General features: G+C 71.2%; 324 protein-coding genes, 1 tRNA gene, 2 rRNA genes, 5 pseudogenes and 1 riboswitch (1 of these 333 cut by a window edge). Of the genes and pseudogenes, 139 read left to right on the plus strand and 193 right to left on the minus strand.

Annotated elements, in window-relative coordinates; all coding sequences use genetic code 11:
- On the minus strand, positions 1–574 hold the beginning of the coding sequence (locus ACZ7J0_RS03415) for a cytochrome P450 family protein (RefSeq protein WP_470883524.1). It extends 641 nt beyond the left edge of the window; 574 of the gene's 1,215 nt are visible here — the first part of the coding sequence; its start codon is at positions 572–574; its stop codon lies off the left edge, out of view.
- Positions 575–966: 392 nt separating this feature from the next.
- On the opposite strand from ACZ7J0_RS03415, the gene ACZ7J0_RS03420 reads away from it, so the two are divergent.
- Positions 967–1,359, plus strand: coding sequence for a VOC family protein (locus tag ACZ7J0_RS03420; RefSeq protein WP_470883526.1), 393 nt, complete (start codon positions 967–969; stop codon positions 1,357–1,359).
- On the plus strand, positions 1,356–1,997 hold the full coding sequence (locus ACZ7J0_RS03425) for a TetR-like C-terminal domain-containing protein (RefSeq protein ID WP_470883528.1): 642 nt from the start codon (positions 1,356–1,358) through the stop codon (positions 1,995–1,997). Before ACZ7J0_RS03420 ends, ACZ7J0_RS03425 begins: the two co-directional genes overlap by 4 nt.
- Before the next feature lie 85 nt (positions 1,998–2,082).
- Here ACZ7J0_RS03425 and ACZ7J0_RS03430 read toward each other — a convergent pair whose 3' ends face one another.
- The 5 genes from ACZ7J0_RS03430 to ACZ7J0_RS03450 form a co-directional block, all read right to left on the minus strand.
- Positions 2,083–3,234, minus strand: a complete 1,152-nt coding sequence (locus ACZ7J0_RS03430; protein ID WP_470883530.1) for an XdhC family protein — start codon at positions 3,232–3,234, stop codon at positions 2,083–2,085.
- A gap of 44 nt (positions 3,235–3,278) precedes the next feature.
- Entirely contained in the window at positions 3,279–4,742 is a 1,464-nt protein-coding gene (locus ACZ7J0_RS03435; RefSeq protein ID WP_470883532.1) for an NCS2 family permease, read from the minus strand.
- A 302-nt stretch (positions 4,743–5,044) separates the two neighbouring features.
- Positions 5,045–7,447: a xanthine dehydrogenase subunit D gene (gene pucD, locus ACZ7J0_RS03440; protein ID WP_470883534.1), complete on the minus strand. Its 2,403-nt coding sequence runs from the start codon at positions 7,445–7,447 to the stop codon at positions 5,045–5,047.
- A 1-nt stretch (position 7,448) separates the two neighbouring features.
- Positions 7,449–8,042 carry a (2Fe-2S)-binding protein gene (locus ACZ7J0_RS03445; protein WP_470883536.1) on the minus strand — a complete coding sequence of 198 codons (594 nt, stop codon included), beginning with the start codon at positions 8,040–8,042 and terminating at the stop codon, positions 7,449–7,451.
- A 2-nt stretch (positions 8,043–8,044) separates the two neighbouring features.
- Positions 8,045–8,935 (minus strand): FAD binding domain-containing protein, encoded by an 891-nt coding sequence (locus ACZ7J0_RS03450; RefSeq protein WP_470883537.1) that lies wholly within the window; start codon positions 8,933–8,935, stop codon positions 8,045–8,047.
- Between the two features lie 283 nt (positions 8,936–9,218).
- Here ACZ7J0_RS03450 and ACZ7J0_RS03455 point away from each other — a divergent pair, with 283 nt between their 5' ends.
- The 3 genes from ACZ7J0_RS03455 to ACZ7J0_RS03465 all read left to right on the plus strand — a co-directional run bounded on the left by ACZ7J0_RS03455 (position 9,219) and on the right by ACZ7J0_RS03465 (position 12,586).
- Positions 9,219–10,913, plus strand: coding sequence for a PucR family transcriptional regulator (locus ACZ7J0_RS03455; protein ID WP_470883539.1), 1,695 nt, complete (start codon positions 9,219–9,221; stop codon positions 10,911–10,913).
- Positions 10,914–11,315: 402 nt separating this feature from the next.
- A complete protein-coding gene (locus ACZ7J0_RS03460; protein ID WP_470883541.1) occupies positions 11,316–12,104 on the plus strand; it encodes a hypothetical protein in 789 nt (262 codons plus the stop codon).
- Between the two features lie 50 nt (positions 12,105–12,154).
- Positions 12,155–12,586, plus strand: coding sequence for a PPOX class F420-dependent oxidoreductase (locus ACZ7J0_RS03465; protein WP_470883542.1), 432 nt, complete (start codon positions 12,155–12,157; stop codon positions 12,584–12,586).
- Positions 12,587–12,603: 17 nt separating this feature from the next.
- Here ACZ7J0_RS03465 and ACZ7J0_RS03470 read toward each other — a convergent pair whose 3' ends face one another.
- Together ACZ7J0_RS03470 and ACZ7J0_RS03475 are read right to left on the minus strand one after the other, a co-directional pair.
- A complete protein-coding gene (locus ACZ7J0_RS03470) occupies positions 12,604–13,920 on the minus strand; it encodes a WD40 repeat domain-containing protein (RefSeq protein ID WP_470883544.1) in 1,317 nt (438 codons plus the stop codon).
- A 38-nt stretch (positions 13,921–13,958) separates the two neighbouring features.
- Positions 13,959–14,837 (minus strand): GntR family transcriptional regulator, encoded by an 879-nt coding sequence (locus tag ACZ7J0_RS03475; RefSeq protein ID WP_470883546.1) that lies wholly within the window; start codon positions 14,835–14,837, stop codon positions 13,959–13,961.
- A 149-nt stretch (positions 14,838–14,986) separates the two neighbouring features.
- On the opposite strand from ACZ7J0_RS03475, the gene ACZ7J0_RS03480 reads away from it, so the two are divergent.
- Together ACZ7J0_RS03480 and ACZ7J0_RS03485 are read left to right on the plus strand one after the other, a co-directional pair.
- A complete protein-coding gene (locus tag ACZ7J0_RS03480; protein WP_470883548.1) occupies positions 14,987–15,844 on the plus strand; it encodes a (2Fe-2S)-binding protein in 858 nt (285 codons plus the stop codon).
- A gap of 195 nt (positions 15,845–16,039) precedes the next feature.
- Entirely contained in the window at positions 16,040–17,101 is a 1,062-nt protein-coding gene (locus ACZ7J0_RS03485; protein WP_470883549.1) for a DUF2637 domain-containing protein, read from the plus strand.
- 69 nt (positions 17,102–17,170) lie between these two features.
- Here ACZ7J0_RS03485 and ACZ7J0_RS03490 read toward each other — a convergent pair whose 3' ends face one another.
- Positions 17,171–17,578: an ATP-binding protein gene (locus ACZ7J0_RS03490; protein ID WP_470883551.1), complete on the minus strand. Its 408-nt coding sequence runs from the start codon at positions 17,576–17,578 to the stop codon at positions 17,171–17,173.
- Positions 17,579–17,741: 163 nt separating this feature from the next.
- Here ACZ7J0_RS03490 and ACZ7J0_RS03495 point away from each other — a divergent pair, with 163 nt between their 5' ends.
- A complete protein-coding gene (locus ACZ7J0_RS03495) occupies positions 17,742–20,903 on the plus strand; it encodes an alpha-mannosidase (RefSeq protein ID WP_470883553.1) in 3,162 nt (1,053 codons plus the stop codon).
- A 37-nt stretch (positions 20,904–20,940) separates the two neighbouring features.
- Here ACZ7J0_RS03495 and ACZ7J0_RS03500 read toward each other — a convergent pair whose 3' ends face one another.
- From ACZ7J0_RS03500 to ACZ7J0_RS03510, 3 genes are all read right to left on the minus strand, one after another.
- The gene (locus ACZ7J0_RS03500; protein ID WP_470883555.1) at positions 20,941–22,683 is read right to left on the minus strand and encodes a pyruvate dehydrogenase; all 1,743 of its coding nucleotides are present in this window, start codon (positions 22,681–22,683) and stop codon (positions 20,941–20,943) included.
- 27 nt (positions 22,684–22,710) lie between these two features.
- Entirely contained in the window at positions 22,711–24,345 is a 1,635-nt protein-coding gene (locus ACZ7J0_RS03505; protein ID WP_470883556.1) for a protein phosphatase 2C domain-containing protein, read from the minus strand.
- 191 nt (positions 24,346–24,536) lie between these two features.
- Positions 24,537–25,172: a hypothetical protein gene (locus tag ACZ7J0_RS03510; RefSeq protein ID WP_470883558.1), complete on the minus strand. Its 636-nt coding sequence runs from the start codon at positions 25,170–25,172 to the stop codon at positions 24,537–24,539.
- Between the two features lie 145 nt (positions 25,173–25,317).
- On the opposite strand from ACZ7J0_RS03510, the gene ACZ7J0_RS03515 reads away from it, so the two are divergent.
- From ACZ7J0_RS03515 to ACZ7J0_RS03525, 3 genes are all read left to right on the plus strand, one after another.
- Complete coding sequence (locus tag ACZ7J0_RS03515) at positions 25,318–26,301, plus strand: helix-turn-helix domain-containing protein (protein WP_470883559.1); 984 nt, start codon at positions 25,318–25,320, stop codon at positions 26,299–26,301.
- A gap of 87 nt (positions 26,302–26,388) precedes the next feature.
- Positions 26,389–26,871 carry a DUF456 domain-containing protein gene (locus ACZ7J0_RS03520; protein WP_470883561.1) on the plus strand — a complete coding sequence of 161 codons (483 nt, stop codon included), beginning with the start codon at positions 26,389–26,391 and terminating at the stop codon, positions 26,869–26,871.
- A gap of 168 nt (positions 26,872–27,039) precedes the next feature.
- Positions 27,040–27,432 carry a PPOX class F420-dependent oxidoreductase gene (locus ACZ7J0_RS03525; protein ID WP_470883563.1) on the plus strand — a complete coding sequence of 131 codons (393 nt, stop codon included), beginning with the start codon at positions 27,040–27,042 and terminating at the stop codon, positions 27,430–27,432.
- A 267-nt stretch (positions 27,433–27,699) separates the two neighbouring features.
- On the opposite strand, the gene ACZ7J0_RS03530 is transcribed toward ACZ7J0_RS03525, so the two are convergent.
- The 3 genes from ACZ7J0_RS03530 to rsgA all read right to left on the minus strand — a co-directional run bounded on the left by ACZ7J0_RS03530 (position 27,700) and on the right by rsgA (position 30,686).
- Positions 27,700–28,146, minus strand: coding sequence for a GNAT family N-acetyltransferase (locus ACZ7J0_RS03530; RefSeq protein WP_470883565.1), 447 nt, complete (start codon positions 28,144–28,146; stop codon positions 27,700–27,702).
- A gap of 19 nt (positions 28,147–28,165) precedes the next feature.
- Positions 28,166–29,506: a DNA-3-methyladenine glycosylase 2 family protein gene (locus ACZ7J0_RS03535; RefSeq protein ID WP_470884115.1), complete on the minus strand. Its 1,341-nt coding sequence runs from the start codon at positions 29,504–29,506 to the stop codon at positions 28,166–28,168.
- Between the two features lie 73 nt (positions 29,507–29,579).
- A complete protein-coding gene (gene rsgA, locus ACZ7J0_RS03540) occupies positions 29,580–30,686 on the minus strand; it encodes a ribosome small subunit-dependent GTPase A (protein ID WP_470883567.1) in 1,107 nt (368 codons plus the stop codon).
- Positions 30,687–31,115: 429 nt separating this feature from the next.
- Here rsgA and ACZ7J0_RS03545 point away from each other — a divergent pair, with 429 nt between their 5' ends.
- Both ACZ7J0_RS03545 and ACZ7J0_RS03550 read left to right on the plus strand, forming a co-directional pair.
- Complete coding sequence (locus ACZ7J0_RS03545; RefSeq protein WP_470883569.1) at positions 31,116–32,786, plus strand: hypothetical protein; 1,671 nt, start codon at positions 31,116–31,118, stop codon at positions 32,784–32,786.
- 60 nt (positions 32,787–32,846) lie between these two features.
- Entirely contained in the window at positions 32,847–33,617 is a 771-nt protein-coding gene (locus ACZ7J0_RS03550; RefSeq protein ID WP_470883570.1) for a bestrophin-like domain, read from the plus strand.
- A gap of 61 nt (positions 33,618–33,678) precedes the next feature.
- Here ACZ7J0_RS03550 and ACZ7J0_RS03555 read toward each other — a convergent pair whose 3' ends face one another.
- Genes ACZ7J0_RS03555 through ACZ7J0_RS03565 form a run of 3 tightly spaced genes read right to left on the minus strand, consistent with a single transcriptional unit; the run spans position 33,679 to position 37,484 of the window.
- A complete protein-coding gene (locus tag ACZ7J0_RS03555) occupies positions 33,679–34,542 on the minus strand; it encodes a geranyl diphosphate 2-C-methyltransferase (protein WP_470883571.1) in 864 nt (287 codons plus the stop codon).
- Positions 34,543–34,602: 60 nt separating this feature from the next.
- Entirely contained in the window at positions 34,603–36,030 is a 1,428-nt protein-coding gene (locus ACZ7J0_RS03560; RefSeq protein ID WP_470883573.1) for a family 2 encapsulin nanocompartment cargo protein terpene cyclase, read from the minus strand.
- Positions 36,031–36,065: 35 nt separating this feature from the next.
- Positions 36,066–37,484 (minus strand): family 2B encapsulin nanocompartment shell protein, encoded by a 1,419-nt coding sequence (locus tag ACZ7J0_RS03565; RefSeq protein ID WP_470883575.1) that lies wholly within the window; start codon positions 37,482–37,484, stop codon positions 36,066–36,068.
- A gap of 285 nt (positions 37,485–37,769) precedes the next feature.
- Between ACZ7J0_RS03565 and ACZ7J0_RS03570 the strand changes: the two genes are divergently transcribed.
- Together ACZ7J0_RS03570 and ACZ7J0_RS03575 are read left to right on the plus strand one after the other, a co-directional pair.
- The gene (locus ACZ7J0_RS03570) at positions 37,770–39,518 is read left to right on the plus strand and encodes a glycosyltransferase (protein ID WP_470883577.1); all 1,749 of its coding nucleotides are present in this window, start codon (positions 37,770–37,772) and stop codon (positions 39,516–39,518) included.
- A 63-nt stretch (positions 39,519–39,581) separates the two neighbouring features.
- Complete coding sequence (locus ACZ7J0_RS03575) at positions 39,582–41,870, plus strand: peptidoglycan recognition protein family protein (RefSeq protein ID WP_470883579.1); 2,289 nt, start codon at positions 39,582–39,584, stop codon at positions 41,868–41,870.
- A gap of 76 nt (positions 41,871–41,946) precedes the next feature.
- Here ACZ7J0_RS03575 and ACZ7J0_RS03580 read toward each other — a convergent pair whose 3' ends face one another.
- The 3 genes from ACZ7J0_RS03580 to ACZ7J0_RS03590 form a co-directional block, all read right to left on the minus strand.
- Positions 41,947–43,179, minus strand: coding sequence for a cation:proton antiporter (locus tag ACZ7J0_RS03580; protein WP_470883581.1), 1,233 nt, complete (start codon positions 43,177–43,179; stop codon positions 41,947–41,949).
- A 1-nt stretch (position 43,180) separates the two neighbouring features.
- Positions 43,181–43,648 carry a cation:proton antiporter regulatory subunit gene (locus tag ACZ7J0_RS03585; protein ID WP_470883582.1) on the minus strand — a complete coding sequence of 156 codons (468 nt, stop codon included), beginning with the start codon at positions 43,646–43,648 and terminating at the stop codon, positions 43,181–43,183.
- Positions 43,649–43,733: 85 nt separating this feature from the next.
- Positions 43,734–44,285 (minus strand): DM13 domain-containing protein, encoded by a 552-nt coding sequence (locus ACZ7J0_RS03590; protein ID WP_470883584.1) that lies wholly within the window; start codon positions 44,283–44,285, stop codon positions 43,734–43,736.
- A 187-nt stretch (positions 44,286–44,472) separates the two neighbouring features.
- Here ACZ7J0_RS03590 and ACZ7J0_RS03595 point away from each other — a divergent pair, with 187 nt between their 5' ends.
- Positions 44,473–44,868: a VOC family protein gene (locus ACZ7J0_RS03595; RefSeq protein WP_470883586.1), complete on the plus strand. Its 396-nt coding sequence runs from the start codon at positions 44,473–44,475 to the stop codon at positions 44,866–44,868.
- On the opposite strand, the gene ACZ7J0_RS03600 is transcribed toward ACZ7J0_RS03595, so the two are convergent.
- On the minus strand, positions 44,808–45,539 hold the full coding sequence (locus tag ACZ7J0_RS03600; protein WP_470883588.1) for a DUF6597 domain-containing transcriptional factor: 732 nt from the start codon (positions 45,537–45,539) through the stop codon (positions 44,808–44,810). The genes ACZ7J0_RS03595 and ACZ7J0_RS03600 overlap by 61 nt on opposite strands.
- 24 nt (positions 45,540–45,563) lie before the next feature.
- Positions 45,564–46,697 (minus strand): YihY/virulence factor BrkB family protein, encoded by a 1,134-nt coding sequence (locus ACZ7J0_RS03605; protein WP_470883590.1) that lies wholly within the window; start codon positions 46,695–46,697, stop codon positions 45,564–45,566.
- Positions 46,698–46,714: 17 nt separating this feature from the next.
- On the opposite strand from ACZ7J0_RS03605, the gene ACZ7J0_RS03610 reads away from it, so the two are divergent.
- From ACZ7J0_RS03610 to ACZ7J0_RS03675, 14 genes are all read left to right on the plus strand, one after another.
- The gene (locus ACZ7J0_RS03610) at positions 46,715–48,349 is read left to right on the plus strand and encodes an acyl-CoA dehydrogenase family protein (RefSeq protein WP_470883592.1); all 1,635 of its coding nucleotides are present in this window, start codon (positions 46,715–46,717) and stop codon (positions 48,347–48,349) included.
- 322 nt (positions 48,350–48,671) lie between these two features.
- A complete protein-coding gene (locus tag ACZ7J0_RS03615; RefSeq protein WP_470883594.1) occupies positions 48,672–49,958 on the plus strand; it encodes a helix-turn-helix domain-containing protein in 1,287 nt (428 codons plus the stop codon).
- A 57-nt stretch (positions 49,959–50,015) separates the two neighbouring features.
- Positions 50,016–50,582, plus strand: coding sequence for a GNAT family N-acetyltransferase (locus ACZ7J0_RS03620; protein WP_470883596.1), 567 nt, complete (start codon positions 50,016–50,018; stop codon positions 50,580–50,582).
- A 132-nt stretch (positions 50,583–50,714) separates the two neighbouring features.
- The gene (locus ACZ7J0_RS03625; RefSeq protein WP_309486338.1) at positions 50,715–50,798 is read left to right on the plus strand and encodes a putative leader peptide; all 84 of its coding nucleotides are present in this window, start codon (positions 50,715–50,717) and stop codon (positions 50,796–50,798) included.
- A 126-nt stretch (positions 50,799–50,924) separates the two neighbouring features.
- Positions 50,925–52,622 carry a nitrite/sulfite reductase gene (locus tag ACZ7J0_RS03630; RefSeq protein ID WP_470883598.1) on the plus strand — a complete coding sequence of 566 codons (1,698 nt, stop codon included), beginning with the start codon at positions 50,925–50,927 and terminating at the stop codon, positions 52,620–52,622.
- Positions 52,619–52,798, plus strand: a complete 180-nt coding sequence (locus ACZ7J0_RS03635; RefSeq protein ID WP_470883599.1) for a hypothetical protein — start codon at positions 52,619–52,621, stop codon at positions 52,796–52,798. Before ACZ7J0_RS03630 ends, ACZ7J0_RS03635 begins: the two co-directional genes overlap by 4 nt.
- Positions 52,795–53,493, plus strand: coding sequence for a phosphoadenylyl-sulfate reductase (locus ACZ7J0_RS03640; RefSeq protein ID WP_470883601.1), 699 nt, complete (start codon positions 52,795–52,797; stop codon positions 53,491–53,493). Before ACZ7J0_RS03635 ends, ACZ7J0_RS03640 begins: the two co-directional genes overlap by 4 nt.
- Positions 53,493–54,095: an adenylyl-sulfate kinase gene (gene cysC / locus ACZ7J0_RS03645; protein WP_470883603.1), complete on the plus strand. Its 603-nt coding sequence runs from the start codon at positions 53,493–53,495 to the stop codon at positions 54,093–54,095. Before ACZ7J0_RS03640 ends, cysC begins: the two co-directional genes overlap by 1 nt.
- Positions 54,092–55,027, plus strand: coding sequence for a sulfate adenylyltransferase subunit CysD (cysD, locus tag ACZ7J0_RS03650; protein WP_470883605.1), 936 nt, complete (start codon positions 54,092–54,094; stop codon positions 55,025–55,027). Before cysC ends, cysD begins: the two co-directional genes overlap by 4 nt.
- A gap of 2 nt (positions 55,028–55,029) precedes the next feature.
- Positions 55,030–56,379, plus strand: a complete 1,350-nt coding sequence (locus ACZ7J0_RS03655) for a sulfate adenylyltransferase subunit 1 (protein WP_470883607.1) — start codon at positions 55,030–55,032, stop codon at positions 56,377–56,379.
- A gap of 200 nt (positions 56,380–56,579) precedes the next feature.
- Positions 56,580–57,686: an aliphatic sulfonate ABC transporter substrate-binding protein gene (locus ACZ7J0_RS03660; protein ID WP_470883608.1), complete on the plus strand. Its 1,107-nt coding sequence runs from the start codon at positions 56,580–56,582 to the stop codon at positions 57,684–57,686.
- A 43-nt stretch (positions 57,687–57,729) separates the two neighbouring features.
- Positions 57,730–58,518 (plus strand): ABC transporter ATP-binding protein, encoded by a 789-nt coding sequence (locus tag ACZ7J0_RS03665; protein ID WP_468704171.1) that lies wholly within the window; start codon positions 57,730–57,732, stop codon positions 58,516–58,518.
- Positions 58,505–59,392: an ABC transporter permease gene (locus ACZ7J0_RS03670; protein WP_470883610.1), complete on the plus strand. Its 888-nt coding sequence runs from the start codon at positions 58,505–58,507 to the stop codon at positions 59,390–59,392. The genes ACZ7J0_RS03665 and ACZ7J0_RS03670 overlap by 14 nt, the downstream gene beginning before the upstream one ends.
- Positions 59,393–59,410: 18 nt before the next feature.
- The gene (locus ACZ7J0_RS03675) at positions 59,411–60,172 is read left to right on the plus strand and encodes a sirohydrochlorin chelatase (protein WP_470883612.1); all 762 of its coding nucleotides are present in this window, start codon (positions 59,411–59,413) and stop codon (positions 60,170–60,172) included.
- A 10-nt stretch (positions 60,173–60,182) separates the two neighbouring features.
- On the opposite strand, the gene ACZ7J0_RS03680 is transcribed toward ACZ7J0_RS03675, so the two are convergent.
- Both ACZ7J0_RS03680 and ACZ7J0_RS03685 read right to left on the minus strand, forming a co-directional pair.
- On the minus strand, positions 60,183–60,770 hold the full coding sequence (locus ACZ7J0_RS03680) for a TIGR03086 family metal-binding protein (protein ID WP_470883614.1): 588 nt from the start codon (positions 60,768–60,770) through the stop codon (positions 60,183–60,185).
- 95 nt (positions 60,771–60,865) lie between these two features.
- Positions 60,866–61,486: a mycothiol-dependent nitroreductase Rv2466c family protein gene (locus ACZ7J0_RS03685; protein ID WP_470883616.1), complete on the minus strand. Its 621-nt coding sequence runs from the start codon at positions 61,484–61,486 to the stop codon at positions 60,866–60,868.
- Positions 61,487–61,592: 106 nt separating this feature from the next.
- Between ACZ7J0_RS03685 and ACZ7J0_RS03690 the strand changes: the two genes are divergently transcribed.
- A complete protein-coding gene (locus tag ACZ7J0_RS03690; protein ID WP_470883618.1) occupies positions 61,593–62,495 on the plus strand; it encodes an aldo/keto reductase in 903 nt (300 codons plus the stop codon).
- On the opposite strand, the gene ACZ7J0_RS03695 is transcribed toward ACZ7J0_RS03690, so the two are convergent.
- The 6 genes and pseudogenes from ACZ7J0_RS03695 to ACZ7J0_RS03720 form a co-directional block, all read right to left on the minus strand.
- Positions 62,467–63,018 carry a DUF1697 domain-containing protein gene (locus ACZ7J0_RS03695; protein ID WP_470883620.1) on the minus strand — a complete coding sequence of 184 codons (552 nt, stop codon included), beginning with the start codon at positions 63,016–63,018 and terminating at the stop codon, positions 62,467–62,469. The two genes, ACZ7J0_RS03690 and ACZ7J0_RS03695, sit on opposite strands and share 29 nt — an antisense overlap.
- Positions 63,019–63,094: 76 nt before the next feature.
- On the minus strand, positions 63,095–64,309 hold the full coding sequence (locus tag ACZ7J0_RS03700) for a S8 family peptidase (RefSeq protein ID WP_470883622.1): 1,215 nt from the start codon (positions 64,307–64,309) through the stop codon (positions 63,095–63,097).
- A gap of 217 nt (positions 64,310–64,526) precedes the next feature.
- A pseudogene (gene mgt / locus ACZ7J0_RS03705) lies at positions 64,527–65,760 on the minus strand (macrolide-inactivating glycosyltransferase); the annotation flags it as partial.
- A 31-nt stretch (positions 65,761–65,791) separates the two neighbouring features.
- Positions 65,792–67,087, minus strand: a complete 1,296-nt coding sequence (locus tag ACZ7J0_RS03710; protein ID WP_470883624.1) for an ABC transporter substrate-binding protein — start codon at positions 67,085–67,087, stop codon at positions 65,792–65,794.
- Positions 67,087–67,929 carry a carbohydrate ABC transporter permease gene (locus ACZ7J0_RS03715; protein ID WP_470883626.1) on the minus strand — a complete coding sequence of 281 codons (843 nt, stop codon included), beginning with the start codon at positions 67,927–67,929 and terminating at the stop codon, positions 67,087–67,089. Before ACZ7J0_RS03715 ends, ACZ7J0_RS03710 begins: the two co-directional genes overlap by 1 nt.
- Complete coding sequence (locus ACZ7J0_RS03720) at positions 67,926–68,843, minus strand: carbohydrate ABC transporter permease (protein ID WP_470883627.1); 918 nt, start codon at positions 68,841–68,843, stop codon at positions 67,926–67,928. The genes ACZ7J0_RS03715 and ACZ7J0_RS03720 overlap by 4 nt, the downstream gene beginning before the upstream one ends.
- A gap of 133 nt (positions 68,844–68,976) precedes the next feature.
- On the opposite strand from ACZ7J0_RS03720, the gene ACZ7J0_RS03725 reads away from it, so the two are divergent.
- The gene (locus ACZ7J0_RS03725; RefSeq protein WP_470883629.1) at positions 68,977–69,828 is read left to right on the plus strand and encodes a phosphotransferase enzyme family protein; all 852 of its coding nucleotides are present in this window, start codon (positions 68,977–68,979) and stop codon (positions 69,826–69,828) included.
- A gap of 29 nt (positions 69,829–69,857) precedes the next feature.
- On the opposite strand, the gene ACZ7J0_RS03730 is transcribed toward ACZ7J0_RS03725, so the two are convergent.
- The 4 genes from ACZ7J0_RS03730 to ACZ7J0_RS03745 all read right to left on the minus strand — a co-directional run bounded on the left by ACZ7J0_RS03730 (position 69,858) and on the right by ACZ7J0_RS03745 (position 74,246).
- Positions 69,858–70,580, minus strand: a complete 723-nt coding sequence (locus ACZ7J0_RS03730; RefSeq protein WP_470883631.1) for an exonuclease domain-containing protein — start codon at positions 70,578–70,580, stop codon at positions 69,858–69,860.
- A 99-nt stretch (positions 70,581–70,679) separates the two neighbouring features.
- Positions 70,680–71,930: an SAV2148 family HEPN domain-containing protein gene (locus tag ACZ7J0_RS03735; protein WP_470883633.1), complete on the minus strand. Its 1,251-nt coding sequence runs from the start codon at positions 71,928–71,930 to the stop codon at positions 70,680–70,682.
- Positions 71,931–72,030: 100 nt separating this feature from the next.
- Entirely contained in the window at positions 72,031–73,350 is a 1,320-nt protein-coding gene (locus ACZ7J0_RS03740) for a copper amine oxidase (RefSeq protein ID WP_470883635.1), read from the minus strand.
- A gap of 56 nt (positions 73,351–73,406) precedes the next feature.
- On the minus strand, positions 73,407–74,246 hold the full coding sequence (locus tag ACZ7J0_RS03745; RefSeq protein ID WP_470883637.1) for a Tat pathway signal sequence domain protein: 840 nt from the start codon (positions 74,244–74,246) through the stop codon (positions 73,407–73,409).
- Between the two features lie 128 nt (positions 74,247–74,374).
- Between ACZ7J0_RS03745 and glgX the strand changes: the two genes are divergently transcribed.
- Positions 74,375–76,495, plus strand: a complete 2,121-nt coding sequence (glgX, locus tag ACZ7J0_RS03750) for a glycogen debranching protein GlgX (RefSeq protein WP_470883639.1) — start codon at positions 74,375–74,377, stop codon at positions 76,493–76,495.
- 44 nt (positions 76,496–76,539) lie between these two features.
- Here glgX and ACZ7J0_RS03755 read toward each other — a convergent pair whose 3' ends face one another.
- The gene (locus ACZ7J0_RS03755; protein WP_470883641.1) at positions 76,540–77,775 is read right to left on the minus strand and encodes an MFS transporter; all 1,236 of its coding nucleotides are present in this window, start codon (positions 77,773–77,775) and stop codon (positions 76,540–76,542) included.
- 81 nt (positions 77,776–77,856) lie between these two features.
- Between ACZ7J0_RS03755 and treY the strand changes: the two genes are divergently transcribed.
- The gene (gene treY / locus ACZ7J0_RS03760) at positions 77,857–80,220 is read left to right on the plus strand and encodes a malto-oligosyltrehalose synthase (RefSeq protein WP_470883643.1); all 2,364 of its coding nucleotides are present in this window, start codon (positions 77,857–77,859) and stop codon (positions 80,218–80,220) included.
- Here treY and ACZ7J0_RS03765 read toward each other — a convergent pair.
- Together ACZ7J0_RS03765 and ACZ7J0_RS03770 are read right to left on the minus strand one after the other, a co-directional pair.
- A complete protein-coding gene (locus tag ACZ7J0_RS03765; RefSeq protein WP_470883644.1) occupies positions 80,177–81,199 on the minus strand; it encodes a cytochrome P450 in 1,023 nt (340 codons plus the stop codon). The two genes, treY and ACZ7J0_RS03765, sit on opposite strands and share 44 nt — an antisense overlap.
- A gap of 149 nt (positions 81,200–81,348) precedes the next feature.
- Positions 81,349–81,897 (minus strand): DUF1707 and FHA domain-containing protein, encoded by a 549-nt coding sequence (locus ACZ7J0_RS03770; protein WP_470883646.1) that lies wholly within the window; start codon positions 81,895–81,897, stop codon positions 81,349–81,351.
- Between the two features lie 149 nt (positions 81,898–82,046).
- Here ACZ7J0_RS03770 and ACZ7J0_RS03775 point away from each other — a divergent pair, with 149 nt between their 5' ends.
- From ACZ7J0_RS03775 to treZ, 3 genes are read left to right on the plus strand one after another with little or no spacing between them, the layout of a single operon-like run.
- Positions 82,047–83,018, plus strand: a complete 972-nt coding sequence (locus tag ACZ7J0_RS03775; RefSeq protein WP_470883648.1) for a GNAT family N-acetyltransferase — start codon at positions 82,047–82,049, stop codon at positions 83,016–83,018.
- Positions 83,015–83,935 (plus strand): GNAT family N-acetyltransferase, encoded by a 921-nt coding sequence (locus ACZ7J0_RS03780; RefSeq protein WP_470883650.1) that lies wholly within the window; start codon positions 83,015–83,017, stop codon positions 83,933–83,935. The genes ACZ7J0_RS03775 and ACZ7J0_RS03780 overlap by 4 nt, the downstream gene beginning before the upstream one ends.
- A 48-nt stretch (positions 83,936–83,983) precedes the next feature.
- Positions 83,984–85,747 (plus strand): malto-oligosyltrehalose trehalohydrolase, encoded by a 1,764-nt coding sequence (treZ, locus tag ACZ7J0_RS03785; RefSeq protein ID WP_470883652.1) that lies wholly within the window; start codon positions 83,984–83,986, stop codon positions 85,745–85,747.
- Positions 85,748–85,772: 25 nt separating this feature from the next.
- On the opposite strand, the gene ACZ7J0_RS03790 is transcribed toward treZ, so the two are convergent.
- The 3 genes from ACZ7J0_RS03790 to ACZ7J0_RS03800 form a co-directional block, all read right to left on the minus strand.
- Positions 85,773–86,927 carry a M24 family metallopeptidase gene (locus ACZ7J0_RS03790; RefSeq protein WP_470883654.1) on the minus strand — a complete coding sequence of 385 codons (1,155 nt, stop codon included), beginning with the start codon at positions 86,925–86,927 and terminating at the stop codon, positions 85,773–85,775.
- A 53-nt stretch (positions 86,928–86,980) separates the two neighbouring features.
- Complete coding sequence (locus ACZ7J0_RS03795) at positions 86,981–87,940, minus strand: DUF1444 domain-containing protein (RefSeq protein WP_470883656.1); 960 nt, start codon at positions 87,938–87,940, stop codon at positions 86,981–86,983.
- 115 nt (positions 87,941–88,055) lie between these two features.
- Positions 88,056–88,691 carry a nucleoside/nucleotide kinase family protein gene (locus ACZ7J0_RS03800; protein WP_470883658.1) on the minus strand — a complete coding sequence of 212 codons (636 nt, stop codon included), beginning with the start codon at positions 88,689–88,691 and terminating at the stop codon, positions 88,056–88,058.
- Between the two features lie 67 nt (positions 88,692–88,758).
- Here ACZ7J0_RS03800 and ACZ7J0_RS03805 point away from each other — a divergent pair, with 67 nt between their 5' ends.
- Positions 88,759–89,148: a VOC family protein gene (locus tag ACZ7J0_RS03805; protein ID WP_470883659.1), complete on the plus strand. Its 390-nt coding sequence runs from the start codon at positions 88,759–88,761 to the stop codon at positions 89,146–89,148.
- Between the two features lie 74 nt (positions 89,149–89,222).
- Here ACZ7J0_RS03805 and ACZ7J0_RS03810 read toward each other — a convergent pair whose 3' ends face one another.
- The gene (locus ACZ7J0_RS03810) at positions 89,223–89,900 is read right to left on the minus strand and encodes a hypothetical protein (protein WP_470883660.1); all 678 of its coding nucleotides are present in this window, start codon (positions 89,898–89,900) and stop codon (positions 89,223–89,225) included.
- A gap of 94 nt (positions 89,901–89,994) precedes the next feature.
- Between ACZ7J0_RS03810 and ACZ7J0_RS03815 the strand changes: the two genes are divergently transcribed.
- The 5 genes from ACZ7J0_RS03815 to ACZ7J0_RS03835 all read left to right on the plus strand — a co-directional run bounded on the left by ACZ7J0_RS03815 (position 89,995) and on the right by ACZ7J0_RS03835 (position 97,528).
- A complete protein-coding gene (locus ACZ7J0_RS03815; protein WP_470883661.1) occupies positions 89,995–93,519 on the plus strand; it encodes an NACHT and WD repeat domain-containing protein in 3,525 nt (1,174 codons plus the stop codon).
- Between the two features lie 86 nt (positions 93,520–93,605).
- Positions 93,606–93,731 (plus strand): hypothetical protein, encoded by a 126-nt coding sequence (locus ACZ7J0_RS03820; protein ID WP_468704236.1) that lies wholly within the window; start codon positions 93,606–93,608, stop codon positions 93,729–93,731.
- Positions 93,732–93,795: 64 nt separating this feature from the next.
- The gene (locus ACZ7J0_RS03825) at positions 93,796–95,655 is read left to right on the plus strand and encodes a RiPP maturation radical SAM C-methyltransferase (protein WP_470883662.1); all 1,860 of its coding nucleotides are present in this window, start codon (positions 93,796–93,798) and stop codon (positions 95,653–95,655) included.
- Positions 95,652–96,215 carry a DUF5825 family protein gene (locus ACZ7J0_RS03830; RefSeq protein ID WP_470883663.1) on the plus strand — a complete coding sequence of 188 codons (564 nt, stop codon included), beginning with the start codon at positions 95,652–95,654 and terminating at the stop codon, positions 96,213–96,215. The genes ACZ7J0_RS03825 and ACZ7J0_RS03830 overlap by 4 nt, the downstream gene beginning before the upstream one ends.
- Before the next feature lie 2 nt (positions 96,216–96,217).
- Positions 96,218–97,528, plus strand: coding sequence for an MFS transporter (locus tag ACZ7J0_RS03835; protein WP_470883665.1), 1,311 nt, complete (start codon positions 96,218–96,220; stop codon positions 97,526–97,528).
- 27 nt (positions 97,529–97,555) lie between these two features.
- On the opposite strand, the gene msrB is transcribed toward ACZ7J0_RS03835, so the two are convergent.
- The 4 genes from msrB to ACZ7J0_RS03855 all read right to left on the minus strand — a co-directional run bounded on the left by msrB (position 97,556) and on the right by ACZ7J0_RS03855 (position 100,892).
- Positions 97,556–97,963, minus strand: coding sequence for a peptide-methionine (R)-S-oxide reductase MsrB (gene msrB, locus ACZ7J0_RS03840; protein WP_470883666.1), 408 nt, complete (start codon positions 97,961–97,963; stop codon positions 97,556–97,558).
- A gap of 10 nt (positions 97,964–97,973) precedes the next feature.
- Positions 97,974–99,365 carry a UDP-N-acetylmuramate--L-alanine ligase gene (gene murC, locus ACZ7J0_RS03845; protein ID WP_470883667.1) on the minus strand — a complete coding sequence of 464 codons (1,392 nt, stop codon included), beginning with the start codon at positions 99,363–99,365 and terminating at the stop codon, positions 97,974–97,976.
- 156 nt (positions 99,366–99,521) lie between these two features.
- On the minus strand, positions 99,522–100,004 hold the full coding sequence (locus ACZ7J0_RS03850) for an indole-3-glycerol phosphate synthase (protein ID WP_470883668.1): 483 nt from the start codon (positions 100,002–100,004) through the stop codon (positions 99,522–99,524).
- 105 nt (positions 100,005–100,109) lie between these two features.
- A complete protein-coding gene (locus ACZ7J0_RS03855; protein WP_470883669.1) occupies positions 100,110–100,892 on the minus strand; it encodes a pyrimidine reductase family protein in 783 nt (260 codons plus the stop codon).
- A gap of 51 nt (positions 100,893–100,943) precedes the next feature.
- Between ACZ7J0_RS03855 and zapE the strand changes: the two genes are divergently transcribed.
- The 6 genes from zapE (at position 100,944) to ACZ7J0_RS03885 (ending at position 106,593) form a co-directional block, all read left to right on the plus strand.
- A complete protein-coding gene (gene zapE, locus ACZ7J0_RS03860) occupies positions 100,944–101,999 on the plus strand; it encodes a cell division protein ZapE (protein WP_470884116.1) in 1,056 nt (351 codons plus the stop codon).
- Positions 102,000–102,043: 44 nt separating this feature from the next.
- Positions 102,044–102,469 (plus strand): OsmC family peroxiredoxin, encoded by a 426-nt coding sequence (locus tag ACZ7J0_RS03865; RefSeq protein WP_470883670.1) that lies wholly within the window; start codon positions 102,044–102,046, stop codon positions 102,467–102,469.
- A gap of 140 nt (positions 102,470–102,609) precedes the next feature.
- Entirely contained in the window at positions 102,610–103,974 is a 1,365-nt protein-coding gene (locus tag ACZ7J0_RS03870; protein ID WP_470883671.1) for an alkaline phosphatase PhoX, read from the plus strand.
- A gap of 148 nt (positions 103,975–104,122) precedes the next feature.
- Positions 104,123–104,629 carry a DinB family protein gene (locus ACZ7J0_RS03875; RefSeq protein WP_470883672.1) on the plus strand — a complete coding sequence of 169 codons (507 nt, stop codon included), beginning with the start codon at positions 104,123–104,125 and terminating at the stop codon, positions 104,627–104,629.
- A 185-nt stretch (positions 104,630–104,814) separates the two neighbouring features.
- Positions 104,815–105,642 (plus strand): PPK2 family polyphosphate kinase, encoded by an 828-nt coding sequence (locus ACZ7J0_RS03880; RefSeq protein ID WP_470884118.1) that lies wholly within the window; start codon positions 104,815–104,817, stop codon positions 105,640–105,642.
- Between the two features lie 63 nt (positions 105,643–105,705).
- Complete coding sequence (locus tag ACZ7J0_RS03885; protein ID WP_470883673.1) at positions 105,706–106,593, plus strand: polysaccharide deacetylase family protein; 888 nt, start codon at positions 105,706–105,708, stop codon at positions 106,591–106,593.
- Here ACZ7J0_RS03885 and ACZ7J0_RS03890 read toward each other — a convergent pair whose 3' ends face one another.
- Both ACZ7J0_RS03890 and ACZ7J0_RS03895 read right to left on the minus strand, forming a co-directional pair.
- Positions 106,594–106,809: a hypothetical protein gene (locus tag ACZ7J0_RS03890; protein WP_468704259.1), complete on the minus strand. Its 216-nt coding sequence runs from the start codon at positions 106,807–106,809 to the stop codon at positions 106,594–106,596.
- A gap of 418 nt (positions 106,810–107,227) precedes the next feature.
- Positions 107,228–107,905, minus strand: a complete 678-nt coding sequence (locus ACZ7J0_RS03895; RefSeq protein ID WP_470883675.1) for an AIM24 family protein — start codon at positions 107,903–107,905, stop codon at positions 107,228–107,230.
- 91 nt (positions 107,906–107,996) lie between these two features.
- Between ACZ7J0_RS03895 and ACZ7J0_RS03900 the strand changes: the two genes are divergently transcribed.
- The 6 genes from ACZ7J0_RS03900 to ACZ7J0_RS03925 all read left to right on the plus strand — a co-directional run bounded on the left by ACZ7J0_RS03900 (position 107,997) and on the right by ACZ7J0_RS03925 (position 115,122).
- Complete coding sequence (locus ACZ7J0_RS03900) at positions 107,997–108,752, plus strand: peptidyl-tRNA hydrolase (protein ID WP_470883677.1); 756 nt, start codon at positions 107,997–107,999, stop codon at positions 108,750–108,752.
- A 117-nt stretch (positions 108,753–108,869) separates the two neighbouring features.
- Positions 108,870–109,634 (plus strand): DUF4142 domain-containing protein, encoded by a 765-nt coding sequence (locus tag ACZ7J0_RS03905; RefSeq protein WP_470883679.1) that lies wholly within the window; start codon positions 108,870–108,872, stop codon positions 109,632–109,634.
- 131 nt (positions 109,635–109,765) lie between these two features.
- Positions 109,766–111,397 carry an MbnB/TglH/ChrH family RiPP precursor modification enzyme gene (locus ACZ7J0_RS03910; protein WP_470883681.1) on the plus strand — a complete coding sequence of 544 codons (1,632 nt, stop codon included), beginning with the start codon at positions 109,766–109,768 and terminating at the stop codon, positions 111,395–111,397.
- A 5-nt stretch (positions 111,398–111,402) separates the two neighbouring features.
- Entirely contained in the window at positions 111,403–112,524 is a 1,122-nt protein-coding gene (locus tag ACZ7J0_RS03915) for a TIGR04222 domain-containing membrane protein (protein ID WP_470883683.1), read from the plus strand.
- A 90-nt stretch (positions 112,525–112,614) separates the two neighbouring features.
- The gene (locus ACZ7J0_RS03920) at positions 112,615–113,367 is read left to right on the plus strand and encodes a TIGR04222 domain-containing membrane protein (protein WP_470883685.1); all 753 of its coding nucleotides are present in this window, start codon (positions 112,615–112,617) and stop codon (positions 113,365–113,367) included.
- A 147-nt stretch (positions 113,368–113,514) separates the two neighbouring features.
- Positions 113,515–115,122, plus strand: a complete 1,608-nt coding sequence (locus ACZ7J0_RS03925) for an alpha/beta hydrolase (protein ID WP_470883687.1) — start codon at positions 113,515–113,517, stop codon at positions 115,120–115,122.
- A gap of 59 nt (positions 115,123–115,181) precedes the next feature.
- Here ACZ7J0_RS03925 and hemQ read toward each other — a convergent pair whose 3' ends face one another.
- Entirely contained in the window at positions 115,182–115,895 is a 714-nt protein-coding gene (gene hemQ, locus ACZ7J0_RS03930) for a hydrogen peroxide-dependent heme synthase (protein WP_468704279.1), read from the minus strand.
- A 4-nt stretch (positions 115,896–115,899) separates the two neighbouring features.
- Entirely contained in the window at positions 115,900–117,342 is a 1,443-nt protein-coding gene (hemG, locus tag ACZ7J0_RS03935; protein WP_470883689.1) for a protoporphyrinogen oxidase, read from the minus strand.
- Between the two features lie 94 nt (positions 117,343–117,436).
- Between hemG and ACZ7J0_RS03940 the strand changes: the two genes are divergently transcribed.
- On the plus strand, positions 117,437–118,810 hold the full coding sequence (locus ACZ7J0_RS03940) for an FAD-dependent oxidoreductase (RefSeq protein WP_470883691.1): 1,374 nt from the start codon (positions 117,437–117,439) through the stop codon (positions 118,808–118,810).
- Positions 118,811–118,914: 104 nt separating this feature from the next.
- Here ACZ7J0_RS03940 and hemE read toward each other — a convergent pair whose 3' ends face one another.
- A complete protein-coding gene (gene hemE, locus ACZ7J0_RS03945; RefSeq protein ID WP_470883693.1) occupies positions 118,915–119,976 on the minus strand; it encodes a uroporphyrinogen decarboxylase in 1,062 nt (353 codons plus the stop codon).
- 91 nt (positions 119,977–120,067) lie between these two features.
- Between hemE and ACZ7J0_RS03950 the strand changes: the two genes are divergently transcribed.
- The 11 genes and pseudogenes from ACZ7J0_RS03950 to ACZ7J0_RS04000 all read left to right on the plus strand — a co-directional run bounded on the left by ACZ7J0_RS03950 (position 120,068) and on the right by ACZ7J0_RS04000 (position 134,947).
- Positions 120,068–120,745, plus strand: a complete 678-nt coding sequence (locus tag ACZ7J0_RS03950) for a DUF3000 domain-containing protein (protein WP_470883695.1) — start codon at positions 120,068–120,070, stop codon at positions 120,743–120,745.
- Positions 120,746–121,015: 270 nt separating this feature from the next.
- Positions 121,016–121,678, plus strand: coding sequence for a helix-turn-helix transcriptional regulator (locus ACZ7J0_RS03955; protein ID WP_274563363.1), 663 nt, complete (start codon positions 121,016–121,018; stop codon positions 121,676–121,678).
- Positions 121,679–121,756: 78 nt separating this feature from the next.
- Positions 121,757–123,040 (plus strand): HRDC domain-containing protein, encoded by a 1,284-nt coding sequence (locus tag ACZ7J0_RS03960; RefSeq protein ID WP_470883698.1) that lies wholly within the window; start codon positions 121,757–121,759, stop codon positions 123,038–123,040.
- A 199-nt stretch (positions 123,041–123,239) separates the two neighbouring features.
- Positions 123,240–124,466 carry a thiolase family protein gene (locus ACZ7J0_RS03965; protein ID WP_468704291.1) on the plus strand — a complete coding sequence of 409 codons (1,227 nt, stop codon included), beginning with the start codon at positions 123,240–123,242 and terminating at the stop codon, positions 124,464–124,466.
- Positions 124,463–126,592, plus strand: coding sequence for a 3-hydroxyacyl-CoA dehydrogenase NAD-binding domain-containing protein (locus ACZ7J0_RS03970; protein ID WP_470883700.1), 2,130 nt, complete (start codon positions 124,463–124,465; stop codon positions 126,590–126,592). The genes ACZ7J0_RS03965 and ACZ7J0_RS03970 overlap by 4 nt, the downstream gene beginning before the upstream one ends.
- A gap of 180 nt (positions 126,593–126,772) precedes the next feature.
- A pseudogene (locus ACZ7J0_RS03975) lies at positions 126,773–127,600 on the plus strand (phage baseplate protein); the annotation flags it as partial.
- Between the two features lie 497 nt (positions 127,601–128,097).
- Entirely contained in the window at positions 128,098–130,092 is a 1,995-nt protein-coding gene (locus ACZ7J0_RS03980; protein ID WP_470883702.1) for a hypothetical protein, read from the plus strand.
- Between the two features lie 77 nt (positions 130,093–130,169).
- Positions 130,170–131,672: a D-ribitol-5-phosphate cytidylyltransferase gene (locus tag ACZ7J0_RS03985; protein ID WP_470883704.1), complete on the plus strand. Its 1,503-nt coding sequence runs from the start codon at positions 130,170–130,172 to the stop codon at positions 131,670–131,672.
- Positions 131,673–131,705: 33 nt separating this feature from the next.
- Positions 131,706–132,524: a rhamnogalacturonan acetylesterase gene (locus ACZ7J0_RS03990; protein ID WP_470883706.1), complete on the plus strand. Its 819-nt coding sequence runs from the start codon at positions 131,706–131,708 to the stop codon at positions 132,522–132,524.
- Positions 132,521–133,333, plus strand: coding sequence for an Ig-like domain-containing protein (locus tag ACZ7J0_RS03995; RefSeq protein WP_470883708.1), 813 nt, complete (start codon positions 132,521–132,523; stop codon positions 133,331–133,333). Before ACZ7J0_RS03990 ends, ACZ7J0_RS03995 begins: the two co-directional genes overlap by 4 nt.
- 9 nt (positions 133,334–133,342) lie before the next feature.
- Complete coding sequence (locus tag ACZ7J0_RS04000; protein WP_470883710.1) at positions 133,343–134,947, plus strand: glycosyltransferase; 1,605 nt, start codon at positions 133,343–133,345, stop codon at positions 134,945–134,947.
- On the opposite strand, the gene ACZ7J0_RS04005 is transcribed toward ACZ7J0_RS04000, so the two are convergent.
- Positions 134,924–136,021 (minus strand): hypothetical protein, encoded by a 1,098-nt coding sequence (locus tag ACZ7J0_RS04005; RefSeq protein WP_470883712.1) that lies wholly within the window; start codon positions 136,019–136,021, stop codon positions 134,924–134,926. The genes ACZ7J0_RS04000 and ACZ7J0_RS04005 overlap by 24 nt on opposite strands.
- Before the next feature lie 298 nt (positions 136,022–136,319).
- Here ACZ7J0_RS04005 and ACZ7J0_RS04010 point away from each other — a divergent pair, with 298 nt between their 5' ends.
- The gene (locus tag ACZ7J0_RS04010; protein ID WP_470883714.1) at positions 136,320–137,423 is read left to right on the plus strand and encodes an LCP family protein; all 1,104 of its coding nucleotides are present in this window, start codon (positions 136,320–136,322) and stop codon (positions 137,421–137,423) included.
- 75 nt (positions 137,424–137,498) lie between these two features.
- On the opposite strand, the gene ACZ7J0_RS04015 is transcribed toward ACZ7J0_RS04010, so the two are convergent.
- From ACZ7J0_RS04015 to ngcE, 10 genes are all read right to left on the minus strand, one after another.
- Positions 137,499–138,557 (minus strand): PLL family lectin, encoded by a 1,059-nt coding sequence (locus ACZ7J0_RS04015; RefSeq protein ID WP_470883716.1) that lies wholly within the window; start codon positions 138,555–138,557, stop codon positions 137,499–137,501.
- A 340-nt stretch (positions 138,558–138,897) separates the two neighbouring features.
- Positions 138,898–140,370 (minus strand): amino acid permease, encoded by a 1,473-nt coding sequence (locus ACZ7J0_RS04020; protein ID WP_470884121.1) that lies wholly within the window; start codon positions 140,368–140,370, stop codon positions 138,898–138,900.
- Positions 140,371–140,603: 233 nt separating this feature from the next.
- Positions 140,604–142,538: a 1-deoxy-D-xylulose-5-phosphate synthase gene (gene dxs, locus ACZ7J0_RS04025; protein WP_470883718.1), complete on the minus strand. Its 1,935-nt coding sequence runs from the start codon at positions 142,536–142,538 to the stop codon at positions 140,604–140,606.
- A 162-nt stretch (positions 142,539–142,700) separates the two neighbouring features.
- Positions 142,701–144,029, minus strand: coding sequence for a sugar ABC transporter permease (locus ACZ7J0_RS04030; protein ID WP_470883720.1), 1,329 nt, complete (start codon positions 144,027–144,029; stop codon positions 142,701–142,703).
- Positions 144,026–144,820, minus strand: a complete 795-nt coding sequence (locus ACZ7J0_RS04035) for an ATP-binding cassette domain-containing protein (RefSeq protein ID WP_470883722.1) — start codon at positions 144,818–144,820, stop codon at positions 144,026–144,028. The genes ACZ7J0_RS04030 and ACZ7J0_RS04035 overlap by 4 nt, the downstream gene beginning before the upstream one ends.
- 200 nt (positions 144,821–145,020) lie before the next feature.
- The gene (locus tag ACZ7J0_RS04040; protein WP_470883724.1) at positions 145,021–146,118 is read right to left on the minus strand and encodes a substrate-binding domain-containing protein; all 1,098 of its coding nucleotides are present in this window, start codon (positions 146,116–146,118) and stop codon (positions 145,021–145,023) included.
- A 121-nt stretch (positions 146,119–146,239) separates the two neighbouring features.
- The gene (locus ACZ7J0_RS04045; protein ID WP_468704326.1) at positions 146,240–147,451 is read right to left on the minus strand and encodes an ROK family transcriptional regulator; all 1,212 of its coding nucleotides are present in this window, start codon (positions 147,449–147,451) and stop codon (positions 146,240–146,242) included.
- Positions 147,452–147,696: 245 nt separating this feature from the next.
- Positions 147,697–148,626 (minus strand): carbohydrate ABC transporter permease, encoded by a 930-nt coding sequence (locus ACZ7J0_RS04050; RefSeq protein ID WP_470883726.1) that lies wholly within the window; start codon positions 148,624–148,626, stop codon positions 147,697–147,699.
- 5 nt (positions 148,627–148,631) lie between these two features.
- Positions 148,632–149,555, minus strand: coding sequence for a carbohydrate ABC transporter permease (locus ACZ7J0_RS04055; RefSeq protein ID WP_470883728.1), 924 nt, complete (start codon positions 149,553–149,555; stop codon positions 148,632–148,634).
- A 48-nt stretch (positions 149,556–149,603) separates the two neighbouring features.
- Positions 149,604–151,055: an N-acetylglucosamine/diacetylchitobiose ABC transporter substrate-binding protein gene (ngcE, locus tag ACZ7J0_RS04060; protein ID WP_470883730.1), complete on the minus strand. Its 1,452-nt coding sequence runs from the start codon at positions 151,053–151,055 to the stop codon at positions 149,604–149,606.
- A 497-nt stretch (positions 151,056–151,552) separates the two neighbouring features.
- Between ngcE and ACZ7J0_RS04065 the strand changes: the two genes are divergently transcribed.
- On the plus strand, positions 151,553–155,341 hold the full coding sequence (locus ACZ7J0_RS04065; protein ID WP_470883732.1) for a GH92 family glycosyl hydrolase: 3,789 nt from the start codon (positions 151,553–151,555) through the stop codon (positions 155,339–155,341).
- Positions 155,342–155,424: 83 nt separating this feature from the next.
- On the opposite strand, the gene acnA is transcribed toward ACZ7J0_RS04065, so the two are convergent.
- Together acnA and ACZ7J0_RS04075 are read right to left on the minus strand one after the other, a co-directional pair.
- Entirely contained in the window at positions 155,425–158,136 is a 2,712-nt protein-coding gene (gene acnA, locus ACZ7J0_RS04070; RefSeq protein ID WP_470883734.1) for an aconitate hydratase AcnA, read from the minus strand.
- A 182-nt stretch (positions 158,137–158,318) separates the two neighbouring features.
- Positions 158,319–159,329 (minus strand): LacI family DNA-binding transcriptional regulator, encoded by a 1,011-nt coding sequence (locus ACZ7J0_RS04075; protein ID WP_470883736.1) that lies wholly within the window; start codon positions 159,327–159,329, stop codon positions 158,319–158,321.
- A 123-nt stretch (positions 159,330–159,452) separates the two neighbouring features.
- On the opposite strand from ACZ7J0_RS04075, the gene ACZ7J0_RS04080 reads away from it, so the two are divergent.
- The 3 genes from ACZ7J0_RS04080 (at position 159,453) to ACZ7J0_RS04090 (ending at position 163,391) form a co-directional block, all read left to right on the plus strand.
- Complete coding sequence (locus ACZ7J0_RS04080; RefSeq protein WP_470883738.1) at positions 159,453–161,384, plus strand: amidohydrolase; 1,932 nt, start codon at positions 159,453–159,455, stop codon at positions 161,382–161,384.
- A 70-nt stretch (positions 161,385–161,454) separates the two neighbouring features.
- Complete coding sequence (locus tag ACZ7J0_RS04085) at positions 161,455–161,811, plus strand: VOC family protein (RefSeq protein ID WP_470883740.1); 357 nt, start codon at positions 161,455–161,457, stop codon at positions 161,809–161,811.
- Between the two features lie 50 nt (positions 161,812–161,861).
- The gene (locus ACZ7J0_RS04090) at positions 161,862–163,391 is read left to right on the plus strand and encodes a helix-turn-helix domain-containing protein (protein ID WP_470883742.1); all 1,530 of its coding nucleotides are present in this window, start codon (positions 161,862–161,864) and stop codon (positions 163,389–163,391) included.
- Between the two features lie 134 nt (positions 163,392–163,525).
- Here the strand turns inward: ACZ7J0_RS04090 and ACZ7J0_RS04095 are convergent, their stop codons facing one another.
- From ACZ7J0_RS04095 to ACZ7J0_RS04125, 7 genes are all read right to left on the minus strand, one after another.
- Positions 163,526–165,079, minus strand: a complete 1,554-nt coding sequence (locus ACZ7J0_RS04095; RefSeq protein ID WP_470883744.1) for an MFS transporter — start codon at positions 165,077–165,079, stop codon at positions 163,526–163,528.
- A gap of 169 nt (positions 165,080–165,248) precedes the next feature.
- Positions 165,249–166,250 carry a proline racemase family protein gene (locus tag ACZ7J0_RS04100; protein WP_470883746.1) on the minus strand — a complete coding sequence of 334 codons (1,002 nt, stop codon included), beginning with the start codon at positions 166,248–166,250 and terminating at the stop codon, positions 165,249–165,251.
- 88 nt (positions 166,251–166,338) lie between these two features.
- The gene (locus ACZ7J0_RS04105; RefSeq protein ID WP_470884123.1) at positions 166,339–167,202 is read right to left on the minus strand and encodes a dihydrodipicolinate synthase family protein; all 864 of its coding nucleotides are present in this window, start codon (positions 167,200–167,202) and stop codon (positions 166,339–166,341) included.
- 184 nt (positions 167,203–167,386) lie between these two features.
- A complete protein-coding gene (locus ACZ7J0_RS04110) occupies positions 167,387–168,889 on the minus strand; it encodes an FAD/NAD(P)-dependent oxidoreductase (RefSeq protein ID WP_470883748.1) in 1,503 nt (500 codons plus the stop codon).
- On the minus strand, positions 168,870–169,184 hold the full coding sequence (locus tag ACZ7J0_RS04115; RefSeq protein ID WP_470883750.1) for a (2Fe-2S)-binding protein: 315 nt from the start codon (positions 169,182–169,184) through the stop codon (positions 168,870–168,872). Before ACZ7J0_RS04115 ends, ACZ7J0_RS04110 begins: the two co-directional genes overlap by 20 nt.
- Complete coding sequence (locus ACZ7J0_RS04120) at positions 169,181–170,377, minus strand: NAD(P)/FAD-dependent oxidoreductase (protein ID WP_470883752.1); 1,197 nt, start codon at positions 170,375–170,377, stop codon at positions 169,181–169,183. Before ACZ7J0_RS04120 ends, ACZ7J0_RS04115 begins: the two co-directional genes overlap by 4 nt.
- A 123-nt stretch (positions 170,378–170,500) precedes the next feature.
- Positions 170,501–172,852, minus strand: a complete 2,352-nt coding sequence (locus ACZ7J0_RS04125; RefSeq protein WP_470883754.1) for a collagenase — start codon at positions 172,850–172,852, stop codon at positions 170,501–170,503.
- Between the two features lie 210 nt (positions 172,853–173,062).
- Between ACZ7J0_RS04125 and ACZ7J0_RS04130 the strand changes: the two genes are divergently transcribed.
- Complete coding sequence (locus ACZ7J0_RS04130; RefSeq protein ID WP_470883756.1) at positions 173,063–174,433, plus strand: aminopeptidase P family protein; 1,371 nt, start codon at positions 173,063–173,065, stop codon at positions 174,431–174,433.
- Here ACZ7J0_RS04130 and ACZ7J0_RS04135 read toward each other — a convergent pair.
- Both ACZ7J0_RS04135 and ACZ7J0_RS04140 read right to left on the minus strand, forming a co-directional pair.
- Entirely contained in the window at positions 174,430–174,828 is a 399-nt protein-coding gene (locus ACZ7J0_RS04135; RefSeq protein WP_470883758.1) for a RidA family protein, read from the minus strand. The genes ACZ7J0_RS04130 and ACZ7J0_RS04135 overlap by 4 nt on opposite strands.
- On the minus strand, positions 174,825–175,946 hold the full coding sequence (locus ACZ7J0_RS04140) for an acyl-CoA dehydrogenase family protein (protein WP_470883760.1): 1,122 nt from the start codon (positions 175,944–175,946) through the stop codon (positions 174,825–174,827). The genes ACZ7J0_RS04135 and ACZ7J0_RS04140 overlap by 4 nt, the downstream gene beginning before the upstream one ends.
- A 99-nt stretch (positions 175,947–176,045) precedes the next feature.
- Here ACZ7J0_RS04140 and ACZ7J0_RS04145 point away from each other — a divergent pair, with 99 nt between their 5' ends.
- Both ACZ7J0_RS04145 and ACZ7J0_RS04150 read left to right on the plus strand, forming a co-directional pair.
- Positions 176,046–177,659 carry an AMP-binding protein gene (locus ACZ7J0_RS04145; RefSeq protein WP_470883762.1) on the plus strand — a complete coding sequence of 538 codons (1,614 nt, stop codon included), beginning with the start codon at positions 176,046–176,048 and terminating at the stop codon, positions 177,657–177,659.
- Positions 177,660–177,679: 20 nt separating this feature from the next.
- Positions 177,680–178,510 carry a PaaX family transcriptional regulator gene (locus ACZ7J0_RS04150; protein WP_470883764.1) on the plus strand — a complete coding sequence of 277 codons (831 nt, stop codon included), beginning with the start codon at positions 177,680–177,682 and terminating at the stop codon, positions 178,508–178,510.
- Between the two features lie 15 nt (positions 178,511–178,525).
- On the opposite strand, the gene ACZ7J0_RS04155 is transcribed toward ACZ7J0_RS04150, so the two are convergent.
- Both ACZ7J0_RS04155 and ACZ7J0_RS04160 read right to left on the minus strand, forming a co-directional pair.
- Positions 178,526–180,832, minus strand: a complete 2,307-nt coding sequence (locus ACZ7J0_RS04155; protein WP_470883766.1) for a bifunctional salicylyl-CoA 5-hydroxylase/oxidoreductase — start codon at positions 180,830–180,832, stop codon at positions 178,526–178,528.
- Complete coding sequence (locus ACZ7J0_RS04160; protein WP_468704374.1) at positions 180,817–181,644, minus strand: enoyl-CoA hydratase family protein; 828 nt, start codon at positions 181,642–181,644, stop codon at positions 180,817–180,819. The genes ACZ7J0_RS04155 and ACZ7J0_RS04160 overlap by 16 nt, the downstream gene beginning before the upstream one ends.
- Positions 181,645–181,932: 288 nt before the next feature.
- On the opposite strand from ACZ7J0_RS04160, the gene ACZ7J0_RS04165 reads away from it, so the two are divergent.
- A complete protein-coding gene (locus ACZ7J0_RS04165; protein WP_470883767.1) occupies positions 181,933–182,391 on the plus strand; it encodes an ATP-binding protein in 459 nt (152 codons plus the stop codon).
- A gap of 36 nt (positions 182,392–182,427) precedes the next feature.
- Here ACZ7J0_RS04165 and argF read toward each other — a convergent pair whose 3' ends face one another.
- From argF to ACZ7J0_RS04245, 16 genes are all read right to left on the minus strand, one after another.
- Positions 182,428–183,438, minus strand: a complete 1,011-nt coding sequence (gene argF / locus ACZ7J0_RS04170) for an ornithine carbamoyltransferase (RefSeq protein ID WP_470883769.1) — start codon at positions 183,436–183,438, stop codon at positions 182,428–182,430.
- Between the two features lie 109 nt (positions 183,439–183,547).
- Complete coding sequence (locus ACZ7J0_RS04175) at positions 183,548–184,783, minus strand: arginine deiminase (protein ID WP_470883771.1); 1,236 nt, start codon at positions 184,781–184,783, stop codon at positions 183,548–183,550.
- Between the two features lie 64 nt (positions 184,784–184,847).
- Positions 184,848–187,028, minus strand: coding sequence for a hypothetical protein (locus ACZ7J0_RS04180; RefSeq protein ID WP_470883773.1), 2,181 nt, complete (start codon positions 187,026–187,028; stop codon positions 184,848–184,850).
- Positions 187,028–189,157, minus strand: a complete 2,130-nt coding sequence (locus ACZ7J0_RS04185) for a serine/threonine-protein kinase (protein ID WP_470883775.1) — start codon at positions 189,155–189,157, stop codon at positions 187,028–187,030. The genes ACZ7J0_RS04180 and ACZ7J0_RS04185 overlap by 1 nt, the downstream gene beginning before the upstream one ends.
- Entirely contained in the window at positions 189,154–191,700 is a 2,547-nt protein-coding gene (locus tag ACZ7J0_RS04190) for a hypothetical protein (RefSeq protein WP_470883777.1), read from the minus strand. Before ACZ7J0_RS04190 ends, ACZ7J0_RS04185 begins: the two co-directional genes overlap by 4 nt.
- Positions 191,697–195,329 (minus strand): tubulin-like doman-containing protein, encoded by a 3,633-nt coding sequence (locus ACZ7J0_RS04195; protein WP_470883779.1) that lies wholly within the window; start codon positions 195,327–195,329, stop codon positions 191,697–191,699. Before ACZ7J0_RS04195 ends, ACZ7J0_RS04190 begins: the two co-directional genes overlap by 4 nt.
- A gap of 73 nt (positions 195,330–195,402) precedes the next feature.
- Positions 195,403–197,871 (minus strand): VWA domain-containing protein, encoded by a 2,469-nt coding sequence (locus ACZ7J0_RS04200; protein WP_470883781.1) that lies wholly within the window; start codon positions 197,869–197,871, stop codon positions 195,403–195,405.
- Between the two features lie 6 nt (positions 197,872–197,877).
- Positions 197,878–198,324 (minus strand): Pycsar system effector family protein, encoded by a 447-nt coding sequence (locus ACZ7J0_RS04205; RefSeq protein ID WP_470883783.1) that lies wholly within the window; start codon positions 198,322–198,324, stop codon positions 197,878–197,880.
- Between the two features lie 41 nt (positions 198,325–198,365).
- Positions 198,366–199,697, minus strand: coding sequence for a hypothetical protein (locus tag ACZ7J0_RS04210; RefSeq protein ID WP_470883785.1), 1,332 nt, complete (start codon positions 199,695–199,697; stop codon positions 198,366–198,368).
- Positions 199,694–202,015: a hypothetical protein gene (locus ACZ7J0_RS04215; RefSeq protein ID WP_470883787.1), complete on the minus strand. Its 2,322-nt coding sequence runs from the start codon at positions 202,013–202,015 to the stop codon at positions 199,694–199,696. The genes ACZ7J0_RS04210 and ACZ7J0_RS04215 overlap by 4 nt, the downstream gene beginning before the upstream one ends.
- Positions 202,012–202,845 carry a nucleotidyl cyclase domain-containing protein gene (locus ACZ7J0_RS04220; RefSeq protein ID WP_470883789.1) on the minus strand — a complete coding sequence of 278 codons (834 nt, stop codon included), beginning with the start codon at positions 202,843–202,845 and terminating at the stop codon, positions 202,012–202,014. The genes ACZ7J0_RS04215 and ACZ7J0_RS04220 overlap by 4 nt, the downstream gene beginning before the upstream one ends.
- 76 nt (positions 202,846–202,921) lie before the next feature.
- Positions 202,922–203,644, minus strand: a complete 723-nt coding sequence (locus ACZ7J0_RS04225; protein WP_470883791.1) for a Crp/Fnr family transcriptional regulator — start codon at positions 203,642–203,644, stop codon at positions 202,922–202,924.
- A gap of 373 nt (positions 203,645–204,017) precedes the next feature.
- The gene (locus ACZ7J0_RS04230; RefSeq protein WP_470883793.1) at positions 204,018–206,552 is read right to left on the minus strand and encodes a polynucleotide kinase-phosphatase; all 2,535 of its coding nucleotides are present in this window, start codon (positions 206,550–206,552) and stop codon (positions 204,018–204,020) included.
- Positions 206,549–208,009, minus strand: coding sequence for a 3' terminal RNA ribose 2'-O-methyltransferase Hen1 (locus ACZ7J0_RS04235; protein ID WP_470883795.1), 1,461 nt, complete (start codon positions 208,007–208,009; stop codon positions 206,549–206,551). The genes ACZ7J0_RS04230 and ACZ7J0_RS04235 overlap by 4 nt, the downstream gene beginning before the upstream one ends.
- Before the next feature lie 47 nt (positions 208,010–208,056).
- Positions 208,057–208,995 (minus strand): homocysteine S-methyltransferase, encoded by a 939-nt coding sequence (mmuM, locus tag ACZ7J0_RS04240; RefSeq protein WP_470883796.1) that lies wholly within the window; start codon positions 208,993–208,995, stop codon positions 208,057–208,059.
- Between the two features lie 61 nt (positions 208,996–209,056).
- Positions 209,057–209,980, minus strand: a complete 924-nt coding sequence (locus ACZ7J0_RS04245) for an LLM class F420-dependent oxidoreductase (protein WP_470883798.1) — start codon at positions 209,978–209,980, stop codon at positions 209,057–209,059.
- A 272-nt stretch (positions 209,981–210,252) separates the two neighbouring features.
- On the opposite strand from ACZ7J0_RS04245, the gene ACZ7J0_RS04250 reads away from it, so the two are divergent.
- Positions 210,253–210,675 carry a hypothetical protein gene (locus tag ACZ7J0_RS04250; protein ID WP_470883800.1) on the plus strand — a complete coding sequence of 141 codons (423 nt, stop codon included), beginning with the start codon at positions 210,253–210,255 and terminating at the stop codon, positions 210,673–210,675.
- A gap of 89 nt (positions 210,676–210,764) precedes the next feature.
- Here the strand turns inward: ACZ7J0_RS04250 and ACZ7J0_RS04255 are convergent, their stop codons facing one another.
- From ACZ7J0_RS04255 to polX, 5 genes are all read right to left on the minus strand, one after another.
- Complete coding sequence (locus ACZ7J0_RS04255; RefSeq protein ID WP_468704415.1) at positions 210,765–211,271, minus strand: DUF6099 family protein; 507 nt, start codon at positions 211,269–211,271, stop codon at positions 210,765–210,767.
- Between the two features lie 125 nt (positions 211,272–211,396).
- On the minus strand, positions 211,397–211,765 hold the full coding sequence (locus tag ACZ7J0_RS04260; RefSeq protein ID WP_470883802.1) for a nucleotide pyrophosphohydrolase: 369 nt from the start codon (positions 211,763–211,765) through the stop codon (positions 211,397–211,399).
- Positions 211,762–212,940, minus strand: a complete 1,179-nt coding sequence (locus ACZ7J0_RS04265) for an AAA family ATPase (protein ID WP_470883804.1) — start codon at positions 212,938–212,940, stop codon at positions 211,762–211,764. The genes ACZ7J0_RS04260 and ACZ7J0_RS04265 overlap by 4 nt, the downstream gene beginning before the upstream one ends.
- 55 nt (positions 212,941–212,995) lie before the next feature.
- The gene (locus ACZ7J0_RS04270) at positions 212,996–213,391 is read right to left on the minus strand and encodes a cell division protein SepF (protein ID WP_468704422.1); all 396 of its coding nucleotides are present in this window, start codon (positions 213,389–213,391) and stop codon (positions 212,996–212,998) included.
- A gap of 128 nt (positions 213,392–213,519) precedes the next feature.
- Positions 213,520–215,238, minus strand: a complete 1,719-nt coding sequence (gene polX, locus ACZ7J0_RS04275) for a DNA polymerase/3'-5' exonuclease PolX (protein WP_470883806.1) — start codon at positions 215,236–215,238, stop codon at positions 213,520–213,522.
- A gap of 185 nt (positions 215,239–215,423) precedes the next feature.
- On the opposite strand from polX, the gene ACZ7J0_RS04280 reads away from it, so the two are divergent.
- Positions 215,424–216,347: a MurR/RpiR family transcriptional regulator gene (locus ACZ7J0_RS04280; protein WP_470883808.1), complete on the plus strand. Its 924-nt coding sequence runs from the start codon at positions 215,424–215,426 to the stop codon at positions 216,345–216,347.
- A 297-nt stretch (positions 216,348–216,644) separates the two neighbouring features.
- Positions 216,645–217,046, plus strand: coding sequence for a hypothetical protein (locus ACZ7J0_RS04285; RefSeq protein ID WP_470883810.1), 402 nt, complete (start codon positions 216,645–216,647; stop codon positions 217,044–217,046).
- 189 nt (positions 217,047–217,235) lie between these two features.
- Here the strand turns inward: ACZ7J0_RS04285 and ACZ7J0_RS04290 are convergent, their stop codons facing one another.
- From ACZ7J0_RS04290 to ACZ7J0_RS04300, 3 genes are all read right to left on the minus strand, one after another.
- Positions 217,236–217,814: a Type-2Aa cytolytic delta-endotoxin gene (locus tag ACZ7J0_RS04290; RefSeq protein WP_470883812.1), complete on the minus strand. Its 579-nt coding sequence runs from the start codon at positions 217,812–217,814 to the stop codon at positions 217,236–217,238.
- A 110-nt stretch (positions 217,815–217,924) separates the two neighbouring features.
- The gene (locus tag ACZ7J0_RS04295) at positions 217,925–219,061 is read right to left on the minus strand and encodes an aminotransferase class I/II-fold pyridoxal phosphate-dependent enzyme (RefSeq protein ID WP_470883814.1); all 1,137 of its coding nucleotides are present in this window, start codon (positions 219,059–219,061) and stop codon (positions 217,925–217,927) included.
- Positions 219,058–219,699: a helix-turn-helix transcriptional regulator gene (locus tag ACZ7J0_RS04300; protein ID WP_470883816.1), complete on the minus strand. Its 642-nt coding sequence runs from the start codon at positions 219,697–219,699 to the stop codon at positions 219,058–219,060. Before ACZ7J0_RS04300 ends, ACZ7J0_RS04295 begins: the two co-directional genes overlap by 4 nt.
- A gap of 212 nt (positions 219,700–219,911) precedes the next feature.
- Here ACZ7J0_RS04300 and ACZ7J0_RS04305 point away from each other — a divergent pair, with 212 nt between their 5' ends.
- The 4 genes from ACZ7J0_RS04305 (at position 219,912) to ACZ7J0_RS04320 (ending at position 224,380) form a co-directional block, all read left to right on the plus strand.
- Positions 219,912–220,328, plus strand: a complete 417-nt coding sequence (locus ACZ7J0_RS04305) for a CBS domain-containing protein (RefSeq protein WP_470883818.1) — start codon at positions 219,912–219,914, stop codon at positions 220,326–220,328.
- A 131-nt stretch (positions 220,329–220,459) separates the two neighbouring features.
- On the plus strand, positions 220,460–220,921 hold the full coding sequence (locus ACZ7J0_RS04310; RefSeq protein ID WP_470883819.1) for a DUF6098 family protein: 462 nt from the start codon (positions 220,460–220,462) through the stop codon (positions 220,919–220,921).
- Between the two features lie 178 nt (positions 220,922–221,099).
- The gene (locus tag ACZ7J0_RS04315) at positions 221,100–223,346 is read left to right on the plus strand and encodes a catalase (RefSeq protein WP_470883821.1); all 2,247 of its coding nucleotides are present in this window, start codon (positions 221,100–221,102) and stop codon (positions 223,344–223,346) included.
- A 344-nt stretch (positions 223,347–223,690) separates the two neighbouring features.
- Positions 223,691–224,380, plus strand: coding sequence for an HNH endonuclease (locus tag ACZ7J0_RS04320; protein ID WP_470883823.1), 690 nt, complete (start codon positions 223,691–223,693; stop codon positions 224,378–224,380).
- A 439-nt stretch (positions 224,381–224,819) separates the two neighbouring features.
- Here the strand turns inward: ACZ7J0_RS04320 and ACZ7J0_RS04325 are convergent, their stop codons facing one another.
- The gene (locus ACZ7J0_RS04325; protein ID WP_470884125.1) at positions 224,820–226,802 is read right to left on the minus strand and encodes an APC family permease; all 1,983 of its coding nucleotides are present in this window, start codon (positions 226,800–226,802) and stop codon (positions 224,820–224,822) included.
- A 922-nt stretch (positions 226,803–227,724) separates the two neighbouring features.
- A complete protein-coding gene (locus tag ACZ7J0_RS04330; RefSeq protein ID WP_470883825.1) occupies positions 227,725–229,167 on the minus strand; it encodes a nucleobase:cation symporter-2 family protein in 1,443 nt (480 codons plus the stop codon).
- A 351-nt stretch (positions 229,168–229,518) separates the two neighbouring features.
- Here ACZ7J0_RS04330 and ACZ7J0_RS04335 point away from each other — a divergent pair, with 351 nt between their 5' ends.
- Both ACZ7J0_RS04335 and ACZ7J0_RS04340 read left to right on the plus strand, forming a co-directional pair.
- Positions 229,519–230,238: a helix-turn-helix domain-containing protein gene (locus ACZ7J0_RS04335; protein ID WP_470883826.1), complete on the plus strand. Its 720-nt coding sequence runs from the start codon at positions 229,519–229,521 to the stop codon at positions 230,236–230,238.
- A 400-nt stretch (positions 230,239–230,638) separates the two neighbouring features.
- Positions 230,639–232,054 (plus strand): nucleobase:cation symporter-2 family protein, encoded by a 1,416-nt coding sequence (locus tag ACZ7J0_RS04340; RefSeq protein WP_470884127.1) that lies wholly within the window; start codon positions 230,639–230,641, stop codon positions 232,052–232,054.
- A gap of 58 nt (positions 232,055–232,112) precedes the next feature.
- On the opposite strand, the gene ACZ7J0_RS04345 is transcribed toward ACZ7J0_RS04340, so the two are convergent.
- A complete protein-coding gene (locus ACZ7J0_RS04345; RefSeq protein ID WP_470883828.1) occupies positions 232,113–232,373 on the minus strand; it encodes a carbohydrate-binding module family 20 domain-containing protein in 261 nt (86 codons plus the stop codon).
- Positions 232,374–232,652: 279 nt separating this feature from the next.
- On the opposite strand from ACZ7J0_RS04345, the gene ACZ7J0_RS04350 reads away from it, so the two are divergent.
- Positions 232,653–235,631, plus strand: coding sequence for a carbohydrate binding domain-containing protein (locus tag ACZ7J0_RS04350; protein WP_470883830.1), 2,979 nt, complete (start codon positions 232,653–232,655; stop codon positions 235,629–235,631).
- A gap of 222 nt (positions 235,632–235,853) precedes the next feature.
- Here the strand turns inward: ACZ7J0_RS04350 and ACZ7J0_RS04355 are convergent, their stop codons facing one another.
- From ACZ7J0_RS04355 to ACZ7J0_RS04365, 3 genes and pseudogenes are all read right to left on the minus strand, one after another.
- Positions 235,854–237,182, minus strand: coding sequence for a class I SAM-dependent RNA methyltransferase (locus tag ACZ7J0_RS04355; RefSeq protein ID WP_470883831.1), 1,329 nt, complete (start codon positions 237,180–237,182; stop codon positions 235,854–235,856).
- Between the two features lie 89 nt (positions 237,183–237,271).
- Positions 237,272–239,317 (minus strand): APC family permease, encoded by a 2,046-nt coding sequence (locus ACZ7J0_RS04360; RefSeq protein WP_470883832.1) that lies wholly within the window; start codon positions 239,315–239,317, stop codon positions 237,272–237,274.
- Between the two features lie 106 nt (positions 239,318–239,423).
- Positions 239,424–239,851 (minus strand): annotated as a pseudogene (locus tag ACZ7J0_RS04365) (FAD-dependent monooxygenase); the annotation flags it as partial.
- A gap of 178 nt (positions 239,852–240,029) precedes the next feature.
- Here ACZ7J0_RS04365 and ACZ7J0_RS04370 point away from each other — a divergent pair.
- The 4 genes from ACZ7J0_RS04370 to ACZ7J0_RS04385 all read left to right on the plus strand — a co-directional run bounded on the left by ACZ7J0_RS04370 (position 240,030) and on the right by ACZ7J0_RS04385 (position 243,972).
- Positions 240,030–241,754, plus strand: a complete 1,725-nt coding sequence (locus ACZ7J0_RS04370) for an IclR family transcriptional regulator domain-containing protein (protein ID WP_470883834.1) — start codon at positions 240,030–240,032, stop codon at positions 241,752–241,754.
- A 196-nt stretch (positions 241,755–241,950) separates the two neighbouring features.
- Entirely contained in the window at positions 241,951–242,619 is a 669-nt protein-coding gene (locus tag ACZ7J0_RS04375; protein ID WP_468704863.1) for a potassium channel family protein, read from the plus strand.
- On the plus strand, positions 242,619–243,296 hold the full coding sequence (locus ACZ7J0_RS04380; RefSeq protein WP_468704488.1) for a potassium channel family protein: 678 nt from the start codon (positions 242,619–242,621) through the stop codon (positions 243,294–243,296). Before ACZ7J0_RS04375 ends, ACZ7J0_RS04380 begins: the two co-directional genes overlap by 1 nt.
- A gap of 283 nt (positions 243,297–243,579) precedes the next feature.
- Positions 243,580–243,972 carry a nuclear transport factor 2 family protein gene (locus tag ACZ7J0_RS04385; RefSeq protein WP_470883837.1) on the plus strand — a complete coding sequence of 131 codons (393 nt, stop codon included), beginning with the start codon at positions 243,580–243,582 and terminating at the stop codon, positions 243,970–243,972.
- A gap of 99 nt (positions 243,973–244,071) precedes the next feature.
- Here the strand turns inward: ACZ7J0_RS04385 and ACZ7J0_RS04390 are convergent, their stop codons facing one another.
- From ACZ7J0_RS04390 to ACZ7J0_RS04405, 4 genes are all read right to left on the minus strand, one after another.
- Entirely contained in the window at positions 244,072–244,833 is a 762-nt protein-coding gene (locus ACZ7J0_RS04390; protein ID WP_470883839.1) for a DUF3159 domain-containing protein, read from the minus strand.
- Positions 244,834–244,836: 3 nt separating this feature from the next.
- The gene (locus ACZ7J0_RS04395) at positions 244,837–245,235 is read right to left on the minus strand and encodes an OB-fold nucleic acid binding domain-containing protein (protein WP_468704496.1); all 399 of its coding nucleotides are present in this window, start codon (positions 245,233–245,235) and stop codon (positions 244,837–244,839) included.
- A 61-nt stretch (positions 245,236–245,296) separates the two neighbouring features.
- Positions 245,297–245,980 carry a response regulator gene (locus tag ACZ7J0_RS04400; RefSeq protein WP_470883841.1) on the minus strand — a complete coding sequence of 228 codons (684 nt, stop codon included), beginning with the start codon at positions 245,978–245,980 and terminating at the stop codon, positions 245,297–245,299.
- Between the two features lie 53 nt (positions 245,981–246,033).
- A complete protein-coding gene (locus ACZ7J0_RS04405; RefSeq protein WP_470883842.1) occupies positions 246,034–248,586 on the minus strand; it encodes a DUF4118 domain-containing protein in 2,553 nt (850 codons plus the stop codon).
- Positions 248,587–248,813: 227 nt separating this feature from the next.
- Here ACZ7J0_RS04405 and ACZ7J0_RS04410 point away from each other — a divergent pair, with 227 nt between their 5' ends.
- Together ACZ7J0_RS04410 and ACZ7J0_RS04415 are read left to right on the plus strand one after the other, a co-directional pair.
- The gene (locus ACZ7J0_RS04410; protein ID WP_470883843.1) at positions 248,814–249,215 is read left to right on the plus strand and encodes a YciI family protein; all 402 of its coding nucleotides are present in this window, start codon (positions 248,814–248,816) and stop codon (positions 249,213–249,215) included.
- Positions 249,216–249,222: 7 nt separating this feature from the next.
- Positions 249,223–250,465: pseudogene (locus ACZ7J0_RS04415) on the plus strand (RNA polymerase sigma factor).
- Between the two features lie 49 nt (positions 250,466–250,514).
- Here ACZ7J0_RS04415 and ACZ7J0_RS04420 read toward each other — a convergent pair.
- The 4 genes from ACZ7J0_RS04420 to ACZ7J0_RS04435 form a co-directional block, all read right to left on the minus strand.
- Entirely contained in the window at positions 250,515–251,258 is a 744-nt protein-coding gene (locus ACZ7J0_RS04420) for an ABC transporter ATP-binding protein (protein WP_470883845.1), read from the minus strand.
- Positions 251,259–251,452: 194 nt separating this feature from the next.
- On the minus strand, positions 251,453–252,220 hold the full coding sequence (locus tag ACZ7J0_RS04425; RefSeq protein WP_470883847.1) for a DUF3710 domain-containing protein: 768 nt from the start codon (positions 252,218–252,220) through the stop codon (positions 251,453–251,455).
- Position 252,221: 1 nt separating this feature from the next.
- Positions 252,222–252,734 (minus strand): dUTP diphosphatase, encoded by a 513-nt coding sequence (gene dut, locus ACZ7J0_RS04430; protein ID WP_468704504.1) that lies wholly within the window; start codon positions 252,732–252,734, stop codon positions 252,222–252,224.
- The gene (locus ACZ7J0_RS04435) at positions 252,734–253,318 is read right to left on the minus strand and encodes a PaaI family thioesterase (protein WP_470883849.1); all 585 of its coding nucleotides are present in this window, start codon (positions 253,316–253,318) and stop codon (positions 252,734–252,736) included. Before ACZ7J0_RS04435 ends, dut begins: the two co-directional genes overlap by 1 nt.
- A gap of 58 nt (positions 253,319–253,376) precedes the next feature.
- Between ACZ7J0_RS04435 and ACZ7J0_RS04440 the strand changes: the two genes are divergently transcribed.
- Entirely contained in the window at positions 253,377–253,838 is a 462-nt protein-coding gene (locus ACZ7J0_RS04440; RefSeq protein ID WP_470883851.1) for a DUF3093 domain-containing protein, read from the plus strand.
- 21 nt (positions 253,839–253,859) lie between these two features.
- On the opposite strand, the gene ACZ7J0_RS04445 is transcribed toward ACZ7J0_RS04440, so the two are convergent.
- The 4 genes from ACZ7J0_RS04445 to ACZ7J0_RS04460 all read right to left on the minus strand — a co-directional run bounded on the left by ACZ7J0_RS04445 (position 253,860) and on the right by ACZ7J0_RS04460 (position 257,477).
- Positions 253,860–254,882 carry a hypothetical protein gene (locus tag ACZ7J0_RS04445; RefSeq protein WP_470883852.1) on the minus strand — a complete coding sequence of 341 codons (1,023 nt, stop codon included), beginning with the start codon at positions 254,880–254,882 and terminating at the stop codon, positions 253,860–253,862.
- A 12-nt stretch (positions 254,883–254,894) separates the two neighbouring features.
- Positions 254,895–255,191, minus strand: a complete 297-nt coding sequence (locus tag ACZ7J0_RS04450; RefSeq protein WP_003955561.1) for a DUF4193 domain-containing protein — start codon at positions 255,189–255,191, stop codon at positions 254,895–254,897.
- 393 nt (positions 255,192–255,584) lie between these two features.
- The gene (locus tag ACZ7J0_RS04455) at positions 255,585–256,820 is read right to left on the minus strand and encodes a sensor histidine kinase (RefSeq protein ID WP_470883854.1); all 1,236 of its coding nucleotides are present in this window, start codon (positions 256,818–256,820) and stop codon (positions 255,585–255,587) included.
- A 3-nt stretch (positions 256,821–256,823) separates the two neighbouring features.
- A complete protein-coding gene (locus ACZ7J0_RS04460) occupies positions 256,824–257,477 on the minus strand; it encodes a response regulator transcription factor (RefSeq protein ID WP_468704520.1) in 654 nt (217 codons plus the stop codon).
- A 355-nt stretch (positions 257,478–257,832) separates the two neighbouring features.
- Between ACZ7J0_RS04460 and ACZ7J0_RS04465 the strand changes: the two genes are divergently transcribed.
- Entirely contained in the window at positions 257,833–258,006 is a 174-nt protein-coding gene (locus tag ACZ7J0_RS04465) for a hypothetical protein (protein ID WP_468704522.1), read from the plus strand.
- 264 nt (positions 258,007–258,270) lie between these two features.
- Here the strand turns inward: ACZ7J0_RS04465 and ACZ7J0_RS04470 are convergent, their stop codons facing one another.
- Positions 258,271–259,131, minus strand: coding sequence for an inositol monophosphatase family protein (locus ACZ7J0_RS04470; RefSeq protein WP_470883856.1), 861 nt, complete (start codon positions 259,129–259,131; stop codon positions 258,271–258,273).
- The gene (locus ACZ7J0_RS04475; RefSeq protein ID WP_470883858.1) at positions 259,128–260,255 is read right to left on the minus strand and encodes a ferrochelatase; all 1,128 of its coding nucleotides are present in this window, start codon (positions 260,253–260,255) and stop codon (positions 259,128–259,130) included. Before ACZ7J0_RS04475 ends, ACZ7J0_RS04470 begins: the two co-directional genes overlap by 4 nt.
- 167 nt (positions 260,256–260,422) lie before the next feature.
- Here ACZ7J0_RS04475 and ACZ7J0_RS04480 point away from each other — a divergent pair, with 167 nt between their 5' ends.
- Together ACZ7J0_RS04480 and ACZ7J0_RS04485 are read left to right on the plus strand one after the other, a co-directional pair.
- Entirely contained in the window at positions 260,423–261,664 is a 1,242-nt protein-coding gene (locus ACZ7J0_RS04480) for an MFS transporter (protein WP_470883860.1), read from the plus strand.
- Positions 261,624–262,943, plus strand: coding sequence for a D-arabinono-1,4-lactone oxidase (locus tag ACZ7J0_RS04485; protein ID WP_470883862.1), 1,320 nt, complete (start codon positions 261,624–261,626; stop codon positions 262,941–262,943). Before ACZ7J0_RS04480 ends, ACZ7J0_RS04485 begins: the two co-directional genes overlap by 41 nt.
- Positions 262,944–262,946: 3 nt before the next feature.
- Here the strand turns inward: ACZ7J0_RS04485 and ACZ7J0_RS04490 are convergent, their stop codons facing one another.
- Complete coding sequence (locus ACZ7J0_RS04490) at positions 262,947–263,810, minus strand: hypothetical protein (RefSeq protein WP_470883864.1); 864 nt, start codon at positions 263,808–263,810, stop codon at positions 262,947–262,949.
- Between the two features lie 486 nt (positions 263,811–264,296).
- Between ACZ7J0_RS04490 and sepH the strand changes: the two genes are divergently transcribed.
- The gene (sepH, locus tag ACZ7J0_RS04495) at positions 264,297–265,346 is read left to right on the plus strand and encodes a septation protein SepH (RefSeq protein WP_468704531.1); all 1,050 of its coding nucleotides are present in this window, start codon (positions 264,297–264,299) and stop codon (positions 265,344–265,346) included.
- Positions 265,347–265,611: 265 nt separating this feature from the next.
- Here the strand turns inward: sepH and ACZ7J0_RS04500 are convergent, their stop codons facing one another.
- Complete coding sequence (locus ACZ7J0_RS04500; RefSeq protein WP_470883866.1) at positions 265,612–266,460, minus strand: sulfurtransferase; 849 nt, start codon at positions 266,458–266,460, stop codon at positions 265,612–265,614.
- Positions 266,461–266,737: 277 nt separating this feature from the next.
- Between ACZ7J0_RS04500 and ACZ7J0_RS04505 the strand changes: the two genes are divergently transcribed.
- Positions 266,738–267,511: a VOC family protein gene (locus ACZ7J0_RS04505; RefSeq protein WP_470883868.1), complete on the plus strand. Its 774-nt coding sequence runs from the start codon at positions 266,738–266,740 to the stop codon at positions 267,509–267,511.
- On the opposite strand, the gene ACZ7J0_RS04510 is transcribed toward ACZ7J0_RS04505, so the two are convergent.
- From ACZ7J0_RS04510 to ACZ7J0_RS04525, 4 genes are all read right to left on the minus strand, one after another.
- Entirely contained in the window at positions 267,483–268,163 is a 681-nt protein-coding gene (locus ACZ7J0_RS04510) for a thymidine kinase (RefSeq protein WP_470883869.1), read from the minus strand. The two genes, ACZ7J0_RS04505 and ACZ7J0_RS04510, sit on opposite strands and share 29 nt — an antisense overlap.
- 70 nt (positions 268,164–268,233) lie before the next feature.
- The gene (locus ACZ7J0_RS04515; RefSeq protein ID WP_470883871.1) at positions 268,234–269,439 is read right to left on the minus strand and encodes an alkaline phosphatase family protein; all 1,206 of its coding nucleotides are present in this window, start codon (positions 269,437–269,439) and stop codon (positions 268,234–268,236) included.
- Positions 269,439–270,047, minus strand: a complete 609-nt coding sequence (locus ACZ7J0_RS04520) for a DUF5998 family protein (RefSeq protein WP_469120901.1) — start codon at positions 270,045–270,047, stop codon at positions 269,439–269,441. The genes ACZ7J0_RS04515 and ACZ7J0_RS04520 overlap by 1 nt, the downstream gene beginning before the upstream one ends.
- A 38-nt stretch (positions 270,048–270,085) precedes the next feature.
- Positions 270,086–272,998 (minus strand): bifunctional acetate--CoA ligase family protein/GNAT family N-acetyltransferase, encoded by a 2,913-nt coding sequence (locus ACZ7J0_RS04525; RefSeq protein ID WP_470883874.1) that lies wholly within the window; start codon positions 272,996–272,998, stop codon positions 270,086–270,088.
- A 170-nt stretch (positions 272,999–273,168) separates the two neighbouring features.
- On the opposite strand from ACZ7J0_RS04525, the gene ACZ7J0_RS04530 reads away from it, so the two are divergent.
- Complete coding sequence (locus ACZ7J0_RS04530) at positions 273,169–273,450, plus strand: HPr family phosphocarrier protein (protein ID WP_019889997.1); 282 nt, start codon at positions 273,169–273,171, stop codon at positions 273,448–273,450.
- A 171-nt stretch (positions 273,451–273,621) separates the two neighbouring features.
- Here ACZ7J0_RS04530 and ACZ7J0_RS04535 read toward each other — a convergent pair whose 3' ends face one another.
- The 4 genes from ACZ7J0_RS04535 to ACZ7J0_RS04550 form a co-directional block, all read right to left on the minus strand.
- Positions 273,622–274,293 (minus strand): GntR family transcriptional regulator, encoded by a 672-nt coding sequence (locus ACZ7J0_RS04535; RefSeq protein ID WP_470883876.1) that lies wholly within the window; start codon positions 274,291–274,293, stop codon positions 273,622–273,624.
- Positions 274,294–274,524: 231 nt separating this feature from the next.
- Positions 274,525–275,304 (minus strand): M23 family metallopeptidase, encoded by a 780-nt coding sequence (locus ACZ7J0_RS04540; protein WP_470883878.1) that lies wholly within the window; start codon positions 275,302–275,304, stop codon positions 274,525–274,527.
- A 13-nt stretch (positions 275,305–275,317) separates the two neighbouring features.
- Positions 275,318–275,484: riboswitch (cyclic di-AMP (ydaO/yuaA leader) on the minus strand.
- 198 nt (positions 275,485–275,682) lie between these two features.
- Positions 275,683–277,065, minus strand: a complete 1,383-nt coding sequence (locus tag ACZ7J0_RS04545; protein WP_470884129.1) for a M16 family metallopeptidase — start codon at positions 277,063–277,065, stop codon at positions 275,683–275,685.
- 26 nt (positions 277,066–277,091) lie between these two features.
- Positions 277,092–278,459, minus strand: a complete 1,368-nt coding sequence (locus ACZ7J0_RS04550; RefSeq protein WP_470883880.1) for a M16 family metallopeptidase — start codon at positions 278,457–278,459, stop codon at positions 277,092–277,094.
- A 180-nt stretch (positions 278,460–278,639) separates the two neighbouring features.
- Here ACZ7J0_RS04550 and ACZ7J0_RS04555 point away from each other — a divergent pair, with 180 nt between their 5' ends.
- Entirely contained in the window at positions 278,640–281,090 is a 2,451-nt protein-coding gene (locus ACZ7J0_RS04555) for a DNA gyrase/topoisomerase IV subunit A (protein WP_470883882.1), read from the plus strand.
- Here ACZ7J0_RS04555 and ACZ7J0_RS04560 read toward each other — a convergent pair whose 3' ends face one another.
- Entirely contained in the window at positions 281,091–282,152 is a 1,062-nt protein-coding gene (locus tag ACZ7J0_RS04560) for a CobW family GTP-binding protein (RefSeq protein ID WP_470883884.1), read from the minus strand.
- A gap of 264 nt (positions 282,153–282,416) precedes the next feature.
- Here ACZ7J0_RS04560 and ACZ7J0_RS04565 point away from each other — a divergent pair, with 264 nt between their 5' ends.
- Positions 282,417–284,072, plus strand: coding sequence for an ATP-binding protein (locus tag ACZ7J0_RS04565; RefSeq protein ID WP_470883886.1), 1,656 nt, complete (start codon positions 282,417–282,419; stop codon positions 284,070–284,072).
- The gene (locus ACZ7J0_RS04570) at positions 284,069–284,749 is read left to right on the plus strand and encodes a response regulator (RefSeq protein ID WP_470883888.1); all 681 of its coding nucleotides are present in this window, start codon (positions 284,069–284,071) and stop codon (positions 284,747–284,749) included. The genes ACZ7J0_RS04565 and ACZ7J0_RS04570 overlap by 4 nt, the downstream gene beginning before the upstream one ends.
- A 33-nt stretch (positions 284,750–284,782) precedes the next feature.
- Here the strand turns inward: ACZ7J0_RS04570 and ACZ7J0_RS04575 are convergent, their stop codons facing one another.
- The 3 genes from ACZ7J0_RS04575 to ACZ7J0_RS04585 all read right to left on the minus strand — a co-directional run bounded on the left by ACZ7J0_RS04575 (position 284,783) and on the right by ACZ7J0_RS04585 (position 289,289).
- The gene (locus tag ACZ7J0_RS04575; protein ID WP_470884130.1) at positions 284,783–286,375 is read right to left on the minus strand and encodes a solute symporter family protein; all 1,593 of its coding nucleotides are present in this window, start codon (positions 286,373–286,375) and stop codon (positions 284,783–284,785) included.
- A gap of 11 nt (positions 286,376–286,386) precedes the next feature.
- Entirely contained in the window at positions 286,387–286,959 is a 573-nt protein-coding gene (locus tag ACZ7J0_RS04580; protein WP_470883890.1) for a DUF485 domain-containing protein, read from the minus strand.
- Between the two features lie 212 nt (positions 286,960–287,171).
- A complete protein-coding gene (locus ACZ7J0_RS04585) occupies positions 287,172–289,289 on the minus strand; it encodes a DNA gyrase/topoisomerase IV subunit B (RefSeq protein ID WP_470883892.1) in 2,118 nt (705 codons plus the stop codon).
- Positions 289,290–289,721: 432 nt separating this feature from the next.
- Between ACZ7J0_RS04585 and ACZ7J0_RS04590 the strand changes: the two genes are divergently transcribed.
- Positions 289,722–289,952: a DUF7455 domain-containing protein gene (locus ACZ7J0_RS04590; protein ID WP_468704570.1), complete on the plus strand. Its 231-nt coding sequence runs from the start codon at positions 289,722–289,724 to the stop codon at positions 289,950–289,952.
- 107 nt (positions 289,953–290,059) lie between these two features.
- Here the strand turns inward: ACZ7J0_RS04590 and ACZ7J0_RS04595 are convergent, their stop codons facing one another.
- From ACZ7J0_RS04595 to ACZ7J0_RS04605, 3 genes are all read right to left on the minus strand, one after another.
- Positions 290,060–290,881, minus strand: a complete 822-nt coding sequence (locus tag ACZ7J0_RS04595; protein WP_470883895.1) for a S1 family peptidase — start codon at positions 290,879–290,881, stop codon at positions 290,060–290,062.
- Positions 290,882–291,809: 928 nt separating this feature from the next.
- Complete coding sequence (locus ACZ7J0_RS04600; RefSeq protein ID WP_470883897.1) at positions 291,810–293,030, minus strand: damage-control phosphatase ARMT1 family protein; 1,221 nt, start codon at positions 293,028–293,030, stop codon at positions 291,810–291,812.
- A 25-nt stretch (positions 293,031–293,055) separates the two neighbouring features.
- Positions 293,056–296,586, minus strand: a complete 3,531-nt coding sequence (locus ACZ7J0_RS04605) for an NB-ARC domain-containing protein (RefSeq protein ID WP_470883899.1) — start codon at positions 296,584–296,586, stop codon at positions 293,056–293,058.
- 270 nt (positions 296,587–296,856) lie between these two features.
- Here ACZ7J0_RS04605 and ACZ7J0_RS04610 point away from each other — a divergent pair, with 270 nt between their 5' ends.
- From ACZ7J0_RS04610 to ACZ7J0_RS04635, 6 genes are read left to right on the plus strand one after another with little or no spacing between them, the layout of a single operon-like run.
- Positions 296,857–297,534, plus strand: a complete 678-nt coding sequence (locus tag ACZ7J0_RS04610; protein ID WP_470883901.1) for a class I SAM-dependent methyltransferase — start codon at positions 296,857–296,859, stop codon at positions 297,532–297,534.
- Entirely contained in the window at positions 297,531–298,847 is a 1,317-nt protein-coding gene (locus ACZ7J0_RS04615) for a N,N-dimethylformamidase beta subunit family domain-containing protein (RefSeq protein WP_470883903.1), read from the plus strand. The genes ACZ7J0_RS04610 and ACZ7J0_RS04615 overlap by 4 nt, the downstream gene beginning before the upstream one ends.
- Before the next feature lie 19 nt (positions 298,848–298,866).
- The gene (locus tag ACZ7J0_RS04620; RefSeq protein ID WP_470883905.1) at positions 298,867–300,015 is read left to right on the plus strand and encodes a glycosyltransferase family protein; all 1,149 of its coding nucleotides are present in this window, start codon (positions 298,867–298,869) and stop codon (positions 300,013–300,015) included.
- Positions 300,016–300,021: 6 nt separating this feature from the next.
- Positions 300,022–301,620 (plus strand): hypothetical protein, encoded by a 1,599-nt coding sequence (locus tag ACZ7J0_RS04625; RefSeq protein ID WP_470883906.1) that lies wholly within the window; start codon positions 300,022–300,024, stop codon positions 301,618–301,620.
- A complete protein-coding gene (locus ACZ7J0_RS04630) occupies positions 301,572–302,126 on the plus strand; it encodes an FkbM family methyltransferase (RefSeq protein WP_470883908.1) in 555 nt (184 codons plus the stop codon). The genes ACZ7J0_RS04625 and ACZ7J0_RS04630 overlap by 49 nt, the downstream gene beginning before the upstream one ends.
- Before the next feature lie 23 nt (positions 302,127–302,149).
- Positions 302,150–302,788 (plus strand): histidine phosphatase family protein, encoded by a 639-nt coding sequence (locus tag ACZ7J0_RS04635; RefSeq protein ID WP_470883910.1) that lies wholly within the window; start codon positions 302,150–302,152, stop codon positions 302,786–302,788.
- A 32-nt stretch (positions 302,789–302,820) separates the two neighbouring features.
- Here the strand turns inward: ACZ7J0_RS04635 and metG are convergent, their stop codons facing one another.
- Positions 302,821–304,545 carry a methionine--tRNA ligase gene (gene metG / locus ACZ7J0_RS04640; protein ID WP_470883912.1) on the minus strand — a complete coding sequence of 575 codons (1,725 nt, stop codon included), beginning with the start codon at positions 304,543–304,545 and terminating at the stop codon, positions 302,821–302,823.
- Positions 304,546–304,895: 350 nt separating this feature from the next.
- Here metG and ACZ7J0_RS04645 point away from each other — a divergent pair, with 350 nt between their 5' ends.
- From ACZ7J0_RS04645 to ACZ7J0_RS04675, 7 genes are all read left to right on the plus strand, one after another.
- The gene (locus tag ACZ7J0_RS04645; RefSeq protein WP_470883914.1) at positions 304,896–306,191 is read left to right on the plus strand and encodes a nucleotide sugar dehydrogenase; all 1,296 of its coding nucleotides are present in this window, start codon (positions 304,896–304,898) and stop codon (positions 306,189–306,191) included.
- A gap of 11 nt (positions 306,192–306,202) precedes the next feature.
- Positions 306,203–307,144 carry an NAD-dependent epimerase/dehydratase family protein gene (locus tag ACZ7J0_RS04650; protein ID WP_470883916.1) on the plus strand — a complete coding sequence of 314 codons (942 nt, stop codon included), beginning with the start codon at positions 306,203–306,205 and terminating at the stop codon, positions 307,142–307,144.
- Positions 307,145–307,740: 596 nt separating this feature from the next.
- Positions 307,741–311,184, plus strand: a complete 3,444-nt coding sequence (locus ACZ7J0_RS04655) for a helicase-related protein (protein WP_470883918.1) — start codon at positions 307,741–307,743, stop codon at positions 311,182–311,184.
- Complete coding sequence (locus ACZ7J0_RS04660) at positions 311,181–313,970, plus strand: DUF1156 domain-containing protein (RefSeq protein WP_470883919.1); 2,790 nt, start codon at positions 311,181–311,183, stop codon at positions 313,968–313,970. Before ACZ7J0_RS04655 ends, ACZ7J0_RS04660 begins: the two co-directional genes overlap by 4 nt.
- Positions 313,971–314,016: 46 nt before the next feature.
- Positions 314,017–317,400, plus strand: coding sequence for a Swt1 family HEPN domain-containing protein (locus tag ACZ7J0_RS04665; RefSeq protein WP_470883921.1), 3,384 nt, complete (start codon positions 314,017–314,019; stop codon positions 317,398–317,400).
- Positions 317,401–317,488: 88 nt separating this feature from the next.
- Complete coding sequence (locus tag ACZ7J0_RS04670) at positions 317,489–318,493, plus strand: hypothetical protein (RefSeq protein ID WP_470883923.1); 1,005 nt, start codon at positions 317,489–317,491, stop codon at positions 318,491–318,493.
- Positions 318,494–318,619: 126 nt separating this feature from the next.
- The gene (locus tag ACZ7J0_RS04675; RefSeq protein ID WP_470883925.1) at positions 318,620–319,087 is read left to right on the plus strand and encodes a hypothetical protein; all 468 of its coding nucleotides are present in this window, start codon (positions 318,620–318,622) and stop codon (positions 319,085–319,087) included.
- Between the two features lie 54 nt (positions 319,088–319,141).
- Here ACZ7J0_RS04675 and ACZ7J0_RS04680 read toward each other — a convergent pair.
- The 10 genes and pseudogenes from ACZ7J0_RS04680 to ACZ7J0_RS04725 all read right to left on the minus strand — a co-directional run.
- Positions 319,142–319,308: pseudogene (locus ACZ7J0_RS04680) on the minus strand (RNA polymerase subunit sigma-24); the annotation flags it as partial.
- 1,269 nt (positions 319,309–320,577) lie between these two features.
- Positions 320,578–322,047, minus strand: coding sequence for an AAA family ATPase (locus ACZ7J0_RS04685; protein WP_470883926.1), 1,470 nt, complete (start codon positions 322,045–322,047; stop codon positions 320,578–320,580).
- Positions 322,044–322,367 (minus strand): hypothetical protein, encoded by a 324-nt coding sequence (locus ACZ7J0_RS04690; protein ID WP_470883928.1) that lies wholly within the window; start codon positions 322,365–322,367, stop codon positions 322,044–322,046. Before ACZ7J0_RS04690 ends, ACZ7J0_RS04685 begins: the two co-directional genes overlap by 4 nt.
- Positions 322,368–322,745: 378 nt before the next feature.
- Positions 322,746–323,642: a tyrosine-type recombinase/integrase gene (locus tag ACZ7J0_RS04695; RefSeq protein ID WP_470883930.1), complete on the minus strand. Its 897-nt coding sequence runs from the start codon at positions 323,640–323,642 to the stop codon at positions 322,746–322,748.
- Positions 323,643–323,758: 116 nt separating this feature from the next.
- Positions 323,759–325,309 carry an RNA polymerase sigma factor gene (locus tag ACZ7J0_RS04700; protein ID WP_468704576.1) on the minus strand — a complete coding sequence of 517 codons (1,551 nt, stop codon included), beginning with the start codon at positions 325,307–325,309 and terminating at the stop codon, positions 323,759–323,761.
- Positions 325,310–325,653: 344 nt separating this feature from the next.
- Entirely contained in the window at positions 325,654–326,541 is an 888-nt protein-coding gene (locus ACZ7J0_RS04705; RefSeq protein WP_470883932.1) for a FadR/GntR family transcriptional regulator, read from the minus strand.
- A gap of 171 nt (positions 326,542–326,712) precedes the next feature.
- Positions 326,713–328,560 (minus strand): ABC transporter ATP-binding protein, encoded by a 1,848-nt coding sequence (locus ACZ7J0_RS04710; RefSeq protein ID WP_470883934.1) that lies wholly within the window; start codon positions 328,558–328,560, stop codon positions 326,713–326,715.
- 183 nt (positions 328,561–328,743) lie between these two features.
- Positions 328,744–329,511: an NUDIX hydrolase gene (locus ACZ7J0_RS04715; protein WP_470883936.1), complete on the minus strand. Its 768-nt coding sequence runs from the start codon at positions 329,509–329,511 to the stop codon at positions 328,744–328,746.
- A gap of 110 nt (positions 329,512–329,621) precedes the next feature.
- Positions 329,622–331,856 (minus strand): amylo-alpha-1,6-glucosidase, encoded by a 2,235-nt coding sequence (locus tag ACZ7J0_RS04720; RefSeq protein ID WP_470883938.1) that lies wholly within the window; start codon positions 331,854–331,856, stop codon positions 329,622–329,624.
- A gap of 115 nt (positions 331,857–331,971) precedes the next feature.
- Entirely contained in the window at positions 331,972–333,276 is a 1,305-nt protein-coding gene (locus tag ACZ7J0_RS04725) for a DUF4192 domain-containing protein (protein ID WP_470883940.1), read from the minus strand.
- Between the two features lie 123 nt (positions 333,277–333,399).
- Between ACZ7J0_RS04725 and ACZ7J0_RS04730 the strand changes: the two genes are divergently transcribed.
- Together ACZ7J0_RS04730 and ACZ7J0_RS04735 are read left to right on the plus strand one after the other, a co-directional pair.
- Positions 333,400–335,583 carry a RecQ family ATP-dependent DNA helicase gene (locus ACZ7J0_RS04730; RefSeq protein ID WP_470883942.1) on the plus strand — a complete coding sequence of 728 codons (2,184 nt, stop codon included), beginning with the start codon at positions 333,400–333,402 and terminating at the stop codon, positions 335,581–335,583.
- 217 nt (positions 335,584–335,800) lie between these two features.
- Positions 335,801–336,430 (plus strand): hypothetical protein, encoded by a 630-nt coding sequence (locus tag ACZ7J0_RS04735; RefSeq protein ID WP_470883944.1) that lies wholly within the window; start codon positions 335,801–335,803, stop codon positions 336,428–336,430.
- 318 nt (positions 336,431–336,748) lie between these two features.
- Here the strand turns inward: ACZ7J0_RS04735 and ACZ7J0_RS04740 are convergent, their stop codons facing one another.
- The 3 genes from ACZ7J0_RS04740 to ACZ7J0_RS04750 form a co-directional block, all read right to left on the minus strand.
- Positions 336,749–337,360 carry a hypothetical protein gene (locus ACZ7J0_RS04740; protein WP_470883945.1) on the minus strand — a complete coding sequence of 204 codons (612 nt, stop codon included), beginning with the start codon at positions 337,358–337,360 and terminating at the stop codon, positions 336,749–336,751.
- A 103-nt stretch (positions 337,361–337,463) separates the two neighbouring features.
- Positions 337,464–338,174, minus strand: a complete 711-nt coding sequence (locus ACZ7J0_RS04745) for a ribonuclease HII (protein WP_468704639.1) — start codon at positions 338,172–338,174, stop codon at positions 337,464–337,466.
- A gap of 73 nt (positions 338,175–338,247) precedes the next feature.
- Complete coding sequence (locus ACZ7J0_RS04750; RefSeq protein WP_470883947.1) at positions 338,248–338,874, minus strand: TetR/AcrR family transcriptional regulator; 627 nt, start codon at positions 338,872–338,874, stop codon at positions 338,248–338,250.
- Positions 338,875–339,109: 235 nt separating this feature from the next.
- Between ACZ7J0_RS04750 and ACZ7J0_RS04755 the strand changes: the two genes are divergently transcribed.
- Positions 339,110–340,564, plus strand: coding sequence for an MFS transporter (locus tag ACZ7J0_RS04755; RefSeq protein WP_470883949.1), 1,455 nt, complete (start codon positions 339,110–339,112; stop codon positions 340,562–340,564).
- 94 nt (positions 340,565–340,658) lie between these two features.
- Here the strand turns inward: ACZ7J0_RS04755 and ACZ7J0_RS04760 are convergent, their stop codons facing one another.
- The 4 genes from ACZ7J0_RS04760 to ACZ7J0_RS04775 form a co-directional block, all read right to left on the minus strand.
- Positions 340,659–342,506 carry a DUF4153 domain-containing protein gene (locus tag ACZ7J0_RS04760; protein ID WP_470883951.1) on the minus strand — a complete coding sequence of 616 codons (1,848 nt, stop codon included), beginning with the start codon at positions 342,504–342,506 and terminating at the stop codon, positions 340,659–340,661.
- A 200-nt stretch (positions 342,507–342,706) separates the two neighbouring features.
- Positions 342,707–343,621 (minus strand): ADP-ribosylglycohydrolase family protein, encoded by a 915-nt coding sequence (locus ACZ7J0_RS04765; protein WP_470883953.1) that lies wholly within the window; start codon positions 343,619–343,621, stop codon positions 342,707–342,709.
- 12 nt (positions 343,622–343,633) lie between these two features.
- A complete protein-coding gene (locus ACZ7J0_RS04770; protein ID WP_470883955.1) occupies positions 343,634–344,293 on the minus strand; it encodes a histidine phosphatase family protein in 660 nt (219 codons plus the stop codon).
- A 119-nt stretch (positions 344,294–344,412) separates the two neighbouring features.
- Entirely contained in the window at positions 344,413–345,018 is a 606-nt protein-coding gene (locus ACZ7J0_RS04775) for a YdbC family protein (RefSeq protein ID WP_470883957.1), read from the minus strand.
- 127 nt (positions 345,019–345,145) lie between these two features.
- Here ACZ7J0_RS04775 and ACZ7J0_RS04780 point away from each other — a divergent pair, with 127 nt between their 5' ends.
- On the plus strand, positions 345,146–345,676 hold the full coding sequence (locus ACZ7J0_RS04780) for a TerD family protein (RefSeq protein ID WP_470883958.1): 531 nt from the start codon (positions 345,146–345,148) through the stop codon (positions 345,674–345,676).
- A 181-nt stretch (positions 345,677–345,857) separates the two neighbouring features.
- Here the strand turns inward: ACZ7J0_RS04780 and ACZ7J0_RS04785 are convergent, their stop codons facing one another.
- Positions 345,858–348,743 (minus strand): vitamin B12-dependent ribonucleotide reductase, encoded by a 2,886-nt coding sequence (locus ACZ7J0_RS04785; RefSeq protein WP_470883960.1) that lies wholly within the window; start codon positions 348,741–348,743, stop codon positions 345,858–345,860.
- 156 nt (positions 348,744–348,899) lie between these two features.
- Positions 348,900–349,412 carry a transcriptional regulator NrdR gene (gene nrdR / locus ACZ7J0_RS04790; RefSeq protein ID WP_470883962.1) on the minus strand — a complete coding sequence of 171 codons (513 nt, stop codon included), beginning with the start codon at positions 349,410–349,412 and terminating at the stop codon, positions 348,900–348,902.
- A 475-nt stretch (positions 349,413–349,887) separates the two neighbouring features.
- Here nrdR and lexA point away from each other — a divergent pair, with 475 nt between their 5' ends.
- On the plus strand, positions 349,888–350,673 hold the full coding sequence (gene lexA, locus ACZ7J0_RS04795) for a transcriptional repressor LexA (protein ID WP_468704662.1): 786 nt from the start codon (positions 349,888–349,890) through the stop codon (positions 350,671–350,673).
- 242 nt (positions 350,674–350,915) lie between these two features.
- Here lexA and ACZ7J0_RS04800 read toward each other — a convergent pair whose 3' ends face one another.
- The 5 genes from ACZ7J0_RS04800 to ACZ7J0_RS04820 all read right to left on the minus strand — a co-directional run bounded on the left by ACZ7J0_RS04800 (position 350,916) and on the right by ACZ7J0_RS04820 (position 359,000).
- Positions 350,916–352,886 carry an ATP-dependent DNA helicase gene (locus tag ACZ7J0_RS04800; protein ID WP_470883964.1) on the minus strand — a complete coding sequence of 657 codons (1,971 nt, stop codon included), beginning with the start codon at positions 352,884–352,886 and terminating at the stop codon, positions 350,916–350,918.
- A 37-nt stretch (positions 352,887–352,923) separates the two neighbouring features.
- The gene (locus tag ACZ7J0_RS04805; protein ID WP_470883966.1) at positions 352,924–354,765 is read right to left on the minus strand and encodes an IucA/IucC family protein; all 1,842 of its coding nucleotides are present in this window, start codon (positions 354,763–354,765) and stop codon (positions 352,924–352,926) included.
- A gap of 88 nt (positions 354,766–354,853) precedes the next feature.
- Positions 354,854–355,588, minus strand: coding sequence for a GNAT family N-acetyltransferase (locus tag ACZ7J0_RS04810; protein ID WP_470883968.1), 735 nt, complete (start codon positions 355,586–355,588; stop codon positions 354,854–354,856).
- A gap of 42 nt (positions 355,589–355,630) precedes the next feature.
- Positions 355,631–357,556 carry an IucA/IucC family protein gene (locus tag ACZ7J0_RS04815; RefSeq protein ID WP_470883970.1) on the minus strand — a complete coding sequence of 642 codons (1,926 nt, stop codon included), beginning with the start codon at positions 357,554–357,556 and terminating at the stop codon, positions 355,631–355,633.
- Between the two features lie 52 nt (positions 357,557–357,608).
- Positions 357,609–359,000, minus strand: a complete 1,392-nt coding sequence (locus ACZ7J0_RS04820; protein ID WP_470883972.1) for a diaminobutyrate--2-oxoglutarate transaminase family protein — start codon at positions 358,998–359,000, stop codon at positions 357,609–357,611.
- Between the two features lie 363 nt (positions 359,001–359,363).
- Here ACZ7J0_RS04820 and ACZ7J0_RS04825 point away from each other — a divergent pair, with 363 nt between their 5' ends.
- Both ACZ7J0_RS04825 and ACZ7J0_RS04830 read left to right on the plus strand, forming a co-directional pair.
- Complete coding sequence (locus ACZ7J0_RS04825) at positions 359,364–360,539, plus strand: trypsin-like serine peptidase (protein WP_470883974.1); 1,176 nt, start codon at positions 359,364–359,366, stop codon at positions 360,537–360,539.
- Between the two features lie 265 nt (positions 360,540–360,804).
- A complete protein-coding gene (locus ACZ7J0_RS04830; protein WP_470883976.1) occupies positions 360,805–361,974 on the plus strand; it encodes a trypsin-like serine peptidase in 1,170 nt (389 codons plus the stop codon).
- A gap of 87 nt (positions 361,975–362,061) precedes the next feature.
- On the opposite strand, the gene hflX is transcribed toward ACZ7J0_RS04830, so the two are convergent.
- The 6 genes from hflX to miaA all read right to left on the minus strand — a co-directional run bounded on the left by hflX (position 362,062) and on the right by miaA (position 370,108).
- Positions 362,062–363,555, minus strand: a complete 1,494-nt coding sequence (gene hflX, locus ACZ7J0_RS04835; RefSeq protein ID WP_470883978.1) for a GTPase HflX — start codon at positions 363,553–363,555, stop codon at positions 362,062–362,064.
- Between the two features lie 191 nt (positions 363,556–363,746).
- Positions 363,747–365,246 carry a M1 family metallopeptidase gene (locus ACZ7J0_RS04840; protein ID WP_470883980.1) on the minus strand — a complete coding sequence of 500 codons (1,500 nt, stop codon included), beginning with the start codon at positions 365,244–365,246 and terminating at the stop codon, positions 363,747–363,749.
- A 99-nt stretch (positions 365,247–365,345) separates the two neighbouring features.
- Entirely contained in the window at positions 365,346–367,430 is a 2,085-nt protein-coding gene (locus ACZ7J0_RS04845) for a RelA/SpoT family protein (protein WP_470883982.1), read from the minus strand.
- 140 nt (positions 367,431–367,570) lie between these two features.
- Complete coding sequence (dapF, locus tag ACZ7J0_RS04850) at positions 367,571–368,461, minus strand: diaminopimelate epimerase (RefSeq protein WP_470883984.1); 891 nt, start codon at positions 368,459–368,461, stop codon at positions 367,571–367,573.
- A gap of 148 nt (positions 368,462–368,609) precedes the next feature.
- Positions 368,610–369,062, minus strand: a complete 453-nt coding sequence (locus tag ACZ7J0_RS04855) for a hypothetical protein (protein ID WP_470884132.1) — start codon at positions 369,060–369,062, stop codon at positions 368,610–368,612.
- 107 nt (positions 369,063–369,169) lie between these two features.
- Positions 369,170–370,108: a tRNA (adenosine(37)-N6)-dimethylallyltransferase MiaA gene (gene miaA, locus ACZ7J0_RS04860; protein ID WP_470883986.1), complete on the minus strand. Its 939-nt coding sequence runs from the start codon at positions 370,106–370,108 to the stop codon at positions 369,170–369,172.
- Between the two features lie 182 nt (positions 370,109–370,290).
- Between miaA and ACZ7J0_RS04865 the strand changes: the two genes are divergently transcribed.
- Positions 370,291–370,548, plus strand: a complete 258-nt coding sequence (locus ACZ7J0_RS04865) for a hypothetical protein (RefSeq protein WP_470883988.1) — start codon at positions 370,291–370,293, stop codon at positions 370,546–370,548.
- A 43-nt stretch (positions 370,549–370,591) separates the two neighbouring features.
- Positions 370,592–370,843, plus strand: coding sequence for an antitoxin (locus ACZ7J0_RS04870; protein WP_470883990.1), 252 nt, complete (start codon positions 370,592–370,594; stop codon positions 370,841–370,843).
- Positions 370,844–370,988: 145 nt separating this feature from the next.
- Here the strand turns inward: ACZ7J0_RS04870 and ACZ7J0_RS04875 are convergent, their stop codons facing one another.
- Both ACZ7J0_RS04875 and miaB read right to left on the minus strand, forming a co-directional pair.
- The gene (locus ACZ7J0_RS04875; RefSeq protein WP_470883992.1) at positions 370,989–371,738 is read right to left on the minus strand and encodes a class III extradiol dioxygenase subunit B-like domain-containing protein; all 750 of its coding nucleotides are present in this window, start codon (positions 371,736–371,738) and stop codon (positions 370,989–370,991) included.
- Positions 371,739–371,842: 104 nt separating this feature from the next.
- Positions 371,843–373,354, minus strand: coding sequence for a tRNA (N6-isopentenyl adenosine(37)-C2)-methylthiotransferase MiaB (gene miaB, locus ACZ7J0_RS04880; protein WP_470883994.1), 1,512 nt, complete (start codon positions 373,352–373,354; stop codon positions 371,843–371,845).
- Between the two features lie 191 nt (positions 373,355–373,545).
- Here miaB and ACZ7J0_RS04885 point away from each other — a divergent pair, with 191 nt between their 5' ends.
- Positions 373,546–374,544, plus strand: a complete 999-nt coding sequence (locus ACZ7J0_RS04885; protein WP_470883996.1) for a TAXI family TRAP transporter solute-binding subunit — start codon at positions 373,546–373,548, stop codon at positions 374,542–374,544.
- Positions 374,545–374,582: 38 nt separating this feature from the next.
- Here the strand turns inward: ACZ7J0_RS04885 and ACZ7J0_RS04890 are convergent, their stop codons facing one another.
- Both ACZ7J0_RS04890 and ACZ7J0_RS04895 read right to left on the minus strand, forming a co-directional pair.
- Complete coding sequence (locus tag ACZ7J0_RS04890; RefSeq protein WP_470883998.1) at positions 374,583–375,980, minus strand: sensor histidine kinase; 1,398 nt, start codon at positions 375,978–375,980, stop codon at positions 374,583–374,585.
- A gap of 6 nt (positions 375,981–375,986) precedes the next feature.
- Positions 375,987–376,688, minus strand: a complete 702-nt coding sequence (locus tag ACZ7J0_RS04895) for a response regulator transcription factor (protein WP_470884000.1) — start codon at positions 376,686–376,688, stop codon at positions 375,987–375,989.
- 318 nt (positions 376,689–377,006) lie between these two features.
- Here ACZ7J0_RS04895 and ACZ7J0_RS04900 point away from each other — a divergent pair, with 318 nt between their 5' ends.
- The 8 genes from ACZ7J0_RS04900 to ACZ7J0_RS04935 all read left to right on the plus strand — a co-directional run bounded on the left by ACZ7J0_RS04900 (position 377,007) and on the right by ACZ7J0_RS04935 (position 383,672).
- On the plus strand, positions 377,007–377,792 hold the full coding sequence (locus ACZ7J0_RS04900; RefSeq protein ID WP_470884002.1) for an amino acid ABC transporter ATP-binding protein: 786 nt from the start codon (positions 377,007–377,009) through the stop codon (positions 377,790–377,792).
- 173 nt (positions 377,793–377,965) lie between these two features.
- Entirely contained in the window at positions 377,966–378,886 is a 921-nt protein-coding gene (locus tag ACZ7J0_RS04905; protein ID WP_470884004.1) for a glutamate ABC transporter substrate-binding protein, read from the plus strand.
- Positions 378,887–378,990: 104 nt separating this feature from the next.
- On the plus strand, positions 378,991–379,638 hold the full coding sequence (locus ACZ7J0_RS04910; protein WP_470884006.1) for an amino acid ABC transporter permease: 648 nt from the start codon (positions 378,991–378,993) through the stop codon (positions 379,636–379,638).
- The gene (locus tag ACZ7J0_RS04915) at positions 379,635–380,546 is read left to right on the plus strand and encodes an amino acid ABC transporter permease (protein WP_470884008.1); all 912 of its coding nucleotides are present in this window, start codon (positions 379,635–379,637) and stop codon (positions 380,544–380,546) included. Before ACZ7J0_RS04910 ends, ACZ7J0_RS04915 begins: the two co-directional genes overlap by 4 nt.
- A gap of 163 nt (positions 380,547–380,709) precedes the next feature.
- Entirely contained in the window at positions 380,710–382,539 is a 1,830-nt protein-coding gene (locus ACZ7J0_RS04920; protein WP_470884010.1) for an FAD-dependent monooxygenase, read from the plus strand.
- 32 nt (positions 382,540–382,571) lie between these two features.
- Positions 382,572–382,658 (plus strand): putative leader peptide, encoded by an 87-nt coding sequence (locus ACZ7J0_RS04925; RefSeq protein ID WP_313960178.1) that lies wholly within the window; start codon positions 382,572–382,574, stop codon positions 382,656–382,658.
- Between the two features lie 85 nt (positions 382,659–382,743).
- Entirely contained in the window at positions 382,744–383,274 is a 531-nt protein-coding gene (locus ACZ7J0_RS04930; protein WP_470884012.1) for a cupin domain-containing protein, read from the plus strand.
- A complete protein-coding gene (locus tag ACZ7J0_RS04935) occupies positions 383,271–383,672 on the plus strand; it encodes a rhodanese-like domain-containing protein (protein WP_470884014.1) in 402 nt (133 codons plus the stop codon). Before ACZ7J0_RS04930 ends, ACZ7J0_RS04935 begins: the two co-directional genes overlap by 4 nt.
- A gap of 90 nt (positions 383,673–383,762) precedes the next feature.
- On the opposite strand, the gene recX is transcribed toward ACZ7J0_RS04935, so the two are convergent.
- From recX to ACZ7J0_RS04965, 6 genes are all read right to left on the minus strand, one after another.
- Positions 383,763–384,329 carry a recombination regulator RecX gene (recX, locus tag ACZ7J0_RS04940; protein ID WP_470884015.1) on the minus strand — a complete coding sequence of 189 codons (567 nt, stop codon included), beginning with the start codon at positions 384,327–384,329 and terminating at the stop codon, positions 383,763–383,765.
- Between the two features lie 3 nt (positions 384,330–384,332).
- Entirely contained in the window at positions 384,333–385,460 is a 1,128-nt protein-coding gene (gene recA, locus ACZ7J0_RS04945; RefSeq protein ID WP_469120846.1) for a recombinase RecA, read from the minus strand.
- 281 nt (positions 385,461–385,741) lie between these two features.
- Positions 385,742–386,314 carry a hypothetical protein gene (locus ACZ7J0_RS04950; protein WP_470884018.1) on the minus strand — a complete coding sequence of 191 codons (573 nt, stop codon included), beginning with the start codon at positions 386,312–386,314 and terminating at the stop codon, positions 385,742–385,744.
- A gap of 6 nt (positions 386,315–386,320) precedes the next feature.
- Positions 386,321–386,866 (minus strand): hypothetical protein, encoded by a 546-nt coding sequence (locus ACZ7J0_RS04955; protein WP_470884135.1) that lies wholly within the window; start codon positions 386,864–386,866, stop codon positions 386,321–386,323.
- Positions 386,867–386,941: 75 nt separating this feature from the next.
- Positions 386,942–388,183, minus strand: coding sequence for an AI-2E family transporter (locus ACZ7J0_RS04960; protein WP_470884137.1), 1,242 nt, complete (start codon positions 388,181–388,183; stop codon positions 386,942–386,944).
- A gap of 289 nt (positions 388,184–388,472) precedes the next feature.
- Entirely contained in the window at positions 388,473–388,667 is a 195-nt protein-coding gene (locus ACZ7J0_RS04965) for a DUF3046 domain-containing protein (protein ID WP_470884020.1), read from the minus strand.
- A 79-nt stretch (positions 388,668–388,746) separates the two neighbouring features.
- On the opposite strand from ACZ7J0_RS04965, the gene ACZ7J0_RS04970 reads away from it, so the two are divergent.
- Positions 388,747–389,652, plus strand: a complete 906-nt coding sequence (locus tag ACZ7J0_RS04970) for a hypothetical protein (protein ID WP_470884021.1) — start codon at positions 388,747–388,749, stop codon at positions 389,650–389,652.
- 79 nt (positions 389,653–389,731) lie between these two features.
- Here ACZ7J0_RS04970 and ACZ7J0_RS04975 read toward each other — a convergent pair whose 3' ends face one another.
- The 3 genes from ACZ7J0_RS04975 to ACZ7J0_RS04985 are packed head-to-tail and all read right to left on the minus strand — an operon-like array spanning position 389,732 to position 391,663.
- Positions 389,732–390,040 (minus strand): AzlD domain-containing protein, encoded by a 309-nt coding sequence (locus ACZ7J0_RS04975; protein ID WP_468704729.1) that lies wholly within the window; start codon positions 390,038–390,040, stop codon positions 389,732–389,734.
- Entirely contained in the window at positions 390,037–390,780 is a 744-nt protein-coding gene (locus ACZ7J0_RS04980) for an AzlC family ABC transporter permease (RefSeq protein WP_470884023.1), read from the minus strand. The genes ACZ7J0_RS04975 and ACZ7J0_RS04980 overlap by 4 nt, the downstream gene beginning before the upstream one ends.
- Before the next feature lie 10 nt (positions 390,781–390,790).
- Positions 390,791–391,663, minus strand: coding sequence for an AraC family transcriptional regulator (locus ACZ7J0_RS04985; RefSeq protein WP_470884025.1), 873 nt, complete (start codon positions 391,661–391,663; stop codon positions 390,791–390,793).
- Between the two features lie 90 nt (positions 391,664–391,753).
- Here ACZ7J0_RS04985 and ACZ7J0_RS04990 point away from each other — a divergent pair, with 90 nt between their 5' ends.
- The 3 genes from ACZ7J0_RS04990 (at position 391,754) to ACZ7J0_RS05000 (ending at position 398,135) form a co-directional block, all read left to right on the plus strand.
- On the plus strand, positions 391,754–396,373 hold the full coding sequence (locus tag ACZ7J0_RS04990) for an ATP-dependent helicase (RefSeq protein ID WP_470884027.1): 4,620 nt from the start codon (positions 391,754–391,756) through the stop codon (positions 396,371–396,373).
- A 176-nt stretch (positions 396,374–396,549) separates the two neighbouring features.
- Positions 396,550–397,338 (plus strand): Fpg/Nei family DNA glycosylase, encoded by a 789-nt coding sequence (locus tag ACZ7J0_RS04995; RefSeq protein WP_470884029.1) that lies wholly within the window; start codon positions 396,550–396,552, stop codon positions 397,336–397,338.
- Positions 397,339–397,370: 32 nt separating this feature from the next.
- On the plus strand, positions 397,371–398,135 hold the full coding sequence (locus ACZ7J0_RS05000; RefSeq protein WP_470884031.1) for an SDR family NAD(P)-dependent oxidoreductase: 765 nt from the start codon (positions 397,371–397,373) through the stop codon (positions 398,133–398,135).
- Here the strand turns inward: ACZ7J0_RS05000 and ACZ7J0_RS05005 are convergent.
- The 10 genes from ACZ7J0_RS05005 to ACZ7J0_RS05050 all read right to left on the minus strand — a co-directional run bounded on the left by ACZ7J0_RS05005 (position 398,083) and on the right by ACZ7J0_RS05050 (position 412,767).
- Positions 398,083–398,367: a hypothetical protein gene (locus ACZ7J0_RS05005; RefSeq protein ID WP_470884033.1), complete on the minus strand. Its 285-nt coding sequence runs from the start codon at positions 398,365–398,367 to the stop codon at positions 398,083–398,085. The genes ACZ7J0_RS05000 and ACZ7J0_RS05005 overlap by 53 nt on opposite strands.
- A gap of 95 nt (positions 398,368–398,462) precedes the next feature.
- Positions 398,463–398,933, minus strand: coding sequence for a Dps family protein (locus ACZ7J0_RS05010; RefSeq protein ID WP_470884035.1), 471 nt, complete (start codon positions 398,931–398,933; stop codon positions 398,463–398,465).
- Positions 398,934–399,171: 238 nt separating this feature from the next.
- Positions 399,172–399,555 carry a helix-turn-helix domain-containing protein gene (locus ACZ7J0_RS05015; RefSeq protein ID WP_462746070.1) on the minus strand — a complete coding sequence of 128 codons (384 nt, stop codon included), beginning with the start codon at positions 399,553–399,555 and terminating at the stop codon, positions 399,172–399,174.
- Positions 399,556–399,664: 109 nt separating this feature from the next.
- The gene (locus ACZ7J0_RS05020; protein WP_470884037.1) at positions 399,665–400,174 is read right to left on the minus strand and encodes a CinA family protein; all 510 of its coding nucleotides are present in this window, start codon (positions 400,172–400,174) and stop codon (positions 399,665–399,667) included.
- Positions 400,171–400,857 (minus strand): CDP-diacylglycerol--glycerol-3-phosphate 3-phosphatidyltransferase, encoded by a 687-nt coding sequence (gene pgsA / locus ACZ7J0_RS05025; RefSeq protein ID WP_470884039.1) that lies wholly within the window; start codon positions 400,855–400,857, stop codon positions 400,171–400,173. Before pgsA ends, ACZ7J0_RS05020 begins: the two co-directional genes overlap by 4 nt.
- Positions 400,854–402,344: a 30S ribosomal protein S12 methylthiotransferase RimO gene (gene rimO, locus ACZ7J0_RS05030; RefSeq protein WP_470884041.1), complete on the minus strand. Its 1,491-nt coding sequence runs from the start codon at positions 402,342–402,344 to the stop codon at positions 400,854–400,856. The genes pgsA and rimO overlap by 4 nt, the downstream gene beginning before the upstream one ends.
- 72 nt (positions 402,345–402,416) lie before the next feature.
- Positions 402,417–403,250 carry a helix-turn-helix domain-containing protein gene (locus ACZ7J0_RS05035; RefSeq protein WP_470884043.1) on the minus strand — a complete coding sequence of 278 codons (834 nt, stop codon included), beginning with the start codon at positions 403,248–403,250 and terminating at the stop codon, positions 402,417–402,419.
- Between the two features lie 225 nt (positions 403,251–403,475).
- Positions 403,476–406,232, minus strand: a complete 2,757-nt coding sequence (locus ACZ7J0_RS05040) for a DNA translocase FtsK (protein ID WP_470884045.1) — start codon at positions 406,230–406,232, stop codon at positions 403,476–403,478.
- 138 nt (positions 406,233–406,370) lie between these two features.
- Complete coding sequence (locus ACZ7J0_RS05045) at positions 406,371–407,054, minus strand: response regulator (protein WP_470884047.1); 684 nt, start codon at positions 407,052–407,054, stop codon at positions 406,371–406,373.
- 274 nt (positions 407,055–407,328) lie between these two features.
- Entirely contained in the window at positions 407,329–412,767 is a 5,439-nt protein-coding gene (locus ACZ7J0_RS05050; RefSeq protein WP_470884049.1) for a HAMP domain-containing protein, read from the minus strand.
- A gap of 295 nt (positions 412,768–413,062) precedes the next feature.
- Between ACZ7J0_RS05050 and ACZ7J0_RS05055 the strand changes: the two genes are divergently transcribed.
- The gene (locus ACZ7J0_RS05055) at positions 413,063–415,711 is read left to right on the plus strand and encodes a SpoIIE family protein phosphatase (RefSeq protein ID WP_470884051.1); all 2,649 of its coding nucleotides are present in this window, start codon (positions 413,063–413,065) and stop codon (positions 415,709–415,711) included.
- 48 nt (positions 415,712–415,759) lie between these two features.
- On the opposite strand, the gene ACZ7J0_RS05060 is transcribed toward ACZ7J0_RS05055, so the two are convergent.
- The 3 genes from ACZ7J0_RS05060 to ACZ7J0_RS05070 form a co-directional block, all read right to left on the minus strand.
- Positions 415,760–415,832 (minus strand) — tRNA-Thr (locus ACZ7J0_RS05060).
- A gap of 231 nt (positions 415,833–416,063) precedes the next feature.
- A 5S ribosomal RNA gene (gene rrf, locus ACZ7J0_RS05065) occupies positions 416,064–416,180 on the minus strand.
- A gap of 78 nt (positions 416,181–416,258) precedes the next feature.
- Positions 416,259–416,331: ribosomal RNA gene (locus tag ACZ7J0_RS05070) — 23S ribosomal RNA — on the minus strand; the annotation flags it as partial.

Raw genomic sequence — 416,331 nt, forward strand, 5'->3', positions numbered from 1 at the left:
CGTGGATCTCCTGCAGGGTGGCGAGGGCCTGGTCGGGAGTGGCCGTGGTGTCGAAGATCTCCTCGACGAGGCGGGCGGTGTCGGCCCGGCGGTCCTCCGGGAGGCCGAAGAGCTCGCAGATGACCTGCATGGGCAGGGGGTGGGCATAGGCGGAACGCAGCTCGGCCCGGCCGTCGGGGGCGGCGGCCATCCGGTCGAGGAGGGTGGCCGCGATCTCCTCGATCCGCGGGGCGAGCGCGTCGGTGCGGCGTTTGGTGAAGGCCGGGGAGACCAGTTTGCGCAGCCGGCGGTGGTTGGGGCCGTACGAGGTGAACATGTTGGTCACGCCGACCCAGGTGTTGACCCAGCACTCCCGGTACTTGCCCTCGATCCAGGCGGGCCAGTGGAGGTTGGGGTCCTTGGACACCCGGTCGTCGGCGAGGAGTTGCCTGAGCACGGTGTGGCCGGTGGGCGCCCAGGCCGAAATGCCGCCGGGCAGTTCGACGAGGGCGGCGGAGCCGTGGGCGCGGAGGCGGTCCGCCTCCGCGTGGAGGTCGGTACCTGCGGGGTCGAGGGCGACGGGCTGCTGGCCCATGGGTGCTCCTGCCTGTGGGGGGGGCGACGTGATCGGCGTACGCCGAGTGAACCAACCGATCTTAGGAGAACGGAAGTTGGCGCGCAGGAGTGCGGTGTCGGCCACAGTGACTACCGGGCGGTCTCGGCCATCCGGCAGCCCCCGAGGGAGCGGGAGACCTGCGCGAGGGCATCGGGGCGCGGCCTCGGGGGCGCGGAAGCGGGTCGTTCGCCGAATGCCGTCTCCTGCACACTTCTTGACGTTACGTCACCTCGAGAAAGACCCGCCCGCGTGACGTGTTCCGCTGTTACGATCCGGACCGAGTCGTATTCGAACTCATCGGCACGGCCTACTCACCAGACCGGGCCACACGACAAGGCACACGGCACAGTCACACAACACGGAGGATGCCCATGCGGGTCAAGGACTTCGATCATCTGGTCCTCAATGTGCGGGATGTCGAGAAGGCGCTGGACTTCTACTGCGGTCCGCTCGGCCTGGAGCCGGTACGGGTGGAGGAGTGGCGCGCGGGCAAGGCGCCGTTCCCGTCGGTGCGGATCAACGCGCACACCATCATCGACCTCTTCTCCCGTCCCCGCGGCGAGTCGAACGTCGACCACATCTGTCTGGTCGTCGACCCGCTGGACTGGCAGGAGGTCATCGACTCCGGCACGCTCACCGTGCTGGAGGGCCCGGTCTCCCGGTTCGGCGCCCGGGGCTCGGCCCAGTCGGTCTACGTACAGGACCCGGACGGCAACACCGTGGAGCTGCGCTGGTACCCGCAGGACGTGGTGGCGGAGCGGTGACACCGGGCGCTGCCGGCCGGCCCCGGGACCCGGCCATCGACGCCGCGGTACTGTCGGCCACCCTCGGCCTGCTGCGCGAACACGGGTACGCCGGGCTCGCGCTGGAGAAGGTGGCGGCCAGGGCGAGCACGACCAAGGCGTCCATCCGGCGACGCTGGCCGGTGCGGCAGAACCTGGTCATCGACGCACTGGTCCAGGTCCTCGTCACCCCGCCGGTGCCGGACAACGGCTGCACCCGCTGCGATCTGATGGAGAGCGTGCGGCTGCTCGCGGAGACGCTGCACACGCGCCTGCCGTCCGGCGTCCTCGCGCCCCTGATCGCGGACTGCGCGCGCGACCCGGAGCTGCGCCGGCGGCTGATCGGCGTTCTCGTCCGCCCGAGCCGTGACGCGGCGGCGATCGCGGTGCGGCGGGCCGTCGAGCGGGGCGATCTGGTGGCCGACGCGGACCCGGACCTGCTGGTGGACCTGCTCGCCTCGACCGTGTACCAGCGGGCGCTGTTCGGCGACGCACCGGTCGCTCCGGGCGAGGCGGGACAGCTGGTGGACCTGCTGCTGCGCGGTGTGGCGGTCGACTTCGAACGGCTGGTACGGATCAGCCGGATGCCCGAAGACCAAAGGCCCGGCCACCGGCACTGACGTGCGGGGGCCGGGCCGGGCGGACAGCGTGCCGGTACGGAAGGGGCGGGCGGAGCCGTGGGGGCTCAGTACGCCCGCGGGCTGGTCAGGCCACGGACCCTATCCGGCCGGCCGGTTCCTGTCCGCCGTCATGGTGGATCGGGGTGTGCGCGCCGGTCAGTGACACTCCACTGCCGCCGCGCCGGTTGGCGACGATCTCCGCGCCGATCGACAGAGCCGTCTCCTCCGGCGTCCGGGCGCCGAGGTCGAGCCCTATCGGCGAGCGCAGCCGGGCCAGTTCCAGCTCGGTGACGCCGATCTCACGCAGCCGCTTGTTGCGGTCCTCGTGAGTGCGGCGCGAACCCATCGCGCCGACGTAGGCGACGGGAAGCTTGAGGGCCAGTTCGAGCAGCGGAACGTCGAACTTGGCGTCATGGGTCAGGACGCACAGGACGGTACGGCCGTCCACCTGCGTGCGCTCCAGGTAGGTGTGCGGCCACTCGACGACGATCTCGTCGGCGTCCGGGAACCGCGGGGCGGTGGCGAACACGGGCCGGGCGTCGCACACGGTCACGTGGTACCCGAGGAACTTGCCCACCCGGACCAGCGCCGAGGCGAAGTCGATGGCACCGAAGACGATCATGCGGGGCGGCGGGACGCTCGACTCGACGAGGAGCGTCAGCGGCTGTCCGCAGCGCGAGCCGTCCTCGCCGATCACGACGGTCCCGGTGCGGCCGGCGTCCAGCAGGGCGCCGGCCTCGCCGGCGGCCGTGCGGTCCAGCTCGGGGTGGCCGCCGAGGCTGCCCTCGTACGAGCCGTCCGTCCGGACCAGCAGCGCGCGGCCCTTCAGATCCGCGGGGCCTTCGGTGATCCGCGCGACCGCCGCCGCCTCCCCTCCGGCGGCGGCGGACAGCGCGGCGGCGAACACGTCCCTTGAGGGGGCGTCCGCACGTACCGGAGTGACGAGGATGTCGATGATGCCGCCGCAGGTCAGACCGACCGCGAAGGCGTCCTCGTCGCTGTAGCCGAAGCGCTCGAGGACGGTTTCGCCGTCCTCCAGCGCCTGCTGACACAGGTCGTAGACCGCGCCCTCCACACATCCGCCGGAGACCGATCCGATCGCCGTGCCGTCACTGTCGACGGCGAGCGCGGCACCGGGTTGCCTGGGCGCGCTCCCGCCGACGGCCACCACGGTGGCGACAGCGAAGTCACGTCCCTGCTCGACCCACCGATGCAGCTCTTCGGCGATGTCCAGCATCTCGGCCTCCTTGAGGGTTCTGCGGATGTGTGGAGGGCCTGGCGTCAGCCGACGCCCAGCCAGTGCTCGATGGGGTTGAGCGCGAAGAAGACCACGAAGATCGCGGTCAGACCCCACATGAAGGCACCGACCTCGCGGGCCTTGCCCTGCGCCACCTTGATCACGACGAAGGCGATGACACCGGCAGCCACGCCGGGGGTGATGCTGTACGTGAACGGCATCAGCACGACCGTCAGGAAGACCGGGATGGCGATGGAGCGGTCGCTCCAGTCCACGTGCTTGGCGTTCTGCATCATCATCGCGCCGATGACGACCAGGGCGGCGGACGCGACCTGCGGGGGCACGATCGCGGTGAGCGGGGTGAAGAAGAGACAGGCCGCGAAGAGCACACCGGTCACGGCGGAGGCGAGGCCGGTACGGGCACCCTCACCGACGCCGGTCGCGGACTCGACGAACACGGTCTGGCCGGAGCCACCCGCGACACCACCGATGGCGCCGCCGGCGCCGTCGATGAACAGGGCCTTGGACAGGCCCGGCATGCGGCCCTTGTCGTCGGCGAGGTTGGCCTCGGTGCCGACGCCGATGATGGTCGCCATGGCGTCGAAGAAGCCCGCCAGGACCAGGGTGAAGACGATGAAGCCGACGGTGATGGCGCCGACGTCACCCCAGCCGCCGAACTCGACCTGTCCGAAGAGCGAGAAGTCGGGGGTCGAGACCGCGCTGCCGTTCAGCTCCGGCGGCGACATGTTCCACGCCTTGGCGTCGAGGCCGGCCACGTTGTGGACGACCACGGCGACGATCGTGCCGGCGACGATGCCGATGAGGATGGCGCCGGGAATGTTGCGGGCCTGCAGCGCGAAGATCAGCAGCAGGGTGAGGCAGAAGATCAGGACGGGCCAGCCGGCGAGTTCGCCGCCGGTGCCGAGGGTGACGGGCGGCCCGAACTGGGAGCCCTTGCCCACGAAGCCGGCCTTGTAGAGGCCGATGAGGGCGATGAAGAGACCGATACCGATCGTGATGCCGTGCTTCAGCGGGAGCGGGATCGCGTTCATGATCAGCTCACGCAGACCGGTGACCACCAGGAGGCAGATCACCACGCCGTACATCACGCACATGCCCATGGCCTGCGGCCAGGTCATCTGGGGAACGACCTGCGAGGCGAGCACGCCGGAGACGCTCAGACCGGCCGCGAGGGCCAGCGGGACCTTGCCCACAAAGCCCATGAGCAGGGTGGTCGCGGCGGCCGCGAAGGCGGTCGCGGTGATGAGGCCGGGCTGGCCGAGGACGTTGCCCGCAACGTCCTTGCCGTTGAGGATCAGCGGGTTGAGCAGGAGGATGTACGCCATCGCCATGAAGGTGGTGACGCCGCCGCGGACCTCTACCGCGACCGTGGATCCTCTTTCGGATATGTGAAAGTACCGGTCGAGCCAAGACCTTCCGGCGGGGACGTTCGAGCCGGAGCCCGCGTCTTCCGCGGTGGTCTTCGGCTCCACTGACGACTGGGTCATGGGGCCTACTCCCAAGGTTCAAAGGGGCACCCGCGCAAGACTGGGAAAGATGCGGGATTTGGGATGGTGCGTGGGCTGCACGACCCGGGGGACGGCCCGAGACGAACGGGGTCAATCAGGGTGAATCGGGTACTTCAGGTGGTGCTGGGTACTGCGTGGGTACTGCCGGGGGGCGCTGCCCGCGGGGAGCGGGTCAGTCCTGAGTTCTCCGGACGGTGCGGGCTGTGGACTTGTGACGTTCCTGGGAGGCACGCACCGTCCGGAGAGATCTGGGTTTCCTCTCGCTCGGCTTTCGCCGGGGGCTAGAGGGTGCCGGTGAGCGCCTCGGGGCGGACCGGCGTCTTGTTGAGCTCCAGCCCGGTCGCCGCCCGGATCGCCGCGAGGACGGCCGGGGTGGACGAGAGGGTCGGCGCCTCGCCGAGACCGCGAAGGCCGTACGGCGCGTTCGGGTCGGCGAGCTCCAGCACGTCGACCGGGATGGTCGGCGTGTCGAGGATCGTGGGGATCAGGTAGTCCGTGAAGGAGGGGTTGCGCACCTTCGCGGTCTTCGGGTCGACGATGATCTCCTCCATGACCGCCACGCCCAGGCCCTGGGTGGTACCACCCTGGATCTGGCCGACGACGGAGAGCATGTTGAGCGCCTTGCCGACGTCCTGGGCGGTGGCGAGCTCGATGACCTTGACCAGGCCGAGCTCGGTGTCCACCTCCACCACCGCGCGGTGCGCGGCGAAGGTGTACTGGACGTGACCGTCGCCCTGACCGGTGACCAGGTCGAAGGCCTGCGTCGGGCGGTGCCGGAACTCCAGCTCCAGGTCGACCGACTCGTCCTCCAGGACGTCCGCCAGGTCCGCGAGGACCTCGCCGCCGTCGGTGACGACCTTGCCGCCCTCGAGCAGCAGCTCGGCGGTGGCCCACGCGGGGTGGTAGGAGCCCATCTTGCGACGGCCGATCTCCAGGACCTTCTCGCGCACGGCCTCGCAGGTGTTCTTCACCGCGCCACCGGTCATGTACGTCTGCCGGGAGGCGGACGTCGAGCCGGCGGAGCCGACCTGGGTGTCGGCCGGGTGGATGGTCACCTGGGTGACGCCCAGTTCCGTGCGGGCGATCTGGGCGTGCACGGTGACACCGCCCTGGCCGACCTCGGCCATGGCCGTGTGGACCATCGCGACGGGCTCGCCGTTGATGACCTCGAGGCGCACCCGTGCGGTGGAGTAGTCGTCGAAGCCCTCGGAGAAGCCGACGTTCTTGATGCCGACGGCGTAGCCGACGCCGCGGACGACGCCCTCGCCGTGCGTGGTGTTGGAGAGACCACCCGGCAGCGCGCGGACGTCCGCGCTCTCACCGGCGCTCTCCCACTGGCGCTCCGGCGGCATCGGGCGGGCCTTGACCCGGCGCAGCAGCTCGGCGACCGGGGCCGGCGAGTCCACGACCTGGCCGGTCGGCATGATCGTGCCCTGCTCCATGGCGTTGAGCTGGCGGAACTCCACCGGGTCCATACCCAGCTTGGCCGCGAGCTTGTCCATCTGGGCCTCGTAGGCGAAGCAGGCCTGGACCGCGCCGAAGCCGCGCATCGCGCCACAGGGCGGGTTGTTCGTGTAGAGCGCGACCGCCTCGATGTCGACGTCGTCGATGACGTACGGGCCCACCGAGAGGGAGGACGCGTTGCCGACGACGGCCGGGGAGGCCGAGGCGTAGGCGCCGCCGTCGAGCACGATCCGGCACTTCATGTGCGTGATCTTGCCGTCCTTGGTGGCGCCGTGCTCGTACCAGAGCTTCGCCGGGTGACGGTGCACATGGCCGAAGAAGGACTCGAACCGGTTGTAGACGATCTTGACCGGCTTGCCGGTGCGCAGCGCCAGAAGGCTGGCGTGGATCTGCATCGAGATGTCCTCGCGGCCACCGAAGGCACCGCCGACGCCGGAGAGCGTCATGCGCACCTTCTCCTCGGGCAGGCCGAGGACGGGGGCGATCTGCTTGAGGTCCGAGTGCAGCCACTGGGTGGCGACGTACAGGTCGACACCGCCGTCCTCGGCGGGCACGGCGAGGCCGGACTCGGGGCCGAGGAACGCCTGGTCCTGCATACCGAAGACGTACTCGCCGCTGACGATCACGTCGGCGCGCTTGGCGGCCTCGTCCGCGTTGCCGCGGATGATCGGCTGGCGGTGCACGATGTTCGGGTGCGGGACGTGACCGGAGTGGTGGTCGTCACGGCCCGGGTGGATCAGCGGAGCGTCCTCGGCGAGGGCGGAGGCCTCGTCGGTGACGAGCGGCAGCTCCTTGTAGTCGATCTTGATCTTGGCGGCCGCGCGACGGGCGGTCTCCGGGTGGTCTGCGGCGATCAGGGCCACCGGCTCACCGTGGTGACGTACCCGGCCGTTGGCGAGAACGGGGGTGTCCTGGATCTCCAGGCCGTAGTTCTTCATCTCGGCCGGCAGGTCGTCGTACGTCAGGACGGCGTAGACACCGGACATCGCCAGCGCCTCGGAGACGTCGATGGAGACGATCTCGGCGTGGGCGACGGTGGAGCGGAGCGTCTGGCCCCAGAGCATGTCCTCGTGCCACATGTCCGAGGAGTACGCGAACTCACCGGTGACCTTGAGGGTGCCGTCGGGGCGGAGCGTGGACTCGCCGATGCCGCCCTGGTTGTGCTTCTGGGTGACGTTGGTGGGCGTACCGGCCGGAGCGGTGCGTGTGTGCTGGGCCATGTCAGACCGCCTCTCCCTGACGGGCGGCCGCCAGGCGGACCGCGTCGAGGATCTTCTCGTAGCCCGTGCAGCGGCAGAGGTTGCCGGACAGGGCCTCACGGATGTCCTGGTCGGACGGGTCGCTCTGACGCTCCAGGAGCTCGTCGGCAGCGATCAGCAGACCCGGGGTGCAGAAACCGCACTGCACGGCGCCGGCGTCGATGAACGCCTGCTGGATCGGGGAGAGCGTGGTGCCCTCGCCGGTCTGGGAGTCGCTGGGCTTGGCCTGCCACTGCTTGGCCTCGTCCAGGCTGGTGCCGCAGGCACCGCCGGCGCAGCCACCACTCGGATGGGCTTCCGCGCGCTGCTGGGCGTAGTCCGCCAGACCCTCGACGGTGACGACCTCGCGGCCCTCGACCTGCCCGGCGGCGACCAGGCAGGAACACACCGGCACGCCGTCGAGGCGGACCGTACAGGAGCCGCACTCGCCCTGCTCGCATGCGTTCTTGGAGCCGGGGAGCCCCATACGCTCACGCAGCACGTACAGAAGGGACTCGCCCTCCCAGACGTCGTCGGCTTCCTGCTTGCGGCCGTTGACCGTGAAATTGACGCGCATGGTTATGCAGCTCCCTCAAGCGAGCGGCCGGCGCCGCGGTACTGCTCCCAGGTCCAGCCGAGCTGGCGGCGGGCCATGATGCCCACGGCGTGACGGCGGTACTTGGCGGTGCCTCGGACATCGTCGATCGGGTTGCTCGCGGCCGAGCACAGGTCCGCGAACTGCTTGGCGATCGACGGGGTGATGATCTTGCCGCTGTCCCAGAACCCGCCCTCTTCCAGAGCCGCGTTCAGGAAGGCCTCGGCCTCCTTGGCGCGGATCGGGGTCGGCGCGGCCGAACCGATGCCGGTGCGGACCGTACGGGTCTCGGGGTGCAGAGCCAGGCCGAAGGCGCACACCGCGATGACCATCGCGTTGCGGGTGCCGACCTTGGAGTACTGCTGCGGGCCGTCCGCCTTCTTGATGTGGACGGTCTTGATGAGCTCGTCGGGCTGCAGCGCGTTGCGCTTCACGCCCGTGTAGAACTCGTCGATGGGGATGAACCGGCTGCCGCGGACCGACTCGACCTCGACCTCGGCGCCGGCCGCCAGCAGGGCGGGGTGGGCGTCACCGGCCGGGGAGGCGGTGCCGAGGTTGCCGCCCACGCCGCCGCGGTTGCGGATCTGCGGGGAGGCCACGGTGTGCGAGGCGAGCGCCAGGCCGGGCAGTTCGGTGCGCAGTTCTTCCATGATCTGCGTGTAGGGAACGGAGGCGCCCAGACGGACGTTCTCTTCGCCCACCTCCCACTCGCGCAGCAGCGCGATGCGGTTCAGGTCGAGCAAGTACTCCGGCCGCCGGTGGTCGAAATTGATCTCGACCATGACATCGGTGCCACCCGCAATGGGCACAGCCGTGGGGTGCTCGGCCTTGGCGGCGAGCGCCTCCTCCCAGCTGGCGGGGCGAAGGAAGTCCATGAGTGGCTCTCTTCTACGTGGTTCGGGGTCGTTCACTGGGCCCGGGGGGACGGCCGGCCCTCGACTTCATGTTCATGTTCATGTGCTGTTAACGCGGTGTGTGGCCTAGTACACAAGCCCCGACCGCGCCGGTGCAGTCACCGAAACCATGAAGGAGTTGGCTGGTGACCATCGTCGTCTTGTAGATTCGAACGAAAGGCGGGGAACAGTCACCTCGCTGTTTCCCCCCGGAAACGGTGGCCAAGGGTCACCGGCAACAACGAGACAGATCGGCGGCAACGAGATGCGGCTGCGCGCACTGCTGGAAACCGACGCGCTGGGGCTGCGCCTGCTCGGTGGTGAGGACGAGCTCGATCGCACAGTCCGTGGCGTGATGACTACCGACCTCAGGGACCCGAGCCGCTATCTTTCCGGCGGCGAGCTGGTCCTCACCGGCCTCGCGTGGTGGCGCGACGCCTCGGACGCCGAGCCGTTCGTCCGGATCCTGGCCAGCGCCGGGGTGGCCGGGCTGGCAGCGGGCGAAGCGGAACTCGGGGACATTCCCGATGATCTGGTCGAGGCGTGTTTGCGCCATCGACTGCCACTCTTCGCAGTCAACGAGTCCGTTGCATTCGCAACGATTACCGAGCATGTGGTGCGACAGGTATCGGGCGAACGGGCCGGGGACCTGGCGGCCGTCGTGGATCGCCACAGGCGGCTGATGACCTCCGGTCCGGCCGGCGGCGGCCCGGAGGTCGTCCTCGATCTCCTCGGCTCCGACCTCGATCTCCGGGCCTGGGTACTCTCGCCCACCGGCCGCCAGATCGCGGGCGCGGGCGAACCGCTCGAGCCCGGGCTCAGCGCCAGGCTCGCCGGCGAACACCTCGCCGCGACCCGGACCGGGCGCCGTGGCCCGCACCGGCTGTCGATGGGCGGGACGACGTACTCGCTCTTCCCGATCCGAAACACCGGCCGTGGCGCTGCGCCCGCCTCCCGGGACGTCCGCGAGACCGTGCTGTCGGACTGGCTGCTGGCCGTCGAGGCCGACGCGGGCGACTGGCCCGCGGCCCGGCTCGACCTCCTGCAGGGCGTCACCCAGCTGATCGCCGTCGAACGCGACCGGCGCGACGCGGCCCGTACGGTACGGCGCCGGCTGGCCCAGGAGGTCCTCGAACTGGTCACGACCGGGGCCGCACCCGCCGAGATCGCGGCGCGCCTGCGGGTCGCGGCGCCGGTCCTGCTGCCCGGGCTCGGCACCGCGCCGCACTGGCAGGTCGTCGTCGCCCGCGTCGAATGGGACCAGGAGGGCGCGCCCGGCACGACCGTGGAGAGCGGCCCGGTCGCCCAGGCGCTGCTGGAGGAGATCCTCGTCGACCCGTCGACCGTCGGCTCCGAGTCGGCCGACCGGATCGCCGTCGCGCACAACGGCGACGAGGCCATCGCCCTCGTACCGCTGCCCGCGGTCGTGCCGTCCGACCAGGAGGAGGGCGACACGATAGAGGTCGGCCTGCACGCGGACGCGCTGCTCGCGGCCGTCCGTGACCCGCTCTCGTCCGGCCTGGCCGACGACGGCCGCCTCACGCTGGGTGTCAGCGCCGCCGTCCACTCCGCCGAGGGCCTGCGGGGAGCCCTGGAGGAGGCCCGCCACGCCCGACGCGTCGCCGCCGCCCGCCCGGGCCGCGTCTGCGCCGCGGGCCACCACGAACTGGCCTCCCACGTCCTCCTCCTCCCCTTCGTCCCGGACGACGTCCGCCGTGCCTTCACGGCCCGGCTCCTGGACCCGCTGCGCGACTACGACCGCCGCCACCGTGCGGAACTCATCCCGACGCTGGAGGCCTTCCTCGACTGCGACGGCTCCTGGACGCGGTGCGCGACGCGGCTGCATCTGCATGTGAACACCCTGCGCTACCGAGTGGGCAGGATCGAGCAACTGACGGGCCGCGACTTGTCGCGCCTGGAGGACAAGCTGGACTTCTTCCTGGCGCTGCGGATGAGCTGAGGTGGGGCCGAGCGGGTGGGCCGGGGGCGCGGGGCGTGCGCCCCGCACCCCCGCACCGCCCACCGCTCGCGGCATCGCACGGCGACGGGTTGACCGCCGTCACCCGGGGCGGCCACGGAAGATCCCCCTCTTCGACGGGGGACCGGCCGGTGACCGCCCTCAGCGCGCCGACACCGCCCCACGAGGCGGCCACCTGGCACTTGTCTCCCCCGGAGACAACGCGGAGGCGGATCCGACGAGCCGTTGACTCCGCGTCAACGCCGTCGGCACGCCGATCGGCCGCCAGGGATTGTGAATTCATTCACCTGACCCCTTGGCCCGGCGCGCCCATCCGTGCTGAGATGCGAGCTGACTCAACAGCTCAATGGCGCGCTCGGGGAGGGCAATGTGGCGGATACCGCCATGTCTGGTTCCGAAACAACGGATGGCGACGATCCGTCCCTTGCCTACGGCAAGGAGACCCCCGTGGAGACCGCGATATGGCGTCTGCGGTCGCGAGGCTGCTGGACCGACGCGGCCGCCCTGCTCGCACCCCACGCCGCGGAACCGGCGGCGGCGCTGGAGCGCGCGGCGCTGCTGATCGAGCGGTGTCTGTACACGGAGAAGGGCTGGGCCGAGGCGGAGGAAGCGCTGCGGGTGGCCGAGGCCGTGGCCCAGAGCGACGACGAGCGCGGGGCCGCCGCGTGTGAACGGGGCTATCTGGCCTACGCGTCGACGCTCCTCGGGGTGCGGGACCGGGCCGACGAGGCGCGGGCCGCGCTGGGACGGGCCGCCGCGCTGATCGCCCCCGAGGGTGAGGGCCGGCCGCTGCTGGACCTGCGCCGTGGGCTGATCGCACAGAACCTCGGCGACTCGCCCCAGGCCGCCCGGGCCGCGTACCGCCGCGCACACGCGGGCGCGGCGGCCCGGGGCGACACGCTGCTGCTCTCCTCCACCTGGCGCCACCTGTCCGGACTCGCCCTGCGTGAGGGCGAGTTGGCGGAGGCCCGGCACGGCTTCGCGGAGTCGCTGCGGATCCGCGAGGAGCTGGGCTACCTGGTCGGGACGGCCCCGGCGCTCACCGCGCTCGCCGACACCGAGACGGAACCGGAGGCGGGCCGGCTGCGGGCGGAGGCGGCCCGGCTCTTCCGGCTCCTCGGCGGCGTACCGACCTGGCTGGCACCCCAACTGGCTCCTTCGTCAGCGGCCTGACTTTTCGTCATCGGGAATAGCGGGCGCGCCGTGGCGACTTGGTGTCGGACATGACCGCCACTCCGTTCAACCCGCGCACGCTGCTCCGGGAGAGCCGACTCGGTGTCCTCGCCACGATCAAGTCGGACGGCCTGCCTCAGCTCTCCCCCGTCATGCCTTTCTACGATCAGGAGGCCGGGCTCCTTTACGTGTCAATGACCGAGGGGCGAGCCAAGACGGCCAACCTGCGGCGGGACCCGCGGGCGGCGCTGGAGGTCACCAGCCCCGACGGCGGGTCCTGGGCCACCGCCGAGGGCACCGTGACGCTCACCGGCCCGGGGACCGACCCCCACGGTCCCGAGGTCGAGGCGCTGGTGCGCTACTACCGGCTCGCCGCCGGGGAGCACCCGGACTGGGACGAGTACCGGTCGGTGATGGTGTCCGACCGCAGGGTGCTGATGACGATGCGGGTCGGCCACGTGTACGGCGCCAGGATCCGCTGACCGAACTCCGGGTGTCGTCACACCCGTTGCCGCAGCACGGTCAGTGACTCGTCCGTGCCGATGGCGACGGAGGCGTCCGGCAGGACCGCCACCGCCCGTACCGGCGGGCCGGGGCGGAAGGTCAGGGCCGGGTCCGCCGCACCGAGCCGGTGGACCGCGACCAGACCGTCGCCCCAGCCGATCGCCAGCACGGAGCCGGTGGTCGTGGCCGCCGCGTGCAGGGCGACGACCGGACAGCCGCGTTCGGTGATCGGGGCCGGCAGGGGGCCGTCGCCGACGGGCCAGCCTCGGACCATGCCGTCGGCGCCGCCGCTGTACGCGCAGGCCACGCCCGGGGCGCGCCCGGAGCCCGGCAGTGCGGCGAGGGCGGTGACCCGGCCGGAGTGCAGCGCCGCCTGATGCACGCCGTCGAGCCCGAAGGCGTGTACGGACCCCATGCGGTCGCCGACGAGTACCGTGCCGCCGGCCGTCGCGAGGGTGGTTCCGGGGTGGCGTACGAGCGTCGCCGACACCGCGGCCGTCAGTCGGTCCATACCGCTCGGCCCGTCTCCCCGCGCGGTCCGGGCGACGGGTACGGCATGCGCCTGCCCCCGCTCGTCGAGGACCAGCACGCGGCCGTCAGGGAGCGGCGCCAGCGCGCGTGGGCGCAGGCCGGTCGGGAGGGGAGCGGCGGCCGGGTGGGCGTCCGCCGCGTGCAGGAGGCGCAGGGTGCCGAGGTCGTCGGCCAGCAGGAGCAGGTCCACCTGGGGGACGGTGCCGAGCGCCGCGACGGGCCCGGGCCAGGGGGGCGTCACATCTCCCCGGTGCCGGGCCCACACGACGTCGGCCCCCGATTCCGCGGCGATGTTCCTGAGAGCGGGGCCCAGCCGGGGGTCGGCGTCGTCTCCGAGGGCGGCCAGCAGGACGAGGGCGCGTGCGGCTGCCGATTGGTCCCGGGTGAGCGACTGGCCGGCCCGCAGCCACGCCGTACGGAGACCGCCGTGGTCACCGGGACCGGCTTCGTAGCCCGCCGTGACGGTGACGGGGTCCGCCGCGCACACGGCCGCGGGGTCGTCGAGGCAGGGGGCGGTGTCCGCCCCGGGCGGCGCTTCCCCAGCCGCCTCCGGTTCGCCTTCGGGTGTCTCGCCCGGCTCCTCGCCGACGACCCGGACATGACCCATCTCCCGTAGTGCCTCCGCCAGTTGGGCGATCCCCCGAGGATCCCGGGCCGCGGCGAGCTCGGTGAGGACCAGTTCCGTACGCGGGGTGGAGACCAGCAGCTCGGAGAGCAGTTCGGCCGGGGTCCGGGCGACCACGCCCAGGCCGTTGGCCAGCGCCCAGACGGCGCCCCGCACGCTCCGGCCTGCCAGCGGGACCACCAGGCGGTCGGCCGTCAGCCGTCCGCTCCGGTGAAGTGCTCCCGTACGAGGGACTGGACCACCGGCAGATCCTGGGCGACCAGCGCGTCCAGCAGCGCGGTGTGCTCGGCGGCGTCCGCGACCAGGTCGGCGAGCGAGGTCCTGCCCGCCGTCGGCCCGGGATGGACGGGGGGTGCGGCCATCAGCGGCCATTGGGAACGGCGGTGCAGGTCGTCGGCGACCGCGACGAGCTGGTCGTTGCCGGCCAGGGAGAGGACGGCCCGGTGGAAGGCGCGATCGGTCTCCGCGTAGTGGGCGCGGTCGCCCCGGGCCGCGGCCGCGGCCGTCGCGTCGGCCAGTGGGCGCAGTTCGCACCAGCGGGCGGCGGGGACGGTCCGGGCGAGCCGCAGCATCACCGGGACCTCGATCAGGGCGCGGACCTCGGCCAGCTCGGCGAGGTCGCGGGGGGTGCGGCGGATGACGCGGAAGCCCCGGTTCGGTACGACCTCCACGGCGCCCTCGATCGCGAGCTGCTGCATCGCCTCGCGCACCGGGGTCGCGGAGACTCCGAAGCGTTCGCCGAGCACGGGGGCGGAGTAGACCTCGCCGGGGACCAGCTCGCCGCCGACGAGGGCGGTGCGCAGGGCCCGCAGGATCTGGCCGCGGACGGAGTGCCGCTGGACGAGCCTCGGGGCGCTCCCGGGGGCGGGGGGCTCGCTGTGGGTGTGCTCGCCGCGCGCCTGCTCCGGCACCCGTATGGAGTCGCCGCCCGTCGGACGCGCCTCCGCGTGCCGCACCCCGGCGCCCTCGTCGTCCGCGGGCCGTGCCGAGCAGGTGGCCGGGGCGCTCACGGGCGCGGCAGTCTGCGCGTACGGCGGCTCCGCCGCCCTCTCGCGCGCTCCGCCCTGCTCCACCCGGGTCCTCCTGAGGCTTCGTACCGGCCCCCCTCACGGTGCGGGGGCCTCCCGTGCACCATAGGCGGACAGGGCCTCAGTTCAAACCTCGAACGCATCGGGTAAGGTAAGGCTAACCTGCAAACGATCGCGATTCGGTGGTCCCGTGCATGTCGACTCCCGCCCTGCTCCCCGCCCCTCCCGTCGCTCTCACCTCCCCAGTCGCGTCCGCGTACGCACGCCTCACCGAGGCGTTCCCCGGGCTGCGCGTGCGGGAGCTGGCCGACGGTGAGCAGGCCCCGCGCGGCGGGGGCTGGGTCGGCGCGGACGAGCTGGCGGCCGGCGGCCCCGCCCTGGACGCCTTCCTCGCCTGGGACAACGCGCAGGTGCTCCGGGACTACGGCCGGCAGGCACGCCCCGACGTGGTGGCGAGCTTCGGTCTGCACCGCTACGCCTGGCCCGCCTGCCTGCTGATCACGGTCCCCTGGTTCCTTGACCGCCGGGTGCCCCGGGTCCCCGTCGAGGCCGTCGCCTTCCAGCGGACGCTCGGCCGGATGACCGTACGGATCGACGCCTTCGCCTGCCTTCCCGAGGACCCGGCGGCCCAGCTGCCCGGCGCCCGGGTCGTCCCCGACGAGGAGGCGTTGCACGCCGAGGCGCGGGCGGCGCTCGCCGAGCACTTCGAGCCGGTCCTCGGCGGCTTCGGTCCCCGGATGCGGCGCGGCAGGCGCGCGCTGTGGGGCATGGCGACGGACGAGATCGTCGAGGGGCTCTGGTACATCGCCCATCTGCTGGGCGAGGAGCGCCGGGCGATGTCCGAGCTGGAGCTGCTCCTGCCGGGGACGACCAAGCCCTATGTGGGTACGGCGGGCTTCCGGGAACTGACCGGGCCGGACGGCGCCTCGCTGCTCACCCGGGACCGGGCCGGCTGCTGTCTCTTCTACACACTGCGACCCGAGGACACGTGCGTGACGTGCCCCCGCACCTGTGACGCGGAGCGGATCCGCAGGCTCAGCGCGACCGCGTGATCGCCACGCCACTCGTGCGGGTGACTTAAATCGAACTCAACTCGGCTCGCCCGTAACGCAGTTCGACCAGATCGCACCTATTCGTATGCCTTGTCGCCTCAATGGCGTTCTCTTGCTCCGAAACCCCTTGAGGGCCGTCGGGCTTCGGCCAGTATGGGCCGCCGAACCGCCCCACTGCGATGCAAGGGACACCGCATGAGACTGACCGACATATCGCTGGACTGGCTGCTTCCGGGCGGCGTGATGCTCGCCGGAGTCCTGACGGCGGTGGCGGTGCTCGCGCGCGGCAAGCGCGCCGGTGACCAGGCCGCGGCCGACGACACCTGGGAACGCAGCGAGGAGCGCCGCAGGCGCAAGGAGGCGGTCTACGGAACCGCCTCGTATCTGCTTCTCTTCTGCTGTGCGGCGGTCGCCGCCGCTCTCTCCTTCCACGGGCTGGTCGGCTTCGGCCGGCAGAACCTCAATCTGACCGGCGGATGGGAGTATCTCGTCCCCTTCGGACTCGACGGCGCGGCCATGTTCTGCTCGGTGCTCGCGGTCCGCGAGGCCAGCCACGGCGACGCGGCCCTCGGCTCCCGGCTCCTCGTCTGGACGTTCGCCGGCGCCGCCGCCTGGTTCAACTGGGTGCACGCCCCCCGGGGCCTCGGCCACGCGGGCGCGCCGCAGTTCTTCGCCGGCATGTCGCTCTCGGCCGCGGTCCTCTTCGACCGCGCGCTGAAGCAGACCCGCCGTGCCGCGCTGCGCGAACAGGGCCTGGTGCCCCGTCCGCTGCCGCAGATCCGGATCGTACGGTGGCTCCGGGCGCCCCGGGAGACCTTCGGCGCCTGGTCGTTGATGCTCCTCGAAGGCGTACGGACGCTGGACGAGGCGGTCGACGAGGTCCGCGAGGACCGGCGCGAGAAGGAGCGGAACCGGCACCGCAGGCGCGAGCAGGACAAGCTGGACCGGGCACACTTCAAGGCACTCAGCCGGCAGAACCGGGCCTGGGGCATCGGCCGCGGCGGCGGCCGTCAGGTCGAGGTCCAGGCGCTGAACTCCGCAGCGGGCTCCGCGACGTCGGCCGTGGGGTCGCCTGTCGCGGAGCCCGCCATAGCGGACCCCGGACAACTGCCGCTTCGACCCCGGCCCTCCCTCCAGGCCGTCAGGGGAAATGAACCCCGGACGGTGGACCTCACCGCCGAGGACGACACCCAGACGCTGCCCCGGCTCGACTCCCTGGAGCGCAAGCTCAAGGATCTGGAGCAGCAGTTCGGCTGACGGTCCCCGACACCGCCCACGGCCGGACAGCCCGACGCCGTGGGTACGACTCCGAACTGGGCGGCGGGCTCAGCCGACCGAGGCGGGCCCGCCGCCCAGTTCGAACCAGACCACCTTGCCCATGGCCTGGGGGCGCACGCCCCAGGCGTCGGCGAGCGCCTGCACCAGCAGAAGCCCCCTGCCGTGCGTACCGTCGTCGGCGTGCGGTACGTGGGACGGCTCGGGGAGACCCGGGACGAAGTCCCGCACTTCCACGCGCAGGGCGCCGGGTTCCACGGTGGCGGTGACCTCGGCGCCGTGAGCGGTGTGTATCAGCGCGTTGGTCACGAGCTCCGTGGCGAGCAGCTCCGCGACATCACCTGTGCCTGGTTCGCCCCAGTGCCGCAGCATGTCGCGCAGAGCACTTCTCACCTCCCGCACCGCCGATAATTCCGAGCACCCCACTCTGCGGCGCCATTGGGTCGACTGCCTGCTCATATCCCCCACCCGCACGTCGTTTCGACCCTTCTCGCTTCGAACGAACTCCCGGGATGCATGCCCCGCCCAGAGGCCGCCATTCATGGAGAACCGTCAAAGCGGATGCATCGGGGTAAGTCATCACTCGGCAGTACGCCCCCCGTGCGAGAGAGTGAGGCCCGCGATGCATGACGACCGCCCGCAGGTGGAGGCGCGCCTGGAGCGCGCCCTGGGCCGGTTCATCCGCCCAGCGCAGTACGCGGACCGGGTTCCGCTCACCCTCACCGTCTGGCACGCGCCGGGCGAACCGGTCCCGGTGGCCGAGGCGCTTCGGGCGACCTACAGCCCGTTCGAGCCCGGCACGGCGTGGGGCGCCCCTTGGTCCACCAGCTGGTTCCGGATGCGCGGCACCGTGCCCGAGGCGTGGGCCGGGCGCCGCGTGGAGGCGGTCGTCGACCCGGGTTTCACCGGCGACGGGCCCGGCTTCCAGGCCGAAGGGCTCGTCCACGACCGTGACGGCGTCCCGCTCAAGGGCATCCACCCCCGCAACCGCTACGTCCCCGTCGCCGCGCCCGCACGCGGCGGGGAATTTGTCGACCTGCTGCTGGAGGCGGCGGCGAACCCGGCGGTCCTGCGCGACTTCGAACCGACCGTCCTCGGAGACGTACTGACCGCGGGGAACAGGCCGTTGTACCGATTCGCCGCTGCCGAACTCGCCGTACTCGATGAAGAGGTGTGGCACCTGATCCTCGACATCGAGGTGCTCTCCGAGCTGATGCGGGAGCTCCCGGAGGACCGGTCGCGCCGCCACGAGATCCTGCGGGCGCTGGAGGACATGCTCGACGGGCTCGATCTGCACGATGTGGCCGGTACGGCGGGAGCCGCGCGCGCCCGGCTGACGGACGCCCTGTCCCGGCGGGCGGAACCGAGCTCCCACCGGATCTCGGCGGCCGGTCACGCCCACATCGACTCGGCATGGCTCTGGCCGCTGCGCGAGACCGTGCGGAAGGCGTCCCGGACCTTCGCCAACGTGACCGCGCTCGCGGGCGAGTACCCCGAGCTGGTCTTCGCCTGCTCGCAGGCGCAGCAGTACGCGTGGGTGAAGGAACACCAGCCGCGCATCTGGGAGCGGATCACGTCCGCCGTGGCGACGGGCAACTGGGCGCCGGTGGGCTCGATGTGGGTGGAGTCCGACGCGAACATGCCGGGCGGGGAGGCGCTGGCCCGTCAGATCACGCACGGAAAGCGGTTCTTCGCACAGGAGCTTGGGGTGGAGACGGAGGAGATCTGGCTGCCGGACTCCTTCGGCTACACGGCCGCGTTCCCGCAGTTGGCGAAGCTCGCGGGCGTGCGGTGGTTCCTCACGCAGAAGCTGTCGTGGAACCAGTCCAACAGGATGCCGCACCACACGTTCTGGTGGGAGGGCATCGACGGGACCCGCGTGTTCACCCACTTCCCCCCGGTGGACACCTACAACTCCCAGCTCCACGGCCGCGAACTGGCCCACGCGGAGAGGAACTTCGCCGACAAGGGGCGCGCCACCCGGTCGCTGGTCCCGTTCGGCTGGGGCGACGGCGGTGGCGGCCCGACCCGGGAGATGGTGGAGAAGGCGCGCCGGCTGCGGGATCTGGAAGGCTCGCCGAGGGTGAGCATCGAGCGTCCTTCGGTGTTCTTCAGGGCGGCGCGGGAGGAGTACGGGGCTCAGGCGCCGGTGTGGTCCGGGGAGCTGTACCTGGAGCTGCACCGGGCGACGTACACCACGCAGGCGAAGACGAAGCAGGGCAACCGGCGTGCGGAGCACCTGCTGCGGGAGGCGGAGTTGTGGGCCACGGCGGCGGCCCTGCACACGGCCGGTCACTCCCGTCGGGACGCCTCACCCGACGGGTCTCGTCACGCCTCTGCGGACGCCCCGCCGGACGCGGGCGCCTCCGCCTACGCGTATCCGTACGACGATCTCGACCGGATCTGGAAGACCGTCCTGCTGCACCAGTTCCACGACATCCTGCCCGGCTCGTCGATCGCCTGGGTGCACCGCGAAGCGCGCGAGACATATGCCCGGGTGCGGGAGGAGCTCGAGGGGATCACCCGGGCGGCAGTGTCCGCGCTGGGCGGTACGGGTGCGGCGCCGGGGGTGCTCAACACCTCGCCGTACGCGCGGGCGGAGGTGGTCGACCTCGAGAGCGAGGGTCCCGTGCTGGTGCGGGTCCCGGCGCTCGGCAGTGCCCCCGTGCGGCCGGGAGGTGACGCCGATCCGCACACCGCTCCCCCGCCCGTCACGGTGGGCCGGAGCGCCCACGAGGGACTCGTCCTCGACAACGGTCTTCTGCGGGTCGTCGTCGACCACGAGGGGCTGCTGGCGTCCGTACGGGATCTGCGGGCCGGCCGCGAGGTGCTCACCCCCGGCGGCCGGGGCAACCTCCTTCAACTGCACCCCGACCACCCCAACCACTGGGACGCCTGGGACATCGACAAGCACTACCGGCGCAGCCACACCGATCTCACGGCCGTCGACTCCGTCTCCCTGGTGGAGGAGGGGCCCCTGCGCGCGGTGGTGCGCGTGGTGCGCGGCTTCGGGGCCTCCCGGATCGTTCAGGACACCGTCCTGTCGCGTGGCAGCGGCCGGCTCGACGTCGTCACGGACATCGACTGGCAGGAGTCCGAGAAGGTACTGAAGGCAGCCTTCCCCCTCGATGTGCACGCGGAACGGTCGACCGCCGAGATCCAGTTCGGTCATGTCCACCGGCCGACCCATGTCAACACCGGCTGGGACGCCGCCCGGTTCGAGATCTGCGCCCACCGCTGGCTGCGTGTGGCCGAGCCCGGCTACGGCGTCGCGCTGCTCAACGACTCGACGTACGGTCATGACGTCACCCGCGCTCCGCACGACGAGGGTCTGGGCACGACCGTCCGTCTGACCCTGCTGCGGGCGCCGCACAGCCCGGATCCCCACACCGATCTGGGCCGGCACCGCTTCACCTACGCGCTGATGCCGGGCGGTTCGACGACCGACGCGGTACGGGAGGGCCTGGCGCTCAATCTGCCGCTGCGGGTCGCGTCCGCGGTACCCGCGCGCCCCCCGCTGGTCGACACGGGACATCCTGCGGTGACCGTGGAGTCCGTGAAGCTCGCGGACGACCGGAGCGGCGATGTGGTCGTACGGCTCTACGAGTCGGCCGGGACCCGGGCGGAGGCGACACTCAGGACGTCCTTCCCCGTGGCGCGCGCCGAGGTCACCGACCTGCTGGAACGGCCGCAGCACGCCGCCGACCGAGCGGACGGCGGGGTGGTCCTGCGGCTGCGGCCCTTCCAGATCCTCACCCTGCGGCTCACCCCGGCACCTGCGTAGGCAGACGCTCAAGGCGCCCCCGGAGGCCATCCGGTCCTCAAAGGCGGGGGACGTTACGCAGGTTGGAGCGGGCCATCTGGAGCATGCGGCCGACGCCACCGTCGAGGACGATCTTGCTGGCGGAGAGAGCGAACCCGGTGACCATGTCGGCGCGGATCTTCGGCGGAATGGACAGGGCGTTCGGGTCGGTGACCACGTCGACCAGCGCGGGTCCCTTGTGTCTGAAGGCGTCCTTCAGCGCGCCGGCGAGCTGCTTGGGCTTCTCGACGCGGACGCCGTACGCCCCGGCCGCCCGGGCGATCGCGGCGAAGTCCGGGTTCTGGTTGTGGGTGCCGTACGAGGGAAGTCCGGCCACCAGCATCTCCAACTCGACCATGCCGAGGGAGGAGTTGTTGAAAAGCACGATCTTCACCGGCAGGTCGTGTTGGACGAGGGTGAGGAAGTCGCCCATCAGCATGGAGAACCCGCCGTCGCCCGACATGGAGACGACCTGCCGTCCGCGATCGGCGAACTGGGCGCCGATCGCGTGCGGCAGGGCGTTGGCCATCGAGCCGTGGCTGAAGGATCCGATGATCCGCCGGCGCCCGTTGGGCGAGAGATAGCGGGCCGCCCAGACGTTGCACATCCCGGTGTCGACGGTGAACACGGCGTCGTCGTCGGCCAGTTCGTCCAGGACGGAGGCGACGTACTCGGGGTGGATCGGAACGTGCTTGTCCACCTTGCGGGTGTAGGCCTTGACCACGCCTTCGAGGGCGTCCGCGTGCTTCTTCAGCATCTTGTCGAGGAACTTCCGGCTGGTCTTCTCCCGCACGCGCGGGATGAGGCAGCGCAGGGTCTCGCGCACGTCTCCCCAGACGGCCAGGTCCAGTTTGGAGCGGCGGCCGAGGTGTTCCGGGCGGACGTCGACCTGGACGATCGTGACGTCGTCCGGAAGGAAGGCGTTGTACGGAAAGTCGGTGCCGAGCAGGATCAGCAGGTCGCACTCGTGGGTGGCCTCGTAGGCGGCGCCGTAGCCGAGCAGTCCGCTCATGCCGACATCGAACGGATTGTCGTACTGAATCCATTCCTTGCCCCGGAGGGCGTGCCCCACCGGGGACTTGACGCGCTCGGCGAACTGCATGACCTCGGCGTGGGCACCGGCCGTTCCGCTGCCACAGAACAATGTCACCTTGTCGGCGTCGTCGATCATCCGTGTCAGCGCCTCGATCTCGGCGTCGCCGGGCCGCACCGTCGGGCGTGTGGTGACCAGTGCGTGCTCCACGGACGCCTCGGGGGCCGGCTGGGAGGCGAGGTCGCCGGGCAGGGTCACCACGCTGACGCCGCCCCGGCCGATCGCGTGCTGGATCGCCGTCTGGAGCAGCCGGGGCATCTGCTGCGGGTTGGAGATCATCTCGTTGTAGTGGCTGCACTCGCGGAAGAGCTGCTCCGGGTGGGTCTCCTGGAAGTAGCCGAGACCGATCTCGCTGGAGGGGATGTGGGAGGCGAGCGCCAGGACGGGGGCCATCGAGCGGTGGGCGTCGTAGAGTCCGTTGATCAGATGGAGGTTTCCCGGGCCGCACGATCCCGCGCAGGCCGCGAGCCTGCCGGTGATCTGCGCCTCGGCGGCGGCGGCGAAGGCGGCGACCTCCTCGTGCCGGACCTGGACCCAGTCGATGGCGGGTGTGCGGCGGATGGCATCGACGACGGGGTTCAGGCTGTCGCCGACAACTCCGTACATCCGCCGCACTCCGGCGCGGACGAGGATGTCGACGAACTGTTCTGCCACATTCTGCTTGGCCATGGATCCATCAACCCATGACGTGTGACATTACGCCTCCCAGACTGCGACACCCGTACGGTCGTCGGAGTACCCCTTCACCCTGAGCTGGGTGTCCGCGAGGAAGGCGGCCAGGCCCGGCGGCTCCCGGGTCGCCCACCGCTCGGCCAGCTCCTCCGCGAGGGCGGGCTCGCCGCGCAGCGGCTCGGCGAGGCCGTGGCCCGCCAGCAGCAACGTGTCGCCGGGGCGGGCCACCGAGGCACGGAAGCGGAACGGTTCGGACGGAGGCGGCAGCGGGGCCTCGACGTAGGGGGACGGGGATGTGGTGATGCCCAGGTCCATGGTCAGCCGCTCATCGTGCGGCCCCTGCGCCCCGGCCCGTGCGTCGGGCCCGGCGTCGGGCCGCGCCTGGGACGGCGCGCCGGGCGGCGGCGAGCCGTAGCCGACCACGGGCTCGCCCCTGACGGCCGCCGGCTCGGCGACCCGCGGCTCCAGGTCCTGCCAGGCACCGTCGCGCAGCCGGAAGAGTCCGCCCTCGCCGACGCCGAAGAAGACACGTGTGCGGCACTCGGGGTCGGCCGACAGGAGCAGGCACCGCAGGCTGGCGGTGTACTCCTCCGGTGCGACACCGAGTTCGGCGGCGCGGGCGCGCAGCCTGCCGAAGGAACGGTCGGTGAGTCGGTGCAGTCCCGACTTGAGGTCGCCCCGGCGGCCGGCCCGGATGTCCTCGGAGAGCCGGATGTGGCTGCGGCCCACCGCCTCGCCGATCCAGCGGCAGGCGTCGGCGGCGGCGAGATGGGCGCCTTCGGCCGCGCGTGTCCCGCTCGCCAGAGCGACGAGCACCAGCGCGGCGGCGCCTTCACCGAAGCGCGCGGTGATGAGCGAGTCCCGGCGCGGCTGGCCGCGGTAGCGCGCGGAGTCCCCGCGGACGGAGGCGGCGCGCAGTGTGTACGTGCCGTACCGCGCACCGTCGAGCACCGTGTCGGCGACCAGCTCCCCCAGTTCGTGCGGTCGCGCCAGGGGCAGGGCGGTGGGCTCGGGCGCGTAGGTGGGCGGTCCGTCACCGACATGGCCCGTACGGGGTGGTGGTACCGAGGCGACGGTGGGGGGTTCGGGGGCCGTGGGAGCCCGGTGTGGCGGCGGAGGCGTCTCGGCCACCGGCGGGCCGGCCGGCCGGGGCGGCGCGGCGGGCGGGTCCGGGGGTGGGTCGGCGGGTGTGGCAGGTGCGGCCGCGGGCGGGGCGGGCGGCGGTGCGGTCGGGGGGTCGGCGAAGGCGCGGGGTCCGACGGACGGCTCCGGGGGCTCCCACGGTGCGCGCGGCCTTTCCGCCCAGGGCCGTGCGGGCGGTTGTACGGGAGCCGGTGGGGCCGTGGCCGACAGGGCGTCGTGTTCCCACCAGGCGCGGGGGCGGGCGGCTTCGTCCGGCTCGGCCGCCGCCACTTCTCCCGGCCCCAACGGCTCGCCGAATCCTTGCGGTTCCGGGCCGTCCTGGCCGTCCTGGCGGGGGCCGGGGCCCTTCACGGTCTCGGACGCCGAGCCGAAGCGGTCGTCGAGGGTGTCACCGGGACCCGCGCCGGCGGCCGGTCCGGGCAGCGCGCCCGCACCCGTGTCCGGCGCGGCGTCGTCGTACAGCTTGTCCCACCAGTCGTCCGCGCCGGTGGGCTGCCTCTCCCCCTGCTGACTCATGCCCTTATTGTCCACCGCGAGGGGCGTACGAAAACGGGGCATCCGGAAAAAGCGGCGGAAAAAGTAGTCCGCCGGACGACCCCACCCCCCACGGGAAGGACGCCCGGCGGACCGGCGTGATCAGCGCACGTCGTAAGCGCGGACCACGGTCTGGGTGACGGAGGCGCCATGAGCGTCCGTCAGTTCGGTTCTCAGGGTGACAGGCCTGCCGCCGCGCCCTTGTGGTTCACGGGCGCGGTCCACCGCCCGGCGCGCTGCGAGACCTTCGCGTCGGTCCAGGTCGCGCCACCGTCGTAGGAGTACGCGAGCGTGGCCGGGGTGAGGGCGCCGGGCGTGTGGCCCGCGTGGCCCGTCACGGTCAGGCCGATCGTCTGCCCGTCCGCCGCGGCGAGGGTTTTGAGGCCGTCCTCCGGCAGGTCGTACCGGGGGAACAGAATCGGAATGCCCTGAGAGTAGACGCTCTCATCGAGCTGGGAGGTGCATTTCCAGAGGGAGTTGACGGCGGTGGAGCGGTTCCACACCCCGCTGCCGATCTTCGTGGTCCGCTGCTCCAGCTCATATGTCCGCTTGCCGGACGGCACGTCGAAAACTCCGAACGGATGACCGCTGCTGCCGAGCTCCTGACCGTCGGCGCGCAGGGTGGACGGGGAGGCCGACGCCGCCGGCCAGGCCGGTGCTCGGGTACCGGCGGCCGGGCGGCCACGGACGGCGCGAGCGCGGTGACGGCGGCCGGGGCGGCGGCGGTCGCCGCTCCCCGCGCCGTACGCGATATCGGGCGCATCGCTCTCCCCAGGTGATTCCGCCCCAGGAGCCCACAAAGGGCGCATGTACGGAGGCTGTTGGTGCTGCGGTGGCGCCACATTGGCAGAGGAACGGGTAGTACAGGGATGATGGCCGAGGCGGGAATGCGCCGTGGCCGATTCCCGCCACTGCGTGGTGGAACGAGATCGTCCGGTGAGGGGTGGGGCAGCGGTGCTGAGTGCGATTGGTCTCGACGAACGCCAGGAATCCGCGTATCGCGCGCTGGTCGCGCTGGGCGCGGCCGAGGTCGCCGATCTGGCGCACCGGCTGGCCCTGCCGGAGACGGAGACGGAGCGCGCGCTGCGTCGGCTGGAGTCGCAGGGCCTGGCCGCGCAGTCCTCGTCCCGCACCGGGCGCTGGGTGGCGGCGCCGCCGGCGGTGGCGCTGGGCGCTCTGCTGACGCAGCAGCGCCACGAACTGGAGCAGGCCGAGCTGGCGGCCGTACTGCTGGCCGAGGAGTACCGCGCCGAGGCGGCGGAGCCGGCCGTGCACGACCTGGTCGAGGTGGTGACCGGCGCGAGCGCGGTCGCGCACCGTTTCCTCCAGCTCCAGCTGGGTGCGACGGAGGAGGTCTGCGCCCTGGTGACGGGCAGGCCGATCGCGGTCACCGGGATGGACAACGTGGCCGAGGAGCGGCCTTCGAACCGGGGCGTCGGATACCGGGTGGTGCTCGAACGCGAGGTGCTGACCTCGCCCACCGGGCTCGTCGAACTGTCGGCGGCCCTCAGCCGCGACGAGCAGGTCCGGGTCGTCGACCAGGTGCCGACGAGGCTGGTCGTGGCCGACCGGGCGCTCGCGATGGTGCCGCTGACCGGCCGGGGAGCGGAGCCCGCGGCGCTGGTCGTCCACGCGAGCGGGCTGCTCGAGTCGCTGATGGGCCTCTTCGAGGCGGTGTGGCGCGAGGCCCTGCCCCTGCGGCTGGGCACGGGCGGCCAGGTGGCGTGGGAGGACCGCCCCGCACCGGACGCCGTCGATCTGCAGATCCTGTCGCTGCTGCTGGCGGGGCTGACGGACGCGAGCGTCGCGAAGCAGCTGGAGCTGGGTCTGCGGACCGTGCAGCGCCGGGTGAAGGGGCTGATGGAACTGGCCGGGGTCTCGACCCGGCTGCAGCTGGGCTGGCACGCGTACGAGAAGGGCTGGGTCGCCCGGGTCTGAGCGGCCCGCGGGGCCGGGGGGCGACGCCCGGGCGAGCGACACCGGGGCCGGTGAGCGGGGACGGGTGCGTTCCTGCACGCTTGACAGATGGGTGTGTGGCAGCTCCTTCTGATCGGACTGGTGATGCTGCTCGGCCTGGTCGGGGTGCTCGTCCCCGGCGTGCCGGGCTCATGGCTGGTGTGGTCGGCGGTGCTGTGGTGGTCGCTGCACGAGCAGACGGGCCTGGCCTGGGGGCTGCTGGTCGGATCGACGGTGTTGCTGCTGGTCACCCAGGTGGTCGTATGGCAGCTGCCGCCCCGCAGGATCCGCGGGATCGGGATCACCCGGAGGATGGTGGCGTTCGCCGGTCTGGGGGCGCTGATCGGATTTCTGTTGCTTCCGGTGGTGGGGGCCGTCCCCGGTTATGTCGGCGGAATCTACCTCTGCGAGCGCCGGCGTCTGGGCGGCCACGGCCAGGCGGTCGCGTCCATGAGGAACGTGATGCGGGCGTCCGGCGCAAGCGTGCTGGTGGAGCTCGTCGCCTGCCTGGTGATCGTCGGCGCGTGGGCGGGCGCGGTGATCGGGAGCTGACCCGGGACGCCCGAGCGGTGTCGGGGGCTACCGGGCGCGGTGGTCCGGACCGGACCGGGACGGTGAGCGGGACCGCCGACCTAGGACTTCGACGGTAGGACCTCGACGGCACGGACTAGGACCGATCGCCGATGCGCTCCGTGGCGCGGGCGCGCCATCCTGAGCCCCATGACCGCATTCAGCGACGCCGAGCGCGACTATCTCGGCAGCCAGCGGCTGGGGCGCCTGGCCACGGTCGACCCGCAGGGCCGGCCGCAGGCCAACCCGGTCGGTTTCTTCCCGCAGGACGACGGGACGATCCTGGTCGGCGGGATGGCCCTCGGCCGTACGAAGAAGTGGCGCAACCTCCGGGCGAACCCGAAGGTGGCGCTCGTCGTCGACGACATCGTCAGCGTCAGCCCGTGGCGGGTGCGCGGCGTCGACATCCGCGGTGAGGCGGAACTGCTGGTCGGACCCCACAGTCTCGGCCCGCACTTCAGCGAGGAGGTCATCCGGATCCACCCGCTGCGGATCCACAGCTGGGGCCTGGGCGCCGACCGGTCTCCCGACGCGTCTTTCTAGGGAGTGTCCGGAAAGTATGGCCGTCCGCCCGAAGGGCGGGGCGCGCGGCGTCCGGTGCGTGCGATCGCAAGGCGCCGGGATGCCCTCGTAGCGGAGCTACTCGGGCATGTCGGCAACGCGGCGAGCGTGCGTGCAGGGCGTCGCCCGCCAGGCAAGACTTTCCGGACACGACCTAGCGCCGTCCGCGAACCGGTCGGGCGGCAGTCTTTCGGCGCGTCCGGGCGTGCGGACCGGCAGGCGCTCAGCTCGCTCCGGCGCGCGGACCGGTCAGGCGTTCGCCGGCAGGTCGATCTGGTACTTGATGAACCCGCGGTTGTCGGCGACCTGGTCGTAGAGCCGCCGGGCGGTGGCGTTGGTCTCCTGCGTCATCCAGTAGACCCGGCAGCAGCCCTGCTTCTCCGCCCACTCGGTGACGGCGGCGATCAGAGCCCGGGCCGCGCCCCTGCCGCGTCCCTCGGGAGCGGTGAAGAGGTCCTGGAGGTAGCAGACGTCCGGGCCGGACGTGCTGGGGTGGACGAAGAAGTGGGTGATGCCGACCAGCCGGCCGTCCAGCCACGCGCCGAGGGCGTGCAGCCGGGTGTCCTCCTGGAACGCCTGCCAGGAGCGCTCGTACATCGCCGCCGGTTCGGTCCGCCCGTAGAAGTCGATGTACGAGCGGAAGAGCGCTTCCCAGTCGCCGCGGTCGGACGGTGCGAGTCTGTCGATGGTGATCATCGGTCCACGGTGCCACGGCTCACGGCGCGAGGGCCAGGTAGCGCAGGGCGTAGGACCGCCAGGGCCGCCATTCCTCCCGAGCGGCGCGTTCGTCGGCCGCCACGTCGGGATCTCCGAGTGAGCGCATCCTGATGAGAGCGGCGGTCCGCGCGCCGACTCCGGGCAGGGCGAGCAGCGCCCGTTCGGCCTCGTCGCGGTCGGCCCCCGGGTCGAGCCGTACGGACCCGTCGGCGAGCGCGGCCGCCAGCGGCCCGGCGACCGGGTGGTCCATGAGCGCCGAGGGCTCGGGGAAGAGATGCGTGAGCCCGCCGCAGGTGGTGTCGAGACCGGTTCCGTACCTCTCGGCCAGCCGCGTGCTCTCCGCCGGGCCGACGAGCGCCCGGATCGCGAACTCCTCCGGCTCGGCCGCGCCGGGCGAGCGCAGGCCCGGGCGGGCGGCGACGCGCGCGCCGATGACGGGGTCGGCGCCGAGCCGTTCGGTGACGGCGTACGGATCGGCGTCCAGGTCGAAGAGCCGGCGCAGCCGCTGCACGGCGGTGGTGAGGTCGCGCAGGTCGGTCAGGTGGATGCGCGCCTCCAGCCACGGGCCCGCGGACTTCTCGTCGACGGCGACGATGCCGGAGCCGGAGGGCAGGCGCAGCGTGCGGCGGTAGGTGCGGGCGCCGGGCGCGCCGACGACCTCTTCGACCCGCTCGACCGCCTCGTCGGCGAGGAGGTCGAAGACCTCACGGGCGGCGTACGGGCCGCGATGGGCGAGGCGCAGCGGGACACCCGCGGCGAGGGCGGTCCGGGGGCCGGTTCCGGTGCCGGACTCGGCCCGCAGCTCGCTGGGGGTGCGGGCGTAGATCTGGCGGATGGTGTCGTTGAACTGCCGGACGCTGGCGAAGCCGGACGCGAACGCGATCTCGGTGACGGGCAGTCCGGTGGTCTGGAGCAGCAGACGGGCGGTGTGGGCCCGCTGGGCGCGGGCGAGCGCGACGGGTCCGGCGCCCAGCTCCGCGGTGAGCTGGCGCTGGACCTGCCGGGCGCTGTAGCCGAGCCGCCCGGCGAGGCCGGGTACGCCCTCCCGGTCGACGACGCCGTCGCCGATCATGCGCATGGCGCGGCCGACGACGTCGGCGCGGACGTTCCACGCGGCCGACCCGGGGACCGCGTCCGGCCTGCACCTGCGGCAGGCGCGGAAGCCGTGTCCCTGGGCGGCGGCCGCGGTGGGGAAGAACGTGACGTTCTTCCTCTTGGGGGTGACGGCGGGGCAGCTCGGCCGGCAGTAGATGCCGGTCGTTTCGACGGCGAAGAAGAATTCGCCGTCGAAACGGGCGTCGCGGCTGCTCACCGCCTCGTACCTGGTGTCCTCGTCCATCACGGGTCCAGTGTGCGCCGGCGGTGGGGGCCGGTCCGGCGGTTTTCGGACACCGCGCTGGGCGTGGCTCGGGCTACCGGACCCGTCCGCGCTTGGCCTGCAGCGCCGCCCTGCCCTCGGCGCCCTTGCGCTTCCAGTCCTTCAGGATCTCGGCGCGCAGCCGGGCGTCGGTCTTGGCGACGATGCGCTGGTTCTCCCGCAGCAGTTTGCGGTAGCTGTCCAGCCGCCGCTCGGGCAGCGTTCCGTCCTCCAGCGCGGCGAGCACCGCGCACCCGGGTTCGGTCCCGTGCGCGCAGTCGTGGAACCGGCAGTCCCGGGCCAGCTCCTCGATCTCGGAGAAGACCTGGCCCACGCCGCTCTCGGCGTCGTAGAGCCCGACGCCGCGCAGCCCGGGGGTGTCGATGAGCACGCCACCGCCGGGCAGGGTGAGCAGGTTGCGCGTGGTCGTGGTGTGCCGGCCCTTGCCGTCGACGTCCCGGGTGGCCCGGACCTCCATGACGTCCTCGCCGAGCAGGGCGTTGGCGAGGGTCGACTTCCCGGCGCCGGAGATCCCGAGCAGCACGCTCGTGCCGTCGCAGACGATCGCGGAGAGCATCTCGATGCCTTCCCCGGTCGCGGAACTGACGGCCAGTACCTGCACGCCGGGCGCGGCGGACTCGACGTCCTGGACGAGGTGGGAGACCCCGGCCGGGTCGGGTACGAGGTCGGACTTGGTGAGGACCACGAGCGGCTGCGCGCCGGACTCCCAGGCGAGGGCGAGGAAGCGTTCGATCCGCCCGAGGTCCAGTTCGACGGCGAGCGAGACCGCGATGATCGCGTGGTCGACGTTGGCCGCGAGGATCTGGCCCTCGGACCGCTGGGACGAGGTGGACCGGACGAAGGCGGTCCGGCGCGGCAGATACGCCCGCGCGTAGCGGGGGTTGCCGTCGGTGTCGACGGCGGCCCAGTCACCGGTGCAGATGACCCGAAGCGGATCGTGCGGGGTGACGAACGCGGTGTCGGCGCGGACGACGCCGTCGGCGGTGAGGACGTCGCACTGGCCCCGGTCGACGCGTACGACCCGGCCGGGAAGCAGTCCCTGGGCGGCGTACGGGGCGAACTCGGCCTCCCACGCGTCGTTCCAGCCGTACGGCGAGAGCGGGTGCGAGGACGTCGGAGCCTGAGAGGAGATGTCGGACAAGGGGTGACCCTTCACAAGGGTGGCCCCGGCACGCGCGCGTGACGCGCAGGTGTATGAGTGGGTGTCAGCCGGAGACCACGGGGGTGGGAACGATGAACTCCTGATCGCGGGCAGTGCCCGTCACCGTGACCGTCATCAATGTCCTCACCTCCTGGTTCCCTCTCCTCGCGCGCTGCTGCGGCGCGCGGACCGACAGGACGGGACCCTACTCCCGGCCCCGACGCACCGCCAGCGATTTAACGCGGCGGCCGCGTGGACGTCCGTCGGGGCGTGCGGGTCCGGCTGTCCGCCGGGGGTGCGGGTCCGCCATCGTGGTGGATTCGGCCACGAGCAGCGCAATGAGCGGGTCCCTCCGCTGTCTTCACCCCTCCCCTCGTCCGACGCTGGGCGCAGTCCGGCACACCCGAGGACCCGGGAAGGAATGCCTCCATGTGGGTCAGACCCCCCATCGCCCGCGCCAGAACGGTGCTTGTCGCCGCCGGGGTGCTGCTTCTGACGGCCCATGCGGCCGGCTGGCCGCTGGCCGCCCCGTTCGTTCCGTCGGCCGCGGCCGACGGTGCGGGCGCCCGTTCCCTGGACCTGGCGGTGACCATCAACACGCGGCCCGGCCGGGAGGCCGAACGTACCGGTATCCGTGTCGGACACCCCGTCATCAGGCGCTACGTGCTCACCAACCGTGGCGGCGCGGACCTCCGGCGCGTCACCGTGAACGACCCCGCCGTGCCCGGCGGGGTCGTCTGCCCCGGCGGGCGGAGCTTCCCGATGCGCGGACTGTCCACCGTCACGTGCACCGCGCGGGCCGTGGCGGCGCCGGGCCCGCACACGGCCACCGTCCACGCGTGGGGCGAGATCCCCTCCATCGGGGTACGGACCCAGGCCTCCGCCGTCGCCGGGTACCGGGGGGTCGGCGGCGCGCTGCGGCTCGGTGTGTCGGTGCGTGCGCTCACCCGGTCGTCCGCGGTGGTCCAGTACGTCATCGGCAATCCGGGCAACCGGACCGTGTACGACATCCGGCTCACCGACCCGGAGCTCCGGCCGTCGGAGATCGTCTGCGGCGGCCGTCCGGGGAATCCGCCGGAGGTACCGCCGGGGGCCACCGCGGTCTGCGTCGCGCGCGTCGGCGGGCTGCCGCCGGGTGAGTACCGCAGCGTGCCGGAAGTGCGGGGGAGCGACCAGGTCGCCACTCTCGGGCCTTCGGGCGCGGAGGTCACCGCGCCGAGTCTGCCGGCCCGCGCGACCACCCGCTTCACGGTGGGACCGGCGCCGCGTGCGGGTCTCCCGGGCGCTGGGGGCACGGTCCCGGGAGCCCCGGGCGCTCCTGCCGCGCCCGGGGCTCCGGGGGCGGCATCGGCGCTCGCGCCCGGAGCGTTGGTACGCGCCGGCGTGGTACCTCCGCCGAGGGCGCTCGTGCCCCCAGGGCCCCTGGCCCCGTCCGGACTTCTCGCGGCGCCGGGCGTTCCCGCGGCCCCCGGAGCCGCCGCGCCGGGTGGTGCCGCCGGGACGGCGCCGGGCGCCTCGCCGTTCTCCTCGCTGCTCACCGCCCCGGGGGTGGCTCTGCCCCCGGGCGTCCTCGGTCCTGTCGCCCCCGGAGGGGCGGTTCCGGAAGGAGCCGCGGCCGCGCCCGGAGCGGCTCCTCCGGGCGCGGCCGGAAACGTGGCGGGGACGGGTCCGGGTGAGGAAGCGGGCGCCGGTGCGGCGGACGATGCCGCCGCCGCGGCGCCGTTCGCCGCGCTGGCCCTGGAGAGTCTGGCGCTTCCCACGCTGCCGCTCGCCGGCACCGACGCTCGCGCCACGCCCCGGAGGAACGAGGCCGCCGGCCGGCCTCCTGGCGCGATCACGCCCGACGGCCAGGCACGGGACGGGCAGGCACAGGACCGGCAGGCACGGGACGGGCAGGCACGGGACGCCGGTGTCGCGCCGCCGCCGGGAGACGCGCGCGCCGAGGAACCCCCGGTCGCCGAGGACGCCAGCCCGCGTCTCATGCCCGTGCGCGCGGGCGGCACTCCCCGGCGCGAGGGGCCGTTCACCGTCGTCGCCTTCATGCTCCTACTCCTCATTCCCGCGGGGGTGGTGGCTGCCGTGGCGTCACGCCGGTCGTGACGGGAGGACCGGCCGCACCACCGACCAGCCGTCCATCGAGGGACCCACCGAGGGAGCGTCATGAACCACGTGGTCGAGATGCTGGTCCTCGGGTTGGTCGCCGCTCTGCTGGCCGCCGGCGCGGTCATCGTCTGGCGCCGCTACCAGCCCGACGGGGACGACGAGGAGAGCGGTGAGGAGGCGGCCGAGTACATGTCGATGATGATCGCCCTCCTCTACGCGCTGCTGCTCGGCCTCGCCCTGGTCACCGTCTGGGATCTGCGGGACAGCGCCGAGAGCCACACCGCCACCGAGGCGGGCGCCCTGCACCAGATGACGGTCCTCGCCGAGGGGATGCCCCCGGCCCAGGGCAAGAAGATCGACGCCCTCGCCGCGCGGTACGCCGCCCATGTGGTGCGCGACGAGTGGCCGCGCCTGGACGAGGGCACCGGTCTCGGCGAGCAGGGCTGGTCCGTCCTGCGGCAGTTGCGCCACGCGGCGGCGGCCCCTACCGACGCCACCCCGGCCCAGCAGGTCACGGCGCTGGAGCTGCTCGGCCAGCTGAGTGCGCTCGACGACGCCCGCCGGGGGCGGGAGTCGGACTCGCAGGAATCGCTGGGACCGGTGATGTGGGCCGGGCTGGTGATCGGGGCGATCCTGTCGATCTGTCTGCTCTTCATCTTCAGGATCGGGCGCAGTCCCAGCCAGTTGGTGATGGCGATGGGCATGGTGGGTCTGACCGTCTTCCTGGGCCTGGTGATCCACCATCTCGCCTCGCCCTTCGGCGAGGTGATGGGCATCGGACCGGACCCGTTCACGCGCTACTTCCCGCTGTCGGTGGCGGCCCGCTGAGCGCGTGAGGAAGCCCCCGGCGCCGGCCGGGGGCTTCGTCACGGAGTCGACGCGCGTGCGGTCAGACCCGGTCGGCGGCGATCAGGAGGTAGTGGAAGCTGCCCTCCTTGTACGCGGTCAGGAACGGGTCCTCGATACCGGTCGCCACCGAGCACTTCTCCCGCAGCTCCCAGTACGGGATGGTCTGCGCGGTGAGGTCCACGACGTTGATCGGGACGAGGTTGTTGGCGGCCATCGCCTTGAAGTACTCGCTGCGCGGGTGGATGTTGCAGGTGTAGTGCTCGTCGATGCGGCTGACGGCCTTGGACCGGCCGCCGGTGACGTCGTTGTAGCAGCCGGTGATGCAGACGTACCGGCCGCCGTACTCCAGGAGCCGGGAGAACTCGTCGAAGAGCTCGAAGAGATCCACGTACATGGTGGTCTCGTTGGTCCAGATGCCCCGGCGGGAGCCGGTGGCGAATTCCGTGGCCAGCATGTTGCGGAAGTGGAACTTCACCCGGTCGGCGACCCCGCGCTCCACCGCCTGGGCGTTGGCGAAGCCGACCTGGTACTCGGAGATGCTCACGCCGTCGACCTGGCAGCCGAAGCGCTGGTTGGCCATGAAGCTGGTGCCGCCGCGGCCGGAACCGGCGTCCATCAGGCGGTCGTTGGCGCGGACGGTGCCCAGGTGGTCGAGCAGGACCTCGGCCTGGGCGGTCTCGAGCCGGTGGAGTTCCTCGATGATGCGCTGGTCGCGGGTGCCCTCGGGGCCCTCCAGCACGGACGGGTCGTAGTCGCCGATGCCGTAGTGGTGGTGGTAGAGCCCGTCGACCTCGCCGAGCCTGAGGTTGACCGGGTCCTGCTGGTTGGTGTTCCAGTACTCCGCGACCGACTTCTGGTAGTCGGTGCGCAGCACGTCCGTGGCGACGGCGGTGGAAGTGGTCATGACGGTGGGGACTCCTTGCGTGTGGGGGGGTGTTCGGACGGGCGCGGGCACGCCGCGCGGTCAGGTGGTGGTGCGGTACCGGGCGCTGCCGGCGTGCCATTCGCGGTTGCCGCCGACCCAGGCCCATGTCCCGGCGAGGAAGCGGCGCAGCTCCGGGGAGCCGGTGGCGGCCAGCGCGGCGGCCTCGGCCTCGTAGGTGTGCATCAGCTCGTCGTGGATCAGGACGCTGCGCTCGACCGCTTCGGGCATCGAGCACTTCTCCTCGGCGGCGATCAGCATGGGCAGGCTGAAGTCCGTGGGGTCTTCCTTGCCCATCGAGTACAGATCGTTCATGAGGACGGTCGCGGTACCGGCCAGGTTGAAGGCGCGGCGGACCCTGGGGTCGGAGAACTCGGCCATCGGGACCTCGTAGCCGGCGACGGCGTCGACCAGCACCATGCACGGGATGAAGCTGTTCTCGTGGCGGTGCGTCAGGTACTCCCACACCGGCGGGGTCTGTCCCGTGGTGTGCCAGACGCCTTCCTGGTTGTACGCGACGAACATGATGGCCAGCTCGTGGCGCAGGCGGCGCACCTGGGTCGTCGAGGCGTAGTGCGCCAGGTTGTCCAGGGCGGAGCGGAGGGCGACCGCCACGGGGTCCTGGCGCACGACCTCTTCCAGCTGCGGCGCGTAGCGCAGCGGGAGCTGGGCCTGGTCGATCACGGAGTGGGCGATCGCCAGCCGCTGGCCGAGCACGTCGTGGCGGGCTTCCTCCACCTCACCGTCGACGATGTGGTCGTCGACGGCCCATTCGGCCAGGGCGCACTTCGCCGCCGCGAGCAGCCGGTCGGGGTCGTCGGACTCGGGGTGGGACAGCATGATCAGACGTCCGAAGTCGGCCGAGCGGACCTTCTCCAGCTGACCGGGGTAGATACCGACCTCTTCGGCCCACTGCACCAGGCGTTCGTTGACCACCTCGCCGAGGGCGGGGTCGTCGCGCACCGCGGGCGGACAGTACAGCGCGGGAGGCCGCACCCTGCCCTCCGGAGCCGCCGGGCGCTCACCGGGCGCGAGGCGGGCGGCCGAGGTGCCCCGGCCAGTGGGCCCCGTGGGCAGCGTGGGCCAGTCGGCGGGGGGCCGGGTACGGGCTCCGGGAAGGCGTGCGTCGGCGACACGCGTCGCCGTGATCCGTGTGGTGGTGATCCGGGTGCTGGAGAGACGGCTTTCGGTGCCCGGCGCCGCAGGCCGCTCCTGCGGGGCGGTGGCGGAGGGCAGGAGCGCCCTGGCCGCAGCGGTGCCGAGGCCGTGGGGTCCGGCGAGGGCCCGCCCCAGGTCCGGCTCCGCGGGCACCGGCGGGGGGCCGGCCGCGTCGGCCGGCGGCGACGGGTCCGCCGGCGGTCCGAAGAGATCCGGTTTTCCCGGGCGTTCGGGGTGGGCGAGCAGCGCGTCGACCAGTCCGGCCACCTCGTGCGCGGCCGCCGAGGAGGTCATCCGGGTCAGCAGTGACACCTTGTCATCCCTCCTTCGCCGGGCGGATCGGGGTCTCAGGCACGCGGACGTACCTCGGCGTTCTCCAGGATTCCGACGGCGTCCGGGACGAGGATGGCGGCGGAGTAGTAGGTGCTGACGAGGTAGGAGATGATCGCCTTCTCGTCGATGCCCATGAACCGCACGTTGAGCCCCGGCTCGACCTCGTCGGGGATCCCGGTCTGGAAGAGACCGATGACGCCTTCGTTGTCCTCGCCGGTACGCACGGCGATGATCGAGGACGTCTGCTGCGGGCTGACCGGGATCTTGCCGCACGGGAGGATCGGCACGCCCCGCCAGGCGGGGATGTGGTGGCCGTCGACGTCGACACTGCCCATCGGGATGCCCCGCTTGTTGCACTCCTTGCCGAAGGCGGCGATGGCGCGGGGGTGCGCGAACATGTACTGGGTGCCCCGGCGCATGCTCAGCAGATCGTCGAGGTCGTCCGGGGTGGGCGGTCCGGAGTGGGTCTGGATGCGCTGCTCGAAGTCGGCGTTGTGCAGCAGACCGAAGTCACGGTTGTTGACGAGCTCGTGCTCCTGGCGCTCACGCAGTTCCTGGATCGTGAGCCGCAGCTGCTGCTGGGTCTGGTTCATGGGCTGGTTGTAGAGATCGGCGACCCGGCTGTGCACCTTCAGCACGGTCTGGGCGACGCTCAGTTCGTACTCGCGCGGCTTGAGTTCGTAGTCGGCGAAGGCGCCGGGCAGCGGGGTCTCGCCGAAGTGGCCGGCGCTGAGGTCGATCACGGCCTCGCCGTGCTTGTTCACCTTGTGGCCATTGGCGCTCTGTGCCTCGACATGGCCGCGGAGCTGCTCGTACTGACCCGCCACCGCCTTGTACGCGGACACCGGCAGCGCGAGCAGGGTGACCGCGGTCGCCGCGCGGGCCGTGAACTCCCACTTGCCACCGGCGCCCGCCAGGGCCTGGCCGCCGAAGGTGTCGCCGTCGCCGAGCCGGCCGAGGATGGTGTCGTCCCCGTACTTTCCGGTGCCGACCTTCTCCACCTTGCCGTGCGCGATGAGGAAGACCTGGTCGGCCTTCTTGCCCGCGCCCACGATGACCTGGCCGGGTTCGTACTCCTTCTGCACGAACTTCTCGGCCAGGGCCCCGAGGGCCGTGGTGTCGTCGAAGCCGCGCAGCAGGGGGAGTTCGGCGAGCTCGGCGGGGATGACCTGGACCTTGGCGCCGTTCTTGATGAAGGTCACCCGGCCGTCACCGACCGTGTACGAGAGCCGGCGGTTCACGCGGTAGGCGCCGCCGGGGACATGGACCCACGGCAGCTTCCGCAGCAGCCAGCGCGAGCTGATGCCCTGCATCTGGGGTTCGGACTTGGTGGTTGTCGCGAGGTTCCTCGCAGCGGCCGTACTGAGGCTCTGCTGCACCCGCTCCACCTGCACCGTGCTCGCCGTCGTGGGCGTACTCGTGTCGACCGACATCGGATACCTCTCCGTGTTCCGCCTCTGCCCAGCCGACCGGCCGAGCGCGCTCACCCTATGTAGCTCAGAAATGGCGAATCGTCACTTTGAGTAGCGGACACGCACACGGTGGTTGCACGGCGCCTTGGGTCGCGCCCCCTCGCTCACCTCCGTACGCCCCCGCGCACGCGAGCGAAGAGTGCGCCGCCGACCGGGCGGGCGGCCCTCGGAAAAGCCGGTGCAATGCGGGCGGTCCCATAGAATCCCGATCAAGCGTTCCCCTGAAAAGCATTCGAAGGATCAGCGATGAGCACGCCGTTCTTCAGCACCGCCCCCGCAGCGGCTCCCGACGTGTCGGTGATCGTCGCGGTCTACAACGCCATGCCGTATCTGACCGAGTGCCTGGACTCGATCGTCAAACAGACCATCGGCATCGAGCGCATGGAAGTCATAGCCGTCGACGACGGCTCCACCGACGGCAGCGGCGCCGAGCTGGACCGGTACGCCGCCGCCTTCCCGCAGATCCGGGTGCTGCACCAGCCCAACTCCGGCGGGCCGAGCGGCCCGCGGAACCGGGCGCTGGACCTCGCCGGGGGACGCTTCACCTTCGTCGTGGACGCGGACGACTACCTCGGCCTGGAGACGCTGGAGCGTCTCGTGGCCATGGCGGACGCACAGGAGAGCGACATCGTGCTCGCCAAGCTGGTGGGCCTCGGCCGGGCGGTCGCCGACAAGGCCCACAAGCACGCCGAGCGCGCCGATCTCTACCGCTCGGAGATCTACCGCTCCCTGCACAGCGCCAAGCTGATGCGCCGCGAGATGATCGAGTCGGCCCGCATCCGTTACCCCGAGGACCTGTGGTTCGGCGAGGACCAGCTCTTCGTCACCGAGGCCTACCTGGCCGCCCGCACGATCTCCGTCGTCGGCGACTACGACGGCTATTACCTGCGTCGGCGCGAGGACGGCGGCAACATCACGGCGCGGCCCCGGACCGCCAACGAGACCGTCCAGCACATCGAGCGCGTGATGCGGATGGTCTCCGACCGCGTGACCGACCCGGTCGGCCGGCGCCGGATGCTCGGCCGCCACATCCGCAACCTGCTCGGCAAGGCGATCCTCCCCGCCGTCCGGGTACGGGCGAGCGACCCCGCGTACGCGTGGGAGGTGCTGGAGCGCAGCCGCGCCCTGTGCGCGACGTACTTCACCGACGACATGGTCAAGGAGCTCTCGCAGCTCGCCTGGATCCAGCTGTACACGTTCCTCCACGGGAACGAGCAGGCGCTCGACGAGCTGGCGCACTACAGCCCCGCCCCCGGGCAGCCGGCCCCGATCGTCAATGACAACGGCCGCCTGTACCGCGCCTATCCGCTGTTCCGCGACCCCCGCGGCGGCCTGCCGGACGAGCTCTACGACATCACGGACACCGTCCGTACGCCGCAGCGGCTCCAGACCCTGGAGTGGCGCGACTCCCGGCTGCGGATCTCCGGTTACGCCTACATCGACGTACTGCCGACGACACGGATGACGACCGACTTCGTCCTGCGCAGGCGACAGACGCAGACGGAGGTGCGGGTCCCGGTGACGGTCAGGGCCACGCCGTCGCTGGGCACGCCCGCGGGGTCGTCGGCGCCGGACCACTCCATGGCCGGGTTCGACCTCGACCTGGACCTGAACACGATCGACCGGGGACAGCCCCTCCCCCACGGCACCTGGGACTTCTTCCTGCACCTCCAGGCCGACGGTGTCTCACGGAACATCCGCTTCGGGCGGGCACTGGCCAAGGGCGTGGACAAGACGGCGCGCAGGCCGGTCGTCTTCGGGTCGATCCCGGGGACCGACCTGGAGCGGACCGCGGTGGTGTACTTCACGGACAAATGGAACAACATCAGTCTGGAAGTGGAGGAACGACGCGTCTTCTCCGCGCCCCCCACGCCCGGCCCGCCGAGCCGCATCGACGTGCGGGTGCCGGAGCAGATGGGAGCGGAGCCGGGCATAACGCCGGGCGGACCCCTGGGCCTCCAGCCCCCCGCGTTCCCCGGCCCCTGGCCACGCTGAACCCTGCTGTAGATTCCCCGCCGAAGGACCGCCGGGGGATCGAGACAGCAAGGGGTGGGCCGCATGAAGCGGCGTCGCGTGTGGGGCACGGCCGTGGCCGTGGTCGCCGGATTGACCGGCGTACTCGTTTTCGAAGGAGTGACCGGGCAGCCGGGCGGGCCGAGCGGCGCGTCCGGGCCCGGGCCGGTGGCGGTGGACACCCGGACCGTCGCGCTGAGCACGGGCGACGGCGGGCGCAGCGCGTCCCTGAAGCAGCGGGACACCGAGCCGTTCAGCATGCTGGGCGTGACCTGGACCGACCCCTCGGCGAGGATCCCCGCCAGGATCGAGGCGCGGACGCGGGCCACCGGCTCGGGGACGTGGTCCCGCTGGCTGCGGCTCGACGGCGACAGCGGGCAGGGCGAGAGCTCCGCACGCCGGGGCGGCACGGAACCCGCTTGGGTCGGCGCCTCCGACGGCGTGGAGGTACGCATCGTCTCCGGCGGGAAGACCTCCTCCGTCCTTCCGGCCGGACTCCGCCTCGACATGATCGACCCGGGCAAGGGCCGATCCGGAGGCATGGAGCCGGCGGCGTTCGCCGCCGAGACGGGCGAGCCCACCACCGAGCCGGCCACCACCGAGCCCGCCCCCACGGAATCCATACCCGGCGAGCCCACCACGGCCCCCGCCACCACCGAGCCAGCCCCCACGGAGTCCGTACCCGGCGAGCCCACGACGGCCCCCGCCACCACGGAGCCCGCGCCGAGCACGTCGGCCACCTCCTCCGCGCCGCCCTCGGCCACCGCGTCACCCACCCCGACGGCGACCGGCCCCACCGCCCCGCCGTCCACGGCGCCGCGTCCGGCGATCACCTCCCGGGCGGGCTGGGGAGCGGACGAGACGATCAGCCCCGAGGAGCCCGGCTATCTGCCGGGCGGGAAGATCAAGGCGGTCGTGGTGCACCACACCGCCGAGTCGAACAGCTACACCTGTGAGCAGGCGCCGAGCGTGGTCCGGGGCATTTACGCCTACCACGTCAAGCAGTTGGGCTGGAAGGACATCGGCTACAACTTCCTCGTCGACAAGTGCGGCACGGTCTACGAGGGCCGCAAGGGCGGCGTCGACAAGCCCGTGCAGGGCGCACACGCCTATGGCTTCAACTCCGAGACGACCGGTATCTCGGTCCTCGGCACCTACACCGACGCCGCGCCCCCGCAGGCCGCGATGATCTCGGTGGCCCGGGTGGCCGCGTGGAAGCTCGGCCAGTACGGCGTGAGCCCCACCGGAACGGCGACCCTCACCGCGGGCGACGCGGGCACCAACTACTTCGGCAAGTCGTGGGCGAAGGGCGCGCAGCTGGCGTTCCCGGTCATCCACGGCCACCGCGACGGCTACAACACCCAGTGCCCGGGCAACGCCTTGTACGCGCAGCTCGCGACGCTCCGGTCCTGGGCGGCGGGCCCGGTCACCGGTCTGGCCGTCTCCTCGGTCACCGGCGCGACGGCCTCCGGAACGGCGTCCTACACGCGTGGTCCGGTCACCGTGAACTGGCGGGCGACCACCCCGGCCGTGTTCATCAAGCGGAACGAGCTCCTGGTCGACGGGCAGATCGTCGCGACCGTCGCGGGCTCGGCGACCTCCGCGCCGGCCACGATCGCCGCGGGCAGCCACACGGTCCAGGTCCGCTCCGTCCACCAGACGAGCAGGGCGGCGACGAGCGCGGCCGTCACCGTGATCGGCGATGTCACGGCGCCCGTGTTCACGACGCGGCCCCAACTGTCGCTGCGGACCGGCACGGTGAACGCCTCGGCGGTTCCGCTGACGCTGGCCTGGAAGGCGACCGACTCGGGCGTGCTGCGCGACGTGCGGCTGACCGCTCCGACGGCGAAGACGTACGGGCCGACCGTCACCTCGGCGGCGCACACGGCTCCGTACGCGACGGCGACGACCTGGTCCCTGTCGGCGTACGACGTGGCGGGCAACCGGGGCGCGGCCTCGGTCACCGCGACGCCGACGATCCTCCAGGAGAGCGCGGCCGTGAAGTCGGGCGTGTGGGCCACGAAGACGGCCAGCAGCTACTTCGGCGGCAGGTCCTACTCCAGCGCCGCCAAGAACGCGTCGCTGAGCTGGACGGTCACCAGCCGCTCGGTCGCACTGATCGTCTCCCGCGCCTCGACGTCGGGCCAGGCCTATGTGTACGTCGACGGCGTGAAGGCGGCCACGGTCGACCTCAGGTCGACCACCACCCTCTACCGGAACGCGATCTGGACCAGGACCTGGGCCACGAGCGCCTCACACACGGTGAAGCTCGTCGTGGTCGGCACGTCGGGCCGCCCGACGATCACGACGGACGGGCTGTTCTACCTCAAGTAGAGAGCGGACGGCACGAGTCGAGAGAGCCCCGCACCGGTACGCCGGTGCGGGGCTCCGTGCTGACCGGAGGCCCCCGTCAGGGGTGTGCGCGACCGGGGCCGGCCTCTGCCCCGGTGATCTCCTCGTGCCCCGGCGGACCCGGGCCCGAGGGGCGCCGGACCCCGTGCCGCAACCGGGTGACCAGCGGCTCCGTCCAGCGGGCCGCCGGCGGCCCGAGGAGCACCAACAGCAGGACGTACGCCGTCGCCAGCGGCCCGATCCGTGGCTCGGTCATGACCGTGAGCCCGGCGATGACGACCGAGAACTCGCCGCGGGCCACCAGCGCGCCGCCCGCCCGCAGACGACCGCGGGGGCCGACGCCCGCCCGGCGGGCCGCGTACCAGCCGGTGCCGATCTTGGTGAGGACCGTGACCAGGGCGAGGAGCAGCGCGGGCACCAGGACGGGAGGGATCGCCGCAGGGTCGGTCGACAGCCCGAAGAAGACGAAGAAGACCGCCGCGAACAGATCCCGCAGCGGGGTGAGGAGACGGCGCGCGCCCTCCGCGACCTCGCCGGAGAGCGCGATGCCGACGAGGAAGGCGCCGACGGCGGCGGACACCTGGAGCTGCTGGGCGGCCCCGGCGACCAGGACCGTCAGGCCGAGGACGACGAGCAGCAGCATCTCGGGGTTGTCCGAGGAGACGGCCCTGCTGATGACATGGCCGTGGCGCAGCGCGAAGTACAGGACGATTCCGACCGTGCCGAGCGCGATCAGGAGCGCGAGACTGCCCCCGGCGAGTCCCACTCCCGCCAGCAGGGCGGTGAGCAGGGGCAGATAGAGGGCCATCGACAGGTCCTCGATGACGAGGACGCCGATCACGGCGGGGGTTTCCCGGTTGCCGAGGCGGCCCAGGTCGGTGAGGACCTTGGCGACGACGCCCGAGGACGAGATCCAGGTGACCCCGGCGAGGGCGACGGCGGCGACCGGGCCCCACCCGAGGAGGACGGCGGTGGCCGCGCCGGGGGTGGCGTTGAGTACGAAGTCGACGATCCCCGAGGGGTACTGGGTCCTGAGGCTGGTGACCAGTTCGGAGGCGCTGTACTCCAGACCGAGGAGCAGAAGCAGCAGGATGACGCCGATCTCGGCGCCGACGGCGACGAACGCCTCGCTGGCGTCGAGCGGCAGCAGACCGCCGTGGCCGAAGGCGAGACCGGCGAGCAGGTAGAGGGAGATCGGTGACAGTCCGATCCGGCCGGCGAGCCGTCCCACAAGACCCAGCGTGAGCAGCAGGGTGCCGAGTTCGATGAGAAGGGCGGTGGTGTTGTGCATGTCAGCCACCGCCGATGATCGCGGCGAGGGCGTCGGCTCCTTCTCGGGTGCCGACGGCGACCAGGGTGTCTCCGACGGCGAGGCGGAAGTCGGGAGGGGGCGAGGGGTGGGCGCTGGTGCGGCGCAGTACGGCGACGATGGAGGCCCCGGTACGGGAGCGGGCGCGCGTCTCCCCGAGCGGACGCCCGGCGTACGGCGAGCGGGCACTCACCGGGATGTGCTCGGTGACGAGGTCGAGGCCGTCGGTGTCGATGGTGTCCAGTCGCGCCGGATCGATCAACTGGGCCAGGGCCGTGGCCTCTTCGGGCTCGAGGGCCACGGACTCGCAGGAGTCGGGGTCGTCGGCGCGGTAGAAGCCGAGGAAGCGGCGGCCGTCGTGGTGGACGACGAGCGAGAGGTGATGGCCGGCTTCGGTGGTGACGTCGTACTGCGTTCCGACGCCGGGGAGCGGGATGCGACGAGTGGCCATGACCGTCGCCTCTCTGGAGCGGCCAGGACAGGCGGGCGGAAAGTCTCTTTACCGTACCATCGCCCTACTTTGCCCCTGGCTGCTCTCAGGCGGTCTTGAGGGCCGCCGCGCCGAACGAGACATCGAAGCGGTCGCACCAAATGCTGACGCTGGAGTACTGGTTCAGATCCAGCCCCGCCGGCAGCGCGTAGTTCTGGTCACCCTTGTTGCCCTTCAGCTTCCCGAGGCTGACGTGCTTTCCGTCGTCGAAGACGTGCCAGCCGTCCTTCCCTTCCCGCACGGGCGCGTCGGTGATCCACACGCGCAGGTCCGGGCCGTTGCTGGTGTCCAGGTTCTCCAGACGCAGGGCCCGGCTGCCGTCGGGCAGCCGCAGCACGCGCACGGTGCCGGTCGTCTTGTGCTCATGGCTGATGAGGGTGCCCGTGGCGATCGTGCCGGCTGCTCGGGGGTCGGTGGCCCCGGGGGTGACGGGGGCCGAGGTGGCCGGGACCGGCGACGGCAGGCCCTCGCGTACGGTCTCGTCCGTCCAGAGCTTCCAGGGCTGGAACCAGTAGAGCCCGAAGGCCGCCGCCACCACCGCGAACGCGAGCGCGCCGATGACGACCGGCCTGGTCAGCAGATGTCCTACGCGGTTCATCACGGCCTCCTGGTGCGGGGAACTCCTTGTGTCCATTCAACGGTGATCACCACCCGGTGGAGTCCCTCCGGCCGATGACGAAAGTCTTACGGCGACGGCGACGGCGACGGCGACGGCAGCGGGCGGTCCGCGGCGATGTCCGATTCCTCCAAGACCGGTGCCCGCGAGCCGTCCTACGCTCGGCGGCATGACCACTCCACGACTCGATGTGATCGGCCTCGTCGTCTCCGACATGGCCGCCTCGCTCGCCTTCTACCGGCGGCTCGGCCTCGACGTCCCCGCCGACGCAGACACCGCCCCGCACGTCGAGGCCTCGCTGCCCGGCGGCCTGCGGATCGCCTGGGACACGGAGGAGGTCGTCCGCTCCTTCGACCCGGAGTGGACCAGGCCCCGGGGCGGCGACCGGATGGGGCTCGCGTTCCTGTGCGCGAGTCCGGAGGAGGTGGACAGGGTGTACGACTCCCTGGTCGCGTCCGGCGCCACGGGCCACCTGAAGCCCTGGGACGCCGTGTGGGGGCAGCGCTACGCGGTGGTGCTCGACCCCGACGGCTGCGGCGTCTCGCTCTTCGCCAACGCCACGTAGGCGCCGAGCGTGGTCCCGGCCAGGGCGCGCGTCTCGCGGGCCAGGTGCGCCTGGTCGGCGCAGCCCGCGGCGAGGGCGGCCTCGGCGTGGGACACGCCCGCGCGGACGAGAGCGAGCGCCCGCTGCAGCCGCAGGATGCGGGCCAGCGTCTTGGGGCCGTAGCCGAAGGCGTCCAGCGACCTGCGGTGCAGTTGCCGGGCGCCGAGCCCCACCGCCTCGGCGGTGGCGGCGACCCCGGCGCCCGCGTTCAGCAGCTCGACGACGGCCCGCGCCAGCGGGTCGGGCGGCGGCGCGGCGCTCGCCCCGGCCAGGGCCGTCTCCTCCAGCGCAGCCGCCGCGTCGGGGGCCTCCCCGATCCGCTCGGCGAGCCGTCGCACCCGTGCCCCTGGCCACAGCTCCTCCAGGGCGACCCGGCGGTCACGCAGCTCGTGGGCCGGTACACCGAGCACGGCCGGCGCGCTCCCGGGCGCGAAGCGCACCCCCGCGTAGGGGAAACCCGATACCTCCGGGACGAACGCCCTGGTGTCGGGCCCGGCGACGAACAGCCGGCCGCCGCACCACAGCAGATCCATGCACCCGTCGGGCAGGACCGGGTACACCGCGGGGCCCCGTACCGCGCCGCGCGTCCACACGACGGCGCCGTCCAGCCGGGAAGGGCGTTCCTCGTACATCCCTCCGAGCGTAGGCGCCCGGCGTCAGGAACGCTGCTCCCGGTCGCGGTCCTTCTCGCGGACCGTGTGCAGCCGGGACTTCACGTCGTCCGGCGGCAGGAAGCGGGACCATCGCTCGGGGAACTCCGACGGCATGTCCGGGTCGTCGTCGTCCAGGTCCTCCACCGCCGCCTTGGCCCGGGCCACCAGCTCCGCCGCCTGGACCGCGCGGGCCCGTTCGGTGGCCTCGCGGGCCGCGGCGGTGGCGACCGACGGCCAGACGCGGTCGATCGCCGCGTTCACGGCCGCGCCCACCAGGACGGCGAACGCGGAGATGCCGATCCAGAGCAGGACGGCGATCGGAGCGGCCAGCGATCCGTAGATCGTCGGGCCCTCGACCGTGCTGGTCAGGTAGATCCGCAGCAGGAAGCTGCCGAGGACCCACATCGCCAGCGCCACCAGCGCGCCCGGGACGTCCTCCACCCACGGCGAGCGGACCGGGACGGACACGTGGTAGAGCGTGGTGAGGAAGGCGATGGAGAGCAGGATCACCACCGGCCAGTACAGGACGGCGACGACCTCGGTGCCCCAGGGGATCAGCTCCACCACCCGGTCCGGGCCGACCACCGCCAGCGGGAGCACGACCGCGCCGATGAGCAGGGCGATGATGTAGAGCAGGAAGGCGAGCAGCCGCGTCTTGACGATGCCCCGGTGGCCGTCGAGGCCGTACATGACGGTGATGGTGTCGATGAAGACGTTCACCGCCCGCGAGCCGGACCACAGGGCGATGGCGAAGCCGATGGAGATGAGATCGGGCCGCTTGCCGTGGGTGACGTCTTCGAGGAGCGGCCGGGCGATGTCGCGCACGCCCCGGTCGGAGAGGACCGTTCCGGCGGCGTTGAGGATGTTCTCCTCGATGCTGGCGACGGTGTTGGTGCTGGTCCAGTCGTCGACGTAGCCGAGGAGCGCGATCAGGCCGAGCAGCAGGGGCGGCAGGGACAGGAGCGTGAAGAAGGCCGCCTCCGCCGCGAGACCGAGAATGCGGTACTCGATGCACGAGTTGACGGTGTCCTTCAGAAGCAGCCAGACCATCTTCCGCTTCGAGACGTTGCGGTAGAGGACTCGTGCCCGGTGGAGTCTGCCCGGGGGCCGCTCGGGTGTTTCATTTGCTGCCTGCACCTCCTTACCGTAGCGGCATGGCAGCCACCACCCACACAGTGACCAACCAGGCTCCACCCCTGGTGGGGTACGACGTTTTCACCTCCGACCGGGCGCTCACCGAGGCGGTGGAGCGGCATCTCGCGCCCGAACTGCTCCCCACCGCCCGCGGGGAGCTCGAAGAACTGGGCCGCGTGGCGGGGTCCGCGCAGGCCCAGGAGTGGGGCGTTCTCGCGAACGAGAACCCTCCGAGGCTCCGCACCCACGACCGGTACGGCAACCGGATCGACGAAGTGGACTTCCATCCCGCCTGGCACCGGCTCCTCGGCCGCGGCGTCGCCTCCGGTCTGACGAACGCCTGGGGCCGGCCCGGCGGTCATGTGCGACGCGCCGCGGGGTTCCTCGTCTGGACGCAGGCGGAGGCCGGACACGGCTGTCCGCTGTCGATGACGCACGCCGCGGTGCCCGCGCTGCGGACCGATCCGGAGCTCGCCGCCGAGTGGGAGCCACGGCTCACCGCCCAGGTGTACGAGGAGGGGCTGCGGCCGGCCGGGGAGAAGGCCGGTGTGCTCTTCGGAATGGGCATGACGGAGAAGCAGGGCGGCAGTGACGTACGGACGAACACGACGCACGCGAAGCCGCTGGACGCGGCCGGGGAGTACGTCCTGACCGGTCACAAGTGGTTCTGTTCGGCGCCGATGAGCGACGCCTTCCTGGTCCTCGCCCAGGCGCCCGGCGGGCTGACGTGCTTCCTGGTGCCGAGGGTCCTGGAGGACGGGACGCGCAATGTGTTCCGCATCCAGCGGCTCAAGGACAAGCTGGGCAACCGCTCCAACGCGTCGAGCGAGGTCGAGTTCGACGGGACCTGGGCGAGGAGGGTCGGCGAGGAGGGGCGCGGGGTGCGCACCATCATCGAGATGGTGGCGGCGACGCGTCTCGACTGTGTCATCGGGTCGTCGGCGCTGATGCGGCAGTCGGTGGCCCAGGCGGTGCACCACGCCGCGTACCGCAGCGCCTTCGGTGGCGTCTTGATCGAGAAGCCGCTGATGCGCAACGTCCTGGCCGATCTGGCGATCGAATCGGAGGCGGCGACGGCCCTGACGTTCCGTCTGGCGGCGGCGTACGACTCCGGGACGGAGCAGGAGCGGGCGTTCCTGCGGCTCGCGGTGCCGACGGCCAAGTACTGGGTGACGAAGCGGTGTACGCCGGTCGCGGCCGAGGCGCTCGAGTGCCTGGGCGGCAACGGCTACGTGGAGGAGTCGGGGATGCCGCGGCTGCTGCGCGAGGCGCCGCTCAACTCGATCTGGGAGGGGTCGGGGAACGTACAGGCGCTGGACGTTCTGCGGGCGTTGCAGAAGGAGCCGGCGTCGTTGAACGCCTTCCTCCAGGAGGTCGGGACGGCACGCGGGGCGGACCACCGGCTGGACGGCGCGATCAAGGGACTGCTGACCGAACTCGCCGACCTGGACGGCATCGAGGCCCGGGCCCGGCGGCTCGTCGAGCGGATGGCGCTGGTGCTCCAGGGCTCGCTGCTGGTGCGGTGGGCTCCGCCGGAGGTGGCGGACGCGTTCTGCGCGTCGCGCCTGGGCGGTGACTGGGGCGGGGCGTTCGGGACGCTGCCGCACACGCTCGACCTGGGGTCGGTGGTCGAGCGGGCGCGGGCCGAGGTCTGAGCCCGGAACCCCTCGCGCACGGCCGCCGGGAGAACTGAGCCGCGCGCACCGGGACATGCGGAGGGGACTGATGCGCGCGGATAGGCCGAGGGTGGTGCTGCGCCGACACGGCACCACCCTCCGCTTGATGCAACTTTCATGTATGCGGCGAATGTCTGCCAGAGTTGCAAACGGTTGCAGGATTGCGCGAACCGGCCCTCGCCAGGGGGGCGCGAGCGGCACGATGGGGGACGAACACGCCAGAATGCCGTTCCGCGCGACGGGCCACGAACCCACGCTCGCGCAGAACCGATCCAGCACAGCCTGTGGCTGAGGGGACCCGATGAAGAACACCGCGCTCGACATGACCCGTCTGGCCTCCATGGACGCCGCCCAGGCCACGCGGCTGCTGCACCGGGTGCGGGAGGAGACCCTGGCCGGGCGGCGTCCGCCGATCGCTCCCCGGCCGGTGATCGACGCGTCGTGGCGGCGGATGTTCCGGATCGGTCTGGATCCCGACCAGTCCACCCGCAGCGTGCTGTTGGAGCGGGACGAGCTGGAGCACCGGCGGCGGACGACCGCCCTCGGCGAGCTGATGCGGACGCTCAGCTCGGGTCTCGCCGGGATCGCCGACGCGTCCATGCAGATCATGGTCGTCACCGACGACCAGGGCCGGGTGCTGTGGCGGCAGGGCAACCACGGTGTGATCCGGCAGGCCGACGGCATCTGTCTGGAGGAGGGCGCGGCCTGGACGGAGGGAGCCACGGGCACGAACGCGGTCGGTACGGCGCTGGCCGCGCGCCGGGCGGTGCAGGTCCACTCGGCCGAGCACTTCGTGCACACCCTGCACAACTGGACGTGCGCGGCGGCCCCCGTCCACGACCCGCGTGACCAGCGGCTCCTCGGCATCGTCGATGTGAGCGGGCCGGCGTCCTCCTTCCACCCGGCGACGCTGGCCCTGGTCGCTTCGGTGGCCCAGCTGGCCGAGGCGGAGCTGCGGGACCGGCACCTGCGCTCCATCGAGCGGCTGCGCTCGGTGGCCGCGCCGATTCTCTGCCGGGTGGGCGGGCGGGCGATCGCGGTCGACACCCATGGGTGGACGGCGGCGGTGACCGGGATGCCGCCGATGGACCGGGTGCCGCTGGGCAAGTCGTTCCGCCCGGGGCGGGTGTGGCTTCCCTCGCTCGGCAACTGCGCGGTGGAGCCGCTGCCCGGCGGCTGGCTGCTGCGCGTGGAGGAGGCACGGCCGGCGGCCGGCGTGACGAGCCGTGTCGTCCTGGATCTCAGCCGCCCCCGCCGCTGGTCGGTCGAGGTGACCGGAGCGGCGGGGAGCTGGACGCAGGAGCTGAGCCCCCGCCATGCCGAACTGCTCTACGTACTGGCGACGCACCCCGAGGGGCGCAGCGCGGCGGACCTGGCGGAGGACGTCTTCGGGGACCGGACACGTACGGTGACCGTGCGCGCCGAGATGTCACGCGTGAGACGCCATCTCGCGGGTGTCCTGGCACACCGCCCGTACCGCTTCAGTGAGGAGGTCGAGGTGAAGCTGGTGACCCCGGCCGTCCGGGACGACCTGCTCCCCCACTCGACGGCGCCGGCGGTTCTCGCCTCCCGCACGGAGGCCCTCTGAAGCGGGGCCCGGGGGCCCGCTTAGGAAAACGTCCGGCCTCATGATTCGCTGAGATGTATGAGCATCGCACTGACCACCTGGTCCCTCGAACAGACCTCAGCGTCCGACCTCCGGCCGGCCGCCGCGCCGGAGGGGGATGTGAGGATCGTCCGGGCCGAGGTGCCCTCGGCGGAGTTCAGTCGCTTCCTCTATACCGCTGTCGGCGGTGACATCCGCTGGACCGACCGGCTCTCCCTCACCCATGCCGAGTGGCAGGAGATCGTCGAGCGGCCCGCGGCCGAGATCTGGGTGGCGTACGACCGGGGAACGCCGGCGGGGTACGTGGAGCTGGACCCGCAGGACGACGGGGTCGTCGAGATCGTCTACTTCGGGCTGATCCCCGCGTTCCGCGGACGGCGGATCGGCGGGCACCTCCTCTCGTACGGAGTCCAGCGCGCCTGGGACCTGGCCGACCGGTGGCCGGGGCGGGCCCCGACGAAGCGTGTGTGGCTGCACACCTGCTCACTGGACGGACCGCACGCGATGGACAACTATCTACGGCGGGGCTTCCGGCTCTTCGACACCAAGGTCGAGGAGACGGAGGAGGTCGAGGCCCCCGGCCCCTGGCCCGGCGCCCTCGGCTGAACCCGCCCACGCGGCCGACCGCACGGTCCGCCAGGAGTGACCCACGGCACACCGTCTCGCGATTCGAGACGGTGATGTCCACATTGTGGATGAAGCTGGACTGGGTCCAAAGGCCCGTGACACGCTTCCGTCATGTCTGGAACTGGAATTGCCTTGGTGAGTCGGCGGCACGTCGACCTCGGCCGCATGTCCAGCGCCATCTGTCCGGCGAGCTGAGAGAACCAGCACCGCCGACTTTCCCCGTTGCCCGACCCCTCTGCGCACTGCCGCGCCATCCCCTTGCTCTGAGCGCGAGTGTGCAGGTCAGAGCCGCCCTCCTGCAGTCCCGAAGGACAAGACGCCATGGCCGCCACCCCGGAAAAGCCCGCTCCCGCCACGCCCCGCCGCAAGGTGAGCCGTCACCGTGGTGAGGGTCAGTGGGCCGTGGGGCACTTCACCCCGCTCAACGGCAATGAGCAGTTCAAGAAGGACGACGACGGTCTCAACGTGCGGACACGTATTGAGACGATCTACTCCAAGCGTGGATTCGACTCGATCGACCCCAATGACCTCCGCGGACGGATGCGCTGGTGGGGCCTCTACACCCAGCGCAAGCAGGGGCTGGACGGCACCAAGACCGGCGTTCTGGAGCCGGAGGAGCTGGACGACGAGTACTTCATGCTCCGCGTCCGCATCGACGGCGGCCGGCTGACCACCGAGCAGCTGCGCGTCATCGGCGAGATCTCGCAGGAGTTCGCGCGCGGCACCGCCGACATCACGGACCGGCAGAACGTGCAGTACCACTGGATCCGGATCGAGGACGTTCCCGAGATCTGGAACCGGCTGGAGGCCGTCGGCCTGTCCACCACCGAGGCGTGCGGTGACACCCCGCGTGTCATCCTCGGCTCGCCGGTCGCCGGCATCGCCGAGAACGAGATCATCGACGGCACCCCCGCCATCGACGAGATCCAGCGCCGGATCGTGGGCAACAAGGACTTCTCCAACCTGCCCCGCAAGTTCAAGTCGGCCGTCTCCGGCTCGCCGCTGCTCGACGTGGCGCACGAGATCAACGACATCGCCTTCGTCGGCGTCAACCACCCGGAGCACGGCCCCGGCTTCGACGTCTGGGTCGGCGGCGGTCTCTCCACCAACCCCAAGCTGGGTGTGCGCCTGGGCGCCTGGGTCTCGCTCGACGAGGTCCCGGACGTCTACGAAGGCGTCATCTCGATCTTCCGTGACTACGGCTACCGGCGGCTGCGCACCCGCGCCCGTCTGAAGTTCCTCGTCGCCGACTGGGGCCCGGAGAAGTTCCGCCAGGTCCTGGAGGACGAGTACCTCCAGCGCAAGCTGACCGACGGCCCCGCGCCCGAGCAGCCCTCCGGGCAGTGGCGCGACCACGTCGGTGTCCACCGGCAGCAGGACGGCAACTTCTACGTCGGGTTCGCGCCGCGCGTCGGCCGGGTCGACGGAGCCACCCTGACCAAGATCGCCGACATCGCCGCCGAGCACGGCTCGGGCCGTCTGCGGACCACCGCCGAGCAGAAGATGATCGTCCTCGACGTGGCGGAGGACAAGGTCGAGTCGCTGGTCGGCGCCCTGGAGGCGCTGGACCTGCGGGTCACCCCGTCCCCGTTCCGGCGCGGCACGATGGCCTGCACCGGCATCGAGTTCTGCAAGCTCGCCATCGTCGAGACGAAGGCCCGCGGGGCCTCCCTGATCGACGAGCTCGAGCGTCGCATCCCGGACTTCGACGAGCCGATCACCATCAACATCAACGGCTGCCCCAACGCCTGCGCCCGTATCCAGGTGGCGGACATCGGTCTCAAGGGACAGCTGGTCCTGGACGACGACGGCAACCGGGTCGAGGGTTACCAGGTCCACCTGGGCGGCGCACTCGGTCTGGAGGCGGGCTTCGGGCGCAAGGTCCGCGGCCTGAAGGTCACCGCCACCGAGCTGCCCGACTACGTCGAGCGGGTCCTCACGCGCTTCCAGGAGCAGCGCGAGGACGGCGAGCGCTTCGCCACGTGGGCGGCGCGCGCCTCCGAGGAGGCCCTGTCGTGAGCGAGCGTGCCGCACCGTTCTTCTGCCCGTACTGCGGCGACGAGGACCTGCGTCCGAACGAGCAGGGCCACGGCGCGTGGGAATGCGCGGCATGCAATCGAGCCTTCCAGCTGAAGTTCCTGGGGCTCCTGGCCCCCGGACCCCAGCGCGACACCAATGGAGGGGAAGAGATATGACGGTCACTCAGGACACCGATCTGAAGGCACTCGCCGAGCAGGCCGGGCGCGACCTCGAGGACGCCACGCCGCTGGAGATCCTCCAGTGGGCGGCCGACACCTTCGGCAGGCGCTTCTGCGTCACCTCCTCCATGGAGGACGCGGTCGTCGCCCACCTCGCCTCCCGCGCCTTCCCCGGCGTGGACGTCGTGTTCCTGGACACCGGCTACCATTTCCCCGAGACGATCGGCACCCGCGACGCGGTGGACGCGGTGATGGACGTCAACGTCATCACGCTGACCCCGCGTCAGACCGTGGCCGAGCAGGACGCGGAGTACGGGCCGAAGCTGCACGACCGCGACCCCGACCTGTGCTGCGCGCTGCGCAAGGTCAAGCCGCTGGAAGAGGGCCTGACCGCGTACAGCGCGTGGGCGACCGGCCTGCGCCGTGACGAGTCCCCGACCCGGGCGAACACCCCGGTCGTCGGCTGGGACGAGAAGCGGCGGAAGGTCAAGGTCTCGCCGATCGCCCGCTGGACGCAGGACGACGTGGACGCGTACGTGGCGGAGCACGGCGTGCTCACCAACCCGCTGCTGATGGACGGCTACGCCTCCGTAGGCTGCGCGCCGTGCACCCGCCGGGTGCTGGAGGGCGAGGACGCCCGCGCCGGCCGCTGGGCCGGCCGGGCCAAGACCGAATGCGGGCTGCACGGCTGATGACGACCACTCAGACCACTCAGACCTCCCAGAATTCTCAGCCCTCCCAGACCTCTCAGGAGAACCACGTGACTGGGGCCACCATCTGGCTCACCGGTCTGCCGAGCGCCGGTAAGACCACCATCGCGTACGAGCTCGCGGGCCGGCTGCGCGACGAGGGCCACCGGGTCGAGATCCTCGACGGCGACGAGATCCGCGAGTTCCTGTCGGCGGGCCTCGGCTTCGACCGCGAGGCCCGGCACACCAACGTGCAGCGGATCGGGTTCGTCTCCGAGCTGCTCGCGTCGAACGGTGTGAAGGTCCTGGTACCGGTCATCGCGCCGTACGAGGACAGCCGCGAGGCGGTCCGCAAGCGCCACCAGTCCGAGGGCACCCCCTACGTCGAGGTGCACGTCGCCACTCCGGTGGAGGTGTGCTCCGTGCGCGATGTGAAGGGGCTGTACGCGAAGCAGGCCGCGGGCGAGATCAGCGGGCTCACGGGGGTCGACGACCCGTACGAGGAGCCCCGCAACCCCGATCTGCGGATCGAGTCCCAGAACCAGACCGTGCAGGAGTCGGCAGCCCAGCTGCGCGCACTGCTCACCGAGAGGGGTCTCGCATGACGACCGTCGCTCATGTCCACGATGAGACGGACAGCCCGTTCGCGCTGTCGCACCTGGACTCCCTGGAGTCCGAGGCGGTGCACATCTTCCGCGAGGTCGCGGGCGAGTTCGAGCGGCCGGTGATCCTCTTCTCCGGCGGCAAGGACTCCATCGTCATGCTGCACCTGGCGCTGAAGGCGTTCGCGCCGGCGCCGGTGCCGTTCACGCTGCTGCACGTCGACACGGGGCACAACTTCCCCGAGGTGCTCGAGTACCGCGACCGCGCCGTCGAGAAGTACGGGCTGCGGCTGCACGTCGCCTCCGTGCAGGAGTACATCGACGCCGGCAAGCTGCGCGAGCGCCCCGACGGCACCCGTAATCCGCTGCAGACCGTCCCGCTCACCGAGGCGATCCAGCAGCACCGCTTCGACGCGGTGTTCGGCGGCGGACGGCGTGACGAGGAGAAGGCCCGCGCCAAGGAGCGGGTGTTCTCGCTGCGTGACGAGTTCTCGCAGTGGGACCCGCGCCGCCAGCGCCCCGAGCTGTGGCAGCTCTACAACGGCCGCCACGCTCCCGGCGAGCACGTGCGGGTCTTCCCGCTGTCGAACTGGACCGAGCTGGACGTCTGGCAGTACATCGCCCGCGAGGAGATCGAGCTGCCCGGCATCTACTTCGCCCACGAGCGTGAGGTCTTCGCCCGCAACGGCATGTGGCTGACGGCCGGCGAGTGGGGCGGCCCGAAGGACACCGAGACGGTGGAGAAGCGGCTCATCCGCTACCGCACCGTCGGTGACATGTCCTGCACGGGCGCGGTGGACTCCGACGCCACCACGCTCGACGCCGTGATAGCCGAGATCGCCGCCTCCCGGCTCACCGAGCGGGGCGCGACCCGCGCCGACGACAAGATGTCCGAGGCCGCGATGGAAGACCGCAAGCGCGAAGGGTACTTCTAGCCATGACGAGTACGACCGAGCAGTTCGCCGACGTGTCGGCGACCACCCTGCTGCGCTTCGCCACCGCCGGGTCCGTCGACGACGGCAAGTCGACCCTGGTGGGCCGGCTGCTGCACGACTCCAAGTCGGTCCTCACCGACCAGCTGGAGGCCGTGGAGGCCGCCTCGCTCAAGCGCGGTCAGGAAGCCCCCGACCTGGCTCTGCTGACCGACGGTCTGCGCGCCGAGCGGGAGCAGGGCATCACCATCGATGTCGCCTACCGCTACTTCGCGACGCCGCGACGCCGGTTCATCCTGGCCGACACGCCGGGCCATGTGCAGTACACCCGCAACATGGTCACCGGCGCCTCCACCGCCGAGCTGGCCGTGGTCCTGGTCGACGCCCGCAACGGCGTCGTCGAGCAGACCCGCCGGCACGCCGCCGTGGCCGCGCTGCTGCGCGTCCCGCACGTGGTGCTGGCCGTCAACAAGATGGACCTCGTGGAGTACGCGGAGCCCGTCTTCGCGGCGATCGCCGAGGAGTTCACGACCTACGCCGCCTCGCTGGGCGTCCCGGAGATCACCGCGATCCCGATCTCGGCGCTGGCCGGCGACAACGTCGTGGAGCCGTCCGCCAACATGGACTGGTACGGCGGCCCGACGGTGCTGGAGCACCTGGAGACCGTCCCGGTCAGCCATGACCTGACGAGCTGCCACGCGCGTTTCCCGGTGCAGTACGTGATCCGCCCGCAGACCGCGGAGCACCCGGACTACCGGGGCTACGCGGGCCAGATCGCGGCCGGCGCGTTCCGGGTCGGCGAGCAGGTGTCGGTGCTGCCCTCCGGGCGGACCAGCACCATCACGGCGATCGACGCGCTGGGAGAGAGCGTCGACATCGCGTGGGCCCCGCAGTCGGTCACCATCCGGCTGGCCGACGACATCGACATCTCGCGCGGCGACCTGATCGCGCCGAGCGGTGACGCCCCGGCGACCACGCAGGACGTCGAGGCGACGGTCTGCCATGTGGCGGACCAGCCGCTCACGGTCGGCCAGCGGGTGCTGCTCAAGCACACCACCCGCACGGTCAAGGCGATCGTCAAGGAGATCCCGTCCCGGCTGACGCTGGACGACCTCTCTCAGCACCCGGCGCCCGGGCAGCTGGTCGCCAACGACATCGGCCGGGTGAAGGTCCGTACCGCCGAGCCGCTGGCACTCGACTCGTACGCCGACTCGCGCCGCACCGGCTCCTTCCTGCTGATCGACCCGGCCGACGGCACCACGCTGGCGGCGGGTATGGCCGGCGACGCCTTCGCCACGGCCGACGGCGCGGCCAAGGCCGCACACCACGCCGATGACGAGGGCTGGGACTTCTGATGAATGTCGATGCCTACGCGACGTTCGCGAAGGAGGGGGGCCGGGTCGGCAGCGGCGCCCTCGGCTCGGGCACCGGAGGTGTCGCGCGATGTGTTCGCTGACGCCCGCGCACCGCGTCAGCGGCCGCATCTCGCACCACCGGCTCCACTCGCGACACAGACGAAGACTTCGAAGACCCTGAAAGAAGGGGAACCACTCCCGTGCCTGCCACCCGTACCACCCTGCGCCGCTCCCTCGCCGCCGCGGCTGCCCTGCCTCTGCTGATCGGCGCGCTCGCCTCCTGCGGCTACGGCTCCCAGGCGAAGAACGACGAGAAGAAGGTGGCCGCCGAGGGCAAGAAGCTCTCGGCCGACACGGTCAGGCTCGGATACTTCCCGAATCTCACCCACGCGACCGCCCTGGTCGGTGACCAAGAGGGCATCTTCCAGAAGGAACTGGGCGGCACCGCCCTGAAGGTGTCGACCTTCAACGCCGGCCCGTCCGAGATCGAGGCGCTCAACGCCGACTCGATCGACATCGGCTTCATCGGCCCCTCGCCCTCGATCAACGGCTATGTGAAGTCCAAGGGCACGAACCTGCGCATCGTCGGCGGCTCCGCGTCCGGCGGTGTGAAGCTGGTCGTCAACCCGGCCAGGATCAAGACCCTGGACGACCTCAAGGGCAAGAAGATCGCCACCCCGCAGCTGGGCAACACGCAGGACGTGGCGTTCCTCAACTGGCTCTCCGAGAAGGGCTGGAAGGTCGACGCCCAGAGCGGCAAGGGCGACGTCTCCGTGGTCCGTACGGACAACAAGATCGCCCCGGACGCCTACAAGTCGGGTTCCATCGACGGCGCCTGGGTTCCCGAACCGACCGCCTCCAAGCTGGTGAGCGAGGGCGCGAAGGTCCTGCTCGACGAGTCGACGCTGTGGCCCGACAAGAAGTTCGTGATCACGAACATCATCGTCTCGCAGAAGTTCCTCGAGGAGCACCCGGACGTGGTGGAGGCCGTGCTGCGCGGCTCGGTGAAGACCAACGCCTGGATCAACGCCAACCCCGAGAAGGCGAAGGCGTCCGCGAACGCCCGGCTGAAGGCGCTCAGCGGCAAGGAGCTCGGTCCCCAGGTGATCGACCCGGCGTGGCCGTCGATCCAGTTCACCAACGACCCGCTGGCCGCGACGCTTCAGGCGCAGGCGGACCACGCGGTGAAGGCGGGCCTGCTGAAGAAGCCGGATCTGGCCGGCATCTACGACCTGGAGCCGCTCAACAAGGTCCTCAAGGCCGAGGGCGCGCCCGTGGTCTCCGACGCCGGACTCGGCGTCAAGTAATCCGCCAACCAGCCAGCCAGCCCGTTCCCAGGAGGTGACGACCATGGCCACGACGTTCGCCAAGGCCGAGGACCGTGTCGCGGTGTCCCATGCCGCGCGCATCGAGCATGTCTCGAAGTCCTTCGCCGTGCCCGGCGGGCAGCAGCTCGTCCTCGACGACATCTCGCTCGATGTCGCGCCGGGTGAGTTCGTCACCCTCCTGGGAGCTTCCGGGTGTGGCAAGTCCACGCTGCTCAACCTGGTCGCGGGACTCGACCGGCCGTCCGCGGGGTCCATCGAGACCCCCGGTGGCCGGCCCGCCCTGATGTTCCAGGAGCACGCGCTCTTCCCGTGGCTGACCGCGGGCAAGAACATCGAGCTGGCACTGCGGCTGCGTGGCGTGGCGAAGAGCGAGCGGCGCGACGAGGCCGAGCGGCTGCTCGATCTCGTTCGGCTGCGCGGCTCGTACGGCAAGCGCGTGCACGAGCTGTCCGGCGGTATGCGCCAGCGTGTGGCGCTCGCCCGGGCGCTCGCCCAGGACAGCGATCTGCTGCTGATGGACGAGCCGTTCGCGGCGCTGGACGCCATCACCCGTGACGTCCTGCACGACGAGCTGACCCGGATCTGGCGCGAGACCAAGCTGTCGGTGCTGTTCGTCACCCACAACGTGCGCGAGGCCGTGCGGCTGGCCGAGCGCGTGGTGCTGCTGTCGTCCCGGCCGGGACGGATCGCCCGGGAGTGGACGATCGACATTCCCCAGCCGCGCCGTATCGAGGACACCGCCGTGGCGGAGCTCTCCGTCGAGATCACTGAAGAACTGCGTGGGGAGATCCGCCGTCATGGCCAGCACTGAGACGAAGGTCAACAAGCCCGACGACCTCGCCGGTCTCGAAGCGGGCCTCGACGCGCTCGACGCCGTGCAGGTGCGCCACACCCCGGTGCGCGAGGTCCTGCTCAAGAAGGTCCTGCCGCCGCTGCTGGCCGTCGCGCTCGTCCTGGTGGTGTGGCAGCTGCTGGTGTGGGGGAAGGTCACCGACGACTACAAGCTGCCCTCCCCCTCCGCGGTGTGGGACAGCCTGTCCACGATGTGGCTGGAGGGCACGCTCCTCGGCGTGCTGTGGACCAGCGTCTCCCGCGCCCTGCTCGGTTTTCTGATGGCGCTCGCCATCGGTACGCCGCTCGGGCTGCTGGTCGCCCGGGTGAAGTTCGTCCGGGCGGCGATCGGCCCGATCCTCTCCGGACTGCAGGCCCTGCCGTCGGTCGCCTGGGTGGCGCCCGCGGTCCTCTGGCTGGGCCTGAACGACTCGATGATGTACACGGTGATCCTGCTGGGCGCCGTGCCGTCGATCGCCAACGGCCTGGTGGCCGGCGTCGACCAGGTTCCCCCGCTGTTCCTGCGGGCGGGCCGTACGCTCGGCGCGACCGGGCTGCGGGGCGCCTGGCACATCGTGATGCCGGCCGCTCTGCCGGGCTACCTGGCCGGTCTGAAGCAGGGCTGGGCGTTCTCCTGGCGTTCGCTGATGGCCGCCGAGATCATCGCCTCGTCCCCCGAACTCGGTCTGGGACTCGGTCAGTTGCTGGAGAACGGCCGCAACAACATCGACATGCCGGGGATCTTCCTCGCCATCATCCTGATCCTGGTCGTCGGCATCGCCATCGACCTGCTGATCTTCAGCCCGCTGGAGCGCGCGGTCCTGCGCGGCCGCGGCCTGCTGGTGAAGAGCTGAGCGGGAGCTGACCACGCCATGACCCGCCCGGTCCTTCTCGTCATCGCCCACGGCAGCCGCGACCCGCGGCACGCCGCGACCGTCCACGCGCTGGTGCGCCGGGCGCGGTCGCTGCGGCCGGGGCTGCGCGTGGAGACGGCGTTCCTGGACTTCAACCTCCCCTCGGTGACGGGCGTCCTCGAGGGCCTCGCGGCGGAGGGCGTACGGGACGTCGTGGCGCTGCCGCTGCTGCTGACCCGGGCCTTCCACGCGAAGGCCGACATCCCCGCCGTACTGCGGCAGGCCCCGCCGTCGCTGCGCATCCGCCAGGCGGAGGTGCTGAACGGACACCGAGGGCCGTCCCCGCTGCTGCTGGCGGCGGTGGAGCGGCGGCTGTACGAGGCCGGGCTCACGCCCGGTGACAAGAGCTCGACCGGGGTCGTCCTGGCCTCGGCGGGCTCCACGGACCCGGAGGCGATCGCAGTGATCGCTGAAATCGCGCGGGAGCTGCGGCACACCGGTTGGTGCGCCGTGCGGCCTGCGTTCGCCTCCGCTGTTTCCGCCGCGGGCCACCCCCGCACCGAGGACGCCGTCCGCGCGCTGCGCGACGAGGGTGTCCGGCGGGTGGCGGTCGCCCCGTACGTGATCGCCCCCGGGCGCCTGCCGGACCGCATCGTGGCGGGTGCCGAGGACGCGGATGTGCTGGCCGATGTGCTCGGCGCCGCGCCCGAGCTGGCCCGGCTGCTGCTGGACCGGTACGACGAGGCCAGAGTCGAGACGCGGGTCGCGGTCGCCGTCTAGCCCGTCCGGTTCAGACCGTGTGCGGCCGGCTCCACGGGTCGCGGCCGGCGGCCGCGAGAGCCCGTTCGAAGGCGGTCGCGTCGGGTGCCGGCTCCACCGGATCGGCGAAGCCGTCGTACTGCCGGTAGGTCTCCGCGTGCTCCTCGACGACCGAGAGCACGAACGCCCCCGTCGCGTCGGGGACCTTGAAGTCCTGGCCGGTCGAGCGGGCGAGGTCCCAGCCGTGCAGGGCCAGTTCCTTGACCAGCAGCGAGGCGATCCGGGTGGCCGGCATCGCGGTGAAGCCGAGGTCCACCTCCCCCTGCCACACGCCCGGGGTGTCCCAAGCGGCCAGGGCACGGTCGAGCTGCTCGGCGTAACGCTCCGCCCAGTCGGCGTCCTCGGTGAAGTCCCGTCCCGTGAGCTCGTCGGGGAGCTGCTTGCGCAGGGCCCGGTGTTCCAGGCCGTGGGAGGAGTACAGGACCAGGTGGTTGACGAGCTCCCGGACGGTCCAGCCGTCGCAGACGGACGGTTCCGCCAGCCGGTCGGCGCCGACGCCCCGGGCCACCCGGACGGCCTCGGCGGCACAGACGGTGAGGTGGGTGTGGATGATGTTCATGCCCCCGAGTCTCGGTCCGGGGGCGGGGCGGCGTATTGAAGAAACGCGACGCGGCCGGACGCCGGGCCGACGGGCACCGGGCGCCGGGCCGGCGGTCAGCTGAAGTCGAGGCCGCCGGTGCGGGTCCGCTTCAGTTCGAAGAGGTCCGGGTGGCCGGCCAGGACCCGGAAGCTGTCGAAGAGGCGGACCGCCTCCTCGCCACGCGGGATCGCCCGCAGGACCGGGCCGAACCAGACCGTGCCGTCGACATGGACCGTGGGCGTGCCGACGTACCCCTCGGCCGCCGGGTCCTTGCCCGCGTCGTGGCTGCGGCGCACGACCTCGTCGTACGAGGTGTCGTGCGCGGCCTTCGCCAGCTCGGCCGGGAGGCCGAGCTCGGCCAGGGACTCGGCCACGACGGCGTCGAAGTCCTTGTTCTTCCGCTCGTGGATGCGGGTGCCGTAGGCGGTGTAGAGATCGCGGAGTATGCCGTCGCCGTGCTGCTCGGCCGCGGCGGCGGCGACACGCACCGGGCCGATCGAGTTGTCGACGAGTTCGCGGTACCAGTCGGGCAGTTCATTGCCGACGTTGTGGAAGTACAGGCTCATCACATGGAAACGCAGTTCGATGTCACGCTGCCGCTCGACCTCGAGGATCCAGCGGGAGGTGATCCACGCGAAGGGGCAGGCGGGGTCGAACCAGAAGTCGACGACGGTCGTGTCCGTATCAGTGGTCATGGGGCGAGAGTAGTCAGCCTGTGGCATGTCCCAGCGGGCCAATCACGAGTTCGTCAGCTGGGCCACCGCCCCTTCGGTGGCCCATGCATTGATATACGGTCCGACCATGAACACGTATCTCCTCGGTGGTGACCTTCCCGTACGCCGACTGGGCTTCGGGACCGCCCAGTTGACCGGTCGCGGCTACTGGGGACCGCGCGGTGGGCGCGCCGACGCGATCGCCGTCCTGCGGCGGGCCGTGGAGCGCGGCGTCACCCTTCTCGACACCGCGGACAACTACGGCCCCCATCTGGCCGAGGAGCTCATCGCCGAGGCGCTGCACCCCTACCCCGCCGATCTGGTGATCGCCACCAAGGGCGGGGTCGTACGGACCAGCGACCACGCCTGGCACATCGCGGGGAGGCCCGAGCAGCTCCGGTCGATGTGCGAGGCGAGCCTGCGCCGGCTGCGTACGGAGACCATCGACCTGTATCAGCTGCACCGGCTGGATCCCGGGGTTCCGATGGACGAACAGCTGGGCGCGCTGGACGCGTTGAGGCAGGAGGGAAAGATCCGGCACATCGGTCTGGACACGCTCACCGCCGACCAGCTGACGCGGGCGCTGGATCTGACCGAGATCGCCTCGGTGCAGAACCGGTTCAACCTCCTGGACCGTACGTCGGCCGGGGTACTGGAGGTGTGCGAGGCCCACGGGCTGGCGTTTCTGCCCTGGTTCCCGCTGGCCAACGGCGCGCTGACGGGCGAGGAGGCGTCGGCCCTGGACGGGATCGCGGCGCACCACGGTGCGACCAGGGGCCAGATCGCGCTGGCGTGGCTGCTGCACCACTCCCCCGTCCTGCTGCCGACCCCGGGTACCGGTTCGCCCGCGCACCTCGACGAGAACGTGGACGCGGCCGCGATCCGGCTGGACGCGGCGGAGTGCGCCCGGCTCGACGCGCTCGCCCCGGGTGTTCCGGGCGCTTCGGGCGTTCCGACGACGGTCAGCCGCCGGTCATCTCCACGAGCTTGACGACGGTGTTCCAGTTCCGCGTGGTGGCGACGACGCCCTTGAGGAGTGAGGGGCGGGAGACGGCCACGGCGAGTTGGGAGCGGCCGAGGCCTTCGGGGGCGTAGAGGTACATCGCCCGGTCGCCGAGCCGGAACTCCTCGGGGAGGAAGGCGGTCTGGTCGAGGGAGGCGAAGCGTTCGGGGCCGACGGGCTCGGAGTAGTACGTCACGTGCAGCTGTTTCCCCTCCAGTTCGGCAGCCGGGAAGGGGCAGGCGTCGGCGACGGCCCGCAGATAGGACGCGTCGCGGACCAGGCAGTCGACGCGGAAGCCGAAGTGCTTCTCGACCGCGTCCTCGAGCATGGCGCCGAGGGCCCTGTCGTCGTCGCCGGACGCGGTGGTGAAGATGGCGTTGCCGCTCTGCAGATAGGTGCGTACGCCGGTGTGGCCGAGCGATTCCAGCAGGGAACGGAGGTCCGCCATCGGGACCTTGCGGGACCCTCCGACATTGATTCCGCGCAGCAGGGCGGCGTACGTGGTCGTCATGGTCACACCATAAGACGGTCGCCGTGCCCCGTGGGGGAGGGCACGGCGACCGCCGGTCATGGGGTGTCGGGCGGAATTACTCGACGACCTTCAGGAGCTTGTTGGCCGTCCCGCCGGTGGGGTTGGTGATCTTTCCGGCGGTGGCGCCGTCGGTCAGCGCCTTGGCGACCTGCTCCGGGGTGGCGTCCTTGTGGCCCGCCAGGTAGACCGCGGCGGCACCGACGACGTGCGGGGTCGCCATGGACGTGCCGGAGATGGTCTTGGTGGCCTCGTCGCTGTCCTTCCACGCCGAGGTGATGTCCGAGCCCGGGGCGTAGATGTCCACGACGGAGCCGAAGTTGGAGAAGCTGGACTGCTCGTCGTCCTTGGTGGAGGAGGCGACGGTGATGGCCTCGGCGACGCGGGAGGGCGAGCCCTGGCCTGCGTCGGAGGACTCGTTGCCCGCGGCGACGCCGAAGGTGACACCGGAGGCGATCGCCTTCTTGACGGCCTCGTCCAGAGCGGGGTCGGCGCCGCCGCCGAGGCTCATGTTGGCGACGGACGGGCCCTGGTGGTTCTTGGTGACCCAGTCGATGCCGGCGACGACCTGCTCGGTGGTGCCCGAGCCGTTGTCGTCGAGGACTCGGACCGCGACGATCTTCGCCTTCTTGGCGACACCGTGCGCGGTGCCCGCGATGGTCCCGGCGACATGGGTGCCGTGGCCGTTGCCGTCGCTGGCATCGTTGTCGTTGTCCACCGCGTCGAATCCGGACGACGCGCGGCCGCCGAAGTCCTTGTGGCTGACGCGCACTCCGGTGTCGATCACATAGGCGGTGACGCCCTCGCCGGCCCCGTCGGGGTAGGTGTACTTGCTGTCGCCCGCCGTGTCCGCCTGGTCGATGCGGTCGAGGCCCCAGGACGGGGGGTTGTCCTGGGTGGCGTTGATCGAGAACTTCTTGTTCTGCACGACCTTGGCGACGGCCGGGTCGGCGGCGAGGCGCTTGGCCTCGGTCTCCGAAAGACCGGTCGCGGAGAAGCCGTTGACGGCGGAGCTGTAGCTGCGGCGCAGGGTGCCGCCGTACTCCTTGGCCAGTTCGCCCTTGTCGGCCTTGGGGGCGGCCTTCTGATCGAGCAGCACGATGTAGCTGCCCTCGATGGCGGTCGCGGCGTCGGCGCCGTAGACCGTGCCCTCGGCGGGCGCGGGGGCCGCTCCGGCGTACGACGTGCCGAGCAGGGTGAGTCCCGCTGCGGCGGCCACGGCGGATATCGCCGCGGTGAGCTTCATACCGCGGGCGCGCTTGTGAGTTGCCATGAAGAGGTGACTCCTCGTCATTCAGTTGTGTGTGGGGGGTTCGGCCGCCGGAAGCAGAACCTCCGGGGGCCGCTTCAAAACCCTTGCCCATTGACGCGCGCAGATCAAGACCTTCATACAGCTGTGACTTACTCAACAAGGTTTCGTAATATGAAATCCGGCCGGGGTGCCCCAAGCCGGATTTCTCCCGCCAACACCCCCCAACACCCCTTACGGCTCAGCCTTTCCCGACATGCCTCAGCTCGGCCTCGATCAGGTCGGCGGCCCGCCCAGTGCCGCCCTCCCGCGCCATCCCGGTGCGGATCTCCGCCATCCTGCGCGCGACCTCCGGGTCGTCCACCAGAGCGAGCACCGCCTCGCGCAGGGTCCGCGCGGTGGCCTCCTCCATCGGGATGTGCCGGGCCACGCCGAGCGACTGGAGCATGTCCGCGTTGCCGAACTGGTCGACGGCCTGCGGGACCGCGACCATCGGCGTGCCGGTGGCCAGCCCCTCCTGGCTCCCGCCCGCGCCCGCGTGGGTGATGAAGGCGTCGGCCTGCTTGAGGATGGCCAACTGCGGCACCCAGTCGCGCACTTCCACGTTCGCCGGGAGCTCTCCAAGGCCGGCGGGGTCGACGAACTTCCCGACTTGGAGCACCATGTGCCATCCAGGCAGGTCGCCGAAGGCCTCGACACACGCGCGGTAGAAGTCCGGCTGCTTGGTGAAGGCCGATCCCAGCGACACCAGAAGCACCTTCTCGGCGCCGGCCGGCCGTTTCCACTCGCCCTGGTCGGCACGCTCGCCCTGACAGGCGCCGACGAAGGTGTATACGGACTCGTCCACCCGGTCGGCGTGCGGCTGGAGCGCCCTGGGGATGAGGACGACGGCCCGCCGGGGGCGTGCGATGAGGCGGTCGGGGTGGGTGTCGACGCCGTTCTCGGCGAGCCACGCCTCGAATCGCGCGTAGTACGCCCTGCCGCGGTCCGACGCCTTGAGTTCGGCGAACATCGGCTCGGCGACCTCCTCCTCATACCCCTCCCAGGGAACGAGGTTGGGCCAGAGGGAGACGGCGGGCACTCCCCACCGGTGGGCGAGCACGGGCGCCGGATAGGCGGTGATGTCATGGATGACGAGGTCGGGCTCGTCCCCCGCGAATGCCTCGGCGAGCTGGGGCAGCACGTGTACGGCGTCGTTCAGAAACGGCTCGATGTTGTCGATCAGCTCGGTCCCCCACGCCTCGGGGTCGTCGTCCGTGGGGAGGGTGGAGGTGTAGATCACCGGCTCGGCGCCGGTGGCGGCGACCTTCTCGGCGAAGGACGCGGGGATCGCGTAACTCACGCGATGCCCCCGGGCGACGAGCTCCCGGACGACTTCGAGGCTCGGATTCACGTGCCCGTGGGCGGCGATGGAGAACATGACGACATGGGCGGGGGCATGAGTGGTCATGCGCTCCACCATAAACAAGACGAGACGGACCGTCTAGTTAATTTGGGTCGGCGCGCTCATCCGCGCTGGTAGCGCGCCAGCACCAGATTGCCGTCCTCGACCAGCCGTTTCCTCAGCTCTCCGAGACCGATCGCCCCGCTGTAGTACTCCTGGAACGCCGGCGTCGCCACCTTGTCCTTCCACTCCGGGTAGCCGCGCACCGCCTGCGCGGGCGCGGAGCGCAGGCTCCTGGCGAGCGCCGCACCGGCCTCCCAGCCGTCCTTCGGCGTGTGCAGAGCGGGGTCCCCCAGCGCGGCGGCTCCAGTCGGCAGCATCCAGTCGCCCTGCGCGAGGCGCACCATGTTGCGCGGCTGGAGGAGGAAGTCGACGAACCGCGCGGCCTCCTTCTTGTACGGGCTGTCCTCGGCGATCGACAGCGTCTGCGGGCTGACGCCCTGGGCGAGCCCGTCCTGCCCGGCGGGCGCGGGCAGCACCATCCACTCGAACCCCTCGGGCGCCTGCTGGGTGATCTGCTGCCGGTATGAGAAGCCGAGCGGGACCATCGCGTACTTGCCGCCGAAGAAGCCGGGCAGGGTGTCCGAGCCGCCACTGCCGAGGGTGGAGGGGGACGCGCTGCGGTCGGTGGCGACCTGGGCGTGGATCGTGCCGGGAACGGTCGCGTCGGCCTCGGTGAACCGGATGGTCACCTTGCCGTCCTCCCCCTGGTGGAAGAGGTGGCCGCCGGCCGAGAGCCCGAGGTTCAGGCTCACCGACACGGGCTCCTTCAGCGGCCAGGCGACGGCGTACTTCCCCTTCCCCATCGTGGCCGTCAGCTGCTTGGTGACCCCGCGGAACTCCTCCCAGCTCCAGGGCTTGTCGGGGGTGGGAACGCGGACGCCGGAGGCGGTGAGGATCTTCTTGTTGGCCATGATGACGCGCGGCTCCTGGAGGAACGGCACGCCGTACACGCCCTCGCCGAAGGTCGTGGTCCGCCAGCTCTGGGCCGGGATGTCCGCCTTCAGTCGCGCCGGGAGCAGGTCGCGCAGGTCGGCGAGGTAGCCGCCGTACGCGAAGTCGGCGAGGTCGTCGGAGGCGTCGTGGATGATGTCGGGCGCCTCGCCACCCTCGAAGGAGGTCAGCAGCTGGTCATGAACGCTGTCCCAGCTGCCCTGGACGTAATCGACCCGGATGTCGGGGTGGGCGTCGTTCCACTCCTTCACCAGCTCCTTGTTGGCCTCGACCGATTCCTTCTGCCAGGCCAGTGACTGGAAGCGAAGGGTGATCCTGCCGTCGGTGCGCGCGTCGTCGCCGGCGCATCCGGTGACCATCAGGGCCAGTGCGGCGATCACGGCCGCCAGGGCGCGTGCGCGCATCAGCTCTTCACCGCCCCGGTGAGCATGCCGCCCGTGATCCGCTTCTGGATGATCGCGAAGACGACGAGGGAGGGGAGCGTCGCGAGGAAGGCGGCCGCCGCGAGGGGGCCGAGGTCGGCCACGCCCTCCGCGCCGAGGAAGTGAGTGAGGACGACCGGCAAGGTCTGCTTCTCCGGGGTCTTGAGCAGGACGAGCGCGAAGAAGAACTCGTTCCATGCGGTGATGAAGGCGAAGAGCGCCGTCGCGACGATGCCGGGGGCCAGCAGCGGCGCGGTGACGGAGACGAGCGTCCGGAGTCTGCCCGCGCCGTCGACGGCCGCGGCCTCCTCCAACTCGGCCGGTACGGCACGTACATAGCCGACGAGCATCCAGAGCGCGAACGGCAGCGACCAGACGACGTACACCATGACCAGGCCGAGAACGCTGTTGATCAGATGCAGGTTCTTCAGGATCAGGAAGAGCGGAATGATCACCAGGACGAAGGGGAACGCCTGGCTGACCACGACCCAGCCGGTGGCGGCGGCGGTGAGCCTGCCGCGGTGGCGGGCCATCGCATAGGCCATGGGTGTCGCGATGACGACGGCGATCAGCGCGGCGCCGAGGGCCGCGATCAGGCTGTTGGCGGCAGCCTGGAGCAGTGGTTGCTCGTCGAAGGCCTGCCGGAAGTTGGCGAGCGTCGGGTCCGTGGGGATCCAGGTCGGGTGGAGCGAGCCGAGCTCTCGCGCCGGCTTGAAGGCGGTGGAAACCAGCCAGAGGAACGGGAAGGCGAGGAAGACCAGATAGCCGAGCAGCGCCAGATACTGCCCCGCCCGCGCGGGCCCTCTGGTGCGAAGAGCGCTCACCGGTCCTCGCCTCCCTTCAGCCGGCCCACCAGATGGAGGGCGAGGAGTACGGAGATGACGGCGACCATCACACAGCCCATCGCGGCGGCGTAGCCGAACTGGCCGTAGCGGAAGGCCTCTTCATAGGCGAAGAGCATCGGCAGCCGGGTGCGTCCGCCCGGGCCGCCGTTGGTCAGAACGTAGACCAGCGCGAACGCGTTGAAATTCCAGATGAGGTTGAGCGCGGTGACCGCGAGGGCGACGGGCCTGAGAGCCGGCCAGGTGACCGCGCGGAACCGGCGCCAGGCGCCCGCGCCGTCCAGGGCGGCCGCCTCGTGGAGTTCATGGGGCGTGTTCTGGAGACCCGCCAGAAGAGCGACGGTGGTCTGCGGCATTCCGGCCCAGACACCGACGACGATCACGGCGGGCAGCGCGGTGGCCAGGCCGGTGAGCCAGTCGCGGCCGTCACCGAGGCCGAGGTCGCGGATCGTTTCGTTGAGGATGCCCGCGTCGGGGTTGTAGACGAGGCGCCACATGATGCCGACGACGACCTCGGGCATCGCCCAGGGGATGATCGCCAGCGCCCTGGCCAGCCAGCGGAAACGAAGGTTCTGGTTGAGCAGCAGGGCGAGGCCGAGGGCGAGCAGGAACTGCGGGACGGTGACCCCGACCGCCCAGAGCAGGCCGATCCGGAAGGAGTCCCAGAAGAGCGTGTCGTGCAGCAGGTCCTGGAAATTGAGGGCGCCGATCCACTGGGTGGGCTGGGTACGGCCGGACTGGGCGTCGGTGAGGGCGAGGGCGATGCCGTAGAGCAGCGGGCCGACGCTGAGGATCAGGATCGGGATCAGCGCGGGCAGCACCAGGAACCAGGCGCTGTGGTCCGGTCGTTTGCCGGCGGCTTCGCCGGACCGCGTCGTTGCGGTCGCCACTTTCACAGATTGACCCCTTATGTGCCCTTTGTGAAGTTGAACCGGCCTCCGTCATGGTCCTGACGGGTCGTCGGTTCGTCAAGGCCACCTGCAGGGATGCGAGACTTTGGCGGATTCGCACGACCAGTTGGGAGATCGGATGGACGAGGCCCGGGCCCGGGAGATCCTGGCCGCCGCGCAGCTGCCCCACGACGCTGCCCTGCTGGCCCTGGGCGAGAACGCCGTCTTCGCCACCGGCGGCCTGGTGGTGAAGGTGGGCCGCGACGCCGAGTTGCTGGAGCGCGCCGAGCGGGAGCTGGCCATCGCCGCCTGGCTCGCGGACGCGGACGTCCCCGCCGTACGGGCCGCGGAGCACCGGCCCCGGCTGGTGGACGGCCATCCGGTCACCCTCTGGCACCGCCTGCCCGACGCCGTCCGTCCGACCGAACCCAGGGATCTCGCCCCGCTGCTGCGCCGGGTCCACGCCCTGCCCGCGCCGTCGTTCGCCCTCCCCCGGCGCGAGCTGCTCGCCGGCGTGGAGCGGTGGCTGCGACTCGCGGGGGACGCGATCGACCCGGCCGACGCGGAGTATCTGCGCGAGCGCCGGGACGCCTTCGGCCCCACGGCGGCCGCGCTCGTCCCGCGTCTGACGCCGGGACCGATCCACGGCGACGCGCTGCCGCGCAATGTCCATGTCGGCCCCGACGGCCCGGTCCTGGTGGACCTGGAGACCTTCTCCGTGGATCTGCGTGAACACGACCTGGTGGTCCTCGCCCTCGCCCGGGACCGCTACGGCCTCGACCCGGCGGCCTACGAGGCGTTCACCGCCGCGTACGGCTGGGACGTCCGGGAATGGGACGGCTGCGCCGTACTGCGCGGCGCCCGGGAGACCGCGAGCTGTGCGTGGGTGGCCCAGCACGCGCCGTCCAACCCCGAGGCGCTGTCCGAATTCCGCCGCCGGGTGGCCTCACTGCGCGACGGCGACCCCGAGGTCCGCTGGTACCCGTTCTGACACGTCGCCGCCACCTGCGGGGGACCGTGTCACCGCACGGCCGGGGTCAACTCCCGCAGGGGCCAGGACGGGTCGATGACCGCGTCCGCGGTGCCCTTCTGGCGAAGGAAGCGCTGGAAGTCCTCGGCCCACTGCCGGTACCAGCGGATCTGGCGGTCATGCAGCTCCGCGGGCGACAGCTCCGCGACCTCCGCGTGCCGCTCGGCTATGGCGCGCGCCACCCGGACCGCGGCCAGCGCGTCCGCAGCCGCGTCATGGGCCCCCTCCAGCACTACTCCGTACTCGACGCAGACCGCCTCGAGGGTCCGCTTCCCGCGGCGGTAGCGGTCGACGGCGCGGTCGATGGTGTACGGGTCGATGACCGGTCCGATCCCGGCGCCGCCCAGGCGCGCGTCGAGTGACGGCAGTCCGTGCCGGTGCAGTTCGGCGGAGAGCAGCGTCAGATCGAAGGCCGCGTTGTACGCCACGACCGGGACGCCCTGCGACCAGTAACCGGTCAGGGTCTCGGCGATCTCGTCGGCCACCTCGCGCACCGGCCGGCCCTCCGCCGCCGCCCGCTCGTTGCTGATGCCGTGGATGGCCGATGCCTGGGCCGGGATGCGTATCCCCGGGTCGGCGAGCCAGTCGCGCTGCCGCACGGGCAGACCCTCCCGCACGCCGATCACCGAGGCCGTCACGATCCGCGCCTCCAGCGGATCCGTACCGGTCGTCTCCAGGTCGAAGCCGACCAGTGGTTCCCCATGCCATGCCATCGGGTCCTCCTTACGTGGTGCTCCCCCGTGGTGCTGACACCCTCCCACGCACCACTGACAACGCGGACACTGCCCGAGATTCCGGGCGCCGAGCGGGATTCAGGACACCGGCCGGGAGTCCAGCCACACCGACTCGAACTCCTCGCGGTACGTCTCGAAAAGGCCGTGCTCGCCGTCCCGACCGGAATTCCCGGACCTGACCACTGTCCGGCCCCCGCCGCGAAGCACCAGCACCGGCGCTTCCATCCCCCGGGCCCGGCGCAGGTAAGACTGGACGACTGCGAGCCCGTCGGGGCCGTCGCCGTCGACGAGATAGGCGGTGAAGCGCGGCGTCTCGTCGAAGACATGGATCTGGAAGGCGCCCGGGTCGCGGAGCTTGGAGCGGACCCGGCGCATATGGAGGATGTTCATCTCCACGGACCTGCTCAGCTCGCCCTTCCTCAGGCCGAGTTCACGCTCGCGCCGCTTGACGGCGCTGCTCGCGGGGTTGAGGAAGAGGAGGCGTATCCGGCAGCCGGACTCGGCCAGTCGCACCAGGCGCCGGCCGGAGAAGTTCTGTACGAGGAGGTTCAGGCCTATGCCGGTGGCGTCCAGCCGCCGGGCGCCGCCGAACAGGTCCTCGGCGGGCAGCTGCCGCTGGAGCCGCACCCGGTCGGAGTGGACGGAGACCACGTCCGCGTACCGGTCACCGACGAGCTCCTCGACCGCGTCAACGGGCAGCCGGTCGGCGGACCGCACGCCCGCCCCGCTGCCGAGGATCTCCAGGAGTCGCGCCGAGGCGCGCTCGGACTGGGCGAGCACGGTCAGCGAGAGAGCCCGGTTGCGGGAGACCACATTGCGGGTGACCTCCAGTTCGTCCAGGGCCAGTTCGACCTCGCGCCGGTCGTCGAAGTACGGCTCGAAACACGGCCAGTGCTGCACCATCAGCTCCCGCAGCTGCGGGAGCGTCAGGAAGCTGAGCACATTGTCGTCGGCCGGATCGAGGAGATAGCCCTTGCGGCGCGAGACCTCCCGTACGGCGACGGCCCGCTGCACCCACTCCTGTCCTGCCGGGCCCGCGGCGGCCACCACCCACTCCTCGCCGTGCACCGGTTCGTACACGGGACGCAGGACGGCGGCCACCACGGCGCGCAACCGCTGCTCGACGAGATTCAGCCAAATGTAGGCGCGGCCGGCCCGCTGTGCGCGCGTGCGCACCTCGCTCCAGGCGTCCGCGCCCCAGTCGAGCTCCGCCCCGATCTCCATCGGCCGTGCGATGGAGACCGCTCCTGGCGGGACCTCTGCGGGGTCAGTGGAGTCCCCCTCGTGACCAGCGTCACCTGGAGGAAGCTCCAGCCCTCCCGAGCTCACCCGCGCACCGCCTTCTGCTCCTGGACGCTCGTCTGTCAACGATCAAGGAAGGGTACTCCGGGAGCGGAGGGCGGTGCAGCCGGATGCGCAGGCTCCTTACTCAACGACCCTGATTCCACTGGCCGTTCTGGTTGGCGAGATCCGGCGGAGTGAGCGGATTCATAGCGGTCACGTCCCTGGGGGCGAGCTGGAAGCCCTGCCAGTGCACCGGCATGGGCTGCTGGTCCTCGTCCCGGGCGATGTGGTGGAACCCGATGTTGACCCAGGCGATCGGGTTGGTCAATGTCTCCCCATTGACCCATTTGTCCACGCTGCCGGGTGCGTTGGGGCCGCAGTCGCGGATGTTGTTGCTGGCGAACTGCTCGCAGGCGCGCTGCTGGGTGAAGTACACGTCGTGCTGGGTGAAGCCGCGGCCCTCGTGACGGGCGGAGGGGCCGGGCACGATCTCGTAGCTGCGGGCGTGGCCGTCCTTGTTCCTGCCGTTCTGGCTCACCACGCGCCACCAGCGCATGGTCTTCGCGTCCCCGGCGAGTTCCCTGGTCACCTGGGTACGGGTCGTCTTCACGGTGGGGCCGCCGTTGCCGCGCGGCGGGGTGACCTTGGAGTCGAACTGCTCGATCCGGTCCTTGGGGGAGCCGTCGAGACCGAAGTTCAGCCGCCAGAAGACGTTGTGTGCGTGGCTGGTGGCGTAGTCGCGGGCGCCGTGACCGAGGGGCCAGCCGCGGCCGTCGGTGGCGTTGTAGTCGTTGGGCGCGAGGCTCCCGGTGGCGCCGACATTGGCGGCGATCATTCCGTCGGAGGAGAACCGCCACTCGGTGATGTACTCGTACCAGGCGACCTTGTTGACGGTGTAGACGAGCAGGTCCTTGCCCTGGGACTGCCAAACCCTGCTGCCCTCGTCGTTGGCCATCCGATAGGCGTGGCCCCGGGCCCGCGTCGTGGCGCAGACGCCGTTGACCTTCCCCCGCTCGGGGACGCGGACCGGCTTGATGGTTCCCCCGGGGCATTCGGTGGGCTTGAGGTTCTGCAGGCCCCAGCCGAACCCGGCGCCGGTGAGGTCGTCGTACTCGGCGTTGCCGTCGTCGTACGGCACATGTATCTGGGCCAGCTTGGCGCTGGTGAGCACGCGGATGGGCGCGGAGGCGCTCTTCGGCTGGTAGCTGACCTTCTCCAGGACCAGCCCGGAGTCGGTGTCGTAGCGCCAGCACATGCGCCAGGTGGTGCCGCCGTCGAGTGTCTGCTCGACGCGGTAGGCGGCGCTGCAGTCGGGACGCGCCGGGGCGGGGCCGGCGACCGGGTCGGCGGCCGCCGGGGACACGGGCCCGGCCGCGGCCGTGGCGGTGGCGAGGAGCGCGGCGGCGGCCAGGACGGCGCCCCGCCGCCGGACCCGCGCGGCTCTCGTGAGCTGCGTGGAGTGCATGGAAACGAACTCCCTCGTACGGAACTGCGGAAAGTGGGATGAAGGGGCGCGGCCGGTCAGCCGACGCGGGTGACGGTCCGGGCGCTCAGATCGACGATCAGGTTCCTGGTGTCGATCCAGGAACCGTTGAGCACCTTGGTGACCAGCCGGACGCAGCGGTGTTCACCGCACTTCTCCAGCGCCGCCGGCACGCGCGCCTCGCGGTAGGTGCGGTAGACGTCGCCGTTGAACCAGAGCTGATCGGGTGAGGTGAGGGTCCTGCCGGTGGCGTCCCGGTAGTCCTCCTTCAGACCCGCGCCGAGCGGGCTCTTCAGGATCAGCTCCACGGCCTCGCGCAGTTCACGCGGGTGCGGCGAGGGCTGTACGCCGCGCTGGGCGCCGGTCGCCTCGGCCTTCCCGGTGTCGAGGTTGACGGTCGTGGTCATCAACCGGTCGGTGCCGTAGTCGTAGAACCGCACCTCGGCACGGCGCGGCGCGCCGGTCTCGGGCTCGCCCGGCAGTGGTTCGGCGAGATTGGTGGCCAGATGCTGGGGGCCGCGGGCGCCCTCGACATTCCGGGCGGCTGTCCGGGTGGGTGGCGTCAGCGCCAGCTGTTCGGCCCGTTTCAGTTCGTCGTCGGTGAGCGGATCGCGGCCCACCCCGCGCTCCCCCTCGTCCGGCGCGTCGGCCACGACACCCGGTTCGGGTGCCCCAGCGCCCTCGCCCCCGGCGCCGTCCCGGCCCACCCCGCCGGTGTCGCGGGCGGCCCCCGCCGCCCCCGCGGACCGGCCGCCCGGTGTGTCGTCCGCCCCCGCCGTGCCCGGAAGTGTGATGCCGACCATCACGGCGGTCGCCGTGACCGCCATGGCCGCGCCCGCCACCACTTTCCCCAGGTGACGGCGCACTAGCTTGCGCACATTTCCCCCCTATTGCCTGTGGTCACCCGGTAGGACGGGCCGAAGTCCTAGGAGGTTGCCCCACTTTCGGGCAGGATCTGGCCGAAGTAGCCCCCTACACCCGGATCAGAAATGGAAGAGTCTCATCTATGCAGGTCTGGCCGGGACAGGCGTATCCCCTCGGTGCCACCTACGACGGCGCCGGCACCAACTTCGCGGTCTTCTCGGAGGCCGCCGACAGAATCGAGCTGTGTCTGCTCCATGACGACGGGTCGGAGACGGCCGTGGAACTGCGCGAGACGGACGCCTTCGTCCGACACGCCTATCTGCCGGGCGTGATGCCGGGACAGCGGTACGGCTTCCGGGTCCACGGTCCGTACGCTCCGGAGCGAGGGCAGCGCTGCAATTCGGCGAAGCTGCTCCTCGATCCGTACGCGCGTGCGGTCGCGGGCTCCGTGGAGTGGGGCGAGGCGGTGTACGGCTACCACTTCGGGCGGCCGGACTCCCGCAACGACCTCGACTCGGCGCCGCACACGATGACGTCCGTCGTCGTCAATCCGTACTTCGACTGGGGGGACGACCGCCCGCCCAGGACCGACTACCACCGCACGGTGATCTACGAGGCCCATGTGAAGGGCCTGACGATGCTCCATCCGGGTCTCCCGGAGGAGTTGCGCGGGACGTACGCGGGTCTCGCGCACCCGGCGGTGATCGGGCATCTGCGCGAGCTGGGTGTCACCGCCCTGGAGCTGATGCCGGTGCACCAGTTCGTCAACGACCACCGGCTGGTGGACGCCGGGCTCGCCAACTACTGGGGCTACAACACCATCGGCTTCTTCGCCCCGCACAACGCCTACGCGTCCTGGGGAGACCGGGGCCAGCAGGTCCTGGAGTTCAAGTCGGCGGTACGGGCGCTGCACCAGGCGGGCATCGAGGTCATCCTGGACGTCGTCTACAACCACACCGCCGAGGGCAACCATCTGGGCCCGACGCTCTCCTTCCGCGGGCTCGACAACCCGTCCTACTACCGGCTCTCCGCCGACCGCCGCTACTACACCGACACCACCGGGACCGGGAACTCGCTGCTGATGCGCTCCCCGCACGTCCTGCAGCTGATCATGGACTCGCTGCGGTACTGGGTGACGGAGATGCACGTCGACGGCTTCCGCTTCGACCTGGCGGCGACGCTGGCCCGGCAGTTCCACGAGGTGGACCGCTTGTCGTCGTTCTTCGACCTCGTCCAGCAGGACCCGGTGGTCAGCCAGGTGAAGCTGATCGCCGAGCCGTGGGACGTGGGCGAGGGCGGCTATCAGGTGGGGAACTTCCCGCCGCTGTGGACCGAGTGGAACGGGAAGTACCGGGACACCGTGCGGGACCTGTGGCGCGGCGAGCCGAGGACGCTCGCCGAGTTCGCGTCCCGGCTGACCGGCTCCTCGGACCTCTACCAGGACGACGGGCGGCGCCCCCTGGCCTCGGTCAACTTCGTGACCTGCCACGACGGGTTCACACTGCACGATCTCGTGTCGTACAACTCCAAGCACAACGAGGCAAACGGCGAGGGCAACCGGGACGGCGAGAGCCACAACCGCTCCTGGAACAGCGGCGCCGAGGGCGACACGGACGATCCGGCGGTGCTGGAGCTGAGGGACCGCCAGATGCGGAACTTCATCGCCACGCTGATGCTCTCGCAGGGCGTGCCGATGCTCAGCCACGGCGACGAGTTCGCCCGCACCCAGGGTGGCAACAACAACGCCTACTGCCAGGACAACGAAGTCTCCTGGGTCCGCTGGCCGGAGTCGGAAACGGACACGTCGGGCACGCTCCTCGCGTTCACCCGGGCCATGGTGGGGCTGCGCCGGGACCATCCCGTCCTGCGGCGGCGCCGCTTCTTCCACGGCCGCCCGGTGGAGGGCACGCACGACGAGCTCACCGACATCGCCTGGTTCACCCCCGAGGGGGAGGAGATGAAGGCACGGGACTGGCAGGCGGCGCAGGCCAGGGCGCTGTCGGTGTTCCTGAACGGCAACGCGATCTCCGAGCCGGGGCCGCGTGGCGAGCGGATCGGCGACGACTCGTTCCTGCTGATGTTCAACGCCAGCCCGGAGGACCTGGAATTCATGGTTCCGGTGAACCACGGGAGGGACTGGCAGGTCCTGGTGGACACGGCCCGCCCCGAGGTCGTTCCGCCGTACGACGTCGAGAAGGTCTCGGCGGGCGACCGGCTTCCGCTGCTGGGGCGGAGCCTGGTGGTGCTGCGCCGGCCGGCGTAGCAGCACGGCGGCGCGGGCCCGGCGTGGCCCGGGACCGGGGCGGCTCAGGCTTCCTGGGCGACGGGGACGGACGGGGAGGGACGGCCCGCGTGGCCCGGCGTGCGGACCGTCCACGACAGCACCGCGCACGCCACCGCCGCCCCGAGCGCGACGGCGAAGGCGGCCGGGGCACCGTGGCCATCGGCGAGGCGGCCCGAGACGGCGAGGGCCAGGGCCTGCCCTCCGACGATGCCGCTCGTCAGGAAGGCCATCGACTCCGCCAACCGGGTGGCGGGGACTATCCTTTCGGTGAGCCCGAAGATGGTGATCAGGTGGGGGGCGTACGCGACCCCGAGGACGATCACCGAGGCGTACAGGGACCACAGGGCGTCCACCAATAGCAGCGGGGCGGAGAGCACCACGAGGGCGAGCGTCGCCGCGCGCCAGCGGGTCGTCAGGCCGATCCCGGAGGGCACGGCGGCCATCGAGAGCCCGGCCGCGGCGCTCATGACGCCCATCGCCGCGTATACGAGACCGGCCTGCGCGGGCCGGCCCAGCTGGTCGGTGAGCGCGGTGATGCCCGCCTGGGACGCGCCGAACATCGCGCCCTGCAGGACCATCGTGACGCGCAGCGCGTACGCGGCCCCTGGAAGCCGCCCGCCGCGCCGGTGCGCCGCGCCGGTGGCGGGTGTCACCGGCCGGACCTTCGCCGCCGTCGGGTGCAGGGCGAACGCCGTGCCGCAGACCGCGAGGAGCCCCGACGCCAGCAGCAGGGCCGCGGCGGGGTGGGCAACGGCCGCCGCGAGTCCCACCAGGGCGGGGCCGAGCACGAAGGACACCTCGTCCAGGGTGCCCTCGAAGGAGAGGACGGTGCCGACGAGCCGGTCGTCCGCGCCGGACTGCCGGGCCAGGGCCACCGAGCGGGACCGGGACAGCGGGCCGACCTGGGGGACGCTCGCCCCGGCGAGCGCGCCGAGCAGGACGAGCCAGCCGGTCGCCAGGTGCGCCAGGGCGGCGACCACCAGGGCGGCGACGGCCAGGGCGTTGGCGAGCGAGGCGACCAGGACGATCCCGCGCTGGCCGCGCCGGTCGGCCGCGCGGCCGAGCAGGGGCCCGCCCACCGTCTGGCCGGCGGCGAGCGCTCCACCGGCCAGTCCCGCTGTGGCGAGGCTTCCGCTCGTCTCGGCGACCAGAAGGAGGCTGCCGAGCTGGCACATCGCCGTCGGAAGGCGGCCCAGGAAGGAGACGACCGGAAGAACCGGTCCGAGCAGGGACATCGTTTCGCGGTACATCCTGAGCATCAGGCGACCGTAGCCCTGTGCACCGAAATGGACGCATGGGTCAATGACACAGAAGCCGTCTCACGGGGTACGTACGTTCGCATGACGCCCACCGCCACGTATCGGCTCCAGCTGCGGCCGGAATTCACGTTCTCGGACGCAGCCGACGCCGTCCCGTATCTCGCTTCGCTCGGGATCTCCCATCTGCATCTGTCGCCGGTCCTCGAGGCCGTTCCGGGTTCGGCCCATGGGTACGACGTGACCGATCACCGTCGGATCCGGGCCGAGCTGGGCGGTGAGGCCGGGCTGCGGGCGCTCGCCGCGACCGCGCGGGAGCACAGGATCGGTCTGGTCGTGGATCTGGTTCCCAATCACATGGCGGCCGTGCCACGTCACAACCGGCCGCTGTGGGAAGTCCTGCGCGAGGGGCCGGACTCCCCCTACGCCCGCTGGTTCGACATCGACTGGGAGGCGGGCGGGAACAAGGTGCTGCTGCCGGTCCTTCCCGACCGGATCGGCGACGCCCTTCCCCGGCTGCGGGTCCGGGACGGGACGCTGCTCCACGAGGACCAGGAGTTCCCGCTGCGCGAGGGCACCGAAGGGCTGCCGATGCCCGAGCTGCTGGACGCCCAGTGGTACCGGCTGGGCTGGTGGCGGCTGGCCCGTACCGAGCTCAACTACCGGCGCTTCTTCACCATTTCGGATCTCATCGGCGTCCGCGTCGAGGACCCGGAGGTGTTCGAGGCCACCCACGGCAAGATCCTGGAGCTCGTCCGGGACGGCGTGATCGAGGGCCTGCGGATCGACCACCCGGACGGCCTCGCGGACCCGGAGGGCTATCTGGAGGACCTCAGCAAGGCGACGGGCGACCGGTGTTGGACGGTGGTCGAGAAGATCCTGACCGGCCCGGAGCGGCTGCCCACGCGGTGGCCCGTCGCCGGCACCACCGGGTACGACGCCCTGCGCCACATCGACGGCCTGTTCGTCGACGAGCGCGGAGCCGGGGAACTGACGGAGGCCTACCGGGAGTTCGCAGGCCCGGCCGTGGACCGGGGCGGGCACTGGGAGGCGACGACGCGGCGGGCCGCCTACTGGGTGGTGAACCATGAGCTCTCCGCCGAGATCGCCTTCCTGACCAGGACAGCCGCCCGGATCTGTGCCGACGACGCGCGGCTGCGCGACCACGCGCCCTGGGCCCTGCGCACCGCCGTCCGGGAACTGCTGGTGCGCGTACCCGTCTACCGGCCGTACCGGACCGGTGGGGAGGAGGCGCTCACCCCCGACGCGGCGCGCCGGGCGAAGGCGGCCTACGCCGTGCCCGAGGAGGCGGCGGCCGTCGACGTCGTCCGCGATCTGGCACTCGGGCTGCTCGGCGACGGGCCCCTCCACCGGCGGTTCCGGGCGCGGTTCGCGCAGACCGCCTCCGCGCTGCGCGCCAAGTCCGTGGAGGACACGGCCTTCTACCGCTACACGCCGCTCCTGTCGGCCAACGAGGTCGGCGGCGACCCGGGCGCGCCCGCGGTGGGCCCCGAGGAGTTCCACGCCTACTGCGCGCGGCTGGCCCACGACTGGCCGGCCACCGGGACCGTCCTCTCCACCCACGACACCAAGCGCAGCGCGGACGTGAGGGCCTCCATCGCGGTGCTCTCCCAGTGCCCCGGCCGTTGGGCGGAGCTGGTCGCGGAGGCGGCCTCGGACCCCCGCGCCGCCGCGCCCGATCCGCACCTGGCGTGGACGGCCTGGCAGACCGTCTTCGGTCTGGGCCCCCACCGCACCGACGACGACGCCGAGCGGCTGGCCACGGCACTGCTGAAGTCCGTACGGGAAGCGGGGCTCCGCACCAGCTGGACGGAGCCCGACCCGGCGTACGAGCGGGCGGTCACGACGTTCGCCGGGACGGGTCTCGCGGGGCCCGGCGCCGAACGGCACCCGGTGGTCCGGGCCGCCGCCGAGCTCGCCCCGCACGCGCTCGCCAACTCCCTGGGCGCCGCGCTGGTGCAGCTCACCATGCCGGGCGTGCCGGAGCTGTACCAGGGGACGGAGCGGGAGTGCCGGACCCTGGTCGACCCGGACAACCGGGGGCCGTTCCGGATCGGGCCGCCGGACGCCAGGACGGAAGTGACCCGCGCGGCGCTGCGGCTGCGCCGGCACTACTCGGAGATCTTCGGCGAGTCGGGCCGGTACGCGCCACTGACGGCGACCGGCCCGGCGGCCGGGCACTGCCTGGCCTTCGTCCGCTCCGGCGCGGTGGTGACGGCGGTCACCCGGCTCTCCCTGCGTCTGGCTGAGTCGGGCGGCTGGGCCGACACCGAGCTGGCCCTGCCGGAGGGCCACTGGTTCGATCTCCTCGATCCGCGCCGGGAGTTCGACGGCGGTCCGGTACGGCTCGCGGAGCTGTTCGCGGACCGCCCGGTGGCGTTGCTCAGCCGCCTGGCTGTACCAACAGAACCCGGGGAGCCCGGGTGATCAGTCCCGCCTGCCTGGGTCGGAAGCCGTCCGCCCAGCGCAGCTTGGGCATGGCGTCGAGCAGGGCGCGCAGACCGTACTCCGCTTCCAGGGAGGCGAGCAGGACGGCCGGACAGAAGCCGCTGCCGAAGGTGAGCTGACCGCCGTCGTCGCGCAGCACGTCGAAGCGGTCGGGGGCCCGGAAGCGTTCCGCGTCCCGGCCCGCCGATCCGATCAGCAGGGCCACGGACTCGCCCGCCGGGATGGTGCCGCCGGTGACCCGGACCTCGGCGCAGGTGCGGCGGACGGCGACCTGCACGGGCGGGTCGCGCCGCAGGGACTCGGTCCAGGCCCGGACGACCAGCTCCGGCGGGCCGTACCGCAGCGCCTCCAGCTGGTCGGGGTCGTCGAGGACATTGGCGAGGAAGGACGCCAGCGCCTTCGCCCGCAGGGCTATCTGCCCGGTGCACTGGCCCGCCATCGCCGTGGCGGCCCGGCCGCGCACCAGCCGCATCATGTCGCGGTAGGGGACGCCGACGGCGGCGGCGACCGTTCCCGCGGGCAGCCAGCGGCAGAAGTCCTCGACCAGATCGGCCTGGGTCCGGCCGGCGATGCGCCGGGCCAGGACATGGGCGGTGCGCTCGGTGACGGTGCGCAGCTCGGCGGTGTCGACGTCCAGGTGGGTGGCGGCGCACGGCGGGTCGCCGGGCCGGTGGCCGTGGGTGAAGCGGGGATCGACGAGGGCCGTGGCGACATCGGCGTACCGGCTGAGCAGCCACGCCCCGAGGAACGGGTCGAAGGGGAGCGGGAAGTCCTCGCGCAGCGTCCGGTAGACGGGGTACGGATCGCGTGCGGCGCCGTGGCCGAAGGGGCTGGGCGCGACGGTACGGGCCGAGGCCGCGCCGGACGGTGCCGAGGGGCCTCCCGGCACCCGTGCGGGCCAGGTGCCCGCTCCTCGTATGCCTATGCGTCGTATGCCCGTGGGCTGGTCGTCAACCATCGCGCCCCCAGTCGGTGCCGTTGGCCGGTCGCCGCACCCGGGTCGGGGGCGTGCGTTCCCTCAGCGCATCACCCTTTCGGCCCCGCCGCAGGCGACGTACACCCATTCGGGTGACGGTCGGGGGCGCTCACCTGCGGTGTCGGGCCGGATCAGCGTCCGGAGAGGCGGAAGCTCATACGGCCGAACGCGACCATGTCACCCGGGCGCACGACGACGGCGCTCGTCACCCGCTGTCCGTTGACGGTGGTGCCGTTGGTCGAGCCGAGGTCGCGCAGGATCCACCGGCCGTCCCGCAGGCTCAGCTCGGCGTGCAGGCGCGAGACCGTGTCGTGGCTGAGCCGCAGACCGTTCGCCGGGTCGCGGCCGATCCGCAGCGGATACGGGCCGGGCTCGGGCAGCAGCAGTTTCGGAAGCCGCTCCGCCTGCCAGGCGCGCCCCAGCCGGGCCGTGAAGGCGGACGCGCGCTCCACCGCGCCGAACAGCCGGCGCGACCAGCGGCCCTCGGTCACCAGGTCGGCGGTGAGCGCCGCGAGCTCCTCGGGGCGGGCGGCCGCGAGCGCCTTCTCCATCCGGTTCACGAAGGTGTCGTGGGACAGCCTGCCCTGCGCGGCGCCCTCCCTGAGTATCCCCAGCGCCTTGTCCCGTTCGGCGTCCGAGAGCCGAGCGGGGTACGTGCGGAATTCGAAGGAGGACGTCACGTTCCAGATTGTCGTGCCGGGATGCCCGGGGTGTCCAGATGAAGCCGGGCCCTGCTGCGCTGACCTGCGCCGGACCGTATATGCCCGTGCCCCTGGGGACCTCGCGCTGTTACGGTCTGCGCACTCGACTCCCTTGGAGGGACCACCTCTTGACGACGTCTTCGACGACGCCCGCTCATCTCACCGTCCGCCCGCTCGCCGGGCCGGAGGAGCTGGATCTGTTCTGCCGGCTCTCGTACGCCCTCGACCACGAACTGGCCGACGATCTCGCCACCGGGCGCCGGGTGCCCGAGTGGATGTGGGTCGCCCTGCGCGGTGACCGCGTCCTGGCCCGGATCGCCTGGTGGACCAATGCCGAGGGCGGCGCCCCGCTCGCCCTCGACTTCTTCGACATCGACCCGGAACTCCCGGCCGAGGAAGCCTCCGACATCGGGCTGCGCCTCCTGGAGACCGCGACTGCGCGGGTCGTGCCGGCCGGCGCGGAGCGCCCCGAGTACGGCAGGTTCATCCCGCCGGACTGGCGCGAGGACGACTCCGCCCGCGCGGTCGTGGAGACCCTCACGGGCGTGCTCGAGCGTTCGGGCGCACGGCTGCTCGTGGAGCGGCTGCGGCTGGAGTGGCGCCCCGGGACCCCCGTACCGGCGCCGTCGCGGCGGCTGGAGTTCCGTGCGGTGAAGGACCGCGAGGACCTCGTCGGGCTGATGGCCCTGGTGATCGAGGGCACCCTCGACGCGCACGGCCAGTCCGATCTGGCGTCCGGTCTCTCGCCGCGCGAGGCGGCGGAGCAGCACTACGACGAGGAGTTCGAGGCGTACGCCTCGCCCCGCGCGTGGTGGCAGGTCGCCCAACTCCCGGAGTCGGGCGAGCCGGTGGGCTTCGTGATCCCCGCCCGCAACAACTACCACCACACCATCGCCTACATCGGTGTGCTCCCGGCACACCGTGGCCACGGCTACATCGACGACATCCTGGCCGAAGGCACCCGCATCCTCGCCGAGCAGGAAGTGCCCCGGATCCGGGCAGCCACCGATCTCGGCAATGTGCCGATGGCGAGGTCCTTCGAGCGCGCCGGGTACGTCGACTTCGAGCGGGCCGTCAACTACGTCTGGGGGCGCGCGTGAGCGAGACGCCGAGCAGGCTGGTGATCCGTTCACTGGCCGAAGGAGAGACGTCCCTCTTCGCCTCGCTCCAGGACCCGGGCCTCGTCGGCCGGGTGATCACCGGAGTCACCTACCGCACGCTCGCCGAAGGCGGCGACTACCGGCCGGAGTGGACCTGGATCGCCGAGCGCGACGGGGTCGTCGTCGCCCGGGCCGCCTGGTGGGGCGGCCCGGAGGACACCGACCCCCTGCTCCTCAACTGGTTCGACTTCGCGCCGGGCGAGGACGAGGCGGGGGTCGAGCTGCTGAGCCGGTCTCCGCTGAGGACCGAGTACGAACTGATCCTGCCGGCCGGCTGGCGCGACGACCCCGCGACGCGGGCGGCGGGCGAGTCGAGGATCAGCGCCGCGCGGGCGGCCGGCATGAAGGTCCTGGTGGAACGGTTCTCCTATCGGTGGACGCCGGAGTGCGGACTGCCCGAGCGGCCCGGCCGGCTGGAGTTCCGGCCCGAGCCCGACGACGCCGTGATCCTCGACGTGCTGCGCCGGGTGCACTCGGTGACCCTCGACGCCCACGCCCTGCTGGCCATCGAGAAGGGCGGGCTGGACCTGGCCGCCCAGGAGGAACTGGACTTCTTCCACTGGTGCCCCTCGCCCCGCGAGTGGTGGCGGCTGGCGTACACCCCGGACGGGGAGCTCGTCGGCATCCAGGTGCCCGCCCACAACTCCTCGGGGCCGTGCGTCGGCTTCATCGGGGTCGTACCCGAGCAGCGCGGTCACGGCTACGCCTATGACCTGCTGGTCGAGTGCACGCACTTCCTGGCCGAGCGGGGCGCCGCTTTCGTCGCGGGCGCGACCGACCAGGGGAACTTCCCCATGGCGGCGAACTTCGCACGGGCCGGGCATCCGGTCGTGCAGGAGCGCGTCCACCTGGTGTGACAGCGCCCCGCCTTGCAGGATGGGACGAGACGACGAAGGGATTCGCCAGTGCTCTTCGAGGTATGGGCGCCGCACGCCCGGGACCGGGTGGTGCTGCGGCTCGACGGTTCGGACCATCCGCTGGAGCGGGATCCGGTGCGGGACGGCTGGTGGGTCTCGCACGCGGAGGCCGGCGAGGGGGCGGGTGAGGGCGCGCGGTACGGCTTCTCGCTCGACGGCGGCCCGGTGCTGCCCGACCCCCGCTCGCGCCGTCAGCCGGACGGCCCGGACGGTCTCAGCGCGGTGGTCGACCCGGGCGCGTACGTGTGGCGCCACCCCTCGGCAGCGAGCCTGCCCGGATTGCGGGACGCCGTTCTGTACGAGCTGCACATCGGCACGTACACCCCCGAGGGCACCCTCGACGCGGCCGCCGAACACCTGGGCGAGCTGGTGGAGTTGGGCATCACCCATGTGGAAGTGATGCCGCTGTGTCCGTTCCCGGGGCGTCATGGCTGGGGGTACGAGGGTGTGTCGCTGTGGGCGGTGCACGAGCCGTACGGCGGGCCCGAGGCACTCATGCGCTTCGTCGACACGGCCCACGGGCTCGGGCTGGGGGTCGTGCTCGACGTGGTCCACAACCACCTCGGCCCGTCCGGCAATCACCTGCCCGCCTTCGGTCCGTACTTCACCGAGACGCACCACACGCCGTGGGGCGCGGCCGTGAACCTCGACGCCCCGGGCTCCGACGAGGTCCGGGCCTACCTCCTGGAGAGCGCGCTCGCCTGGCTGCGCGACTATCGCGTCGACGGACTGCGCCTCGACGCCGTCCACGCGCTCGCCGACACCCGCGCGCGGCCGTTCCTGGAGGAGCTGTCCGGCGCGGTCGACGCCCTGGCGGCGGAGCAGGACCGGAGCCTGTTCCTGATCGCCGAGTCCGACCGGTGCGATCCCGCGACGACGGCGCCGCGCGCGGCCGGCGGCCTCGGGCTGCACGCCCAGTGGAACGACGACTTCCACCACGGTCTGCACACGGCGCTGACCGGCGAGGCCCAGGGCTACTACGCCGACTTCGCCCGCGCGCCGCTCGCCGCCCTGGCCAAGACCCTCGGCCGTGTCTTCTTCCACGACGGGACGTATTCGAGCTTCCGGGGCCGCACGCACGGCCGTCCCGTGGACCTCGCGAGGACGGCGGCGCACCGCTTCGTCGGCTTCGCCCAGACGCACGACCAGATCGGCAACCGGGCGCTCGGGGACCGTCTCTCGGCCGGCCTCTCGCCGGGCCTGCTGGCCTGTGCGGCCACGCTGGTGCTGACCGGGCCGTTCACACCCATGCTGTTCATGGGCGAGGAGTGGGGGGCCGGGACGCCCTGGCAGTTCTTCACCGACCACACCGATCCGGAGCTGGCGCGGGCCGTACGGGAGGGCCGGCGGCGGGAGTTCGCGGCGCACGGCTGGGCCGAGGAGGACGTCCCGGACCCGCAGGACCCCGCCACCCGTGACCGCTCGTGCCTGGACCGGTCCGAGCGGCGGCGGGAGCCGCACGCCCGGCTGCTGGCCTGGTACCGCGAGCTGATCGCCCTGCGCCGCACCCACCCGGACCTGACGGATCCTGACCTGGCGGCGGTACGGGTGGCGTACGACGAGTCGGCGCGGTGGCTGGCGTTCCGGCGCGGAGACGTACGGGTCGCGGTGAACCTCGCCAAGGATCCGGCCCGGATCGCCCTCGGTGGCGGAGGGCACGTCCTGGCCTCCTGGGACGGGACCCAACCGCCGGACGTCAAGGGAGTGTTGACGCTCCCTCCGGAGTCGTCCGTGATCCTCGCTGACGGCTGAGTACCCGCCCGGGAGGCCGTGCGGCTCAGTCGACGATCGCCATCTGGCGCGAGGTGTTGTTGAAGCGACGGCCGCCCTTCTCGGTGACGGTGACGATGTCCTCGATCCGGACGCCGAAGTGGCCCGGCAGATAGATCCCGGGCTCGATGGAGAAGCACATGCCGGGGACGAGCGGTCGCTCCTCGCCCTCGATCATGTACGGCGGCTCGTGGGTGGTGACGCCGATGCCGTGGCCGGTGCGGTGGATGAAGTACTCGCCGTACCCGGCCTCGGTGATCACCTCGCGCGCCGCCCGGTCCACGGCCTGGCAGGCCGCTCCCGCCTCGACCGCGTCGAACCCGGCCTGCTGCGCCTCGCGGACGACGTCGTGGACGCGCTGCTCCTCGGCGGTGGGCTCGCCGACATGGACGGTACGGGTGGTGTCGGAGCCGTAGCCGTACTTGAGGCCGCCGAAGTCGAGGACCACCATGTCACCGTGCTGGATGACACGGTCTGCGGCCTCGTGGTGCGGATTGGCCCCGTTGGGACCCGAGCCGACGACGGTGAAGTCGACCTGGGAGTGACCGAAGCGCAGCAGCAGATCGGCCAGGTCCGCGGCGACCTCCGTCTCCCTGCGGCCGGAGAAGCGCACCTTGAGGATCTCGCCGTAGGCCGCGTCGGCGGCGAGGCCCGCCGCCTCGATCCGCTCCAGCTCGTGCGCGTCCTTCACGGCACGCAGCATCGGCAGCGCCTCGGTCAGCGACACGTACGAACTGTCGGGCAGCTCCTTCTGGAGCCCGAGGAGGTGCATCGCCCAGGCGTTGTCACTGACGCCGAACCTGCCGTCCACGTCGAGCAGCCGGGCGGTGAGGTCGTACGGGTCCTTCCCGTCGGTCCAGTCGCGCAGAGTGAGGGCGACCGCGCCGGGCGCCTTCGCCGCGTCCGGGGCCTCCAGCGCCGGGACGACGAGCACCGGTTGCCGCCCGGCCGCCAGGACGAGAAGCGTGAGCCGCTCGGTGATCGCGGTCGGCTGGTAGCCCGTCAGGTACACCATGTCGGGGCCCGGGGACACGACGACTCCCGCGAGCCCGGCCTCGGCGGCCGACTCGGCCGCCCGGGTCATCCGGGCGCGGTAGTCCTCGGCGGTGAAGGGCGCGGGCTCCGACGGCACGGCATCGGACGGAACGGTCGTACTGGGCATGGGTCTCCTCCTCGACGTACAGCATCCTGCTCGCGCGTCGGGCGCGGGGCGACTCAGCCGCCTTCGCCCTCCCGGGCCAGCAGCAGCTCCAGCAGGTCCTGGAAATCGTCCCCGACGACGATCCGCATCCCGTCGCCGTCCTCGTCCCGGTCGCTGAGCTGGGTGAGCGTACCGGCCCTCCACCAGTAGACGTACGGGCTGATCGCGCCCGGGGTGTCCTGGTAGCCCGAGGCGGCGAAGGACGCCATCGCGCTGAGCGCCGGCACCATCGCCATGTCACGGATGACGTGGAACGCCAGCTGATGGCGGAACGGCAGCGCCACCAGCGCCCCGTGGTCGCCCACGTGCTGCCCGGTGACCTGGCGCACGACCTCGTCCAGGGCGAGGACCCGGCTGGCGGTGTAGAAGGAGTCGCCGAGGAGCACCTCGAAGCGCATGCCGTCGGAGTCCTTGACGGTCTCGTGTCCTTCGACGGGCAGTCCGCGCAGATTGTTCAGCGCGCGGTGGCGCAGATGCTGGAGATCGCCGAGCGGCTCGAGGGCTTCGTCGGTGAGCATCATGACGCTCTCGGGCAGGTCGAGCGCGAGGATCTCGTACAGCCCCGGCGCCACCGGGCGGGCGTATTCGAAGGTCTCCCGGTTGAGCCCGTCGCCGCTGACGACCCGGGGATAGAGCTGGGCGCGGATCTGCTCGGGCGGCAGCGTCTCCAGCGCGGACGGGGCGTCCATGGTGCGCAGCACCATGCCGACATGCTGCCGGGTGAGGTCGGGCCACACCCGAGGCCCGCGCTGGTCGTTGTGACACACGGCGGCCAGGTTTCCGAGCCCGAACTGGCGCCCGGCGTCGTCGGTCACCACCCCCGCGTACACGGTGACTTCGAGACCGCGCTCGGCGAACGCCTCGCGGACCTGCCCGCGGAAGCGGCCGCCCTCGGCCTCGGAGAAGAACGTGAACTCGGGGTCCCTCGGTGCGTCGCTGCTGTCTCGCCTCGGCCCGCGCCGGAACAGTCCCACGTCGCTGCCTTCCCTCGTCACCGCTTCAGCTGGTGAACACTTGCCCCGAGCCTACCGAGGGCATGTCGGCCGCCGCACCGGTGTGGCGGGGACCACGGTGGAGGGCGGCGCGGGCTCAGCTCATCGTGACGACCAGGTGCGCGTGGTCCCGGCCCCGCGCCACGAGGCGGGCGTTGGCCTCGTCGGACTCCCTCACCCAGCGTTCGGCGTGCCCGCGTTCCTTGCCGAAGCGGACATGGCGTTCGACGAGCCGGGGGACGCGGCGGCGGTCGTCCAGCTCCAGGAACCAGACCTCGTCGAGGAGGGGGCGGACCTGCGCCCAGGGCCCCTCGCCATGGAGGAGGTAGTTGCCCTCGGTGATGACGAGCGGAGTGCCGGGGCCGACCGGGATGCTGCCGGCGACCGGTTCCTCCAGGGTCCGGTCGAAGGCGGGCGCGTACACGGTCGTGCCGGGATCGGGGTCACGCAGGCGGGCGAGCAGGGCCGCGTATCCGGCGGCGTCGAAGGTGTCGGGGGCGCCCTTGCGTCCGGCGCGGCCGAGCCGGTCCAGCTCGGCGTTCGCGAGGTGGAAGCCGTCCATGGGGACGAGGGCGGCGAGCCCGTCGAGGCGTTCGGCCAGCCGCGCGGCGAGGGTGGACTTCCCGGCGCCGGGCGCCCCGGCCAGCCCCAGGAGGCGGCGGCGTCCCGGCACGGCGAGCCGCCGCGCGCGTCCGGTGAGCTCGGCGAGCAGCTGCGGGTCCATGGATGCCATTGTCCCCCCTCGGTGGGCCGGACCCGCCTCGGTTGCCGGGCTGTAGTCATACGTATAACGTTGGCGTATGTCCTTCATCGCCCTGATCACTCTCGTCGTCCGCGACTACGACGAGGCCATCGCCTTCTACACCGACGCCCTCGGCTTCGAACTGGTCGAGGACACCGACAGGGGTGGGGGCACGCGCTGGGTGGTGGTGCGACCGCGCGGCGAGGAGGGCGGTACGGGACTGCTGCTGGCCCGCGCCAAGGACGAGGCGCAGGCGGCGAGCGTGGGCGCCCAGACCGGTGGGCGGGTGGGCTTCTTCCTGCACACCGCGGACTTCGCCGGCGACCACGCCCGGATGCTCGCGGCCGGCGTCCGCTTCCTGGAGGAGCCGCGCCACGAACCGTACGGCTCGGTGGCGGTCTTCGAGGACCTCTACGGCAACCGCTGGGACCTGCTTGAGCCCGCATGACCGCCCGGCTTCCCGCAGGACCCGCCGCGGCCCGCCCGAGCGCCGGCTCCCCGCGGGCCCCGGCCGGGGCGCGGTCACCCGGCGGCGAGCACGATGCTGCTGACCTCGTGGACCCTGCCCCGGTTCACCGGGTCGCCGACGACGACGCGCCAGGTGCCGGGGCCGGGGAGCGTGATCTCGGCGCCGTACCGGCCCCCGCCCCGGTTGCGCAGGCTCCGGCGCACCGCCACCGTCCCGGTCTCCGCGTCCTCGGCGGTGGCGACGAGGACGAGCCGGTCGTCCTGGGCCGTGACCTCGAGGGGGCAGCGCGTACCGTCGGCGATCTCGGGCACGTCGACGGACAACTCCCGGGCGCCGTCGAGGAACTGGCGCGGATCACGGGCCGTCAGGATCGCCTCGATCTGGTTCAGCAGCGCCCGCTCGTTCTGCAGCGCGCCGTGCTTCTGCGCGAAGAAGCGCACGGTGGAGTCGTCCGTGAGCTGGGCCGGGAAACACGAGAAGCGGGGCACCGTTCCGTCGCCCCGGTGGTCCGTGCCGTCGAGCTCGCGGCTGCTGCGCAGCCCGTCGCCGGTGCGCAGGGCGGACTGGCCGGTGGGCTGCCGGTAGCCGCCGAAGACATGGAGGGCGTAGCCGTCCGGCGTGGCCGTGTCCAGCTCGGTGTGCAGCCGCAGCGCGTCGGCGACGAGCACGGCGTCCGCGCCGGGCAGGGGTACGGCGGAGAGACCGGCGCGGCCGCCGTCGCCGTCGGCCACGCACCGCCACGTCGGCAGGAGTTGGTGCAGGGACGGCATCGAGCGCGCGAGCCGGGTGAGCGGGGCGGAGAGCCGGCCGAGGCGCGGGGCCGAAGTGGGCGAGACCGGCTGGTACTTCTGCGGGCGCGACCGGCTGCTCCGGCGGCTGACGGGCTGGCTGGACCGCGCCGACCACGGACTGTTCGTGGTCACCGGCTCGCCCGGCACCGGCAAGTCCGCGCTGCTCGGACGGATCGCCACGCTCTCGGACCCGAATCTGCGGGCCATCGCCGAGGCGGAGGGCGCCCTCATCGACACCCCGAACGGCGTGCTGCCGACGCCGGGTTGCGTCGACATCGCCCTGACGTGCCGCAACAAGACCCTGGATGACTGCCTGCGCGCGCTCGTCGACGCGCTGCTGCTGCCCGTTCCCCCCGACGGCCGGTTGCGCGCCCCCCAGGTCGTCCAGCAGATCGGCGAGCTCCGCCGTCCGGTCGCCGTGGTCCTGGACGGCCTCGACGAGGCCAAGCCGGGCGAGGCCGTGGCGATCGCCGCCGACCTGCTGCGTCCGCTCGCCGATCTGCCGCGGGTGCGCGTCCTGGTCGGCACCAGGCCCCACCGCGCCGGCGGCGGGGAACACGTCCACGACGGCGGACCGTTGCTGCAGGCGCTGTCCCCGGACGAGACGGCCGTGCTCGACGACGAGCCGGGGGGCGACGCCGACCTCGCGGCTTACGCCCTGCGCCGGCTGCTCGGCGCCGAGGGATCGCCGCTTCGGGGCCGCGACTCGGAGGCACGCGCCTGGGCGGCCAGGGTCGCCGCGGCGAGCCGGGGAATCTTCCTGTACGCCCGGGTGGCGACCCGGGCCGTCCTCACCTCCCTGACCGACGGCGACGTCCCGGACAGCGGCCTGGAGCGGCTGCTGGCGGGCGGCCTGACGGCCGTACTGGACGAGGAGTTCGCCCGGATCGCCGATCCGGGGCGGGTCCGCGATCTGCTGCGGCCGCTGGCCTGGGCCGAGGGCGCGGGGCTGCCACGCCGGGATCTGTGGCCGGTGCTGGCCACGGTGCTCTCCGACGACGGCCGGGTGTACACCGACCGGGACATCACCTGGGTCCTCGAGCACGCCGGCTTCCACCTCGTCGAGGCGGGCGAGTCGGGCCAGACCGTGTACCGCCTCTACCACCAGTCGCTCATCGACCACTTCAGGGCGCTGTCCCCCGACGACGCCCAGACCCGTATCGCCCGGGCGCTGCTGGCGACGGTGGGCGGCCCTGACCCGGCTTCCTGGGCGCGGGCGCACCCCTACCTGCCCCGGCACCTCGCGGCGCACGCGCTGGCGGGAGGACTCCTGCCGAGGGTCCTGCGCGATCTGGGGTTCCTCATGTGCGCCGATCCCACCCGCACGGAGGCGGCGGTCCGTTCGCTGCCGGACCGCTTCTCCTCGCCGGTCGCCCGGCTGTACCTGCGGGCCGCGCCCCGGCTCGTACCGCTGGACCCGGCGGCGCGGCTGCGCACCCTCCAGATGACGGCCCTGGCGGAGGAGCCGTCGCTGCTGGACTGGCTCCAGGGCCACGCGGCGCTGCCCGTGCGGGTGGAGGCGTTGTCGGCGGTGCCGGACGACTTCAGCGTCGGGCTGCGCGGACACGCGGGACCGGTGATGGTCCTGACGGTGTGCCGTGCGCCGGACGGGCGGGAGTTGCTGGCCTCGGCGGGCGGGGACACGACCGTACGCGTGTGGGACCCGGACACCGGTGAGACGCGGCGGGTGCTGACCGGGGCGGCGACCACGGTGACCGCGCTGGCCGGACTGACCGACGCGCGGGGCCGGCGGCTGCTGGCCGCCGCGGCCGGTCAGGACATCCTGGTCTGGGACCTGGAGGACGGCGAGCGGGTCGCGGTGCTGCGCGGGCACAGCGACACCGTGCAGGCGCTGGCCGGGCTCGACACCGGCGGGCCTCCGGTGCTCGCCTCGGCGGGCAAGGACCGGCGGCTGCGGCTGTGGGATCCGCGGACCTGGACCGCCACCGTCCTGCCCGGCCACCTGGGACCGGTGGCGGCGCTGGCGACGGCCGTACTCCCCGGCGGACGCCGTCTGGTGCTGTCCGCGGGCGCCGACTGCACGGTCCGCCGCTGGGACGTCGACGCCCGGGAGCCGGCCGGCGGGATGCATGGACACACCTCGCCCGTGTACGCCCTGAGCTGCCTGGGGGCTGCGGACGGACGGGTGCTGGCGGCGTCGGGCGCGGAGGACGGCACGGTCCGGGTGTGGGACGTGGAGCGCGACACCGCTGTCCTCGTCGTACCGGGCCTGGTGGGCCGCGTACGGGCGCTCGCGCCGTTCGTCTCGCAGGGCCGGACACTGCTCGCGATCGCCGGCCGCGCCTCCCGGATCAGGATCTTCGACCCCGTCACGGGGGTGACGGTCCGGCAGCTGAACAGCCGGATGGCTCTGAGCGCCGACCAGGAGACGGCGGAGAGCGCGCTGGGCGCGCAGGTGAGCGTTTCGGAACAGAAGGACGACCTCAGGGCGCCGAGGCTCCTGCGGGGCAGTGGCTACGCGCTGACCGCCCTCACCACGGGCCGGGGCGACCGCCTGCTGGCGTCGGCGGGGTGGGACGGCACGGTCCGGCTCTGGGACGCGGACCGGGGCGGGCCCCCCGATCAGCCGGACTACGATCTGCGCCGCGCGCGCCGTGTCGTCGCCCTGCCCCGGGCGGAGGGCCTCGACTGGTCGCTGGCCGTGCTGGGAACCCGCGACGGGCTGCGGCTGACGAACGTCGACGGCACCGAACGCCTGGGCTGCCGGGCGGGGTCCGGGCTGAGCACGCGGCTCGCGGCGCTGGTCCTGCCGGACGGGCAGCCGGTCCTGGCCGTGGGGAGCGAGCTCTCGGGCGGGTCGCTCGTGGACGCGCGGACGGGTGAGGAGATCGAAGCCCCCGAGGTCCGGTACTGCGCCTCCTGGGCCAGGGGGGACCTGCGATCAGTGCGGGCGGTGTCCGCTCCGGGCCGGACCGCCGTACTCGTCGTGAACTCCCACCGGTCGGGCTGGCGAGCGCTGATCTGGCTGAAGTCCGGGGAGGTGGCGACGTACTACGACCCGTCGGAGGGGGCCCGTTCCGAACTCGTGCCGTTCATCCGGCCGAGCGGGAAGCTCCAGTTCGCGCGGATCGACCGGGCGGGCGTCGTACACCTCCATTCCGGCACCCCCCTCGCGAAGTCCCGCGAGATCGCGGCCCTGGGCTTCGGCCCCCGCCCCGGGTCCCTGCCTCCGCTCGTGGTGTTCTGCGGAAAGCGCGACGCCCGGCTCGCCGTCGTGTCCGGCGGGGCGGCGCCCCCGGTCATGCGCCTCCACGGCCTGGGGCTGTTCAGCACGATGGCCGAGCTGCCGCTGCCCTGCGCCCTCACCCGCTGGGCCACCCTCCACCATGACGGCCAGGACCTGATCGTGGGCGTCGGTGAGGACGAGAACCTGTGGGTGTGGAACCCGGCGCTGCTGGAGCGGCCACCGGTGGCGGTGCCGCTGCCGGGTCCGCCCGAGGACCTCACCACGGCCGCGCCCGACCTGGTGTGCGTGCTGATCGAGGAGCACTGGACGGTGCTGCGGCTGACTGGTCTGGACGCGCCGCGGGGGTCCTGAACCGGAACGCCCCACCTCGGCAGCCCCTTGCGTACCACCGGTAACTACGCTTACGGTCAACGGACTTGAGGCATGGGAGGGAAACCATGGACAGCGACAGGGCACCAGAGGACGACACCCGCGTCAAGCCGGAGATCAAGAAGGTGGTGGTCCGCGAGGAGGAGGCCAAGAACCGCGAGCGGCACACCATCGACAAGCGACCGACGCCCTGAACGGGCGTGGGCGGGCGCCGGTCGCGTATCGGCGGCCGCCCCGCGTCACGGGCGGGGGGACGGTATGCGCGTCCATTTGGTGACCATGCCGTGGCAGCCGGTCGAACTGCCCTCGCTGCAGATCGGTCTGCTCCACTCCCTGCTGAGCCGCACCCGGCCCGGTGACGAGGTCCGCGAGTTCCACGGCTCCCTGCGCTGGGCCGAGTTCCTGCTGGAGCGCTCCGACGGCCGCATCCGCCCCGGCGACCATGTCGCCGTGGGCAGTGACTCGATCTTCGACGGGCTCGGGGACTGGGTCTTCTCGGGCGTGCTGTACGGAGATCCCGACTGGGGCGTCGAGCGGCTCGCCGCGTACGCCCGCCGGCGCGGGATCTCCATCGAGAAGGCCTCCGCGATGCGGGCCCACGCGGCGGAGTTCATCGACCGCACGGCGTCGGAGATCCTGGGCGCCGACCCCGAGGTCGTGGGGTTCACCAGCACGTTCATGCAGAACGTGTCCTCCCTCGCGCTCGCGGCCGAGCTCAAACGCCGCCGCCCCGGCGTCACCGTGGTGTTCGGCGGCAGCAACTGCGAGGGGCCGATGGGGCACGCCCTGCACCGCAACCATCCCTTCGTCGACCATGTGGTCCGCGGCGAGGGGGAGTACGCGTTCCCCGCCCTGCTGGCCCATCTCGACCGCTCCACCCCGCCCGTGGACGTACCCGGGCTGTGCTGGTGGGACGGCGGCGTCTCGCGGGCGAACGAGGAGACGCGGCGCACGGTGGCGCCCGGGGACATCGCCTCACCCGACTACGACCTCTGGCAGTCCGCGCTCGACGCCTCCCCCGTGGCCGAGTACGTCCATCCCAAGCTGGTGGTCGAGGGCGCGCGGGGCTGCTGGTGGGGCGAGAAGCACCACTGCACCTTCTGCGGTCTCAACGGCTCGGCGATGGCCTTCCGCGCCAAGCCCGGCGAACGGCTGTGGAACGAGATCGACCGTCTGGTCCGGCGTCACCGCCTCCTCGACGTCGTCACCGTCGACAACATCATCGACATGACCTACTTCAAGGACTTCCTGCCGCGCGCCGCCGACAGCGGCTGGGACCTGCGGATGCACTACGAGGTCAAGTCCAACCTCACCGCGGACCAGCTGGCGCTGCTGGGCAGGGCGGGAGCGGTGCACATCCAGCCAGGGATCGAGAGCCTCAACAACCGGGTGCTCGGCCTGATGGACAAGGGGGTCAGCGGCTCCCGTAACGTCCGGACGCTCCGGGAGTGCGCGAACCACTCGCTCACCTGCACCTGGAACTACCTCTACGGCTTTCCGGACGAGACGGCCGACGACTACACGTCCGTCATCGACCAGATGCCGGCGCTGGTCCATCTCCAGCCGCCGGGGGGCGCGTTCCGGATCCAGCTGGAGCGGTTCAGCCCCAACTTCGCCAACCCCGCCCTCGGCTTCGCCGAACGACGCCCCGCCGAGATGTACGGCCATGTCTACGACCTCCCGGACGAGGAACTGGCCGATCTGGTCTATCTCTTCGACACCCCGCCGCTCGGGATCGGCGGCGGGACCGAGGAGCGGCTCAAGGAGGCCGTCCAGGACTGGCACACCGGTCATGCCTCCTCCAGCCTGCTCCTGGAGGAGGAGGGCGACGGGACGCTCCTGGTCCACGACCGGCGCCATGGCTGGCCTCGCCGCACGCACCGGCTGACCGGCTGGGAGGCGGCCGCGTTCCGGCACCTGGAGCACGGCCGGACCGAAGCGGCGCTGCACCGGCTGCTCACCGAGGCCGGCCACGGCGCACCGCCCGAGGTGCTCGCGCGGTGGCTCGGGGACGGAGTGTCCCTGGGGCTGCTGTACTTCGACGGGCGGTCGTACGTGTCGCTGCCGCTCCGCAACACCCCCGTACGCGTCGACGAGGCGGAGGCCATGACCGTATGACCACCATGTCTGCGCCCCTTGCCCTGCCGCCGTCCGCCCCACCGCACCGGCTCGACGGCCGGCGGGTGGTCGTGGAGGAGCCGCTACCGCTGGGCGCGGGCGGTCGCCACGCGGTGGGCGCGGTGCGGTTCCTGCGCGAGTGCCAGAGCCACGCGCTCACCGTGGACTGGCGCCCGGACACGGCCGAGCTGCCCTTCGACCCGGGACTCCTGCGCCATCTGCCACCGCCGGCGCCCGCGCCCGGGGAGCCCGCCTGGAGCGCCGAGTGGCGGTCGGGGCACGCCTACGGGCAGCTCTACCACCGGCGCGGCCCGGATTTCGTCACGGTGATGGACCGCAGGGAGCGGCTGGAGTCGGCGCGGTTCACCCTCGACCAGCCCCTGCTGCTCGACACCTTCCTCACCGTCCTGGAGCCCACGGCGCTGGACGATCTCGACGAAGGGGGACGGGAGGCAGTCGGGCTGCTGGCGGACGAACGGCTGGCTCTGGTCAGCGGGGGCTGGACGGTCGCCCTGCCCCCACGACTGCGGCAGTGGCCCGTCCCCTGCACGAGCGTCTGATCTTGAGCTCCCCCTCCGGGGCCTCGTCGGCCCGGTCCCCCGCGCGCGGCTCCCCCGACGACTCCCCCGGGCAGCCTCCCGGCCCGCGCGCGCTGCGCCGGCACCGCCCCTTCCTGCTGCTCTGTGCCGAGCAGACGGCCAGCTCCGTCGGGCGCCAGGTCACCGCGCTGGCGCTGGCGCTGCTGGCCGTGACCCGGCTCGACGCGGGCCCCTTCGGCGCGGCCGCGCTGCTGGCGCTGACCTATCTCCCCGGAGCCGTTCTGAGCCCGTTCGCCGGCGTCCTCGCCGACCGGGCCCGGCTGCGCAGCCTCACCGTCGCGCTCACCTCACTCCAGGTGGTGGTGGTCGGCTCCGTCCCGTCGGCCGCCGCGCTGGGGAAGCTGACCTGGCCGCATCTGTACGCGGTGGCGACCGCCTCGGGCGCCCTGACCTGGACGCTCGCCGTGGCGCTGCAGGCGGCGCTCCCCCGCGTCGTCCGGCCGGACCAGCTCCTGGCGGCCAACTCGGCGCTCACCGGGGCCCGTACGGCGGGCCAGATCGGCGGTCCGGCCCTCGGCGGTGTCCTCGTGGGCCTCGTCGGCGCGTCGGAGGCGCTGCTGGCCGGCAGCGCCGCGTACGCCGTCGAGGCGGTGCTGCTGCTCGCCCTGCCGGCGGCTCTGGACACGCCGGGAGAGAGCGCCGCCGAACGCGCCGCGCGCGACGGCCCCCGGTTGTCCGGCCTGTGCGAGGGCCTCGCGATCGTCCGCGCCGAGCCGATGCTGCGGCGGCAGGTGCTCGCGGGCGCCGGGTTCAATCTCGGCAGCGGGTCCGCCGACGCGCTGTTCGTGCTCTACGCCAGCCGCGATCTGGCACTGCCCGCCTGGCAGTTGGGGACGGTCTACGCGACGTTCAGCGTCGCCACCGTCCTCGGGGTGCTGCTGGCCGGACGGTTCGCCGCGACCATCGGGCTGTACCGGGCGACGCGGATCTGCGCGGTGGGCGCGGCCGCGGCGATCTTCCTGGTCCCGGCCGCCTCCCTCGGTCTCGCCTTCCCGGCGCTTCTGGCCTACCAGCTGCTCTTCGGCCTCACGGCGACCGTCTGGGCGATCTCCATGACGACGACGCAGCAGCTGGTGACCCCGGACCGCCTCCAGGGCCGGGTCGCCGGGTTCGTCCAGGCGGCCCTGCTGACGACCGTCCCGGTCGGCGCCCTGTCCGGCGGGGCGCTCGCCGCCTGGCTCGGCAATGTCCCCGTCCTCGCCGGCTCGGCGGCGACGGCGCTCCTCGCGGCGGCCTGCTTCTGGCTGCCGAACGGCCCCCGGTCACCGAAGTGACCGGGGGCCGTCGTGGAGCGCGGGGGCTCAGACCTCGTCGGCGGTGAGCCGCAGCGAGATCGAGTTGATGCAGTACCGCTGGTCCGTCGGGGTGCCGTAGCCCTCGCCCTCGAAGACATGGCCGAGGTGGGACCCGCACCGCGCGCACCGCACCTCGGTGCGGTTCATGCCGTGCGAGCGGTCCTCGATCAACTCGACCGCGTCGGAGTCCTTCGGGTCGTAGAAGGACGGCCAGCCGCAGTGGGACTCGAACTTCGTCGTGGAGGTGAAGAGCTCCGCACCGCACGCCCGGCAGGAGTACACCCCCTTGGTCCTGGTGTCCGTGTACTCACCGACGAAGGCCCGCTCGGTGCCGGCCTCGCGGAGGACGTGGTACTCCTCCGGTGTCAGCTCGGCCCGCCACTGCTCGTCCGGCTTCTCGATGTCGTACGCCATCACATGCTCCTCAGCTCGACAGGCGGGCGAGGATCGTGGGACCGAGGTCCGTGACATCGCCCGCGCCCATGGTGAGAACCAGGTCTCCGGGCTTGGCCATTCCCGCGATCGCGTCCGGGACCGTGTCCTTGTCGTGGACGGCGGTGACGTCGGCGCCGGCCGCGCGGGCCGCGTCGATGATCAGCGCGCTGGTGACACCGGGGACCGGGTCCTCGCGTGCGGGGTAGATGTCCAGGACCACGGAGGCGTCGGCGAGGGCGAGGGCCTGGCCCATCTCCTTGCCGAGCTCCTGGGTGCGGGAGAAGAGGTGGGGCTGGAACACGACGAGCAACCGGGCGGCCCCGGCGGCGCCGCGCATGGCCTCCAGGTCGGCGGTCATCTCGGTGGGGTGGTGCGCGTACGAGTCGATGACCTGGACGCCCGCCGCCTCGCCCTTGAGCTGGAGACGGCGGCCGACGCCGGTGTACGCGGTGAGGGCCTGGGCCAGCTCCGCGGTGTCGATGCCGACGCGTGAGCCGGCGGCGAGCGCGGCCGCGGCGTTGTGGGCGTAGTGGCGGCCGGGGACGGAGACGGTGAAGGTGTGCTCGACGCCGTCCATGACGACGGAGACCTCGCTGGTCATGCCCTTCGGGGTGATCCGGCGGATCCACACGTCGGAGCCCTCGGACTCGCCGACGGTGACGATGTTCAGTCCCTCGCGGGCGGAGGCCCGGGCGGCCAGTTCGCGGGCGCCCGCGTGCTCGCCGACGACGAGGGTGCCGCCGGGGCGGACCTTCGCCACGAACGCTTCGAAGGATTCGTAGATCTCGTCCATCGAGGCGTAGTTGGCGTGGTGGTCCAGCTCGACGTTGAGGACGATGGCGACCTCGGGGTCGTACTTCTGGAAGCTGCGGTCGCTCTCGTCCGCCTCGGCGACGAAGATCTCGCCGTCGCCGTGGAGGGCGTTGGTGCCCGGGCCCGCGAGGTCGCCGCCGATGGCGTACGAGGGGCTCAGGTCCAGCCGGCCGAGGGCGACGGCGAGCATGGAGGTGGTGGTGGTCTTGCCGTGGGTGCCGGCCACGGCGATGGAGCGCAGGCCGGTCATGAGCGAGGCGAGCGCGTCGGACCGGTGCACGACCGGGATGCCGAGCTGGGCGGCGCGGGCGAGCTCCGGGTTGTCGGCGCGGATGGCGCTGGAGACGACGACCGAGGTGGCGTCGTCGGCGAGGTGGGCGGCCGCGTGGCCGATGTGGACGGTGACCCCGAGGGCCCGCAGCGCGTCGGCGGTCGCGGACTCCCTGGCGTCGCTGCCGGCGACCTTCGCGCCGCGCTGGGCGAGGATCTTCGCGATGCCCGACATTCCGGCACCGCCGATGCCGATGAAGTGCGGCCGTTCCATGGCGGCAGGGATGGCGGGTGCCATGCGTGTGTCTCCCCGGGGTGCGACGTACATGAGAGTCCCAGCCTAATTCCTCGGGGCCGGGACGCCGGGACGCACCACCGGGGCCGGAGCCCGGCCCCCGGGGCTCGTGGGGCCGACGGGCCGCGGGAGCCGTTCCGGCGGGGCCGGCCCGGGGGGCTACTCGGCGAGCTGCTCCGCGTGGGCGAAGAGCTTCAGGACCGGTACGCCGACCTTGTGACGGGCGCGGGAGGCCCAGTCGCGGTGGAAGAACTCCTCCACGTAGTGCGGGGCCGTCAGGACGATCACCTCGTCGGCGTCGGACTCCTCGACCACGGCCTTGAGTCTGCTCAGCGGGTGGTCCTCGACGACCTGCCCCACGGCCTCGCAGCCCGCGTCCCGCAGGGCCTGGAGGGAACGTTCCAGGGCGGCCTCCGCCGGGACCCGGGCTTCCTTGCCCTCCGGCTCCTCGCCTTCCCTGGCGGCCTCCTTCAGCTCGCCCAGGGCGACGTCGTCGATGGCGCGCAGGAGGACGTCCGCCTGGTCGCCGCGGGGCTGCATCAGCACGATGAAGGAGACCCTCTCGTCGCCGTGCAGGGTGGTGACGAACTCCACGTCGACGGACGACAGGGGCTTCTCGATCATCAAAACGCTAGTGAACACTGCGGGAGCCCTTCTGCGGAAACCATCCTTCCCCGTGCCCGCACGGGGTCTGCAGGGTAAGTGTGCCCAGCGGAAGCTAAGCGGAACGACAAATTCCGCCGCTTGTCAGATCCGACGGTAGCGGGTGAAAAGGAACCCGGCCTCCTCCAGTACGGACCCCAGCGCGAACCGCGCCGGAACCGCCACCGACGGCCCTCCGGCGATCCGCTGCGCGTCCCCGGCCGTGAGCATCGGCGCGACCGTCAGACACAGCTCGTCCAGCGCCTGGGCCGCCACCAGCTGGCCGAGCAGCCGCGGCCCGCCCTCGGTGAGCTGGCGGCGCAGCCCGCGCGCGGCCAGCTCCCGTACCGCACGGGCCACGTCCACTCCGGGCCCGTCCCCGGCGATCACCACCTCCGCGCCCGCCCTCTCGGCGGCCCTGATCCGGTCCTGGGGCGCCGCGGCCCCGGTCAGTACCAGCGTCGGCACCAGCGGCTCGGTGAACAGCGGCAGCGAGAAGTCCAGCCGGAGCGAGGCGCTGACCACGGCGATCGCGGGCGCCGGCCCCTGTCCGGCGGCCTCCCGGCGGGCCGCGAAGGCCTCGCGCGCGCGGGCCGGGCGGTAGCCCTCCAGCCGGACCGTTTCGGCGCCGACCATCACCACGTCGGCCAGCGCCCGCAGGGTGCCGAAGATCCGCATGTCCGTCTCGGATGAGATCGGCTGCGAGCGGCCGTCGTGCTGGGCGGCTCCGTCCAGCGTGGAGACCATGTTCGCCCGCAGCCAGGGGCCCTCCGGATACGCGTAGGCGTCGGCCAGCTCGTCCAGGGACCACTCCCGGTCCCCGGAATCGGTGCCGGCCACCGCCGGGCCGGTCGCTGTCAGGTCGGTCACAGGGAACAGGCGTCGCATCCGTGCAGTCTGACACGGCGCTTACAGTGGGGAACTGTGTCGACCCGTGCCATGACCCAAGCGGCTCCCCTGTCCCTGTGCGCCCGTGAGCCGCACGTCCCCGCAGACCGTCTGGTCGCGGAGATGGTGCCGCCACCGCGCTTCGACTCGGTGCGCTTCGACACGTACCTCCCGGACCCGAACCAGCCGAGCCAGACCGAGGCCGTGAAGGTGCTGGCCTCCTTCGCGGGCGGACTCGGCGGCGCCCACGCCAGCGGCTCCGGCAAGCGCCGCTGGTTCGCCAGGAAGCCGGCGGAACCCACCGGCCCGCGCGGCGTCTATCTGGACGGCGGCTACGGCGTCGGCAAGACCCATCTGCTGGCCTCCCTCTGGCACGCGACCCCCGCCGAGCCGGCGCTGAAGGCCTTCGGCACCTTCGTTGAGCTGACCAATCTTGTCGGCGCCCTCGGCTTCCAGCAGACGGTCAGGACGCTCAGCGGGCACCGGCTGCTGTGCATCGACGAGTTCGAGCTGGACGACCCGGGCGACACCGTCCTCGTCTCCACGCTGCTCGGCAAGCTCGTCGAGGCGGGCGTCGCGCTGGCGGCCACCTCCAACACGCTCCCCGGCAAGCTCGGCGAGGGCCGGTTCGCCGCCGCGGACTTCCTGCGGGAGATCCAGGGCCTCTCGGCGCACTTCCGGCCGCTCCGGATCGACGGCGAGGACTACCGCCACCGGGGGCTGCCCGAGGCCCCCGCGCCGTACAGCGACGAGCAGGTGGCGAAGGCCGCGTACGCCACGCCCGGCGCCAGCCTCGACGACTTCCCGCACCTCCTCGAGCACCTCGCCCGGGTCCACCCCAGCCGGTACGGCGCGCTGACCGACGGCGTCACCGCGGTCTGCCTCACCGACGTCCAGCCCATACCCGACCAGTCCACCGCGCTGCGGCTGGTCGTCCTCGCCGACCGTCTGTACGACCGCGAGGTGCCCGTGCTCGCCTCGGGTCAGCCCTTCGACCGGCTCTTCAGTGAAGAGATGCTGAAGGGCGGGTACCGCAAGAAGTACTTCCGGGCGATCTCCCGGCTCACCGCGCTGGCGCGGGACGCGAAGGGCCTGGTGGGCCAGTAGGTTGGGGCCGGTTGGGACCAATCCATCTGTGAAGGGGAACCATCATGGCCACCACGCGTCAGGCGCACACCGTCTGGGAGGGCGACCTCCTCCAGGGCAAGGGCGTCGTCACCTTCGACTCCTCCGGCATCGGTGATTACCCGGTCTCCTGGCCCGCCCGGGCCGAGCAGGCCAATGGCAAGACCAGTCCCGAAGAGCTGATCGCGGGCGCCCACTCCAGCTGCTTCAACATGGCCTTCTCGGGCGCCCTCGCCAAGGCCGGCACCCCGCCGACCCGGCTGACCACCAAGGCCGAGGTCACCTTCCAGCCCGGCACCGGGATCACCGGCAGCCACCTCACGGTCGAGGGAGAGGTTCCGGGCCTCGACGAGGAGGCGTTCCAGGCGGCGGCCGAGGAGGCCAAGAAGAACTGCCCCGTCAGCCAGGCCCTCGCCGGCACGAAGATCACGCTGACCGCCAAGCTCGTCTGACCCTCGCACCACATGAGGCAACGTGGCCCGCATGGTTCACGCGTCAGCACCTTGCGTGATACACACATGCGGGCACACGTCATTCTCCTGTCCTCCCCCATGGCCTTCGTCATGGGGGTGCCCCCAGAGGGAGTTGCCACATGCCCGCAACACGACGTCAGATCCTGGCCCGCACCGGCGCGTCCGTCGCCGGTGTCGCATTCGCCGGGGCCTTCTCCGAGCTCTTCGCCGGAACGGCCGCCGCCCGGGGCCACGCCGGATACGGCCCCCTCGTCCCCGACCCGGCCGGACTGCTCGATCTCCCCCGCGGCTTCCACTACAAGGTCCTCTCCAGGGAGGGCGATCCGCTGCGGTCGGGCGAGGGCAGGGTCCCGAGCAACCACGACGGCATGGGGGCCTTCGCGGGCCGCCGCGGACGCGTCCACCTGGTCCGCAACCACGAGAACCGGGTCACCGGGAAGATCGGCGTGCCCACCGTCGAGGGGCTCACCTACGACCCGATGGGCAAGGGCGGCTGCACGGCGCTCGAGCTGGACGGCCGGAACAACGTCCTGCGGGAACGTGTGGCCATCGCGGGCACCGCGGTCAACTGCGCGGGCGGGCCCACCCCGTGGGGCACCTGGCTCACCTGCGAGGAGACCGAGGACCGGGCCGGCACCAACGGCTACACCAAGGACCACGGCTTCATCTTCGAGGTCGACCCGGTCGACCCGCACCGCACCGGGGCCGTGCCGCTCACCGCGATGGGGCGCTTCCAGCACGAGGCGATCGCCGTCGACCCGCACAGCGGAATCGTGTACGAGACCGAGGACGCCTTCGAGAAGCCCTTCGGGCTCTTCTACCGCTTCCTTCCCGAGCGTCCGCTCGGCGGCACCGGTTCGCTGCGCGCGGGCGGCGCCCTGGAGGCGATGCGAGTGCCCGGCGTGGCCGACCTCTCCGTCGTCCAGGAGACCGGCGCGAGCTTCGACGGCGTCGAGTGGGTCCCCGTCCCGGACCCGCTGGCCGTGCGGACCCCCGTCCGCCTCCAGGACTTCGGGCCGAAGGGCATCACCCACGCCCAGAAGCTGGAGGGCTGCTACTGGCGCGGCGGCTGCGTGTACTTCGTCTCCAGCTTCGCCCGCTCCAAGGACGGTTCGGGAGCTGACCACTTCGGCCAGGTGTGGCGGTACGAACCGGACCGGCGGCGCCTCACGCTGGTCGTCGTGTTCGGGCCGAGCACGGACGTCCAGCTGCCGGGCGAGTCCCCCGACAACATCTGCCTGGCGCCCAGCGGGGGTCTGATGGTGTGTGAGGACGGCGACGGCGCGCAGCACGTGTTCGGGCTGACGAAGCGGGGCGAGGTGTACGCGATGGCGCGCAACGCACAGGCGCTCACACCAGCCGGCGCGGACGCGCCCGAGTGGGGCGAGTTCGCGGGCGTCACGTTCTCGCCCGACGGGAACACCATGTACGTCAACTGCTATACGCCCGGCACCACCTTCGCGGTGACCGGGCCGTGGCGCTGACCGAGGGCCTGTCCGGCGGATCATGCCGGGCGGCCCACCGGCGCCGAATCGCTGGAGCGACCCGCCAGAAAGGGAGCTGGGTGGAGCAGGTTGGGTCCGTCGATAAATACCTCGACATCGGTCGCTGTGATCGGGGACGCTTCGCGCGATGACCAGAATCGACGACACGCCGCCCGCGTGGGACGAGCGCACCCAGCTCACCACGTTTCTCGACTACGCACGTGACACCGCCCGCGCCAAGTGCGAGGGCGTCTCCGCGGAGAACGCACGCAAGGCGCTCCTGCCGGGCTCACCGCTGATGACCATGAGCGGAGTGATCAACCACCTCCGCTGGGTCGAGTACTACTGGTTCCAAGTGGTCTTCCTCGGCGAGGAAGACCAGGGCCCCTGGACCGAGGAAGACCCCGACCGCGAGATGCGCATCGCCGTCGACTTCCCGCTCACGCAGTTGCTCGACGAATACGCCGAACAGAGCACCCACTACCGCGAACTGGTCGCCGGGAACGACCTGGACAAGCAGGCCCAACGAGCCGTCCGCAACGGCCTGCACGTCGACCTACGCTGGATCCTCCTCCACCTCACCGAGGAGACGGCCCGCCACAACGGCCACCTGGACATCCTGCGCGAGATCCTCGACGGCACGACCGGCGGCTAGGCGGCCCCGGGGGTGCCGCGCTCGCGGCACCCCCCGTTCCGTCGCACGATCGAAAGGACGCGCGAGGGAACGGACCGGAAGGGGCGCCAGTGGCGAAGAAGGAGAAGGAGAAAAAGAAGGAGAAGAGCGAGGAAGGGACGGGGAAGAGAGCGAAGCCGAAGCGGCCCCCGGCCCTCCGTGACGTCCTGCGCGTCACCGAGGGCGAGCGCCCGGACCTCTCCTCCTACGCGGCCGACGCCGTCCCGGCGGGCCCCGCGGACAAGCTCGTCGGACTGGCCGCCACCGCCCGGATGGGCGAGCCGCTCGCCACGCTCCAGGAGCGGCTGTACGCGGCGAGCACCGCCGGTGACCGCAGGCGCCTGCTGCTGATCCTGCAAGGCATGGACACCAGCGGCAAGGGCGGCACGGTCAAGCATGTGATCGGCCTGTTCAATCCGTCCGGCTGCCGCGTCAAAGCCTTCAAGGCCCCGACGCCCGAGGAGCGCCGGCACCCCTTCCTCTGGCGCGTCATGCGGGAGCTGCCGGAGCCGGGCACGATCGGCATCTTCGACCGCTCGCACTACGAGGACGTACTGGTTCCCCGGGTCCGACAGCTGGTCCCCCGCTCCCTGCTCGAGCGCCGCTACGGCCAGATCAACCAGTTCGAGAAGTACGTCGCCGACGACGGCGTGACCATCGTCAAGGTCTTTCTGCACCTCTCGTACGAGGAACAGCGGCGACGGCTCCTGGCACGGCTCGACAACCCCGAGAAGCACTGGAAGTTCAGCCCGGGCGACCTCGACGACCGGGCCCTGTGGCCCGCCTACCAGGAGGCCTACGAAATCGCCCTGGAGCGCTGCTCGACGGAGGCGGCTCCCTGGTTCCTCGTACCGTCCGACCGCAAGTGGTACCGGAACTGGGCCATCAGCACGCTGCTTCTGGAGCATCTGCGGGAGCTCGACCCGACGTACCCACCGGGCGACTTCGATGTGCAGGAGTGCCGCAGACGGCTGGTCGGGGACGGGAGCGGCTGATCGCACGGTTGGCGGTACTGCCGGTCATACAAACCGATAAATAGATCAGATACTTTTCCGTATGTGACCATTCCTGTACGAAAAATGTCGGCGCTGGCTCTGCTGGGCGCCGTTCTTGTGGGCTGCGGGGGCGGCTCCGACAGCGCGCGCGTGGAGGCGGGCAGCGGAGCCTCGCCGTCCACGGCACTCGGTACGCCCTCCGGAGGGCCGTCGAAGGCCACCCAAAAGGCGCCGCCCGTCAAGGCGCCGCCCACCATGGCACCGGGGCCCACCGGCCTCACCCCGGTGTTCGAGCGGGGAACCAAGGGCGCGGCCGACAAGATCGTCGCGCTCACCTTCGACGCCGACATGACCGCGGACCAGGGGCCCCGCGCGGCGAGCGGCGAGCGGTTCGACAACCCGGCGCTGATCGCGACGCTGCGCCGGCTGAAGGTCCCCTCGACCGTCTTCATGACCGGGCGCTGGGCGGAGGAGTACCCGGATCAGGCGAAGGCGATCGGCAACGACCCGAACTTCGAGATCGCCAACCACTCCTACAGCCACTACTCCTTCAAGGCACCCTGCTACGGGCTTCCGGTGCTGGAGGAACAGGAGATGGCCGCGGACGTCCAGCGGGCCTTCGGGGCGATCCGGAAGGCTGGCGCGCGCAATGTGGTGCCGTACTTCCGGTTCCCCGGCGGCTGCTACGACGACGCGGTGCTGAAGTCCCTCGCCCCGGCGAAGGTGACGGCGGTGCAGTGGGACGTGGTCAGCGGCGACGCCTTCGCCAAGGACGCGGACGCGGTGGCCGACCAGGTCCTCGCGGGCGTGAAGCCGGGGTCCCTGGTCGTGATGCACTGCACGCGCAGCGCCGCGCCGGTCACCGAACAGGCCGTCAACCGGATCGTGCCGGAGCTGCGGCAGCGGGGCTACCGCTTCGTCAAGGTCTCCGAGCTGATGGCCGGGCGCTGATCAGCCGGAGCAGGCCGTGCGCTCCGCCTCCCGCCACTCGCAGACCGGGCAGAGCGTGATGCCCTTGGTCGACTCGGGGTACTCGGTGGGCTCGCGGCACAGGACGCACTCGGCCCAGGGCGGGCCGCCGGCGGGCTTCGGCTCGGCGGCGGCCGGCTCGGGACCGCAGTACGCGCCCGCGGGTGCCGTGTCCGTCGTCCTCTGCTTCTCGTCCATACCTTCGAGCGTACTCAGTCCCGCCACGCGGTGAGCCGACAGACCGCGGCGACGGCCACGGCGGCGGCGCCGGCGAGCGCGAGCCAGGGAACCTCGACGGTGCCGGTGTGCGAGCCGGTGACCAGCCCCGTCACGGGCGTACCGCGCCGGGGATCCCGGCGTCACCAGCGTGAGCAGCGCGCCGACGGCGATCACCGCCGTCGACCAGCCCCGGCCGCGGACGAGGGGCCGGGAGCCCAGGGCGCCCAGGGCCACGCCGATCAACACGCAGACGGCCGCCGTGACGAGGCCGGTGAGGCCGGCGAGGCCGGCGGGGAGCCTCGGCACCAGGTGCTGCGGGTCCGCCGACGTCGCCGCGCCGACGGCGGTGACGACCGCCGTCGACACGGCCGCGACGAGCAGAGGGTCAGCGAGACGTTCAGCTGGCCGATGCCTTCTGGGGCGTGAGCTCGCTGGGCCGGACGATCACGAAGCCGTCGCCTTCCAGCTTCAGCTGGATGGCCTCGCCCGAACCACCGCGGATCATCGAGCCGATGGACTGCGAGCGGTGCAGCGAGGTATGCAGCTGCGCGCTCCAGCCGACCACGGCGTCGGTGTCGACAAAGACCGGTGCCTGCGGCGAGACGGGTATGACGATCGGGTTGCCCTCACAGACGACGGCGAGCTTGCCGTAGCCGGTGAAGACGCTGTTGAAGAGGCCGCCGCCGGTCATCCCGGCGCCCTTCACCGTCTTTATCTCGTAGGAGAGGGTGGCGTCGAAACACAGCACGTTGCGGCCGTTGATGGTCAGGGCGTCGCCCTGGTCGACGTCGACGATGAAGCAGTTCTGCGCCTCGTGCGCGAACCAGGCCTCGCCCTGGCCGCGGACGGCCATGAGCGGCAGGCCCTCGCCGGTGACGGCGCGCTTGAGCATGCCGCCGATGCCCTGGCTCTTGCGCTCGAACTGGAGATTGCCGCGGAAAGCGATCATCGCCCCCTGCCGTGCGTGCATCTCGCCGTTGACGGCGTACTTGACGGACTTGGCGTTCTGCAGGGTCATTCCGGGGACGGTCGCCTGCTGTGCCATGTTCTCGGAGGAGAAAAGATCGCTCTTCATGCGGGCATGGTGTCCCGGAACTCCCCATTCCGCCAAGAACGGTCCTCTTTCCGCCAGGAACGGTCTTCGACGGCGATGGCAGACTGGCCGGGTGAGCAGCCATGACGCCCAGGAACCCGTGAACATCTCGCGTGACGAGGCCCCCCAGTTCGTCCTTCCGCTGGTGGTACGGATTGAGAAGGACGCGCCCCCGGCCCGCACCGACGCGCTGGAGACCGCCGCCCGCGCGGTGCTGGAGATCCTCGCCGACGAGCGGTCGGCCGGGGAGGGAGAGTGGGCGCGGGTCATGCGCGACTGGCAGGACGCCCGGATCCGCAAGGTGGTCCGGCGGGCGCGCGGCGCGGAGTGGCGGCGGGCCTCGGCGCTGCCCGGCATCACCGTCACCGGTGACACCGCGGAGGTACGGGTCTTCCCGCCGGTCCCGCTCGACGGCTGGCCCAAGGAGCTCGCCAAGCTGCAGGTCTCCGGCACCGAACTGGACGACCCGGCCGGGCCGGGCGCGCCCGCCCCCGGGGCCGCGCTGCTCTGGCTCAACCCCGCTCTCGACATGTCGGCCGGCAAGGCGATGGCCCAGGCGGGGCACGGCGCCCAGCTGCTGTGGTGGGAGATGGGCGACGCGGACCGCACGGCATGGCGGGCGGCGGGCTTCCCGCTGGCGGTGCGTACGGCGCACGCGGACCGGTGGGCGGAGCTCACGACGAGCGGGCTGCCGGTCGTCCGGGACGCGGGATTCACGGAGATCGCCCCGGGTTCGTGCACGGTGGTCTCGGACTTTCCGGTCGTACCGGACGTCGTCCATGACCGTACGACGGATGCCGTCACGGAGCGTACGGCGAACGTCGACTGAACCTCTGAACGGGACCGTACTGGAATCCGTACCTCCCAATACTGCCAAGTAGGTTGAACGCCCGCACGGTTGGCTGTTCATTCTGCGGTGTCACACTTCGGCTCGGGAGGCACATTGTTGCGACGCATCAACGGGACGGCACTCATCATCGCGGCACTCGTCGCCACAGTCGGCGCGCTCGCCTTCCCCGTCTGGTCGTACGCCGACCGCTCCGGTACCGGTCAGGCCAACCTCAACGCCTCGAGCGTCGCCACCCAATGGGGCCCGCTCTCGGCCACGGACCGCGACTTCCTGGTCAAGGTCCGGCTGGCGGGCCTGTGGGAGCTGCCGGCCGGCCAGCAGGCCATCGAGCGCGCCCCCACCCAGGCGATCAAGGACGCCGGCGACCATCTGATCGTCGGCCACACCGACCTCGACCGGCGCTCGCGCGACGTGGCCGCGAAGCTCGGCGTCGAACTGCCCAACCAGCCCACCGAGCAGCAACAGGGCTGGCTGCGGGAGCTGTCGGCGGCGCGCGGCCAGGAGTACGAGCGCAAGTTCGCCAACCTGCTGCGCAACGCGCACGGGAAGGTCTTCGCCCTCATCGCCCAGGTCCGGCACACCACCCGCAACACCCTGATACGGCAGTTGGCCAGCGACGCCAACCAGACGGTGCTGGACCACATCACCATGCTGGAGGCGACCGGACTGGTCGACTTCGACGCGCTCGCCAACGAGGCGGCGGCCGGGGCGACCGCGAGCCCGACCGGGCCGCCCGCCCCGAACGGCAATCTGCCGCCCGTCCCGTCCCCGGCCGCACCGACGGGCACGGACCAGTCCTTCACCTCACGCCCCTCCACCCAGCCGGGACCGCCCACGGCGATCAACACCGACCGTCCCTGAGGCTCCCGGTCCGGGGCTTCTCCCGGTGGAACCTCAAATGAAGCTCTGAACGTCCCCTCCTTCGGGTTCACCGCCGTCCGGCGGGGCCATTACCCCTGCACCGCCGCACAACGGGGCGCAGAGGAGGGGACATGACGAAGCTCGCAGGTGAACTCGGTATCGGTATCGGGTGGCGTCCGGAGATCGCGGACGCGGTGGAGGAGCTGCCCGGTATCGACTGGGTGGAGGTCGTCGCGGAGAACATCTGCGCCGGGCACCTCCCCGATTCACTGACCCGTCTGCTCGCCCGCGGCACCAAGGTCGTCCCGCACGGCGTCTCGCTGGGCCTCGGCGGCGCGGACCGCCCGGACGCCGGGCGGCTCGCGGAGCTGGCGGCCAAGGTCACGGCGCTGGGCGCGCCGCTGGTCACCGAACACATCGCGTTCGTACGGGCCGGGGGGCAGCTCACCGCCACCGCGCCCCTGGAGGCCGGCCATCTGCTGCCGGTCCCCCGCACCTGGGACGCGCTGGACGTCCTCTGCGAGAACGTCCGCATCGCCCAGGACTCCCTGCCCGTGCCCCTGGCGCTGGAGAACATCGCGGCCCTGATCGCCTGGCCGGGCGAGGAGCTGACCGAGGGGCAGTTCCTGGCGGAGCTGGTCGAGCGGACCGGTGTACGGCTCCTGATCGACGTGGCGAATCTCCACACGAACCACGTCAACCGGGGCGAGGACCCGGCGAAGGCGCTGTCCGAGCTGCCAGTCGAGGCGATCGCGTACGTCCATGTCGCCGGCGGCGTCGAACGCGACGGCGTCTGGCACGACACCCACGCCCACCCGGTCCCCCGCCCGGTCCTGGACATCCTCCACGACCTGGCCACACGCGTGACCCCGCCGGGCGTCCTGCTGGAGCGGGACGACGACTTCCCTCCGGCGGAGGAGCTGGCGTCCGAACTGACGGCCATCGGCGCGACGCTGCGTGCGGCGGGGGTCGCGGGCGCGGTGGGCGGGGGTAGGAGTGCGGCTGTCGGCGCGGATGCGCGGGCGGGGTCGCGCACGGCTGCCGGTGCGGGCGGGGCTTCTGCCTCCACGGGGGCGGGCGCCGCCGCGCGAGCCGGTGCCGCGGGCACGGACGAGGTGAACGCGGCGGCGGGCGCGGGCACGCGTACTGCCGCCGGCACGGGCGGGGCTTCTGCCTCCACGGGGGCAGGCGCCGGCTCCGGTGCGGCCACCGCCGCGCGAGCCGGTGCCGCGGGCGAGGCCGTCCAGCCCGCCCTCGTGGATGGCGGGGCGGCGTTCGCCTCGTCGCCCGGGCCGGGCACAGCCGCTCGTACCGCGCCTGCCCCGGCGCCGGCCTCGCCGGAGCGGAAGAACGACGCGGCGCGGGAGCGCGTGGGGCTCGCGCAGGCCGCTCTCCTGTCCGCGCTCGTCGCCGGAACTCCCGCACCCGAGGGGTTCGACTCGCGGCGGCTGCGGGTGCAGAGCCGCGCGCTGGCCGCCAAGCGGGCCGACGTGGTCGCCAAGGTCGCGCCCGAACTCCCGGAGATCCTCGGAGCCGGCTATCGGCCGGCCTTCCTCACGTACGCCAGGACCCGCCCGATGCACGGCGGTTACCGCCGTGACGCGCTGGACTTCGCCGAGCACCTCCTTCTGACGGACCTGCCCGCGGACGGAGCCGCCCGGCGCCGGCTGACGCACTGGTGGCAGGACCGCGCCGGTTCACGACCGCCCGGCAGGGCCACCCGTCTCGTCCGTGCCGCCCGCGCCGCCCTGGTCGGGGGGTGAACGGCATGAACACCCTCGCCGTACTGATCTGGGTCGCCGTCGTCGCGAGCTCCCTCCTCCTGCTGGTCCACGCGCGCTCGCTCCGGCGCGGGCCCGGCGGTTCCGTCCACGACCTGTCGGAGGTCGCCTTCCTCAACGGTGGACCGGCGCGCGTCGTCGACACCGCTCTCGCGATGATGCGGGAGGACGGCCGGATCCAGGTGGGCGGCCCCGGCATCGTCGCCGTGGTCCGCCCGGTCGCCCGCGACCATGTCGAGCGCGCGGTGCTCCACGAGCTCGCCGCCGCCCCCAACGGCGCCCTGCACAGCCTGCGTCAGGCCGTGATGCGCAACCCCGCGGTCCAGGAGATCGGCGACGGGCTGGCCGCGCGGGGGCTCATGGTCGCGCCGGCGGCCCGGCGGACCGGGGTCCGGTGGGCCACCGTCCAGGGCCTCCTCTGCGTCGCGATGTTCCCCGTTTCGCTGGTGATCAGCTTCTGGTGGATGACCGACGCCGAGCGCGGCGGCGATGTCTTCTTCGTCATCAAGGTGCTGCCCGCCCTGGTCGCGGGGGCGCTCTTCGCGCTGTTCTGCGGTGGTTACGCCGCCGGGCGGATCACTGCGGCCGGCCGGCGCGCCGCCGCCGAGTACCACCGGGACCACGTCTACCACCCCGACGCCGGCCACATGGTGGCGCTGCGCGGCCTGCGGGCCGTGCCCGACCCCGCGCTGCGGGCGCAGTTGATGACCGCCGCGGCGCTGTCCGGGCAGCGTCGTGGCGGTGGCTCCGGCCGGCCGTCGCCGGCTTCCTCGAGCTCCTCGTCGGCCGGGGACGTCTTCCCGGTCGCGGTGTGGTGCGCGTCGAGCGGCGGCGGCGGGGCGAGCTGCGGCGCGGCCGGCGGGCCGGGAGGAGGCGGCTCCTGCTCCGCTGGGGGTGGTGGACCGTCCTGCGGCGGGGCAGGAGGGTCCAGCTGCGGGAGCTCCAGCGGCGGAGGGTCCAGCTGCGGGAGTTCCAGCGGCGGAGGGTCCAGCTGCGGGAGTTCCAGCGGCGGCGGGTCCAGCTGCGGGAGTTCCAGCGGCGGGGGATCGAGCTGCGGGAGTTCGAGTGGCGGAGGGTCCAGTTGCGGGGGTTCCAGCAGTTCCGGCTGACGGCCCGCCGCGCGGTGACGCGGCGTCACCACCCGTCCGCATACTGAGAAACCCGTGGCGCGTCGCCGCCCCTTCCCGTAGAACTCCGCCATGCTCTGGGTCCCCTTTCTGCTGGTGGCGTGCGTCGCGGCCGGTCTCAGTTGTGCACGGCTCTGTCTGGCCGCCCTCGAAGCCGCGACCCCCGGACCGCCCGATCAGGGAGACGCCCATGAGCTGACCCTGGCCGAGGCGGCCTACCTCTCCGGGGGGCCTCTGCGAGTCACCGATCTGACCCTGGTGTCGATGCACCGCCACCGCCGGCTCCTGCTCGCGCACACCGGCTGGGCCACGGTCGTCGACCCCCGGGGCAGGGACGCCCTGGAGCGTTCGGTGATCGGGGCGATCGGCCCCGAGGGTCAGAACCGGACGGCCGCGATACGGCCCGTGGTGGCCGCCGCCGACGCCGTGGGCGCCCTCGCCGACCGGCTCGTCAGCACGGGTCTGGCCGTGCCGGAAGGCGGCCGCCGCAGTGTCGCCGGCTGTGTGCGGGCGGTGCGGGGAGCGCTGGTGCTGACCCTGGCCTTCGCGGTCGGGGTGGTGCCCGCGCTGCCCGGCACGGTCACCGTGACCGAACTCTCCTGGTTCACCCTGCCGCTGGTGCTGACCTCCGGCTGTCTGCTGATAGCGCGGATGGAGGTGTACCCCTACACCCGCTGGGCCTCCCCGACCGGGCAGGCGCTGCTCTCCACGCTCTCCCCCGACGACCCGCTCACGGCCGTCGCCATGGGCGGCGTGCAGGCCCTGGACGATCCGCGGTTGCGGGCGGCGATCGACGGCCGGCGAGGGGCGCGGCCCGGACACTGACCCGGTCGCTCGCGGGCGGCCGATGCGCATCGGAGTCATTGGCCCCGACACCGCACGGAGATCCTTTACTTTCACCGGCCGCCCCGCCAACGATCCCTTGTGTCCCCCGGCACCGCCCACGGTGCCGAGTCGTACGAAGGGAGTTCGATGAGAGCCGTCGCCCTGTACGGAGCACTCGGATCACTGGTGCTGTCCGCCCTCGCCGTCGCCCCCGCCGGGGGGCTCGACGTGTCCACCGCCGAAGCACACGGCACCGCGCTGGCCGCCGAGCGGGCCGCAAAGGCCGGTGTCTCCTTCGGTTCCTGCCCCGCGGTGGAGAAGCTGCCGGCGTCGGTGCTGTGCGGCACCGTCCAGGTCCCGCTCGACTACGCCGAGCCGGACGGCCGCCGCATCGAGCTGACCGTGAGCCGGGGGCGGGCCACGGGCAAGAAGGCCCAGCGGCAGGGGGCGCTGGTGTACAACCCCGGGGGTCCGGGCGCCTCCTCGATGTATTTCCCCATGGCGGCCCGCCTGCCCGAGTGGAAGCGGATCGCCGGAGCGTACGACCTCGTGGGGTACGCGCCGCGCGGTGTCGCCCGTTCCGCGCCGCTCTCCTGCCAGGACCCGGCCGACTTCCTCAAGGCACCCACACAGGCGCCGACCGAGCCGTCCCCGTCCTACAAGCTGGAGCGGATCGCGCAGGCGAAGGCCTACGCACAGGGCTGCGCGCGCGGGGCCGGCGAGGCGCTGCGCCACTACACCTCCCTCAACAACGCCCGCGATCTGGAGGTGCTGCGGGCGGCGCTGGGCGAGCGGAAGCTGACGTTCATGGGCGCCTCGTACGGGACGTACTTCGGCGCGCTGTACGCCACGCTCTTCCCCGGGCACGTACGCCGCATGGTCTTCGACTCGGTGGTGCACCCGGCCCCCGAACAGATCTGGTACCGCAACAACCTCGACCAGTCACCGGCGTTCGAGCGGCGGTGGGCCGACTTCCGGGCGTGGGTGGCCAGGCATCACACGACGTACGGGCTCGGCACCACGGCCGAGGAGGTCGGGCGGAACTACGAGAAGGCCCGTGCCCGGCTCGCCGAGCGCCCGGCCGGCGGGAAGGTCGGTCCGGGCCAGCTGCACGCCGCGTTCCTGAAGGCCGCGTACTACGACGACTACTGGCCGATGCGGGCGACCGCCCTGTCGAAGTACCTGAGCGGCGACGCGAAGCAGCTGATCGACCAGGCGTCGCCGCGTGAGGCGGACGCGGTGGAGGAGGAGAACGGGAACGCCGTCTACACGGCTGTCGAGTGCAATGACGCGGACTGGCCGACGGACTGGACGGTCTGGGACCGTGACAACACCGCGCTCGCGAGGACCGCGCCGTTCGAGACGTGGGACAACGCCTGGATGAACCTGCCGTGCGCCTACTGGTCGGCGCCCCGGCAGAAGCCGCTGGACGTCCGGACCGCGCCGGGCGCGCTGCCGCCGGTTCTGATCCTGGCCGCCGAGCGCGACGCGGCCACGCCGTACGAGGGGGCGCTGGAGCTTCAGGAGCGGCTCGCGGGGTCGGTGCTCGTCACCGAGCAGGGCGCCGGGACGCACGGGGTCGCGGCCGGCCCCAACGCCTGTGTCAACCGCCACCTGGAGAACTATCTCCTCGACGGGCAGACGCCGGTGCGGCGCGCTGCGTGCGCGCCGCACCCGGAGCCGGACCCGGTGTCGCTGGAGCGGCGGGTGGCGCGTGAACCGGGCATGCTGCCCGGGCATCCGCCCGCCGTCTGATCTTCCGGGTCAAGGGGTGGTGGGCTCTGGTCGGGGGCCCACCACCAGGTCGTCGGCCGTCAGGCCAGGCCCGCCACCAGGTCGGCGACCGACTTGCGGCGGCCGGTGTAGAACGGGATCTCCTCGCGGACGTACATCCGCGCCTCGGAGGCCCGCAGATGACGCATCAGGTCGACGATGCGGTACAGCTCGTCGGCCTCGAAGGCCAGCAGCCACTCGTAGTCGCCGAGCGAGAAGGAGGCGACCGTGTTGGCGCGGACGTCGGGGAAGCCACGGGCCATCTTGCCGTGGTCCGCGAGCATCCGGCGGCGGTCCTCGTCCGGCAGCAGGTACCAGTCGTAGGAGCGCACGAAGGGGTAGACGCTGACGTAGTCACGCGGCGTCTCGTCGGCCAGGAAGGCCGGGATGTGCGACTTGTTGAACTCGGCGGGGCGGTGCAGCGCCATGTTCGACCAGACCGGCTCGAGGGAACGGCCGAGCCTGGTGCGGCGGAAGAGGTTGTACGCCTCCTGGAGCTCGTCCGAGGTCTCGGCGTGCCACCAGATCATCACGTCGGCGTCGGCGCGCAGGCCGGACACGTCGTAGGTGCCACGGACGGTGATGTCCTTGGCGGCGAGCTGGTCGAACAGCTCCTGGACCTCGTCGGCGTAGCCGGTCCGGTCCTCGGGCAGGACGTCGCGCAGCTTGAAGACGGACCACAGGGTGTAGCGGATGACCTCGTTGAGGTCCTTCGCCTTCTTACCGGCGTTCGGGATCTTTTCGGGCGCACTCATACGGCTATTCTCGCCTGTCACTCAGCGTGCCCCGCGCCAGGGTGGGCGTGGCGATGATCTCGTCCGCGGCGCGGTGGGCGCTCGCGACGCACGCCGGGATGCCGACGCCCTCGTACACCGCGCCGCACAGACGCAGGCCGGGCAGGCCGGCGACGGCCTCCCGGATGCGCGCGACGCGTGCGAGATGACCGACCGGGTACTGCGGCAGGCCGCCGATCCATCGGGTCACCTCGGTGGCCACGGGCTTCGCCGCGAGGCCGGTGGCGGCGCCGAGGTCCTTGAGGGAGACGGACACGAGGTCGGCGTCCTCGCGGTGCAGCTGCTCCTCCTCGCCGTAGCGGCCGACCGAGGTGCGGAGCACGAAGAGGTCGGGCGCGCTGCCGGAGACCCACTCCCACTTCTGGGTGGAGAAGGTGGACGCCTTGATGGTGTGGCCGTCGACGGGCGGCACGAGGAAGCCCGAGCCGGGCAGGGCGTCGACGTCGGAGCGCCGGAAGGCCAGGGTCACCAGGGCCATGGACGCGTACTCGACCTCGGCGAGTTCGGCGGACGCGGCCGGCGACGCGGTCGCGAGGAGCGCGGAGGCGGACCACGCGGGGGTCGCGAGGATCACCGCGTCGGCGGTGACGACCCGGGTGTCGGTCCGGATGTGCCAGGCGTCGCCGGCCCGGGTGAGGCCGAGGACGGGGGCCTCGGTGTGGATGTCGCCGCCCTGGGCGCGAACGGCGTCGGCGACGGCAAGGGGCAGCGTGCCGATTCCCCCGTCGATGCCCATGAACGCCGCGGCGGGCTGCGCGGCGCCGGATCCGGCCACGTCGGCCGGCTGGGCGCCGGCACGCTGGACGGCGCGCACCGCCTCGGTGAGCGTGCGGTGGGTGCGGGCCTGGTCGAAGAGCCCGGGGACGGCGGCCCGCATGGAGAGCCGGTAGGAGTCTCCGGCGTAGACCCCGCCGAGCAGGGGCTCGACGAGCCGGTCGACGACCTCGTGGCCCATGCGGGCGGCGACGTACGCGCCGATGGCGATGTCGTCGCCGATCTCGGTGGGCGGCAGCTCCTGGTCCTGGCCCACGCGGCGCAGACCCTCGGCGGAGAGCAGGTCCCCGAGGGCCCTGGCGTCGCCCGGCACGCCCATGACGTGACCCTTGGGCATCGGCCGCAGGGCGTCGCGGGTCCACACGGACGCGGTGGTGGTGGCGGGCGGCTGGAGCCGGTCGCCGAGCCCGACGGCACGCGCCAGCTCGATCGCCTCGGGGCGCCGGGCGAGCATCGACTCGGCGCCCAGGTCGACGGGGACGCCCTCGATCTCGCCGGTGTGCAGCTTGCCGCCGAGCCGGTCGGTGGCCTCCAGCAGGGTGACGCGTACCCCGGCGGAGAGCAGCCGGTGGGCGGCGGCGAGGCCGGCGATGCCGCCTCCGATGACGACGACGTGGCCCGTGCGTGTGTGCATGACCCCACTGTCTCAAACGTCCGCCGGCCGGCGGCAGCGCCCCGAGGTGACACACGGACGGGACTCAACCGGCGCCCGGACGTAGCGTGTTCGCATGACAGAGCGACTGGTGGTCATCGGAGGCGACGCGGCGGGCATGTCCGCCGCCTCACAGGCCCGCAGGCACAAGAGCCCCGAGGAGCTGGAGATCGTCGCCTTCGAGCGCGGTCACTTCACCTCGTACTCGGCGTGCGGGATCCCGTACTGGGTCGGCGGTGACGTCGGGGACCGCGACGAGCTGATCGCCCGTACGCCCGAGGAACACCGCGAGCGGTCGATCGATCTGCGGATGCGGACCGAGGTGACCGAGCTGGACGTGCCGGGGCAGCGGGTCCGGGTGCGGGACCTGGAGGCCGGCGAGGAGAGCTGGACGGGCTTCGACAAGCTGGTCATCGGCACCGGCGCCAGGCCGGTTCGGCCGGATCTGCCGGGCATGGACGCGGCGGGCGTGCACGGCGTGCAGACCCTCGACGACGGCCAGGCGCTGCTGGACTCTCTGTCGGCCGCGCGGGGGCGGCGGGCCGTGGTGGTGGGCGCCGGGTACATCGGTGTGGAGATGGCGGAGGCGCTGCTGAACCGGGGCTACGAGGTGACGGTCCTCAACCGCGGCGAGCAGCCGATGGCCACCCTCGACCCGGACATGGGCCGGCTGGTCCACGAGGCGATGGACGGTCTGGGCATCACCACCGTCGGCGGATCGGCCGTCACCAAGATCCTCACAGGAGACGACGGCAGGGTCCGCGCGGTCTGCACCGACGACGCCGAGTATCCGGCGGACGTGGTGGTCCTGGGCATGGGCGTGGAACCCGAGACGACCCTGGCGCGGGCGGCGGGGCTGCCGCTCGGTGTGTACGGAGGGCTGCTCACCGACCTGTCGATGCGGGTCCGGGGACACGAGAACATCTGGGCGGGCGGCGACTGTGTCGAGGTCCTCGACCTGGTGTCGGGCCGTGAGCGCCACATCGCACTGGGCACCCACGCCAACAAGCACGGTCAGGTCATCGGCGCGAACGTGGGCGGCGGGTACGCGACGTTCCCCGGCGTGGTGGGCACGGCCGTGAGCAAGGTGTGCGCGCTGGAGATCGCCCGCACGGGCCTGCGGGAGAAGGAGGCCCGCGAGGTCGGGCTGCGCTACGTGGCGGTGACCATCGAGTCGACCAGCCGCGCCGGGTACTACCCCGGAGCCGCCCCGATGACGGTGAAGATGCTGGCCGAACGCCGCACGGGCCGGCTCCTCGGCGTGCAGATCGTCGGCCGGGAGGGCGCCGCGAAGCGGGTGGACATCGCCGCGGTGGCGTTGACGGCGGGAATGACCGTGGAGCAGATGACGGCCCTGGACCTGGGCTACGCGCCGCCGTTCTCACCCGTGTGGGACCCGGTCCTGGTGGCTGCCCGCAAGGCGCTGGCGGCGGTGCGGGCGGAGGGCTGAGCGCGCCGCATCGGACGCCGGGTGACGCTGAGCGGCAGAGCAACCGCCCGTACCGACACCTCTCGGCGCTCGCCGCCGGTCCCCCGGCGGCGAGCGCCGTCGCGTCAGCGCGCGGTCTGCGTGTGGACGTACTCCACCAGTCGCGTCAGCGCGTCCGGGTCCGTCGTCGGCAGGACGCCGTGACCCAGGTTGAAGATGTGCCCCTCCAGACCGGACGCGGCGTCCAGGACCTCACGGGTCTTGGTCTCGACCGCGTCGGTGGTGGAGAACAGGACGGCCGGGTCGAGGTTGCCCTGGAGCGCCTTGCCGGGGCCGACGCGCCGGGCGGCCTCGTCCAGCGGGATGCGCCAGTCCACGCCGACGACGTCCGCGCCGGCCTCGCCCATGAGGCCGAGCAGCTCGCCCGTCCCCACACCGAAGTGGATGCGCGGGACGCCGTAGGAGGCGACCGCGTCGAAGACCTTCGCGGAGGCGGGCATCACCGAGCGGCGGTAGTCGGCGGGGGCCAGCGCGCCCACCCAGGAGTCGAAGAGCTGCACGGCCGAGGCGCCCGCCTCGATCTGGACCTTGAGGAAGGCGGCGGTGATCTCGGCGAGGCGGTCGAGCAGGTCCGCCCAGAGCTCGGGGTCGCCGTACATGAGCGCCTTGGTGTGCTCGTGGTTGCGCGACGGGCCGCCCTCGACGAGGTAGCTGGCCAGGGTGAAGGGCGCGCCCGCGAAGCCGATCAGCGGAGTGGAGCCCAGTTCGCCGGTGAGCATCCCGATGGCCTCGGTGACGTAGTGGACGTCCTCCGGGGTCAGATCGCGCAGCCGGGCCAGGTCGGCGCGGGTGCGGATGGGGTCGGCGACGACGGGTCCGACGCCGGGCTTGATGTCCAGGTCGATGCCGATGGCCTTGAGGGGCACCACGATGTCGCTGAAGTAGATCGCCGCGTCGACCTTGTGGCGCCGCACCGGCTGCAGGGTGATCTCGGTGACGAGCTCGGGCATCATGCACGAGTCGAGCATCGGGATGCCCTCGCGCACCTTCAGGTACTCGGGCAGCGAGCGTCCGGCCTGCCGCATGAACCACACCGGCGTGTGCGGCACGGGCTCCCGGCGGCACGCCTTCATGAACGGGGAGTCGTACGTCTGCGTCTGCTGGCCCGAGGGGCGGTTGGCACTCACGCCCAGAATCTTCGCATGTGCGGGCAAGCGGCCGGGCCGGGCCGGGTGTCCCTCCCTGCGCGAGGCCCCCGTTCCGCCTACTCTTCCCCGCATGGCTGCGGCTCAGGGACAGTTTTCCGATCATTCCGACGGCACCGAAGGCACGGAGAGCACCGAGGGGAACTCCGTCCCACCCACCTTCCGGCTGGCGGTGGAGGCGCTGCGGTCCGCGAGGCTGCGCCCGGAGATCGAGGTCGACCCGACCCGGCCGCCGCAGCGCCTCGCCCCGTACGCGTACGCGCTGGAGGCGGCGGTCGTCGAGGGCGAGGAGGATCTCGCCGACGGCCGGCTGGTCCTGCTGCACGATCCGGACGGCCATGACGCCTGGCAGGGCACGTTCCGGCTGGTGACGCTGGTACGGGCGGAGCTGGAGCCGGAGATGGCGGCGGACCCGCTGTTGCCGGAGGTCTGCTGGTCGTGGCTGACGGGCGCCCTGGAGGCGCGCGGCCTGGCCTACGGGGAGGCGAGCGGCACCGTCACCCGTGCGGGGTCTCACTATTTCGGTGGACTGGCGGAGCGGCTGCCGGCGACCCAGATCGAGATCAGGGCGTCCTGGACGCCGCGAGAGGGCCAGGACGGCGTCCCGGACACGGCGGCGCACCTGGCGGCCTGGTGCGATCTGCTCTGCCAGATCGCGGGCCTGCCGCCGGCCGGCGCGGGGCCGGTGGAGACGGGCACGGCCGCGGGTGTGGTGTCGCTGCCACAGCGCCGGGGCCCGCAGCAGACGTAGGCGGGAACGAGGGCTCGCGCGGGCCTAGGATGCGGCCCCCGGCGCTGTGCGCCGGGGGCTCTTCGCTGGGTTCCGTCCGTGCGGCTCACTCGTAGGATGATCGATCACGCGTCCGAATTGCACCAATTGTTACTCACCAAATCGTGATCTTTCTCTAAAGGAGGACGAGGTACCTGCCGAAGAGGTCAATGACCCTTCAAGCACGGGTTCGCCCCCGGCTTCTCTTCCCCGAGCCGGCTCCGTCCCGCACCCCCCTTTCCAGGAGGCCTGGTGTCCGTTCTCCTCGAGCAGCCCGCAAGCCTGGTCGCCTACCGCCCGAACAAGCCGACGGCCATGGTCGTCGTGGCCGACCCGCGCGTCCGCTCCACCGTCACCCGCCACCTGTGGGCCCTCGGAGTGCGTGACGTCATCGAGGCGTCGTCCATCGCGGAGGCCCGTCCCCGCGTCGGCAACCCGCGCGACATCTGCGTGGCCGACGTCCACCTGCCCGACGGTTCCGGGCTGACCCTGCTGTCCGAGACCCGCGCGGCGGGCTGGCCCAACGGCCTGGCCCTGTCGGCCGCGGACGACATCGGCGCCGTGCGCAACGCCCTCGCGGGCGGAGTCAAGGGCTACGTCGTCACCGGTACGAGAACCAACATCGGCCACCCCACCCGCCCCGGTGCCGCCCCCATCGGTGCCGCCGCCGCCCGTATGCACCGCCGGCCCCCCGGCACCCCGAGCCACCCGGGCGGCTACCGCGAACTCTCCGGCCGTGAGGTCGAGGTCCTCCGGCTCGTCGCCGAAGGCCAGTCCAACAAGGCCATCGGCGTCTCCATGGGCCTGTCCGCGCTGACCGTGAAGAGCCACCTGGCCCGCATCGCCCGCAAGCTCGGCACCGGCGACCGGGCCGGAATGGTCGCCGTGGCCCTGCGCACCGGGATCATTCACTGAGAGGTTGACGAAACATCGGCGCCCGTCGACGGAACGTTCCGTCGACGGGCGCCGTCCGTTCACGGATACCCTTGACATGTGACCGACGCCCAAGACACCGCAGCAGAGACAGCACTGCGAACCACCGGGGGCGCTCCCCCGGACGACGACGTCCCTGCGAATGGGCTGCCGATCCCGCTGCTGGAGCCCCGCGAGGGCATCCCGCCGGTGGTCGCGACGGACGACGCCCTGCGGGAAGTCATCGCCGCCTTCGCCGCCGGAAGCGGTCCGGTGGCCGTCGACGCCGAGCGCGCCTCCGGCTACCGCTACGGCCAGCGTGCCTATCTCGTACAGCTGCGCCGCGAGGGTGCGGGCAGCGCGCTGATCGACCCTGTGGGCTGCCCGGACCTCTCCGGGCTCGGCGAGGCGCTCGCCGGCAGCGAGTGGATCCTGCACGCCGCGACCCAGGACCTGCCCTGCCTGCGCGAAATAGGCATGGTCCCGACCCGGCTGTTCGACACCGAGCTGGCCGGGCGCCTCGCCGGCTTCCCCCGGGTCGGCCTCGGCGCGATGGTGGAGAGCGTCCTCGGGTTCGCGCTGGAGAAGGGCCACTCCGCGGTGGACTGGTCGACCCGCCCGCTGCCCGAGCCCTGGCTCCGGTACGCCGCGCTGGACGTCGAGCTGCTCGTCGACCTGCGTGACGCACTGGAGAAGGAGCTCGACCGGCAGGGGAAGCTGGAGTGGGCCCTGCAGGAGTTCGAGGCGATCGCCGCGGCGCCGCCCGCTCCGCCGCGCAAGGACCCCTGGCGCCGGACGTCCGGGATGCACAAGGTCCGCCGCCGCCGTCAGATGGCGGTCGTACGGGAGCTGTGGACGACCCGGGACGCGGTGGCACAGCGACGTGACGTGTCGCCGGGCAAGGTGCTCAGCGACGCGGCGATCGTCGAGGCGGCCCTGGCCGTCCCGCCCAACGTCCAGGCGCTGACCGCGCTGCCCGGGTTCGGACACCGGATGGGCCGCAGGCAGCTGGAGCAGTGGCAGACGGCCGTGGACCGGGCCAAGGCGCTGCCGGAGTCCGAGCTGCCGCAGCCCGGCCAGCAGGTGGCCGGCCCGCCGCCGCCGCGTTCCTGGGCGGACAAGGACCCCGCGGCCGCGGCCCGGCTCTCGGCGGCGCGCGCCGCGGTCTCGACGCTCGCCGAGGAGCTGAGCCTGCCGCAGGAGAACCTGATCGCGCCGGACACGGTCCGCCGGGTCTGCTGGGAGCCCCCGGCGGACGCCTCGGTGACCGCCGTCGCGGACGCGCTGACGGCGTACGGCGCCCGCCAGTGGCAGGTGGACCTCGCGGCCCCGCTCCTGGCCGGCGCGCTGGCGGCGGCGCCCTGACCCGTTTCCGGCCCGGGACACACGCGGCCCTCGGCCCTCCGGCCGGGGGCCTCGTCGTACCGGTGGGCGGTGTGACGTTCGCCGCTCCCGGCGCAGGGGCTGGGCAGCCTGGTTACCCACAAGTAGCATGGGGGCAGCAAGCGCGCGCTTAGTCGCGTGCCCGCAGCAGTGCCACCCCGCACCCTGGAGGAGAGCCATCGTGCCTCGTACCGTCAGGGACGTCGTCTTCGTCGACGGCGTCCGCACCCCGTTCGGCAAGGCGGGCCCGAAGGGCATCTACCACGAGACCCGGGCCGACGATCTTGTCGTGAAGGCGATCCGGGAGCTGCTGCGGCGCAACCCGGAGCTCGACCCCGCGAAGATCGACGAGGTCGCCATCGCGGCCACCACGCAGATCGGCGACCAGGGCCTGACCCTCGGCCGCACCGCGGGCATCCTCGCGGGTCTGCCGCAGTCCGTGCCCGGTTACTCCATCGACCGTATGTGCGCGGGCGCGCTGACCGCCGTGACGTCGGTCGCCGGTTCCATCGCCTTCGGCGCGTACGACGCCGTCATCGCCGGTGGTGTCGAGCACATGGGCCGCCACCCGATGGGCGAGGGCGTCGACCCGAACCCGCGGTTCGTCAGCGAGAAGCTGGTCGACGAGTCCGCCCTGTTCATGGGCATGACCGCGGAGAACCTGCACGACCGCTACCCGCACATCACCAAGCTGCGCGCCGACGAGTACGCCGTGCGCTCGCAGGAGAAGGCCGCCAAGGCGTACGCCAACGGCAAGATCCAGCAGGACCTGGTGCCGATCTCGGTGCGCCGCACCAGCCCGGAGGCCGGGGAGACCGGCTGGGGCCTGGTCACCGCCGACGAGCCGATGCGCCCGGGTACGACCCTGGAGAGCCTCGCCGGGCTGAAGACGCCGTTCCGTACCCACGGCCGCGTCACGGCCGGCAACGCGGCCGGTCTCAACGACGGTGCCACCGCGTCGATCATCGCGTCCGAGGACTTCGCCCGCGAGAACGGCCTGCCCGTCAAGATGCGTCTCGTCTCGTACGCCTTCGCCGGCGTCGAGCCCGAGGTCATGGGCTACGGCCCGATCCCCGCGACCGAGAAGGCCCTCGCCAAGGCCGGCCTGTCGATCGAGGACATCAACCTCTTCGAGATCAACGAGGCGTTCGCCATCCAGGTCCTGGCCTTCCTGGACCACTACGGCATCGCCGACGACGACGCGCGCGTCAACCAGTACGGCGGCGCGATCGCCTACGGTCACCCGCTCGCCTCCTCCGGCGTCCGTCTGATGACGCAGCTGGCCCGCCAGTTCGAGGAGCAGCCGGAGGTCCGCTACGGCCTCACCACCATGTGCGTCGGCTTCGGCATGGGCGCCACGGTCATCTGGGAGAACCCGCACCACAAGGACGCCGGAGGCAGCAAGTGAGCACCACCGCTGAGCTTTTGAAGGGCGCGGCCGAGCTGTTCCCGGACGAGGTCGTCACCAGCGCCCACGTACGTCACTTCGAACTGCCTGCGGGTGCGGGCCGGTTCGCGCTGATCACGCTGGACAACGGCTTCGACCACACCAAGCCGACGACCTTCGGTCCCCAGTCGCTGGCGAACCTGAACGTCGCCATCGACCAGGTGGAGGCCGAGGCGGCGAACGGCGACATCGTCGGCGTCGGCATCACCGGCAAGCCGTTCATCTTCGCGGTCGGCGCCGACCTCAAGGGCGTCGAGCTGCTGAAGCGGCACGAGGACGCGCTGGCCATCGGCAAGGGCGGCCACGACGTCTTCAAGCGGCTGTCCGCGCTCGCGGTGCCGACGTTCGCGTACTACAACGGCGCGGCGATGGGCGGCGGTGTCGAGGTCGGTCTGCACTGCACCTACCGCACCGTCTCCAAGGCGCTGCCGGCGTTCTCGCTGCCCGAGGTCTTCCTCGGTCTCGTCCCGGGCTGGGGCGGCTGCACGATCCTGCCGAACCTGATCGGCGCGGACCGCGCGGTCTCGGTGATCATCGAGAACTCGCTCAACCAGAACAAGCAGCTCAAGGGCGCGCAGGTCTACGACCTCGGCATCGCCGACGCGCTCTTCGAGGGCGCCGACTTCCTCGAGCAGTCGCTGATCTGGACCGCGTCCGTCCTCAAGGGCGAGATCGTGGTCGAGCGCGCCGAGATCGACCGCGGCGAGGCCTGGGACCAGGCCGTCGCGCGCGGCCGCTTCATCGCGGACTCCAAGGTGCACGGCGCCGCTCCGGCCGCGTACCGCGCGCTGGACGTCATCGCCGCCTCCAAGGACGGCGACCTCCAGAAGGGCTTCGACGCCGAGGACACCGCGCTCGCCGACCTGATCATGGGTGGCGAACTGCGGTCCGGCATCTACGCCTTCAACCTGGTGCAGAAGCGCGGCAAGCGTCCCGCCGGCGCCCCGGACAAGTCGCTGGCGCGTCCGGTCTCCAAGGTCGGTGTCGTCGGCGCCGGTCTGATGGCCTCGCAGCTGGCCCTGCTCTTCCTGCGCCGCCTCGAGGTGCCGGTCGTCCTGACCGACATCGACCAGGAGCGCGTCGACAAGGGTGTGGGTTATGTCCACGCCGAGATCGAGAAGCTGCTCGGCAAGGGCCGCATCAACCAGGACAAGGCCAACCGCCTCAAGGCGCTGGTGACCGGCGTCCTGGACAAGGCCGAGGGCTTCGCGGACGCGGACTTCATCATCGAGGCCGTGTTCGAGGAGATGTCGGTCAAGCAGAAGGTGTTCGCGGAGGTCGAGGCGGTCGCCCCGGCGCACGCGATCCTCGCCACCAACACCTCGTCGCTGTCGGTGTCGGAGATGGCCTCGAAGCTCCAGCACCCGGAGCGGGTCGTCGGCTTCCACTTCTTCAACCCGGTCGCGATCCTCCCGCTCCTGGAGATCGTGCGCGGCGAGAAGACGGACGACGCGTCGCTGGCGACCGCGTTCGGTGTCGCCAAGAAGCTCAAGAAGACCGCGGTCCTGGTGAAGGACGCCCCGGCGTTCGTCGTGAACCGCATCCTGACCCGCTTCATGGGCGAGATCCAGAACGTCATCGACGAGGGCACGCCGGTCGAGACCGCGGAGAAGGCCATCGAGCCGCTCGGTCTGCCGATGTCCCCGCTGGTTCTCCTGGAGCTCGTCGGCCCGGCGATCGGCCTGCACGTCTCGGAGACCCTCAACCGGGCCTTCCCGGACCGCTTCACGGTGTCCCCGAACCTCAAGGCCGTCGTCGAGGCGGGCAAGCGCGGCTTCTACGTCTACGACTCCGGGAAGCCGGAGCTGGACCCCGAGGTCGCCGCGCTGCTCAAGCAGGGCGACACCGTCCTGACGGAGCAGCAGGTCCGTGACCGTGTCCTGGACGCGGTGGCGCAGGAGATCGGCCTGATGCTGGAGGAGGGTGTCGTCGCCGAGGCGCAGGACATCGACCTCTGCCTGATCACGGGCGCCGGCTGGCCCTTCCACCTGGGCGGCATCACGCCGTACCTGGACCGCGAGGGCGTCTCCCAGCGGGTGAACGGCAAGCCGTTCCTGGAGCAGGGCGTGGCGAGCGTCCCGGCCTAGCCGTACCGCTTGACCGCGCGCGGGTGCCCGTTCCCACACGGTGGGGGCGGGCATCCGTCGTCAGGTGTGTGTTCGACGGGTGAACATCCGATGGCAGAATGATGGATCTTCTCCTCCGGGCCGGACCCCGTCCGGCCCGGCCCATCAGCGCGAAACGGCACAGAACGGCAAAACCGCACCATGGCGAACCCAGGACACCGCTTCAGCCGCAGAACCCTGTTCCTCACCGGGGGCGCCGCGGCGGCCTCGCTGGCCGTGGGCGGTGCGGTGGGCGTGGCGCTGTGGCCGGAGGGGCCGTCCGCGCCGGGCGGCGGGGGCGGCGACGGGAAGGGCCCCGGGCATGTCCCCGCGAAGGCCGGAGTGTTCGACATCTCCACCGCGGAGCAGCTGTGGGCGCCGACCCCGCTCCATGACGTCACCGGACCGCAGTCCCTCGCGTTCGATGATGTCAACCGCCATGTGTACGTTCTGCAACTCGTCCAGGGGGGACGGGAGTTGAGCGGCGAGTCCGAGGCTCTCGACTCCGATGAACGCCGCCGCGCGGGGGACATGTGCGTCACCAAATTCTCTCCTTCCGGGGAGGGGCTGGGGCAGATGTTTCTCCGGGGCTTCGGGCACGGCCTCTCCATGGGAGTGGAGCCGGACGGCTCGAAGGCGCGGCTGTGGGTGGAGTCCGACGCGAATCCTCGGACGGGCTTCGGCCGCTCCGTGACCCGGGTGCGCTTTCGCGACGGCGCCGTCCTGGACAGCTCGTCCTCGGCCGTGGAACACCACACTCCGACCCCCGAGGGCAGTACGAAGGTCAGCCCGGCCCTGGACGTGCCGACCGGACGGGTCCTGGTCAGCTACTGGGCCGGCGAGGAGCACCGTTACTCGGTCCACCGGATGAAGGATTTCCTGGAGGGGAATTACGAACCCCTGCACACGGTGGAGAACTCGGCAATTCTGGAAGGCGAGACGTTCCAGGGCTGCGCACTTCACGGCGATTACATCTACCAGCTCACCGGAAATCCCTACAGCAAGCCCGGCGGGAGAAATCCGCGATCGTCCGGAGGAAATACCTTCGTATCCGCCATCGATCTGCGGACGGGAAATGCGGCGGGCCGTGGGCATGTTTCCGTCGACCCGTCCCTGCGGTACCGGGAGCCGGAGGGGATCGCGGTCCGACTGGCCCCGGATCCCCTGCTGTGCATCGGTTTCTCGGTGAAATCACCGGGCCGCCGGAATATCGCACTCTATGGATTCAAGCCATGACGCGTCCATACGTACCGTAATGCTACGGTGACGTAGTGCAACCATGTTACTCGCATCACATATCGCCGCCGACATGGTTTGACAACTGTTTCGCAACCAGCCGTGAGACGTTTACCGGTATAACCTTTCACGGTTCACCGGGGGCGTACTCGTTGCCTATACTGCGACGGGCACTTCACAAGTTCCACACAGTCCCGCTGTCACGCCCCCCACCGTGGCGCAGCTTCCGCCGAAGGAGGGCCTCACAGGCCATGGGCAAGCAACATCGTCAGGCCTTGCTGGGGATCCTCATATCGAGCGCCCTGGTCGGCAGCTTCGTCGGCATGGTGGCGGCCGTGGTCATGGCCTCCCTCACGGTGTTCGCCGTCGCCGCCGCGGTCAGCTACGGGGCCGACCTGATGCTGCACAGCACCGCCTCCTCGACCCTGGACCGGCTCCGGGACTCGCGCTTCGGCCTGACGATCCGCTTCCTCATCCGCCAGTTCCTGCTGCTCGCCCTGTGCGGATCCATCGCGGACATCGACTCCTTCGTCGTCCAGATCACCTCGGTGGGACTGCTCCTCCTCTTCGTCCTCCAGCTCGCCTACGGCGCCGTCCTGAAGCACGTGCGCACCAAGCGCCAGGAACTGCCGTACACCACACGCGCCCTGGACCTGGAGTCGCTGGGCATCCGGCGCATGCCCCACCCGTTCCTGATGAACAAGCACGTCCGCAAGACGTTGCACCTGGACGTCCCGCTGGTGGCCGGCGCGCTCGGCACGATGGCGACCGACAACTGGCGTTATGTCACCTTCGGCGGGATCATCGCCGTTTCGGTCGCTTATCTGGCACTGCTCGTCCTGCTGCCCGGCGCCCGGAACGCCCTGATTCTCCCCACCGCCGACGAGGCGATCGACGAACTGAACGAGCAGCTCGCCCAGTACCGCCCCCAGGTCGCGCTGTACTTCACCTTCGCCGCGGTGTCCCGGGACTTCATGTACCAGGTCAACATGTGGCTGGAGTCGCTGGAGTCGCTCGACCTGCGGCCCATCATCGTGCTGCGCGAACGGGCGACGCTGCGCTACCTGGACGCCACGTCCGTCCCGGTGATCTGCGTCCCCAAGGCCGAGTACCTGGCCCGCGTGGAGATGCCCGAACTGCGCGTCTCTCTCTATCCGGGCAATGCGGGCAAGAACGTCCATATGCTTCAACGCGCCGAGGTGAAGCATGTCTTCATCGGCCACGGCGACAGCGACAAGCTGGCCTCCAGCAACCGCGTCAGCAAGGTGTTCGACGAGATATGGGTGGCCGGCCGGGCCGGCCGCGACCGGTACGAGCGCATCAAGCACGCCGTCAGCCACAACCAGATCGTCGAGGTCGGCCGTCCGCAGCTGATGTCCCTGCACCGGTGGACCGGCGCGGTGGCCAACCCCATCCCCACGGTGATCTACGCACCGACGTGGGAGGGCTGGACCGACGACGCCTGCTACACCTCGGTCATCCCCGCCGGTGAGAAACTCATGGAGATCCTGCTCTCGCACGAGCGGCAGCTGCGGATCATCTACAAGCCGCACCCGCTGACCGGCACCCGCTCCCCCGCGGCGGCGGCCGCGCACCGGCGCATCATCACCCTCCTCCAGGAGGACAACGCCCGCCGGTTCGGCCGCAAGGTCACCGACTCCAAGAGCGCCGCCCGCAAGCTGGCCCGGATCGACAAGCGCATCGCCGACCTCTCCGAGCGCGGCGTCCGCTCGCCGTACCCGGACCTCACCGAGGGCGAGCGCACGGCCCGCATCCGCCGCAGCCGCAACCAGGCCGGCGCGCTCTACTGGAGTGCCATTCCGGACGAGGCCCACCATGTGGTGCTGGACCGGATCCCCGCGCTGAACGACTGCTTCAACCACTCCGACCTGCTCATCGGCGACATGTCCAGCGTGGTGTCGGACTTCGTCGCGACCCGGAAGCCGTACGCGATCTTCAACCTCGAGGGTCTGCCGGACAACGAGTTCAGGAACGAGCAGCGCACCGCCTACGCGTCGTACCTGCTGGATTCCGAGTGCAACGGACTGAGCGAAGCCCTCGACGCGATGCTCAACCCGGACCGCGACGTCATGGCGCAGTACCGCGAGCAGCTGAAGGAATACCTGCTCGGTCCGGACTATCCGCCGTCGGTCGTCCGCTTCAACGCCGCGGCGAACGACCTGTACCGACGGGGTCTGCAGGACTTCCCGGTCGAGTACCCGGAAGCGCCGCACGTCATCGCGTAACCGTTTTCGCTTTCCGTAATTCCCCGTCGTCATCCCACCCTCGTCCAGCTTCACCCTCATCCAGGAGGCCGGAAATCTTGACCAGCCGTGCAACCCGACGCCGTACGTGTGCCGTCGTCCTCGCCGGTGGCACCGGACAGCGCGTCGGGCTCGCGATTCCGAAGCAGCTGCTGAAGATCGCAGGCAAGTCGATACTCGAGCACACCCTGTGCATCTTCGAGAACGCCCCGGACGTGGACGAGATCATCGTCCTCATGGCCGCCGACTACACGGCGGAGGCCGAGAAGATCGTCGCGAAGGCCGGTCTGAGCAAGGTCACCAAGGTGCTGGCCGGTGGTGCGACCCGCAGCGAGACGACCAGCATCGCCATCCGGGCCGTGTCCGAGGACCTGCCGGCGGGCGAGGACTGCAACCTACTCTTCCACGACGCCGTGCGGCCGCTGCTGTCGCAGCGGGTGGTCAAGGAGTGCGTGGAGGCGCTGGAGCGCTACCAGGCCGTGGACGTGGCCATCCCGTCCTCGGACACCATCATCGTGACCCGCACGCACGGGGACGACGGCGAGTTCATCACCGAGGTGCCCGACCGGTCGCGGCTGCGGCGCGGCCAGACCCCGCAGGGTTTCCGGCTCTCCACGATCCGCCGGGCGTACGAGCTGGCCCTGGCGGACCCCTCCTTCGAGGCCACCGACGACTGCTCCGTCGTCATCAAGTACCTGCCCGACGTGCCGGTCAACGTGGTCATGGGCGACGAGTACAACATGAAGGTCACCCAGCCGGTCGACGTCTTCATCGCCGACAAGCTCTTCCAGCTCGCCTCCTCGACCGCGCCGCAGCAGGCCGGCGATGAGTCCTACCGCGAGCGGCTGTCCGGCCGGACCATGCTGGTCTTCGGCGGCTCGTACGGCATCGGCGCGGACATCGCGCGGCTGGCGGAGAGCCACGGCGCCACGGTGTACGCGCTCGGCCGCTCCACCACCGGCACCCACGTCGAGAACCCGTCGGACGTCGAGGAGGCGCTCACCCGGGCGTACACCGAGACCGGCCGGATCGACTACGTCGTGAACACCGCGGGCGTACTGCGCACCGGCCGACTGGCCGAGACCAGCGCCGAGGTCATCCGGGAGGCGACCGAGGTCAACTACGTCGCGCCGGTGAACATCGCCCGCGCCTCCTACAAGTACCTCGCCGAGAGCGGCGGCCAGCTGCTGCTCTTCACCTCCAGCAGCTACACGCGCGGCCGCGCCGAGTACAGCCTGTACTCCTCCACCAAGGCCGCCGTGGTGAACCTGACGCAGGCGCTCGCCGAGGAATGGGCCGAGGACGGAATCCGCGTCAACTGCGTGAACCCGGAGCGCACGGCGACCCCGATGCGCACCCAGGCGTTCGGGCAGGAGCCCGAGGGCTCCCTGCTGTCCTCCGAGTCGGTGGCCCGCAGCTCGCTCGACGTGCTGCTCTCCCGGATGACGGGACATGTCATCGACGTGCGCCAGCAGGACCCGACCGCGGGCAACGCGCCGCTGTCGGGCTTCGAGCAGGCGATCGCATCCGTGCTCAGCCGACAGGAAAACCAGGAGCTCTAGGGTCCGCCCGGGGCATGGTGCCGAGAGAGAAACATGACGTACGCAAGCGCAGAGCACTCGGGCCACCGGGCCAGGATCTTCCTGTCCGGCGGCTCGGGCACGGTGACCCGGCCGGCGAGCCATCTTCCGATGATGGGCTGGGGGCAGGCCCTCGGCCTGTTCCTCACCGATGACGTGGAAGTGGTCAACTGCTCCCGTGGGCGGGCCAGTACGAAGAGCTTCCGCGAGCGCGGACGGCTCCAGTGGATCCTCGACAACATGGCCCCGGGCGACTACCTGATCATGGCCTTCGGCCAGATCGACTGGAAGCCCGACCCCGGTATCCACACGGAGCCGTTCGAGGACTTCATGGAGCACCTGCGGGCGTATGTGACGGGTGCCCGTGAGGCCCAGGGGCACCCGATCCTGATGATGCCCTTCGAGCGGCGCCGCATCGACCGGCACGGCAATGTCAGCCGGTTCCTCGCCGACTACCCGCTGGCCATGCGGCAGCTCGCGGCCGAGGAGCACGTCCCGCTCATCGACATGTACGGGCAGAGCCTGCAGTGGTGGGAGGAGCTCGGCCCCGAGGAGACCAAGCACGTGTTCACCTACCTGCGGCCCGGTGAGCCCCTGATGCCGGTCGTGCAGGACGCGGACAACGTGCATCTGCGCGCCGAGGGGGCCATCGAGTGCGCCCGGTTCGTGGCGCGCGCCCTGGCGACCCAGCAGGTGATCCCCGGGCACTGGGTGAAGGACCTGGACCGGCGCAGCTTCTCGTACGACGAGATGGGCTGGCTGGACGACGCCACGTTCCTGCACCGCACGCGCTCGCGCGTCTCCCCCGTCCGTGACCAGAAGGCCGGCTCATGAACTACCTGCTGTGCCGCGGCAGGGCCGTCGGTACCGAAGAAACCTCTCCCGGTGTGGTCCACGCGGCCCTCTACAGCTCCGCCGACCCCTTCCAGGGGGTCGTCCCCGGTGACGTCGTGCAGCTGGGACTGTCCGTGGCGGTGGAGGGGGCTCCCTTCGGCTACGCGTATCTGCAGGAGAAGTACCTCGCCGACACGGCCGAGATCATCTCCATCCAGCAGCTGGAGTACTTCCCCCGGCAGCGCTGGTTCCGGGTCCGCGCCGAACCGGGGCAGACCGGCACCGGTGTGCTTTCCCTGCGGGTCAAGCAGCCGAAGAAGGAGCCTCGGCTGCGGCCGCAGATCACCGTCGCCGTGCCGGAGCGCGCCGGGCGCAAGCTGATCCGCACCGGATCGCTCCGCGACCACGCGCTGATGATCCGTTCGTCCTTCGCGCCGGGGCTGCGCATCGTCACCGCCCCGGGCGCGCAGGGCTCGGTGAACATGCTCTCGGCGGTGCCGGAGGGCAGCACGCCGATCTCCCTGACCCAGCCGCGGTTCGGCACCGCGCAGGTCTCGCACGACGGCTGGCTCACCTACCTCCCCCACCAGGGCTTCGCGGGCTACGACCGGTTCGAGTACACGGTCGGCACACCGGACGGGCGGAAGATCACCGCCCCGGTGAACGTGCACGTCGGCGGGCTCGACGCGACGCCGGGCGCGTTCCCGGAGCAGCTGCGGACCACGGACTTCCAGCACTGGCAGTGGTCCACCCTGACCGGGGAGATGCCGTGGCCCCGGCCGGGCGAGACGAACACGCGGAACGGATAGGCGTCGGCCATGATGAATTCAGCACCCGTGCACCCCAGCGAGATCCGGGACGTCACCGTCGTCGTCCATGTCAGCGACCACGGCCGCAGCCTGGAGGCGTGCCTCGGCTCGCTGCTGCAGCAGTCTCTCGGCACGGACCGTTTCGACGTCATCGCCGTCGACGACGGCTCCACCGACGAGAGCGGCTCCGTGCTGGCCACCGCCGTGCGGCAGTACCCCGGCTGGCTGCGCGCGGGGCAGCTGCCGCGCGGCCTGAGCACGTCCGAGGCCCGCAACTGGGGCCTGAGCCAGGTGTCCGGCCGGTACGTCATCTTCCTGTCGGGCGCCGACCGGCTCGCGCCGAAGGCCCTGGAGCTGATGGTCGCCGCGGCGGACACGCACGAGGCCGACGTCGTGCTGGGCAAGCTGGAGAGCTCCGGCCGCCATGCGGTCGCCACGTCGATGTTCCGCAGGACACAGGCGTCGGCCGACCTCTACGGCTCGCGCGTGTACTGGTCGCTGACGCCGGACAAGCTGTTCCGGACCAGCATGCTGCAGCGCCGTGCCCTGGAGTTCCCCTCCGACATGCCGATCGGCGAGGACCAGGCGTTCACCGCGGCCGCCTACGTCCACGCCGACAACATCTCCGTCGTGGCGGACGAGACGTGCGTCATCAAGGGCCCGTCGTCGGCGGGCGCCGTCCAGCTGACGCAGCGGGTCGCGCTGGCGGCCCGGATGATGGCGCTGGTGACCTCGCTGGTCCCCGCCGGGCCCCGGCAGGATCTGTTGCTGTCCCGTCACCTCGAGACCGAACTGGGCAAGGCCACCGGCGCGTTGCTGCTCGCCTCGGACAACCACGCCGAGCGGGAGCGGACCCTGTGGGCCGCGTCCGAAGTCCTGCGCACGCACATGACGCCGGGCGCGCTCGCGCTGCTGCCGAGGCCGCTGGCCGTACGGCTGGCGCTGATCTCGGCGGGCCGCTACGCCGAGGCCCAGCAGATGGCCGCGTACGAGGCCGACAAGGGCAGCGCCGCGCCGCGCAAGACCGTCGAGGACGGCCGGGTCTACACGACGCTGCCGTTCTTCCGTGACCCGAACGTCGGGCTGCCGGACGAACTCTTCGACATCACCGACAAGATGACGGTGAATCAGCAGCTGACGAGCCTGAGGTGGAACGGCCCTCTGCTGCTGCTCGACGGACACGCCTTCTTCGAGCAGCTCACCACCCGTGAACGGGCCACGAAGGTGGTGCTCCGCCACCGGCTGACCGGCGCCGAGGAGCGCTTCTCCGTGACGGCCCGCCGGGACGAGAAGCTGGTCAACTCCAAGGGCAAGCCACGTGCGATGGGGCGGTTCTCCGCCCGGATCAACCTCAGGCAGATGTCCAACGGCTGGCCGCTCGGTCCCGGAGTGTGGGACATCTTCCTGGCGGTGAGCTTCGAGGGCGTCACCCAGGAGGTGCGGCTGGGGCGCAAGCGCTCTCCCGAGGTCGACTCGGTGGCCCGGGCGCCCATGGTGTTCGCCCCGTCGGCGACGAGCGCCCAGCACGAACTGGCGGCGACGCCGTTCTACACCGAAGAGGGGGACCTCGCCATCGAGATCTCCGAGCGGCTACCGCTCCCGGGCGCCCAGTGAGTCGTCGTGGGCCTCGTGGCGGCTCCACGGGCCGAAGGCGAGGCCGTCCTGAGTGAGGTCCTGGCGGGCCACGAGCAGGGCGCCGTCCTTGTCGAACGCAGCGACCACGATGCGCCCCGCCACGTCCACGGCGACCTGCGGGGCCTCCGCGCCCGAGCGGCTGTCGCCGAGGGTCGCCCACCAGGCGCCGTACCCCTCGTTCTCCGTGACGTACGCGGCGACCTCGACGCCCCCGTCGGCGGCCTTCTGGGCGAGCACCGTGCAGTCGTACCCGCCGACGGTCGCGCGGGCCACGCCGGGCCTGCCGCCGCCGCCCGCACCGCCCAGGGACAGCAGCCCGCCGGGGGTGTTCCTGCCCTGCGCGCGCCAGGCGACGAGGGAGTCGTCCCCGGGGTAGCGCCAGAAGTACGTGGCGCGCCTCGGGCCGGTCTGGCAGGCGACCTGCGTGCCGTCGGCCACCGGTGTGCCGAAACGATCCCTCAGCTCGAAGCGGCCGCCACCGGCGCCCACCCAACGGTCCACTCCGGCGCGCCCCACGGCGAGCACCTCGAGGGGCCCGCCCTCGGGCATCGCGGCCGCGAACTCGCCGCCGTACGGACCGTTCGTCACGCTCTTCCAACGGCCCCAGCGGCCCTCGCCGTTGCGGCTGCGCCGCACGATGCCGCCGGCCCGCAGCGACACCAGGACGTGCACGGAGCCGGACACCTGGTTGACCACGACGAGCGGACCCGCGACGACGGGGTCCGCCGTCTCCACGCCGGGCGCGGCCGGAGTCCCCAGGTTGTGCCAGTCGATGAGCGCGCGGCCGGTCTGGAACTGGGTGCTGACGACAACCTGCGGGGCGCCGCCGTCCGAAGGCCACCGGACCCCCGCGAAGTGCACATAGCGTTCACTGCTCTGCGCCATGGCGAGATGGCCGCTCCAGCCGTCGGGCGCCTCGATCGGTTCGGGTCCCGCGAAGGTTTCCCGGGCGGTCTCGGTCCAGCGGACCAGGCCCTCGCGGGTGGCCGCGTACGCCGTCAGACGGCCGTCGTGACCGCTGAACAGCCAGCGTCCCGAGGGGGGCTGGGGCATGCCCTGACGGTGCCCGGTGGCGGCCCCCGACGGGGTCGTGCCGAAGTCCGCGCCCCGGCCTTTGCGCCTGCCACGGATCACGACCACACTCCGCCTTTCGGTCCTTCGGTACGCCGAAGTTTGTCACACGCTTCACCGCGCGTTCACGGGGAAGCGGCCACCCCCACGGACTGCGGCAGTACGAGATCTGCATATTATTCACAGCGTCCTGAAGCTGACAGGTGGGCCGGTATCACGCGCCGCCCGTTCCTCTCGCACGCGAATCCACGGCGTCCCGACGGAAGAGGCTCGACGAGTAATGACCGACCAGAACACCGCGTTGAGACCGACCGGAACGCAGGGCGACGGCGGGGGCGCGCGCTCCCGCGCCGCGGGGCGCAGGCGCGGCAGGAAGCGCCGTCCGCTGCGGATCATCCTGCTGACCCTGCTGGTGCTGGTGCTCGCCGCGGGCGGCACGGCGTGGTGGATGTACAGCAGCCTGGACAGCAATATCAAGGGTGTTGACCTCGACAAGGCGCTCGGCGACGACCGCCCCCAGAAGCTGCCCACGGCCGGACAGAACCTCCTGGTGCTCGGCTCCGACTCGCGCGCCGGCGAGAACGGCAAGCTGACCGGCGGCAATGTCAGCGGTGCCCGCTCCGACACCGCGCTGGTGGTGCACATACCCCAGGGCCGGACCCGGGCCACGGCGGTGAGCATCCCCCGTGACACCCTGGTCACCCGGCCCGAGTGCACGAAGTCGAACGGCGAGACCGCCCCCTCCAAGCAGCGCGTGATGTTCAACTCCGTCTACGCGCAGTTCGGTCAGGCCTGTGTGGTCAAGACCGTCGAGAAGATCTCCGGCGTACGGATCGACCATTACCTCGAGATCGACTTCGCCGGCTTCAAGGACCTGGTCGACGCCATAGGCGGCGTCACCGTGGACGTGGACGAGCCGATCAAGGACGGCGCCAGCGGCCTCGACCTGGCCGCCGGCCCGCAGAAGCTCGACGGCACGCAGTCCCTGGCCTACGTCCGCACCCGGCACGGCGTCGGTGACGGCAGCGACCTCGGGCGCATCGGTCTCCAGCAGAAGTTCCTGATGGCCCTGTTGAGCGAGGTCAAGAAGCAGGACCTGCTCAGCAGCCCCACCAAGTCGTACAAGATCGCGAACTCCGCGACCAAGGCGCTGACCACCGACTCCGCCCTCGCGTCCCTCTCCTCGCTGAGCGAGTTCGCGCGCAGCATGAACGGGGTCGACCCGGCCAACATGGAGACGATCATGCTGCCGGTGGCCTACGACAAGAAGGACCCCAACCGCGTGGTGGCCGCCGAGCCGCAGGCCACCGAGCTGTGGAAGGCGATCCGCAACGACGAGCGGATCCCGGCCTCCGCGAAGAAGTCGCCCGCGACGGGCGGCTGATCACAACCGGCACGGCATGCGCGAACGCCCCGGAACTCTGGTCGAGTTCCGGGGCGTTCGCGTGGCGCGGTGGGCTCAGACGCGGGTCCAGGTGTCCAGGGCCAGCCCGGACTCCTCCTTCTGGCGCGTGACCCGCAGCGTGCCGTCCGTGCCGATCGCCGCGAGGACCACCCGGCCGCGCGCGTCGACGGCGAGGGCCGGAACGCCGGTGCACGGGTCACCGGTCGTGGACCAGTCCGCGCCCGCCTCCTCGCGCTCGGTCGGGTACGCGGTCAGGGCGGGGCGGCCGGAGGCGTCGCGCTGGGCCAGCAGGGTGCAGTCGGTGCCGTCGACCGGGGTGCGCAGTACGGCGACCGGACCGGTGCCCGTCCCGCCGCCGAGCGACTGGGTGGTGCCGCCGGGGCGCCAGGCCTGGACGGCTCCGGACTTCGCGTCGCGCCAGAACCGGGTGACGGTGTCGCTGCCGGTGCGGGTGGCGGCGAAGGTGCCGTCGGCGATCGCGGCGGGGAGGTCGTCGACGCGCGGGAAGTCCGTCCCGAGCGCCTCCTGGCTCCAGCGCAGGACGGTGTCGTCGCCGGGACCGTAGATGTCCACCAGGCCGGCCTCGTTGGTGATCGCGGCGACGGTGGTGGTGATGTCCTTGCCCTTGAGGTCGGCCCACTTGGGCTGCCAGCGAGCGTTGGTGCCCTGACTGCGGCCGCACACTCCGCCACCCGCGTTGCGGATGAGGACGTGCAGGGAGCCGCCCCGGTCCAGGGCCGTCGCCGGCACACCGATCTGGGCGGCGAAGTGCCGGTGCTTGGGCAGGACGTAGGGCGTGCCGAGCGGGTGCCAGTCCCGCATGGGGCGGCCCGACTGGTACTGGACTCCGTAGACGACGCTCACGTCGAGCTGGCCGTCGGCCCCGGGGCGGCGGCGCAGACCGGTCAGGTAGACGTACCCCTCGGGGCTCTGCACGAGGGAGAGGTACGGCACGAGTCCGGGCGCCGGGAGCAGCTCACGGGTCCACTCGGGGCCGCCGGGAGTGGTCTCCGTCCAGCGGATGATCGCCCCTTCGGCGGGCGCGTACGCGGTGAGCCTGCCGTCCTTGCCGCGCAGCAGCCAGTTGGCGGTCGCCGGCAGCGGGGTCTCCATCGGTACGCCGGCCTCCGGCCGCGCGGAGCGGGACGGGGACGGTTGCGGTTCGGACTTCCGACCCTGTGATTTGCGCGCGGACCACACGGCCATGGTCTGTTGACCACCTTCCCTGACACCCTTGAATCCTGGCGACAATAACATTCGGCGCCTCCTCCCCCTCGGTCGGGAGGACCTTTCGATCGTCGCTGCGGGACGCGGGGACGAGGGCGCCGGAGGGCTTCCGGGGACCCCGGTGCGCCGCTCCGCCGCGCGGGGCGCTCCGTCCCCGGACCGGGACACACGGCGGCGGGGCGGCCGTGCCCCGGCCGCCCCGCCGCCCCGCCACCGTCCTCGCGGGTCACTTGTTGGTGGCGCCACGCCCCAGTCGGCTGTGGGAGCGCCCGTACGCGAAGTACACGACGAAGCCGATCGCCATCCAGATGCCGAACCGCACCCAGGTCTCGGCGGGCAGGTTGAGCATCAGCCACACGGAGGCGGCCACCGACAGGATGGGCACCAGCGGGACCAGCGGGGTGCGGAAGGAGCGGTGGAGGTCGGGGCGGGTGCGGCGCAGGATGATCACGCCGAGGGCGACGACGACGAAGGCGAAGAGCGTGCCGATGTTCACCAGGGTGGCCAGCTCCTCGATGCTGGTGAAGCCCGCGATGATCGCGATGATCACGCCGAGGAGGATGGTGGGGCGGTACGGGGTGCCGAACCGGGGGTGGGTCACGGAGAAGAACCGGGGCAGCAGCCCGTCGCGGCTCATCGCGAAGAACACCCGGGTCTGGCCGAGCAGCAGGATCATGCACACCGTGGTGAGACCGACGGCCGCGCCGAAGCTGATGATGCCGGCGTAGAAGGGATGGCCGGCGGACTTGAAGGCGTCGGCGAGCGGGGCGCTGACCGACATCTCGGTGTAGTGCTGCATGCCGGTGACGACGAGCGAGACGGCGACGTACAGCACGGTGCAGATGAGCAGGGAGCCGAGGATGCCGCGTGGCATGTCACGCTGCGGGAGCTTGGTCTCCTCGGCGGCGGTGGCCACCACGTCGAAGCCGATGAAGGCGAAGAAGACGACGGAGGCGGCGGTGAAGATGCCGAGGACGCCGAAGTTGGTGGGTTCGTAGCCGAAGATCAGCTGGATGAGCGGGGCGTCGAGGCCGGAGCCGCCCTGCTGCTGCTGTGCCGGCGGGATGAACGGGTCGTAGTTGGCGGCCTTGACGAAGAACAGGCCGGCGATGATGACGATCAGGACGACCGTGACCTTGATCGCCACGACGACCGCGGTGACCCGCGCGGACAGCTTCATGCCGATGACCAGGATCACGGTCAGCAGCAGGACCAGGAGAAAGGCCAGCAGGTCGAAACCGAACCCCTCGGCCACGTCCGGGCCGGACAGGGCGTCCGGCATGGACCAGTCCACGTTGTCCATCAGTGAGCGCACGTACCCCGACCAGCCGACGGCGACGACGGCCGTGCCGAGCGCGAACTCCAGGACCAGGTCCCAGCCGATGATCCAGGCGGGCAGTTCCCCGAGCGAGGCGTACGAGAAGGTGTACGCCGAGCCGGCCACCGGCACGGTTGAGGCGAACTCCGCGTAGCAGAGCGCCGCCAGCGCGCAGACGACGCCGGCGGCGACGAAGGCGAGGGCCGTGGCGGGCCCCGCGGTCTCCTTGGCCACCTTGCCCGTGAGCACGAAGATGCCGGTGCCGATGATGACGCCGACGCCGAAGACCGTCAGATCCCAGGCGGAGAGGGATCTGCGGAGCATGTGCTCCGGCTCTTCGGTGTCCTGGATCGATTGCTCGACCGTTTTGGTCCGGAACATCCCGGAGCTCTGGCGTGACTGCTGGTCCATACTCACCGGCGTACCTCCGTGACCGTCTGCCTAGGGGCTAATGATCGAGAGGGGAGGGGGGCCCCGCCTGCGCACGGAGTCCGTTTCACACGAAAGGGCCGGTCGGACCCCCCGGGGGGTGGTCCGACCGGCCCAATGCGCGGGGCGCGGCGTTGACGCACCGCTCGCGCGGTGGCCGGAGGAGAGCCGGTCCTGAACGGACGTCAGTCGCGCGCGGGCTCGGCGATGCCGGAGCGCTCCTCGTCGAGCCGGCTGTCCATCCGGCCGTCGAGCCGGGAGACCAGGCCGGTGACCTGGCGCGCGATGTCCGGTGCGGTCAGCCCGATCTCGGCCATGACCTCCTTGCGGGAGGCGTGGTCGAGGAAGCGCGGCGGGATGCCGAAGTCGCGCAGCGGGACGTCGACGCCCGCGTCGCGCAGCGCCTGGGAGATCGCGGTGCCGACGCCACCGACGCGGATGTTGTCCTCGACGGAGACGACGACCCGGTGCCGGTCCGCGAGCGGTGCCAGCGCCTCGTCGACCGGCTTGACCCAGCGGGGGTCGACGACGGTCGTCGAGATGCCCTGCTTGTCGAGCAGGTCGGCGATCTCCAGGCACATCGGGGCGAGCGCGCCCACGGAGACCAGCAGGACGTCCGGGCGGTCCGTGCCGGGCTCGCGCAGCAGGTCCATCCCGCCGATGCGGCCGAGGGCCGGAACGGCCGGGCCGACCGCGCCCTTGGAGAAGCGGACGACGGTGGGCGCGTCGTCGACCTCGACGGCCTCGCGCAGCTGCGCGCGGACCTGGTCGGCGTCACGCGGCGCGGCGAGCCGCAGACCGGGCACGACCTGGAGGATCGACATGTCCCACATGCCGTTGTGCGAGGCACCGTCGGTGCCGGTGACGCCCGCACGGTCCAGGACGAAGGTGACACCGCACTTGTGCAGGGCCACGTCCATGAGGACCTGGTCGAAGGCCCGGTTGAGGAAGGTGGCGTACACGGCGAAGACGGGGTGCACCCCGCCGGTGGCGAGGCCGGCCGCGGAGACCGCGGCGTGCTGCTCGGCGATGCCGACGTCGTACACACGGTCCGGGAAGGCCTTGGCGAACCGGTCGAGGCCGACCGGCTGGAGCATGGCCGCGGTGATCGCGACGATGTCCTCGCGCTCCTTGCCGAGCTCGACCATCTCCTCACCGAACACGGAGGTCCAGTCGGCGCCGGAGGAGGCGATGGGCAGACCGGTGTCGGGGTGGATCTTGCCGACGGCGTGGAAGCGGTCCGCCTCGTCCTGGAGGGCGGGCTGGTAGCCGCGGCCCTTCTCGGTGAGGCAGTGCACGATCACCGGGCCGCCGAAGCGCTTGGCGCGCGTCAGGGCGGACTCCAGGGCCTCGATGTCATGGCCGTCGATGGGCCCGACGTACTTGAGGCCGAGGTCCTCGAACATGCCCTGCGGGGCGATGAAGTCCTTCAGGCCCTTCTTGGCGCCGTGCAGGGTCTCGTAGAGCGGCTTGCCGACGACGGGGGTGCGCTCGAGGATGTCCTTGCCGCGGGCGAGGAAGCGCTCGTAGCCGTCGGTGGTACGGAGCGTGGCGAGGTGGTTGGCCAGGCCGCCGATGGTCGGGGCGTAGGAGCGCTCGTTGTCGTTCACGACGATCACGAGCGGGCGGTCCTTGGCGTCCGCGATGTTGTTCAGCGCCTCCCAGGCCATACCGCCCGTCAGCGCGCCGTCGCCGATCACCGCGACGACGTGGTCGTCCTTGCCGAGGACCTCGTTGGCCTTGGCGAGGCCGTCGGCCCAGCCGAGGACCGTCGAGGCGTGCGAGTTCTCGATGATGTCGTGCTCGGACTCGGCACGGGCGGGGTAGCCGGAGAGGCCGCCCTTCATCTTGAGCCGGGAGAAGTCCTGGCGGCCGGTGAGCAGCTTGTGGACGTAGGACTGGTGCCCGGTGTCCCAGAGGACCTTGTCCTTCGGGGAGTCGAAGACCCTGTGCAGGGCGATGGTCAGTTCGACCACGCCGAGGTTGGGGCCCAGGTGTCCGCCGGTCTTGGAGACGGCGTCCACGAGAAAGGTCCGGATCTCTGCGGCCAGCTGGTCCAGCTGCTCCGGGGAGAGCCGGTCCAGATCGCGCGGTCCCCTGATACGGGTCAGCAGAGCCACCCGTGCCTCCTTGCCTTTGAGCTGGTCGAGCTTGCCGATTTTGTCGAGTCTAATGTTCCGCTCCCGTCCGTGTTCATCGGGCGGCGGGTCGGAGTCATGCCAATGGCCGAGACGCGACAGTGCCCGGCGCCGGTTCTCGGCGCCGGGCACTGGGTGCGGGTACTACGCGCGACCTGCGGTCTTCTGCGTGCGGCGGGAGACCGAGTCGATCACGACGGCGGCCAGCAGGACCGCTCCAGTGATCATGTACTGGATCTCGCTCGCCATGCCGAGCATGTTGAGCCCCTGCTGGATCGCCTGGATGACGATCATGCCGAGGAGCGCCGACCACACCTTGCCGCGCCCGCCGAAGAGGCTGGTGCCGCCGATGACGGCCGCCGCGATGACGAGCATCAGCGTGTTGCCGCCGCCGAGGCTCTTGGTGGCGCCGCCGGAGAGGCTGGCCACGAAGAGACCGCCGAAGGCCGCGAGCATGCCGGACAGGCCGAAGACGGTCATGCGGACCCGGTCGACGTTGATACCGGCACGGCGGGCCGCCTCGGCGTTGCCGCCGACCGCGAAGACCTGGCGCCCGAAGGAGGTGCGGCGGGCGACGAAGTCCGCGACGACCAGGACGGCGAGGAAGAGCACCAGGGCGAGCGGCAGGCCGCGGGCGCCCTCGGGCTCGTTCAGGACGAACGCCACGACGAAGCACAGCACCGCGACGACCACCGTGCGCAGCACGATCTCGCTGGTCGGGCGGGCGGGCAGGGCGGCGGCCCTGCGGCGCTTGCTGTCCCACAGCAGTGAGGCGGCGTACGCGAGGACGGCCACGGCGGCGAGGCCGTACGCGGCGCCCTTGTCCTCGAAGTAGTAGCCGGTGAGGTTCTCGACGATGCTGCCGGTCGGCGCGTTGATCGAGCCTTCCTTGCCCATCATCCAGATCTGCAGGCCGCTCCAGCCGAGGAAGCCCGCGAGGGTGACCACGAAGGCCGGCACACCGATCTTGGCGAAGAAGAAACCGTGCAGCAGGCCGATGACCAGGCCGCAGATCACCGCGATCACGACGGAGAGCCCGTCGCTCCAGCCGTTGGTGACGCTGAGCACGGCCCACACGGCGGCGCCGACACCGGCGACCGAGCCGACGGACAGGTCGATCTCGCCCAGGATGAGGACGAAGACGATGCCGACGGCCATGATGCCGAGGCCGGAGGTGTAGACCGCGATGTTGGCGATGCTGCTCGCGGAGAGGAAGTTGCTGTTCTGCGTCTGGAAGACGATCGCGATGACGATCAGGCCGAGGACGACGGGCAGCGAGCCGAGCTCGCCGCCGCGCACCTTGCGGGTGAACTCGGTCCAGTAGCCCCTGAGGCCCTCCTCGCGGACCAGCAGGCGGGGGTCGACCGCCGGGATGGGCGCGGCCGACTCGTCGACGGTCGTCGGCACCGCGGACTCGGGGGCCGTGGGCTCGGACGGCGGCGTCTTCTTGGGGTTCTTGGCGAGGTCGCTCACTTCGCGTCCTCCTTCGTGGCCGTACGCGCCTGCCGACGGGTCACGGCGTTGTCCGTGGCGCCGGTGATCGCGGCGATGATCGTTTCGTGAGAGGTGTCCTGGACGTCGAAGACGCCGTTGTTGCGGCCGAGGCGCAGTACGGCGACCCGGTCCGCGACGGCGCGCACATCGGCCATGTTGTGGCTGATGAGGATGACGCCGTGGTCGCGCTCGCGCAGCCGCTCGACCAGGTCGAGGACCTGGGCGGTCTGCTCCACGCCGAGCGCGGCGGTGGGCTCGTCCAGGATGACGATCTGGGGGTCGCCGATGAGCGCGCGGGCGATGGCGACGACCTGCCGCTGACCACCGGAGAGCGAGGCGACCGGGATGCGGACGCTGGGAATGCGGATGGACAGGGTGTCCAGCAGTTCCTTGGCGCGCTTCTCCATCGCGATCTCGTCGAGGACGGAGGCGCTGCGCACCTCGTTGCCGAGGAACAGGTTGGCGACGACGTCGAGGTTGTCGCAGAGCGCCAGGTCCTGGTAGACCGTCGCGACGCCGAGACTCTGCGCGTCGTGCGGACGGTTGATCTGGACGGGCTTGCCGTCCCATTCGATGGTGCCCTCGTCGATCGGGTGGACACCCGAAATCGTCTTGACGAGGGTCGACTTGCCGGCGCCGTTGTCGCCGACCAGGGCGACCACCTCGCCGGCGTGGATCTCCAGCTCTACGTCCGTGAGCGCCTGGACGGCGCCGAACCGCTTGGAGACTCCGCGCAACGCCAGCACGGGCGTAGCGGACACGTGAATCATCTCCTTGCCGCCTGACCGGCGGGGATGGTGGTGCGTTGGAGCACAGGGGTCGAGGGGAGTCCGGCGCCCCGCCCCCGCTGCGGGGCGTTGGTCGGGGCGGGGTGCCGGACCGGTTCGAGAAGGCGTCGGGGCGGGTATGCGGTCCCGCCCCGGGGCCTTGCCGACGGGGGTGTTGCTCGGTGTCGGCGGCGGAGGACCGGCTACTTGATGCCGGCCGCGTCGCAGGCGGCCTTGTACTCGGCCGTGCAGATGTCCGCGGCCTTGTAGACGCCGTCCTTGATGATCGTGCCGGCGATGTTGTCCTTGGTGACGATCTGCGCGTCGTACAGCTTGGCGGGCGTGCCCTTGAACTCACCGGTGAGGCTGTCGACCTTGACCGGGGTCAGGTCGTCGATCTTCTCGCCCTTGAGCAGCTTCACGGCGATCTCGGCGGTGGTCTCGGCCTCCGGCTTGATCTGCTTGTAGATCGTGAAGGCCTGGTCGCCCTTCAGGATCCGCTGCAGACCCGCCAGTTCGGCGTCCTGGCCGCCGACCGGGACCTTGATGCCCTGCTTGTTGAGGGCGGTGATGATGCCACCGGCCATGCCGTCGTTGGCGGAGTAGACGCCCTGGAAGCCGTCCTTGCCCAGGGAGTCGATCGCGGCGCCCATCTTCTTGTTGGCCTCGTCCGGGGACCAGTCCGGGATGTCCTGCTCGTAGACGACCTTCTTGACCTGCTTGTCGAGGACGCTGTGGGCGCCCTTCTTGAACAGCGGGGCGTTCGGGTCGGTCGGCGAGCCGTTGATCATGACGACGTTCGCGTCCTTGGCCGTGCCGCCGAGGGCCTTGACCAGTCCCTCGCCCTGCAGACGGCCGATCTTCTCGTTGTCGTAGCTGACGTAGGCGGAGATGGGTCCCTCGGCCAGCCGGTCGTACGCGACGACCTTGACGCCCTTCTTCTCCGCCTGCTGGACCCAGGACTTCGTGGCCTTGTAGTCGACCGAGTCGAGAATGATGACCTTGACGCCCTGGGTGACGAGCGCGTCGAACTGCTTCTTCTGCGTCTCGGTGTCCTGCGCGGCGTTGTTGTACTTGACCTCGCAGTCGGAACACAGAGCCTTGATCTTCGCCTCCATGATGGGGCGGTCGAAGGTCTCGTAACGCGTGGTCTTGTTCTCCGGCAGCAGCAGACCGATGGTCTTGTTGTCGCCGCCGCTGCCGCCCGAGTCGCTGTCGCCCGCCTTGCCGCACGCGGCGATGGAGAGGGCCATGGAAACCGCGGCCGTGCCTACGACGACGCGGCGCGTCATTGAGTTCATGTGGGTTGCCTCCCTGACGAGGCCGCGACGTTGCGGCCGAGGTGGCTGAAAGTCAACTCGGCCACCACCCCAGCGTCAAGGAGTAAATCTTTAACGAGATGACAACGGTGCCATTCGTTATCTAAGTGAAGACAGGCGTAGAGGCTGGCGCGGAGGCCGGAAGCGCACTTTCCAGTAGGGATGAATCTCCCATTTCACTCAGTACTAGGGCAAGTGCCCCCAGTACTTCGGCGCGGCCTCCGAGGGCGCCGGGGGCCACCGACAGCTGCCGGGCGGCGCTGGGGATGGCATAGCGCGAGACGGAGTCGCGGATGGGCCCGAGGACCAGCTCACCGGCCTCGGCGAGGTCTCCCCCGAGGACCACCCGGCTGGGGTTGAGGAGGTTGCAGAGGTTCGCGACTCCGCTGCCGATGTGCCGCCCGACGTCGGCCACGACCCGGCGGCAGCCCGGGTCCCCCTCGCGCGCCAGCTGAACGACCCGCTCCATGGTCAGGTCGGGCCCGTGACTGGGCTGGAGCAGCGGCAGCACGTACCGGGCGGCCGTGAACGTCTCCAGGCAGCCCCGGTTGCCGCAACGGCAGACCGGCCCCGACTCGTCCAGCGTGATGTGCCCGATCTCGCCGGCGGTGCCGCCGGGGCCCCGGTAGATCTGCCCGTCGATCACCAGTCCCGCGCCCACACCACTGGCGACCTTGATGTACGCGAGGTCCTTGACGCCCCGGCCGCTGCCCCAGACCATCTCGCCGAGCGCGCCGAGGTTGGCGTCGTTGTCCACGTAGACGGGCACGCCGAGGCGGCCGGAGAGCTCCTCGGACGGGTTGATGCCGGTCCAGCCCGGAAGGATGGAGGTGGAGCCGAGGGTTCCGGACGAGACGTCGATGGGGCCCGGGACGCCGAGGCCGACGCCGATGACCTTCTCCTGGCCGATGCCCGTGGCCGCGATCAGCCGCTTGACCAGCTGTTCCGCCCGGTCGAAGCCTTCCGCGGAGGAGGCGTCGACATCAAGGGGCTCGGACTCCTCCGCGAGGACCTGGTGGGCCAGGTTGCCGACCGCCACGCGCAGGTGGGTGTGTCCGAAGTCGACCCCGATGACGATGCCCGCGTCGCCGCTGAGCGAGACGCTGCGGGCCCGCCGCCCGCCCGCCGAGGTGGGCGTGACCTCGACCGTGCCGCCGTCCTTCAGCTCCCGGACGATGTTGGACACGGTGGCCGCCGAGAGGCCCGTGGCTCTCGCGATCTCCGCCTGGGTGAGTGAACCGGCCATCCGCACCGCTCGTACGACCCGCTCGAGATTGGCCCGATGCAGAGATGTCTGCGAACCCGGAGTCTCCATCGACTCACTCACTCCTGCCGTTTTCTCCAACATGTGAACTCTAAGGGGAGCCTTTTGGGTTGGTCTCCGTCAAGACCTTGAGCGGGGCGAGACTCGGATGAGCAGTTCCGCCACAGAAACGCCCCATTTGCACCCTGCTGCTCCTTCCACCGTGGCGGACCCGGGGCGGCGGCGCACGACGAAGGCCCCGGCGGGGACGCCCGCCGGGGCCCTGCTCCGCGTACCGCGCGTACGGCCGTGGTCCCCTACTTCAGGGCGCCGGCGGTGAGGCCGGCCACCACCTGCCGCTGGAAGACGATGTACGCCGCGAGAACCGGCAGCATCGCGATCACCAGACCGGCGAAGAGACCGGAGTAGTCCCCCTTGTACCCCTGGCTGGTGGAGAGCTCGACCAGGCCCTGCGCGAGGACGCGCTTGTCCGGGTCGGTGTTCAGCACCGTGGGCAGCATGTACTGGTTCCACTGGCCGAGGAAGTTGAAGATCCCGACGCTGATCAGACCCGGCCGGGCCAGCGGCAGCATCACCTGGAAGAAGGTCCGGGTGTGGGAAGCCCCGTCGATCATGGCCGCCTCGGCGATGGACGTCGGCAGCGTCCGGAAGAACGAGGTCAGGAAGAAGACGGTGAACGGCAGTGAGTACGCGATGTAGACCAGGATCAGGCCGTGCATCGTGTTCAGCAGTCCGGTGTTGTCCATGACGAAGAAGAGCGGCACCAGCGCCAGCATCACCGGGAAGCTCAGGCCGCCGACGAAGAGGTAGTAGATGAACCGGTTCCCGGGGAACTCGAAGCGCGCCAGGACGTAGGCGGCCATGGAACCGAAGAGGAGCGTGCCGACGAGGGAGCCGGCCACCACGATGAGCGTGTTCACGAAGTAGTCGCTCATGTGCGCTTCGGTCCAGGCCCGCGACCAGTTCTCGAAGAGCAGCGAGTCGGGCAGGCCCCAGGGCTCCTCGAAGATGGCCGTGTCCGTCTTGAACGACGTCATGACCGCCCACAGCAGGGGCAGCACGACCATGATCGCCCAGAGGATCAGCATGCCGTGCGAGAAGAGATTGAGGACAGTGCCGTCGCTGCCCCGCTTCGCCGGCCCGGGGGCCTGCTTGCCGAGGGGAGCACGCTGCTCGGGTACGGCGGTGCCGCCGAGCCCGGCGGGAGGGGTGTCAGTGGTCTTCATCGGAATCAGAACTCCAGCCGCTCACGCCGGCCCACTCGCAGCACGATGGCCGCGAAGGCCAGTGTCACGAGGAGCAGGGCGACGCCGATCGTGGTCGCGTAGGCCGCCTGGCCGTCCCGGAATGCCGCCTGGTAGACGTAGAGCGGCAGGACCGTCGTCGCGTAGTCGGGGCCGCCGGGGCCGACCGACATGATGTGGACGACGGCGAAGGCCTCGGCGCCCAGCGCCAGGATGCCCATGTAGACCCAGCCCGACTGCACGGTGTCCCGGAGCAGCGGCAGGGTGATCCTGAAGAAGGTGGTGACACGGCTCGCGCCGTCGAGCAGCGCCGCTTCGTAGAAGTCCTTGGGGATGGACGCCATACCGGCGGAGAAGAGCACCACGAAGAAGCCGACCGTGCACCAGACGAGCACCGCCATGATGCACCACAGGGCCAGTTCGGGGTCGCCGAGCCAGTTCGGCTGGAAACCCTCCAGGCCGACGGCCTTGAAGAATCCGTTGATCATGCCCTGGGCGGGGTCGTACGCGAACTGGAAGAGGATCGCCACGATCGCGATCGACAGGACCTGCGGGAAGAAATACGCGATCTTGTAGAAGCCCGAGCCCCGCACGCCGCCGACGGCGGCGCCCTTTCGGCGCCGCCCACCGACATTGATCATGAAGGCGAAGAAGAGCGCGAGACCGAGCGTCACCAGCGGAAGCACCAGTGCGAGCAGAACACTGTGCTGGAGGGATTTCCAGAAGATGTCGTCGTGGAACATCTTCGTGTAATTGTCGAAGCCGACCATGGTGAAGTCGGGGCTCAGACCGGTCCAGTCGGTGAACGAGTAATAAATGGACTGGATGAACGGCCAGATGACGAACATGGCGTACAACGCCAGGGGAATCGCCAAGAACCCGACGATGAACCGGTATTTACCGTGTTGCATTGCTACCGACTCCGACCTTCCTGTGCTGCCGCCGCTGGTGACGCGTTGTCACTTCTGGTGCTTGAAGTGCTTGATGGACGAGTCCTTTGCCGCGGCGTCCGCGAAGCCCTGGATCTTCTTGATGGTCTCCGCGGGGGTCGCCCGTCCCGCCATCATCTCGCCCAGACCGGCGACACCGATCTGCTCCTTCTGGAGCTTGACGTACCAGTCCTGCAGGCGCGGGTTCACCACGTTGGTGCCGGCCTTCTCCAGCGCGGCGACACCGGACTTGAGGCCGTCGGACAGCTCGATGCCGTTCGTGCCGCCGTTGAACGCCGACAGCGATTTGGTGTTGGTGGTGAAGCTCTTCGAGGAGGCCTCGCTGAGCATGATGCGCAGCTGCTCCATGCCGCCCTCGGGGTTCTTCGCCTTCGCCGGGACGATGAAGGGCTCACCGCCGGACGCCCAGATCGTGCCGAAGGGCATCTTGTCCGAGGCGTCGAGGCTGGAGGGCGCGCCCACGGCGAGCTTGAAGTCCTTCGGGATGAACTTCGCCTCCTCGTTCTCCACCCAGGAGCCGTTGGGGATGAACAGCGCCTTCCCGCGGGCCCAGGCGCCCTGCGACCCGCGGTGGTCGAGGCCGGGCGTGCCCTGGAGGATGTACCCCTTGGCGAAGAGCTCGTAGTACGCCTCGAAAGCGGCCTTGACGGCAGGGTGTTCCCAGGCCTTCGGCTCCAGGTTGTCGATCGCGTCGAGAACCTCCACACCGCCGATCTTGGCGATGAAGGGGTAGAGCGAGAACGGCAGGTAGTACGGGTGCTTGCCCGGATACGTCCAGCCGGCGATGCCCTGCTTCTTCGCCTTCGCGCACAGGGCGAGCATCTCGTCCCACGTCTCCGGGTACTTCGCGTCCAGCTTGTCGAGCGCGGTCTGCGAGTACCAGACGCCGTAGACGGTGTACGCGTAGTACATGATCCAGACGGGCGCGCCGTCGAACTGGCCCATCTCGACGATCCCGGGCCGCAGGGTGTCGCGGACCTTCTTGTTCGGGTCGTCGATGGAGGGGGCGTCGAGCAGCGGGGTGAGGTCGGTCAGCTGCTTCTTGCCGACCAGGACACCCATGTCCATCTGCTGGGCGCCGGAGTTGTCGATCAGGTCCGGCGGGGTCCCGCCGTTGAAGCGCGGCTGGAGCACCGACTGGATCTTCTGGGTCTTGGAGAACTTGACCTTGGCCTTGGGGTAGTTCTTCTCGTAGACCTTGTTGGCGTCCTCGGCGTACTGCGTGCCGAAACCACCGTCGAAAATGACAACGTCGAGCGGCGCGGACTCATTGACGGCGAGGGGGTTCTTCGCCGACTTCTCGCCCTTCGCGGCCTTGCCCTTGTCGGCGCCGCTGTCGCCGCTCGCGCAGGCGGACAGGAAGCTCATCGTCGGAACCGTGATCAGGCCGAGCGCGGCCGAACGCTTGATCAGATCACGACGGCCAAGGCCCTCATTGTTACGGGCGGAGGTGGATCCCATGCTCAAGTCCTCGCCTTCTCCAGGACTCAGGCGGTGTACCGGTCGCCCGTCCTTCTCGCCTGAGGCGAAGGGCCCCGCCACCGCGTTCCATTGCAGCTTGGGTCATGCACGTGTGCAGCTTGGTCATGTCAGGTGCAGCGTGGGTCGCGCAAGGGTCGCCCGGTCGTAAGGGTTGGCCCCGCACGTCCCCGTTTCCCCCTGTCCGGGCCATCATCATGAAGGACTGGCCGGACGCCGACAGGTATAGTCCACTTCCCGCCAACTGAGCAAGATCGAAAGCAGGTTTGGGCGGCAGTCTTTCCCGAGTTGAGACCTCCGGGATATCCGTGACGGTTATGCACGCATTCGCCCCCGGTGAGGCTCTACAGAATGACTGAATCCACCCTTTTGGCGGCGCCAACACCCTTGACACCACTAGGCACTTACCTCCCTACTGGAGCCTGCGCCATGCAATTGACAACGTTGTCCAGCCGTTTGGGCAGGAGATACCACTCGTCATGCACAGACACCTCCCCGCGGCCGCCCTGCTGGTGGCCACCGCCCTGATCGTGGGCGGCGCACCCTCGACCGCCGTGGCCCTGCCGGGCCAACCCGACGCGCCGGAGGGGGAATTCAGCTCCTCGTTCGAAGCGGGAGAACCCCAGCCGACCTGGCGCAATACCGTGGAAACCGGGGCGGACGGAACGAAGCGCTCCTCCGGTGTCGACGGCGGCTTCGCGACCGGCATACCGGGCAATGTCACCGACAAGGTGGTGGACGTCCGGGCCAACGGGGAGAACGCCGGCTCGGGCGAGACCAAGGAGAATCTCGTCGACCTCCAGCCGGGCACCAAATGGCTGGTGTTCGAGCCGACGGGATGGGTCGAATTCGACCTGGACGAACCCACCAAGGTGGTGACGTACGCCCTGACTTCGGCGAACGACGCCGCCGAGCGCGACCCGAAGGACTGGACGCTCAAGGGCTCCACCGACGGCAAGGACTGGAAGGTCCTGGACAGCCGGCAGGGCCAGACCTTCGAGAAGCGCTTCGAGACCAAGAGCTTCCCCACCGACGGCGCGGCGCCGTACGCCCACTACCGCCTGGAGATCACCAGGAACAACGGCGCTCCGGGCATCACCCAGCTCGCCGACGTCCAGTTCTCGAACGGCGACACCTCCTCCCCCGTCCCCGAGGACATGCGCACCCTGACCGACCGGGGACCCGGCGGCTCCCCCACCGCGAAGGCGAACGCCGGCTTCACCGGTAAGCGGGCACTGCGCTACGCCGGTACGCACGAGCCCGAGGGCCGGGCCTACTCGTACAACAAGGTCTTCGACGTGAACACGGCCGTCGGCCGGAACACCGAGCTGTCCTACCGGATCTTCCCCTCCCTGCCGGAGACGGACCTCAACTACCCCGCGACCAACGTGGCGGTGGACCTGGCCTTCACCGACGGCACCTATCTGAGCGAGCTGCGGGCCGTCGACCGTCACGGTGGAGCGCTCACCCCGCAGGGCCAGGGCGCGGCCAAACGCCTCTACGTCAACCAGTGGAACCAGGTCGACTCGGGCATCGGTACGGTGGCGGCCGGCAAGACCGTCGACCGGATCCTGGTCGCGTACGACTCCCCCAAGGGCCCGGCGAAGTTCCAGGGCTGGATCGACGACATCACCCTCAGGCCGAAGGCCCCCGAGAAGCGCCTCGCGCACCTCTCGGACTACGCGTCGACGACCCGGGGCACCCACTCCAGCGGCTCCTTCTCCCGGGGCAACACCTTCCCCGCCACGGCCGTGCCGCACGGCTTCAACTTCTGGACGCCGGTGACCAACGCGGCCTCCAAGACCTGGCTGTACGAGTACGCGCGCGGGAACAACGCGGACAACCTGCCCACCGTGCAGGCGTTCGCCGCCAGCCACGAGCCGAGTCCGTGGATGGGGGACCGGCAGACCTTCCAGCTGATGCCGTCGGCGGCCGCCGGCCCGCCGGACACCTCACGCACCGCGCGCGCCCTTCCCTTCCGTCATGAGAAGGAGAGCGCCACGCCGCACTTCTACGGTGTGACGTTCGAGAACGGCCTCAAGGCCGAGATGACCCCGTCCGACCACGCGGCGATGATGCGGTTCACCTATCCCGGGGAGGACGCGTCCGTCCTCTTCGACAACGTCACCGACGAGGGCGGCCTCACGCTCGACCCGGCGACGAGTTCCTTCAGCGGCTTCTCCGACGTGAAGAGCGGTCTGTCCACCGGCGCCACCCGCATGTTCGTGTACGGCGTCTTCGACGCTCCGGTCACCGCGTCCGGCGCGCAGGGCGTCAAGGGACATCTGCGGTTCGACGCGGGCGCGGACCGTACGGTGACCTTGCGCATCGCCACGTCGCTCATCGGCCTGGACCAGGCGAAGGCCAACCTGTCCGCCGAGATCCCCTCCGGGTCGCGCTTCGAGCGGGTCCGCGACACGGCGCGGGACGCCTGGGACGACGTCCTCGGCCGGGTCGAGGTGGAGGGCGCCACCCGCGACCAGCTGGTGACGCTCTACTCCAGCCTCTACCGGCTCTACCTCTACCCCAACTCCGGTTTCGAGAAGGTCGGCGGGAAGCACCAGTACGCCAGCCCCTTCTCCCCGATGACCGGTCCCGACACCCCGACCCGCACCGGCGCGAAGATCGTCGACGGGGAGGTCTACGTCAACAACGGCTTCTGGGACACCTACCGCACCACCTGGCCCGCCTACTCCTTCCTCACCCCGAAGAAGGCCGGCGAGCTGGTGGACGGCTTCGTCCAGCAGTACAAGGACGGCGGCTGGATCTCCCGCTGGTCCTCACCCGGCTACGCCGACCTGATGACCGGCACCTCCTCGGACGTCGCCTTCGCCGACGCGTACGTCAAGGGCGTCGACTTCGACGCGGAGGCCGCGTACGAGGCGGCGCTGAAGAACGCGACGGTCACGCCGCCGAGCCGGGGCGTGGGACGCAAGGGAATGGAGACCTCCCCCTTCCTCGGCTATGCCTCCACCGAGACCCATGAGGGCCTGTCGTGGTCCCTGGAGGGCTATCTCAACGACTACGGCGTGGGGAAGATGGCCGAGGCCCTCCACAGGAAGACCGGGAAGAAGCGGTACCGGGACGAGTCGGCGTACTTCCTCAACCGCGCCCGCAACTACGTCTCGCTGTTCGACTCCAAGGCCGGCTTCTTCCAGGGCCGCGACCTCAAGGGCGACTGGCGGGTCCCCTCGGCGCAGTACGACCCCCGGGTCTGGGGCTACGACTACACGGAGACCAACGGCTGGGGCTATGCCTTCACCGCGCCCCAGGACTCGCGCGGCCTCGCCAACCTCTACGGCGGCCGCTCGGCTCTCGGCGAGAAGCTGGACGCCTACTTCTCCACACCGGAAACGGCGAGCCCCGAGTTCGTGGGGTCGTACGGCAGTGTCATCCATGAAATGACAGAGGCACGCGATGTGCGGATGGGCATGTACGGGCACTCCAACCAGGTCGCCCACCATGTCACCTACATGTACAACGCCGCGTCACAGCCCTGGAAGACACAGGAGAAGGTCCGTGAGGTGCTCTCACGGCTCTACACCGGCAGTGAGATCGGCCAGGGCTACCACGGCGACGAGGACAACGGCGAGCAGTCGGCCTGGTACCTCTTCTCGGCGCTCGGCTTCTACCCGCTGGTGATGGGCAGTGGCGAGTACGCGGTCGGCTCTCCGCTGTTCACCAAGGCGACCGTGCGGATGGACAACGGCGAGAAGCTCGTCGTGAAGGCCCCGGACAACAGCGCCCGCAACCTCTACGTCCAGGGGCTGAGGGTCAACGGCAAGGAGTGGAACTCCACCGCCCTGCCGCACGATCTACTCGCGCGCGGAGGCACCTTGCAGTTCGACATGGGCCCCAGGCCGTCCGCTTGGGGCACGGGCAAGAAGGCCGCGCCGGTCTCCCTCACCCAGGACGACAAGGTGCCCTCCCCCCGCCGTGACGTGATCACCGGTGCCGGTCCGCTCTTCGACAACACCTCGGCCACGGCGGTCGAGACGGCGACGGCGGAGCTTCCGGTGGCCACCGCGGTACGGGCCGTCCAGTACACCCTGACCTCGTCCGACCGGACCAAGGCGCCGGCGGGCTGGGTGCTCCAGGGCTCGCGGGACGGGACCACCTGGAAGGACCTGGACGAGCGGTCGGGCGAGACGTTCGCCTGGGACCGGCAGACCCGGGTCTTCTCGATCGGCGCCCCCGGCACGTACGCGAAGTACCGCCTCGTCCCGGCGGGCCCGGCGACGCTCGCGGAGGTCGAGCTGATCTCCTGACCGGCGCCCACGACGCGGACCGGCCGCCACCCCGTGCGGGGTGACGGCCGGTCCGTGTGAGGCGTGACCTGCGGCCGTGTGGGTCAGCCGCGGATCAGGTTGCGCAGCACGTACTGCATGATGCCGCCGTTGCGGTAGTAGTCCGCCTCACCGGGGGTGTCGATGCGGACGACCGCGTCGAACTCCACACCGGTGTCGGTGGTGACCTTGACCGTGCGCGGGGTGGTGCCGTTGTTCAGCTCGGTCACGCCGGTGAAGGAGAAGGTCTCCTCGCCGGTCAGGCCGAGGGCGGCCGCCGAGGCGCCCTCCGGGAACTGGAGCGGCAGCACGCCCATGCCGATGAGGTTCGAGCGGTGGATGCGCTCGTACGACTCGGCGATGACGGCCTTGACGCCGAGGAGCGCGGTGCCCTTGGCGGCCCAGTCGCGGGACGAGCCGGAGCCGTACTCCTTGCCGGCCAGGACGACCAGCGGGATGCCCTGGTCGATGTAGTTGCGCGAGGCGTCGTAGATGAACGACACCGGCGCGTCGGACTGGGTGAAGTCGCGGGTGTAGCCGCCCTCGGTGCCCGGCGCGATCTGGTTGCGCAGGCGGATGTTGGCGAACGTGCCGCGGATCATGACCTCGTGGTTACCACGGCGCGAGCCGTAGGAGTTGAAGTCACGACGCTCCACGCCGTGCTCGGTGAGGTACTGGCCGGCCGGGGTGTCGGCCTTGATGGCACCGGCCGGGGAGATGTGGTCGGTGGTGACCGAGTCGCCGAGCTTCGCCAGCACGCGCGCGCCGGTGATGTCCTCGACCGGGGTGGTCTCCATCGTCATGCCCTCGAAGTACGGGGGCTTGCGGACGTAGGTGGACTCGGTGTCCCACTCGAAGGTGTTGCCGGTCGGGATCGGCAGCGCCTGCCACTGGGCGTCGCCCGCGAACACGTCCTGGTAGGACTTGTTGAACATGTCCTCGCCGATGGCGTTGGCCACGACGTCGTTGACCTCGGCCTCGGAGGGCCAGATGTCGGCCAGGTAGACCGGCTTGCCCTCGGTGTCGACACCGAGCGCGTCCTTGGTGATGTCCACCTTCATGGAACCCGCGAGGGCGTACGCGACGACCAGCGGCGGGGAGGCCAGGTAGTTCATCTTGACGTCGGGGTTGATACGGCCCTCGAAGTTCCGGTTGCCGGAGAGGACCGAGGTGACCGCGAGGTCGTGCTCGTTGACGGCCTTGGAGACCTCCTCCGGCAGCGGGCCGGAGTTGCCGATGCAGGTGGTGCAGCCGTAGCCGACGAGGTTGAAGCCGACCTTGTCGAGGTAGGGGGTCAGGCCCGCCTTGTCGAAGTAGTCGGTGACGACCTTGGAGCCCGGAGCGAGGGTGGTCTTGACCCACGGCTTGCGGGTCAGGCCCTTCTCGACCGCCTTCTTGGCCACCAGCGCGGCGGCGACCATGACGTACGGGTTCGAGGTGTTGGTGCAGGAGGTGATCGCGGCGACGGTGACGGCGCCGTGGTCGATCTCGTAGGTGGAGCCGTCGGGGGCGGTGACCAGGGTCGGCTTCGACGGCGTGCCGGAGATCGCCGGGGCGTCGGAGGCCGGGAAGGACTCCTTGCCCGCCTCGTCGACGTCGTCGACGTAGTTGCGGACGTCCTGGGCGAACTGCTCGGCGGCGTTCGCCAGGATGATGCGGTCCTGCGGACGCTTCGGACCGGCGATCGACGGAACGACCGTGGAGAGGTCGAGCTCGAGCTTCTCGGAGAAGTCGGGCTCGGCCGACGGGTCGAGCCAGAGGCCCTGCTCCTTGGCGTACGCCTCGACGAGCGCGACCTGCTGCTCGGAGCGGCCGGTCAGCTTCAGGTAGTTCAGGGTCTCGCCGTCGATCGGGAAGATCGCGGCGGTGGAGCCGAACTCCGGCGACATGTTGCCGATGGTGGCGCGGTTGGCGAGGGAGGTGGCGGCGACGCCCTCACCGTAGAACTCGACGAACTTGCCGACGACGCCGTGCTTGCGCAGCATCTCGGTGATCGTGAGGACCAGGTCGGTGGCGGTGGTGCCGGCCGGCAGCTCGCCGGTCAGCTTGAAGCCGACGACGCGCGGGATGAGCATGGAGACCGGCTGGCCCAGCATCGCGGCCTCGGCCTCGATGCCGCCGACGCCCCAGCCGAGCACACCGAGGCCGTTGACCATGGTGGTGTGGGAGTCGGTGCCGACGAGGGTGTCCGGGTACGCCTGGCCGCCACGGACCATGACCGTACGGGCCAGGTGCTCGATGTTGACCTGGTGGACGATGCCGGTGCCGGGCGGGACGACCTTGAACTCGTCGAAGGCGGTCTGGCCCCAGCGCAGGAACTGGTAGCGCTCCTTGTTGCGGCCGTACTCCAGCTCGACGTTCTGACCGAAGGCGTCCTTCGTTCCGAACTTGTCGGCGATGACGGAGTGGTCGATGACCAGCTCGGCGGGGGCGAGCGGGTTGATCTTCGCCGGGTCGCCGCCGAGCTCCTTGACGGCCTCGCGCATGGTGGCGAGGTCGACGACACAGGGCACACCGGTGAAGTCCTGCATGATCACGCGGGCCGGCGTGAACTGGATCTCCTGGCTGGGCTGTGCCTGGGAGTCCCAGTTGCCGAGGGCCCGGATGTGGTCGGCGGTGATGTTCGCGCCGTCCTCGGTGCGGAGCAGGTTCTCCAGCAGCACCTTCAGGCTGTAAGGGAGGCGCGCGGAGCCCTCGACCTTGTCCAGCTTGAAGATCTCGTACGACTCGTCGCCCACGCGCAGCGTGCTGCGGGCGTCGAAGCTGTTCGCCGACACGACAGTCTCCTTCTTCAATGTGCGCGTATCTACCGCGCCGCGTCAGATATGCGGCTGACGCCGCGTGGTCCTGCCGCCACGGGCTCCTCGCCGGTCCGCTAAGGTAAGACTTAGTAAGGCAATCCTTACCGGGGCGGCTGTGGTGCGTCTTCGGGCAGATATCTCGATGTCGAGATAACACACTAGTACATCCCCGCGCCGCGCGACGAGGCGCGCACCCGCAGAGCGGCGGGGACGACGACCGGTTGTGGCGATTCGCCCTGTCCGGGCTCGATGAGCCGGGTCAGCAAGGCCACGGCGGTACCCGCGGTGACCTCGGGGCGCAGGGTCACCGTACTCACCGGTGGATCGGTCTCCGCGTATCCAGGATCCTCGCTGGCGCACACCACGCGCAGCACATCCGGCACGGCGATTCCGTGGCGCGCGGCGGCCGCGAGCAGCTGGCGGCCGCCGGGGTCGTAGAGGGAGTAGACGGCGTCGGGCCGGACCTCCGGGTCGAGGCTCAGCAGCGCGTCGAAGGCATGGCCCCCGGCGTCGTGCGGATCGAAGGTGACGAGGACCGGCCGCCTGCGGCGCTCCGCGCACCACGCTTCGTACGCCTCGGTCACCGTGGTGGTGCAGTGGTCGCGGCCGAAGCCGGTGTGCAGTGCGACGCGCTCGGACCCGGCCGCCGCGAGATGGTCGAGCACCTCGCGGGTGGTGGCCCGGTGGTCGTTGTCGACCCACAGGTCGCCCGGGAGCGGGTCTCCCGGTACACCGTCGAAGACCAGGGGAATGCCCCGGGCGCGCAGGGCGCGGAGCACCGGGTCGCCGACCGGGCTGTCCATGATCAGCATTCCGTCGACGGCGAGCGTGTGCCACAGCGACTCGGCCCCGCGCTCCGTGGGCAGGGTGGTGAGCGCGAAGCCACGGGCGTGGGCGGCCGCGGTCGCGGCCGTCAGGGCGCGGGAGAAGAAGGGGACGGCGGTGATGTTCCAGGGGACGCCGGCGAAGGTGGTGACGGCGACGCCGAGCGTACGGGTGCGGGCCGCCCGTGGCGGTCCGTAGCCCAGGGCGACGGCGACGTCCCGGACCCGGCGGCGGGTCGCCTCGCCCAGTCGGCCCGTGCCGTTGAGGGCATGGGACACGGTCGCCGTCGACACCTCGGCGGCGCGGGCGATGTCGGCGAGGGTGGGTCCGGACACGCGCGTCATCGTACGGATTCCATGGCCCGGCGGGGAGTCGGCAGCGGGAATCCGTCGTCCGGGGCGGCTTCTGGTTAAGGGATTAATCACCGAGGGTTCAGGCCACAGCCACCCTTGCCTCCAGGAGCGCTCATGACGTCCTCTCTCTCCCGGCGCACCGTACTGGCCGCGGGCGCGGCCGGCCTGGTCGGTACGGCGGCGGCGCCCGCCGCCGCGATGTCCGCCCCCCGCTCGGCCCCGGCGTCCACGGCGCCCGCCCCGGCAGGGCGGGCGTCCGTACGGAACTCGTCCGCCTCGCTGATCGTGCACAACGCCCGGGTGTTCACCGGGCTCTCCGGCTCCCGTCCCGTCGAGGCCGTCGCCGTCGGCCGCGACGGCCGGATCGTCGCCACCGGACGCGGAAACGAGCTGCGCCGGCTCATCGGCCGGGACACCGAGGTCGTCGACGCGCGCGGCGGCACGGTGATGAGCGGCGTCCACGACGGCCATGTCCATCCCCTGGCGGCGGGCAAGCGCTCGTTGCGGCCCTCGCTGGAGGGCGCCGAGATGACCGAGCCCGAGCTCCGGGAGATCCTGACGGGCTTCCTGAAGGACTCCCCCGGCCAAGAGCCGGACGGCTGGCTGGTGGTGGAGGACTGGAACCCGATCGGCCTGCTTCCCCAGGGCACCGCCCCGCACCACACCATGCTCGACGCCCTGCCCACCCGGCGCCCGGTCGCCCTCGTCGGCGGCGACGGACACAACGTCTGGGTCAACGCCCGCGCGCTGGAGATCGCGGGGATCACCTCCTCGACGCCCGACCCGGTCGGCGGAAAGATCGTCAAGGGAGCCGACGGCAGGCCGACCGGAGTGCTCAAGGACGACGCCCAGCCGCTGGTGACACGTCACATTCCGGAGCCCGGCGAGACGGAACTGGTCGCGGCGTGCGCCCGGGTCCTCGCCCAGGCCGCCGCCTCCGGGGTCACCACGATGATGGACGCCTGGGTCACGCGCGGGGAGCTGGTGACGTACCGGGCGCTGGCGGCGGCGGGACAGCTGCCGCAGCGTGTCGTACCGGCCGTCCGGATCGAGGCGGACCAGGCGAAGGACCCGGCCGGCTCGCTGGCGTACGCCCGGGCGTTGCGGCGGGAGTTCGAGGACGTCCCCGGTCTGCGCTTCGGCATGATCAAGGTGTTCCTGGACGGTGTGATCGAGTACCCGGCGCAGACGGCCGCGCTGTTGGAGCCCTATCTGGACGGTCAGGGACGACCAACGAACAATCGTGGCGAACTGTACGTTTCAGGACATGATTACGGTCGGCTGACGGCCACCTTCAACCGGGCGGGCTGGCAGATGCACGCCCATGGCCTCGGTGACCGCGCGGTCCGCACGGCTCTGGACGGGTACGCCCACGCGCGCCGCGCGACCGGACTGCGCGACGCGCGCAACACCGTCGCCCATCTGCAGCTGGTCGATCCCGCGGACCTCCGGCGCTTCGCCGAGCTGGGTGTGGTGGCGTGCATGCAGTTGCAGTGGGCCGCCGAGGACACCTGGACGATGGAGGCGCTGCTGCCGTACATCGGGCCGGAGCGGCACCGCTGGATGTACCCGGCGCGGAGCCTGGAACGGCACGGCGCGCGACTGTCCGGCGGCTCGGACTGGCCGGTCGACCCGCTCCAGGTGTGGAACCAGGTGCGCACGGCGATCGACCGGCGCGGTGCGCACGGCGAGGGCGAGCTCCACCGCGAGCTGGAGGGCCTCGGGCGCGCCTCGGCACTGCGGATGCATACGTACGGCACGGCGTGGCAGCTGCGCATGGACCGGCTGACCGGCACCGTCCAGCGGGGCCGCGCGGCGGATCTGGTCCTCCTCGACCGCGATGTGACGCGCTGCCCGGTGGAGGACATCAGCGACACGCGGGCCGAGCTGACGCTGGTCGGCGGGCGGGTCGTGCACGACGCGCACTCGGCGACGGGGAGGGCCGCGGCCGCGGGACTGGCCCGGGCGGAGGCGGGCCCCCGGCCGGCCTCGTACGCGGCGGTCCACGGCGGAAGGCATCGGGCCTGCGCCTGCGGACAGGACTGACCGGTCACGGGTGCCCCCCGGACGGCCGCGAGGGATTGCCGCGGCCGCCGGGCGGGCCGAGGATCGCACCATGTTCAGCGGCGCACATGTGATTCTCTACACGCGGGACGCGGACGCGGATCGGGCCTTCCTCAAGGACGTGCTGGGCTTCGACCATGTCGACGCCGGGCGCGGCTGGCTGATCTTCGCGCTGCCGCCGGCCGAGGTCGCCGTCCACCCCACGGCGGCCGAGCCGAAGCACGAGCTGTATCTGATGTGCGACGACATCGCTCGCGTGCTGGACACGCTCGCCCGGCGCGGCGCCGAGATCTCACGGCCCGTCAGTGACCAGGGCTGGGGGCTGCTCGCGGGCGTACGGCTGCCGAGCGGAGCCGAACTGCCGCTCTATGAACCGCGTCACCCCACTGCGCACGGCCTGTCACCCTGATGGCCCAGCCCAACGCGAGCACCATCTCATATCTGAGATAACCTGCCGCCATGGCAGACGACTACCTCGTACGCATCGGCAAGCTCATCCGTGACGCCCGGCAACACCGGGGCTGGACACAGAGTCAGCTTGCCGAGGCGCTGGCCACAAGCCAGAGCGCCGTCAACCGCATCGAGCGGGGCAACCAGAACATCAGTCTTGAGATGATCGCCCGTATCGGCGAGGCGCTCGACAGTGAGATCGTGTCCCTGGGTTACGCAGGACCCATGCATCTGCGCGTGGTCGGCGGACGCCGACTCTCCGGCTCCATCGACGTCAAGACCAGCAAGAACGCCTGTGTGGCACTGCTCTGCGCCTCCCTGCTCAACAAGGGCCGGACGGTCCTGCGCCGGGTGGCCCGCATCGAGGAGGTCTTCCGGCTCCTGGAGGTCCTCAACTCCATCGGCGTACGCACGCGTTGGATCAACGACGGCGTGGACCTCGAAATCGTCCCGCCCGCACAGCTCGACATGGAGGCGATCGACGCCGAGGCGGCGCGCCGCACCCGCTCGATCATCATGTTCCTGGGGCCGCTGCTCCACCGGCTCGACCACTTCAAGCTGCCCTACGCCGGCGGCTGCGACCTCGGCACACGGACCATCGAGCCGCACATGATCGCGCTGCGCCGGTTCGGCCTGGACATCACCGCGACCGAGGGGCTCTACCACGCCCAGGTCGAGGCGTCCGTCGCGCCGGACCGCCCGATCGTCCTCACCGAGCGCGGCGACACCGTGACCGAGAACGCCCTCCTCGCCGCGGCCCGCCACCACGGGGTGACGGTCATCCGCAACGCGTCCTCCAACTACATGGTGCAGGACCTGTGCTTCTTCCTGGAGGCGCTGGGCGTACGGGTGGACGGCGTCGGCACGACGACACTGACCGTGCACGGCGTCCCGAACATCGACGTGGACGTCGACTACTCGCCCTCCGAGGACCCGGTCGAGGCGATGAGCCTGCTGGCGGCGGCCGTGGTGACCGAGTCCCGGCTGACGATCCGGCGGGTGCCGATCGAGTTCCTCGAGATCGAGCTCGCCGTTCTGGAGGAGATGGGGCTCGACCACGACCGCACCGCGGAGTACCCGGCGGACAACGGCCGCACCCGGCTGGTGGACCTGACGGTCCGGCCGTCCAAGCTGGAGGCGCCGATCGACAAGATCCACCCGATGCCGTTCCCGGGCCTGAACATCGACAACGTGCCCTTCTTCGCCGCGATCGCGGCGGCGGCCTCGGGCAAGACCCTGATCCACGACTGGGTCTACGACAACCGTGCCATCTACCTCACCGACCTCAACCGGCTGGGCGGCCGCCTGCAGCTCCTGGACCCGCACCGCGTGCTGGTCGAGGGCCCGACCCGGTGGCGCGCCGCGGAGATGATGTGCCCGCCCGCCCTGCGGCCGGCGGTGGTGGTACTCCTCGCGATGATGGCGGCGGAGGGCACGTCGGTGCTGCGGAACGTGTACGTCATCAACCGGGGGTACGAGGACCTGGCGGAGCGGCTGAACTCGGTCGGGGCGCAGATCGAGATCTTCCGGGACATCTGACGCGGCCGGCGCCCCGAACGCGGGGCCGCTGATGTTCGCTGATGGCCACCGAAGAAGGACCGTCTGCGCACGACCCCCTCGTCCGGGCCCCGCGACTGCCTGTCCTTCGCAGTCGCGGGGCCCGACGCGTGAGGTCAGCCCTGGCCGGCGCCGGGGCCGATGCCGCCCTTGAGGCGTTCGAGGTCCCCGGGGCGGACCTGGATCACGAAGAGGGCGATCAGTGCCGCGAGGATCGCGAGCCCCGCCGCGACGACGAAGGCGGCCGAGACGCCCGAGGTCAGGATGTGATCGCCCCATGGAGCCGGGAGCTGGCCGGTCTGCCGGAACTCGAGGCGCTGCGCCGGGGTCGCGTGGGCGATGAAGTCCGGGACCTGCTTGTCGGCCTCGTTGCGGCTCACCGTGCCGAAGACGGTGACCAGGATCGAGAGGCCCAGGGAACCGCCCACCTGCTGCGTCGCGTTGAGCATGCCCGACGCCGCGCCGGACTCGTGCCGGGGCACATTGGAGACCGCCATCAGCGTCACGGAAACGAACTGCATCCCCATGCCGAGGCCGAAGACCAGCATCGGCCCCAGGACGCTGCCCAGATAGGTGGAGTGGACGTCGGTGAGGGTCAGCCAGGACAGGCCGCCCGCCGCCAGGATCGCGCCGGTGACCATGAAGGGCTTCGGCCCGTACTTGGGCAGCAGTTGGGAGGCCATCCCCGCGCCCACCGCGATGATCGCGCTGACCGGCAGGAAGGCGAGGCCGGCCCGGAGCGGGCTGAAGTCCAGCACGTTCTGCACGAAGAGCGTCAGGAAGAAGAACATGCCGAACATCGCGGCGGCGAGGCTGATCATGATGCCGTACGTGCCCGAGCGGTTGCGGTCGGCGAACATGTGCAGGGGCGTGATCGGCTGCCTGGAGCGGCGTTCGATCAGGATGAAGGCCGCGAGCAGCACCACGGCGATGCCGAACGACGCCAGGGTGAGGGGTTCCCGCCAGCCTTCCTGGGCGGCCCGGATGAAGCCGTAGACCAGTGCCACCATGCCGAGCGTGGAGGTCAACGCCCCGGCCAGGTCGAAGTGGCCCGGGTGACGCTCGGACTCCTTGATGAAGCGCGGCGTCGCGAAGGCGATCAGCAGGCCGATCGGCACGTTGACGAAGAGGACCCAGCGCCAGTCGAGCCACTCGACGAGGAGGCCCCCGGCGAGGAGCCCGATCGCGCTGCCGCCCGCGGAGACGGCGGCGAACACGCCGAACGCCCGGTTGCGGGCCGGTCCTTCACTGAACGTGGTGGTGACCAGCGCCAGGGACGTCGGCGAGATGATCGCGCCGCCGACGCCCTGCACGGCGCGGGCGGCGAGGAGTTGACCGGCGTTCTGCGCCAGACCGCCGAGCAGCGAGGCGAGGACGAACAGCAGCAGGCCGACGATGAGGACCCTGCGTCTTCCCAGGACGTCACCGGCGCGTCCACCGAGCAGCAGCAGACCGCCGAAGGTGAGCGTGTAGGCGTTGACGACCCAGGACAGGCTCGTCGTGGAGAAGTTCAGCGCGTTCTGGATGTGCGGCAGGGCGATGTTCACGATGGTGATGTCGAGGACCACCATCAGCTGGCACGACGCGATGACGAGAAGGGCCATTCCGTTGCCGCCACCCCGTTCCGGGGTGTCGGTTCCGGTGGTGTTCGTCGGCTTGGGAGTGCTCATGACACATCGCGCCCTGGCGGAGGGGCCGTGGACGGGTCCGCCCACCATTCGACCGTAAGCCCGGGCCCCACGGCCCACCAATCGATCAAGCGCGGGCGCAGCGGCCCCGGTCGGCGGTGCCGTGGGTGTCAGCGGGCGGCCGCGCCGAAGGACGCCGCGGCGGCGGGTGTCAGAGCTGGAAGCCGGCGGGGAACGGGTCGTCCGGATCGAGGAAGTACTGGGCGGTTCCGGTGATCCAGGCCCGTCCGGTCACGGTCGGCACCACGGCGGGCAGCCCCCCGACCGTGGTCTGCGCGACGAGGCGCCCGGTGAACTCCGTACCGATGAAGGACTCGTTGACGAAGTCGCGGCCGAGCGGGAGTTCGCCGCGTGCGTGGAGTTGTGCCATACGGGCCGAGGTGCCGGTGCCGCAGGGTGAGCGGTCGAACCAGCCGGGGTGGATCGCCATCGCGTGCCGGGAGCGGGTGGCGTCGGAGCCGGGGGCGGCGAGATAGACGTGCTTGACGCCGTTGATCTCCGGGTTCTCCGGGTGGACGGGCCGGTCCGTGGCGTTGATGGCCTCCATCACGGCGAGTCCCGCGGCGAGCAGGTCGTCCTTGCGGGCGCGGTCGAAGGGCAGGCCGAGGTCGTCCAGGGAGACGAAGGCGTAGAAGTTGCCGCCGTACGCGATGTCGTAGGTGACTGTGCCATGTCCCGGTACGCGCACCTTGCGGTCGAGCGCGAGGGAGAACGCGGGCACATTGGTGAGGGTCACGGCCTTGGCCACGCCGTCCTCGACCTGGACGTCGACGGAGACCAGGCCCGCCGGGGTGTCGAGGCGGACGGTGGTGACGGGTTCCGTGACGGGCACCATGCCGGTCTCCACCAGCACGGTGGCCACCCCGATGGTGCCGTGCCCGCACATGGGCAGGAGCCCGGAGACCTCGATGAACAGGACGCCGTAGTCCGCGTCGGGGCGCGTGGGCGGCTGGAGGACGGCGCCGCTCATCGCCGCGTGGCCGCGCGGCTCGTACATGAGCAGGGTGCGGACGTGGTCGAGGTGGTCGATGAAGTGGCGCCGCCGCTCGGCCATGGTCGCGCCGGGTACGACGCCGACGCCGCCGGTGATGACACGGGTCGGCATGCCTTCGGTGTGCGAGTCGACAGCGTGGTAGACGTGCCGGGTGCGCATGTCCCCTCCTTTTCCGTTCCTGCTGTTCCTGCGTGTGTGTACGGGGCCTCCATGGCCCGGACCGGCCTCTGTGGGCCTGTGACGGCGTCTACTTGTGGCCCTCGGCGAGCGCCTTCTCGGTGGCGGCGCGGACGGCGTCCGCCTGCTCGTCGGTGAGAGGGGCCCGCGGGGGGCGTACGGGTCCGCCGGGAAGCCCCGCCATGTCCATCGAGAGCTTGATGGCCTGGACGAACTCGGGCCGGGAGTCCCACCGCAGCAGCGCGTGCAGCGACCGGTAGAGCGGCAGGGCCTCGTCCAGGTCGTGGGCGACGGCGGCGCGGTAGAGGGCGACGCAGGCGGCCGGCAGGGCGTTGGGGTACCCGGCGATCCAGCCGACGGCGCCCGCGAGGGCCAGTTCGAGCAGGACGTCGTCGGCGCCGATCAGGAGGTCGAGCTCGGGGGCGAGTTCGGCGATCTCGTAGGGGCGCCGGACATCGCCGCTGAACTCCTTCACGGCGACGATGCTGCCGTCCGCGTGCAGCGCCGCCAGCAGCCGCGGGGTGAGGTCGACCCTGGTGTCGAAGGGGTTGTTGTACGCGACGACGGGCAGTGCGGCCTTCGCCACCTCGGCGTAGTGGGCGCGGATCGAGCGCTCGTCGGCGCGGTAGGCGTTGGGCGGCAGGAGGAGAACGGACCCCGCGCCGGCCTCGGCCGCCTGGTCGGCCCAGCGGCGGGACTCGTCACTGCCGTAGGCGGCGACTCCCGCCATCACCCTGCTCCCGTCGCCGGCCGCTTCGACGGCGACCCTGACGACGCGGGCGCGCTCGTCGTCGGTGAGGGTCTGGTACTCGCCGAGGGAGCCGTTGGGGACGACACCGTCGCAGCCCTGGTCGATGAGCCGGGCGACATGCTCGGCGTAGGCGTCGTAGTCGATCCGCAGCGCGTCGTCGAAGGGCAGGGCGGTGGCGACCATGACGCCGTGCCAGGGCCGTGTCCGGTGATCGGTCAACGTACAACTCCTCGGATGATGGGTGCCGCGGTGCCGTGTGCCGGCGGCCCGGGGTGGTTCGGCGGGGGGGGGCGGCTTGGGCGTTCGGTCGGCCGAGTGCGTCGGTCGGGCTCGGTCGTTCAGCCGGCTCGGTGCCCGTCAGTCCGGTTCAGGCCGTATCTTCCGGCACCGGGTCGTCGGGTGGCGCGGCGCGTTCGGGCCGTGCGGGCAGTTCGGCGAGCTGCCGCAGCGGTACGGGGCAGGAGAGCGGGCGCCGGTCCGCGGCCGGCTCCTCCCCCGCGAGGCGCGCCACGGCCTGGCCGCACATCCGGCCCTGGCACCAGCCCATCCCGGCGCGGGTGAGCAGTTTGACACTGCGCGCGTCCCGGGCGCCGAGGTCCTCGACGGCCTCCCGGATCCTTGCCGCCGTCACCTCCTCGCACCGGCAGACCTCGGTGGTGGCGTCGAGCCACTCGGTCCAGCCGGGTCCCGGCCTGTGCGCGGCGGCCATCGCGGCGGCGAAGGCCCGCAGCCGCGCCCGGCGACGGGTGAGGGCCGCGGTGCGGCGAGGGCCGGTCCCGCCCCGGAGGGCGCGGGCGATCGACCCCGCCGCCAGTTCGCCTTCCACGAAGGCCAGTTGGGCTCCGCCGATGCCGCCCGTCTCCCCCGCCGCCCAGATGCCGGGGACGGAGGTGCGCTGGTCGGAGTCGAGTGCCAGGGCCGTGGTCCCGTCGGGGGTGCGCCGGGTGGCGCAGCCGAGGCCGGTGGCCAGTTCCAGCTGGGGGACGAGCCCGTGGCCGACGGCGACGGCGTCGCAGGGGACGCGGCGGCCGCTGTCCGGAACGGGCCGCCAGTCGCGGTCGAGTCGGGAGACGGTGACAGCGGTGACCCGGTCGGTGCCGTGGGCGGCGGTGACGGCGTGCCGGGTGAGCAGCCGTACGGAGTGCCTGAGCAGCCCCGCGCCGTGGACCGCGCCCTCGGCCACCTTGGCGGGGTTGCGGAGGACCGCGGGGAGCGCGCCGGCGTACGCGGTGTAGTCGGCGGCCTCCACGACGGCGGGGACGCGGGCTCCGGCGGCGGCGAGGGACCCGGCGACGGCGAGCAGCAGCGGGCCGCTGCCCGCGACGACGATCCGCTTGCCGGGCAGGGCGAGGCCGCCCTTCAGCATCGCCTGGGCGCCGCCGGCGCCGACCACTCCGGGGAGGGTCCAGCCGGGGAAGGGCAGTTGCCGCTCGTACGCGCCGGTGGCCAGGAGTACCGCAGCGGCACGGGCGGTGGCGGGACGTTCGTCGGGGCCGGCGACCGCGTGCAGCCGCCACCGGTCCCCTTCCTCGGGGGTCACGGTCCACACGTGGTGGGTGGCGAGGTGTCTGACGCGTCCGGCGCGCAGATGCTCGTCGAGACGGCTGACGCGGGTGGCGAAGGGCCGCCACTGGTGGTGCGTGGTCCGGGGGCGCGCGGCCGCGAGTTCGGGGGCGGGGTGCCGGTAGTACTGTCCGCCGGGTCGCTCTCCGGCGTCGATGAGCACCACGGTGAGCCCGAGGTCGGCGGCGGTGACGGCGGCCGCGAGTCCGGCGGGGCCCGCTCCGACGATCGCGAGGTCGGCGGTGTGCGACCCGGCGGGGGCGGGGTCCGTCGGCCCGCCCGGGCGGTCAGACGGCGTCGTCGGCATGTCCGGTGCCCTCCTGGGTGGTGACGGTGTCTCCGGGGCGCGCGGGGACGAGGCACGCGCGTTGGTTCGGGCGGCCGTTGACAGTGGCGAGGCAGTCGTAGCAGGCGCCCATTCCGCAGAAGGCGCCCCTGGGCGCGCCGTTCCCACGGGTCGTGCGCCAGGAGAGGACGCCTGCCGCCCAGAGCGCGGCGGCGATGGACTGGCCGGGGAGCACGCTGATGTCACGGCCGTCGAAGGTGAGGGTGTACGCCGCGTCGGGGCCCGCCCCGACGCGGGAGGACGGTGGTCTGTTCATCGCTCGGCTCCTGGGTCGGCTCCTGGCTGATCGGGGGCCCGGAAACGCTCGGGGCGGAACGGCCGCAGGTCCAGGGCGGGCGGTTCGCCGAGCAGTCCCGCCGCGACGAGCAGTCCGGTGGCGGGGGCGAGGCCGATGCCCGCGCCCTCGTGTCCGCAGGCGTGGTGGAGGCCCGGGACGCGCGGGTCCGGTCCGATGGCCGGGAGGTGGTCGGGCAGATAGGGCCTGAACCCGAGGTAGGTCCGGATCGCGTGGACGTCCGCGAGAACCGGGAAGAGTGCGGTGGCCTGGGACGCGAGTCTGCGCAGGGCCTCGGTGGAGAGGGAACGGTCGAAACCGACCCGCTCGCGGGTGGCACCGATGAGGACAGGCCCGGAGGGGGTGCCCTCGACGACGGCCGAGGACTGGAGCGCCGCCGAGCCGCTGGCGACGTCGGAGATGTAGTCGGCGGCGTACACCTTGTGCCGTACGAGGCGTGGCAACGGTTCGGTGACGAGGACGAAGCCGCGTCGGGGCCGTACGGGAAGAGGGGCTCCGGCGAGGGCCGCGAGCTCTCCGCCCCAGGTCCCGGCCGCGTTGACGACGGCCGGGGCGAGGAGGTCGCCGCCCGTGGTGCGGACGCCGCGGACGGCGCCGTGCGTGTCGGTGAGGACGTCGGTGACCTCGTCGCCGAGCCGGACCTCCGCACCGAGCCGCCGCGCCGCCCTCAGGAGCTGGGCGGCCGCCTGGGCGGGCTGTGTCTGGGCGTCCTGCGGGTAGTGGAAGCCGCCGGCGAGGCCGGGTGCGAGATGGGGCTCCAGTTCGCGCAGGGCGTCGGCGGGTACTTCCCGCGCCTCGACACCCGCGTCGCGCTGCCCCTCGGCGAAGGTCCGCAGTGCGGTGAGGGCGGTCTCGTCGGGAGCCACGACGAGACCGCCCTTGGGCTCGTACTCGGTCTCCGGTGGGAGGACCTGGGCGAGTTCGCGCCACAGTCGGGTCGAGAGCAGCGCGAGGTCGAGCTCGGGGCCCGCCTCCTTGTCGGAGACGAGCAGATTCCCTTCCCCCGCGCCGGTGGTGCCGCCCGCGACGGAGCCGCGGTCGACCACGGTGACGGCGAGGCCGGAGCGGCAGGCGTAGTACGCGCAGGCGGCGCCGACGACTCCGGCGCCGACGATCACGGCATCCGGGGGACGGTGGTTGTGTCTCTTGGGCACGGCAGTAACATTTCACATTCTACTGGCGCGGGGCAAGAGACCGGGGCGGACGAATCCGCCCCGGTCGCACGGGCAGTTGGTGCGGGCACGGCGCGGGGGAGCAGGGCCGATGATGCCCCGGCGTCAGCTGCGCAGCGGGCCTTCGCAGGTGTACGCCGACGTTCCGGCCAGGCGGCTGCTCCAGATCTCGACCTCGCCGAAGGAGCAGTTCATGTCCGCCAGGTTGGTGGACGCCGAACCGGTCCGGTCCAGGAGGTAGTAGTCGACCGTCTCGGACATGTCCTTGAAGACCAGGTCCGGGCTGCCGGCGTCGGACAGGTTCGCGGTGATCCGGCCGGTGCAGATGAAGCGCCGCTGCGCACTGTCACCGTTTTCCGTGCACTCGGGTGTGTTGTACGAGGCCGCGGCGAACGAGGAGCCCACGGCGGCCGGGGTGGAGTCCCGCAACCGGTCATTGGGGACATGGCCGGTGTTCGGCACGAACAGGTCGTCCACCTTGGCTATCTGCGCGTCCAGGAAGGTGTCGTACCCGCGCTGGAGCGCGGCGTCCCCGCCCAGCCGGTCGCGCCAGGCGTCGAACGCCGCCGGCTTGTCGGCCCGCAGATGCCCGTACATCTCGCGGAGCAGGGCGGGCCGCTCGGTCCACAGGTACTCGAAGAACGTGCCCGCGTAGCTGTAGAACCGGAAGCCGTCGCCCTCGTAGGTGGAGTGCAGCAGCTGGTTCACGGTCATGCGCGGGCCCCCGCGCGCCGTGTCGGCGATGACGCTCTTCACGAGGGACTTGCGGACCGCTATGCCGTTGTCCCGGGTGGCGCCGTCGAAGAACTCGGCGGTCCCCTCGTCCATGGCGGTGGTGCGGTCGTCCTGGTACCAGGGGCCTTCGCCGAAGTACCCCGGCACGGCGAAGCGTCCATTGAGGTAGTGCACGTACTCGTGGCGGAACAGCTCCTCCAGCGTCAGCGAGGAGTCCTCAGGCACCCGCCGCTGATAGGTGTAGAAGGTGGCGCCGCGCTCGATGTAGATCCCGCCGTTGTTGGTGTCCATGCCCGTCAGGATCGGGTGGTAGTTCTCGTAGTCGGCGCGGGACGCGTACAGCACGATGGTGAGGCTGGTGTTCGTGTCCCCGGCGAGCGGCGTCTCGGTGCCCACGACCCGGTGGAACTGCGCCTTGACCTGCTTGCTCGCGTAGTAGAGCTGGTCGACGGTGGCGCGGTCCAGGGCGGTGCGGACCTTGATGGCTCCCTTGTCGTAGCTGTACGTGTACGGGAAGATCTGCCGCTCGATGTCCTCCTTGCACACGTGGTACTGCTTGCAGGCCTCGTAGAAGTTCAGCCAGGACACCAGCCTCGTCCAGGGGGCGCTGCCCTGCCCGAAGTCGCGTTCGACCGGGCCGAGGAGCGCGCCGAGGTCGGCGACGATGGTGGACCGCAGCGCGTCGACCTGGCCGAAACGGCCGTACTCGGCGAGGGCGTCCCGCACCACCCACGCGTTCGGCGTGCCCTTGAGGTGGTCGTAGCCGGCGAACTCCTTGAACGCCTCGCGGTACCGGAAGTCCCGGGTGACCGCCGCGTGGAAGGCCGTGTCGTGGTTGCCCGGGTAGATGCCCAGGTAGTTGACGGAGAGCGCGGCGAGGGCGGCGCCGCCCCACGCCGGGTCGACGCTCTGGGCGGCGTGGTACTGGTCCATGGTGGCCAGCACCTTCTTGATCAGGCCGAGCTGGTACTGCCGCAGACCGGGGGCGCTGCCGATGTAGAGGGCCTCGCGCAGTGTTTCCGCGTTGGTGCGGGTGACGGTGAAGGTACGGGCCGCCGCGCCGAAGTCGGCGATGGCACGGCGCAGGACCTCGACGGTCGGCGCGTCGGTGATGTCGATCTCGGTGCGCGAGAAGTCGTGATAGGCGACGGCGTGGAGATAGGTGAACATCTCCAGCAGATGCGTGCCGTTGCGTCCGTCGTGGCCGGCGGCGCGTGCGGATATCCGGCGGCCGACGGCCTGGACGTGCGCGTCGGACATGACCGGTGCGAGCCTGGCGTCCCAGGTCCAGATGAGGTCGCGAAGGCAGCCGTCGGCGGTGACGGCCGGGTCGGCGAGGAAGTCGGCGAACTGCTCGGGTCCCAGACGCGTGATGCCGTCGAGGGTGCAGGGAACGCCGGCGGCACGCAGCGGCGCGCGGCCCGCGCCGGCGGCCTCGGGGGTCCTGGGGCCGGGGATGCGGCCCTGGGCCAGGGCTCCGGGCGCGGGGGCGGGATGGGCGGTGGGCCGGGGCGCCCGCGCGAGGCGGTCGACTTCGTCGAAGGGGTTCACCCGGGGCGTCGGAGCCTTGGGGGAAGGGGCGGTCGGGGCGGCCGCGCCCGGCCGTACGGCCGGGCGCTCCGGCGCCGCCTGGGCCTGGGCGCTCTGGACGACCGGACCGAGCAGCGTCGTGGCGACGATGCCGGCCAGCAGTGATCTGCGCATGGTTCTGGGCTGGAACACCAGCGACTCCTGTGTGGGAGGTGGGGAGCGGTGCAGGTCAGCGGTACTGGTCTCGCGCCACGAGATGGCTCTTCCACGGCCGAACTCCCCGAGGGACTCGGGAATTTGGGGCACGGTGGCGCTGCGACCCGAACAGTAAAATAGTAATGTGAAATTGCACTGACAAGCCCCACGCATCTCCCTCTTCGTCATCCGCCTCAGGGAGCCTTCATGGCCGACCGCACCGCAGACCTCCACATCGGCACCCACGACCTGTCCGTTTCCCAGGAATTGGCCCGCTTCATGGGCGAGTCCTGGGCCCCCTCGCCGCTTCCCGCGGAAGCCCGGACACCCGCCCATGCCCTCACCCCGGCGCGGCGCGCCCGGCTCTCCGCCCGCTTCCCCGGTGAACGACTCCTCGTACCGGCGGGCGAGTTGAAAGCACGGGCCAACGACTCGGACCACCGCTTCAGGCCGCACAGCGCGTACGCCTGGCTGACCGGTCTCACCGGCGAGGACCAGCCCGGCCACGTCCTTGTCATGGAGCCCGACGGCCCCCACGGGCACGAGGCGGTGCTCTACATACGGCCGCGCTCGCCGCGCACCGGGGACGCGTTCTACCGGGACCGGCGCTACGGCGAGTTCTGGGTGGGTCGCCGGCCCGACCTGGCCGAGGCCGAGCGGCTCACCGGCATCCGCTGCGTCCACCTCGACGACCTGGACGGCCTCCCGCCCGGCCGGGACGCCTCCCGCGACGCCGAACTGTCCTCCGCGCTCTCCGAGTTGCGGCTGATCAAGGACGCCTGGGAGGTCGGGCAGCTACAGCTCGCCGTCGACCACACGACCGCCGGCTTCGAGGACGTCGTCCGCGCCCTGCCCAGGGCCCTGGCCCATCCACGCGGCGAGCGCTGGATCGAGGGCGTCTTCGGTCTGCGGGCCCGCGCCGAGGGCAACGGCACCGGCTACGAGACCATCGCCGCCGCGGGCGCCCATGCCTGCGTCCTCCACTGGGTGCGCAACGACGGGCGGCTCGACCCGTCCGAACTGCTCCTCCTGGACGCGGGGGTGGAGACCGACACGCTCTACACCGCCGACATCACCCGCACGCTACCGCTCTCCGGCCGCTTCTCCCCCGTCCAGCGCCAGGTGTACGAGCTGGTCCTCGCCGCGCAGGAGGCCGGCATCGCCGCGCTCCGGCCGGGCGCGAGCTTCCGCGACTTCCACCGCGCCTGCATGAGGGTCATCGCGGAGGGCCTGACCGAGTGGGGCGTGCTGAAGACACCGGAGGGCGATCTGCACCGCCGCTACACACTGTGCAGCAGCGGCCACATGCTCGGGCTCGACGTCCACGACTGCGCGCAGGCGCGCGCCGAGACGTATCTGGACGGGGTACTGGAGGAGGGGCAGGTCCTCACGGTCGAGCCCGGCCTCTACCTCCAGCCCGACGACGAGACCCTGCCCGCCGAACTGCGGGGCATCGGCGTACGGATCGAGGACGATCTGGTCATCACGCGCGAGGGCGCCCGGCTGATGTCGGGAGCCCTGCCGCGCACGGTGGACGGGATCGAGGAGTGGATGGGCGGCCTGCTGGACGCGAGCTAGGGGAGGACGGCGAAGCCGTCGAGCTCGACCTTCGCCTGCTCGTCCCAGAGACGGGTCGCGCCGATCACCGCCATCGCCGGGTAGTCGCGGCCCGCCAGGCGGTGCCAGACGCGGCCCAGTTCGGCGGCGTGGGCACGGTACTCGGCGACATCGGTGGCGTAAACGGTCACACGTGCCAGGTCACCGGGCACACCGCCCGCCGCACTCAACGCCGTGAGCAGATTGGCGAGTGCCGTCGCGAACTGCTCCGGCAGGGTCTCCCCGACCACCTTGCCGTCGGCGTCCAGGGCCGTCTGCCCGGCGAGGAAGACGACCCTGGTGCCGGTGGCGACGACGGCGTGGGAGAACCCGGTCGGCGGGGAGAGGTCCGCGGGGTTGTGACGCTGCAATGTCATCCGTACAGCTCCTTCGCGATGATGGTGCGCTGGACCTCGGTCGCGCCCTCGTAGATGCGGGGCGCGCGGACCTCGCGGTAGAGGTGTTCCAGCAGATGGCCGCGTTGCAGGGCGCGGGCGCCGTGCAGCTGGACGGCGGCGTCCACGACGTACTGCGCGGTCTCGGTGGCGAGCAGCTTCGCCATGGCGGAGCGCTTGGGCACGTCCGGCGCCCCCGCGTCGTACGCCGCCGCGGCCGCGTACACCAGGAGCCGCGCGGCCTCGGTCCTGGTCGCCATGTCGGCGACCCGGTGGGCGACGGCCTGGAGGTCCTTCAGCACGCCGCCGAACGCGCTCCGCCCGGCGGTGTGCCCGAGCGTCGCGTCGAGAGCCGCCTGCGCCATGCCGACCGCGAAGGCGCCGACGCTGGGGCGGAAGAGGTTGAGGGTGTTCATGGCGACCCGGAAACCTCGGTCCACCTCGCCCAGTACGTCCTCCCGGCCGACGGGCACCTCGTCGAAGTGCAGGGTCCCGATGGCGTGGGGGCTGAGCATGTCGATCGGGCTGCCGGTGAGGCCGGGGCGGTCGGCGGGGACCAGGAAGGCGGTGACACCGCGAGCCCCGGCGCCCTGGGCCGTACGGGCGAAGACGGTGTAGAAGTCGGCTTCGGGGGCGTTGGAGATCCAGCGCTTCTCCCCGGTGAGCAGCCAGCCGTCGGCGCCGGGCCGGGTGTCCGGTACGGCGCTGAGGGCGAGGGCGGCGGCGTCGGACCCGGCGTCCGGCTCGCTCAGCGCGAAGGCGGCGACGGCCCGGCCGGCGGTCACCTCCGGGAGCCAGCGTGCGCGCTGCGCGGTTGTGCCGGCGGAGGCGACGGGATGGGCGCCCAGCCCCTGGAGCGCCAGGGCGGTCTCGGCCTCCGTGCACGTGTGGGCGAGCGATTCCCGCATCAGGCAGAGGTCGAGCGCTCCCGCCGCGAACACCCGCGTGAGCAGGCCCAGTTCGCCGAGCGCGGCGATGAGCGGGCGGTTGACCCGACCCGGCTCCCCCTTGTCTGCGAGCGGGGCGAGCCGCTCGGCGGCGAGTGTCCTTAGCTCCGCACACCATGCGGTTTGCACCGGATCGAGCGAGAATACGGGCATTCGTGCCCCCTCTTCGTACGCATCTATCGCGGACCGTTGACTGTCGTCACCTTCACGATACGCTCGTTGGGCGAGCCCACCACGACAAGGGGGCGAACCATGGAGCTGTCACCCTCGGCGCACCACGACACCTTTTCCCGCGACCATCTGCCGCCCGCGGAGCAGTGGCCGGAGCTGCTCTTCGATCTGCCCGGGCTGCGCTATCCGGCGCGGCTCAACTGCGGGGCCGAACTGCTGGACCGCACGGTCGAGCGGTTCGGGGCGGAGCGCCCCGTCTTCCGTGACGCCAAGGGCGGCGTCTGGACCTACGGGGAGCTGCGCGACCGGGTGGACCGGATCGCCCACACCCTCACCTCCGATCTCGGGGTGGCCCCCGGGAACCGTGTCCTGCTGCGCGGCCCCACCTCCGCCTGGCTGGCCGCCTGCTGGCTGGCGGTCATGAAGGCGGGCGCGGTGGCGGTGACCGTCCTCGCCCAGCAACGGCCCCGGGAACTGGCCGTCATGTGCGAGATGGCACAGGTCACGCACGCCCTGTGCGACATCCGCTCGGTCGACGACCTGGTCAAGGCCGAGGTGCCGGACCTGCGCGTCACCACGTACGGCGGGGACACGCCGGACGACCTGCTGTGGCTCGCGGCCGGAAAGCCGGCGTCCTACGAGGCCGTGGACACGTCCGCCGACGACGTGGCCCTGATCGCCTTCACCTCCGGGACCACCGGACGGCCCAAAGGGTGCATGCATTTCCACCGCGACGTGCTGGCCGTCGCCGACACCTTCTCGGAGCACGTGCTGCGGCCGGAGCCGGACGACGTGTTCGCCGGGAGCCCCCCGCTGGGGTTCACGTTCGGCCTCGGCGGCCTGGTGATCTTCCCGATGCGGGCGGGAGCCAGTTCACTGCTGCTGGAACAGGCCGGACCCAGGCAGCTGCTGCCGGCCATCGCCGAGCACCGGGTGTCGGTGCTGTTCACCGCGCCGACCGCCTACCGGGTCATGCTCGACGAGCTCGACGGCCACGACACCGCCTCGCTCCGGCGGTGCGTGTCGGCGGGTGAGAACCTGCCGGCGGCGACCTGGGAGGCCTGGAAGGAACGGACCGGGCTTCGCCTGATCAACGGCATCGGCGCGACCGAGCTGCTCCACATCTTCATCTCGGCGGCGGACGAGGAGACCAGGCCCGGGACGACGGGCCGGGCCGTGCCGGGGTGGCAGGCGCGCGTGGTGGACCGGAACGGCCGGCCGGTCGCCGACGGCGAGGAGGGCCTGCTGGCCGTGCGCGGTCCGGTGGGATGCCGCTATCTGTCCGACCCCCGCCAGCGGGAGTACGTGAGCGGGGGCTGGAACGTCACCGGGGACACCTACGTGCGCGAGCCGGACGGCTACTTCCGCTATGTGGCCCGCGCGGATGACATGATCATCTCGGCCGGGTACAACATCGCCGGCCCCCAGGTCGAGGACGCCCTGCTCGCCCACCCGGATGTGGTCGAAGCCGCGGTGGTGGGCCGGCCGGACGAGCTGCGGGGGCAGATCGTGGTCGCGTACACCGTGCTGCGTGACGGTGTGCCTCGCGACGACGCCACGGCCGAGGCCTTGCGCGACTTCGTGACGTCGCGCCTCGTGCCCTACAAGTGCCCGCGCGAGATCGTCTTCCTGGACGCCCTTCCGCGGACCGCGACCGGCAAGCTCCAGCGCTTCAGGCTGCGCGGCGGGGGGTGAGCGGGATTTAGAGTGATCTGGTGGCCGAGCAGCACACCCCCCGTTCCCTGATCGTCTCCCTGTACGGCGCGTACGGGCGCACGGCGGACAACGCCCCCCTGCCTGTGGCGGAGCTGATCCGGCTCCTCGCCGCCCTCGGCGTGGACGCGCCGTCCGTCCGCTCGTCCGTCTCCCGCCTCAAGCGCCGCGGGCTCCTGGTGCCCGGGCGCACGGAGGACGGGGCGGCGGGCTACTCCCTCTCCCCCGACGCCCAGCAGCTCCTCGACGACGGCGACCGGCGGATCTACACGAGGACCGAGCCGTCCGTCTCCGAGGGATGGGTGCTGGCGGTCTTCTCGGTCCCGGAGGCCGAGCGGCACAAGCGTCATCTCCTGCGTTCCCGCCTCGGCGGACTGGGCTTCGGCGCGGCGGCCCCCGGCGTGTGGATCGCCCCGGCCCGGCTGTACGAGGAGACCCGCCACACCCTGGAGCGGCTGCGTCTTGGCCCGTACGTCGACCTCTTCCGCGGACAGCACCTGGGCTTCGCGCCGACGGCCGAGGCGGTGGCGCGCTGGTGGGACCTGCCGTCCATCGCCAAGCAGCACGAGGACTTCCTCGCGGCGCACGAGCCGGTGCTGCGGTCGTGGAACGCCCACCCGTCCGGCTCCCCGGAGGACGCCTACCGGGACTATCTGCTCGCCCTCGACTCCTGGCGGCGCCTGCCGTACGCCGACCCCGGCCTCCCGGCGGAACTGCTCCCCCAGGACTGGCCGGGGGTCCGCTCGGCCGCGGTCTTCGGCGAGCTGCACAGCCGTCTGAGGGACGCGGGGGCCGGATTCGTCCGAGGAGGGGCCGGGGAAGGCGCCCGCTGACGCCTCCCGCGCTCCTTACGGGCGGGGCGCCAGGCTGAGCCGCGGTTTCGGGCCGTCGGCACGCCCGGTCGGGGGTGTGCGGCTGCCCGCGCGGTAAGGGGCCGGCCAGGGCGCGGCGGGGCCTTCGTACGCCTGGTCGGCCGCCGCGTGGAGTGTCCAGTGCGGGTCGTAGAGGTGGGGGCGGGCCAGCGCGCAGAGGTCGGCGCGGCCCGCGAGGAGCAGGGAGTTGACGTCGTCCCAGGACGAGATCGCGCCGACGGCGATGACGGGGATGTCCACGGCGGCGCGGATCCGGTCGGCGTACGGAGTCTGGTAGGTGCGGCCGTACTCGGGCTGTTCGTCGGGGACGACCTGGCCGGTCGAGACGTCGATGGCGTCGGCGCCGTGGCGGGCGAAGGCCCGGGCGATCTCGACGGCGTCCTCCTGGGTGGTGCCGCCCGGTGCCCAGTCGGTCGCCGAGACGCGCACCGTCATGGGCCGCTCGTCGGGCCAGTTCGCTCGTACCGCGTCGAAGACCTCGAGCGGGAACCGGAGCCGGTTGGCCAGGGAGCCGCCGTACGCGTCCGTCCGCTGGTTGGTCAGCGGGGAGAGGAAGCCGGACAGCAGATAGCCGTGGGCGCAGTGGAGTTCGAGGAGGTCGAAGCCGCAGCCGGCGGCGCGCCGGGCCGCGGCGGCGAACTGTTCGCGGATCTCGGTGAGGCCGGCTCGGTCGAGCTGGTGGGGGATCTGGTTGACGCCGGGGCGGTACGGAAGCGGGGAGGCGGCGGCCAGCGGCCAGTTGCCCTCGTCGAGGGGCTGGTCGATGCCTTCCCACATCAGTTTGGTGGAGCCCTTGCGGCCGGAGTGGCCCAGTTGGACGCCGAGCGCGGTGCCCGGGGTCTGCCGGTGCACGAAGTCGGTGACGCGCTGCCAGGCGGCGGCCTGTTCGTCGGTGTAGAGGCCGGTGCAGCCGGGGGTGATGCGGCCCTGCGGGCTGACGCAGACCATCTCGGTCATGACCAGACCGGCGCCACCGAGGGCGCGGGCGCCGAGGTGGACGAGGTGGAAGTCGCCGGGAACGCCGTCCTCGGCGCGGTACATGTCCATCGGCGAGACGACGACGCGGTTGCGCAGGGTCAGCCCGCGCAGCCTGAAGGGGGTGAACATCGGGGGCGTTCCGGGCGGGCAGCCGAATTCGCGTTCCACGGTGTCGGTGAAGTGCGGGTCGCGCAGCCGGAGGTTGTCGTGGGTGACCCGTCGGCTGCGGGTGAGGAGGTTGAACGCGAACTGGCGTGGTGGCTGGTCGAGATGGAGGGCGAGGTCCTCGAACCAGCCCAGGCTGGCGGCGGCCGCGCGCTGGGTCGAGGCGACGACCGGGCGGCGCTCGCTCTCGTAGGCGGCGAGGGCCTCGTCGAGCGTGGGCTGTTCCTCGACGCAGGCGGCCAGGGCGAGGGCGTCCTCGACGGCGAGCTTGGTGCCGGAGCCGATGGAGAAGTGGGCGGTGTGGGCGGCGTCGCCGATGAGGACCGTACGGCCGTCGGACCACCGCTCGTTGACGACCGTGCGGAACGCGGTCCAGGTGGAGTTGTTGCCCCGCAGCGGGCGGCCGCCGAGCGTCTCGGCGAAGATCTTGGCGCAGCGGTCGGCGGACTCCTGCTCGTCCAGGACGTCGAGGCCGGCCGCGCGCCAGACCTCTTCGCGCATCTCGACGATCACGGTCGAGGAGCCGGGCTCGTAGGGGTAGCCGTGGAGCTGCATCACGCCGTGTTCCGTCTCGGCGATCTCGAAGCGGAAGGCGTCGAGGGCGAAGTCGGCGGCGAGCCAGATGTAGCGGCAGCGGTGGGTCGTCAGCCGGGGCCGGTACGCCTCGGCGCGGGCTTCGCGGGTGAGGCTGTGGACGCCGTCGGCGGCGATGACGAGGTCGTGCGACGCGGCGAGTTCGGTGGCGGGCGGGGCCTCGGTGCGGAAGCGCAGCCGTACCCCGAGAGAGGCGCAGCGCTGGTGCAGGATCTCCAGGAGCCGGCGGCGGCCGAGCGCGGCGAAGCCGTGGCCGCCGGAGGTGAGGGTGCGGCCGCGGTGGACGATCTCGATGTCGTCCCAGCGGACGAACTCCTCCCTCAGGGCGCGGTAGACCTCCGGGTCGGCGTGCTCGATGCCGCCGAGGGTCTCGTCGGAGAGGACGACTCCGAAGCCGAAGGTGTCGTCGGGGGCGTTGCGTTCCCAGACGGTGACCTCCCTGGCGGGGTCGAGGCGCTTGAGCAGGGCGGCCGCGTACAGCCCGCCGGGTCCGCCGCCGATGACGGCGACGCGCAGAGGCCTGGCCATGGTCAGCGTCCCTGCCATTTCGGGGGACGCTTCTCGGTGAAGGCGGCATGGAATTCGGCGTAGTCCGCGCCGTTCATCAGGAGCGCCTGGGTGGCGGCGTCCATCTCGACGGCCGCGGACAGCGGCATGTCGAGCTCGGCGGTGAGCAGTGCCTTGGTCTGGGCGTGGGCGAGCGCGGGGCCGTCGGCGAGGTGTCGGGCGAGGGCGGCGGCCCGGGCGTCGGCCTGGCCTTCGTCGGTGAGCTCGCTCAGGAGGCCGATGCGTTCGGCCTCGGGGGCGCGGACGGGTTCGCCGAGCATCAGCAGCCGGGTGGCGTGGCCGAGTCCGACGACCCTCGGCAGCAGGTACGCCGCTCCCATGTCGCCGCCGGAGAGGCCGACCTTGGTGAAGAGGAAGGCGAAACGGGCGGACGGATCGGCGATACGGAAGTCGGCGGCCAGCGCGAGGACGGCTCCGGCGCCCGCCGCGACGCCGTGGACGGCGGCGATCACGGGGAAGGGGCACTCGCGCAGGGCGCGCACGACCTGGCCGGTCATCCGGTTGAAGTCGAGGAGCTGGGCGGTGTCCATGGAGAGGGTGGCGCCGATGATCTCGTCGACATCGCCGCCCGAGCAGAAGCCGCGCCCTTCGCCGCCGAGGACGAGAGCGCGGACGGCGCGCTCGCGGGAGAGCTCGGCGAGGAGATCGCGCAGGTCGGCGTAGGCGCCGAAGGTGAGTGCGTTGAGCTTCTCGGGGCGCGCGAGGGTGACGGTGGCGACGCCGTCGTCGATCGCCAGGTGGAGATGCCGCCACTCTTCGGTGGGGGACGCGGAGCTGGAAAAGGGGCTCATGCGGGGGGCCTCCCTCAGCGGGGCGGACTGCTTTCGACGCCTCTCGGAGCGTATCACCGTTGCGTGACTGTCGTCAGGAGCGCGCGATACGGCACGGCCGGCCACGGCCCGGGGGGCGCGAGGACCCAGGTCCCGCACGGGACGGACCCAAGGTCCCGCCCGAGGGGGGCGCCCGCCTCTCGGGGCGCGGAGGACACTTCGTAAAGTTGAAAGCAGGACCTTGCTGCTCCGCCCGGCACCACCCCACCCCGCAGCCGACCCGAGCCACCCACCGAAAACGGACCCGCTGTGACCGAAGCCCCCGGCCCAGGACCCGCCGTCGCCCCGGCGTCGTGGCGGATCGCCCTGCCGCACAGCACGGCCGCCGTGCCGATCGCCCGTGCCCTGGTCCGCACGGCACTCGCCGAGGTCGAGCCGCCGGCCGACAGCGACACGGCCGAGCTGCTCACCGCCGAGCTGGTCGCCAACGCGGTGGAGCACACCGTCCGGGGCCCGGAGCCCATCCAGCTGGTGGTGGAGCTGCGGGAGTCCGGCTGCCAGGTCGAGGTCCACGACCCGGACCCGTCGCCGCCCGGCGATCTCGGCGCCCCCGGGCCGGGCAGCGCGCCCGACCCCTGGCAGGAGCACGGGCGGGGTCTGCTGCTGATCCGCGCGCTGAGCTCGGCCTGCGGCCACCGCCCCACCGGTGCCGGCAAGGCGGTCTGGTTCACCGTCCCGGCGCAGCGGACCCCGTCGACGGCGAGCTGAGAAGCCGCGCGCCAGGGCCCGCGGGGAGCGGGGGCGCTAGACGGCAGGGCCCGCGAGCGTGGCCACCATGACCGCCTTGATGGTGTGCATCCGGTTCTCGGCCTCGTCGAAGACGACGGAGTGCGCGGACTCGAAGACCTCGTCCGACACCTCCAGCTCGGTCAGGCCGTGGCGTGCGTGGATGTCCCGCCCGACGGCCGTGCCCAGGTCGTGGAAGGCGGGCAGGCAGTGCAGGAACTTGACGTCGGCGTTACCTGTGGCCCGGAGCACGTCCATGGTCACGGCGTACGGCGCGAGCGCGGCGATCCGCTCGTCCCAGACCTCCTTGGGCTCCCCCATCGACACCCATACGTCGGTGGCGACGAAGTCGGCGCCCCGCACGCCCTCGGCGACGTCCTCGGTGAGGGTGATACGGGCGCCGCTCGCCGCGGCGGCCTCGCGGGCCTGCGCGACGACCGCCTCGGACGGCCAGTAGCTCTTCGGGGCCACGATCCGTACGTCCATGCCGAGCAGCGCGCCGGTGACCAGGTACGAGTTGCCCATGTTGAAGCGGGCGTCGCCGAGGTAGGCGAAGGCGATCTCGGTCAGAGGCTTGGCGGAGTGCTCGGTCATGGTGAGCACGTCGGCGAGCATCTGGGTGGGGTGCCAGTCGTCGGTGAGCCCGTTGAAGACGGGAACGCCGGCGTGGGCGGCGAGCTCCTCGACCGCCGCCTGGCTGTCGCCCCGGTACTCGATCCCGTCGAACATCCGGCCGAGCACCCGGGCGGTGTCCTTCACCGACTCCTTGTGGCCCATCTGCGAGCCGGAGGGGTCGAGGTAGGTGGTGGAGGCGCCCTGGTCGGCGGCCGCGACCTCGAAGGAGCACCGCGTCCGGGTGGAGGTCTTCTCGAAGATCAGCGCGATGTTCCTGCCCCGCAGCCGCTGGACCTCCGCGCCCGCCTTCTTGGCCGCCTTGAGCTCGGCGGCCAGGTCGACCAGGCCGCGGAACTCCTCGGCGGTGAAGTCCAGCTCCTTGAGGAAGTGGCGGCCGATGAGATCAGTGGCCATGGGGCGCTCCTGCGTTCCGGATACGGGGACCTTGGAAGTCTATACGAGCATCAGAATTTCTATGCAGCCGCCCCCCGGGTTCCCGCCGCCCGCACCACCCCGTCCGCGGCTACTGCGCGGGATCACGCTCCACCGGGCAGCTCATGCAGCGCGGACCGCCCCTCCCGCGCCCCAGCTCACTGCCCGGGATCTCGATCACCTCGATGCCCTGTTTGCGCAGATGGGTGTTGGTGGTGACATTGCGCTCGTACGCGACGACGACGCCCGGCTCCACGGCCAGTACGTTGCAGCCGTCGTCCCACTGCTCGCGCTCGGCCGCGTGCACGTCCTGCGTCGCGGTCAGCACGCGGATCCCGGTGAGGCCGAGGGCGGCGGCGATCGCACTGTGCATGTGCTCCGGCGGATGGTCGCTGACCCTGAGGGTCCTCGGCGTGTCGCCGGGTTCGATCGTGTACGACCGGAGCATCCCCAGGCCCGCGTACTGCGTGAACGTGTCCTGGTCGACCATCGTCATCACCGTGTCGAGATGCATGAACGCCCGCCGCTTCGGCATGTCGAGCGCCACGATCGTGCGCGCCGAGCCCTCCGCGAAGAGCCGGTGCGCCAGCATCTCCACGGCCTGCGGGGTGGTCCGCTCGCTCATGCCGATCAGGACCGCGCCGTGCCCGATGACCAGGACGTCCCCGCCCTCGATGGTCGACGGGTAGTCGGCCTGCCCCTGCGACCAGTGGTGGAAGGGGCCCGCCTCGGGGCCGGTGAACAGCGGATGGTGCTTGTAGATCGCCTCGAAGTGGACCGTCTCGCGCTGCCGGGCGGGCAGGCGCATGGCGTTGATGGACACCCCGTCGTAGATCCAGGCGGACGTGTCCCGGGTGAAGAGATGGTTGGGCAGCGGGCCGAGCAGGAAGTCGTCCAGGTCCATCACATGGAAGCGCACGGACGTGGGCTCGGTGTGGGCGGCCAGGAACTCTCGCTTGGTCATGCCACCGACCAGCGCCTCGACCAACGCACCCGTCTCCATGCCGTCGAACGCCGCTCTGAGGTGGTCGGTGGCGAGCGGGCCGTACTCCTTCTCGTGGAAGACCCGGTCCAGTACGAGCGCCCGGGCGGCGGGCAGTTCCAGCGCCTCGCGGAGCAGATCTCCGAAGAGGTGCACCTCCACCCCCCGGTCGCGCAGCACGTCGGCGAACCCGTCGTGCTCCTGCCGCGCGCGGCGCACCCACAGCACGTCGTCGAAGAGCAGGGCGTCCTTGTTACTGGGGGTGAGCCGCTTCAGCTCCAGATCGGGGCGGTGGAGGATGACGCGGCGCAGCCGCCCGGTCTCGGAATCGACATGGAATCCCATGTCCCCATCCTGGCCGAGCCGGGCGCCCCGCGCGCCCCTGCGGCACCACCCCGGTCCACCGGCGTCAGGCGAGCAGGACGACCACGATCGCCAGGAGCAGGACGACGAAGGCGGCGACCAGGCCGTAGACGACGAGTCGGCCGTCCTGCGCGGGCTCCTCGAGGCCGAGGTGGCCGGGGGGCGCGGGCGGGCGGCGGGGGGCCTCCGGGGGGCGGGGCGGAGAGGACGGGTGGGGCGGCGGAGCCGGGTGGGGAGGCGGGGACGCGGGGTGGTGGGGACGCGGCGGAGGCGGTTCGGCCTGCCGGGTACCCGGCCCGGGTGGTGAGGAGAGCGGCTCGGCTGGACGCGCGCCCGGCGAGAGCGGCTCGGCTCGACGCGCGCCCGGCGTGAGCGGCTCGGCTCGACGGGCGGCCGGCGTGAGCGGCTCGGCTCGACGGGCGGCCGGCGACGGCGAGTTGCTTCCCTTACCCGCGTACGCCTCCCTCAGCAGCGCCAACCACACCTTCTCGGGCAGGCCGGGCTGCTCGCTCTCGATGATCCGCCACACCGCGTCGCGCGCGGCCGGGTGCGGACCCGCGCCGAGTCTCGGCAGCAGGGAAGCGAGTCGGGTGACGAGCACCTGGTCCTCCAGCATCGGTCGTACGGCCCACCGGTGGAGCGCCGCCGCGTTGGCGGCGCGGACCGCGTCCGCCCGCTCCCCGCCCCCCGGTCCCCACGAGCCGGTCACGAACAACTCCTGGTCGAGGACGGTCTCGCAGAACTCCAGGCGCGCCCGCCGGTTCCAGGACGGCCAGCGGTCCGCGGCCTCCGCCATGAGGACCGTCGTCGACTCGTACGGCAGCCGCTGCTGGAGCGCCAGGATCAGATCGTCGTCCGAGGCCTGATGGGCGGCGGCCGTCACCTTGCGGGGCGAGTGGCTGTCGGGGTCACGGACGATCGCGAGCAGGGCCGTGAGCCCGATGCCGCCCCCGCGCCGCCGACGCAGCCGCCGACGACGCGTCCGGCGCGGTTCGGGCCAGGCGGCAAGCTCTCGCGCGGGCTGGTGTGCGTCGGGGACGCGCGCCGGGTGGTCGTACGGTGGGGCGGACCGTTGCGGCTCCTGGAACGGGGACACGGGCTCGCGAGCCGGGGGCCCTTGGGGCGCCGGCACCTGTCGGCCGGGTCCACGGCCCGGCCCTTCCCCGCGTGACAGCTCCGGTCCGTCCAGCCGGTCCAGCCGGTCGGGGCGCGAGTCGCGGCGGTCCGGCGTCCCGTGCCGTTCCCTGTCGGCGCCCGGCCCCCAGTCCCCCGCGAAGCCCGTACTCTCCGAACGCTCCCGGCCCCCCGCGACTGCCCCGCCCCCCGCGCGCTCCCGTCGCTCCAGCTCGTCCAGAGCCCGTTCGGCGATGTCCAGCAGCGGCCCCTCGTAGCGCCTGGCGGCGGTCTGGAGCGCCTCGTCCACCTCGTACTCCTGCCCGTCGCCCCGCGCCACGCCCCGCAGATGACGACGGACCAGTCCGGCCGCCACCTCCTCGGCCCGGTCACCACGGCGTTCCAGCGGGTCGGCGCGGCGCCGTTCGGCGTTCCGGGAGGCCGCGCCGGACCACTGCTGGACGAACACGAAGCGCAGGGGCGGCATTTCGGCCGTGTCGTGCGTCGCGAACGTCCAGGGCGTACGCACGGCCTCGCCGAACATTCCGTACATGCCCCACAGCATCCGATGGGCGGCGTCGCCGCCGCTCGGGTCGAGCAGGGTGAACGGCGCCGCCGGGTGCCGCAGCAACTCCGCCACGGCGCCGGTCAGTTCCCGTTCCGCCAGCGGCAGGGACGAGGACAGCCGCTGCTGTCCCTCCAGCGTCGCGGGCAGCAGCGCGGCCTCGCGTACGGGGGCGATCGTGCCGCGGACCTCGGCCAGTGGGAGATCGCTGCCCTCCCAGGCCCAGGTGTGCAGTCCGAGGCAGGTCCCCGGGTCGAGGACCTCCGCCGCCGCCACCAGCGCGTGGCAGATCGTGCCGGCGCGCCCGTCCGCCTCGCGCCACGGCGCCCGGCGCACCAGAACGACGTGCTGGTGCTTCTCCAGCCGTACCAGCGCCGGCACCGTCTCCTCACCGGTCGCCCGGAGCATGGCACCCACGTTCCGGAAGAGCGTGTCGGCCTGCTCCCGGCCGCACGACCAGGCCACCGGACCGAACCCCGGGGTGCCCGAGGCGTCGTCGGTGTCCCAGCGGAAGACGATCTGGTCGACCCAGTTCTCCTGTCGGGCCATCAGAAACCCACCTCTCTCGACTCCGGCGCCGGGAGCAGCCCGCACATGGCGAAGAGGGACACCAGCGGCGCCAGGACCCGGCGTGGCCTGACGCCGTGCGGGAAGCGGTCGCCCCGGGCCTGTCCACCGGTCGCGGCGACGAAGTGCAGGGTGCAGCGGGCGCATTCGTCGAACGGCTTCAGCCAGGCGGGGCTGGCGTGGTGGGACAGGAACGCGTAGGCGTCGCGGCTCTCCGCGCGTGCCGTCTCCGGGTCGAAGCGCGCCGGAAGCGCGCGGGAGAGCCAGCGGTCGACGGACGGGTCGAAGCGCACCAGATCGCTCTTGTTGACGGCGACCACCGCGGGCGCCGCGATGTACTGGCCCTGCCGGGGGATCCGGTTGAGAACCGTGGTGAACGCCTCGTCGCCGAGGTCCCGCCGGGGCATCCCGAGCCGCTCGCGCACCGGGTCGAGGAACGGCATCCGCAGCGCCCTCAGCGGGTCGAGCACGAAGATGAACGCGTCGACGCCCATCAGGAAGCGGGTCACCTCGCCGTCCTGCGCGAGGTCCTCGCCGGCCAGGTCGAAGAAGACGACGGGCCGGGTCGGCAGCCCCCGGCCGGAGACCAGCAGCCCGTCGGCGAAGCGGGCGAAGGTCTGCTGCCCGGTCCGGCCGAGCTGCCGGCCCTGTTGCAGGCTCTGCACCCGCTCCCGCAGAAACGTGCGGTGCGCGTCCGGGTTGAGGGGCAGGCACTTGAGGCCGTACGGCTCCAGGCCGCGCTGTTCGACCTCGCCCAGCATCGCGGCGAGCAGGTGCGTCTTGCCGACGGCGGAGCTGCCGACCAGTGCGACGGAGAGCGGTTCGCCATTGGTCAGATACGGCACGGGCAGCTCGTGCGCCTCGTCGCCCGAGGCGTGCGGGCACAGGTGGTAGGCCTTGCGCAGCGCGTCCTGCCGGTGCGCGGGCCGGTGCTCGGCACTGAGGTCGAGCGGGATGCGGTCTCCCTTCTGGTCGATGGTGACGAGCAGGCTCTCGTCGAACTCGACCGGCAGCAGACAGTGCGGGCACTGGCGGCCGGCCGGAGCCGGCGCCGGGTCGGCGGGGACCTCGTACGCCCGGGGCGGTGGCGCGGCGGGGGCCCCTGAGAGCCAGCCGCGCAGCGAGCGGCGGGTGGGCGGCGGCACGTACTCCAGGGCGTCCTGGAGGTCGCCGTCCGCTGCCTGCTGCCCGGTAACGGACTCTGTCCGCTTACGGGCGAGCTGGGCGTCGAAGTCGGCGCGGCCGCGGCTCAGCGCGTCGGCGGTGCCGGGGGCGGTGGCCAGGGGGTCGGGCGCGTGGAGCAGTCGCATGAACTCCCCGGGTGAGGGCCGCCCCTCGGCCCTGGCGTCGAACACTCCCCCGTGGTCGAGGGCGGCGAGGCGCCGGAAGTCGGTGAGGTCGGCGGGTGGGCCGAGGCCCTTGTCGGGCCGGCCGGCGAGCAGGTAGTAGACGAGCTGGGCGACCGACCAGAGGTCGTCGCGGGGGTCGGCCTTGCCCGTGCCGTCGCGCTGTTCGGGAGAGGACCAGGGCGCGGCGCCGAAGGCCTCGCGGGGCTCGCCGGCGCGCAGCGCGGCGTATGGCTCGGACAGCCGGACATGGGTGCCGTCCCAGCGGACGGTGTCCGGCGCGATGGCCCGGTGCACCAGTCCGGCGGCGTCCAGCAGCCTGACGGCGAGGGCAAGTTGGGCGATGACCTGTTGCTGTTCATCGCCGGAGAGCGTGCCTCCGAGGGCGGCGACGGGCTCCCCGCCGGCCACCCGGTAGAGGATGAACGGTTCCGGGGCGTCCAGGTCGAAACCGATCATGCGGGTGAACACGTCGGCGAACCGTTCGGAGCCGTAGCGGCGTTCCAGGGCGACGGCCGCGGCCACTTCCCGTTCGAGCCTGCCGTAGGCGTGCGGGTCGCCGTGCTGGGAGAGGGGCAGCCGGTACTGGAGCACCGGCCAGCCGGTGCCCAGCGTCACCTCGCGGGCGATCAGGCCCGGGCGGCCCGGTGGTCTGTGGTCCTCGCCGTACCGTGCCGCGAAGCGGACCGGCTCCTCCAGGTGCGTGAGGAACTCCAGCTCTTCCTGGGTGGCGGCGGAGAACGCCTCCTGCCCGGTGCCAGTCATAGTGCTCCGCTCTCCTCTTCCCTGACCGTGCGCACCACATCGGCGCGCAGCGGTACGAGACGCAGCACACCGGCATGCCGTCCGGCCGGTGTCCACACGACGTCCTCGGCGACGCCCCGCCAGCTGTCCCGCGTCTCATCCCGCTCGGCGCCCCGACGCATCGCCTCCGGGACGAACCGCACCTGGCGCACGGCCGCGGGGTCCTGCGACAGCAGCCGCCGGTGCTCGGGACCGCACAGCTCCACGGTCTGCTCGGGGCCCTGGTCGGAGGTGAGCAGCCGGGCCACCCGTTCGGAGTCGACTCCGAGCAGCCGGGCGGCGTCCGGGCGGGACGCGGGATCGGCCGCGAAGGGCGGCGGCGAGGCGGCTCCGTCGCGCAGCAGCCGGGTGTGGACCTCGACGAGGAGCTCCGTCATGGGACCGTCCAGGGCCGTCCGTCCGGCGCTCCCCGGGTCGCGTTCGACGCTCGCCCAGCAGGGTTCGAGGATGCGGATGACGCCCTGGCCGAGGTCGTCGACCAGGGTGTCGACGAGCGCCGGGCCGCCGTCGCCGCGCAGCAGCTCCAGCCACGCCGGGTGGGCCTGGCCGTCGGCCGCCGCCACCCGCTCGTCAGGCTTGGGCGCGACGGGCTGCGGGGGGGTGTCGAACCAGCCGACACCGCCGGTGGCCTCGCCCCAGTTGTCCCAGCTCCAGGAGTCGGCGGACGGCTCGGGAGCGGTGCGGTCGGGGCCGGTGGAGGCGTGGTTCCCGTGGACGGATTCCCTTCCCCCGAGACCCGCGGGCCTTCCCTGCCCCCCATGCGCGGGGTCGTGGTCGTCGGCGGTCCGCGCCATGCCCCGCAGCAGCCGGGAGACCGCTCCCGCGCCGTCCGAGCAGTGGTGGCGGACCTCGGCGAGGAGCCAGTCGTGGACGGCCGTCTCGGCGAGGAGCTGGTGGACGTCCCGCATGATCCGGTTCGCGTACGCCGCGTCCGTACGGCTCCACCAGGAGTCGACGGCCCGCTTCCACTCCCCTGCCGCCAGCGCCACGCACACGAGCACGGCGAGCGCGAGGGCCGCCGCTCCCGCCCACCAGGGCAGGGTGAGGAGCCGGCCCGTGAGGGCCCCGGCCACACCGCCGAGCAGACCGCCGGCGAGCCGCGGGCCCGTGGCGGCGCTGCCGCCGCCGTCGAGCCGGCCGTCGGGCGACCGGTTGGGCCGGCGGCGCAGCGCCAGCGCGGCGAGGCCGGCGGCCAGGAGGCCGGTGGCCGGCCCGAGTGCCCAGCCCGGCCCCGGCCAGAGCCCGGCGGCGAAGGCGAGCACAGCGGCCAGGAGGGCCGCCAGGGCCGGGGCACCGCCGACGGTGAAGGGCAGCGGCGACGCGAGATGGCGCAGATAGCCCGCGTCGCAGATCTCCTCGAGCCGGGCGATCCGGGACGCGCTGCCGGACGGGGCCGAGCGGACCGAGAGCGCGGCGAGACGGCCGGCGACCGACCTGAGCGGCAGGCGCCGGGTGATCAGGCCCTCGGTGAAGTCGCGCAGACCCGGGACGACGCTGCTGCGGGAGATCTCGGGCGGCAGTTCGGGCAGTTCGATGCCGCGTTCCCTGAGCCGGGCGCGCTGTTCGGGGGTGAGGCGGGCGCCGCCCGCGTCGGTGAGAGCGTCGCCGATGACGGAGCAGTAGCGGGTGAGGGCCAGGGCCAGTTCCTCGAGGCGGCCCGGGAGGTCGACTTGTCGCCCCACTGCCGTGAACAGCCCGGATGTGCCGCGTACCTGGACATGGCCGTCGTTCGCGTCCTGGAGGGCGTCCTCGCATTCCCGGGCGCGGGCGCCCGCCGGCCCCCGGGCCGGCGTCCAGACATGGCCCTGGAGGCTCGTCGGGACGGAGTCGTCGAGAAGGACCGCGAGTTCGGCGGGGACGGCCTCCGCGGGCGCTCCTCCGGGCGGGGTGGCGCGGGCCGTGGGGGCGCCGGTGATCGCCGGGGGCGCGGCGAGGTCCTGTCCGGTGAGGCTCTCCAGGGTCTGGCGCCAGGCCCTGGCCCTCGCCTCGTCCGTCAGATCGTGTTCCAGTACGCGCACGGACGGCAGGGCGACGCCGTGCACGACCTGGCCGAGCGCGCGCAGCACCGCGTCGAAGACGTCCGGCGCGGACAGGACGTCGACCAGGGGCCGCAGGGCGGTGTCGTCGTCGGCCGCCGGTCCGGACGGGGCGCCGCCCCGTCCGCGCACGTCGAGCAGCCAGAGCACTCCCGCGGCCGGGGGTCGCAACGTCAGCGAGCGCCTCAGTGCCCGCCGCCCCTCCCCCGCCGGGCCGACCGCCAGACAGATCACCTGCGCGGGTCCGTAGGAGAAGAGCCGTTCGTGCAGGAGCTGATGGGCGACGAGCCGCGCCGCGTCGTCGATGAGCAGGAAGCGCCGTTCGGCGACGGGCTGGGGTGTGTCCAGCGCGTCCCGCACGACGTCGGCGAGGCGCCCGGCCGCGTCCGGACCGGGCCCGGGGTCACGCAGGTCGACACAGACCGCGTGCCCCGGCAGCCCGTGGTGGGGGGTGAGACGGGGGTTCATGCCTCGTCACCGTCCGTGTCCCACGGGTAGTCACCGGCGGCCTCGGGCCGACGCGCCGAGCGGCGGTCCTCCGCCCGGTCCGGCTCCCAGGTCTCGCCGTCACGTGCCCGCGGTACGCCACCGTCGGCGCCACGTCGCTCCGCCCCGCGCCCCTCCCGGCGGTACGGCTCCGTGTCGCGCGCCTCGGTGTCCCAGGTCTCGCGCTCACGCGCCTCCCGGCCCCAGGACTCGCGCTCGCGCGGATCGGACCCGCGCTCCCCACGGCCCCGGGGCTCGGCGCTCCGGGCCTCGGGGTCCCAGGTCTCGCGCTCACGCGCCTCCCGGCCCCAGGTCTCCCGCTCGCGCGGATCGGACCCGCGCTCCCCACGGCCCCGGGGCTCGGCGCTCCGGGCCTCGGGGTCCCAGGTCTCGCGCTCACGCTGCTCCGGTCCACGCACCTGACGGCCCCTCTCCTCCCAGTCGTCGGCCTCGGCGGCGCGCGGCCGTTCGTTCTCCGCGGCGTCACCGGCCGGCGAGTGGCGTTCGTACAGTGCCCGCAGCGTGGGCCGGGTGGGCCGGGCGGCTCCGGAGAAGCGCATGTCCAGGGCCCCGTCGAGGGTCTCCTGCCAGAAGTGGCGCAGCGGCTCCAGCCACTCCTGGTCCTCCTCGCCGTACCGGTCCGACAGCTCCTTGATCCGGGCGATCTGACGGGGAGCCACGTCCTCGATGAAGGTGAGGAAGAGCGGCGAGGGCGCCACCGGTGTGTTGGCGAGTCCCAGCGGCAGCGTCCGCATCAGCCGTTCGCAGAAGTCCTCGATGATCTGGCCCTCGTCGAGCAGGGCCCAGCGTTCGTAGGCCCTCAGCATTCCGGCCCAGCTGGAGAGCGAGCCGTCGAAGTCCTCCAGACGCAGGGTCATCGTCGCGGAGTCGCCGTCCTGCAGCCGGATCCGGATCAGTTCGGGGGAGGTGACGGAGCCCTGGTGGTCGATCCGGCCGTTCCACATGGCGCACAGCAGCCGGTGGAGGATGCGCTGCCGGTCCTCCTCGGTGCTTACCAGCCAGTCGTCCCGGTGCCCGAGCCGCTGCCGCCAGTGCAGGAAGTCGTCCTCGCCCGCCGAGTCGCGCGCCTCCGACCAGGTCTTGAGCACCTCGCGCACCTCGGAGATGTCGGTGAGGTTCATACCGCTGCGGAACAGCACCACGGTGAGCGAATCGGTGTCGACGGCCCGGTACTCCCGGTCCGCCCGGGCCGGCAGGTTGAGTTCCTGGCCGAGGTAGGCCGCGGCCCGGCCGTCGGTCTCGCTCTCCGGGTGGACGATGAGGATCTTCAGGGGGCCGGTGCCGTCCGGGGTGAAGCCGACCGGCAGCAGCCCCGCGAGCTGGGAGCGGAACTGGCCGAGCCAGCGGCTGTCGACCTTCGCCTCGGCGGTCTCGTCCCCGGCGGCCGCGCGCAGCAGCAGCGCCATCGACGGCAGCAGGGGCCGTTCGTACAGGGTGTCGTCGGCCTCCCCGAAGAGCCGCTTGACGCGCCGCTCGACGATCTGCTTGATCTCCTTGACGGCGGCTCCCTGGGAGCGGCGTACGGCTTCGAGGGCGGCGCGCCAGTCGTCGGGGCGGATCAGCTGGTCGAGGAGGCCCGCGGCGTCGGTGTTCTCGGGCAGCCCCTCGCTCTTGACGAGCCGGTCGAGGACGTCGTCGTAGAAGGCGCGCAGGCTGTTCTGCGGGGGCAGCAGATACGAGATGCCGGTGCGGTCGTCGCGGTAGAGCTCGCGGCGGCGGTCGGCGAAGAGCTTGCCCTCGTCCTCCTCGTGGGACCGCAGCGCCCGGGCGAGTTCACCGATCTCGCGGACGACGCGGGTCAGCGGGGGCCGCCACTGCGACTCGCCGCTCTGCCAGCCGCGGTGCCACAGGACGTTGGCCCGCCAGCGGTACCAGACGTCCTGCTCGTCCAAAGCCTCCTGCACGTCCGGGTCGCTCCAGCGGGCGGGGACGAGGCCGCCCGCGCCGCCCTTGATGCGGGGGATCTGCGGGGCGGAGGGCTGGATGTGCTGGGGTCGCTCGGGCTCGTTCCTGCGGTTGTCGAGCATGCCGGTGAACCCGGCCTCGGCGGCCCGCTGGGGGTGTCCGGGAAGCCCTGCGAGGATGGTCTCCAGCTGGAACGGGCCCACCAGGCCGAGGAGTTCGCGGGCGCCGGTGCCCGGCTTGAAGTCATCGGTCAGCCGGGGGATCTCCCGGGCGAGTTCGCGCTCCAGCCGGTGGAGCCCGTCCTCCATGTCCCCCAGGCGGTCCCGCAGGCCCTGGGTGATCGCCCTGCTGCCCTTGGGCAGTTGCTCGGGCAGGGGGATGTCGGGGGCTTCCCGGTTCCACAGCCGTCCGATGCCGGAGCGCTCGAACAGGTCCCGGACCCGGTCGGTGCCGTCCTCGGCGGGCCGCCGCGCCCGCTCGGTCATACCGCGCACCGCCTGGGCGAGCAGACGGGCGGCGACGATCTCGGCGAGGTCGTCGACGGGCACGGTCAGCGAGGCGGCGAGACTGGTGGACATGCCCCGGTAGCCGATGCCGGAGCGCGCGGGCGTGGAGCGTTCCACGCTCTTGTTGATGAAGCTGGCGGCGAAGGACTGGTAGTCGTCCTCGCTGCGGCTCTGGCCGTTGTCGTCGCTCAGTTCGGTGCCGATGAGCGACATCACCATGGCGGTGATGGAACGGCGCAGGTCCTCGGTGCGGATGACGGCGGGCTTGCTGAAGAGGAAAGCGGTCTGCACGGTGGAGGGTCGCAGCGCGACGACGCCGTCGCCGGGGTAGCGGACACTGATCCGGCCCCGCTGTTGTACGTCTCCGACGTCGGCGAGGGCGTCGGGCACGTTCTGGTCGTCGACCAGCCGCGAGAGGTCCACCAGGGCCCGGGCCGAGTTCAGTTCCGCCTCGCGGCCGCCGCCGGCCTCGGGCGGGAAGGCGGAGGGCATGACGACCAGCGGGTAGATCTTCACGCCGGGCACCTTGGACTTGCGGAACTCGTGCCCGATGAGATGGATGAAGTCGTAGTAGATGCCCGCTCCGGTGCCGCCGGCCACCGAGAACGCCACGAAGACGTCGCAGCCGCGGATCCGTCCGCCGCCCACGCGCTGGAGGTCGCCCGCGGAGTTGCCGATGGCGCCGATCGCCTCCCGCAGCTGCCGCAGCACCGGCTCGAGTCCGCTGCGGAGGGTGGCGAAGAGCGCGGCGCGGCCCACGGTGGGCAGCTGCCCGGCGCCGTTGTGCAGCGGGGCCACGCGCGGCTGCCGTGCCTGCGGCGGCAGCCAGTCGCGGGTCTCCTCGTGCAGGGCGACCCGCAGCATCCGGGTCACCTCGGGAGAGCTGTCGTACTCGCTGGGCAGCAGGTCCCGGATCATGCGCGAGGTGCGGGCGTAGGCGGCGCCCTCGGCGCCCTTGGTGTTGAACTGCTGCTGGCGCAGCAGCTCCGACTCGCTGAAGTCCGCGTAGACGAACTGGAGGCAGTCGGGCAGCTGGAACGGCAGGCGGCGGCCTCCGTCGACGAGTTTGGTGCCGTCCGGGCCGCACAGTTCCCGGCGCAGGCCGCGTTCCAGCTCGGTGCCGATCCGTCCGCCGGTGCCACCCAGACCGACGAAGAGCATGGGCTGGTAGATCTTCATGTCGTCTCCCCTTGGAACTGGAACGTCGTGCCGGGGCGTCGTACGAGGTCGTCGTACGACGCCCTGTGGCGACTCAGAAGTTGGGGTCCCACCGGCTGGTGCCGGCGGTCTGTTCGCCGCTGTCCGCCCCGGTGGGGCGCGGCGGACCGCTGTCCGGGCGGCGCCCGTCGGCGGCGGGCCGGGACCATCTGCCGGACCGCGCGCCGCCGTCCTCCCCGCCCTCGCGTCCGTCGCTCCCCTCGCGTCCGGTGCGGGCGCCGCGGCCGGGCCGTACGCCGCGGGCTCGTTCCCGCCAGCCGTTGCCACCGCCACCGGGACGCCTCTGACTCCCCGCGCCCTGGCGGCCGGTGGCGCGCCCGTCCCGGACCACGACCTCGAGGCCCTCGTCGAGGGCGACGGGCTCCCCGGGCCGTACCGACTGTTCCCGTCCGCCGTTCGGGCGCAGCAGCAGCTCGCCCGAGCCGGTGCGCCGCAGCCGGTGGCCGCCGGCTCCGGTGCGGGCGCGCCGCAGTTCGGGCGCCGCTCCCCGCATCTCGTCGACGGTGAAGTGGTACTCGCCTCCGGCGCTCTGCCCCGCGCGGATGGTGAGCGAGTCCAGGGCGATGCCTTCCCGGCTCAACTCCAGTCGCGCGCCGGTCAGGTCACGCCGCCTGCGGCGGCCCCGGAGCCACAGGAAGGCGACGACCGCGAGGGCCAGGGCGAGCGCGGCGCCGCCGGCCACGGCGCCCCGCCACTGGTCCCACCAGGTGGGCGGCGCCTCCACCCGTACGTCGAGGAAGGTGGAGTCCAGCACCCGGGCGCCGTCGCCGGTGTCGACGACGGTCACCTGTCCGCCCACCTCGCCCAGGGGGATGCCGGAGCCCAGGGTGACGGTGAACGCCACCCGGGTCTTCTTGCCCGGGTCCGCGGTGACGGTGGCGGGGGCGACCCGCAGCTCGGCCCCCGGCGACTGGTCGTCCAGGGCGAGGCGCAGGGTGTGCGGTCCGCTGTCGTTGTTGGTGACGTCCAGCGTTCCGGCGAGTGTCGCTCCGGGGTTCACGGTGGCCCGCTCGACGGTCAGCCCGGCGGTGACGAGCGGTGTGCCGGGGGTCGTACGGGCGTGCAGCGGGCGACGGTCGGAGGTGACGCCGGGGGCCGACATCAGGGTCGTGACCTCGAGTTCGCCGGTGGCGGTCGCGGGGACGGTGATCGTGCCGGTGAAGCGGACGTCCGCGGCCGTGCGGTCCGGCGCCTTTCCGTCATCGGCCAGGGCCACGGTGACCGGGGCGAAGCCGCCGCCGGAGAGCCGCGAGGAGACCTTGATGCCGGTGAGCTGAGCCGGGTCCGTGATGACGACACCGCGCCGGGTCTGCATCCGGACCTCGACGACGGCCCGCTCGCCCGGCCGCGGCGAGGCCGGGTCCAGGGTGACGGCGGAGCGCAGCCGCCCCTGCCAGATGGCACGGACGGCGACCTCGCGGTCGCGGTGGCCTTCGGGTGCCTCGATGTGGACCCGCCAGCGGCCCGGCAGCGGATTCTTGACGCGGAGCGCCTCCACCGGGCCGTCCTGACCGCTGACCTCGAAGGTCGATCCGTCGAAGTCGCCCTGGGCGGGCACCTTGTGGCCGCGCGGGTCGTAGTAGGTGACCGTCACCTTGGGGTCGTGCTTGCCGACCGTGATCGAGCCGTCGGTGGCGATGGGCGGGATGGTGACGGAGAGGTCGGCGGGCGGCTTGCCGACGGTTCCGTGGGAGATCTGGGCGCACCGGGCGGCGGCGAAGGTCTCCTGGAGCGCCTTGTCGATCTGCGCCGAATCGCCGACGACCCGCATCTTCGGGGTGGCCCCGGGGAGATCGGCGACGCAGCTGCCCTGGTAGCCGCCCGCGGCCATGGCGGTGAGCGCGGCGCGGTCGACGTCGGGGCCGAAGCCGAGGGGCCAGATCTGCACGGATCCGGCGCGGGCGCGGCCGAGTTCCTCGGTGAGCCGCTTGGCGGCGTTGGCCTGGCGGCTGGCGGCGTCGGTGCCGTACTCGGGGCTGTCGTGCACGTCGAGTTTGCCGTCGGTGAGCAGGAACACGACCTTCGGGGCCGTTCCCGCTCCGCCTTCGGAGAGCCGGCCGACGGCCTGGCGCAGCGCGGCGGGGAAGTCGGTTCCGGGTCCCATGCGGGCGGCGTCACGGCGGGAGAGCTGCTGGACGCAGTCGCTGAGGCGCTGTCGGCCGGCCGCGTCGGCGACGGTCAGCCCGCACACTTCGCGCACCGGTGACTGCCCCGGTTTCTCCGAGCTTCCGAAGCCGATCACGGCAGCGCGCGACCGCTCCGATATCTCGCCCTGGCTGAGCAGCGCGGCGGCCTCCACCTCACGGGCCAGATCCTTGGTGGAGAGGCTCGCCGACTGGTCGACGACCACGGCGAAGTCGATCGGGTCGGGGCCCTCGGCGGGGCCGCCCGGTGCCCGCGCCGCTCCGCTCGCGGCGGGGGCCGCCGTGGCGCCGAGCGGGCCGGACAGCGCCAGCAGCCCACCGGCCAGCAGCAGCGCGCCGGACTTGATTCTCCAGTGCATCGTCTCTCACCACAGTTCGCTGAAGAGGGCCAGGAGCACGCCGAGCGCCAGGGAGCAGACGCCCATCCGTAACCACCTGTACTTGGCGGCGAGCACCGCCCCGTGGACGCTCGCCTGGTCGAGGAGCCAGCCGGTGGCGTCGTCGCCGGACGCCGTCAGCCGGTCCAGAAGCGCCGTGGAGGGCGCCCCGGCGACGAGGTCGCGCAGCAGGGTGCGGTCCGCGCCGATCCGGGTGCGGGGCAGTATCACGGCGACGAGCATCAGCACACCGGCGCCCCAGAGCAGTCCGCCCGCGGACAGCAGGACGAGGGCGGGGCCCGAGGTGGGCAGCGGGGCGGGGTCCTTGGAGAACACCACGGCGAGGAAGGCGATCGCTCCGGAGAGCAGGATCGCCGCCTTGGTGTCGGCCCTGCCGATGTCCTCCCGGACGGCGGTCAGCAGACGTTCCGCCATGAAGCGGAGGTCGGCCGGTTCCGGCGGCGGGGCCCCGGCCGTCATTCGTCGTCCCAGTCGTCGAAGTCGGCGCTGTGACGGCCCCGGTCGGACGCGGGGAAGTCCCGGTCGTTCCGGCGGAACTCCCGGTCGCGTTCCGAGGAGGACTGGACCCGGGTCGGCTCGTACACCTGCGCGTCCTCGGGCGCCCGCGGAGGGTCGGGGAGGTCGGGTTCGCGCGTCCCGGGGTGCTCGTCGCGCCGGGGGGCCGACCGAGCCTCGGACATCTCGTCGTCCCAGGGGCGGCTGACCTGCTCGGGGCGGCCCTCCTCCAGAGCGGGCCGCCGCGGTCCCGGCGCCAGGACGCGGCCGGCGACCCCGCCGAGTACGTCTCCGGTGCTCTCCCGCAGGAACTGCAGCACCTGGTACATCGGCTCCCCGATGTCGTGGCGCTCCAGCACCCCGGTGTCGAGGAGCCGGTTGAAGACGGCGAGGAAGTCGGCCTGCCCCTCCCGCTTCTCCTGCTGGAGCTCCCGGCGGATCTCCCACTGTTTGTCCGGGTTCATGGCCATGTGGTGGGCGATCTGCGCCACTTCGCCGCTCTTGAGGAGGAGCTCGAAGTCGCGGGCCCGCTCGGCGACCAGGCGCCGGCTGTCCCTGTCCCTCTGTCGCTCCACGTCGGCGAGGCTGCGGTTGACCTGCATGGTCACCCCGGCGGTGTCGCGCTTGCCGATCTCCGCCTTGACGCTCTCGTCGAGGTCGATGAAGACATGGACGCGGGTGCGGAGCCCCAGGTCGCGACCGAGGGCGAGGCGGCCGGAGCTCAGCTCGTCGCGTACGGCCTCGTCGGCGCGCTGCGCCTCGGTCAGTCCGAAGCGCCGGGAGACCGCGCGCAGCCCGTCGAGGAGATCGTCGCGCAGCAACTGGGCCACGTCCCAGACGCCTTGGGTGACGACCAGGTACGGGTCGGCCACCTCCCAGTGCACACGGGCCTGCGCCTCGAAGAAGACGCCGTCGCCGGAGGCGGGCAGAGCGAGGTCGAAGGAGGTCACATTGCGCCCGAGCCGCACCTCGAAGACGGTGTACGGGCCGCCGAACAGCGGCTTGTTGTGGTCCTCCTGGCGCTCGGGCCACATCACCCGGTGGCCGCCGTTGCGATAGAGCAGGACGGCGGCGATCTGGCCGCTCTCGCGCTTGTACGGCGGCGCGCACTCGCGCACGAGCGGTCCCTTGGGGCCCTCGTCGAGCTGCTCGCGCGCCTTGTCGCGGGCGTTGTCGCGGCCGCCGGCGCGGGCGTTGTCGCGGTTCTGGTCACGGGCCCTGTCCCGGGGCCTTTCCCGGTCGCCCCGGGCCCTGTCCGCCTTGGGCTGTCCGCCGTTTCCCTCGGGGCTCATCGCTCGACTCCTTCCACCACGGCGTCCCACATCCGGCCCGCCGCCTCTGTGTTCAGCGGCCGGTCACGGTCCCGCACAAGGTCTTTCAGCAGGCCGCGCAGCCGGTCGCGGTCCCTGCGGTTCACGGCGATCAGCGGCAGGAAACCGCAGACATGGCCCAGGGCCTCCTCGTCCCGCGCCGCCCGACGCAGCAGGCTGCCCAGTCCGTCCAGCGCGGTCTCGCCCGAGCGGGCGGTGGACAGGGTGTGGCGCAGCAGATCGGCCAGCTCCGGCGCCAGGTCCGGCCGGGTCGCGAGCAGCGCGAGGAGCAGCGGCCGGGAGGCATGGGGTTCGAGTTCGGCCACCTCGTTCAGGCCCCACAGATGGGTGGTGCGCATGGTCAGGGTGCCGATCATGGAGATGAGGACCAGATTGGAGAGGTTGATCCGGCCGTCCTTGAGCCACTCGGCCAGGCGCTGGGTCACGGTCTCCGGTTCGCCGGAGGCGAGCAGCCGCATCACGCTGAACGACGCCGCGCCCAGTACGCCGGTGTCCTCCCCGGCGTCCGTCCGCACCACCCGTCCCAGCGCGCTGAGGGAGCCGCGCACCGAATGGGCGGCCAGCGCGTATCCGTGGGCCAGCAGGGCCGTTTCGAGCAGGGCCTCGTTGTCTCCCGCGGCCCACTCCTTGAGCACCGCCGCGACCGCCGGCCGTACCTTCGGGTCGCGGGCGGCCTCGGCAAGGGCGGTGGCGGCGGACATCCTCGGGACGGGGCTGTCCATGGCCGCCATCGGGCGGACCAGCTCGCCGAATCCGTAGATCCAGTCCCAGGAGCACAGGACCCCTGCCGCGATGGACGCGCGGACCCACACCTCGGGGCGGGCGTCGTCGCACAGCGAGCGCAGCCAGCGGGAGAGCGGCCCGCGCACATTGTGGTAGCCGTGCCACACCTCGCGCAGGACGGCGGGCGCGAGGGCCTCGCCCTGGAAGCGGATGGCGCGCACGGGGACCCGCGCCTCACCCAGGTCGATCTCGCCGTCCTCCAGGACGGACCGGGCGAGGACCGGCCGGTTCTCGGCATGGGTGCCGAAGAGCCGCCGTCCGGTCGGCTGTTCGGGGTCGAGCGTGACCGCCAGTTCCCAGGCCAGCAGCTCGGCGGCCTCCGCGGTGATGCTGTAGGCGGAGCCGTTGAAGACGGCGACGGCTATGCGGAAGGCCGCGCGGTTGAGGGTCGCCGCGGCCTCGGGCAGGGCGCCTGGCCGGTCCGCGCCGGCGAACCAGGCCCGGGCCTGCGCGCGGACGAAGATGGCGCAGTCCTCGAGGAGTTGCTCGTCGGTCAGTTCGTCCTTCTGCCGGCGGGCGAGATGATCGGCGAGCCGTGCCGCCTCGCGCGGTCGCAGCTCGTCCAGCCCGAGGGCCTCGGTCACATCGGGACGGCCGGCGAGCGCCCGCGCGGCGGCGAGCGCGCCTTCGGGTTCGCCGCGCAGCAGGACCCGCAGATGACGGTGGAGCACGTCGGCGAACGGCGGCGGCGGGCAGTAGACCCCGTACCGTCCGCGCAGCACCCGGTCGGCGAGGTCGCCGCTCTCGACCAGGACGATTCCGTACGCGTCGGCCTCGCGCAGCAGATCGCCGAACCGGTCGAGGTGCAGACCGGAGAGCCGCGCGGGGCGCCGGGGCGTCTCGCGCGGTTCGCCCCGGCGGCGTTCGGACTCCGTCCTGTTGTCGTCCTCGGGCGGCAGCTCCAGCAGATGGCCGCAGCCGCTCTCCAGCGTCTCCAGGGTGATCTCGTGCACCGCGTGGCTGGGGTCGAGGCGGTTGACCTTGTGGTCGGTGAGCTCGGAGAGCAGCGCGAGGGCGGTGGCCTTGCGGCCGCTGCCCGGTTCTCCGCACAGGACCAGCAGCCGGTTGGTGCGCAGCAGCTGCTTCATCCGCTGGTAACCGGAGGTCTCGCAGTAGACGTCGTCGAGGTGCTCCAGCGTCTCGCGGGGGACCGCTCCCTGGACGAGGGAGGCTCTGTTGTCCGTCCCGAACTGGCTGATGAAGTAGTTGCCCTCGTAGAACTGGCCGTCGCCACCGATGTCGTACGTGCGCTCGGCACGGCCGGGGGCGAAGGTGCGGCGCGCGGCGCGGGCCGTGCCGGCGCCGCCGGTCCCACCGGAGCCGCCCAGCGGGCTGCGGCCGGCCTGGTCGAAGGGGTTCGACTCGTTCTGCGGCTCGGCGGCGCCGTCACCGCCGGGGGCGGAAGCGGGTGAGGACGAGGGCGAGGAGGAGGGAGGGGCCGGTGCGGCCTGGTCGCCCGCTGGATCCTGTGCCGGGGCGTCGTCCTGGTCGCTCACGCGCGCTCACCCCTGCCGGGGGCGGGGCGGTCGTGGTCGGTGCGCGGGGCGTCCTTGCGGATGCCGGTGAAACCGCCGCGGATGTCGTTGCCCTTGAAGACCTGGATGTCGCCCTGGGCGTTGTACTCGTGCCGGCCCCGGGGGCGGTCGCTCCCGGCGGGTGGTTGAGGTGGCGGTGGGCCGTCCCCCCTCATCGGCCCACCGCCGGTCGGGGTGTCCCCGTCGCTGCCGCCGCCGTCGTCCCCGAGGGGCGGCGCGGTCCTGCGCGGGATGTGGAACCAGGCCGTCTCGTCGGTCTCCTTGGACCGGATCCTGGCCGATCGGTAGTGGCCCGGTTCGACATAGCGGCCGCCTTCGACGACCACGTGGGAGTAGAGCCAGTCGGAGACGACGACCAGCAGATCGGCGTCGGGCGCGGCCGTCATGACCCCCTTGGCCTCCTGGCTGTCGCACAGCCGGCACGCCAGGTCCACGGCACGTCCCACGAGACCCCGGCCGTCGTCCAGCACGGGCCCGGCGTTCATACCGACGCGTAACCGCAACCGCTGTTCGCGTCCCAGGTTGTGCTCGCGCAGGCTCTCGTAGAGGGTGTCGATCCACCGTCCGACCATCAGCGTCGGCGGCACGTCGGGGCGCAGGGCGACGAGGATGCCGTCGCCCCGGTCCTCCTGGTGGACCGTGCCGGGTTCGATGCCCACGGAGGCGTACGCCTCGCCGAACGCGTCGTACATGGCGGCGCGCATGAGCTTCTTGGCGTCCATGCCCCATGTCCCCGAACCGCAGGCGTCTGCGAAGACCACGAGCCTGTGGATGGCTCCCGCACTGCTCACTCGGACCCCCTGTGTGCCGTGATGCTGTGGTGACAGGACCAGCCTGGCCGCGTCCCGCGACCGGCGATGTAGCCGTTTACACACCCGGCGGAGATTTCTCCGCCGCCCCTCCGGGCCGGCTCCGCCCCTGCGCGAGCAGGAGCAGCACGGGCATGTCGATGACGATCACCCTGCGGTTCGCGGTACGGACGACGTCCTGTTCCCGCAGCAACCTCAGGGCCTTGGCGACCGCTTCCCTGGTCGCCCCTATGGCCGCCGCGAGATCGTGCTGCGGCAGCGGGAGTTCGAGCACGGTGCCGGTGCCCGCAGGCCGGCCGGCCCGCTCCGTGAGCTCCACCAGGCGTGCGGCGAGCCGCTGCAGCACGGTCTCGGAGGCGAGGGAGCGGCGTTCGACGTCGGCGCTGCGCAGCCGGGTGCTGAGCTGGCGCATGATCAGTGACGTGGCGTGGGGGCGCCCGGCGAGGAAGCGCCGGAAGCGGTCTCCCGAGATCGACACCGCCTCCACGCGGCCGAGCGCGGCGACGGTGGCGCTGCGTGGCCGCTGGTCGACAGCGGCGAGGTCGCCGACCACTTCGCCCGAGCCGCGCAGCGCCAGGATGAGCCGGGCGCCCCGATCGGTCTCCATGGAGACGACGGACCAGCCGGACATCAGGGCCAGGACGTAGGCACTGGTGTCCCGTTCCCGGATCATCACCTCGCCGGGCTCGTAGCTCCGGCGCACGCCTTCGGCGAGCAGCGCGGTGCGGTCCTGGGCGGTGAGGGCGTCGAGGAACGACCGGTCCTGGCCGAACAGACTCATCGTGCACCCCCGCACCGTTCTCTTGGCCCTTCGCGGACCGTTGCGTTCCGCGGCGTGCCTCAAGCGCTTGTTCCCACCACAAGTTGCTTGCTCAGACGCGTTGTTGATGTTGCGTCACCCGGTGGGGTGACGAACGCTAGAGGGTGCGAAGATCCGCGTCAACGAGCGCAAAAGGGGGGCACGAGGAGCGCGAAAATGCGCCGCTCGCGCCCCCCGTGACCCTGTACCCCCTTGTGATCCGGGTACCAACCGGGAACCGGGCCGGGAGCGCGGACCGGAAGTGCGGACCGGGACCGCGAACGGGGGATGCCGGCCGGGCACGCGCACCCGGCACCCGGACCGGGGGTGCGGGCCCCTCGGTCGCGGGCCGTTCTCAGAGCCGGGGGTCGACCGGTTCCGATTCCAGGGCCAGGACCGCGAAGACCGCCTCGTGGACGCGCCACAGGGGCTCTCCGGCGGCCAGCCGGTCCAGGGCCTCCAGGCCCAGGGCGTACTCGCGCAGGGCCAGGGACCGCTTGTGGTTCAGGAACCGTCCGCGCAGGCGCTGCAGGTTCTCCGGGCGGGTGTATTCGGGGCCGTAGATGATCCGCAGGTACTCGCGGCCACGGACCTTCACACCCGGCTGCACCAGTCGGCCCTTGCCGTCCCTGACCAGCGGCTGGAGCGGCTTGACGACCATGCCCTCGCCGCCCGCGCCGGTCATCTCCAGCCACCAGTCGGTGCCGGCCCGCACGGAGGCCTCGTCGCCGGTGTCGACCACGAGCCGGCGGGTGACCTGGAGCAGACCGGTCGGGTCGTGCTCGACCAGCCGGTCCAGCCAGGCCAGCTGCCGGTCGTGCGGCACACCCGTCAGCGCGCTCGCCTCGGCGGCGAGGATCTGGAAGGGCGCGAACCGCACCCCGTCCAGCCCCTCGGTCGCCCAGCAGTAGCGCCGGTACGCCTCGGTGAACGCGGCCGCGTCCTCGGCCCGTTCCCGCTGCTTGGCCAGCAGGTCCTGGACCCCGACACCCCGTGCCACGGCCTTCTCCAGCGCCTCGACGGCGCCGGGGAAGACCGCCCCTGAGGCGGCCCCGACCGCCGCGTACTGCGTGCGCAGCAGGCCGGACGCCTTCAGGGACCAGGGCATCAACTCACCGTCGAGGAGCAGCCAGTCGGTCCCCAGCTCGTCCCAGAGCCCGGCCGCCGTGACGGCCGCGCGCAGCCGCCCGAGGACCTCCTCGGTGACGGCCGGATCGTCGAAGAAGGGGCGGCCGGTACGCGTGTGGAGCGCGCCGGTCGGTCCGGACACCCCGAAGCGCTCGCGCGCCACGTCCGCGTCCCGGCACACCAGGGCCACGGCCCGGGAGCCCATGTGCTTCTCCTCGCACACGACCTGCCCGACGCCGTCCGCGCGGTACTGCGCGAACGCCTCGGCCGGGTGCTCCAGATAGCCCTCCTGGCGGGAGGTCGCGGTGGGCGCCATGGTGGGCGGCAGGTAGGCGAGCAGCCGCGGGTCGACCGCGAACCGGCTCATCACCTCCAGCGCCGCCGCCGCGTTCTCCTCACGGACTCCGACGTTGCCCAGCTGACCGGTCTCGACGACCCGGCGGCCGTGCACATCGGCGAGGTCCAGCGGGCGGCCCTGGTGCCCGCCGGGCGCCTCGGTGGTCAGCGGCCGGGCCGGCTCGTACCAGACCTTCTCGGCCGGTACGTCGACCAGTTCACGCTCCGGCCAGCGCAGCGCGGTCATCTTCCCGCCGAAGACCGCCCCGGTGTCCAGGCAGATGGTGTTGTTGATCCAGGACGTGTTCGGAACCGGCGTGTGTCCGTACACGACGGTCGCCCGGCCCCGGTACTCCTCCGCCCACGGGTAGCGCACGGGCAGGCCGAACTCGTCGGTCTCACCGGTGGTGTCGCCGTACAGCGCGTGCGAGCGGACCCGGCCGGACGTGCGGCCGTGGTACTTCTCGGGCAGGCCCGCGTGGCAGACGACCAGCTTGCCCTCGTCGAGGACGTAGTGGCTGACCAGGCCGTCGATGAACTCCGCCACCCGCGCCCGGAACTCGTCGCTCTCGCGACCCAGCTGCTCGATGGTCTCGGCGAGCCCGTGCGTCTCCTGGACCTTCTTGCCGCCGAGCCAGCGGCCCAGCTTGTTCTCGTGGTTCCCCGGTACGCACAGGGCGTTGCCGGAGGCCACCATGTCCATGACCCGGCGCAGCACGCCGGGGCTGTCCGGCCCGCGGTCGACGAGGTCGCCGACGAACACGGCCGTGCGCCCCTCGGGGTGCGCGCCGTCGACATAGCCGAGCTTGGCGAGCAGGGTCTCCAGCTCGGAGCGGCAGCCATGGATGTCACCGATGACGTCGAACGGTCCGGTGAGGTGGCGCAGGTCGTTGAACCGCTTCTCCAGGACGACTTCGGCGGACTCGACCTCCTCGACGCTGCGCAGGATGTGCACCTTGCGGAATCCCTCGCGCTCCAGCCCGCGCAGTGAGCGTCGCAGCTCGCGGCGGTGCCGCTGGATGACGTGGCGGGGCATCCCGGCCCGGTCGGGGCGCTCCGCGTTGCGCGCGGCGCACACCTCCTCGGGCAGGTCGAGGACGATCGCGATGGGCAGGACGTCGTGCTCCCGCGCCAGTCGCACCAGCTGGCGCCGGCTCTCCTGCTGGACGCTGGTCGCGTCGATCACGGTCAGCCGCCCGGCCTCCAGTCGCTTGCCCGCGATGTAGTGGAGGACGTCGAAGGCGTCGCCACTGGCGCTCTGGTCGTTCTCGTCGTCGGCGACGAGACCGCGACAGAAGTCCGAGGAGAGGACCTCGGTGGGCTTGAAGTGCTTGCGCGCGAACGTCGACTTGCCCGAGCCGGTCGCGCCGATGAGCACGACGAGGGACAGGTCGGTGACGGCGAGCTCGCGGGTCGTGGTGGTCATGCGGCCTTCTCCTCCTTCGCGGTCGTACGGAACACGGCCATCTGCGTGGGCGGCCCCACCTCTGGGTCGTCGGGCCCCACGGGCAGGAACTCGACGTCGTACCCGTGCCGTTCGGCCACCGCCGCCGCCCAGGTCCGGAATTCCTCGCGGGTCCACTCGAAGCGGTGGTCGCCGTGCCGGACGTGTCCGGCCGGAAGCGTCTCCCAGCGCACGTTGTACTCGACGTTCGGCGTCGTCACGATCACCGTCCGAGGGCGCGCGGAGCCGAACACCGCGTACTCCAGCGCCGGCAGCCGCTCCAGGTCCAGGTGCTCGATGACCTCGCTGAGCACCGCCGCGTCATAGCCCTTGAGCCGCTTGTCGGTGTAGGTGAGCGAGCCCTGCGTCAGGGTGACGCGGCCGGCCTGCCGCTCTCCCAGCCGCTCGAGCCGCAGCCGCCGCCCGGCGACGGTCAGCGCCCGTACGGAGACGTCGACACCGACGATGTCGGTGAAACGGACGTCCTTCAGCAGTGCCTGCACCAACTGGCCCTGCCCGCAGCCGAGGTCCAGGACCCGGCCCGCGCCGGTGTCACGCAGCACGCCGAGGATCGCCTCCCGGCGCCGCTCGGCCAGCGGCACCGGCTTCTCCTCGGTGTCGACGCTCTCGTCGACGGCGTTGTCGATGTCCTCGACGTCCAGACCGTCGGCCTCGGCGAGTCGTACCAGCTCAAGACGTTCCATGGCCTGCCGGGTCAGCCCCCAGCGCCGGGACAGATAGCGGCTGGTGATCAGCTTCTGCTCGGGGTGGTCGGCGAGCCAGCCCTCACCGGCCCGCAGCAGCTTGTCCACCTCGTCGGTCGTCACCCAGTAGTGCTTGGCGTCGTCCAGGACCGGAAGGAGTACGTAGAGCTGGCGCAGGGCGTCGGCCAGCCGCAGTTCGCCTTCGAGCACGAGCCGTACGTACCGCGAGTCGCCCCACTCCGGGAACCGCTCGTCCAGCGCCACCGGCTCCGCCCCGACCTCGGACCAGCCCAGCGGCCCGAACAGCTTCCGTACGAGCTCGGCGCCCCCGCGCGCGGGCAGCGCCGGGACTTCGATCCGCAGCGGTAGCGGGTCCGCCACCCGCTCCGGCAGCGCGGCGCACACGCCCCGCAGGGCGCTCTTGAAGACGGTGCTCATGGCGACGGCGAAGAGCGACGAGGCGGCGTAGGGCCGGTCGTTCACATACTGCGCGAGCGCCGCGTCGGGCGCACCGCCCCGGCCCTTGCCCTTGCCGCGCCGCACCAGCGCCACCGGGTCCACCTCCAGGAGCAGTGCGGCCGTGCACCGCTCGGCGGTCGCCTCCGGGTAGAGGACGTGCGCCGTGCCGTGCGAGGTGGAGAACGTCTGCGCCTTGTCGGGATGCTTGTGCAGCAGGAATCCGAGGTCGGTCGCGGGACGCTCCTGGGTGCCGGTGGTACTGATCGTCATGAACACACGACCGAGTATGGCCGCCGCCCACCGCTCCCGACCAGGCATTTTCGTCACAACCCCGGGCCGGGTTCCTGGTTCGGCGCCGGGCCCCCGGCGGCGACGGCGGCCAGTTCCGCGATGCGATCCGGGCCCACCCGACAGCACCCGCCGATCAGCCGGGCCCCTGCCGCGCCCCACTCCCGCGCCAACCCCGCGTCGAACGTGACGTCGCCCCGCCATCCCCGCGCCCCGGCGTCCCACTCCTCACCGCTGTTGGGATAGACGACCACCGGTTTCCCCGTCGCCCCGGCGGCGATCTCCACGGCCCGCCCCACGTCCCCGGGCTCACAGCAGTTGACCCCGACGGCGACGACCTGGTCGACCCCCGCGGCGAGCGCGAAGGCGCCCCCCAACTCCTGCCCCGCCCGGGTGCGCTCACCGTCGACGCTGTACGAGAGCCACACCGGCACCCCGCACCCCTCGACGGCCCGCAGCAGCGCCTCCGCCTCGTCGGCGTCGGGCACGGTCTCCAGCGCCAGGACGTCCGGCCCCGCCGCCGCCAGCGTCTCGATCCTCGGCCGGTGGAACCGCTCCAGCTCCTTCACCGACAGCCCGTACCTCCCCCGGTACTCGCTGCCGTCGGCCGACATCGCCCCGTACGGCCCGACCGACGCGGCCACCCACACCTCGCGCGGCGCCGGCTCCCCCGCCTCCCGGGCCAGCTCCACACTCCGCGCCAGCAGCCGCGCCGCCTCCCGCCGTGGGACGCCCCGCCGCTCGAACCCCTCGAAGGTGGCCTGATAGCTGGAGGTGATCAGCACCTGGGACCCCGCCCGTACATACGCCGTGTGCGCCGCCCCGATCTGCTCGGGGCCGTCGGCGAGCAGCCGCGCGGACCAGAGCGCGTCGGACAGATCGCACCCCTGCGCCTCCAGCTGGTTGGACAGCCCGCCGTCGAGGACGAGCACCTCGTCGGCGAGCGCGGCGGCGAGTGCACGGACAGGCCTCACGACTACTCCTCCTGCTCCTGCTCCTGTTTCTGTTTCTGCCGGCTCGCGTACCGCACGGCGATCAGTCCAGTTGGGACTGGACCTGCCCCGAGATCAGCTCCAAGTGATCAAGATCGTCCAGATCGAGGACCTGGAGGTAGATCCGGGACGCGCCGAGGGCGCCATAGCGGCCGATCTTGTCGACGACCTCGGCCGGTGATCCGGCGAGCCCGTTCGCCTTGAGCTCGTCGACATCCCGCCCGATGGCCGCGGCCCGGCGGGCCACCTCGGCGTCGTCCTTGCCGACGCAGACGACCAGGGCGTTCGAGTACACCAGGTCGCTCGCGGACCGCCCGAACTCCTCGGCCGCCGCCCGGACCCGCCCGAACTGCCGCTCGCTGTCCTCGATCGACGCGAAGGGGATGTTGAACTCATCGGCGTACTGCGCGGCCAGTCTCGGCGTGCGGGTCGCGCCGTGCCCACCGATCAGCACGGGCACCTTCTCCTGGGCGGGCTTGGGGAGCGCGGGCGAGTCGCTGAGCTGGTAGAACTCCCCCTCGTAGGAGAACGTCTTGCCGACCTCAGTGCCCCACAGCCCGGTGACGATCGCCAGTTGTTCTTCGAGGCGGGCGAACTTCTCCTTGGGGAACGGGATCCCGTACGCCCGGTGCTCCTCCTCGAACCATCCCGCCCCGAGACCCAGCTCGACCCGGCCGCCGGACATCTGGTCGACCTGGGCGACCTGGATGGCCAACACTCCGGGAAGACGGAAGGTCCCCGCGGTCATCAGCGTTCCCAGCCTGATCCGCCGCGTCTCCCGGGCCAGGCCGGCCAGTGTGATCCAGGCGTCGGTCGGACCGGGCAGGCCGTCCACGGACCCCATGGACACATAGTGGTCGGAACGGAAGAAGGCATCAAACCCAAGGTCCTCGGTGGCCTTGGCGACGGTCAGCAGGGTGTCGTAGCTCGCCCCTTGCTGGGGCTCCGTGAAGATTCGAAGATCCATGCCTCCATCCTGCACCGTCGTACGCGCGCCAACCTCCTCGTCACCCGAGCGTCAACCTCCTCGTCACTCCCGGTACGGCACCGGCCCGGTCGGGTGAATAAGCCCCACCCTGGCGGGCCCCGTCCGGCCCGGCCAGTGACCGGGTGCGGGCGCCCGTCGTTGGCTCGGGCGGAGCCGGACCGCCCGGCCCGCGCGCCGGCGGCTTGTGCCGGTGCGTCGTGTTCTCTTGCCGCCTTTCCCCCGCGGGGAAGGCCTGGGCCGAGGAGGCCGCCATGTCCCAGGAAGCCGCGCCCGAACAGGCGATGCCGGAGCAGCCGGAGCAGCAGTCCGTGCCCGAGCAGAAGGGCGCCGGCGCCCCCAAGGGCCTGCTTCAGCAGATGGAGGAGCTGATGGCGGCGCTCACCGCCGACCTGTCCCGGCTCGACGCGGACCTCCAGTCCTCGGCCGACCGCCCCTCGGCCGCCGGGACGCTCTCGTGGGACATGCCCACGTCCACTCCCAGCCCCACATCCGCGCCCACTCCTACGCCCACAACCACTCCCGCATGCACGCCCATCCCCGCGTCCGCTCCCCCCTCCCCAGCCGCTTCCGCGGCCCCCGGAGCCACCCCGCCCGCCGCACCGGAGGCTCCCCGCGGCGCGGGCGGCGACACCTCCGGCGCCGACGAAGATCTCTCCGGCCGCCGGCCCGTCTGACCACCGCCCCGCCGTCGGCCCCGAGCGCCCCGAGCGCCTCGCGGGTCTCGCCGGTCTCGTGGGGCTCCCGGGTCTCGTGGGCCTCCTGATCACGACGGTCCCGCCGCCGAGTCCGCCGGGTCCGCCCGGCCACGCGTCCCGCCGGGCATTCTGTCCCGCTCTCTCACACTCAGCCGGTGCAGCATCCCCCGCACCCGGTCGTTCGACTCGTCGGCGGCGTCGATCGCCTCGATGCACTGCCAGTACAGGCCCTCCTCGTCGGTGGCGCAGGCGACACCGACGAGAGCGATCCCGACCTCGCCGAGCAGCGCGCTCAGCACGGTCAGCGCGACCCGCGCGTCGCCCACTCCGGTGAGCTGCGCGGCCCGTAATCCACCGGTGCGCAGCGCCGGATGGTCCAGCGGCCCGCGCCCCGCGACGATCTCGCCGAGGCCGCGCGCCTCGCCCCGCAGCTCCAGCGGGCCGCAGAGTGCGAGATGACTTCCTATGGCTTGTGCCAGGGCCTGGGCCTGCCAGGCTTCCGCCACGATGTCCTGCGCGTCCCGGCTTTGGGCCAGGGCGTGTCGGCCGACCGCGATGAGCCGCTCCGCTTCCATGTACGCCGCCCCCGTTCGTACGACTTTCCGCTACTCATTCCATTACCCAGAGTGAGGGCGTCTGAGCCCAAAAGCCAGGGGAATTCGGAAATCTGTGGACAGGAAGCCCGATGGGGAAAACTCGATCACTCCGAAGAGTGACGATCTGGCTCGTTGCCGCCTCCCGGAGGCCTGCCGACGGGGAAGCGGATCTCATTCCGGTCGATCTTCGCGGAGAGCGCGGCCAGCACGTCGATGTCCAACACCTCGCAGAACTGGAGGAGATACGCGAGCACATCGGCGACCTCGTCACGGACGCGGTGCGCCGACTCCGGGTCGTCCATCACCCGGGCCGCCTGCTCGGGTGTCAACCACTGGAAGATTTCCAGCAGTTCGGCGGACTCGACGCTGAGCGCCGCCGCCAGGTTCTTGGGGGTGTGGTACGGCTGCCACTGGCGCGAGGCCGCGAACTCGGCCAGCCTGCGCTGCAGTCCCTGTACATCCATCTCGGTCACGGCTCCAGGTCTACCACTGTCACCCCGGCCGTCTCCCGCGCGCACCCGGCCCCCGTCTCCCCCACCGCCCCGACCAGCCTGATGTGGCCCTCGGCGCAGATCCCGGCGGCCAGCGACAGCAGCGCCCGCGTCTGGCGGAGATCCAGTCCCCGGTCGAAACCGTCGGCGAGCACGGTCAGGCTCTGCATGGCGTCCGGAACCTCCGCGACCCTGTCCATCGCGAGCACCCCGGGCCCGGTGAGCAGGACCAGCGCCAGCGCCAGATAGCGCAGTTCACCGTCGCCGAGGCGGCCCAGGGGCGTGCCGTCCGCGCCCGCCGGGACCGCCCCGCCCCTCGCGCCCCGGTCGAGGGCCACCCCGCCCCTCCCGCCCCGGTCGAGTACCGCCGTCATCCTGCCGTCCGCGAGCGCCGAGACGCCGAGCCCGGTCACCGGCCCGGCGCAGCCCGCCCGGGCCATCGCCGCCAGCCGGGCATGGCGGCGGGTGCAGTCGGTCCTGGTCAGATGGAGCACCTCCGCCAGGTTGTCGCAGCCGCGCCGCAGCCGGCCGTCGCCCATCGCGACCGGCGCGCGCATCCGCTGCGGCTGCGGGTCGCAGGCGAACACCGAGCGCAGCGCCACGACGACCTGTTCGGCGGCCGCGAGGACCCTGAGCTGGCCTTCGGTCTTTCCGGCGACGCGCAGCGGAAGCAGCGCCGTACCGAGCAGGTCGTCCGGCAGGGGTGCGCGGGTGACCGGGGCGCTGCCGGCCGTGTGCCACTCGGCCTGGACGGTACGCCGCCCGGGATCCCGCAGGGCGGTCGTCAGCAGTATCTGCCCACCGCTGGTCAACCGCTCGCCGACGATACGGAGTTCGGGCTCGGCCTGGACGGCGAGGTCCAGCCGGACGGATCCGGCCGGCCCTTCGGTGGTACAGCCGATCCGGAAGCCCCTGCGCCCCTGGGCGTCGGCCTCGGCGCGCTCGGGTACGCACGCCACGGGATCGGGGAAGGCCCGGGCGAGTTCGTCCCCGGAGCCCAGGCGCGCCAGCGCCTCGTACGCCTGCAGGGCGCTCGACTTGCCGGTGCCGCTCGCCCCCGCGAAGAGCGTCACCGGGCCGAGCGGGTACTCCGCCGAACGGTGGGACTTGAAGGAGGAGAGGCGCAGTTCGGTGAGGGCGGGCCGGAGGGTGTCCATGAATGGACCGTATGCGGATCGTCTACTGCGGAACCGTTCCGCCCGAACCGCCTTCCTACGATTGAGGGACGGCGGCGTCGGCGGCGCCCTCCACCTCGGTGCCGGCCGGGGCGAGCAGGAAGACGTTCTTGTCCACCCGGTGCATGCCGCTGCCGAGGCCGAAGACCACGCCGCTGCTGAAGTCCAGGATGCGCTTGGCGACATCGGTGTCGGCGCTGGTGAGGTCCAGGAGGACCGGGATCTGGGCGATGAGGTACTCGGCGACCTCGCGGGCGTCCGCGAAGACCTGCACCCTCAGTACGACCATGCGGCGCTGCTCGACGGTCTCGTACTCGGGCATCGTCCGGTGGTCGACCCTGGACGGCCATTCGTTGCGCCCCCGCAGCGGTACGACCTGGGCGAGGCCCTCCCACTGTTCGTCGGTGACGTCGTACCTCTCGTACCTACTCATGCGCCCATCCTCCCGTTACTCACCCGTTCGGCCCAACACCGACACGGGCGGCCCGTCGACCGAAACAAGATCATTAGTCGGCCGGATCTGTCACTTCCGGTTCGGTGGCGGGCCGGTCCGGGCGGGGGTCAGCCCGGGGCGAGGAAACGGCGGAGCCTGGTGAGGGGCCAGGTGTTGATGACGTCGTCCTTGGTCAGCCAGCCGCGCTGCGCCGTCCCGATCCCGTACCGCAGGTAGGGAAGATGGGTCGTGGAGTGCGCGTCCGAGTTGACGGCGAACCTCACTCCGTACCGCTTCGCGCGCAGGATGTCCTCGTCGCGGAGGTCGAGCCGCTCCGGGTGGGCGTTGATCTCCAGGGCGGTCCCGGTGCGCGCGCAGGCCTCGAAGACCGCGTCGAAGTCGGCGTCGATCCCCGGCCGTTTGCCGAGCTTCCTGGTCGTGGGGTGACCGATGACGGAGACGTACGGGTTCTCGCACGCGCGCACCAGCCGGCGGGTGAGCTGGTCGCGGCTCTGGTTGAAGTGGGAGTGGACCGAGGCCACGCACAGGTCGAAGTCCGCGAGGAAGTCACCGGGCCAGTCCACGTCGCCGTCGGGACCGATGTTCAGTTCCGTGCCGTGGAGCAGCCTCATCCCCCGGTGGACGCGGTCCAGTTCACGGACGCGTGCGCGCTGGGCGAGCATCTTCTCCTTCGTCATGCGCTGCATCGCGAGGTCCGGGGCGTGGTCCGTGATCGCGTAGTAGGAGTAACCACGGGCCGCCGCGGCGGCGACCATGTCCTCCAGCGGGGAGAGCCCGTCGGTGAGGTCGGTGTGCGTGTGCAGATCACCCCTGATGTCGTCCTCGGCGACCAGATCGGGGAGTTCACCGCGCAGGCCGGCCGCGATCTCGCCCCGGTCCTCGCGCAGGGTCGGCGGGATCCACGGCAGACCGAGGCGCTCGTAGATCCCCTCCTCGGTCTCCGAGGTGATCTTCTCGCCGCTCTCCGTGTCGAAGAGCCCGTACTCGGACAGCTTGAGCCCGAGGCGTACGGCGATCTCGCGGGTGCGGATGTTGTGGGCCTTCGAGCCGGTGAAGTACTGGAGTCCCGCGCCCCAGGAGTCGGGCGGCAGCACGCGCAGATCGACCTGGAGACCCTTGGTGGTGCGGATGGAGGTCTTCTTCGCGCCGTGCGCGACGACCTCGGCCGTCTCGGGGAGCGCTTCGAGCGCCTGCATGAAGGGGGCCGACTTCTCGGCGGCGACCAGGATGTCGATGTCCCCGATGGTCTCGCGCATCCGCCGCAGCGATCCGGCGTGGGCGCACCGCTCGCAACCGGGGATCCGGGACAGTTCGGCGACGATCCGTTCGGCCGTCTCCATCGCGGAGTTGAGGAGGATGCGGTTGCCCGCCTGCTGCATCAGGGCGATGCCGTGGAGGATGTTCTCCTCGGTCTTCTCGCCGAAACCCTTGAGGTCGCGCAGCCGCTCCTGGTGGATGGCGTCCATGAGCTGGTCGACGGAGGAGACGCCCAGCTCCTCGTAGAGGAGCATCGCCTTCTTCGGTCCGAGCATGGGGATGGTGATCAGTTCCCGGACTCCGGCGGGGACGGCCTGCCGGCGCTCTTCCAGCGCGGGAACGTGGCCGGAGCGCAGAAACTCCACGATCTTGTCGGCGATGGACCGGCCCACGTTGGGGATCTCCCGCAGCTGCTGGGCGTCGAGCTTCGAGACATCGGCGTGGTAGCCGCCGACCGCGCGGGCGGCCTTCTCGTACGCCCGCGCCTTGAAGGCGTCGCCTCCGGTGATGGCGACGAGGTCGGCGTACTCCTGGAGGACCGCCTGGACCTCCTCGTTGGCTCGGACCATGGTTCCAGGGTGCGCCGGGGGGCGGCGGGGCGCTTCTCGGCCGGGTCGGCGGGCGAGTGCGGCCGGCCGCCGCGGCGCCGCCCGAGGCGCCCCGGCGCACAGGGCAGTTGCCCGCGACGGATGCAGGATGCAGCCAACCGGGGTGAACTATCTTGTGCTCGAATGGGACCAGAAGGAGGCACTCCGTGTCATCAGGGCAGCAGGCGCGCGCTCAGGCAGCCGCGATCACGCCGGGCAGACGCCCGCCGGAGACGGAGGCGGCCCCCGCAGACCGGGTGCGCGCGCTGTTCGGCGGCCATCGGCTGTCCCCGGCGCAGCGGCGCATCGCGCAGTACATGATCGACCACCTCACCGAGGCGGCGTTCCTGTCGATCACCGACCTCGCGGAGCGTGTGGGGGTCAGCCAGCCGTCCGTCACCCGCTTCGCGTCGTCCCTGGGCTTCAGCGGCTTCCCGGCGCTCCGGGAGGCCCTGCAGCCCATCGCGCTCAGCGCGGTGGCCGGCTCCCCCGACAGCCGCGTGGAGAGGCGCCGCAACGAACTCCAGGCGGCGGTCGACGCCGAGATCGAGAACCTCGAGTCGCTGCGCCGTGTCTTCGCGGACACCGACCAGGTCCTCGACATCGGCCGGGAGCTGGCCCGCTCGGTCCCCCTGACCATCCTCGGCCTGCGGATCTCGGTCTCCCTCGCCGAGTACTTCGCGTACGCCGCACGCCGCATCCACCCCGACGTCCGGGTCGTGACCCGGGGCGGCAGCGTCGCCTACGACGGGCTGCTCCAGTCGCGGGAGGCCGGCGGGACCTGGGTCCTGGCCTTCGCGATGCCCCGGCACGCGAACGAGACCCTGGCCGCCATGCGGACCGCCCGCAGCACGGGTCTGCGCGTCGCGCTGATCACCGACATGACGCTCGGACCGCTGGTGGAGGAGGCCGATGTGACGCTCACCGCCGGGACGGGATCACGGCTGGTCTTCGACTCGTACGCCGCGCCGGGGGTGCTGTCGGCGGCCATCCTGCAGGCCATGGCGGACGCCGACCCGGAACGCACCCAGGCGCGCCTGGAGGGGTACGAGCACGCGGCGGAGCAGCACAACTTCTTCCTGGAGGACTGACCCCGTACCGCACCGCCGGTCCGGGTCTTTTTTCGGCCATCGGGCCGCATGAATTTTTTCATACTCTTGCTTACTGGACGGTATATATATTTACTGCAAGAGTCCCCGGTGCCCCCAGGGGCCACACAACAGAACACCCGGGGCCGGTCCCTCCTCCTCATGCCGGCCCATGGTTGTTCCATCGGGGCATTCCGTGCTCCCCGCGGAGTGCCCTCGCGGCGGCTTCGGTCAACCCCTGGGCCGGGGCCGCCGCACCTTTTCAGTAGATTCTTCAGGTCTTTTCTGGAAGCGACAACGATGTCCCAGACCTTCATCCCCGTCAGCGCCGACTGGCCGTGCCAGGTGAGGACCCCCGGCAACCGAGACTGGGAACGCACCGCCGCCCGCTGGCTGCGTGATCTTCTTCCGGCCCGCTACGCCGGATACTCCACGCTGACCCGCCATCCCGTTCTACTGGCCCGCCACGCCCAGCTGCAGATACAGCACGAGATCCGTGCGGTGCGGGTGGCGTTGCAGACATGCCGGGCGGAACTGCCCACGCTGGGCGTACCCGAGCCGACGATCGAGAGCACGATCCGGCTGTACGCGATCGAACTGGAGCAGCTGAGCCGGCTGGCCCGGGGCGTCCGTCTCATCACGGAGGCGCTCCTGGCGAACGGCGAGGGGGCGGGGGCGAGGCGGGTTCGGCCGCACGGCTGAGCACGTACGGACGGGTGCGCCTACGTCGCCGGGGCACGGCCGGGATCCATGAACGGGCCGGGAGGCCGGTGGGAGCCCGGACGCCGGTGCGTGACCGGAACGGGCCGGAAGGCCGGCAGATGGCCGGAAGCGGGCCCGGGAACGGGCCGGGAGACGGCCCGGGACGGCGGGCCGCTGGTTTCGGGCCTGTCAGGCCGCGAGCCTCAACTCCTGCCGTACGACGATCGCGTTGAGCCTGATCGCGTACGGGGCGATGTCCGCCACCTCCAGCGCGCCCACACTCGCCTTGTCCAGGCCGACCGTCACGTCGATGCAGAAGGCGATGGCGTACATGTACTCCTCCGTCTCCTCGTCCTGGAGCGCGAAGAGCAGGTCCCGGTAGTAACTCGTCCGGTCCTCCGTCTCCTCGTAGTACGAGAGCCCCGGCTCGCCCTCCTGCGCGGCGAGGCCGGTGAAGGCGCGCGTGAGCTCCCGCTCTATCCCGTCCCACCAGGAGGCCCCCGCGAACGACTCGGGAAGCGCCTGGCGCACGGCCTCCTTGAGGGAAAGGACCATGATGTGGACCGGGGCGGTCTCCTGGAGCCCCCAGCCGCGGACCATCTTGACGATCGTGCTGCCGGGGATGGCGCTCGCCGCCTCGCGGATGTTGCCGAAGTCGAAGTTGACGGTCGCGGGCGCGATCGCCTTCTGGAACTTCTCGTCCATGTCCCGCGCCTGGGCGAGATGGGCCGCTCCCACCTCGAAAACCGTCTTGAAACTGGCGGCCATGACTCCTCCTCATCTGTGGAAGTGATCACTCGGAGGGGTCAGTATGCCGCTCACTCCGCCGCCCGGCGCGACCGTCTCAGATCGCTCACCCGGTGCTCGTCGCGAGCGCCTCACACCGGCCGCGCGCGCATCCAGCGCGCGAGCGCCGCCAGCCCCTCCTCCGGGTCGCGGCGGCCGACGCCGATCCGGAACCGGTCCCCCGGAGTGGCGGTGAGCTCGGAGCGGTAGATGCTCGCGGGCAGCAGCAGGACACCGGCCTCCTCGACCAGGCGGGTGCAGAACTCCTCGACGCCCCCGGGTCCCCGATAGCGGGGGAAGGCGACGCAGCCGCCGTCCGGCGCCCGCCACTCGAAGTCGTCCGCGAACTCGGTGAAGAACGCGTCGAAGGCCGGCAGGTTGGCGGCGATCAGCGCGCGGTTGCGTTCCAGGATCGTGGCGCGCGCCTTGAGGGCGATACGGGCCAGGACCTCGCTCGGCGCCGCGTTGCAGATGGTGGTGTAGTGCTTGGCGCGCTCCAGGCGGGCGCGCAGTGCGCGGTCGCGGCAGGTGATCCAGCCGACGCGCAGGCCGGGCAGGCCGAGCGACTTGGAGGTCACGTTCAAGGAGAGCGCCCGCTCGGAGAGATCGGCGGCCTGGGGCAGCGTACGGGCGGGGTCCCGCTCCAGCCCGCGGTAGACCTCGTCGCTGAAGAGATGGATCCCGCGCTCGTCGCACAGCCGCGCCAGGGCTGCGAAGTCGGCGGCGTCGACGATCTTGCCGGTCGGATTGTTGGGGAAGTTGACCGAGACGACACGGGTGTTCGGTCGGATGGCGGCGGCCACGGCGTCCAGGTCCAGGGCCCAGTCGCGCTCGGGGTCGAGCGCGACGCCGCCGACCTCGCACAGCGCGAGCGGCACGGTCTCGGCGGCCTGGTAGTTCGGGGTCACGACCACCGCGTGGTCGCCCGGCCCGAGGAGTACGTTCATGGCCAGGTAGAGGCCCTCCTCGGCGCCAGCGAAGCAGATGACGTCATCCGCGCCGGCATGCTCGTAGGTCTCGGCGATCACCTCACGCAGGGCCGGGTCACCGAAGGTCTCGGTGTATCCCAGGGACAGGTTCTCGAACGCGTCCCGGTCCTTCTCGTCGGCCAGCGCCAGCAGCTCCGCCAGCGTCATCGTCTGGACGTCGGAGGCGGTCAGATGGTGGCGTGCGGTGAACTCCCAGCGGGAGAAGTACGTTTCCAGTCGGAAATCGGGCAGCCGGGTCATGACGGTGTCCTCAGGGATCTGTGTTCGGCCAGCAGGGCGTAGACCGTGGACCGGGACGCGCGCAGAGCGCCGGCGACGACCGGGGCGGCGCGGCGGACGGAGAACACGCCCGCCTCGTCCAGCCTGCCGACGACGGCCAGTCGGTCCTGTCGCGTCAGACGCTCCACCGAGCGGCCCGTTTCCCGTACGTGGGCGCCGATGACGTGCTGGACGCGCTCGGACCAGTCCTGGTCGAACAGCGGCTCCGGGCGGGCCACGGTGGGCGCCCCGAAGGCGCTCAGTACGGCCGCGGCCTGCTCCAGGGGCGTGCGGTCGAGATTGACGCACAGCACAGCTGACGCGCGGCCCTCCGCGTCCCGCAGAACCGCGCTCACCGCGGACAACCGCCGGCCGTCGGCCAGCAGCTTCTCGTACGGCCCGAAGACGTCCCGCGCCGCCGGATCCAGCGCGTCCAGCTCACCGAGCAGCGACGGGTCGCCCGGGCCGCGGGAGGTCATGGGGTTCCAGATCTCCAGGACACGGTCGGTTCCGGGGTCGTGCAGGACGACTTCCGCGTACGGACCGAGCAGCAGCGCGACGGCCTGGCACACGGGCCCCCACATCCGCACCCGGGCGTCCCCGTCCTCGGCGTTGCTCATGGTCGACACCTCCCGCTGCCCATGGCTGACTCTCCAGTTGGACTGTACGTCCATATTGGACGAACAGTCCAGCACCCCGGGGCGACACGGCCAGGACGCGCCGACGGGATCCCACGGCAGGGTGCTATGGGCGATTCAACCGTTACGTTCGCGCGTCTTCGGGCAGGCGTGTGACCGGCAGACACCATCCGAGAGTCGAAAGGATGATCTTCATGACCACGGCACGCGAGATCATGACCGAAGGCGCCGAATGCATCGGGGCGGAGGAAACCGTCCTGGAGGCCGCGAAGAAGATGGCCCGCCTCGGCGTCGGCGCGCTGCCGATCTGCGGTACCGACAACAAGCTCAAGGGGATGCTCACCGACCGCGACATCGTGGTGAAGGTCCTCGCCGCCGGCAAGGACCCGGGCGCGTGCCGGGCCGGGGAGTTCGCCCAGGGCGAGGCGGTGACCATCGGCGCCGATGACGACGCCGAGGAGATCCTGCGCACCATGACCACCCACAAGGTCCGACGGCTGCCCGTGATCGACGGACACGACCTGGTCGGCATGGTGGCGCAGGCGGATGTGGCCCGCGCGCTGCCGGACCCGAAGGTCGGGGACCTGGTCGAGGCCCTGTCGTCCGACTGAGCGCCCGACCCGGCACGCGACTGAGCGCCCGACGCACTGACCGGGCCCGGTGGGCGGCGCCCGCCGGGCCCGTCCGGGTCACCCCGCGAAGAGAACCGTGAACCGGAACACACCGGTCGATGGAGGTGCCGGTGGCACGCACGAGGGACGACGAACTGGGCGTCCTGCACAGCCTGGACGAGGTGGCGGAGTGGCTCGGCCGGGAGCAGCACCTGTACGTACGCTGGTCACGCGGCCCGCACGTCGATCTGACCTCCGCGTGCAGCTCGGACGAGCTCACCGGCACTCCCCTGCCGGGCCTGTCCGCCAACGCTCTGGACATCGAACCCTGGTGGAACGACCGCCCGGCGCGCATCTGGGTCGCCCGGCGCCTGTACGACTACTCCCATCTCCCCCGCCTCCGGGGCGGCGACGTACGCCCCTGGCTGTTGCGTGGACGGGAGGTGGGGCGCGGCCCCGACAACGAACCGCTGGTCCGCGATGTCGAGCCCCTCGCCTGGATCGACAAGAAGGTGATCGAGGAGGCCACCCGCGAGATCGACCGGCAGCCCGGCGCGTGGGGGCCCATTCAGCGCGATTCCCGGCGCGGATGACGGCACGTCATGTCGGACGCGACGGCGATGCGCGTGTTCATTCCGGGGGCGCGGGTAGCCGGGGTTTCCTGAGCATTCGTACCGACATGGCGGCAGATGACAGCAGGAACGTTTGTGATTTTTTCGTGTCGGTTACTGCTCTACCGGATGAATCCGACCTTTGCGCAGGGAGCTTTCCATGGAGCATCAGAACGCCGGCCACTCCTCTCCGCGGGGCGGCGCCGACCCGGAGCTCCCGGGCCGGCCGAGCAGCGGGAGTCCCACGGTCGCCGAGCCGACCGCACCCCAGGAGCCCCTCGCGCCGAAGCCCGACCAGGCGGGGCCGGAGGCGGTGTCCCCCACCGGCAAGCCGACCGGCGCGGGCCCGGCGTCCCGTGCCCAGGGCGGCGCGTATCTGACGACGGCGCAGGGGGCCCGGCTCTACGACACGGACCATTCCCTGAAGGCCGGGCCGCGCGGGCCGGTGCTCCTGCAGGACCACCACCTGCGCGAGAAGATCACGCACTTCGACCACGAGCGCATCCCGGAGCGGGTGGTCCACGCGCGCGGCGCCGCCGCTCACGGCCTCTTCCAGGGATACGGGACCGCGTCCACCATCACCAAGGCCGCCTTTCTCGCCAAGGACGTGGAGACCCCGGTCTTTGTGCGCTTCTCGACCGTCCTCGGGTCCCGGGGGTCGGCGGACACGGTGCGCGACACCCGCGGCTTCGCGACGAAGTTCTACACCGACGAGGGAACGTTCGATCTCGTCGGCAACAACATCCCGGTGTTCTTCATCCAGGACGCCCTCAAGTTCCCCGACATCATCCACGCGGGAAAGCCGCACCCCGACCGCGAGATCCCGCAGGCCCAGAGTGCGCACGACACCTTCTGGGACTTCGTCTCCCTGCACACGGAGGCCACCCACCACACCCTGTGGAACATGTCCGACCGGGCCATCCCGCGCTCGTTCCGCATGATGGAGGGCTTCGGCGTCCACACGTTCCGCATGGTCAACGACGCGGGCGCCACCTCGCTCGTGAAGTTCCACTGGAAGCCCCGGGCGGGCGTGCACTCGCTGGTGTGGGAGGAGGCGCAGCTGATCGGCGGAATGGACCCGGACTTCCACCGCCGTGACCTCGCCGACGCGATCGAGGCGGGCGCCCATCCCCAGTGGGAACTGGGAGTTCAGGTCATGCCGGACACCCCGGACCAGACGTTCGAGGGCATCGACCTGCTGGACCCGACGAAGATCGTTCCTGAGGAGCTCGCCCCGGTCCAGCCCATCGGCCTGCTGACCCTGAACGCCAATCCGACGAACTACTTCGCCGAGACCGAGCAGGTCGCCTTCCACCCCGGTCATCTGGTCCCCGGCATCGACATCACGGACGACCCGCTGCTCGCGGGGCGGCTCTTCTCGTACCTCGACACGCAGATCAGCCGGCTCGGCGGCCCGAACTTCGGCCAGATCCCGATCAACCGGCCCCAGACGCCCGTGAACGACATGCTGCGCGACGGCATGCACCAGACCGCCGTACACGCGGGCGTGGCGCCCTACCGGCCCAACTCCCTCGACGGCGGCTGCCCCTTCCTCGCGACGGCCGCCGAGCAGGCGTTCGTCGAGGTGCCGCAGCCGGTCGCGGCCGCGCAGAAGGTCCGCGAGGCACCGGCGTCCTTCGACGACCACACCAGCCAGCCGCGCCTGTTCTGGGCGAGCCTGTCGCCGACGGAGCAGGAACACGTCATCGCGGCCTACACCTTCGAGCTCGGCAAGTGCTACGAGCAGGCGATCAAGGAGCGCACGCTCCAGGTCCTCGCCGACATCGACCCCGTCCTGTGCTCCCGCGTCGCGGAGGGCCTCGGGCTGCCGGCTCCCAAACCCTCCGCCCCGCTCCCCGAGATCACCCGGAGCCCGGCACTGTCCCAGCTGGGCCGGACCTGGCCGGTGACCGGCCGCGTGATCGGGATCGTCGTCGACGGGACGACCGACCTCGACGAGCTCCGGGCCGTCCGCCAGTCCATCCTGGACAACGAGATGGTCCCCCTGATCATCGCCCCGACCGGCGGCGACCTCTCCGGCGGCACCGGCGAACCCCTCCCGCCCCAGCGCACCTTCGCCACGGCCCGCTCCATCGAGTTCGACGCGATCCTCCTGTCCGCCGCCCCCTCCCCCGGCGCCGACTCCTACGGCGCCCGCGACGCCCGCGCCGGCGCACCGGGGGCGTCCGCCGTCGACCCCCGGGTGGTCCTGATGGTCGAGGAGGCCTACCGCCACGCGAAGGTCCTGGGCAGTTGGGGAGACGGCGAGAACGTCCTCACGGCGGCTCTGTGCCCGCAGGACGCCCCGGGCGTCGTCCGGGCGACCTCGGGAGCATCGGCCCTCGAGGGCCTCACGGAACTGCTGCCGCACCACAGGGTCTGGGAGCGCTTCCCGACGGACCGCTGACGGTTTCCGCCGGACCTCGTGAAGGAGCCCGCCCACCGTCGCGTCGACGCTGGGCGGGTTCTTTGCGTCAGTCGGCCATCAACGCGCTTGGCACAGACGGCAGTTCCGTAGACTTCCGACGAGAAGGACAGACGGGGACGGGTACTGGCGGCGCCCTCCGGGCAGGGCGCCGTGGATGAGAGGTCGAGGTGGCCGACGCCACGTGTCGCGAGCAGGACTGCACACGTCCGGCAGCATCGCGACGCGGTATGTGCGGCATGCACTACCAACAGGTGTGGAAGAGCGAACGCACGTGTTCGGTAGAGGGCTGCGCACGCCCCTACGCCGCCAAGAACCTCTGCAGCATGCACTACAAGCGACAACGCAAGGGGCAGGACTTCACCGCCCCGCCCCTGGGCTCCGGCAAGGCCAACGGATGCGCGGTACCGGAGTGCACCCGTGCCTACCACGCCAACGGATACTGCGGCGTTCACGCCCAGCGCCTGCGCCGCACCGGAGACCCGACCTCGGTACGACGTGAGACGCGGGACACCTGCACGGTTCAGGGGTGCCCCCAGCGCCACTTCGGGCGGGGCTACTGCATGGGCCACTACAAGGCCATGCTGAGGCGCGGAGCCGCCGAGCCCGTGCTTGCCTGCCGATGGTGCGACCAGTTCTTCGTCCGCCCCCTCGGCAAGGCCGGCAGCTACTCGTACTGCTCCGACTGCGCCGGAAACGGCCCGCGGGGCTGGGCCGCCCTCCGCCGCGCCCGCCTCAGGAGGAACAACGCCGACATGACGCCCGAGGACCACCAAGAGGCCGCTTCCTACCGGGAGATGATCGTCTACGACCCCTGTGTCTACTGCGGCGGCCCTCCGGCAGCCATCGACCACATCGACCCTGTGGTCGGAGGCGGCTCCGACCGCTGGGACAACCTGGCCCCGGTCTGCCAGCCCTGCAACTCCATCAAACGCGACCGGTCGGTGCTGGGGGTCCTGATCGCGCGCGGCCGATCAAGCGAAGCCGGCGTGGCGGCAGCCCCATTGCGGTGGTGACGCCGGACCGCCCTTGGCCCGTGCGGGTCCACGCCGCTCGGCCCTGTCTACTGAGCCTGCTCGGCCGCGTCAGCCGACCCGTCGGCCCACCCGCCGCCGAACACCTCCCCGACGAGCCTTTGCGTCGCACCGCCAGGGGCCGGCCGGGGCGGCGGGCGGGTCCCTTTGCGCTGCGCGGAGTCAGAGGGCGCCCGTGAGGCCCGGGGGCCGGGGTGGACATCGTCGGCTGCAACTCCCTCTGCACCCACATCCGTTCGGCGGCGCGCCCAGCCGTACGGCGAAGGCGCCCCGGAGGCGATTCCGGCCAGGCCGACGGCGTGCGGCCCCGTCCCGTACACCGACGGCTCGACGGGGCTCTCACCCCGGCGGCGAGGAGCGTACGCGGCCGCTCGGCCGGCTCCGCCACGGGTGCACGGCTTCAGCAGCATTCGCGTCCGGGTCAGCCGCCGACGTGGATGCCGGGGCGGCGGCTGGGCTCGGGTTCGTGTTTGCGGATGATTTCGCGTGTGACGGGGGCGGTGTCGCCGCGTCCCAGGAGGAAGTAGCGGAACATGTGCTTCAGGGGGCTGCCCTCGGCCCAGGCGAAGTAACAGTGCGGCTGGACGCCGGTGGTGTCGCGCAGCGCGAGGAGGATCGCGGCGATGGCGTTCGGGGCGGCCGGGGCCTCGGCGCGCAGGATCCGGAATCCGTCGACCTCGACACCGTGGACGGCGAGGACTTCGCTGAAGTCGGAGGGGTCGACCACCTCGATCTCCAGGAACAGGACGTCGGCCCGGCCGGGGACCGGGTTGTTTCCCCGCTGCTCGTGTTCCTTGTCGCTGTACTCGGCGCTGTCGCCTGCCTGGCGGCGGTTGGCAATGATGTTGATGGCATTGTCGTGGGCGAGGGTGTCGGCGATGAAGCGGCGGGCGGCCTCGTCGAAGACGATGCGGTCGGCGCGCAGTTCCGTGGTGCGGGAGACGCGGGAGATCAGCGACACGACGATGATGCCGGCGATGAAGAAACCGGAGATGGTGATGCCGTCGGGCTTGTCGACGATGTTGTACACCAAGGCGTAGAGCAGTACCAGGGTGAGCATTCCGAACCCGACGGCAACGGTCCGGCGGCCGTGGCGTGCCACGGAGACGGTGACCGCGAAGGCGCCGGAGACCATCATGGCCAGGATGCCGGTGGCGTAGGCCCCGGCCTGGGCGTCGACGTCGGCGTCGAAGGCGATGGTGATGAGGACGCACAGGGCGGTGTAGACGAGCACCACGGGCCGGACCGCGCGGCCCCATTCGGGGGCCATGCCGTAGTCGGGCAGGTAGCGGGGGACGATGTTGATCAGTCCTGCCATGGCGGACGCGCCGGCGAACCAAAGGATCAGGATGGTGCTGATGTCGTAGACGGTGCCGAACGCTTCCCCGACGTGCTCGTGGGCGAGCCAGGCCAGGGCGCGGCCGTTGGCGGCGCCCCCGGGCTGGAACTCCTTCTCGGGGACGAGGACGGTGGTGACGAAGCTGGAGGCCAGCAGGTAGACGCTCATGATCAGCGCGGCGGAGGTCAGCAGCCTGCGGGTGTTGCGGATGCGCGAGCGGAGCCGTTCCTCGTCGTCGGCGCCGTCGGCGGACACCAGGGGCATCATGCTCACGCCGGTCTCGAATCCGGACAGGCCCAGCACGAGCAGCGGGAACGCCAACAGCGCCGGCGTCATCAGATCACCGAAGCCGCCTCCCCCTTCGACGAGCGCGTCCGTCCAGGCGGAGAAGGCCCCCGGTGTGGTGACGACGTGGACCAGGCCGACGGCGATGACGACCGCGTTGAGTGCGAGGAAGACCGCGACCAGCGGGATGGCCACGCTGACGGCTTCGCTGAAGCCGAGCAGGAACACGCCTCCGAGGATCAACAGCAGAACCACCGTGAGAGCCACCTCGTGGCCGTGCAGAGCCTCTGGGAAGAAGGGGTTCTCCACCACGTGGACGGAGGCGTCCGCCGTGGACAGGGTGATGGTGATGATCCACGACGTGGCCACGAAACCGAGCAGGACCAGCACGAACAACTTGCCCCACCAGAACGGCAGCAGATCCTCCAGCATCGCCACCGACCCGGCACCGTGCGGGCTCTCCTTGGCCACCCTCCGGTACATCGGCAGCATGCCCAACAGGGTCAGCGCCACGATCAGCAGCGTCGCCAGCGGCGAGACCGCGCCCGCGGCGAGCGCGGCGATGGCCGGCACGTAGGCAAGGCTGGAGAAGTAGTCGACCCCGGTCAGGCACATCACCTTCCACCAGGCGTGCGGCTCGGTGTGTCCCTCGCCGGCCGCCGGCCCGACGGGGTGCACCTGATGGCGCAGCATCCACTGCGCCAGCCGCCCCGTCGGCTGCGTCCGCAGGGCCGGGCTGTCCACTACCTCGGGCACGGCCGGGCCGTTCGTGTCCTTCATGTCTCCCATCGACTTTCTCGCTCCTGCGCGCAGACCTGGCGGCACCGCTCTCGCGGCGACGCGATCACCGAGTATGCGGCCTCCCGATACCCCTCTGGCCGGCTTCAACGCACCGGCCGCACCTTCGCGGAAATATCGAAAGCGACGTCGAGACGCTTCACCCGCTCGAAGGGAAAGCAATCAGCAGCACCGCGAAACGACACAAAGTCTTGGTTCCAGGCCGTCCAGGCGGCCTGTCGCGTACGAGCGCGAGCACCCGTCCACAGGAGAGGGGAGCCGTTCACGTATCGCTCCGCCCTACGGCCAACATGCCGCCTTACCTGGGCTATTGGGTGACGAACGCCGGCGGACGTCGAGAAACTTCGATCGCGACGGCGCCGACGAGGAACCACACTCCGAAACCGAGTAGCCACAGAACGCCAGGAGCGGCTTCCCGCGCGATCGGGCCCGAACGCTGACTCCGGCAAGCGCCTACGCCCCCCGGCGAACACCCCGGTCAGGGCCGCAGGAACGACATGAATCATGTCGCGTTCTTAACGTCGGCGGAGACCGTCGCATGGCGCGGCGGCGGTCAGCCACCGCCGCCGGTCGGAGCGTGCAGGATCACCTGGCTGACACGCCGCCGGAGCGACCGCCACGTGGGCGTCGCGAGCGTCGTTCCGGCGTCGAGGTACGGCCCCTCACGCCCACGGCGCAGACCACGCATACCCCCAACCGCAGGTCAGACGCCCTTCTCGGCCGGCTCCAGGCTCGCCACGCACTCCGCATGGCGCGTCATCGGCACAGGTCGCCAGGATGATGCGGCAGCGCGCGGGGTAGGTGGAGGGTTCTTCGCCGCCGTGGATGACGAGGCGCGCACGGTGCGGGTGCCCAGAACACCACGCGGTCACCAGCGTCGGTGGTCCTGATCGCATGCCGCGCTTCAACGGCGTCGATGGCTTGAATGGGGGCCCGGACGTGCCGTGTTGTCGAAGGCGTTGACCTGTGTCGTGGGGATGTGGCTCTCGTTCGCTTCGCTGCCTCGTCCAAAGTGGTTGAGCAGGAGATTGAGCAGGAGAGCGGCGAGGCATCCGGCTGTGATGCCAGAGCCCAGGATCATGGCGGCGGGTGCCGGGAGGTGTTCGTAGAAGTCCGGGGATGCCACGGGGAAGAGGCCGAGAGCGAGAGCAACGGAGACGATGATGCCGTTGTGGCCGGTGGCCAGGGACGCCTTGGCGAGGGTCCGGATGCCGGCGACGGTGATCGAGCCGAAGAAGACCACGCCCGCCCCGCCGAGCACGGGGAGCGGCACCAGGGCGCCGAGCGAGGCCAGGACCGGCACGAGCCCCATGAGCACCAGAATCGCTCCGCACAGGGTGACCGCGTAGCGGCTGCGGATGCGGCTGATCGCGACCAGGCCGACGTTCTGGGCGTACGCGCAGCTCACGAAGGCGCCCAGGGCGCCGCCGAGTGCGGTACCCAAGCCCTGGGCGCGCAGGCTGCCGGCGATGACCCGGTCGTCGACGGGTCGGTCGACCACCGATCCCACCGCGATGAGGGAGGCGGTGGACTCCGTCATGGAGACGAGCATGACCACGAGCATGGTCGCGATGACCGGCGCCTCGAACTGCGGGGCGCCGAAGGCGAACGGCTCCGGCAGTGCGAACAGCGGCGCCTGGGAAAGGTGGTGGAAGTCGACCTTGCCCATCGGGATCGCGGCGGCCGTGCCGACGATGAGCCCGAGCAGGATCGCGACCCGCTGGAGGAAACGTCCGCTGAGCAGCCGGTGGAGGAGGAGCGTGACGGTGAGCGTGCCGGCGGCGAGCGCGAGGTTGGAGGGTGAGCCGTAGCCGGCGGCATCACGATCACCGCCTCGGGCCCACTCGCCGGCGACCGGGAGCAGCGACAGCCCGACCAGGGTGATGACGGAACCGCTGACGACGGGCGGGAAGAAGCGAACCAGCCGGCAGAAGACCGGTGCGAGCAGGAAGCAGACGGCCCCTGCGACGAGGGTCGCTCCGAACACCAGGGGCAAGGTGTCCTGCCCCTCCGAGACGGAAGCGGCCAGGATCGGCGAGACCACGGCGAACGAGACGCCGTTGGTGACGGGGAGCCTGGCCCCGACGCCCCAGACAGTCAATGTCTGGGCGACGGTGGCGAGGCCGGCGACGACCAGGGACGCGGCGAGCAGGGCGGTGAGCTGCGCCGGCGAGAGACCGAGCGCGCCTCCGATGATCAGGGGAGGGGCAGCGAGGCCCGCGTACATGCTGGCCACGTGCTGCAACGCCGCGGGAACCAGCCGACGCGTGGGGAGCACTTCGTCCGCGGGGTGGGCGGGGAAGGGCGGATCGGAAGGGTGGTGCGGGGTGAAGACAGGGGAGCGCATGAGGACAGTCCCTCCGAGAGACCGCCCGACAGGCGCACAGCTGGGACGGTCACGAGCGAAGTGCGGCCGGACGAACCCGGTGCAGGTGGACGGACCTGCCCGAGGGGACGTGGGAATCGTGCCGGGTTCCGTGGTGCAGAGAACGGCTCAATTCCTCATTGCGGAATTTACTTTCCGCCGTGGACGCCCGGACTCTACGAACGTCTCACCCTCGCCGTCAACTCCTCCAACTCACCCAATGGATCCCTGTGATTCTTTGGAGGTACCTACGAAGCCTCGTACGCGGGCAGGGCATACCGCTCGGGTCCGAGGTCTTGGCGGCGGCGCCATGGATCCCTACGGTGTCCGGCTATGCCAAGCCACGAGGGCCTCCGTCGCCCGCCCGAGGGCGATCCGTCCGCCTACCCCCCGCTCGATCCCCGCCGCGCCGCCGCTCTGCGCGAGCAGCTCGGCCTGACCCATGGCCAGGTCGCCTGGGCCATCTCCGCCTTCCAGGCCGAACCCCTCCACCCCCACACACTCCTGGCCTGGGAGCAGGCCGCCGACGTTCCGACAGGTCGTCAGATCAAGGCACTCGCCGCGGCGCTGTGGTGCGCACCGGCCGAGCTGCTCGGCGAACCCGCCACGCTCCTGCAGTGCAGGACCCTGCTCGGACTGACGGTGGAACACGTCGCCGCGGAAGTCGGCATGACGCGCGACCGCTACGCCGACGCGGAACTGCGCAATCGCTGGCGGGGATCGGCACGGCAGACCCATGCCCTGCTCGGGACGCTGCGCCCGCCACCCGCCTGCTTCGTCGCGGCGTGCGGCAGAACGGGGCAGCTGCGCGTGCTGCTGCGCGAGGCGGTCACCGGCTGGTGGCCGAACTACGTCCGCCCCGTCATGAAGATCGTTCCCGTGGCACAGAAGGAGGTCCAACGAGCGCTGGAGCACCTTCACCTGACGTACCAGCGGATCGACAACCACGGCGGGGCGGGAGCCGCCGCGGAGGCGGTCGAGCAGGAAGCCCTGGCCTTCCTCGACCGGATCGAGGAGCACCTGTGGGACCGGCTCCGCGACCAACGAGCCTGAGGTGGCCGCCTCCCCGCAAGCCGCTACTCAGCCATGCCTTGACACGCCCGCCCCGGCGTGAGGCACTAGAGGCACCCAGCCCAACGGATTCTGCTTTCCGCATCGTGGACGATCAGATGATGCAGTCTTCGGCAGGGCTCAAAAAGCTCCACCAGGGTTCGCTCACCCTGCGAGCCTGACCTCGGGCAACTCGTACGTCACCCATCTCCACGGGCACTCCCGCGTCCGGGTACTCCTGCCGCCCGCTCGACCGCGTCATCGAACAGTCCACCGGCTCCAGGTGGCGTCGGCCGCTCCCCCGGCGCCGCTCCTCGATGAGCGCATCGCGTCAGCAGTCCAGGAGGTACGTCCCGTGTCGTCCAGCCCCAGCCCCAGCCCTGCCCCGGAGCCCGCTCCGGACCTGGCACCTGCCCCGGACCAGGCCCCCGGAGCCAAGCACCCGGTCGACCAGCCCCTGCCGCCCGCCAAGCTCCTCGGAGCCGGGCTCCAGCACGTCGCGGCCATGTACGCGGGTGTCGTCGCCCCGCCGCTGGTCGTCGGTATCGGCGTGGGTCTGAGCACCGCCGAAATCGCGTTCCTGATGAGCGCCAGTCTCTTCACCGCCGGCATCGCCACCCTGCTCCAGACCATCGGCTTCTGGAAGGTCGGCGCCCGGCTCCCCTTCGTCAACGGCGTCTCCTTCGCGGGCGTGGCCCCGATGCTGGCCATCGCCAAGGCCGAGGGTCCCGAGGACGCCCTGCCCGTGATCTACGGCGCGGTGATCGTGGCCGGCGTCTTCGGCGTGCTGCTCGCACCATGGTTCTGCAAGCTCATCCGGTTCTTCCCGCCGGTCGTCACCGGCACGGTCATCACGCTCATCGGCGTGTCCCTGCTGCCCGTCGCCTTCAACTGGGCCCAGGGCGGCAACCCCCAGGCCGCCGACTACGGGAACGCCAAGTACATCGGCCTCGCCGCAGTGACGCTGCTGATCACCGTGGTGCTCCGCAGAATGCTGACCGGCTTCCTCAAGCAGATCTCCATCCTGCTCGGCCTCGTGGCCGGCACTCTGATAGCCCTGCCGCTCGGGCTCGCGGACTTCAGCGCCGTCACCGACGCCGACGTCATCGGCTTCCCCACGCCCTTCCACTTCGGCGCGCCCCAGTTCGCGGCCGCCGCGATCATCTCCATGATCATCGTGATGATCGTGTCGATGACCGAGAGCACCGCCGACGTCATCGCCCTCGGCCAGATCGTCGACAAGCCCGCCGACGAGAAGACCCTCGCCGCGGCACTGCGCGCCGACGGCCTCGGCACCGCGATCAGCCCGTTCTTCAACGGCTTCGCCGCCAGTGCCTTCGCGCAGAACGTCGGCCTGGTCGCCATCACCAAGGTCCGCAGCCGGTACGTCGTCGCCGCCGGCGGCGGAATCCTGATCCTGCTCGGCCTGTGCCCGATGCTGGCGTCCGTCGTTGCCCTGGTCCCGCAGCCCGTCCTCGGCGGCGTCGGCCTCGTCCTGTTCGGCACCGTCGCCGCGAGCGGCATCCAGACCCTCGCGCACGCCGCCCTCGACCGCGGTGACAACGTCCTCATCGTGGCCATCAGCCTCGGCATCGGCGTGATCCCCATGGCCGCCCCGGACTTCTACCACGCCTTCCCGGAGAGCATGCGCATCGTCCTCGACTCCGGCATCAGCACCGGCTGCGTCGTCGCGGTCCTGCTCAACCTCGCCTTCAACCACATCGGCCGCGGCCAGCAGACCGAACCCGCACCCGAGACCGTGCCCGTCCCGGCACACGAACCCCCCGCGGAGGCGGCGCCCGCGCCCGCCGCCCACTGATCACCACCGGCAGGACCCAGGTGCCCGCTCCCCGAGGGAGCGGGCACCGCCCTTTGCTTCACTCCGGTCCGACCCGACGGCCACACGTCTCCATGGCGTTCAAAGTCAGTTGCGCCAGGTGTCGTTCAGCGTGACCTGGCCGGAGGCCGGGATGGTGGCGGTGCGGTTGGCGCCCGGGCTCCCAGGTCACCGTGCCGGAGGCGTCCTTGCGGATGCGCATGTACTCGACGGGGGTGCCGGCGGCGAGCGTGACGTTCGGCGTCCGGACCGGGTACGCGGAGGAGAGCAGCAGCACGTTGCTCGGATCCCAGTCGCCCATTCGGCATGCGAACCTACGGCCGCCCTGACGTGACGTCAAGATCTGCCGCAGTAAGGGGTTTTGGTCGCCATTCCCGACCCTGCGAACCATCTCGCCCCTCCTGGCACGGCAGACGCGCGAGCTTTCGCAGCTTCCACCGGAGCCCTTTACGCGGCGGTCCCGTGAGGGTAACTTCCCGCCGACGCAAGATATTTCTGAAATTTTCCGACGGTGTTTCCAACGGTGCTGATCCCCTCTCCAACCGGCCCGTTCGGAACGCGCCCCTGCCTGGAGAATCAGATGACCCGCACCCCTACGCGCCTGCCCGGGCACCCGGCGGCCGTCCTGGCCGTGGCCGCCGGCCTGCTCGGCCTGCTTGCCGCACCACCCGACGCCCCCTCGCCCAGGACCGCCCCGGTCGCGGCCGTCGCCGAGAACACGGCGACGGTCTACTACTGGACCAAGACCAAGAACTGGTCGTCCTACAACCTCCATTACGCCCCCGACGGCGGCTCCTGGACCTCCGTCCCGGGTGTCGCGATGGAGGCAGCCTGTACGGACTGGGTGAAGAAGACCGTCAGCCTCGGCTCCGCCGCGGGCCTCCAGGCCACCTTCAACAACGGCACCGGCACCTGGGACAACAACGGCGGCCGCGACTACGCCCTCGGGACCGGGAACATCACCGTGAAGGACGGGGTGGTCGCCCACTCCGACCCGTGCGCCGACACTCCCCTGCCGGCCTCCAACAAGGCGACGGTGTACTACTCCTCGGCCTCCCTCGGCTGGTCGACGGTGAACGTCCACTACCAGCCGGCCGGCGGGGCGTGGACGGCCGTGCCCGGCGTCGGCATGACGGCCGCCTGCACCGGCTGGTGGAAGCGGGAGCTCGACCTCGGCACCGCCACCTCCCTCAAGGCCGCCTTCAACAACGGCAGCGGCGTGTGGGACAACAACGGCGGCTCGGACTACACCATCGGCACCGGCACCTCCACCGTCCGGGACCGGACGGTGACCGCGAACGCGGCCGATCCCTGCGCCGCCACCCCGCCCGACACCCAGGCTCCCACCGCTCCGGCCCGGGTCACCGCGACCGCCGACGGCGTCTCCGTCCTGCTCGCCTGGGACGCGGCCGGCGACGACCGGGGCGTGACGAAGTACCAGGTCACCCGCAGCGGCGGCGGCACCGGCACGGTGGTCACGGACGTCGGCTCGACGGTCTTCTCGGACACGAACCTCGCCGAGCGCACCGCGTACACGTACACGGTGAAGGCCGTGGACGCCGCCGGGAACGTCTCGGCCGCCTCCGCCGCGGCGACCGCCATCACCGGCGACAAGCCCGCCGACCCGGCGAACGGCAAGCCCCTCGGCACCGACCCGCGCAAGGACCCGATCTACTTCGTCCTCACCGCCCGCTTCTACGACGGCGACGCCTCCAACAACCGGGGCGGCAGCCAGCACGTGAAGTCGGGCAACGCGGCCCACGACGACCCCATGTTCCGGGGCGACTTCAAGGGCCTGATCCAGAAGCTCGACTACATCAAGGGCCTCGGCTTCTCCGCCGTCTGGGTCACACCGGTGGTGCTCAACCGCTCGGACTACGACTACCACGGCTACCACGGCTACGACTTCTACAAGGTGGATCCCCGCCTGGAGTCAGCCGGCGCCTCCTACCAGGACCTCATCGACGCCGCCCATGCCAAGGGCATGAAGATCTACCAGGACGTCGTCTACAACCACTCCTCCCGGTGGGGCGCCAAGGGCCTGTTCACGCCGACCGTGTACGGCGTCCGTGACACCCAGTGGAGCTGGTACTACGACGAGAAGCGGCCCGGTTTCGAGTACGACGGCCTGACGATCGACCCCAAGACCGGCAAGTCGTACTACAACGGCGACCTGTGGTCGACGGCCGAGCCCACCGGCAACACCTGCGTCAACTGGGGCAAGCCGACCGGCGGGAAGAGCGCCGAGGGCTACACCCTCTACAACTGCCAGTGGCCGAGTCCCACTTCAGGCATGTTCCCGAAGGAGCTCTACCACCAGTGCTGGATCGGCAACTGGGAGGGGGAGGACTCGCGTTCCTGCTGGCTGCACGAGGATCTGGCGGACTTCAACACAGAGAACCCGACCGTGCAGAACTACCTGATCGGCGCGTACAACAAGTACATCGACATGGGCGTCGACGGCTTCCGCGTCGACACCGCCGTGCACATCCCGCGCACCACCTGGAACCGCCGCTTCCTCCCCGCGATCCAGGAGCGGGTCGCCCGGCAGCACGGCGCCGAGGCCGCGAAGAACTTCTTCGTCTTCGGCGAGGTCGCGGCCTTCGTCAACGACAAGTGGAACCGCGGCTCGGTGAACCACTCCGCGCAGTTCTTCACCTGGAAGGAGCGCAAGGAGTACGACGCCGACGACACCAAGGCGGCGCTGGAGATGTACGACTACGAGCAGCAGCAGGGCACCGGCAACCAGCCCACCTCCACCAACGCCTTCCTGAACGGCAACAGCTACCACACTCCCGACCACAGCCGGTTCTCCGGCATGAACGTCATCGACATGCGCATGCACATGAACTTCGGTGACGCGTACAACGCCTTCTCCAACGGCAAGGACTCCGACGACAGCTACAACGACGCCACCTACAACGTCGTCTACGTCGACAGCCACGACTACGGACCCAACAAGTCGAGCGAGCGGTACGCGGGCGGTACCGCCGCCTGGGCCGAGAACATGTCCCTGATGTGGACCTTCCGCGGCATTCCGACGCTCTACTACGGCTCCGAGATCGAGTTCCAGAAGGGGCAGAAGATCGACTGCGGGCCCATCTGCCCGCTCGCCACCACCGGCCGCGCCTACTTCGGCGACCACGTCGCCGGCTCCGTCACGGCTGCCGACTTCTCCCAGGTCTCCTCGGCCTCCGGAGCCGTCGCGACCACGCTCCAGCAGCCCCTCGTGCAGCACGTGCAGCGGCTCAACCAGATCCGCCGCGCGATCCCCGCGCTCCAGATGGGCCAGTACTCCACCGAGGGCGTCTCGGGCGGCATGGCGTTCAAGCGCCGCTACACGAGCGGCTCGACGGACAGCTTCGCGCTCGTCACGGTCTCGGGCGGTGCCACCTACTCGGGCATCCCCAACGGGACGTACACCGACGCCGTCACGGGCGACGTGCGGACCGTCACCAACGGCTCCCTGTCGGTCGCCGCACCCGGCACGGGCAACCTGCGGGTGTACGTCCTGAACGGCCCCGGCAAGATCGGCGCCTCGGGCGCGTACCTGAAGTAGCGGACACCGTACGGGGCGGGGGCCACCCGCCCCGTACGCGTCACCCCACGTCCGCCGCCTGACGGCGCAGGGGCGTGCGGTGCGGGGCAACAAGAAGACACCCGCACATGACGGTGCGTCAGGAACCGCACCGTTCATGCGTCAAACGTGCGCCACGCGGGTCGGTCGCGCGTCGAGATGTCGCACCTGACGCCCCTCACGCACGCTCGAAGAAAACGCAGGTCAGACACCCTTGTCGGCCGGCTCCAGGATCGCCACGCACTCCACGTGATGCGTCATCGGGAACAGGTCGAACGCCCTCAGCGTCCGCGGCTTGTAGCCGTTCTCCGCGAAGTACGCCAAGTCCCTTGCCAGCGCCGCCGGGTCGCACGCCACGTACGCGATCCGCCGGGCGCCCAGGCCCGACAGGTGCTTCACCGTCTGCTTGCCCGCGCCCGCGCGCGGCGGGTCCAGGACGATCAGGTCGACGTCCGTGATGCCCGTGCGCGGGAGGATGGACTCGACCTTGCCCTGCTCGATGCGGACGCGGTCGAAGTGCTGCAGGTTGTGGCGGGCGTCCTCGACCGCGCGCTTGCCCGATTCGATGCCGAGGACCGCGCCCTGGTCGCCGACGCGGTCGGCGATCGCGCCGGCGAAGAGGCCGACGCCGCAGTAGAGGTCGAGGGCGGAGTCGCCCTTGCGGGGCAGCAGGCCCTGCATCACGGCGAGGACGAGGGTGCGGGCCGCCTGCGGGTGAACCTGCCAGAAGCCGCCGTTGCCCACGCGGTAGGTGCGGTCGTCGGCGCGCTCGCGGACGAAGGCGCGGCCGTGGACCCGGTGGACCCCGCCGTCCTTCTCCTCGACGCGCAGGACGGAGACGGGCTTGTCGAGCTCCACCAGGGGCAGCCGGGCGCCGGGGCGCGGGGTGAGGATCACCTGGCGGTCGCCGGAGCCGGTGGCGGCGATGGCCTCGACCGAGGCCATGCCCTCCCAGAGCCGCTCCTCGATGCCGAGCTCGCTCACTCCGGGCGCCGCGATCATGCAGTGCTCGATGGGTTCGACGTCGTGCGAGCGGTGGCGCCGCAGGCCGACGTGGCCCGCGTCGTCGATGGCGTACTGCACCCGGGTCCGCCACTGCGGCACCTCGCCGGGCGGCAGCTTGTCGCCCTCGGCGGGCATGACCGTTCCGTCCCAGCCGGCCTCCTCGGGGGTGAGCCCGGCGAGGCGCTTGAGCTGCTCGGCGATGACCTCGCCCTTGAGGCGGCGCTGGGCGCCCGGCTTGGCGTGCTGCCAGTCGCAGCCGCCGCACTTGCCGGGGCCGGCGTACGGGCACGGGGCCTCGACACGGTCCTTGGACGCGTCGAGGATCCGTACGGCGTCGGCGCGCAGGAAGCGCGAGGTCTCCTCGCCCTCGGTGACCCTGGCGACGACCTTCTCGCCGGGCAGCGCGTGCCGGACGAAGAGGACGCGGCCCTCCTCGGTACGGGCGATGCAGTGGCCGCCGTGTGCGACGGGCCCGACCTCGACCTCGTACTCCTCCCCGACCAGTGAAGACGTATCGGCGTTCTGCATGGGGAGTGACTCCAGAGAAAGAGGGGTGCGGCCGGGCGGCAGCCCACCAGTCTACGTGCCCGCCCGACCACTCAGCTCGTGCCGGCGGTTCAGCTCCGGCCGGCGGTCTCCTTGCGCTTCTCGACCGGGCCGCGGCGCACCGCGCCGGGCGGGTTCCACTCCTGGCGCTTCTTGGCCCGCTTCTTGGCGACTTCGGAGGACTGGAGCTGGTAGGGCACCGAGGTGACCATGACGCCCGGGGTGAACAGCAGCCGGCCCTTGAGCCGCAGGGCGCTCTGGTTGTGCAGCAGGTGCTCGTACCAGTGGCCGACGACGTACTCCGGGATGTAGACGCTGACCGCGTCGCGCGGGCTCTCCCGGCGCAGGCTCTTCACGTAGTCGATGACGGGCCGGGTGATCTCGCGGTACGGGGAGTCGAGGATCTTCAGCGGGACGTTGATCCCGCGTCGTTCCCACTCCGCCTTGAGCGCCTTGGTCTCGTCGGGGTCGACGTTGACGCTCAGCGCTTCGAGCTCGTTGGAGTGCAGGAGCTTGGCGTAGGCGAGGGCGCGCAGCGTCGGCTTGTGGAGCTTGGAGACCAGGACGATGGACCGGACCCGCGAGGGACGGACGTACTCGTCGGGGCGCTCCTCGGCCGCGGCGATCTCCTCGGCCACCCGGTCGTAGTGCTTACGGATCGCGGTCATCGTGCCGTAGAAGATCACCATGCCGAGGAGGGCGACCCACGCGCCGTGGGTGAACTTGGTGGCGAGGACGACGACCAGGACCAGTCCGGTGAAGAAGGCGCCGAAGGTGTTGATGGCGCGCGAGCGGATCATCCGGCGGCGGGCCGCCGGGTCCGTCTCGCTCTTCAGGTGGCGGTTCCAGTGCCGGACCATGCCGGTCTGGCTGAGGGTGAAGGAGACGAAGACGCCGACGATGTAGAGCTGGATCAGCCGGGTCGAGTCGGCTCCGTACAGCCAGACCAGCAGGATGGCCGCGCCGGCCAGCAGGACGATGCCGTTGGAGAACGCGAGGCGGTCTCCTCGGGTGTGCAGCTGGCGCGGCAGGTAGCGGTCCTGGGCGAGGATCGAGCCGAGGAGCGGGAAGCCGTTGTAGGCGGTGTTGGCCGCCAGGAAGAGGACGAGCGCGGTGGCCGCGGCGAGGATGACGAAGAAGAACGTCCCGTCGCCGAAGACGGCGGCCGCGACCTGGGAGATCACCGGGTTCTGGACATAACCCTCGCCGACCGGGACCCCGCCGCGCAGCAGGTCGTGCTCGGGCGTCTCGGCCATCTTCACCTTGGTGGCCATGGCCAGGCCGATGATGCCGCAGAACATCGTGACGGCCAGCGCGCCCATGAGGGCGAGGGTCGTCGCGGCGTTCTTGGACTTCGGCTTGCGGAAGGCGGGGACGCCGTTGGAGATCGCCTCGACACCGGTGAGGGCGGCGCAGCCGGAGGAGAAGGCGCGCAGCAGCAGGAAGACCAGCGCGAAGCCGGCCAGGCCCTGGTGCTCGGGCTTGATCTCGAAGTCGGCGGTGGGGGCCCTCATGGCTTCGTCGAGGACGATCCCCCGGAAGGCACCCCACGCGATCATGATGAAGACGCCGGCGACGAAGACATAGGTGGGGATGGCGAAGAGCTTGCCGGACTCCTTCACTCCGCGCAGGTTCATCAGCGTCAGCAGGACGATGATGGCGATGGCGGAGAGCACCTTGTGCTCGATGACGAAGGGGACGGCCGAGCCGAGGTTCTCCACTCCGGAGGAGATGGAGACGGCGACGGTGAGGACGTAGTCGACGAGCAGGGCGCTCGCGACGGTGAGTCCGGCCTTCGGTCCGAGGTTGGTGTTGGCGACCTCGTAGTCGCCGCCGCCGCTGGGATAGGCGTGCACGTTCTGCCGGTACGACGCCACGACGGTGAACATCAGGACCACGACGGCTGCCGCGATCCAGGGGCTGAAGTGGTACGCCGACACGCCCGCGATGGAGAGGACCAGCAGCACCTCGCCGGGCGCGTACGCCACCGAGGAGAGGGGGTCCGAGGCGAAGACGGGGAGCGCGATGCGCTTCGGCAGGAGGGTTTCTCCCAGCCTGTCGCTGCGCAGGGCCCGTCCGATCAGGATCCGTTTGGGCAGGTCGGTCAGTTTGGACACGCAAGGGATCGTAAGCCGTGCGTGTGTACGGCGCCCAACCACCACCCCCGTCGTCACCGAATCTCCCGGTCATGGCCTCCCGGGGCATGGACCCGCGTTCACCGCGCGCCGTCACTCGCGGCGTACGGAAGAGGGGGGCGCAGTCGGCGAGCCGGAGGGCGATGAGGTCCTTGACGACCTCGGTCTGGGCGTAGACCCAGACCCGGCGGCCCCGGGTGAGCGCGGGAAAGTCGACGCGGTGGGCACGGCGGGCGTTACAGAGCTCGATGCCGTCGTGGACCAGCCCCTCGCGGTCGAGCCTCGCCCCGGCGACGGCGGCACGCAGCGCGTCGACCGTGGTCTGCTCCAGGATTCCGGCGCGGCTCGCCGTAGGCGCGATCGTGGCCATCAGAACCACACCGACGATTCCGGCGTTGTGCAGCAGGCGGGCGAGCAGCAGGCCGGAGGGCCGCCGCCGATGATCCCCACAGTGGCGTGCGTCAGCTCTCGTCGTGGCGGAGAGGACGCGTACGTTCTCGGCTGGGCGCCTGGCATACGGGGCGGCACGGCTGCCGCATGCGGCGGGGCGACCGCGCCGCGCGAACGCCGACGCCTCGAAGCGTGGCGATGCGTTCGCACAGTGAATTTTCCTTCACTATGCTGTCGTGTGGTGAGTGCGCGGGCGCCGCTCGCCCCTGTCAACGCGTTCCGCCTCGCCGAGCACGGAGAGCCCATGCCCCAGACCGAGCCCCCGGCCGAGGCCGTCACTCCGCTCATGCGCGGGATCGGAGTACTGCTCCGGCTCACCCAGGCCGATGGCACGGCGAGCCTCAGCGAGCTCGAACGGGCCACCGGCCTCGCCCGTTCCACCGTCGACCGGGTCACCTCGACCCTCACCCGCATGGGTTATCTCCGCCTCGACCGCCGGGGCGCCTCGCTCTCCCCCCGTCTGATGGAGCTCGGCAACGCCTATCTGGCCTCCATCCGGCTGCCCGGCCTGCTCGGCGGCCTCGCGGACTCCCTCGCCGACGAGCTCGACGAGTCGGTGTCCCTCGCCGTGAGCGACGGCGACGGCATCCGCTTCGTCCACCAGGCGACCCGGAGCCGCGCGATGTCACTCAGCTTCCGCATCGGGGACCTGCTGCCCGCCGAGCGCACCGCGCCGGGCGCCCTCTTCGCCGCCGGCTGGACACCGGAGCAGTGGGCACGCTGGGAGGAGCGGCTGGCCGCCGACCCCGACGACAGCGGTTTTCCCGCCGTGGCGCCCCGGGAGAAGCCCCGGGACCCCCGGTTCCGTACGGAGTTCCGACACCGGGCCGCGCACGCGTCGCGGCACGGCTGGGCGGTCGACGACCAGCTCATCGAGCCGGGGCTGATCGCCCTGGCCGTTCCCGTGCGCGACCCGGCGGGCGGCGTCGTGTGCGTGGCGAGCGTGGTCAGCCACACCAGCCGGCACGGTGTCACGTCCCTGCGCACCGCGATGCTGCCCCGGCTGCGGGCGACCGTACGGGCCATGGAACGGGAACTCCGCCGCGCCGCCGCCCCCACGGGCCCGGCGGCCCCGTCCGCGCCCCTCCGCAGCGGTTCCGCGCCGGCCCCCGCCAGCGGTCCGGCGCCGGAGCCCGCAGCCCGGCCGGCCCCCCTCGCCGCCTGGACGGCCGCCTCCAAGCAGGAACTGGGCCGGGACTTCATCGAATCACTCGCCCGCGGACTGACCGTGCTGACCGCCTTCGACGAGGGCCGCGACGAGCTCACGCTCAGCGCCGTCGCCGAGGCCACCGGTCTGGCCAGAGCCACCGCCCGGCGCGCCCTGATCACCCTGGAGTACCTGGGGTACGTCACCTCGTACGAACGGTCCTTCCGTCTCACCCCCCGCGTCCTGGCCCTCGGCTTCGCCCCGCTGTCCCGGACCACGCTCCCCCAGATCGCCGCGCCGCACCTCGCCGCGCTCACCCTGCGCGTGCACGACTCCTCGTCCCTGGCGGTCCTCGCGGGCGACGACATCCAGTACACGGCCCGCGTCGCCACCGGACGCATCATGAGCGCGGACATCGCGGTCGGCACCCGTTTCCCGGCGTACGCCACCTCCATGGGCCGGGCGATCCTCGCGAACCTCCCGCCCGACGAGCGGGACGCGCTGCTCGCGCGCGCCGAACGGCCGCCGCTGACCCCGTACACCCTCACCGGGCTGCCGGAGCTCACCACAGCCCTGGACCGGGTACGACGGGACGGGTACGCGCTGGTCGACGCGGAGCTCGAGGAGGGCCTCCGCTCGATCGCCGTACCCGTCAGGGACCGGGCCGGGAAGGTCGTGGCGGCGGTCAATGTGGCGATGCACAGCAGCCGCCGCACCCTGCGGGAGTGCGTGGACGTGGTGCTCCCGGAGCTGCGGGCGACGGCCGAGCGGATCGAGGCGGATCTGCACATCGCGGGGCGGTTCACCCGTGTGAACCTCTGAGCGGACACCGGGCGTCCTTACGGATGAGGGCATCGGAGCCGTCCCGGCATAAGCTCGTGTTCGGGCGCCTTCGCGCACTGTTGGCTCAAAAGGGCCGAGCAGGGCGGCCCAGCAGGCCGGGCCAGGCTGAGAGAGAAGAGTGAGCAGGGTGTTTTCGCAGGTCAGCGGGATGACCAGGACTGCGGGGTAGGTGCAGGTGCACATCGTCATCATGGGCTGCGGGCGCGTGGGAGCCGCTCTCGCGCAGACCTTGGAACAGCAAGGTCACACCGTCGCCGTCATCGATCAGGACCCCACGGCCTTCCGCCGTCTGGGCTCCGGCTTCGGCGGCCGGCGGGTGACCGGTGTCGGCTTCGACCAGGACACCCTGCGTGAGGCGGGGATCGAGGAGGCCGGCGCCTTCGCCGCCGTGAGCAGCGGCGACAACTCGAACATCATCGCCGCCCGGGTGGCGCGGGAGATGTTCGGCATCGAGAACGTCGCCGCCCGTATCTACGACCCCCGGCGCGCCGAGGTCTACCAGCGTCTCGGCATCCCCACCGTCGCCACGGTCCGCTGGACCGCCGACCAGATGCTGCGCAGGCTGCTGCCGTCCGGTTCCGAGCCGCTGTGGCGTGATCCGAGCGGCGGGGTGCAGCTCGCCGAGGTGCACACCTCCGGCGCCTGGATCGGCCACAAGGTGAGCAGGATGCAGGACGAGACCGGTGTGCGCGTCGCCTTCCTCACCCGGCTGGGCGAGGCGGTTCTGCCGACGTCGCAGACGGTGCTTCAGGAGGGCGACCTCGTCCACGTGATGATGCGTACGGACGACGTCGAGAAGGTCGAGGCGGCCTTCGCCGAGGGCCCTGAGGAGGGCGGTCACTGATGCGGGTCGCTATTGCGGGCGCAGGCGCGGTGGGCCGTTCCATCGCGGGCGAGCTGCTGGAGAACGGGCACGAGGTGCTCCTCGTCGACAAGGCGCCCACCGCCATCTCGGTGGAACGGGTGCCGCAGGCGGAGTGGCTGCTCGCCGACGCCTGCGAGATCACGTCGCTGGACGAGGCCGCGCTGCAGCGCTGCAACGTGGTCATCGCGGCCACCGGTGACGACAAGGTCAACCTGGTCGTCTCGCTGCTCGCCAAGACCGAGTACGGCGTGCCCCGGGTCGTCGCGCGGGTCAACAACCCCAAGAACGAATGGCTGTTCAACGAGTCCTGGGGCGTCGATGTCGCCGTCTCCACGCCTCGTCTGATGTCGGCCCTGGTCGAGGAGGCAGTGAGCGTCGGCGACCTCGTCCGGCTGCTGCGCTTCAGCCACGGCGACGCCAACCTGGTGGAGCTGACCCTGCCGCCGGAGTCGGCGATCGCGGGCACGGCCGTCGGCGACGTCGAATGGCCGCAGGACACCTCGCTGGTGACGATCATCCGCGGCTCGCGGGTGCTCACGCCGAGCGCCGAAGAGACCCTCGAGGCGGGCGACGAGCTGCTGTTCGTGGCGGCGCAGGCGCGCGAGGAGCAGCTGGAGGCCCTGCTGTCGGTGACGCGCGAGGACGCCCCGAGCTGACTCAGTGTGGTGGAAGAGGGCCCCGGACCGTCGCGGTTCCGGGGCCCTCTTGTCGGTCCTGCTCACTGCTCGTCCCGGTCGCTGTTCAACCTGCTCACCTTTTGCCGTGGTCATTGTTCGTCGAGTACGCGTTCGGAGGCGCCCGGTCGGCGGGGCGACGACATCGGGCGTCCCCGTGGCTCGGTTTGGGCCCAATCGGGTAGGCGTGGGCCGGCCGACCCGGTGTGGCTGCGACTGCCCGGTCTGCTTCCGGTTACGTTCGCGGGGGCCAAAGGAGGCTGTGATGACCGATCATCCGAACATCGCCGTGTTTCATCGGACCCTGGCGGCCTTCACGGCCGGCGACATGGACGCGCTGGCGGAGGTTTTCCACCCCGATGTGGTGTGGCACAACCCCGGTCAGGGCCCGCTGGCAGGTGACTTCCGTGGTCGAGAGGACGTCTTCGCCCTGTTCCAACGGGAATTCGAGATGTCGGGGGGCACGTACCGTCCACAGCTCCACGATGTGCTCGCCAACGACCAGCACATGGTCGCCCTGCTCCATGTCACGGCCTCTCGCGAGGGCAAGGAGCTCGACCTGGACTACGCGCTCGTCTTCCACATGCGAGACGGCAGGATCACCGAAGGCTGGGACCTGTGGACCGATCAGGCGGCCTACGACGCGTTCTGGTCGTAGCGGCGGCAAGCCGTCACCCCGTGCGCGCGGGCCGCGCAGACCGGCGACGGGCCCGGAACCGATCCGGTTCCGGGCCCGACCCAGGTGTCATGACGGCGGCTACGCCTGGTGCTCTCTCGCGGCGGCCTTGCGCTCCTTCTCGGCGTTCTCCTCCGCCTCCATCTCCGCGAAGACGTCGATCGGCGGTGGCGCCTTGGCCAGGAACACCCAGGTCAGATAGACCGCGAGCAGGAACGGCGGGATCTTCAGGGCGATCAGCACCCAGCCGAACTGCGTGGTGTCCGCCCACCAGTAGAGCGGGAAGAGGATCGCGCACTTGGCGAGCAGGATCAGACCCCACGCCCAGCTGGCCTTCGCGTACGCCTTCTTGCGACCCGGGTTGCGGGTCCGCCAGGAGAGGTTCTCCTTGAAGACCGGACCGAGGATCAGTCCGATCAGGGGAACGCCGGCGATCGTGGTCACGATGTACGCGACGGCGAGACCCAGCGTGTAGAGCATGCCGGGGAGGTAGAAGTCCTTGGCGTTGCCGGTCATCATCGCGAAGACCACACCGAAGGCGACGCCGAAGACGCCGCTGAAGGCGTGCTTCACGGTGTCACGGCGGATCAGCCGGACGGCGACGAGCAGCAGGGACACCGCGAGGGCCGCGATGGCCGAGATGTGCAGGTCCTTGTTGATCGTGAAGATCGTGACGAAGAGCAGCCCGGGCAGGACGGTCTCCACCATGCCGCGCACGCCGCCGAAGGCCTCGAAGAGGGCGGCCTCGGTTACGGCCTTCGCCGCCCGGTCGGCGGCGTCCTGGTCGGCGGCGCTGTGGTCCACGCTGTCCTGGTCGGCGGTCGGCTTGTCGAATGACGTCACCGGCTACTCCTGTCCGAGCGGTCGGAGCTCGTATTTGGGATTGAAGAGAACCCGGCGGCCGTGGCTCATGGAGATCCGGCCGGAGGCAATGAGCTTACGGCCCGGCTCGATACCCACGATGGACCGACGGCCCAGCCACACCACGTCGAGCGGTGCCGTGCCGTCGAAGAGTTCCGCCTCCAGCGCCGGCACACCGGCGCGCGGACGCAGGGTGACCGTGCGCAAGGTACCAGTCACCTTGACTATCTGACGGTCGTTGCAGTCGGAGATACGGGTGCACCCCGACGCCTGGGTGTCCTCCTGGAGTTCTTCCGACTCCAGGTCCTCCTGCGAGGTGGACAGGCGGTCGAGCATCCGGCGGAAACGCCCGGCCGGCTTCTCTGTACGCGGTGCAGCACTCATACAGAAAGCGTACCGGTCACCATCGGCGCGCACGGGGATGCGGGGGCGTCCGCCGACGGCCTCAGGATCGCTCGAAGCGGTACCCCATGCCCGGCTCGGTGACGAAGTGCCGGGGGTGCGAGGGGTCGGCCTCCAGCTTGCGGCGCAGCTGTGCCATGTAGACACGGAGATAGTTGGTCTCCGTGCCGTAGGACGGACCCCAGACCTCCTGGAGCAGCTGCTTCTGGCTGACGAGCCGGCCGCTGTTGCGGACGAGGACCTCCAGCAGATGCCACTCGGTGGGGGTGAGGCGCACGTCGCGGCCGTCCCGGTGGACCTTCTTCGCGGCGAGATCGACGGTGAAGCCCGCCGTCTCGACGACGGTGTCGTCCTCGCCGCCGACGGGCTCGGCCCTGCGCACCGCGGCGCGCAGCCGGGCGAGCAGCTCGTCCATGCCGAACGGCTTGGTGACGTAGTCGTCGGCGCCAGCGTCGAGGGCCTCGACCTTCTCGTCGGAGGTGTGGCGGGCCGAGAGCACCAGGATGGGGACGCGGGTCCAGCCCCGCAGGGCCTTGATCACCTCGACGCCGTCCATGTCGGGCAGCCCGAGGTCGAGGACGACGACGTCGGGGTGCCGTTCGGCGGCGAGCCGGAGCGCGGTCGCGCCGTCGGGCGCCGCGTCCACCTCATAGGCGCGCGCCTTCAGATTGATCACGAGAGCGCGGACTATCTGCGGCTCGTCGTCGACCACGAGGACCCGGGTCATGGGTGCGGACCTGCTTTCTCGCTGCGGCGCGGGGTGGGCGCCGGCCTGCGGCTTCATGAGCTTGACGAGGTGACCAGGGCGGGGGGCTCGCCCGGTGCGGCTCTGGGCCCGGCGGCGGCGCGGAGCGTCAGGACCATGGTGAGTCCGCCGCCGGGCGTGTCCTCCGCGGTGACGGTGCCCCCCATGGCCTCGACGAAGCCGCGGGCGACGGCGAGACCGAGACCCACCCCGGCGCCGCGCGGGGCGTCGCCGAACCGCTGGAACGGCTCGAAGATGCCCTCCTTGCTGTCGTCGGGGACGCCGGGCCCCCGGTCCACGACCCGCAGCTCGACCCGGTCCCCCAGCGCGCTGCCGGCGACGGCCACGGGGACGTCGCCGGGGCTGTACTTGACGGCGTTCTCGACGATGTTGGCGACCACGCGTTCCAGCAGGCCCTTGTCGACCTCGACCATGGGCAGCGACTCGGGGATGTCCAGCTCGGCGCTTCCGTCGGGAACGCCGCCGAGCGCCATGGGCACGACCTCGTCCAGGTCGATGGCGCGGATGAGCGGGGTGACGGTGCCGGTCTGGAGCCGTGACATGTCGAGGAGGTTGCCGACGAGGTGGTCGAGGCGGTCCGCGCCGTCCTCGATGCCCTCGAGGAGCTCGGCACGGTCCTCCTCGGACCAGTCGACGTCGTCGGACCGCAGTGACGAGACGGCGGCCTTGATGCCCGCGAGGGGCGTACGGAGGTCATGGCTGACGGCCGCGAGCAGGGAGGTGCGGATCTTGTTGCCCTCGGCGAGTTTGCGGGCCTCCTCGGCGGCGCCGACGAGCCGCTGCCGGTCCAGGACGACGGCGGCCTGCGCGGCGAAGGCGCCCAGGACCCGGCGGTCCTCGGCGGGCAGGACGCGGCCGGAGAGCGCGAGGGCCATGTGGTCACCGACGGGCATGTCGACGTCCGCCTCCTCGGGACGGGCGACGGGCCGGGGCCCTACACTGCCGGCGCAGGTCCACGGCTCGACGTCGCCGCCGCGCTCCAGCAGGGCGACGGACTCCATGGAGAACGTCTCGCGGACCCGTTCCAGGAGGGCGTCCAGGGTCGTCTCCCCCCGCAGCACACTGCCGGCGAGGAACGAGAGGATCTCCGACTCGGCGCGCAGCCGGGCGGCCTGGTGGGTGCGGCGCGCGGCCAGGTCGACCACCGAGGCGACCGCCGTCGCGACACCGAAGAAGACGGCGATGGCGACGATGTTGTGCGGGTCGGAGATGGTGAAGCGGTGCAGGGGCGGCGCGCAGTAGTAGTTCAGCAGGAGCGAGCCGAAGGCGGCGGAGGCCAGCGACGGCAGCAGTCCGCCGAGGAGCGCGGAGGCCACGGTCAGCGACAGGAACAGCAGCATGTCGTTGGCGAGGCCGGGGTCGGCGTCGATATGGGTCAGCAGGAGGGCCAGCAGGGCCGGGCCGACCACTCCGACCAGCCATCCCCAGATGATCCGGGAGCGGCCGAGGCGGGCGCCGCTGGCGACGGGCAGCCCCCGTCCCTTGGCGACCTCCTCGTGGGTGACGATGTGCACGTCGAGGTCGGGGCCGGAATCCCGGGCGACGGTCTGTCCGACGCCGGGCCCGAGGATGTACTGCCAGGTCTTGCGGCGCGAGGAGCCGAGGACGATCTGGGTGGCGTTGACACCGCGCGCGAACGACAGCAGCGCGGAGGGGATGTCGTCGCCTATGACGTGGTGGAAGGAGCCGCCGAGGTCCTCGACGAGGGTCCGCTGGACGGCGAGTTCCTTGGGGGACGCGGAGGTCAGTCCGTCGCTGCGGGCGATGTAGACGGCGAGGATCTCGCTGCCGGAGCCCTTGGCGGCCATCCGGGCGGCGCGGCGGATCAGGGTGCGGCCCTCGGGGCCTCCGGTGAGGCCGACGACGATGCGTTCGCGTGCCTGCCAGGTGGCGCGGATGTTGTGCTCGCCCCGGTACTGCTGGAGGTATTCGTCGACCCGGTCGGCGACCCACAGCAGCGCCAGTTCGCGCAGCGCGGTGAGATTTCCGGGGCGGAAGTAGTTGGAGAGGGACGCGTCGATGCGGTCCGGTTGGTAGATGTTGCCGTGGGCCATGCGGCGCCGCAGCGCCTGCGGCGACATGTCGACGAGCTCGACCTGGTCGGCCCTGCGGACCACCTCGTCGGGGACCGTCTCGCGCTGGCGTACGCCGGTGATGGTCTCGACGACGTCACCCAGTGATTCCAGGTGCTGGATGTTGACGGTGGATATGACGTCGATCCCGGCGGCCAGCAGTTCCTCGACGTCCTGCCAGCGCTTGGCGTTGCGGGAGCCGGGGACGTTCGTGTGGGCGAGCTCGTCGACGAGGGCGACGGCCGGACGCCGTTCCAGTACGGCGTCCACGTCCATCTCGGTGAGGACGCCACCGCGGTACGGGATCTCCCGGCGCCCGATCTCCTCCAGGCCGCACAGCAGGGCCTCGGTGCGCGGGCGGCCGTGGTGCTCGACGACGGCCACGGCGCAGTCCGTGCCGCGCTCGACACGGCGGTGGGCCTCGCAGAGCATCGCGTACGTCTTCCCGACGCCCGGTGCCGCGCCGAGGTAGATCCGTAGCTTGCCGCGTCCCATGGCACACGACCTTACGTCCAGCGAAACGGACGATCCGCGCCTGCGGGAGGGCCCCGGGGCGTCTTGACGGGATTCTGATGTGTCCCCGGGGCGGGCGGCCGGAAAGCCCGCTAACTTTTTTCGCGGATTCCCGTCGGGGATGTCGAAAACGGTGGGCGGGCTTCGACCTGTCCGTGAAACCAGGCCTCAGGGCCACGACCGGGACCACGGAACTCGAGGAGCACGCCATGAAGTACATGCTGTTGATGCAGTTCAGCGAGGCGACGACGGACTTCGCGCCCATCACCTCCTGGACCCCGGAGGAGATCCAGGCGCACATCGCCTTCATGCGGGACACGAACGAGAAGCTCTCCGCGGACGGCGAGCTGGTGGACGCGCAGGGTCTGGCGATGCCCGACACCGCGAAGATCGTCCGCGCCGGCGGCGACGGCTCGCCCGTGGTCACCGAGGGGCCGTTCGCCGAGACCAAGGAGTTCCTGGCCGGGTGGTGGATCGTCGACTGCGAGTCCCCCGAGCGGGCGGTGGAGCTGGCCGCGCGGATCTCCACGGCTCCCGGCCCCGGTGGCCGGCCCCTGAACATGCCGATCGAGGTACGCGAAGTCATGTCGGCGCCGCCGACCGAGCTGTGAGGCCGCGCTGAGCGGCGAGCCTTCCCTCGACGACCTGCTGCGCACCCTCGCGCCGCAGGTCGTCGGCGTGCTCACCCGGCGGTACGGCGACTTCGACACCGCCGAGGACGCGGTCCAGGAGGCTCTTCTGGCCGCGTCGGCGCAGTGGCCCGTGGAGGGGGCGCCGGGCAATCCGCGCGGCTGGCTGATCCAGGTGGCGTCCCGCCGGATGGCCGAGCAGGTCCGGGGCGAGCGGGCGCGGCGGCGGCGGGAGGATCTGGTGGCGCGGCGGCTCCCGGCGGACCGGCGGGCGGCTCCGGCGGCGGACGAGGAGGACCCGGCGGGGCGGGACGACACGCTGATACTGCTGTTCCTGTGCTGCCATCCGACGCTGTCGCCCGCGTCGGCGATCGCGCTGACGCTGCGCTCGGTCGGCGGGCTGACGACGGGCGAGATCGCGCGGGCGTTCATGGTGCCCGAGGCGACGATGGGGCAGCGGATCTCACGGGCCAAACAGCGCGTCAAGGCGTCCGGGGCGACGTTCCGCATGCCGGAGCCGGACGAGTGGGCGGGCCGGCTCGCGTCGGTGCTCCATGTGCTCTATCTGATCTTCAACGAGGGGTACGCGAGCAGCGCGGGACCCGAGGTGCGCAGGGTCGAGCTGTCCCAGGAGGCGATCCGGCTGGCCCGGGGCGGCCCACCGGCTCCTCCCGGACGACAGCGAGGTGGCCGGGCTGCTGGCGCTGATGCTGCTGACCGAGGCGCGCGGACCCGCCCGTACGGGCCCGGACGGCGAGCTGATCCCCCTGGCCGAGCAGGACCGCGGCCGCTGGGACGCCGACGCGATCGCGGAGGGCGTCGCGCTGATCACCGAGGCGCTGCCCCGGGGGCCGGTCGGCCCTTACCAGGTGCAGGCGGCCATCGCGGCGGTCCACGACGAGGCGCCGACGGCGCGGGAGACGGACTGGCCGCAGATCCTCGCGTTGTACGGCGTGCTGGAGGGGCTGACCGACAACCCGTTCATCACGCTCAACCGGGCGGTCGCCGTCGCCATGGTCGAGGGACCGGAGGCCGGTCTCACCCTCCTCGACGCACTCGCGTCGAGCGGCGCCCTCACCGGTCACTACCGGCTCGACGTGGTGCGGGCTCATCTGCTCGCCATGACCGGCGACAGTGCGGCCGCCGCGGAGCACTACAGGGCGGCGGCAGCCCGTACGAACAGCCTCCCGGAGCGGCACCACCTGCTCCTGCGCGCGGCCCGGCTGTCCTAGGACCCCCGTCGCCCAGGCCAGGGCACCCGCCGTCCCGGCCGCCGGGCCCTCATGCCCCGGGGCGGTGCTCGATGATCTCGCCGTCGCTCAGCTCGAGGACCCGGTCCGCGAGGCGCAGCAGCTGGGTGTCGTGAGTGGCGACCAGGGCCGTGACCCCCTCACCGCGGACCACCGCGCGCAGCAGCTCCATGACAGCGAGCCCGGTCTCGGCGTCGAGCTGGCCGGTCGGCTCGTCGGCGATGAGCAGGGCCGGCTTGTTGGCGAGGGCGCGGGCGATGGCCACGCGCTGCTGCTGGCCGCCGGAGAGCTCCCCGGGCCGCTGGGCGGCGTGGTCGGCGAGGCCGACGAGTGCCAGCAGGAGCGCGACGCGCTCCTCGCGCTCGCGCGGATCCGCCTTGCGCAGCCGCATCGGTACGCCGACGTTCTCGGCGGCGTCGAGAATCGGGATCAGGCCGAACGACTGGAAGATGAAGCCGATCCGGTCGCGGCGCAGGGCGAGCAGCCCGTTCTCGCCGAGCCCTGCGAGGTCGGTGCCGTCGACGGTGATGGTGCCCCGGTCCGGTGAGTCGAGGCCGCCGACCAGATTGAGCAGCGTGGTCTTGCCCGAGCCGGAGCGGCCCTTGAGCGCCACGAGTTCGCCGCGGGGGATGTCGAAGGAGACACCGCGCAGCGCGTGGACGGCCGCGGCGCCGTTGCCGTACGAGCGGTGGACGTTCTCGACCCGGACCATGGGGCCGGCGTCCGGGTGCTCGACGACCGCCGTGCCCGGCCGCGCGCTGCTGCTCTCACTCATCCTGGACTCCCCCGTGATCGATCCGGTGCGGCGTCAGTATGTGCAGCCGCCACCTGCCCGGGCAATGGCCCGGCGCTCCCCGTCCACGCCGGGCGGAGCTCCGCACACGCCGATGGGCCGCACCCCCGGGCAGGGGTGCGGCCCATCGGACCGTACGGATGAGAGGGGCAGCGACAGCGCCGCCCCACGCGAGGTCAGCGCACCTCGGTGATCTCCGGTCCGCGCTGGAGCTGGCCCATGCCGCCGGAGAAGCGGGAGCCTTCCTGGTCCTCCTGCTGAACGCCCTCGGGAACCATCTGCGCGTCGTTGGGCAGCTTCAGGACGATCGGGTCGCGCGGGGCCATCGGCCCTTCGCCGCGGACGACCACGGTGTCCCGGAAGATCTGCTCCAACAGGCCGGCGGCCTCGGGCTGCACCGCGCCCTGGCCGGAGATGACGCCCCGCAGGAACCAGCGGGGGCCGTCCACGCCGACGAAACGCACGAGCTGCACGCCGCCGGTGCCGTCCGGCAGCTGCACGGGTACCTGGGCCCGCAGCTCCCAGCCCAGCGGACCCTCGACCTCGTCGATGATGCCGCCCTGCTGGGTGATGCCGGAGGCGATCTCCTCGCGGACCTCGCCCCAGATACCTTCCTTCTTCGGAGCGGCGAAGGCCTGGAGCTGTACGGCGCTGTCGCGCAGTACGACCGTCGCGGCGACGATCGCGTCACCCGCGACCTCCACCCGCAGCTCCATCCCTTCGACTCCGGGTACGAAGATGCCACCGAGGTCCACCCGGCCCTCGTCGGGCTTGGAGACCTCCGAGACGTCCCACGGACCGTCTGGCCGGGGCGCCGGCGGAAGGTTCACCCGGCGCGGCCGGTCTGCGGCGCTGTCCTCATCGGGCTCAACCGCGTCGACGACCTGCTCGGCCTCGCCCGCTGCGTCCTCAGCGGCACCGCTCTTCTTGCGACGTCCGAACACGTCACTGTCCTTCCCGGTCGGATACGACCGAAGCGTATCGATTCCCACCCGTAGTGCCGTCCACGGCGGCATGACCGCCGGTGGAACCGAAGCCCCCCTCGGCCCTCGCCGAGCCGGGAAGCTCCGCCACCTCGTGGAAGCGCACCTTCTCGACCTGCTGGACGACCAGTTGAGCAATCCGGTCGAACCGCTCGAACCGCACGCTCTCGCGCGGGTCCAGATTGACCACGATCACCTTGATCTCTCCACGGTACCCGGCATCCACCGTCCCCGGGGCATTCACGAGGGCCACTCCGCAACGAGCTGCGAGCCCCGAACGCGGGTGCACGAACGCCGCGTACCCGTCGGGCAGTGCGATCGAGACACCGGTGGGCAGCACGGCCCGCTCACCGGGGGCCAGCTCGGCGGCCTCGGTGGTCACCAGATCGAGTCCGGCGTCGCCCGGGTGTCCGTACGCCGGGAGCGGCACCTCCGGGTCCACGCGGCGGATCAGTACGTCGACAGGGGTACGCATCAGGGGTTCACCTCGAAGGCGCGGGCGCGCCGGAGCTGGTCGGGATCGGCCATCGCCGCCTGGATCTCCTCCGGGCGGCCGTTGTCGATGAAGTGGTCGACCTTGACCTCGATGAAGAGGGCGTCGGCGCGGACCGCCACCGGGCCCTCGGGCCCGCCGATCCGTCCGGTCGCCGTGGAGTAGATCTTGCGGCCGGCCACCGCCGTGACCTCCGCCTGCAGGTGCAGCACCGTGCCCACGGGCACCGGGCGGGCGAAGTCGGTCTCCAGCCGGCCCGTCACCGCGATGACCCGCAGCAGCCAGTTCAGCGAGCCGAGCGTCTCGTCCAGTGCGGTGGCCAGGATGCCGCCGTGCGCCAGGCCCGGCGCTCCCTGGTGGTCGACGGTCACGGTGAACTCGGCGGTGACGGTCACGCCCTCCCCGGCCCGGGCCTCCAGGTGCAGCCCGTGGGGCTGGCCTCCGCCGCAGCCGAAGCAGTGCTCGTAGTGCGCGCCGAGGAGCTCACCGGGAGCGGGAGCGTCGGGGTGGCGAACCGGCGGTATGGCGTCGGCCGGTGGCTTGAGTGCACCAGATGTTCCTGTCACAGCCGCAGACCTTACCCGCGCGGGTAGCCGCAGGTCGCGCCGTGCCAAGCTTGGTTTCATGCAGCCTTCCGCCCCGCAGTACGACGAACGACTGACCGCGCCCCGCTCCTGGTGGCTGATCGCCGCGCTCATCGGCGTTTCCGGCGGTCTGATCCTGATGCCGCTGGGGCCCGTGCCGATGCTCGGCGGGCTGATCGTCGCGGCGGCCGTGGCCTCGGTCGGGGTGTCCTCGTACGGCTCGGCGCGCGTCCGGGTGGTGGCCGGCTCGCTGGTCGCGGGCGATGCCAGGATCCCGGTGTCGGCGCTGGGTGCGGCGGAGGTACTGGACGCCGAGGAGGCGCGCGCCTGGCGCACCCACAAGGCGGACCCGCGCGCCTACATGCTGCTGCGGAGCTACATCCCGTCGGCGCTGCGGGTCGAGATCGTCGACCCGGCCGACCCGACGCCGTACGTCTACGTTTCCAGCCGCAACCCGCGTGCGCTGGCCGCGGCGCTGGAGAACGTGCGCAACGCGGCCTGATCCGCCCCGGGGCTCGGTCCGCTAGAACTCGATCTGCTTGGGGTCGTCGGGCTGTTCGAGCGGGGGCAGCTGCGGGAGCGCGTCCCAGGGGATCTGGCGCTTGCGGAGATCCTTGCGGACGTGCTCGGCGAGCTTCTTGGTGTCGCGCCGGTTCATCACGGCGCCCACGGCGGCGCCGACCATGAAGGGCGCCAGGCTCGGCAGGTTGCGGACCAGGCGCTTGGTGATCTGCTGGCGCAGCTCGCGCTTGAGCTGACCCCCGAGGGCGGCGTTGAGCGTGGTCGGCTTGGTGATGTCGATGCCGCGCTCCTCCGACCAAGAGGTCAGATAGGCGACCGAGCGCTGAGTGAGGTTCCCGGGGGGCCGCATGCCGTAGACCTCGTGGAGCTCGGCGACGAGCTTGAGCTCGATCGCCGCGACGCCGGTGATCTCGGCCGCCAGCTCGGCGGGCATGGCGGGGGGTACGGGCAGCATGGCGGCCGCGCCGATGCCGGCGCCCACGGTGGAGGTGGCGTTGGCCGCGCCGGAGATCAGCTTGTCGGCGATCTCCTCGGGCCCCAGGCCGGGGAACTGCTTGCGCAGGGTGGTCAGGTCCCGCACGGGTACGCGTGGTGCGTTCTCGATGATCCGGTCGGCGAGATGGCCGATACCGGCCTTTGCCCTCTCTCCGCCCTTCTTCACGCCGCGCCGGACGGCGTCGAGCCGCGCCCCGCCGGAGGCGGAGACGGGCTTGGTGCCGCGCCGGCCGGCCCCGAGGCGCCGGGCCAGAACACCGGACCTCGTGGTGACGGCCCGATCCTTCCCGGTCGCGTCGGCTGCTTCGGCCGCGTCTGCTGGTTCAGCCGCTTCGGCTGCTTGGGCTGCTTCGAGCGAGGCCGTCAGGCCCCGCTCGTCGTCGGGTGCGCCATGGGAGGGCAGGAGGGCGGAGTCCCCGGCCTCCTCGGGCGCGTGTGCGCCCTCGGCCGGACCCGTGCCGCCCTGGTGCGTCTCCGGCGCCCCAGGGAGCCGGAACCGCCGTTTCCTGAACGGTGAGTCGCCTGCCACGGCCGACCTGACCTAGTCGCAGTCGCGGCAGATCGGCTGGCCGTTCTTCTCCCGTGCCAGCTGGCTGCGGTGGTGCACGAGGAAGCAGCTCATGCAGGTGAACTCGTCCGCCTGCTTGGGCAGGACCCGGACGGCCAGCTCCTCGTTGGAGAGGTCTGCTCCGGGCAGCTCCAGGCCCTCAGCGGCCTCGAACTCGTCGACGTCGACCGTCGAGGTGGACTTGTCGTTCCGGCGGGCCTTCAGCTCTTCAAGGCTGTCCGAATCGACGTCGTCATCGGTCTTGCGTGGGGTGTCGTAATCCGTTGCCATGTCGCTCTCCCCCTCTGGGTGGTTGCGGTGTCTCCAGCGCACGTAACGCGTGAGAGGCCGGACTTGTGCCCGACCCGAGGCGGAGATTTTGCCTCACATCAAGGTCTGTTACTCAATCGACACCCAACCGGACCCCTCAAGAGTGATCAGGTTTGGGTGGCGAACCGGACCGTACACGGTCCGTTGCCGCACTTCACAGGCGTCACCCCGTGTACTTCCCGTGATCTGGACCCCCGGAAACCCGGACTTTTCCTGGTTTTCCGACGAGGTTCTTGATCACGGAGAGTAGAGAGACATAAATCCGCTCTTGTGATCGATCACACACGGACGTTCCGGGAACGGGTCCTGAAAATTCCGCGCAAAGCGAACAGCTTGGACGGCTCGCGCCGGGTGTCAGATGGGCACGGTGACACGCATCACGAGACCTCCGCCCTCTCGGGGCTCCGCGATGATACGGCCACCGTGGGCCCGCGCGACGGATCGGGCGATCGACAGGCCGAGCCCGACGCCCTTGTCGCTGCCGGTTCGCTCCTGCCTCAGCCGGGTGAACGGCTCGAAGAGGTTGTCGATCTCGTACGCGGGAACCACTGGTCCCGTGTTCGAGACCACCAGGACCGCCTGGCCGTGCTGGACCTCGGTGGTGACCTCCGCCCAGCCGCCTTCGGGGATGTTGTACCGCACCGCGTTCTGGATCAGGTTCAGGGCGATCCTCTCCAGGAGCACCCCGTTGCCCTGGACCACGGCGGGCGCCCGCTCCCCGCGGATCTCGACGCCCTTGTCGTCGGCCTCGCCCCGGACCTGGTCGAGGGCGCGCGAGGCGACCTCGGCGAGGTCGACCGGCTTGCGCTCGACGGTCTGGTTGTCGCTGCGGGCCAGCAGCAGCAGACCCTCCACCAGCTGCTCGCTGCGCTCGTTGGTGGCCAGCAGGGTCTTGCCGAGCTGCTGGAGCTCCATGGGGGCGCCGGGGTCGGAGAGGTGGACCTCCAGGAGCGTGCGGTTGATCGCCAGCGGGGTGCGCAGCTCGTGGGAGGCGTTGGCGACGAATCGTTGCTGCGCGGTGAAGGCGCGCTCCAGCCGGTCCAGCATCTCGTCGAAGGTGTCCGCGAGCTCCTTGAGCTCGTCGTCCGGGCCGTCCAGCTCGATCCTGCGGCTGAGGTCGGATCCGGCCACCTGGCGAGCGGTACGGGTGATCCGCCCGAGCGGGGACAGGACGCGGCCGGCCATGGCGTAGCCGAAGGCGAAGGCGATGATGCTGAGGCCGAGCAGGGCGAAGAGGGAGCGGCGCAGCAGGTCGTCGAGGGCCAGCTCGCGCTGGTGCTGGAGACAGGCCGACACCGCCTGGCTGAACTGCTCGCCCGTGCCGGCGTCGGGCAGCACGCACCAGGACGTCGTGGCCGTGACCTCACCCTTGACGATCTTGAACGGCAGATCGCCGGCACTGATGTTGAGCGCCTGCGCGGTGAGCAGATAGATGATCGACAGCAGCAGGATGCCCGCGATCAGGAACATCCCGCCGTACAGCAGCGTGAGCCGTATCCGGATCGTCGGCCGCAGCAGCGGGCGGACCGGGTCCCGGGGGTCCCAGGTCGGTTTCGGGGGCGCCTGCGGAGGCGCCGGAGTCGTGGCCACGGATCAGATCCGGTAACCGGAGCCGGGGACGGTCACGATCACCGGGGGCTCACCGAGCTTGCGGCGAAGGGTCATGACGGTGACGCGTACGACGTTGGTGAACGGGTCGGTGTTCTCGTCCCAGGCCTTCTCCAGGAGCTGCTCGGCCGAGACGACCGCCCCCTCGCTGCGCATCAGGACCTCCAGCACCGCGAACTCCTTGGGTGCGAGCTGGATCTCCCTGCCCTCGCGGAAGACCTCGCGGCGGTTGGGGTCGAGCTTGATGCCGGCGCGCTCCAGGACGGGCGGCAGCGGCACGGTCGTACGGCGGCCCAGGGCCCGCACACGGGCGGTGAGCTCGCTGAAGGCGAAGGGCTTGGGGAGGTAGTCGTCGGCGCCCAGTTCGAGGCCCTCGACGCGGTCGCTGACGTCGCCCGAGGCGGTGAGCATCAGGACGCGGGTCGCCATGCCGAGCTCCACGATCTTGCGGCAGACGTCGTCGCCGTGGATCAGCGGGAGGTCCCGGTCGAGGACGACGACGTCGTAGTCGTTGACCCCGATCCGCTCCAGCGCCGCGGCGCCGTCGTACACGACGTCGACGGCCATGGCCTCCCGGCGCAGTCCGGTGGCCACCGCATCGGCGAGCAGCTGCTCGTCCTCGACGACGAGTACGCGCACGTCGTTGTTCCTTCCTCCGAGCCCGGCTCCGGGCTGATCGTGGGCACTGACTGTGCGTGTCCATCCTGCCCCGAACGCGCGTAAACCGGCTGTAAGGCGGCGGGACCGGGGACCCGCGGAGGGGGCGCGGGGCCAGGGGCTCGGCCGCCCCGCGCACGCCCGGCTCGGGGAATTCATCGGATTCCCCGCACAGTTGAGGTTTCTCTGAGGAACGGCTTGGGGAGGACGACTGCACACCCGCGATCACGCCCTGTATGTGGCACACCACTAACCGCTCTGTCCCCCAGAGGTGCGGGCGTGATCCATCACCCTCGGCACACCCCCGTGCCACCGACCCATGACGAGGGGGCGCACGATGGACGCTTTCACGGCAGGACTGCTGCAGCGCATAAGGACCACGGAAACCGACCTGACGCGGGCTCGCGACGCGGGCGACGACTTCCTGGCGGAGGTGGAGCAGGCGGAGCTGGAGGACCTGCGCCGTCTCGCCGCCGAACACGGTGTGGAGGTCGGCGCCGCAAGCGCCTGACGGGACGCGTGGGGCCCCGCTGCCATGGGATGACAGCGGGGCCCTTTCGCGTGCTCAGGGGCCGCGGAAGGGCCCTTCACGGCCCTGTGGAGGCCCTTCGGCGGTCGCCGCGCTAGTCGTGCAGGCCGCTCAGGGGCCGCGGAAGGGCCCTTCACGGCCCTGTGGAGGCCCTTCGGCGGTCGCCGCGCTAGTCGTGCAGGCGCCGAGCTCGTCCAGGACGCGACTCTCGCGGGGCCCTGTGGAGGCCCTTCGGCGGCCGCCGCGCTAGTCGTGCCAGGCGCCGAGCTCGTCCAGGAGCTGCTGGAGCGGTTCGAAGACACCCGGGCTCGCGGCGACCGTCAGGTCCCACGCCGGCCGCTCACCTGGCCGGCCGCCGGTGAGGGCTCCGGCCTCGCGGGCGATGAGGTCGCCCGCCGCCAGGTCCCAGGGGTGCAGGCCCCGCTCGTAGTACCCGTCCAGCCGTCCCGCCGCGACATCGCACAGGTCGACGGCCGCCGAGCCGCTGCGGCGGATGTCGCGCAGCCGTGGGACGAGGCGCTGGGCGACGTCGGCCTGGTGGGTGCGGACCGCGGTCACGTAGTTGAAGCCGGTGGACACCAGCGCCTGGTCCAGGGGCGGCGCCGGGCGGCGGCAGCGCAACGCCCGGTCGCCGAGGAAGGCGCCCGCGCCGAGGACGGCGTGGTACGTCTCGCCGCGCATGGGCGCCTCGACGACTCCGACGACGGTCTCGCCCTGCCACTCGGCGGCGATGGAGACCGCCCAGGTCGGCAGCCCGTAGAGGTAGTTCACTGTGCCGTCGAGCGGGTCGATGACCCAGCGGACGCCACTGGTACCCGGGCTCGCGGCGCCCTCCTCGCCGAGGAACCCGTCCTCCGGACGGTGCTCGGTGAGGAAGCCGGTGATCAGCTTCTCGGCGGCGATGTCCATCTCGGTGACGACGTCGATGGGACTCGACTTGGTCGCGGCGACGGCGAGGTCGTCGGGGCGGCCGTCGCGCAGCAGGGCGCCGGCCCGCCGTGCGGCCTCCAGGGCGAGGCCGAGCAGTTCGGCCCGCAGCGGGTCGGTCGCGGCGTCCGCCGGCAGGTACGGGTGGTGTGCGCCGCTCACGCGGCCGGCGCGGCTCATGCGTACGGACTGTCTGCGCCGGCCGCCGCGGGCCGCTCCACGCGGGCCGGACAGCAGTCGATGGGGCACAGGTCGTGCGAGGCGCCCAGCGAGCCGAGCGCGCAGCGCTCCACGCGGGTTCCGCGCTCGCTCGCCGCGCGTTCCAGGACCAGCTCGCGGACGGCCGCGGCGAACCGGGGGTCCGCGCCGACCGTCGCCGAGCGCCGCACCGGCAGCCCGAGCTCCGCGGCCTTCGCGGTCGCCTCGGTGTCCAGGTCGTACAGGACCTCCATGTGGTCCGAGACGAAGCCGATGGGCACCATCACGGCCGCGGGAGCGCCGGCGCCGTGCAGCTCCTCCAAGTGGTCGCAGATGTCCGGCTCCAGCCACGGGATGTGCGGGGCGCCGCTGCGCGACTGGTAGACGAGCCGCCAGGGGTGGTCGATCCCGGTCTCCTCCCGCACGGCCTCCGCGACCAGACGCGCGACCTCCAGGTGCTGCCGGACGTAAGCACCCCCGTCGCCGTGCTCCTCCACGGGGCCCGACGAGTCGGCCGCGGAGTCGGGGATGGAATGCGTGGTGAAGGCGAGGTGGGCCCCCGCGCGCACGGATTCGTCGAGCTCGCCGAGCGACTTCAGGACGCCTTCGACCATGGGGCCGACGAAGCCGGGGTGGTTGAAGTAGTGCCGGAGCTTGTCGACCCGGGGCAGCGGCAGCCCCTCGGCCTCCAGCTCGGAGAGGGAGTCGGCGAGGTTCTCCCGGTACTGGCGGCAGCCGGAGTAGGAGGCGTAGGCGCTGGTGGCGAGCACGGCGATGTGGCGGCGGCCGTCGGTGACCATCTCGCGCAGCGTGTCGGTGAGGTACGGCGCCCAGTTCCGGTTTCCCCAGTAGACCGGCAGGTCGAGCCCGGCCTGCGCGAAGTCCTTGCGCAGCGCGTCGAGCAGCGCGCGGTTCTGGTCGTTGATCGGGCTGACGCCGCCGAAGAGGAAGTAGTGCCGGCCGACTTCCTTGAGCCGCTCCTTGGGGATGCCTCGGCCACGGGTCACGTTCTCCAGGAACGGCACCACGTCGTCCGGTCCCTCCGGACCGCCGAAGGAGAGCAGCAGAAGGGCGTCGTACGGGGCTGGATCGAGCTGATCGGACATGGACCGATCCTCCCACCAGCCACTGACAGGCGGACAACCGGCAGCCCCCCGGAGGGTGGAATGGCGGGGGAGGACGGGGGCCGGAAAAGGCCGTGGCCGCATTGACTTCAACACCGTAGGCTTTAGCAATTAATTGACACGTGTTGAACAGAAGCCCGGAGAGCTCCTTGCCCAGTCCCTACCGCGCGATCTTCGCCGCCCCCGGCACGAAGGCGTTCTCCCTGGCCGGCTTCTTCGGCCGGATGCCCCTGTCCATGATGGGCATCGGCATCGTCACGATGATTTCGCAGCTCACCGGTCGTTACGCGCTCGCCGGCGGCCTCACCTTCGTCCTGGCGATGTCCGCCGCGGCGGTCGGCCCGCAGATATCCCGGCTCGTCGACCGCTACGGCCAGCGGCGGGTGCTGCGCCCGGCGGCACTGGTCTCCGTCGCCGCCGTCGCCGGCCTGCTGCTCTGCGCCCAGCAGGGCGCCCCGGACTGGACCCTGTTCGTCTTCTCCGCCGGCGTCGGCTGCGTGCCGAGCATCGGCGCCATGACCCGGGCCCGCTGGGCGGAGATCTACCGGGGCTCGCCGCGCGAGCTGCACACGGCGTACTCCTGGGAGTCGATCGCCGACGAGGTGTGCTTCATCCTCGGCCCGATCATCTCCATCGGGCTCTCCACCACCTGGTTCCCCGAGGCGGGCCCGCTGCTCGCCGCCGCGTTCCTCGTGGTCGGCGTCTTCTGGCTGACGGCCCAGCGCGCCACCGAACCCGTACCGCATCCGCACGAGCACGGCAGCGGCGGCTCGGCGCTGCGCTCCCCGGGCCTGCAGGTGCTCGCGCTGGCCTTCGTCGCCACCGGCGCGATCTTCGGCTCGATCGATCTCGTGACGGTCGCCTTCGCCGAGGAGCAGGGCGACAAGCCGGCGGCGAGCCTGGTCCTCGCGGTCTACGCCCTCGGGTCCTGTCTGGCCGGAGCGGTCTTCGGGCTGCTGCACCTCAAGAGCGAGCCGTCCCGCCGGTGGCTCCTGGGCGTCTGTGCGATGGCCGTGAGTATGATCCCCCTCCTACTGGCCGGGAACCTGCCGTTGCTGGCCGTGGCGCTCTTTGTCGCGGGCCTGTCCATCGCACCGACGATGGTGACCTCCATGGCCCTCGTCGAAGCGCACGTACCGCGCACCAAGCTGACCGAGGGCATGACCTGGACCGGTACCGGGCTCTCGATCGGCGTGGCGCTCGGCTCCTCGGCCGCCGGCTGGGTGGTCGACGCGTACGGGGCGAAGGCGGGGTACGTGGTGCCCGTGGTCTCGGGAGCGCTCGCGGTCGCGGTGGGCGTCCTGGGGTACCGCCGGCTGCGCAGGCCGGTGCCGACTCGGGAGGGGCAGCGTGAGCGGGAGCACGAAGACGGCGAGCAGCACGTGGCGTAACTGGGCGGGGACGGTGACCGCGCGGCCGGTACGGGAAGCGAGCCCCGCCTCGGTCGAGGAACTGGCCGCGACCGTGCGGCGGGCCGCCGAGGACGGTCTGCGGGTCAAGACGGTGGGTACGGGGCACTCCTTCACCGCGATAGCCGCCACCGATGGGGTACTGATCCGCCCCGACCTGCTCACCGGCATCCGGCGGATCGACCGCGACGAGATGACCGTGACCGTGGAGGCGGGCACTCCGCTCAAGCGGCTGAACGTCGCCCTGGCCCGCGAGGGTCTGTCGCTCACGAACATGGGCGACATCATGGAACAGACGGTCGCCGGCGCGATCTCGACCGGGACCCATGGCACCGGCCGGGAGTCCGCCTCGATCGCCGCGCAGATCCGGGGACTTGAGCTGGTGACGGCGGACGGCTCGCTGCTGACCTGCTCCGAGAAGGAGAATCCCGAGGTGTTCGCGGCCGCCCGGATCGGCCTCGGCGCCCTCGGCGTCGTCACCGCGATCACCTTCGCCGTGGAGCCGGTCTTCCTGCTCACCGCGCGCGAGGAGCCGATGACCTTCGACAAGGTCACCTCCGAGTTCGACGCGCTGCACGCGGAGAACGAGCACTTCGAGTTCTACTGGTTCCCCCACACGGGCAACTGCAACACCAAGCGCAACAACCGCAGCGCAGGCCCCGCAGCCCCGCCCGGCCGGGTCGGCGCCTGGATCGACGACGAGCTGCTGTCCAACGGGCTCTTCCAGGTGGTCTGTTCGCTCGGCCGCGCGGTCCCCTCGACGATCCCGGCGATCGCCAAGCTCTCCAGCCGCGCACTGTCCGCCCGGACGTACACGGACATTCCCTACAAGGTCTACACCTCACCGCGCCGGGTGCGCTTCGTGGAGATGGAGTACGCGCTGCCGCGCGAGGCGGCCGTCTCCGCTCTGCGCGAGGTGAAGGCGATGGTCGAGCGCTCACCGTTGAAGATCAGCTTCCCGGTCGAGGTCCGTACCGCCCCCGCCGACGACATCACGCTCTCCACCGCGTCGGGCCGGGAGACCGCCTACATCGCCGTGCACCTCTACAAGGGCACGCCCCATCGCGCCTACTTCACCGCGGTGGAGCGCGTCATGACCGCACACGGCGGCCGTCCGCACTGGGGCAAGGTGCACACGCGGGACGCCGCGTACCTCGCCGATGTCTACCCGCGCTTCGGCGAGTTCACGGCGCTGCGCGACCGGCTGGACCCGGACCGCCGCTTCGGGAACGACTATCTGAGGCGGGTCCTGGGCGACTGACGCTCACCGCGTGGCCGGAGGGGGACTCGGCGAACCGGCTCCCCCACCGGCACCCGCGGCACCCGTGTCACCGTCCGAAGACGGCGTGGGTGTGGCGGTCGAGGAGGGAGCCGGCGGGCCCGTCGTGGGGTCGTCGCTCACCGACGGCGAGGGTGTCGGATCGTCCGGCGTGGAGCTGGCGTTCCGGTCGGCGTCACCCGCGCTCCCGGCCGAACTCCCGCCCCGCGACCCGTCGTCGTCCGTCCTCGGCGTCGTGCCGTTCTCCCGCCGCGAGCCGCCGCCCTGCGTCTTCGACGGGGCGTCGCTCGATGGCGCGTTCGCGCCGCGGTCGCCCTGAACGACCGAGGAGAAGGTGGTTCTCCCCTTGCCCCCGCTGAAGTCCTGACCGGAGATCAGTTCATAGCCGGTGATGCCGACCATGGCGACGAGGAAGACGAGCGCGGCGGCGACGGCCGAGCGCTTCCGGCCCCGCACCCGGGTGCCGTGCGTGGTGGCCGCGCCGAAGTCCTCGCCGTAGCCCGCACTCGGGCGGGTTTCCTCTCCGGGCGCGCGGGCCTCGGCACACGGCGAACGGCCCGGCTCCCGGCGCCCCTTCGGCCTCACCTGGACAGAGACTCCACGGAGCTGCTCACCGGTCCGTTTGAACAAGTGCTGGAAGACCGTGCCGCCGCAGGTCGCCACGACGCTGATCACTCCCGCGCCGAGGATGGTGCCGTACACCCCCAGATGGGAAGCGAGTTTGGCCGCCACGACGGCGGCGACCGCGCTGCCCGAGACCTGGGCGACGCTCAGCTCGAGCCGCTTCCTCGCCCCCGACTCCCCTGCCGGTTCTGGCTGTTCTGCCCCGCTGTCCGGCTTCCGACGCATCTCCTACCCCTACTTGCCCATCTGTCCCGCTGTGCACACAGAAGGGACTTTTGAGCGAAGGGAATGGTTCCGATTCCGGTGATTCTGTGAAGGACGACACGCACTTCGGTGACGCCCGGCATCCAACTCCCGTACCCGGGGAGAAGTTCGGCGGCGCGGCGGTCCACCCAGGTGGCCCGAATGGAGTACTGTGGCGAGCCCTGGGTCCGGCTCCTGCGTGGGGGTCCGGAACCGGCGGAAGGGGGCCGAAAGTGGCACTCGAACCGGCGGCGCCGCGGCAACGCACGGGCGCCTGCTGCGCAGAGTGACGATCCCGTCACTCTGTGTCGCAAATAGGTAACCGTGCCATAACGGCGTTCCAGGGCCCATGCCCGACACGCCGGGCAACTCGGCAATGTTGTGGCAGGCTGCACCCGGGCAGGCCACACTCGACTAGCGGAAGCAGCGACGCACGTGACGTCGGCAGGCACCACCCGGGAGGTCCCCATGCCCGAACTGCGTGTCGTGGCCGTCTCCAACGACGGCACACGACTGGTGCTGAAGGCTGCTGACAGCACGGAGTACACGCTTCCGATCGATGAGCGGCTGCGGGCCGCCGTGCGCAACGACCGCGCGCGCCTCGGCCAGATCGAGATCGAGGTGGAGAGCCACCTCCGGCCGCGCGACATCCAGGCGCGGATACGTGCTGGGGCCTCCGCGGAAGAAGTCGCCCAGCTCGCCGGTATCCCCGTCGACCGTGTCCGGCGCTTCGAGGGGCCCGTACTCGCCGAGCGCGCCTTCATGGCCGAGCGTGCCCGCAAGACACCGGTGCGCAGGCCCGGCGAGAACACGGGCCCGCAGCTCGGCGAGGCGGTCCAGGAGCGGCTGCTGCTGCGCGGCGCCGAGAAGGACACCGTGCAGTGGGACTCCTGGCGTCGTGACGACGGCACCTGGGAAGTCCTGCTCGTCTACCGGGTGGCCGGCGAGGTGCACACGGCGAGCTGGACGTACGACCCGCCGCGGCGGCTCGTCCAGGCCGTCGACGACGAGGCGCGGGCACTGATCGGCGAGACCGACGACACCGTCGCGGTCGCTCCGGAGCCCAGCTTTCCGTTCGTACCGCGGATCGCCCGGCTGCCCAGGGACCGGCCGCTGGACCGTGCCCTCGACCGTCAGCTGGAGCGGCCGACACCTGTCGCGCCCGCCGCGGAGGCGGAGGAGAGCACGGGCAGCGAGCGGGATTCGCTGACCAGTCTTCTGGAGGCGGTGCCGAGCTTCCGGGGCGACATGGTGGTACCGGACCGCCCGGCCGCGATCGAGCCGGTGCCGGAACCGGACCAGGAGCCCGAGGCGGAGGAGCCGCCCGCGGCCTCGGCCGGCGCGGGCGCGGCGTACGCCGATGTGCTCATGCCGCGTGCGGTGAGCGGCCACCGGGATCGTCTGACCGGCACCACCGACCGCCAGGCGGAGGCGGACGGCGTCCGCCCGGGCCGCAGGGCGGCCGTCCCGAGCTGGGACGAGATCGTCTTCGGCACGCGCCGCAAGAAGCAGGAGTAACGGGCCGACGAGTCCGCCCGCTGGGAGAGGGCCGGTGCCATGGCGGCACCGGCCTTCGGCGTGGGGGTGGGCGGGACAGCCCCCGCGTACGCCATGCCACCGTGCACGCCGCCCGGTCGCGCGTGCCATGGGATGCCGCCGCCCCGCCACGACTTCGGTCCCGACCCCGGCGGACAGACGCGCTACGTCACACCTGCCACCCCGCCACTACTGCGGACCCGACTCCGGCGGACACACGCGCTACGTCACACCGGCCGCCCCGCCACTACTGCGGGTCCGGCCCCGTCGCCACCGGGCGGGACTCGTCGCTCGACCACTCCGACCAGGAGCCCGCGTACAGCGCCGCCGGGAAGCCCGCGATCTCCAGGGCCAGGACCTCGTGGGCGCCGGAGACGCCCGAGCCGCAGTAGACGCCGATCTCGCTGCCGGCCGCGCCCAGGCCCTTGAAGCGTTCGGCGAGTTCGGCGGCCGGGCGGAATCGGCCGTCCGCCTCGACGTTCTCCGTCGTCGGTGCCGAGACCGCGCCCGGAATGTGCCCGCCGACCCGGTCGAGCGGCTCCACATCGCCCCGGTAGCGCTCCCCCGCCCGCGCGTCGAGCAGCAGCCCCCTGCGGGCCAGCGCTGCGGCCCCGTCCGCGTCGAGCAGGACCGCCGGGTCGGGTACCGGCTGGAAGTCGCCCTCCTCGGGAGAAGGAATCTCCGTCGAGAGGGGACCGGACCAGGCCGCGAGGCCCCCGTCGAGGACCCGTACCGACGCGTGCCCCGTCCAGCGCAGCAGCCACCAGGCGCGCGCCGCGGCCCACCCCTGGCCGCCGTCGTACGCGACGACCGGGGTACCGGCTCGGACGCCGGCCCGTCGCATCACCGCGCCGAACGCGACGAGGTCCGGCAGGGGGTGCCGCCCGCCCGCTCCGGGCGGCCCGGCGAGTTCGGCGTCGAGGTCGATGTAGACGGCACCGGGAATGTGCCCCGCTTCGTAGGCGGCGCGCCCGTCGAACGGGGCGGCTCCGGCGGCCTTGGCCATGGACAGCTGCCAGCGGACGTCAAGGAGCACCGGAGGATACGCCCCTGCCGACTCGCCTGCGAGTTCGTCTGCGGTGATGATGGGGTTCATGGGTGCCATCCTCCCGCAGTGGTGGACCGGGGCGACCACGCCTGTCTGGCCGTAACGACGGCGAAACGGATGGGACGCCGAAAATCCGGGCGTCCTCCCGGCGGTATCGCGCCAAAAGCGGCGCGGCCGGGGAGCGCTCGGTGCCGGGTGGTGGAACGATCTGGACGTGGGAATTCCCCGCGCCGCCAGGGCGCCGGGGCGCGCACCCGTCCCGCACGACGGCGGCGCACACCAGTCCCCGCGCACGGCCACCACATGGTCCGAGGAGAGTGTGACGATGACCGAGGTGACTCGGCGCACGCCCGGCACGCCCTGCTGGGTGAGTCTGATGGTGCACGGCCTTGACTCGACCCAGGATTTCTACGCGCGACTGTTCGGATGGGAGTTCCGCCCCGGGCCGCAGCAGCTGGGACCGTACGTCCGCGCCCTCCTCGACGGCAATGAGGTCGCCGGTATCGGACGGCTGCCGGCGGACCGGCATCTGCCGATCGCCTGGACCCCGTATCTCGCGACGGACGACGCCGACGAGACGGCGGAGGCGATCCGGGGCTGCGGAGGGACGGTGGCGGTCGGACCGCTGGACGCGGAGGACGCGGGGCGGCTCGCCATCTGCTCCGATCCGGGCGGGGCGGTCTTCGGCGTGTGGCAGGCCGCCGCGCACGCCGGTGCGGCGGTGGGAGGCGTCCCCGGCGCCCCGGCCTGGAACGAACTTCTGACGCCGGAGACCTCGATGGTCGCCAAGTTCTACGAGACCGTCTTCGGCTACGAGAGCGAGCCGGTCGTCTCGGCCGACTTCGACTATGTGACGTTGCACGTGAAGGGGCGCCCGGTGGCCTCCCTGCACGGCGTCGGCAACGCCCCTCCGCACGGCCGGGGCGCCCACTGGATGACGTACTTCGAGGTCGCCGACACCGACGCCACCGCCCGGCTGATCACCGATCTCGGCGGTCAGGTGCTGCGGCCGCCCCGGGAGGGCACCAGTGGCCGGCTGGCCACCGTCGCCGACCCGGAGGGGGCGGTGTTCACGATCGTACGGTCGGCCGCCCGCTGAGCGGCGCGGAGTCCTCGACCGGCAGGACATCCGGAGAGAGGGCCGCCGCATGGGCGGTCGCCGCGGTCATCCGGCGCCGGTGGTGGCGGCGGCAGAGCACTTCGTAGCCGATCTCGTCGACGCCGTTGACATCGCCGACGACGACCTGCGCGCCCTCGAGGACCATCCGGCCGCCGACGGTCCGCGCGTTGTGGGTGGCGCGGGCGCCGCACCAGCACAGGGCCTCGACCTGGAGGACCTCGACCCGGTCGGCCAGTTCGACGAGCCGCTGGGAGCCCGGGAAGAGCTTGGAGCGGAAGTCGGTCGTGATGCCGAAGGCGAAGACGTCGAGATCGAGGTCGTCGACGACCCGGGCGAGCTGGTCGATCTGTTCGGGGGCGAGGAACTGCGCCTCGTCCGCGATGACGTAGTCGCAGCGCCCGCCCTTGGAGAGCCGGTCGACGAGGTACGCGTAGAAGTCGAAGCCCTCGGCGGCCTCGACGGCGTCGGTGACCAGGCCGAGGCGGGAGGAGAGCTTGCCCTCACCCGCTCGGTCGTCCCTGGTGAAGATCATGCCCTGCAGTCCCCGGGCGGACCGGTTGTGCTCGATTTGCAGAGCGAGGGTGCTCTTTCCGCAGTCCATCGTTCCGGAGAAGAACACCAGCTCGGGCATGGGAGGGTGAGGACCTTTCGGGTCTGTCGCGGATCGGGCCGGCGGTGCCCGCGGATCGGTGAGGGAAGGGTTACGAGCGTACTTCGAGCAGGGGCACCAACTGCTCGACGGCGGTCATCGAGCCGTGCACCCCGACCATCGCCGACTCGTGCGGCTCATTGACGGAGGCGGTGATCACGACGTCGTCGCAGGCGGCGGCGACGACATCGCCGATCCTGCCGTAGACCCGCTCGTCGACCTCGTCACCGAACCAGCCGAGCGAGATCGCCTCGTCGCGGCTCGCCACCCAGAACTGCTCGCCGAGCACCTCGCGCCAGCAGGTCAGGACGTCGTTCTCGGCACCGGGCACGGCATAGACATGGCGGGCCCGGCCCTCGCCGCCCAGCAGGGCGACGCCGGCCCGAAGTTCCCAGTCCTCGTCGAAGTCGATCCGCGACCGCTCGTCGAAGGGGATGTCGATCATGCCGTGGTCGGCGGTGACATAGAGCGCGGAGCGGGGCGGGAGCTGCTCGGCGAGGCGCTCGACGAGCCGGTCGACGAACATCAGCTGTCCGCGCCAGGCGTCCGAGTCGACGCCGAAGCGGTGTCCCGCGCCGTCCAGCTCGCTGTAGTACGTGTAGACCAGCGACCGGTCCCCGGCGGCGAGTTGCTCGGCGGCGAGGTCCATGCGCTCCTCGCCGGTGAGCCGCCCATGAAACGTTCCGCCAGTCAGCGCGACCTTGGTGAGGGGCGTGTCCCGGAAGGCCGGGGACGAGACCTGGGCCGTGTACACGCCGGCCGCGTCGGCCAGCTCGAACACCGTGGGGTACGGCTGCCACACCTTCGGCGGGGTCCATGGCCGCCAGCGGAGCTGGTTCATCAGCTCGCCGGTCCCGGGGTCGCGGACCGTGTAGCCGGGAAGGCCGTGGGTGCCGGGGAACCGTCCCGTGCCGACCGAGGCGAGGGAGGTCGCGGTGGTGGCGGGGAAGCCCGCGGTGATGGGGCGCCCGGTGCCGCCCCGGGAGCTGCCGAGGAGGGAGGTGAGGTAGGGCGCCTCGTCGGGGTGGGCCTTGATCTGTTCCCAGCCGAGACCGTCGATCAGGAACACGCAGTTCCGGTCGGCCGGCGTCAGTTCGCGGATCCGCGCGTCGAAGCCGGGAACACCCTGGCCCGCGACGATCGTCGGCAGCAGGTCACCGAGCGAACCGAAGGAGTACTCGGGCACCGGGGCGGTGTCCAGGGCGAGGGGAACGGGGTCGTCCGGCCAGCCGGACGTCACGGCGGAGGGCTGAGCCATCAGCGGGTGACTCCGGTTGCCGGGGCGGCCGTGGCCGCGGTGGCCTCGGAGAGTGCCTGGGCGAAGGCGAGCGTCTGGCGGACGGTGTCCGGGCCGTCACCGGCCTCGCTGACCCGCAGGCTCAGGTCGTCCGCGGTGGAGTTGCCGGTGTAGCCGTGGTCCGCGTCGCAGTTGGGGTCGCCGCAGGCGGCGGGCTCCAGGTCGATCCGCGAGACGGCGCCCCACCCGATGGTGAGGACGACCTCACGGGGCAGGGTGCCCGGGGTGTACGACTCCGGGTTGGCGACGACCCGGCTGACCACGACCGACGAGATCCGGTCGAGCTTGACCGATTCGGTGGAGGTGGTGGCGTACGGCGTCGGGGAAGTGGTGTCGGCGTTCTGCTCGTCGGTGTGGCTGACGATGAACCGGTTGGCCGTCAGGACGAGCACGGTCACATGGCGGCGGACCTCGTTGGCGTCGAACGTGGTCTCCTGGTGCACCAGGTACGACGCGATCGGCTCGCCGCCGACGGCGGCCTCCACCGCCTCGGCCACGAGGGCCGGGTAATAGCCGCTGCGCTCGATCGCCGCGCGCAGCCCCTGGGTCGTCGTACCGGTCTTCGCCATGGACTCCATCCTACGGGGCCACGGGCCCCCGGCTGCCCTCAGTAGCTGGGGAGGCTGCGCGGGCCGATGTCGGTCCGGGCGGGCGGTGGGGCGAGGCGGACGGTCGCGCCGAGTACGGACAGGCCGCGCGGGGCGACGACCACCGGCTCCAGACCGACGGTGATGATCTCGGGGTGGTCGTCGACCAGTCGCGACACGCGCAGCAGGAGTTCTTCGAGGGCGGCCGTGTCGACCGGCGCCGAGCCGCGCCAGCCGAAGAGGAGCGGGGCCGTGCGCAGGGAACGGATCTGTTCGGCGACGTCCCGGTCGGTGGCGGGGACGAGCCGGTGGGCGGTGTCGCCGAGCAGCTCGGACGCGGCGCCGGCGAGGCCGAAGGAGAGGACGGCCCCGACGGCGGGATCGATCGCCGCGCGGACGACGGTGTCGACGCCGCGCGGGACCATGGCCTGGACGACGGGCTGGAGCTCCTCGGGCTTGCCGAGGGTCTCGGTCAGCTCGCCGTAGGCGGTGCGCAGTTGTTCCTCGGTGGCGAGGTCGAGGCGTACGCCGCCGAGGTCGGGGCGGTGGCGCAGGTGCGGGGCGGTGGTCTTCAGGGCGACCGGGAAGCCGAGCCGGGCGGCGGCCGCGACGGCGGTGTCGGGGGTGGGCGCGGGAAGGGTGGGCAGCACCTGGATTCCGTACCGGCCCAGCAGTTCGTGGGCGGCCTCCGCGGTGAGGGTGACCCCGCGCTCGGGCGGTTCGTCCCCGAGGGTCCGCGCGATCTGCGCGGCGGCCCCGGCCTCGTCGATGCCGTCGTACTCGGGCACCCGTCCCGGTTCCGCGATCTGGCGGCGCCACTGTCCGTACTTGACGGCTTCGGCGAGTGCGCGGACGGCGCGCTCGGCTGCGGGGTAGGCCGGGATGCGGGCGCTGCGCGGCGTCCTCTCTCCCCCATCGGCCGGCGGCGCGGAGGAGTCGGTGGAGGGCGGCGCCGTCGGGGCGGAGGCGGCGGTGGGCGCCGCCGGGGCGGGTGGCGTGGAAGGTGCGGGAGGGCGGGGCGGGGCGGAGGGGGCGCCAGGGGCGGTGCTCGCCGCCGCCGCCAGGGCCTCCGCCAGTTCACCCATCTCGACATGAACGACGACGACGGGCTTCGCAGGGGAGGTCGCCGCCGCCGCACGGAGGGCTTCGGCGAGGACTTCGCCGTCGCCCGATTCGGTGACGCCGTTCTCGCCGACCCAGGGGATCGCGGTCACCACGACCGCGTCGCACGCGCTGTCGGCCAGCGCCTCGGCGAGCGCGGCGCGGAAGTCGTCGGGTGTGGCCCCCGTCGTCAGGTCGCGCGGGTGCAGCGGGTGCAGCGGGCGCAGCCCCTCGGTCAGACAGGCGTCATAGGTGAGCAGGCCCAGCGATTCGGAGTTGCCGAGGATGGCGACCCTGGGGCCCGCGGGGAGCGGCTGGCCCGCGAGGAGGAGACCGGCGTCGACGAGTTCGGTGACCGTGTCGACGCGGATGACGCCCGCCTGGCGCAGCAGGGCGGCGACGGTGGTGTGCGGGATGCGGGTGATCGGCACGGCGTGCCCGGGGGGCGCGCTGCCGCTGTGCCGCGCGCCCTTGACCACCACGACGGGCTTGACGGCGGCTGTGCGCCGCGCGAGCCGGGTGAACTTGCGCGGGTTGCCGATCGATTCGAGGTAGAGGAGGACCACATCGGTGTCGGGGTCGTCGTACCAGTGCTGGAGCAGATCGTTCCCGGAGACGTCCGCGCGGTTGCCGGCCGAGATGAAGGAGGAGAGTCCCGCGCCGCGCCGGTGCAGCCCGGCCAGCAGGGCGATGCCGATCGCGCCGGACTGGGTGAACAGGCCGATGCGCCCGGCCGCCGGAGACTGCGGGGCCAGCGAGGCGTTCATCCGTACGTCCGGCGCGGTGTTGATGATCCCGAAGGCGTTGGGACCGATGATCCGCATTCCGTAGGAGCGGGCCTGGCGCACCAGTTCCCGCTGGCGCTCCCGGCCCTCGGCGCCGCTCTCCGCGTACCCGGCCGACAGGACGACCAGGCCGCGTACCCCGTGCTCTCCGCAGTCGGCGGCGGCCTGCGGGACGCGCGTGGCGGGGACGGCGACGATCGCCAGGTCGACCGGCTCACCGATGTCGGCGACGATGTCGCCGACCGAGCGGTAGGCGGGCACGCCGTCGATCTCGCTGCGGCCCTCGGGGAAGGCCGTGTTCACGGCGTAGGTCCGTCCGGTGTAGCCGGCTTCGAGGAGGTTGCGCAGGACCGCGCGGCCGACCCCGCCGGGCGCGCGGCCGGTGCCGATGACGGCGATGGAGCCGGGGGCGAGGAGTCGCTGCACGGACCGTGCCTCGGCGCGCTGCTCGCGGGCGCGCTGCACGGCGAGCGAGCGGTCGGTGGGCTCCAGGTCCAGGTGGAGGCGTACGGCTCCGTCCTCGAAGCTCCGCTTCTGGGTGTACCCGGCGTCCGTGAACACCTTGATCATCTTCGAGTTGGCGGGCAGCACCTCCGCGGCGAACCGCCTGATGTCGCGCTCCCGCGCCACGGCGGCGATGTGTTCGAGAAGCGCGGAGGCGACTCCCCTGCCCTGGTGCGCGTCCTGGACGAGGAAGGCGACCTCGGCCTCGTCGGCGGGCGCACTCGCGGGCAGGCCCTGTTCGTTGATCCGGTCGTAGCGGACGGTCGCGATGAACTCGCCGCCGACGGTGGCCGCCAGACCCACCCGGTCGACGAAGTCGTGGTGGGTGAAGCGGTGGACGTCCTTGGCGGAGAGCCGGGGGTAGGGCGCGAAGAAGCGGTAGTACTTCGACTCCGGCGAGACCTGCTCGTAGAAACTGACCAGCCGCTCGGCGTCGTCCGCCGTGATCGGCCGGATGCGGGCGGTGCCCCCGTCGCGCAGCACGACATCGGCTTCCCAGTGATCGGGATAGGCGTGTTCCGGCTGATCCGACGGGGTCTGCATGGGGCCAAGCGTACGGTGGAGGCACCGATCCCGGAGGCGCAGGAACGCGGCGATCCGAGAAGGGCGCGCCGTCGCCACCCCCGGCCGGCGCTCGGCACGAGCACCCCGCGGCACATGAGAGACTGGTCTAGACAACCGCTGAGACTGGCTAAGACTCGAAGGGCAACACCATGGCAGAGCGTCGCGTCAACGTCGGCTGGGCCGAGGGCCTGCACGCCCGCCCCGCGTCCATCTTCGTCCGTGCCGCCACGGCCTCCGGCGTCCCCGTGACGATCGCCAAGGCCGACGGCAACCCGGTCAACGCCGCGTCCATGCTGGCGGTGCTCGGTCTTGGTGCCCAGGGTGGCGAGGAGATCCTGCTCGCGTCGGACGCCGAGGGCGCCGAGGTGGCCCTGGACCGTCTGGCGAAGCTGGTCGCCGAGGGTCTCGACGAGCTCCCCGAGACCGTCTGAACCATCGGGGCGCGGGCGCGCTCGGCGGCATTTCGAATTGCGGCGGAGCCGCACTGCCCGGGAATTCTCCCGGCAGTGCGGCTCTTCTGCTTTTCGCCGCCTCCATTCCCCGTCGGCGGGCAGCAGAATTAACGCCCCCCATTTCCTCGTTCTTTGTATACGGCGCGTTTGTTAATTGCGGGCGCTCGCCGTGTTTACTGCGTGTTGCGAGGTTCTCACAGGGCCGCGCAACCGGTGCATGGGAGCCGAACGCTCGGCGTGCAGCGCGGTCAGCGCCCGGGCCCGCTCCGCGTCGCCGCGCGCCACGGCGTCGACGATCGCGCCGTGCTCGGCCCAGGCCTCGACCGGCTCCGCCGGGAGCTCGACCGCGTACATCCAGGCGATCTTGTGTCGCAGCTGGGTGAGCAGCGCGGTGAGCCCGGGGCTGCCGGACGCCTGGGCCAGCGTCTCGTGGAACCAGCCGCCCAGCGAGCGCAGATCCTCGCCCTGGCCGCGCCTGGCCCGCTCCTGACCCAGCCTGACCAGGCCGCGCAGCACCTTGAGGTGGGCCTCGGTGCGGCGCTCGGCGGCGCGTGCGGCCCCCATCGGCTCCAGCAGCGCACGGATCTCCAGAAGGTCGGCGGCCTCCCGGTCACTCGGCTCGGCGACACAGGCGCCGGCGTGGCGGCGGGTGACGACGAAGCCCTCGGACTCCAGGGTGCGCAGGGCCTCGCGGACCGGGACGCGCGAGACTCCGTAGCGGCGCGCGAGCTGTTCCTCGGTCAGCCGGCTGCCGCGTCCGAAGACACCCGCGACGATGTCGTCGCGGATCGCCGTGCATACCGAATGCGCGGGAATGCGCATGTTCAACCTCCGCCTTAATCCGCGCTAAACCCATCCGACTGATGCCTGTTCGTGAACTCACTGTTAGTGAACTGTATTGCAGCTGGGCGGGATTTCCGATGGCTGCCGGAAATCCATGGATATCTTTTGGCCAGAACCCGGCACGGTGGGCTCCCGGTACGCCGAAGGCCCCGGCTCGCGAGGAGCCGGGGCCTTCGGGACGCGCGGGGCGCGAGAAGCGGTCGGTCGGGGTCAGACGTTGACGCCCTTGGAGCGCAGGTAGGCGATCGGGTCGATGTCGGAGCCGTACTCCGGGCTCGTCCGGGCCTCGAAGTGCAGGTGCGGGCCGGTGGAGTTGCCCGTCGAGCCGGAGAGGCCGATCTGCTGGCCCGGGGTGACGGACTGGCCGACCGAGACACCGATCGACGAGAGGTGGCCGTACTGCGTGTACGTGCCGTCCTTCATCCGGATCACGATGTTGTTGCCGTACGCGCCGCCCCAGCCGGCCTCCACGACGGTGCCGGAGCCGACGGCCACGACCTTGGTGCCGGAGGCGGCCCGGAAGTCGACGCCGGAGTGACTGCCCGAGGACCAGAGCGAGCCGCCGGTCTTGTAGCCGGTGGTGACGAACGAGCCGGCGATCGGGAGACGGTAGGAGTTGAGGAGCTTGCGCTCGGCCTCACGGGCGGCGCGCTCCTTGGCCTCACGGATCTCCTTGGCGCGGGCCTCGGCCTTGCGCTTGGCCTCGGCACGGGCCCTGGCCTCCGCCTTCGCCTTGGCTATGGCCTCCACGGCCTCGCGCTCCTGGGCGGCGGCCTGCGCGTTGATGCGGTCGGCGAGCGAGTCGGCGACGACGACCTGGGTGAGGCCGGTGTCCACGGGGAGGGGCTCCGTGTCGGCGGCGAGCGCCGGGGAGGCGAGTGATCCGATGACGCCGGTGGTGGCGAGCGCCGCGACTCCGGCGACGTGCGCGCTTCGGCGGGTCAGGCGGCTCGGGGCACGGTGCTTCCCGGTGGCACGGGTGAACGCCATGTAGTGGCTGATCCTTTCCTTCCTTCTCGCCTACCGGGTTAGCTGACGGGTTCGGAGCAGGAAGGTCTCCTACGGGCCCCTCCGCACGCGAGGCGCGAAGGCGTCCGATTCACCCCAGGGACTGATTGGGTCCCCGGCTCCCCAGGCTCGCGCCTGACGGGGACTCGGCGATGGCTGCCCGATGCCGCGGGTGCGGCGGGTGCAACTGGCGGACAGCGCCCATGACGCTAAGCGGATCGTCTTTCAATCACCAAACAGACACGCTGTTTTGTAGTGCACGCCACATGCCATACACTCCGCTTCCCTCCCAATCCAGACAAAAGGGAGGACCCCGACGTAACGTGACGTCGGGGTCCCCGATCCTCGGGACGCTGTCAATCAGCCGGTGACGACGGTCACTTCACCGATGCCGAGCGCCCTGACGGGCTCCTCGATCTCCGCGGCGTCACCCACGAGGACCGTCACCAGACGGTCCACCGGGAAGGCGTTGACGACGGCCGCCGTCGCCTCCACCGTGCCGGTCTCCGCGAGGCGCGCGTACAGCTGCGCCTGGAAGTCGTCGGGCAGGTGCTGCTCGACCTGGTCGGCGAGCGTGGCGGCGACGGACGCCGCCGTCTCGTACTTGAGCGGGGCGACACCCACCAGGTTCTGCACCGCGACATCGCGCTCGGCGTCGGTGAGGCCCTCGGCGGCGAGCTTGCGCAGGACCTTCCACAGATCGTCCAGCGCCGGGCCGGTGTTGGGGGTGTCGACCGAGCCGCTGATCGCGAGCATCGCGGCGCCGGTGGCCCCTCCCGGGGACGTGGGAGCGGACGAGCGCAGCACCTGCCCGAAGGCCCGCACTCCGTAGGTGTAGCCCTTCTCCTCGCGAAGGACCCGGTCCAGACGGGACGTCAGGGTCCCGCCGAGGCAGTACGTGCCGAGCACTTGGGCCGGCCACACACGGTCGTGCCGGTCGGCTCCGATGCGGCCGATCAGCAGCTGCGTCTGTACAGCGCCGGGACGGTCCACGATCACCACGCGGCCGGTGTCGTCGGCGGTGATCGGCGGCACCGGGCGGGGCTCGGCGGTGTTCCCGGTCCAGTCGCCGATGGAGTCGGCGAGCACCGCGTCCAGGTCGACGTCCGTCAGATCGCCGACGATCACCGCGGTGGCCGTGGCGGGCCGGACATGGGCTTCGTAGAAGGCCCGTACGGCGGCCGAGTCGATGCCGGCGACGGTCTCCTCGGTGCCCTGGCGCGGACGCGACATGCGCGAGGAGGCCGGGAACAGCTCCTTGGAGAGCTGCTTGGCCGCGCGGCGGCCCGGGTTGGCCGTCTCGTGCGGGATCTCGTCGAGGCGGTTGCGTACGAGACGCTCGATCTCGGTGTCGACGAAGGCGGGCGCGCGCAGCGCCTCGGCGAGCAGGCCGAGCGCCTTCGGCAGCCGGGAGACCGGGACTTCGAGCGAGACCCGGACACCCGGGTGGTCGGCGTGGGCGTCCAGCGTGGCGCCGCAGCGCTCCAGCTCGGCCGCGAACTCCTCCGCGGTGTGCTTGTCGGTGCCCTCCGACAGGGCGCGCGCCATGATCGTCGCGACGCCGTCGAGGCCCTCCGGCTCGGCGTCCAGCGGGGCGTCGAGGAAGATCTCGACGGCCACGACCTGCTGACCCGGGCGGTGGCAGCGCAGCACCGTCAGGCCGTTGTCGAGACGGCCGCGGTCCGGAGCCGGGAAGGCCCACGGCGTCGCGGTGCCCGGCTGGGGCTGCGGGTGGAAGTCCATGCTGGTCAAAGACACGGCAGCGTCGCTCACTGGTCCGCTCCCTCTTCCTCGTCGCTCTGCTCGGCGGTCTCGGCGCCGTTCTCTGCGTCTGCCTGGACGGGCTCGTAGACCAGCACCGCCCTGTTGTCGGGGCGCAGCCGGGCCTTGGCGACCGCCTGCACCTCCTCCGCCGTGATGTCGAGCACCCGGTGGACGGCGCTCAGGGCCAGTTGCGGGTCACCGAACAGGACCGCGAAGCGGCACAGTTCGTCGGCGCGGCCCGCGACCGTGCCGAGCCGGTCCAGCCACTCGCGCTCCAACTGGGCCTGCGCGCGCTCCATCTCCTCGGGCGTGGGGCCCTCGGCGGCGAAGCGCGCGAGCTCCTCGTCGACCGCCGACTCGATCTTCGGCACCTCGACACCCCCGGACGTCTTCACGTCCAGCCAGCCCAGGGAGGGCGCGCCGGCCAGGCGCAGCAGCCCGAAGCCGGCCGCGACGGCGGTCCGGTCGCGCCGCACCAGCCGGTTGTGCAGCCGGGACGACTCGCCGCCGCCAAGCACGGTCAGGGCCAGGTCCGCGGCGTCGCACTCGCGCGTGCCGTCGTGCGGCAGCCGGTAGGCGGCCATCAGCGCGCGCGCCGGCACCTCCTCCTCGACGACCTCACGCAGCTGCTCACCGATGATCTCGGGCAGGGTGCCGTCGCGCGGCGGCTGCTTGCCGTCGTGCGAGGGGATGGAGCCGAAGTACTTCTCGATCCAGCCGAGCGTCTGCTCCGGGTCGATGTCTCCGACGACCGACAGCACCGCGTTGTTCGGCGCGTAGTACGTACGGAAGAAGTTCCGCGCGTCCTCCAGCGTCGCCGCGTCCAGGTCGGCCATCGAGCCGATCGGGGTGTGGTGGTACGGGTGCCCCTCCGGGTACGCGAGGGCGGTCAGCTTCTCGAACGCGGTGCCGTAGGGCACGTTGTCGTACCGCTGGCGGCGCTCGTTCTTGACGACGTCGCGCTGGTTCTCCATGGACTCGTCGTCCAGGGCCGCCAGCAGCGAGCCCATCCGGTCGGCCTCCAGCCAGAGCGCCAGCTCCAGCTGGTGGGCCGGCATGGTCTCGAAGTAGTTGGTGCGCTCGAAGCTGGTGGTGCCGTTGAGCGAGCCGCCGGCGCCCTGCACCAGCTCGAAGTGACCATTGCCCTGCACCTGCTTCGAGCCCTGGAACATCAGGTGCTCGAAGAGGTGGGCGAGGCCCGTCCGCCCCGCCACCTCGTGGCGCGAGCCGACGTCGTACCAGAGGCACACCGCGGCGACCGGGGTCAGGTGGTCCTCGGAGAGCACCACGCGCAGGCCGTTGGCCAGGCGGTGCTCGGTCGCTGTCAGGCCGCCGGAGCCGGCCTGAGCTGTGGCCGTGTGACCCATGGGCATGTACGTCCCTTCGATCGCGATATGGAAAAGTCCTGCCACTGTATGCAAGCGCACTGACGCCTGGCGAAGTTCCCGGCCCGGGGTACCGTCCCTCTTCCGGGTCGCGGTCGGGGCTGTCAGTGGGACGGTCCACAATGGTCCGCGTCAGATCAACCATGTTGGTAAGGAGCCGCAGCCGCGATGGCCCGCCGCAGCACGAAGACCGCGCCGCCCGACGACTTCGAGGAGAAGATCCTCGACATCGACGTCGTCGACGAAATGCAGGGCTCCTTCCTCGAGTACGCGTACTCGGTGATCTACTCCCGGGCCCTGCCGGACGCACGCGACGGCATGAAGCCGGTGCACCGCCGCATCGTCTACCAGATGAACGAGATGGGGCTGCGGCCGGAGCGCGGCTATGTGAAGTGCGCCCGGGTCGTCGGCGAGGTCATGGGCAAGCTGCACCCGCACGGCGACGCGTCGATCTACGACGCGCTGGTGCGCATGGCCCAGCCGTTCTCGATGCGTCTGCCGCTCGTCGACGGCCACGGCAACTTCGGTTCGCTCGGAAACGACGACCCGCCGGCCGCCATGCGGTACACCGAGTGCCGGATGGCCGACGCGACGTCGCTGATGACGGAGTCGATCGACGAGGACACGGTCGACTTCACGCCGAACTACGACGGGCAGGAGCGCGAGCCCGTCACCCTCCCGGCGGCCTACCCGAACCTGTTGGTCAACGGCGCGTCCGGGATCGCGGTCGGCATGGCGACCAACATGCCTCCGCACAACCTGGGCGAGGTGATCGCCGCCGCCCGGCATCTGATCAAGCACCCGGGCGCCGATCTCGAGACGCTGATGCGCTTCGTGCCGGGCCCCGACCTGCCGACCGGCGGCCGGATCGTCGGCCTGAGCGGGATCAAGGACGCCTACGAGAGCGGCCGAGGCTCGTTCAAGATCCGCGCGACCGTGACCGTGGAGGACGTCACGGCGCGCCGCAAGGGCCTGGTCGTCACCGAACTGCCCTTCACGGTCGGCCCGGAGAAGGTGATCGCCAAGATCAAGGACCTGGTCTCGGCCAAGAAGCTGCAGGGCATCGCGGACGTCAAGGACCTCACCGACCGCTCCCACGGCCTGCGTCTGGTGATCGAGGTCAAGAACGGCTTCGTGCCGGAGGCCGTCCTGGAGCAGCTCTACAAGCTGACGCCGATGGAGGAGTCCTTCGGTATCAACAATGTGGCGCTGGTCGACGGCCAGCCGCTGACGCTGGGCCTCAAGGAGCTTCTGGAGGTCTATCTCGACCACCGCTTCGAGGTCGTGCGGCGGCGCAGCGAGTTCCGCCGCGGCAAGAAGCGCGACCGGCTGCACCTGGTCGACGGTCTGCTGGTCGCCCTCCTCGACATCGACGAGGTCATCCGGCTGATCCGCTCCAGTGACAACTCGGCGCAGGCCAGGGAGCGGCTGATGGGCCGGTTCTCGCTGAGCGAGACGCAGACCGTCTACATCCTGGACACCCCGCTGCGCCGGCTCACCAAGTTCGACCGGATCGAGCTGGAGAGCGAGCGGGACCGGCTGAACGGCGAGATCGACGAGCTGACCGGGATCCTGGAGTCCGACACCGAGCTGCGCAAGCTGGTCTCGACCGAACTGGCCGCGGTGGCGAAGAAGTTCGGCACCGACCGGCGCACGGTCCTGCTCGAGTCCGCGGGCTCGCCGGTCGCGGCCGTCGCTCTGGAGGTCGCGGACGACCCGTGCCGGGTGCTGCTCTCCTCGACGGGTCTGCTGGCGCGTACGGCCTCGGCCGAGGTCCCGGCCGATGACGAGGCCAGGCGCACCAAGCACGATGTGATCGTTTCGGCGGTGCCGGCCACCCAGCGCGGCGACGTCGGTGCGGTCACCTCCTCCGGGCGGCTGCTGCGCCTGTCGGTCATCGACCTGCCGCAGCTCCCGGACACCGCCTCCGCCCCGAACCTGTCGGGCGGGGCGCCGCTGTCGGAGTTCCTCACGCTCGAGCAGGACGAGACGATCGTCTGTCTGACCACGCTCGACGAGTCCTCGCCCGGTCTGGCGATCGGCACGCTCCAGGGCGTGGTGAAGCGGGTGGTGCCCGACTATCCGGCGAACAAGGACGAGCTGGAGGTCATCTCCCTCAGGGAGGGTGACCGGATCGTCGGCGCGATGGAGCTGCGTACGGGCGAGGAGGACCTGGTCTTCATCACCTCCGACGCCCAGCTGCTGCGGTTCCAGGCCTCCCAGGTGCGGCCCCAGGGCCGGCCGGCCGGCGGTATGGCGGGGATCAAGCTCGCCGAGGGCGCCGGGGTGATCTCGTTCACGGCGGTGGACCCGGCCGCGGACGCGGTGGTGTTCACCGTCGCGGGCTCGACCGGGACGCTGGACGACGGGGTGACGACGGCGAAGCTCACCCCGTTCGACCAGTACCCCCGCAAGGGCCGTGCCACGGGTGGCGTGCGCTGTCAGCGGTTCCTGAAGGGTGAGGACGTCCTGGTGCTGGCATGGGCGGGGCCGGCCCCGGCCCGGGCGGCGCAGCAGAACGGCGCTCCGGCGCAGCTGCCGGAGCCCGACCCGCGCCGGGACGGCTCGGGGACGCCGCTGACCAGCCCGGTGGCGGTGCTGGCGGGCCCGGCCTCGTAGCTACGCCCGCGCTTCTTCGCCCTCCGGCTCGTCCCGGAGCTCCGGTACGTATCGCAGGACGCCCCACATGCTGTGCTCGTCGGGTGCGTCCTGCGGTCCGTTCACCCGGCAGCCGGCCAGCGTCTCGCGCAGGCCGTCGGCGTCGATGCCGGAACCGATGAGGACGAGCTGGGTGAGTCGCTCGTCGCCACCGGGCCAGGGCTCGGGGTAGAAGCGGAGGAACCGGCCGACCGCGTGCACCGCGTACCGGTTGGCCGGATCAACCGCGCCGAAGTCGACGAAGCCCTTGATCCGGTAGAGCCCTTCCGGCCGGGAGTCGAGGAACTCCATCAGGCGCCGGGGGTGCAGGGGGACGTCCGAGGCCAGCGAGAGCGTCTCGTAGGCGGCGTGCGGATGGTCGTGGTGGCCGTCCTCCTCGGCGAGGAGCTCGTCGAAGGAGAGCTGGCCCTCGATTTCGCCGTCGGGCACCACCCGGTCGAAAAGCACCTCGGGGTCGATCCGTCCGTACGCGGCGCTGATCACCGCCGCGCGGTCGGCCCGCGCCATCACCTCGGCGTGGATCCGCGCGCGCTCCACCTCGTCGACCCGGTCGCTCTTGTTGATCACGACGAGGTCGGCGATGGCCAGGTGCCGGTCGGTCTCCGGGTGCCGCTTCCTCGTCGCGTCGAACTCGGCGGCGTCGACGACCTGGACGAGCCCGCCGTACACGATCCGGTCGTTCTCGCTGGCGAGGATCATCCGGACCAGTTCCTGCGGCTCGGCGAGGCCGCTCGCCTCGATCACGATCACATCGAGGCGGGCGTCGGGCCGGGTGAGGATCTGCAGGTACTCGTCCAGCTCACTGGTGTCGACGGCGCAGCACAGACAGCCGTTGCCGAGCGAGACGGTCGAGCCGACCTGTCCGGCCACGGTCATGGCGTCGATCCCGATGGAGCCGAAGTCGTTGACCATCACCCCGATCCGGGTGCCGCGGGCGCTGCGCAGCAGATGGTTGAGCAGCGTCGTCTTGCCGGACCCCAGAAAACCCGCGAGGACGACGACGGGGATCTGCTGCGTGCTCAAGGAGGCGTCCTTCTCGGTTTGCGGCTCTTCGTGGCGCCTTCGGAAAAGGGCGCCCTCCAGAATAGGCGGGGCCCGTCACGCACCCAGCCGGGCCGCCGCCTCGGGCGGAGCGAGCCGTCCGGGTTCGGCGATCCGCTGGTCACCGCGAATCGCGCCGACCCTCGGCGTGAGGGCCGATGCCTCACGGACCGCAGGGAGGCGCCTCAGGGGGCGCTCCCGCCGGAGGTTTCATAAAGGACGTTCTGCCCTCTACCGTTCGTACACATGAGCCCCGCACCGAACCCCGCCGCGCGGGCGCCCGAACGGCGCCGCCGGTTCGGCTGGCCGCGGCGCGTCTTCTCCCAGGTCCTGCTGATGCAGCTGGCCATCGCCACCGGCGTCACCGTGCTGGCCACGGGCCTCTTCCTGGCACCGCTCAGCGCGCAGCTCGACGACCAGGCGATGCGCCGCGCGCTCGCCATCGCCGAGACGACCGCGTCCCCGCAGGTCGCCGGCGAGCTGCTCGGCTCCCCTCCGGCCACCGACGGCCCCGTACAGGCACAGGCCGAGCGGATCCGGCGGGCGACCGGAGCCGAGTATGTCGTGATCATGGACCGGCACGGTGTGCGCTGGTCCCACACGGACGCCGGCCAGATCGGCAAGATCGTCTCGACCGACCCCAGCGAGGCGCTCGCCGGCCGGGAGGTCATGGAGATCGACAGTGGCACGCTGGGACGCTCTGCGCGCGGGAAGGTGCCCCTGCGCGACGGGAACGGCGCGATCGTCGGCGCCGTCTCGGTCGGGATCGAGTACGACAGCGTGCGCGCCCGGCTCCTGGCAGCCATCCCGGGGCTCCTCGCCTACGCGGGCGGGGCGCTGGCCGTCGGGGCACTCGCCGCCTATCTGATCTCCCGCCGTCTCCAGAAGCAGACCCACGACCTGGCCTTCTCCGACATCTCGGCGCTCCTCGTCGAGCGCGAGGCGATGCTCCACGGCATCCGGGAGGGCGTCGTCGCCCTCGACCGGGCCGGCCGGATCCGGCTGCTGAACGACGAGGCGCAGCGGCTGCTGGGCATCGGCCCGGAGGCCCAGGGCCGGGCCCTGGACGACGTACTGGGCGAGGGCCGGACCACCGACGTGCTGACCGGCCGGGTCACGGGCGAGGATCTGGTGACCGTACGCGGAAGACGGGTGCTGATCGCCAACCGGATGCCCACCGACGACGGCGGCGCGGTGGCGACCCTGCGCGACCGCACCGAGCTCGAGCGCCTGGGACGTGAGCTGGACTCGACGCACGGACTCATCGACGCCCTGCGCGCCCAGGATCATGAGCACGCCAACCGCCTGCACACCCTCCTGGGTCTGCTGGAGCTGGAGATGCACGAGGAGGCCGTGGAGTACGTCACCGAGGTGGTCGGTGTGCACCGGGCGACCGCCGAGCAGGTCACCGAGAAGGTGCACGATCCGCTGCTCGCCGCGCTGCTGGTCGGCAAGGCCACCGTCGCGGCGGAGCGGGGAGTGTCCCTGCGGATCGCGGCCGGCACCCTGCTGCCCGACCGGCTGGTGGATCCTCGCGAGCTGGTGACGGTCGTGGGCAATCTCGTCGACAACGCGCTGGACGCGGCGGCCGGTTCGGACGACGCCCGGGTGGAGGTCGAGCTGCGCGCGGAGCGGCGCACGGCACTGCTGCGGGTCGCGGACAGCGGGCCGGGGATTCCGCCCGACGCGCGTGAGCTGATCTTCACAGAGGGCTGGACCACCAAGGAACCGCCCTCCCACGGCAGGCGTGGTCTGGGTCTCGCCATGGTGCGGCGGCTGGCCGAGCGCCAAGGTGGCAGCGTCCGGGTGGACGAGGCCTCGGGAGGGGGCGCCGAATTCACCGTCGTCCTGCCCGAGGCCCTGACCGAGCCGGGGCCCGTCCCCGTGACGGAGACACGATGATCGACGTACTGGTGGTGGACGACGACGTCCGGGTGGCGCGGATCAACGCGGCGTATGTGGCGAAGATCCCGGGCTTCCGGGTCGTCGGCCGGGCCCACTCGGCGGCGGAGGCGCTCGCCCTCATCGCCGAGGTCCCCGTCGACCTGGTGCTCCTGGACCACCATCTGCCCGACGAGAACGGCCTCGCCGTGGTCCGCGAGCTGCGGCGGCTCGGTCACCACACCGACGTGATCATGGTGACGGCGGCGCGCGATGTGGCCACCGTCCAGGCGGCGATGCGCCAGGGCGCGCTGCAGTACCTGGTGAAGCCGTTCACCTTCGCCGGACTGCGCACCAAGCTGGAGGCTTACGCGCTGCTGCGGCGCACCCTGGACGGCGGCGGTGAGGCGGAACAGGCCGAGGTGGACCGGATCTTCGGCGCCCTGTCGGCGGGCTCGGGAGAGACGGCCCTGCCCAAGGGGCACTCCCCCACGACGGCCGAGCTGGTGCGGAGAGTCCTGCTCGCCGCCGACGGGCCGCTGTCGGCGCAGGAGATCGCCGAGCGGGCGGGCATGAGTCGTCAGACCGCCCAGCGCTACCTGAAACTCCTGGAGCGCTCCGGTCGGGTGCGCCTCTCGCTGAAATACGGCGAGACGGGCCGCCCCGAGCACCGGTACGCCTGGGCACCGAGCGGCTAGGTCCGGTCACCCGGATCCCGCTCCCGCCGGCGATCACACCGCCCCCGCGCCCGTCAGTGCCCGGACCTCCGTTTCGGCGTGCTTGGCCGCGTCCGGCGGCTCGGGCGAGGTGACCGTGCCGATCCATCCCGCCAGGAAGCCGAGCGGGATGGAGACCGCTCCCGGGTTCTGGAGCGGGAAGACGTGGAAGTCCACGCCCGGGAACAGCGACTCGGGGCTGCCTGAGACGACCGGGGAGAGCACCACCAGCAGAATGGCCGGGATCAGCCCTCCGTACACCGACCAGACGGCGCCGCGCGTGGTGAAGTTCCGCCAGAACAGCGAGTAGAGCAGTACGGGCAGGTTGGCGGAGGCGGCGACCGCGAAGGCGAGGCCGACGAGGAAGGCCACATTGAGATCGCGGGCGAGCAGTCCGAGCCCGATCGCGGCCGCGCCGATACCGGCCGCGGCGAACCGGGCGACGGCCACCTCGCTGTACGGCTTGGCCCGCCGTCGTCGCAGCGAGGCGTACAGGTCGTGCGCCACCGAGGCGGACGAGGCCAGCGTGATCCCCGCGACGACGGCCAGGATCGTCGCGAAGGCGACCGCCGCGACGACCGCGAACAGCACGGTGCCGCCGGTCGATCCCGCCCCGCCGCCCAGGTCCAGGGCGAGGAGCGGCACCGCGGTGTTGCCCGCGGCGCTGGACGCGCGGACCTCGGCGGTGCCGACGATCGCCGCCGCGCCGAAGCCGAGCACGATCGTCATCAGATAGAAGCTGCCGATGAGACCGATGGACCAGACGACCGAGCGGCGGGCGGCCCGCGCGGTGGGCACGGTGTAGAAGCGGGACAGGATGTGCGGCAGTCCGGCGGTGCCCAGGACGAGCGCCAGGCCGAGGCTGATGAAGTCCAGGCGCGCGGTCCAGTCCCCGCCGTACTTGAGGCCGGGGGCTAGGAAGTCCCTGCCGTGGCCGCTGCGTTCGGCGGCGGTGGTGAGCAACTGGTTGATGTCGCCGTGGAAGCGGACGAGCACGAGCACGGTGAGCACGATCGTGCCCGCCATCAGCAGCACGGCCTTGACGATCTGGATCCAGGTGGTGGCCCGCATCCCTCCCAACGACACATAGACGACCATCAGAGCGCCGACGCCGATGACGGTCCACGAGCGCGCGGCTTCGCTCGTCCCGCCCAGCAGCAGCGCGACCAGGCTTCCGGCCCCGACCATCTGCGCCACCAGATAGAGAACGGACACGGTGACCGAGGAGGTTCCCGCGGCGATCCGGACGGGCCGCTCGGCCATCCGGGCGGCGACGACGTCGGCGAGGGTGAACCGGCCGCAGTTGCGCACGAGTTCGGCGACGAACAGCAGGACGACCAGCCAGGCCACGAGGAAGCCGACCGAGTAGAGCATTCCGTCGTAGCCGAAGAGGGCGATCAGTCCGGAGATACCGAGGAAGGAAGCGGCGGACATGTAGTCCCCGGCGATGGCGAATCCGTTCTCCATGGGCGAGAACAGCCGTCCGCCCGCGTAGAACTCCTCCGCCGAGCCGTGCCGGTTGCGACTCACCCAGGTGGTGATCGCCAGGGTCACCGCGATGAACGCGCTGAACAGCAGCAGTGCCAGCGTCTGGTGCTGGGAGGTCAGGATGTGGCCCGTCAACGCTTCGTCCCCCGCGTCATCTCCTGGTTGCCGGTGCCCTGCGACCTGACGCCCCGCGACCTGGTGTCCTGAGCCCTGCCGTCCTGCGCCCCGGTGTCCTGAGTCCTCGTCTCGTCGAAGACGGTCCAGCGCAGTTCGAGCGCGGCACGGTCGCGGCGCAGCCGTGCGTGGCGTGCGTAGGCCCAGGTCAGCAGGAACGTGGTGAGGAACTGCCCGAGCCCCGCCACCATCGCCACGTTCACCGCTCCGGCCACCGGCCGGGCCATCAGCCCGGGAACGGTCGTGGCCGCGACGACGTACGCCAGATACCAGATGAGGAAGGCGAGGGCGGCCGGCACGACGAACCGCCGGTAACGGCTGCGGACTTCCTGGAACGCGGGACTCCGCTGCACTTCCAGATAGATGTCGGCCTCGGTGCGGTCGCCCCGGCGCTCGGGCCCGGGCGGCGGTACGGAGGCGGGGGCGGGCCCGCCGGTCCCGTCCACCTCTCCCCACCCGGCGGCCAGCGCGTCGTACCACGGGTCGTCGATCCGCACCGCGGCGTCGTCGAGTCCTTCCGGCTTCTCCACCCGTCAACTCCTTGTCAGCGAACCGTTTCGGCCGCGTGCCCAAGGATGGACAGAGCGGGAAGATCCCGGACTCTTCTCTCCCCGCTCTTCACTCCATCAGGTGACGGCGCCCCGGGACTGCGGGACGGAACCGTGCAGATAGACGTACCGCGGGGGTGGAGCCTCGGGCTCCACCCCCGCGTGGGCCGCGTCCGCCGGAGCGGCGGACCGGATCAGGCGTCGATGCGTGAGCGGTCCAGCGTCGCCGCGGAGCTGGTGATGAACTCCTTGCGCGGGGCCACGTCATTGCCCATGAGCAGATCGAAGACCTGCTCCGACGACTCCAGGTCCCCGATGTTGATCCGGCGCAGGGTCCGGTGCCGGGGGTCCATCGTGGTCTCCGCGAGCTGGTCGGCGTCCATCTCTCCGAGGCCCTTGTAGCGCTGGATGGAGTCCTTGTAGCGGATCCCCTTGCGCTGGTACTCGAGCAGCGTCTGCCGCAGCTCGTTGTCCGAGTACGTGTACACGTACTTGTCCTGGCCCTTCTTGGGCTGGACCAGCTCGATGCGGTGCAGCGGCGGCACGGCGGCGAAGACCCGCCCGGCCTCGACCATCGGACGCATGTAGCGCTGGAAGAGCGTGAGCAGCAGGCAGCGGATGTGCGCGCCGTCGACGTCGGCGTCGACCAGGAGCACGATCTTGCCGTAGCGGGCGGCGTCGATGTCGAAGGTCCGGCCGGAGCCAGCCCCTATGACCTGGATGATCGCGCCGCACTCGGCGTTCTTCAGCATGTCCGAGACGGACGACTTCTGAACGTTGAGGATCTTGCCCCGGATCGGCAGAAGCGCCTGGAACTCGCTGTTGCGGGCCAGCTTGGCGGTGCCCAGCGCGGAATCTCCCTCGACGATGAAGAGCTCACTGCGCTCCACGTCGTCGCTGCGGCAGTCGGCGAGCTTGGCCGGCAGCGAGGAGGTCTCCAGCGCGGTCTTGCGGCGCTGCGCCTCCTTGTGCTGGCGGGCGGCGATCCGCGTCCGGGCGGCGGCGACGGCCTTCTCGAGGACAGCGCGCGCCTGGGCCTTGGCGTCCCGCCTGGTGGAGGTCAGGAACGCCTTGAGCTCCTTGGCGACCACATTGGCGACGATGCGGTTCGCCGCCGAGGTGCCGAGCACCTCCTTGGTCTGGCCCTCGAACTGCGGCTCGGCGAGCCGCACGGTCACGACCGCGGTCAGGCCCTCCAGCGCGTCGTCCTTGACGATGTCGTCCTCGGCGACGCGCAGCAGCTTGGCGGAGCGCAGCACCTCGTTCATGGTCTTGGTGACGGCCCGCTCGAAGCCCGTGACATGGGTGCCGCCCTTGGGGGTGGCGATGATGTTCACGAAGGACCTGAGCATGGTGTCGTAGCCCGTGCCCCAGCGCAGGGCGATGTCGACCCCGAGCTCGCGGGTGACCTCGGTGGGGGTCATGTGGCCACGCTCGTCGAGGACCGGGACGGTCTCCTTGAACGTGCCCTGGCCGGTCAGGCGGAGGACGTCGCAGACGGCCTTGTCCTGGGCCAGGTACTCGCAGAACTCGCTGATGCCCCCGTCGAAGCGGAACGTCTCCTCGGTCTTCCCCTCGCCCTCCAGACCCCGCTCGTCGCGGACGACGATGGTGAGGCCGGGCACGAGGAAGGCGGTCTGCCGGGCCCGCTGGTAGAGCGTGTCCAGGGAGAGCTTGGCGTCCTTGAGGAAGATCTGCCGGTCGGCCCAGTACCGCACGCGCGTGCCGGTGCGGCCCTTCGGCACCCGCTTGATCTTGCGCAGCCCGTTCCCCGGGTCGAAGGGGCTGTCGGGTCCCTGCTCGGTGAAGATGCCCGGGACGCCGCGGCGGAAGCTGATCGAGTGGGTGGCGCTGCTCCGGTCGACCTCCACGTCGAGCCGGGCGGACAGCGCGTTCACCACCGAGGCGCCCACGCCGTGCAGACCGCCGGAGGCCGCGTACGAGCCGCCGCCGAACTTTCCGCCGGCGTGCAGCTTGGTCATCACGACCTCGACACCCGACAGACCGGTCTTGGGCTCGACGTCGACCGGGATGCCCCGGCCGTTGTCCCGGACCTCCACCGAGCCGTCGTCGTGGAGGATCACCTCGATGTGGTCGCAGTACCCGCCGAGGGCCTCGTCGACGGAGTTGTCGATGATCTCCCAGAGGCAGTGCAAGAGGCCGCGGCTGTCGGTGGACCCGATGTACATTCCGGGGCGCTTGCGAACCGCCTCGAGTCCTTCGAGTACGAGCAGATGCCGCGCGGTGTAGTTGGAAGCGTCACGGTCTGCGGTCAGCAGCGCACTGGACGGCACGGACGTTTCGGCGGTCACGCGGTTCGCTCCTCGCTGAATTTGAAATCTGGCCCAGTGGGTAAAGGCCCGGCGTTCGGTCGCCGGTCAGAGGGTACCGAGGCCTGGTAGAGCGGTTGTCACGCCACCCTCGTGATTTCTCATGCTAGACCAGAGTCGCATGCGTGTTCGATCCCTCGATGGGGTGACGCTCACATCACGTTCCCTTCCAGGCATGAACCATTTAGGCTCCGGGCACGTCCTCATGAACAACCGGCAACAGCCGGGAGGGCGCAAACCGAGACAAGCAATGCGAAATCCGTAGAGCGAAGCAATACGGCTCATTCGCCGCCAACCGGCAGCAGACAGCCACCTGGGAAGAAGTTTCGAGGAAAAGCCACGAGCGGGAACGTTTTCGGCCTGGTTGGATGTTGACCCTGGTACGACAGCTCGTCGAGCTAGAGAAGAGGCGACGTGACTACTGTTCTGACCCCCGCGAGCCCGCTGACGGCCGCTGACCGCTGCGACCGCTGCGGCGCCCAGGCCTATCTGCGCGTCGTCCTGACCAGCGGTGGTGACTTGCTCTTCTGCGCCCACCACGGACGCAAGTTCGAGCCGGAACTCAAGAAGATCGCCGCGGAAATACAGGATGAGACGGACCGGCTGACCACAGTGCCGGCCAGCGCAGTCGACGAGGACCGCTGACCCCTCATCCACGACGAGCCAAGGGCCGGTTCAGGACCGGCCGACGGGCGGGCGCCCCTGCGGATCAGGGGTGACCGCCCGTTCTCATACCCCCGCGCCCGGTCACCTCAGAGGACTCCGGCCGGCAGTACGGCCGAGACCCTGGTGTACACACCCGGGCTCTCAGCCTGCCCGCAGCCACTGCCCCAGGACACCAGCCCGATGAGCCTCCCGCGGGCCACCAGCGGCCCCCCGCTGTCCCCCTGACAGGCATCCTTGCCGCCCTTGGGGTCTCCCGCGCAGAGCATCGTCGCGGCGTGGTACCTGCCGTCCGAGTCGCCGGGGTAGGCCTTCTCGCAGACCGTGTCCGCGAGCACACTGACCGGAGCGGCGCGCAGGGCTGATGCGTAGCTGCCGAGCCCGGTCGTGTCGCCCCAGCCGTACACGGAGGCGCTGGTGCCCGGCTCGTACGCCGGGTCGCCCGTGGGTGCCGTCTTGATCGCGTACGTGTCCGGCAGGGGGCTGGCGAGCGTGAGGACGGCCAGGTCGCCCGCGTTGGTGGCGGCGTCGTACTCCGGATTGACCCAGGAGCCGGCCACCTTGACCTCCTGGCCGTCGCTGCCGCGCAGTTCCGAGCGGCCGGCGATGACCTTGAGGTCGGCCGTCCCGCCCGGTTCCGCGCCCAGTACGTCCCGGCCCAGGCAGTGCGCCGCCGTCAGAACCTTGGTCGGTGCCACGACCACCCCTCCGCAGAACTGGCCCCCTCGGCTTTCCCCGAACCGGCCACGGCTGGACAGCGCCACGACCCACGGCGTGTCGTCCACGAGGACCGGACGGCCGCCGATGATCACACTGTCCGCGGCGGCGGGCGAGGGCGAGGACACCGGCACGGCCGCCGCCGAGACCAGTCCCAGAATTCCGGTTACCGCTCGGGCGATGGGACGACGCATGGAGCCTCCCTGACTCTCCGGTGAAGTCCGTTCACCCAGCGTCGACCAATTGGCGGCATCCCGCACCCCGAGGGAGAACGCCGGAGCCCGGCTCCCCTCTCGGGGAGCCGGGCTCCGGCGTCTTGTGACCGCTGTGCGTTCGGCCGCGACTAGTCGAGGTAGTCGCGCAGTATGGGCGCTTGAGCGCTGTGCTTGACCTGCATAAACGCAGGCGGGCCGGGAGCGCCGGTGGCGAAATATCTTGGATTGAGGCGACCGCCATGGCGTCCGCATGGCCCCGTCACCCTCGGGTTCCCCATCCGTCCGTGAAACAGGATGCCCGGAATCTCACCGAGGCACTCTGGACCAAGGTCCGGAATCACCCCTGCAGCCTGGGCAGAAACTACTTGCTGTAGGCACTCGGGCACTGGCAGAGCAAACGCTTGTGTCCTTGCACCCGCTTCACACATACCAGCCGCAGGTGCTCTCAGTCCGCGATGTGAGCTTCCGCCGCTGCGGCATTCCGTCCCTCGCCCGGTCCTGCTGCAGCGTCTCCGTGGTCGCGGCGAACTCCTTCGGGCGGCCTGGATGTCCTCGACGATCTCGGCGGCCAGCACCTCGGCCGCCGGAACATTGGCCACGTCGTCGAGGCCCAGGGCGCGGAGCCAGTGATGTCGAGGTTCGCCCTGTCGCGAGCGATCAGTTCCTCGTACGTGTAGGCCTTGAAGCGTTCCGTCTCCACGTGCTTGGAGCTGTCCTCGTCAGCCCGGTAGCACTGCACGAAGTCCTCAAGGTGGGCCTGCGCTCCGCTCCGCAACCAGGACCTCGAGCGGTGGTTCTGTTGTGAGTCTGACGGCGCCCCTCGCTACGGGAAAGCCAATGCAGAGTAGCGGGCTGAGCTTGCCGGGCCACTCCCACAAGGGAATACGCGAAAGTTCACCGCCCAGATCTATCGTCTCGCCTGAATCAGCGCGTGAGTTCCGCTCGTACGCCAGAGAGCTCCGGTCCGCTCGAGAGCGTCCAGTGTTCCCTGCTCCAGGCCGACGATGACGTCGGACTTCAGGGTCCGGAGCGCCGCGACGGACCCCGGGAAGTACGCGGTGAGATCGGCGAAGGGCGCCGTGGCGTCCCGCAGCTGGTCTCCCACCAGGCGACGGTAGTTGAGGTCGCCCTTCAGGATGGTGAGCGTGGCGTTCTCGAACTCGCCACGAAGGTCCTCGCGCATCGCCTCGTACGGCAGCGGAGCGCAGAAGAACGGGTGGGTTCGGACCTCCAGGCTTCCTGCCGCCATGGCCTTCCACAGCCGGCCGCCGATCCTGCTGGCTTCACCGGGCGCTTCGATGAGGCGACGCAGGCAGTCGACGACGTCAGCCGTCATCGCGTCGGAAACGTAGTACGGGTAGGGCTTGACGTGAAGCACGACCCGTTCGGCGTGCCGCTGTTCGAGGATGTGGTCGATGAGGATCAGGTCAGGGATGAGCTCTCGTCCTGCGTTGTCCGCCACGACGGCGACGGTGGAGGGTGCTCCGGCGGGCAGGAGCTGCCACAGCACGGCGCTGTCGTCGGCGACCAGCGCGGAGGCGACCACGTCGTCAACCGCCGGCTCCTCCGCCGAGACGCGGAAGCCGAGGTCCGCGCGGTTGCCCCAGAGCGAGGCGTGGAGCAGGGCCGTGGCCCGCTCCTCGGCCGGTGCGTCCGCGAGTGCGTCGAGGGCACGCAGCTCCTCCTGCACCGCGTCGCCGCGCAGTTCGGCCTGCTTGAACGGCGCGAAGGGATCAACTCCCTGCCATGGCCCGGTGCCGAAGTACTCAACGGCTGTCAGGAGCTTGCGGTAGAAGTAGCTCTCCGCCCACAGGAACGGGGCGTCGTACCAAGAACGCCCGAAGTGCCCCTGCCCCCAGTCCGCCCAGCGCTCGTGGTCGTGTTCCGTGGGGCCGAGCGGCTCGACCACACCGTTGGTGATCTCGTCCAGCAGGGCGTCGAGGGCCTCGTGCTGTCGGCGGCCGTACGGGAAGGCGTCTCGTACCTGCTGGATGAGGGCAGGGTGGCGCTTGGCCAGCACACCCCAGGCGAACGAGCCGGCCTCGTTGCTGAGGATGACTGAAGCACCAACGGGCCCGGTGTCGCGGACGGCCTCTTCGCCCGAGGTGCGGGAGGTCTTCTCTGTCATGGTGTCCAAGCCCTTCACTTCTCGCTCATGTGTCAATGATCCCTAGGGCTACGACACCCGCCGCACTACCTACCAGCACCTCGCCCGTCGCGGGTTCGAAGGCCGCGCAGTGCAGTGAGGCGTCCACCCGGACCTTGGCGATCTGCCGCTGCTCTCCGAGCGACCACACGCGCACCGTCCCATCCGCAGCAGCCGACACGAGGCGGTCCTCGTCGCTCATGAAGCCCAGCATGAGGATGCGGCCCGTGTGACCGGAGATGTGGGAGGTGAACCGGTCCATCCCCAGATGTCGTACCGCGATGTCTCCGGTTCCCGACCCGACCGCCACGCGGTTGCCGGGACCGTCCACGGTGACGGCGCGGGCCCACCCGCTGGGGCTGCTGAACCGGCTCCTGAAATCCCCTGTGGGGGCGTGCCACACGCGCACCGAGCCGTCACCACCGCAGGCAGCCAGGACGTCTCCGCTGTCGTCGAACGAGAGCGACCGCAACCGACCGGCGTGCACGTCCTGAGTCCACGACAGAGTCCCGGTGGGGAGATCCCAGCACCGGATGTGTCCGTCGCCCGTGCTCGCAGCGATACGAGGCGTCGAACGGGCCATCGCCACAGCCCACGTTCGCGGGGTGTCCTGGTTCAAGGTGAGCGACCAGGCCGGGTCAGGCAGCGACCAGACCCTGACCGCCCCGTCGCCGCAAGCCGCGGCGACGTGCTCCTCGCCGCAGGCCAGGGACCAGACGCGTCCGTGGGCGGCGGGCAGCCTCCGGCCGACCGCCGCCGTCGCGGTGTCGACGACGTCGACGCCGCCGGCCCCGTCGCCGACCACGGCGGCACGTCCGCCGGCCGCGAACTGCGTGGACCACACGGTGTTCGAGCCGCCGGCCAGGGTCCTGAGCCTGCTCTTCCCCATGGTCCAGACGCGGATAGCGCCGTCCTCGCACCCGGCAACCACGGTGCCGTCGCCCGTTCTGGCGAGTGAGCGCACCCAGTCGACGCCCCGCGGGAGCTGTGTCTCACCTACAGGCGTCTCCGCCGAGAACGCCTGGATCCTCGGCTCCTCGGTGGCGGCGACGAGGACATCGTCATGTGGGGAGAGAGCGACGGCGCGCACGCGCGCCTTGAGGCCGGTGATCCGGCGGACGAGCACGAGTTTCCCGTCGGCCGTGTCCCACAAGGCTGCGGAACGGTCACCAGACCCCGAGGCCAAGAGAGAGGAGCCGGGGGCGAAGGCGACGGAGCGGACCCAATCCTGGTGTTCCGCACGTTCGTCGAGGAGGCGGCCGGTGCGCAGGTCGAAGAGCCGGACGAACTCGTCCTCGCCGGCTGCGGCCACGAGCGAGTCGGAGTCCCCGCCGATAGCCACGGACCAGACGGGGGTGCCTGCCGCCCGCATCGTGCGCAGGAGCACGAGCCGCTCCAGGTCCCACGCGCATACGGCTCCGTCCTCGGCACCGGAGACCAGGACGGAGTCGGCTGAGGAGAAGGTGAGACTGCGAACACGGCGGTTGTGCCCGGGCAGCACCCCGACAGGTTCGCCGGTGTCCGTGCGCCACAGCCGGACGGCTCCGTCGTCCCCCGCTGAGGCGAGGACCATCCCGTCCGCGGAGAGCGCGGTGGCGAACACCCATCCGGTATGGGCCTCGTGGGCTCGGAGGAGTCGGCCCGTGTTCAGGTTCCACAGCCTGACCACTCCGTCCTCTCCACCTGATGCCACGATGTCGCGGATGGCGGACACGCTGACGACCGCACCGATGTGACCGCGCTCCGTCACCGCCTCGGAGCTCACCTCAGGGGGCGGCAACAGCCACCTGGGGGCGAGCACCGTCCCCTCCCCCGCTGCGCCTTCCAAGCTTCGGGGGGCCTCGGGGGTGGATGCACGCCGCAGCACGATCGAGAGGGTCGAGGCGATGTCGGCCGGGCTCTCCAGCCCGTTCAGCAGGTACCCGGCACCGGTCAGGGCCCGGGCGGTGGCCCACACCTGGTGCTGCGGGTGGCCGGCATCGTGGCGCCCGGGCATGGCGTCGAGCACGGCGGCGTCCGCGGTCAGCGACTGATGCCCGACGAGTGCGACCTTGCGCATGACGTACGTCGGCGAGGCCAGCAGGCCGACGAGTTCGCCGTCGAGGCCCGCCTCACGCAGGTGGTAGGGGAGGTGACGCCACAGGTATCCCTCGCTATCAGCGAGCGTTTCCCAGGCACCGTCCGTGCTCTGCCGGTACGCCTCGATCAGGGACCGGTGAAGGGTCGCCCACTGGTCGCCGATCAGATGCCGCAGATAGGACCGGAACACGTCGTGCAGCACGATGGCGTTCCGGTCGGCAAGGTAGGCGCCGATCAGCGACCGGTCGGACAGCACCCGGCAGAACTGGCGCACCACGTGAGGGGCCCACCCGTTCGCGGTGCCCCACCAGTGGGTGAGGACCGACATGGGAATCGGCACCGACGGAGGGAACACCGCCAGGGACAGGTACCGGTCTCGCAGGTCCGTGCGGCCGGCGATCGAGACGCTCTGCGCGAGACTGCGGAGGCTGGATTCGAGCGCCTGCCCGATGGCGTTCTTGCGCTGGTCGGAGTCCCAGACGTCGAAAGCCTGAGGGCCGTACGCGCGGATCGCCGCGTTCGTCTCCGTGACGGCGCGGTCGGCCGGGGCGCCGAAACCGACCTCCTGGGAGACGTTCGCACCGACGATCGACGCGAGCAGCGGCCAGCCCCCACACACGCCTGCTAGGCGCGCGGCCTCGGCATCGCCGAGGGCACCAACGTTGCGGACGAGGAGCTCGCGGATCTCCCCCGGGGCCATGGGCCCCAGGCGCACAACTCGGGCGGAGCTGGGGCAGACGCGCACGTTCCTCGTGGTCACGAGCCGTACGCAGTCCTCACCGCCGAGCAGGAAGGGGCTGAGGTCGGTGGCGGACCAGACGTTGTCGACGACGAGGAGCGCGCGTCGCCGCTGGAGCAGACGGGCGAGATGGAAGCCGGCCTGCTCCGGATCGGCAAGTGACGGACGGTTGCCGTCGAGGTGGACGCACAGGTCGGAGATCAGCTCGACGACCCTGGCGGCCGTGCATCCCTCGCCGGTCTCCACCCAGAGGATCTCCGAGAAGGAGTCCCGTACGCGGGGGTCGTGGCACACCTGCGTGGCCAGCGTCGTCTTACCGAACCCGCCGGGGCCGCACAGGGCGACCGTGGCGACGGTGTCGTCCTGCGTCGCCTCACGGAGTACGGAGACGAGCCCTTCGAGATCTTCGGATCTGTGCACCAAGCCGGGCTCCGGAACGGGTATGGGGCGGTATTCGTCCGGCGCCGACGCGGCCTCGGGCGTCGGAACACCGACGGAGCCCCAGAAGCGCTGCCGCACCTCCGCGTCGCTCCGTTCCAACGCCGTGTCGAGTAACGCCTGGGAGTCCGGCGCGACGACGATCTCCTCGCCCCGGGCCTCCCAGTTGGACACCGTCCGGTCGCTGACGCCGAGGTAGGACGCGAAGCCACGCACGCTCCGACGCGTCGCGAGCCGCAGAGCACGCGCCTCCCGTCCGGTCCAGCGCTGCACTGTGGCCACCGAAGCTCCTTCGACCGACACCGACGAAGGTAACAGGGTAGGGCGGTCTGACCAGCGGCGTAGGCCCTTCGCTGCGACGGGAGTTCAGCACGGGTGCAGCACCCGGGCCATTCCGGCCAGGTCTGAGCGAGGCGCACCCGTCGCCCTGAACAGCGGCGGCGCTGCACCGCGAGTGCGACACCACGACAGCCCGCTGTCCAGCGCCGCTCGGCAGTCTTCTCGGCACGGAGCATCACCGCTCCGTAGGCAGACGAGAGGGGTGGTCACAGCGTGACCGGAACGAAGGAGCGACAGGACGGTCCGGGCGACTGGTCAGGGGGCCAGATCGCTTACTACCAGGCGCGAGCCGACGAGTACGACGCCACGTACAGCACCCGCATGGACATGCCTCGGCTCGCGAAGGCCCTGGACTCGCTGCCGGTCGGCGGTGACGTCCTGGAGATCGCCTGCGGCACGGGCCAGTGGACGCGGTTGCTGTCCCACCGGGCCCACAGCCTGACGGCGCTGGACGCGGCGCCGGAGATGCTCCGCCGGGCCCGCGACCGCATGCGCGGCACCGAGACTCGATTCATCGAGGCGGACGTCTTCGACTGGGCGCCGGACCGCCAGTACGACACGGTGTTCTTCGCCTTCTGGCTCAGCCACGTGCCACCGGTGGAGATGGAACCGTTCTGGGATCTGCTCAGGTGGGCCTTGGTGCCGGGCGGTCGCGTGGTGTTCCTCGACGACTCGTCGGCAAAGGCGGAGATCGAGGACCAGGTGGAAGCGGCGCCCGTGCCGACCGTCCATCGCACCCTCTCGGACGGTTCCCGCCACGTCGCCGTGAAAGTGCTCCGAGACCCCATCGAGCTCACCTCCCAGCTGAACGGCCTGGGTTGGGACGCCCGCGTCGAGGCGGTCGACCCCTTCCACCTCGCCGGCGTGGCCCGTCCCAGGGAGGGCGCGTGACCACCGTCAACGGCTACGCGGCCCGGCCGAGCGTCCGCGCCGGTGAAGTGGTGCGCTTGCACATCGCCACCACCGCCCCCCGCTTCCACGTCGACTTCTACCGCTGGGGAGCCGAGCCGCAGCACGCGGGGCACGTCGAGTGGCCCGGCCGGGCTGCCTCCCCTGGACGCTTCGACGCGGACTGGCAGTGGCCCGCGTACGAGTTCCGCGTGCCTCCGGAGTGGCGTTCCGGGGTCTACATCGCGGTGCTGGGCACGGAGCGCACCTCCGGCATGCCGTCGCTGGATGCCCGGGAGGCGCGCATCCTTCTGGTCGTCACCCCCTCCGCGCCCTCCGGACGCGGGATCCTGTACAAGATCCCGACGTTCACCTACCAGGCGTACAACACCGCGGGCGGCGGCAGCCTGTACAGCGCCGCCCAGGTCACGACACGCCGCCCCGGGGGCGGTGTCGGCGGGCCCGTGAAGGGCCTGCCGGACGCATACGACCCGTCATCGCCCCGGCAGACGTTCGCGCACTGGGACGCCCCGTTCATCGCCTGGATGGAACGGAACCGGATCGAGGCCGACTACTGCACCGATCTGGACCTCCACGAAGGGCTGTTCCTGCGCGACGGATACCGCCTCCTGGTCGCTGCCGGTCACGACGAGTACTGGAGCGCCGAGCTCCGACGCCACGTGACCGCCTTCCGGGACACCGGCGGCAACATCGCCAACTTCGGTGCCAACACCTGCTGGTGGCGCGTCGACGTCGCTCCGGACGGGACGGGGCTGTCCTGCGACAAGTTCCCGCCCGGAGCCCCCGTCGGCACCGACCCGGACAGCTCGTACGGGTGCCCGGACCACTGGTGGGAGTCTGAGCCGGAGAACACCCTCCTAGGCGTGAGCTACCGCAACGGCGGTGGCCACTGGGATGGCGCCCGTGCTCCCCGGGGCTTCATCGTCACGGACGCCGGTCACTGGGCGTTCTCCGGCACGGGGCTCAGGACCGGCGACAGCCTCGGACACGGCGGGGCACTGATCGGCTACGAGTGCGACGGCGCGGCCTACGAGTACGACGCCGCTGGCCGCCCGCGTCCCACCGGCCAGGACGGAACGCCACAGGACTTCGAGATCCTCGGCATCGCCGAACTGCCCCCGGACTGGAACTCCGCCGTCCGTGAGCCGATGCCCAGCCCCCGGGCCGCCACGCTCGGCGTCTTCACCGCCGGCGGCACGGTCTTCACCGCCGCCACCACCGACTGGGCCCGCCTCCTGGCCACGGACCCCCCGGTCGCCACGGTCACCCGCAACGTCATCACCCGGCTCGCCTGACCGAAGGGAAGGGATCGTCGTGTCCGGAAACGGAGACGGAAACGTACGGCCGCTCGACGTGATCATCGGCGTCAACGGCATCGGCATGGGACACACCGTCCGGCAGAGCGTGATCGCCCAGTACCTCCGCGACCGCGGGCACCGGGTCCGGATCGTCACCAACGGTCAGGGCCGGGCGGAGTACTTCCGGGACCTCGGTTTCACCGCCTGGGACGGGTGGATGCCGACGCTGCTCGCCCGCGGCGACCGGATCCACGCGCGCGACGCCGGGCGCGCGAACATCCGGCAGGCGCCCGGAGGTCTCCTCCGGCACCTCCAGCTGCGCCGGGCCGTCCGGAGCAGCGGCGTCCCGGACGTGTTCGTCACCGACTACGAGCCCAACACCCCACGTCTCGCCTACCACTTCGGCCGACCGCTCGTCTCCATCGACCAGCAGAGCAAGTACCGGCACCTGGACCTCCCCACCGTCGGCCGGTACGCCCGTACGGCCGACGAGCAGCGACTGCGGTACTTCGCGCCCCGCGTGGACCGGTCCTTCATCTGCTCGTACGTCCCGCTGGACGCCGAGGACCGAAGGCTGGAGTTCATACCCCCGGTCGTTCCCGACCTCATCCGGTCGGCGCCGGTCACCACCGAGCCCCTCGCCACCGCCTACTTCTCCCGCTACTTCGACCACGGCCCGGAGGAGTCCGTCCGCGAACTGGCCTCGATCTTCCGCCAGTCCGTACCGGACCGGACGCTGCGGATCTACACGCAGCCCACGGAGTTGCAGGCGCTGCGCGGGTTCGCCGACGCCCGGGTCGAGATCCGCGCCTTCGACCGCGAGTCCTTCATCGCGGACATGGCCCGCTCCGAGGTCGTGTTCTCCAACGCCGGCTTCAACCTGATCAGCGAGGCCCTGGTCCTCGGCAAGCCGGTCCACCTCGTCCCCTTGCCCACCTATGACCAGCACTGGTGCGCCAAAGTCATCGACGAAGCTGGACTGGGCACTGCAGCCCCGCGCGTCGAGCGGCGGGCCGTCCTCGACTTCCTCGCGCGCGGTCGGGCGCTCCGCGACAACGTCGTACGCCACCGGGACCTGCACCTCTCGGCCGACCCCCGCGAGCGGATCGTCTCGTATCTGGAGAGGTTGCCAGCGGTCAGCCGGCCGACGCTCACACGGAGGTAGCCGGGCATGTCGACTCCCCCGTCCCCTTCGTACGTGGCGACCGCGGCGGTCGTAGCCACCGTCGTTACGTGCTACCGCTTCGGTGTCTCCCCGGCGGTACGGGCTCTCGCCCGTCACCCAACGCCTCTGGCCGTGAGCGCGGCCCTCGCGGTCAGCGCCCCGCTGGTCCTCCTGCCGTCACCCCCGCCCGGGCCGCTGCGCTGGTTCGTCGTCTCCGTGCTCGCTCTGCTGACCTGGCGCGGTGCGACGAGCGACTACGACGTCAGGCTGCCCCTCGGTCCACAGCGTCGGGACAAGCTGGTCCTTCTGTCCCTCGCCGTGGCCTCGTGCCTCTGGGCTCCCGCCGTGCTGGCGTGGATCACCGTGTACTGCGGCAGGCTGCGCGGCTGGCAGCACCACGGGATGATGCCGGTACGTCTGTTGAAGGCGTACCTCGCCTGGTTCGTCGTGACAGCGGTCCTCGCCCCGCTCCCTTCCGACTCCACCGCCGGTCTGGTGCTGGTGCTCGGCTGCGTCTCGCTGTCGCACTACGTCAAGCCGGCCTGGAGCAAGGCACGTCTGGGGCCGCGCCCCTGGTCCTGGGCCTGGCACAACCGGACGCACTACCTCATGGCTTCGGCGTACTCCTGGGGCTGGGCGCGCTTCCTCCCCTCCCGGACGATGTCCCGGCTCCTGCGCCGGGCGGGCGTCATCGACCGCCCCGCCAACCTACTCACGATGATCGTGGAGGCCGCCGGGCTAATCGCCTACCTCGACCGCCGGCTACTGATCGCGGCCCTGCTGGCGACAGCGCTCTTCAACCTCGTCGTCGCCCTCGCCTCCGGCATCCTCTTCTGGGAGAACATCGCCGCCAACATCGGTCTCGCGACGGCTCTCGGACTGCTTCCCAGCACGGGGTACGAGACGGCCTTCGGGTGGCCCGCTGCGCTTGTCGCGCTCACCGTGATCCTGCTCAGCGCCGCCGACCTGCTGTGGCAGCCCTGGCATCTGGGGTGGTGGGACTCGCCGTTCACCGCTCGGGTCCACTGGCAAGTGGAGACTGTCTCCGGCGCGACCCAGGGGCTCTACAACGACTACATGTGCCCGTACGAGCGCGAGTTCGGCCGCGTCGAGGGCTACTTCCTGACGGACGAGCCGGTCCTCCACGGCCACCTCGGAATCGTCTGGGACCGGCGGCTCCGGGATCTCCTCGTCCAGACCGGCGGGGACCCGGACCAGCTGCACGCGCTCAAGCAGACCTACGGCCGAACGCAGAGGGACGAGCAACGCTCGGCCGAGCACGTCACCTTTCTGACCGCCATGTTCACCCGGCTCAACGCCGGTACTCGGAAGAGCCCCCTGCCCCGGTGGCTACGTCGAATCAAGGCGCCCGGGGGCCAGCTCTACCGGTGGGGCGATCTGCCCGCCTATCGCGGCGATGAGCCCGTCCGCCGCATCACCATCCGCTACGAGGAGCGCTGCTACCTCCCCGAGACGGGCGATTTCGTCCTGCTCGCCGATCGCGTCGTACGGGAGATCGACCTCAGCGCTCCAATCACTGACCAGGAGAACACCTCATGCGCAAGATCTTCGTCGACTGCGGCGCCAACCTCGGAATCGTGCTGAGGCGATTCATGCACGACCTCCCGGACCACGACTTCTACGCCTTCGAGCCCAACACCAGCCTGCTTTCCTCCATTCGCACGAACGTCCAGCAGACCCGCCACACCGGCCTGATCGAGGTCTCCCCCAGCGCGGTGTGGACCGAGGACGGGACGATCGACCTCTTCCTCGGCCACCACGAGAGCTCCACCGTGATGCCCGGCAAGCGGGTCCCGCCCATGTACGACCAGCAGATCGACTACGACTCGCCCGTCGCCGTGCCGGCGGTGGACTTCAGCGCCTGGCTCCGCCGGACCGCCACGCCGGAGGACCACGTCGTCGTGAAGATGGACATCGAGGGTGCCGAGTACCCCGTGCTCAGGAAGCTGCTCGCCGACGGGACGATCGACCTCGTCTCCGTCCTCTACGTCGAGTGGCACCACGACCGCTTCCCCGCCATGAACCACGCCGAGCACGACCAGGTCGCCGCCGCCGTATCCGCGCGTGTCGACGTCCGCCACTGGGACTGACCGGAGCGAGAGGACACGACGCCATGAGCGCCCAGCACATCTACCTGATCAAGCACGGCGAGACGGAGGAGAACCTCCAGGGCATCCACCAGGGCCGCGCGGTCGGCGGTCGGCTCAGCGAGCGCGGGCGCGCCGACATACGGTGGGTCGGCGCGTGCCTCGCGGCGGCCGGGATCGCCGTGGAACAGATGCTTGTCAGCCCGATGTTCCGTTGTCTGGAGTCGGCCGAGATTCTCACCGCCGCGCTCGCCCCGGCCGATGTCCGCGTCGACGAGCGTCTGACCGCCAAGGACAGTGGTCACCTCGGGGGCCGGCCCAGGGAACTCGCCGCTGCCGAGGCCGCTCACCACGGTGTGCCGATCCACCGGCTCCGCACGCCGGGCGGCGAGTCGTCGGAGGACGTCCAGGCCCGCTACGTGGGTCTCTGGGACGAGGTTTGCTCCGAGGGACGGCGAACGACCGTCCTCGTCGGGCACGGTGGGGGCATCGCCTGCCTGCTGCTGTGGCTCACCGGGAACGGCTTCGACCGGTACCTCCAGCACGTGCCCGGGTCCGCAGGGGTCACGCGCGTGGAGATGGGCGGTCCGGCTCCGCGCGTGCAGCTCATGAACGTCTCGCCCGCGGACCTGCCCGCCCTCATCCACTCCCGTACCGCCCGATGAGAGTCGGGGCGGTACGGGCGCGGGGATGCCTGTCAGACCTCCGGGGCGCCGCCGAAGCGCTCCCGGTAGGACTCCAGATCCTCCTCCGTGATCTTCGCGAAGAGCACCGGCGGCACGGTGAACGCGGTGCCGGCCGGGACGGTGTCCAGGGACTTGGCCTGCTCGGCAGTCACCCAGGTCGCGGTGTCGTTCTCCAGAGCGAAGGCCCCGCGCATGGCGGCGGTCGAGGTCGGGATGAACGGCTCGGAGACGACCGCGTACAGGTGGATCAGGTTCATCGCGGTACGGAGCGTCAGCGCGGCGCCCTCGGCGTCGGTCTTGATCTCCAGCCAGGGCGCCTTCTCCTCCAGGTAGGAGTTGCCCGCGGACCACAGCGCACGCAGGGCAGCGGCGGCCTTGCGGAACTGGAGGGCCTCCATCTGCTCCTCGTACTCGCCGAGCAGCCGTGCGATCTCCTCGCCGAGCTTCGCCTCCGCCTCGCCGGCGGCATGCCCTGCCGGGACCTCGTCGCCGAACCGCTTGCGGGAGAAAGACAGCACGCGGTTGACGAAGTTGCCGAGAGTGTCGGCCAGGTCCTTGTTCACCGTGGCGGTGAAGTGCTCCCACGTGAAGGAGGAGTCGTCCGACTCGGGGGCGTTGGCGATCAGGAAGTAGCGCCAGTAGTCGCCGGGCAGGATCTCCAGGGCCGCGTCGGTGAACACTCCGCGCTTCTGGGAGGTGGAGAACTTGCCGCCGTAGAACGTCAGCCAGTTGAAGCCCTTGACGACGTCGACCTTCTTCCAGGGCTCGCGCACGCCGAGCTCGGTGGCCGGGAACATCACGGTGTGGAAGGGGACGTTGTCCTTGGCCATGAACTGCGTGTACCGGACGGTGTCGTCGGCCTCGTACCACCACGACTTCCAGTCGCGGGTCTCACCGTCGGAGGCGGCGTCCGCCCACTCCTTCGTCGCGCCGATGTACTCGATCGGGGCGTCGAACCAGACGTAGAAGACCTTGCCCTCGGCCGCGAGCTCCGGCCAGGTGTCAGCCGGGACGGGCACACCCCAGTCGAGGTCTCGGGTGATGGCGCGGTCGTTCAGGCCCTCGGTCAGCCACTTGCGGGCGATGGACGTGGACAGGTGCGGCCACTCCGCGCTGACGGTGGCGATCCACTCCTCGACCTCGGGCTGGAGCTTGGACTGCAGCAGGAAGAGGTGCTTGGTCTCACGGACCTCCAGGTCCGTGGAACCGCTGATCGCCGAGCGCGGGTCGATCAGGTCGGTCGGGTCGAGGACGCGCGTGCAGTTCTCGCACTGGTCACCGCGGGCCTTGTCGTAGCCGCAGTGCGGGCAGGTGCCCTCGACGTAGCGGTCCGGCAGGAAGCGGCCGTCGACCGGCGAGTACACCTGGCGGATCGCCCGCTCCTCGATGAAGCCGTTCTCGTTCAGCTTGCGCGCGAAGTGCTGGGTGATCTCGACGTTCTGCTGCGAGGAGCTGCGCCCGAAGTAGTCGAAGGCCAGGTCGAAACCGTCGTACACGGCCTTCTGCGCGTCGTGCGCCTGCGCGCAGAACTCGGCGACGGACAGGCCGGCCTCCTTGGCCGCCAGCTCGGCCGGCGTGCCGTGCTCGTCGGTGGCGCAGATGTAGAGGACGTCGTGGCCACGCTGGCGGAGGTACCGGGAGTACACGTCCGCCGGAAGCATCGACCCGACCATGTTGCCCAGGTGCTTGATCCCGTTGATGTAGGGAAGCGCGCTGGTTACCAGGTGTCGAGCCATCCTTGGATGCTCCATTTCGTACGTACGGCGCCGGTGGCGCTGCCACGGCGGGCCCAGGTCGGGAGGCCGCAGCCGACGCGATCACTCCGATCGCACGTCGACGTCACTCACGGTGACGGAACGGGACTGCAAGCCACCGTCATCGTATCGAACCGGGGGTGGGGCCAGCCCGCAGGTTTTCCCGCCTCTCCTTGCCGAGCCCGAAAAGCACTCGGCCGTCCGAGACAGGCGGCCAAGCGAGTCCCGGACGGCCGAGGCGGTCCCCATCTTACGGCCACCGCTCATCGCGGATCCCGCGCCGCGCGTACGTCCCCGCTCCCCCAGCCCCCGACTCCAGCGAGGTGGACCGCATGATCAGGAATCACGAGCCCCGTCGACTCCGCGTCGTCGTCGTGGGGCAGGGATACGTCGGGCTCCCGCTGGCGGTTCGAGCCGCCGAGGTCGGGCACCACGTCGTCGGCCTCGACGTGGACGCCGGGCGGATCAAGCGGCTCGTGCTCGGCGAGTCATACGTCGAGGACATCTCGGACCGGCGGCTGGCACCGCTCCTCGCTGCCGGCGTCTACCAGCCGACCGTCGACCCGGCCGACTGCGCCGGACTCGACGTGGCGGTCGTCACCGTCCCGACGCCGCTGCGCGACGGCACGCCGGACCTGTCGCACGTCGAGGACGCGGCACGGACGCTCGGCCGCCACCTCACTCGCGGAGCGACCGTCGTCCTGGAGTCGACCACGTACCCCGGGACGACCGAGGAGGTGTTCCGCCCGCTCCTCGAACGCGGTTCCGGGCTGACCGCCGGCCGTGACTTCCACCTCGGCTACAGCCCGGAGCGCATCGATCCCGGGAACCCCACCTGGAGGCTGGAGAACACACCCAAGGTCATCTCGGGCATCACCCCGTCCTCCATGGAGTCGGTCCGCGACTTCTACGCGTCTCTCGTCGACACGGTCGTCCCCGTTGCCAGCTGCAAGGAGGCGGAGCTCACCAAACTCCTCGAGAACACCTTCCGGCACGTCAACATCGCCCTCGCCAACGAGCTGGCGATCTTCGCCCACGACCTGGGCATCGACGTCTGGGCGGCCATCGACGCGGCTTCCACCAAACCCTTCGGGTTCATGCGCTTCACCCCCGGCCCCGGGGTCGGAGGCCACTGCCTGCCTGTCGACCCCTCGTACCTGTCGTGGCGGGTCGAGCGGACCCTGGGGCAGAACTTCCGCTTCGTCGAGCTGGCGAACGACGTCAACAACCACATGCCCGACTACGTGGTGCGGCGTCTCGTCGCGGGCCTCAACGAGCGGGGGAAGCCGCTCAAGGGCTCCCGGATCTTGCTGCTCGGTCTGGCGTACAAGGCCAACACCGGGGACGCCCGCGAGACGCCGGCGGCCCGCATCGCCGAACTCCTCGCCGACATGGGCGCCGAGGTCCAGGCCGCCGACCCCCATGTCCTGGACGACGCTCACCCGCGCGCCGCCGGCCTACAGGGCCTCCAACGGGTCGAGGTGACCGCCGGCCTGCTCGCGACGGTCGACGCCGTCGTCCTCCTCGCGGACCACGACGCCTTCGACTACCCCCTGATCAGCGCGCACTCCCCGTACATCCTCGACTGCCGCCGCCAGCTCACCGGCGCCCACGTCGACTCTCTCTGAAGGGAACCACCGTGAAGATAGTGATCACCGGCGGCGCCGGATTCATCGGCAGCAACCTCGTCCACGCCCTGACCGAGCAACCCCGCGTCTCCAGGCTCCGGGTCGTCGACAACCTTTCCACCGGAGACAAGGCGAACCTCGCCGGCCTCGACGTGGAGTTCTTCGAGGGAGACGTCCAGGACGCCACCCTCCTCGACCGGGCGTTCTGCGGCGCCGACGCCGTCGTCCACCTGGCCGCGCTCCCCTCCGTGCCGCGCTCCCTGCGAGACCCCCTGGCCAGCCACCACGCCAACGCGACCGGCACCCTCCAGGTCCTCGAAGGCGCCCGCCGTGCCGGCGGCCCGCACGTGATCGCCTCCTCCTCGTCCTCCGTCTACGGCGCCAACCCCCACCTGCCGAAGCACGAGGACCTCGCCTCCGCCCCGATGAGCCCGTACGCGGTCACCAAGCTCGCGACGGAGGCGTACCTGAGCGCCTACCACCACAGCTTCGACCTGCCGGTCCTCCCCTTCCGCTTCTTCAACGTCTACGGCCCCGGCCAGCGCGCCGACCACGCCTACGCCGCCGTCATCCCGAAGTGGATCAGCGCCACCCTCGCCGGCCAGCCGGTGACCATCCACGGCGACGGGACCCAGACCCGCGACTTCACCTACGTGGGCACGGTCTGCGACGTCCTCACCGACGCCCTCCTCCGTCGGGTCGTAGACCCCCGCCCGGTGAACCTGGCCTTTGGTACCCGAACCTCCCTGGTGGACCTAATACCGGAGATCGAGATGGCCACGGGCCGACGTGTCCTGCGGGAGAACGTGCCGGGTCGGCTCGGGGACGTTCCCCACTCGCAGGCCGACCACACCCGCCTGCGAGCGACTTTCCCGACGGTGGTAGCCGTGGCGCTTCGAGAGGGGGTCTCCGCCACAGTGGATTGGTGCCGTCGAGATCTCACCATGAGGTAGCCACCACACCAACCCAGAACCGTACTGGTTACATAGCGCTCCGGCGGAGGTTCTGGGGGCCTTGGAATCCGCCTTCGCTGATCTTGGAGTGCCGTGTGCGGATCCTCTCCCCCTGCCTTGGGGCCGCGAGACCGAGTTGACGATCCAGCCCCCAAAACCCTCGCGCAGTATGGCTGAGTGAGCCCTGCGCTTGGCGTGCATAGGTGCAGGTCGTTTGGAAGCGTAGGCCTGGAAATTCCTGGGCTGGCCTCGACCTGTGGAGTTCAAGGCGGACACGGTCCCGCCGCAATAATCACAGCCCGGAGCGATCGGATCACCTACTGTCGCAGACGCCGCCGCCTACTCGGCCGAGAAGCCGGGGACGTAGAGGATCTCTCAGCGTCCCGCTTGGTGGCCTCGGGCCACAGAGAAGGCGAGTCATAACAAGTCATCTGCATCTCGGCACTCAGGAGCTTCCAACTGGGGCATCATTGGATTTTGCATACGCATGACCACGCGGTTTTCAGTCGGCAGGAGGCTTGAGGATGTCTAGACCAGGCTCCCTCCGTCTTGAAGAGCTCACGTCTGGCACGGTGGTGGAAGGCATCACCCCCGACGTGCCCGTCGCAATCGTCGCGCTGCAGATGTTCGGAGCAGCCGCTGCCCAGGTGACGTACCGCCGTCCCGACGGCACCGTGGAGGAGACGATCCTCTACGAGGAGGATGTACACCGGCTGGCTGAAGTGACACCAGGGGCACAGGGCGGCGGCTTCGACGCGGATCCCGGGCTGTTCCGGCTGGCATCTGAGGCCCTGCGAATCAGGATGGCGGCGCGCGGCGACGCCATGCTCGCCGTATCCACAAGCCTTCTCGACCCGCTGCCTCATCAGATCCAGGCCGTCTACAACGAGCTGCTGCCACGCACACCACTGCGTTTCCTCCTCGCCGACGACCCCGGCGCAGGTAAGACGATCATGGCCGGGCTCTACATCAAGGAGCTGGCGCTCCGTGGCGACCTGGAGCGCTGCCTGATCGTCACGCCCGGCGGACTGGTCGAGCAGTGGCAGGACGAGCTGCTGGAGAAGTTCGGCCTCGACTTCACCCTGCTAACCCGGCAGCTGATCGACACGACGATCGACGGCAACGTCTTCGACCGGCATCCGCGGCTCATCGCGCGCATGGACGGCCTGGCCCGCTCCGACGATCTGAAGCGGCTGCTCGGGGAGAGCGGCTGGGACCTGGTCGTCGTCGACGAGGCACACCGGATGAGCGCCAGCTACTTCGGTACGGAGCTGAAGACCACCAAGCGTTATGAGCTGGGCCGCCTCCTCGGCCGCCTCACCCGGCACCTGCTCCTGATGACCGCCACCCCGCACGCGGGCAAGGAGGAGGACTTCCAGCTGTTCATGACCCTGCTGGACAGCGACCGCTTCAGTGGCCGGTACCGGGCGGGTATCCACCGACACGACGTCTCCGGGCTGATGCGCCGCATGATCAAGGAGGACCTGCTCACCTTCGACGGCCGCAGGCTCTTCCCCGAGCGTCGCGCCTACACCGTCCCCTATGACCTCTCGCGCGCTGAGCAGGAGCTGTACGAGCAGGTCACGGAGTACGTCCGCCAGGAAATGAACCGGGCGGAACGGCTGGACGGGCGCCGCGGCAACCAGGTCGGTTTCGCACTCACCATCCTCCAGCGCCGTCTCGCCTCGAGTCCGGCGGCGATCCACCGTTCCCTGGAACGCAGGCGGCTGCGGCTGGAGGCCAGGCGCCAGGAGATGCTGTCGGGTCAGCCCTTGGCCGTGTCCAATGCCGTGCCTGTCCCGTCCGTCCCGGCCGAGGACGAGCTGGACGACCTGACCGGCGGTGAGCTGGAGGAGTTGGAGGAGCAGGTCGTCGACGCCGCGACTGCCGCCCGCACCCTCCAGGAGCTGGAGCTGGAGATCGCCGCGCTGCGCGAGCTGGAGGGTCTCGCGGGGCGGGTGCTGGCTTCCGGCGACGACCGCAAGTGGCGGGAGCTGTCCGGGTTGCTCGAAGACGAACCGCTGATGCGGGACGAGCAGGGCGTGCCGCGCAAACTGATCGTCTTTACCGAGCACCGCGACACCCTGGATTACCTGTGCCGCCGTATCAGGAACCTGATAGGCCGCCCTGAGGCGGTCGTCTCCATCCACGGCGGCACCCCGCGCCCGCATCGCCGCGACATCCGTGACGCCTTCAACCAGGACCCCGAGGTCCGCGTCCTCATCGCCACCGACGCCGCCGGCGAGGGCCTGAACCTCCAGCGCGCCCACCTCATGGTCAACTACGACCTGCCGTGGAACCCCAACCGCATCGAGCAGCGCTTCGGCCGCATCCACCGCATCGGCCAGACCGAGGTATGCCACCTGTGGAACCTGGTCGCCGCCGACACCCGCGAGGGCCAGGTCTTCCAACGGCTCCTCGACAAGATCGAACAGCAGTCGAAGGCGTACGACGGCAAGGTCTACAACGTTCTGGGCGAACTTTTCGAGGGCGAACCGCTGCGCGGTCTCCTCCTCCAGGCCATCCGCTATGGCGACCAGCCCGAGATCAAGAGCAGGCTCGACCAGGTCATCGATGCCCGGGTCGGCGAGCGCGCCGTCGACCTGATCAAGGGTCTGGCACTCGACGCCCATGTGATGGGCTTGGAAGACGTCCAGGCGGTACGGCTACGGATGGAGGAGGCCCAGGCCAAGCGGCTGCACCCGCACTATGTGCGGGCCTTCTTCCGCGACGCCTTCGATCGCCTCGGCGGCCACCTGAGGGCCCGGGAAAGCGGCCGGTACGAGATCACCCACATACCCGCCGTCCTGCGTGACGCGGGGCGCTTCGGGCAGGGCCTCGGGGGGGTCGTGCAGCGGCGCTACGAGCGGGTCTGCTTCGACCGGGATCGCGTCACCATGCCGGGCGCCGCCCGCGCTGACCTAATCGCCCCCGGGCACCCGCTCTTCGAGGCCGTACTGGAGGAAACGGTCCACCGTCACGGCGACCTGCTCACCCGGGGCACGGTCCTCGTCGATGCCTCCGACGCAGGCACCCGCCCTCGGCTGCTGACCGCGCTGGTCCAGGACGTCGTCGACGGTCACCGCCGCTCGGTCGACCGCTCCTTCGCCTTCGTGGAACTCCACCCCGACAGCACTGCACACGACGCCGGCCCTGCCCCTTACCTCGACTACCGCCCGCCCACCCCCCGCGAGGCTGAAGCCGCGGCGGTCCTACTCAAGGAGGACTGGCTGCGCGACGGCGGCCCCGCCCGCGCGATGGAGTGGGCCGTGCGGGAGGCGGTACCCCAGCACCTCGCCCGCACCCGGGAACGCCTCCTGCCGGTAATCGACCGCACTCGGGCCCAGGTAGAGCAACGCCTCCGTCAGGAGATCAGCTTCTGGTACGCCCAGGCCGGGAAACTCGAACTCGACCTCGCCGAGGGCAAGAAGGTCCGCCACCGCCCCGAGACCGCTCGGGCTTGGGCCGAGGACCTTGAACGGCGCCGCGAGCAGCGCTTCGCCGCCCTCGACAAGGACCAGGCGCTCCAGGCCCGGCCGCCCGTCGTAGCCGGCTGCGCCCTCGTCGTGCCCATTGGCTGGCTCGCCCGCAACCTCGGCCCTGCCGAGACTCCGGCGGAGAGGGCCGTACTGGACGCGCTGCACGCCGCCGACGGCTACGAGACCGATCGCAGAGCCGTCGCTGCGGTGCTCGGTGCCGAGCGCGGCCTGGGCCGCGTTCCCGAGGAGATGGCGCACAATAATCCCGGCTACGACATCCGCTCCCTTACGCTTGACGGTCACCTCGTGCACATCGAGGTCAAGGGCCGCAAGGTGGGCGCGGAACACTTCTACGTCAGCCGTAACGAGGTCCTCGTCGCCAAGAACAGGGGCGAACACCACCGTCTCGCCCTGGTCTCCGTCAGCCCACACGGCCCGGAGCACGACGAGATTCGCTACCTCATCGACGCTTTCGCCGACACCGACTTCGGCGATCTGAAGACCGAGGGTCTCCTGCTGTCGTGGCAGGACGCCTGGATCAAGGGAGGAAACCCGCAGTGAGCGGTGCAACGGAAGAGACGGCCCCGGACCGCCGCACGAAGCTCATCGAGGTCTCCCTCCCTTTGGAGGCGATCAACAGGGAGTCGGCGCGGGAGAAGTCCATCCGCCATGGACATCCGTCCACGCTCCACCTGTGGTGGGCCCGGCGTCCCTTGGCCGCGGCCCGCGCGATACTGTTCGCGCAGCTCGTCGACGACCCGTCCGCCCGGCCCGACCTGTACCCCGGCGAGGAGGAGCAGAAGGCTGCGCGGCAGAAGCTGTTCGACCTCATCGAGGAGATGGTCCCGTGGGAGGCCACGCGTGACGAGCGCATCATGCGCAAGGTCCGCGAAAAGATCGCCGAGTCCAACGGCGGCTCGGTCCCGCCTGTACTCGATCCCTTCGCAGGCGGCGGCACGATTCCGCTGGAGGCGCATCGGCTCGGCCTCGAGGCGCACGCCAGCGACCTGAATCCCGTGCCGGTCGTCATCAACAAGGCGCTGATTGAGATTCCGCCCCGGTGGGCGGGGCGGCAGCCTGTCTCCCCGAACGCCGAGCTGCGCACCGACGACTGGCCCGGGGCGAGCGGGCTTGCTGAGGATGTGCGTCAGTACGGGAAGTGGATGCGGGATCAGGCACACGCTCGTATTGGCGGCCACTACCCGATGGCCAAGTTGGAAGACGGCAGCAAGGCTGCGGTCATTGCGTGGTTGTGGGCGCGGACGGTGACCTGTCCCAACCCAGCCTGTGGTGTGGAGATGCCGTTGGTGCGGTCGTTCTGGCTGAGCAAGAAGAAGGACCGGCCCGCGTACGTCGTCCCCGAGACCGAGGGCGGGAGGGTGACGTTCAGGATCGGCGGGCCCAAGGGCGAGCCGCGCGACGGAACCGTAGATGGCAAGGGTGCCGAGTGCCTGGTATGCGGTGACCGAGCCACTCTGAAGTATGTTCGGGCCGAGGGTGTGGCCGGACGGATGGGCGCGGTGATGATGGCCGTGGTCGCGGAGGGAAACCGGAGGCGGGTGTATCTGCCGCCGACGACGGAGCACATGGGGGCGGCGGATGTGGGGCAGCCGGCTGACGTGCCGGAGTCCGAACTGCCCGACCAGGCACTGGGGTTCCGGGTGCAGGGATACGGGATGCGTAAGCACGCTGACCTGTTCACGAACCGGCAGCTACTTGCCTTGACCACGTTCAGTGATCAGGTCGGCGAGGCCCGTAAGAGGGTCGAGCGGGACGCGCGGGATGCGGGTATGGGGGATGGCGAGGCGGTCGAGTACGGGAAAGCGGTGGCAACTTATCTCGGCTTTGCCGTCAGTCGGATTTCAGATTATGCGGCGACGACCACCACCTGGGCGAGCAATCCTCAGATGGAGATTCTTCGCGGCACTTTCGCTCGCCAAACCCTCTCCATGACTTGGGATTTCGCTGAAGGGAACGTGTTCGGTCCGTCATCGGGCACTTTGGAGATCATGCTGGCGGCGATCGGTAAGACTCTGGACGCCCTGCCTGCTCTGGATAGGGAAGGCCAAGCTGCGCAAGCCGATGCCACCACCCGCTCGTACGACAACTACGTCATCAACACCGACCCCCCTTACTACGACAACATCGGCTACGCCGACCTCGCCGACTTCTTCTATGTCTGGCTCCGCCGATCGCTCCGCGATGTCTACCCCGAGGTCATGAGCACGATCCTTACCCCCAAGGAGCCCGAGCTCATTGCCACCCCCTACCGTCACAACGGAAACTGGGAAGCCGCTGAACGACACTTCGAGCGCGGGTTCGTCGAGACGTTCTCGCATATGCGTGCGGGGCATCACCCGGACTACCCGCTTGCCGTGTACTACGCGTTTAAGCAGTCGGAGACCGATGCCGTCGATGGCACCGCGTCGACCGGTTGGGAGACGCTGCTGAGCGGCCTGATCGAGGCCGGCTGGTCGGTCACCGGAACCTGGCCGGTCCGCACGGAGCGCACTGGCCGTTCCCGCGACATCGGTTCCAACGCCCTCGCTTCCTCCGTGGTCCTTGCCTGCCGCCCCCGCCACATCACCGCCGGCACCACCGACCGCCGCGGTTTCCTCCGCGCCCTGCGCAGTGAACTCCCGGACAAGTTGCGGAAGTTGCAGGAGGGCAACCTGGCCCCGGTCGACCTCCCTCAGTCTGCGATCGGCCCGGGTATCGCCGTCTTCTCCCGGTACGCGAAAGTCACCGAGCCCGACGGCTCATCGATGCGCGTACGCACCGCTCTCGGGCTCATCAACGACGTGCTGGCCGACGTACTCAACGAGCAGGAGGGTGAGTTCGACCAGGACACCCGATGGGCGATCCGCTGGTTCGAGCAGTTCCAGTGGGGGAAGGGCGCCTTCGGGGACGCCGAGACCCTGGCGAAGGCGTACAACGTGTCGGTGAAGGGGCTCCAGGATGCCCACATCACCAATTCTGGGGACAGCAAGGTGTGGCTCCTTGCCCCGGCAGACCTGCCGGAGTCGTACGACCCGGAGACCGACGCACGGATCTCCGTATGGGAGGCGGCCATGCATCTGTCCCGACTGCTGGAGGGCAAGGGCTCCGGGTCCGGTCTGGGGCCGGCCGGTGAGCTGCTCGCCGGGATTCGGCGGCGCGGGGAGTTCGACGAGGACACCATCCGCGACCTGGCCCATCTTCTGTACAGCATCTGCGACCGGCGCCGGTGGTCGGAGAGCGGACAGCGGTTCAACAACCTGGCCAGTGCCTGGTCCGACCTTCAGACAGAGGCCCGCGCTGCCGAGAAGCGCGGACCGAGCAAGCCCACGCACCAGCCTCTCTTCTGAACGCCCGCACGACATTCCACGGCCGGAAAGGCAGGACACCCGCACCATGGCGGTGAGCAACCGAGACCGCGTCCAGCGCATGATCGAGACTCTCGCGGAGGGGCTGCTGCCCTTCATAGAACGGGAGATGGTCAAGCGGCAGGGCGATACCTGGTTCGAGGACGCGGAGAGCGATGCCAGGAGCCAGGGCAAGCAGATCGGAAAGCAGGATCCGCAGTTTCTGCTGAATCTTCTTCAGCGGTACTGGAGCACCTACTTCCGGCATCTGCTGCCGGGCAGCGCCCGCGGCTTCGCCAGCGAGCTGAACGACGTACGCAACCGATGGGCGCACAGCGCGTCGTTCTCTGCCGACGACACCCTGCGTGCGCTGGACACGGGGGAACGGTTGCTGCAGGCCGTGCATGCGGATGCCAAGCTCGTCGACGAGATCCGGCAGTCCCGGCAGATGCTGCAACGCCAGGTGACCGAGGAAGAGACCAAAAAGGCGGCCCGCCGTGCGCGTGCCGTGCCGAGCGTGGCCGCCGAGGGGCTGAGGCCCTGGCGCGAGGTACTCACCCCGCACCCGGACGTGGCACGCGGTGACTTCAACGCCTCCGAGTTCGCCGCCGACCTGTGGCGGGTGGCGCGCGGTGAGGGTGCCGCCGAGTACACCGAGCCGGAGGAGTTCTTCCAGCGGACGTATCTCACCGAGGGCCTCGAAGAACTGCTCACCAAGTCGCTGCGCCGGATCAGCGGCGACTCGAACGCTTCGCCCGTCATCAACCTCCAGACCAACTTCGGCGGCGGTAAGACCCACTCGATGATGGCGCTGTACCACCTGTACGCGCCGGGCCTGAAGATGAGTCGGCTTCCTCAGGACCTGCAGGAGCTGATCGCCGCCGCACCCGGCGGCGGACTGCCCGGCGGTCCGGTGCACCGAGCTGTGCTGGTCGGCAACGAACTGGGCATCGGACAGGCCGATGTCAAGCCCGACGGCACCACGGTCAACACCATGTGGGGCCAGCTCGCCTGGGGACTCGGCGGTAGGCAGGCGTACGACATCATCGCCGAGGCGGACCGCACCAGCACCAGCCCCGGCACTGCCCTGCTCCAGGACCTGATCGCCGCCTACGCACCCTGTGTCATCCTCATCGACGAATGGGTGCAGTACGCGGGCCCGCTGCTCGGCAACGACGGCCTGACCGCCGGCTCCTTCGAGACGCACTTCTCCTTCGCCCAGTCCCTGACCGAGGCCGTTGCCTCCGTCGACGGGGCCCAGCTGCTGGTGTCCATCCCGGCCTCCACGACCGGCGAGATCAGCGCCGCCGACCAGTACGACATCGGCGGGGAGAACAACCGGATCGCGCTGGAGCGTCTGCAGAACGTCGTCCACCGCAAGGCCGACGCGTGGCGGCCCGCCAGCTCCGACGAGTCCTTCGAAATCGTGCGCCGCCGCCTCTTTCAGACCCCCACCAGCGAGGTCCAGGCCGAGATCAACAAGGTGGCGCGGCTGTACGTGCAGTTCTACGGCACGGAGAAGCGCGAGTTCCCGGCCGGCTGCGACACCATGGGCTACGAGCGGCGGATCAAGTCGACGTACCCGATCCACCCGGAGCTGTTCGCCCGGCTCTACGAGGATTGGTCCACGCTTCCGAAGTTCCAGCGCACCCGGGGCGTGCTGCGGCTGATGAGCACCGTCATCCACGCCCTGTGGCGGGACCAGAACCAGAGCCCCATGATCATGCCCGGTGACGTGCCGATACACGACACCCGCGTCAACCAGGAGCTGACGTACTACCTGGAGGACCGCTGGAAGCCGATCATCGACGCCGACGTCGACGGGCCTGACTCCACCCCGGCCGCCGTCGACGCCGAGAAGACGGTCCTCGGCCAGCGCGGCATGAGCCGCCGTGTCGCTCGTACCGTCTTCATGGGCTCCGCGCCCCGCGTGAACGCCGCCCGCAAGGGCCTGTCCGAGGCGCACATCCGGCTCGGCATGGCCATCCCGGGCGAGCCGCTGGGCAACTTCCGCACCGCCCTCAACGCCCTCGCCGACCGCTCCACCTACCTCTACGGCGACGGCGAACGCCACTGGTACGACACCCACGCCAACATCACCCGCACCGCCAAGGACGAGGCCGAGAAGCTCCTCGATGACCCCGACAAGGTGTGGGCGGACGTGGTGCGCCGGCTCAGCCCCCTGCAGAGCGTGCGGGGCAACTTCAACGGCGTCCACGTCGCTCCCCTGCCTGCCAGTGAGATCGCGGACAACGACACCGCCCGCCTGGTCCTGCTGCACCCCCGCTTCACCCACCGCAGCGCCAAGGGAGTGCCCGACACCGACGCCCTGCACTTTGCGCAGGAGGCCCTCGACCAGTACCGCTCGGGGACCCGTCAGCACCGCAACGCACTCGTCTTCCTCGCACCCGACCGCAAGGAGATCGAGGAGGTCGCCGAGGCCGTCCGTGAGTACCTGGGCTGGAAGGAGGTCCTCCAGCGGCACGTCCAGCTCGACCTGACGGACAGCCAGAAGACGCAGGCCAGGACCCGTATGGAGAGGGCCGACGAAACGGTGGGCCTCCGCCTCGCCAAGGCCTACAGGTGGATCCTCATCCCCGAGCAGACACCCGGAGCCAAGATCGAGTGGGTCGACATCAAGGTCGACCTGTCCACCATCGACGACGCCGCCCCCCACGTCGGCGATCGCCTCAAGCGCGAGGGCATGCTCTACCTCCAGCAGGCCCCCGCCGTCCTCCACCAGCGCATCACGGACGCGCTGGCCCAGGACTGGAACCGCGACGGCCACATCTCCGTCGGCCGCCTGTGGGAGCTGCACACCAAGTACCCCTACATGAACCGGCTGCGCGACCGCAGCGTCCTCGACCAGGGCATCGAGGACGTCCTGAACCACATCACCTGGGAGAATGACGGCTTCGCCCTCGCCACCGGCCACGACCCCGCCACCGGCCGCTACCAGGGCCTTGTCCTGCCCTGCCGGGGAGTCTCGTTCGGACAGACCACAGACGGCACCCTCCTCGTGCGGGCCGACATTGCCCTCGCTCAGGAGACGGCCGACATCGCCGCGGCCGCCGCCCGACGACCGGAACCGGCCGATCCACACGAGACCGACGACAACCACACCGGCCAGGGCGCCGGCGGTGGGACGCCGACACGTCCCACGTCAAGTGCCCCGGCTCCCGCCCTGGCCCCGCTGCCCCGGGTCCCGACCCGCTTCTACGCCCACGCCCGCCTTGACACCGAGCAGTACAGCAAGCAGGCCACCAAGTACGCCTTCGAGATCCTCCAGCATCTCGAAGCCGTCGGCGCCGACGTCGAGATCACGGTCGAGATCCAGGCGACCGCGCCGGGCGGCTTCCCTGCGGACAAGGTGCGCACCCTCACCGAGAATGCCAACACCCTGAAACTGCAAGCTCACTTCGAGGAGGAGTAAGGCCGACGGGCCGGGCCGGGGCGGCACTCACCCGGCCCGGCCTGATCGTTTCGGCACCCACTTGTGTTCTCTGTACGCTAGTCGACCGATGGCATTCGAGACCGTACGGGGGAGTTCAGGCATGGCCGCGCGCAACCGAGACAGAATCGTCCACTTCTACGAGATTGCCGACGCAGATGCCCCGGCGCACTCCCGCCTCCCGCACCGCGACTGGGCTCAGCGGATCCGCGCGCTGTGCAGCCAGCCGCCCCCGCAGCGCACTGCACGCTCGGGCGACGACATCCTGATCGGCGCCGTCGACCCCCACCAGACCGCCCCGCACCTGCTCCTCGCCAAGGGCCGCCAGGACGTGCCACAGCTCATCGACCACGTCGACGGCACCCTCAGCCACCTCCAACTCGCCGCTGACAAGGAACTGGTGGACGTCACCACCGTCTACTTCCTCCCCTTCGGCAACGTCATCGCCACCATGGCCGGCGGCATCTCCGCCCCCCGAGCCCAAGCCATCAGGCGCTGGCTCGAGGAGGTGCGTGCAGCCCCCGATGTGCGCAACCTCGAGCTGCGACCGGTGGTCAACGCCCACTCCCGGGAGAAGCTCCAGCACGCCGTGGCTATCGAGAGGCTAAATGTACGGATCGCCCCTGAGCCCTACGACAGCCCCACCGCCCTGCGCGCCAGCTCCGACCTCGGCACCGCCCTCAGCCGCCTACACGAGGACAACCCGGATATGGTGATCACCTTGACCCTGGAAGTACCGAAGAAGTCCCGCACTCTCACTCCGCGCCGCCGCGCCCGCGGCCACAACCGGCTCCTCGACTCCACCCGGGTGTTCGCCAACGATATCGAGGACTGGCTGGACAACTCCGACATCGTCGACGCCGCCGGCGCCCGCGCCCGCATGGAGGCGTGGCACAGCGAGGCCGATGACGAGAAGATCGACTTCGTGAGCGAGCGCATCACCGCGAAATGTGTCGTGCCGTTCTCCTCCAGCAACGGCCACGCAATCGACCTCCAAGTGGCCCTGAACAAGCTGGAGCGGGTCTCCCACGAGCACGAACGAGTACTGCGTGCCGCTGTCAGTGCCGACCTCTAGCCTGGAAGGCAGCTGGGGCGAAAGCCCTGGCAGCGGCGGTACGGGGGAGGGGATGCAATGCCGAGTCTGGTGGAGGCAACACGTAGTTCGCTGCAGCGATGGCGATCACGGCCAGCAACGGACTGGGTGCTCACCGCGCTCATCCTCGGTGCTCATGGTCTGCTGGTCACACTGACCGGACGTGGCGACATCTTCGGTTCACCCGACCGTGAACAGCGTTTGGAGATATACACGACGGGCGCCACCGTCGTAGCCTTGGTCGGCAGCTTCGTTACAGCTGCAATCTCGCAGTACGCAGCTGCTACGGGAAGGCGTATGCGGACGCTGCGCACTGCTGCGCCTTTGGCATCCCAATTCCGGCGGAACTGGGTCAGCATTCTTTCGGCGACACTCTTGATCTCAGGTGTCTGCATATTGGCCACAGCCTTGGACACCACGGAGGCTGATCCCGGCGGCATCCACTGGATGGTGGAGGCAGCGCTTCTACTTGGGGTAGCTCGGTCGTATCGGCTGCTCTGGCTGTTCGACGCGGTGATCAAGGCCACGGACCGGGACCTGGCGGATAGGCCGGAACCTCAGCAACTGCGGACGTGAGGCGCAGCAAGCGGCCGCACAGGCCCTGGTCAATGATCCCTCAGCGACGCCGGCGGTGTTGAGCAGGGCGGCCTGGTGCGTCAGGTAACCGTGCTCGGCGATGCTGGGTGCCTTCCGGGCCGCCTCGGCGTAGAGCCGTGCCGCCGTCACGAGGATGCCGTTTTGCGCCCCTGGATGTGGGCCGCCGCGGCGTGGCGGGGCGGTGAGGCGTCCAGCCCCGACGATGGGCAAGGCCTGTGGGGTCGCTGCTGGACGCAGTGCGATCGGCCTGGTCGGCTTTCCGGATGTGCTCAGCCTGCGCTCTGTGAGAATTTCACTCGGGGAGAGAAACGGTCGACGGGTTGGGGTCGACCGCTGGCCTGGAGGTACGTCGTGACCCCACCCCCCACCTTCAGGCAGTTCATCGCTGCGTGTGCTGGCGGCGAAGAGGGCAGGCAAGTGGTCGCTGCGGCCGTCTTTGCCGGAGTGGCCCTCCGCCCAAGTAGGCAGGCGCGCCTCCGCTGCGGCGTGTGGCCTCGGCCTGAGCGTTCCTGCTGCTCCTGGCTCCGGCTGATTGGTGGTCAGCGCTATGAGGGTTCTGCCACACTGCTTCTCCATGGGACGAGGAGGGGGAGACGGTCGTCGGCGCCGGGGCTGGCCTGGTTGGCGTGGCGCTGGGCGTTGTCTGCGCGTACGCCAGCGATGAGCTCAGGCACGCGGCACGGTCGAGGGCATACGGGTGTAGCTTCTGAGCACCGGGCAGATACTCTCGTGCAGGCCGAAATCGATGCGTGCGCTCTGCCCTCAGATGCTGACAGTCGGGCGTTGTTCAACCTGGGACGGCTACTCTCCGTTGACCAAGAGATATTCAGAGTGAGTGCAAACTTCGAGATGTCGCACCACGTCTTCGCGTGTCATCGACGTCAGTCGAGTGAGCCAGGGCCGTGGGTCACGCGCTGACCGTTGTTGCCGATGGCATGCTTCGGTGGTGCGCTGCACATGCTGGTCAGACTGAGGCCGATCCAGAACGACGCCAAGACGCTCAGGCGAGTCTAGTCGCATACAGACAGATACCCGAAGCAGTTCACGGTCATATCCAGCAGCGCTTCTCCAATAATCCGCACGTCGCCGTGAGTGTTGGTGCTGCACCTACGTGACATTCACTTTTCCGGCCGACGCTGACCACAGCCACCCAGCGGCAGACGAACCACCCGTCCGACCTGCTGCTGGTGACGCCCAGACGGTGGCATCGGTGGTGGGGTCGACCGAAATCGTCACCATCGTGGGGGTGCTGAAGAGGGTGCAGTCACCATGGCCGTCATCAGGCATCACTATCGCCGTCATCATCCGATCAAGGTTCTGACCAGGCACTTCATCATTCACACCACCGAGGGCACCGTCGCCGTCACCACTTCACCATCGATCCTCCCCCCTATGCAATAGGGGGATGGTGATGACCGACGATGGTGATGGACGATGCCAGACTGCGTGGGGCTGTGCGCGGCTCAGGCCTATCCTCGGAAAGCACCCGGCGGTTCCGCCGCAGGATGCTCCTCACGCCAGCGAATGAGCACCTTGCGGCCAGTCTCAGTGATGACGTAGCGCGCGCCCTTCTTCTCGGCGCAGCCCTTCCGGGTGAGGGCACCAACGTGCGACCGGGCATCGTTCGACTTCCAGGCGACGCCCTCCTTGGGGTTCAGCTGGTTCATCACGTCCCGCAGGTCACCCACCAGCGCACCGCCGTCATGGGCGAACTCTTCCATGATCTCCAGCCTGCCCATGCGCTCACGGTCGACCTGAGGAAGGTTCTCCGTGACATTGCGGGTCCAGTCGTCGGTGATCTCCCTGTTCGGGCACAGCGACCCACGGCCCCCATCCTCGGGCTCCCACTTGTCCAGCCGAAGGGTGATGTCGTCGCGACCCTCGTCGTCCTTCGACTTGCCGCCGTCGGTCTTCTTCGTGGACAGCTTGACCGTCATCTCGTCGTTGACCCGCCGTGTGACGACAACGGTGTTGGCGGCAGCGTATTGCGCCCCGGAACCGCGCATGCCATTACCCTTCTTGTCGAAATGGTGGACGAGGATCACGCACCCGCCGGTAGCCTCACGGAGGCTATGGCCGGCGTTGATGATGACGCCCATGCCTTCGGCGGTGTTCTCGTCCTGACCGACGGTACACATTGCCTGGGTATCGAAGATGACCATGCCAAAGCGCTCCGCCTTGGCGTACGCGATCAGCGCGGGCATCTGCTCCTCGAAGTCGGCGAGCTGGATCGGGGCCGGGCGGTAGAAGACGTTCTCGACCCGGCCGTTGAAGTTCTGCCAGGCGTTCTTCCGATGCTTAAACATGGACGCACCCTCGGCTGCGATGTACAGCGCCTTGCCGTGGGCCATGGGGATACCGTGGTAGGTCGCCTCAGACTTCCCGTACCGCGCGGCAAGGTCGTGCGCAATGAACGACTTGAAGGTGCCCGAGGGGCCCGCGATCCAGTTCAGGGAGTCGCCATAAAGCCACCCCGGCACGATCGGGTCGGGGTCCTTCATGGCATCCAGGTCATCGGCGCTCATCACGCTGGTCCTCAGCGTCTCCAGGAACACCTCGGCAGCCGGGGACAGCTCGCCGGTGATCCGACGTTCGGCCTTCTCGCGCTTGATCCTCTCGCGGGCGGTGGCCTTCATCCGTTCCAGGTCGTCGAACTTCGCCTGCTGCACATCTTGGTCTGCCTTGAGGCGCCCCATCTCGGCCAGGACGACCTTCGTGAACGCCCGGCGGACCCAGTTGCTGTCGGAAGACGGACCGAACCAGCAGGTGTACTTCGACTCTCGTTCCTCGGCGGAAGCGTAGGCAAGGCCGTCGGCAGCGGCGAACCACGCTCCGGCGTTCCACCCGACGGCATCCCACGGAAACTGAGTCGACTCCGGCTGCGGAGTCTCGACCTGGGGGAACACTGCGTCGCCGGCGGGCTGACTGAAGAGGCTCACACGGCACCACCCTCATCGTCGGTCAGGCATCCGCACCACTCCTCGTGGCAAAAGATCGCCTGCACCGCCTCGCCGGCCCGGTTCAGAGCTCGGCGCTGCCCGCGACTCGGCATCTGGAGCTGGGCACCGCAGTCAGGACACTGCCCATGCAGGTTGGCGGCACGGCGGACAGCAAGTCCGTTCTTGAGCATGGCGGGGGCGGAGTCGGGGATGGCCGGCTGCACGACCAGGGCCCGCTGCCCGATGAAGATCACGACGCTGATGTCGTAGCTCTGGGGGCCCCCGGCGTCCGAGTGCCGAGGGTTCTCGTCATTCGGCATCGCAACCGCCTCGGGGCCCGGTGGCCCGGCGGGCGGCAGCCTTGGCGGCACGGGCGCGCGAGGACGCCAGAGCGAGGTGCTTGAAGTACGCCCGGCGCGCGTGCTCAGCTCGGCGTGCGCGTTCTTCAAAGCGGAAGAGGAAGGCAGAGCGGGCGAGTGCGGTGTGTGCGGAAGGATCATCGACCTTAGCCCACATAGAGTGGGCGGCGATCTGGGCTCGCAGGCGGCGCTGTTCCGGAGTCAAGACAGGACTCTCCTAAGGAGCTGCCCGGCGCCTGGATGGGTCGGGCTCAATTAGTCCTGCCTGCGTCTTACGGGTTCCCGCACGGCACCACCGAGGGTGCGATAGGAGTACAACGCTTGTCAAGGTCGATTTCGTCAGAAATCGCCCAGACCGAGCCGACGCGCCTCCGCCGCAGCCCTGCGCTCTGACGTCGACTTCGTGTAGCGGTCGATCATGTCGCGGCGACTCCACCCCGCGACTGCCATGAGACCACCTTCCGACCCCCCGGCCGCCAGCCACCGCCCGGCAGCGGTGTGACGGAGTACGTGCGGATGGAAGTCCGGAATCCCGGCCGCCTCGGCGCGCACCTTCAGCGCGCTGTACAACGCCTGATAGGTGAAGCCCTTGCTCCTGTCCCCCAGCCACAGGGTGGGCGTCCCGGCCAGCCGGTGCGTCCGGCGGGCCCGCTGGTAGCGGTCGATAGCACGGCCGGTCTGCGCGCCGAAGGGCACAGTGCGGCTCTTGCCACCCTTGCCACGCTTGACGACCGCCATGCCCGCCTTGAGATCCACATCCCTGATCTCCATGGCCACGATCTCACCCGCCCGCGCACCAGTCTCGATCATCCGTCGGACGATGGCCTCGTCGCGACGGTCACGGAAATCCCGCCCAGCGCACGCCTTGATCAGCAGCCGGCACTGGTCATCGTCGAGCTCCTCCACGACCTTGTGATCAAGCTTCGGCGGCTTGAGACTCACGAGCTGATCGACATCGATCTCGCCCTCCTCGGCAAGCCATGCAGAGAAACGGCGCACGGCCAGCTGCCGCGACCGCGCCGTGGACGCCTCTGCACCACCGTCCAGCAAGGCCGAGACGAAGGCGTTCACGGTCGGCCGGTCGAGGACCGGAGGGCGATCCGCCTCCCCGCACCATCGCAGGAACGCGCGGACTCCGTCGCCATAGGTCTTGCGCGTCTGCGCGCTCTTCCGCTCAGCGGAGAGATGAAGAAGCCAAGAGTCGAGAAGTGACGCTATATCCAGATTTGCCCCCATGCCGCAAGCATATGTCTCTGCGGCGCGAGATATCTGGGCCAGGAGCGCTGCGCTCCTACGAAAAAGGCCCCGATCTGCACATGAGTGCAGGTCGGGGCTTTGATCGCGGTCAGTTCCTAGTCGAGGTAATCGCGCAGCACCTGCGAACGCGAGGGGTGGCGCAGCTTCGACATCGTCTTGGACTCGATCTGACGGATGCGCTCACGCGTCACGCCGTAGACCTTGCCGATCTCGTCCAGGGTCTTGGGCTGACCGTCGGTGAGGCCGAAGCGCATGGAGACCACGCCCGCCTCACGCTCGGAGAGCGTGTCCAGGACCGAGTGCAGCTGCTCCTGGAGGAGGGTGAAGCTCACCGCGTCGGCCGGGACGACCGCCTCGGAGTCTTCGATGAGGTCACCGAACTCGCTGTCGCCGTCCTCACCCAGAGGGGTGTGCAGCGAGATCGGCTCACGGCCGTACTTCTGGACCTCGATGACCTTCTCAGGGGTCATGTCGAGCTCCTTGGCCAGCTCCTCCGGGGTGGGCTCGCGGCCCAGGTCCTGGAGCATCTGGCGCTGCACGCGCGCGAGCTTGTTGATGACCTCGACCATGTGCACCGGGATACGGATGGTGCGGGCCTGGTCGGCCATGGCGCGGGTGATCGCCTGACGGATCCACCAGGTGGCGTACGTGGAGAACTTGTAGCCCTTGGTGTAGTCGAACTTCTCGACCGCACGGATCAGACCCAGGTTGCCCTCCTGGATCAGGTCCAGGAAGAGCATGCCGCGGCCGGTGTAGCGCTTGGCCAGCGAGACCACGAGGCGGAGGTTGGCCTCCAGCAGGTGGTTCTTGGCGCGGCGGCCGTCCTCGGCGATGATCTCCAGCTCGCGCTTGAGCTTCGGCGCCAGCTTGTCGGAGTTCGCCAGCTTGTCCTCGGCGAACAGTCCGGCCTCGATGCGCTTGGCGAGCTCGACCTCCTGCTCGGCGTTGAGCAGCGGGACCTTACCGATCTGCTTCAGGTAGTCCTTGACCGGGTCGGCGGTGGCACCGGCGACGGCCACCTGCTGCGCGGGAGCGTCGTCCTCGTCCTCGTCGGACAGGACGAAGCCCTTGTTCTCGCCCTCGGCTTCCTCGTCCTCGCCCTTGCCGGGCTGGACCTCGTCGAGCAGCTCTTCGCCCTCGACGCCCTCGTCGGCGTCCTTCTTGGCGGCCGTCTTCTTGGCCGTCGTCTTCTTCGCGGCGGCCTTCTTGGCCGTCGTCTTCTTGGCCGCGACCTTCTTGGCTGCCGCCTTGGGGGCGGTGGCTCCGGCCTCATCGGCCGGGGCGTCCACACCCTCTGCCGCCGCAGCCGCCACGGAGCCCGCGACGGTCTTCGTCACGGTCGTCTTGGCGGTGACGGTCTTGGTGGCGGTGCGCTTGACCGGGCTCTTCGCAGCGACGCTCTTGCGGGCGCGCTTCGGCGACTCCGCTGCACTGACCATCAGCGTCACACCCTCTTCCTCGAGGATCTGGTTGAGGCTGCGCAGAACATTCTTCCACTGGGTTGGCGGAATCTGGTCAGCCTCGAAGGCCCGACGCACGTCATCGCCGGCGATCTGCCCATCAGCCTTTCCCCGCTCGATGAGCGCCATCACAGACTCGGACTCGGCGATCTCCGGCGGGAGCGTACGGGATGTGCTGGCCGACACGAACAACCTCTCGGAACGATGGAAAACGGCTTCCGACTCCGCCCATGATCGGGCCGGAGCCGACGACCGTCGGCTGGGAATGTGCCGACGGCGCGGGCTGAACCTCGGAGCTGCACAGCGCCGCGTACGGCTGCTGTATTCCCTCCTCGGCTATCACCTCTTAGGTCATCGCACGGTTCCGAGGAGTGTTACGCCCAATCCACGTGGCCCGAGTCACACCGCATATGCCATGAATCGGCCAGAACGGCATTTACTGCCCGATTCGCGCCGCCGGACCCCGGGCTTCCCCGGGTCCGGCGACAGGCGATGCCTAGGACTCCGTCCACCGGACCGCGACCCGCGGATCAGTGCTCGCGGGGAGCGGGAACGACCCGCTCCACCTCCGGGTGGACGGTGAGCAGCTGCCGCATGGCCGTCTCCGCGCCGTTCGCGTCCCCGGCGGCGAGGGCGTCGACGATGCGCCCGTGCTGCACGAGGCAGGCCTCCCCGGGGCGGTCACAGCTGGTGATCGGGGAGCCGGACACCTGGAGGGCGGCGGCGACGATGCCGGAGAGGTGCTCCAGCATCCGGTTGCCCGCGAGCTGGATCAGCAGGGAGTGGAACTCGGTGTCGGCCCGGGAGAAGGTGATCCCGTCGCCCTGGGCGAGGGCGTGGCCCATGATCTCGACCATGTCGGTGAGGCGCTGCTGGACGTCCTCGCGGCCGTGCCCGGCCGCGAGCCGCGCGGCCAGGGGCTCGATCATCCAGCGGAGCTCGTTCAGCTCCCGCCGCTGGTCGTCGCGGAGCGGCCCGAAGGCGCGCCATTCGATGATGTCGGGGTCGAGCAGGTTCCAGTCACTGACGGGCCGGACCCGCGTGCCGACGTTGGGGCGCGCGCTGACGAGGCCCTTGGCCTCGAGGACGCGCAGCGATTCGCGGACCACCGTGCGGGAGACCTCGAAGCGCTGGCCGATCTCCTCGGGGACGAGCGGGCGGTCGGCGCCCAGGTCCCCGGAAACGATCATTTGGCCGAGCTGCTGGACGAGTTGGCCGTGCAGCCCGCGGCCGCGACTGCCCGCCGCCCGGCGGCCGACGCGGCCCAACTCGCTTTCACCCGCCTCCCAGACGGGCGGGCCGACGCGGTCGGCTCCGGGAGCCTCCCCGTAGGCGTATCGGTCGAGGTCGCCCGGGCCGGCGAGGCCGGAGTCGGCGGGGCGGGCGGCGGTCATCATGGTGTGCGCAAGGGTACTCACGCATCCTTTGTCGGCGCGCCCTCCGTGGCCCTTGAGGTCTTTGGTGAAAAGCACACGAAAGGGTGATCGCCACCCCCTACACAATTGACGCTTTATCGGAAAGAACCGGGCATTCCCAGGGGAGTTACGAACACAGTGCCCAGCAGGGGGCACCTCCGGGCCCCGGGGCGGTCACCAACGGGCGCTACGACGAAGGCCGCTGAGCAGATAAGCGCAGAACAGAGTGGCCAGGGAGAGGGACAGCGCGGCACCGACCGGTTGCGCGATCAACCGCAGCGCGCCCATCAGCCAGTGGTCGGCCATGTGCGGCCACTGGAACCAGACGAGCTCCCGGAGCCGGCCGGGCAGTCCGGTGGCCGACCGCACGGCCGGGCCGGTGATGACCTTCTGCAGGAGCGGGCCGACGACGACGGGGACGGCGAGGACGGCCGCCACCCCGGCGGCGGTGGCCCGGAAGACACCGGCCGCCAGCAGGCCGGCCCAGGCGCAGCCCACCGACAGACCGAACCAACTTCCGCACAGCGAAAGCCAGTTCCGCGGCACGGGAATCAAATCTCCGCCGTACACCAGTCGCAGGGACTCCAGGTCGACGGCCACCACGAGGACGGCGATCAGCAGGGCGGTGGCCGCGGTGACGGCGAGCTTGGCGAGGAGCAGGCCGAGGCGGCGCGGCACCGTGCCGCGCCCGGTGGAGAGCGCCGGGTAGCGGTACTCGTCGCCGAACGAGAGCGCCCCCAGCAGGCCCGCGCCGAGGGCGGCGGGGGGCAGGGGGGAAATGCCGGGCCAGCCGGCGATCGTGGCCGGCAGGGGGGTGCGGCCGCCACGGGCGAGCAGGACGGCGACCGCGGCGGACACGACGAGGACGGCGGCGATGACCAGAAGGCTCGTACGGACCCCGAAGAGGCGCCGGATCTCGTACCGCACGGGGCGCAGGGGGCCACGCAGGGGGCGCGGCGCGGTGAGGGGGGTCTCGAACCCACGGGGGTCGGGGTCCCAAGCCAGGTCGGGCTCGGCCTCGGTCCGGGGATCGGGCTCGGCCTCGGCCTCGGTCCGGGGGCCGGACGGCGAGCCCGCCCCGAGCCCCTGCGCGCGACGGGGCGCCGGCGGGACGGATGCCCCGCCGGTCCGTCGGGTGTCGCCGTCCTGGAGGCCCTCCCCGGTCTCGTCGGCGAGTTGATGGAGGAGGACGCCGTGCCGGAACGCGGTCTCACCGATCTCGGCGCGGTCGCTTCCGTAGACGGAGAGCCGGTTGCCGTCCTCCATGACCACCTCGACCGACCGCCGGGCGGCTCGCGCCTCCTGCCGGACCACGGAGGCCAGGCGGGCGGCGTGGGGGGTGCGTACGGCGACGCGTGGGCGGAGCCGCGTACGGGCGAATTCGACGGCGTCCTGTTCGGCGACGAGCCGGCCGCCGTCGATCGCGACGACACGGTCGGCATTGCGGGCCGCGGCCTTGGGATCGTCGGTCGTGTAGAGGACCGTGCCGCCCTGGTCCGCGTGCGCGCGCAGCAACTCGTACAGCCAGGCGCTCTCGCGGGGGGAGAGTCCCGCGGCCGGTTCGTCGAGCACCAGGGCGTGCGGATCGGCCAACAGGGCGGAGGCTAGACCCAGTCGGCGGTCCATGCCCCGCGAGAGGGTGCCGAGGCGCTGGTCCTGGAGTCCGTCCAGTCCCACGGCCCGGAGCAGGTCGTCGGCGCGGGAGGCGGGGACTCCGGACACCGCGCAGAGCATCCGCAACTGGCCGCGGGCGGTACGAGAGGGGTGGCCCGGCACGTCGCCGAGCAGTACGCCGACCTCATGGGTGGGGTGGGCGATCCGGTGCAGGAGCCGGCCGCGGAAGTAGGTGACGCCGCGCGCCGGCTCCAGCCCGAGCATCAGCCGCAGGGTGGTGGTCTTGCCTGATCCGGGGGGACCGAGCAGCGCCGTGACGCTGCCGGGCGGCGCTTCGAAGGAGAGGTCGTCCACGGCGGGCGGGAGGCCTCGACGGGACGTGCTGGTGAGTCCGATGGCCTGGAGCATCGCTTCCCTCGCGGTAGAGGAGACCGCTCGGCGGCTGGGCGGGTACCGCAGCAAGATAACGCGACATTTCGGACTTTTGGCGGAGCGTTGGGGCCAGTCGGGCCTCTATGTCCCTGCAGGGCCCTCCGCCTCGGCGCCTCGGCACCTCAACCGGATGTCGAACAGGCGTCTGCGGACGGTCCGTCAGACCTCGGGCCGCAGCATCGGCGGGTTCAGCAGGGTCGCCCCACCCGCTCGGAACAACTGGGCGGGCCGACCGCCCTGCCGCGTGGTGGTGCCCCCCGCGGGAACCAGGAAGCCGGGGGTACCGGTCACCTTGCGGTGGAAGTTCCGCGGATCGAGGGCGACGCCCCACACGGCTTCGTACACCCGCCTCAGTTCACCGACCGTGAACTGGGGCGGGCAGAAGGCGGTGGCAAGCGAGGAGTACTCGATCTTCGAGCGAGCCCGCTCCACGCCGTCGGCGAGGATCTGCGCATGGTCGAACGCGAGCGGCGCGGGCTGCTCGTCCTCCCGGCCGAAGCCGGTCTCGTCGAGCAACGCCTCGACGGGGGCCCACCGCGCGCTGTTCGCGTCACCGCCCGCGCGGGGCGCGGGAAGATCGGGCGCGAGCGCCAGATGGGCGACGCTGACCACTCTCATGCGGGGATCACGCTTCGGGTCGCCATAGGTCGCCAACTGCTCCAGATGCGCGCCGTTGCCCGGCAGCGGATGGGGAGCGGAGGGGTCGTGTGCGGTCAGCCCGGTCTCCTCGACGAGCTCCCGCGCCGCCGCGGCGCCGAGGTCCTCGTCGGCGCGGACGAATCCGCCGGGCAGGGCCCATCGCCCCTGGAACGGCGGCTCTCCCCGTCGCACGACCAGCGCACACAGAGCGTGGCGACGCACGGTGAGCACGACCAGGTCGACGGTGACGGCGAAGGGCGGAAAGGCCGACGGGTCGTAGGGAGACATGCCGCGATCATAGTCGTCTGCCTGACGATAAACACGCCCCTCGCGATCTTCGGTCACGACTTCTTGCACCGGGCTCTCCCCTTCCTCCGACACCGTGCCGGCGCGCCCGCTCACAGCCCCAACTGGAGACCTGGGGCGGCCTCCTCGACCATGCCGAGACCCAGTCTGCTCACCCGCACCGCGAAGGGCTCCCCGGCCACCCGGAGCCCGGAGAGCCGCACGGCGCCCAGCGGCGCGGAGCTCAGCGGACGCAGCGCGACCGTACGGCCCGGGGCGTCGGGCCGGACACCCGCGAGCGCGATCATCAGCTGGAGCGCGGAGCCCGCGCCGACCGCCGCCGGACGACAGGCCGCCGGATGCGGCGCCGGGGCGCTTCCGGCCGTGCGCTGCTCCCCCGCGTACATCTCCGGGAGCCGGTACTCGAACACCTCGGCCGCGTCGAGCACACCGCGCAGCAGGGAGACCGCCTCCTTCTCGTAACCGGCCGCCGCCAGTCCCGTCACGGCGACGGCGCTCTCGTGCACCCGCACGGCTCCCGTCCGGTGGCCGAAGGGGTTGTGGCCCGGTTCCTTGGCTCCCAGGCTGCGCAGCCCCCATCCGGAGTCCAGGGGCGGCGTACCGAGCAGCCTCGCGACCTGCCCTGTCTGCGACGGGTCCAGCAGCCCGGGCGCGAGGCGTCCGCCCCCGAGGAGCCCGGTGTCCAGAAGGTGCGCGGCGCCGCCGCCCAGGTGGGGCAGCGGCCGCTCGCCGGGGGTCCGGGCGACGGCGGGACGGCCGCCGGCGCGGTCGTCGAGCCAGAACTCCTCGCGGAACCGGTGCCGCATGGCCCGCGCCCACTCGCGCCAGCCGTCCGCGCCGGGGCGGCCGCACGCCTCCAGCAGATCGGCGCCGAGCACGGCGGCACGGTGGGCATGGGCCTGGGTCTCGGCCCGTCGCGGGCCGGCGGGGCCCGGGTCCGGCACGAATCCGTCGTCGTCCGCGGCCGCGCGCAGCCAGTCGAGGCAGCGCTCGGCCGCCGGGAGCAGCTCCGCCACATCCTGGTCGGGGAGCCCCCATCTGCGGGCCTCCGCAAGGACGACCGGGAAGGCGAGGGTGGCTTCGATGCCGGTGCACCGGGGCGGCAGGTGAGGACCGGAGTCGCGCAGCGGGCCGGGGATCCGACCCGACTGCCGCCCCGCTCGCGCGAGTTGGGTCCGGGCGATCGCGCGGAGAGTCGTGGCCGCGAGCCGGGTGCCGAGCGGCAGCGCCATGCGCGCGGCCCACAGGGACTCGGCGCCGGCCGGTCCGCAACGCCACGGGACTCCGGCGGCCGGATAAAGGTCCGACGGGTGAGCGGGATCCCGCAGCAGGAGCGCCCGCAGATCGTCGACGGCGGTGCGCAGCAGCTTCTCGGTCCGTGGGTCGTCTCCCTCCGCCCGCGCGTGGGCGAGGGGGTGGGCGCCCGACTGGCTCGCCGGGCGAACGGCTCGGTCCGTACGGACGCGAAGCTCGATGCTGCGAGCGGCCCCGGGGGGCAGTTCGAGCTCCCAGCGCAGGAGTCCGGCCGCGGCGAGCGCGTCCTTGGGCGGCGGGTCGGCGACGACGGTCGTGTGTCGCCCGCCGGGCGCCGACCAGCGCATCCCCGCGGCATGGACGCTCGCCGGGAGTTCGGCCCCGGCCCTGCCCGAAGCCACCGCCGCGAGGTCCGCGAGGTCGGTCCCCAGCGAGATCTCCACGGGAAGCCGAAGCGGGCGGGCGGCGGAGCTGCGCAGGGTGATCCGCTCGGTTCCGTCGGCGTCCCGCGTGCGCTCCACGACGATCCCGGGATCGGGTCCGGGGTCCCCCGGAAGGCGAGCCACGGACAGGAAGCGCGCGCGGTCCGCGGCGACCATTCGGGCCTGGAGGGCGAGCGGTTCGCGCCCCGCGATCCGCAGCTGACAGCGGGAGAGGAGCCGTCGGCCGGCCTGGTAGAAGCCTTCCATGCCCTGCCCCGTGAGCTGTCCGTGCGGTGCGGAGACCGCGAGGCCCGGGAGGGCGACACAGATGAGGGCGCTGTGGACGGGCGGCAGTTCGCCGGGCCGTCCGGCGGGCGGCGGAGCCGGGACGGCGGCCGGTTGCGGGCCGGCCCCGGTGACGGCCACGAGCGCGCCTGCCGGACCAGCCGCGCGGCCGGGCCCAGGAGCAGTTCCAGGAGCACCAGGACGAGCGGTGGGAGCAGGAGGGACCGCGGGCGGGGCGGCGGGGACTGTGGGGCGGGGGCCCTGCGGGAGCGGATCCGGCGTCGGGCGCGGCTCGGAGGGGTCCGCGGAGCCGGGCCGGTGGCCGAAGGCGGGTGCGGGCTGCGAGGCGGGGACGGTGGGGGCCATGGGTGGTGTGCTGTGCCTTCTGTGCGCTCCGGACAGCCGCTGGGAGTGCGGCTCCACGGGTCGTACGACTCCGCCACCCACCTGAACGGCGACACAGGGGCCCTGGTCACGGCCGTCATCGCCCGCTCCTCGATCCACGCCGGTGCCCCGTGCGGCGGGTGGTGTGGGTCCGCGAGGGAGGCGCGCCCGCTCCCGGCCGTGTCCGCTCCGAGGCGTCCGGCTCCCGCGGGGCGGGCGGGCGCACCGCCCGGGGGCGCGGGGCGCGTGCGGCTCCCCGCGCGGCGGCCACCGCCCTCGCCCGGCGCTCGCCCCGCAGGCAGCTGCGCAGCGACTCCGGGTCGAGGCCTTCGTTGCAGGCCTGGTGCAGAAGCCGCGCGAAGACGTACTCGGGGTCGGCGGCCAGTGCCAGCCCCAGTGCGACACGTGCGCTGGGCTCGTCGCCGGTGGACCAGGAGACCCATCCCGCGAGGCTGAGCGGCGCGGCGGCGTGCTCGGTATACGGGCCCACGCAGCGCCGGGCCAGAGCACGCCAGAGCCTCAGCGCACGCCCTGCCCGCGGTCCCTCCATCCACTCGGCGGCGCGGTCGCGCGTCTCACGGTCCTGCAGCCCGTGAATCACGACGGCGGCCTCGATGTCGGCGATCAGGCCGTCGTCCATGGCGTCCACCTCCGCGGTGCTCATCCCTGCCGTCGGCCCCGCCATTCTCTTCATCAGCCGCCGTACCACCCGGAGCGTCTCCGTTCGGACCTCCTCACGGCCGCGGTCGTCCAGCAGCCGGTGCACCACCGAGGCGCCTGTGGTGTCCAGCGCCTGCTGCTGCCGATCACCCCGCGGACCCGTCAGGGGCTTCAGGCGCGCCTCCATCTCCCGCAGGGAACCGCGCACCTGGATTCCGGCGTAGGCGGCGGCCGCCGCCATCACCGACGTGCCGGGCAGGGCGAGCGGGGTGCCGTCCGGAGGGCAGCAGCGGGCGTCGGGGCAGCAGTACGACCAGTACCGCCCGTCGGAGACACAAAGGGCTTCGTAGACCGGGACGTCGAGGGCGCCGCACGCCGTGCGCAGCCGCTGCGCGAGCGGCCGCAGCCGCTCCATCACCTGGCGGCCGCTCTCCTCGCTTCCGGGGTCCTGGCACAGGAAGACGACGATGCCGTCGGGGCGGGAGCCGCGCCGCTCGCAGCCGTCGACGAGGCATTCCGCGAGCTGTTCGGCCACGGGCGACCACTCCCGCGGCGAGCGCGGGATGCCGAGCCTGAGCCGCCCGCCGAAGCGGCCGCGCTCGCCGTGGAGAGCGACGAGGACGATCGAGTCGGTCGGCTGGAAGCCCAGGACGTAGGGGAGCGCGTCGGCCAGCTCGGCGGGGCCGCGCAGGGTGATCTGCTGCTCGTCGGACGGTTCGCTGGTTACGTGGTGCTTGTTCATGGTCACGACCGTCCCGCGACCGCCCCGCGTTCCGCGACCCCTGTGGATAACCTCGGCCCCGAGTTGTCCACAGGCCGGCCGCCTCGTTCGCGCAATGTCCGACCCATCGGGTTGCATGGGGGCATGACCAACGCAGACCGCCTCGAAGACCGCGCTGCCCTCAGGGCCTCCGCCGATGCCGTACTCGCCCGCCTCGTCTCGGACGCCACCGGCACGGCGCGGCTGCGCGAGGACCAGTGGCGGGCGATCGAGGCGCTCGTCGCCGAGAAACGACGTGCCCTGGTCGTGCAGCGGACGGGCTGGGGGAAGTCCGCCGTGTACTTCGTCGCGACCTCGCTCCTGCGCGAACGCGGCAGCGGGCCGACCGTGATCGTGTCCCCGCTGCTGGCGCTGATGCGCAACCAGGTGGAGGCGGCGGCGCGGGCGGGTATCCGCGCACGCACGATCAACTCGTCCAACACGGAGGAGTGGGACACGGTCCAGGAGGAGGTCGCCTCGGGCGAGGTGGATGTGCTGCTCGTCAGTCCCGAGCGCCTGAACAACCCGGACTTCCGCGACCAGGTCCTGCCACGCCTCGCGGCAGCCACCGGCCTGCTCGTGGTGGACGAGGCGCACTGCATCTCGGACTGGGGGCACGACTTCCGGCCCGACTACCGGCGGCTGCGGACGATGCTCGCCGATCTGCCGGCCGGAGTCCCGGTCCTCGCCACCACCGCGACGGCCAACGCACGGGTGACGGCGGACGTCGCCGAACAGCTGGGTACGGGGGCGGGGACGGACGCCCTGGTCCTGCGTGGCCCGCTCGACCGGGAGAGCCTCAGCCTCAGCGTGCTCCAACTCCCCGACGCGGCACACCGCTTGGCCTGGCTGGCCGATCATCTCGGCGAGCTCCCCGGCTCGGGGATCATCTACACCCTCACGGTCGCGGCGGCCGAGGAGGTCACCGCGTATCTACGGCAGTGCGGGCACACCGTGGCGTCCTACACCGGCCGGACGGAGAACGCCGACCGCCAGCAGGCCGAGGACGACCTGCTGGCCAACCGCGTCAAGGCGCTGGTCGCGACGTCCGCGCTGGGCATGGGGTTCGACAAGCCCGACCTGGGGTTCGTGGTCCACCTCGGTTCGCCCTCCTCCCCCATCGCCTACTACCAGCAGGTGGGGCGCGCGGGACGTGGTGTGGAGCACGCGGAGGTGCTGCTGCTGCCGGGCAAGGAGGACGAGGCGATCTGGCAGTACTTCGCCTCGGTGGCCTTCCCGCCCGAGGAGCAGGTGCGCCGCACCCTCGACGTGCTGGCGCAGGCCGAGCGGCCGCTCTCGCTCCCGGCGCTGGAGCCTCTGGTCGAGCTGCGGCGGACGCGCCTGGAGACCATGCTCAAGGTCCTCGACGTGGACGGTGCGGTGCACCGGGTGAAGGGCGGCTGGACCAGCACGGGCCGGCCTTGGGTGTACGACTCCGAGCGGTACGCGTGGGTGGCGCGCCAGCGGGCGGCGGAGCAGCAGGCGATGCGCGAGTACGCGTCGGCCACCAGCTGTCGGATGGAGTTCCTCCGGCGGCAGCTGGACGACGAGGAGGCCGCCCCGTGCGGGCGTTGCGACAACTGCTCCGGGGCGCGCTTCGAAGCCAAGGTGTCGGGGGCCGCGCTGGACGCCGCCAAGGGTGAGCTGGGGCGGCCGGGCGTCGAGGTGGAGCCGCGCAAGATGTGGCCGACCGGTCTCGCCGCGGTCGGTGTCGACCTGAAGGGCCGGATCCCCGCCGGGGAGCAGGCGTTCACCGGGCGGGCGCTGGGCCGGCTCTCCGACATCGGGTGGGGCAACCGGCTGCGGCCGATGCTCGCGCCGCGGGCGGCCGACGGGCCGGTGCCCGACGATGTGGTCCAGGCCGTCGTGAGCGTGCTGGCCGACTGGGCCAAGGGATCCGGCGGCTGGGCGTCGGGAGCGCCGGACGCCCCGGGCCGGCCCGTCGGCGTCGTCACGGTCGCCTCGCACAGCAGGCCCGAACTCGTTGCCTCGCTCGGCCGCCGCATCGCCGAGATCGGCCGGATGCCCCTGCTCGGTTCCGTCGCGTACGCGCCGGAGGCGGAGGACCTGAGGATCTCGCGCACCAACAGCGCGCAGCGGGTGCGTGGACTGCACCAGGCGCTGGTCGTTCCTCCGTCGCTGGCCGAGGAGTTGGTGGCGGCCGATGGGCCGGTGCTGCTGGTGGACGACCTTTCGGACAGTGGCTGGACGCTCGCGGTTGCGGCCAGGCTGCTGCGCCGGGCCGGAGCACAGGGGGTGTTTCCCCTGGTCCTCGCCGTTCAGGGATGACGTGAGGCATTGTCAGGGGCTCAACTGGGCAGGGATATGAGTGTCATTCCGACCCATTCCAGTCAGCGGCCGCAATTGCTCGTTGCCGCCCGCGCATACGACCGCAAGAATTGGATGCGCCCCCCGCACGGCCCGTTCGCGGTCCGGAAGGGCTGTGCCGGTGCGCGCCCTCACCCGACCCTGCCCGCACTGTGGGCGCGTATGCGAAGGGAGGACCGTGACCTTCGGATTCGCTCCGTCCGCAGCCACCTCGATCACGGCGTCAGCCGATTCCGCCAGCCGCCTCGCCAGGATGCTGGAACCCGCCGAATGGTCGGCGGCCGGAATTCCATTGCTGCGCAACCCACGCGAGGTTGTCAGCGGTCTGCATGCCCGTCACCGTCCCCGCCCCGCGACGGCCGTCGTGGCCGTTCTCGATCATGAGGAACGGCTCGCCGCCAGCGCCTCGTTCACCCGCCGTCCCGCCCTCGCGGACGGCTGGGAGTTCCGCAACGCGCTGTTGGCGCATCTTCGCCGGGTCATCCCGCACGATCTGCGGCGCCGCACCCCGGTGCGGACGGCGATCCTGCTCTACTGCCGTGAGGGCGACGAGCGGTGGACGCAGGAGGACGGTGCCTGGATGTGGGGGCTGCGGGACGCGTGCACGCTCCACGGTCTGCGCTGCGGTGCGTACATCACGCTGACGCACGGCGGTTGGCAGGTGCTGGGCGAGGGCCGGGGCGGCCGGCGGCCCAACTCGCTGTCGCCGCCGACGGATCTGTCGGAGGTCTCGGCCGACGCCGAGTCCTTCGCTCCCCGTACGGCGAGTGGCGCGGCGGAGCCGCTGCGACGTACCGCGGCACGCTGATCCGGAAGCGGTGAGCACCGGGCGGGCGGCATTCGGGGCGGTCCGCGCATGTGGTCGTCGCACCCGACCCGCGGAGTCACACGCACAGACCGGCGCAACAGTCACGACCCGCGGAGTCACACACACAGACCGGCGCAAGAGGCGCAACCGTTACGGCCGACGGAACAGGCACGAACGGCGGTGGCAGCGGGCACCGGCCGAACTCCGGCCGCGCGAAACAGTCACGGCCCGGCCGCCCACGCGTGGGCAGCCGGGGCAGGACCGCTGTGCCGTGTCCGTACAGTCCGCACCTGGCGGGACGTGCGAGCCGCGTACGGCTCAGACGCCCGCGCCGAGCGCGGTGTTGATGCGCTGCGGGTCTCCGCAGACGATGAGGAGCGCGCTCGCGCGCTCCTTCGCCAGGGGCAGCGCGTGGACGGCGGCCTCGGGGCCTCCGTTGACCGCGACGACCACCACCGGTCGGGCCGACGCACGGTCGACGGCGGCGGCGTCGGCGAAGAAGACGTCGTCGCGGGCGTCGTGCTGGGCCCAGTAGGCGGTCTCCCCGAACGACAGCTCGTGCGTCGCCCAGGGGTGCTGCTCACCAGTGGTGAGAACCAGGATGTCGCCGGGGGCGCGCCCGGTCTCGAGCAGCAGGTCCACGGCCTCTTCGGCGGCGTCGAGCGCGCCGTCCGCCGGGGCGGGGATCAGCTGGATCTGCGGCACGGAACGATTCTCCGGCCGGGACGACGGGGACTGCCCGGCACCGGGGTGCGGGCGCTGTACCGGCGGCGCGGGCCTGGCCGGACCGGGATGCCCCGGGCGCGGCGAGGCCGCGGAACGCGGACCGGGTACGGGACGGGGGGTCGGCGCGGGGCGGCCTGCGGCCGGAGTGGCGCGGGGACCCTGGGCACTCTCGTGAATCTGAGGCTCCTCGGGGATGAGAGGCATACGTGGATGTCTATCAAACGCCGGTGCGAGTGGCATCGGCGGGTGGGCACAAAAGTGCGGATAGCCGTTCAGCACGGCTGTGCCCGGCAGTTCAGAACTCGAATCAGAAATCGAAGCCGAGCTGGCCCCCGCTTTCCAGTGCGGCCGCCTCGGCGGAGATGCGGATCTTCTTGAGATGCCGCCACCGGGGCAGCGCGTCGAGGTACGCCCAGGAGAGCCGGTGGTACGGGGTGGGCCCCCGTTCCGCCAGGGCTGCCTTGTGCACGGGCGAGGGATACCCCGCGTTGGCGTCGAAGGCGAAGGCGGAGCACACCTCCGACCGCAGACCGAGGTCGGCCATCATCGCGTCCCGGCGCACCTTGGCGATCACCGAGGCGGCCGCGACCGCGACGCAGGACTGGTCACCCTTGATGACCGTGCGGACCTTCCAGGGGCTGCCCAGATAGTCGTGCTTGCCGTCGAGGATCACCGCGTCGGGTCGCACGGGCAGTGCGTCCAGGGCGCGCACGGCGGCCAGCCGCAGCGCCGCGGTCATCCCGAGCTCGTCGATCTCCTCCGGGGACGCGTGCCCGAGGGCGTACGCGGTGACCCACTTCTCCAGTTCCCCACACAGCTCGAGGCGGCGTTTGGGGGTAATCAGCTTGGAGTCGGTGAGTCCGGCAGGCGGTCGGCGCAGTCCGGTGACAGCGGCGCACACCGTGACCGGCCCGGCCCACGCCCCTCGCCCGACCTCGTCGACCCCGGCGATGATCTTGGCGCCGGTGGTGGCTCGGAGCGAACGCTCGACGGTGTGAGTGGGTGGTTCGTACGGCATGGCGCCTGACAGATTACGCCGATGCGGGCCGCCCGCGGTACCCCGATTCCCCCGCGGGCACCGTGGTCGGTTCTCAGCCGGACCGGGGAGCGAGCAGCGGCACCATGACCTGGTCGAGCATCTCGGCGATATCGGCGTCCCGCCATTCACTGGCGCACACCTTCGCGCGGTACATCATCATGGCCGGAATCACATCGAAGACCAGCTCACCGAGGCCTTCGGCCCGGACATCGCCGCGCTGTACCCCCCGCCGTACCACCTCGCGGAAGAGCCTCGTGGAGGGCTCGATCACGCCCGAAACAATCAAGCCATGAAGGCGTTCGGCGGTCGCGCTGTCGCATTCGTGAAGCACGGCCCTGAGGGCGTAGCCGGGCTTGGAGTACATCGCCTCGCGCACCCGCCGGCACAGCTGGAAGAGATCTTCGCGGACGCTGCCGTGGTCGGGCGCCTCGTCGAGCGCGGGCAGGCCCGCCTGGAGGGCGTCGGCGACGAGGTCCTCCTTCGACGGCCAGCGGCGGTAGACCGCGGCCTTGCCGGTCTGCGCCCCCGCCGCGACCCCTTCCATGGTCAATCCGCGCCAGCCGACCGTACTGAGCTGCTCCAGCGCGGCATCGAGAATCGCCCGTTCCAGCACCGGACCGCGGCGGCGCGAGGACGCCGGCTGCGACCGAGCGGCGGCCGCCGAGCGCGAGGTAACCATCAGCAACTCTCCATTGGTGCACATCGGTTGACACGGCAGTGGTCAGTGAACGCTTGCGTTCACTGACGGGGACTCACTACCGTTGAGCGACAGTGAACGGGTGCGTTCACTAATCACTCGTGGGGGATCCATAGTGACAACAACTCAATCGGTAACACAGAGCAAGCCACCGGGTGCGGCCCGCAGGCAAGGGCGACCGGGAATCGCCCTGGCCGTCATCGCGGCCTGTCAGCTCATGGTCGTACTCGACGCCACCATTGTGAACATCGCGCTCCCGCACATTCAGGACGCGCTCTCCTTCTCCACCACCGACCTCTCGTGGGTCCTCAGCGCCTACACGCTGACCTTCGGCGGTCTGCTTCTGCTGGGCGGCAGGGCGGGCGACATCCTCGGCCGCCGCCGGGTCTTCCTGACCGGAATCCTCCTCTTCACTTTCGCCTCCCTGCTGGGCGGATTCGCCCAGGAGCCCTGGCAGTTGCTGGCGGCGCGCGCCCTGCAGGGCGTCGGCGGCGCCATCGCCTCGCCCACCTCGCTCGCCCTCATCACCACGACGTTCCCCGAAGGGCCCGAGCGGAACCGCGCGTTCGGCGTCTTCGCGGCCGTGTCCGCGGGAGGCGGCGCGATAGGTCTGCTGGCCGGCGGCATGCTGACCGAATGGCTCGACTGGCGCTGGGTGTTCTTCGTGAACGTCCCGATCGGCGTGCTCATCGCCTTCCTCACCCCCCTGTACATCAACGAGTCCGAACGTCATCCGGGACGCTTCGACATCGCGGGGGCGCTGACCTCGACGCTCGGGATGGCCTCGCTGGTGTACGGATTCATCAGCGCCTCGGAGGAGGGCTGGCGCGACCCGCTCACCATCGGCTCCTTCGTCGCCGCCGTGGTCCTGCTGGCGGCCTTCGCCCTCGTCGAGTCGCGGGCCCGGGAACCGATCACTCCGCTCAGGATGTTCGCCGACCGCAACCGGTCGGGCACGTACCTGATCATGCTGAGCCTCGCGGCGGCGATGTTCGGGATGTTCTTCTTCATCGTGCTGTTCGTGCAGAACGTGCTCGGCTACAGCCCCATCCAGTCCGGCCTCGCCTTCCTCCCCGTGACGGTCGCGATCATCACGGGCGCGGGCCTCTCGCAGCGGCTGCTGCCGGTCCTGGGCCCCAAGCCGTTCATGGTCACCGGTTCCGCCATCACCGGTGTGGGCCTGTTCTGGCAGACCTTCATCACGCCGGACAGTTCGTACGTCGGCGGGGTCCTCGGGCCGATGGTGCTCTTCGGATTCGGCATGGGTCTGAACTTCGTGACGCTGACCCTGACGGCGGTCTCCGGGGTCGCGCAGCACGAGGCGGGTGCGGCGTCCGGACTGCTGAACGCGACCCAGCAGGTGGGCGGTTCGCTCGGCCTGTCGATCCTGGTCACGGTCTTCGGTACGGCGAGCAGGAACGAGGCGGAGAAGCAGGTGCCGGCCTTCCTGTCGCAGGCGACACCGGAGCAGCAGGCACAGTTCGCCGCCTCCAAGGAACTGCCGGCGCCCTGGGGTCATGACGTGCTGACCGCCGGTATATCAACCGCCTTCACTGCGGCGGTGGCCATGGTGGGCCTCGCGCTGCTGACCGCGCTGGTGGTCATCCGCGTACGGAAGAGCGACCTGGAAGCGCTGAGCGGAAAGGCGGAGGCGTCGGGTCCGGTGGCATAACCGACCGGGGGACGCGCCTACGCGGGCGGGGCCCGTCCCAGGAGGGACGGACCCCGCTTCCGCTCACGACCACCGCTGTACGGGCCCCTCTCCGTCAGGGCCGCTCGAACTCCCCGCCGTCCTCGTTCGGCTCGTAGGAGCCGGACGGGTCGTAGGGGTCGTACTCGCCGTCGAACCGGTCCCGGTCATGGACCGCGCACTGCGCGCGGGACGACGAGACCTTCCGCTCGTCGAGGATCCTCCGCGCCCTCGCCTCCCCCAGGCTGGTGGCGTACCAGTCGGTGTGGGAATCGGCGAGATCCTCCGCGATGTGACGCAGGGCGCATGTGCGCAGCGGCTCCGGCAGCTTGTCCAGGGCGGGCACGGCATCGGCGGACAGTCCGTCCAGATACCCGATGTCGATCTTTCCGCTGCTCTCGTACCGCTCGACGTTCCGCTCCGCGACGATCGCGTCTGGGGAGATCAGACCGAAGACGAGCACGGCCCCGGCGGCGCTCGCGGCGACGGCACGCGGGAGCAGACGCGCGCCGAAGGCCCCCGCGACCATGATCAGCACAATGACCAGGCCGAGCCACAGTTCCATGGCGGCGACCGAGATCCTCAGCCTGGTCAGTCCGTAGGCGTCGACGTACAGGTCCAACCGGCGCAGCGCCGAGGCGACGACGACCAGGGTCAGTACGCACAGGGTGCCGAGGACCGCGCGGACGAGCGTCCGGTCGCGGGTTCCCTCGCGCGGGGCCCAGCGCAGTGCGAGGCCGATCACGAGAAGCGTGAGCAGGGTGGCCCAGAGCAGCTGCCAGAAACCCTGACGGGCGTATTCGGCGTACGTGAGGCCGGTTTCGCGCAGCACCTTGTCGTATCCGCCGAAGAGAACGGCGAGCTGCACCGAGATGAAGGCCGCGAAGAGCAGATTGAGGACGACCAGCGGAAGGGCCCATTCCAGCCGTGCCCGGGCCCGTCCGGGGCGCAGCGCCACCCGGTCCCAGCGCAGGGGTGCGGCGGCGGTACGGGCCGCGGCGATCGCGCCGACGAGGCCGAGGCAGAACAGGAGGAACCGCCAGGGGCCGTCGGCCACGGAGATGTCGGGGATGAGGGAACCGAGCAGGTCCGCGAAGGCGGCGTCCGCTCCCGCGAAGAGCGCGCCGAAGACGACGAGCAGCAGCGCGGCCACCAGGACCGTGCGCACCACCGGGCCCCAGCGTCCATGGGTGCCCTCGGCGCGCTCCCGAACGCCCGCCCAGGCCCACGCCATGCCGGAGCCCAGTGAGTCGAGCAGTCCGAGGGGGCTGAGGAGGACGCCCGGCCAGCGCCGGCCGCCGTGCAGGGCGAGTGAACCGAGCGCCAGGGCGGAGACGATGGCGAGGAAGGTGGGCCACCCGGCGTCGCGCAGCGCGGGAATCACCAGCGTCGCGACTCCGGCGACGGCCCATATCAAGGTCCAGGGGCGGACCCGCCGGCCGGCAGCCGTCGCGGCGAAGTAGGCGGCGAGGGCGAGCGGGACGGCGACGATCAGGAGATTGACGCCGAGGCCGTCGCCGAGCAGGAACCCGCTGAACACCCCGGCCACCAGGGCCGACCAGAGCGTGGCCGTGGGGATACGGGCAGGCGCGGCGGGACGCACCTTGCTGAACCGGCTGACGGTCGGCGGCTTCGGCGGGCCGTACGGGCTCGGCTGCCGCAGCGCCGCTCCCGGCGGCCACTGCGGCGGCGGTGCGCCCTTCTGGGACGCGGCCGGTGCCGCGCTCGGCGACGCCACCGGGGATCCTCCCGCCTCCCGGGCCGACTGCGGCAACTGCCTCGCCGAGGAGCCGGGGGCAGATGCCGTCCGGGCCCCGCCACCAGGCCCCACGGGCGACGACGATCCCGTCGCGCTCGCCCCGGGCGGTTCCGATGTGCCGTTCGCGGCCGCGTCCCGCGGCGGTTCGGGCGGTGTGTCTGACATGTGCCCCCCTCCCTGCCCGAACCCGGACAGGCCGGTGCCATGCCGCGTACGGGCGGGCTTCTCGTCGGCGCGCGCTTGTCATGATCAGCGCAGCGCGTGGGCGACAGGCTAACCGCGCCTCCGCCACGCGCGGCCGCCGGTCCGCGGCTGTGGCAGGACCGTGACACTCGCCGCGCCACCGGCCACGGGGGCCCGAGGGCTCAGTGCGGCGCCTTGGAGGGCAGCCAGCCGGGCAGTTCCTCGGTCTGGGCGAGCCATTCCTCGGGGGGCGCCCCGCCGTCGGCGGCGGCCACCACTCCCCCGGCGATCGCACAGGTGGTGTCGACGTCACCGCCGACCTGCGCGGTCGTCCAGAACGCCCGCTCGAAGTCACCCAACGACCGGGCGGCCGACCAGAGCGCGAACGGCACGGTGTCGTGGGCGCTCGTCCGCCGCCCGCTGCCCAGCACCGCCGCGACGGTGCCCGCGTCGTCGTAGTCCAGCATGTCCCGCGCGCGGCGCAGCCCCGCCCCGACCGCGCTGCGCGGCACCAGGGCGACCACTCCGTCGAGGAGGTCCGCCGGAGTGGGCGGCCCGGCCGGGTCCGCGGCGAGCGCCGCGGCGGCCGCCACCGCCATGGACCCCACCACGGCCTCTCGGTGCTGGTGCGTGGTGTACGAGGAGATCTCGGCCTGGTGTGTGGCCTGCTCCGGATCATCGGCGTACCAGGCGCCGAGGGGAGCGATGCGCATGGCGGAGCCGTTGCCCCAGGAGCCCTGCCCGTTGAAGAGCTCGGCGGCCAGCTCCCGCCAGTCGCCGCCCTCCCTGATCAGCCGGAGCATCCGGTTCACCGCCGGGCCGTAGCCGCGGTCGAAGTCATGGTGCTCGGCGAAGGAACGAGCGAGGGCGTCCTGGTCGATCCGGTGGTGCTCGGCGAGCACACCGAGAACCGAGCAGGCCATCTCGGTGTCGTCGGTCCACTGCCAGGGACCGGGCGGCAGGGCGCGCCGTTTCAGCAGCGGATAGTTCATGGGTACGAAAAATTGGGAGCCCAGGGCGTCTCCCACGGACAGCCCACGGAGGCTGGCCAGGGCGCGTTCGAAGCGCCGGTCGAGAGAGGAGGAGTCAGCGGTCATCGCCCTGCCACTCTATCCGGTGGCGCCGTACGGTTCCGGGGTACGCCATCGTTCGAAGGGCCGGTCGAGCGTGTACCGCCCGTCCTCCCCGAGCAGAAGCATCCTGGTCTCGCCGTTTCCTGGGTTGGACAGCGACTCGAACTCGGCGACCGTCCAGTGGAACCAGCGCATGCAGAACAGCCGCATGGTGAGCCCGTGCGTGACCAGGAGCACGTTCGGCGGATGGTCGGGCGCCTCGAAGCTTCGGTAGAGGCTCTCCAGGAACGCGCCGACCCGGTCGTACACGTCCGCGCCCGACTCTCCCTGCGCGAATCGGTAGAAGAAGTGCCCATAGGCGTCCCGATAGGCCTTCTGCAGGCGCACATCCTCCCGGTCCTGCCAGTTCCCCCAGTCCTGCTCCCGCAGTCGCGGCTCCTCCCTCACCCGCACCAGGTCCGGGTCGAGCCCGAAGGCCTGGAACGTCTCGAGGGTGCGACGGTACGGCGAGACATAGACGCTAACGCGCTCGTCCCCGAACAGCTCCCGCAGCCGGTCCCCCGTCTCCTCCGCCTGCCGGCGCCCCACGCCGGTGAGCCTCAGGGCGTGGTCGGGCTGCCGTTCGTACACCGTGTCATCGGCATTGCCCTCGGACTCTCCGTGCCGGACGAGGACGATGCGCCGCGGTCGTGCCATGCGTCGACCCTAGTTGCGAGCCCCGGCGCGGGCTCGGCCGAGGGGGCGTCCGGAGTCCGTCCGGGGCCCATCCGGCGTATCCGGCCCCAGAAGGGCCGCCCCCGCGCCGGATCGCGGAATCACACAGTCCAGGACGGTTCGAGCGCGACGACGTCGCCGTTCAGCGCCGCCACATCGGCTTCGATCTGGGCCCGCAGGGCGAGGCGTTCCACACGCTCGGCTCGGTACTTGCCGTGCTCGGCGGCCGACCGCCACATGGACAGCACCAGGAACTCGTGTCCCGGGGCCTCCCCGAACACCCCACGCAGCATCCCGGGCGAACCGGCCATCGCCGGATTCCACACCTTCTCCTGCATCAGCGCGAAGTGCTCGACCCGCTCCTTGTGGATCCTGCAGTGGGCCACCCGGACCACGTCGGCGTCCGTGAAGCGGGGCTCGAAGCCCGTTTTCACATCGAAGCGGTGATCGAAGAGCTTGACCTGGATGTCCTTGTAGGTGCCCGCCTGCGCGGCGGCCAGCCGATCGTGCGAGCGCGCCATGAACGAGTCGTAGAACGCCCTGCTCTCCCAGAAGGCGAAGATGTGGGCCACTTCGGGCCGTCCCCTGCTCCACCCTCCGCCCTGTCCCCGGAATCCCGGCTCACCCAGCAGCCCCGCCCACTTCCGCTGCCCCCGCTCGAACCCCCGACGGTCCACCACGGTGCAGCGAATCCACTTGACCAGCACCGCGCCATCGTACGGCCCCGGACACCGGCCGCGGTCGCGCTCCGCAGGAGTGCACCCGCATGACACCATGAACAACGTTCCCGTCCACGCGGGGAGTTGACGGTCCGTAATGAGAGAGGGGATTCCGGTGAGCGGTCTCAACAAGGGGGTCGGCAAGGTCGAGGTGACGCTCAAGTGGGACCCCAGCCCCCTCGGTGAACCGGCGCACGATCTGGACATCGTCGCCGGGGTCTACACGGCGGACGACCCGTACGGGGTCCCCGCGTACCTCGTGCACTTCGACAGCAGGTCTCCGGACGGCACGATCACCCTCAACCGCGAGAGCAGTACGGGACAGGGCTTCGGCTTCGACGAGGCGATGACGCTGGAGCTGGACCGCCTTGCCGGCCTCTACACGCGCGTGGTCGTGGGCGTGGCCATACAGCAGGGCGGCGGCCGCCGGACGTTCGGCGACATCTCCAACGCCGGCGTCCGCGTCCGCGAGGGCTACACGGTCCTGTCCGACGACGGCTTCGCCGCGCTCTCCGGGTTCACCGCGGCGACGGTGGCGGAGTTCGTACGCGCCGGAACGGGCAGCTGGGAGTACCGCCCCCTGTTCCGCGGCTACGACACGGACCCGCAGTCCTTCGCGGCGCTCATGGGAGCGGCCCGCTCCTGAACCAGCGCCGCGCACGCCGGAAGAAGCGCCGCGCACACCAACAGCCGCACGCCGGAAGAAGCGCCCGCACACCAGAACAGCCGCGCGCTGTGTGCAGCGCCGTACACGCCGAAGGAGGCGGAGCCGACATGTCGACTCCGCCTCCCCGGCCGTTCACCTCACGCCCTGACGGCGCCCGGTATCAGCTGCAACCGCTGGTCGAGCCGCAGCCCTCGCAGATGTAGCAGGAGCCGGCCCGCTGCATCTTCGTACCGCACGAGAAGCACAGCGGCGCGTCCGCGCTGATGCCGAGCTGCATCTCCACGAGCTCCGCCGAGGTGTGCGCCTGCTTCGGGGCCGGAACCTCGATCTTGGGCGTGGCGACGACCTGCGGGATCTCCTGCTGGCGCGGAGCCGACTGGGCGAGGCCCTCGACGTCCATGTCCTCGTCGGACTGCTCGTACGAGCCGGTCTCCAGGTGGCGCTGACGCTCCTCCGCCGAGTGGATACCGAGCGCCGAGCGCGTCTCGAACGGCAGGAAGTCCAGCGCCAGGCGGCGGAAGATGTAGTCGACGATCGACTGCGCCATCCGCACGTCCGGGTCGTCCGTCATACCGGCCGGCTCGAAGCGCATGTTGGTGAACTTCGAGACGTAGGTCTCCAGCGGAACGCCGTACTGCAGACCGACGGAGACGGCGATGGAGAAGGCGTCCATCATGCCCGCGAGCGTCGAGCCCTGCTTGGACATCTTCAGGAAGACCTCGCCGAGACCGTCGTCCGGGTAGGAGTTGGCGGTCATGTACCCCTCGGCGCCACCGACCGTGAAGGAGGTGGTGATCCCCGGGCGGCCCTTCGGGAGGCGCTTGCGGACCGGGCGGTACTCGACGACCTTCTCCACCGCGGCGCGGATGGTCTCCTCGGCCTTCGCGGTGACCTCGGCCTTCTCCGTCTCCTTCTTCTTGGCGGAGAGCGGCTGGCCGACCTTGCAGTTGTCGCGGTAGATGGCGAGCGCCTTGACGCCCATCTTCCACGCCTCGAAGTAGACCTCCTCGACGTCCTCGACCGTGGCGGTCTCGGGGAGGTTCACGGTCTTGGAGAGCGCGCCGGAGATCCACGGCTGGATGGCCGCCATCATCCGGACGTGACCCATCGCGGAGATGGAACGCTCGCCCATCGCGCAGTCGAAGACCTCGTAGTGCTCGGTCTTGAGACCGGGGGCGTCGATCACATTGCCGTGATCGGCGATGTGGGCGACGATCGCCTCGATCTGCTCCTCCTGGTAGCCCAGGCGGCGCAGGGCCTGCGGGACGGTGCCGTTGACGATCTGCATCGAGCCGCCGCCGACGAGCTTCTTGAACTTGACCAGGGCGAGGTCGGGCTCGAGGCCGGTGGTGTCGCAGGACATCGCGAGACCGATGGTGCCGGTGGGGGCGATGACCGACGCCTGGGCGTTGCGGAAGCCGTTCTTGGCGCCGAGGCGGACGACGTCCTGCCAGGCCTCCGTGGCGGCGGCCCAGATCGGCGAGTCCAGGTCGTCCATGCGGACGGCCGTGGCGTTGGCGTCGGCGTGCTGCTTCATGACCCGCTGGTGCGGCTCGGCGTTGCGGGCGTAGCCGTCGTACGGGCCGACGACCGCGGCGAGCTCGGCGGAGCGCTTGTACGAGGTGCCCGTCATCAGCGAGGTGATGGCGCCGGCGAGCGCGCGGCCGCCGTCGGAGTCGTAGGCGTGGCCGGTCGCCATCAGCAGGGCGCCGAGGTTGGCGTAGCCGATGCCGAGCTGGCGGAAGGCGCGGGTGTTCTCACCGATCTTCTCGGTGGGGAAGTCCGCGAAGCAGATGGAGATGTCCATCGCGGTGATGACCAGCTCGACGACCTTGGCGAAGCGCTCGGACTCGAAGGACTGCTTGCCCTTGCCGTCGTCCTTGAGGAACTTCATCAGGTTCAGCGAGGCGAGGTTGCACGAGGTGTTGTCCAGGTGCATGTACTCGCTGCACGGGTTCGAGCCGTTGATCCGGCCGGACTCGGGGCAGGTGTGCCAGCGGTTGATCGTGTCGTCGTACTGGATGCCCGGGTCGGCGCAGGCCCAGGCGGCCTCGGCCATCTTGCGGAACAGCGACTTGGCCTCGACCTCCTCGATGACCTCACCGGTCATCCGGGCGCGCAGGCCGAACTTGCCGCCGGACTCCACTGCCTTCATGAACTCGTCGTTCACGCGGACGGAGTTGTTGGCGTTCTGGTACTGGACGGACGTGATGTCGTCGCCGCCCAGGTCCATGTCGAAGCCCGCGTCGCGCAGGGCGCGGATCTTCTCCTCCTCCTTGACCTTGGTCTCGATGAAGTCCTCGATGTCGGGGTGGTCGACGTCGAGGATGACCATCTTGGCCGCGCGGCGGGTGGCGCCGCCCGACTTGATCGTTCCCGCGGACGCGTCGGCGCCCCGCATGAACGAGACCGGGCCGGAGGCGTTGCCGCCGGAGGAGAGCAGTTCCTTGGAGGAGCGGATGCGGGAGAGGTTCAGGCCGGCACCGGAGCCGCCCTTGAAGATCATGCCCTCTTCCTTGTACCAGTCGAGGATCGACTCCATGGAGTCGTCGACGGACAGGATGAAGCAGGCGGAGACCTGCTGCGGCTGGGGCGTGCCGACGTTGAACCACACCGGCGAGTTGAAGCTGAAGATCTGGTGCAGGAGGGCGTACGCCAGCTCGTGCTCGAAGATCTCGGCGTCGGCGGGCGAGGCGAAGTAGCTGTAGTCCTCGCCGGCCTTGCGGTAGGTCTTCACGATCCGGTCGATGAGCTGCTTCAGACCGGTCTCGCGCTGCGGGGTGCCGACGGCCCCGCGGAAGTACTTGCTGGTGACGATGTTGACCGCGTTCACCGACCAGAAGTCGGGGAACTCGACGCCACGCTGCTCGAAGTTGACCGAGCCGTCGCGCCAGTTGGTCATGACGACGTCACGACGCTCCCAGACCACCTCGTCGTACGGATGCACGCCGGGCGTGGTGTGGATGCGCTCGATACGCAGACCCTTGGTCGACTTGGTCCCCTTGGCGCGGGAACCTCGTGCCGGGCCGCTCGCCGTCTCTGTCATGCCGCCTCCCATATACGGGCAAAAACACCCTGAAGTGCCCAAAACTTCCCAGGCACGCTCTCTGTTCTGATGCCGGGAACGCCACGCACGGCGCTCTCGACAGGTCTTGTGCCGCTCGACGGCCGATCTCCGGGCTGCCTGCGCCCGGCCCGTCGGTCAGTCGGCGGCGGTGGCGGGAACGGGGACCTCACGGGTCACGCCGTTCCCGCGTTCCTCAGCGGGAGGCCGCCCGGCGCGGAGCTCCGCGATGGCGGCCTCGAAGTCTTCGAGTGAATCGAACGCCCGGTACACGGACGCGAAGCGCAGGTACGCGACGAGGTCGAGTTCCCGCAGGGGGCCGAGTATGGCCAGCCCGACGTCATGGGTGGTCAGCTCGGCGCTGCCGGTGGCGCGCACCGCCTCCTCGACCCGCTGGCCGAGCTGGGCGAGGGCGTCCTCGGTGACCGGCCGTCCCTGGCACGCCTTGCGCACGCCGGAGATGACCTTGGTACGACTGAAGGGTTCCGTCACGCCACTGCGCTTGATGACCATCAGCGAGGCGGTCTCCACCGTGGTGAAACGGCGGGAGCAGTCGGGGCACTGGCGGCGGCGTCGGATCGACGTTCCGTCGTCGGTGGTGCGACTGTCGACGACGCGGCTGTCGGGATGCCTGCAGAAGGGACAGTGCATGGCTTCCGACCCCTCCTTCACAGCACGACTGAATAGCCTCGACAGGCCCGTCAAGACCCCCCGAAGCAGCCCCAAGCATAGGCGATGGCCAAGGCCTTGGCCGACCGGGGACCACAACTTCTGGGTGGCGGGATCAATCCAACCACTAGATCTGGGGTTGGGCCGCCGTTCGGGCACGTCGCGCGTGTCGCGGCGCGGCTCGCCCGGGAGACCGGCCACGAGAGTACGGGACGCGCGCGCCGCCTCCACTCCGGGGCCCGCGGGTGCCAGACTGGAAGCGCACCCCGCTCGTGCCGCGCCGCCGCCGACCGGTACCGTCATGGACCGAATTCCAAAGGATCCGGAGCGCATATACACCCAGCCGAACACACGCGTAAGACAATCTGCGATTTTTCACTCGAACGTGTGTTTGGCGCAACCTTTCGAAAGCTACTACCGTTGTCGAGCTAGGGAGAACATCTCGAGAGGGGCCGACGTGACCACTACCGCAGACAGTGCCATCATCACTGCACAGGACCGCTCCCAGAGCCGACTCGAGCCGGTGCATGCCATGAATGACGCAGCCACGAACCCGGAGGGTCCCAAGCCCACGCGCTCGCTGCCCGGCCGACCTCCAGGCATCCGGGCGGACAGCTCCGGCCTCACGGACCGGCAGCGGAGGGTCATCGAAGTCATCCGGGACTCCGTCCAGCGGCGGGGCTACCCGCCGTCGATGCGGGAGATCGGCCAGGCGGTGGGGCTGTCCAGCACGTCGTCGGTCGCCCACCAGCTGATGGCTCTCGAGCGCAAGGGCTTCCTGCGCCGCGACCCCCACCGCCCCCGGGCGTACGAGGTCCGGGGCTCGGACCAGCCCAGCGCGCAGCCCACGGACACGACCGGCAAGCCCGCCGCGTCGTACGTCCCGCTGGTCGGCCGGATCGCGGCCGGTGGCCCGATCCTCGCCGAGGAGTCGGTGGAGGACGTCTTTCCGCTCCCCCGCCAGCTGGTCGGTGACGGCGAGCTCTTCGTACTGAAGGTCGTCGGCGACTCGATGATCGAGGCAGCCATCTGCGACGGCGACTGGGTCACCGTGCGTCGCCAGCCGGTCGCGGAGAACGGCGACATCGTGGCCGCGATGCTGGACGGCGAAGCCACGGTCAAGCGTTTCAAGCGGGAGGACGGCCATGTCTGGCTCCTCCCGCACAATGCGGCTTACCAGCCGATCCCCGGTGACGAGGCGACGATCCTCGGCAAGGTGGTAGCGGTACTGCGGCGGGTGTGACCCCACCCCGTCGGCCCTGACCGGGCCCCGGGACCCACTGCGCCGGTCCCGGGGCCCTGCATTTTCTTGGTTCGGATTTCTTGGTTCAGCGGCTGCTTTCCGTTCTCCACAAGCAGCTCAGCCCCTCAGCGGCCGTCGACCGTACAGACGGCCACGCAGGCGACGGGCATGCAGACAGGGGTGCCGGTGCCTTTCAGCACCGGCACCCCTGTCTGATTTCTTTTCCCGGCCTACTCCTCCGGTTACTTCCCGTCCGCCTTCGCCTTGGCGTCGATCGCGGCCAGCGAGCGGCGCACCTGATCGCGGTCCGTGGTGTACCAGAAGTCGGGCATCGAAGCCCTCAGGAAGCTGCCGTACCGCGCATTGGCGAGCCGGGGATCGAGGACGGCTACCACCCCTCGGTCGCCGGTCGCCCGCACCAGACGACCCGCTCCCTGGGCCATGAGCAGAGCCGCATGGGTCGCCGCGACGGCCATGAAGCCATTGCCGCCGGCTTCCTCGACCGCCTTCTGGCGGGCGCTCATCAGCGGATCGTCGGGCCGGGGGAACGGAATCCGATCCATGATCACGAGCTGGCAATTCGGGCCCGGCACATCGACGCCCTGCCACAGGGAGAGCGTGCCGAAGAGGCAGGTCTCCGGGTCATCGGCGAATTTCTTGATCAGTTCGCCCAGCGTGTCCTCGCCCTGGAGCAGGATCGGCTTGTCCAGCCGCCCGCGCAGCTCCTCGGCGGCGGCCTGTGCGCCCCGCATGGAGGAGAACAGACCGAGCGTCCGCCCACCGGCCGCCTCCACCAGTTCGGCCAGCTCGTCCATCATGTCGCCGCGGCTCCCCTCCCTGCCTGGGGTCGTCAGATGGCGGGCGACATAGAGAATTCCCTGCTTGGGATAGTCGAACGGGGAACCGACGTCGATCCCCTTCCACACCGGCACGTCATCGCCGGCGGTGCCCTCCGGAGCGAGGCCGAGGGAAGCTCCGACACCGTTGAAATCGCCGCCGAGCTTGAGCGTGGCCGAGGTGAGAACCACCGAACGCTCGGCGAACAACTTCTCCCGCAGCAGCCCGGACACGGACAGCGGGGCGACCCGGAGGGAAGCGCCGAAACGGTCATGGCGCTCGTACCAGACGACGTCGTACTCGGAGCCGTTGCAGATGCGCTCCGCCACGCCGTGGATGGACTCCACGGAGGCCAGCGCCTGCTTGCGTACGGCGTCCTCGTCCTGGACCGACTTGTCCCGGGTGGAACCGAGGGCCGAGATGACATTGCGGGACGCGTCGCGCAGCGCCATGAGGGCGTAGCCGAGGTCCTCGGGGACTTCTTCCAGCCTGCCCGGCAGGGCCAGCTCCATCAGCCGCTCGAAGCCCTCGGCGGCGGTCTGAAGCTCATCGGCGACCTTCTCGTTGACCAGCTTCGCGGCACGGCGGACCGCGCGGTTGACCTGGCCCGGGGTGAGCTCGCCAGTGGCGACGCCGGTGACCCGGGAGACGAGCTCATGAGCCTCGTCGATGATCAGCACCTCGTGCTGAGGCAGGACCGGGGCGCCCTCGATGGCGTCGATGGCGAGCAGCGCGTGGTTGGTCACCACGACGTCGGCGAGCTTGGCACGCTCCCTCGCGGCCTCGGCGAAGCACTCCGCGCCGTACGCGCACTTGCTCGCCCCCAGGCACTCCCGGGAGGAGACGGAGACCTGCGACCAGGCACGGTCGGAGACACCGGGGCTGAGATCGTCCCGGTCTCCCGTCTCGGTCTCGTCGGCCCAGTCCCGCATCCGCAGCAGGTCCTGCCCGAGCTTGCTGGTGGGCGCGGCCGCCTCGAACGGGTCGAAGAGGCCCTCCTCCTCGTCCTGGGGCACGCCCTCGTGAAGCCGGTGCAGGCACAGATAGTTCGACCGCCCCTTGAGCATCGCGAACTCCGGGCGGCGGCGCAGCTGCGGGTGCAGCGACTCGACCGTGCGCGGCAGGTCTCGCTCGACCAGCTGTCGCTGGAGCGCCAGGGTGGCCGTGGCGACGACCACACGCTCCCCGTGCGCGAGCGCCGGCACCAGATAGCCGAGGGACTTTCCGGTGCCGGTGCCGGCCTGGACGAGGAGGTGGGAACCGTCGTCGATGGCCGCGGCGACGGCCTCGGCCATGGTGACCTGGCCAGGCCGTTCCACACCGCCGACGGCGGCGACTGCGGCGTGGAGGAGCTCGGGGAGGGATGGCTTCGTCATAGCCCGACCAGCCTACGGTGCGCCACTGACACTCCGATCACGCCAGCGGATTGGGGACCGTGCCGTGGACGGCCGCGTGAGGTCGCTGGGGGCGGTCACGGTAGCCGTCCAGATGCAGACGGTTGCGGTTGAGACAGAGCCGCTCGATGCGGGGCGTGAGCAGGTCGAACATCTCGAAGCGGTCCTTGAGCTCGGGGAACCGGGCCAGGTAGCGAAGGATCTCGGCGCGCACGAGAGCCCAGAAATCCTCTTCCGGGACGCCCAGTTGGTCCTCGCAGAGCGGCGCCAGGTACCGGAAGACGCCGACGAAGAGCCCGGAGTGGATGAACTGCGTCAGGAAGCCGGGCTCCTCGGTGAGCAGCACGGCCCGTACATCGTCGGGCATGGCGTCGTGCTCGGGCAGCGACCGCGCGCTGACGTTCACGTCGTCGACGAAGTCCTTGATCGCCATCCGTACCGGGACGTCCTGGTCGTCGTAGACCACGACGGCGTTCTCGCCGTGCGGGGAGAAGACGGTCCCGTAGCGGTAGAGGAAGTGCAGCAGGGGCGGCAGCAGCGCGGCGAAGAGACGCTGGAGCCATGCGGTGGGCGCCAGCCCGGAGCGGTCGACGAGCTCGGCGGTGAAGGCCCTGCCCTGCGGATCGGTGTGAAGGAGCGAGGCGAGGGTGCGGGCGCGCTCGCCCGGGGGGAGCCGCAGCGGCTCGCGCCAGATCGCGCCGAGCAGTTCCTTGTACTGGTACGGGACCTCGGGAAGCCGGTCGTAGAGCGGGTGCTCGACGGCGACGGAGGCGACCTCGCCGAGCAGGATCACGCCGCACTCGTCGCGCAGGAACGGATCGGCGTCACGCAGTCCGTGGACCCAGGACGTGACGGCGGGTGCGGCGAGGGTGCGCTCTGTCGGAAGGCCGCGCCAGACCAGCGTGTTGAGAACCGAGAGGGGCAGCTTGACGGTGTGCCGGTCGGGCCTGCTGGTGTTGACGAAGGTGCGGATGGACTGCTGCGGCAGCCGGAGGTCCCCGTCGCTGGACAGCGGAACGATGGCGCCGCGTGCGACGGCGGGCGCGTAGAGCGGAAGCAGGATCTCCTCCCACTGCCAGGGATGGACGGGCAGCAGGAGATATGTGTCGGGGGCGAGCCCCCGGGCGCGCAGCGCGGCGTGGAAGGCCTCGCGTACGGCGGGGTCGAGTTCTCGCTCGTAGAGCTGCTCGGGGGTGGCGAGGCCGGCGACGCCCCGGTAGTCGGCGAGCTCGGTGCTGACAGCGATCCACGGGAGGCGGGCGGGGCGGCGGGCTTCGGGGGCCCAGCGTGCTGTGTCGGCGGGGGAGAAACCGATGCGGCCCTTGTTGAGGACGATCCACGGGTGGCCGGTCTGGTGGCCTTCGAGCTCCGCGTATCCGAGGTCGGCCAGCTGCGCGGCGCTCAGGGCCGTGTGGTCGAGGTGGGCGTCGGCGGCCAGTGTGAGGGTGAGCTCGCGCAGGAGATGGCCGAGCGTGGCGCCGTCGAGCGCGAGGAGGCGGCGCGCGCGGACCAGGAAGTCCAGCGGGTCGGTGTAGGGCAGGCCGTCGCGGGCGACGGAGTCGGCGTCGACGCGCCAGCTGCCGTAGGCGCCGCGGCGGGCGGTGAAGGTGAGGACCGAGTCGTCGTCCAGTGCGAGGGCGTAGTGGCGGCGGCCCGCCTCCCCGGTCTCGCTTGCGCCCGGGTGCTGGGGGCGGGGCTCGATGATCTCCTCGTACGCGAACTCCCCGAGGGCCTTAGCGAGGAGGCGGGCGGCCGCCCTGTTCCAGTCGGCCGGGTTCAGTTCGGGCGGGGCCGGCAGAGGCGGCTCGGCGTGCTCAGCGGCCTGGTCGGCGGAGTCAGGGACGGCAGGGGACTTCGGCACAGGGATTGACTCCTCGGGATGGAACCGATGCGGGTCGAGCGGTGTATGGAAAGCAGAGGGTCGTTCACAGGGTGTGTCGCAGGAGGTGTCACAGGACGTGTCGCAGAGCGCGGTCACGGACCATGAGGGCGGCTCGCTTGTCGGGGAGGTCGACTTCCGCGGAGAAGCGGAATCCGGCGCTCAGGAATGCTGAGACGGAGGGGGTGTTGCGCAGGTCCGGTTCGGCGATGACGCGGGTGCAGCGCGGCCGGTTGTCGAGGACGAGGTCAGCGACGGCTTTGAGCAGGGTCGTGCCGACGCCGCGGCCCCGGTCGACGACTCCGCCGATGAGGAGGTGGATGCCGGTGTCGTGGGGACGCGCCGGATAGTGCCGGGCGAGAGGGTCGAGATCGGCCCGGTAGATCTCGAAGTAGCTCATGGGGACGCCCTCGAGCACGCCGAGACAGGGAACGCTGCGTCCGTCGCCGTCGAGTTGGGTGCGCAGATGGCCGGCGGTGACCGCCGGGGGGCCGTCGAGCTCCCAGAAGGCCGCGACGGCGGGGTCGTTCATCCAGCGGCTGACCAGCGGCAGATCACGTTCGACGCGTACGGGGACGAGTTGGAAGGGGCCGAGGGAGGTGGTGACCGGGCCCCACTCGGGGAGGTTGTCGAGGAGATGCCGGTCGGCCTCGTCGGAGCCGACCGGGGCGCCCGCGCTCCCGCCCGCCTCGAACAGTGCGATGAGTTCATCGGGCAGCCGTAGGTCCAGGGTGTCCTCGCCGCACCCGTCGGCGTGGGGCGGCGGGCTGGATCCGGTCTCGGTGCTCGCATCGGTGGGAGGCACGGTGGCGCTCTCCTCTCAGCAGTTCGGGCGGGTCGTGTTCTTTCAGGCGTGGAGGGGGTTGGCGATGGTGACGTAGACCGACTGGGTGTCGACCGGGCCGACGAGTTCGTCGAGGCCGTGGAGGCGGGTGAGGAGGTTGGCCTTGCAGCGCAGGGCCTTGGTGTCGAGGAGGTGCCGCGGCAGGGGCGAGCCGAGGGCGGTTGCCGAGGCGAGGAACTGCCGCAGGGCGGCGAGCAGGACGCGTTCGTCGGCGAGCCGCTGCGCTCCGAAGGCGCCGATCAGCCCGAGGACGTTGTTGATGCCGAGGTAGTAGGCGAAGCGCTCGTCGGTGACCTCGTCGGAGACGAAGGTGTCGCTCGCGGTGCCGATGCCGGGGAGGCGCTTCTCCAGGGCGGCGCGGTGGGACTCCCTGAAGTAGTAGCCCTGGTTGTCGCGGTAGCGGCCGCCCGTGGGCCAGCCGTCGGCGTCGAGGAGCACCAGGGTGTTCTGCTGGTGGGCTTCGAGGGCGATGCCGGCGGTGCCGTCCAGCCAGAGGATCGGGCGCACGACCTGGTCGAGATAGCGCAGGAACCACTCGGCGGAGACGGCTCCGGTGGGCCGGCCGGTGCGGGCGGCGAGGCGGGCCACGGTCTCGGCGAGCCGGGAGCGCATCACGGGGCTGCCGGGCCAGGGCCGGGGCGCTGTGAGTCCGGCGATGCAGACGGCGTCGTCGGAGGGCCCGAAGGGGTTGTGCCGGAGCATGACGTCGAGGCCGGGGACCGGTTCCCCCTCGGGGGTGTCGACGGCGAGCCATGCGGGGTCGCGGACGATGTCGAAACCCGGGTGGGCGGACTGCCACTGCTCGGCGAGGCCGGTGCGGAGCAGCCGGTGCACCTCGACGCCGCGGTGGAGCTCCTTGCGGAGGTTCTCCCGGCGCGAGTTGGTGATGCGCACGCCGAGCGAGAGCTTGAGCATCGCGGGCGCGCCGGGCCGGTGCACCGTACGGACGGAGGAGGTGGGGTGCCAGGGGTCGCCGTACGGCCCGAGGTCATGGACGAGGCCGGCGTCGAGGAGGGCGGCGACGGCGGGGCGGTGCCGCAGTTCGCGGGCCTGCCAGGGGTGCAGCGGCAGGGCGACGGTGTTGTCCGGGAGTCGCAGGCCGTCGGCGAAGCGGGCGGTGAGCTGTTCCGCGGGCAGCGGGCGACCCTGCTCGGTCCAGGCCGACTCGGTGGCCAGGACGGATCGGTCGACGGCCGTCCAGTGCAGCGGAAAGGAGCCGTACAGCTCGGGTGAGTAGATGCGCGCTTCGGCGTCCGAGAGGCCTTCACGGCTCTTGGGGGTCGGGTGCAGGGGGTGCCCGAGCAGCAGTGACTGCTCGGCGGTGAGGAAGAGGTCCGCGTCCGGGGCGGGAGCGGGGTTCAGGCGACGGTCGGCGATGAAGTCGGCGGTGCGACGGGCCGAGTCGGCGACCCGGGCGACGAGTTCGGTTCCCTCGGGGCGGCCGGACTCGCGTCCGATGAGGGCGGCGACGGTCACGGCGTCGGCCGGCGGGGCGCCCTGCGGCGCGCCTTCCAGGGCGGGGGGCCCGAAGCGGTGCCAGCCGGTCGGCGACCAGTGGAGGACGGGGACGAGGAGGGCGGTACCGCTGGCGTCGAGGGGAACGCGGAGGGTGTGGCCGGTCGGGGCGGCGAGGTCGTTCTCCCGGACCCAGCAGCGGAGCAGGCTCTCGGTGGCCGCGATGTCGGCGGCCCTCGCCGGGTCCGGATGATCGAGGGGGTCGGCCTCCTGGGGGTGCCGGCTCTCGTCGCGTCCTGACGGGCGGGCGCTCGGGGGCGCGGGCGGACGCGGGGCGTCGTGCGGGCCCGAGTGCTGGCGAGGAACGGTCGCCGACTCGACGCCGAGCGGGCCGAGCGGGCCGTGGGGACCTTCGGCGCCGGCCGTGGGGCGGTCGTCGGCGTCGGGGGCCTGGGAGGCGGAGGTGGGATTCACGGGGGACTTCCTTGCTGATGGTGTCCGGGTGGGGTCCGGGCGGGTCCGGGGTTCAGTGGGACGGTCCGGTGGCGTGTCGATGGGGGCGAGGGGTGCGCTCGGCGGCCGCCAGGGCGTCGGCGAAGCGGTCGAGGACGGCCGCGACCTGTTCGTCGGTGACGGTGAGGGGAGGGAGGAGGCGTACGACTCCTGAGTGACGGCCGCCGAGTTCGACGATCAGGCCGCGGTCGAGGCACTCGCGCTGCACGGCCGCCGCGAGGGCGGGGTCGGTCGGCGGGGTGAGGGAGTCGGGGGCGGCGGCGTCCGGGTCGACGATCTCCACACCGATCATGAGCCCCCGGCCGCGTACGTCGCCGATGCAGGAGTGGGCGGCGGCGAGGCCCTGGAGCTGGCCCAGCATCCGTGCGCCGAGGGTGGCCGCGCGGTCGGCGAGCCCGTTCTCGCGGACGTAGGCGAGAGTGGCCGCCCCCGCGGCCATGGCCAGCTGGTTGCCGCGGAAGGTGCCCGCGTGGGCGCCGGGCCGCCAGACGTCCAGTTCGGAGCGGTAGACGATGACGGCCAGGGGAAGGGAGCCGCCGATGGCCTTGGAGAGGACCATGACGTCGGGGACGACACCGCTGTGTTCGACGGCCCAGAAGGTTCCGGTGCGGCCGACGCCGGTCTGTACCTCGTCGGCGATCAGCGGAATCGAGCGGGCGGCGGTGAGTTCCCGCATCCTGCGCATCCAGGCGTCGGGCGCGGGGATGACGCCGCCCTCGCCCTGGACGGGCTCGACGATCATGCCGGCGGGGGTGGTCACTCCGCCCTTGGGATCGTCGAGGAGGCTCTCGGTCCAGCGGGCGGCGAGTTCGGCGCCGCGCTCGCCTCCGATGCCGAACGGGCAGCGGTAGTTCTGGGGATAGGGCAGCCGGGTGACCCGTACGTCCGTGGCGCCGCCCGAGGCGTCGAGCGCACCGGCCGTCATCCCGTGATAGGCGCCGGTGAAGGCGAGCATCCCGCTGCGGCCGGTGGCCGTGCGGACCAGCTTCAGGGCGGCCTCGACGGCGTCGGTGCCTGCCGGGCCGCAGAACTGGATGCGGGCGTCGTCCGCCAGTTGCCGGGGCAGGGTGCGGAACAGCTCAGTGGTGAAGGCGTCCTTGACCGGGGTGGCGAGATCGAGGACATGCAGGGGGGCGCCCGAGTCGAGGACCTTCCTGATGGCTTCGAGGACCACGGGGTGGTTGTGCCCGAGGGCGAGGGTGCCCGCTCCGGACAGGCAGTCGAGGTAGCGCCGGCCGTCAGCCCCTTCGATGGTCAGCCCCCGCGCCCGTACCGGCACGATCGGGAGCGAGCGCGCGTAGGTGCGGGCCGCTGATTCCCGGAGCGACTGGCGGCGCAGGATGCCTTCGTGCGCTGACGTCGTCGCGGCGGGCGGTGCCACCGGAGCTGGTTCGGTCACGGCCACGGCTTGGTGTCCTCCCGCTGTAGACCCGTTGTAGACAGGTGCGTTCGCCCCGCTGTGACGGATGCGCCGTCAGTGACGGCTGCTCCGCACATCGGTGTGCCATCCCGGCCGCGGGCGCGGCGGGGCATGACGGTGCCCTTGCTGTCCCCCGTACGTACCAACGACGGCACGCGCCCCGGATCACGGGCCGATCGAAGATCGTTCAGTGGCCCGGATCACGGCTCGGCCTCGCCCGGAACCGCGGCCCTGCCGCACGCCGTCCCCTTCCTCACCGGCATAGTGGGGGCCGCACTCCGGTGCCGAAGGTCAGAAGTTCCATGTTCACAAGTGCATTTGAAGACGTAGTCCCAGGGGGATCACCACATGCGACCCATTCGTCCGCTGCTCGCCGCAGCCTCCCTCGCCGCGGCGCTGGCGCTGACGGCCACTGCCTGCGGCCCGAGTGAGGACACGGCGACAGACAAGCCCAGCGCGCCCGCGAGCCAGTCCTCCGACGGCACGATCAAGATTCCGGACGATCTGAAGGACCGTCTGAAGAAGCACGGGATCGATCTGGACAAGTGGCGGAACGGCGAGTGGAAGAACTGGGACAAGGAGAAGTGGCTCCGTGAGGCCAAGGACTATGTGAACCCGATCATCGAGGACCTCTGGGACCCGGACCGGATGCGGGATGCCGAGCAGCCCGACAAGCCGGTCGAGGAGGAGGACATCTCCGGTGACGACGGCATCACGGACCCCACGCCCAGCCCGGTGGCCGCGAAGAGCGCGAAGACCCCGTACCACGCCAACGCGGCCGAGGCCGGGAAGGTGTTCTTCGACGGCCCCGAGGGCTCGATGGTGTGCTCGGCGACCGTGGTGAAGGACCCGGCGCATCCCGGCAAGTCCAACATGGTCTGGACCGCCGGTCACTGTGTGCACGCCGGTAAGAACGGTGGCTGGTACCGGAACATCGCCTTCGTACCGTCGTACAACAACGGCGGGAGGCCGACCTCGGAGCTGCAGAGGGCCACGCGCGAGCAGATCGCTCCGTACGGCGTGTGGTGGGGCGACTGGGCGCAGACGTCGGCACAGTGGATCTCCCAGGGCGCCTCGACCGGTGGCCAGGGCGCGCCCTATGACTTCGCGGTCATCCATGTGACCCTGGAGAAGGGCGGCAACGGCAAGTCGCTGGAGGAGACGGTCGGTTCGGCCCTTCCGGTCGAGTTCAACGCCCCGGCGGTGCCGAAGATCGCGAACATCAGGGCGACGGGCTACCCGGCTGCGCCGCCGTACGACGGCCAGAAGCTGTTCCAGTGCCAGGACAAGCCGGGCCGGCTGTCAGTCAAGGCGAAGCAGCCGACGATGTACCGCATCGGCTGCACCATGACCGGTGGTTCGTCCGGCGGCGGCTGGGTCGCCAAGGGCCGGGACGGCAAGCCGGCACTGGTCTCGAACACGTCGATCGGTCCGGTGACGGCCGGCTGGCTGGCCGGTCCGCGACTGGGCGTGGAGGCCAAGGGCATCTACGACGAGGTCAGCAAGAAGTACGCGGACCGCTAGGCGCGTTGGGGCGCGGGCTGACCGCGCCGATCGTCCGGCGGGTCCACGGTGAGCGCGCCGCGGACCCGCCGGCCCGCGGTCGGTCCCCCACGCACGGCAGCCGCACGCACGGCATAAAGTGTCTCCGCAGCTGCGGGACGGTTCGTTCGAAGACCGTCTCGCCGCGTGACACGTTCATGGCAAGTTTTTGCAGCAGAGCGGTGTGCACGGCGTGATGCCGTACGACTCCGCCGGACATCCAAGCACTTCAGGGGGAATCGTTCTCATGCGATCCATACGTCCCATGCCGGCCCTCGTCGGCCTGGCCGCGGCCCTCGCGCTGACGGCCACGGCCTGCGGCCCGACCGAGGACGCCGCCGCCGACAAGCCGGCCGCCTCCAGCCCCGCCGCCGAGCAGAGCGGCGCGCAGGACGGCGGCGGGCTTCCCACGGACCTGGCCGACAAGCTCAAGAAGCACGGCGTCGACCCGGACAAGTGGAAGAACGGCGAGTGGAAGAACTGGGACAAGGAGAAGTGGCTCCGTGAGGCCTCGGACTTCGTCAACCCGGTGATCGAGGGGCTCTGGGACCCCGAGCGCATGAAGACGGCGCAGAGCCCGGACCAGACGATCGCGGCCACCTCCGGCACCACCGGCACCACCGATCCCACGCCGCGGCCGGTCCGGGCGCAGCGGGAGAAGACTCCCTACACCCGCAACGCGGCCCCCGTCGGCAAGGTCTTCTTCGACTCGCCCAAGGGTTCGATGGTCTGCTCGGCCACCGTGGTGAAGGACCCCCGCAGGCCCGGCAAGTCCAACATGGTGTGGACGGCCGGTCACTGCGTGCACGCCGGTCAGCGGGGCGGCTGGTACCGCAACATCGCCTTCGTCCCGGCGTACAACAACCTCGGCAAGTCGCCGGCCGCGCTGCAGAACGCCAAGCAGCACGAGATCGCGCCGTACGGCACGTACTGGGCCGACTGGGCCGTGACGTCCGGTGACTGGATCAACAAGGGCGGCACCAACAGCGCCTGGGCATACGACTACGCCGTCCTGCACGTGAAGCCCGAGCGGGGCGGCAAGTCGCTGGAGGAGACCGTCGGCGTCGCCCTGCCGGTCGACTTCTCCGCCCCCGCGGCCCGTCAGGTGAACGCGATGGGCGCCTGGGGCTACCCGGCCGCCCCGCCGTACAACGGTCTGATCATGCACAAGTGCGTGGACCGGCCCGGTCGTCTGTCCGTGGCGCCGAACATGCCGACGCTGTACCGCATCGGCTGCACCATGACCGGTGGCTCGTCCGGCGGCGGCTGGTTCCGCACGATGCCGAACGGCAAGCTGGCGCTGGTGTCGAACACCTCGATCGGCCCGGCGGGCGGCAACGGCTGGCTCGCCGGCCCGCAGTTGGGGCAGAGCGCCAAGCAGGCCCACGAGATGGTGAGCAAGAAGTTCGCCAAGTAGGCACGCGCCGCACGGACAAATGAACCGAAGGCCCGCTCCCTCGCGACGAGGGGGCGGGCCTTCGGCCTTGGCGTGTGACGGAAGACGTCAGTGCGCGGCGGGGACGTACGGTGCGAGGAGGGCGGCGAGCTCCTCGTGCACCCGTGCCTTGATCAGCGTGCCCTCCGCCGTGTGCTCCTCGGAGATCACCTCGCCCTCGGCGTGCACCCGGGAGACGAGCCCGCCCTGGGTGTACGGCACGAGCGCCTCGATCTCCACCTTCGGCCGCGGCAGTTCGTCGTCGATCAGCGCGAGCAGCTCCCGCATGCCCTCGCCGGTCCGCGCCGACACCGCGATGGAGTGCCGCTCGGCCCGCAGCAGCCGCTGCAGGACGAGAGGGTCCGCCGCGTCCGCCTTGTTGATCACCACGACCTCCGGCACGTTCACCGCGCCGACGTCACGGAACACCTCGCGCACGGCGGCGAGCTGCTCCTCCGGAGCCGGATGCGACCCGTCCACGACGTGCAGGATCAGATCGGAGTCACCGACCTCCTCCATGGTGGAGCGGAACGCCTCGACGAGGTGGTGCGGCAGATGCCGTACGAATCCGACCGTGTCGGCCAGCGTGTAGAGCCGGCCGCTGGGCGTCTCGGCCCGGCGCACGGTCGGGTCGAGGGTGGCGAACAGCGCGTTCTCCACGAGCACGCCCGCGCCCGTCAGCCGGTTCAGCAGGGACGACTTTCCGGCGTTGGTGTAACCGGCGATGGCCACCGACGGCACCTTGTTGCGCCGGCGCTCCTGCCGCTTGATGTCACGGCCGGTCTTCATCTCCGCGATTTCCCGGCGCATCTTCGCCATCTTCTCGCGGATCCGTCGCCGGTCCGTCTCGATCTTGGTCTCACCGGGACCACGGGTGGCCATGCCACCACCGCCGCCGCCACCCATCTGACGGGAGAGCGACTGACCCCAGCCTCGCAGTCGCGGCAGCATGTACTGCATCTGCGCGAGCGCGACCTGCGCCTTGCCCTCTCGGGACTTGGCGTGCTGGGCGAAGATGTCGAGGATCAGTGCGGTCCTGTCGACCACCTTGACCTTGACGACATCCTCGAGATGGATGAGCTGGCCAGGGCTGAGCTCACCGTCGCACACGACGGTGTCGGCCCCGGTCTCGAGCACGATGTCACGCAGTTCGTTGGCCTTGCCCGAGCCGATGTACGTCGCCGGGTCGGGCTTGTCACGGCGCTGGATCACGCCGTCGAGCACCAGCGCACCCGCCGTCTCGGCGAGTGCCGCCAGCTCCGCGAGGGAGTTCTCCGCGTCCTGCACCGTCCCCGTGGTCCAGACACCGACCAGCACGACGCGCTCCAGGCGCAGCTGTCGGTACTCGACCTCGGTGACGTCCTCGAGCTCGGTGGAGAGGCCTGCCACACGCCGAAGCGCAGCGCGCTCGGAGCGGTCGAACTGATCGCCGTCCCGGTCCCCGTCGATCTCGTGGCTCCAGGCGACGTCCTCTTCCATCAGGGCATCGGCCCGAAGGCTCTCGGTGCGGTTGGTGTCCGCGAAGCTCTGCTCGTCCTGGGAAGGGGAAGAAGAGGAGGTCATTGGATCCTTACGTCGAAGAGAGAGGTTCGTTACGTCAGTCACAACGCGTTACCACCGGGGATGATTCCCGCTGGGCCCGTCCGACATTCCGTACCTTCGGTGAGGCCCGGCCGCGCCGCCGACCTGTTGATGGTGACACGGTACGCCCGGGCCCGTCACCCGGGTTTCCGGGGCGCCCGTCACCCGGGTTTTCAGGGCTTCGAGCGCTTCGCCGCCCGGTCCCTGCTCCAGTCGGCGTGGCCCGGCATGGCGGGCGTCTTCTTCGCGTACAGCCAGCCCGCGAAGAACGCCGTCAGATCTCGGCCCGCGATCCGTGAGGCGAGGGCCGTGAAGTCGGCCGTGGTCGCCGTACCGTCGCGGTGTTCGGTCACCCAGCGTCGCTCCAGCGTTTCGAAGGCGTCCTTTCCGATCTCCTGGCGCAGCGCGTAGAGGACCAGGGCGCTGCCGTCGTAGACCACCGGCCGGAAGAGGCTGATCTTCTGGCCCGGTGCGGGCGGTTCGGGGGCCGCCGGGGGGCCGCCCGCCGCGCGCCAGCCGTCCGACGCCGCGTACGCCTCACGCATCCGGCGCTCCACGGGCCGCTTCGCCTTTTCCTCCGCGTACAGCGCCTCGTACCAGCTGGCGTGCCCCTCGTTCAGCCAGAGATCGGACCAGTTCCGGGGGGAGACGCTGTTGCCGAACCACTGGTGGGCGAGTTCATGGACCATGACCGCTTCGACGTACCACTGCGGGAAATCCGTCCGCGTGAACAGGGACCGCTCGAAGAGCGAGAGGGTCTGCGTCTCCAGCTCGAAGCCGGTCGACGCGTCGGCGACGAGCACCCCGTACGTCTCGAAGGGATAGGGCCCGATCTTGCCCTCCATCCACTTCAGATGGTCCGGGGTCCGCTTGAGCCACGGCTCCATGGCGGCCCGGTCCGCGGTCCGCACCACGTCCCTTACGGGCAGCCCGTGCGGGCCCTCGCGGTGGACGACCGTGGAGCGGCCGATGGAGACCTGGGCGAGCTCGGTGGCCATGAGGTGGACCGTGCGGTACTCCCAGGTGGTGGCGGCGCCGGCGGACCGCGTCCGTGCGACGGGGAGCCCGTTGGCGACGACCGTCAGGTCCTTCGGCGCGGTGACGCGGAAGGTGAAGAAGGCCTTGTCGGCGGGGTGGTCGTTGCTCGGGAAGACCCGGTGTGCCGCGTCGGCCTGGTTGGCCATGGCGAGCCCGTCGGTGGTCCGCACCCAGCCGCCGCTGTCCTGGGGCCCGGAGGGGTCGCTGGTGTGCTCGACGGTGATGTGCAGGGAGTCACCGACCTCGACCGCGTCGGAGGGGGTGACGACCAGGTCCTCGCCGCTGGTCACGAACGCGGCCTTGTGCCCGTTGACCTCCACGGAGCGGACCTTGCCATGGGTGAAGTCGAGGTTGACGCGGTCCAGCTGCCCGGTCGCCACCGCTTCGATCCTGGTCACGGCGTCGAGCGGGGCGCTGTTGTCGCCCTGGTAGGTGAGGGAGATGTCGTACGTCTGGACGTCGTAGCCGGGGTTGCCCAGATGCGGGAAGAGCGGGTCGCCGATGCCCAGGGGCGCGGGGGCCGGCAGGGCGGCGGCGACGAGACCGGCCGAGGCTGCGACCAGTACGGCGGCGCGCAGGCGCCGCGGCGTACGGCGGGCGACGGGGCGGGAGGGGTGGCGACGGGAGAGCAGCATGGTGCAACGGCTATCAGTGCCCCGCCCCGCATCTGTGCCGACGCGCTCCGTTCCCACCCGAAGGGGTCACGGAGGGGCATGCCGGAAGCCGCCGCGCGCTCAGCCGTTCGCCGCCGGGTGCTGGGCGCGGGTCACGTCGTACACCCCGGGTACATCGCGCATCGCCCTGATCAGCGCGGGCAGTTCGGCGGCGTCGGCGAGTTGCAGCGTGTAGGTGTGGCGTACGCGCTGTTCCAGGGGCGGCTCGACAGTGGCCGAGACGACGGCCGCGCCCGCGATGGCGATGGCCTCCGTGAGATCGGCGAGGAGCCGGGGCCGTCCGAAGGACTCCGCGACGAGGGTGACCCGGCACTCCGCGGCGGCGCCCCAGCGGACACCGACCGGTTCACGGCCGAGCGACTTCATCCGGGCGACGCCGGAACAGCCTTCCCGGTGCACGGTGACCGTGCGGCCGCGTACGGCGAAGCCGGTGATCGCGTCGGGCGGTACGGGGGTGCAGCAGCCCGCGAGCCGCACGGTGGCGTCCGGGAGGTCGGCGACGGCTCCCGGGGCGGCGCGGCGGCCGGCTGTGACGGTGGCGGGTGGCCGGGGGGCGGCCGCCGGAGCCTTGGCGCCCTCGGGATGGGTGGCGAGCCAGCGTGTGATGGCGATGCGGGCGGTGGGCGTACGGGCATGGTCCAGCCAGTCGGGCGAGGGACCGGAGGTGGCGTCCTGGGCGAGCAGCAGCTGCACGGTGTCTCCGTCGCTGAGAACCGTACTGAGCGTCACCAGGCGGCCGTTGACCCTGGCGCCGACACAGGCGTGAGCGGCCTCGCCGTGCTGTTCGTACGCGGCGTCGACGCAGGTCGCCCCGCCGGGAAGGCCCAGGGTTCCGCCGTCGGAGCAGAAGACGGTGATCTCCCGGTCCTGGGCGAGGTCGTCCCGCAAGGAGGTCCAGAAGGTGTCGGGGTCCGGGGTGGACTGCTGCCAGTCGAGGAGACGGGAGAGCCAGCCGGGACGGGTGGGGTCGACGCGTTCGCCGTCCTCGGTGGGTTCGGCGCCGTCGAGCGGCGCGGCGTAGGGGTTGCCGAGGGCGATGACGCCTGCTTCGGCGACCTTGTGCATCTGGTGCGTACGGATGAGGACTTCGGCGACCGCGCCGTCGGGTGCGGCGACCGCCGTGTGCAGCGACTGGTACAGGTTGAACTTGGGCGCGGCGATGAAGTCCTTGAACTCCGAGATCAGCGGGGTGAAACAGGTGTGCAGCTCTCCGAGGGCCGCATAGCAGTCGGCGTCGTCGGCGACCAGCACGAGGAGCCGGCCGAAGTCGGTGCCGCGGAGGTCGCCGCGCTTGAGTCTGACGCGGTGGACGGACACGAAGTGCCGGGGTCTGACCAGGATTTCGGCACCGATACCGGCTTCGCGCAGCACGGTGGTGATGTTCACGGCGAGTGCCGAGAGGGCCTCCCCGGACGCCGAGTTCTCCGCGATCAGGGCGCGGGTGTTCTCGTACTCCTCGGGGTGCAGGATCGCGAAGACGAGGTCCTCCAGCTCGGTCTTGAGCGCCTGGACGCCGAGCCGTTCGGCGAGCGGGATGAGGACGTCACGGGTGACCTTGGCGATCCGCGCCTGTTTCTCGGGGCGCATCACCCCGAGGGTGCGCATGTTGTGCAGCCGGTCCGCCAGTTTGATCGACATGACGCGGACGTCGTTGCCGGTGGCGACGAGCATCTTCCGGAAGGTCTCGGGTTCGGCGGCGGCGCCGTAATCGACCTTCTCCAGTTTCGTGACGCCGTCGACGAGATAGCAGACCTCGTCGCCGAACTCCTCCCGCACCTGATCCAGGGTCACTTCCGTGTCCTCGACGGTGTCGTGGAGCAGGGAGGCGGTCAGGGTCGTGGTCTCGGCGCCCAGCTCGGCGAGGATCAGGGTGACGGCCAGGGGGTGGGTGATGTACGGCTCGCCGCTCTTGCGGAACTGACCGCGGTGCGAGGACTCCGCGAGGACGTACGCCCGGTGCAGCACGGCGAGATCCGCGTCGGGGTGGTGGGCGCGGTGGGCGTCGGCGACATGACCGATGGCATCCGGGAGCCGGTCGCGCGCGGTGGGTCCGAGCAGTGCGGCACGGCCCAGCCTGCGAAGGTCGATCCTCGGGCGGCCGCGCCTGCGGCTCGGCGCATCGGGGTTGGTGGCCTCTGCGCTCATGGGGCACCTCCGGCGGGGTCGACCGGCGGTGGGCGGGCAAGGCGTGCCCGCCGGGCCGGTGCTTGATGCTACCGACCCCACCACGTGGCGCAGTCGCGCTCTCGCTCAGCGTGAAACGGATCACCCATTCGAGCGAAGGTTCAGGACGCGACCGTTTCCCTGTCGTTGAGCCAGTCGGCGTCGATGGTCCCCTCGGCGACGATGACGGCGGGGCCCGTCATCTCGATGTCGCCGTCCGGGTGCTCGGTGATCACCAGGGTCCCGCCGAGCACGTCGACGGTGTACGTGACGGGGGCGCCGGTCGAAGCGGGGTCGGCGCCGTCCCTGCGGGCCGTCGCGACGGCCACGGCGCACGCGCCCGTGCCGCAGGAGCGGGTCTCGGCGGCGCCGCGCTCGTGGACGCGCATGGCCACGTGACGCGGGCCCCGGTCCACGACGAACTCGATGTTCACACCCTCGGGGTAGACCTCCGCCGGGGCGAACGGCGGCACCGACGACAGGTCGCCCGCGTGGCGCAGGTCCTCGACGAAGGCGACAGCGTGCGGATTGCCCATGTTCACATTGCGGGCGGGCCAGCTGCGGCCGTCGACGGTGACCGTGACGCCGTCCTGGGGGAGCAGGGCGCGGCCCATGGAGACCGTGACGTCGCCGTTCTTGGCGAGGTGGGTCCTCTTGACACCGGCGCGGGTGGCGATGGCGACATCTCCGGCGGTGACGAGGCCGGCGTGCTGCAGATAGCGGGCGAAGACACGCACGCCGTTTCCGCACATCTCGGCGATCGAGCCGTCGGCGTTGCGGTAGTCCATGAACCACTCGGCCTCGTCGGCCATCGCCCGGGCCTCGGGGTGGGCGGCGCTGCGCACGACGTGCAGGAGCCCGTCCCCGCCGATCCCGGCGCGACGGTCGCAGAGCCGGGCGACGACGGCCGCGGGCAGCTCGATGCCGTTGTCCGGGTCGGGGACGATCACGAAGTCGTTCTCCGTGCCGTGGCCCTTGAGGAAAGCGATCGGCGAGGTCAGCTTGGTGGTCACGGGATCAATCGTAAAGGGAGGGTCCGACAGGGCCGTCGCGGGCGCCGCGCGGGGGTTGGCGTACGTCCTGCCGGAACAGGCGCGCGGGGCGGACGGCGGGTGGGCGCGTACGTCCTGTCGGACAGGCGCGCGGGGCGGACGGCTGGGGTCAGCGGAGACGGGCGACGCGCCAGACGGCGAGCGCGACGAGCGCTCCGCTCGCGGCGAGGTACAGCGCGAGAACGCGCCAGTTCGGCCGCTCTCCGGAGCCGCGGGCCGGGAGTCCGGGCCAGGTGTGGCCGACGCGGCGGGCCGCCATCATGCCCCAGCCCGCGGCGCAGCAGCTGATCAGCAGACCCAGCATGGCGACGACGGCGCCGCCGTCCCCCGACCCGAAGGCCAGGGGGAAGGCGAACATCAGGGATCCGACAGCGGCGAGTCCCACGATGGGGGCGAGCTGCCAGATCCGCAGTCGGCGCTGCGGCCGGAGCTCGACCTCGACCTCGTCCGGAGTCATCTCCGGGGGTCCGTTCTGGTCGTCGTCAGGACCGTCGGGGCTCAGGCGGGGAACGTCGTTCCGTGCCTGCTGCCGCTGTTCTCTGTCGCGAGGGCCGGCCTCCATCGCCACGCGCCCTCCCCACTCGGATTCCACTGGTCGATCGATGCTCGATGATGGCACGCCGCCGGGCACCGAATTGAACGCCGGAGCGTCCCGATGCCATCACGTGATCAGGCTGTAACCGCTCGTTCGACCAACGTCAGCGCCCGCTCGGGGAGTTCCGCCCGGTGTTCCGCGGCGCCGCTGAGCCAGTTGACGCGCGGGTCGCGGCGGAACCACGAATCCTGGCGGCGGGCGAAACGCTTGGTGGCGCGCACGGTCTCGGCGCGCGCATCGTCCTCGGTGCACTCCCCGGCGAGCGCGGCGAGCACCTGCTGGTAGCCGAGGGCGCGGGCGGCGGTACGTCCCTCGCGCAGGCCCCGTGCCTCCAGGGACCGCACTTCGTCCACCAGACCGGCCTGCCACATCCGGTCCACGCGCGTGGTGATCCGTTCGTCGAGTTCGGGGCGCTCGACGTCGACGCCGATCTGCACCGTGTCGTACACCGGGTCGGGGCCCGGGAGGTTGGCCGTGAAGGGCTTGCCGGTGAGCTCGATGACCTCCAGCGCGCGGACGATGCGGCGGCCGTTGCTGGGCAGGATGGCCTGCGCGGCCCCGGGGTCGGCGGCGGCAAGCCGGGCGTGGAGCACCCCGGAGCCCCGCTCCTCCAGCTCGGCCTCCAGCCGGGCCCTGACGACGGGGTCGGTGCCGGGGAACTCGAGGGAGTCGATGGCGCCGCGCACATAGAGGCCGGAGCCGCCGACCAGGACGGGCGTACGGCCGGCCGCGAGCAGCCGGTCGATCTCCGCCCGGGCCAGGCGCTGGTACTCGGCGACGCTGGCGGCTTCGGTGACGTCCCAGATGTCGAGGAGGTGGTGCGTGATGCCGCCACGCTCCTCGAGCGTCAGCTTGGCGGTGCCGATGTCCATCCCCCGGTAGAGCTGCATGGAGTCGGCGTTGACGACCTCGCCGCCGAGTCGCTGGGCGAGGAATACGCCCAGATCGGACTTTCCGGCCGCTGTGGGACCGACGACGGCGATGACCCGCGGAGCGGGAGCTGCACTTCTCACTGCCCCAGTCTCGCAAACCTCCGGACGCGTCCCCGAACGAGCTACGTGACGGTCCACAGCCGGGTTCGTTGCCTGTTGCGAGGTTCCGACCGCCGGTTTCTGGACCGGCTTCACCGGGCGGCGCAACAGGGCGCTCCGGGCGACGCGGAATTTCGCCCACACGAGTACGCTATGGAGTAGATATGGGCGTTTTTGCAAGGTTTCTCCGGAAGGGGAAGGAAACTTCCGCGGCGTCAACGGAGGAGGCGCAGGCCTCCACCCTGACGGCCGAACCGGAGACGGCCGAAGACGCGTCCGAGGCGGAGCAGGTCGAGGAAGCCGCGGACGCGCCGGAGGCCGAGGCCACCGAGGGAGCGACCGGCGAGGCTGTGGAGATCCCCAAGCAGCAGTCGGCCGACGAGGCGGCGGACAACGAAGCCGGCGAGGGCGCCCGCACCTAGTGTCGGCACGCCATACGCACCCCATTACGAGGGAAGGTGACCCATGGGCCTCATGGATTCGCTGAAGGCCAAGCTCGCCCCGGCCAAGGACAAGGTCTCCGACCTCGCGCAGCAGCACGCGCCCAAGATCGACCATGGGCTGGAGAAAGCCGCGCGGATGGTCGACGAGAAGACCAAGGGCAAGTACCACGGGAAGATCGAATCGGGCACGGGCAAGGCCAAGGATGCCCTGGACCGGATCGCGCACAAGGACGACGGCAGCACGCCGCCGCCCCAGGCGCCGTCGGCCCCCTGACGTCCGGGCGTCACCTGCCTCACCCTCATCACGGCGGACGGCCGCGGAGCATCACGCTCCGCGGCCGTCCGCCGTTCGCCGTCCATCGCGAGACGGCAGGCCTCAGCCGGCGCTTCCAGGGGTGCTTCGAGGAGGTGCTCTTCCGCTAGGACCAGGCGGCGACGACGTAGCCGACGCCGTACGGCGCGTCCTCGTACAGCAGGCGGCCCTCCAGGTTCGCGCCCTCCGCGGCGCCCGCGAGGACCTGCCAAGGGGCACGGCCGGCCACCTTCAGTTCGTACGCGAGGTGCTCGTCCAGCGTCAGGAGGGCGCCGGTGTCCGCCGAGCCCAGCGCACGGGCCGTCGCGGCGTCGAAATCGGTGGCCCGCTCGTCCAGATAGCCGGGCGCCTTCAGGCTGCGGCACGCGCTGCCGTCGCCCATCACGAGGAGAGCCACACGGCCCGCCCGTACCGCCAGTTCCCGGCCGGTGGCGGCGCAGCGGTCGGGCGCGAGCCGTTCGTCGACGCCGAGGCCTTCGATCGGCGCGTCGGCCCAGTCGGCGCGCGCGAGGAGCCAGGCGGCGACGGAGAGCGCGGCGGGCAGCGGGCGGGCCTCGGCGGACGCGTCCGTACCCGCGCCCGTCTTCCTGTCCCCGGTGGTGCCCCCGCCGCCGAGCCGTACGGCGAGATCCACCCCGAAGCCGCGGAAGGAACCCGTGGAGCCCTCGGGGTACGGGCCCTGGGCGTCCTGCCCGGTCGGCGCGATCACCACCAGCCGGTCGGGCCGGGAGGCGGCGAGTACGCCGAGCGTGTCCAGACAGGCCCTGCGGGCCGGGTCCAGCTCGGGCGCTGCTCCGGCGGCGACGTCGGGGACCAGCAGGGGCGGACAGGGGCAGACGGCGGCGGCGACAAGCATGATCCGCAGCCTAGCCGGGCGGCGCCGCCGCATGGGGCGTGGCGGGCGACGCCCCCGCCCGAAGCCCCGGCTCCGGGTGACCGGGGCCGAGGCTTTCGGCGGAGTCACAGCGCCGAGCAGCCGCCCGTCATCGCGGGGAGGGGAGCCGGTGCGCCCACGGTCGGCAGGCCCAGCATCACGCCGGACTGCTGCGGGGCCGCGTTGCGCCTCTCCCAGGCGTCTCCCGCGCGGGTGCGGCGGACCCCGGTCGTCGGACCCTCGGCGAGAAGGTGGTGCGGGGCCGCGTATGTCACCTCGACGGTCACGACGTCGCCCGGACGCACCTCCTGGTCCGGCTTGGTGAAGTGGACCAGTCGGTTGTCGGGGGCGCGACCGGAGAGGCGGTGCGTGGCACCGTCCTTGCGGCCCTCGCCCTCGGCGACCATGACCTCCAGGGTCCTGCCGACCTGCTTCTTGTTCTCCTCCCAGGAGATCTCCTCCTGGAGGGCGACGAGGCGCATGTAGCGCTCCTGGACGACCTCCTTGGGGATCTGGCCCTCCATGTCGGCCGCCGGGGTCCCGGGCCGCTTGGAGTACTGGAAGGTGAAGGCGTTCGCGAAGCGGGCCTCGCGGACCGTGTGCATGGTCTGCTCGAAGTCCTCCTCGGTCTCGCCGGGGAATCCCACGATGATGTCGGTGGAGATGGCGGCGTGCGGGATGGCGGCGCGCACCTTCTCGATGATCCCGAGGAAGCGCTCCTGGCGGTACGAGCGGCGCATCGCCTTGAGCACGGTGTCCGAGCCGGACTGCAGCGGCATGTGCAATTGCGGCATCACATTGGGCGTCTCGGCCATCGCCGCGATCACGTCATCGGTGAAATCGCGCGGATGCGGCGAGGTGAAACGGACCCGCTCCAGGCCCTCGATCTTCCCGCAGGCGCGCAGCAGCTTGGAGAAGGCCTCGCGGTCGCCGATGTCGGAGCCGTACGCGTTGACGTTCTGGCCGAGCAGGGTGATCTCGGAGACGCCCTCGCCGACCAGCGCCTCGATCTCGGCGAGGATGTCACCGGGCCGGCGGTCCTTCTCCTTGCCCCGCAGCGCGGGGACGATACAGAAGGTGCACGTGTTGTTGCAGCCGACGGAGATCGAGACCCAGGCCGCGTAGGCGGACTCGCGCCGGGTCGGCAGCGTGGAGGGGAACGCCTCCAGCGATTCGGCGATCTCGATCTGCGCCTCCTCCTGGATGCGGGCGCGCTCCAGGAGCACCGGCAGTTTGCCGATGTTGTGCGTGCCGAAGACCACGTCGACCCACGGGGCCTTCTTCACGATGGTGTCGCGGTCCTTCTGGGCCAGGCAGCCGCCGACGGCGATCTGCATGCCCGGGCGCGACGTCTTCATCGGGGCGAGCCTGCCGAGGTTGCCGTACAGCTTGTTGTCGGCGTTCTCACGGACGGCGCAGGTGTTGAAGACGACGACGTCGGCGTCACCGTCGGAACCCTCGGGCGCGCGGACGTAGCCGGCGTCCTCCAGCAGGCCGGAGAGCCGCTCGGAATCGTGGACGTTCATCTGGCACCCGTAGGTGCGCACTTCGTACGTTCGCTGGGTGTCCACTGCCGGGCTCCGGTCGCTGCTGGTCATGTGACAAGGGTAGGCGGTGCCCGGAGTACCTCCTCCTCGGACCGGGAGAATCCTCGGACCGCCATTCTCCGGACTGTGAGAACCCCGGACCGCGGGAATCCACAGACCCTGAGAAGCCCCGGACCGTGAGACTCGTCCCGCGGGAACTCATCCCCTGGCCATTACGGCGAGTGAGCTGGCAGGATCGCGCCATGCTTCCCGTACTGTCCCGCATCGGCCGTCGCCGCGTTCTCATGGGCGTGGCCGCCGTCCTGGTGGCGCTCGGGCTGGTCGCGTGGTGGCTGATGCCGCTCGGGCGGTCGGCTCCGAGCGGGCGGGTCACGTTCAGTACGGGCGTACCGACGGGGGTGTACCAGCGCTACGGCGAGCTGTTGCAGCACGCCCTGGCTCGTGACCTGCCGGATGTCGCCGTGGAGCTGCGCGACAGCGAGGGGTCCCAGCAGAACCTGGCGCGCCTGGCATCCGGCGAGGCCGACTTCACCGTCGCGACGGCGGACGCCGTGGCGACCTACCAGCGCAACCGGAAGCCCGGATCCGACCGGCTGCGCGGCTGCGCGCGCCTCTACGACGACTACGTGCAGCTGATCGTGCGCAAGTCCTCCAAGGTCGAGAAGGCGAGCGACCTGCGCTCACTGCGCGTGGGTGTCGGCCAGGAGGGCTCGGGCGTGCGACTGATCGCCGACCGTCTCCTGACGGCGGCGGGGCTCGACCCGGCGAAGGACATCGTCCCGGTCTCGGCGGGCATCGACACCATGCCGGGGAAGCTCGAGCGCAATGAGCTGGACGCCTTCTTCTGGTCGGGCGGTCTGCCCACCAACCCGGTGCAGGCGCTCTCGGAGCGGCTTCCGATCCGGCTGATCCCGCTCGACGGGGCCCTGGTCGACCGGCTCCACTCGGCGGGCGAGAGCACGCGCTACTACCGCTCGGCGGTCGTGCCGGCCGACGCCTACGCCTTGGCGCAGGACGGCAAGCCGGTGGAGACGGTGGCGGTGGCGAACCTGCTCGTCACCACGGACCGTACGGATCCGGACCTTGCGGAGGGCTTCACCGGCACGGTGATCCGCAGCCGCGACCGGATCGGCAGCAAGGTGCACCCGGCGCAGCTGGTGGACCTGCGGACGGCGATCTACACGGACCCGATACCTCTGCACGAAGGGGCCAGGCGCTACTACCGCTCGGTCAAGCCGTAGGGCCGCCGGAGGCGGCAGCCGACCGGACGACGCGGCGGCTAGCGGGAGTGCGGCGCGGTCCTGGGCAGGGTCACCGTCACCCGCAGGCCGTGCGGCTCGTGCGGGGCGTAGGTGATCGAGCCGCCGCCTGCCGAGAGCAGGGCCCGTGAGATCGACAGGCCGAGCCCGGAGCCCTTGACGTTCTGGTGGCGGTTGCTGCGCCAGAAACGGTCGCCCACGCGGGTCAGCTCCTCCTCGGTCAGGCCGGGGCCCCGGTCGGCGACCACCACCGTGGAGGTCTCCCCGTTGGAGGCGACGGAGACGGTGACCTCCTCACCCGCCGGCGTGAACTTGAGGGCGTTGTCGATCACCGCGTCGAGCGCGCTGGAGAGCGCCACGGGGTCGGCCCAGGCGGTGACGGCGGCGCCGTCGCCGGTGAGTGCGACGCCCTTCTCCTCGGCGAGCGGGCGCCAGGCCGCGACGCGTTCGGCGGCGAGTTCACCGATGTCGGTGAGCTTGAGGTCGGCCGCGGCGTGCTCGGCGAGGGCGAGATCGAGGAGGTCGTCGAGTACCTGGGCCAGCCGCTTGCCCTCGGTGCGGACGGAGGCGATCTCCGGGTTGCCCTCGGGGAGTTCGAGCCCGAGCAGCTCGATCCGCAGCAGCAGCGCGGCCAGGGGGTTGCGCAGCTGGTGGGAGGCGTCGGCGACGAAAGCGCGCTGTTGCTCCAGTACGTCTTCGACGTTGTCGGCCATCTCGTTGAACGAGCGGGCCAGGCGCCTCAGTTCGGGTGGACCGCCGGCCGCCGCGACGCGGGAGTTCATCCGCCCGGTCGCGATGTCATGGGTGACCGCGTCGAGTACACGCACGGGTCGCAGTACCCAGCCGGTGAGCCGGAACGCCGCGCCGACGGCGAGCAGCATCGCCGCGGACTCGCCCGCCACGATGAGCAGCCAGCCGTGCAGGATCCGTGAACGCAGCTGCCCGGTGGGCGAGTCGGTGACCACGACGGCGACGACGTCCCCGTCGCGTACGACCGGAGAGGCGACGGCGAGACGGCCGTTGTTCTGCCACGGCCAGACCTGGGGCGGGTCGTGGCTGCGGCGGCCGGCCAGCGCCTCCCGGAAGGCCCGGCGCTCCTCCCCGTAGGAGGGCAGGGTGAAGTCGTGGGGGGCGACCCCCATCGCGCGGTTGTCGCGGTAGAAGACGCCCGCCCGGATCCCGTACACCTCGTGGTAGCTGGCGAGTTCGCCGGCCAGGGTGCTGCGCCGCTCGTCGATGCCCGTGTCGTTCTCGGTGACGAACTGCGCGAGCGCGGCGAACCGGGCCGCGTCGTCGATCCGGTCGACGACGACCCGCTGCTGTTCGGCGGCGGCCAGACTGACGGCGAGCGGGAAGCCGAGGGCCAGCAGGACGCCGGCCATCAGGACGATGAGGAGCGGGAGGAGGCGAGTACGCACAGGGACTTACGCGGCCGGTGCGACCAGGCGGTAGCCGACGCCGCGCACGGTCTCGATCAGGCTGGGCATGCGCAGCTTGGAGCGCAGGGAAGCCACATGCACCTCGAGCGTGCGACCGGTGCCCTCCCAGCTGGTGCGCCACACCTCGCTGATGATCTGCTCCCGCCGGAAAACCACTCCGGGCCGCTGGGCGAGCAGCGCGAGGAGGTCGAACTCCTTGCGCGTGAGCTGCACGGTCGCCCCGTCGACACTGACCCTGCGGGTCGGCAGTTCGATCGTGACGGAACCGAGGCTCAGCGCGTCCGCGGCGCCGGCGCCGGACTCCTCGCCGCCGGTGGTGCGCCGGCTCACGGCGTGGATACGGGCGAGCAGTTCGCCGGTGTCGTACGGCTTGACGACATAGTCGTCGGCCCCGAGGTTGAGGCCGTGTATACGGGAGCGCACGTCGGCGCGCGCGGTGACCATGATCACCGGCGTCGCGGTGAGCTTCCTGATCTTCCCGCAGACCTGGTAGCCGTCCTGGTCGGGCAGCCCGAGGTCCAGCAGGACCACGCCGAACGGCGGCTTGTCGCCCTGCACGGACGGCAGCAGCGCCTTGAGCGCCTCCTCGCCGCTGCGCGCGTGCGTGACGGCGAAGCCGTGCTTGGCGAGCACGGCCGACAGGGCGGCGGCGACGTGGTCGTCGTCCTCGACGAGCAGCAGTCTCATGGCCCCCCTCCGGTCGTGCGGTCGCGTGTGTGATCGTCCCGCTCGGTCTACCCGCGGGGGCGTCGGTCCAGCCGCCTGATCATCCCGTGTCTTCGTGTCTATCAGGGCATGAACGCCGATGGTCGGTGTGGCAGTCAAGGGCCTACCCGTGACAGCGGGGTTTCCGTTATCCACCCGGTACTCCACCCGCCGCCCTGTTCACGCGGAGTGTCCGGTTGAAGCCGGATCGTTATGCTCAATTTCCGCTCAGATGTAATGACGCTGGTCGCAACGCGTGATTAGTGTCCTCCCAACCGAGGAGGACGGAGCAAGAAGCCGATGAGCGGAGTTTCAGTGACCAAGGGCGACAAGGACGCCGCGGCGGCGTCGGGCGACCTGGTCGTGCTGAGCAACGTCAACAAGCACTTCGGCGCGCTGCATGTGCTCCAGGACATCGATCTGACCATCGCCCGTGGCGAGGTCGTGGTCGTCATCGGGCCCTCCGGGTCCGGCAAGTCCACGTTGTGCCGCACCATCAACCGCCTGGAGACGGTCGACTCGGGCTCCATCACGATCGACGGCAAGCCGCTGCCCCAGGAGGGCAAGGAGCTGGCCCGGCTGCGTGCCGATGTGGGCATGGTCTTCCAGTCGTTCAACCTCTTCGCGCACAAGACTGTGCTGGAGAACGTGATGCTGGGCCAGGTCAAGGTCCGCAAGGCGGACAAGAAGGCCGCGGAGGAGAAGGCCCGCACCCTGCTGGACCGGGTGGGTGTCGGCTCGCAGGCCGACAAGTACCCGGCGCAGCTCTCGGGCGGGCAGCAGCAGCGCGTCGCCATCGCCCGTGCCCTGGCGATGGATCCCAAGGTGATGCTCTTCGACGAGCCCACGTCGGCGCTCGACCCGGAGATGATCAACGAGGTCCTGGAGGTCATGCAGCAGCTGGCCCGCGACGGCATGACGATGGTCGTCGTCACGCACGAGATGGGCTTCGCCCGCTCCGCCGCGAACCGGGTCGTCTTCATGGCCGACGGAAAGATCGTCGAAGAGGCGACTCCGGACCAGTTCTTCAGCAGTCCGCGCAGCGACCGGGCCAAGGACTTCCTGTCGAAGATCCTTCACCACTGACGTGTACTGCCGAAGTGCACCCGCGGGGGTGCGCTGACGCGGTGTACTGCTGGCGTGCACTTTCGACGTGTACTGACGCGGTGTGCTGACGAGGTACACCGCCGACGTCCTCGTGGACGTCCACCACTGACGACCAACGCGACCAACGACCCACGACTTAAGGGATGTTCACCATGAAGCTCCGCAAGACGGCCGCCGTGGCCGTTGCTGTGCTCGCGCTGACCGCGACCGCCTGTGGTGGCAAGGAAGGCTCCGCCGGCGACAAGCCCACCGGGATCAAGCCGGGTGCGACGAACGCGCCGCAGCTGCCCAAGTACGTCGTCGCCTCCGAGGTGAAGCTGGATTCGGCGACCTACAAGAAGGCCAAGGAGCGCGGCAAGCTGATCATCGGCTCCAAGGCCGACCAGCCCTACCTCGGCTTCGAGGACCAGGCGACCAAGAAGCGCTCCGGCTTCGACGTCGAGATCGCCAAGATGATCGCCGCCGACCTGGGTTTCACCGAGAACCAGATCGAGTGGAAGACCGTCGACTCCAAGCTCCGTGAGACCGCGATCTCCACGGGCCAGGTCGACTACTACGTCGGCACCTACACGATCAACGACAAGCGCAAGGCGCAGGTCGGCTTCGCGGGTCCGTACTACAAGGCCGGCGCCGACCTCCTGGTCCGCAAGGACGAGACCGGTATCACCGGTCCGCAGAGCCTCAAGGGCAAGAAGGTCTGCTCCATCACGGGCTCCACCCCGCTGCAGGAGATCAAGAAGCCCGAGTACGGCGCGCAGACCACCGAGCTCGCCAAGTACTCCGACTGCGTGCAGCAGCTGCTCACCAAGCAGGTCGACGCCGTCACCACCGACGACTCGATCCTCAAGGGCTACGCGGCCGCCAACTCCGGCAAGCTCAAGGTCGTCGGCAAGCCGTTCACCGAGGAGCCCTACGGCGTCGGCATGAACAAGGACGACAAGGCCCTGCGCACCGCGATCAACGACTCGCTCGACAAGCACATCAAGGACGGCACGTACAAGAAGATCTACGAGGCGACCCTGGGCCTGTCCGGCTCCGCCTTCGTCGCGCCGCCGGCGATCGTCCGCTACTGACGAACCGGCCGATGAGGAGCGCCCCGTACTCCGGTACGGGGCGCCCCATCCCCTGCCCGTGCACCCCTCGCCCGTAAGCCGCTGACCGCCGACGCGGAGACCTCATGAACGTACTGCTCGACCATTTCCAGGATTTCCGCGACGGCTTCATAGGCACCTTGTCGATCACCGTCGTCAGCTCGGTCATCGCACTGGTCCTCGGCATCGTCATCGCCGGCTTCCGGGTCTCCCCCGTTCCTCCGCTGCGCTTCTTCGGGACCCTCTGGGTCACCCTGCTGCGCAACACCCCGCTGACCCTGCTCTTCCTCGTCGCGACCTTCGTGGTGCCCGAGGTGCTGTTCCCGGGCATGAGCCCCTTCGTCCTCGGGTCCCTCGCTCTCGGCTTCTACACCTCCGCCTTCATCTGCGAGGCCGTCCGCTCCGGCATCGGCACGGTGCCGCTCGGCCAGGCCGAGGCCGCCCGCTCCCTCGGTATGACGTTCTCGCAGACCCTGCGCATGATCGTGCTGCCGCAGGCGACCAGGACGGTACTGCCACCGCTCAGCTCGATCTTCATCGCGCTGACGAAGAACTCGGCCATCGCCGGTGCCTTCAGCGTCGCCGATCTCTTCGGCTGGCAGACCCTGATGAGCGAGGAGGGCTACGCCATCGCCCCCATCTTCCTCTGGGTGGCCATCGCCTATCTGATCATCACGTTCACCATCAGCGGGATCTTCCGTGTCCTTGAGCGCCGCATGGAGGTCGCCCGATGAGTGCCAGCGTTCTCTATGACGCCCCCGGCCCCAAGGCCGTCGTACGCAACCGGATCTACTCGGTCCTCGGCACCCTCGCGCTGCTCGCGCTGGTCGCCGTCACCGTGGCACGGCTCAGCGAAAAGGGGCACCTCGCCCCCGAGATGTGGGACATCTTCAACTACGCGGGCATCCGGCAGAACATCGCCGACGCCGTGCTCGCCACCCTCAAGGCGTTCGGACTCGCGGCGGTCGGCTCGCTGGTCCTCGGCGTCCTGCTCGCCGTCGCCCGGCTCTCCGACCACAAGCCGGTCCGCTGGCTGGCCACCGGCTTCATCGAGATCTTCCGCTCCATCCCGCTGCTGATCACGATCTACGCCGTATGGGTCGGCTTCCTCACCGAGTACTCGATGTGGGCGCTGGCGCTCGGCCTGTCGATCTACAACGGCTGCGTGCAGGCCGAGGTGCTGCGCGCCGGCATCAACTCCGTGCCCAAGGGGCAGCGCGAGGCGGCGTACGCGCTCGGCATGAGCAAGACCCAGGTCATGACCAGCGTGCTGATGCCGCAGGCGGTCCGGGCCATGCTGCCGACGATCATCAGCCAGCTGGTGGTGACCCTCAAGGACACCTCGCTCGGCTTCATCATCCTGTACCCCGAGCTGCTCCAGACGGCCCGGCTCATCGCCTCGAACACGCAGGTCAACGGCCAGTACCCGTACGTCTCGACGATCATCGTCATCGGCTCGATCTACATCGCGATGTGCCTGTTGCTCTCCGCGCTCGCCACCTGGATCGAGAAGCGCGGCCGCCGCGCCAAGACCGGCATCGGGCCGGCGCCGACCGGCCAGGCCGTGGTCGCCGGCGCGAGCTTCGAGGCAGCCCCTCTCGTCGGCGACGGCGTCGACGGGGCTGATGGCTCGCTGAACTGACGGTATGTGACATCATCCGGGGGCAGTGGCAGTCGCGCCGCTGCCCCCGTCGCTTGACGCACGCACCCGCAGTGGGTTGCATACGTTCTGTGACCACGCACCGGGCTCCCGCCACACTCTTCCGTGCATCCCGCATGACCGAATGTGCTTCAGGAGCCACTCCGTGGACCCCGTGATCGTCGTCGGAGCGGGGCCCGTCGGGCTCACGCTCTCCCTCGCCCTGGCCGCCCAGGGCGTTCCTTCCGTCGTGCTGGACGAGGGCCCCGGCAAGGACGAACCGCGCCCCGCCCGCACGGTCGTCCTGCGCCCCGACATGGCCGCTCTGGTGGAACGCCTCGGCTCTGCCACCCTCCGCGACGAGGGCACCCGATGGGTCGGCTGGCGGTCCCTGCGCCGCAAGCAACAGATGCGCCACGTGGAACTGCGGCCCTTCGCCCTCGACGAGGGCGACGACCACGTCGACGGCGGGGACGCGCCGCCGACCGAGGACGCGCCCGGCGCCGAGGCGCTGCTCGCGCCGCTGCACATCCCGCAGCACGCCCTGACCCGCGGCCTGCGCGACGCCGTCGCCGCCCACGACCTGATCCAGATCGTCACGCACAGTCGCCTGGACTCCGTCGAGCAGGACGGGCACGGCATCACCGCCCACACCCGCGGCCCGGAGGCCACCTGGTGGCGCGGAAGCCATCTGGTCGGCTGCGACGGGGCCCGCTCCACCGTGCGCAAGCTGCTGGGCGTGCGCTTTCCGGGGCGCACGGCCGTCGAACGTCACGCCGTCGCCGCGCTGCGCACCGAACTCCCCTGGCCCGGTGAGGCCGTGCTGCACCGTCAGCCGCCGTGGCCCGGCGCCGGGGAGGAGATCAACGCCCGCCCCCTGCCGGACGGCACCTGGCGCATCGACTGGCTCCTGCCGCCGCGCGGCGACCTGGTCACTCCCGACGCGCTGGTGACCCGTATCCGCGACACCCTGGCCGGCTGGTGCGGTGAGACGCCGCCGTACGAACTCATCGACACCGGCGTCCACACCCTGCACCACCGCCTGGCCCGGCGCTGGCGCGTCGGCCGGGTCTTCCTCGCCGGGGACGCGGCCCATCTGCTGGGCGCGGTCGGCACCCAGGGCGTGGACGAGGGGCTGCGGGACGTCGACAACCTGGCATGGAAACTGGCGCACGCCTGGCACCACGGGCCCTCCGACACCCTGCTCGACAGCTATCAGACCGAGCGGCGCGCGGCGGTCGCCTCCCGCCTGCGGGCGGCGGACCAGTCGCTCCCCGTCCTGCGCGGAGGCGGCGGGCTGCGCACGTACATCCCGGGGAGCACGCGCGGCTACGACAGCCTGCTGGCCGACGGCCATCTGGGGCGCGGCCCGCTGGGCGCGCCCCCCGCTTACCCGCACTCCCCCCTCGCGCCTCCGCATACCGACGGCCAGACGCCGGTGGGTACGCCGACGGGCGCGCCGGTCGAGGACGTACGGGTGACGGCGCCCGACGGCACGGCCGTACGGCTCCGGGACCGGTTGGGGCGGGGACGGCTGCTCGTCGTCCTCGTCGCGCCCGGTACCGGGGTGTGGGACCGCAGGCACTGGATGACCGCCGGGGTGATGCCCCGGCTGGCCGCCGCGGTGACGGCGTTGCCGGTCAGGGCGGAGGTGCTGGTGACCGAGGGGTATCCGGGCGCCGCGGCACACACCGTGCTGCTGGTGCGACCCGACGGACATCTGGCCGCGGCGTTCTCCGGGGTCCGCCCGGCCGAGCTGTACGAGGCGGCGGACGCGGTACGCGGTGGCGCGCCGGCGACCGGGGCGAGGACGCCGTCCGGCGCGGGGCCGAGAACGGGGATGGGATCCGGTTCGGCGGCGGGGGCCGGGTCCGGAGCGGTGGCGGGGTACGGAGCCGCATCCGGTTCGGGGGCCGGGGCGGCATCCGGTTCGGGGGCCGGGTCGGCTTCCGGTTCGGGGGCCGCGGGAAGTGACCGTACGGCGGACGTCAATTGACCGTCGCGGGCGCGCATGGTGTACTCCGGATCATGACCGACACCTGTGTGCGCCTGTGGCGGAGGGTCCATATGGACCTCGTCCGCTACGCGGGCTGCGTGTGTCGCCCCTCCTGCTGACTTCGCCCTTCCCTTCGCGTGCCGCCGCGCCCTCGCGCGCTCTGTGACGCCGCACGCGCTTCCGCGAACTCTCAGGACGGTTCCCATGTCCACGTCTGCGCCCCTGCCCGTCGCCGCGCCCTCGGCGCCCACCGCCGCCGACCTCCTCGACTTCGTCCACCGCACCGCCGCCGACGCCGAACTGATCGCCTCACTCCCCCTCGACCCCGAGGGCCGTACGTGGGTACGGCTCGAAGGGCCCGGCGGCAGCGAGGCCTGGCTCATCGGCTGGCCGCCGGGCACCGGCACCGGCTGGCACGACCACGCCGACTCGCTCGGCGCCTTCGCCACCGCGCGGGGCGAGCTGAAGGAGAACTCACTCGCCGTCCGACTGCCCACCGGCGGCTGGAAGACCCTCGAACTCCACGAAGGCGTGGACCGGGAGCGGCGGTTGGCCGTCGGCAAGAGCCGTGCGTTCGGTCAGTTCCATGTGCACGAAGTGCTCAATGAGTCGACCGAGGAGCACGCCGTGTCGGTCCACGCGTACTACCCGCCGCTGCCTCTGATCCGGCGCTACAGCCGGACGGGCGCGGTACTCCGCCTTGAGCAGGTCGAGCGTCCGGAGGACTGGCAGTGAGTGAGAAGAAGGTATCCGTCGACGACCTGCTGGAGAGCGCGCGAGGAGGTCTCACGCGGATCTCACCGCATGAGGCCTTCGAGGCGTACCGGGCCGGCCACGCGCTTCTGGTGGACACCCGTTATCAGGCACAGCGCGAGCGCGACGGGGTGATCCCCGGGGCGCTGCGGGTGGAACGCAACGAGCTGGAGTGGCGGCTGGATCCGCAGGGCAGCCACCGCTTGCCCCAGGCCGACAGCCACGACCGTCAGGTGGTGGTGCTGTGCAACGAGGGATACGCGTCGTCGTTCGCGGCGGCCTCCCTCCGCCAACTGGGCCTGCACCGGGCGACGGACCTGGTCGGCGGCTTCCAGGCGTGGAAGGCGGCCGGCCTCCCGGTCGTCACCTCCACACCCTGATCCCGGGCCGGGGGCGGCCCGGCGGATGAGGGCGGCCCTGCGAACACCGGCCGAGCCCCGAGCGCTTCCGGGCCCTGATCCCCGCAGGGCCTAGAAGGGCTCGTCCAGGCCCTCGGTGTCCTCGCCCTCTTCCTCCAGCGCCTGCCGGACCACCCGCAGGGCCATGCCCTCCGGGTATCCCTTGCGGGCGAGCATGCCCGCGAGCCTGCGCAGTCGACGGTCCCGCTCGAGCCCCCGGGTGGCCCGGAGCTTTCGCTCGACCAGCTCCCGGGCGGTCGCCTCCTCCTGCTCGGAGTCGAGCTGCCCGACGGCTTCGTCGATCAGCGCCGGGTCCACGCCCTTGGTACGCAGCTCCCGCGCGAGCGCACGGCGGGCGAGCCCCCGGCCGTGGTGCCGGGACTCCACCCAGGCGCCGGCGAACGCGGCGTCGTCGATGAGCCCGACGTCCTCGAAGCGGGAGAGGACCTCATCAGCGACCTCATCCGGGATGTCCCGCTTGCGCAGGGCGTCCGCGAGCTGCTTTCGGGTGCGTGGGGTCCCGGTGAGCAGGCGCAGGCAGATCGCCCGCGCCCGCTCAGCGGGATCCTGGGGCGACAGCTCCTTCTCGGCCCTCGACGAGTCGGTGCTGTCGCCCGGCCATTCGGTGCGGCCGGTCACGGGCTAGCCCTTGGCCGTCGTGGCCTTGGTCGCCTTGGTGGCCTTGCTCGCAGGGGCGGGGACGGACTTCGCCGACTCGTCGGTGGCGGCCACGGCCGCCGCGTCCGCGCCCGGCTCGGCCGTCGGTGCCTCGGGGCGAACGCCGACGCCCAGCTTCTCCTTGATCTTCTTCTCGATCTCGTTGGCGAGATCGGGATTGTCCTTCAGGAAGTTGCGGGCGTTCTCCTTGCCCTGGCCCAGCTGGTCGCCCTCGTACGTGTACCAGGCGCCGGCCTTGCGTACGAAGCCGTGCTCGACGCCCATGTCGATCAGGCCGCCCTCGCGGCTGATGCCCTGGCCGTAGAGGATGTCGAACTCGGCCTGCTTGAAGGGCGGCGCGACCTTGTTCTTGACGACCTTGACGCGGGTGCGGTTGCCGACCGCGTCGGTGCCGTCCTTGAGCGTCTCGATCCGGCGGATGTCGAGGCGCACCGAGGCGTAGAACTTGAGGGCGCGGCCACCGGTCGTGGTCTCCGGCGAGCCGAACATCACGCCGATCTTCTCGCGGAGCTGGTTGATGAAGATCGCCGTGGTCTTGGACTGGTTGAGCGCGCTGGTGATCTTCCGGAGGGCCTGGCTCATCAGACGCGCCTGGAGACCCACGTGCGAATCGCCCATCTCGCCCTCGATCTCCGCCCGCGGCACCAGGGCCGCCACGGAGTCGATCACGATGAGGTCGAGCGCGCCGGAGCGCACCAGCATGTCGACGATCTCCAGGGCCTGCTCGCCGTTGTCCGGCTGGGACAGGATCAGGTTGTCGATGTCGACGCCGAGCTTCTTGGCGTACTCGGGGTCGAGGGCGTGCTCGGCGTCCACGAAGGCCACCTGGCCGCCGGCCTTCTGCGCGTTGGCCACGGCGTGCAGCGTCAGCGTCGTCTTACCGGAGGACTCCGGTCCGTACACCTCCACCACCCGGCCGCGCGGCAGGCCGCCGACTCCGAGCGCGACGTCCAGCGCGGTCGATCCGGTGGGGATGACCTCGATGGGCTCATTCGGTCGCTCGCCCAGGCGCATCACTGCGCCCTTGCCGAACTGCCGTTCAATCTGCGCGAGCGCGGCGTCGAGCGCCTTCTCGCGGTCGGTTCCTGCCATGGGTTCCACCCGATTTGCTTGAGTCGATCGCTTCACGTGAAAGACGCTAACCCCTGCCACTGACAATGGGCCCCGGCGTCCGTCCGGCCTGTGGATAACTCCCTCACCAAACAGCTTGCCCCACGCCTCGCCACCCCCGGGAAGGACCGGGCCGGAGACCTATAAGAATGGATGTTCGATTTTGGTGTCAAGCGACACACCACACGCCGACGCGGGCACTCCGGCTGAGTGCCCGCGTCGGTCCGTGCCAGGGGTTCGGACTGCTCTCGTCCGGAGTCGTCTCAGGTGCTGAGGAGCCGGTTGAAGAACGAGCGGTAGCGCTGAAGAGCCAGGCGCAGGTCCTCGGTGGGAACCTCCTCGCCGGCCTGCCACTGGCCTTCCAGGTCCTGCTTGTGGGAGGAGAAGGACGCTGCCAGGGTCTGCATCACCTCGGCGACCAGCCCGTCGGCGGAACGGACCGCCTCACGGGGATCGTCCACGAAGCGCCCCTGGATCTCGCTCCAGGAGCCGCGGAAACCCTCGGCCTGGCCCGCGTCGAGCAGGGGCTGGTCCTCCCCGGCCTTCTTCTCGTCGAGGTCCCGATCGCCCCCGTCGAACGCACCCTCGTCGTCCACACCCGCGTCGGCACCCGCGTCCGCGGAGGCGTCCCGGCCCGTGTCCAGGCCCGTGTCGTTGTCGGTGTCCCGGCGGCCCCGCTCGTAGACCTCGGCGCGGTCGCCCGACGTCGCCTCCCCGGGGTAGACCGCCTGTCCCGCCCCGGGATCCGCGCTCGGTTCCGTGCCGCCCGCGCCCGCCAGCTGCTCGGTGGTCACGCCGTCCCCGTTCGCCGGTTCGCGTATGTCGTCCTGTCGCATCTCACATCACCTCGTGCGGCCTTGGTCGCCGATCAGTTCCTCGAAGAGAGCGCGGTAGTGGACCATCGCCCCGCGGAGCTCCTCGGTGGTCGCCCGGCCGTCGCTGCTGCGCACATTGACGTCATGGGCCGAGCGGTAGTGCTCCAGGGTGCGGCCGTGCTCCACGGACAGGTCCTGGAGCTGCTGCTCGAAGCCCTCGGTCGGGTAGCCGCGATCCCGCATCAGCCGCGTGACCAGCTCGTCCGCCTGGGCCACGGCGCCGTCGGGGCGGTCGACGAAGTGCTCCTGAACGCGGCCCCACTCGTCCGTGTACCGGTGGCGGGCCTCCGGCCGCAGCTCCTTGATGTCGAGCTCGTCGTGCCGCTGCGCACGACTGCGCAGCTCCCGGTCCGCCGCGCGCATACCGCCCTCGCGCTCTACCGTCCGGTCGTACTCGGGGCCGAACTGCTCCTGCAGCCGGCGCCTGCGCCGCATCATCCACACGGCCACGCCGATGAGGATCAGCACGACGGCGACTGGGACGATGACAGCGATCAGGGTGCTGGTGGACATCGGCTCCTCCAGGGTGCGCGTCATGTCGTTCGCTGGTAGCGCGAGTGCCCTGGACTCCCCCTGCCAAACGCTCCGTCAGGAGTCGTCGCGCGACTCCGGGGGCGATGCCTGGTCCTTCTTGCTGTGGTGCAGCGCCCGCTGGACGCGCGCGAGCACCGCCTCGCCGTACCGCCGGTGTCCGTGGACGCGCGGGTCCTCCGTCACCGCGTACCTCTTCACGTACGCGCCGAGAAAGGCCTGGAGCGTGGCGACGGCGGGAATCGCGATCAGCGCACCGATCGCGCCGAGCAGCGCCGTGCCCGCGACGACGGACCCGAAGGCCACGGCCGGATGGATGTCGACGGTCTTGGAGGTCAGCTTGGGCTGCAGGACATAGTTCTCGAACTGCTGGTAGACGACGACGAAGCCCAGCACCCACAGCGCGTACCAGGGGTTTTCGGTGAAGGCGATCAGCATCGGCAGGGCGCCCGCCAGGTAGGTGCCGATGGTCGGGATGAACTGCGAGACGAGGCCGACCCACACGCCGAGGGCCGGGGCGTACGGCACCCCCAGGATCTCCAGCAGGACGAAGTGGGCGACGCCGGAGATCAGCGCCATGAGCCCGCGCGAGTAGAGGTAGCCGCCGGTCTTGTCGACGGCGATCTCCCAGGCGCGCAGCACTTCGGCCTGCCTGCTGGGCGGCAATACGGAACACAGGGATCGGCGCAGCCTCGGCCCGTCGGCCGCGAAGTAGAACGAGAACAGGAAGATCGTCAGCAGCTTGAACAGCCCTCCGAGGACGGTGGCGGAGATGTCGAGCACTCCGCTCGCGCTGTTCTGCACGTACTTCCGCAGCCAGTCGGACCGAAGGAGGCTGTCCTGGACCTCGACCCTGGAGAGGTCCGTGTGGAAGTGCTGGTTGATCCACTTGATCACCGAGTCGAGATACCGGGGGAAGTCCTCGACCATCTCGATGATCTGGCCCGCCAGCATCGACCCCAGCAGTACGACGAAGCCGAGGCCGACGATCATGACCACGAAGAAGACCAGGAAGGTGGCGAGACCCCGGCGCATCCCCCGGGCGGCCATCCTGCCCACCGCCGGCTCGATGGCGAGGGCGATGAAGAACGCGATGAGGATGCTGAGGAGCAGACCGACGAGCTGGTGAAAGGCCCAGCTGCCGAGCTGGAAGCAGGCGACGAGCGCGAGGGCGAGGACCATGGCGCGGGGGAGCCAGCGGGGCATACGGGCCGAAGCGGCCGGGCCGTCCGTGGGGGGCTGCCCGGGAGGCCCGCTTCCCGGCGGGTTCGACGACGCGGCGCGGGAGTCCCCGGACAGGTCGGCCGACACGGCGGAGGAGTCGACGGTCGCGCCCGCGCCCGCGGCGTTCTCGGCGGCCGGCGCCTTGCCGACGGTCTCGACGGGCTGGTCCGGCTTGCCGGCGGGCTTCCCGGTCCCGGCACTCTTCCCGTGCTCGGGGCCGGTCCCCGGGCCGGGGCTCACCGCGGGCTCGGGGTACTTCTCGGTCTCGTCAGTCGGGGCCACCCCGCCAGTCTCGCGCACCGGACCGACATCCGGCCCTGTCCCGTTCCCCCCACCACCGCGTACGCGCATATGTCAGTACATGTCAGCGCTTGCTTTCTGGGACGCCCACGGCCGCGCACACCGCACGCCACACGTCCTTGGCCTCCCACCCCGCGTCCAGCGCCTCACGGACCGTGCGGCCCCCAAGCTCGGACATGACATGGTCCCGCGCGAAGGACTCGGCGTACGACTCACCGAAGTGGTCCGCCATCCGCTCCCAGAAAATCGTCAACCGCATGACACCAGTATCCCGCTCCTGAGAGTGCAGCCCTGTCCGTAGGGCTTGTCCGGACGGCATTGCCCCCTACGGTCGGACCATGGCTGGAACTCCCCTCGCACGAGCCGAACATTTCATCTGGCTGACGGCCCGCGTGCTCGAACAGCGGCGGTTCGCTTACCACTTCCTGCGCGGCGGCACCGACCCCGTCGAGGTCGCGCTCAGCGCGTATCTGAACGAGGACGGCGGCTACGGCCACGCCTTGGAGCCCGATCTGCGCGGTCCGGTCAGCCAGCCTCTGCACACCGCGCACGCCCTGCGGGTGCTGGAGTCCATCGGCCGCTGCGGCGGACTGCGGGTGGAGCGGATCTGCCGCTATCTGACGGAGGTGTCCACGCACGAGGGGGCGCTCCCGGCGCTCCATCCCTCGCTGCGCGAGTATCCGTACGCGCCCTTCCTGCCACTCACCGACCACCCACCGGGTGACCTGCTGGCGACCGGACCGGTGGTGGGTCTGCTCCACCGCAACCAGGTCTGGCACGCCTGGCTCTTTCGCGCGACGGACTTCTGCTGGGCCGCCGTGGACGCGCTGGAGAAGTCGCATCCCTATGAGCTCCAGGCGGCGATCGCCTTCCTCGACGGAGTGCCCGACCGGGCGCGCGCGGAGGCGGCGGCCGACCGCCTCGGCCGGCTGGTGCGCGAGCAGCGGCTCGCGGTACTGGACCCGGCGCATCCCGAGGCCTATCCCCCGGCCCCGGGGTACGCGCCCGGCGAGCGCCACTTTCCCCACGACTACGCGCGCGTGCCGGATTCGCTGGCCCGTCGGTGGTTCACGGACGAGGAGATGGGGCGCTCCCTGGACCACCTGACGGCCGAGCAGCAGGAGGACGGCGGGTGGCCGATCAATTGGCGCGAGTGGGCGCCGGGCACGTCCCTGGAGTGGCGGCCCATTGTGACGATCGAGGCCCTGCGTACGCTCCGGGCGCACGGCCGCCCCATCGACTGAGGAGGCAGGCCCCCGGGGAGCGGGCCGGAAGGCCCGCCCCGGGCAGCCGCGGGCCCCGCCATGCGACCGGTTCAGCCCTTCAGCCGCCGAGGGCCCGTACCCCCGCCGTCACCACGACCGCGGCTCCGACGACGACCAGGAACGGCGCCCGCAGAACGAGGGCGACCGCCGCCGCGGCGAGGCCCGCGGCCCGGGCGTCGAGGACCAGTGCGCTGTTCGCGCTGAAGGTCTGCTGAGCGGTCAGCGCGGCCAGCAGCGCCACGGGCAGCAGCGCGGACAGCCGCCGCACCAGGGGCCGCTCGAGTGCCCCGTCCGGGACCAGCAGCCCGGCGAGCTTGACCAGGTAGCAGCCGGCGGCGGTCAGCCCGATCGCGATCCAGACGCTCAACGGTCCTCCTCCTTCGTACGGCCGGCCCGACGGCCGGCGATCCCGCGACCCTCGAACCAGAGGACGGCGGGCGCGGCGAGCGCGGCCACCAGTACCGGCACCCCGGCGGGCAGTACCGGCAGGAAGCCCAGGCCGAGGACGACGGCGAGCGCGGCGACGAGCCGTTCCGTGGTGCTCCGCAGCATGGGTGCGAGCAGAGCGAGGAAGACGGCGGGGCCGGCCGCGTCCAGCCCCCACGCCTCGGTGTCACCGATGGCCTCGGCGCCCAGCGCGCCGAGGAGGGTGGTGAGGTTCCACAGCACATAGAGCGTGAGGCCGGTGACCGTGAAGCCGATCCGGGCGGCGCGCCGGGTCGGTTGGGCCAGGGAGACGGCTGTCGTCTCGTCGATGACCCAGTGAGCGGCGAGGGGGCGCACGGCCCGGGGCAGGGACAGGAGCTGGGACAGCCGCAGCCCGTAGAAGGCGTTGCGGGTGCCGAGGAAGAACGCTCCCGCCGCGGCCGTGAGCGGATTTCCGCCGGCCGCCAGCGCCCCGACGAGCGCGAACTGGGAGGCGCCCGTGAAGACGAGAAGGCTGAGCGCGCAGGTCTGGAGGATGCTCAGCCCCGCCCCCGCGGAGGTCACCCCGAAGGCGAAGCCGGAGAGTCCAACGGCGATACCGACGCCGAGCGCGTCACGGACGACGGCCGCGTCCGGCTTCGGCGCGTCCCGTATGACTGGAGGTGCTGTCTGTTCTGCCACGTCGAGGACGCTACGAGGAAAGATCGTCTCGGGTCTTGTACGTTATTGCGCGCTCACGCTGGTACGCACCCGGTGGAACCCCCACGATCCGGGTGAAATGCCGATTGAGGTGCGGCTGGTCGGTGAAGCCGACCGCGGCGGCGGCCTCCGCGGGCGCCGTGCCGGCTTCCAGGAGACGGCGGGCGGTGCGCACGCGCGCGTTGGTGAGCCAGGCGTGCGGCGGCATGCCGTAGGACCCCTTGAAGGCGCGCAGCAGCGCGAAGGGGCTGGTGCCGAGCTCGTGGGCGAGCTGCTCCAGGGACGGCGGCTCGGCCATGCGCTCCTGAAGGAGCTCCTTGGCCAGGGCGGCGGTACGGGCCCCGGCCGCCTGGGGCTTACGGACGGGCAGTGACTGGCCGTGGCGTCGCAGCAGCCGGGCGACGGCGACCCGGAGCACGCTGTCGGCGGCGAGCGCGTTGCCCTCCTCGGCCGCCCGGTGCACCGCGCGGACCAGTAGTGCGGTGTCCTCGTCCTCGACGATCGTCTCGGCGAATCCGGGTGTGCCGCGCAGGGTCGTCTCCTCGGCAGCGATCGAGGCCACCAGCTGCGACGACGGGTAGAGCGTGGCGTACGACCAGCCCTCGGGCACTCCCGCGTGCGCGGCGTGCGGCACCTCCGGGTTGATCATGACCACCGTGCCAGGCCGGGCCCGGATCGTGCCCTGGGGCATGACCACGTCCTCGGCCCCCCGCCGGACGGCGCCGAGAACGAATCCCTCGTGGCTGTGGCGAGTGAAGGAGTGGCGCACGTAGCGGGCCTTGAGCAGATCAAGTCCGGGCACGCCCGGGTACTGCCAGTGTCTGGCCCACTCGTCCTTCCGTTCGCCCGTCGGCTCGCTCGCCATACCCCCATTCTGCGCCGGACCGTACGCCGCTGACCTGCTCGTCCATGCCGTGGACGCCGGTTGTCAGTGGCCGGGTGCACGATGGGGGGCATGGCCAGGACTGCGCTCGACTCCTTCTCCCCCGCGACCCGCGCCTGGTTCGCGGGGGCCTTCAGCGCGCCCACCGCCGCCCAGGAGGGCGCCTGGCGGGCGATCCAGGAGGGCTCCGACGTCCTGGTGGTGGCCCCGACCGGCTCGGGAAAGACGCTGGCCGCCTTTCTCGCCGCGCTGGACGGCCTGGCGTCCACACCGCCTCCCGCGGAGACGAAGAAGCGCTGCCGGGTGCTGTACGTGTCACCGCTGAAGGCCCTCGCGGTCGACGTCGAGCGCAATCTGCGCAGCCCGCTCACGGGCATCCGGCACGAATCGGTGCGGCTCGGACTGCCCGAGCCGGAGGTGCGGGTGGGCATCCGCTCGGGCGACACCCCGCCGGCCGAGCGCCGGTCGCTGGCCACCAAACCGCCGGACATCCTGATCACCACGCCCGAGTCGCTGTTCCTGATGCTCACGTCCTCCACGCGGGACGCGCTGTCCGGTGTCGAGACGGTGATCCTGGACGAGGTGCACGCGGTCGCCGGGACGAAGCGGGGTGCTCATCTCGCGGTCTCCCTGGAGCGGCTGGACGAGCTGCTGCCGCGGCCGGCCCGCCGGATCGGCCTGTCCGCGACCGTGCGGCCGGTGGACGAGGTGGCCCGCTACCTCTCACCGCAACGCAAGGTGGAGATCGTCCAGCCGGCGTCCGGCAAGGAGTTCGATCTCTCCGTGGTCGTGCCGGTGGAAGATCTCGGTGAGCTCGGCGGCTCGCCCGCGTCGGATGCCGGTCAGGCCGAGAAGCCTTCGATCTGGCCGCACGTGGAGGAGCGGATCGCCGATCTCGTCCAGTCGCACCGCTCGACGATCGTCTTCGCCAACTCGCGGCGGCTCGCCGAGCGGCTGTGCAACCGGCTCAACGAGATCGCGTACGAGCGGGCCATGGGCGAGCCCCTTCCGGAGGGCTCGCCCCCGGCCGAGATCATGGCCCAGTCCGGCGCCGCGCAGGGCGCGCCGCCGCTGCTGGCCCGGGCGCACCACGGCTCGGTCTCGAAGGAGCAGCGCGCCCTGGTGGAGGAGGACCTCAAGGCGGGCCGGCTGCCCGCCGTCGTGGCCACCTCCAGTCTGGAGCTGGGGATCGACATGGGCGCGGTGGACCTGGTGGTCCAGGTCGAGTCACCGCCGTCGGTCGCCTCCGGCCTTCAGCGGGTGGGCCGGGCCGGGCACCAGGTCGGTGCGGTGTCGACCGGTGTCGTCTTTCCCAAGTACCGCGGCGATCTGGTGCAGGCGGCGGTCGTCACCGAGCGGATGCGCAGTGGCTCCATCGAGTCGATGCGTGTCCCCGCCAACCCGCTGGACGTGCTGGCCCAGCAGCTGGTGGCGATGGTCGCGCTGGACACCTGGCAGGTCGACGATCTCCTGACCGTCGTCCGCAGGGCCGCGCCGTTCGCCTCGCTGCCCGAGTCGGCGTTCACCGCCGTACTGGACATGCTCGCCGGACGCTATCCGTCGGACGCGTTCGCCGAGTTGCGCCCCCGGGTGGTGTGGGACCGCGTCGCGGGCACGGTCACGGGCCGCCCGGGCGCGCAGCGGCTCGCGGTCACCTCGGGCGGCACCATCCCGGACCGGGGGCTCTTCGGGGTCTTCCTGGCGGGCGCCGATCCGAAGAAGGGCGGCGGCCGGGTCGGTGAGCTCGACGAGGAGATGGTCTACGAGTCCCGGGTCGGCGATGTGTTCACCCTGGGCACGACCTCGTGGCGCATCGAGGACATCACCCGCGACCGGGTCCTGGTGTCGCCGGCCCCGGGGGTACCGGGGCGGCTGCCGTTCTGGAAGGGCGACCAGCTGGGCCGGCCGCTTGAACTGGGTCGCGCGGTCGGGGCGTTCCTGCGCGAGGTCGGATCCATGGCCCCCGACGACGCGCGCCTGCGTCTGCTGGCGGCGGGCCTCGACGACTGGGCCGCCGGCAATGTCCTCGCGTACCTGGACGAGCAGCGGCGCGCCTGCGGCCACATCCCCGACGACCGCACGATCCTCGTCGAGCGGTTCCGCGACGAACTGGGCGACTGGCGTGTGGTGGTCCACTCCCCCTTCGGCGCTCAGGTCCACGCCCCGTGGGCGCTGGCGCTCGGAGCCCGCCTCGCCGAGCGGTACGGCATGGACGCCCAGGTCATGCACGCCGACGACGGCATCGTGCTGCGGCTGCCCGACGCCGACCTGATGGGGCTGGACTTCCTCGACCAGGATCCGGCGGCGCCCGGCCTGGAGTACGACAGCGAGCAGGCCCCGATCGGGGCGGGCGACGTCGCCTTCGACAAGGGTGACGTCAGCCAGATCGTCACCGACCAGGTCGGCGGCTCCGCGCTGTTCGCCGCCCGGTTCCGTGAGTGCGCCGCCCGCGCCCTGCTGCTGCCCCGCCGCAATCCGGGCAAGCGCACACCGCTGTGGCAGCAACGCCAGCGCGCGGCGCAACTGCTCCAGGTGGCGAGCGAGTTCGGTTCGTTCCCGATCGTTCTCGAAGCGGTCAGGGAGTGCCTGCAGGACGTCTTCGACGTCCCCGGGCTCACGGAGTTGATGGGTGACATCGAATCCCGGCGGGTCCGCCTCGTCGAGGTCACCACCCCCGAGCCGTCCCCCTTCGCCCGGTCACTGCTCTTCGGCTATGTGGCGCAGTTCCTGTACGAGGGCGACTCGCCGCTCGCCGAGCGGCGCGCCGCCGCGCTCTCCCTGGACTCCCGGCTGCTGGCCGAGCTGCTCGGACAGGCGGAGCTGCGCGAGCTGCTGGACGTGGACGTCCTCACCGAGCTGGAGCAGGAGCTCCAGTGGCTCACCGAGGACCGCCGGATCAAGGACGTGGAGGGCGTCGCGGACCTGCTGCGGGTCCTCGGCCCGCTCACCGAGGTCGAGTTGGTGGAGCGGGGCGCGGATCCGGCCTGGCCCGGGCGGCTCGCCGAGACACGCCGCGCGATCCGGGTCCGTATCGCGGGAACCGACCACTGGGCGGCCGTCGAGGACGCGGGCCGGCTCCGCGACGCGCTGGGAACCGCGCTCCCGGTAGGTGTCCCCGAGGCCTTCACCGAGCCGGTGAAGGACCCGCTCGGCGACCTGCTCGCCCGGTACGCCCGCACGCACGGCCCCTTCACCTCCACGCAGGCCGCCGCCCGCTTCGGCCTCGGCGCGGCCGTCACCGACGGGGCGCTCCAGCGTCTCGCCGCGGCGGGCCGGGTGGTCCAGGGCGAGTTCCATCCCTCCGGGATCGGCCAGGAGTGGTGCGACGCGGCGGTACTTCGACGGCTCCGCCGCCGCTCGCTCGCGGCCCTGCGCCATGAGCTCGAACCGGTGCCGCCGGCCGCGCTCGCCACGTTCCTCCCGCAGTGGCAGCATCTGGGCAGCAGCAGTCTGCGGGGCATCGACGGGCTGGCCCGGGCCATCGAGCAGCTTCAGGGCGCGCCCGTGCCCGCCTCGGCGCTCGAGAAGCTGATCCTGCCGTCCCGGGTCACCGGCTACTCCCCCGCCCTGCTCGACGAACTGACCACGACGGGCGAGGTCGTCTGGGCCGGCGCCGGCGCCCTGCCGGGCAAGGACGGCTGGGTCTCCCTCTACCTCGCCGATGCCGCGCCCCTGCTGCTCCCTCCGGCCCACCCGCTGGAGCTGACCGCCCTGCACGAATCCGTGCTGACCGCCCTCAGCGGCGGTTACGGACTGTTCTTCCGGCAGATCGCCGACCAGGTCCGCGCCACCACGCACCCCGACGCGACCGACCCCCAGCTCGCGGACGCCCTGTGGGACCTGGCGTGGTCGGGCCGGCTCACCAACGACACGCTCTCACCCCTGCGCGCGCTGCTCGGCTCCGGGCGCACGGCGGGCTCCACCGCGCACCGCGCCCGGCGCACGGTCCCCCGCGGCCGGTACGGGACGCTGACCGCGGCCGCCCGGACCGCGTCCCGGACGGGCCCGCCCACGGTGAGTGGGCGCTGGTCCCTGCTGCCCCCCGCCGAGCCGGATCCCACCCACCGCGCGCACGCGCTGGCCCGCACGCTGCTGGACCGGCATGGCGTCGTCACCCGGGGCGCGGTCGCCGCCGAGGGCGTCGAGGGCGGCTTCTCGGCCACGTACCGGATCCTCTCCGCATTCGAGGACAGCGGGCAGGCCCGGCGCGGCTATGTGGTGGAGGGTCTGGGCGCCGCGCAGTTCGCGATGGACGGCGCTGTCGACCGGCTGCGCGCGGCGGCGACCGCCCGAGACCGCGCCGAGCAGACGACCGCTCCGCGCGCGGTGGTCCTCGCCGCCGCCGACCCCGCCAACGCCTATGGTGCGGCGCTCCCCTGGCCCGAGTCGCCCATGGGCGCCGGCCACAAACCGGGCCGCAAGGCGGGCGCCCTGGTGGTCCTGGTCGACGGCGAGCTCACGCTCTACATGGAGCGCGGCGGCAAGTCGCTGCTGTGCTGGCGGACCGCCCCGGACGATCCCGCGTTCGGGGCGGCCGCCGAGGCCCTGGCCACCGCAGCGCACGCGGGTTCCCTCGGCACGGTCACGGTGGAACGGATCAACGGCGAGGCGGCCCTCACCTCACCGCTGTCCCGGGCCCTCGAGACGGCCGGTTTCCACGCGACACCAAGGGGCCTCCGCCTGCGCGCGTAACGGGAGGGCCCGCCGCCTGACCCCCAGTGGCCCCAGCCCAGGAGCCCCGGGCCCCCGCCTCGGAGGCCGCCTCCCGCGCTTCGGTCCCCCATGGCCCACCGGGGATCCCGTACTTCCGGCCCCATGGCCGACGGGGGATCCCGCCTCCCGGCCGCCCGTCCCGCATCATGGATGCCATGCCCGAAGGAGACACCGTCTGGCTGACCGCCCGCCATCTGCACAAGGCACTCGCGGGCCAGGTGCTGACCCGGTCCGACCTGCGGGTCCCGCGGTTCGCCACGGCCGACCTCACCGGCCGGACGGTCCTCGACGTCACCCCGCGCGGCAAGCACCTCCTCACCCGTGTCGAGGGCGGTCTGACCCTGCACTCGCATCTGCGGATGGACGGCGCCTGGCGGATCTACGACCCCGACGAGCGATGGCGCGGCGGCCCCAACCATCAGATCCGGGCGATCCTCGCGAATGCCGCCCACACCGCCGTCGGCTACCGCCTCCCCGTCCTGGAACTGCTCCGCACCTCCGACGAGGAGAACGTCGTCGGCCATCTGGGCCCCGACCTCCTCGGCCCGGACTGGGACCCGGAGGAGGCGGTCCGCAGACTGGCCGCCGCCCCCGAACGCCCGCTCGGTGACGCACTGCTCGACCAGCGCAACCTGGCCGGCATCGGCAACGTCTACAAGTCGGAGCTCGCGTTCCTGGCGGGCGTCACCCCCTGGCTCCCGTTCGGGGAACTCGCCCCCGGGATCCCCGAACGCCTGGTCGCCACCGCACACCGCCTCCTGGAGGCGAACAAGAACCAGTTCGAAAGGCGGACCACGACGGCGAGGCATCCGGCCCAGCAGCTCTATGTCTACGGCCGAGAGGGCCGCCCCTGCCTCCGCTGCGGCGCCGCCGTCCGCAAGGCCGAACTGGGCGACCGGGTCACCTACTGGTGCCCCGGCTGCCAAAGCGGACCCACTGGTTGACGACCCGTCAGATTCGGTCGTACCGTCCCCGCATGCCCCTCACCGCGTACGACCTCACCGGCCGGACCGCGTTCATCACCGGCGCCGCGAGCGGTATCGGCCGCGCGGTCGCGGTGCTCCTCGCGGAGGCGGGCGCCCATGTCCACTGCGCGGACCGCGACGAGGTCGGCCTGCAGGAGACCCGCTCCCTCGTCACCCAGCGGGGCGGCGCCGCCCATCTGCACCCGCTCGACGTCACCGACCAGGCCGAGCTGCGGACAGCGGTCCACCGGGCCGGCCCGATCGACGTCATGGCCGCCATCGCCGGCATCATGCACACCAGCACGGTCCTGGAGACCCGCGACGAGGACCTCGACCGCGTGCTGGCCGTGAACTTCAAGGGAGTGCTGTACGCCTGTCAGGAGGCGGCCCGCTCCATGATCGACGCCGGCACACGCGGCTCCATCATCACGATGGCATCAGGCGCGATGGACGCGGCGAGCGCGGGACTGCTCTGCTACAGCGCGGCCAAGGCGGCGGTGGTCCAGCTGACCAAGACCCTGGCCACCGAGGTCGGCCCCCACGGCATCCGGGTCAACGCGGTGGCGCCCGGCTGGATCCGTACGCCCATGACGGACCGCCACGAGACGGAGAGCCAACAGCGGATCGAGTCGGTCATGGTTCGGATGTCCCCGCTCGGCCGGGTCGGCGAGCCCGAGGACATCGCCCACGCGGTCCTCCATCTCGCCTCGGACGCCTCGGCCTTCACGACCGGTCAGATCCTGCGCCCGAACGGCGGCGTGGCCATGCCCTGGTAGAGAGGATCCTCAACGCCGAGGCGGCGCCGCCGGACGCGAACCCCGCGGTCCGCCGCCCGGAAGGCGCCGTCACATGCACCGGTAGCAGGCTCAGACCCCAGCCGCCGGCCGCCACCGCTCCCTCGACGAGCCCCGAGCGCTCCGGTTCGAGCGTCACCCGCAGCACCGCCCACCACCACAGTCCGCCCACTATCAGCGCAAGTGCTATGAGCGGGACCCGTCGCCGTACCATGCCGCCTCCTCCGGCCGACGCTAGACCGGACCGATCACGCGGCGGCAGGGCGCACGGGTGACTTCACAGGCGCGTATGTGCACCACTCGGCGCCCCTACGCGCTCTCCGCCTGGAACATCCAATGGTGCTTCTCCAGCTCGGCGGTCAATCCGATGAGGATGTCCTGGCTGATCGGATCCGGCTCCGCGGTCGCCTCGATCCGCTCGCGCATCCGCCCGATCACGGCCGCCAGGCCGTCGACGAGGATGCGCACCGCGTCCGTGTCCTTGATCCATCCCTCCGGAACGGCCTTGATCGCGCTGGCGGAGGCCACCGTCGCGGCCCGCCCGTCCGGCGGGACACCGAGAGCGGACGCCCTCTCCGCCACGGTGTCGGAGTGCTGGCGCGCCGTGTCGACGACCTCGTCGAGCTGGAGGTGGACGGAGCGGAAACGCGGTCCGACGACATTCCAGTGCACCTGCTTGGCCACCAGGCCGAGGTCCACCAGATCCACCAGCGCGCCTCGCAGGGCTTCGCCGACGGTCTTCAGATCCGTGTCGGACAGCGGGCTCTTCACGACGGACATACGTACTCTCCCAACAGTCGTGCAACGGTCGTACGTACCGTCTACCTTTGCACATTTGACCTAAACCAGGCACTTGGAGAGCGCCCCTGGGCAGTGGGGAAGGACGGCCGAAACACGCTGGCGGGAAAGGCCGAAAGGCGTGGTTCCGGGCCGGGAGAACGGGACCACGGCGTCCGAGAAATGGCGAAAGCCCCGGTCCGCCACTCGGGCACTGACCAGGGCTCAGCCCACTTCACCTTCAAGCAGCGACGACGTCGACCGCTTCCGCGGGTGCCTTGATGGTCACCCGCTCCGTCGGCACACCCGCCACCGACGTCACCGAAACGGAATTGAGCATCGGGCGCACCGGCACAGGCACCGGTTCACTGGCCGCTGCCGACTCGGCCAGCTCTGCCAGCGACAGCTCGTCGCTCACTTCCCGCATGAGCTCGGACATCCGTACGTCAAGCGCGTCGCAGATCGCGGAGAGCAGCTCGGAGGAAGCCTCCTTCTGCCCCCGCTCCACCTCGGAGAGATAGCCGAGCGAAACTCGGGCGGACGAGGAGACTTCGCGCAGAGTACGGCCCTGGCGCTGGCGCTGCCGACGCAGCACGTCACCAAGCAGGCGACGGAGCAGAATCATCGGTGGCTCCCTCCTCGGACCGCGTAGCCGCATCCTTCACGCCCCACCGTACCGCCTCGCGCTGCGGCCGTGCGGGGAGCGATGTCGTGTTCACTCAGGGCTGCAAACATCAATTCCCCCCGTTCTGTTCCGTATCCTGTGCCCGCGCATTCCCGGAGAGTTCGTCCGCGAGCAATTCCAGCACGCTCCGTACAGTCTCTCTACGGATTTCCTCCCGGCCGCCGTTCAACCGCAGAGCGGCCACTTTCCCGGCTCCGACGGGACCCGCGACGGCCACGTACACCGTCCCGACGGGCTGTCCGTCCTGCGGTTCCGGACCCGCGACACCGGTCGTGGCCACTCCCCAGTCCGCGCCGAGCCGGCTGCGGACACCCCTCGCCATCTGCAGCGCGACCTCGGGGTCGACCGCCCCCCGCTCCTCCAGAAGGGTCCCGTCGACGCCGAGGAGCTCGTCCTTGAGGGCCGTCGCGTAGGCCGTGACGGACCCGCGGAAGGCGACCGAGGCTCCGGGGGCGTCGGTGAGCTCCGCGGCCACGAGGCCGCCCGTGAGGGACTCCGCGGCCGCCACCGTCTGGCGACGCTCAGTGAGCAGTCGCAGGACGCGGGCGGCCGTTTTCATCGCCCCGACCCCGCCGAGGAGTCCGCCGCGGCCGCCGCCGCACGCTCCGCGGCCAGCCCCTGGCGCCGCAGCACCACCGCTTGTCGGACGTAGTCGAGCCCGGTGACGACCGTCAGCACGACGGCCACGGCCATCACCCAGAAGCGCAGGGTGGCGAGCGGCCCGGTCAGAGCCAGGACGTACATCCCGACCGCGGTGCCCTGGGCGAGGGTCTTCATCTTTCCGCCGCGGCTGGCCGGAATCACTCCGTGCCGGATCACCCAGAACCGCATCAGCGTGATCCCGAGCTCGCGGAAGAGGATCACCCCGGTCACCCACCAGGGCAGATCGCCGAGCCAGGAGAGACAGATCAGACCGGCCGCCATGATCGCCTTGTCGGCGATCGGGTCGGCGATCTTCCCGAAGTCCGTGACCAGGTTGTAGGCACGGGCGAGGTGCCCGTCGAAGATGTCGGTGATCATGGCGACGGCGAAGGCCGCCCAGGCCCAGGCGCGCCAGGCGGGGTCGTATCCGCCGTCCTGCAGGAGCAGCAGCACGAAGCCCGGGACGAGTACCAGCCGCACCATGGTCAGGATGTTGGCGATGTTCCAGAGGCTGGCCTGATTGACGGCCGCGGTGCCCAGCTTGCCGCCGGGCGCGGGCCTGCCCGTGCCGCCCGCGGCGGGTGCCGGGACTCCCGTCATCTGCCCGCCTCCCTACAGGGGGTCCGGGGGTCGTTCCCCAGAAGTTCGACGCACTCGGCCACGAGGTCGACGCCCTCGGTCCCCACGACCTTGGCCGTGACCATACGGCCGGGGACGAGTCCCTCGTTCGTGGTGAAGACGACCTGTCCGTCGGTCTCGGGGGCCTGGTGGGCGGCGCGGCCCACCGCGGGCTCTTCCTCCTCGTCGGAACCGGCCGACTCGACCAGTACTTCCAGTGTCTCGCCGAGTCGCTCCTCCGCGCGCTGGGCGGTCAGCTCCTCCGCGAGCCGCGACAGGTGCGCGAGCCGCTCGTCGACCACTTCCTGGTCGAGCTTGTGCTCGTAGGTGGCCGCCTCGGTGCCGTCCTCGTCGGAGTAGCCGAAGACGCCGATGGCGTCGAGCCGCGCGTGCGTGATGAAGCGTTCCAGCTCCGCGAAGTCCGCCTCCGTCTCGCCGGGGAAGCCGACGATGAAGTTGGACCGGGCACCGGCCAGCGGCGCCTTGCTCCGGATCGTGTCGAGCAGCTCCAGGAAGCGGTCGGTGTCCCCGAAGCGCCGCATCGAGCGCAGCACCGCGGGGGCGCTGTGCTGGAAGGAGAGGTCGAAGTACGGCGCGACCTTCTCGGTCGAGGTCAGGACGTCGATCAGCCCGGGGCGCATCTCGGCGGGCTGCAGATAGCTGACCCGGACGCGCTCGATCCCGTCGACCGCCGCCAGCTCGGGCAGCAGGGTCTCCAGCAGGCGGATGTCGCCGAGGTCCTTGCCGTACGAGGTGTTGTTCTCGGAGACCAGCATGACCTCCTTCACGCCCTGCTCGGCGAGCCAGCGCGTCTCGCTGAGGACATCGGCGGGGCGGCGCGAGACGAAGGAGCCACGGAAGGACGGGATGGCACAGAAGGAGCAGCGCCGGTCGCAGCCGGAGGCCAGCTTCACGGAGGCGACGGGGCTGGTGTCGAGGCGGCGGCGCAGCGGCGCCCTCGGCCCGGAGGCCGGCGCGACGCCCTCGGGCAGGTCGGCGGGCTGGCCGTGGCCGGGGAGGGCGACCTCGGCCTGCTGGCGCTCCACCGGGCTCAGCGGCAGCAGCTTGCGGCGGTCGCGCGGGGTGTGGGAGGCGTGGATGCCGCCGTTGAGGATGGTCTGGAGCCGGTCGGAGATGTCGGCGTAGTCGTCGAAGCCGAGGACTCCGTCGGCCTCGGGGAGCGCCTCGGCGAGCTCCTTGCCGTACCGCTCGGCCATGCAGCCGACGGCGACCACGGCCTGGGTCCGGCCGTGGTCCTTCAGATCATTGGCTTCGAGGAGGGCGTCGACGGAGTCCTTCTTGGCTGCTTCGACGAACCCACAGGTGTTGACGACGGCGACATCCGCGTCGGAGGCGTCCTCGACGAGCTCCCAGCCGTCCGCTGCCAAGCGGCCTGCGAGCTCCTCCGAGTCCACCTCGTTACGGGCGCAGCCAAGAGTGACAAGGGCGACGGTACGGCGTTCGGGCATGGGCTCAAGACTACTTCGTCCCGGCCGCACCCCCGCCGCTCAGGGTTGACCCCCCGAGTGGATCAGCGCGGATCAGCCGACCTCGGGGTCCGCCTTGGTGTACGTCAGGCGCTCCACCTGGCCGTCCTCGAACTCCTCCTCGACCTTCTTGCCATTGACGAAGAGCTCGATCGGCCCGGCGTTGCCCAGGATGAGGTCGATCCGCTCGTCGTCCTGGAAGGTCTTGGTCTCGCCCTTTTGCAGCAGACCGTCGAAGAGCAGCTTGCCGTCGTGGGCCTTGGCCGAGATCCAGCTCTTGTCGTCGATCGCGGTCATCATCACCGTGACCTTGTCCTGCGCGGCGGCGATGGCACTCTCCGACGGGGCCGGCTTGGGCGCCGGCTTGGTCGGGGTCGGCTTGGGGGCGGGCTTCTTCTCCGGCGCCGGGCCCTCGGCCACGTGGCGGGCCCCGTCGTCGCCGTCGTCGCCGTTGAACATCGTGAAGCCGACGAAACCGATCACGGCGACGATCGCCGCGACCATGGCGGCGGTCCAATTGGGGCGGCGCGGCTCGGGGCGGATACGTTCCGCCTCGAAGAGCGGTGCGGCGGGCGTCGGCGACGGCCGGCCGCCGTGCTCGGCGTCGTACTGCTCGACCAGCGGAGCGGGATTCAGCCCGACGGCGCGCGCGAACGTGCGGATGTGGCCGCGGGCGTAGACGTCGCCGCCACAGCGCGAGAAGTCGCCCTCCTCGATCGCGTGCACGATCGGGATGCGCACCCGTGTGGACGCACTGATCTCGTCCACGGTCAGACCCGAGGCGATACGGGCCTGCTGGAGTGTGCGGCCGATGGGAGGCCGCTCGGAGGGCCGGTCGGAAGGCCGGTCGGAAGGCCGGTCGTCTTCGGGGGAGTTGCCGATGGACACGAGGGCGCCTTTCGAGCGTGTAACCACCTGCTGGATGTTCAGTCTATGGGTGGTACGAAAGGGTGGGGCAACCGGGCGGACGCACTTTGTACGCCATCGGAATGGCAGTTGCGCGGCCGACGGATACAGGAGGTCGGGACAAGCTTCTGTCCCTCCCTCCAACTTGACGTACGACCAAGGGAAACGGTTGCCCACTGTTCCCTTACGAGTGAGCCTCGGCGTCCATCAGGCGGAACCCTCCCCGCGGATCACCGCGAGGACTCCATCCAGTTCGTCCGGTTTCACCAGTACGTCCCGGGCCTTGGAGCCCTCGCTCGGCCCGACGATGTTGCGCGACTCCATCAGGTCCATCAGCCGGCCGGCCTTGGCGAAACCGACACGCAACTTGCGCTGGAGCATCGAGGTCGAACCGAACTGCGTGGAGACGACCAGTTCCGCGGCCTGGCACAGCAGGTCCAGGTCGTCGCCGATGTCCTCGTCGATCTCCTTCTTCTGCTTGGTTCCCACGGTGACGTCGTCCCGGAAGACCGGGGCCATCTGATCCTTGCAGTGCTGCACGACGGCCGCGACCTCGTCCTCGGTGACGAAGGCGCCCTGCATACGGATCGGCTTGTTCGCCCCCATGGGCAGGAACAGCCCGTCACCCTTGCCGATCAGCTTCTCCGCGCCCGGCTGGTCGAGGATGACACGGCTGTCGGCGAGCGAGGAGGTCGCGAAGGCGAGCCGGGAGGGCACATTCGCCTTGATCAGACCGGTGACGACGTCGACGGACGGGCGCTGGGTGGCGAGCACCAGATGGATTCCGGCGGCGCGGGCCAGCTGGGTGATGCGGACGATGGCGTCCTCGACGTCGCGCGGCGCGACCATCATGAGGTCCGCCAGCTCGTCCACGATGACCAGCAGATACGGGTACGGCTGCAGCTCGCGCTCACTGCCCTCGGGCAGCTTCACCTTGCCGCTGCGGATGGCCGCGTTGAAGTCGTCGATGTGCCGGAAGCCGAAGGCGGCCAGGTCGTCGTAGCGCAGGTCCATCTCGCGCACGACCCACTGGAGGGCCTCCGCGGCCCGCTTCGGGTTGGTGATGATCGGCGTGATCAGGTGTGGGATGCCCTCGTACGCGGTCAGCTCGACCCGCTTGGGGTCGACGAGGACCATCCGGACGTCCTCCGGGGTCGCTCTTATCATCACCGAGGTGATCAGGCAGTTGATGCAGGACGACTTTCCGGAGCCGGTGGCCCCGGCGACCAGGACGTGCGGCATCTTCGCCAGGTTGGCCATCTCGTAGCCGCCCTCGACGTTCTTGCCGAGCGCCACCAGCATCGGGTGGTCGTCCTCGGCCGCGGCGGCCAGCCGCAGGACGTCTCCGAGGTTCACCATCTCCCGGTCGCTGTTCGGGATCTCGATGCCCACGGCCGACTTGCCGGGGATGGGCGAGATGATCCGGACGTCCGGGCTGGCGACGGCGTACGCGATGTTCTTGGTCAGGGCGGTGATCCGCTCGACCTTCACGGCAGGGCCGAGCTCCACCTCGTAGCGGGTGACCGTCGGGCCACGGGTGAAACCGGTGACGGCCGCGTCGACCTTGAACTCCATGAAGACATTGCTGAGCGAGGCGACGACCGCGTCATTGGCCGCGCTCCGGGTCTTTCCGGGCCCGCCGCGCTCCAGCAGGTCGAGCGAGGGCAGTGAGTAGGTGATGTCCCCGGAGAGCTGCAACTGCTCGGCGCGGGCCGGCAGCGGCTCGGACCGCTCGGGCGCCGGCTTGGTGAGGTCCGGTACGGCGCCGCCGGGGCGCGGCCGCTCGGAGTCGCGGGCCGGCGGCACGGGCGCGGCGGCCGGGGCCTCGGGGGCGGCCGCCGCGGCCGCCCGGTCCCGGTCCGCGGTGACGTCCCGGGTGAGGTCCGCGACCAGCGGCGACGGCGGCATTCCGTTCAGTACGGCTCCGTCGAGGGCCGCCGCGGCCGCGGCGGCCACGTCGACCGCGTCCATCGGCCGGTCGAAGGAAGGCTGGACGGAGGACCTGCGCGGCCGCCTGCGCCCACTGAGCGCGTCCTCCTCGGCCCGCTCGGCGTCGTAGGCGGCGGGCGCCTGCCCGCGCCGCCGCCCCCGGGCGGGGCCCGCCTCGCGCCACTCCTCGTCGTAGGCGTCGGACTCGCCGCGCTCCGGCTCGTACGGCGCCTCCAGGATGCCGAGCCGGACGCCGAGCGCCCGCAACCGCTGTGGGATGGCGTTGACGGGGGTGGCCGTGACGACGAGCAGGCCGAAGACGGTGAGCAGCACCAGCAGCGGTACGGCCAGGACCTCACCCATCATGAAGATCAGCGGCTTGGACGCTCCCCAGCCGATCAGACCGCCGGCGTCCTGCATGGCGGCGGTGCCCGCGCCGCGGCCGGGTGAGCCGCAGGCGATGTGCACCTGGCCGAGCACCCCGATGACGAGCGCGGAGAGGCCGATCACGATCCGCCCGTTGGCCTCGGGCTTCTCGGGATAGAGGATCAGCCGGATCGCGATCGCGCCGATCAGCAGCGGGACGAGCAGGTCGAGGCGGCCGAAGGCGCCGGTGACGAGCATCTGGACGAGGTCGCCGACCGGACCGCGCAGGTTGGACCAGGTGCCGGCCGCGACGATCAGGGCGACGCCGAGCAGCAGCAGCGCCAGACCGTCCTTGCGGTGCGCGGGGTCGAGGCCCTTCGCGCCCCGCCCTATTCCCCGGAACATCGCGCCGATCGCGTGCGCGAGGCCTAGCCACAGCCCGCGCGCGAGCCGGTACACGCCTCCGGTGGGCGACGGCGCGGGCCTGGGCGCCGTCCTCTTCGCGGCGGCCTTCCTGGCAGGTGCCTTCTTCGCGGGGGCGGCCTTCCTGGCTGCCGCGGTCTTCTTGGCGGGGGCCGCCTTCTTCGCGGCGCCCGTCGTACGGCCGGCGCGCGGCTTCGCGGTGCCCGCCGTGCCCTGGGAACCCTTGCCGGACGTACGTGAGGCCATGGGGGTGAGGTTACCGGTGTGAACGGCGGTGGACACGCGTGCGTACCGCTTCACCCGTTCGTGTCGCCCTTGCGGGGACGGCGAACTGACGGGTGGTACGGCGATGACCGGCGGGACTCGGCCGTGCGGGCGAGCCCGTCAGCTCTGCGAGGGAAGGGTGTGCGCGCCGCCTCCGGGACCGGCGCCGGGCTCCAGCGCGTCCAGCGCGCGCCGCAGGCCGGTCAGCTTGCGCTCCAGGTGGGCGGCGGTGGCGACGGCAGCGGCGTCCGCCGAGTCGTCGTCCAGCTGCTTGGACAGCGCCTCGGCCTGCTCCTCAACTGCCGCGAGGCGTGCGGAGAGTTCGGCGAGGAGACCGGCGGACTCCTTGGCCATACCGCTCTGGCCGCCGCCCTCCAGCTGGAGCCGGAGCAGTGCGGCCTGCTCCCGCAGCTGGCAGTTCTTCATGTACAGCTCTACGAAGACCGACACCTTGGCGCGCAGCACCCAGGGGTCGAACGGCTTGGAGATGTAGTCGACCGCGCCCGCCGCGTATCCCCGGAAGGTGTGGTGGGGGCCGTGGTTGATCGCGGTGAGGAAGATGATCGGGATGTCCCGGGTCCGCTCCCGCCGCTTGATGTGCGCGGCCGTCTCGAAACCGTCCATTCCCGGCATCTGGACGTCCAGCAGAATGACCGCGAAGTCATCCGTCAGCAGCGCCTTGAGCGCTTCCTCCCCTGACGATGCCCGCACCAGCGTCTGATCGAGCGCAGAGAGGATGGCCTCCAGCGCCAGCAGATTCTCCGGCCGGTCATCGACCAGGAGGATCTTGGCCTTCTGCACCATGCCCCGTCCTCCTCGCCCCGGCACGGTCTCACCCCGACTCGCCGAGCCGGGGGAAGCACCGGGCGCCGCCCCAGGGGACGGCTCCCTTGCGCCGTCCGTCCTTGTGCCGGTCATGGTAGCCGCACCCCGCCTGTCGCCACACCCTGTCACCGCGATGTCACTGTGCACGTAGCAGAAACGCGGTGGGAGACCAGAAGGTTCCCCGAATACCGCCGCCTCACACGCCCTCGGCCACAGCGAGTCAACACCGCGCCGCGGCCCCGGCGGCGGCCGCTCACTCCCCGCGCATCCACTGCTCCATCACGGAGAGGAGATGGTCCGGATCGACCGGCTTCGTCACGTAGTCGGACGCTCCGGACTCGATCGCCTTCTCCCGGTCGCCCTTCATCGCCTTGGCGGTGAGCGCGATGATCGGCAGCCCCGAGAACTGCGGCATCCGGCGAATCGCCGTCGTCGTGGCATACCCGTCCATCTCGGGCATCATGATGTCCATCAGGACGACCGTCACATCGTCATGCTGCTCCAGGACTTCGATGCCCTCGCGGCCGTTCTCCGCGTACAGCACGGACAGGCCGTGCTGTTCCAGCACGCTGGTCAGCGCGAAGACGTTACGGATGTCGTCGTCGACGATGAGCACCTTCTCGCCGCCGAAGTCGAACGTACGCCTGGGCTGGGGCTCCTCCTGCGCGCCCTCGGCCCAGTTGTCCGCCCCGGCCGACCCGGCCGGCTGGCCCGGCACCGCCGGCCGCCGCTCCACACTGCCCAGCACCTTGCGGCGGTGCCGGAACAGCGCCCCCGTACCCGAGCGCGGATCGGCCGAGCCCGGAGCGGGAGCGAACGACGGCGCCTGCAGAGCCAGGTCGATCCCGGCGTCCTCCGTGTCGCCGTACTCCCCGACCGGAGCGCCGGGCATCGTCTGCCCGTAGCCGTTGGGCGGAAGCTCACTCGCGTGCAGCGGCATGAAGAGGGTGAAGGTTGAGCCGCGGCCCGGCTCACTGGCCGCGTAGATCTCGCCGCCCAGCAGCCGCGCGATCTCACGGCTGATCGACAGCCCCAGACCCGTACCGCCGTACTTGCGGCTCGTCGTGCCGTCCGCCTGCTTGAACGCCTCGAAGATGACGCGCATCTTGCTCGCGGCGATACCGATACCGGTATCGGTCACCGAGAAGGCGATCAGATCGGCCTCCGGATCGCGCAGCGAACCCGCCTCCAGCAACTGCTCACGGATCGACTGCGGCACATCCGTCCCGGCCGGCCGGATCACCAGCTCCACCGCCCCGGTGTCCGTGAACTTCACCGCGTTGGACAGCAGATTGCGCAGCACCTGAAGCAGCCGCTGCTCGTCCGTGTGCAGCGTCGCCGGCAGCTCCGGCGACACCCGTACGGAGAAGTCCAGCCCCTTCTCCGCGGTCAGCGGCCGGAACGTCGCCTCCACGTAGTCGACGAGCTGCACCAGGGCGATACGCGTCGGGCTGACGTCCATCTTGCCCGCCTCGACCTTCGACAGATCGAGGATGTCGTTGATCAGCTGGAGCAGATCGGATCCGGCGCCATGGATCGTCTCCGCGAACTCCACCTGCTTCGGCGACAGGTTCGCGTCGGCGTTGTCCGCGAGCAGCTTCGCGAGGATCAGCAGCGAGTTGAGCGGCGTCCGCAGCTCGTGGGACATGTTCGCCAGGAACTCGGACTTGTAGCGCATGGAGACCGCGAGCTGCTCGGCCCGCTCCTCCAGCACCTGCCGGGCCTCCTCGATCTCGGTGTTCTTCACCTCGATGTCACGGTTCTGCCGGGCCAGCAGCTCGGCCTTCTCCTCCAGTTCCGCGTTGGAGTCCTGAAGTGCCTTCTGCCTGCTCTCCAGTTCGGCCGACCGCTCGCGCAGCTGCTCGGTGAGCTCCTGCGACTGCTTCAGCAGCACCTCGGTCTTCGTGTTGACGCTGATGGTGTTGACGCTGGTCGCGATCATCTCGGCGAGCTGGTTCAGGAAGTCCCGCTGGATCTGCGTGAACGGCTGGAACGACGCCAGCTCGATCACCCCGAGGACCTTCCCCTCGAAGAGGACCGGCAGCACGATCACATGCGCCGGTGACGCCTCGCCGAGCCCGGAGGAGATCTTCAGATACCCCGGCGGCACATTGACCTGGATCGTCCGCTTCTCCTCGGCGGCCGTACCGATCAGGGTCTCCCCGGGCCGGAAGGACGTCGGCATGGAACCGGCCGAGTACCCGTAACTGCCGCGCATCCGCAGCTCGTACGTTCCCTCCCCCGGCGCGCCCAGCTCCGAGCCGCCCGTGGGCATCGCCACGAAGAACGCGCCGTGCTGCGCCGAGACCACCGGCGTCAGCTCGCTCATGATCAGCGAGGCGACGTCGTCGAGGTCCCGGCGGCCCTGCATCAGACCGGAGATACGGGCCAGGTTGCCCTTGAGCCAGTCCTGCTCCTCATTGGCGAGGGTGGTGTCGCGCAGGTTGGCGATCATCGTGTTGATGTTGTCCTGGAGGACCTGGATCTCCCCGGCCGCGTCCACGTCGATCTTCAGATTGAGATCACCCCTGGTCACCGCCGTGGCGACGGCCGCGATGGCCCGCACCTGACGGGTCAGGTTCCCGGCCATCTCGTTCACCGACTCGGTGAGGTCACGCCAGGTGCCGTCGACGTCCCGGACCCGGGCCTGACCGCCGAGGATGCCCTCCGTGCCCACCTCACGGGCGACCCGCGTCACCTCCTCACCGAACGAGGAGAGCTGGTCGACCATGGTGTTGATGGTGTTCTTCAGCTCCAGGATCTCGCCCTGGGCGTCGATGTCGATCTTCTTGGTGAGATCACCCTTGGCGATGGCGGTGGTGACGGTCGCGATCTGCCGCACCTGGCCGGTGAGGTTGGAGGCCATGGAGTTCACCGACTCGGTCAGGTCCTTCCACGTACCGGAGACGCCCGGTACGCGGGCCTGGCCGCCCAGCTCGCCCTCCGTACCCACCTCACGGGCCACCCGGGTCACCTCGTCCGCGAACGAGGACAGGGTCGTCACCATCGTGTTGACGGTGTCGGCGAGCTCGGCGACCTCACCGCGCGCCTCGACCGTCACCTTCTTCGTCAGATCACCGTTGGCGACGGCCGACGACACCCGGGAGATGTTCCGCACCTGACTGGTCAGGTTGTTGGCCATCAGATTGACGTTGTCGCTGAGGTCCTTCCAGATACCGGTGACACCTCGCACCCGGGCCTGACCACCCAGAATGCCCTCCGTACCCACCTCGCGGGCGACCCGCGTCACCTCGTCCGCGAAGTTGGACAGCTGGTCGACCATCGTGTTGACGGTCGTCACCAGCTCCAGGATCTCGCCCTTGGCATCGACAGTGATCTTCTTCGACAGGTCGCCCTTGGCGACCGCCGTCGTCACCTCGGCGATGTTGCGCACCTGAATGGTCAGGTTGTTCGCCATGAAGTTCACGGACTGGGTGAGGTCCTTCCAGGTGCCCGAGACACCCTGCACCTCGGCCTGACCACCCAGAATGCCCTCGGTACCCACCTCGCGGGCCACCCGAGTGACCTGCTCGGCGAAGCTGGAGAGCTGGTCCACCATCGTGTTGAGGGTGTTCTTGAGCTCCAGGATCTCGCCGCGCGCGTCCACGTCGATCTTCTGCGACAGATCACCCCGCGCCACCGCGGTCGCGACCTGCGCGATGTTGCGGACCTGCGCCGTGAGGTTCCCGGCCATGCCGTTCACCGAGTCGGTCAGGTCCCGCCACACCCCGGCGACGCCGGGCACCTGCGCCTGACCCCCGAGCCGGCCGTCCGTACCCACCTCACGGGCCACCCGCGTCACCTGGTCCGCGAAGGCGGAGAGCTGGTCCACCATCGTGTTGATGGTGTTCTTCAGCTCCAGGATCTCGCCGCGCGCGTCCACGTCGATCTTCTGCGACAGATCACCCCGCGCCACCGCCGTGGTCACCTGCGCGATCTGGCGCACCTGCGACGTCAGGTTGCCGGCCATGAAGTTGACCGAGTCGGTGAGCTCCTTCCACGTACCGGAGACACCGTCGACCCGTGCCTGACCGCCCAGCCGGCCCTCCGTGCCCACGTCCCGCGCCATACGGGTCACCTGGTCGGCGAACGACGACAGCTGCGACACCATCGTGTTGACGGTGTTCTTCAGCTCCAGCATCTCGCCGGCCACGTCCACCGTGACCTTCTGCGACAGATCACCATTGGCCACCGCCGTGGTCACCTGCGCGATGTCACGCACCTGGCCGGTCAGGTTACGGAACGCCGTGTTCACCGAGTCCGTGAGGTCCTTCCACGTCCCCGCCGCGCCCGGCACCTCCGCCTGACCACCCAGCCGGCCCTCGACACCGACCTCCCGGGCGACCCGGGTCACCTCGGAACCGAAGGCGGAGAGCTGGTCCACCATCGTGTTGACGGTGTTCTTCAGCTCCAGCATCTCGCCGGCCACGTCCACCGTGACCTTCTGCGACAGATCACCGTTCGCCACCGCCGTGGTCACCTGCGCGATGTCACGCACCTGAGTGGTGATGTTGCGGAAGACGGTGTTGACCGAATCGGTCAGGTCCTTCCACGTCCCCGCCGCGCCCGGCACCTGCGCCTGACCACCCAGCACGCCCTCGGCGCCGACCTCGCTCGACACCCGGGTCACCTCGTCGGCGAAGGTGCGCAGCGTCTCGGTCATCTGGTTGATCGTGTCCGCGAGTTGAGCGACCTCACCGCGCGCGCTGACCGTGACCTTCTGGGACAGGTCGCCGTTCGCGACCGCCGTCGTCACCTCGGCGATGCCCCGCACCTGCGACGTGAGGTTGCCCGCCATCGTGTTGACGGAGTCGGTCAGGTCCTTCCACACACCGGCGACGCCGGGCACCTCGGCCTGACCACCCAGCTCACCCTCCGTACCCACCTCACGTGCGACGCGGGTCACCTCGGAGGAGAACGAGGACAGCTGGTCGACCATCGTGTTGACGGTGTTCTTCAGCTGGAGCATCTCGCCGGCCACATGAGCCGTGACCTTCCGCGACAGATCGCCCTTGGCGACGGCCGTGGTGACGAGAGCAATGTCACGTACCTGCGCGGTCAATCGGTACGCCATCGTGTTGACCGAATCCGTGAGATCCTTCCACGAACCGGACATACCGCGCACCTGGGCCTGGCCGCCCAGCTTGCCCTCGGTACCGACCTCCAGTGCGACCCGCGTCACCTCGTCCGTGAACGCCGACAGCTGATCGACCAGGTTGTTGACCGTCCGCGCGACCTTCAGGAACTCGCCCCGCAGCGGACGCCCCTCGGCCCCCTCGGACCGCAGCTCCATCCGCTGGTCCAGATCACCCTCCGCGACCGCGGACAGCACCCTGCCGACCTCGGAGACGGGCCGCGTCATGTCGTCCACCAGCGCGTTCGCGGCCTCGATGGCCGCCGCCCAGGCACCCTCACTGGCCCCGACCTCGAGCCGCTCGGAGAGCTTGCCCTCACGCCCCACCATCCGGCGGACCCGGGACAACTCGCCGGTCAGATGCAGTTTCCGATCGGCCACCTCATTGAAGACGGCCGCGATCTCCGTCATCACACCGTCACCGGAGACGGTCAGCCGCCTGCGGAAATTGCCGTCACGCATCGACACCAGGGCCGACAGCAGCCGGTCGAGCGCCGCAGCGTCGACCTCCACCGTCCCATTGCTCCGGGACCGTCCGCTTTTCGTACGCGTGCTCATGCCCCGCGCCGTCACGCCAGACTCCACCGTGTCCCTCCCGCAGGGGTTGACCGTAGTGCTCGGGTTGTCTCTGGAAGCCTGCCCAGTGTTTCACCGCAGCCGAACCAGGCCATAACACTTCGGCAGCTTGGCATAACGTCCCCATCCTCGGGGGACGGAAACAGCGGTGACCGGCATCCGCTCGGACAGTGAAGGTAAGTAACCTGGCATCCGGCTGTCCAACCGCCCCGTCCGCCCGGCGGGGGCGGCATGGCGCGAGGACGACGACCGGGCACCGGGAGGGGCAGGGCCGACCATGGCACAGCCGGGCGTCGAGACGCGTACGAGGAGTTCTGTGATCACCGCGCGGGCGGCTGCCAGCTTCGACCCCGTGGGGCGGTCGGTCGCCACCGCCCGCGCCTTCGTCAGAGACACGCTCCAGGGCTGGGGCTACACCGATGTCGTCGACGACGCCGTCGTCCTCACCAGCGAGCTCGTCACCAACGCGGTCATCCACGCCGGCACCGCGGCGGACGTCCTGTGTCTGCGTACGGAGGACGGCGTCCGGGTCGAGGTCGCCGACCGCTACCCCGAGCGCGAGATCCCGATCCAGAGCACCGGCCCCCACCTGACCAACCTCGACAGCGAGAACGGCCGGGGACTGCTCCTGTGCGCCGCACTCGCCACCCGCTGGGGCGTCGAATACTCCCCCACCCGCAAACAGGTCTGGTTCCAACTCGACCTCCCCCAGCGCATGGTGGGCACCCGCTCCGCAGGACCGGTCCTCCCCGTCGACCTGCTCCCCGTCGCCGACGAACGCGTACGCGTCGCCGTCGTCCAGATCGACCGCGGCGGCGCCATCGCCGCCTGGAACGACGACGCCGAGGAACTCTTCGGATACGCCTCCGAGCAGGTCGTCGGCAAGCCCCTCGGCGACTTCGCCGCCTGGCCGCAGACCCCCGGCATCGGCACCGGCCTGGCCGAAGCCCTCCAGCTCTCCCGCTGGGAGGGCAGCTACGGAATCCGCGGCGCGGACGGCCGCGTCATCCCCATCTACGCCTCCCACCTGCGCGTCCGCGACACCCAGGGCGAACCCTCCACGGTCTGTCTCCTCGTACGGGACTACGAACGCGCCGTGCTCCAGTCCCCGCCCCGCGCCCCCGTCGACTCCAGCGCCGAGAACCGCACGACGGACCCCTTCGAGGTCTTCATCGGCTCCCCGGCCCCCGACGACCTGGACGGCCTCCTCCAGCGCACGGTCGAACGCGCCCGCGACATGCTCGACGGCGACTCCGCCTTCCTGCTGCTGGCCACCGACGACGAGACCGAACTGGAAGTACGGGCCACCACCGGCCTCCCCTCCGCCCGCCAGCGCTTCGCCCGCGTCCCCGTCGAGGCCGGCACCGGCCGGTACGGCTCCGCCCGTATGCCCGCCGTCCACGACGACCTCGCGGCCGTCCCCGGAGCCGTACCGCTGCTGAACGGCACTGGCATGAGGTCGGTCGTCACCGTCCCCCTCAAGGTCGAAGGACGCCTCACCGGCTCCCTCGGGGTCGCCGCCGAAGCCTCCGGCCGCTACTCCAACGAACAGGCCCTCCGCCTCCAGTTCGCCGCCGACCGGATCGCCCTCGCCGTCGAGTCGGCCCGCCTCGGCGAGCTCGAGCGCCTCCGCCGCGGCTCGCTCAGCTTCCTGGTCGAGGCCTCCGACCTGCTCGCCGGCACCCTCGACCGCGACCAGACGCTGGCCCTCATGGCCCAGATGACCGTTCCGACGCTCGCCACCTGGTGCGCCGTCTACACGATCGCGGACCAGTCGTCGGACCCGTACCTCTCCTACGTCCTCCACGAGGACGAGGACCGCATCGACGGCCTCAAGGCACTCCTGTCCAGGATCGCCCCGCCCGACCCGGTCCCCACCCCGGGCGCTCGTGTCTGGACCGCCCCCGCCGACGCGGCCCACCAGGCGGCCCTTCGCACCTCCAGGCGTGAACTGGACGGCGCGTCCAGCCCCCTCTCCTCCGGCATCGGCTCCACCCTCGCCACCGCCGCGGCCGTCGGCGGCGAGACCGTGGTCCTCCCCCTCGTCGCCCGCAACCGCGTCATCGGCATGCTCACCCTGGGCAAGCCCTCCGACGACCATTTCCGCCAGGAGATCCTGGAGCTGGCCGAGGACCTCTCACGCCGGGCCGCCCTGGCCCTCGACAACGCCCGCCTCTACTCCGAGCGCACGGCCATCAGTCAGTCCCTCCAGCGCAGCCTCCTCCCGCCGGACCAGCCCCAGATCCCCGGCGTCGAGGTCGAGGTCATCTACCGCGCGGCCGGCGAGGGCAACGAGGTCGGCGGAGACTTCTACGACCTCTTCCCGATCCGCGACGGCGTCTACGGCTTCGCCATCGGCGACGTCTGCGGCACCGGCCCGGAGGCCGCCGCCGTCACCGGCCTCGCCCGCCACGCCCTGCGCCTGCTGGCCCGCGAGGGCTTCGGCGGCCCCGCGGTCCTGGAGCGACTGAACGCGGCGATCCTCGACGAGGGCGCCCGCAGCCGCTTCCTCACCCTGCTCTACGGCGAGTTGTGGCCCCAGGAGGACGGCAGCGCCATCCTCAAGATCGTCTGCGCCGGCCATCCGCTCCCGCTACGGCTGCGCCAGGACGGCACGGTGGAACCCGCCGCCGAACCCCAGCCGCTGCTCGGCGTCATGGACGACCTGGAGCTGTACGAACAGACCGTCACCCTGGACCCGGGCGATGTCCTCCTGTGCGTCACCGACGGCGTCACCGAACGCCGCGAGGGCTCCCGCATGCTCGGCGACGACGGCCTGAGCGACGTCCTGACGACCTGTACGGGCCTGACGGCCGGCGCCGTCGCCGCCCGCATCCTCCGCGCGGTCGAACGCTTCGCGGCGGAACCGGCTTCCGACGACATGGCCATCCTGGCGATGCGCCTCCCGGAGCCACACCAGCGCTGAACGCGAAGAAGGCCCCCCGCCGTTGGGCGGGGGGCCTTCTTTCATACGAGCCCCCATGCGGAATCGAACCGCAGACCTTCTCCTTACCATGGAGACGCTCTACCGACTGAGCTATAGGGGCCTGTTGACTGCGGGGTTTCCCTCGCGGCAACGAGAAGAATCATACCCCGAACTGGCGTGTGTTCCTAACCAACCCTGTCCGGTCTCTCGCCGCCCTTCCTCGCCCGCACACCCCTATCCCGCCGGCCGTTGAACTGCCTGAGGACCCTGAGGACCTGAGGTCCCTGAGAAAGTACTGAACGCAAAAATGCCTCAACCCCCGGACAGAGTCCGGGGGTTGAGGCTAAAGATTGTTCGGCGGCGTCCTACTCTCCCACAGGGTCCCCCCTGCAGTACCATCGGCGCTGAAAGGCTTAGCTTCCGGGTTCGGAATGTAACCGGGCGTTTCCCTAACGCTATGACCACCGAAACACTATGAAGATGTCGAACTACAACCGGCATACGGGAGTTCGTTACTTCAGAACTAACACAGTGGACGCGAGCAACTGAGGACAAGCCCTCGGCCTATTAGTACCAGTCAGCTTCACCCGTTACCGGGCTTCCACATCTGGCCTATCAAC

The organism is Streptomyces sp. NPDC038280 (genome assembly GCF_055600045.1).

What these genes read in the sequence shown, in the direction of transcription:
- ACZ7J0_RS05000 (WP_470884031.1), top strand. Translation starts at nt 397,371, where the DNA reads ATGCCCCTCACCGCGTACGACCTCACCGGCCGGACCGCGTTCATCACC.
- ACZ7J0_RS03725 (WP_470883629.1), top strand. Translation starts at nt 68,977, where the DNA reads ATGGACGAGGCCCGGGCCCGGGAGATCCTGGCCGCCGCGCAGCTGCCC.
- ACZ7J0_RS04825 (WP_470883974.1), top strand. Translation starts at nt 359,364, where the DNA reads ATGCGACCCATTCGTCCGCTGCTCGCCGCAGCCTCCCTCGCCGCGGCG.
- ACZ7J0_RS04000 (WP_470883710.1), top strand. Translation starts at nt 133,343, where the DNA reads ATGATGAATTCAGCACCCGTGCACCCCAGCGAGATCCGGGACGTCACC.
- ACZ7J0_RS04510 (WP_470883869.1), bottom strand. Translation starts at nt 268,163, where the DNA reads ATGCCCGAGCTGGTGTTCTTCTCCGGAACGATGGACTGCGGAAAGAGC.
- ACZ7J0_RS04885 (WP_470883996.1), top strand. Translation starts at nt 373,546, where the DNA reads ATGCTTCCCGTACTGTCCCGCATCGGCCGTCGCCGCGTTCTCATGGGC.
- ACZ7J0_RS04300 (WP_470883816.1), bottom strand. Translation starts at nt 219,699, where the DNA reads ATGAGCAACGCCGAGGACGGGGACGCCCGGGTGCGGATGTGGGGGCCC.
- ACZ7J0_RS04515 (WP_470883871.1), bottom strand. Translation starts at nt 269,439, where the DNA reads ATGGCTCAGCCCTCCGCCGTGACGTCCGGCTGGCCGGACGACCCCGTT.
- ACZ7J0_RS04630 (WP_470883908.1), top strand. Translation starts at nt 301,572, where the DNA reads ATGCGCAAGATCTTCGTCGACTGCGGCGCCAACCTCGGAATCGTGCTG.
- ACZ7J0_RS04865 (WP_470883988.1), top strand. Translation starts at nt 370,291, where the DNA reads ATGGGCGTTTTTGCAAGGTTTCTCCGGAAGGGGAAGGAAACTTCCGCG.
- ACZ7J0_RS03525 (WP_470883563.1), top strand. Translation starts at nt 27,040, where the DNA reads ATGACCGCATTCAGCGACGCCGAGCGCGACTATCTCGGCAGCCAGCGG.
- ACZ7J0_RS04075 (WP_470883736.1), bottom strand. Translation starts at nt 159,329, where the DNA reads ATGACGCGCGTGTCCGGACCCACCCTCGCCGACATCGCCCGCGCCGCC.
- ACZ7J0_RS03445 (WP_470883536.1), bottom strand. Translation starts at nt 8,042, where the DNA reads ATGCGCGTCAATTTCACGGTCAACGGCCGCAAGCAGGAAGCCGACGAC.
- ACZ7J0_RS04930 (WP_470884012.1), top strand. Translation starts at nt 382,744, where the DNA reads ATGTCCACGTCTGCGCCCCTGCCCGTCGCCGCGCCCTCGGCGCCCACC.
- ACZ7J0_RS04690 (WP_470883928.1), bottom strand. Translation starts at nt 322,367, where the DNA reads ATGCCGAATGACGAGAACCCTCGGCACTCGGACGCCGGGGGCCCCCAG.
- ACZ7J0_RS04055 (WP_470883728.1), bottom strand. Translation starts at nt 149,555, where the DNA reads ATGCAACACGGTAAATACCGGTTCATCGTCGGGTTCTTGGCGATTCCC.
- ACZ7J0_RS03450 (WP_470883537.1), bottom strand. Translation starts at nt 8,935, where the DNA reads ATGGACTTCCTTCGCCCCGCCAGCTGGGAGGAGGCGCTCGCCGCCAAG.
- ACZ7J0_RS04205 (WP_470883783.1), bottom strand. Translation starts at nt 198,324, where the DNA reads ATGGCGGAACGTCTGCTGACCGCCGTCCGGGAGGACATCGGCAGGGCC.
- ACZ7J0_RS03610 (WP_470883592.1), top strand. Translation starts at nt 46,715, where the DNA reads ATGGCAGCCACCACCCACACAGTGACCAACCAGGCTCCACCCCTGGTG.
- ACZ7J0_RS03505 (WP_470883556.1), bottom strand. Translation starts at nt 24,345, where the DNA reads ATGAGTCAGCAGGGGGAGAGGCAGCCCACCGGCGCGGACGACTGGTGG.
- ACZ7J0_RS04555 (WP_470883882.1), top strand. Translation starts at nt 278,640, where the DNA reads ATGGCCCGCCGCAGCACGAAGACCGCGCCGCCCGACGACTTCGAGGAG.
- ACZ7J0_RS03800 (WP_470883658.1), bottom strand. Translation starts at nt 88,691, where the DNA reads ATGGCATCCATGGACCCGCAGCTGCTCGCCGAGCTCACCGGACGCGCG.
- rimO (WP_470884041.1), bottom strand. Translation starts at nt 402,344, where the DNA reads ATGCCCGAACGCCGTACCGTCGCCCTTGTCACTCTTGGCTGCGCCCGT.
- ACZ7J0_RS04180 (WP_470883773.1), bottom strand. Translation starts at nt 187,028, where the DNA reads ATGGCCCGACAGGAGAACTGGGTCGACCAGATCGTCTTCCGCTGGGAC.
- ACZ7J0_RS04665 (WP_470883921.1), top strand. Translation starts at nt 314,017, where the DNA reads ATGGCGGTGAGCAACCGAGACCGCGTCCAGCGCATGATCGAGACTCTC.
- ACZ7J0_RS03670 (WP_470883610.1), top strand. Translation starts at nt 58,505, where the DNA reads ATGGCCAGCACTGAGACGAAGGTCAACAAGCCCGACGACCTCGCCGGT.
- ACZ7J0_RS04730 (WP_470883942.1), top strand. Translation starts at nt 333,400, where the DNA reads ATGACCAACGCAGACCGCCTCGAAGACCGCGCTGCCCTCAGGGCCTCC.
- ACZ7J0_RS04770 (WP_470883955.1), bottom strand. Translation starts at nt 344,293, where the DNA reads ATGGCACGACCGCGGCGCATCGTCCTCGTCCGGCACGGAGAGTCCGAG.
- ACZ7J0_RS04970 (WP_470884021.1), top strand. Translation starts at nt 388,747, where the DNA reads ATGGCTGGAACTCCCCTCGCACGAGCCGAACATTTCATCTGGCTGACG.
- ACZ7J0_RS04245 (WP_470883798.1), bottom strand. Translation starts at nt 209,980, where the DNA reads ATGGATCTTCGAATCTTCACGGAGCCCCAGCAAGGGGCGAGCTACGAC.
- ACZ7J0_RS04830 (WP_470883976.1), top strand. Translation starts at nt 360,805, where the DNA reads ATGCGATCCATACGTCCCATGCCGGCCCTCGTCGGCCTGGCCGCGGCC.
- ACZ7J0_RS03940 (WP_470883691.1), top strand. Translation starts at nt 117,437, where the DNA reads ATGACAGAGCGACTGGTGGTCATCGGAGGCGACGCGGCGGGCATGTCC.
- ACZ7J0_RS03655 (WP_470883607.1), top strand. Translation starts at nt 55,030, where the DNA reads ATGACGAGTACGACCGAGCAGTTCGCCGACGTGTCGGCGACCACCCTG.
- ACZ7J0_RS04800 (WP_470883964.1), bottom strand. Translation starts at nt 352,886, where the DNA reads ATGACGAAGCCATCCCTCCCCGAGCTCCTCCACGCCGCAGTCGCCGCC.
- ACZ7J0_RS04130 (WP_470883756.1), top strand. Translation starts at nt 173,063, where the DNA reads ATGGCCGACCGCACCGCAGACCTCCACATCGGCACCCACGACCTGTCC.
- ACZ7J0_RS04695 (WP_470883930.1), bottom strand. Translation starts at nt 323,642, where the DNA reads ATGGGGGCAAATCTGGATATAGCGTCACTTCTCGACTCTTGGCTTCTT.
- ACZ7J0_RS04370 (WP_470883834.1), top strand. Translation starts at nt 240,030, where the DNA reads ATGCCCCAGACCGAGCCCCCGGCCGAGGCCGTCACTCCGCTCATGCGC.
- ACZ7J0_RS05050 (WP_470884049.1), bottom strand. Translation starts at nt 412,767, where the DNA reads ATGAGCACGCGTACGAAAAGCGGACGGTCCCGGAGCAATGGGACGGTG.
- ACZ7J0_RS03565 (WP_470883575.1), bottom strand. Translation starts at nt 37,484, where the DNA reads ATGTCGGTCGACACGAGTACGCCCACGACGGCGAGCACGGTGCAGGTG.
- ACZ7J0_RS05005 (WP_470884033.1), bottom strand. Translation starts at nt 398,367, where the DNA reads ATGGTACGGCGACGGGTCCCGCTCATAGCACTTGCGCTGATAGTGGGC.
- ACZ7J0_RS04505 (WP_470883868.1), top strand. Translation starts at nt 266,738, where the DNA reads ATGACCGAGGTGACTCGGCGCACGCCCGGCACGCCCTGCTGGGTGAGT.
- ACZ7J0_RS05010 (WP_470884035.1), bottom strand. Translation starts at nt 398,933, where the DNA reads ATGTCCGTCGTGAAGAGCCCGCTGTCCGACACGGATCTGAAGACCGTC.
- ACZ7J0_RS04855 (WP_470884132.1), bottom strand. Translation starts at nt 369,062, where the DNA reads ATGGAGGCCGGCCCTCGCGACAGAGAACAGCGGCAGCAGGCACGGAAC.
- ACZ7J0_RS04870 (WP_470883990.1), top strand. Translation starts at nt 370,592, where the DNA reads ATGGGCCTCATGGATTCGCTGAAGGCCAAGCTCGCCCCGGCCAAGGAC.
- ACZ7J0_RS03570 (WP_470883577.1), top strand. Translation starts at nt 37,770, where the DNA reads ATGAGCACGCCGTTCTTCAGCACCGCCCCCGCAGCGGCTCCCGACGTG.
- ACZ7J0_RS04175 (WP_470883771.1), bottom strand. Translation starts at nt 184,783, where the DNA reads ATGGGATTCCATGTCGATTCCGAGACCGGGCGGCTGCGCCGCGTCATC.
- ACZ7J0_RS04110 (WP_470883748.1), bottom strand. Translation starts at nt 168,889, where the DNA reads ATGCCGACGACGCCGTCTGACCGCCCGGGCGGGCCGACGGACCCCGCC.
- ACZ7J0_RS03685 (WP_470883616.1), bottom strand. Translation starts at nt 61,486, where the DNA reads ATGACCACTGATACGGACACGACCGTCGTCGACTTCTGGTTCGACCCC.
- ACZ7J0_RS04910 (WP_470884006.1), top strand. Translation starts at nt 378,991, where the DNA reads ATGAACGTACTGCTCGACCATTTCCAGGATTTCCGCGACGGCTTCATA.
- ACZ7J0_RS04040 (WP_470883724.1), bottom strand. Translation starts at nt 146,118, where the DNA reads ATGAACTCAATGACGCGCCGCGTCGTCGTAGGCACGGCCGCGGTTTCC.
- ACZ7J0_RS04405 (WP_470883842.1), bottom strand. Translation starts at nt 248,586, where the DNA reads ATGGGACGCGGCAAGCTACGGATCTACCTCGGCGCGGCACCGGGCGTC.
- ACZ7J0_RS04210 (WP_470883785.1), bottom strand. Translation starts at nt 199,697, where the DNA reads ATGAGCCCCGAGGGAAACGGCGGACAGCCCAAGGCGGACAGGGCCCGG.
- ACZ7J0_RS03995 (WP_470883708.1), top strand. Translation starts at nt 132,521, where the DNA reads ATGAACTACCTGCTGTGCCGCGGCAGGGCCGTCGGTACCGAAGAAACC.
- ACZ7J0_RS03765 (WP_470883644.1), bottom strand. Translation starts at nt 81,199, where the DNA reads ATGGTTGACGACCAGCCCACGGGCATACGACGCATAGGCATACGAGGA.
- ACZ7J0_RS04450 (WP_003955561.1), bottom strand. Translation starts at nt 255,191, where the DNA reads ATGGCAACGGATTACGACACCCCACGCAAGACCGATGACGACGTCGAT.
- ACZ7J0_RS04115 (WP_470883750.1), bottom strand. Translation starts at nt 169,184, where the DNA reads ATGAACAGACCACCGTCCTCCCGCGTCGGGGCGGGCCCCGACGCGGCG.
- ACZ7J0_RS04715 (WP_470883936.1), bottom strand. Translation starts at nt 329,511, where the DNA reads ATGTCTCCCTACGACCCGTCGGCCTTTCCGCCCTTCGCCGTCACCGTC.
- ACZ7J0_RS04710 (WP_470883934.1), bottom strand. Translation starts at nt 328,560, where the DNA reads ATGCTCCAGGCCATCGGACTCACCAGCACGTCCCGTCGAGGCCTCCCG.
- ACZ7J0_RS04470 (WP_470883856.1), bottom strand. Translation starts at nt 259,131, where the DNA reads ATGAGCCGCGCCGGCCGCGTGAGCGGCGCACACCACCCGTACCTGCCG.
- ACZ7J0_RS04985 (WP_470884025.1), bottom strand. Translation starts at nt 391,663, where the DNA reads ATGGCGAGCGAGCCGACGGGCGAACGGAAGGACGAGTGGGCCAGACAC.
- ACZ7J0_RS04925 (WP_313960178.1), top strand. Translation starts at nt 382,572, where the DNA reads ATGACCGACACCTGTGTGCGCCTGTGGCGGAGGGTCCATATGGACCTC.
- ACZ7J0_RS03925 (WP_470883687.1), top strand. Translation starts at nt 113,515, where the DNA reads ATGAGAGCCGTCGCCCTGTACGGAGCACTCGGATCACTGGTGCTGTCC.
- ACZ7J0_RS03630 (WP_470883598.1), top strand. Translation starts at nt 50,925, where the DNA reads ATGGCCGCCACCCCGGAAAAGCCCGCTCCCGCCACGCCCCGCCGCAAG.
- ACZ7J0_RS03875 (WP_470883672.1), top strand. Translation starts at nt 104,123, where the DNA reads ATGACCAGAATCGACGACACGCCGCCCGCGTGGGACGAGCGCACCCAG.
- ACZ7J0_RS04525 (WP_470883874.1), bottom strand. Translation starts at nt 272,998, where the DNA reads ATGCAGACCCCGTCGGATCAGCCGGAACACGCCTATCCCGATCACTGG.
- ACZ7J0_RS04105 (WP_470884123.1), bottom strand. Translation starts at nt 167,202, where the DNA reads ATGGTCGCCACCGCCCTGCCCTTCGACGACGCGCTGCGGATCGACTAC.
- cysC (WP_470883603.1), top strand. Translation starts at nt 53,493, where the DNA reads ATGACGACCACTCAGACCACTCAGACCTCCCAGAATTCTCAGCCCTCC.
- ACZ7J0_RS03865 (WP_470883670.1), top strand. Translation starts at nt 102,044, where the DNA reads ATGGCCACCACGCGTCAGGCGCACACCGTCTGGGAGGGCGACCTCCTC.
- ACZ7J0_RS04740 (WP_470883945.1), bottom strand. Translation starts at nt 337,360, where the DNA reads ATGCCTCTCATCCCCGAGGAGCCTCAGATTCACGAGAGTGCCCAGGGT.
- ACZ7J0_RS04545 (WP_470884129.1), bottom strand. Translation starts at nt 277,065, where the DNA reads ATGGACTTCCACCCGCAGCCCCAGCCGGGCACCGCGACGCCGTGGGCC.
- ACZ7J0_RS04595 (WP_470883895.1), bottom strand. Translation starts at nt 290,881, where the DNA reads ATGCGTCGTCCCATCGCCCGAGCGGTAACCGGAATTCTGGGACTGGTC.
- ACZ7J0_RS04325 (WP_470884125.1), bottom strand. Translation starts at nt 226,802, where the DNA reads ATGAAGGACACGAACGGCCCGGCCGTGCCCGAGGTAGTGGACAGCCCG.
- ACZ7J0_RS03790 (WP_470883654.1), bottom strand. Translation starts at nt 86,927, where the DNA reads ATGCCCAGTACGACCGTTCCGTCCGATGCCGTGCCGTCGGAGCCCGCG.
- ACZ7J0_RS04745 (WP_468704639.1), bottom strand. Translation starts at nt 338,174, where the DNA reads ATGCCGTACGAACCACCCACTCACACCGTCGAGCGTTCGCTCCGAGCC.
- ACZ7J0_RS04765 (WP_470883953.1), bottom strand. Translation starts at nt 343,621, where the DNA reads ATGACCGCTGACTCCTCCTCTCTCGACCGGCGCTTCGAACGCGCCCTG.
- ACZ7J0_RS03590 (WP_470883584.1), bottom strand. Translation starts at nt 44,285, where the DNA reads ATGAACCGCGTAGGACATCTGCTGACCAGGCCGGTCGTCATCGGCGCG.
- ACZ7J0_RS03620 (WP_470883596.1), top strand. Translation starts at nt 50,016, where the DNA reads ATGAGCATCGCACTGACCACCTGGTCCCTCGAACAGACCTCAGCGTCC.
- msrB (WP_470883666.1), bottom strand. Translation starts at nt 97,963, where the DNA reads ATGGCGTACGACATCGAGAAGCCGGACGAGCAGTGGCGGGCCGAGCTG.
- argF (WP_470883769.1), bottom strand. Translation starts at nt 183,438, where the DNA reads ATGGCCACTGATCTCATCGGCCGCCACTTCCTCAAGGAGCTGGACTTC.
- ACZ7J0_RS04200 (WP_470883781.1), bottom strand. Translation starts at nt 197,871, where the DNA reads ATGCACTGGAGAATCAAGTCCGGCGCGCTGCTGCTGGCCGGTGGGCTG.
- ACZ7J0_RS05055 (WP_470884051.1), top strand. Translation starts at nt 413,063, where the DNA reads ATGGCACAGCCGGGCGTCGAGACGCGTACGAGGAGTTCTGTGATCACC.
- ACZ7J0_RS04140 (WP_470883760.1), bottom strand. Translation starts at nt 175,946, where the DNA reads ATGCCCGTATTCTCGCTCGATCCGGTGCAAACCGCATGGTGTGCGGAG.
- ACZ7J0_RS04385 (WP_470883837.1), top strand. Translation starts at nt 243,580, where the DNA reads ATGACCGATCATCCGAACATCGCCGTGTTTCATCGGACCCTGGCGGCC.
- ACZ7J0_RS03455 (WP_470883539.1), top strand. Translation starts at nt 9,219, where the DNA reads ATGCGGCTGCGCGCACTGCTGGAAACCGACGCGCTGGGGCTGCGCCTG.
- ACZ7J0_RS03595 (WP_470883586.1), top strand. Translation starts at nt 44,473, where the DNA reads ATGACCACTCCACGACTCGATGTGATCGGCCTCGTCGTCTCCGACATG.
- ACZ7J0_RS04760 (WP_470883951.1), bottom strand. Translation starts at nt 342,506, where the DNA reads ATGTCAGACACACCGCCCGAACCGCCGCGGGACGCGGCCGCGAACGGC.
- ACZ7J0_RS03430 (WP_470883530.1), bottom strand. Translation starts at nt 3,234, where the DNA reads ATGCTGGACATCGCCGAAGAGCTGCATCGGTGGGTCGAGCAGGGACGT.
- ACZ7J0_RS03805 (WP_470883659.1), top strand. Translation starts at nt 88,759, where the DNA reads ATGTCCTTCATCGCCCTGATCACTCTCGTCGTCCGCGACTACGACGAG.
- ACZ7J0_RS04950 (WP_470884018.1), bottom strand. Translation starts at nt 386,314, where the DNA reads ATGCGACAGGACGACATACGCGAACCGGCGAACGGGGACGGCGTGACC.
- ACZ7J0_RS04345 (WP_470883828.1), bottom strand. Translation starts at nt 232,373, where the DNA reads ATGGGCGACTGGGATCCGAGCAACGTGCTGCTGCTCTCCTCCGCGTAC.
- ACZ7J0_RS04080 (WP_470883738.1), top strand. Translation starts at nt 159,453, where the DNA reads ATGACGTCCTCTCTCTCCCGGCGCACCGTACTGGCCGCGGGCGCGGCC.
- ACZ7J0_RS04725 (WP_470883940.1), bottom strand. Translation starts at nt 333,276, where the DNA reads ATGAACAAGCACCACGTAACCAGCGAACCGTCCGACGAGCAGCAGATC.
- ACZ7J0_RS04085 (WP_470883740.1), top strand. Translation starts at nt 161,455, where the DNA reads ATGTTCAGCGGCGCACATGTGATTCTCTACACGCGGGACGCGGACGCG.
- ACZ7J0_RS03640 (WP_470883601.1), top strand. Translation starts at nt 52,795, where the DNA reads ATGACGGTCACTCAGGACACCGATCTGAAGGCACTCGCCGAGCAGGCC.
- ACZ7J0_RS04900 (WP_470884002.1), top strand. Translation starts at nt 377,007, where the DNA reads ATGAGCGGAGTTTCAGTGACCAAGGGCGACAAGGACGCCGCGGCGGCG.
- ACZ7J0_RS03550 (WP_470883570.1), top strand. Translation starts at nt 32,847, where the DNA reads ATGAACCACGTGGTCGAGATGCTGGTCCTCGGGTTGGTCGCCGCTCTG.
- glgX (WP_470883639.1), top strand. Translation starts at nt 74,375, where the DNA reads ATGCAGGTCTGGCCGGGACAGGCGTATCCCCTCGGTGCCACCTACGAC.
- ACZ7J0_RS04160 (WP_468704374.1), bottom strand. Translation starts at nt 181,644, where the DNA reads ATGAGCCCCTTTTCCAGCTCCGCGTCCCCCACCGAAGAGTGGCGGCAT.
- ACZ7J0_RS03520 (WP_470883561.1), top strand. Translation starts at nt 26,389, where the DNA reads ATGGGTGTGTGGCAGCTCCTTCTGATCGGACTGGTGATGCTGCTCGGC.
- ACZ7J0_RS04195 (WP_470883779.1), bottom strand. Translation starts at nt 195,329, where the DNA reads ATGAAGATCTACCAGCCCATGCTCTTCGTCGGTCTGGGTGGCACCGGC.
- ACZ7J0_RS03500 (WP_470883555.1), bottom strand. Translation starts at nt 22,683, where the DNA reads ATGGCCAAGCAGAATGTGGCAGAACAGTTCGTCGACATCCTCGTCCGC.
- ACZ7J0_RS04535 (WP_470883876.1), bottom strand. Translation starts at nt 274,293, where the DNA reads ATGCGCATTCCCGCGCATTCGGTATGCACGGCGATCCGCGACGACATC.
- ACZ7J0_RS03555 (WP_470883571.1), bottom strand. Translation starts at nt 34,542, where the DNA reads ATGACCACTTCCACCGCCGTCGCCACGGACGTGCTGCGCACCGACTAC.
- ACZ7J0_RS04570 (WP_470883888.1), top strand. Translation starts at nt 284,069, where the DNA reads ATGATCGACGTACTGGTGGTGGACGACGACGTCCGGGTGGCGCGGATC.
- ACZ7J0_RS04045 (WP_468704326.1), bottom strand. Translation starts at nt 147,451, where the DNA reads ATGGAGACTCCGGGTTCGCAGACATCTCTGCATCGGGCCAATCTCGAG.
- ACZ7J0_RS04520 (WP_469120901.1), bottom strand. Translation starts at nt 270,047, where the DNA reads ATGGCGAAGACCGGTACGACGACCCAGGGGCTGCGCGCGGCGATCGAG.
- ACZ7J0_RS04145 (WP_470883762.1), top strand. Translation starts at nt 176,046, where the DNA reads ATGGAGCTGTCACCCTCGGCGCACCACGACACCTTTTCCCGCGACCAT.
- ACZ7J0_RS03755 (WP_470883641.1), bottom strand. Translation starts at nt 77,775, where the DNA reads ATGCTCAGGATGTACCGCGAAACGATGTCCCTGCTCGGACCGGTTCTT.
- ACZ7J0_RS04440 (WP_470883851.1), top strand. Translation starts at nt 253,377, where the DNA reads ATGCAGCCTTCCGCCCCGCAGTACGACGAACGACTGACCGCGCCCCGC.
- ACZ7J0_RS03740 (WP_470883635.1), bottom strand. Translation starts at nt 73,350, where the DNA reads ATGCACTCCACGCAGCTCACGAGAGCCGCGCGGGTCCGGCGGCGGGGC.
- ACZ7J0_RS03530 (WP_470883565.1), bottom strand. Translation starts at nt 28,146, where the DNA reads ATGATCACCATCGACAGACTCGCACCGTCCGACCGCGGCGACTGGGAA.
- miaB (WP_470883994.1), bottom strand. Translation starts at nt 373,354, where the DNA reads ATGACCAGCAGCGACCGGAGCCCGGCAGTGGACACCCAGCGAACGTAC.
- ACZ7J0_RS04090 (WP_470883742.1), top strand. Translation starts at nt 161,862, where the DNA reads ATGGCAGACGACTACCTCGTACGCATCGGCAAGCTCATCCGTGACGCC.
- ACZ7J0_RS03855 (WP_470883669.1), bottom strand. Translation starts at nt 100,892, where the DNA reads ATGCGACGCCTGTTCCCTGTGACCGACCTGACAGCGACCGGCCCGGCG.
- ACZ7J0_RS03490 (WP_470883551.1), bottom strand. Translation starts at nt 17,578, where the DNA reads ATGAGCAGGCAGTCGACCCAATGGCGCCGCAGAGTGGGGTGCTCGGAA.
- hemQ (WP_468704279.1), bottom strand. Translation starts at nt 115,895, where the DNA reads ATGAGTGCGCCCGAAAAGATCCCGAACGCCGGTAAGAAGGCGAAGGAC.
- ACZ7J0_RS03825 (WP_470883662.1), top strand. Translation starts at nt 93,796, where the DNA reads ATGCGCGTCCATTTGGTGACCATGCCGTGGCAGCCGGTCGAACTGCCC.
- ACZ7J0_RS03820 (WP_468704236.1), top strand. Translation starts at nt 93,606, where the DNA reads ATGGACAGCGACAGGGCACCAGAGGACGACACCCGCGTCAAGCCGGAG.
- ACZ7J0_RS03420 (WP_470883526.1), top strand. Translation starts at nt 967, where the DNA reads ATGCGGGTCAAGGACTTCGATCATCTGGTCCTCAATGTGCGGGATGTC.
- ACZ7J0_RS04875 (WP_470883992.1), bottom strand. Translation starts at nt 371,738, where the DNA reads ATGCTTGTCGCCGCCGCCGTCTGCCCCTGTCCGCCCCTGCTGGTCCCC.
- ACZ7J0_RS03575 (WP_470883579.1), top strand. Translation starts at nt 39,582, where the DNA reads ATGAAGCGGCGTCGCGTGTGGGGCACGGCCGTGGCCGTGGTCGCCGGA.
- ACZ7J0_RS04155 (WP_470883766.1), bottom strand. Translation starts at nt 180,832, where the DNA reads ATGGCAGGGACGCTGACCATGGCCAGGCCTCTGCGCGTCGCCGTCATC.
- ACZ7J0_RS03890 (WP_468704259.1), bottom strand. Translation starts at nt 106,809, where the DNA reads ATGGACGAGAAGCAGAGGACGACGGACACGGCACCCGCGGGCGCGTAC.
- ACZ7J0_RS04250 (WP_470883800.1), top strand. Translation starts at nt 210,253, where the DNA reads ATGTCCCAGGAAGCCGCGCCCGAACAGGCGATGCCGGAGCAGCCGGAG.
- ACZ7J0_RS04915 (WP_470884008.1), top strand. Translation starts at nt 379,635, where the DNA reads ATGAGTGCCAGCGTTCTCTATGACGCCCCCGGCCCCAAGGCCGTCGTA.
- ACZ7J0_RS05045 (WP_470884047.1), bottom strand. Translation starts at nt 407,054, where the DNA reads ATGGTGCAGAAGGCCAAGATCCTCCTGGTCGATGACCGGCCGGAGAAT.
- ACZ7J0_RS04095 (WP_470883744.1), bottom strand. Translation starts at nt 165,079, where the DNA reads ATGAGCACTCCCAAGCCGACGAACACCACCGGAACCGACACCCCGGAA.
- ACZ7J0_RS04990 (WP_470884027.1), top strand. Translation starts at nt 391,754, where the DNA reads ATGGCCAGGACTGCGCTCGACTCCTTCTCCCCCGCGACCCGCGCCTGG.
- ACZ7J0_RS03920 (WP_470883685.1), top strand. Translation starts at nt 112,615, where the DNA reads ATGCTCTGGGTCCCCTTTCTGCTGGTGGCGTGCGTCGCGGCCGGTCTC.
- ACZ7J0_RS03690 (WP_470883618.1), top strand. Translation starts at nt 61,593, where the DNA reads ATGAACACGTATCTCCTCGGTGGTGACCTTCCCGTACGCCGACTGGGC.
- ACZ7J0_RS04020 (WP_470884121.1), bottom strand. Translation starts at nt 140,370, where the DNA reads ATGTTCCGGACCAAAACGGTCGAGCAATCGATCCAGGACACCGAAGAG.
- ACZ7J0_RS03615 (WP_470883594.1), top strand. Translation starts at nt 48,672, where the DNA reads ATGAAGAACACCGCGCTCGACATGACCCGTCTGGCCTCCATGGACGCC.
- ACZ7J0_RS04625 (WP_470883906.1), top strand. Translation starts at nt 300,022, where the DNA reads ATGTCGACTCCCCCGTCCCCTTCGTACGTGGCGACCGCGGCGGTCGTA.
- ACZ7J0_RS04845 (WP_470883982.1), bottom strand. Translation starts at nt 367,430, where the DNA reads ATGAGCGCAGAGGCCACCAACCCCGATGCGCCGAGCCGCAGGCGCGGC.
- ACZ7J0_RS04530 (WP_019889997.1), top strand. Translation starts at nt 273,169, where the DNA reads ATGGCAGAGCGTCGCGTCAACGTCGGCTGGGCCGAGGGCCTGCACGCC.
- ACZ7J0_RS04305 (WP_470883818.1), top strand. Translation starts at nt 219,912, where the DNA reads ATGACCACGGCACGCGAGATCATGACCGAAGGCGCCGAATGCATCGGG.
- ACZ7J0_RS04255 (WP_468704415.1), bottom strand. Translation starts at nt 211,271, where the DNA reads ATGGAAGCGGAGCGGCTCATCGCGGTCGGCCGACACGCCCTGGCCCAA.
- hemG (WP_470883689.1), bottom strand. Translation starts at nt 117,342, where the DNA reads ATGCACACACGCACGGGCCACGTCGTCGTCATCGGAGGCGGCATCGCC.
- ACZ7J0_RS03870 (WP_470883671.1), top strand. Translation starts at nt 102,610, where the DNA reads ATGCCCGCAACACGACGTCAGATCCTGGCCCGCACCGGCGCGTCCGTC.
- ACZ7J0_RS04635 (WP_470883910.1), top strand. Translation starts at nt 302,150, where the DNA reads ATGAGCGCCCAGCACATCTACCTGATCAAGCACGGCGAGACGGAGGAG.
- ACZ7J0_RS04465 (WP_468704522.1), top strand. Translation starts at nt 257,833, where the DNA reads ATGGACGCTTTCACGGCAGGACTGCTGCAGCGCATAAGGACCACGGAA.
- ACZ7J0_RS03895 (WP_470883675.1), bottom strand. Translation starts at nt 107,905, where the DNA reads ATGAAGAGCGATCTTTTCTCCTCCGAGAACATGGCACAGCAGGCGACC.
- ACZ7J0_RS03695 (WP_470883620.1), bottom strand. Translation starts at nt 63,018, where the DNA reads ATGACGACCACGTACGCCGCCCTGCTGCGCGGAATCAATGTCGGAGGG.
- ACZ7J0_RS04750 (WP_470883947.1), bottom strand. Translation starts at nt 338,874, where the DNA reads ATGGTTACCTCGCGCTCGGCGGCCGCCGCTCGGTCGCAGCCGGCGTCC.
- ACZ7J0_RS03545 (WP_470883569.1), top strand. Translation starts at nt 31,116, where the DNA reads ATGTGGGTCAGACCCCCCATCGCCCGCGCCAGAACGGTGCTTGTCGCC.
- ACZ7J0_RS03915 (WP_470883683.1), top strand. Translation starts at nt 111,403, where the DNA reads ATGAACACCCTCGCCGTACTGATCTGGGTCGCCGTCGTCGCGAGCTCC.
- ACZ7J0_RS03665 (WP_468704171.1), top strand. Translation starts at nt 57,730, where the DNA reads ATGGCCACGACGTTCGCCAAGGCCGAGGACCGTGTCGCGGTGTCCCAT.
- treY (WP_470883643.1), top strand. Translation starts at nt 77,857, where the DNA reads ATGACGCCCACCGCCACGTATCGGCTCCAGCTGCGGCCGGAATTCACG.
- pucD (WP_470883534.1), bottom strand. Translation starts at nt 7,447, where the DNA reads ATGGCCCAGCACACACGCACCGCTCCGGCCGGTACGCCCACCAACGTC.
- ACZ7J0_RS04720 (WP_470883938.1), bottom strand. Translation starts at nt 331,856, where the DNA reads ATGGCCCCCACCGTCCCCGCCTCGCAGCCCGCACCCGCCTTCGGCCAC.
- ACZ7J0_RS04995 (WP_470884029.1), top strand. Translation starts at nt 396,550, where the DNA reads ATGCCCGAAGGAGACACCGTCTGGCTGACCGCCCGCCATCTGCACAAG.
- ACZ7J0_RS03465 (WP_470883542.1), top strand. Translation starts at nt 12,155, where the DNA reads ATGACCGCCACTCCGTTCAACCCGCGCACGCTGCTCCGGGAGAGCCGA.
- ACZ7J0_RS04420 (WP_470883845.1), bottom strand. Translation starts at nt 251,258, where the DNA reads ATGAGTGAGAGCAGCAGCGCGCGGCCGGGCACGGCGGTCGTCGAGCAC.
- ACZ7J0_RS03460 (WP_470883541.1), top strand. Translation starts at nt 11,316, where the DNA reads ATGTCTGGTTCCGAAACAACGGATGGCGACGATCCGTCCCTTGCCTAC.
- ACZ7J0_RS04005 (WP_470883712.1), bottom strand. Translation starts at nt 136,021, where the DNA reads ATGCCCCAGCCCCCCTCGGGACGCTGGCTGTTCAGCGGTCACGACGGC.
- ACZ7J0_RS05015 (WP_462746070.1), bottom strand. Translation starts at nt 399,555, where the DNA reads ATGATTCTGCTCCGTCGCCTGCTTGGTGACGTGCTGCGTCGGCAGCGC.
- cysD (WP_470883605.1), top strand. Translation starts at nt 54,092, where the DNA reads ATGACGACCGTCGCTCATGTCCACGATGAGACGGACAGCCCGTTCGCG.
- ACZ7J0_RS04670 (WP_470883923.1), top strand. Translation starts at nt 317,489, where the DNA reads ATGGCATTCGAGACCGTACGGGGGAGTTCAGGCATGGCCGCGCGCAAC.
- pgsA (WP_470884039.1), bottom strand. Translation starts at nt 400,857, where the DNA reads ATGACGGGAGTCCCGGCACCCGCCGCGGGCGGCACGGGCAGGCCCGCG.
- ACZ7J0_RS03535 (WP_470884115.1), bottom strand. Translation starts at nt 29,506, where the DNA reads ATGGACGAGGACACCAGGTACGAGGCGGTGAGCAGCCGCGACGCCCGT.
- ACZ7J0_RS04050 (WP_470883726.1), bottom strand. Translation starts at nt 148,626, where the DNA reads ATGAAGACCACTGACACCCCTCCCGCCGGGCTCGGCGGCACCGCCGTA.
- ACZ7J0_RS04335 (WP_470883826.1), top strand. Translation starts at nt 229,519, where the DNA reads ATGCCAAGCCACGAGGGCCTCCGTCGCCCGCCCGAGGGCGATCCGTCC.
- ACZ7J0_RS04500 (WP_470883866.1), bottom strand. Translation starts at nt 266,460, where the DNA reads ATGAACCCCATCATCACCGCAGACGAACTCGCAGGCGAGTCGGCAGGG.
- ACZ7J0_RS04565 (WP_470883886.1), top strand. Translation starts at nt 282,417, where the DNA reads ATGAGCCCCGCACCGAACCCCGCCGCGCGGGCGCCCGAACGGCGCCGC.
- ACZ7J0_RS03435 (WP_470883532.1), bottom strand. Translation starts at nt 4,742, where the DNA reads ATGACCCAGTCGTCAGTGGAGCCGAAGACCACCGCGGAAGACGCGGGC.
- ACZ7J0_RS04270 (WP_468704422.1), bottom strand. Translation starts at nt 213,391, where the DNA reads ATGAGTAGGTACGAGAGGTACGACGTCACCGACGAACAGTGGGAGGGC.
- ACZ7J0_RS04380 (WP_468704488.1), top strand. Translation starts at nt 242,619, where the DNA reads ATGCGGGTCGCTATTGCGGGCGCAGGCGCGGTGGGCCGTTCCATCGCG.
- ACZ7J0_RS04645 (WP_470883914.1), top strand. Translation starts at nt 304,896, where the DNA reads ATGATCAGGAATCACGAGCCCCGTCGACTCCGCGTCGTCGTCGTGGGG.
- metG (WP_470883912.1), bottom strand. Translation starts at nt 304,545, where the DNA reads ATGGCTCGACACCTGGTAACCAGCGCGCTTCCCTACATCAACGGGATC.
- ACZ7J0_RS04400 (WP_470883841.1), bottom strand. Translation starts at nt 245,980, where the DNA reads ATGACCCGGGTCCTCGTGGTCGACGACGAGCCGCAGATAGTCCGCGCT.
- zapE (WP_470884116.1), top strand. Translation starts at nt 100,944, where the DNA reads ATGACCCAAGCGGCTCCCCTGTCCCTGTGCGCCCGTGAGCCGCACGTC.
- ACZ7J0_RS03480 (WP_470883548.1), top strand. Translation starts at nt 14,987, where the DNA reads ATGTCGACTCCCGCCCTGCTCCCCGCCCCTCCCGTCGCTCTCACCTCC.
- hflX (WP_470883978.1), bottom strand. Translation starts at nt 363,555, where the DNA reads ATGACCTCCTCTTCTTCCCCTTCCCAGGACGAGCAGAGCTTCGCGGAC.
- ACZ7J0_RS03710 (WP_470883624.1), bottom strand. Translation starts at nt 67,087, where the DNA reads ATGCGCGCACGCGCCCTGGCGGCCGTGATCGCCGCACTGGCCCTGATG.
- ACZ7J0_RS04550 (WP_470883880.1), bottom strand. Translation starts at nt 278,459, where the DNA reads ATGCCCATGGGTCACACGGCCACAGCTCAGGCCGGCTCCGGCGGCCTG.
- ACZ7J0_RS04010 (WP_470883714.1), top strand. Translation starts at nt 136,320, where the DNA reads ATGACCGACCAGAACACCGCGTTGAGACCGACCGGAACGCAGGGCGAC.
- sepH (WP_468704531.1), top strand. Translation starts at nt 264,297, where the DNA reads ATGCCCGAACTGCGTGTCGTGGCCGTCTCCAACGACGGCACACGACTG.
- ACZ7J0_RS04295 (WP_470883814.1), bottom strand. Translation starts at nt 219,061, where the DNA reads ATGACCCGGCTGCCCGATTTCCGACTGGAAACGTACTTCTCCCGCTGG.
- ACZ7J0_RS04410 (WP_470883843.1), top strand. Translation starts at nt 248,814, where the DNA reads ATGAAGTACATGCTGTTGATGCAGTTCAGCGAGGCGACGACGGACTTC.
- ACZ7J0_RS04185 (WP_470883775.1), bottom strand. Translation starts at nt 189,157, where the DNA reads ATGACTGGCACCGGGCAGGAGGCGTTCTCCGCCGCCACCCAGGAAGAG.
- ACZ7J0_RS03830 (WP_470883663.1), top strand. Translation starts at nt 95,652, where the DNA reads ATGACCACCATGTCTGCGCCCCTTGCCCTGCCGCCGTCCGCCCCACCG.
- ACZ7J0_RS03600 (WP_470883588.1), bottom strand. Translation starts at nt 45,539, where the DNA reads ATGTACGAGGAACGCCCTTCCCGGCTGGACGGCGCCGTCGTGTGGACG.
- ACZ7J0_RS04065 (WP_470883732.1), top strand. Translation starts at nt 151,553, where the DNA reads ATGCACAGACACCTCCCCGCGGCCGCCCTGCTGGTGGCCACCGCCCTG.
- ACZ7J0_RS04905 (WP_470884004.1), top strand. Translation starts at nt 377,966, where the DNA reads ATGAAGCTCCGCAAGACGGCCGCCGTGGCCGTTGCTGTGCTCGCGCTG.
- ACZ7J0_RS04190 (WP_470883777.1), bottom strand. Translation starts at nt 191,700, where the DNA reads ATGAACCCCCGTCTCACCCCCCACCACGGGCTGCCGGGGCACGCGGTC.
- ACZ7J0_RS05020 (WP_470884037.1), bottom strand. Translation starts at nt 400,174, where the DNA reads ATGAAAACGGCCGCCCGCGTCCTGCGACTGCTCACTGAGCGTCGCCAG.
- ngcE (WP_470883730.1), bottom strand. Translation starts at nt 151,055, where the DNA reads ATGGGATCCACCTCCGCCCGTAACAATGAGGGCCTTGGCCGTCGTGAT.
- nrdR (WP_470883962.1), bottom strand. Translation starts at nt 349,412, where the DNA reads ATGCACTGTCCCTTCTGCAGGCATCCCGACAGCCGCGTCGTCGACAGT.
- ACZ7J0_RS04265 (WP_470883804.1), bottom strand. Translation starts at nt 212,940, where the DNA reads ATGGACACCCTCCGGCCCGCCCTCACCGAACTGCGCCTCTCCTCCTTC.
- ACZ7J0_RS04290 (WP_470883812.1), bottom strand. Translation starts at nt 217,814, where the DNA reads ATGGCCGCCAGTTTCAAGACGGTTTTCGAGGTGGGAGCGGCCCATCTC.
- ACZ7J0_RS04230 (WP_470883793.1), bottom strand. Translation starts at nt 206,552, where the DNA reads ATGACCACCACGACCCGCGAGCTCGCCGTCACCGACCTGTCCCTCGTC.
- ACZ7J0_RS04350 (WP_470883830.1), top strand. Translation starts at nt 232,653, where the DNA reads ATGACCCGCACCCCTACGCGCCTGCCCGGGCACCCGGCGGCCGTCCTG.
- ACZ7J0_RS04035 (WP_470883722.1), bottom strand. Translation starts at nt 144,820, where the DNA reads ATGATTCACGTGTCCGCTACGCCCGTGCTGGCGTTGCGCGGAGTCTCC.
- ACZ7J0_RS03700 (WP_470883622.1), bottom strand. Translation starts at nt 64,309, where the DNA reads ATGGCAACTCACAAGCGCGCCCGCGGTATGAAGCTCACCGCGGCGATA.
- ACZ7J0_RS04100 (WP_470883746.1), bottom strand. Translation starts at nt 166,250, where the DNA reads ATGCGCACCCGGCACGTCTACCACGCTGTCGACTCGCACACCGAAGGC.
- ACZ7J0_RS03580 (WP_470883581.1), bottom strand. Translation starts at nt 43,179, where the DNA reads ATGCACAACACCACCGCCCTTCTCATCGAACTCGGCACCCTGCTGCTC.
- ACZ7J0_RS03510 (WP_470883558.1), bottom strand. Translation starts at nt 25,172, where the DNA reads ATGCGCCCTTTGTGGGCTCCTGGGGCGGAATCACCTGGGGAGAGCGAT.
- ACZ7J0_RS03950 (WP_470883695.1), top strand. Translation starts at nt 120,068, where the DNA reads ATGGCTGCGGCTCAGGGACAGTTTTCCGATCATTCCGACGGCACCGAA.
- murC (WP_470883667.1), bottom strand. Translation starts at nt 99,365, where the DNA reads ATGGCACCCGCCATCCCTGCCGCCATGGAACGGCCGCACTTCATCGGC.
- ACZ7J0_RS03990 (WP_470883706.1), top strand. Translation starts at nt 131,706, where the DNA reads ATGACGTACGCAAGCGCAGAGCACTCGGGCCACCGGGCCAGGATCTTC.
- ACZ7J0_RS05040 (WP_470884045.1), bottom strand. Translation starts at nt 406,232, where the DNA reads ATGGCCTCACGTACGTCCGGCAAGGGTTCCCAGGGCACGGCGGGCACC.
- ACZ7J0_RS03585 (WP_470883582.1), bottom strand. Translation starts at nt 43,648, where the DNA reads ATGGCCACTCGTCGCATCCCGCTCCCCGGCGTCGGAACGCAGTACGAC.
- ACZ7J0_RS03485 (WP_470883549.1), top strand. Translation starts at nt 16,040, where the DNA reads ATGAGACTGACCGACATATCGCTGGACTGGCTGCTTCCGGGCGGCGTG.
- ACZ7J0_RS04395 (WP_468704496.1), bottom strand. Translation starts at nt 245,235, where the DNA reads ATGAGTGCTGCACCGCGTACAGAGAAGCCGGCCGGGCGTTTCCGCCGG.
- ACZ7J0_RS04330 (WP_470883825.1), bottom strand. Translation starts at nt 229,167, where the DNA reads ATGCGCTCCCCTGTCTTCACCCCGCACCACCCTTCCGATCCGCCCTTC.
- ACZ7J0_RS04315 (WP_470883821.1), top strand. Translation starts at nt 221,100, where the DNA reads ATGGAGCATCAGAACGCCGGCCACTCCTCTCCGCGGGGCGGCGCCGAC.
- ACZ7J0_RS04755 (WP_470883949.1), top strand. Translation starts at nt 339,110, where the DNA reads ATGGTCGTACTCGACGCCACCATTGTGAACATCGCGCTCCCGCACATT.
- ACZ7J0_RS04785 (WP_470883960.1), bottom strand. Translation starts at nt 348,743, where the DNA reads ATGACAGAGACGGCGAGCGGCCCGGCACGAGGTTCCCGCGCCAAGGGG.
- ACZ7J0_RS04320 (WP_470883823.1), top strand. Translation starts at nt 223,691, where the DNA reads ATGCACTACAAGCGACAACGCAAGGGGCAGGACTTCACCGCCCCGCCC.
- ACZ7J0_RS04475 (WP_470883858.1), bottom strand. Translation starts at nt 260,255, where the DNA reads ATGTCCGATCAGCTCGATCCAGCCCCGTACGACGCCCTTCTGCTGCTC.
- ACZ7J0_RS03730 (WP_470883631.1), bottom strand. Translation starts at nt 70,580, where the DNA reads ATGGCATGGCATGGGGAACCACTGGTCGGCTTCGACCTGGAGACGACC.
- ACZ7J0_RS04285 (WP_470883810.1), top strand. Translation starts at nt 216,645, where the DNA reads ATGTCCCAGACCTTCATCCCCGTCAGCGCCGACTGGCCGTGCCAGGTG.
- ACZ7J0_RS04895 (WP_470884000.1), bottom strand. Translation starts at nt 376,688, where the DNA reads ATGAGACTGCTGCTCGTCGAGGACGACGACCACGTCGCCGCCGCCCTG.
- ACZ7J0_RS03625 (WP_309486338.1), top strand. Translation starts at nt 50,715, where the DNA reads ATGTCTGGAACTGGAATTGCCTTGGTGAGTCGGCGGCACGTCGACCTC.
- ACZ7J0_RS03980 (WP_470883702.1), top strand. Translation starts at nt 128,098, where the DNA reads ATGGGCAAGCAACATCGTCAGGCCTTGCTGGGGATCCTCATATCGAGC.
- ACZ7J0_RS04135 (WP_470883758.1), bottom strand. Translation starts at nt 174,828, where the DNA reads ATGACATTGCAGCGTCACAACCCCGCGGACCTCTCCCCGCCGACCGGG.
- ACZ7J0_RS04540 (WP_470883878.1), bottom strand. Translation starts at nt 275,304, where the DNA reads ATGGCGTTCACCCGTGCCACCGGGAAGCACCGTGCCCCGAGCCGCCTG.
- recA (WP_469120846.1), bottom strand. Translation starts at nt 385,460, where the DNA reads ATGGCAGGAACCGACCGCGAGAAGGCGCTCGACGCCGCGCTCGCGCAG.
- ACZ7J0_RS04490 (WP_470883864.1), bottom strand. Translation starts at nt 263,810, where the DNA reads ATGCGTCGGAAGCCGGACAGCGGGGCAGAACAGCCAGAACCGGCAGGG.
- ACZ7J0_RS04015 (WP_470883716.1), bottom strand. Translation starts at nt 138,557, where the DNA reads ATGGAGACCCCGCTGCCGGCGACCGCCAACTGGCTGCTGCGCGGCAAG.
- ACZ7J0_RS03675 (WP_470883612.1), top strand. Translation starts at nt 59,411, where the DNA reads ATGACCCGCCCGGTCCTTCTCGTCATCGCCCACGGCAGCCGCGACCCG.
- ACZ7J0_RS03495 (WP_470883553.1), top strand. Translation starts at nt 17,742, where the DNA reads ATGCATGACGACCGCCCGCAGGTGGAGGCGCGCCTGGAGCGCGCCCTG.
- polX (WP_470883806.1), bottom strand. Translation starts at nt 215,238, where the DNA reads ATGGTCCGAGCCAACGAGGAGGTCCAGGCGGTCCTCCAGGAGTACGCC.
- ACZ7J0_RS04955 (WP_470884135.1), bottom strand. Translation starts at nt 386,866, where the DNA reads ATGTCCACCAGCACCCTGATCGCTGTCATCGTCCCAGTCGCCGTCGTG.
- ACZ7J0_RS04600 (WP_470883897.1), bottom strand. Translation starts at nt 293,030, where the DNA reads ATGACAGAGAAGACCTCCCGCACCTCGGGCGAAGAGGCCGTCCGCGAC.
- ACZ7J0_RS04225 (WP_470883791.1), bottom strand. Translation starts at nt 203,644, where the DNA reads ATGAGTCTGTTCGGCCAGGACCGGTCGTTCCTCGACGCCCTCACCGCC.
- dut (WP_468704504.1), bottom strand. Translation starts at nt 252,734, where the DNA reads ATGCGTACCCCTGTCGACGTACTGATCCGCCGCGTGGACCCGGAGGTG.
- ACZ7J0_RS04355 (WP_470883831.1), bottom strand. Translation starts at nt 237,182, where the DNA reads ATGCAGAACGCCGATACGTCTTCACTGGTCGGGGAGGAGTACGAGGTC.
- ACZ7J0_RS03910 (WP_470883681.1), top strand. Translation starts at nt 109,766, where the DNA reads ATGACGAAGCTCGCAGGTGAACTCGGTATCGGTATCGGGTGGCGTCCG.
- ACZ7J0_RS03680 (WP_470883614.1), bottom strand. Translation starts at nt 60,770, where the DNA reads ATGAACATCATCCACACCCACCTCACCGTCTGTGCCGCCGAGGCCGTC.
- ACZ7J0_RS04965 (WP_470884020.1), bottom strand. Translation starts at nt 388,667, where the DNA reads ATGCGGTTGACGATTTTCTGGGAGCGGATGGCGGACCACTTCGGTGAG.
- ACZ7J0_RS04840 (WP_470883980.1), bottom strand. Translation starts at nt 365,246, where the DNA reads ATGCTGCTCTCCCGTCGCCACCCCTCCCGCCCCGTCGCCCGCCGTACG.